This is a genomic window from Haloarcula amylovorans (genome assembly GCF_004681185.1).
Lineage (GTDB): Archaea > Halobacteriota > Halobacteria > Halobacteriales > Haloarculaceae > Haloarcula > Haloarcula amylovorans.
In genome coordinates this window covers 1-450,520 of sequence record NZ_SRIF01000002.1, presented here as the reverse complement: position 1 = coordinate 450,520, position 450,520 = coordinate 1, and the positions used below count along the sequence as shown (strand labels likewise).

At 64.9% G+C, this 450,520-nt stretch carries 441 protein-coding genes, 5 tRNA genes, 1 rRNA gene, 1 other RNA gene and 2 pseudogenes (1 of these 450 cut by a window edge); 220 read left to right on the top strand and 230 right to left on the bottom strand.

Annotated features, from left to right (window positions below):
- On the bottom strand, nt 1-1,034 hold the 5' portion of the coding sequence (locus E4S61_RS25835; RefSeq protein WP_209309472.1) for a hypothetical protein. It extends 976 nt beyond the left edge of the window; 1,034 of the gene's 2,010 nt are visible here — the first part of the coding sequence; it begins with the start codon at nt 1,032-1,034; its stop codon lies off the left edge, out of view.
- A 248-nt stretch (nt 1,035-1,282) separates the two neighbouring features.
- Between E4S61_RS25835 and E4S61_RS09540 the strand changes: the two genes are divergently transcribed.
- On the top strand, nt 1,283-1,816 hold the full coding sequence (locus E4S61_RS09540) for a halocyanin domain-containing protein (protein ID WP_135303707.1): 534 nt from the start codon (nt 1,283-1,285) through the stop codon (nt 1,814-1,816).
- Nucleotides 1,817-1,830: 14 nt separating this feature from the next.
- Here the strand turns inward: E4S61_RS09540 and E4S61_RS09535 are convergent, their stop codons facing one another.
- On the bottom strand, nt 1,831-2,415 hold the full coding sequence (locus E4S61_RS09535) for a peroxidase-related enzyme (RefSeq protein ID WP_135303706.1): 585 nt from the start codon (nt 2,413-2,415) through the stop codon (nt 1,831-1,833).
- Nucleotides 2,416-2,529: 114 nt separating this feature from the next.
- Between E4S61_RS09535 and E4S61_RS09530 the strand changes: the two genes are divergently transcribed.
- Nucleotides 2,530-2,901 (top strand): NifU family protein, encoded by a 372-nt coding sequence (locus tag E4S61_RS09530; RefSeq protein ID WP_135303705.1) that lies wholly within the window; start codon nt 2,530-2,532, stop codon nt 2,899-2,901.
- Nucleotides 2,902-3,353: 452 nt separating this feature from the next.
- Here E4S61_RS09530 and E4S61_RS09525 read toward each other — a convergent pair whose 3' ends face one another.
- Genes E4S61_RS09525 through E4S61_RS09515 form a run of 3 tightly spaced genes read right to left on the bottom strand, consistent with a single transcriptional unit; the run spans nt 3,354 to nt 6,593 of the window.
- Nucleotides 3,354-4,262 carry a carbohydrate ABC transporter permease gene (locus tag E4S61_RS09525; RefSeq protein WP_209309471.1) on the bottom strand — a complete coding sequence of 303 codons (909 nt, stop codon included), beginning with the start codon at nt 4,260-4,262 and terminating at the stop codon, nt 3,354-3,356.
- A 2-nt stretch (nt 4,263-4,264) separates the two neighbouring features.
- Nucleotides 4,265-5,185, bottom strand: coding sequence for a carbohydrate ABC transporter permease (locus E4S61_RS09520; protein ID WP_135303704.1), 921 nt, complete (start codon nt 5,183-5,185; stop codon nt 4,265-4,267).
- Between the two features lie 7 nt (nt 5,186-5,192).
- Complete coding sequence (locus E4S61_RS09515) at nt 5,193-6,593, bottom strand: ABC transporter substrate-binding protein (RefSeq protein ID WP_209309470.1); 1,401 nt, start codon at nt 6,591-6,593, stop codon at nt 5,193-5,195.
- A 131-nt stretch (nt 6,594-6,724) separates the two neighbouring features.
- Between E4S61_RS09515 and melA the strand changes: the two genes are divergently transcribed.
- Entirely contained in the window at nt 6,725-8,032 is a 1,308-nt protein-coding gene (melA, locus tag E4S61_RS09510; protein WP_135303703.1) for an alpha-galactosidase, read from the top strand.
- Nucleotides 8,033-8,171: 139 nt separating this feature from the next.
- Here the strand turns inward: melA and E4S61_RS09505 are convergent, their stop codons facing one another.
- From E4S61_RS09505 to E4S61_RS09490, 4 genes are all read right to left on the bottom strand, one after another.
- On the bottom strand, nt 8,172-9,353 hold the full coding sequence (locus E4S61_RS09505) for an ABC transporter ATP-binding protein (RefSeq protein WP_135303702.1): 1,182 nt from the start codon (nt 9,351-9,353) through the stop codon (nt 8,172-8,174).
- 113 nt (nt 9,354-9,466) lie between these two features.
- Nucleotides 9,467-10,288, bottom strand: a complete 822-nt coding sequence (locus E4S61_RS09500) for an SDR family NAD(P)-dependent oxidoreductase (RefSeq protein ID WP_135303701.1) — start codon at nt 10,286-10,288, stop codon at nt 9,467-9,469.
- Between the two features lie 64 nt (nt 10,289-10,352).
- Nucleotides 10,353-11,537 (bottom strand): galactonate dehydratase, encoded by a 1,185-nt coding sequence (gene dgoD, locus E4S61_RS09495; protein ID WP_135303700.1) that lies wholly within the window; start codon nt 11,535-11,537, stop codon nt 10,353-10,355.
- Nucleotides 11,538-12,299: 762 nt separating this feature from the next.
- Nucleotides 12,300-14,288: a beta-galactosidase gene (locus E4S61_RS09490; protein WP_135303699.1), complete on the bottom strand. Its 1,989-nt coding sequence runs from the start codon at nt 14,286-14,288 to the stop codon at nt 12,300-12,302.
- 113 nt (nt 14,289-14,401) lie between these two features.
- On the opposite strand from E4S61_RS09490, the gene E4S61_RS09485 reads away from it, so the two are divergent.
- Nucleotides 14,402-15,901 carry a sulfatase gene (locus E4S61_RS09485; RefSeq protein WP_135303698.1) on the top strand — a complete coding sequence of 500 codons (1,500 nt, stop codon included), beginning with the start codon at nt 14,402-14,404 and terminating at the stop codon, nt 15,899-15,901.
- A 3-nt stretch (nt 15,902-15,904) separates the two neighbouring features.
- Nucleotides 15,905-16,930, top strand: a complete 1,026-nt coding sequence (locus tag E4S61_RS09480; RefSeq protein ID WP_135303697.1) for a lysylphosphatidylglycerol synthase transmembrane domain-containing protein — start codon at nt 15,905-15,907, stop codon at nt 16,928-16,930.
- A gap of 197 nt (nt 16,931-17,127) precedes the next feature.
- Here E4S61_RS09480 and E4S61_RS09475 read toward each other — a convergent pair whose 3' ends face one another.
- Together E4S61_RS09475 and E4S61_RS09470 are read right to left on the bottom strand one after the other, a co-directional pair.
- Nucleotides 17,128-18,243 carry a GNAT family N-acetyltransferase gene (locus tag E4S61_RS09475; RefSeq protein ID WP_135303696.1) on the bottom strand — a complete coding sequence of 372 codons (1,116 nt, stop codon included), beginning with the start codon at nt 18,241-18,243 and terminating at the stop codon, nt 17,128-17,130.
- On the bottom strand, nt 18,233-18,454 hold the full coding sequence (locus tag E4S61_RS09470) for a hypothetical protein (RefSeq protein WP_135303695.1): 222 nt from the start codon (nt 18,452-18,454) through the stop codon (nt 18,233-18,235). Before E4S61_RS09470 ends, E4S61_RS09475 begins: the two co-directional genes overlap by 11 nt.
- A gap of 125 nt (nt 18,455-18,579) precedes the next feature.
- Here E4S61_RS09470 and E4S61_RS09465 point away from each other — a divergent pair, with 125 nt between their 5' ends.
- The gene (locus E4S61_RS09465; RefSeq protein WP_135303694.1) at nt 18,580-19,446 is read left to right on the top strand and encodes a BKACE family enzyme; all 867 of its coding nucleotides are present in this window, start codon (nt 18,580-18,582) and stop codon (nt 19,444-19,446) included.
- Between the two features lie 204 nt (nt 19,447-19,650).
- On the opposite strand, the gene E4S61_RS09460 is transcribed toward E4S61_RS09465, so the two are convergent.
- The gene (locus tag E4S61_RS09460) at nt 19,651-20,538 is read right to left on the bottom strand and encodes a ketopantoate reductase family protein (protein ID WP_135303693.1); all 888 of its coding nucleotides are present in this window, start codon (nt 20,536-20,538) and stop codon (nt 19,651-19,653) included.
- A 123-nt stretch (nt 20,539-20,661) separates the two neighbouring features.
- On the opposite strand from E4S61_RS09460, the gene E4S61_RS09455 reads away from it, so the two are divergent.
- On the top strand, nt 20,662-21,222 hold the full coding sequence (locus tag E4S61_RS09455; protein ID WP_135303692.1) for a hypothetical protein: 561 nt from the start codon (nt 20,662-20,664) through the stop codon (nt 21,220-21,222).
- Nucleotides 21,223-21,391: 169 nt separating this feature from the next.
- Here the strand turns inward: E4S61_RS09455 and E4S61_RS09450 are convergent, their stop codons facing one another.
- The 3 genes from E4S61_RS09450 to E4S61_RS09440 are packed head-to-tail and all read right to left on the bottom strand — an operon-like array spanning nt 21,392 to nt 24,314.
- On the bottom strand, nt 21,392-21,697 hold the full coding sequence (locus E4S61_RS09450; RefSeq protein WP_135303691.1) for a DUF7130 family rubredoxin-like protein: 306 nt from the start codon (nt 21,695-21,697) through the stop codon (nt 21,392-21,394).
- Nucleotides 21,698-21,738: 41 nt separating this feature from the next.
- The gene (metX, locus tag E4S61_RS09445) at nt 21,739-22,983 is read right to left on the bottom strand and encodes a homoserine O-acetyltransferase MetX (protein ID WP_135303690.1); all 1,245 of its coding nucleotides are present in this window, start codon (nt 22,981-22,983) and stop codon (nt 21,739-21,741) included.
- Nucleotides 22,980-24,314 carry an O-acetylhomoserine aminocarboxypropyltransferase/cysteine synthase family protein gene (locus E4S61_RS09440; RefSeq protein WP_135303689.1) on the bottom strand — a complete coding sequence of 445 codons (1,335 nt, stop codon included), beginning with the start codon at nt 24,312-24,314 and terminating at the stop codon, nt 22,980-22,982. Before E4S61_RS09440 ends, metX begins: the two co-directional genes overlap by 4 nt.
- Nucleotides 24,315-24,465: 151 nt before the next feature.
- Between E4S61_RS09440 and E4S61_RS09435 the strand changes: the two genes are divergently transcribed.
- The 3 genes from E4S61_RS09435 to E4S61_RS09425 all read left to right on the top strand — a co-directional run bounded on the left by E4S61_RS09435 (nt 24,466) and on the right by E4S61_RS09425 (nt 26,770).
- On the top strand, nt 24,466-24,738 hold the full coding sequence (locus E4S61_RS09435) for a hypothetical protein (RefSeq protein WP_135303688.1): 273 nt from the start codon (nt 24,466-24,468) through the stop codon (nt 24,736-24,738).
- 74 nt (nt 24,739-24,812) lie between these two features.
- Nucleotides 24,813-25,748, top strand: coding sequence for an ABC transporter ATP-binding protein (locus E4S61_RS09430; protein ID WP_135303687.1), 936 nt, complete (start codon nt 24,813-24,815; stop codon nt 25,746-25,748).
- Complete coding sequence (locus tag E4S61_RS09425; protein WP_135303686.1) at nt 25,745-26,770, top strand: ABC transporter permease subunit; 1,026 nt, start codon at nt 25,745-25,747, stop codon at nt 26,768-26,770. The genes E4S61_RS09430 and E4S61_RS09425 overlap by 4 nt, the downstream gene beginning before the upstream one ends.
- A 38-nt stretch (nt 26,771-26,808) precedes the next feature.
- Here E4S61_RS09425 and ligA read toward each other — a convergent pair whose 3' ends face one another.
- The 6 genes from ligA to E4S61_RS09395 form a co-directional block, all read right to left on the bottom strand.
- Nucleotides 26,809-28,905, bottom strand: a complete 2,097-nt coding sequence (ligA, locus tag E4S61_RS09420; protein ID WP_135303685.1) for an NAD-dependent DNA ligase LigA — start codon at nt 28,903-28,905, stop codon at nt 26,809-26,811.
- Between the two features lie 77 nt (nt 28,906-28,982).
- Entirely contained in the window at nt 28,983-29,294 is a 312-nt protein-coding gene (locus E4S61_RS09415; protein ID WP_135303684.1) for a HalOD1 output domain-containing protein, read from the bottom strand.
- A gap of 97 nt (nt 29,295-29,391) precedes the next feature.
- Entirely contained in the window at nt 29,392-30,114 is a 723-nt protein-coding gene (locus E4S61_RS09410; protein WP_135303683.1) for a bacteriorhodopsin, read from the bottom strand.
- Nucleotides 30,107-31,729: a methyl-accepting chemotaxis protein gene (locus tag E4S61_RS09405; protein WP_135303682.1), complete on the bottom strand. Its 1,623-nt coding sequence runs from the start codon at nt 31,727-31,729 to the stop codon at nt 30,107-30,109. The genes E4S61_RS09410 and E4S61_RS09405 overlap by 8 nt, the downstream gene beginning before the upstream one ends.
- A 167-nt stretch (nt 31,730-31,896) precedes the next feature.
- Nucleotides 31,897-33,009, bottom strand: coding sequence for a pyridoxal-phosphate-dependent aminotransferase family protein (locus E4S61_RS09400; protein WP_135303681.1), 1,113 nt, complete (start codon nt 33,007-33,009; stop codon nt 31,897-31,899).
- 101 nt (nt 33,010-33,110) lie between these two features.
- On the bottom strand, nt 33,111-33,623 hold the full coding sequence (locus tag E4S61_RS09395; RefSeq protein WP_135303680.1) for a zinc ribbon domain-containing protein: 513 nt from the start codon (nt 33,621-33,623) through the stop codon (nt 33,111-33,113).
- 77 nt (nt 33,624-33,700) lie between these two features.
- Here E4S61_RS09395 and E4S61_RS09390 point away from each other — a divergent pair, with 77 nt between their 5' ends.
- From E4S61_RS09390 to E4S61_RS09370, 6 genes are all read left to right on the top strand, one after another.
- Entirely contained in the window at nt 33,701-34,324 is a 624-nt protein-coding gene (locus E4S61_RS09390) for a hypothetical protein (protein ID WP_135303679.1), read from the top strand.
- A gap of 53 nt (nt 34,325-34,377) precedes the next feature.
- On the top strand, nt 34,378-36,114 hold the full coding sequence (locus tag E4S61_RS09385) for an excinuclease ABC subunit C (RefSeq protein ID WP_135303678.1): 1,737 nt from the start codon (nt 34,378-34,380) through the stop codon (nt 36,112-36,114).
- A gap of 164 nt (nt 36,115-36,278) precedes the next feature.
- Nucleotides 36,279-36,401 carry a hypothetical protein gene (locus E4S61_RS26505; RefSeq protein ID WP_280663802.1) on the top strand — a complete coding sequence of 41 codons (123 nt, stop codon included), beginning with the start codon at nt 36,279-36,281 and terminating at the stop codon, nt 36,399-36,401.
- Between the two features lie 456 nt (nt 36,402-36,857).
- Nucleotides 36,858-38,603, top strand: coding sequence for an asparagine synthase-related protein (locus E4S61_RS09380; protein WP_135303677.1), 1,746 nt, complete (start codon nt 36,858-36,860; stop codon nt 38,601-38,603).
- Nucleotides 38,604-38,886: 283 nt separating this feature from the next.
- Complete coding sequence (locus tag E4S61_RS09375) at nt 38,887-39,144, top strand: HalOD1 output domain-containing protein (protein ID WP_135303676.1); 258 nt, start codon at nt 38,887-38,889, stop codon at nt 39,142-39,144.
- Nucleotides 39,145-39,316: 172 nt separating this feature from the next.
- Entirely contained in the window at nt 39,317-39,610 is a 294-nt protein-coding gene (locus E4S61_RS09370; RefSeq protein ID WP_135303675.1) for a HalOD1 output domain-containing protein, read from the top strand.
- A 142-nt stretch (nt 39,611-39,752) separates the two neighbouring features.
- Here E4S61_RS09370 and E4S61_RS09365 read toward each other — a convergent pair whose 3' ends face one another.
- Both E4S61_RS09365 and E4S61_RS09360 read right to left on the bottom strand, forming a co-directional pair.
- Nucleotides 39,753-41,081 (bottom strand): polysaccharide deacetylase family protein, encoded by a 1,329-nt coding sequence (locus tag E4S61_RS09365; RefSeq protein ID WP_135303674.1) that lies wholly within the window; start codon nt 41,079-41,081, stop codon nt 39,753-39,755.
- A 244-nt stretch (nt 41,082-41,325) separates the two neighbouring features.
- Nucleotides 41,326-41,661 carry a hypothetical protein gene (locus E4S61_RS09360; RefSeq protein WP_135303673.1) on the bottom strand — a complete coding sequence of 112 codons (336 nt, stop codon included), beginning with the start codon at nt 41,659-41,661 and terminating at the stop codon, nt 41,326-41,328.
- Nucleotides 41,662-41,787: 126 nt separating this feature from the next.
- Between E4S61_RS09360 and E4S61_RS09355 the strand changes: the two genes are divergently transcribed.
- Nucleotides 41,788-42,780: an AAA family ATPase gene (locus E4S61_RS09355; RefSeq protein ID WP_135303672.1), complete on the top strand. Its 993-nt coding sequence runs from the start codon at nt 41,788-41,790 to the stop codon at nt 42,778-42,780.
- Here the strand turns inward: E4S61_RS09355 and E4S61_RS09350 are convergent.
- The 4 genes from E4S61_RS09350 to E4S61_RS09335 are packed head-to-tail and all read right to left on the bottom strand — an operon-like array spanning nt 42,731 to nt 46,045.
- Nucleotides 42,731-43,411: a DUF7519 family protein gene (locus E4S61_RS09350; protein ID WP_135303671.1), complete on the bottom strand. Its 681-nt coding sequence runs from the start codon at nt 43,409-43,411 to the stop codon at nt 42,731-42,733. The two genes, E4S61_RS09355 and E4S61_RS09350, sit on opposite strands and share 50 nt — an antisense overlap.
- Nucleotides 43,408-44,679, bottom strand: coding sequence for a DUF58 domain-containing protein (locus E4S61_RS09345; RefSeq protein ID WP_135303670.1), 1,272 nt, complete (start codon nt 44,677-44,679; stop codon nt 43,408-43,410). The genes E4S61_RS09350 and E4S61_RS09345 overlap by 4 nt, the downstream gene beginning before the upstream one ends.
- Nucleotides 44,676-45,269 (bottom strand): DUF7269 family protein, encoded by a 594-nt coding sequence (locus E4S61_RS09340; RefSeq protein WP_135303669.1) that lies wholly within the window; start codon nt 45,267-45,269, stop codon nt 44,676-44,678. Before E4S61_RS09340 ends, E4S61_RS09345 begins: the two co-directional genes overlap by 4 nt.
- A complete protein-coding gene (locus E4S61_RS09335) occupies nt 45,266-46,045 on the bottom strand; it encodes a DUF4129 domain-containing protein (RefSeq protein ID WP_167768458.1) in 780 nt (259 codons plus the stop codon). Before E4S61_RS09335 ends, E4S61_RS09340 begins: the two co-directional genes overlap by 4 nt.
- A gap of 210 nt (nt 46,046-46,255) precedes the next feature.
- Here E4S61_RS09335 and glmU point away from each other — a divergent pair, with 210 nt between their 5' ends.
- Together glmU and E4S61_RS09325 are read left to right on the top strand one after the other, a co-directional pair.
- Complete coding sequence (gene glmU, locus E4S61_RS09330; RefSeq protein ID WP_135303667.1) at nt 46,256-47,437, top strand: bifunctional sugar-1-phosphate nucleotidylyltransferase/acetyltransferase; 1,182 nt, start codon at nt 46,256-46,258, stop codon at nt 47,435-47,437.
- 48 nt (nt 47,438-47,485) lie between these two features.
- Nucleotides 47,486-49,048: a lipopolysaccharide biosynthesis protein gene (locus E4S61_RS09325; protein ID WP_135303666.1), complete on the top strand. Its 1,563-nt coding sequence runs from the start codon at nt 47,486-47,488 to the stop codon at nt 49,046-49,048.
- 106 nt (nt 49,049-49,154) lie between these two features.
- Here the strand turns inward: E4S61_RS09325 and E4S61_RS09320 are convergent, their stop codons facing one another.
- From E4S61_RS09320 to E4S61_RS09310, 3 genes are all read right to left on the bottom strand, one after another.
- Complete coding sequence (locus E4S61_RS09320) at nt 49,155-50,078, bottom strand: TSUP family transporter (RefSeq protein WP_135303665.1); 924 nt, start codon at nt 50,076-50,078, stop codon at nt 49,155-49,157.
- A gap of 218 nt (nt 50,079-50,296) precedes the next feature.
- Nucleotides 50,297-52,084 (bottom strand): glucosamine inositolphosphorylceramide transferase family protein, encoded by a 1,788-nt coding sequence (locus E4S61_RS09315; RefSeq protein ID WP_135303664.1) that lies wholly within the window; start codon nt 52,082-52,084, stop codon nt 50,297-50,299.
- A gap of 84 nt (nt 52,085-52,168) precedes the next feature.
- Nucleotides 52,169-53,545: a CapA family protein gene (locus E4S61_RS09310; protein ID WP_135303663.1), complete on the bottom strand. Its 1,377-nt coding sequence runs from the start codon at nt 53,543-53,545 to the stop codon at nt 52,169-52,171.
- A gap of 270 nt (nt 53,546-53,815) precedes the next feature.
- Here E4S61_RS09310 and E4S61_RS25830 point away from each other — a divergent pair, with 270 nt between their 5' ends.
- Nucleotides 53,816-54,457 (top strand): hypothetical protein, encoded by a 642-nt coding sequence (locus E4S61_RS25830; protein ID WP_209309469.1) that lies wholly within the window; start codon nt 53,816-53,818, stop codon nt 54,455-54,457.
- 492 nt (nt 54,458-54,949) lie between these two features.
- On the opposite strand, the gene E4S61_RS09295 is transcribed toward E4S61_RS25830, so the two are convergent.
- The 3 genes from E4S61_RS09295 to E4S61_RS25350 all read right to left on the bottom strand — a co-directional run bounded on the left by E4S61_RS09295 (nt 54,950) and on the right by E4S61_RS25350 (nt 57,404).
- Nucleotides 54,950-56,419 carry an ATPase domain-containing protein gene (locus E4S61_RS09295; RefSeq protein ID WP_135303661.1) on the bottom strand — a complete coding sequence of 490 codons (1,470 nt, stop codon included), beginning with the start codon at nt 56,417-56,419 and terminating at the stop codon, nt 54,950-54,952.
- A gap of 599 nt (nt 56,420-57,018) precedes the next feature.
- Entirely contained in the window at nt 57,019-57,237 is a 219-nt protein-coding gene (locus tag E4S61_RS09290) for a hypothetical protein (RefSeq protein WP_135303660.1), read from the bottom strand.
- Nucleotides 57,234-57,404 (bottom strand): hypothetical protein, encoded by a 171-nt coding sequence (locus tag E4S61_RS25350; protein ID WP_167768457.1) that lies wholly within the window; start codon nt 57,402-57,404, stop codon nt 57,234-57,236. Before E4S61_RS25350 ends, E4S61_RS09290 begins: the two co-directional genes overlap by 4 nt.
- Before the next feature lie 287 nt (nt 57,405-57,691).
- Between E4S61_RS25350 and E4S61_RS09285 the strand changes: the two genes are divergently transcribed.
- The 3 genes from E4S61_RS09285 to E4S61_RS09275 all read left to right on the top strand — a co-directional run bounded on the left by E4S61_RS09285 (nt 57,692) and on the right by E4S61_RS09275 (nt 60,367).
- A complete protein-coding gene (locus E4S61_RS09285) occupies nt 57,692-59,278 on the top strand; it encodes a sensor histidine kinase (protein ID WP_135303659.1) in 1,587 nt (528 codons plus the stop codon).
- A gap of 253 nt (nt 59,279-59,531) precedes the next feature.
- Nucleotides 59,532-59,855 carry a helix-turn-helix transcriptional regulator gene (locus tag E4S61_RS09280; protein ID WP_135303658.1) on the top strand — a complete coding sequence of 108 codons (324 nt, stop codon included), beginning with the start codon at nt 59,532-59,534 and terminating at the stop codon, nt 59,853-59,855.
- A gap of 272 nt (nt 59,856-60,127) precedes the next feature.
- Nucleotides 60,128-60,367 (top strand): hypothetical protein, encoded by a 240-nt coding sequence (locus E4S61_RS09275; protein ID WP_135303657.1) that lies wholly within the window; start codon nt 60,128-60,130, stop codon nt 60,365-60,367.
- Between the two features lie 8 nt (nt 60,368-60,375).
- Here E4S61_RS09275 and E4S61_RS09270 read toward each other — a convergent pair whose 3' ends face one another.
- Nucleotides 60,376-62,013 (bottom strand): alkaline phosphatase family protein, encoded by a 1,638-nt coding sequence (locus E4S61_RS09270; protein WP_135303656.1) that lies wholly within the window; start codon nt 62,011-62,013, stop codon nt 60,376-60,378.
- Nucleotides 62,014-62,201: 188 nt separating this feature from the next.
- Here E4S61_RS09270 and E4S61_RS09265 point away from each other — a divergent pair, with 188 nt between their 5' ends.
- The gene (locus E4S61_RS09265; protein WP_135303655.1) at nt 62,202-63,503 is read left to right on the top strand and encodes a glycosyltransferase family 4 protein; all 1,302 of its coding nucleotides are present in this window, start codon (nt 62,202-62,204) and stop codon (nt 63,501-63,503) included.
- Between the two features lie 264 nt (nt 63,504-63,767).
- Here E4S61_RS09265 and E4S61_RS09260 read toward each other — a convergent pair whose 3' ends face one another.
- The 3 genes from E4S61_RS09260 to E4S61_RS09250 form a co-directional block, all read right to left on the bottom strand.
- Nucleotides 63,768-65,732: a glycosyltransferase family protein gene (locus tag E4S61_RS09260; protein WP_167768456.1), complete on the bottom strand. Its 1,965-nt coding sequence runs from the start codon at nt 65,730-65,732 to the stop codon at nt 63,768-63,770.
- Between the two features lie 184 nt (nt 65,733-65,916).
- On the bottom strand, nt 65,917-66,678 hold the full coding sequence (locus tag E4S61_RS09255) for a polysaccharide deacetylase family protein (RefSeq protein ID WP_135303653.1): 762 nt from the start codon (nt 66,676-66,678) through the stop codon (nt 65,917-65,919).
- Complete coding sequence (locus E4S61_RS09250) at nt 66,668-67,672, bottom strand: glycosyltransferase family 2 protein (protein WP_135303652.1); 1,005 nt, start codon at nt 67,670-67,672, stop codon at nt 66,668-66,670. Before E4S61_RS09250 ends, E4S61_RS09255 begins: the two co-directional genes overlap by 11 nt.
- 296 nt (nt 67,673-67,968) lie before the next feature.
- On the opposite strand from E4S61_RS09250, the gene E4S61_RS09245 reads away from it, so the two are divergent.
- From E4S61_RS09245 to E4S61_RS09230, 4 genes are all read left to right on the top strand, one after another.
- Entirely contained in the window at nt 67,969-68,790 is an 822-nt protein-coding gene (locus tag E4S61_RS09245) for an LpxD N-terminal domain-containing protein (protein WP_135303651.1), read from the top strand.
- 303 nt (nt 68,791-69,093) lie between these two features.
- On the top strand, nt 69,094-70,656 hold the full coding sequence (locus tag E4S61_RS09240) for a right-handed parallel beta-helix repeat-containing protein (RefSeq protein ID WP_135303650.1): 1,563 nt from the start codon (nt 69,094-69,096) through the stop codon (nt 70,654-70,656).
- A gap of 260 nt (nt 70,657-70,916) precedes the next feature.
- Nucleotides 70,917-71,999 carry a DUF354 domain-containing protein gene (locus tag E4S61_RS09235; RefSeq protein ID WP_135303649.1) on the top strand — a complete coding sequence of 361 codons (1,083 nt, stop codon included), beginning with the start codon at nt 70,917-70,919 and terminating at the stop codon, nt 71,997-71,999.
- Complete coding sequence (locus E4S61_RS09230) at nt 71,996-72,907, top strand: glycosyltransferase (RefSeq protein WP_135303648.1); 912 nt, start codon at nt 71,996-71,998, stop codon at nt 72,905-72,907. Before E4S61_RS09235 ends, E4S61_RS09230 begins: the two co-directional genes overlap by 4 nt.
- A 31-nt stretch (nt 72,908-72,938) precedes the next feature.
- Here E4S61_RS09230 and E4S61_RS09225 read toward each other — a convergent pair whose 3' ends face one another.
- From E4S61_RS09225 to E4S61_RS09215, 3 genes are read right to left on the bottom strand one after another with little or no spacing between them, the layout of a single operon-like run.
- Entirely contained in the window at nt 72,939-74,048 is a 1,110-nt protein-coding gene (locus E4S61_RS09225) for an ATP-binding response regulator (protein ID WP_135303647.1), read from the bottom strand.
- Nucleotides 74,045-74,500 carry a response regulator gene (locus E4S61_RS09220; RefSeq protein WP_135303646.1) on the bottom strand — a complete coding sequence of 152 codons (456 nt, stop codon included), beginning with the start codon at nt 74,498-74,500 and terminating at the stop codon, nt 74,045-74,047. The genes E4S61_RS09225 and E4S61_RS09220 overlap by 4 nt, the downstream gene beginning before the upstream one ends.
- Nucleotides 74,497-75,372, bottom strand: coding sequence for a winged helix-turn-helix transcriptional regulator (locus tag E4S61_RS09215; protein ID WP_135303645.1), 876 nt, complete (start codon nt 75,370-75,372; stop codon nt 74,497-74,499). Before E4S61_RS09215 ends, E4S61_RS09220 begins: the two co-directional genes overlap by 4 nt.
- Nucleotides 75,373-75,630: 258 nt before the next feature.
- On the opposite strand from E4S61_RS09215, the gene E4S61_RS09210 reads away from it, so the two are divergent.
- Complete coding sequence (locus E4S61_RS09210) at nt 75,631-77,007, top strand: right-handed parallel beta-helix repeat-containing protein (RefSeq protein ID WP_209309468.1); 1,377 nt, start codon at nt 75,631-75,633, stop codon at nt 77,005-77,007.
- Nucleotides 77,008-77,085: 78 nt separating this feature from the next.
- Here the strand turns inward: E4S61_RS09210 and E4S61_RS09205 are convergent, their stop codons facing one another.
- Nucleotides 77,086-77,661 (bottom strand): metal-dependent hydrolase, encoded by a 576-nt coding sequence (locus E4S61_RS09205; protein WP_135303644.1) that lies wholly within the window; start codon nt 77,659-77,661, stop codon nt 77,086-77,088.
- On the bottom strand, nt 77,661-78,668 hold the full coding sequence (locus tag E4S61_RS09200; protein ID WP_135303643.1) for a DUF1616 domain-containing protein: 1,008 nt from the start codon (nt 78,666-78,668) through the stop codon (nt 77,661-77,663). Before E4S61_RS09200 ends, E4S61_RS09205 begins: the two co-directional genes overlap by 1 nt.
- 365 nt (nt 78,669-79,033) lie before the next feature.
- Between E4S61_RS09200 and E4S61_RS09195 the strand changes: the two genes are divergently transcribed.
- A complete protein-coding gene (locus tag E4S61_RS09195; RefSeq protein WP_135303642.1) occupies nt 79,034-80,125 on the top strand; it encodes a DegT/DnrJ/EryC1/StrS family aminotransferase in 1,092 nt (363 codons plus the stop codon).
- Nucleotides 80,122-81,111 carry a Gfo/Idh/MocA family protein gene (locus tag E4S61_RS09190; protein WP_135303641.1) on the top strand — a complete coding sequence of 330 codons (990 nt, stop codon included), beginning with the start codon at nt 80,122-80,124 and terminating at the stop codon, nt 81,109-81,111. The genes E4S61_RS09195 and E4S61_RS09190 overlap by 4 nt, the downstream gene beginning before the upstream one ends.
- Nucleotides 81,112-81,321: 210 nt before the next feature.
- Here E4S61_RS09190 and E4S61_RS09185 read toward each other — a convergent pair whose 3' ends face one another.
- The gene (locus tag E4S61_RS09185; protein ID WP_135303640.1) at nt 81,322-82,887 is read right to left on the bottom strand and encodes a hypothetical protein; all 1,566 of its coding nucleotides are present in this window, start codon (nt 82,885-82,887) and stop codon (nt 81,322-81,324) included.
- A 309-nt stretch (nt 82,888-83,196) separates the two neighbouring features.
- On the opposite strand from E4S61_RS09185, the gene E4S61_RS09180 reads away from it, so the two are divergent.
- The 7 genes from E4S61_RS09180 (at nt 83,197) to E4S61_RS09150 (ending at nt 91,972) form a co-directional block, all read left to right on the top strand.
- On the top strand, nt 83,197-83,781 hold the full coding sequence (locus tag E4S61_RS09180) for an acyltransferase (RefSeq protein WP_135303639.1): 585 nt from the start codon (nt 83,197-83,199) through the stop codon (nt 83,779-83,781).
- Entirely contained in the window at nt 83,778-85,109 is a 1,332-nt protein-coding gene (locus E4S61_RS09175; protein ID WP_135303638.1) for a nucleotide sugar dehydrogenase, read from the top strand. Before E4S61_RS09180 ends, E4S61_RS09175 begins: the two co-directional genes overlap by 4 nt.
- 323 nt (nt 85,110-85,432) lie before the next feature.
- Entirely contained in the window at nt 85,433-86,113 is a 681-nt protein-coding gene (locus tag E4S61_RS09170) for a DUF7344 domain-containing protein (RefSeq protein ID WP_209309467.1), read from the top strand.
- A 249-nt stretch (nt 86,114-86,362) separates the two neighbouring features.
- Nucleotides 86,363-86,956, top strand: a complete 594-nt coding sequence (locus tag E4S61_RS09165; RefSeq protein WP_245180654.1) for a helix-turn-helix transcriptional regulator — start codon at nt 86,363-86,365, stop codon at nt 86,954-86,956.
- Between the two features lie 566 nt (nt 86,957-87,522).
- Nucleotides 87,523-89,337, top strand: coding sequence for a glutamine--fructose-6-phosphate transaminase (isomerizing) (glmS, locus tag E4S61_RS09160; RefSeq protein WP_135303635.1), 1,815 nt, complete (start codon nt 87,523-87,525; stop codon nt 89,335-89,337).
- A 27-nt stretch (nt 89,338-89,364) separates the two neighbouring features.
- On the top strand, nt 89,365-91,047 hold the full coding sequence (locus E4S61_RS09155) for an asparagine synthase-related protein (protein ID WP_135303634.1): 1,683 nt from the start codon (nt 89,365-89,367) through the stop codon (nt 91,045-91,047).
- A gap of 166 nt (nt 91,048-91,213) precedes the next feature.
- A complete protein-coding gene (locus E4S61_RS09150) occupies nt 91,214-91,972 on the top strand; it encodes an SGNH/GDSL hydrolase family protein (protein ID WP_135303633.1) in 759 nt (252 codons plus the stop codon).
- 352 nt (nt 91,973-92,324) lie between these two features.
- Here E4S61_RS09150 and E4S61_RS09145 read toward each other — a convergent pair whose 3' ends face one another.
- The 5 genes from E4S61_RS09145 to E4S61_RS09125 all read right to left on the bottom strand — a co-directional run bounded on the left by E4S61_RS09145 (nt 92,325) and on the right by E4S61_RS09125 (nt 97,261).
- Nucleotides 92,325-92,912 carry a DUF7344 domain-containing protein gene (locus tag E4S61_RS09145; RefSeq protein ID WP_135303632.1) on the bottom strand — a complete coding sequence of 196 codons (588 nt, stop codon included), beginning with the start codon at nt 92,910-92,912 and terminating at the stop codon, nt 92,325-92,327.
- 581 nt (nt 92,913-93,493) lie between these two features.
- On the bottom strand, nt 93,494-94,888 hold the full coding sequence (locus E4S61_RS09140; protein WP_135303631.1) for an ATP-binding protein: 1,395 nt from the start codon (nt 94,886-94,888) through the stop codon (nt 93,494-93,496).
- Nucleotides 94,878-95,240: a P-loop NTPase family protein gene (locus tag E4S61_RS09135; protein WP_135303630.1), complete on the bottom strand. Its 363-nt coding sequence runs from the start codon at nt 95,238-95,240 to the stop codon at nt 94,878-94,880. Before E4S61_RS09135 ends, E4S61_RS09140 begins: the two co-directional genes overlap by 11 nt.
- A gap of 67 nt (nt 95,241-95,307) precedes the next feature.
- Nucleotides 95,308-95,874: a HalX domain-containing protein gene (locus E4S61_RS09130; RefSeq protein WP_135303629.1), complete on the bottom strand. Its 567-nt coding sequence runs from the start codon at nt 95,872-95,874 to the stop codon at nt 95,308-95,310.
- A 127-nt stretch (nt 95,875-96,001) separates the two neighbouring features.
- Nucleotides 96,002-97,261 (bottom strand): helix-turn-helix transcriptional regulator, encoded by a 1,260-nt coding sequence (locus tag E4S61_RS09125; protein ID WP_135303628.1) that lies wholly within the window; start codon nt 97,259-97,261, stop codon nt 96,002-96,004.
- Nucleotides 97,262-97,596: 335 nt separating this feature from the next.
- On the opposite strand from E4S61_RS09125, the gene E4S61_RS09120 reads away from it, so the two are divergent.
- Nucleotides 97,597-98,532, top strand: coding sequence for a M48 family metallopeptidase (locus tag E4S61_RS09120; RefSeq protein WP_135303627.1), 936 nt, complete (start codon nt 97,597-97,599; stop codon nt 98,530-98,532).
- Here the strand turns inward: E4S61_RS09120 and E4S61_RS09115 are convergent, their stop codons facing one another.
- The 14 genes from E4S61_RS09115 to E4S61_RS09050 form a co-directional block, all read right to left on the bottom strand.
- Complete coding sequence (locus E4S61_RS09115; protein ID WP_135303626.1) at nt 98,533-99,465, bottom strand: hypothetical protein; 933 nt, start codon at nt 99,463-99,465, stop codon at nt 98,533-98,535.
- A gap of 52 nt (nt 99,466-99,517) precedes the next feature.
- The gene (locus E4S61_RS09110; RefSeq protein WP_135303625.1) at nt 99,518-100,780 is read right to left on the bottom strand and encodes a putative manganese transporter; all 1,263 of its coding nucleotides are present in this window, start codon (nt 100,778-100,780) and stop codon (nt 99,518-99,520) included.
- A 454-nt stretch (nt 100,781-101,234) separates the two neighbouring features.
- Nucleotides 101,235-102,077, bottom strand: coding sequence for an alpha/beta fold hydrolase (locus E4S61_RS09105; RefSeq protein ID WP_135303624.1), 843 nt, complete (start codon nt 102,075-102,077; stop codon nt 101,235-101,237).
- A gap of 248 nt (nt 102,078-102,325) precedes the next feature.
- Nucleotides 102,326-103,528 carry a cation:proton antiporter gene (locus tag E4S61_RS09100; RefSeq protein ID WP_135303623.1) on the bottom strand — a complete coding sequence of 401 codons (1,203 nt, stop codon included), beginning with the start codon at nt 103,526-103,528 and terminating at the stop codon, nt 102,326-102,328.
- Nucleotides 103,521-104,009, bottom strand: a complete 489-nt coding sequence (locus tag E4S61_RS09095; protein ID WP_135303622.1) for a cation:proton antiporter regulatory subunit — start codon at nt 104,007-104,009, stop codon at nt 103,521-103,523. The genes E4S61_RS09100 and E4S61_RS09095 overlap by 8 nt, the downstream gene beginning before the upstream one ends.
- Nucleotides 104,010-104,069: 60 nt before the next feature.
- A complete protein-coding gene (uvrB, locus tag E4S61_RS09090) occupies nt 104,070-106,133 on the bottom strand; it encodes an excinuclease ABC subunit UvrB (RefSeq protein WP_135303621.1) in 2,064 nt (687 codons plus the stop codon).
- 392 nt (nt 106,134-106,525) lie between these two features.
- Complete coding sequence (locus E4S61_RS09085) at nt 106,526-107,137, bottom strand: rubrerythrin family protein (protein ID WP_135303620.1); 612 nt, start codon at nt 107,135-107,137, stop codon at nt 106,526-106,528.
- A gap of 145 nt (nt 107,138-107,282) precedes the next feature.
- Complete coding sequence (locus tag E4S61_RS09080; protein ID WP_135303619.1) at nt 107,283-108,278, bottom strand: matrixin; 996 nt, start codon at nt 108,276-108,278, stop codon at nt 107,283-107,285.
- Nucleotides 108,279-108,540: 262 nt separating this feature from the next.
- Nucleotides 108,541-109,094, bottom strand: an RNA gene (rnpB, locus tag E4S61_RS09075) — RNase P RNA component.
- Between the two features lie 241 nt (nt 109,095-109,335).
- Nucleotides 109,336-109,986, bottom strand: coding sequence for an imidazole glycerol phosphate synthase subunit HisH (gene hisH / locus E4S61_RS09070; protein ID WP_135303618.1), 651 nt, complete (start codon nt 109,984-109,986; stop codon nt 109,336-109,338).
- 284 nt (nt 109,987-110,270) lie between these two features.
- Nucleotides 110,271-110,858 carry a uracil-DNA glycosylase gene (locus E4S61_RS09065; protein ID WP_135303617.1) on the bottom strand — a complete coding sequence of 196 codons (588 nt, stop codon included), beginning with the start codon at nt 110,856-110,858 and terminating at the stop codon, nt 110,271-110,273.
- Nucleotides 110,859-110,902: 44 nt separating this feature from the next.
- Complete coding sequence (locus E4S61_RS09060) at nt 110,903-111,454, bottom strand: endonuclease dU (RefSeq protein ID WP_135303616.1); 552 nt, start codon at nt 111,452-111,454, stop codon at nt 110,903-110,905.
- Nucleotides 111,451-111,639: a DUF5786 family protein gene (locus E4S61_RS09055; RefSeq protein WP_135303615.1), complete on the bottom strand. Its 189-nt coding sequence runs from the start codon at nt 111,637-111,639 to the stop codon at nt 111,451-111,453. The genes E4S61_RS09060 and E4S61_RS09055 overlap by 4 nt, the downstream gene beginning before the upstream one ends.
- A gap of 102 nt (nt 111,640-111,741) precedes the next feature.
- Nucleotides 111,742-112,461: a ThuA domain-containing protein gene (locus E4S61_RS09050; RefSeq protein ID WP_135303614.1), complete on the bottom strand. Its 720-nt coding sequence runs from the start codon at nt 112,459-112,461 to the stop codon at nt 111,742-111,744.
- 77 nt (nt 112,462-112,538) lie between these two features.
- On the opposite strand from E4S61_RS09050, the gene E4S61_RS09045 reads away from it, so the two are divergent.
- Nucleotides 112,539-113,150: an MBL fold metallo-hydrolase gene (locus E4S61_RS09045; protein WP_135303613.1), complete on the top strand. Its 612-nt coding sequence runs from the start codon at nt 112,539-112,541 to the stop codon at nt 113,148-113,150.
- 69 nt (nt 113,151-113,219) lie between these two features.
- On the opposite strand, the gene E4S61_RS09040 is transcribed toward E4S61_RS09045, so the two are convergent.
- Nucleotides 113,220-113,369, bottom strand: coding sequence for a 50S ribosomal protein L40e (locus tag E4S61_RS09040; RefSeq protein ID WP_135303612.1), 150 nt, complete (start codon nt 113,367-113,369; stop codon nt 113,220-113,222).
- A gap of 83 nt (nt 113,370-113,452) precedes the next feature.
- Between E4S61_RS09040 and E4S61_RS09035 the strand changes: the two genes are divergently transcribed.
- A complete protein-coding gene (locus tag E4S61_RS09035; protein WP_135303611.1) occupies nt 113,453-114,508 on the top strand; it encodes an enolase-like domain-containing protein in 1,056 nt (351 codons plus the stop codon).
- Nucleotides 114,509-114,521: 13 nt separating this feature from the next.
- Here E4S61_RS09035 and E4S61_RS09030 read toward each other — a convergent pair whose 3' ends face one another.
- Nucleotides 114,522-115,037 (bottom strand): DUF367 family protein, encoded by a 516-nt coding sequence (locus E4S61_RS09030; protein ID WP_135303610.1) that lies wholly within the window; start codon nt 115,035-115,037, stop codon nt 114,522-114,524.
- An 89-nt stretch (nt 115,038-115,126) separates the two neighbouring features.
- Here E4S61_RS09030 and E4S61_RS09025 point away from each other — a divergent pair, with 89 nt between their 5' ends.
- From E4S61_RS09025 to E4S61_RS09015, 3 genes are all read left to right on the top strand, one after another.
- The gene (locus E4S61_RS09025; protein ID WP_135303609.1) at nt 115,127-116,599 is read left to right on the top strand and encodes a redoxin domain-containing protein; all 1,473 of its coding nucleotides are present in this window, start codon (nt 115,127-115,129) and stop codon (nt 116,597-116,599) included.
- Nucleotides 116,592-116,951 carry a nuclear transport factor 2 family protein gene (locus E4S61_RS09020; protein WP_135303608.1) on the top strand — a complete coding sequence of 120 codons (360 nt, stop codon included), beginning with the start codon at nt 116,592-116,594 and terminating at the stop codon, nt 116,949-116,951. The genes E4S61_RS09025 and E4S61_RS09020 overlap by 8 nt, the downstream gene beginning before the upstream one ends.
- 217 nt (nt 116,952-117,168) lie before the next feature.
- Complete coding sequence (locus tag E4S61_RS09015) at nt 117,169-117,645, top strand: NUDIX hydrolase (RefSeq protein WP_135303607.1); 477 nt, start codon at nt 117,169-117,171, stop codon at nt 117,643-117,645.
- 3 nt (nt 117,646-117,648) lie between these two features.
- Here E4S61_RS09015 and serS read toward each other — a convergent pair whose 3' ends face one another.
- Complete coding sequence (gene serS, locus E4S61_RS09010; RefSeq protein WP_135303606.1) at nt 117,649-119,025, bottom strand: serine--tRNA ligase; 1,377 nt, start codon at nt 119,023-119,025, stop codon at nt 117,649-117,651.
- 577 nt (nt 119,026-119,602) lie between these two features.
- Here serS and E4S61_RS09005 point away from each other — a divergent pair.
- The 3 genes from E4S61_RS09005 (at nt 119,603) to E4S61_RS08995 (ending at nt 124,604) form a co-directional block, all read left to right on the top strand.
- On the top strand, nt 119,603-120,505 hold the full coding sequence (locus E4S61_RS09005; RefSeq protein WP_135303605.1) for an MBL fold metallo-hydrolase: 903 nt from the start codon (nt 119,603-119,605) through the stop codon (nt 120,503-120,505).
- 58 nt (nt 120,506-120,563) lie between these two features.
- Nucleotides 120,564-122,537: an AMP-dependent synthetase/ligase gene (locus tag E4S61_RS09000; protein ID WP_135303604.1), complete on the top strand. Its 1,974-nt coding sequence runs from the start codon at nt 120,564-120,566 to the stop codon at nt 122,535-122,537.
- A gap of 117 nt (nt 122,538-122,654) precedes the next feature.
- Entirely contained in the window at nt 122,655-124,604 is a 1,950-nt protein-coding gene (locus E4S61_RS08995; RefSeq protein ID WP_135303603.1) for a cation:proton antiporter domain-containing protein, read from the top strand.
- Here E4S61_RS08995 and E4S61_RS08990 read toward each other — a convergent pair.
- Nucleotides 124,601-125,050 (bottom strand): PaaI family thioesterase, encoded by a 450-nt coding sequence (locus tag E4S61_RS08990; protein ID WP_135303602.1) that lies wholly within the window; start codon nt 125,048-125,050, stop codon nt 124,601-124,603. The two genes, E4S61_RS08995 and E4S61_RS08990, sit on opposite strands and share 4 nt — an antisense overlap.
- 139 nt (nt 125,051-125,189) lie before the next feature.
- The gene (locus E4S61_RS08985) at nt 125,190-125,666 is read right to left on the bottom strand and encodes a hypothetical protein (protein WP_135303601.1); all 477 of its coding nucleotides are present in this window, start codon (nt 125,664-125,666) and stop codon (nt 125,190-125,192) included.
- A gap of 157 nt (nt 125,667-125,823) precedes the next feature.
- On the opposite strand from E4S61_RS08985, the gene E4S61_RS08980 reads away from it, so the two are divergent.
- Nucleotides 125,824-126,861, top strand: a complete 1,038-nt coding sequence (locus E4S61_RS08980) for a TrmB family transcriptional regulator sugar-binding domain-containing protein (protein ID WP_135303600.1) — start codon at nt 125,824-125,826, stop codon at nt 126,859-126,861.
- A gap of 342 nt (nt 126,862-127,203) precedes the next feature.
- Here the strand turns inward: E4S61_RS08980 and E4S61_RS08975 are convergent, their stop codons facing one another.
- On the bottom strand, nt 127,204-128,469 hold the full coding sequence (locus tag E4S61_RS08975) for a tRNA(Ile)(2)-agmatinylcytidine synthase (protein ID WP_135303599.1): 1,266 nt from the start codon (nt 128,467-128,469) through the stop codon (nt 127,204-127,206).
- A gap of 135 nt (nt 128,470-128,604) precedes the next feature.
- Between E4S61_RS08975 and E4S61_RS08970 the strand changes: the two genes are divergently transcribed.
- Nucleotides 128,605-129,576 (top strand): transcriptional regulator, encoded by a 972-nt coding sequence (locus E4S61_RS08970; protein ID WP_135303598.1) that lies wholly within the window; start codon nt 128,605-128,607, stop codon nt 129,574-129,576.
- 42 nt (nt 129,577-129,618) lie between these two features.
- On the opposite strand, the gene E4S61_RS08965 is transcribed toward E4S61_RS08970, so the two are convergent.
- The 3 genes from E4S61_RS08965 to pyrE form a co-directional block, all read right to left on the bottom strand.
- Nucleotides 129,619-129,879: a glutathione S-transferase N-terminal domain-containing protein gene (locus tag E4S61_RS08965; RefSeq protein WP_135303597.1), complete on the bottom strand. Its 261-nt coding sequence runs from the start codon at nt 129,877-129,879 to the stop codon at nt 129,619-129,621.
- Nucleotides 129,880-129,950: 71 nt separating this feature from the next.
- On the bottom strand, nt 129,951-131,390 hold the full coding sequence (locus tag E4S61_RS08960; protein ID WP_135303596.1) for an NCS2 family permease: 1,440 nt from the start codon (nt 131,388-131,390) through the stop codon (nt 129,951-129,953).
- Nucleotides 131,391-131,502: 112 nt separating this feature from the next.
- Nucleotides 131,503-132,054: an orotate phosphoribosyltransferase gene (gene pyrE, locus E4S61_RS08955; protein WP_135303595.1), complete on the bottom strand. Its 552-nt coding sequence runs from the start codon at nt 132,052-132,054 to the stop codon at nt 131,503-131,505.
- 180 nt (nt 132,055-132,234) lie between these two features.
- Here pyrE and glmM point away from each other — a divergent pair, with 180 nt between their 5' ends.
- Complete coding sequence (gene glmM, locus E4S61_RS08950) at nt 132,235-133,593, top strand: phosphoglucosamine mutase (protein ID WP_135303594.1); 1,359 nt, start codon at nt 132,235-132,237, stop codon at nt 133,591-133,593.
- A 4-nt stretch (nt 133,594-133,597) separates the two neighbouring features.
- On the opposite strand, the gene E4S61_RS08945 is transcribed toward glmM, so the two are convergent.
- The 7 genes from E4S61_RS08945 to E4S61_RS08915 all read right to left on the bottom strand — a co-directional run bounded on the left by E4S61_RS08945 (nt 133,598) and on the right by E4S61_RS08915 (nt 139,885).
- Nucleotides 133,598-134,710: a DUF7118 family protein gene (locus tag E4S61_RS08945; protein WP_135303593.1), complete on the bottom strand. Its 1,113-nt coding sequence runs from the start codon at nt 134,708-134,710 to the stop codon at nt 133,598-133,600.
- Nucleotides 134,710-135,072 (bottom strand): phosphoribosyl-AMP cyclohydrolase, encoded by a 363-nt coding sequence (gene hisI / locus E4S61_RS08940; RefSeq protein WP_135303592.1) that lies wholly within the window; start codon nt 135,070-135,072, stop codon nt 134,710-134,712. The genes E4S61_RS08945 and hisI overlap by 1 nt, the downstream gene beginning before the upstream one ends.
- 43 nt (nt 135,073-135,115) lie before the next feature.
- Entirely contained in the window at nt 135,116-136,144 is a 1,029-nt protein-coding gene (locus tag E4S61_RS08935) for an A24 family peptidase (RefSeq protein ID WP_135303591.1), read from the bottom strand.
- A gap of 165 nt (nt 136,145-136,309) precedes the next feature.
- Entirely contained in the window at nt 136,310-136,699 is a 390-nt protein-coding gene (gene fer, locus E4S61_RS08930; RefSeq protein ID WP_135303590.1) for a ferredoxin Fer, read from the bottom strand.
- 83 nt (nt 136,700-136,782) lie between these two features.
- Nucleotides 136,783-137,961 (bottom strand): inorganic phosphate transporter, encoded by a 1,179-nt coding sequence (locus tag E4S61_RS08925; RefSeq protein WP_135303589.1) that lies wholly within the window; start codon nt 137,959-137,961, stop codon nt 136,783-136,785.
- Nucleotides 137,962-138,007: 46 nt separating this feature from the next.
- The gene (locus E4S61_RS08920) at nt 138,008-139,174 is read right to left on the bottom strand and encodes an inorganic phosphate transporter (protein ID WP_135303588.1); all 1,167 of its coding nucleotides are present in this window, start codon (nt 139,172-139,174) and stop codon (nt 138,008-138,010) included.
- A gap of 57 nt (nt 139,175-139,231) precedes the next feature.
- Nucleotides 139,232-139,885 carry a hypothetical protein gene (locus E4S61_RS08915; protein WP_135303587.1) on the bottom strand — a complete coding sequence of 218 codons (654 nt, stop codon included), beginning with the start codon at nt 139,883-139,885 and terminating at the stop codon, nt 139,232-139,234.
- A gap of 129 nt (nt 139,886-140,014) precedes the next feature.
- Here E4S61_RS08915 and hisA point away from each other — a divergent pair, with 129 nt between their 5' ends.
- The gene (hisA, locus tag E4S61_RS08910; protein WP_135303586.1) at nt 140,015-140,761 is read left to right on the top strand and encodes a 1-(5-phosphoribosyl)-5-[(5-phosphoribosylamino)methylideneamino]imidazole-4-carboxamide isomerase; all 747 of its coding nucleotides are present in this window, start codon (nt 140,015-140,017) and stop codon (nt 140,759-140,761) included.
- Nucleotides 140,762-140,800: 39 nt separating this feature from the next.
- Here hisA and E4S61_RS08905 read toward each other — a convergent pair whose 3' ends face one another.
- Both E4S61_RS08905 and E4S61_RS08900 read right to left on the bottom strand, forming a co-directional pair.
- Nucleotides 140,801-144,694, bottom strand: coding sequence for a glycoside hydrolase family 97 catalytic domain-containing protein (locus tag E4S61_RS08905; RefSeq protein ID WP_209309466.1), 3,894 nt, complete (start codon nt 144,692-144,694; stop codon nt 140,801-140,803).
- A gap of 130 nt (nt 144,695-144,824) precedes the next feature.
- A complete protein-coding gene (locus tag E4S61_RS08900; RefSeq protein ID WP_135303585.1) occupies nt 144,825-145,889 on the bottom strand; it encodes a TrmB family transcriptional regulator in 1,065 nt (354 codons plus the stop codon).
- A gap of 60 nt (nt 145,890-145,949) precedes the next feature.
- On the opposite strand from E4S61_RS08900, the gene E4S61_RS08895 reads away from it, so the two are divergent.
- On the top strand, nt 145,950-147,161 hold the full coding sequence (locus E4S61_RS08895) for an MFS transporter (protein ID WP_135303584.1): 1,212 nt from the start codon (nt 145,950-145,952) through the stop codon (nt 147,159-147,161).
- Between the two features lie 357 nt (nt 147,162-147,518).
- Here the strand turns inward: E4S61_RS08895 and E4S61_RS08890 are convergent, their stop codons facing one another.
- Complete coding sequence (locus tag E4S61_RS08890) at nt 147,519-147,806, bottom strand: amphi-Trp domain-containing protein (protein ID WP_135303583.1); 288 nt, start codon at nt 147,804-147,806, stop codon at nt 147,519-147,521.
- A 154-nt stretch (nt 147,807-147,960) separates the two neighbouring features.
- On the opposite strand from E4S61_RS08890, the gene hisB reads away from it, so the two are divergent.
- The 4 genes from hisB (at nt 147,961) to E4S61_RS08870 (ending at nt 150,542) form a co-directional block, all read left to right on the top strand.
- Nucleotides 147,961-148,548, top strand: coding sequence for an imidazoleglycerol-phosphate dehydratase HisB (hisB, locus tag E4S61_RS08885; RefSeq protein WP_135303582.1), 588 nt, complete (start codon nt 147,961-147,963; stop codon nt 148,546-148,548).
- Between the two features lie 5 nt (nt 148,549-148,553).
- On the top strand, nt 148,554-149,057 hold the full coding sequence (locus tag E4S61_RS08880) for an ACT domain-containing protein (RefSeq protein ID WP_135303581.1): 504 nt from the start codon (nt 148,554-148,556) through the stop codon (nt 149,055-149,057).
- A gap of 71 nt (nt 149,058-149,128) precedes the next feature.
- Nucleotides 149,129-149,731 carry an IMPACT family protein gene (locus tag E4S61_RS08875; RefSeq protein WP_135303580.1) on the top strand — a complete coding sequence of 201 codons (603 nt, stop codon included), beginning with the start codon at nt 149,129-149,131 and terminating at the stop codon, nt 149,729-149,731.
- A 70-nt stretch (nt 149,732-149,801) separates the two neighbouring features.
- Nucleotides 149,802-150,542 carry a hypothetical protein gene (locus E4S61_RS08870; protein WP_135303579.1) on the top strand — a complete coding sequence of 247 codons (741 nt, stop codon included), beginning with the start codon at nt 149,802-149,804 and terminating at the stop codon, nt 150,540-150,542.
- A 191-nt stretch (nt 150,543-150,733) separates the two neighbouring features.
- Here E4S61_RS08870 and upp read toward each other — a convergent pair whose 3' ends face one another.
- From upp to E4S61_RS08845, 5 genes are all read right to left on the bottom strand, one after another.
- A complete protein-coding gene (gene upp, locus E4S61_RS08865) occupies nt 150,734-151,411 on the bottom strand; it encodes a uracil phosphoribosyltransferase (protein ID WP_135303578.1) in 678 nt (225 codons plus the stop codon).
- 80 nt (nt 151,412-151,491) lie between these two features.
- On the bottom strand, nt 151,492-154,215 hold the full coding sequence (locus tag E4S61_RS08860; RefSeq protein ID WP_135303577.1) for a TRAP transporter permease: 2,724 nt from the start codon (nt 154,213-154,215) through the stop codon (nt 151,492-151,494).
- The gene (locus tag E4S61_RS08855) at nt 154,212-154,700 is read right to left on the bottom strand and encodes a DUF1850 domain-containing protein (protein WP_135303576.1); all 489 of its coding nucleotides are present in this window, start codon (nt 154,698-154,700) and stop codon (nt 154,212-154,214) included. Before E4S61_RS08855 ends, E4S61_RS08860 begins: the two co-directional genes overlap by 4 nt.
- A gap of 61 nt (nt 154,701-154,761) precedes the next feature.
- Complete coding sequence (locus tag E4S61_RS08850; protein ID WP_135303575.1) at nt 154,762-155,829, bottom strand: TAXI family TRAP transporter solute-binding subunit; 1,068 nt, start codon at nt 155,827-155,829, stop codon at nt 154,762-154,764.
- Between the two features lie 280 nt (nt 155,830-156,109).
- Nucleotides 156,110-156,802: a type 1 glutamine amidotransferase domain-containing protein gene (locus E4S61_RS08845; RefSeq protein WP_135303574.1), complete on the bottom strand. Its 693-nt coding sequence runs from the start codon at nt 156,800-156,802 to the stop codon at nt 156,110-156,112.
- A gap of 124 nt (nt 156,803-156,926) precedes the next feature.
- Here E4S61_RS08845 and E4S61_RS08840 point away from each other — a divergent pair, with 124 nt between their 5' ends.
- Both E4S61_RS08840 and E4S61_RS08835 read left to right on the top strand, forming a co-directional pair.
- Nucleotides 156,927-157,637, top strand: coding sequence for a DUF5828 family protein (locus E4S61_RS08840; protein WP_135303573.1), 711 nt, complete (start codon nt 156,927-156,929; stop codon nt 157,635-157,637).
- A gap of 224 nt (nt 157,638-157,861) precedes the next feature.
- Nucleotides 157,862-159,061 (top strand): inorganic phosphate transporter, encoded by a 1,200-nt coding sequence (locus E4S61_RS08835; protein WP_135303572.1) that lies wholly within the window; start codon nt 157,862-157,864, stop codon nt 159,059-159,061.
- A 1-nt stretch (nt 159,062) separates the two neighbouring features.
- Here E4S61_RS08835 and E4S61_RS08830 read toward each other — a convergent pair whose 3' ends face one another.
- Nucleotides 159,063-160,463: a hemolysin family protein gene (locus tag E4S61_RS08830; RefSeq protein WP_135303571.1), complete on the bottom strand. Its 1,401-nt coding sequence runs from the start codon at nt 160,461-160,463 to the stop codon at nt 159,063-159,065.
- Between the two features lie 90 nt (nt 160,464-160,553).
- On the opposite strand from E4S61_RS08830, the gene E4S61_RS08825 reads away from it, so the two are divergent.
- Genes E4S61_RS08825 through E4S61_RS08815 form a run of 3 tightly spaced genes read left to right on the top strand, consistent with a single transcriptional unit; the run spans nt 160,554 to nt 161,941 of the window.
- The gene (locus E4S61_RS08825; RefSeq protein ID WP_135303570.1) at nt 160,554-160,835 is read left to right on the top strand and encodes a glutathione S-transferase N-terminal domain-containing protein; all 282 of its coding nucleotides are present in this window, start codon (nt 160,554-160,556) and stop codon (nt 160,833-160,835) included.
- Complete coding sequence (locus tag E4S61_RS08820) at nt 160,836-161,348, top strand: redoxin domain-containing protein (RefSeq protein ID WP_135303569.1); 513 nt, start codon at nt 160,836-160,838, stop codon at nt 161,346-161,348.
- Entirely contained in the window at nt 161,345-161,941 is a 597-nt protein-coding gene (locus E4S61_RS08815; RefSeq protein ID WP_135303568.1) for an L-threonylcarbamoyladenylate synthase, read from the top strand. Before E4S61_RS08820 ends, E4S61_RS08815 begins: the two co-directional genes overlap by 4 nt.
- A gap of 24 nt (nt 161,942-161,965) precedes the next feature.
- Here E4S61_RS08815 and E4S61_RS08810 read toward each other — a convergent pair whose 3' ends face one another.
- The gene (locus E4S61_RS08810; protein WP_135303567.1) at nt 161,966-162,625 is read right to left on the bottom strand and encodes a CRISPR-associated protein Cas4; all 660 of its coding nucleotides are present in this window, start codon (nt 162,623-162,625) and stop codon (nt 161,966-161,968) included.
- 79 nt (nt 162,626-162,704) lie between these two features.
- Nucleotides 162,705-163,325, bottom strand: a complete 621-nt coding sequence (locus E4S61_RS08805; protein WP_135303566.1) for a conditioned medium-induced protein 4 — start codon at nt 163,323-163,325, stop codon at nt 162,705-162,707.
- 144 nt (nt 163,326-163,469) lie between these two features.
- On the opposite strand from E4S61_RS08805, the gene E4S61_RS08800 reads away from it, so the two are divergent.
- Both E4S61_RS08800 and E4S61_RS08795 read left to right on the top strand, forming a co-directional pair.
- A complete protein-coding gene (locus E4S61_RS08800; RefSeq protein WP_135303565.1) occupies nt 163,470-165,557 on the top strand; it encodes a (Fe-S)-binding protein in 2,088 nt (695 codons plus the stop codon).
- A gap of 105 nt (nt 165,558-165,662) precedes the next feature.
- Complete coding sequence (locus E4S61_RS08795; protein WP_135303564.1) at nt 165,663-166,394, top strand: competence/damage-inducible protein A; 732 nt, start codon at nt 165,663-165,665, stop codon at nt 166,392-166,394.
- Here the strand turns inward: E4S61_RS08795 and E4S61_RS08790 are convergent.
- On the bottom strand, nt 166,391-167,026 hold the full coding sequence (locus E4S61_RS08790; RefSeq protein ID WP_135303563.1) for a DedA family protein: 636 nt from the start codon (nt 167,024-167,026) through the stop codon (nt 166,391-166,393). The two genes, E4S61_RS08795 and E4S61_RS08790, sit on opposite strands and share 4 nt — an antisense overlap.
- Nucleotides 167,027-167,116: 90 nt before the next feature.
- Between E4S61_RS08790 and hemB the strand changes: the two genes are divergently transcribed.
- The 8 genes from hemB to lrp all read left to right on the top strand — a co-directional run bounded on the left by hemB (nt 167,117) and on the right by lrp (nt 173,579).
- Nucleotides 167,117-168,097: a porphobilinogen synthase gene (hemB, locus tag E4S61_RS08785; protein WP_135303562.1), complete on the top strand. Its 981-nt coding sequence runs from the start codon at nt 167,117-167,119 to the stop codon at nt 168,095-168,097.
- 70 nt (nt 168,098-168,167) lie between these two features.
- Nucleotides 168,168-168,872, top strand: coding sequence for a DUF4129 domain-containing protein (locus E4S61_RS08780; protein ID WP_135303561.1), 705 nt, complete (start codon nt 168,168-168,170; stop codon nt 168,870-168,872).
- Nucleotides 168,869-169,393, top strand: a complete 525-nt coding sequence (locus E4S61_RS08775) for a DUF7269 family protein (RefSeq protein WP_135303560.1) — start codon at nt 168,869-168,871, stop codon at nt 169,391-169,393. The genes E4S61_RS08780 and E4S61_RS08775 overlap by 4 nt, the downstream gene beginning before the upstream one ends.
- Nucleotides 169,390-170,646, top strand: a complete 1,257-nt coding sequence (locus tag E4S61_RS08770; protein WP_135303559.1) for a DUF58 domain-containing protein — start codon at nt 169,390-169,392, stop codon at nt 170,644-170,646. The genes E4S61_RS08775 and E4S61_RS08770 overlap by 4 nt, the downstream gene beginning before the upstream one ends.
- Nucleotides 170,646-171,128 carry a DUF7519 family protein gene (locus tag E4S61_RS08765; protein WP_135303558.1) on the top strand — a complete coding sequence of 161 codons (483 nt, stop codon included), beginning with the start codon at nt 170,646-170,648 and terminating at the stop codon, nt 171,126-171,128. The genes E4S61_RS08770 and E4S61_RS08765 overlap by 1 nt, the downstream gene beginning before the upstream one ends.
- A 334-nt stretch (nt 171,129-171,462) precedes the next feature.
- Nucleotides 171,463-172,761, top strand: coding sequence for an ammonium transporter (locus E4S61_RS08760; RefSeq protein ID WP_135303557.1), 1,299 nt, complete (start codon nt 171,463-171,465; stop codon nt 172,759-172,761).
- Nucleotides 172,754-173,110 (top strand): P-II family nitrogen regulator, encoded by a 357-nt coding sequence (locus E4S61_RS08755; RefSeq protein ID WP_135303556.1) that lies wholly within the window; start codon nt 172,754-172,756, stop codon nt 173,108-173,110. Before E4S61_RS08760 ends, E4S61_RS08755 begins: the two co-directional genes overlap by 8 nt.
- Before the next feature lie 10 nt (nt 173,111-173,120).
- Nucleotides 173,121-173,579 (top strand): HTH-type transcriptional regulator Lrp, encoded by a 459-nt coding sequence (lrp, locus tag E4S61_RS08750; RefSeq protein WP_135303555.1) that lies wholly within the window; start codon nt 173,121-173,123, stop codon nt 173,577-173,579.
- Between the two features lie 519 nt (nt 173,580-174,098).
- Here the strand turns inward: lrp and E4S61_RS08745 are convergent.
- The gene (locus tag E4S61_RS08745) at nt 174,099-175,865 is read right to left on the bottom strand and encodes a nitrite/sulfite reductase (protein ID WP_135303554.1); all 1,767 of its coding nucleotides are present in this window, start codon (nt 175,863-175,865) and stop codon (nt 174,099-174,101) included.
- Between the two features lie 322 nt (nt 175,866-176,187).
- Here E4S61_RS08745 and hemL point away from each other — a divergent pair, with 322 nt between their 5' ends.
- The 3 genes from hemL (at nt 176,188) to prs (ending at nt 179,537) form a co-directional block, all read left to right on the top strand.
- The gene (gene hemL / locus E4S61_RS08740) at nt 176,188-177,525 is read left to right on the top strand and encodes a glutamate-1-semialdehyde 2,1-aminomutase (protein WP_135303553.1); all 1,338 of its coding nucleotides are present in this window, start codon (nt 176,188-176,190) and stop codon (nt 177,523-177,525) included.
- A gap of 1 nt (nt 177,526) precedes the next feature.
- On the top strand, nt 177,527-178,348 hold the full coding sequence (locus E4S61_RS08735) for an HVO_0234 family beta-propeller protein (RefSeq protein ID WP_135303552.1): 822 nt from the start codon (nt 177,527-177,529) through the stop codon (nt 178,346-178,348).
- 334 nt (nt 178,349-178,682) lie between these two features.
- Nucleotides 178,683-179,537, top strand: a complete 855-nt coding sequence (prs, locus tag E4S61_RS08730; protein WP_135303551.1) for a ribose-phosphate diphosphokinase — start codon at nt 178,683-178,685, stop codon at nt 179,535-179,537.
- A gap of 109 nt (nt 179,538-179,646) precedes the next feature.
- Here the strand turns inward: prs and E4S61_RS08725 are convergent, their stop codons facing one another.
- The 3 genes from E4S61_RS08725 to E4S61_RS08715 form a co-directional block, all read right to left on the bottom strand.
- On the bottom strand, nt 179,647-180,081 hold the full coding sequence (locus tag E4S61_RS08725) for an ester cyclase (RefSeq protein WP_135303550.1): 435 nt from the start codon (nt 180,079-180,081) through the stop codon (nt 179,647-179,649).
- A 188-nt stretch (nt 180,082-180,269) separates the two neighbouring features.
- A complete protein-coding gene (gene ileS / locus E4S61_RS08720; RefSeq protein ID WP_135303549.1) occupies nt 180,270-183,572 on the bottom strand; it encodes an isoleucine--tRNA ligase in 3,303 nt (1,100 codons plus the stop codon).
- 47 nt (nt 183,573-183,619) lie between these two features.
- Nucleotides 183,620-183,808 (bottom strand): DUF4177 domain-containing protein, encoded by a 189-nt coding sequence (locus E4S61_RS08715; RefSeq protein ID WP_135303548.1) that lies wholly within the window; start codon nt 183,806-183,808, stop codon nt 183,620-183,622.
- A gap of 137 nt (nt 183,809-183,945) precedes the next feature.
- On the opposite strand from E4S61_RS08715, the gene E4S61_RS08710 reads away from it, so the two are divergent.
- The 3 genes from E4S61_RS08710 to E4S61_RS08705 all read left to right on the top strand — a co-directional run bounded on the left by E4S61_RS08710 (nt 183,946) and on the right by E4S61_RS08705 (nt 185,356).
- Nucleotides 183,946-184,566 (top strand): uracil-DNA glycosylase, encoded by a 621-nt coding sequence (locus tag E4S61_RS08710; protein WP_135303547.1) that lies wholly within the window; start codon nt 183,946-183,948, stop codon nt 184,564-184,566.
- Nucleotides 184,567-184,642: 76 nt separating this feature from the next.
- Nucleotides 184,643-184,819 (top strand): hypothetical protein, encoded by a 177-nt coding sequence (locus tag E4S61_RS25345; RefSeq protein WP_167768455.1) that lies wholly within the window; start codon nt 184,643-184,645, stop codon nt 184,817-184,819.
- A gap of 102 nt (nt 184,820-184,921) precedes the next feature.
- Complete coding sequence (locus tag E4S61_RS08705; RefSeq protein WP_135303546.1) at nt 184,922-185,356, top strand: HIT family protein; 435 nt, start codon at nt 184,922-184,924, stop codon at nt 185,354-185,356.
- Here the strand turns inward: E4S61_RS08705 and E4S61_RS08700 are convergent.
- The gene (locus tag E4S61_RS08700; protein WP_135303545.1) at nt 185,353-187,359 is read right to left on the bottom strand and encodes a DUF6517 family protein; all 2,007 of its coding nucleotides are present in this window, start codon (nt 187,357-187,359) and stop codon (nt 185,353-185,355) included. The two genes, E4S61_RS08705 and E4S61_RS08700, sit on opposite strands and share 4 nt — an antisense overlap.
- A gap of 121 nt (nt 187,360-187,480) precedes the next feature.
- On the opposite strand from E4S61_RS08700, the gene E4S61_RS08695 reads away from it, so the two are divergent.
- Nucleotides 187,481-188,221 carry an AAA family ATPase gene (locus E4S61_RS08695; protein ID WP_135303544.1) on the top strand — a complete coding sequence of 247 codons (741 nt, stop codon included), beginning with the start codon at nt 187,481-187,483 and terminating at the stop codon, nt 188,219-188,221.
- Here the strand turns inward: E4S61_RS08695 and E4S61_RS08690 are convergent.
- Nucleotides 188,208-188,594 carry a universal stress protein gene (locus E4S61_RS08690; protein ID WP_135303543.1) on the bottom strand — a complete coding sequence of 129 codons (387 nt, stop codon included), beginning with the start codon at nt 188,592-188,594 and terminating at the stop codon, nt 188,208-188,210. The two genes, E4S61_RS08695 and E4S61_RS08690, sit on opposite strands and share 14 nt — an antisense overlap.
- 149 nt (nt 188,595-188,743) lie before the next feature.
- On the opposite strand from E4S61_RS08690, the gene E4S61_RS08685 reads away from it, so the two are divergent.
- Nucleotides 188,744-189,481 carry a ribonuclease H-like domain-containing protein gene (locus E4S61_RS08685; RefSeq protein WP_135304676.1) on the top strand — a complete coding sequence of 246 codons (738 nt, stop codon included), beginning with the start codon at nt 188,744-188,746 and terminating at the stop codon, nt 189,479-189,481.
- 1 nt (nt 189,482) lies between these two features.
- Here the strand turns inward: E4S61_RS08685 and E4S61_RS08680 are convergent, their stop codons facing one another.
- The gene (locus tag E4S61_RS08680) at nt 189,483-190,115 is read right to left on the bottom strand and encodes a rhomboid family intramembrane serine protease (protein WP_167768454.1); all 633 of its coding nucleotides are present in this window, start codon (nt 190,113-190,115) and stop codon (nt 189,483-189,485) included.
- Between the two features lie 94 nt (nt 190,116-190,209).
- On the opposite strand from E4S61_RS08680, the gene E4S61_RS08675 reads away from it, so the two are divergent.
- Together E4S61_RS08675 and E4S61_RS08670 are read left to right on the top strand one after the other, a co-directional pair.
- Nucleotides 190,210-190,500, top strand: a complete 291-nt coding sequence (locus tag E4S61_RS08675; protein WP_135303542.1) for a hypothetical protein — start codon at nt 190,210-190,212, stop codon at nt 190,498-190,500.
- A gap of 6 nt (nt 190,501-190,506) precedes the next feature.
- Nucleotides 190,507-190,926: a GIY-YIG nuclease family protein gene (locus E4S61_RS08670; RefSeq protein WP_135303541.1), complete on the top strand. Its 420-nt coding sequence runs from the start codon at nt 190,507-190,509 to the stop codon at nt 190,924-190,926.
- 3 nt (nt 190,927-190,929) lie between these two features.
- On the opposite strand, the gene E4S61_RS08665 is transcribed toward E4S61_RS08670, so the two are convergent.
- The 4 genes from E4S61_RS08665 to leuS (E4S61_RS08650) form a co-directional block, all read right to left on the bottom strand.
- On the bottom strand, nt 190,930-191,115 hold the full coding sequence (locus E4S61_RS08665) for a heavy-metal-associated domain-containing protein (RefSeq protein ID WP_135303540.1): 186 nt from the start codon (nt 191,113-191,115) through the stop codon (nt 190,930-190,932).
- 82 nt (nt 191,116-191,197) lie between these two features.
- Complete coding sequence (locus E4S61_RS08660; RefSeq protein ID WP_135303539.1) at nt 191,198-191,404, bottom strand: heavy-metal-associated domain-containing protein; 207 nt, start codon at nt 191,402-191,404, stop codon at nt 191,198-191,200.
- Nucleotides 191,405-191,506: 102 nt separating this feature from the next.
- Nucleotides 191,507-192,148: a cupin domain-containing protein gene (locus E4S61_RS08655; RefSeq protein ID WP_135303538.1), complete on the bottom strand. Its 642-nt coding sequence runs from the start codon at nt 192,146-192,148 to the stop codon at nt 191,507-191,509.
- 201 nt (nt 192,149-192,349) lie between these two features.
- The gene (gene leuS, locus E4S61_RS08650; protein ID WP_135303537.1) at nt 192,350-195,082 is read right to left on the bottom strand and encodes a leucine--tRNA ligase; all 2,733 of its coding nucleotides are present in this window, start codon (nt 195,080-195,082) and stop codon (nt 192,350-192,352) included.
- 140 nt (nt 195,083-195,222) lie between these two features.
- On the opposite strand from leuS (E4S61_RS08650), the gene E4S61_RS08645 reads away from it, so the two are divergent.
- A complete protein-coding gene (locus E4S61_RS08645) occupies nt 195,223-195,879 on the top strand; it encodes a lactate utilization protein (RefSeq protein ID WP_135303536.1) in 657 nt (218 codons plus the stop codon).
- A 27-nt stretch (nt 195,880-195,906) separates the two neighbouring features.
- Here the strand turns inward: E4S61_RS08645 and E4S61_RS08640 are convergent, their stop codons facing one another.
- Nucleotides 195,907-197,127, bottom strand: a complete 1,221-nt coding sequence (locus tag E4S61_RS08640) for a glycosyltransferase (RefSeq protein WP_209309465.1) — start codon at nt 197,125-197,127, stop codon at nt 195,907-195,909.
- 174 nt (nt 197,128-197,301) lie between these two features.
- Between E4S61_RS08640 and E4S61_RS08635 the strand changes: the two genes are divergently transcribed.
- Complete coding sequence (locus E4S61_RS08635) at nt 197,302-198,492, top strand: inorganic phosphate transporter (protein ID WP_135303535.1); 1,191 nt, start codon at nt 197,302-197,304, stop codon at nt 198,490-198,492.
- Here the strand turns inward: E4S61_RS08635 and E4S61_RS08630 are convergent.
- From E4S61_RS08630 to E4S61_RS08620, 3 genes are all read right to left on the bottom strand, one after another.
- Nucleotides 198,489-198,920, bottom strand: coding sequence for a universal stress protein (locus tag E4S61_RS08630; RefSeq protein ID WP_135303534.1), 432 nt, complete (start codon nt 198,918-198,920; stop codon nt 198,489-198,491). The two genes, E4S61_RS08635 and E4S61_RS08630, sit on opposite strands and share 4 nt — an antisense overlap.
- Nucleotides 198,921-199,094: 174 nt before the next feature.
- Nucleotides 199,095-199,167, bottom strand: a tRNA-Gln gene (locus E4S61_RS08625).
- Between the two features lie 90 nt (nt 199,168-199,257).
- Nucleotides 199,258-199,854, bottom strand: coding sequence for a homing endonuclease associated repeat-containing protein (locus E4S61_RS08620; RefSeq protein WP_135303533.1), 597 nt, complete (start codon nt 199,852-199,854; stop codon nt 199,258-199,260).
- Between the two features lie 114 nt (nt 199,855-199,968).
- On the opposite strand from E4S61_RS08620, the gene E4S61_RS08615 reads away from it, so the two are divergent.
- The 3 genes from E4S61_RS08615 to E4S61_RS08605 all read left to right on the top strand — a co-directional run bounded on the left by E4S61_RS08615 (nt 199,969) and on the right by E4S61_RS08605 (nt 201,795).
- Entirely contained in the window at nt 199,969-200,577 is a 609-nt protein-coding gene (locus E4S61_RS08615) for an IMP cyclohydrolase (protein ID WP_135303532.1), read from the top strand.
- Between the two features lie 73 nt (nt 200,578-200,650).
- Nucleotides 200,651-201,349, top strand: a complete 699-nt coding sequence (locus E4S61_RS08610) for a metallophosphoesterase family protein (protein WP_135303531.1) — start codon at nt 200,651-200,653, stop codon at nt 201,347-201,349.
- 62 nt (nt 201,350-201,411) lie between these two features.
- Nucleotides 201,412-201,795: a hypothetical protein gene (locus E4S61_RS08605; RefSeq protein ID WP_135303530.1), complete on the top strand. Its 384-nt coding sequence runs from the start codon at nt 201,412-201,414 to the stop codon at nt 201,793-201,795.
- 305 nt (nt 201,796-202,100) lie between these two features.
- Here the strand turns inward: E4S61_RS08605 and E4S61_RS08600 are convergent, their stop codons facing one another.
- On the bottom strand, nt 202,101-203,276 hold the full coding sequence (locus E4S61_RS08600; protein ID WP_135303529.1) for an aspartate kinase: 1,176 nt from the start codon (nt 203,274-203,276) through the stop codon (nt 202,101-202,103).
- Between the two features lie 141 nt (nt 203,277-203,417).
- On the opposite strand from E4S61_RS08600, the gene E4S61_RS08595 reads away from it, so the two are divergent.
- Nucleotides 203,418-203,819 (top strand): hypothetical protein, encoded by a 402-nt coding sequence (locus E4S61_RS08595; RefSeq protein WP_135303528.1) that lies wholly within the window; start codon nt 203,418-203,420, stop codon nt 203,817-203,819.
- 44 nt (nt 203,820-203,863) lie between these two features.
- Complete coding sequence (locus E4S61_RS08590) at nt 203,864-204,130, top strand: zinc ribbon domain-containing protein (protein WP_135303527.1); 267 nt, start codon at nt 203,864-203,866, stop codon at nt 204,128-204,130.
- On the opposite strand, the gene E4S61_RS08585 is transcribed toward E4S61_RS08590, so the two are convergent.
- From E4S61_RS08585 to E4S61_RS08565, 5 genes are all read right to left on the bottom strand, one after another.
- Nucleotides 204,127-205,119 (bottom strand): YndJ family protein, encoded by a 993-nt coding sequence (locus E4S61_RS08585; RefSeq protein WP_135303526.1) that lies wholly within the window; start codon nt 205,117-205,119, stop codon nt 204,127-204,129. The genes E4S61_RS08590 and E4S61_RS08585 overlap by 4 nt on opposite strands.
- Nucleotides 205,116-205,781 carry a DUF4166 domain-containing protein gene (locus E4S61_RS08580; RefSeq protein ID WP_135303525.1) on the bottom strand — a complete coding sequence of 222 codons (666 nt, stop codon included), beginning with the start codon at nt 205,779-205,781 and terminating at the stop codon, nt 205,116-205,118. Before E4S61_RS08580 ends, E4S61_RS08585 begins: the two co-directional genes overlap by 4 nt.
- An 84-nt stretch (nt 205,782-205,865) precedes the next feature.
- Entirely contained in the window at nt 205,866-207,122 is a 1,257-nt protein-coding gene (thrC, locus tag E4S61_RS08575; RefSeq protein ID WP_135303524.1) for a threonine synthase, read from the bottom strand.
- 100 nt (nt 207,123-207,222) lie between these two features.
- Entirely contained in the window at nt 207,223-207,609 is a 387-nt protein-coding gene (locus E4S61_RS08570; protein WP_135303523.1) for a helix-turn-helix domain-containing protein, read from the bottom strand.
- A gap of 50 nt (nt 207,610-207,659) precedes the next feature.
- Nucleotides 207,660-207,914, bottom strand: a complete 255-nt coding sequence (locus E4S61_RS08565) for a hypothetical protein (protein ID WP_135303522.1) — start codon at nt 207,912-207,914, stop codon at nt 207,660-207,662.
- A 211-nt stretch (nt 207,915-208,125) separates the two neighbouring features.
- On the opposite strand from E4S61_RS08565, the gene E4S61_RS08560 reads away from it, so the two are divergent.
- Both E4S61_RS08560 and E4S61_RS08555 read left to right on the top strand, forming a co-directional pair.
- Nucleotides 208,126-208,869 carry an SDR family oxidoreductase gene (locus E4S61_RS08560; RefSeq protein ID WP_135303521.1) on the top strand — a complete coding sequence of 248 codons (744 nt, stop codon included), beginning with the start codon at nt 208,126-208,128 and terminating at the stop codon, nt 208,867-208,869.
- A 178-nt stretch (nt 208,870-209,047) separates the two neighbouring features.
- Nucleotides 209,048-209,224: a DUF7317 family protein gene (locus tag E4S61_RS08555; RefSeq protein WP_135303520.1), complete on the top strand. Its 177-nt coding sequence runs from the start codon at nt 209,048-209,050 to the stop codon at nt 209,222-209,224.
- Nucleotides 209,225-209,391: 167 nt separating this feature from the next.
- Here E4S61_RS08555 and argF read toward each other — a convergent pair whose 3' ends face one another.
- From argF to E4S61_RS08510, 9 genes are all read right to left on the bottom strand, one after another.
- Complete coding sequence (argF, locus tag E4S61_RS08550) at nt 209,392-210,282, bottom strand: ornithine carbamoyltransferase (protein ID WP_135303519.1); 891 nt, start codon at nt 210,280-210,282, stop codon at nt 209,392-209,394.
- A 2-nt stretch (nt 210,283-210,284) separates the two neighbouring features.
- A complete protein-coding gene (locus tag E4S61_RS08545; protein WP_135303518.1) occupies nt 210,285-211,340 on the bottom strand; it encodes a [LysW]-lysine hydrolase in 1,056 nt (351 codons plus the stop codon).
- Nucleotides 211,337-212,464, bottom strand: coding sequence for an aspartate aminotransferase family protein (locus E4S61_RS08540; protein WP_135303517.1), 1,128 nt, complete (start codon nt 212,462-212,464; stop codon nt 211,337-211,339). The genes E4S61_RS08545 and E4S61_RS08540 overlap by 4 nt, the downstream gene beginning before the upstream one ends.
- A 58-nt stretch (nt 212,465-212,522) precedes the next feature.
- The gene (locus tag E4S61_RS08535) at nt 212,523-213,362 is read right to left on the bottom strand and encodes an acetylglutamate/acetylaminoadipate kinase (protein WP_135303516.1); all 840 of its coding nucleotides are present in this window, start codon (nt 213,360-213,362) and stop codon (nt 212,523-212,525) included.
- A 19-nt stretch (nt 213,363-213,381) separates the two neighbouring features.
- Nucleotides 213,382-214,419: an N-acetyl-gamma-glutamyl-phosphate reductase gene (gene argC, locus E4S61_RS08530; protein ID WP_135303515.1), complete on the bottom strand. Its 1,038-nt coding sequence runs from the start codon at nt 214,417-214,419 to the stop codon at nt 213,382-213,384.
- Nucleotides 214,416-215,312, bottom strand: coding sequence for a lysine biosynthesis protein LysX (gene lysX, locus E4S61_RS08525; protein ID WP_135303514.1), 897 nt, complete (start codon nt 215,310-215,312; stop codon nt 214,416-214,418). Before lysX ends, argC begins: the two co-directional genes overlap by 4 nt.
- A gap of 84 nt (nt 215,313-215,396) precedes the next feature.
- A complete protein-coding gene (gene lysW, locus E4S61_RS08520) occupies nt 215,397-215,561 on the bottom strand; it encodes a lysine biosynthesis protein LysW (protein ID WP_135303513.1) in 165 nt (54 codons plus the stop codon).
- A gap of 164 nt (nt 215,562-215,725) precedes the next feature.
- A complete protein-coding gene (gene argH / locus E4S61_RS08515; protein WP_135303512.1) occupies nt 215,726-217,219 on the bottom strand; it encodes an argininosuccinate lyase in 1,494 nt (497 codons plus the stop codon).
- A 4-nt stretch (nt 217,220-217,223) separates the two neighbouring features.
- Entirely contained in the window at nt 217,224-218,489 is a 1,266-nt protein-coding gene (locus E4S61_RS08510; RefSeq protein ID WP_135303511.1) for an argininosuccinate synthase, read from the bottom strand.
- 352 nt (nt 218,490-218,841) lie between these two features.
- On the opposite strand from E4S61_RS08510, the gene E4S61_RS08505 reads away from it, so the two are divergent.
- The 6 genes from E4S61_RS08505 (at nt 218,842) to E4S61_RS08480 (ending at nt 224,714) form a co-directional block, all read left to right on the top strand.
- Nucleotides 218,842-219,030, top strand: a complete 189-nt coding sequence (locus E4S61_RS08505) for a DUF7554 family protein (RefSeq protein WP_135303510.1) — start codon at nt 218,842-218,844, stop codon at nt 219,028-219,030.
- A gap of 63 nt (nt 219,031-219,093) precedes the next feature.
- Nucleotides 219,094-219,579: a DUF6789 family protein gene (locus E4S61_RS08500; protein ID WP_135303509.1), complete on the top strand. Its 486-nt coding sequence runs from the start codon at nt 219,094-219,096 to the stop codon at nt 219,577-219,579.
- Between the two features lie 77 nt (nt 219,580-219,656).
- Nucleotides 219,657-220,166: a 2'-5' RNA ligase family protein gene (locus tag E4S61_RS08495; protein WP_135303508.1), complete on the top strand. Its 510-nt coding sequence runs from the start codon at nt 219,657-219,659 to the stop codon at nt 220,164-220,166.
- A gap of 136 nt (nt 220,167-220,302) precedes the next feature.
- Nucleotides 220,303-220,725 carry a PPC domain-containing DNA-binding protein gene (locus tag E4S61_RS08490; protein WP_135303507.1) on the top strand — a complete coding sequence of 141 codons (423 nt, stop codon included), beginning with the start codon at nt 220,303-220,305 and terminating at the stop codon, nt 220,723-220,725.
- A gap of 1 nt (nt 220,726) precedes the next feature.
- Nucleotides 220,727-224,413 (top strand): DNA polymerase II large subunit, encoded by a 3,687-nt coding sequence (locus E4S61_RS08485; RefSeq protein ID WP_135303506.1) that lies wholly within the window; start codon nt 220,727-220,729, stop codon nt 224,411-224,413.
- Between the two features lie 85 nt (nt 224,414-224,498).
- Nucleotides 224,499-224,714, top strand: coding sequence for a hypothetical protein (locus E4S61_RS08480; protein ID WP_135303505.1), 216 nt, complete (start codon nt 224,499-224,501; stop codon nt 224,712-224,714).
- On the opposite strand, the gene E4S61_RS08475 is transcribed toward E4S61_RS08480, so the two are convergent.
- The 3 genes from E4S61_RS08475 to serA form a co-directional block, all read right to left on the bottom strand.
- On the bottom strand, nt 224,715-226,697 hold the full coding sequence (locus E4S61_RS08475) for an ATP-binding protein (RefSeq protein WP_135303504.1): 1,983 nt from the start codon (nt 226,695-226,697) through the stop codon (nt 224,715-224,717).
- Nucleotides 226,694-228,535, bottom strand: coding sequence for a PAS domain-containing sensor histidine kinase (locus E4S61_RS08470; RefSeq protein ID WP_135303503.1), 1,842 nt, complete (start codon nt 228,533-228,535; stop codon nt 226,694-226,696). The genes E4S61_RS08475 and E4S61_RS08470 overlap by 4 nt, the downstream gene beginning before the upstream one ends.
- A gap of 89 nt (nt 228,536-228,624) precedes the next feature.
- On the bottom strand, nt 228,625-230,211 hold the full coding sequence (gene serA / locus E4S61_RS08465) for a phosphoglycerate dehydrogenase (RefSeq protein ID WP_135303502.1): 1,587 nt from the start codon (nt 230,209-230,211) through the stop codon (nt 228,625-228,627).
- A gap of 147 nt (nt 230,212-230,358) precedes the next feature.
- On the opposite strand from serA, the gene E4S61_RS08460 reads away from it, so the two are divergent.
- A complete protein-coding gene (locus tag E4S61_RS08460; protein ID WP_135303501.1) occupies nt 230,359-232,446 on the top strand; it encodes an alpha-amylase family glycosyl hydrolase in 2,088 nt (695 codons plus the stop codon).
- A 165-nt stretch (nt 232,447-232,611) separates the two neighbouring features.
- On the opposite strand, the gene E4S61_RS25340 is transcribed toward E4S61_RS08460, so the two are convergent.
- Nucleotides 232,612-232,779, bottom strand: a complete 168-nt coding sequence (locus tag E4S61_RS25340; protein WP_167768453.1) for a DUF7556 family protein — start codon at nt 232,777-232,779, stop codon at nt 232,612-232,614.
- A 402-nt stretch (nt 232,780-233,181) separates the two neighbouring features.
- Between E4S61_RS25340 and E4S61_RS08455 the strand changes: the two genes are divergently transcribed.
- From E4S61_RS08455 to E4S61_RS08435, 5 genes are all read left to right on the top strand, one after another.
- Entirely contained in the window at nt 233,182-234,027 is an 846-nt protein-coding gene (locus E4S61_RS08455) for a CBS domain-containing protein (protein WP_135303500.1), read from the top strand.
- Nucleotides 234,024-235,760, top strand: a complete 1,737-nt coding sequence (gene glyS / locus E4S61_RS08450) for a glycine--tRNA ligase (protein ID WP_135303499.1) — start codon at nt 234,024-234,026, stop codon at nt 235,758-235,760. The genes E4S61_RS08455 and glyS overlap by 4 nt, the downstream gene beginning before the upstream one ends.
- Nucleotide 235,761: 1 nt before the next feature.
- A complete protein-coding gene (locus tag E4S61_RS08445; protein ID WP_135303498.1) occupies nt 235,762-236,355 on the top strand; it encodes a diacylglycerol/polyprenol kinase family protein in 594 nt (197 codons plus the stop codon).
- A 107-nt stretch (nt 236,356-236,462) separates the two neighbouring features.
- Entirely contained in the window at nt 236,463-239,033 is a 2,571-nt protein-coding gene (locus tag E4S61_RS08440) for an ERCC4 domain-containing protein (protein WP_135303497.1), read from the top strand.
- An 89-nt stretch (nt 239,034-239,122) separates the two neighbouring features.
- Complete coding sequence (locus E4S61_RS08435; protein WP_167768452.1) at nt 239,123-239,683, top strand: redoxin domain-containing protein; 561 nt, start codon at nt 239,123-239,125, stop codon at nt 239,681-239,683.
- Here E4S61_RS08435 and E4S61_RS08430 read toward each other — a convergent pair.
- Nucleotides 239,680-240,600 carry an Sjogren's syndrome/scleroderma autoantigen 1 family protein gene (locus tag E4S61_RS08430; RefSeq protein WP_135303495.1) on the bottom strand — a complete coding sequence of 307 codons (921 nt, stop codon included), beginning with the start codon at nt 240,598-240,600 and terminating at the stop codon, nt 239,680-239,682. The genes E4S61_RS08435 and E4S61_RS08430 overlap by 4 nt on opposite strands.
- Before the next feature lie 181 nt (nt 240,601-240,781).
- On the opposite strand from E4S61_RS08430, the gene mdh reads away from it, so the two are divergent.
- A complete protein-coding gene (gene mdh, locus E4S61_RS08425; protein WP_135303494.1) occupies nt 240,782-241,696 on the top strand; it encodes a malate dehydrogenase in 915 nt (304 codons plus the stop codon).
- Nucleotides 241,697-241,764: 68 nt separating this feature from the next.
- Here the strand turns inward: mdh and E4S61_RS08420 are convergent, their stop codons facing one another.
- From E4S61_RS08420 to E4S61_RS08410, 3 genes are read right to left on the bottom strand one after another with little or no spacing between them, the layout of a single operon-like run.
- Nucleotides 241,765-242,463, bottom strand: a complete 699-nt coding sequence (locus E4S61_RS08420; protein ID WP_135303493.1) for an OapC/ArvC family zinc-ribbon domain-containing protein — start codon at nt 242,461-242,463, stop codon at nt 241,765-241,767.
- The gene (locus E4S61_RS08415; protein WP_135303492.1) at nt 242,463-242,846 is read right to left on the bottom strand and encodes a DUF2073 domain-containing protein; all 384 of its coding nucleotides are present in this window, start codon (nt 242,844-242,846) and stop codon (nt 242,463-242,465) included. Before E4S61_RS08415 ends, E4S61_RS08420 begins: the two co-directional genes overlap by 1 nt.
- A gap of 6 nt (nt 242,847-242,852) precedes the next feature.
- Nucleotides 242,853-243,494 (bottom strand): Era-like GTP-binding protein, encoded by a 642-nt coding sequence (locus tag E4S61_RS08410; RefSeq protein WP_135303491.1) that lies wholly within the window; start codon nt 243,492-243,494, stop codon nt 242,853-242,855.
- Between the two features lie 1,151 nt (nt 243,495-244,645).
- On the opposite strand from E4S61_RS08410, the gene E4S61_RS08405 reads away from it, so the two are divergent.
- Complete coding sequence (locus E4S61_RS08405) at nt 244,646-246,199, top strand: Cdc6/Cdc18 family protein (RefSeq protein ID WP_135303490.1); 1,554 nt, start codon at nt 244,646-244,648, stop codon at nt 246,197-246,199.
- 4 nt (nt 246,200-246,203) lie between these two features.
- On the opposite strand, the gene E4S61_RS08400 is transcribed toward E4S61_RS08405, so the two are convergent.
- Nucleotides 246,204-246,896 carry a S26 family signal peptidase gene (locus E4S61_RS08400; RefSeq protein ID WP_135303489.1) on the bottom strand — a complete coding sequence of 231 codons (693 nt, stop codon included), beginning with the start codon at nt 246,894-246,896 and terminating at the stop codon, nt 246,204-246,206.
- A 48-nt stretch (nt 246,897-246,944) separates the two neighbouring features.
- Nucleotides 246,945-247,640, bottom strand: coding sequence for a S24/S26 family peptidase (locus E4S61_RS08395; RefSeq protein ID WP_209309464.1), 696 nt, complete (start codon nt 247,638-247,640; stop codon nt 246,945-246,947).
- 164 nt (nt 247,641-247,804) lie between these two features.
- Here E4S61_RS08395 and E4S61_RS08390 point away from each other — a divergent pair, with 164 nt between their 5' ends.
- The 6 genes from E4S61_RS08390 (at nt 247,805) to E4S61_RS08365 (ending at nt 253,316) form a co-directional block, all read left to right on the top strand.
- Nucleotides 247,805-249,373 (top strand): DNA-directed DNA polymerase II small subunit, encoded by a 1,569-nt coding sequence (locus E4S61_RS08390; protein ID WP_135303488.1) that lies wholly within the window; start codon nt 247,805-247,807, stop codon nt 249,371-249,373.
- Between the two features lie 412 nt (nt 249,374-249,785).
- The gene (locus E4S61_RS08385; protein WP_135303487.1) at nt 249,786-250,250 is read left to right on the top strand and encodes a hypothetical protein; all 465 of its coding nucleotides are present in this window, start codon (nt 249,786-249,788) and stop codon (nt 250,248-250,250) included.
- A 61-nt stretch (nt 250,251-250,311) separates the two neighbouring features.
- Entirely contained in the window at nt 250,312-250,764 is a 453-nt protein-coding gene (locus E4S61_RS08380; RefSeq protein ID WP_135303486.1) for a pyridoxamine 5'-phosphate oxidase family protein, read from the top strand.
- A gap of 116 nt (nt 250,765-250,880) precedes the next feature.
- On the top strand, nt 250,881-252,176 hold the full coding sequence (locus tag E4S61_RS08375; protein WP_135303485.1) for an O-acetylhomoserine aminocarboxypropyltransferase/cysteine synthase family protein: 1,296 nt from the start codon (nt 250,881-250,883) through the stop codon (nt 252,174-252,176).
- A 165-nt stretch (nt 252,177-252,341) separates the two neighbouring features.
- Nucleotides 252,342-252,917, top strand: coding sequence for a DoxX family protein (locus tag E4S61_RS08370; protein ID WP_135303484.1), 576 nt, complete (start codon nt 252,342-252,344; stop codon nt 252,915-252,917).
- 90 nt (nt 252,918-253,007) lie between these two features.
- Entirely contained in the window at nt 253,008-253,316 is a 309-nt protein-coding gene (locus E4S61_RS08365; protein ID WP_135303483.1) for a DUF7521 family protein, read from the top strand.
- 10 nt (nt 253,317-253,326) lie between these two features.
- Here the strand turns inward: E4S61_RS08365 and serB are convergent, their stop codons facing one another.
- The 3 genes from serB to E4S61_RS08350 all read right to left on the bottom strand — a co-directional run bounded on the left by serB (nt 253,327) and on the right by E4S61_RS08350 (nt 256,786).
- The gene (gene serB / locus E4S61_RS08360; RefSeq protein WP_135303482.1) at nt 253,327-253,959 is read right to left on the bottom strand and encodes a phosphoserine phosphatase SerB; all 633 of its coding nucleotides are present in this window, start codon (nt 253,957-253,959) and stop codon (nt 253,327-253,329) included.
- 79 nt (nt 253,960-254,038) lie between these two features.
- Nucleotides 254,039-254,422 carry a hypothetical protein gene (locus E4S61_RS08355; protein WP_135303481.1) on the bottom strand — a complete coding sequence of 128 codons (384 nt, stop codon included), beginning with the start codon at nt 254,420-254,422 and terminating at the stop codon, nt 254,039-254,041.
- Nucleotides 254,423-254,599: 177 nt separating this feature from the next.
- On the bottom strand, nt 254,600-256,786 hold the full coding sequence (locus E4S61_RS08350; protein WP_135303480.1) for an ATP-dependent DNA helicase: 2,187 nt from the start codon (nt 256,784-256,786) through the stop codon (nt 254,600-254,602).
- Between the two features lie 77 nt (nt 256,787-256,863).
- Between E4S61_RS08350 and E4S61_RS08345 the strand changes: the two genes are divergently transcribed.
- Nucleotides 256,864-257,607 (top strand): hypothetical protein, encoded by a 744-nt coding sequence (locus tag E4S61_RS08345; RefSeq protein WP_135303479.1) that lies wholly within the window; start codon nt 256,864-256,866, stop codon nt 257,605-257,607.
- Here E4S61_RS08345 and E4S61_RS08340 read toward each other — a convergent pair.
- Nucleotides 257,598-258,581 (bottom strand): cation diffusion facilitator family transporter, encoded by a 984-nt coding sequence (locus tag E4S61_RS08340; RefSeq protein ID WP_135303478.1) that lies wholly within the window; start codon nt 258,579-258,581, stop codon nt 257,598-257,600. The genes E4S61_RS08345 and E4S61_RS08340 overlap by 10 nt on opposite strands.
- A 66-nt stretch (nt 258,582-258,647) precedes the next feature.
- On the opposite strand from E4S61_RS08340, the gene E4S61_RS08335 reads away from it, so the two are divergent.
- The gene (locus E4S61_RS08335; RefSeq protein ID WP_135303477.1) at nt 258,648-259,157 is read left to right on the top strand and encodes a metallophosphoesterase; all 510 of its coding nucleotides are present in this window, start codon (nt 258,648-258,650) and stop codon (nt 259,155-259,157) included.
- Between the two features lie 163 nt (nt 259,158-259,320).
- Here the strand turns inward: E4S61_RS08335 and E4S61_RS08330 are convergent, their stop codons facing one another.
- On the bottom strand, nt 259,321-259,992 hold the full coding sequence (locus tag E4S61_RS08330) for an ArsR/SmtB family transcription factor (RefSeq protein ID WP_135303476.1): 672 nt from the start codon (nt 259,990-259,992) through the stop codon (nt 259,321-259,323).
- 160 nt (nt 259,993-260,152) lie between these two features.
- Here E4S61_RS08330 and E4S61_RS26500 point away from each other — a divergent pair, with 160 nt between their 5' ends.
- Both E4S61_RS26500 and E4S61_RS08325 read left to right on the top strand, forming a co-directional pair.
- Nucleotides 260,153-260,275: a DUF7859 family protein gene (locus E4S61_RS26500; RefSeq protein WP_280663801.1), complete on the top strand. Its 123-nt coding sequence runs from the start codon at nt 260,153-260,155 to the stop codon at nt 260,273-260,275.
- A 43-nt stretch (nt 260,276-260,318) separates the two neighbouring features.
- Complete coding sequence (locus E4S61_RS08325; RefSeq protein WP_135303475.1) at nt 260,319-261,404, top strand: aminopeptidase; 1,086 nt, start codon at nt 260,319-260,321, stop codon at nt 261,402-261,404.
- A 21-nt stretch (nt 261,405-261,425) separates the two neighbouring features.
- Here E4S61_RS08325 and E4S61_RS08320 read toward each other — a convergent pair whose 3' ends face one another.
- On the bottom strand, nt 261,426-262,157 hold the full coding sequence (locus E4S61_RS08320; protein WP_135303474.1) for a class I SAM-dependent methyltransferase: 732 nt from the start codon (nt 262,155-262,157) through the stop codon (nt 261,426-261,428).
- Between the two features lie 154 nt (nt 262,158-262,311).
- Here E4S61_RS08320 and E4S61_RS08315 point away from each other — a divergent pair, with 154 nt between their 5' ends.
- Complete coding sequence (locus tag E4S61_RS08315) at nt 262,312-262,686, top strand: YccF domain-containing protein (protein WP_135303473.1); 375 nt, start codon at nt 262,312-262,314, stop codon at nt 262,684-262,686.
- A gap of 42 nt (nt 262,687-262,728) precedes the next feature.
- Complete coding sequence (locus E4S61_RS26135) at nt 262,729-263,049, top strand: zinc ribbon domain-containing protein (RefSeq protein WP_245180651.1); 321 nt, start codon at nt 262,729-262,731, stop codon at nt 263,047-263,049.
- Here the strand turns inward: E4S61_RS26135 and E4S61_RS08305 are convergent.
- On the bottom strand, nt 263,046-263,891 hold the full coding sequence (locus E4S61_RS08305) for a DUF4267 domain-containing protein (protein ID WP_135303472.1): 846 nt from the start codon (nt 263,889-263,891) through the stop codon (nt 263,046-263,048). The genes E4S61_RS26135 and E4S61_RS08305 overlap by 4 nt on opposite strands.
- A gap of 136 nt (nt 263,892-264,027) precedes the next feature.
- Between E4S61_RS08305 and E4S61_RS08300 the strand changes: the two genes are divergently transcribed.
- Both E4S61_RS08300 and E4S61_RS08295 read left to right on the top strand, forming a co-directional pair.
- Nucleotides 264,028-264,924 (top strand): winged helix-turn-helix domain-containing protein, encoded by an 897-nt coding sequence (locus E4S61_RS08300; RefSeq protein ID WP_135303471.1) that lies wholly within the window; start codon nt 264,028-264,030, stop codon nt 264,922-264,924.
- Nucleotides 264,925-265,003: 79 nt separating this feature from the next.
- Complete coding sequence (locus tag E4S61_RS08295) at nt 265,004-265,279, top strand: hypothetical protein (protein WP_135303470.1); 276 nt, start codon at nt 265,004-265,006, stop codon at nt 265,277-265,279.
- A gap of 36 nt (nt 265,280-265,315) precedes the next feature.
- On the opposite strand, the gene E4S61_RS08290 is transcribed toward E4S61_RS08295, so the two are convergent.
- Complete coding sequence (locus E4S61_RS08290; RefSeq protein WP_135303469.1) at nt 265,316-266,335, bottom strand: radical SAM protein; 1,020 nt, start codon at nt 266,333-266,335, stop codon at nt 265,316-265,318.
- Between the two features lie 110 nt (nt 266,336-266,445).
- Here E4S61_RS08290 and E4S61_RS08285 point away from each other — a divergent pair, with 110 nt between their 5' ends.
- The 6 genes from E4S61_RS08285 to E4S61_RS08260 all read left to right on the top strand — a co-directional run bounded on the left by E4S61_RS08285 (nt 266,446) and on the right by E4S61_RS08260 (nt 272,685).
- Nucleotides 266,446-267,771, top strand: a complete 1,326-nt coding sequence (locus tag E4S61_RS08285; RefSeq protein ID WP_135303468.1) for an MFS transporter — start codon at nt 266,446-266,448, stop codon at nt 267,769-267,771.
- Nucleotides 267,772-268,128: 357 nt separating this feature from the next.
- Nucleotides 268,129-269,727 (top strand): helix-turn-helix transcriptional regulator, encoded by a 1,599-nt coding sequence (locus E4S61_RS08280; protein ID WP_135303467.1) that lies wholly within the window; start codon nt 268,129-268,131, stop codon nt 269,725-269,727.
- Nucleotides 269,728-269,804: 77 nt separating this feature from the next.
- A complete protein-coding gene (locus tag E4S61_RS08275) occupies nt 269,805-270,905 on the top strand; it encodes a DUF373 family protein (protein ID WP_135303466.1) in 1,101 nt (366 codons plus the stop codon).
- On the top strand, nt 270,905-271,201 hold the full coding sequence (locus E4S61_RS08270; protein ID WP_135303465.1) for a hypothetical protein: 297 nt from the start codon (nt 270,905-270,907) through the stop codon (nt 271,199-271,201). The genes E4S61_RS08275 and E4S61_RS08270 overlap by 1 nt, the downstream gene beginning before the upstream one ends.
- A 39-nt stretch (nt 271,202-271,240) precedes the next feature.
- Nucleotides 271,241-271,315: transfer RNA gene (locus tag E4S61_RS08265), tRNA-Arg, on the top strand.
- A 362-nt stretch (nt 271,316-271,677) separates the two neighbouring features.
- Nucleotides 271,678-272,685: a threonine aldolase family protein gene (locus E4S61_RS08260; protein ID WP_135303464.1), complete on the top strand. Its 1,008-nt coding sequence runs from the start codon at nt 271,678-271,680 to the stop codon at nt 272,683-272,685.
- 15 nt (nt 272,686-272,700) lie between these two features.
- On the opposite strand, the gene E4S61_RS08255 is transcribed toward E4S61_RS08260, so the two are convergent.
- Nucleotides 272,701-274,245, bottom strand: a complete 1,545-nt coding sequence (locus E4S61_RS08255; protein ID WP_135303463.1) for a M61 metallopeptidase family protein — start codon at nt 274,243-274,245, stop codon at nt 272,701-272,703.
- A gap of 136 nt (nt 274,246-274,381) precedes the next feature.
- Between E4S61_RS08255 and E4S61_RS08250 the strand changes: the two genes are divergently transcribed.
- Nucleotides 274,382-274,834, top strand: a complete 453-nt coding sequence (locus E4S61_RS08250) for a TRAM domain-containing protein (protein WP_135303462.1) — start codon at nt 274,382-274,384, stop codon at nt 274,832-274,834.
- A gap of 45 nt (nt 274,835-274,879) precedes the next feature.
- Nucleotides 274,880-275,662, top strand: a complete 783-nt coding sequence (locus E4S61_RS08245) for an SDR family oxidoreductase (protein WP_135303461.1) — start codon at nt 274,880-274,882, stop codon at nt 275,660-275,662.
- Nucleotides 275,663-275,664: 2 nt separating this feature from the next.
- Here E4S61_RS08245 and E4S61_RS08240 read toward each other — a convergent pair whose 3' ends face one another.
- A complete protein-coding gene (locus E4S61_RS08240; protein WP_135303460.1) occupies nt 275,665-275,892 on the bottom strand; it encodes a hypothetical protein in 228 nt (75 codons plus the stop codon).
- Between the two features lie 144 nt (nt 275,893-276,036).
- Nucleotides 276,037-276,336, bottom strand: a complete 300-nt coding sequence (locus E4S61_RS08235) for a DUF7091 family protein (RefSeq protein WP_135303459.1) — start codon at nt 276,334-276,336, stop codon at nt 276,037-276,039.
- Nucleotides 276,337-276,550: 214 nt separating this feature from the next.
- Here E4S61_RS08235 and E4S61_RS08230 point away from each other — a divergent pair, with 214 nt between their 5' ends.
- Both E4S61_RS08230 and E4S61_RS08225 read left to right on the top strand, forming a co-directional pair.
- On the top strand, nt 276,551-277,492 hold the full coding sequence (locus tag E4S61_RS08230) for a replication factor A (protein ID WP_135303458.1): 942 nt from the start codon (nt 276,551-276,553) through the stop codon (nt 277,490-277,492).
- Nucleotides 277,493-278,104, top strand: coding sequence for an RPA family protein (locus tag E4S61_RS08225; protein ID WP_135303457.1), 612 nt, complete (start codon nt 277,493-277,495; stop codon nt 278,102-278,104).
- 41 nt (nt 278,105-278,145) lie between these two features.
- Here E4S61_RS08225 and E4S61_RS08220 read toward each other — a convergent pair whose 3' ends face one another.
- A complete protein-coding gene (locus tag E4S61_RS08220) occupies nt 278,146-278,562 on the bottom strand; it encodes a VOC family protein (protein ID WP_135303456.1) in 417 nt (138 codons plus the stop codon).
- 126 nt (nt 278,563-278,688) lie between these two features.
- Between E4S61_RS08220 and E4S61_RS08215 the strand changes: the two genes are divergently transcribed.
- The 3 genes from E4S61_RS08215 to dpsA (E4S61_RS08205) all read left to right on the top strand — a co-directional run bounded on the left by E4S61_RS08215 (nt 278,689) and on the right by dpsA (E4S61_RS08205) (nt 280,406).
- Nucleotides 278,689-279,117 carry a CopG family transcriptional regulator gene (locus tag E4S61_RS08215; protein ID WP_135303455.1) on the top strand — a complete coding sequence of 143 codons (429 nt, stop codon included), beginning with the start codon at nt 278,689-278,691 and terminating at the stop codon, nt 279,115-279,117.
- Nucleotides 279,118-279,249: 132 nt separating this feature from the next.
- Nucleotides 279,250-279,825, top strand: a complete 576-nt coding sequence (gene dpsA / locus E4S61_RS08210) for a DNA starvation/stationary phase protection protein DpsA (protein WP_135303454.1) — start codon at nt 279,250-279,252, stop codon at nt 279,823-279,825.
- Between the two features lie 2 nt (nt 279,826-279,827).
- Nucleotides 279,828-280,406, top strand: coding sequence for a DNA starvation/stationary phase protection protein DpsA (gene dpsA / locus E4S61_RS08205; protein ID WP_135303453.1), 579 nt, complete (start codon nt 279,828-279,830; stop codon nt 280,404-280,406).
- Nucleotides 280,407-280,417: 11 nt separating this feature from the next.
- Here the strand turns inward: dpsA (E4S61_RS08205) and E4S61_RS08200 are convergent, their stop codons facing one another.
- Together E4S61_RS08200 and E4S61_RS26640 are read right to left on the bottom strand one after the other, a co-directional pair.
- Nucleotides 280,418-280,870 (bottom strand): DUF5814 domain-containing protein, encoded by a 453-nt coding sequence (locus E4S61_RS08200; protein WP_135304674.1) that lies wholly within the window; start codon nt 280,868-280,870, stop codon nt 280,418-280,420.
- An 86-nt stretch (nt 280,871-280,956) separates the two neighbouring features.
- Nucleotides 280,957-282,404 (bottom strand): annotated as a pseudogene (locus tag E4S61_RS26640) (DUF4397 domain-containing protein).
- Nucleotides 282,405-282,676: 272 nt separating this feature from the next.
- On the opposite strand from E4S61_RS26640, the gene E4S61_RS08190 reads away from it, so the two are divergent.
- Both E4S61_RS08190 and E4S61_RS08185 read left to right on the top strand, forming a co-directional pair.
- Nucleotides 282,677-282,955 carry an ArsR/SmtB family transcription factor gene (locus tag E4S61_RS08190; protein ID WP_135303452.1) on the top strand — a complete coding sequence of 93 codons (279 nt, stop codon included), beginning with the start codon at nt 282,677-282,679 and terminating at the stop codon, nt 282,953-282,955.
- A 63-nt stretch (nt 282,956-283,018) separates the two neighbouring features.
- Nucleotides 283,019-283,300, top strand: coding sequence for a hypothetical protein (locus E4S61_RS08185; protein WP_135303451.1), 282 nt, complete (start codon nt 283,019-283,021; stop codon nt 283,298-283,300).
- A gap of 308 nt (nt 283,301-283,608) precedes the next feature.
- Here E4S61_RS08185 and E4S61_RS26120 read toward each other — a convergent pair whose 3' ends face one another.
- On the bottom strand, nt 283,609-284,031 hold the full coding sequence (locus E4S61_RS26120) for an HNH endonuclease (protein ID WP_245180738.1): 423 nt from the start codon (nt 284,029-284,031) through the stop codon (nt 283,609-283,611).
- A 726-nt stretch (nt 284,032-284,757) separates the two neighbouring features.
- Here E4S61_RS26120 and E4S61_RS08170 point away from each other — a divergent pair.
- Both E4S61_RS08170 and E4S61_RS08165 read left to right on the top strand, forming a co-directional pair.
- A complete protein-coding gene (locus tag E4S61_RS08170) occupies nt 284,758-285,111 on the top strand; it encodes a DoxX family protein (protein WP_135303449.1) in 354 nt (117 codons plus the stop codon).
- A 673-nt stretch (nt 285,112-285,784) separates the two neighbouring features.
- Nucleotides 285,785-286,189: an SHOCT domain-containing protein gene (locus E4S61_RS08165; RefSeq protein WP_135303448.1), complete on the top strand. Its 405-nt coding sequence runs from the start codon at nt 285,785-285,787 to the stop codon at nt 286,187-286,189.
- A 75-nt stretch (nt 286,190-286,264) separates the two neighbouring features.
- On the opposite strand, the gene E4S61_RS08160 is transcribed toward E4S61_RS08165, so the two are convergent.
- Both E4S61_RS08160 and E4S61_RS08155 read right to left on the bottom strand, forming a co-directional pair.
- Entirely contained in the window at nt 286,265-286,480 is a 216-nt protein-coding gene (locus E4S61_RS08160) for a hypothetical protein (RefSeq protein WP_135303447.1), read from the bottom strand.
- A gap of 365 nt (nt 286,481-286,845) precedes the next feature.
- The gene (locus E4S61_RS08155) at nt 286,846-287,718 is read right to left on the bottom strand and encodes a universal stress protein (protein WP_135303446.1); all 873 of its coding nucleotides are present in this window, start codon (nt 287,716-287,718) and stop codon (nt 286,846-286,848) included.
- A gap of 103 nt (nt 287,719-287,821) precedes the next feature.
- Here E4S61_RS08155 and E4S61_RS08150 point away from each other — a divergent pair, with 103 nt between their 5' ends.
- Nucleotides 287,822-288,169, top strand: coding sequence for a carboxymuconolactone decarboxylase family protein (locus tag E4S61_RS08150; protein ID WP_135303445.1), 348 nt, complete (start codon nt 287,822-287,824; stop codon nt 288,167-288,169).
- 14 nt (nt 288,170-288,183) lie between these two features.
- Here the strand turns inward: E4S61_RS08150 and E4S61_RS08145 are convergent, their stop codons facing one another.
- Nucleotides 288,184-289,377: a site-2 protease family protein gene (locus E4S61_RS08145; RefSeq protein WP_135303444.1), complete on the bottom strand. Its 1,194-nt coding sequence runs from the start codon at nt 289,375-289,377 to the stop codon at nt 288,184-288,186.
- A gap of 174 nt (nt 289,378-289,551) precedes the next feature.
- Between E4S61_RS08145 and E4S61_RS08140 the strand changes: the two genes are divergently transcribed.
- From E4S61_RS08140 to E4S61_RS08045, 20 genes are all read left to right on the top strand, one after another.
- Nucleotides 289,552-291,597, top strand: coding sequence for a DEAD/DEAH box helicase (locus tag E4S61_RS08140; protein WP_135303443.1), 2,046 nt, complete (start codon nt 289,552-289,554; stop codon nt 291,595-291,597).
- 38 nt (nt 291,598-291,635) lie between these two features.
- The gene (locus E4S61_RS08135; protein ID WP_135303442.1) at nt 291,636-292,391 is read left to right on the top strand and encodes a prolipoprotein diacylglyceryl transferase; all 756 of its coding nucleotides are present in this window, start codon (nt 291,636-291,638) and stop codon (nt 292,389-292,391) included.
- A gap of 75 nt (nt 292,392-292,466) precedes the next feature.
- Nucleotides 292,467-294,326: an SLC13 family permease gene (locus E4S61_RS08130; RefSeq protein ID WP_135304673.1), complete on the top strand. Its 1,860-nt coding sequence runs from the start codon at nt 292,467-292,469 to the stop codon at nt 294,324-294,326.
- Between the two features lie 56 nt (nt 294,327-294,382).
- A tRNA-Pro gene (locus E4S61_RS08125) sits at nt 294,383-294,453 on the top strand.
- Nucleotides 294,454-294,584: 131 nt separating this feature from the next.
- The gene (locus tag E4S61_RS08120; RefSeq protein ID WP_135303441.1) at nt 294,585-295,028 is read left to right on the top strand and encodes a group I intron-associated PD-(D/E)XK endonuclease; all 444 of its coding nucleotides are present in this window, start codon (nt 294,585-294,587) and stop codon (nt 295,026-295,028) included.
- A gap of 30 nt (nt 295,029-295,058) precedes the next feature.
- Nucleotides 295,059-297,410 (top strand): hydrogen gas-evolving membrane-bound hydrogenase subunit E, encoded by a 2,352-nt coding sequence (gene mbhE, locus E4S61_RS08115; RefSeq protein ID WP_135303440.1) that lies wholly within the window; start codon nt 295,059-295,061, stop codon nt 297,408-297,410.
- Complete coding sequence (locus E4S61_RS08110; protein WP_135303439.1) at nt 297,407-297,871, top strand: MnhB domain-containing protein; 465 nt, start codon at nt 297,407-297,409, stop codon at nt 297,869-297,871. Before mbhE ends, E4S61_RS08110 begins: the two co-directional genes overlap by 4 nt.
- On the top strand, nt 297,868-298,209 hold the full coding sequence (locus E4S61_RS08105) for a sodium:proton antiporter (protein WP_135303438.1): 342 nt from the start codon (nt 297,868-297,870) through the stop codon (nt 298,207-298,209). The genes E4S61_RS08110 and E4S61_RS08105 overlap by 4 nt, the downstream gene beginning before the upstream one ends.
- Nucleotides 298,200-299,819 (top strand): proton-conducting transporter transmembrane domain-containing protein, encoded by a 1,620-nt coding sequence (locus E4S61_RS26115; RefSeq protein ID WP_135303437.1) that lies wholly within the window; start codon nt 298,200-298,202, stop codon nt 299,817-299,819. The genes E4S61_RS08105 and E4S61_RS26115 overlap by 10 nt, the downstream gene beginning before the upstream one ends.
- Nucleotides 299,816-300,514 (top strand): Na+/H+ antiporter subunit E, encoded by a 699-nt coding sequence (locus E4S61_RS08095; protein WP_245180643.1) that lies wholly within the window; start codon nt 299,816-299,818, stop codon nt 300,512-300,514. The genes E4S61_RS26115 and E4S61_RS08095 overlap by 4 nt, the downstream gene beginning before the upstream one ends.
- A complete protein-coding gene (locus E4S61_RS08090) occupies nt 300,504-300,809 on the top strand; it encodes a monovalent cation/H+ antiporter complex subunit F (RefSeq protein WP_135304672.1) in 306 nt (101 codons plus the stop codon). The genes E4S61_RS08095 and E4S61_RS08090 overlap by 11 nt, the downstream gene beginning before the upstream one ends.
- Before the next feature lie 109 nt (nt 300,810-300,918).
- Nucleotides 300,919-301,257 (top strand): monovalent cation/H(+) antiporter subunit G, encoded by a 339-nt coding sequence (mnhG, locus tag E4S61_RS08085; RefSeq protein WP_135303435.1) that lies wholly within the window; start codon nt 300,919-300,921, stop codon nt 301,255-301,257.
- 81 nt (nt 301,258-301,338) lie between these two features.
- Nucleotides 301,339-302,517, top strand: coding sequence for an AGE family epimerase/isomerase (locus E4S61_RS08080; RefSeq protein WP_135303434.1), 1,179 nt, complete (start codon nt 301,339-301,341; stop codon nt 302,515-302,517).
- A gap of 258 nt (nt 302,518-302,775) precedes the next feature.
- Nucleotides 302,776-306,300: an LAGLIDADG family homing endonuclease gene (locus E4S61_RS08075; protein ID WP_135303433.1), complete on the top strand. Its 3,525-nt coding sequence runs from the start codon at nt 302,776-302,778 to the stop codon at nt 306,298-306,300.
- Nucleotides 306,301-306,573, top strand: coding sequence for a DUF7854 family protein (locus tag E4S61_RS08070; protein ID WP_135303432.1), 273 nt, complete (start codon nt 306,301-306,303; stop codon nt 306,571-306,573).
- 42 nt (nt 306,574-306,615) lie between these two features.
- Complete coding sequence (locus E4S61_RS08065) at nt 306,616-307,215, top strand: DUF835 domain-containing protein (protein ID WP_245180640.1); 600 nt, start codon at nt 306,616-306,618, stop codon at nt 307,213-307,215.
- 41 nt (nt 307,216-307,256) lie between these two features.
- On the top strand, nt 307,257-307,592 hold the full coding sequence (locus E4S61_RS08060) for a DUF7855 family protein (protein WP_135303431.1): 336 nt from the start codon (nt 307,257-307,259) through the stop codon (nt 307,590-307,592).
- Nucleotides 307,589-308,398: a DUF7856 family protein gene (locus E4S61_RS08055; protein WP_135303430.1), complete on the top strand. Its 810-nt coding sequence runs from the start codon at nt 307,589-307,591 to the stop codon at nt 308,396-308,398. Before E4S61_RS08060 ends, E4S61_RS08055 begins: the two co-directional genes overlap by 4 nt.
- Before the next feature lie 33 nt (nt 308,399-308,431).
- Nucleotides 308,432-309,127 (top strand): DUF7857 domain-containing protein, encoded by a 696-nt coding sequence (locus E4S61_RS08050; RefSeq protein WP_135303429.1) that lies wholly within the window; start codon nt 308,432-308,434, stop codon nt 309,125-309,127.
- On the top strand, nt 309,124-309,789 hold the full coding sequence (locus E4S61_RS08045; RefSeq protein ID WP_135303428.1) for a MinD/ParA family ATP-binding protein: 666 nt from the start codon (nt 309,124-309,126) through the stop codon (nt 309,787-309,789). The genes E4S61_RS08050 and E4S61_RS08045 overlap by 4 nt, the downstream gene beginning before the upstream one ends.
- On the opposite strand, the gene E4S61_RS08040 is transcribed toward E4S61_RS08045, so the two are convergent.
- Entirely contained in the window at nt 309,768-310,628 is an 861-nt protein-coding gene (locus tag E4S61_RS08040) for a transcription initiation factor IIB (protein WP_135303427.1), read from the bottom strand. The two genes, E4S61_RS08045 and E4S61_RS08040, sit on opposite strands and share 22 nt — an antisense overlap.
- 174 nt (nt 310,629-310,802) lie before the next feature.
- On the opposite strand from E4S61_RS08040, the gene E4S61_RS08035 reads away from it, so the two are divergent.
- Nucleotides 310,803-311,303: a DUF7858 family protein gene (locus E4S61_RS08035; RefSeq protein ID WP_135303426.1), complete on the top strand. Its 501-nt coding sequence runs from the start codon at nt 310,803-310,805 to the stop codon at nt 311,301-311,303.
- 143 nt (nt 311,304-311,446) lie between these two features.
- Nucleotides 311,447-312,967 carry a hypothetical protein gene (locus E4S61_RS08030; RefSeq protein ID WP_135303425.1) on the top strand — a complete coding sequence of 507 codons (1,521 nt, stop codon included), beginning with the start codon at nt 311,447-311,449 and terminating at the stop codon, nt 312,965-312,967.
- 16 nt (nt 312,968-312,983) lie between these two features.
- On the opposite strand, the gene E4S61_RS08025 is transcribed toward E4S61_RS08030, so the two are convergent.
- The 5 genes from E4S61_RS08025 to E4S61_RS08005 are packed head-to-tail and all read right to left on the bottom strand — an operon-like array spanning nt 312,984 to nt 316,345.
- Complete coding sequence (locus E4S61_RS08025; RefSeq protein ID WP_135303424.1) at nt 312,984-313,433, bottom strand: TIGR00725 family protein; 450 nt, start codon at nt 313,431-313,433, stop codon at nt 312,984-312,986.
- Between the two features lie 48 nt (nt 313,434-313,481).
- Complete coding sequence (gene phaC / locus E4S61_RS08020; protein WP_135303423.1) at nt 313,482-314,894, bottom strand: poly(3-hydroxyalkanoate) polymerase subunit PhaC; 1,413 nt, start codon at nt 314,892-314,894, stop codon at nt 313,482-313,484.
- 3 nt (nt 314,895-314,897) lie between these two features.
- On the bottom strand, nt 314,898-315,443 hold the full coding sequence (locus E4S61_RS08015; RefSeq protein WP_135303422.1) for a poly(R)-hydroxyalkanoic acid synthase subunit PhaE: 546 nt from the start codon (nt 315,441-315,443) through the stop codon (nt 314,898-314,900).
- 47 nt (nt 315,444-315,490) lie between these two features.
- Nucleotides 315,491-316,042 (bottom strand): hypothetical protein, encoded by a 552-nt coding sequence (locus tag E4S61_RS08010; protein WP_135303421.1) that lies wholly within the window; start codon nt 316,040-316,042, stop codon nt 315,491-315,493.
- A gap of 6 nt (nt 316,043-316,048) precedes the next feature.
- Nucleotides 316,049-316,345: an AbrB/MazE/SpoVT family DNA-binding domain-containing protein gene (locus E4S61_RS08005; protein ID WP_135303420.1), complete on the bottom strand. Its 297-nt coding sequence runs from the start codon at nt 316,343-316,345 to the stop codon at nt 316,049-316,051.
- A 296-nt stretch (nt 316,346-316,641) separates the two neighbouring features.
- On the opposite strand from E4S61_RS08005, the gene E4S61_RS08000 reads away from it, so the two are divergent.
- Nucleotides 316,642-317,199, top strand: a complete 558-nt coding sequence (locus tag E4S61_RS08000) for a MaoC family dehydratase (protein ID WP_135304670.1) — start codon at nt 316,642-316,644, stop codon at nt 317,197-317,199.
- A gap of 5 nt (nt 317,200-317,204) precedes the next feature.
- On the opposite strand, the gene E4S61_RS07995 is transcribed toward E4S61_RS08000, so the two are convergent.
- The 4 genes from E4S61_RS07995 to E4S61_RS07980 all read right to left on the bottom strand — a co-directional run bounded on the left by E4S61_RS07995 (nt 317,205) and on the right by E4S61_RS07980 (nt 322,448).
- Nucleotides 317,205-318,047, bottom strand: coding sequence for an alpha/beta fold hydrolase (locus E4S61_RS07995; protein WP_135303419.1), 843 nt, complete (start codon nt 318,045-318,047; stop codon nt 317,205-317,207).
- A 70-nt stretch (nt 318,048-318,117) separates the two neighbouring features.
- Complete coding sequence (locus E4S61_RS07990) at nt 318,118-319,431, bottom strand: oxidoreductase (RefSeq protein WP_135303418.1); 1,314 nt, start codon at nt 319,429-319,431, stop codon at nt 318,118-318,120.
- A gap of 81 nt (nt 319,432-319,512) precedes the next feature.
- A complete protein-coding gene (gene cgi121, locus E4S61_RS07985; RefSeq protein WP_135303417.1) occupies nt 319,513-320,037 on the bottom strand; it encodes a KEOPS complex subunit Cgi121 in 525 nt (174 codons plus the stop codon).
- Entirely contained in the window at nt 320,037-322,448 is a 2,412-nt protein-coding gene (locus tag E4S61_RS07980; RefSeq protein WP_135303416.1) for an ATP-dependent DNA helicase, read from the bottom strand. The genes cgi121 and E4S61_RS07980 overlap by 1 nt, the downstream gene beginning before the upstream one ends.
- A gap of 165 nt (nt 322,449-322,613) precedes the next feature.
- Here E4S61_RS07980 and E4S61_RS07975 point away from each other — a divergent pair, with 165 nt between their 5' ends.
- The 4 genes from E4S61_RS07975 (at nt 322,614) to E4S61_RS07965 (ending at nt 325,356) form a co-directional block, all read left to right on the top strand.
- On the top strand, nt 322,614-322,859 hold the full coding sequence (locus E4S61_RS07975; protein ID WP_135303415.1) for a ferredoxin: 246 nt from the start codon (nt 322,614-322,616) through the stop codon (nt 322,857-322,859).
- Between the two features lie 63 nt (nt 322,860-322,922).
- Nucleotides 322,923-324,389, top strand: a complete 1,467-nt coding sequence (locus E4S61_RS07970; RefSeq protein ID WP_135303414.1) for an MATE family efflux transporter — start codon at nt 322,923-322,925, stop codon at nt 324,387-324,389.
- An 85-nt stretch (nt 324,390-324,474) separates the two neighbouring features.
- Nucleotides 324,475-324,570, top strand: coding sequence for a hypothetical protein (locus E4S61_RS26970; RefSeq protein WP_449405160.1), 96 nt, complete (start codon nt 324,475-324,477; stop codon nt 324,568-324,570).
- Nucleotides 324,571-325,356, top strand: coding sequence for a DUF7089 family protein (locus E4S61_RS07965; protein WP_135303413.1), 786 nt, complete (start codon nt 324,571-324,573; stop codon nt 325,354-325,356). It begins immediately after the preceding gene.
- Here the strand turns inward: E4S61_RS07965 and E4S61_RS07960 are convergent, their stop codons facing one another.
- Together E4S61_RS07960 and E4S61_RS07955 are read right to left on the bottom strand one after the other, a co-directional pair.
- Complete coding sequence (locus E4S61_RS07960) at nt 325,357-326,484, bottom strand: ORC1-type DNA replication protein (RefSeq protein ID WP_135303412.1); 1,128 nt, start codon at nt 326,482-326,484, stop codon at nt 325,357-325,359.
- A 356-nt stretch (nt 326,485-326,840) separates the two neighbouring features.
- Nucleotides 326,841-328,826: a helix-hairpin-helix domain-containing protein gene (locus E4S61_RS07955; protein ID WP_135303411.1), complete on the bottom strand. Its 1,986-nt coding sequence runs from the start codon at nt 328,824-328,826 to the stop codon at nt 326,841-326,843.
- Between the two features lie 120 nt (nt 328,827-328,946).
- Between E4S61_RS07955 and larE the strand changes: the two genes are divergently transcribed.
- Together larE and E4S61_RS07945 are read left to right on the top strand one after the other, a co-directional pair.
- The gene (gene larE, locus E4S61_RS07950; RefSeq protein WP_135303410.1) at nt 328,947-329,819 is read left to right on the top strand and encodes an ATP-dependent sacrificial sulfur transferase LarE; all 873 of its coding nucleotides are present in this window, start codon (nt 328,947-328,949) and stop codon (nt 329,817-329,819) included.
- A gap of 80 nt (nt 329,820-329,899) precedes the next feature.
- A complete protein-coding gene (locus E4S61_RS07945; RefSeq protein ID WP_135303409.1) occupies nt 329,900-330,628 on the top strand; it encodes a hypothetical protein in 729 nt (242 codons plus the stop codon).
- A 93-nt stretch (nt 330,629-330,721) separates the two neighbouring features.
- On the opposite strand, the gene E4S61_RS07940 is transcribed toward E4S61_RS07945, so the two are convergent.
- On the bottom strand, nt 330,722-331,339 hold the full coding sequence (locus E4S61_RS07940; RefSeq protein ID WP_135303408.1) for a histidine phosphatase family protein: 618 nt from the start codon (nt 331,337-331,339) through the stop codon (nt 330,722-330,724).
- Nucleotides 331,336-333,348, bottom strand: a complete 2,013-nt coding sequence (locus E4S61_RS07935; protein WP_245180636.1) for a twin-arginine translocase subunit TatC — start codon at nt 333,346-333,348, stop codon at nt 331,336-331,338. The genes E4S61_RS07940 and E4S61_RS07935 overlap by 4 nt, the downstream gene beginning before the upstream one ends.
- A 120-nt stretch (nt 333,349-333,468) precedes the next feature.
- Between E4S61_RS07935 and E4S61_RS07930 the strand changes: the two genes are divergently transcribed.
- The 4 genes from E4S61_RS07930 (at nt 333,469) to E4S61_RS07915 (ending at nt 337,638) form a co-directional block, all read left to right on the top strand.
- Nucleotides 333,469-335,691, top strand: coding sequence for a twin-arginine translocase subunit TatC (locus E4S61_RS07930; protein WP_135303407.1), 2,223 nt, complete (start codon nt 333,469-333,471; stop codon nt 335,689-335,691).
- A gap of 45 nt (nt 335,692-335,736) precedes the next feature.
- Entirely contained in the window at nt 335,737-335,913 is a 177-nt protein-coding gene (locus E4S61_RS07925; protein WP_135303406.1) for a ribbon-helix-helix domain-containing protein, read from the top strand.
- Nucleotides 335,903-336,619: a queuosine precursor transporter gene (locus E4S61_RS07920; protein ID WP_394346443.1), complete on the top strand. Its 717-nt coding sequence runs from the start codon at nt 335,903-335,905 to the stop codon at nt 336,617-336,619. Before E4S61_RS07925 ends, E4S61_RS07920 begins: the two co-directional genes overlap by 11 nt.
- 65 nt (nt 336,620-336,684) lie before the next feature.
- Nucleotides 336,685-337,638: a dienelactone hydrolase family protein gene (locus E4S61_RS07915; RefSeq protein ID WP_135303405.1), complete on the top strand. Its 954-nt coding sequence runs from the start codon at nt 336,685-336,687 to the stop codon at nt 337,636-337,638.
- A 76-nt stretch (nt 337,639-337,714) separates the two neighbouring features.
- Here E4S61_RS07915 and E4S61_RS07910 read toward each other — a convergent pair whose 3' ends face one another.
- Nucleotides 337,715-338,509, bottom strand: a complete 795-nt coding sequence (locus tag E4S61_RS07910) for a 23S rRNA (uridine(2552)-2'-O)-methyltransferase (RefSeq protein ID WP_135303404.1) — start codon at nt 338,507-338,509, stop codon at nt 337,715-337,717.
- 372 nt (nt 338,510-338,881) lie between these two features.
- Between E4S61_RS07910 and E4S61_RS07905 the strand changes: the two genes are divergently transcribed.
- From E4S61_RS07905 to hjc, 4 genes are all read left to right on the top strand, one after another.
- On the top strand, nt 338,882-339,625 hold the full coding sequence (locus tag E4S61_RS07905; protein WP_135303403.1) for a DNA polymerase sliding clamp: 744 nt from the start codon (nt 338,882-338,884) through the stop codon (nt 339,623-339,625).
- A gap of 23 nt (nt 339,626-339,648) precedes the next feature.
- Nucleotides 339,649-340,530, top strand: a complete 882-nt coding sequence (locus tag E4S61_RS07900; RefSeq protein WP_245180634.1) for an alpha/beta fold hydrolase — start codon at nt 339,649-339,651, stop codon at nt 340,528-340,530.
- A gap of 36 nt (nt 340,531-340,566) precedes the next feature.
- Complete coding sequence (locus E4S61_RS07895) at nt 340,567-341,178, top strand: DUF7139 domain-containing protein (RefSeq protein ID WP_135303402.1); 612 nt, start codon at nt 340,567-340,569, stop codon at nt 341,176-341,178.
- Nucleotides 341,179-341,315: 137 nt separating this feature from the next.
- Entirely contained in the window at nt 341,316-341,834 is a 519-nt protein-coding gene (gene hjc / locus E4S61_RS07890) for a Holliday junction resolvase Hjc (RefSeq protein ID WP_135303401.1), read from the top strand.
- Nucleotides 341,835-341,904: 70 nt separating this feature from the next.
- Here hjc and E4S61_RS07885 read toward each other — a convergent pair whose 3' ends face one another.
- Nucleotides 341,905-342,537, bottom strand: a complete 633-nt coding sequence (locus tag E4S61_RS07885) for an SWIM zinc finger family protein (RefSeq protein WP_135303400.1) — start codon at nt 342,535-342,537, stop codon at nt 341,905-341,907.
- A gap of 146 nt (nt 342,538-342,683) precedes the next feature.
- Here E4S61_RS07885 and E4S61_RS07880 point away from each other — a divergent pair, with 146 nt between their 5' ends.
- On the top strand, nt 342,684-342,893 hold the full coding sequence (locus E4S61_RS07880; protein WP_135303399.1) for a DUF7472 family protein: 210 nt from the start codon (nt 342,684-342,686) through the stop codon (nt 342,891-342,893).
- Here E4S61_RS07880 and priL read toward each other — a convergent pair.
- The gene (priL, locus tag E4S61_RS07875) at nt 342,890-343,972 is read right to left on the bottom strand and encodes a DNA primase regulatory subunit PriL (RefSeq protein ID WP_135303398.1); all 1,083 of its coding nucleotides are present in this window, start codon (nt 343,970-343,972) and stop codon (nt 342,890-342,892) included. The genes E4S61_RS07880 and priL overlap by 4 nt on opposite strands.
- Nucleotides 343,973-344,065: 93 nt before the next feature.
- On the opposite strand from priL, the gene E4S61_RS07870 reads away from it, so the two are divergent.
- Complete coding sequence (locus E4S61_RS07870) at nt 344,066-345,559, top strand: MATE family efflux transporter (RefSeq protein ID WP_245180631.1); 1,494 nt, start codon at nt 344,066-344,068, stop codon at nt 345,557-345,559.
- Nucleotides 345,560-345,663: 104 nt separating this feature from the next.
- Nucleotides 345,664-347,163, top strand: a complete 1,500-nt coding sequence (locus tag E4S61_RS07865; protein ID WP_135303397.1) for an MATE family efflux transporter — start codon at nt 345,664-345,666, stop codon at nt 347,161-347,163.
- A 21-nt stretch (nt 347,164-347,184) separates the two neighbouring features.
- Here E4S61_RS07865 and E4S61_RS07860 read toward each other — a convergent pair whose 3' ends face one another.
- From E4S61_RS07860 to E4S61_RS07845, 4 genes are all read right to left on the bottom strand, one after another.
- The gene (locus tag E4S61_RS07860; protein WP_135303396.1) at nt 347,185-347,832 is read right to left on the bottom strand and encodes an HAD family hydrolase; all 648 of its coding nucleotides are present in this window, start codon (nt 347,830-347,832) and stop codon (nt 347,185-347,187) included.
- Nucleotides 347,833-347,918: 86 nt separating this feature from the next.
- Nucleotides 347,919-349,196 carry an adenosylhomocysteinase gene (locus tag E4S61_RS07855; protein ID WP_135303395.1) on the bottom strand — a complete coding sequence of 426 codons (1,278 nt, stop codon included), beginning with the start codon at nt 349,194-349,196 and terminating at the stop codon, nt 347,919-347,921.
- Between the two features lie 44 nt (nt 349,197-349,240).
- On the bottom strand, nt 349,241-350,077 hold the full coding sequence (locus E4S61_RS07850; RefSeq protein WP_135303394.1) for a hypothetical protein: 837 nt from the start codon (nt 350,075-350,077) through the stop codon (nt 349,241-349,243).
- 132 nt (nt 350,078-350,209) lie between these two features.
- On the bottom strand, nt 350,210-351,508 hold the full coding sequence (locus E4S61_RS07845) for an amidohydrolase (RefSeq protein ID WP_135303393.1): 1,299 nt from the start codon (nt 351,506-351,508) through the stop codon (nt 350,210-350,212).
- 115 nt (nt 351,509-351,623) lie between these two features.
- On the opposite strand from E4S61_RS07845, the gene hisG reads away from it, so the two are divergent.
- The gene (hisG, locus tag E4S61_RS07840) at nt 351,624-352,472 is read left to right on the top strand and encodes an ATP phosphoribosyltransferase (protein WP_135303392.1); all 849 of its coding nucleotides are present in this window, start codon (nt 351,624-351,626) and stop codon (nt 352,470-352,472) included.
- Nucleotides 352,473-352,574: 102 nt separating this feature from the next.
- On the opposite strand, the gene E4S61_RS07835 is transcribed toward hisG, so the two are convergent.
- The 4 genes from E4S61_RS07835 to E4S61_RS07820 form a co-directional block, all read right to left on the bottom strand.
- Nucleotides 352,575-354,200: a gamma-glutamyltransferase family protein gene (locus tag E4S61_RS07835; RefSeq protein ID WP_135303391.1), complete on the bottom strand. Its 1,626-nt coding sequence runs from the start codon at nt 354,198-354,200 to the stop codon at nt 352,575-352,577.
- 42 nt (nt 354,201-354,242) lie between these two features.
- Nucleotides 354,243-355,532: an MFS transporter gene (locus tag E4S61_RS07830; RefSeq protein ID WP_135303390.1), complete on the bottom strand. Its 1,290-nt coding sequence runs from the start codon at nt 355,530-355,532 to the stop codon at nt 354,243-354,245.
- Between the two features lies 1 nt (nt 355,533).
- A complete protein-coding gene (locus E4S61_RS07825; RefSeq protein WP_135303389.1) occupies nt 355,534-355,923 on the bottom strand; it encodes a DUF7473 family protein in 390 nt (129 codons plus the stop codon).
- Between the two features lie 73 nt (nt 355,924-355,996).
- On the bottom strand, nt 355,997-356,557 hold the full coding sequence (locus tag E4S61_RS07820; RefSeq protein ID WP_135303388.1) for a TATA-box-binding protein: 561 nt from the start codon (nt 356,555-356,557) through the stop codon (nt 355,997-355,999).
- 162 nt (nt 356,558-356,719) lie between these two features.
- Between E4S61_RS07820 and E4S61_RS07815 the strand changes: the two genes are divergently transcribed.
- A complete protein-coding gene (locus E4S61_RS07815; protein ID WP_135303387.1) occupies nt 356,720-357,751 on the top strand; it encodes a TIGR01177 family methyltransferase in 1,032 nt (343 codons plus the stop codon).
- Nucleotides 357,752-357,840: 89 nt separating this feature from the next.
- On the top strand, nt 357,841-357,996 hold the full coding sequence (locus E4S61_RS26495; RefSeq protein ID WP_135303386.1) for a rubrerythrin-like domain-containing protein: 156 nt from the start codon (nt 357,841-357,843) through the stop codon (nt 357,994-357,996).
- On the opposite strand, the gene E4S61_RS07805 is transcribed toward E4S61_RS26495, so the two are convergent.
- From E4S61_RS07805 to E4S61_RS25335, 6 genes are all read right to left on the bottom strand, one after another.
- On the bottom strand, nt 357,997-358,533 hold the full coding sequence (locus E4S61_RS07805; protein ID WP_135303385.1) for a GTP-dependent dephospho-CoA kinase family protein: 537 nt from the start codon (nt 358,531-358,533) through the stop codon (nt 357,997-357,999). It abuts the gene before it with no gap.
- 1 nt (nt 358,534) lies between these two features.
- Complete coding sequence (spt4, locus tag E4S61_RS07800) at nt 358,535-358,732, bottom strand: transcription elongation factor subunit Spt4 (RefSeq protein WP_135303384.1); 198 nt, start codon at nt 358,730-358,732, stop codon at nt 358,535-358,537.
- Complete coding sequence (locus tag E4S61_RS07795; protein WP_135303383.1) at nt 358,732-359,310, bottom strand: DNA-directed RNA polymerase; 579 nt, start codon at nt 359,308-359,310, stop codon at nt 358,732-358,734. Before E4S61_RS07795 ends, spt4 begins: the two co-directional genes overlap by 1 nt.
- Before the next feature lies 1 nt (nt 359,311).
- A complete protein-coding gene (locus tag E4S61_RS07790; RefSeq protein ID WP_135304666.1) occupies nt 359,312-359,698 on the bottom strand; it encodes a twitching motility protein PilT in 387 nt (128 codons plus the stop codon).
- The gene (locus tag E4S61_RS07785; RefSeq protein ID WP_135303382.1) at nt 359,695-360,927 is read right to left on the bottom strand and encodes a translation initiation factor IF-2 subunit gamma; all 1,233 of its coding nucleotides are present in this window, start codon (nt 360,925-360,927) and stop codon (nt 359,695-359,697) included. The genes E4S61_RS07790 and E4S61_RS07785 overlap by 4 nt, the downstream gene beginning before the upstream one ends.
- A gap of 153 nt (nt 360,928-361,080) precedes the next feature.
- Nucleotides 361,081-361,428, bottom strand: a complete 348-nt coding sequence (locus tag E4S61_RS25335) for a response regulator (RefSeq protein ID WP_167768450.1) — start codon at nt 361,426-361,428, stop codon at nt 361,081-361,083.
- Between the two features lie 278 nt (nt 361,429-361,706).
- Between E4S61_RS25335 and E4S61_RS07775 the strand changes: the two genes are divergently transcribed.
- Nucleotides 361,707-362,657: a DUF5787 family protein gene (locus E4S61_RS07775; RefSeq protein WP_135303380.1), complete on the top strand. Its 951-nt coding sequence runs from the start codon at nt 361,707-361,709 to the stop codon at nt 362,655-362,657.
- 1 nt (nt 362,658) lies between these two features.
- On the opposite strand, the gene E4S61_RS07770 is transcribed toward E4S61_RS07775, so the two are convergent.
- From E4S61_RS07770 to E4S61_RS07725, 12 genes are all read right to left on the bottom strand, one after another.
- Nucleotides 362,659-362,862, bottom strand: coding sequence for a hypothetical protein (locus E4S61_RS07770; RefSeq protein WP_135303379.1), 204 nt, complete (start codon nt 362,860-362,862; stop codon nt 362,659-362,661).
- Between the two features lie 222 nt (nt 362,863-363,084).
- Nucleotides 363,085-363,480, bottom strand: coding sequence for a hypothetical protein (locus E4S61_RS07765; RefSeq protein WP_135303378.1), 396 nt, complete (start codon nt 363,478-363,480; stop codon nt 363,085-363,087).
- Nucleotides 363,481-363,913: 433 nt separating this feature from the next.
- Entirely contained in the window at nt 363,914-364,189 is a 276-nt protein-coding gene (locus tag E4S61_RS07760) for a hypothetical protein (RefSeq protein ID WP_135303377.1), read from the bottom strand.
- 69 nt (nt 364,190-364,258) lie between these two features.
- Complete coding sequence (locus E4S61_RS25330; RefSeq protein WP_167768449.1) at nt 364,259-364,426, bottom strand: hypothetical protein; 168 nt, start codon at nt 364,424-364,426, stop codon at nt 364,259-364,261.
- 45 nt (nt 364,427-364,471) lie between these two features.
- On the bottom strand, nt 364,472-365,749 hold the full coding sequence (locus E4S61_RS07755; protein WP_135303376.1) for an argininosuccinate synthase: 1,278 nt from the start codon (nt 365,747-365,749) through the stop codon (nt 364,472-364,474).
- Nucleotides 365,750-365,755: 6 nt separating this feature from the next.
- Nucleotides 365,756-366,613, bottom strand: coding sequence for an adenylyl-sulfate kinase (cysC, locus tag E4S61_RS07750; protein WP_135303375.1), 858 nt, complete (start codon nt 366,611-366,613; stop codon nt 365,756-365,758).
- Nucleotides 366,613-367,473, bottom strand: coding sequence for a hypothetical protein (locus E4S61_RS07745; protein WP_135303374.1), 861 nt, complete (start codon nt 367,471-367,473; stop codon nt 366,613-366,615). Before E4S61_RS07745 ends, cysC begins: the two co-directional genes overlap by 1 nt.
- Nucleotides 367,464-368,687 (bottom strand): sulfotransferase family protein, encoded by a 1,224-nt coding sequence (locus tag E4S61_RS07740; protein WP_135303373.1) that lies wholly within the window; start codon nt 368,685-368,687, stop codon nt 367,464-367,466. Before E4S61_RS07740 ends, E4S61_RS07745 begins: the two co-directional genes overlap by 10 nt.
- A 579-nt stretch (nt 368,688-369,266) precedes the next feature.
- Nucleotides 369,267-369,443, bottom strand: a complete 177-nt coding sequence (locus E4S61_RS25325; protein WP_167768448.1) for a hypothetical protein — start codon at nt 369,441-369,443, stop codon at nt 369,267-369,269.
- A 39-nt stretch (nt 369,444-369,482) separates the two neighbouring features.
- Entirely contained in the window at nt 369,483-370,358 is an 876-nt protein-coding gene (locus tag E4S61_RS07735; protein ID WP_135303372.1) for an MBL fold metallo-hydrolase, read from the bottom strand.
- Nucleotides 370,359-370,449: 91 nt separating this feature from the next.
- Nucleotides 370,450-370,719, bottom strand: coding sequence for a hypothetical protein (locus tag E4S61_RS07730; RefSeq protein ID WP_135303371.1), 270 nt, complete (start codon nt 370,717-370,719; stop codon nt 370,450-370,452).
- Between the two features lie 56 nt (nt 370,720-370,775).
- Nucleotides 370,776-372,143 carry an ATP-binding protein gene (locus E4S61_RS07725; RefSeq protein ID WP_135303370.1) on the bottom strand — a complete coding sequence of 456 codons (1,368 nt, stop codon included), beginning with the start codon at nt 372,141-372,143 and terminating at the stop codon, nt 370,776-370,778.
- 94 nt (nt 372,144-372,237) lie between these two features.
- On the opposite strand from E4S61_RS07725, the gene E4S61_RS07720 reads away from it, so the two are divergent.
- From E4S61_RS07720 to E4S61_RS07705, 4 genes are all read left to right on the top strand, one after another.
- Nucleotides 372,238-372,720 (top strand): pyridoxamine 5'-phosphate oxidase family protein, encoded by a 483-nt coding sequence (locus E4S61_RS07720; protein WP_135303369.1) that lies wholly within the window; start codon nt 372,238-372,240, stop codon nt 372,718-372,720.
- Between the two features lie 127 nt (nt 372,721-372,847).
- Nucleotides 372,848-373,984 carry a thiolase family protein gene (locus E4S61_RS07715; protein WP_135303368.1) on the top strand — a complete coding sequence of 379 codons (1,137 nt, stop codon included), beginning with the start codon at nt 372,848-372,850 and terminating at the stop codon, nt 373,982-373,984.
- Nucleotides 373,985-374,139: 155 nt separating this feature from the next.
- Entirely contained in the window at nt 374,140-374,355 is a 216-nt protein-coding gene (locus E4S61_RS07710) for a DUF7511 domain-containing protein (RefSeq protein WP_135303367.1), read from the top strand.
- Nucleotides 374,356-374,411: 56 nt separating this feature from the next.
- Complete coding sequence (locus E4S61_RS07705) at nt 374,412-374,615, top strand: hypothetical protein (protein WP_135303366.1); 204 nt, start codon at nt 374,412-374,414, stop codon at nt 374,613-374,615.
- Here E4S61_RS07705 and E4S61_RS07700 read toward each other — a convergent pair.
- Nucleotides 374,612-375,557 (bottom strand): annotated as a pseudogene (locus E4S61_RS07700) (pyridoxal-phosphate dependent enzyme). The gene E4S61_RS07705 and the pseudogene E4S61_RS07700 sit on opposite strands and share 4 nt — an antisense overlap.
- Here E4S61_RS07700 and E4S61_RS26110 point away from each other — a divergent pair.
- Together E4S61_RS26110 and E4S61_RS07695 are read left to right on the top strand one after the other, a co-directional pair.
- Complete coding sequence (locus tag E4S61_RS26110; RefSeq protein ID WP_245180746.1) at nt 375,441-375,734, top strand: hypothetical protein; 294 nt, start codon at nt 375,441-375,443, stop codon at nt 375,732-375,734. The pseudogene E4S61_RS07700 and the gene E4S61_RS26110 overlap by 117 nt on opposite strands.
- A gap of 46 nt (nt 375,735-375,780) precedes the next feature.
- Entirely contained in the window at nt 375,781-376,221 is a 441-nt protein-coding gene (locus E4S61_RS07695) for a hypothetical protein (RefSeq protein ID WP_135303365.1), read from the top strand.
- Nucleotides 376,222-376,475: 254 nt separating this feature from the next.
- Here E4S61_RS07695 and E4S61_RS07690 read toward each other — a convergent pair whose 3' ends face one another.
- Complete coding sequence (locus E4S61_RS07690; protein ID WP_135303364.1) at nt 376,476-377,432, bottom strand: succinylglutamate desuccinylase/aspartoacylase family protein; 957 nt, start codon at nt 377,430-377,432, stop codon at nt 376,476-376,478.
- Nucleotides 377,433-377,534: 102 nt separating this feature from the next.
- On the opposite strand from E4S61_RS07690, the gene E4S61_RS07685 reads away from it, so the two are divergent.
- Complete coding sequence (locus tag E4S61_RS07685) at nt 377,535-377,786, top strand: DUF7536 family protein (protein ID WP_394346442.1); 252 nt, start codon at nt 377,535-377,537, stop codon at nt 377,784-377,786.
- On the opposite strand, the gene E4S61_RS07680 is transcribed toward E4S61_RS07685, so the two are convergent.
- On the bottom strand, nt 377,783-379,003 hold the full coding sequence (locus tag E4S61_RS07680) for a potassium channel family protein (RefSeq protein WP_135303363.1): 1,221 nt from the start codon (nt 379,001-379,003) through the stop codon (nt 377,783-377,785). The genes E4S61_RS07685 and E4S61_RS07680 overlap by 4 nt on opposite strands.
- Before the next feature lie 232 nt (nt 379,004-379,235).
- On the opposite strand from E4S61_RS07680, the gene citZ reads away from it, so the two are divergent.
- Entirely contained in the window at nt 379,236-380,381 is a 1,146-nt protein-coding gene (citZ, locus tag E4S61_RS07675) for a citrate synthase (protein WP_135303362.1), read from the top strand.
- A gap of 150 nt (nt 380,382-380,531) precedes the next feature.
- Nucleotides 380,532-380,699, top strand: coding sequence for a hypothetical protein (locus E4S61_RS25320; protein ID WP_167768447.1), 168 nt, complete (start codon nt 380,532-380,534; stop codon nt 380,697-380,699).
- Nucleotides 380,700-380,703: 4 nt separating this feature from the next.
- Here the strand turns inward: E4S61_RS25320 and E4S61_RS07670 are convergent, their stop codons facing one another.
- Complete coding sequence (locus E4S61_RS07670; protein WP_135303361.1) at nt 380,704-382,338, bottom strand: potassium channel family protein; 1,635 nt, start codon at nt 382,336-382,338, stop codon at nt 380,704-380,706.
- A gap of 293 nt (nt 382,339-382,631) precedes the next feature.
- Here E4S61_RS07670 and ilvA point away from each other — a divergent pair, with 293 nt between their 5' ends.
- The 7 genes from ilvA to gdhB all read left to right on the top strand — a co-directional run bounded on the left by ilvA (nt 382,632) and on the right by gdhB (nt 389,440).
- A complete protein-coding gene (ilvA, locus tag E4S61_RS07665) occupies nt 382,632-383,843 on the top strand; it encodes a threonine ammonia-lyase (RefSeq protein WP_135303360.1) in 1,212 nt (403 codons plus the stop codon).
- A gap of 37 nt (nt 383,844-383,880) precedes the next feature.
- Entirely contained in the window at nt 383,881-384,258 is a 378-nt protein-coding gene (locus E4S61_RS07660; RefSeq protein ID WP_135303359.1) for a Rid family detoxifying hydrolase, read from the top strand.
- Entirely contained in the window at nt 384,258-384,461 is a 204-nt protein-coding gene (locus tag E4S61_RS07655) for a hypothetical protein (RefSeq protein ID WP_135303358.1), read from the top strand. The genes E4S61_RS07660 and E4S61_RS07655 overlap by 1 nt, the downstream gene beginning before the upstream one ends.
- A 28-nt stretch (nt 384,462-384,489) precedes the next feature.
- Nucleotides 384,490-384,571 (top strand) — tRNA-Ser (locus E4S61_RS07650).
- 464 nt (nt 384,572-385,035) lie between these two features.
- Nucleotides 385,036-387,897 (top strand): bacterio-opsin activator domain-containing protein, encoded by a 2,862-nt coding sequence (locus tag E4S61_RS07645; protein WP_135303357.1) that lies wholly within the window; start codon nt 385,036-385,038, stop codon nt 387,895-387,897.
- Nucleotides 387,898-388,010: 113 nt separating this feature from the next.
- Complete coding sequence (locus E4S61_RS07640; RefSeq protein ID WP_135303356.1) at nt 388,011-388,154, top strand: rubrerythrin-like domain-containing protein; 144 nt, start codon at nt 388,011-388,013, stop codon at nt 388,152-388,154.
- Nucleotides 388,154-389,440, top strand: coding sequence for a glutamate dehydrogenase GdhB (gene gdhB / locus E4S61_RS07635; RefSeq protein WP_135303355.1), 1,287 nt, complete (start codon nt 388,154-388,156; stop codon nt 389,438-389,440). The genes E4S61_RS07640 and gdhB overlap by 1 nt, the downstream gene beginning before the upstream one ends.
- Nucleotides 389,441-389,451: 11 nt before the next feature.
- On the opposite strand, the gene E4S61_RS07630 is transcribed toward gdhB, so the two are convergent.
- Nucleotides 389,452-389,724: a DUF7577 domain-containing protein gene (locus E4S61_RS07630; RefSeq protein WP_135303354.1), complete on the bottom strand. Its 273-nt coding sequence runs from the start codon at nt 389,722-389,724 to the stop codon at nt 389,452-389,454.
- Between the two features lie 37 nt (nt 389,725-389,761).
- On the bottom strand, nt 389,762-390,133 hold the full coding sequence (locus E4S61_RS07625) for a VOC family protein (RefSeq protein WP_135303353.1): 372 nt from the start codon (nt 390,131-390,133) through the stop codon (nt 389,762-389,764).
- Between the two features lie 118 nt (nt 390,134-390,251).
- On the opposite strand from E4S61_RS07625, the gene E4S61_RS07620 reads away from it, so the two are divergent.
- The 3 genes from E4S61_RS07620 to E4S61_RS07610 all read left to right on the top strand — a co-directional run bounded on the left by E4S61_RS07620 (nt 390,252) and on the right by E4S61_RS07610 (nt 393,841).
- Nucleotides 390,252-391,646 carry a PAS domain-containing sensor histidine kinase gene (locus E4S61_RS07620; RefSeq protein ID WP_135303352.1) on the top strand — a complete coding sequence of 465 codons (1,395 nt, stop codon included), beginning with the start codon at nt 390,252-390,254 and terminating at the stop codon, nt 391,644-391,646.
- A gap of 69 nt (nt 391,647-391,715) precedes the next feature.
- Nucleotides 391,716-392,690 (top strand): aldo/keto reductase, encoded by a 975-nt coding sequence (locus E4S61_RS07615; protein WP_135303351.1) that lies wholly within the window; start codon nt 391,716-391,718, stop codon nt 392,688-392,690.
- 545 nt (nt 392,691-393,235) lie between these two features.
- Complete coding sequence (locus E4S61_RS07610) at nt 393,236-393,841, top strand: DJ-1/PfpI family protein (RefSeq protein ID WP_135303350.1); 606 nt, start codon at nt 393,236-393,238, stop codon at nt 393,839-393,841.
- A 319-nt stretch (nt 393,842-394,160) separates the two neighbouring features.
- Here the strand turns inward: E4S61_RS07610 and E4S61_RS07605 are convergent, their stop codons facing one another.
- Nucleotides 394,161-395,234 (bottom strand): Gfo/Idh/MocA family protein, encoded by a 1,074-nt coding sequence (locus tag E4S61_RS07605; RefSeq protein WP_135303349.1) that lies wholly within the window; start codon nt 395,232-395,234, stop codon nt 394,161-394,163.
- 58 nt (nt 395,235-395,292) lie between these two features.
- Entirely contained in the window at nt 395,293-396,216 is a 924-nt protein-coding gene (gene rnz / locus E4S61_RS07600) for a ribonuclease Z (protein WP_135303348.1), read from the bottom strand.
- A gap of 187 nt (nt 396,217-396,403) precedes the next feature.
- Here rnz and E4S61_RS07595 point away from each other — a divergent pair, with 187 nt between their 5' ends.
- The 4 genes from E4S61_RS07595 to E4S61_RS07580 all read left to right on the top strand — a co-directional run bounded on the left by E4S61_RS07595 (nt 396,404) and on the right by E4S61_RS07580 (nt 400,808).
- Entirely contained in the window at nt 396,404-397,489 is a 1,086-nt protein-coding gene (locus E4S61_RS07595; RefSeq protein WP_135303347.1) for a DUF7282 domain-containing protein, read from the top strand.
- A gap of 234 nt (nt 397,490-397,723) precedes the next feature.
- The gene (locus tag E4S61_RS07590) at nt 397,724-399,313 is read left to right on the top strand and encodes a DUF7282 domain-containing protein (RefSeq protein ID WP_135303346.1); all 1,590 of its coding nucleotides are present in this window, start codon (nt 397,724-397,726) and stop codon (nt 399,311-399,313) included.
- 51 nt (nt 399,314-399,364) lie between these two features.
- Nucleotides 399,365-400,024, top strand: a complete 660-nt coding sequence (locus tag E4S61_RS07585; RefSeq protein ID WP_135303345.1) for a potassium channel family protein — start codon at nt 399,365-399,367, stop codon at nt 400,022-400,024.
- Between the two features lie 298 nt (nt 400,025-400,322).
- Nucleotides 400,323-400,808, top strand: a complete 486-nt coding sequence (locus E4S61_RS07580; RefSeq protein ID WP_135303344.1) for a DUF7384 family protein — start codon at nt 400,323-400,325, stop codon at nt 400,806-400,808.
- 10 nt (nt 400,809-400,818) lie between these two features.
- On the opposite strand, the gene E4S61_RS07575 is transcribed toward E4S61_RS07580, so the two are convergent.
- The 10 genes from E4S61_RS07575 to E4S61_RS07530 form a co-directional block, all read right to left on the bottom strand.
- The gene (locus tag E4S61_RS07575; RefSeq protein ID WP_394346441.1) at nt 400,819-401,595 is read right to left on the bottom strand and encodes an SDR family NAD(P)-dependent oxidoreductase; all 777 of its coding nucleotides are present in this window, start codon (nt 401,593-401,595) and stop codon (nt 400,819-400,821) included.
- Nucleotides 401,596-401,714: 119 nt separating this feature from the next.
- Nucleotides 401,715-402,422 carry a non-canonical purine NTP pyrophosphatase gene (locus E4S61_RS07570; protein WP_135303342.1) on the bottom strand — a complete coding sequence of 236 codons (708 nt, stop codon included), beginning with the start codon at nt 402,420-402,422 and terminating at the stop codon, nt 401,715-401,717.
- Nucleotides 402,423-402,468: 46 nt separating this feature from the next.
- Complete coding sequence (locus tag E4S61_RS07565) at nt 402,469-402,744, bottom strand: DUF5808 domain-containing protein (RefSeq protein ID WP_135303341.1); 276 nt, start codon at nt 402,742-402,744, stop codon at nt 402,469-402,471.
- Nucleotides 402,745-403,101: 357 nt separating this feature from the next.
- The gene (locus E4S61_RS07560) at nt 403,102-403,518 is read right to left on the bottom strand and encodes an EamA family transporter (RefSeq protein ID WP_135303340.1); all 417 of its coding nucleotides are present in this window, start codon (nt 403,516-403,518) and stop codon (nt 403,102-403,104) included.
- A 54-nt stretch (nt 403,519-403,572) separates the two neighbouring features.
- Complete coding sequence (locus tag E4S61_RS07555) at nt 403,573-405,282, bottom strand: bifunctional N(6)-L-threonylcarbamoyladenine synthase/serine/threonine protein kinase (RefSeq protein WP_135303339.1); 1,710 nt, start codon at nt 405,280-405,282, stop codon at nt 403,573-403,575.
- 9 nt (nt 405,283-405,291) lie between these two features.
- Nucleotides 405,292-405,423: a 30S ribosomal protein S27ae gene (locus tag E4S61_RS07550; protein ID WP_135303338.1), complete on the bottom strand. Its 132-nt coding sequence runs from the start codon at nt 405,421-405,423 to the stop codon at nt 405,292-405,294.
- Nucleotides 405,424-405,732, bottom strand: coding sequence for a 30S ribosomal protein S24e (locus E4S61_RS07545; RefSeq protein ID WP_135303337.1), 309 nt, complete (start codon nt 405,730-405,732; stop codon nt 405,424-405,426).
- A gap of 87 nt (nt 405,733-405,819) precedes the next feature.
- A complete protein-coding gene (locus tag E4S61_RS07540) occupies nt 405,820-406,824 on the bottom strand; it encodes an AAA family ATPase (RefSeq protein ID WP_135303336.1) in 1,005 nt (334 codons plus the stop codon).
- Between the two features lie 274 nt (nt 406,825-407,098).
- A complete protein-coding gene (locus tag E4S61_RS07535) occupies nt 407,099-409,501 on the bottom strand; it encodes a bacterio-opsin activator domain-containing protein (protein WP_245180628.1) in 2,403 nt (800 codons plus the stop codon).
- Between the two features lie 394 nt (nt 409,502-409,895).
- Nucleotides 409,896-409,966: transfer RNA gene (locus E4S61_RS07530), tRNA-Gly, on the bottom strand.
- Nucleotides 409,967-410,290: 324 nt separating this feature from the next.
- Between E4S61_RS07530 and E4S61_RS07525 the strand changes: the two genes are divergently transcribed.
- From E4S61_RS07525 to E4S61_RS07510, 4 genes are all read left to right on the top strand, one after another.
- On the top strand, nt 410,291-411,124 hold the full coding sequence (locus E4S61_RS07525; RefSeq protein ID WP_135303335.1) for an NAD+ synthase: 834 nt from the start codon (nt 410,291-410,293) through the stop codon (nt 411,122-411,124).
- Between the two features lie 77 nt (nt 411,125-411,201).
- Nucleotides 411,202-411,591, top strand: coding sequence for a DUF7383 domain-containing protein (locus E4S61_RS07520; RefSeq protein ID WP_135303334.1), 390 nt, complete (start codon nt 411,202-411,204; stop codon nt 411,589-411,591).
- Between the two features lie 190 nt (nt 411,592-411,781).
- Nucleotides 411,782-413,449, top strand: a complete 1,668-nt coding sequence (gene thsB, locus E4S61_RS07515; RefSeq protein WP_135304663.1) for a thermosome subunit beta — start codon at nt 411,782-411,784, stop codon at nt 413,447-413,449.
- Nucleotides 413,450-413,735: 286 nt separating this feature from the next.
- A complete protein-coding gene (locus E4S61_RS07510) occupies nt 413,736-415,199 on the top strand; it encodes a PAS domain S-box protein (RefSeq protein WP_135303333.1) in 1,464 nt (487 codons plus the stop codon).
- Nucleotides 415,200-415,243: 44 nt separating this feature from the next.
- Here E4S61_RS07510 and E4S61_RS07505 read toward each other — a convergent pair whose 3' ends face one another.
- Nucleotides 415,244-416,077: a hypothetical protein gene (locus tag E4S61_RS07505; RefSeq protein WP_135303332.1), complete on the bottom strand. Its 834-nt coding sequence runs from the start codon at nt 416,075-416,077 to the stop codon at nt 415,244-415,246.
- A gap of 102 nt (nt 416,078-416,179) precedes the next feature.
- Between E4S61_RS07505 and E4S61_RS07500 the strand changes: the two genes are divergently transcribed.
- Nucleotides 416,180-417,175, top strand: coding sequence for an ornithine cyclodeaminase family protein (locus E4S61_RS07500; RefSeq protein WP_135303331.1), 996 nt, complete (start codon nt 416,180-416,182; stop codon nt 417,173-417,175).
- Here the strand turns inward: E4S61_RS07500 and E4S61_RS07495 are convergent.
- On the bottom strand, nt 417,172-417,384 hold the full coding sequence (locus tag E4S61_RS07495; RefSeq protein WP_209309462.1) for a DUF7535 family protein: 213 nt from the start codon (nt 417,382-417,384) through the stop codon (nt 417,172-417,174). The genes E4S61_RS07500 and E4S61_RS07495 overlap by 4 nt on opposite strands.
- Before the next feature lie 249 nt (nt 417,385-417,633).
- Here E4S61_RS07495 and leuS (E4S61_RS07490) point away from each other — a divergent pair, with 249 nt between their 5' ends.
- Nucleotides 417,634-420,366 (top strand): leucine--tRNA ligase, encoded by a 2,733-nt coding sequence (leuS, locus tag E4S61_RS07490; RefSeq protein WP_135303329.1) that lies wholly within the window; start codon nt 417,634-417,636, stop codon nt 420,364-420,366.
- Between the two features lie 35 nt (nt 420,367-420,401).
- On the opposite strand, the gene E4S61_RS07485 is transcribed toward leuS (E4S61_RS07490), so the two are convergent.
- From E4S61_RS07485 to E4S61_RS07460, 6 genes are all read right to left on the bottom strand, one after another.
- A complete protein-coding gene (locus E4S61_RS07485) occupies nt 420,402-420,860 on the bottom strand; it encodes a peroxiredoxin (protein ID WP_135303328.1) in 459 nt (152 codons plus the stop codon).
- Nucleotide 420,861: 1 nt separating this feature from the next.
- Entirely contained in the window at nt 420,862-421,269 is a 408-nt protein-coding gene (locus E4S61_RS07480) for an Hsp20/alpha crystallin family protein (RefSeq protein WP_135303327.1), read from the bottom strand.
- A 50-nt stretch (nt 421,270-421,319) separates the two neighbouring features.
- Nucleotides 421,320-422,135 carry a prephenate dehydratase gene (gene pheA, locus E4S61_RS07475; RefSeq protein ID WP_135303326.1) on the bottom strand — a complete coding sequence of 272 codons (816 nt, stop codon included), beginning with the start codon at nt 422,133-422,135 and terminating at the stop codon, nt 421,320-421,322.
- A gap of 69 nt (nt 422,136-422,204) precedes the next feature.
- On the bottom strand, nt 422,205-423,044 hold the full coding sequence (locus tag E4S61_RS07470; RefSeq protein WP_135303325.1) for an aldo/keto reductase: 840 nt from the start codon (nt 423,042-423,044) through the stop codon (nt 422,205-422,207).
- Between the two features lie 81 nt (nt 423,045-423,125).
- Nucleotides 423,126-424,544 (bottom strand): dihydrolipoyl dehydrogenase, encoded by a 1,419-nt coding sequence (gene lpdA / locus E4S61_RS07465; RefSeq protein WP_135303324.1) that lies wholly within the window; start codon nt 424,542-424,544, stop codon nt 423,126-423,128.
- A gap of 57 nt (nt 424,545-424,601) precedes the next feature.
- Nucleotides 424,602-424,994, bottom strand: a complete 393-nt coding sequence (locus E4S61_RS07460; RefSeq protein WP_135303323.1) for a hypothetical protein — start codon at nt 424,992-424,994, stop codon at nt 424,602-424,604.
- Between the two features lie 90 nt (nt 424,995-425,084).
- Between E4S61_RS07460 and E4S61_RS07455 the strand changes: the two genes are divergently transcribed.
- A complete protein-coding gene (locus E4S61_RS07455) occupies nt 425,085-425,414 on the top strand; it encodes a carboxymuconolactone decarboxylase family protein (RefSeq protein ID WP_135303322.1) in 330 nt (109 codons plus the stop codon).
- Here the strand turns inward: E4S61_RS07455 and E4S61_RS07450 are convergent, their stop codons facing one another.
- The 8 genes from E4S61_RS07450 to E4S61_RS07415 form a co-directional block, all read right to left on the bottom strand.
- Entirely contained in the window at nt 425,415-427,151 is a 1,737-nt protein-coding gene (locus tag E4S61_RS07450) for a dihydrolipoamide acetyltransferase family protein (RefSeq protein ID WP_135303321.1), read from the bottom strand.
- Between the two features lie 3 nt (nt 427,152-427,154).
- Nucleotides 427,155-428,147, bottom strand: coding sequence for an alpha-ketoacid dehydrogenase subunit beta (locus E4S61_RS07445; protein WP_135303320.1), 993 nt, complete (start codon nt 428,145-428,147; stop codon nt 427,155-427,157).
- Nucleotides 428,144-429,250, bottom strand: coding sequence for a pyruvate dehydrogenase (acetyl-transferring) E1 component subunit alpha (pdhA, locus tag E4S61_RS07440; RefSeq protein ID WP_135304662.1), 1,107 nt, complete (start codon nt 429,248-429,250; stop codon nt 428,144-428,146). Before pdhA ends, E4S61_RS07445 begins: the two co-directional genes overlap by 4 nt.
- Nucleotides 429,251-429,379: 129 nt before the next feature.
- Nucleotides 429,380-430,150: a PHP domain-containing protein gene (locus E4S61_RS07435; RefSeq protein WP_135303319.1), complete on the bottom strand. Its 771-nt coding sequence runs from the start codon at nt 430,148-430,150 to the stop codon at nt 429,380-429,382.
- A 3-nt stretch (nt 430,151-430,153) separates the two neighbouring features.
- Nucleotides 430,154-430,897, bottom strand: a complete 744-nt coding sequence (locus tag E4S61_RS07430) for a 2-phosphosulfolactate phosphatase (protein ID WP_135303318.1) — start codon at nt 430,895-430,897, stop codon at nt 430,154-430,156.
- 163 nt (nt 430,898-431,060) lie between these two features.
- Nucleotides 431,061-431,870, bottom strand: a complete 810-nt coding sequence (locus tag E4S61_RS07425) for an energy-coupling factor transporter transmembrane component T family protein (RefSeq protein WP_135303317.1) — start codon at nt 431,868-431,870, stop codon at nt 431,061-431,063.
- Entirely contained in the window at nt 431,867-433,612 is a 1,746-nt protein-coding gene (locus E4S61_RS07420; RefSeq protein WP_135303316.1) for an ABC transporter ATP-binding protein, read from the bottom strand. Before E4S61_RS07420 ends, E4S61_RS07425 begins: the two co-directional genes overlap by 4 nt.
- Before the next feature lie 5 nt (nt 433,613-433,617).
- On the bottom strand, nt 433,618-434,475 hold the full coding sequence (locus E4S61_RS07415) for a hypothetical protein (protein ID WP_135303315.1): 858 nt from the start codon (nt 434,473-434,475) through the stop codon (nt 433,618-433,620).
- 360 nt (nt 434,476-434,835) lie between these two features.
- Here E4S61_RS07415 and E4S61_RS07410 point away from each other — a divergent pair, with 360 nt between their 5' ends.
- Nucleotides 434,836-435,087, top strand: a complete 252-nt coding sequence (locus E4S61_RS07410) for a twin-arginine translocation signal domain-containing protein (protein ID WP_167768446.1) — start codon at nt 434,836-434,838, stop codon at nt 435,085-435,087.
- Nucleotides 435,088-435,129: 42 nt separating this feature from the next.
- Here E4S61_RS07410 and lipA read toward each other — a convergent pair whose 3' ends face one another.
- Nucleotides 435,130-436,053: a lipoyl synthase gene (gene lipA / locus E4S61_RS07405; protein WP_135303313.1), complete on the bottom strand. Its 924-nt coding sequence runs from the start codon at nt 436,051-436,053 to the stop codon at nt 435,130-435,132.
- Between the two features lie 360 nt (nt 436,054-436,413).
- Between lipA and E4S61_RS07400 the strand changes: the two genes are divergently transcribed.
- Together E4S61_RS07400 and E4S61_RS07395 are read left to right on the top strand one after the other, a co-directional pair.
- On the top strand, nt 436,414-438,783 hold the full coding sequence (locus E4S61_RS07400) for a DEAD/DEAH box helicase (protein ID WP_135304661.1): 2,370 nt from the start codon (nt 436,414-436,416) through the stop codon (nt 438,781-438,783).
- Nucleotides 438,784-438,920: 137 nt separating this feature from the next.
- Entirely contained in the window at nt 438,921-439,205 is a 285-nt protein-coding gene (locus E4S61_RS07395; protein ID WP_245180625.1) for a hypothetical protein, read from the top strand.
- Nucleotides 439,206-439,247: 42 nt separating this feature from the next.
- On the opposite strand, the gene E4S61_RS07390 is transcribed toward E4S61_RS07395, so the two are convergent.
- Nucleotides 439,248-439,904, bottom strand: a complete 657-nt coding sequence (locus E4S61_RS07390; RefSeq protein WP_135303312.1) for an HAD family hydrolase — start codon at nt 439,902-439,904, stop codon at nt 439,248-439,250.
- A gap of 77 nt (nt 439,905-439,981) precedes the next feature.
- On the opposite strand from E4S61_RS07390, the gene E4S61_RS07385 reads away from it, so the two are divergent.
- From E4S61_RS07385 to pheT, 5 genes are all read left to right on the top strand, one after another.
- A complete protein-coding gene (locus E4S61_RS07385) occupies nt 439,982-440,704 on the top strand; it encodes a PDDEXK family nuclease (protein ID WP_135303311.1) in 723 nt (240 codons plus the stop codon).
- Nucleotides 440,705-440,914: 210 nt separating this feature from the next.
- Nucleotides 440,915-441,913, top strand: coding sequence for a tRNA-intron lyase (gene endA / locus E4S61_RS07380; RefSeq protein ID WP_135303310.1), 999 nt, complete (start codon nt 440,915-440,917; stop codon nt 441,911-441,913).
- A 67-nt stretch (nt 441,914-441,980) separates the two neighbouring features.
- Entirely contained in the window at nt 441,981-443,708 is a 1,728-nt protein-coding gene (locus tag E4S61_RS07375) for a tryptophan--tRNA ligase (RefSeq protein WP_135303309.1), read from the top strand.
- Between the two features lie 361 nt (nt 443,709-444,069).
- Complete coding sequence (gene pheS, locus E4S61_RS07370) at nt 444,070-445,581, top strand: phenylalanine--tRNA ligase subunit alpha (RefSeq protein WP_135303308.1); 1,512 nt, start codon at nt 444,070-444,072, stop codon at nt 445,579-445,581.
- Complete coding sequence (gene pheT / locus E4S61_RS07365; RefSeq protein ID WP_135303307.1) at nt 445,581-447,368, top strand: phenylalanine--tRNA ligase subunit beta; 1,788 nt, start codon at nt 445,581-445,583, stop codon at nt 447,366-447,368. Before pheS ends, pheT begins: the two co-directional genes overlap by 1 nt.
- Nucleotides 447,369-447,392: 24 nt before the next feature.
- Here pheT and E4S61_RS07360 read toward each other — a convergent pair whose 3' ends face one another.
- From E4S61_RS07360 to E4S61_RS07350, 3 genes are read right to left on the bottom strand one after another with little or no spacing between them, the layout of a single operon-like run.
- Nucleotides 447,393-447,872 carry an RDD family protein gene (locus E4S61_RS07360; protein ID WP_135303306.1) on the bottom strand — a complete coding sequence of 160 codons (480 nt, stop codon included), beginning with the start codon at nt 447,870-447,872 and terminating at the stop codon, nt 447,393-447,395.
- 35 nt (nt 447,873-447,907) lie between these two features.
- Nucleotides 447,908-448,960, bottom strand: coding sequence for a quinone-dependent dihydroorotate dehydrogenase (locus tag E4S61_RS07355; RefSeq protein ID WP_135303305.1), 1,053 nt, complete (start codon nt 448,958-448,960; stop codon nt 447,908-447,910).
- Nucleotides 448,961-449,009: 49 nt separating this feature from the next.
- Nucleotides 449,010-449,207, bottom strand: coding sequence for a hypothetical protein (locus E4S61_RS07350; RefSeq protein WP_135303304.1), 198 nt, complete (start codon nt 449,205-449,207; stop codon nt 449,010-449,012).
- Nucleotides 449,208-449,456: 249 nt separating this feature from the next.
- Between E4S61_RS07350 and E4S61_RS07345 the strand changes: the two genes are divergently transcribed.
- A complete protein-coding gene (locus E4S61_RS07345) occupies nt 449,457-449,765 on the top strand; it encodes a non-histone chromosomal MC1 family protein (RefSeq protein ID WP_135303303.1) in 309 nt (102 codons plus the stop codon).
- Nucleotides 449,766-450,426: 661 nt separating this feature from the next.
- Nucleotides 450,427-450,520: ribosomal RNA gene (locus tag E4S61_RS07340) — 16S ribosomal RNA — on the top strand; the annotation flags it as partial.

Sequence of the window (450,520 nt, the reverse complement as noted above, 5' to 3'; positions counted from 1 at the left end):
TCGCCGTCGCTACTCGAATCATCGGGGGTCGGCGTGGCCGTCGGTGTCGGTGTCTGTGTCAGGGTTTCCGTCTCTGTCGGTGTTGGTGTTGGCGTCGGCGAAGGAGTCGCCGTCGGCGTGGGCGTCGAAGTCGGAGTCTCCGTCTCTGTCGGCGTTGAAGTTGGCGTCGGCTCTGGTGTCGGAGTCTCCGTCTCTGTCGGCGTTGAAGTTGGCGTCGGTTCCGGTGTTGGCGTCGGCGTCGCGGGTTGGTCGAAAATCGGCGACAGAAGCGGTGGGAGCCCGGGGGTCGACGAAGGTGTCTCCGTTTCGGTTTCCGGTTCGTCGGCAGTTTCGGTCTCGTCCTCTTCACCTGCGTCGTCGGTTTCGGTCTCGTCCGTCTCTTCAGTTTCGTCGGTTTCAGTCTCACTCTCCGTCTGGTCGGCAGTCGCAGTCTCCGTCTGCGGGTCGTCGTCTTCGACCGTCGCAGTCTCCTCCTCGTCCGTCTCCTCCTCGTCCGTCTCCTCCTCGATTGAGGTTTCCGTCTCTGTCGCTTCTTCCGTAGTCGTCTCCGCTTCGGTCGCGGTTTCGGTCGGTTCCTCCGGGACCGTCTCCGCTTCAGTAACGTCTTCCGTCGCAGTCTCCGCTTCGGTCGTCTCCGTCGCTTCTTCGGTTTCCGCCTCGTCGGTCGGGGACAGGATCTCGTCGATGAGCGAGCCCAGCCCACCGTCGTCGGTTTCGGTCTCACTCTCCGTCTCGGTCGCTTCGTCGACGGTCGTCTCCGGTTCCGCTGTTGAATCTTCGGTCGCCGTCTCGGCTTCCGGGCTCTCTGTCTCTGTTTCCGGATTGTCGGTCTCGGTTTCCGTCTCGGTCGGCGTCGGGGTCGCCGTCTCTGTGGGCGTCTCGTTCGTCGGCGTCTCCGAGTCGACCTGGAAAGCTGGCGACTGACCGGTGACAGCTATGCCGTGGTGTGTCGCAGTGGCCATCGGCATCGCGCCGACGACCACCAGCGCGACCGCGAGAGAGAGGAGTAATCGAGACGGCGAAATCCAACCCATAGGGGTCCTCGGTCCATCGCGGGATTAGTTACACACAGGCAAGGAACTGATAAGCCGACCCTATCCGACGGCGGCAGCACGGTCTATCGACGAGACGGTGGACGGGAAATATCCGGTTACACTCGGCTGAATCCATTGGAACCGTCGTGTCCGGTGAACGCCGCAGCTGGGAACGTCACGCGGCCAACACAGTCCTGTGACCCGATAGGAACGCTGTAACTATCGACGTGGAAGACTAGCCTGAACACATGACAACACTCGCTGTCTCTCGACGTCAGTTACTACGGACAGTAGCCATCACCGGCGTCGGGGGAGTGGCGGGGTGCGGTGGCGGTAGCGGCGACGGTGGAGACGATAGCGACGGCGGCACGGTCTCCGCCGAAGCGTATCCCAGCATCGACGAGTGGTTGACCGAGACGGACATCGGCGGCGCGGACGACACGTACGACGGGGCGCTAACCGACAGCCGGGACAGTCCCAGCCTCACCGTCGATGTGGGCGCGGAAGGCAACAACGGGAACTTCGCGTACAGCCCGTCCGCCGTCGTCGTCTCGACTGGGACGGAGATACGCTGGAACTGGACCGGCGAAGGGAACCCACACAACGTCGAAGCGCTCCCCGAGGAGCAACTCGGCGAGTCCGACTACGAGTTCAGTTCCGGTGAAGCGGTCGGCGGATCGGGCGTGAAGTACACCCGGACGGTAGAAGAGACCGGCGTTGCGCTGTACCACTGCGAACCGCACTTCTCACTTGGAATGAAAGGCGGTATCGCGGTGGGGTAAACGGCGGTCAGCACCTACTCGTCGGCGTCCCGCCCGAGGTCGTAGAACTCCTCGTTCGGTCGTATATCGGCGAGCTGAGCCAGTCGGTTCGAGAGGTTGAAGAAGGCGGTGACGCTACCGATGTCCCAGATGGCCCGCCGGCTGAAGCCGTAGCCTTCGAGGCGTTCGAGATCGCTCTCGTCTACTGCGGCCGGATGTTCGGTCAGTTTCACCGCGAAATCCAGCATCGCCTCGTGGGCCTCGTTGATGTCGGCCGTGCGGTGGTTCGTGGCGACCTGTTCGGCCAGTCGCGGGGCCTCGGCGTAGATACGAAGGAGCGCACCGTGGGCGACGACGCAGTACAGACAGTGGTTGTCGCCACTGACCGCGACGATAATCATCTCTATCTCCGCGCGTTCGAGTTCCGTGTTTTCTACCAGTGCGTCGTGGTACTCGAAGAACGCCCGAAAGTGCGACGGACGGTAGGCCATCGACCGGAAGACGTTGGGCGTAAAGCCCGCACGCTCTGTCTCCTCGTCGATTCGCTCCCGGACGTCCTCGGGGAGGCCCTCGCGGTCGGGAACCTGAAAGTGCCGCATCGGCTCTCCCATGTCATCCATATGCTCTCGGTACGTCCTATTCGGGCATCAATCTTGACCCGGCAAACTCTGGCCGAGGCGTTGGGGGTTCCAGTCCAAAGGTCTATGTCTCCCCGGCCCCGACTTAGAGTCACCATGAGCACGGAAACAGAGGACGGGGACGACCTGCGCGAACGTATCACGAACTTCCTGCGCCGGAACTTCCCGCAGATTCAGATGCACGGCGGTAGCGCGGCCATCGAGGAGATCGACCGCGAGGAAGGCAGCGTCACCATCCGTCTGGGCGGCGCTTGCTCCGGCTGTGGCATCTCCCCGATGACCATCCAGGCCATCAAGACGCGCATGACCAAGGAGATCCCCGAGATCAACGAGGTCGTCGCGCGTACCGGGATGGAACAGCAGGAGGGCATGGCCGGCGGTAGCGGCATGAACCCTTCGTTCCCCGGTGGCGACTCCCGCGGCGGCGACGTCGGCGGCGACGACGAAGGCCCCGAAGCGCCGTTCTGACGCCAGACTTCTCTTGTTTTTCTCGGTCGGAGAGCGACGGCGTTGTCGGTCGCATACAGCGACCCCTATCCGTACCGGTGACGTTCGGAACCATATATGGCGAATTTACAGATATACCAAGCATCACATACGTCGAATCGAGGCCTCCGTCAAGATTCGGATCGATGTGTCGTCGAATCGCGTTTCTCTGGCATCGAATAGACGATTTTCGACATGATTCTCTCGAAGGAATGAGAGCCGCTATATATCACGAGATACCGACAGGTCTGTTCCAAGAAATGCCATTGAGTCGGTAGACAGCGGCTGCTATGCAGTTCCGCGAGTCGTTCTGCCCGCTACAGCCGAACATTTGGCATATCAGTTACTGTTTCGTAGAAGTATAATATATCTATCTGTATATGGTTGGTACGTAACACTCGACTATCCGAAGCAAACAGGAGGGGGTGATCCAGTTAGGTCCCTTTCATCCCGCCGCTTGCAAGCCCCTCGACGATCCAGTGCTGGAAGACTGCGAACAGCACGACGACGGGAATCATCGTAACCGTCGCGGCGGTCAGCAGCAGTTCCCACGCGACGGTGTTCTGCGACTGGAACAGCTGCAAGCCGAACGGCAGGGTCCGGGTCGCCGCGGTCTGTGAGAGGATGGAGACGAACAGGAAGTCGTTCCACGAGAGGATGAAGGTGTAGAACCCGGCGACGGTGATGCCCGGCAGCGACATCGGGACGATGATGCGCCCGAGGATGTCGAGATGCGAACAGCCGTCCATCTTCGCGGCCTCGTCGAGTGACTCCGGGATGTCGTCGAAGTAGCCCTTGAGCAACCACGTCCCCAGCGGGATTCCCAGCACGGAGTGGGCGATGATGATGCCCAGCAGCGAGTCGATGAGGTTCAGCGAGAACATCACCAGGAAGAAGGGAATGAGGATGAGTACCCGCGGCAGCATCTGCGTCCCCAAGAAGGTAAACAGCAGGCCGCTCCGACCGGGGTACTCGAACCGCGACATCGAGTACGCGGCTAGCGTCCCGACGACCAGCGTGATCGCCGTCGTCGCGGTTGCGACGATGGTGGAGTTGATGAAGTACTGCTGGAACAGCCCCGTCGAGAGGATGGAAACGTAGTTCTGGAGCGTCAGCTCGCTCAGCGCCGGCACCAGTCGCGGCGAGTACAGGAAGTCGGGCGAGGTGAACGTCGCCATAACCATGTACGCCACCGGGAGCAACAGGAACGACATGTAGACGCCGAGAACGGCATACACGCCCATCGCGCGCTTGGGCGACATGTCCTCTGCGAGCCACGCGTCTATTCGGTCCGAGAGTGAGCGGTTCGTCGAACGTGCTTGCGATTGCGTGTCAGTTGCCATGGTCAGTCACGCGCCTCCAGGGTGGCGTACACGACGGTAAAGACCATCATGATGAGCAACATCACGACGCCGATGCTCGCGGCGTAGCCCATCGCGTACTGCTGGAACGCCTGTTTGTAGATGTACGTTGCGAGCACCTCGGTGTTGCCCAGCGGGCCGCCCCCCGTCGAGAGGAAGACGATGTCGAAGTTGTTGAACGTGAAGATGACGTGCAACACGATCATGATCATCGACACGTACGAGATCTGGGGAAGCGTGATGTAGCGGAACCGCTGGAGCGGCCCGGCCCCGTCGAGTCGTGCCGCTTCGTATTGGGTGTCGGGGATGGACTTCATCGCCGCCAACAGCGCGATGGCGTAGAACGGCGTGTTCCGCCAGACGTGCATCAACACGACGAGCGGGAACGCCACGCCCGGTCGCCCGAACCACGCGGCCGTCTCCATCCCGAGACTGTCGAGGATGACGTTGACCGGGCCGAACCCGGTCTGGGTCAGGAACCGGAAGATGATGACCATCACGATGATGGGCAACACCCACGTGATCATCGACAGGCTCCGGAACAGCCCCGCGCCGGGCACCTTCTCTTTGAGCGCTAGCGCGAGCCCTAACCCGAGCAGGTACTGCAGCGAGACGGCGATCGACGTCAGCAACACCGTGTGCCACAGCGCCGACTGGAACGTCGCGTCGGCGAACATCTGCGCGAAGTTCTGTAGCCCGACGAACGTCTGTTGCTCGGGATTCAACAGCGACGCCTCGAAGAAGGCCAACTGGATGCCCCGGAGCGTCGGGAAGATGATGATGATGCCCATCAGGACGACCGCCGGGAGTACCAGCGCGTAGCCCAGCCACGTCTCTTCGAGGAACGACCGGAACTCCTCGACGTAGCCGCCAGCCGTCGGGCCGGTGTCAGTGCTCGTTGCCATCAGGTGCTCAGAGCTCGCTTTCGAGGTTCTTCAATTCGTTGTGGAGCTGCTTGCCAGCCTTGTACGGGTCGGTTCTGCCGTAAGCGACTTCCTGCATGTGCTTGTAGAACGGCTGCCGGACCGGCCCCCAGCCGATTTTCGCCAGCGCGCGACCCGTCTCGAAGACGTCGGTGAACGGTCGCCAGCTATCGTTGGTGATGGTCGACTCGACATCTTCGTGGACGGGGGTCATACCGTTACCTTTCGCGTCCTCGCCCATCGCCTTCAGTACGGCCGGCGAGGCGAACGTCGACACCACTTCCTTCGCGGCTTCTTGCTGTTCGGAGTGGCTGTTGACCATGACCGGCTTGACTTCGAGGAAGGTCCCCTTCGAGGCACCCTCACCGCGGGGCAGGTGGGCCACCCGCGTCCGTTCGTTCAGGATTTTCTCGGCGAGATTGCTGTCGTTGATGTTGTCGCCGGTGGTCCACGAGCGGAGCCACGTCCCGCACTCGATGAACGCGAAGTTCCCGTTGATGTAGCCGGGGTCGTTGACCTGCCACCCGGTCCCGAGTTGGTCGGGGTTACCGACCGGGTTCTCGGCGGCGTAAATCTGGTAGTACCAGTTGTCGAATATCTGTCCGAGCGGGTCGGCCTCGATGTTGAGCTTCCAGGATTCGCCGTCTGGGACGTACAGCTGGTCGGTGTGTTGATAGACGTGAGACATCCACTCCTGGAAGGCCCGGACGCTACCGTCCTTGGTGCAGTTGTGGTAGGCCCACATGTCGTCGTACTCGCTGTTTATCATCCGGCCGACCTCGTGGAACGCCGAGGCCGACTGGGGGGTGTCCTGACCGAGTTCGTCGAGGACGTCCTGCCGAGTGATGAACGCGCGAGCGTTCCCGTTGTACGGCAGGCCGTACAGTTTCCCGCGGTACGTCAGGGCCTCGATAGTGCTGTCGACGTAGCCGTCGTAGAAGTCCAATCCTTCGGCCCAATCGCCCAGTGCAGCGAGGTGGCCCGCTTTCACGTACTCTGTGAGGTGGCTCAGGACTCCCTCGATGGCGTCCGGATCGCCGGTTCGAGCGCCAGTGAGGAACTTCTGTCGGAGGTCCTCGTAGGAGAAACGGCCCATTTCGAGCGGCGTGTCCGAGCGCTGTTTGAAGTTCTCTTGGAACGTCTCCTTCCAGACGGGCGGCGAGTCGTCGTTCGGGAAGGCGTAGTTCCAGAAGAGCACGTTGTTGCCGCTGCCGCCACCACCGCTTTCGTCAGTGCCGGTGCCACTCCCGCTCCCGCCGTCGGCACCCATCTCGTCGGCTGCGCCGCCGTCACCGCCACCACCACAACCGGCGAGGCCTGCGGTGGCTCCGACGCCGATGGCTTTCACGAGCGACCGTCTGCTGAGTCCTGAGGAACTACTATCTGACATGGGGTAAACCCTAGCGTGGACATTGGACTAGTCCCATTTATAATTTTCCCACAAAGACCGTGGACAACGTGTGTTAGTGATTGGCATTATCCAGTAGATTTATCAATCGTTCTCCGAGAAGCACATGGTGCATGCCGAAGATCGCCTTCGTCGGAGCGGGTAGTATGGTGTTCGCCACGAAACTCGTGGGGGACATCCTCTCCTTCGACGAACTGAACGACAGTACCATCGCGCTGATGGACGTAGACGAGCATCGACTCGGACAAACGACACGTATCGCCGAGGCGATGGTCGAAAACGAAGACCTGGACGCCACCATCGAATCGACGACCGACCGCGTGGATGCGCTCGACGGTGCCGACTACGTCATGAACATGATCAACGTCGGCGGCACCGAGCCGTTCGAAAACGAGATCCGCATCCCCGAGAAATATGGCGTCGAACAGGCCATCGGCGACACCATTGGACCGGGTGGCATCTTCCGTGGCCTCCGGACCATCCCGACGATGCTCGACATCGCGAGCGACATGGAGGAACTCTGTCCCGACGCCCTCCTGATGAACTACACGAACCCGATGTCCATCCTCTGTCAGACCATGTTCGAGGCTACGGATATCGAGACGGTCGGCCTCTGTCACAGCGTCCCCCACACTGCCGAGGCCATCGCCGACTACGTCGGTGTCCCCGAAGACGAGCTCGAATACTGGGTCGCCGGTATCAACCACGTCGCGTGGTTCCTCGAAGCCAAACACGACGGCGAGAGCGTCTATCCCGACCTCCGTGAGGCCTACGACGACGAGGAGACGTACGAACGCGACACCGTCCGCTTCGAGATGATGAAGCACTTCGGCTACTTCCCCACGGAGTCCTCACATCACATGTCGGAGTACGTCCCCTACTTCCGGACTGACGAGAACATCATCGAGGAGATGACCGGGACGGACTACGCCGAACGGATGCCCACGGCGACGTACCTCGAAGGGTGGCAGGCCCGCTCCGAGGAGCGCGACGACCCCGAACTGGACGTCGACCTAGAGGAAGTGGGCGTCGAGCGCTCCGAGGAGTACGCCTCTCGACTCATCCACTCCCTAGAGACAGACACGACCCGTCGGCTGAATCTCAACGTCAGCAACGAGACGAACGCCATCGAGTCGCTCCCGTCCGACGCTTGCGTCGAGGTCCCCGTCCTCGTCGACGGTACCGGCCTCCGCCCGTGCTCGGTCGGCGAACTCCCGAAATCGGTTCGGACCTTCCCCCAGCAACACGTCGCCGTCCAGCAGCTCGTCGTCGAGGGTGCACTGGAGAACGACCGCGAGAAGATCCATCGGGCCGTCAAACAGGACCCGCTGACCGCCGCCGAACTGACGCTGCCCGAGATTCACGAGATGACCGAGGAACTGCTCGCGAAGAACGAGGCGTACCTCCCGACACTTCGCTGATTCGCAGTCCGACTATCCTTTTCTGCGCGCTCTCGTCTCCGTCGTTCGTCGTGATCGCTGCGTGCGCTACCTCGTGAGACGACTCCGCACCGCTACTGCGAAGCGAGCGACGACCGTCGAGCGCCGGGGAATCCCGCCGTCACTCGACGCCGATCTCGACGCCGCTGACGTCGTCCAGTCCGGCCAGCGCCGCCACGTCGTCGCTGTCCGGGGGTGCGCGGTTCCGCAGCGCCTCGCCGGTCTCGCCGTCGAAGAGGTGGATGCGGTCCTGCGGGAACTGCACGGTGAGCGTGCGACCGGATTCGATGACGATGTCGCCTTCGAGCGTCGCCGTGTACTGCTCGCCGTCGATATCGAGGTAGACGTAGCTCACGTCGCCGAGCGGTTCGGTGACCTTCACTGTCGGCGAGATGGCGTTGTGCGTCCCCTCGGGCACTGCTTTCACGTCCTCCGGGCGGATACCTAGCGTGAGCCGCGGGCCGTGACCCTCGACGTCAGCGTAGACGTCGTCGTCGAGTTCGTACTCGAAGGCGTCGTGAATCAGCGTCGGCGTCGCCCCTGAGGTGTCGAGTTCGACGTCGAAGAAGTTCATCGAGGGCGACCCGATGAACCCCGCGACGAAGCGGTTGGCCGGTTCGTGGTAGCATTCGAGCGGCGTTCCGAGTTGCTGGAGTTGCCCGTCGTCGAGGACGGCGATGCGGTCGGACATCGTCATCGCCTCGGTCTGGTCGTGGGTGACGTAGATGGTCGTCACGCCGAACTCCTGCTGGAGCTCCTGTAGTTCGGTCCGCATCTGCGTGCGGAGCTTCGCGTCCAGGTTCGACAGCGGCTCGTCCATCAGGAACACTTCGGGTTCCCGAACGATGGCGCGGCCGAGCGCGACGCGCTGTTGCTGTCCGCCCGAGAGCTCGTCTGGCTTTTTATCGAGCAAACCGCCGATTCCCATCATGTCGGCCGCGTTCTGGACCCGGTCGGCGATCTCGTCTTTCGAGAGGTCCGTCGTCATCTTCAGCCCGAACGCCATGTTCTCGCGGGCCGTCATGTGGGGGTACAGCGCGTAACTCTGGAACACCATCGCCATGTTGCGTGACTTGGGCTTCTTCTCGGTGACGTCCTCGCCGTCGAGGACGACCTCCCCCTCCGTGGGGTTCTCTAGACCGGCGATCATCCGTAGCGTGGTGGACTTTCCACAACCGGACGGCCCGACGAGAACGATGAACTCGCCGTCTTCTATCTCCGCGTCGAACGAATCGACCGCGACGATATCGCCGCCGTCGTCGTGGAACACCTTCGTGAGGTTTCGTATCTCTAGCTCGCCCATGCCACATTCAATATTGTAATAGGTGTTAAATCTTGCCACGAGTCGGCAGGCCGCTGGTCCGCTCGCCGAACGCCCGCAGTTCGTCAATCGTTTCTCATGCGTGAACGCGATACTCACTCGACGCGGTCGCGGTACTCCCGATACAGTTCGTCCTGCATCACCTGCGTTCGACCCCCGTCGACGAGGATGCTCTCGCCAGTGAGGAACGTCGCGTCGTCGCTGGCGAGAAACGCGGCGAGACCAGCCACGTCCGCGGGTCGGCCGAGGCGACCGACCGGGTGAATGTCCTTCGTGTACTCGTACTCGGCCTCGTCTGCGAACTCCTCGCGCGTCCGTTCGATCTCGACCCACCCCGGGTTGATGGTGTTGACCGTGATACCTCGCGGCCCGAGTTCGAGCGCCATCGCTCGCGTCATCCCGTTGATACCCGCCTTCACGGCGTTGTACGGGAAGAGCCCAGGCATCGTCAGAAACGCGTGGTTCGAGGAGGTGTTGAGGATGGTCCCCCCCTCTGGCATCGCCTCGACCGCGTGTTTCGCACAGAGCCAGAACGACCGGAAGTCCGTCTCGACGACGAACTCCCAATCGGAGAGCGTGGCGTCCTCGGCGGTCGTCTCCGTCTGGACGCCGGCGTTGTTCACGAGGACGTCGACGCGGCCGTACTCGGAGACGGTGTGTTCGACGAGCGCCTGAATCTCGGCGGGGTCGCGCATATCCGCCTGTACGAACGTCGCCTCGCCGCCATCGTCGCGAATCTCCGCGGCGACCGTCTCCCCCGGGTCGCGAGAGCGACCGGTGACGACGACGGATGCCCCTTCGGCGGCGAACCGCCGGGCAACGCCCTCGCCGATGCCGCGCGTGGATCCGGTGACGACGACGACGTGATTCTCGTGACGATTCTGGACGGCGTTGGCAGTCGGGTCTGACGGATCCATCTACTCGCCACTGTCCCCCGGACCGGCAAATAACCACAGGGTGACGGCGCTTGCGGGTCGCCCGCTACCACTCGGCGACGCTACCGTCGGGGTGTCGCCACACGGGATTGTGCCAGTCGACGTCTTTCTCGGCCTGTTCGCGGACGTACTCCTCGTTTATCTCGACGCCGAGTCCCGGGTCTGTGGGGACGGTGACGAACCCGTCCTCGTACTCGAAGACCGACGGGTCCGCCAGGTAGTCGAGGACGTCCGTCGTCTCGTTGTAGTGGATGTTCAGGCTCTGTTCCTGAATCAGCGCGTTGGGCGAGCAGGCGTCGACCTGCACGCAGGACGCCAGCGCGAGGGGGCCGAGCGGACAGTGTGGAGCCATCGCCACGTCGTAGGCCTCGGCCATCGCTGCAATCTTCTTAACCTCGGTGATGCCGCCGGCGTGCGAGAGGTCCGGTTGGATGACGTCCACCGCGCCGTCCTCGAACACTTCCTTGTAGTCCCACCGGGAGAACATCCGCTCGCCGGTGGCGATGGGAACCGTGGTGTGGGCGGCGATATCCGGCAGCGCCTCGTTGTGTTCAGGCAGCACCGGTTCCTCGATGAACATCGGTTCGTACGGTTCGAGCGCCTTGGCGAGGCGTTTCGCCATCGGCTTCGTGACGCGGCCGTGGAAGTCGACGCCGATGTCTACCTCGTCGCCGACCGCCTCGCGCACCTCGCGCAGGCGGGTCGCGGCGGCCTCGACCGTCGCCGGGTCGTCTACGCGCTCGATTGCTGGCGTCGCGTTCATCTTCAGCGCCGAGAAACCCGCCTCGACCTGCTCGCGGGCCTGCTCGGCGACGTCGGAGGGCTCGTCGCCGCCGATCCACTGGTAGACGCGAATCCGGTCGCGAGCGGCCCCGCCGAGCAACTGGTGGACCGAGACGCCCAGCTGCTTGCCCTTGATGTCCCACAGCGCCTGGTCGATGCCCGCGATGGCGGACATGAGAATCGGCCCGCCGCGGTAGAATCCGCCGCGATACATCGTCTGCCAGTGGTCCTCGATGTCCGCCGGGTCCTCCCCGAGCAGGTAGTTCTCCATCAGTTCCTCGACGGCCGCCTTGACCGTGTGGGACCGGCCCTCGACGACGGGTTCGCCCCACCCGACGGTACCGTCGGCCGTCTCGATTCGGAGGAAGAGCCATCGCGGCGGCACCTCGAACAGTTCGTAGTCGACGATGCGATTCTCGTTTCCGTCGTCAGTGGTGTTCGAACTCATCGGTGACGTGGCGAGCGAACAGAGAGAGTCGTCGCTGGTGCATCGTCGCGATCGGGGTTCGTCGCAGCGTGTGTCGTCTCGCGGCGCACGGGTCGTGTGTCGATTGGCATCGTGCGGGGATTTGTGAACAGCCCATTTAACCGTTGTGTCGACAGCCACGAGACTGTGTCAAGGACGTTCACGGTGTATGAACGAAACACCGTCGCTCTCCGGCCAGTCGAATCCGGCGCTGGCCGAACAGTTCGTGTGAATGGTGAGCAATCGACACGCAATCGTTCCGAACCGTCCCGCGAGACCGCTCGAATCGGCGGTTCACGCTCGCTACAGCGCTCGTCTCGACCTCGCCGCAACGAGATTCGACCCGGTCGGAGAGTTCACAATGTATGAACAATAGGGGTGGCAGCCACGGGTTACGTCTCTCGTCAGTCGGCGTGAGGCGCGGTCGGCCGTGTCGGTACCCGCTCGCCGAACGGAAAATGACTGCTCTAATAACGGAGGTACATTCGTTATTTTACTCGGCCAGCCCGTGACCGCCGATTATTCACATATCGTGAACGAACCGAGCAGAAGATGCGTCGGCAGGCCTTGCACGGAGACGTTCCGACGAACATACATTTCTCGAAAGCTCCCGCACATACGCTTCCGAAATCTGTCCACAGTGTAACGATATCTATACTCATCTAACCCCGTATAATCCCTTATATCTGAAATTCAACTCCAATAGTTTAGTTTTATCCCTATATCGTGCCATTCCAGCCCTTCTTATTCCAGAGTGAGCGTGGTCATCGGCGTCTCGACGACGGTCACGTCGAACGCGTCGACGGTTTCGTCGCCGACGACGAACGTGGCGTCAGCCGGGACAGAGAGTGAATGCGCCTCGCTCGTGAAGTTCGTCACCCACGTGTACCCGTCGCGCTCGGCCACGCGCACACCGTCGGGAAATGGTGGCGTGTGCGCGACGTTCGCCGCGCCCAGCAGATCCGTCACTAACTCGTCGGCGAGTCTTCCTGTGGGCCAACAGCCACAGTAGGTGACGCTCCCGGGAGCGCGGTCTACGCGAGTGATGGCCGCACGACCCTCGGCGACGCCCGTCGTGTACTCTCCAACGGCAGTCGCCCCCTCCGCGTCGAGCCAACTGGCCCACGTCTGATAGTCGTGGGTCTCGCCGTCGTAGCGGAGTCTGGTCGGCATCCCGTCGGGGAGACTCTCGTGTTGGGTCACGCGAACGCCCGCGAGGTCGGCCAGCGGTCCCGGCGCGATCGACTCGTGGAGTTGGTTGTGCGGGTCTTTCTCGCCGGTGCGCGCGCCCAGTAAGAGGTGGCCGCCGTCTGCGACGTAGGCTTCGAGGTTCGTCGCGAGATCGTCGCCCACCAGATAGAGCGTCGGCGCGACGGCGGCCGCGTAGTCGGCGAGGTCACTCCTCGGCGAGACGATGTCGACCTGCACGCCGCGCGCGCGGAGGGCGTCGTAGTACGCGCGGAGGTGCGACCAGTAGTGCCAGTCGGGGGAGTGAGGTTGATTCTCGGTCGCCCAGAGGCTCTCGTAGTCGTGCAACAGGGCGACGGGCGCATCCACCGGCGCGAGGTCGAACAGTTCGGCGGCGGCCCGGGCGGCGTCGTCGTATCCCCGGTCTGGGCTGCCGTCCTGCTTGCGCAGTCCGGCGTGGTACTGCTCCTGACCCTCCAGACAGCGCCGCCACCGGAAGTAGAGCACCGCGTCGGCCCCGTGGGCGACAGCCTGGTGTGCCCACAGCCGCATCGCGCCCTCGGCGGGTTGCGGGGCGTGAGGTGGCCAGTTCACGTCGCCAGGCTGCTGTTCGAGTACCCAAAAAGGCTCGCGCTTCGCGCCGCGATAGAGGTCGTGGTTCATCGCCACCTCGTCCGGGTCGCCAGCGCGCAGTTCGTCGGTCGTCGCCTGTCCCGGCTGTCGGTCCTGGACGAACCCCGTCGGATAGGAGTCCCATCCAAGGAAGTCGAGGTCGTCGGCCAGCGAGTAGGCGTCGAGTGCGCCGAAATCGCCCATGAAGTTGTGCGTGACGAACCAGTCGTCGTTCGCTTCACGAATCAGGTCGGCGTGCAGGCGGTTGTATTCGACGACGCTGTCGTTGGCGAATCGGTAGTAGTCCAGCAGGCGCGAAGGATGGTGCTCGGCGGGCGTCGGATGGGGCGGCTCGACGGCCTCGAACGAAGGGTACTGCTGGCTCCAGAAGGTGTTTCCCCACGCCTCGTTCAGCGCCTCGATATCGTCGTATTTCGCTTCGAGCCACGCCCGGAATGCGGCCGCGCAGTCCTCACAGTAGCAGCGAACGGTATCGTGACAGCCGTACTCGTTGTCGGCCTGCCAGCCCGCAACGTGCGGGTTGTCGGCGTAGCGCTCCGTGACGTTCCGGACGATGCGTTCGGTCTCCTCGCGGTAGGTCGGCGAGTTGAAGCAGGTGAAGCGACGGCTCCCCCACTCTCTCGGGGTGCCGTCTGCGTCGGCCTGCCGGATGTCGGGATGTTCGTCGACCAGCCACTTCGGCGGCGTCGCCGTCGGCGTACACAGCACTGCTTCCATGCCGTGATCGCCAACGAGTTCGATGGCTTCGTCCAACCACGCGAAATCGAACTCGCCGCGTTCGGGTTCGATGCGACCCCACGCGAACTCGCCCATGCGGACGTACGAAAGTCCCGCGTCGGCCATCTGTCGCACGTCTGTCTCCCAGCGCTCGCTGGGCCAGTGCTCCGGAAAGTAGCAGACACCGATGGTCATACCCCCTCCGCGTAGCGGGGTGACATACATCTTCCCCCGCCGCGCCGACCCGAAGCGAGTGGGTGGCGAATGAAAGCGCACCGTTTTAATCTCCCGACGCAGTCCTAGCGGGTATGACCGACACGGACGGGTCGAACGTCCTTTTCGTTGTCCTGGACACGGTTCGGAAGGACCGCCTGTCCGTCTACGACGACGTGGCGACGACGCCCCACCTGAAGGAGTTCGCCGAGGAGGCCGCTGTCTTCGAACAGGCCGTCGCGCCAGCCCCGTGGACGTTGCCCGTCCACGCCTCGCTGTTTACGGGTCTCTACCCCAGCGAACACGGAGCCACGCAGGAAAACCCCTATCTCGAAGGGTCCACGACGCTCGCCGAGTCGCTGTCGGCGGCGGGCTACGACACCGCCTGTTACTCCTCGAACGCCTGGATTACGAGCTACACGAACCTCACCGCCGGATTCGACGACCACGACAACTTCTTCCAGATTATGCCGAGCGAACTCCTCTCGGGCCCGCTCGCGACTCTCTGGAAGACGATGAACGACAACGACACCCTGCGCGGAGTGGCCGACCGACTCGTCCAGGCCGGCAACAAGATTCACGAACACTTAGCGGAGGGCGGTGGCGGCGACACCAAGACGCCGCAGGTCATCGACAAGACCATCGACTTCGTCGACGAGAGCGACGATTTCTTCGCGTTCATCAACCTGATGGACGCCCACCTCCCCTACCATCCGCCCGAAGAGTACAGAGAGCGGTTCGCGCCCGGCGTCGACTCCACCGAAGTCTGTCAGAATTCCAAGGAGTACAACTGCGGCGCACGCGACATCGACGACGAGGAGTGGGCCGACATCAAGGGCCTCTACGACGCGGAGCTGGCTCACATCGACGACCAGTTGGACCGCCTCTTTTCGCACCTCAAGGAGACCGGCCAGTGGGAGGACACCACCGTCGTCGTCTGTGCGGACCACGGCGAACTGTTCGGCGAACACGACCTCTACGGCCACGAGTTCGGCATCTACGACCCGCTGGTGAACGTCCCGCTCATGGTGAAACACGCCGACGTCGAACCCGACCGCGACGACGAGACGACGGTCGAACTGGTCGATATCTACCACACGATTCTAGACGCCGCCAGCGCCGAAGGCCAGGGCGAGTCATTGCAGTCTCACCGCTCGCTCCTATCGCCGGACTACCGCGAGTTCGACACCGAACTCGGCGGCGTCCCCCGCGGCGACGTGGGCTTCGTCGAATACCACCAACCGGTCGTCGAGTTGCGCCAACTAGAGGGGAAAGCAGCGGCCGCCGGTATCGAACTCGACGAGCAGTCTCGCTTCTACTCGCGGATGGGCGCGGCCCGCACCCCCGACTCGAAGTACATCCACTGTACGCGCATCCCGGACGAAGCCTACGACCTCGCGGAGGACCCCGGTGAGACGACGAGCCTCGTCGGAACGGACGCGGAGCCGGCCCACCTCGAAGACGCGCTGTGGGCGTTCCTCGACGACGTCGACGCCGACTGGCCCGAGGAGGCAGACGGGGCCGACGGCGACGTGTTAGACGGAATGGACACAGAGACGAAAGACCGCCTGCAGGACCTCGGCTACATCGACTAGCCAGTGACCGACGACACCCAATCGGTCGATCTCACCGACCGGAAGACCACCGCCCAGATACTGCTCGGGTTCGCCGTCGCCGGACTCGTCGTCTACCTCCTCGTAGACTTCGTCGGGACGGCTGGCGTCCTGGCCGAACTGCGAACGGCAGAGCCGACGTGGCTCGCGTTAGCGTGTCTCTCGACGATGCTGTGTCTCGTCGCGTGGGGAAAGGCCTGGCAGATAGTGCTCTCGGTCGTCGGCATCGACGAGCGCTTCTCCAGCCTCGTCGTCACCTACTTCGCCGCGACGTTCGCCAACTACGTCACGCCGCTCGGACAGGCCGGCGGCGAGCCGTTCATCGCCTACGTCCTCTCGCGGGACACCGAGGCCAGCTATCAGGACAGCCTCGCCAGCGTCGTCACGGCTGACCTGTTGAACCTCTTCCCGTTCGTCACGTTCGCCGGCATCGGCTTCGCCGCGCTCCTCTACCAGAGTTCGCTCCCCGACACCATCGAACCGCTCGCGGGCGGACTGGTCGTTCTCTCGGTCGGCGTCCCCGTCCTCGCCGCCGTCGGCTGGCGGTACCGAAAGCGAGTCACCAAGACCGGCCTCCGTGTCGTGGCACCAGTGGCGAAACGGACGCCGCGCGTGACGCTGTCGGGCCTACGCGAGCGCCTCCGCGAGACGGAGACGGCCTTCCAGCGCATCGCCACCGACCGCCGGGCGCTCGTCGAGGCGCTCTCGTTCTCGTACGTCGGCTGGATATTCTTCGCGCTCCCGCTCTACCTGGCCGCACAGTCCATCGGTGTGGAACTGACGGTTCTGCTCGTCCTGTTTATCGTCCCGGCCTCGACGCTCGCCGGCATCGCCCCCTCGCCCGGCGGTTCTGGGGCAGTCTCGACGGCGCTGGTCGTCCTCATCGTCGCGCTGACTGCCGTCGGCCGCACGGACGCGACGGCCGTCGCCATCCTCTATCGCGTCGCCAGCTATCTCTTCGCGCTACTGCTTGGTGGCGGCGCGGCGCTGTACGTCCTCAAACGGAACTGACCGCCGAGCCGCATGTTGGGCTTGTCCATCCACAGGGTGGGACTGAAAGGGGCCGGACGCTCGATTAGCCCGGACGAAGCAAGGACCGCAGGCCGGAGGCCGAGGACCGCAGCGAGTCCCGGAAATCGAGCGTCCGGGGGCTTTCTGGCTGTTCTCAGTCTTCTGATCACCAGTACTTTCAGAAAATTGGATATCTCCTAGGCGGTGTTGTGTTCGACGAACGTCGGCCGCCAGTTGTCCAACTCGCGTAGGTCCCGCCCCGCGATTCGCCAGTCGCCGTCCGGGGGAATCGGCGAGACGATCATCGTCGTCGGCGTCGCGAGCAACCGCAGCGGGAGGCGCTGGTCGCTGTGAAAACCGAAGTCGGCCAACAGGTCGCGCGGAATCGAATCACCACGGACCGCGACGACAGCAGAGTCCTCGTGGTCGGCGAGCACGCGGGCCAGCAACGCCGGAAGCGCCCGATCGCGTTCGACATCGCTCACGAGGGGAACCACGTCGGCGACGTTGGTGACGGTCCCCGACTCCGTCTCCTGTGTCCCAGTGACGAGGCCAGCAACCGGGTCGCCGCCCAGCCGAGCGGTGTAGACGGTGTACTCCCACTGTGGGTTACCGAAGCGGTACTCGAAGAACTGCTCGTCCCGGTAGGCGTGAATCTCGGCGGGCGGTCGGCGGCGGTAGAGGCGCGCGAGGGTCCGTGCGGGAATCTCGGTGTGACGGGTGACACACACCTCCGGTGGGCGTTCGACGCGTTGGCTCCGTGCGTCGAGGTAACCACGGGCGACCCGCTTGCTCAGCGTCGAGAGGAGTCGGTTCTCGACACCCGCGTACACTGCCGGGTCCTGCACCCGGTAGTGCGTGGTGTGCTCGCCGGCGATATCGCAGCCCAGTTTCGCCAGTCCCGCGGTCGTCATCGGGTTCGGGACGTTGAACGTGAACGTCGGTGGTCCGTCGGCGTATCCCTCGAAGAGCCGCTCGCTCATCCGGCTGAACAGGCCCTGTCGGCGGTGGTCTTCGTGGACCATCGTCTCACAGGACTGGATGGCGGTGTGGTACGTATCGCCCGCGCGCATCTGGAAGGCGAGGTTGGGCCGCGCGCCGACGATCTCTCCGTCGCGTTCGGCGACCACGATTGGCGACTCCGTGAGGTAGGGATTGTCGGCGAACTTCCAGTCGAACCACGCCGTCGAGTACCCCGGCCAGATTCGGTCGTGCAACGCCATGAACCCCTCGCGGTCGCCGGGCTCGAACCAGCGGATAGTGTAGCCGTCGTCGGCCGTCGACCGCTCTACGGCCGTCTGGCTAGTCGCCATTCTCTAAATCCAGCCCGGGGACCAGTTCGTCGGCGGCGTGATAGCGCTGGTACACCGCACAGTGGGTCTCGTGGTGGAACTGGTGGCGGTCCCGACAGAGGTCGGCCTCCATCGGTGAGACGAACGCCGCCTGGACCTCACAGTAGGGACGTTCGTGGTCGAACGCCTGCTCGCCATCTGAGTCGCGGTAGTCGAGGTGCGGACAGACCATCGAGAAGAGTGGCGACGGGCAGTTGTTTGGTTATTGAGGCTGTTCTGGCGATAACACGGGGTTACCGGCTCGAAATCGCTGATAGCTGTGTCGTAACCAAGTAGCGAACGGTGTGAGTGACATTAGTGTCATACGACGACTACCACCGGCAGAAGAAGGTCATCCTCACCGTGGCCACGACCGGCGCGATTCACGGGAAGAACGCCAACCCCAACCTGCCCGAACAGCCCGAGGAAATCGCTCGACAGGTGGCGGCCTGCGAGGAACTCGGGGCGTCCATCGCGCACGTCCACGGCCGGAACGAACACGGGGAGAACGACGCGTCGCGGCTTCAGGCGGTGAACGACGCCATCCGCGAGCACTGCGACGACATCATCATCCAGAACACGACTGGTGGACAGAGTCCCTACGAGCAGCGCGTCGCGGGCATCCGTACCGACCCGCCGCCAGAGATGGCGTCGTTGGACATGGGGCCGTTCAAACGCGACAAACACATCATCACGAACCACACCCGGAACAACATCGAGCGCCTCGCCGTCGAGATGCAGGCCAAGGGCATCAAACCGGAGATGGAGGTGTTCAACTCCGGCCAGCTGGCCGAAGTCAAACGGCTCATCGACGAGGGGTTGGTCGAGGAGCCGCCGTACGTCAACCTCATCTTCGGCGGCTCGTTTACGCCCGCGCGGCCGCGGAACTTGCTGAATATGGTCGACAACCTGCCGGAGAACGCCGAGTTCAACGTCCTCGCGGTCGGGCCGCACCAGTTGCCGCTGACGACGATGGCCGTCCTGCTCGGGGGACACATCCGCATCGGGATGGAAGATAACCTCTACTATCGCCGCGGCGAGAAAGCCACGAGTAATCAGCAACTCGTGGCCCGCACCGTCGAGATACTCGACCGCCTCGACCGGGAAATCGCGACGCCTGAGGAGGCCCGAGAGATGCTGGGGATGCCGAAGAAACAGGTCGAACAGCCGGCTGACGGCGATTAAGCGGGTTATTCGTCTCGCCCGCGAGAAACGATCGAAGGCCGGCGATACGCCGTGTTCGGGTCGTCACCGATCAGCGGCGATGGCGCGAGAAACGCGGTAAGCACGAGAATCGCTCGCCGCGAGTTTGCTGTCGAAGCGCGGTAAGCGTTCCTTGTTACCAATCCTCACACCAGAGTCGCGAACCAGACGGAGTGGTCGTGGTAGCTATCGATCGTCTCGCCCGCGCTCCCAGAGGCAAACCAACCGTGTCAGCGTCTCGTTGACCGGCACTGGCTCGGCCGCTCGTTCGACGACGTGGCCGTTGATGGCGTCGATCTCGGTCGCACAACCGTCCTCGACGTCCTGCAACATCGAAGAGCGGTTCGCGGCGGTGTCCCGAACGACCTGCTCGGCCGACGAGACGGCCCGCTCGTCGGTGAGGTCAATGCCCTGCGCGCGAGCGACGCGGGCCGTCTCGCGAGCGGCGTCGGCGGCGAGTTCGCGTCCCGGGCCGTCGGCGAGCGCGCCGTTCTCGACGCGAGCGAGCGCTGTCACGGCGTTGACGGCGGCGTTGACCGCCAATTTCTCCCACAGGCGCGTCGGCATGTCCGTCGCCACCGTCGTCTCGACGCCTGCGTCGTCAAACGCCTCACCTACTTCGTCAGCCACCGGAGAGGGGCCACCCATCCGCGCGCCCAGCACCACCTCACCGCGGCCCGTGAACGCGACGGTGCCCGGCCCCGTCAGTCGCGCGCCGTAGGTGCAAGTGCCGGAGAGCACCGGGCAGTCGAGTTCGGCCGCGAGCGTCGCTTCGTTGCCCATCCCGTTCTGCACGGAGCAACACGCCGCCAGCTCGCAGTCAGCGAGCGCGCGGGCGGCGTCGGCAGTATCGCCGCTCTTGACCGCCACCAGCGCGAGATCCGCGGCATCGGGAACCACGGTGTCGGCCGCCGGGTCGACGTGAAACGCCTCGACGCCGACCACGTCGAGGCCGTCGCGCCGCACCGCAGTGATGTGGGGGTCTCGTCCGACGAGCGTCACCTCGTGTGCGCGGGCGAGCATCCCCCCAAGGAGGCTCCCGAGACTCCCGGCCCCGAAAACGACGATATGCATGCGCGTGGAGAGACGCGGGCTGTACAAAAGGGTTCCAACGCCGCCGCTCGGTTCCATGCGAAATGTTCCCCCGACATCGGCGGAGACCACCAACCACAACACGCCGCACCGCGAACGACCGCCATGGACGAGCGGAAATCGGACGCCGAGCGCGTCACCGACGCCATCGAAAACATCGGTGCCGACCGCCTCACGGACGCCATCGTCGACGCGTGGGAACGGGCTGGACTCGACACCGGGACGCCGACGTGGCCCGACGGAGAGTCGCGGTTTCGGGTGCGACCACCTGTGAGCGACGAGGAGGCAGGGTTGAATGCGCTCGCGACTGTACTCGATACGACGCCGCGCCGCCCCGACACGGCGTTCTGCTACCTCGATATCGGTCGTCGAGCGGACCTCGTCGGTCCCAGACGCGTCGAACTAGAGACGCTTTCGGGCCACGCCGACGTCACCGTCGACGCCGACCACACCGCCGGCACCGTCCCGTTCACCGCCGAGACGTTCGACGCGCTCGCCACGCTCTTCGACGAACTATCGTATCTCGTCGTCCGCGACGTCGAGGGTGTCGCCATCGCCGAGTGGCGCGAGGAGACGCTTCGCTTCGCGCTCCCGGACGGTGACGTGAAGGCGATGAAAAACGCGCTCGACGCGAGGACGGCCGACCGCATCGAGCGCGTGGAGTAGCGTGCTATTCGCCGATAAAACGCCGTTTCCCACGGATGAACTGCTTTGCCGTGCGAATTAGTCCTCACTCGCACGAATCCGCTACTCGCGGCTGAACCGCGTCGGCGTGCGAATTAGTCCTCACTCGCACGAATCCGCTACTCGCGGCTGAACCGCATCGGCGTGCGGATTAGTCCTCGGTCCAGTAGTAAATCTCCTCTTTGGACGCCCCACAGGAGGGACACTCGTCGGGGATATCCTCCTCAATCTCGCCCATCTCGCCACACTCCCAGCAGCGCCACATCAGTTCGGCTTGCCCGGCAGCGCCCGTAGTCCGGTGCTCGTCGGACATCGACTCGATGCCACCTTCGACGGTGACGTAGAAGCCGTGCTGGTCGAACCCGCGGATGGTGCCGAGTTCGTTCCCCTCCTCGTCGAACACCGTCTTGCCGAAGGAGAGTTCGTCGTCGTCGGCGTTGACAAACATGTCGGTCATACAGATGAACCGACGGCGGGAGGTGTGATAAAAGCTAGCGCCTAGCGCGAGAAGAGGCTGTTGTGGACGGGCGCGAAGTCGCTCGCCTCGCTCTCGACGGCCTTCGTATCGGAAACAGCGTTTCCGTCGAGTCCCTCCTCTAAGAAGTCGGACAGCGGCGGACCGACGCTGTCGGGTTCGACGAGGAAGGCGTCGTGGCCGTAATCCGAATCGACCACATGGTGGGCGACATCGGTATCAGTCTCTCTGAGCGCGTCGGCCAGCGCTTCAGACTGCTGGGTCGTGAAGTGCCAGTCGCCGGTGAAGGACATCACCAGCGCCTCGCCGTCGAAGGCTGCCAGCGCGTCGGCGTCCGATTCGAACCCCGAGGAGAGGTCGTAGTTGTCCATCGCCCGCGTCAGGTAGAGGTAGCTGTTGGCGTCGAAGCGCTCGACGAATTTCGAGGCGTTGTAATCGAGGTAGGACTCGACGTCCCGATACGGGAAGAAGCGGCCCGCGGGGTCGGTGGGGAACGCGCGCTCGGCCTCCCGCGTGGCGGCGCGGCGACCGAAGCGACGCTCCATGCTCGCCTTCGAGAAGTACATGACGTGGCCGATTTGCCGGGCCAGCGCCAGCCCCTCGTCGGGGTGGGTGCCGCCGTCGGACGAGGCCCCGTTCTCGTCGCTATCGGAACCGCCGTAGTAGTGGCCGCCGTTCCAGTCGTCGTCAGTGGTGATGGACCGGCGGGCGATGCCGTTCAGCGCGAGACACTGCGGGTCCAGTCGCGGGGCGGCGGCGACCGGCACCAGCTTCTCGACGTGATCGGGGTGGCGCTTGCCCCATTCCAGGACGTTCATGCCGCCGACGCTGCCGCCGACGACGGCGTACAGCGCGGGGATCCCGAGCTCGTCGAGTAGGCGGCGCTGGGCCTCCGTCCAGTCGGCAACCGTGACTGGGGGGAACTCCGGGCCGTACGGCTCGCCGGTTTCGGGGTTCGTACTCGACGGGCCCGACGAACCGTAACAGGACCCGGGAACGTTCGCGCAGACGACGAAGTACTCCTTCGTGTCGATGGCCTTCCCCGGACCGACGATGTCGTCCCACCACGCGTAGGCCTGGTCGCCGCTGTCCTCGAAGCGGCCGCGCGAGGAGACGTGGGCGCTCCCGGTCAGGGCGTGACAGACGAGGACGGCGTTGTCGCCCTCGAAATCGCCGTAGGTCTCGTAGGCCAGTTCGAGGTCGGCGATGGTCTCGCCACACTGGAACTCGAACTCGCCAAGCGAGACGGTCTCCGATTCGACGCTCATGTGGCTCGCTCGATGGCCTCGTCGATGTCCGCGAGCACGTCCGCCGGATCCTCGATGCCGACGCTCATTCGGATCAGGTCCGGGCTGACGCCGCTCGCGCGCTGTTCTTCTTCCGAGAGCTGGGCGTGGGTCGTGCTCGCGGGGTGGATGACGAGCGTCTTCGCGTCGCCGATGTTGGCGAGGAACTGCGCTAAGTCCGTTTCCTCGCAGAACTGTCGGCTGGCGTCGTAGCCGCCTTCGAGACCGAACGTGACGACGCCACCGAAGCCGCCGACGGACGAGTCCGTCGCGGATCGGCTCGCATCGCTCGACTCTCCGCCGTCGAGATATCGCTTTGCGAGGTCGTGAGTCTCGTGCGATTCGAGACCGGGGTAGGTGACCCACGCCACGTCGTCGTGGTCTTGGAGATGTTCGGCAACGGTCAGCGCGTTCGAACAGTGTCGTTCCATCCGAAGCGAAAGGGTCTCGCTCCCTTGGAGGGTCGCCCACGCGTCGAAGGGTTTCTGGCCGTCACCGAGTGCCCGGAGGCCGCGCTGGCGGGCGGCCATCGTGAAGGCCCGGTCGCCGAAGCGCTCGGCGAAGTTCGTCCCGAAGGCGGGGTTCTCCGCCCCCATCTCGGGATACTTTTCGGGGTAGTCGGCCCAGGGGAACGAGCCGCCATCGGCCAGCACCCCGCCGATAGTGGTGCCAGAGCCGTGAATCCACTTCGTCGTGGACTCCCAGACGAGGTCCGCACCGTGGTCTAACGGCCGACAGAGCGCGGGCGTGCCGAAGGTGTTGTCCACGAACAGGGGGACGCCGTGGTCGTGGGCCACCGCCGCAATCTCTTCGAGCGGCGGGACGACGAGCGAGGGGTTTCCGATGGTCTCACAGTGGACGTAGGCGGTGTCGTCGTCGATGGCCTCGGCGTAGGCGTCGGGGTCTAGGGTATCGACGAAGCGCGATTCGATGCCGCGTCGGCTGGCGGTGTTGGCGAGATAGGAGTGTGTGCCGCCGTAGATAGACGACGCCGAGATCACGTTGTCACCGGCCTGGGCCAGTACCGTCGTCGCGGCGTCGAGCGCGGCCATCCCCGACCCGGTGGCGACGGCGTCGACGGCGTTTTCGAGCGACGCCAACCGCTTTTCCAGCGTCCGGACCGTCGGGTTGTCGAATCGGGAGTAGACGTTGCCGTCGTCCTCCAGCGCGTAGCGGTCGGCGGCCGTCTCCGCGTCCTCGAAGACGTACGAGGAGGTCTGATAGATGGGCGGCGCGCGTGCCCCCGTCGCCGGGTCGGGTTCCTCCTGCCCGGCGTGGACACAGCGCGTCCCGAATCCGTAGTGGTCAGTCATGTGCAGTATGCATATATCTCTACGCATCTATAACCATGAGTTACGGCAAAACTCTCCCCGAGTGAGCGATGGGCACAGAGCGGTGGCCGCCCCTGACACGGATACTATCCGTCTCGGTGGATACAAGCCGCCGGCACCACAACACCGCCCAATGACCGACTCCGAGAAGACGGTGCGGTGTTGGCTGGTCGAACGGTCCAGTTTCGGCGACGAGCGGATGGTGACGCTGGTCTACGCCACGCCCGAGGGCGAGCGCCACCTCAAGAAGCAACTCTCGACGAACCTCCTGATGAAAAAGCGCGTGACTGCGGCCATCGACGTCGAACCGGAGCGGTTGGAACCGGTCGACGACGCGGACCGCGAGCGCTACGCGACCGAAGCCCAGCGGATGGCCGACAATCACGACCCGGATTCGGAAGTCTGAGCGCCACACACGCCGGTTTCGTTCAGCGTGGTCAACACGAAAGACTATACCGGAGGGCGGCGCAAAGCCGGCGTATGACCGCTATCGAACTGAACGACGTCCGCAAGGAGTTCGGGGACGTCGTCGCCCTGCAAGGTGTGGACCTGACGGTCGAGGAGGGGGAAGTGTTCGGGTTCCTCGGCCCAAACGGTGCGGGGAAATCGACCACAATCAACGTTCTGCTGGACTTCGTCCGGCCGACGACGGGGTCCGCGAAAGTGCTCGGAATGGACGCACAGGAGGATTCGAAGGCCATCCGGGAGCGCATCGGCGTTCTGCCGGAGGGATACGATGTTTACGAACGACTGACCGGCCGCGAGCACATGGAGTTCGTCATCGAGTCGAAAGACGCCGACGACGACCCGGTGGAACTGCTCGAACGCGTCGGCGTCGCCGACGCGATAGACCGCCGGGCCGGCGGCTACTCCAAGGGGATGAAACAGCGACTCGTACTGGCGATGGCGCTGGTCGACCAGCCGGACCTGCTCATCCTCGACGAGCCGACGACCGGACTCGACCCAAATGGTGCCCGCAAGATGCGCGATCTGGTCCGCGAGGAGAGCGAACGCGGCGCGACGGTCTTCTTCTCGTCGCACATCCTCAGCCAGGTCGAGTCGGTGTGTGACACCGTCGGCATCCTTCAGGATGGGCGACTCATCGCCAAAGACAGCGTCGAGGGCCTCCGGTCCGCAGCACAGGGCGACATGAAACTCATCGTCACCGTCGCCGACGCCGACGGACTGGAGGGCGCCATCGACCAGGTCCGCTCGCTCCCGGAGGTCTCGGGCGTCACGCGAGAAGGCGACCGCGCCATCGTCAACTGCCAAGGGGACGCGAAGATGACCGTCCTCAACGCGTTCGAGGAATCGGGTGTCACCGTCGAAGACTTCGAGACGCAGGAGGCCTCGCTCGAAGACCTCTTCACCGCCTACACCGACCAGCGTGAGCGAGAACAGGAGGTGCAGGCATGAGTACTGCCGACGCCGGTCCGCTCGCGGATGTCGACCGCACCCTTCGAAACACCTTCGAGTGGTACACCGTCTCGAAGAAGGAGTTCAAGGACGCCATCCGCTCGAAAGGGCTGTGGTTGCTCGGGCTCATCTTCACCGTCGCGTTCATCTCGCCCGTCGCGCTCGCGCTGTACTTCGACGTCGGCGTGAGCCAAGGCGCACAGGAACTGGGGATGCAACTCCTGCTCTCGCAGATATACACGCGGATGGTGACGTTCCTGTTGCCCATCGTCGCCATCTTCGTCGGGTTCGCCGCCATCTCGAAAGAGCGCACGTCGGGGTCACTGAAGCTCCTGCTGTCGTTACCCCACTCCCGGAAAGATGTCATCATCGGAAAGGTGCTGGGCCGCTGTGCGGTACTCGGCGTACCGCTGGCCATCTCGCTGGGACTCACCGCCGTCTTCCTGGCGTTCTCGCGGCTGACGTTCAAGCCGGGGCTGTTCGCGGTGTTCAGCTTCTTCACGCTGGTGTTCGCGCTGGTGTTCGTCGCCATCACCGTCTCCATCTCCGGGGCCTTCTCGAAGAGCCTCTGGTCCGGTGCGGCGAACTTCATCGTCTACTTCTACTTCACGTTCCTCTGGAACGCCGGCGCTAACGGCGTCGGGAAGATACTGACGAACGAACTGGGCGTCACCGGGGCTATTCGCTGGCACGCCGTCCTCCTGTTGAAGCTGTTGAACCCGAATCAGGCCTACCAGACGCTCATCAGTTCGATTCTCGGCGAGGGCGAGAACGCCGCACGGGCGGCCCGGTATCAGATGTTCAGTCAGGGCGAGCAGGCGAGTCGCACGATCTGTTCGAGCGTCCTCAACGGTTCCCCGCAGGCTCAGGAAGGAGTCTTCGGGACGTTCGTCACCTGTCAGGCCGGCAGCAACCCGATACCGTTCGTTTACTCCGACCCCTTCGTCGTCGTGTTCATGCTGGTGTGGGTCGGCATCGCCGCGACCATCAGCTACTACACGTTCAACCTCGCAGACCTGTAACGGGTCCGAACAGGACGACGACTTCGCGGTTGGCCTCGCTACTCGCTTTCGATGCCGTATTCGTCGAGCAGCGCCTCGAACGCCGCCTCGTCCACTAGCTCGACGTCGTTCGCTTCGGCGTCCTCACGCTTTCGCTGGCCGGCGTTCTCACCGACGACGAGATAGTCCGTGTTGCTCGAGACGCTGCTGGTCGCGGAGCCGCCGTGTCGCTCGACTAGCTCCTGTGCGTCATTTCGCGTGTAGCCGTCGAGCGACCCTGTGAACACGAAGGTCAGTCCATCGAGGGCGTCGCCGCCGGTCTCCTCGGCCGCTTGCGGGTCGACGTAGTCGAGCAGTCGGGTGAGCACTGAGCGGTTGCCCTCGCTCTCGAAGAACTCGACGATGCTCTCGGCGACTTCGGGACCGACGTCGGGGATCGCCTCGAACGCCTCGCGGTCGCCCGATTTAGCTGCATCCTGTATCGCCTCGAACGTCCCGAACTCCGCGGCGAGGTTCCGGGCGGTCACGTCCCCGACGTGAGGGATACCGAGCGCGACGAGGAAATCCGAGAGCGGCGGGTCGCGGGCGGCGTCGAGTTCCTCGACGAGGTTCTGTGCGCTCGTCTCGCCCCACCCCTCCAGTGCTTGGAGGTCCTCGACGGTGAGTTCGTAGAGGTCGGCGGCGTCCTCGACGAGGTCGGCATCGAGTAACTGCTCGACGGCTTTCTCGCCGAGCCCTTCGACGTCGAGCGCACCGCGGCTGGCGTAGTGTTCGATCGAGCGCTCGCGCTGGGCGGGACAGGAGAGGCCGCCGGTACAGAACGCCATCGGGCCGTCGCGCTCGACCGGGCTATCGCAGACCGGACACGTCTCGGGGAACGCGAAGTGGCCGTCGCTGTCCTTCTCGACCACTTCGACCACGTCCGGGATCACGTCACCCGCGCGCTTGATGCGAACTCGGTCGCCGACGTTCACGCCCAACTCCTCGATGAGCGAAGGGTTGTGTAGCGAGGCACGCGTGACCGTGACGCCGCCGACTTCGACGGGGTCCATCAGCGCGACGGGCGTCAGCCGACCGGTGCGGCCGACCTGTACGACGACGTCGCGAACGGTGGTCTCCTCCTTACGGGCGGGGAACTTGTAGGCGAAGGCCCACCGCGGAGCGCGGCTGGTCGTCCCCAGCAGGTCACAGGCGTCACTGTCGTCGACTTTCAGGACGACGCCGTCGATCTCGTAGCCGAGGTCGTCGCGGGCGGCGAGTTGGTCGTCGCGGTAGTCGATAGCCGCCTCGATATCGTCGACGACGCGCGTTCGGTCACAGACCCGCAGTCCCCACTCGGGAAAGCGCTCGTGTAAGTTGGCGTGGCTCTCGAAGCCGACAGACGCGTCGAGGACGCCGAAGAAGAACACGGCGAGCGGCCGCTGTGCGGTGACTTTCGGGTCGAGCTGGCGGAGCGTCCCCGCGGCGGCGTTGCGGGGGTTGGCGAAGGGGTCGTCGCCCGATTCGACGCGCTCGCGGTTGTACTCGGTGAACGCGTCGCGGGGCATGTACACCTCACCCCGGACCGCCAGAAAATCGGGGTAGTCCCCGCGCAGGCGCTGGGGGGCGCTGGCGATGGTCCGGACGTTCTCGGTGACGTCCTCGCCCACCTCGCCGTCACCGCGAGTGGCCGCTCGCTGGTACTCGCCGTCCTCGTAGACGATTTCGACCGAAAGCCCGTCGAACTTCGGCTCACAGAAGTACTGCAGGTCGCCGTCGTAGTCGGCCTCGGCGAGTCGGTTACGGACTCGCTCGTCGAACTCGCGGACGGCAGCGGCGTCGCCGCCCTGGTCGATAGACCCCATCGTCGCCACGTGTTCGATGTCACCAAGTTCGTCCAGTGGTTCGCCGCCGACGCGCTGGGTCGGACTACCCGAGGTATCGAGGTCGAACGCCCCTTCGAGTTCTTCGAGGCGCGCGAACAGGGCGTCGTAGGCTCGGTCGCCGATAGCGGGGTCGTTCTGGACGTAGTACCGGTGGTCGTGGTAGCGAATGGCCTCGCGCAACTGCTCGGCCTGTTCCCGAGCCTCGTCCGCGTCGAGTTCGTCAGTGGGGTCGAACTCGGTCGGCGGGTCCGAGACGTAGGGATTGTCGGTCTCGTCTTCGAGGGCTGCCATCGTCGGTACTGCGAGAGCCACCCACTAATACTGTCCGCTGTGCGTCTCTGGCGTGACGACGCCGTTTCGGCGACCGTTCACCGGGACGCCGTTTCGAGCGTGGGCCGCGCCAGCACGGTGCCGTCGCCCTTGACCGTCACGGCGATACCTTCGTGGGTGAACGAAAACTGTCGGTCCGAAGAGTCGTTTCCGGCCCTGAACAGGGCGTCGATAGCCCCCGCTTCGACCGATTCGTAGATCGGCGTTCCAACCGTCGGTTCCGTGCCGGCCGCGGCAGCGATTACCTCTACGACCGCCATACTCGGTGCGGTCTCCGCCCAGTCGAACTGCTCGCTGACGGGCCCACTACGTACACCCTCTCCGTCACCCTTGGTGAAAGCTCGGCTCATGTTCGTATACTAAGTCGGTTATCTCGTTGGAGTATAAGGGTTAGCCAGCTATTTCAATATCTGAAAATGCTATTGCCAAATCGCGTTCGCGGTAGTTTCAGTCGCCCCCGCTCGTACTGGCCTCGTCCGAGGCCGACAGCGGAGCGGGTCCTGCTAGCTCAGTTCGGTCGACCGCGATAGCGCCGACGTTGGCAAAGAGGAATCCGGCGAAGCCGACCCTGATGAGCAGGCCGATGTACACTCTGAGGACGGTGACGACGAACGAGTCAAACACCGCCGCGACCGAGAGCAGCGCGTAGACGATGAGCATCCCGATGAGGAACAACAGGAGGTTCCGGGACTTCCAGTGGAGGAGTCGCTGTCTGTCGGGGACGGCGACCGCACGACGCCATATTGGCCCGAGAAGCAGGTACGCTATCAGACCGTGTCCGAGGACGACGACGGTGAGACCGACGAGACCGACGACGCCGCCGACGATAGCTGCGACGTTGAACGCGAGGACTTGGACCGCCGGAACGACGGCGGCGACGGCGAGCATCCGTCGAGATTCGTTGGCCAGCGCCACCGCGACGGTCCACAACACCGTGTACGCAACGAAGTCATCGAGGATGTTCGGGACGGTGAGTTGGGTCCCGGCGACGGGCGCGACGCCCATCGAAGTCAGCGCGCTCATCGCGGCCGAGAAGCCGACGACGGCGACCACCGGGTAGCAGTACCGCCGGCGAGACGCTGGAACGCGGCTGAGCCAGCCCAGAAAGACGAGGAACGCCACGGCCGAGGCGGCCGCGGCGACGCCGTAGATCCCCGCGTTGCTAATCATCGTCACCACCCATCGTCTGTCGCCCAGCGGTCGGTGTCGGGTCGGCAGTCGCGCCGTGGTGCTGGTCGCGCGTCTCGAAGGCCGACAAGCGGTCGATGAGTTCCGCGGTGCGGGCAGAGAGGTCGTCGGCCCGACCGCGCACGTCGCTCATCGTCTCCGCGGTCTCCTCGGCGGTGTCGGCCAGTGTGTGCGAGCGCTCGGCCACGTCGGCGGCGGCGTCACCGACAGTGTCGATGGTCGCGGCCACTTCTTCGGTGGCGGCCGCACCGTCGTCGGTCGCCCGAGCGATCTCGCCCATCGCCTCGTCGACGTCGTCGACGGTGTCGGTGAGCTGTGCCAGCGTGTCGCCCGCGTCGGTGACCGTCTCGACGCTGTCGTCGATGCGCGCTCTGGTGTCGTCCATCTCCTGGGTTACTTCGTCGACGTCCGACCGAGCGCCGGCGACGATGCCCTCGATTTCGTCGATGGCGGTCTGGGTCTCTTCGGCGAGGCTCTTGACCTCGTCGGCGACGACGGCGAACCCCTCGCCGCCCTCGCTGGCGTGCGAGGCCTCGATGTTCGCGTTGAGCGCGAGGATGTTGGTCTGTTCGGCGATGTCGTCGATGATGCCGGTCGTCGACTCCACGTCCCGCATCCGGTCGTTCAGTTCCGCGACGAGCGCGTCCAAGTCGGCGATAGCGGTCTCGACGCCCTCGATGGACTCGATGGCGTCGGTGACGCGTTCCGCGCCGGTCGTGCCGACGTCCGAGGCCCGTCCGGCCTGTCGGGCGACCTCGTCCGTCGTCGAGGCGACCTCCTCGATCGTCGCCGAGAGGTCGTTCGTCTCCGCGACGGCAGTCTGGAGTTGGTTCGCCTGTCCTTCGATATCGCGTGCCAACTCGCGGATATCGCTCGCCAGCGACTCGTTGAGTCGTTCGACGTCGGCCGCGTCGTCGGCGACGGACCCGCTCGCGTCCTCGACGACGGTGGCGAACCCCCGAATCTCGTCGACCGTCGTCGAGAGGTCGCCAGCCATCTCCTCGTAGGCAACCGCGATTCGCTCGATAGCGTCGACGTCCGCGTCGGTCTCCAGTCGGCGCGTGAAGTCGCCGTCGGCGGCCGCGTCCATCGCATCGCCGATGTCCGTCGCGTGTTCGATGAGCGTCTCGTTGAACGCTTCTGCTTCGCGACGGGCCGCTTCTGCGTCTCGTTGGGATTCCTCTGCGTCTTCGCGAGCGTCCTCGGCCTCTCTCCGTGCCGTCTCGGACTCGTCGAGTGCCGTCCCGAGCGAGTTGCTCATGTTGTCGAACGCCGCGGCGAGGCGACCGAACTCGTCGGCTCTGTCCACGTCGGGGCTGGCTTCGAGGTCGCCGTCCTCGATGGCTTCCGCGGCACCGGTCAGTCGTCGGAGCGCAACGGCCGCGTTGCCCCCAAGGACGATACCGAGCAAGCCGAGGTTGAGCACGACGACGAACAGCGTGCCGGCGATCGCTGACAACCCTGCCCCCGTGTCCGCCGCGTGGACGGCGAAGAGCGCCCCGAAAGCGAGCGTCCCGACCAACGTTACCGCGAGCGCCGCGCCAATGCGCCTGCTGTAATGGCCAGCTATCGATTCGAATCCGCGTGTCGTCTCCATAGCGAAGAGAGTCCGGAAATCGGACTTATATCTACTCCCCGAGATTTACATTCTGATAACTACAACGACGGTGCGCGCCCTGTGACCGGCTTGCACGGTCGGTATGGATGGTCGGTACAGCCGGAGAGAAGGAAGTGACAGAAGATTCAGTGGCGATGGCGTTGCTGTCAGAGGTCGGCGACGTCTTCGATGGCGTCGGTGAGTTCCTTGATGCTCTCGACATCGTGTTCGCCCATGTGACCGATGCGGAACGTCTTTTCACCGAGTTGTGAGCCGTACCCGTTCGAGAAGACCATGTCGTACTCCTCGGAGACCTGTTCTATCGTCGCGGCAACGTCGATGTCCTGCGTGTTCTCGATACAGGAGACCGTCTGAGAGCGATACCCCTCTTCAGCGAAGAGGTCGAAGTGCTCGCGGGCCCACTCGTGGACGTACTCGGTCATCTCCTCGTGGCGCTGGTCGCGGCCCTCGTGGGTCTCTTCGAGCATGTGCTTCATCTGCTTGCGGTAGGCCAGCATGACCGGGATGGCCGGCGTCGAGTGGGTCTGGCCCTTCCGGTCGTAGTAGTCCAGACAGCGCTGGAACCCGCCGTACCACGACGCGGAGTCCGTGTCCACTTCGCGGTCGTAGGCGTCGTCGCTGACGACACAGACCGCGAGGCCGGGCGGCATCGCGAAGGCCTTCTGCGTTGAAGCGAAGATGACGTCGATGCCGTGTTCGTCGATGTCGACGTAGTCGCCGCCGAGGGCGGAGACGGCGTCGACCACGAAGTAGGTGTCCGGATACTCCGCGACGACGTCGCCGATCTCCTCGATGGGATTGCGGACGCCGGTCGAGGACTCGTTCATGACGGTCGCGACCACGTCGTAGTGTTTATCGCTCTCTTCGAGTTCCTCGCGGATGTCCTCAGGTTTGATGGCCTGTCCCCACTCGTATTCCAGTCGGTCGACGTCCTTTCCGAGCCGTTCGGCGACGTTCGCGTGGCGCTCGCTGAAGCTCCCACAGGTCGGGACGAGGATGTTCTCGTCGACGAGGTTGAGCGTCGAGGCCTCCCAGAACTCGGTCCCGGAGGCCGTCAGGATGATGACGTCGTTGTTCGTACCGAGGAACTCCTTGGTGTCCTCGACGATGGTCGTATAGAGGTCGGTCATCCGGTCCATCCGGTGGCCGAACATCGGCTGGGCCATCTCGTCGATGACGTCTTCGCGGACCTCTGTCGGACCGGGGATGTACAGCGTCTTCTCGGGGTAGTCGTCTTTGTATTCGCGTTTTTCGGTCACGGGAGACACCTGTTGTACTCGGACTCGTAGCCCGAGGGCATGGTAGTTTTGATACCGTCGCGTCTGGCCGGCGATGGCTCCCGACGCGGCGACCGGTGTCCCTACGTGAGCCGTCGCACGGCGAACAGAACCACACCCGCGTACAGCGTCGGGCCGACCAGATCGAGCGCGCTGACGCCCGTGAATCCTCCGACAATAGCGGCGACCAGCCACAGCAAAACCGGCATGACGGCGAGCGCAGTACCGCCGTCACGAATCGCGTCGTCCACGCTCGGCTGTCGGGCCGCGTACGCCCCGATACTGACGGCGGCCGCGAGGTAAGCCCACGTCAGCCCCGCAGGGGCGACGATGGGCAGCGTTACCAGCGCGACGAACCCGAGTGCGACGCCGACGACGCGCGGGCCGTCCGCCCGACGCTGGAGAATCCGAGTTATTCCGTCGAACTCTCCGGCCTCTAGCGCCGCTTCGAGGTCGGCCACCGATGCATCGCCACCCGCGAGCTGCCCGCTGCTGGCGTCGGTAGGTGCCGCGAAGTCCTGCCCGCAGTGCATACACCAGGTCGCGGTGGCGCTGACCTTCTCCGAGCAGTGGGGACAGCGCGGATCGGCTCTCATCATGGTAACTCGGTATCGTATCGAGATAGCCGTTTGGGGGCAAACATTGAAATCACCTGCTTCGCATGAGTAGGGGTATGGACTGGGGCGCGCGGGCCGGAGGCCTGCTGTATGACGGCGAGAGCGTCGAGGAACAGGTCTCTCTCGACGGTAGCGGCGTTGTCGTGACGAGCCACCGCGTCCTCGTGTTCACGCCAGAACGCGAGGGACCCAATTTCCGACAGGTCGACCGTCCCAACGTCGACGGGGTCGACCGGCGGACCAGCGGCGAGAGCCGATTTCTCGAACACGGCCTGAAGGCGTTCGTCGCCGGGATCGCACTCGTCGTCGCGGGCCAACTGGTCAGCCTCGACAGTTTAGCCAGCGGCGTCTCGCTGGACAGCGGGGGTGCGGCCACGGCTCCCGGTCTGGGTGGGATGCTGGGCTTGCTTCAGACGATGCTCTCTCTCATGGCACGACTCGACGACCTCATGCTGCTGTTCGGCGGGCTGGCGCTGGCATTCGCGGCCGTCGCGCTCGGCGTCTACGCGTGGAGCCGCGAGCGACTGCTCGTCGTCGAGGTGGCCGGCGACGACGACGTGGAGCTGCCCCCGCCTGCCGACGACGGTGCGATAGACCGCCTCCGTGCGGCACTCTTGCCCGGCGACGCCCCGCCCGAAGCGGGACAAGCGACGCCGCCCATGGACGACCCGCTGGCGTGACGCTCGACTCGCCAGCGTGACGTTCAACTCCGCCGAGCCCCAACCACACCGCGATGGACACAGACGGCGTTCGAACGCGGGCCGGCGACCTCCCCCGAGAACCGGGCATCTACCAGTTCGAGGACGGCGAGGGCCGAGTGCTGTACGTCGGCAAGGCCGTCGATTTGCGGGACCGCGTTCGTTCCTACGGCGACCCTCGAAGCCAGCGTATCCGCAAGATGGTCGGGCGGGCCGACCGCATCGACTTCGCGGTCACCGATACGGAGACGCAGGCGCTCTTGCTCGAAGCCAACCTCATCAAGCGCCACCGGCCGCCGTACAACGTCCGCCTGAAAGACGACAAGTCCTACCCGCTCGTCCAGTTGACCGACCACGCCGTCCCACGAATCGAGGTGACGCGTGACCCCGAAGACGGCGCGACGGTGTACGGACCGTTCACCGACAAGGGCCGGGTCGAGACGGTCGTCAAAGCCCTTCGGGAGACCTACGGCCTGCGCGGCTGTTCGGACCACAAGTACAGCAACCGCGACCGGCCCTGTCTGGACTACGAGATGGGTATCTGCACCGCACCCTGCACCGGCGAGATCAGCGAGGCGGACTACGCGGCCGACGTGACGAGCGTCGAGCGATTTTTCGAGGGTGAAATCGGCGTGCTCGCCGATCCACTCCGGCGGGGAATGGACGCCGCTGCCGAGGACCAAGAGTTCGAGCGCGCGGCGAACCTCCGGGACAAACTCGACGCGGTCGAGGCGCTCCACGGCGAGGGCGATACGGCCGTCAGTGACGCCAGAGGCGCGGCCAGCACGGACGTTCTCGGAGCTGCCGTCGAAGGAAATAGGGCCGTCGTCGCACGACTGCACGCCGAGGGCGGGAAACTCGTCGAGCGCGAACGACACACGCTCGACGCACCCGAGGGCGAAGGAGCGGAAGGTGTCTATCGGGCCTTCATCGCGCAGTACTACGCCGAACGGGAGTTCCCCGACGAGATTCTCTGCGCCGAAGACCCCGCCGACCCCGACATCGAGGCGTGGCTCGAACGCGAGGGCGTCACGCTGCGGGTCCCCGGCGCGGGGCGCGAGGCGACGCTCGTGGATCTCGCGCTGAAGAACGCCCGACAACGCGGTGGCGTCAGCGACGAAGTCGGGGCGCTGGCCGACGCGCTGGGCATCGACCGCCCGAACCGCATCGAAGGGTTCGACGTGAGCCACGCCCAGGGCCGCAGCGTCGTCGGGTCGAACGTCCTCGCCGTCGACGGGTCGCCGGATAAGTCAGGCTACCGGCGGAAGAAACTCACCGAGCGCAACGACGACTACGCGAACATGCGCGAGCTGATTCGCTGGCGAGCGCTGCGCGCCGTCGAGGGACGCGACGACCGCCCCGACCCGGACCTGTTGCTCATCGACGGTGGCGAGGGTCAGTTGGGGGCCGCCCAGGACGCGCTGGCCGAAACTGGCTGGAACGTGCCCGTGGTCGCGCTGGCGAAAGACGAGGAGTTGGTCATCACGTCCGAGAGGGTATACGACTGGGCGGACGACGCCTCGCACCTCCACCTCCTCCAGCGAGTTCGCGACGAGGCCCACCGCTTTGCCGTCCAGTACCACCAGACCCTCCGCGACGAGATTTCGACGGCACTCGACGAGGTTCCCGGCGTCGGCCCGGCGACGCGAAAGCGTCTGTTGCGTCGCTTCGGCAGCGTCGACGGTGTCCGCGAGGCCTCGGCGGACGAACTGACCGCCGTCGACGGCATCGGCAAGCAGACTGCCGAGACGCTGCGGACGCGACTACGCTGATTCTATATCGCGTATGTTGATTTATCACCGGTAGAGCGCTGATTCGGCCCGAGCGGCGGGAGACGGCCGCACTCGTCGTTCAACCTGCGACTCAACGATTTTCGTGGGACCGAGATGGCTCCGAGCCTGCGAATGGACCGACAGCTATCGTCTCGCCGGCAGCCGTGGCCGCCGAGAGCGAGACCGTCAGCGTCGTCACCGCGACGGTTCCCGACAACGCATCGTTTCGAGTGTACTGGCGGCGTGCTACTGTGACGACGGGCGGGCGAGCGCCGCTGAAGGCGTGAGCAGGACGCCGAAGGGACGGCACCGACGTAGCGAAACACGCGTGAGGACGCGCGACGAGCGAAACGTGGACGCTACGACGCAAAACGTGACACCATCCATCATCGTTCGAGATCGGTCGAGACTGCTACTCGATACCGGCAGCAGCTATCGCCGCATATCGACGTGAGCGGAGCGTTCTCGCCGTCATCTCGTATCTCGACTACGACACTGAACTAACCTCGTTAAACTACTATCCGCGATATAGAATCTGCACCACGGCGTATCCCGCAGTCACAGATCGGACGCGAAAGACGGCTGTTCGTACTGCCTTCTCGGTGATCACGGAAATCGGCGTAGAGACCGCCCCCGTCGTGATCCCACGAATGCCGCGGATTCGCTTCGAGAGGCCAATGTGCTGGAGAATTCGCCGAATAGCAACGGCATAATAATGGGGATACCCGCACAACTCTTGTGCAATGACCGGATCGTTTCGCCTGCTCGTGGCCGACCCGGCGGCCAGAACACTGGAGACGGACACCGGAACGTGGGTCGTCGCCGGCATCGACGTGTCGAGTATCGAGAAAGTTCTTCGAGACGCCACGTCGATCGCCGAGGTCAAGCGAGACCTGCCGTCGGTCACCGAGGATGCCATCGCGGTCAACGTAGAGAACGATTCGGGGCGGACAGTCCACGCCTACCGGTCGGTCACCGGCGGCCACCGACTCTACTGGACGGAGACGAACGGCGAGTTCGTCCTCGCCGACCACTTCCGCAACGCGCTGGCCGAAGTCCCGGTCGAAGCGCGGACCGTCAGCGACGAAGTGATAATCGATCACCTGCTGTTTCGCGCGCCCGTCGGCGCGACGGGGTTCGTCGAAGAGGTCGACGGCGTCGAACAGGGCGAGTGGCGCACCTGGCACCTCGACAGTGGCGAGACGACTAGCGAGCGCGTCGGGACGCTCTCGACGCAGACGGAGACGCCGCCGTCACGAGCCCCCGCGGCCATCGAATCGACGTACGACGACTTGATGGCGACCGACGGGTTCGACGGCGACTCTATCAACCTCTATTCCGGGGGCGTGGACTCGACGCTCACCCAGACGTTCTTCGAGGACTCGACGATGCTGAACGCCGGCGTGGGCTCCGAAGAGTACGCCTACGAGGTCGAATACGCGCGCGAGGGGGCCGACCATTTCGACGCGCCGTTCGAACAGGAGATGATTCCCGAAGCGGCCGTCCTCGAACACTTAGAGGACAGCATCGACGCGACCGGGTCGCCCTCGTGCCCGCTACAGGTGCTGATGGTGAACGAAGCGCTCCGGCAGTACTCCGGACGGCGCTACGTGATGGCCGTCGGCGCGGACTCCATCTTCGGCAACACACCCATCAAGGGCCCGCGCTACGCCGACTGGGCCAGTCCGCTGCTGAACACGCCTATCTCCCGTAGTCTCGCTCGGTACGGGCCCGGACCGGTCGGCGGGTTCGTCGAGTGGATGGACGAACTCGACGCTCAGTTCGACCGCCCGGTCGACGACGCGGACTCGTACGCACACCAGTACGCGACGTACTCGAACCCCGACTACGCGAAGCGGCTGTTCGATCCCTCGCTCGTCGACGAACGTCTCGCCGCCCAGACGGAGTACGTGACCGAACGGGTGCCGCTCGACCCGTCCCACAGTCGGTTCGCTCGGCAGACCGAATGCCGACACATGAACCTCGTCTTCGGCCACCGGGTCGGCGCGCGCTGGCGACAGCTGGCGATGGCCTACGGGAACACGCTGACCAACCCCTTCGAGACCCAGAGTATGATCGAGACATCGCTGTCGGTCCCCGCCGAGCGGCGCTTCGTCTCCGGCCCCAGACACCTCTACGACGTCTCGGCGAAACACCACCTCAAGCAGCTGTTACGCGAGCGGCTACCGGCGTATCCCATCGAACAACCGAAGGGCGCTGGCGTGCTGCCGTACCAGCGGTACCTGAGATCGGGGCCGCTCTCGTCGGCGTTCGAGACGTACGCGCCGCCGTCGTTCGTCCCCAGCGACGAGCGCGAATCCATCATCGAAGGCAGTGGCCGACAGTCCTGGAACGTCCTCACCTACGCTATCTGGCGCGACCGAATCCTCGAAAACGCGGACCTCCCTCGTCTCTCGACGACGGAGGAACGCACGTGGACGGTTCCCGGACGAAGCGCTTCGCGGTCCTCCAGCGAAAGCGCGACGTGAACCTGAAAGACACAGGACACCGGGGAACGGGATTTGACGGGAGCACGAATCCGGCCGGAAAAGACCGGACGCGGTCGTCTGACGCCAGGTCATCAACTGATACAGAGACAGATTTTAATACCGTATCTTTCAAAGTCGGAGTCGAAACTGGGGCATCGGACGCCAGTCGCGCTCGAACGAGCCCAGCAGAACAAGGTGAGAAGATGTGAAGGGTCACGAAGAGAACGAATTGAGACCGACCGATCGACCGATCAGTGCTGTTTCCACAGCCGCGACACCGGACATGGTCGTCGAACACGACTTCGACGACCCACACAGCGAACTGACGGTGACGGTCGTCGACGCCGTTTCGAAGGCGGTCGGCGTCTCACCGGCCGACATCGTCCCTCGCGTGAACGACCACGTCGACCCGGACGCACTCGACCGGATCTTCCGACCGCGACCCGACGAATCGGGCCGAGAGGGCCGACTCATCTTCGAACTTGTGAACTGTCTCGTTGAGATTACCGGCGACGGGACGGTCCGAGTATACAACACGTAACACCTCGATTACGAACCAGTCTGAGCCAACGGTCGACGACGAGGCGGGGCTGTTTCCGGGCTTGTGGTCGGCGTGGGGTCGGTGTCCCCCCGATACATATATCGACCTGAGTGCGCCAGGTGAGAAGAATATATGCCAAACTGTTTCATGGGTGGAAGTGTATAGGGTACGTATGCACGAGAACGTGGAAAGGCGCTCCCTTTCCGCGGATCAGCCTCTCTCTGAATCCGTCGCCAGAGCCATCGCCGACGCCGAGGACATCGAACCGGCGCAGGTGGCGAGTCGGGTCTACGACGTCGTCGACCCCGACGCACTCGATCGGCTATTCCGGCCGGCGAACGACCAGACGCGGCGAGAGGACGCCCAACTGTTCTTCCGATTAGACGACTACGAAATCACCATTCAGGGCGGGGAACTCGTCGTCGTCCGACCCGCTCGACCCGCAGAGTCACTGAAACAGGACTGAATCAGCGGTTCGAGTCCCGACGGGTCGAGACGAGACCACTACCCGAGAGACATCGGTACTGCAGAGTTCTAAACGGCAAAACGGACACAGCGGCGGCAGCGTCGCCCGATAGCAGCAGGGCACAGCGACTTCGATCGGCCGCTCAGGACTGCTGTAGCTTGAGGATGTCCGAAGGCGTGGCGACTTCGAGTTTGCCCTGGCTCTTCCAGTCCTCGATAATATCCAGCAGGTGGTTGAGGTGTTCCTTGTCGACGTCCTGCTCTTTGCCGATGTTGGCGAAGTTGACGACGGTGAGTTGGTTGTACTTCGCCGCGAGATTTATCATCCGGGCCGCGCCGTTAAGGTCGCCTCCGTTGACTGTGGAGACGGCCGAAGTGCCCACTGGCGGGAGAGCGTTCGGTCCCGCGCCGTAGGCGAAGCCGTACTCGTGGAACTCGTCGACGAGGTCGAGCGTCGTCTCGTTGAAGCTTCCGTACGGGATGGACATGAACCGCATCCCCTTTCGGAACCCTTTCAGACGGAGGTACTCCTTTGCCTGCTTGATGGTACGGCGCTGTTCGTCTTCGGAGAGTTCCGGCAAGGGCGTCCCGATGTGCGGCGAGGAGACCACGTCCCAGCCAGCGCCCTGCATTTCGCGGAGTTCGCCGGTGCTGAGTGCGCCACTGCTGTTGATCCGGTCGGGGACCGCAGCGACCATCGCGGGTATGTCGCGCTTCTTGAGTTCCTGAAACGCCACGTCGTACTGAGAGGCATGCGTGTCGCTAAAGGAGAGCATGACGCGGCCCTTGTCGGTCGACTTCTTGTGCTTGCGCAGGTCGTCGACGACGAAGTTGATGGGTTCACCGTCCGAGAGGACGACGATGCGGAGCTCTTGGACGCTCTTCAGTATGGGGTCGCCCCGAAGGCCGGTGTAGCCAAGGTCGACGCGCATCCAGCCGTCCATGGCGTCTGGGATGTAGCGCCGGCAGACGAGGTGGTCGCTTCGGGCGGGCGCGATGACTTCCATCGCGAGCTTGCCCGGGCTGGGTTTTTCCATCTTCACCGCAATCGAGAGGTTGTTCTTCGTGAGGTCGAGGCCGTCCGGGTAGGCCTTGTACATCCCCGCGCCGCCCCCGGAGGGGTTCTGGATGCGGACGGACTGGCTGCCGCGGAAGACGTCTTCGGTCTCCGCGGAAACGTCGCCTTGAATCGTCCCCCAGTACTCGAGATTCTCGAAGTCGTCGAGGACCTTCCCGCGGTCCGTGTAGTCGCGCTGTTGGGAGGGCGTCCCCGTCTCCTCGGGCGTCCCCGTCTCCTCGGGCGTCCCGGTCCCGTTCTCCGTCTGCGTCTGAGCTGGAGTTGCCGTCCCGTCGCTTTCGGGCGTCTGCGTGTCTGATTGGCCGGAATCTCCGAGGGCACCGCATCCTGCGAACGCAGCGGCACCCGCTGCGGTTGTCGTGAGGAACGCGCGGCGGTTGGAGTTGCGTTTCATCTCGCTTCTCCCTTGTTTCTGTCGTCCCTTTACATTGAAGTTGCTAAAGTGCTATTAGACCGGACATAAGCTCGTTTCGCGCCATTTTGTGGATTCGGTGAAACCGCAGGACGAAGCGGGCATAGATCGTGAAATCGTTGTGGGAGAGTGACCCACATACAGTATCAGATATTATTCAATAATCGGCATCACGGCCGGAGAAAGGGTGGGAGCGGCGGGCTGGGCGGCGTGTGAGTCCGTCGATTCAGGGCATCCCGCTTCGGACGGCACAGGAGAGGAGAACGAGCGCGAACACCATGACGGTAAGCCACTGCCCCGTCGGTGACTGTACCAGTACTAGGAGGTCGTAAGCCAGCGCGGGTTGTGTGACGCGCTCGATGGCGATCGTTATCAGGAGGAGGCCGGTGACACCGGCGACGAGGCGAACGGCGAGTTCGACCGGATGTTCGCTCGCCGCGTGGCGAAACCGCGTCGAACGAGCGGAAAGCGACGACGCCTGCCCATGAATTTCGTCCCCTTCGATGTGGTTGTCACCCCCGTACTCGCGGTTCGATCGGTTAGTCCGATTCGCATCGCGCATGTGTGTTGGTTCTCACTCTAGGTGCATAATTACGACACCGTTAAACGGAGTCTCGATCGCTCGTCGAGCGACGAATAAACCGCTTAGGTTGGCGATAATAAGGCTTCTCGACCGTAATCCGGGAATATGGACCCAACTGCGGTTCGAGCGCAGTGTACAACGCTGCTGGAGGAAGTGAGCCGTGCAGTCATCGTCGACGACGAGGTGTTACGGACGATTCTCGCAGGGTTTCAGGCCGGTGGCCACGTCCTCTTAGAGGACGCGCCGGGGACCGGAAAGACCCTGACCGCGCGATGTTTCGCGACGGCGCTCGGGCTGTCGTACTCTCGAATTCAGTTCACGCCCGACCTCCTTCCCTCCGACGTGACCGGCACCCACGTCTACAAAGAGGCCGACGGCGACTTCGAGTTCCAGCCGGGACCGGTCTTCGCTAACGTCGTGCTGGCCGACGAGATCAATCGCGCGTCGCCGAAGACCCAAGCGGCGCTGCTCGAAGCGATGGAGGAGGGGCAAGTGACTGTCGACGGCGAGACCCATCTGCTTCCGGAGCCGTTTTTCGTCATCGCCACACAGAATCCCGTCGAACAGGAAGGGACGTTCCCGCTGCCGGAGGCTCAGAAAGACCGCTTCGTCGTGAAGACGAGTCTGGGCTTCCCCGGGATGGAAGGCGAACTCGAACTCATCGACCGGCGGGCCTCCCGGACGAAGCAGGCCCCTTCCGTCGAGCCCGTCTGTGACGGTGACGACGTGCGGCGACTTAGGACGGCCCCCGAAGCAGTCCACGTCGAGGACGACGTGCGCCGCTACATCGCCACGCTCACCCGGGCGACGCGGACCGACGACCGAGTCGACGGCGGCGTCTCACCGCGGGGCACCCAACGGCTGTTCGAGGCCGCCCGTGCCGTCGCGGTCGGCGACGGCCGGGAGTACGTCACGCCGGAGGACGTGAAGTTCGTCGCGGCACCGGTGCTGGCCCACCGGCTCGTGTTGACGGCCGACGCCCGGGTCGACAGCGTCGAGAAGGCAGACGTAGTCGCGGATATCACCGAGGAGACGCAGGTGCCGACGGTCAATTATACAGCGCCAGCGTCAGCAACAGCCCCGAACCGAGCAGACTAGCGAGCACGGGAAGCGAGAGCCCAGTCACGTCGGCGTGAACGATAACCTGCACGGCGGCGATGGCACCACCACCGACGGCCGCTGTCCCGCCCGCGTGCGTCAGTTCGACCCCCCTCGTTTTCGCTTCGCGACCGACCTGTTCGCCGAGGTTCACGGCCTGTTCCGCGAGGTCCCACGCGAGTACCGTCCCGACGCCTGCGACGAGCAGCCCAGTCGTGCCGGTCCCGTACACCGCGGCGCTGGCGACCACCGAGACCAACAGCAGCCCCGTTCCGAGCGAGATGAGCGGCCGCTCGCGCCCCTCCCAGACCGGGCTGAGCGCGAGGACGAGGACGAACAGCCCGACCAGTCCGGGATACAGTTCGACACTGTTGCTGAACGACGCGATTCGCGCACTGCCGAGCGCCAGCGCCCCGGCGACACCGGCCGTCCCCAGCGAGGCGAGCGCGAGCGCCGCCGGAACGTGGCCGCGCCGACGCAGTTCGAGACCGAGCGCCAGCGGGACGAGAGCGACCAACACCACGCCGAGCGTGAGCCGCTGGGCCGGCGTCGTCCCGACCAGCGCGAGCGCGGCCGCGCCGACGAGCACCGACAGCACCGCGCTCAAGTGGGTAGGGCGGTGTGTCGTCACGCCGACCACCGCCCCTGTGCTCGGACGAGCGCCGCGCCGTAGGGCTGGTCGGGCGTCCACTCGACGGTTCGGACGCCGCTCTCGCGTAAGGAGTCCAACCGCCTCGACCGCTCGAACTCCGCGAGGCGGCCGCCGGTGCTTTCGTCGTTGGTCACGTCCGGCGAGATCACCGTTACCGCGTGGCCGTTAGCCTCCAGTCGGAGGCACGCCTCGGCGATGGCGTCGTCGGGCAACGGCGAGAACAACACGACCTGCGTGTCGCCGCGCAGTCGCTTCCGGAGTTCGGCCACCTGTTCGAACAGCGTCTCGGCCGTCGTCGGCTCGCCCGGACGGTGGACCGACAGCGTCGGGTGAGACGCGAGCAGGTTCCGCCCGCGGGCGGTCTGCTCGGTCCCCGCTCCCGGCGGAAGCCAGCAGAAGTCGGTGCCGAACCCGGCGAGACCGACCTGGTTGGCAGTCTCCACCAGCGCGCCGAAGGTCTGTTCGATCGCGCCCAGACAGTGAGAGACTGCGTGGGGCTCTCCGGGTGCGCGAGTTCGGTAGGCGGCCTCGCGGCCGTCGAGACAGAGGACCACCGAGGTCGCACGCTCCTCGCGGTACTCGGCGGTCGCCAGTTCGCCGGTCCGGGCGAAGCGCCGCCAGTCGACGCGGCTCAGCGGGTCGCCCTCGCGGTAGTCGCGGGTGCGGTGGAATTCGATGCCGCTACCGCCCTCGTCGGTGACGAGGTTGCCGACCCGCTGGCCGGTCTGTCGTCGGAGCGGAACCGCCGGTACCGACGACTCGCAGGCGAGGCTCGTGTCGGTGCCGACGGTGGTCTCGACCTCGTTCGCCCCCGCGATATCGCGGGCGATGACCGACGCCGCCTCGAAACGGTGGACGCCGCGGGTCGCGCGGACAGTGTAGGAGAACGTCGTCGAGGCCCCGGGCCGCAGGACCGCCGTGTGCCGCGGCGTTCCCTCGACGACCGACAGCATCGGCGGAACGCCGTCGACGATGCGACAGTCGGTAAGCGTCGATTCGCCGGTGTTGTGGACCGTCACTGTGACCGCAACCGGGTCGCCGTCGGCGGGCTCGTCCGCGTCAGTGGCCCGTTCGATATCCAGCGAGACGGTCGGCGGGCGCGTCAGTCGCGGGTACACCGTGAGAGCGACCCCGACGGCCGAGAGCAGGAGGAGCGAGGGTCGCTTGAGGAGGACGCCAGCCGCGCCGGCGAGCAACGCGACGCTGACGACGCCGCGCCATCGGGTAGTCGTCCGAACAGTAGTCATCTCGCTGCCTCCGCCTTGGCCACGACCGCTTCGGCGGTTCGGCGCGCGCCGCGCTGGAACCACGTCTCGCCGTCGGCCGCCGCCCGGAGCCGAGAGCGAACCGGCGGCGAGACTGAGGCCCCGAGGAAGGCCGCCGCGTCGGGGTCGTCGATCCAGTCGCCTGCCGCAATTCGGCGTCGGGCCTCCGTCCGGCGACAGCTCTCGGCGGCGAGTTCGGCACGAATCGCGTTCTCGCGGAGGCGCTCGCGGACTGTCTCACGGCGGTCAGAGAACAGCCGAGCGCGTAGGCCGACCTCGCCGTCAATCGTCTCGTCGAAGTCGCTCCCGAAGCGGGGCGCACGCTCGACGGTCTCGGGTCGGGGCGGCGTCGCCTGTTCTACGTTCGAGACCGCCCGGCCGCCCAGTACCGCCGCGACTAACACGAGCGCGGCGATGCCGAACGCCGCGACGAAGAGGTAGTCGTTGCCCAGCGCCGCGACGGCGGCGTCGGTCGGCACGGCGGCGACGAGTCCGGGGTCGAGGACGAGGAGGCAAGCGGCAGCGAGGACGACCGAACCGGCCGCCGCGAGGGCGCTGCGGGCGACGTTCACGCCGACTCCCTTCCAAGGTCGAGACGGGCGAGGGACTCGCGCGCCCGCCGTTCGTGGTCCGGCGTCGGTCCTGACTCGGCGTAGCGCACCTCGCGGAACGTCTCTGTGAGCCGCCCGACGGCCTCGGGGTCGAGTCCGGCCTCGACCGCCTGCCTGCGACACTCGTCGGCCGTCTTCGCCCACGGTCGGTCGATATCGAGGTACGTGACCATCGCGTACCAGGCGCGGTGGACGTCGTCGCCGAACTGCCCGTCGTCCCACGGCCCGGCGACCGTGTCGGACTCCCCGGTGCGGCCGTCGCCACCGTCGGGGACGAACGCGAGCGCGAGCGCCGCGATCCGGGTGCGGTAGCGATAGGCGAGCGCGAGGATAGTCCCGGCGGCGAACGCCGCGAGCGCGTACGGTAAGATGACCTTCAACAGTTCGAGCAACTGTTCTACGAGCGAGGGCGTCGAGTCGGTCGACGTCGCTTCGAACCGGCTCGCCGCGCCACCCGAGGATCCGCCGTCCCCGCTCGAAGCGCCGCTACCGGCCGGCTGTTGGCGCTGTTCTCGGGCATTCGAACGCTCTTGCTGTTCGACCCGCTGTTTGTTCGCTTCGATGTCGTCGTCGATGGTCTCGGCCGACTTCTGTCCGACCGGCTGTGAGTCGAAGTCCATGTCGAGGACGTCCGACGGCGTGCTCGATACCGTGCTGTCCAGGGTCGTCCCCGCGACGCCCAGCGTGGCCATACAGAGCGCGGCGACGGCCACCGAGAGGAGCTGGTCTCGGTCCATTGTCACCCGCCTGCGTGGGGAGCACTGCAGTTCATCGTCTGTTGACATTCTGTAACGTACCTGACTGGTTAGTTATGCAGGCGCTAAGCGGGGAATCGCGCCGTCTGGTGGTTCCGGCTCGCTCCAGGTTCGTACGCCCCGGTTTCGGCCGGCGTTCACTTAGCTCGCGTATAATAACACGGTCAGGGAAAGAAGGACGCGACAAGAGCAATGCAAGTCGTCATATTGGCCGCCGGAGAAGGGACGCGGATGCGGCCGCTGACAGCACAGCGGCCCAAGCCGATGCTCACCGTCGGCGGGAAACCGCTGGTCGAGCATGTCGCTCGGACTGCCGTCTCGGCCGGCGCTGACGAGGTAATCGTCGTCGTGGGCTACGAGGGAGCGCAGGTGAAATCTCACCTCGGTGACCGCGTCGACGGCGCGCCGATCCGCTACGCACGACAGCGAGAGCAACAGGGCACGGCCGACGCCGTCGTGGCCGCACGGGAACACCTCGACGGTCCGTTCGCCGTACTCAACGGCGACAACGTCTACGAACCCGACGCGCTCGCACGCCTTTTCGAGAGCGCGCCGTCGATCGCCTGCACGCGTGTCGAAACGCCGTCGAATTACGGCGTCGTGATGACCGACGACGGGACGGTCAGCAGTCTCATAGAGAAGCCCACCCAGCCGCCGAGTGACCTCGTCAACGCCGGGGCGTACGTTTTCCCCGCCGCCGCCCGCGAGGCGCTCAACGTGACCGAGAGCGAACGGGGCGAGCGCGAGCTCACCGACGCGCTCAACCACGTCATCGACGAGCACGACGTCACGCCCGTCGTCATCGACGACTGGCTGGACGTCGGCCGTCCGTGGGAACTGCTGGAAGCCAACGAGCGACACGTCGGTCGGCGGCGTCGCAGTCTCGACGGCGACGTCCACGCGGATGCGACCATCGAGGGCGACGTGGTCGTCGAGCCGGGCGCGACCGTCGCTCGGGACGCGACGGTGACGGGCCCGGTCGTCGTCGAATCGAGTGCTACCGTCGGCCCGGCAGCGACCGTTCGCGGGCCGACACTACTGGGACGTGACACCGAAATCGGCGGCGACGCGGTGATCGAAAACAGCGTTCTCATGGCCGGGACGACCGTCGGCCGCGACTCGACTGTCCGCGACAGCGTCTTCGGGACTGACTGCCAGCTAGGTGCCGAAACAGCCGTCCGGAACGGCAGCGACGATGACGACCCGGTCGAACTCACGGTGAAAGGCGACCGGGTCTCGACCGGTCGAGCGGCCTTCGGCGTCGTCCTCGGCGACGGCGTCCAGACCGGCGCGGACACGACGCTCGACGCGGGCGTGAAGCTCTCGACCGGAACGATAATCGAACCGAAGGAACGGGTTCGCTGTGACCGCTGAGATAGCCACGGTATCGAGACCGAACACGACACACCCGGAGGGCTAACGGTGGAGCGAAACACATTCACCGCATTCCTCTCGGTAGCCGGTTCGCGCCTCGCGATCATCTTCGTTTCCATCTTCATCACGCCGCTGCTGTTCCGTCTGCTCGGCGCGGGGACCTACGGGGAGTGGGGGACGGTGATGGCCGTCTTCGGCCTGCTGATGATACTGGTCAGTGCCGGTATCAACGGCGGGTCCAGAAAGTTCCTCTCAGAGACCCGTGAGGACCCACACTGGGAAGAACACGTCTTCTCGTACTTCTTCCGGCTCGCCACGATGCTGGCTGCCGTCGCCGCCGGTGCGCTCGTCCTCGCGGCCAGGAGCGGGCTCGTCGCCAGCGCGCTCGGCCCGGAGTACACCGGGTACTTCTACCTGCTCGCGGTGCTCGCCGTCGTTGCACAGTTCCGCTCGTACGTCCGCCGAGCACTCATGGGGCTGAAGCTCGAACATCTCTCCGAGCCGATTCGGGTGGCTCACAAGGTGCTCTTCGGCGTGTTTGCCATCGCGTTCGCGTGGTTTGGCTACGGCGTCGAGGGCGTCCTCATGGGAGAGATACTCGCTAGCGGGAGCGTCATCGTCATCGCAAGCGTCGCGGTGGCCCGCGAACTCTCAATAAAACACGTCCTCGAACCGCTCCCCTCCGACTTCCCGAAGTGGGAGCTGGCGAGTTTTAACCACAACTCCATCGTCTATCACTTCCTCATGCAGTCGCTCATCCACGTGGACGTCCTGATGCTCGAGTACTTCCTCGCCGATAGCAGCACCGTCGGCGTCTACAAGGGAGCGCTCGTCATCGTCCAACTCCTGTGGATACTGCCGCGGTCGGTCCAGAGCGTGATGGTCCAGGCCGTCTCGGACTACTGGGCCAACGACCGCATCGAGAAGATCAACGCGATCTCACACCGCGTCGTCCGCTACACGACGCTCCTATCCCTGTTGCTGTCTATCGGACTCGCAGCGCTCGCGTACGATTTCGTCCCGCTGTATCTCGGTGATGAAGGACAGGCGGCCGTCGAACCGCTCCTGCTGTTGATCCCGGGGACGCTGTTCTACGCCGTCGGCCGACCCGTCTTCGCCATCAGCTACGCCAAAGGCGAGATGCGGATACTGATACTCGTGACCGGGATCGCTGCGGGGCTGAACTTCGTCCTGAACATGGTGCTCATCCCGATGTACGGGATGTACGGGGCAGCCGTCGCCACGACTACCGGCTACGCCGCGCTCCCGCTTGCCCACGTCTTCGGCGCTCGCGCACTGGGGTACGAACCGTTCGGTGACTTCCGCGGCGCTCGGGTGCTGGCGACGACGCTCATCGGGGCCGCGCCCATCGTCGGGCTCTCGCTCCTCATCCAGAACACGTATCTAGCGCTGGCGGTCGTCCCGCCCGTCGGGCTGCTCGTCTTCGGCATGGCGACGGTTCTGACCGGCGCGATGCACCTCTCGGAGGTCGTCGACTTGCTCGACTCGCTGCCGGAACCGGTCAGCCGGTTCGGCCAGTACATCGAGCCCTACGCCGAGGAGAACCGCTCGGGACTGGCCGCGCTGCAGGCGTATCTGAGCGCGCGATAACGACGAGACAGACCGTGTAACCCTCGCCGAATTTTTTCACCGGTCTCGATGCGCGGTCGTCTGGAGCCAGTCTGTCACCGCTCGAACGGCGACCGTCCCCAAGCGCTCAGAAGAACAGGGCCGGAATCGTGTTCCGGAAGATGTTGAGCGTGATGACGAAGAGGAGGGCGACGACGAACCAGTTGAACGTCTCCTCGTCGAACTCCAGCCGTCGCAAGTACGTCCCCAGAAGCAGCCCGACGACGGTGACGACGGCGATGACCGAACCCAGCCAGAGTCGATAGGTCGTCATGAGGTCGGTGAAAAAGACCATCTGCAGGATTCGGACGGTGAAGATCGTCGCGAGCACCATCGACAACCCGCCGATGTAGCGGTCGACGTCGCGCTCGAAGGTGTGGAAGTACGCGGGCAAGAGCGGTCCGAGGTTGGCAACGGCGAGCAGGAACCCTTCGAGGAACCCGGTGACACTGAGTGCAACCGGGTGGTGGGCACCCTCGATAGTCACGAAGTTCTGAAAGACCTGAAAGAGGACGTAGCCGAAGATAACGAGACCGATGAGGAACGGGACGATCGGGCCGGTACTGAACTCCGCGAGGAAGGTGACGCCGACGACAGCCCCGACGACGGCGAGCGACAACAGCGCCCACTCCCGGCGAACGAATTCGAGTCCGGTGTCGGTCTCGCCGACCTGAAACATGTTTATCATCCACGGTGGGATCGCGAGGACGACCACCGCGAGCGTCGGGTCGATGACGGATGCGAAGATGGGCGTCGTGATGAGCGAGTATCCAAAGCCGATCATCCCCTTGACCGCGCCAGCGCCGACGGCGACGACGACGAACAGGGCGAGCAACGTCCCCGAGACGTTCGACTGGAGTCCCTGGGTGACGTTCTCGACGCCCGGGAAGAAAACGACCGACCCGGCGACGACGGCCAGCGTCGCAGAGACCATCATCAGCTCCCGGTAGCGAAACGCTCGGAGATTGGCGATGAACTGCCTGGCGTCGACGCCTGTATTTTGCGTGCTCACGACCACTTCGCCCCCAGATACCGAGTACTCATATCTGTCGACGCTACGGCGACGCCACGTTTTTCGCTGACTAATTCGGTAATCCGTGGGGGCGTCCTCAGATAGCGCTATCTCGGAAAATAGGTGGTACTAGGTTTTTTCGTGCGGTTTCTGACCGCGAATCGGATCGAGACGTGACGTAGGTTTCGGCAATCGATTCCGGTGGTACGACGAACGGCTTACTGCGAGGAACAGACTGACGAGGTGAACGAAGAGAGGTCCTTCTCGGTGAGCGCCTCGTCGAAGACGCCGAAGTGCGAGATATCACCCTTCCAGGGGTACTGTCCGGGGAGCGTCGATCCCAACACGGGGAGACAGACCTCGTGGAACATGCCACCCACGTCGCGGGCCTGCGTGAGTTCTTTCCCGTCTTGGAAGATGCGATAGCCGTCGCCTTGCTTGTAGGCCACCGCGAGCTGGAACGGCTTGTCGGTCGAAACGGAGGCTTCGACGCCCGGCCGGGTCTGCCCGTCGGTCCCGGTGAAATCGAACTTCCAGCCGTTCGCCCCGGGGTCGAACCGAACTGCGAGTCGGCGCTTGATGTGCCGGGAAGTGTAGTCGAACAGCGCCTGCGGTTCCTTTGTCGAGCGAAGTTTGCCGCGGAAGAACAGCGTGAACGCGTCCGAGTCGAGGCCGTCGAACTGCGTCGGGAAGACGACGCGGTCGCGTTCTTTCTCGAAGCGCCGGCCCTTGCAGTTCCCCACGTCGGTCGGCTTCGCGCCGCGGACCATCCCGTGGTTCTGATTACCGGAGTCGTCGACGGCCACGGTCGATTTCCCGTCGAGGCGGAAGTAGCCGCTCGTCTTCTTCGGGTCGTAGGGGATCGACTGCTTGTTTGGCTTCGGGAGGTTCGGCGCGTCGAAGATGCCGATGCTCCACTCGACGCCGTCGCCGGAGTCGTCGAACGCGCCGTCGACTGCACAGCGCCAGCCGTTGTCGTTACCGAGTGCCCACGGGTCGTAGTGGTGCATCTTGATGGCGTTCCACCCGCTCCCGAAGCCAGTGACGACCGGGGAGTGAGCGGCCTCTTTGTCACTGTAGGCGTCTGTGGTCAGTTCGTTCACCGTGAACGCGCGGATCTTGTCACCGTACTCGTACTCGACGTCCTGTAAGAACAGGTGGGGAGTATCGTTGATGACGACCGGGCGACCGCCCTGTCGGGCAGCCCACTGTCGGTCCTCGACGACCGGGTTGGCGGCGTGGGGCGTCCAGGCGTCCGTCGAGGCGGTGAGTTCCTTCGAATGGAACGCCATCACGTCCTTGTTCTCGCGGGAGGTGAACAGCCACCAGCGGTCGTTGTAGCGGAATATTACCGGGTCGTGCGTGAAGTACTCCTTCTCGATGAGGGTCCCTTTCCGCTCCCACCCCGTCGGGAAGTCCTTCGCGTGCCAGAGTTCGACGGACTTGCCCGTCGGCGGAAGCATGTAGTACTCGCCCTGCCACTTCCAGATGAACGGATAGGACGTGTGGTTGCTCTTCTCTAAGACGATTCCGGTGTACTGCCAGTCCAAGCCGTCCTTACTACTGGCGTGGCCGATAGCCGCGTCGGGCGAGCGGTTCTTGTTGACCACTTCGAAGAAGAGGTGCCAGTTCCCCTCCTCGCGGAACATGTAGGGGTCCGCGACGTAGTCGGCACGACCGAAGTCGGTGACGTCGTCGGCTGTCAGGACTGGGTTCGTTACCTCGCCCGCGGGCGCGGCCGTGGTCGGCGCTTGGCTCGCGAGGTCGTCGTAGGAGGTGGGCGGAATCGTCTCACCGCTGTATACTGCTTTGCTCTGGGCGTCGGTGCCCGTCTCGGTGCCGGTGGCGGCCGAATCGGTTGCGGGGGCAGTACCGTTCTCGGGTGTCTCCGGCGAGGAACTGAGCCCGTCACAGCCGGCGATACCGGCAGCGCCCACAGACGAGAGCGCTGCGAGCATGCGTCGCCGTGTCACGGTCTGTGACCGCTCAGTGGAGTCATCACTCATTTCGTTCTAGTAGTCTCCCCATCTCCCCCTATATATGAGGCCGCTAATCGAGCGCTTAGAGACCTGTTATGGTCTGTCATCCATTCACAGGCGGTCGGAGACGGAGCGCGGATGGAGCCGTTTGCCGGTTCGCGTGACTGACTCACGCAGTCGCGTGGAGGCGGCACTGAAAAGTTGTGCCGCTGGCGAGGGACGGTCGTATACCGTTTTGTCCTCGGTCTGTGCTAACAGCTCTCGAACCGTCTCACGGACCTCGGGAGTTCGGAGGTCCGGCCGATCGTCGGTCTTGGCGCTCATGGCCGTCTCGATGAGGTCGCGATGGGACTCGTTGCGGACCAGGTTCAACAGTGTCAACAGCTCTCGCTCGCGATCGTCACCGCTCCAGAGGCGCTCTCCGTACAGATACTGAAGCGGGTGGCGGATGAGCGAGAGGAGGTCGCTCCCGGTGCCGATACGCAGCCATCGCCCGTAGCGCTGCTCGAAGATCCGGACCGAAAGCTCCTGCCAATGCGCCTGCAGGGCGTCTCTATCGGCCGTAATCTCCGAGACGCGCTCGAAGTAGGGACGGTGGTCATCGACTGCCCATCGCTCGCCCATGAACGCCACGGCGTCGTCGCGGCGCTCGACCGGTCGCAGGTCCACGGAGGCGAGGGTCTCGCCCGCGAACGTCGCGTCGACGAGCAGCCCCCACTCGGTTTTCGTCCGGCCGGGGATGTCGTACCGGAAGTTCCCCAGGCTGTAGCAGATCGGGGTTCCCTCGTAGCGTTCCCAGCCCTGTGGGACGTGCGGGTGGTGACCGACGACGAGGTCGGCACCTGTACGGGCGAACGAACGGAGACGGCGCTGGTGTCCCAGCGGCGGGAACGGCAAGTACTCGATGCCACCGTGAGCGATTACGACGACGACATCTGCCGTCTCCTCGGCCGCTCTGACCACTCTGGTCGCGTCGTCGTGGCCGACCCACGCCGTCCCCGGACCGCCACGGTCGGCGGCCCCGAACTCGCGCTCGCAGACGTTGACGAGCGCGACCGACTGCCCCGCGACATCGGTTCGAAGCGGGTCGAGCGCGTCGGTCGGCGATTCGCCGACGCCACAGGTTTCGAGCCCTTCCGCCTGGCATCGCTCGACGGTGTGTTCGAGCCCGTCAGGGCCCATATCCATCAGGTGGTTGTTGGCGAGCGTGACGGCGTCGAAACCCATCTCGCGGACGAATTCGGGCGTCTCGGCGACGGCTTCGTTGACCGGGCCGGACTTCGAGATCGGCGATCCGCGGCCAGCGATCGGCGCTTCGAGGTTCGTTACGGAGAGGTCAGCGTCGGCGAGGACGGCCCGGAGGTCCTCGCCGACGGTCGGCTGTGTCGCATCGGTGAACGTTGTGTCGCCGGCGACGGTCAACGACCACTCTCGACGACTCGCCGGGGCGTCATCGTTCGTCCACCGTGCGATCGACGGGCGAGACATGTAGCAGTTACGTACCCTTTGACGTCGACCCCCTTAGTTACGCATCGCACAAGCCCGCTCGTGGTGGCCCCCGGCGAGCGGACGCAAATCGGAAAACCGCCGAAAACACACTGTACCGATTCCGTTCTCCCGGCTTCGCCGACTTAGCGGCTCGATAATAATTACCGACGAAGACATAGCAGAATCTATGAGATCGCTGCAGGTCGATTCACCACGCCGTCACCATCGCCAGCGCATACCGAGAGTGCCGCGTGACGAGGGGGCGGTGACATGATCCAGAAAGTCCTGTTCGGCTTCGGGTTCCTGCTGTTCGTCGGTGGGTTGGTGCTGACAGTCGGTGTCGGGTCGATAAATGCCGATATCGGCGGGACGCCGGACGACGGGGCCACACAGCCTGCCGATCCGACGGCCACGCAAGCGCCGTCGACTGCAACCCCGGCAGCGTCGACCGATTCGGCGGAGCCGACCGACCCAGCGACGGCGACGCAAGCCCCCGAGACGGACACCCAGGAGCCGACGACGGGGACCGACGAACCGTTGCTCTCGGGGCCGACCGAGACGTCCGAACAGTCCACGACCGAAGCGAATGACTCAAACGACGATTCGGATGACGGCGACGTGAACCAGCCGAACGAGCCGGACAACGACGACTCGGATAACGACAGCTTGAACCAGCCGAACGAACAGAACCAGACGGCCACTGAAACGGAAACGCAGACGCAGACCCAAACGCAGACGCAAACGGAAACGCAAACTCAGACGCAGACACAAACGGAAACCCAGACGCAAACTCAGACGCAGACGCAAACGGAAACCCAGACCCAAACCCAAACCCAGACGGAAACTGACGGACCGAACGAGCCGAACCAGACATCTACCGAGAGCGGAACTGACGACGGGTCGCTGCTGTAAGTCCGGCGCAGAGACGACGGAAACGCGAGCGGCGACGAAATACCTGCTCGACCGAGCGCACGATGATTTTCTCGTCCGTTGTATACCGACCCACGACACCGGACGTTTGTCGCTTCGGGCCCTTCCCCTGTATGGCCGACCGAAGTCACAGATCCACCTCCCCCAAAGGTCGACCGCTACGGCGGCTCGGTCGACATCGTCGATAACGACTCGACGGGGAGCGTCTTCCGCGTTCGACTGCCGCGGGCCTAGTTCGCGAGGGTCTGGACCGTCGCCCGGAGCGTCGCCTTCTCGATCGGTTTTTCGAGGATACGCTGTGCGCCGTGTTGCATGGCTTCTTCACGGATGTCCGAAGGGGCCGACATCGTCAGGACCAACACCGGAATTCCCGCGTCATGAAGACGCTCCGAGCGCTCCCAGATGTCGCGAGTGAACCCGTCGATGTCGAGGTTTCGTCGCTTCTTCGGAGGGCCAAGACCAACGCAACACCCATCAGTCCTCTCGCTCCTCGGCTGGCACACGGGTCGTCGGTGTGTCGCTGAGGATACCCCGGAGGTCGGTGAGTGATTCGCCGACCTCGATGCCGTTCTCGGTGATACGGAACTCTCGGAGGGTGCGCTCGAAGTCGCTGGTCCGCTTTTTCAGGACGCCGATGGCCTTTCGCATCCGCCCCTCAAGTTCGAGGTGCTGGAGGAAGATGATGTTGTCCGCGAGATAGCTGATACCCGCTTCGGTGGCGGTGAACCGGCCGGTCACTGCTTCCGTCTCCTCGACGAGGATGACGGTGACACCCATGTTCTTGAGGTAACGACAGAGCGTGTGGAGTTTACGAACGAGGTTAGTCTCCTCGCCCCGCAGAGAGAGTCTGTATCCGTCGATCCCGTCGATCATCACGATGCGGGTGTCGTGCTCTTCGACGTCCTCGCGGACCAGGTGGGCGAACTCCTCGGGCGAGAAGTTGAGCGCCTCGATCTCGTGGACGTTCAGCGAGTCCTGTTCGAGCATCTCACGGACCGGCATGTTGATAGACTCGCTCCGCTGGAGAAACGTCCCCTTCGTCTCCTCGAACATGTAGACGACCGAGCGTTCGCCCCGGCCGGCGGCTTCCTTCATGAACTGGGTTCCCGTCGTGGTCTTGCCGACGCCAGTCGGGCCGCTGATGACGGTGATAGTGCCGCGTTCGATGCCGCCGTGGAGCAGCTCGTCCATCTCCGGAACGCCGGAGGGGATGGACTCGGCGACGAACTCCCGGTCGTAACTGCTCGGTTGGAGTTCCGGAAACACCGAAACGTCATCGTCGCGGATCCGCATCGCGTGTGTTCCACCCCGGATCTGGGACCCGCGGAACTTGGGGACGACGACAGTGCGTCCGAACTCGCCGAGTTCGATCTTTATCGTCCCGTCGCTCATGAACTGGAGGTCGTCGTCGGGGATCGACTTCGTGTTCTGGGAGGTGAAGACGACGGTCGCACCGGCCTCGCGGAGATACTGCATGAAGGAGATGACCTGCTGGCGGAACTGATGGTCGTCGGGCGTGAGGTATCGGAGTCGCGTGATGGGGTCGATGAACACCCTGTCTGGTTCTACGTCCTCGACGCGTTCGGTCACGGCGTCAGTCAGCGAGGACTGCTCGACCTCGCTGGGCGCGAAGATGTCGTAGGATTGGTTGCGAGCGAACATCTCCGAGTCCGGACTCAGATCGAGGAACTCCACGTCGTCGAGGTCGATGCCGAGCGTCGCGGCGTTCGTCTTTATGTCCTCGGTCGTCTCCTCTAAGTTGACGTACAGCACCGTCTCGCCCTGGTCGGCTCCCGCTTTGAGAAAGTGAGTCCCGAGAATCGTCTTCCCCGTCCCCGGTTCACCGCGGACCAGATAGCTACGGTTCGCTATTAAACCGCCGTGGAGCACCTCGTCGAGTCCCGAGATTCCCGTCGAAATCCGCTCCGGCGTTTGGCTGCTCATTAGCGGCTATTTGGAACCCGGCAGCGACATATTTGTATCGGTTGTTTCGATATAGTTGGGCGATATGCGGACAGTTAGAAGGGCGAAATCACGCGAAAAGAGGACTTCGGAGTCCACGATATGCACCGAAATGATCGAACGCCTCGAAGGGTCGGATGCCTGAACGATAGTGGTCGTCGGGCGGGGCTCACTCTGACAAATGAGAGAGTGTGAGCTACAGGAAGACAGCCAGTCGGAGTGAGCCGCGATTCGTGGCAGTCAGTTAGGGACTGCTGTCACAGTAAGGTGGGGGTGGGGTTGGGGGTGGTGGGGTGGGGTTGGATTTCGGAACGAACCGACGCGGCGTCGAGGCCGCGACCGGTCCGCTGTGGCAGTCACGCCACGAATATAGGCTCCATGAGCCGAGCCCACTCCATCCGAAGAAGCGAGCCGTACACACATTATTATCGGGTTGTTAAAGCCCGTATTCGGGCGGTACGGCGCTGGTCGGCGTCGACACTCGTGGGAACTGAGGAGCGGTGCAGGCGGACGGCCGTCGAACGGCGCAACGAGACAGCCCGTACGAGGCGTCGCGGGGCGTTACAGCGGTGAGAATCCGGCTATTGGGAGTCCGAGAGAGAGACGTGCGAATCGCGGTCGGCGGAGATCCATCGATCGCTGCCGCCGTCACAGTCCTCGGGGTCGTAGAGCACCACTTCGTCGGTTTCGACGGTGACCGACGCGGGGAGGAACTTTGGGTTGTACGTGGGGGCCAGTTCGAAGTCCGGCCAATCGTCCGCATCGACGTTTTCCTCGTCGAAAGATTGGCCGTGGCTCATTTTTTTACCTCATCTTCGTCACGTGCCTGCTCGTAGTATTGCAGGAAATCGATTGCCTCCTGGAGATTTACCTTGCACTCGGCGGACAGTCCATCGTATTCGTTCTCTGACCAGCCACAGAGTAGTTCGCGGGCGACGGCGACGCGCTGATCGATCGGTAGTTTCATCGACGATTCACCTCGGAAATCTCGGCGGTGGATGGGGTTTCAGTCATCTTTGCTCCCTCTGTTCGTTCGAAGGCCACAACGCCACATATAGCTCAGCGAACCGACTGGTTGGTACCCCCGTTTACCCCGAGGTAAGTAGAGTGAGACTGGTCGTCTAACCGTACAAAACCATTTTACTCGCGCCTTCGTTTCCTTTACCAGCCATGGCTGATTCCGGACAAAGCGCAGGGTCGAACGCGGCGAACATCCCGGAGATTTCGGACCTGACAGGTCCCGTTCGGTAAACGATGACTGGACAGGTGGGAGTTCTCTATCTCGGGCCGGCGGTCGAAGCGTTGGGCTCGTTTCTCCCGACGATCGACGACATCGCGGTCGTCGGCACCGTCACCGAGTCGACCGACGCCGCACTTGACCGACTCGGAACGGATGTCGTCGACTGTCTGGTCGTCGATACGCGACTCCCGGAACTCGACGTCGCCTCGTTTCTCGCCACGGTCGAGGAGAGTCGAAGTGACCTGCCAGTGCTTCTGTTCCAACACGGGGACGCCGAGCTGGACCCCGAGGGCGGCAGGTACGACGAGCGACTCACGGACGCAGACCCGGTGGCGCTTCGGCAGGAGACGGTTCGGGCCGCGCTCGCGGACAGCGGTGCACTCGAAGACGCGACCGAAGAGCGGTGGGACGACGGGCTGCGGGCGGTCGACGAGTGGACGTCGATCGACCGCTGGTCGAACCTCTCACAGCAGGTCGTCGAGACGAGTCCAGTGGGGATTGCCATCGTCGTCGACGGGCGAATCACACGCGTCAACCGACACGCTGAGGAGATCTTACAGTTCAGTTCCGAGACAGGGTGCGCCCGCGTCACCGATCAGTTGTCGGGCCGCATCTACGACGAATCGGGCCAACCGGTCTCCTCGATGGAGTTTCACTTCCAGCAGATACTCTCGACCGGCCCGTCGGTGGTGGGTTACGACCCCGATCCGGACCACGCCGACAAACCTAGACACTGGCTCCTCGTCAACGGGAAACCCCTGGACATCTCCGACGAGTCGGCACTGGTGTTGATATTCAAGGACGTCACCAAGCTCAAACAACACCAGGACGAACTGGAGCGTCGGCAGTCCGAACTGGACACTGCCGTCACCGAACTCAAGCGTTCGAACGCCGAACTCGAACAGTTCGCGTACGTCGCCTCACACGACCTGCGCGAGCCGCTCCGGATGGTGTCTAACTACCTCGGGCTGCTCGAACGGCGGTACGGCGACGAACTCGACGAGGACGCGCAGGATTTCATCGGCTACGCCGTCGAGGGAGCCCAGCGGATGCGTCGGTTCATCAACGACCTGCTCAAGTACTCCCGGGTCGGCCGCGACAACGACGAGCTGACGCTCGTGGATTTGAACGACGTGCTCGACGACGTGCGGACCGACCTCGAGGTCAGACTCGAAGAGGCGGACGCCGAGTTGACCGTCGCGGAGTTGCCCGTCGTCCAGGGCAACGAACACCGACTCGAACAACTGTTTCAGAACCTCATCAGCAACGCCATCAAATACGCCGGCGACGACCCCCCGCGTATCGAGATCGGTGTCTCCCTCGAACCGGACCAGTGTGAGATAACCGTCACGGACAACGGCATGGGGATCGACCCGAACAAGCAGGACCAGGCGTTCGACCTCTTCTATACGACCGGCAGGGACGACTCGACGGGCATCGGGCTGGCACTCTGTCGGAAAATCGTCCAGAGCCACGGGGGACGGATCTGGCTCAACAGCACGCCTGGCGAGGGGACGACCATCCACTTCACGCTCGTCCGAAAGGATGGCGAGATAGAGAGTGCGGACGTGGGCACGGCCGACGTTTCCATCCCGGAATAGCCGAAGATCGGCACTGTTGCCGCCTTACCATCCGCTTAAGCCCGCAACAGAACAATTGCTGGCCCCTGTTCAACAGTTCGTGAGCAACGGGCGTTCACTCGGTATCTGTCGGACAAATCGGACGAATCGCTAATCGTTACATTCTATCCCACCAACGCCTTGACAACGCTATCCGTTCTTAATCAATATCAAAAAAATCGAACGGTAAACGGGGTATATAGCCGTCGGGAACGACGAAACAGACGAGATGTCAATGCACGACCTGACAGGATTTCAGAGGGATATCCTGTACGTGATAGCGAAGCTGAACAAGCCACACGGACTGGAGATCAAAGACGAGCTGCAGGAACACTACGATCAGAACATTCGTCACGGTCGCCTCTATCCGAACCTCGACACGCTGGTCGAAGCTCGCCTCATCGAGAAGGGGAAGAAAGACGACCGCTCGAACGAGTACAAACTGCGAAATCGTGGCAAGCGCGAGCTGAAGTCCCGACTCAAGTGGGAACTGTCGTGTCTCCCCGAGGACCTCGTCGCCGAGCTCGACGACATCGCGATAAAGCAAACCGCAGAGTAATCTCCCCGGCAATCGATACCGCCGACAATTGGTCGGACTGCTGGGTGTCGACAGTACGGTTGTGAGTAGCCGTTCCATCAGGAGACTGATCTCTGTCCCCCTGACATCTATCACGACACGATGGCTAACGCTCGCCTTCGAGGAGGTGTACGAGGACAGGGAGGCTCGTTCCCTGTTCGATCGGTCGAGAGAACTTCTCGTCATTACCGTGTTGCTCCTGGCGTTCGTGTTCCTCGCGGTGACGGCTCCTTTTCGACCTCGATTAATCGTCGGTGGAGTCCTCGCTGCTCGTTCGTACCCTCCCGGGTATCGGGTCGATCGCCCTCGTCTTCGGTCCGTTCTACTACGTCGTACCACCGATCTCGGCCACCGTTCGTCACGCGGTCCCCAGAACAGCGTTCGCGGCACTGGGGCTGGTCGCGTTACAGGTCGCCTTTCACTACTACGTCGAGACGGGCCAAATAAAGAGCAGCAGAACACGTAGCGTTCTCACGGCATCGAGAACCGTCTGAGTGCCGCGTCAGTCGAGGTAGCCCAGGTCCGAGAGGCGACCCTCGACGGTCGAGTCGTCAGCCGTGGCGGCGGCCGGTGACCGCTCTTCGTAGGCGGCGTAGGTGGTCGAACCGGGGTCGTCGACGATGGGTAGGGGCGTCCCGTCCATCCGGTCACTGTAGGGGACACCCAGCGCGCCGAGAACGGTCGGCGCGATGTCGAAGAGGTGGGCGTCGGCGAGCGACACCGACTCGTCGATTCCCTCGCCCTTGGCGGCGACGATTCCTTCGAGTTTGTGGTTCCACGGTTCGGCCGGTTCGCCGAAGTGGTCGCCGAGCAGCTGCGCCGAGAGGAAGTGGTCGAAGTCACGGGGCACCGTCACGATGTCGACAGCACCCTCGTCGTACGGTCCCTCGAAGTAGTCTTCGCGAGGCGCGACGGTTTCGAAGACGGGGCCGCCGTCCGGTGCAGTAGCGTCCCGGAGCGACTCGATTATCTCCTGGCGCACTGACTCGTAGTCGGCCTCGGGGACGACGCCTTCCGGTTCGCGGCCCTCGACGTTGAGACGGACGCCCAGTTCCGTCCGGGCACGCATGTACGCGACGGAGGACCGGAAGTCCACCTGCTCGTTGGCGGTGCGGACGACGCCGTTGGGTGCGTACTGCTTGGCGATCTCTTCGAGCCCGACGTGTCGCAAGCCGGCACCGACGCGATTGGCCGTCAGCCCAAACTTCGCGGCCGTCGCGGCGATGCGCTCGATCATGTTCGGTTCCCACGAGGACTCGTTTTCGCCCTCGCGCAGGCCCTGTCGGATGGGGTTCCAGGAGGGCATCCCCTTTCCGCCTTTGACCGTCTCGACGTACCCCTCGTCGCGGAGGTACTCGTTGACGCGGAACTCCTCTTTCTCGTAGGGGCCCATCCCGTGGTCGCTAGCGATGATGACCGTCTCGGGGTCGTGGTCGTCGAGGAGTTTCCCGACTTCCTCGTCGGTCGTCTCGTATACCTCGTTGACGGCGTCCTCGTCGCCGAGGAACTCGTGGAACACCGTGTCGGTCTTCTGGAACTGGACGAATCCGAAATCAGGTTCGTACTCGTCGACGAGGTAGCTAAACGCCTTCCGACGTAGTCGAACGAGTTCGTGGTACTCGTCGAGCTTCTCGGCGTCCGAGAGCGTGGTCTCGCCGCGCGTGTACTCGGGGTAGACACGGTACTCGCCGAGCGCCTCTTTGATGTCGTCGATGACGCCCTCAGGGTGACACGGCGGGTCCTCCGGCCCGATGAAGCCGGGGACGATGGCCCCGTCGATCTCGGCGGGTGGCGCGGTGACGGGCACGTTCAGGACGACGCTCGATTTGCCGCGATCGTCTAGAAGTTCCCAGATGCTATGTTCACGGACGTGGTCACGGCTGACCACTTCCCAGTCGTAGCCGTCGAAGCTGACGAAGCTGTAGGCACCGTGCTTGCCGGGGTTAACGCCGGTATACAGGGAGGGCCACGCGCTCGGCGTCCACGGGGGAATCTGCGATTCCAGCGGCCCGGCGACACCGTCTTCGTAGATCGATGCCAGATTCGGGATACGTCCCTCGTCGTTGAGTCGGTCGAAGACCGGAAGACAGCCCGAGTCGATGCCGATGAGCAGGACGTCGAGGTCACTGTGTTCTGTCATCTGCGATCCTCCACAGCTCGTGATGGCATTCGTGTCTGACTCGTAGTGTCCGAAGGGCCTTATTATATCGCTCTTAATGGAATTTCGATATCAAATGTCTCGGACAGATACGGCGACCGAAGCCGTTCTATGTGTCTGTCGGCATTACTAGACAGATAATAACGACTCCGGACGTCGAACACCCAGTAATGACCGAAACCGCCGTCACGGACGGCTCCGACGACCAGCCGGATCGACCGACGCTCGACGTCGGCTTTATCCCCGCTGAGTGTCCCGGTACGGGGGCCGTCGGCGCAACGCGGACCTCGGAGTTGCTCATCCAGAAGTTGTCACACCACCACGACCTGACCGTCTACGTCGCTAGTCAGGCCGAGGCCAACCCCGAGCGACTGCCTGCCCGCGACCGAGTCGAGTACGTCCTGCACGACGGCCTCGCGAAGCTGCCCCATCCCTTGCTGACGAAACTCGACGCGATGCGCGAGGAGATGGGCGCGTTGGCCTCCCATGACATGGTTCACACCTATTCGCCGGGGTTCATCCCGATTCTCGCCGACCTCGACGTGCCGACGCTGTCGACGCTCAACTCCTACCTGCCGGCCTGTCCGAAGGGCGATTTCCGCTACTACGACGGCGAGAAGTGTACCGGCCACGGCACCGCGAAATGCATCAACTGCATCGCCCACGCCGATATCGACCGGCGGAAGGGCGTCGAGAACAGCCTCCGGTCGGTGTACTCCTCGCTCGGAAAGGTCAACTACGTCGGCGACGCGATGACGGCCATCCACGACGTCGACGCCTTCCAGGCGCTGTCGCCACACATCAAGGACGACTACGCGAACATGGGCGTCGACCGAGAGCGCATCACTGTCGTCCCGCACTTCTACGACGACGAGTTCTACCACCCCGAGTGGGACCAGCCGTTAGACGACAGCGACGGGATTACCCTCCTGCACGTCGGCCGACTCCAAGAGAACAAGGGACAGGAGAGCCTCGTGCGAGCGATGCCACGCCTGCTCTCGAACCACGAGGACCTCACGCTCCGGGTTGCCGGGTCGGGCGGCTACGAGGAAGGACTGCACAAACTGGCACGGCAACTGGGCGTCGACCACGCCATCGACTGGCTGGGATACGTCGACCACGACGATGTTCCGCCGCTCTATGCGGACGCCGACGCGTTCGTCTATCCCGGTCTACTCGACGAACCGTTCGGCCGCGTCTTACTGGAAGCGCTCGGGACCTACACCCCGGTACTGGCCTCCGACGTCGGCAGCACGGACTACATCGTCGGCGACGCGGGCGTCCGCTTCGAAGCCGATAACCCGAACGCGCTGGCAGAGGGGTTCGATAGCCTCGTCGCTAACTACGAACACCACCGAGCGGCGATTCCCGAACAACTCGAACGCTTCGCACCCAACACCGTCGAGAACGCCTTCCTCGACCTCTACGAAGAGGTCGCCGAGTCGCGGACCCCGGCCACCGCGAGTCACTGAGAGAGCGGCGACCGTTCTTTGTGAGAGTTTTTGCAGCGCTATCTGCACGTCATCTCGCGTCTCGACGGCGCGACCGCTCGGCGACGGGCAGCAACAGTCCGGTCGCCGGGCAGTCGAGTGGGCCGAACCGACGGTCCCGCTGCTGTGCAGTCGGGTGAGAAGACCAGACGCGAGAACGAGTCTGAATCGTCGCGTGCAGACGCCGATCGAAGCGAAAAGCACGGTCGTGGCGGCTGGCGCGACCCTCGGCGATAGCCGATGTCGCTACGAACTCACAGAGCGCTCACAGACCGCCACGTCGCCGTTGTCGTAGACGACGCTGTAGCCGCGACAGAGATCCTCTTGTTGCACCTTGGGCTGGAACGGCTTGCCCTGCCCGTTCTGATAGTACTCGGCACCGGACTGGGCGTACTCGCGGTAGACGACGGTCTCGTTCGTCGTCGAGCCGTTGTCGATGACCACCGGCTCCGCGTTCACCTCCCAGGCCCGTTCGAACACCGTCCCGTAGGGGTGGTCGGTCGTGAGTCGATCGTTCGGGGCGGACGACTCCTGTGACGTATTAGTGGTGTTGGCGATGGTCCGGACGGCATCGAGTTCGTTCTCGGTGTAGCTGTAGCGGGTCTGGACACCGTCGAAGGCGGGATCGTCGAGGGTCCCCTGGCTCGAGAGCATCGTGACCGGCGGATAGACGAGCGTGAACACCAATAGGAGGGCGACCGCGACTCCCTTCGGGGACTCACTGGCAAGGTACGCCACGCCGATCGCGCCGACGATGGCCATCGGGACGGTGACAAAGGCAAGCCAGCGGCCGGGGACGAAAGTTCGGATACCGAACAGCGGGAACCCGAAGATGAACACGAGCATCACGACGATGGCGATGATGCTGGCGACCGTCACCTGCGAGGTGCGCCGACGGTGCAGGACGTAGAGGCTCCCGGCGATGGTTATCAACAGCAACAGCAGCAAGCCCATGGCGTCGAGATAGCCGATGAACTTCTCCATCACCGTCGGTCCCGCGGTGATCGCGGCGCTGTTGGCGCTCCCGCCGGACCCGCCCGCGAGGTTGAGAAAGCCCGCCGACTCCTGTAGCGTGTTGGCGAAGAAACTGAGCATGGTTTCGAGGAACGACGACCCCCGGTACGGCGTCAGCGACCACATGAACGTTATCAGGCCGAGGTCGAAGACGAGCAGCCCCGTGAGGTTAGTCGTATCGCGGACCTGCTCGCCGAGCCCCGCCGTCCGCACTGGGCGAAGCAACCCAGTCGAGAGCAGCACCTTCGCGACCAGCCCCGCGCCGACGAATATCAGCATGATGAACGAGGAAATCTGGTGCGTGAGGATGACGGCGACGCTGAAGACGACGACCAGCAGGAAATCCCGGATGTTATACGACGTTGACATGATTCGGGTCAGCGCGTAGATGATGGCGATGTAGAACACCAGTCCCAGTCCCGTCGGAATCAGGTGGATGCCCCACTCGATGACGTTGCCGCTCAGTGTGTAGATGGCGGCAGCGAAGACTGCCCATCGCTGTTCGACTAAGACGTTCGCCGTCGCGTAGACGAGAATTGTCGACAGCGCGATGGGAATCCCGACAGTGAGAATCAGCGACTGGCGAATCGTGACCCCGAGCAGTTGGCTCCCCACGGCGACGAGGAGGTGATATAGCGGCGACGCGTAGTACTTCTTCGTGTTTATCGGAGCCAGAGAGTTCGCCTCCTTGATAGCAGGCGACCAGTTGCCGGCGTGGGTCCAGATATCGATGCCGACGTAACCGGGTGCGGTGAACGCGCCCGCGAGGCGGACGACCAAGCCGAAAACGAGGACCTGTGCCAGGAGGAGGCTGACGTGGTAGTCACGTTCGTCGGCGAATACCACCTGCGCGAGGACGACCATCCCGGTCCAGACAGCAAGATAATGAAACAGTAGCGAGCGCGACTGATGGACGGCAACGACGACCATCGCGGCCATCCCGAGGAACGCGACCGACGGGAGTAATCGCGTCAAAGTGGGGGTCAGGGTCGGGAAGTCAGCCGTGTTCGAGACGCGGACGCTAATCAGATACAGCAGGCACGCGAGTGCGAGGACGATGGGGATCGTCTCGATATACACCTGCGAAGCGAGGAAGCGAAGCGGTACCATCAACAGGCCGAGTATCAGGCCGATGACTGCGGCGGCGACGTCTAGCCTGAAGTCGAACCATCTAGAGTCTGTCGTGTTGGGGCTCATTGTAGCTACGGAGTCGGTATGCGGTATCGTGTCATGCGGTGAGAGCGCCGTCGGTCGCGGACGGCTGGTTCGTATTCCCGTCCACATCGGGCAGTCCCATTATAATCGGCCACCTAAACGCCGTCTATGGACATGATAGCACCAGAACGGTCGCTGTAGAACGAAACTGGGAACGAAATCGTGCTCACCCGAACTTCTGGAGGACGTATCGGCCCTCGGCGTAGTCGCTGGTTCGTTCGCGCATCTCGGCGACGCCCTCGCGGACCCGCGCCTCGAAGGAGTCGTCGTCTTCGCCCCAGAGGCCGGGGTGAGTGAGTATCTGCATCTTACTGTCGAACTGGTCGACTTCGGGCGGGTCCGAACGCCAACGCTGGCTCGAATCGCCGCAGTAGCCAATCTCCGAGAAGAACCGGGGTTCGTACGTACTGGGGAAGCCGTCGAACTCGTGGCGGAGGACCCGGTCGGGCGGGATGTGGAAGGACACCGTCTCGATTGGGTCGGCGACCGTCGAGAGGATGTCCCACTCCTGTGCGACCCGCTCGGCGATGGGGTCGTCCGTCTCGGGCACGTCCTCGGGCGACCAGTACTGGTGGGTACTGAAGTGCAGCCCCACGTCGTGGCCGAGGTCCTGAATCGCTGCCAGCACCTCGCGGGTGTCCTCGTTGAGGACGTTGTACACCGGCGAGGAGACGAGGAAGAAGTACGTGCTGTGGACGTCCTGTTCGTCCTCGATCTTCGCCATCCGCAGGGCGCGCTCCGGCGAGAGGTCCACGTCGTGGCGCAACAACGCCGTCCCGGGTTCGACCGGGTCGCCGTACCGGCCAAACTCGTAGCCGGCAGCGTCGACATCGCGGACGAACGCCTCGTACCACTCGAAAGAGAAGTTCATCTCGTCGGATCGGGCATCCGGTGAGCGTTCACCGCCGTCGGTCAGATCAGGCGTCACGGCCGTCCTCCCGAATCTGCAGGTTTCGGTTCTCCTCGCGGTCGAAGATCATCGCCATGACCAGGCACAGGATCCCCAACACGCCGAGGACGAGCGACTCGCCGACGCCCGCGCCCTCGCCCGTGTCACTCGCTCGGCCCAGAAGCAAGAGACCGCCGGTGCCGACGGCGAACGCGCCCAGGTAGTAGAGGAACGCGAGCGGGTGGAAGTCCTTGACGAGGTACTTCGAGCGGAGCCGCCAGAGGAACCCCTTGAGCAGGAGGAAGGACAGCTGCGGGATGAACGACGTATACGAGATGTGGCTCGTCTCGTCTTTGTACACTGCGCGCCGGGCCACGTCCGCGATCCGCATATTGTTCGCGTTGAGGCGAACCAGTAGGTCGTTGACGAACCCATAGCCGTCGTACAGTTCGTCGAGGTCCAACTGTTCGAGCGCCTCTAGGGAGATAGCTGTCGACCCGTTCTGGGGGTCCATCACGCTCCAGTAGCCGCTGGCCACCTTCGAGAGGAACGACAGCATGAAGTTGCCCAGTTGCCGGAAGGCGGGCATGTCGCTACGGTCCCGATCGAGCAGTCGATTCCCCTTCGAGTAGTCGGCCCTCCCGTCCGCGACAGGTTCGAGGATGCGCTGGACGATGTCGGGTTCGGTCTGCCCGTCGCCGGAGATGACGACGGTCACATCCATCTCGTTGTCGAGCGCGCGTTTATAGCCGGTCTTGATGGCACCGCCGACGCCGGTGTTCTCCTCGTGTTGAATCGGGACGACGCGGCGGTCCGCCGCGACGCCGCCGTCGGTCATCGACGGGGAATCGACTGCGTGGTCGTTTGCCTGTTCCACGTGTTCTTGAATCTCCGCCCACGTCCCGTCGGACGAACCGTCGTCGACGATGTAGGTCTGATCGACGTACTCCGGCAGCGTGTCGATGACCTCGCCGATGAGGCCCTCCTCGTTGTACGCCGGAACGACGGCGGCGATTGTCTTTCCTTGGTACATGGCTTATGTCGGGCGTCGTATCGAGCGTCTCTCTGTCCGGGATTTCGTCACGTCCATCTCGTCTGTTCTCTGGAGACAGAGGGCCGTTATTATGTATCGAGTAAGCACAGCGGGAGACCGCATTCGGATCCGGCCTGGTGCCGATACCACCAATGTGGACGACTGTTTCGCCGAGAACGCTGTTTTGGCCGCTAATAGTCGCGTTTGTGCCGTGGTTTCGCGCTCGTTTAACGAACGCCGAGCCGGGACTTACCGAACCCATAGTAAGGAGGCCGGGTGACGATTTACCACCGAAGATGACGACGGCTCACTCGACGACGGAGATCGCTGCGGAACTCGACCTCGAACACGCGGGGTCGACTACGGAGGTCACCGGCGTCGACTCGTTGGATCGCGCGGGAAAGACCGACCTCGCGTTCTCGGTCTACGACGAGGCCGCGCCCCTCGCGGACTCGGCGGCGGGGGCAGTAATCTGCCCACCGTCAGTCACTGGCGCGGCCGGGAAGACCCTCATCCACGCCGAGAACCCGAAGCTGGCCTTCGCCGAGGCCGTCGAGGCGTTCTTCGGCAGCGGCGCAGCGACCGGGGTCCACCCGACCGCCGTCGTCGAGGACGGTGCGACCATCGGCGAGAACTGCACTGTCGGTCCGCACGCGTACATCGCGGACTGTGTCACCATCGGCGACGGCTGTACGATCCGGACCGGGACCCGTATCGGCGGTCCCGGGTTCGGGTTCGTCCGCGACGACGAGGAAACGCTCCATCGCCTCCCCCATCAGGGAACCGTTCGCATCGAGGACGGCGTCGAGATCGGCGAGAACTGTACCATCAACCGAGCCGTCTTCGAAGAGACCGTCCTTCACGAAGGGGCGAAAGTCAGCGGGCAAGTCCACATCGCACACCACGTCCATATCGGCGAGGACACCACCGTCGCGTTCGGCTGTGGGTTCGCGGGCGGTGCCGTCGTGGGTGACCGGGTCACAGTCCACCCACACGTCTCGGTCGCGACCGACGTGACCGTCGGAGACGATGCCGAGTTGGCGATGAACGCAGCGGTGCTCGACGATGTCGCGCGCGAAACGACTGTCGCCGGATCGCCCGCGAGAGAGATAGGGTGACCCCTGTATGTGTATTCTCAACAGATGCATGATAATAATTGGCACGGGAGCGCTCAATCGCCGTTCGTTCGAACTCCCGCTTAGACAGACATTCGATGCTGCATAACACGTGACTGCGCGCCCAGTTCTCCCTCTCGGGACTAGGCACGGAATGTAGTGTATTTTCCAACGTATGTATCAAGTGTATTTGAAAGAGATACTTTCATCTGGTACGTAAAAATAGAACAGACGAATATTTCTTGATTAATTAACCGAAGGAAAGTCGGAGCATTTAACAATAGCCGGATTTCCGTAGAGGGTAGGATGAATAATCCGAAGGGAGGCCGCGGCGGTAACAGCAGTATTGGTCGACGGACGTTCCTCGCAGGGGTCGGTGCCACGGTGGGAGCGGCAGCGACGAGCGGGACTGCCTCAGCTTATCACGAGCAGTACGACCCGATCAACGTGGTCGATGCTGGTGCAGCGAACGACGGCAGTGAATCCATTACAGACGTTCTAGAAGAACTCGTCCACGGGGAAGACGAGATAGCGCTTTACTTCCCGCCGGGCGAGTACCTGATGGACGAGCAACTCCGGCATACGGGCTTCGAATCGTTCGCCATGTTCGGCGACGACGCGACGATCAGGCCCGCACAGGCCGACGAGTTCGACGGGCCGGCTCGCCTGTTCAAACTCGGGGCGTCGTACAACCCCGGTGATTGGGCGCGCGTCCAGGGCTTCGACTTCGACTTCACGGAGCCGAACACGGGACTCCGAGCGCTCCAGATGCAGTGTAACGACCTCTACGTCAGAAACGTCCACGTCAGGGGACAACACGACACTGGCACGTGGGGGCCGTACCAGTTCGACGTCGTCGACTCCGATGCGGTCGCCGTCGTCAAGGACTGTAGCGCGGCCGAAGGTGGGAAATACTCGGTCAACACGTCGACCGATCACTACCCGGCGGCGGTCAACGGCGGCGGGCCGTCAGGCATCATCGTCAGCCCGGCCCACCAGGGCCGCATCTGGTTCAAACACTGCGAACTTGGTGGGTTCCCCGACAACGGCCTGTACAGTTCGGGCGAGGACGGCGAAATCGTCGTTTACGGCGGGACATACCGGAACAGCAACGTCGCCAACATCCGCATCGAAGGGCCGCTCGGCTACATCAAACACGCCGAGGTCATCGTCGACGAGACGCGCCCCGAGGACGGCAACCAGCGCGGCATCCGTCTCGACGTGGGCGACGACTTCTGGATTTACGACACCGATGTCCGGATGGAATCGGTCACCGGCGACGCGATTCGAGTGACCAACGGGGCGACCAACACCACGATCCAGGGCGCCTCGATCATGGTCGACGACGACGACGACATAGAGGACGCCATCTCCATCTCCGAGGCGGCGGGCGAGGTGACCATCTTCGACTCCGAAATCGAGATGCGCTCCGGTGGGGCCGCAATCGACATCAAGGCCTCGAACGACGACGACGTACCGGTCCTCGTCGAGGACGTCACGATCACCGGCGACGCTAGCGGCGGATACGGCGGCAGTCACGCCATCCGCTGTGAGCGCGACGAATCGCGATTCTACGACCTCACGGTCGATCAGCCGGGTGACGACTACCGTCGCTGTATCACCATCGAGGGCGACAGCTGTATCATCGCCTACGGTGAGTACCGTTCGACACACCACCCGATCATCAACAACGCAGAGGATACGGCCATCCTTGGACTCACAGCCGAGGCGTACAACGGTCAAGAGGCCATCAAGATGTACGAAGCCGAAGACGTGAGTATCTACGACTGCGTCCTCTACAACGGGATCACCAACCCGAGCGGCAACGACGACTACTTCGTCCACGACAACAGCTACCCCGATAACTAACGGCTGAACCTTCTCTTCTAGTCTCCTCTCTTGGGGCACTTCTTCCGGTAGCGGTGTACGTATCACCGCGCTTGCCCGTTTTGCCACCGCATAAACGCTCACCGCCCCGCCATCGAACGAGCGTCCCCCGTCCGGTGGGATAGAGAGACACAGTCACGTTTCGAACGCGACGGCGGCTATCATCTCCATAATAACGGTAGCTGACGGGCTTGTTCCTGTATGGAGAGTCACGAGACGACAGACAGGGGGACACGGTACGTATGACCGTCATGTTCACCATCCAGCATCCGGCGCACGTTCACTTCTTCAAACACGCCATCTGGGCGTTAGAAGACGAAGGGCGCGAAGTCCACGTCGTCGCGCGCGACAACGAAGTCGCCGTCGACTTACTCGACAGCTACGACATCGACCACACCGTCCTGGCAAACGAGTCCGGATCGCTGGCGCAGCTCGCCGTCGTCCAGACCGCCTACGAACTGCGGTCGATTCGCTACGCGCTCGACGTCGATCCGGATGTCATCGCGGGCGTCGGTGGCGTCACGGCCGCTCACACCGCCGCGGTCGTCGGCGCGGAGAGCGTCGTCTTCACCGACACCGAACACGCGACGCTCATCAACAAGATAACCCACCCGGTCGCCGACTACGTGGTGACACCCACCTGCTACACGGAAAACGCGGGCGACAATCAGGTCACGTACCCCTCGTATCACGAACTCGCCTACCTTCACCCCGACCGCTTCGAACCCGATACGTCGGCGTTCGAAGACCTGCGCGTCGACCCCGACGACAAGTTCGTCGTCGTCCGCCTCAGCGCATGGGACTCCTCGCATGACGTGGGCGCGTCGGGCCTCCAAGATATCCACGACGCCGTCGATCAGCTCGAAGCGACGGGCGCGACGGTCCTCATCACCTCCGAAGTGCCGTTGCCCGACGACCTCGAACGCTGTCGGACCCTCGTCCCGCCCGAAGCGATTCACCAGCTGCTCGCTCACGCCGACCTGTTCATCGGCGAAGGGGCGACAATGGCCTCTGAGTGTGCTGTCCTCGGGACGCCTGCGGTGTACATGAACTCGCTGACGATGGGCTACACCGACGAACTCGAAGCGGAGTACGACCTGCTCTGGAACTTCAACGAGGACCACGAACAGGACGCCGCCCTCGAACGCGCCGTCGCCATCCTCGAAGACGCCGAGTCGGACCGCTGGGAGGCCCGCCGCGAGCGGCTCCTCGACGACAAGCAGGACGCAACGGGCGTCATCTTGCGGATGCTCGGGCTGGCGATGAACGACGAGACCCTCGGCTCCGATCAGACCACGCGCACGAAGGCCGTCGTCGACACATGAGAGTCCTCCAGCTAGTCAACACCCCGCGGTCGTTCTTCGACAAGCAGGTGGAGGCGCTGGAACGACGGGGCGTCGAGTGTACGACCGTCACCGTCCCCGGGACCCACGACGCCGACCAGTCCCGTTCGGTGACCGACTACCTTCGGTATTACCCGGACGTGCTGGACCACTCGCTTTCGGGCTACGACGTGATTCACGCCCACTACGGGCTGATGGGGCCGTTCGCGCTGGCCCAACCCAAACGACCGGTCGTTCTCACGTTGTGGGGCTCTGACCTCATGGACGAGGAGAGCTTCGTCCCGCGGCTCAGTCGGCTCTCGGCCCGCCTGAGCGACGAGGTAATCCTGCCCTCGACGACGATGAGCGCGTATCTCGACACCAGCCACCAGATACTCCCATGGGGTGTCGACACCGAGCAGTTCCGGCCCATCGACCAGGGGCGCGCACGCGAGCGCCTTGGCTGGCCGCAAGACGAGACGACCGTCCTCTTCCCATACCCGCCCGAGCGCGACGTCAAGAACCATCCACTCGCAGAACGTGTCGTCTCCCGACTCGACGACGTGACCCTGCGGACGATGTCCGGTATCCCCTACGAGGAGGTCCCCTACTACATGAACGCGAGCGACGCGATGCTCGTCACCTCGAAACGCGAAAGCGGTCCGATGGTGGTCAAGGAGGCAGCCGCCTGCAACGTTCCGGTGGTCTCGACGGACGTGGGTTTCGTGTCGAGCGTCTTAGACGGCGTGGCGAACAGCTACGTCCGCGACGGAGAAACCGAACTCGCGGACGCGCTCTCGGACGTACTCGCCACCGGCGAACCCAGTTCCGGTCGCTCCAACGTCGTCGGACTGGACCAGATGGGCAAAGACCTCGAATCGATCTACCGAGCGGCCATCGACGGGCGATAGAGAGCCTGGGTCGACGCTTTTCTGCGAACAGTTACGCTCGCTGGAGTTCGACCGAGAAGACAGATCCCTTCGGCTGATTGTCCGAGATATCGATCTCACCGTCGTAGCGGTCCACCAGTCGGCGCACGAGGAATAGGCCAATACCGAGGCCGCTGCCGTCTAAGTCCGAAGACTCACTGGAGAACAGTTCGCGGCGCTGTCTGGGCGAGATACCGGGACCGTTGTCGGCGAAGTCGACTGTGACAGTCTCTCCCTCGACGGTGACGGTGACGTCTACCTGTGGCGTCTGCTCGTCGTTGTAGATGATGGCGTTGCTGATGATGTTGCCGAACACGGACCCCAGCAGGCTATCGCCCCACACCTCGACGTCCTCGTAGTCGCCGCTGATCTCGATCTCGGCCGGTTCGTAGAGATCGAGCGCCTTCTCTATTTCGTCTTCGAGGATACGGGCGAGGGAGACGGCACCGAGACGGGAGTCGTCCGGGTCGTCGTCGGCCGCCTCGACGGCGTCACCGATGGTCCGGGTGAGTTGCAGGACGTGGTTGCTCGCGGTGATGATCTCGGTCAGTGTGTCCGCGTAGCGTTCGTCGACTTCCTTCCGGAGTTGCCGGGCGCGAGCGACGACGAGGCTGATGTCGTTTCGCACGTCGTGGCGGGTCAGCTGGTTCATGATGGCGAGCTGCTCGGTTCGCTCGCGCAACGCCTGGCCCGTTTCGTGGCGCTGGATCGCATAGCGGATGGTGCGTTCGAGTAAGTCCCGAGTCACCTCGTCTTTGACGAGGTAGTCCTGTGCGCCGGCCCGGATGGCTGCCGCGCCGACACTGGTGTCGTCGACGCCGGTCAGGACGACGACCGGAACGCTGTGAGACGCCGCCAGTGTCCCCTCCAACGTCTCCATACCGCCGCTGTCCTCGATGTGGAGGTCGAGGAGAACGACGTCGAGCATCTCGCCGCTGGATTCGAGCATCTGCGTGGTTCCCGCGAGCGAGGTCTCGCGGTGAATTTGCACCTCGTTACCGGCGTCCGAGAGACCCGGGAACCGCTCCGCTTGGACGGGAATCGGTTCGCGGAACAGCTCCTCGACGTAGCGGGCGTCGGCGTCGTTGTCCTCGACGAGGAGGACGTCTACGGTTTCGGTCATTGCACCCGTCGCTTGCGTGGTAGCGTCGCCGTCGAGAGCCAGAACGACTGGAGGTGGTCGATGACAGTGATGTACTCCGAGACCGAGTCCGGCTTCGTGACGTAGGCGTTCGCGTGGTTGTCGTACATCCGTTCGACGTCTTTCGACTCGTCGGACGTCGTCAGGATGACGACGGGAATGCGGCGAAGCGAGTCGTCGGACTTTATCTCCTGCAGGATGTCGCCCCCGTTTCGACCCGGGAGGTTGATGTCGAGCAGGACGAGATGCGGGACGATATCGTCGTCTTCCTCGCCTCGCAGGGTCGCCAGCGCGTCGCTCCCGTTGTGGACGACGGTCAGCGAGACGCGTGCGCCAATCTCCGAGAACGCTTCTTTCGCCAGGCGGGCGTCCGCCGGGTTGTCCTCGACGAGTAACACCCGCGGTGAGCACGAATCAGTTGCAGTAGCAGTCATAGGTTAAGTCGTTCCGTGATAGCCATCGTCTCGTCCGCTTCGCTCGAACCGTCGTCGCCGAGGTCCGCCTCGACGGCTTCGAGCCGTTCGAGGAGGCGCTGGTACTCGTCGCTCGATTCCCGTTCGGCGGCGGTCAACCGCGCGTCGAGCAGCGCTCGTCGGGCCAACAGCGAGTAGTGTTCGGTGATGTCGTCGTCGGCGGTGGCCCGTTCGAGGACGTCTGCGACGACATCCCTGACTTCGTCCGCCTCGCCGGGTTTCAGTAGATAGGCGTCGAACTCCATATCCGCGACGTCTACGTCCGGTTCGACGGCCGTGAGCAACACCACACCCGCATCGAGGTCCGCCTCGCGTATCTTCTCTAAGAGGTCGTCGCCCGAGAGACCGGGCATCCGGCGGTCGAGGAGGACGACGTCGATCTCGTCCGAGAGCGCGGTGATGGCGTCTTTGCCGTTGAACGCCGTCTCGACGTCGTACTCTTCGGCGAGCCAGCCGGCGTGCATCCGCGCGAGGCGCGGGTCGTCGTCGACGACCAGAACGGTGGGCCGCGTCGACTCGCCGAGGTTACGTTTCCCCCAGTCGGCAAGCGTCTCCATGACCGCCTGCAGCTCCCGGCCCGCGCGAGTGAGGTCGTACTCGACGCGTTTCGGCGACTCGCTGACGACGTGTCGCTCGATGAGGTCGTTCCCCTGGAGGTCTTCGAGGCTGTCTGTCAGCACCTTGCCCGAAATCCCGTCGAGACGTTCCTGTAGCTCGTTGAATCGAAGCGGTCCGTCGTCGAGCAGCGATTGGATGATGACCGGGTGCCACTTCTTCGAGATGAGCGTCACTGCTTGGGCAACGCGGTCGTCCGATGGGGTGCTCGGGCTCACGTTTCTCAGTACCAGAGTCCAGACACCACAAGGTGATTATTATCGTGCCCGTAAACGCCCGGAGCGGCGCCGATAAGACAGGTTTCTCCACTGATACCTGCGTTACTAACCGTCCAAGTGTCGTCGAACTACCGCTTGCGCTGAAACCCACCAAGAGCGTCTGAGAGACCACTTACAGGCAGGTAAGTGCGTCCACTTACTTATTTGTAAGATTAAATTAATAAGTAAAACAGTATTTTAGATAGGTGTTGACAGAGAATGAGTGAGCAAGAATCATTACAGACCGAAGACGTGGACCAGCAGACCGAAGCAGCGGACCAGCAGACCGAAGCAGCAGACCAAGAAATCGACAGCAACCGCCGGACCTTCATGCAAGCGCTCACCGTCGGAGCGGCGGGCCTCGGCGTCGCCGCGATGTCGGGCAACGCAGCGGCGGCAGAGGACGACGAGGAACTGTCGGAAGCGTTCGAGATTGGCGGCGAGGCGCTCAACCTCGGCGGCACGCTAGTTGTCGGTGACGGCGGCTACGACACGATAACGCAGGCCTGGGACGCCGCTTCCGCGGGCGATACCATCTCCGTCCACTGCTCGTACGACGCCGAAGAAGCCGGCGAACCGTTCCCGGTCGTGTTGGACTACGAGGAGAAAGAAGTCATGCTGACCGGCGGTCACCCCTCCGGGTCCGTTATCGACGCGAGCCACTCGAACCAGAACGTCATCGAGGTACTCGGGCGTGGGATGAACGACTACCGGAACAACCCTGTGGTCCAGAACCTGAAGATCATCGGCGGCGACGTCGGTCTGCGCGTCCGCGCGGCCCCGTTCGCCTCCTTCGAGAACCTCGTGTTCTACCGCACTGGCTCTCACGGCGTCTGTATCGAGGGGTACACAGACCCCGACAGCGGCCGCGAGAAGGGGACGTTCGGCACGCTGTTCAACAACTGCCAGACGTGGTCCTGTGGCGGCGATGGCTTCCGAATGGAGACGAACGCGATGTCCCACGGCACGACGTTCCACAGTTGTAAGGCCTCCGCGAACGCGGGCGTCGGCTTCCGACTTCGAGGGTACATCAACGAGATCGTCGGCAGCACTGCGCAACTCAACCACAGCTACGGCGTCGAGGCCCGCTACGGGAAGGCGAGCCACATCGAAGGGTCGTACATCGAGGGGAACGGCCGCGCGAAGAGCTATCCGATCGAAGTGTACGCGAAGAACTCGGACGGACTCAACATCCACAACTGCTACTTCAACGGCATCACCTCGCGATCGACCTCCCACAGCCACGACAACGTCCTCCGCGCTATCAACGTCCACGAGACCGACCGACTCTCGATCCACAACTGCACCGCCCGCAACTACGGCGAGGGCGTCATCGCCACGTTCGACTGCGTCGACCCGGACTTCCACGCCTCCTCTCACTACACGCTCGATGCCGGCCGGGGCCTGTTCGCCACCGACCCGGTCGGACACGGCAACGTCCGTGCCCGCACGCACGGGATGATCATGCCGAGCGACCTTCGAGACGTCAACGGCGATCACGAAGGCGACACGGGGTACCACATCGGCGGTGGCGTCGAAGGCCCCGCAGTCTGGCGCGAAGGCGAGTGGCGCATCTCCGAGACGACGTCGCTGTAGATGAACGCCGTATCAACCGCGTAGACGACTGTTTTCTTCGCAATCGCTGATCTCGTTACCGCTCACGTGCCGAGTAGGTTACTGTGGGTCGACGGCCCAGTCCCAGAGTTCGCGGACCACCGGTGCGCCGTCAGCCAGCCACAGAATTGCCGCCAGCAGAAGCGGTCCAAAGTAAATTGCAAAGACGTACGGCCCCGCTGACGACTGAAGCAGTTCGAGGAACTCGCCGACGTAGTAGACGAACTTCTCGACGAACGAGAGGTCCGAGTGTGACCCCGGGAGGACGACGACGGGCCAGAGCACACGCGTGACGGTGTACGCCCCGCCGGTCAGGACAGCGAGCATGACGTCGCCCACGAGGTGAGACCACCACCCGACCAACACCGCCAGCCCGAGACGGATTCGGTCGTACTTCGCGCCGACAGCGAGTGCTGCCAGTCCCAGCGGCACGGCGAGGAAGACGGAGTGTGCGATGGCGTATCCGCTCGGAAACACCGCTAGCGACCACGATAGGGGTTTGTCGACGAGGTCGGGCAGTTGCGTCGCAAGCGCGAGGACGATTACCTCACGGCCCCCGATAGCGTTCATGCCGAGCGCGCGACGGGTCAGCGAGTACAGCACGTAGCCGAAGGCGAGATGCCCCCAGGGGAACATCAGTTCTCCCCCGACTCCGTGGGATTGCCCGCGGGCCAGAAGTGCGCCTCGCGGTAGGCGTCCCCGGCCGTCGGGTTTTCGGGTGCGTCACCGCGGAAGAGCAGCACTTGCACGCGCACGTTCTCGCCGCCACCCTCGAACGTCTTCTCTATCTGCTTGGTCTCGCCAGCGGCGACGCTGGTCTGGACCCGGTCGGTGACGCGCTCCTGTTGGACCTGCGTCCGATTGTCGCCGACCGAGACCTGTTGACGTTTGACGACCACCGTGTACTGTGCATCCTCTTTCTCCTGATTGGCGATGACGATGTTCGCCGGGACGGAGCCGCCGTCGAGCGACTCTTCGACGCCGAGTAAGTACTCGCCGTTCTCGTCTAGCAGGTAGAACTCCGTAGCGTCCTGGTCGTGGGACGGGAGCGTCGGCCCGACGGCAGCGTAGGCGACGCTAGAGAGCAACAGGAAGATAGTGGCGACCAAGACGAGATTCAGGACGCGATGGCTGTCACTCTTGACCTCGAAAGGCGAGTGCTGGCGCGCACCGCGGCGGCTGGTCGTGAAGTACGTCTGGAGGCCGCCGACGAAGCTACCGCTGACTCGAAACCGACGTTCGGCCGGGAGCCGGGCCCGGCGCACGAACGCCGCCAGGGACAGGACCGCCGTCACGACGATCGTGCCGCCGAGCACCGGTGGGCCGCGGACGCCGTACGGCGTGAAGTTGAGCACGAGCGCGATTATCGGGACGATGGCGACCGACGCCGCGATGGCGAACCCGGCCCGTTCGAGCGGCGTCAGGCTCCACCCCTCGTCGTTTCGGGCCGCCTGATTTCTGGGCGCGTCCGGATAGAGGAAACTCACGAGCGCGTAACCCGGCAAGAAGAGAATGGCGGGCAGCAAGAGAGGGACTCTGAGCAGTGCCCCCCCAGGCGGTTCGACTACCACGACGGCCGTTGCCGCCCCCAGCAACACGAGGACGGCGAGTAGGTCGACGACTGTACCGAGGCGTTCGTTCATCGGTTTGCCGGAAGCACCCGAGCCTGATAAGCGGTCAGGATCGTTCGAGTTCAACGGTTCTAAACCGTCTCTGATAGCCGCCGCCTAAGGAGATTCGGGATCGAGCGGGGGGTGATTTAGCCCCCCACTCACCGACGACTGGTCGGGGGCTAAACGGCGGGAGACCGCTTACCTCGCCCATAATAAAGCCCTGTCTGGTACATTAGCAGTCTGAAGACGGCGGAGCGGCCGCCGAAATCGACCATGCAACCGAGTGAGCAAGGGACTGTCGCGCTGTGCGACGAACGACCGACCGAATCGCAGACCCCGTCCGCACCCCGTTCGCGGGCGGCCGAACGATATCAGCCGAGACGGGTGAGCGACGAATGGTAGATATTCCCATCGCGTCGCCGACGATCGGCGAGCCGGAACGCGAGCGCGTCCTCGACGTCCTCGACTCGGGCTATCTCGCCGCCGGCGACGTCGTCGAGGAGTTCGAAGACGAGTTCGCCGACTACTGCGAAGCGGACCACGGCGTCGCGGCCACGAACGGGACCGCCGCGCTCCACGCCGCGCTCGAAGCGGTCGGCGTCTCCGAGGGCGCGAACGTGATTACGACGCCGTTCTCGTTCGTCGCCACCGCGAACACCATCCAGTTCGCGGGCGGGACGCCGGTGTTCGCCGACATCGACCCCGAGACGTACAACCTCGACCCCGAGAGCGTCGAGGAGAAAATCCGCGAGAGCGACGACCCAGTCGACGCGATCGTCGCGGTCCACCTCTACGGCCTGCCCGCCGAGATGGACGCGCTGCGGGACATCGCCGACACCTACGACGTGGCGCTCGTCGAGGACGCCTGTCAAGCTCACGGCGCGCGCTACGACGGCGACGCCGTCGGCGCGATCGGCGACGTCGGCTGTTTCAGCTTCTACCCGACGAAGAACATGACCTCCGGCGAGGGCGGGATGATAACGACCGACCGCCAGGACGTCGCCGACGCGGCCAACCGCTTCATCAACCACGGCCGCGAGGTCTCGGGCTACGACCACGTCGAGGTCGGCCACAACTTCCGGATGACGAACATGGAGGCCGCCGTCGGTCTCGCCCAGCTCGAACGGCTCCCGGAGTTCAACCGCAAGCGCCGCGAGAACGCCCGGAAGCTGACCGAGCGACTCGCCGACACCGAGTTGGCGACGCCCACGGAGCCCGAGAACCGCCGGCACGTCTACCATCAGTACACGGTCCGGTGTCCGGACCGCGAGCAGCTGAAACAGACGCTCTCGGACCACGGCGTCGGCAGTGCGGTGTACTACCCGACGTCCATCCACGAACTCGAAGCCTACGAGGAGTACAGCGTCTCGGCACCGATTTCGGAACGGGCCGCCGACGAAGCGCTCTCGCTTCCGGTCCATCCGGAAGTCGACGACGACGACATCGAGCAGATCACCGCTGCCATCACTGAAACGCCGCTACTATGACAACGACCACACCTACACCCGTCGGCGTAATCGGCGTCGGAAGCATGGGCCGCAACCACGCCCGCGTCTACCGCGAGCTTCCGACCACCGAACTCGTCGGCGTCTACGACGCGGACGAAGAGAACGCGCGTGCGGTCGCCGAGGAGTACGACACGCGCTATCGCTCGCTCGACGACCTGCTGTCGGCCGTCGAGGCTGTCTCCATCGCCGTCCCGACACAGTACCACTTCGATACCGCCCGCGAGTGTATCGATGCGGGCGTCGACGTACTGGTCGAGAAGCCGTTCGTCTCCGACGCCGAGGAGGGCGAGCGGCTCATCGAGTTCGCAGACGAGCGCAACGTCAACATCCAGGTCGGCCACGTCGAGCGGTTCAACCCGGCAGTCAGCACCCTGCTGGACCTCGTCGAGGACCTCGACATCATCGCCGTGGACGCCCACCGTCTCGGGCCGCCGCTCGACCGCGAGATCGACGAGTCTGCCGTGATGGACCTGATGATCCACGACATCGACATCCTGCTGGCGCTCGTCGACGACGAAGTCGACGCCGTCGACGCGGTCGGCAACCGCAACGCCCGCTACGCGAGCGCGAACCTCGCCTTCGAGTCGGGCGTCGTCGGGCAACTGACCGCCAGTCGCGTCACCCAGGAGAAGGTCCGGAAGCTCACCATCTCCGCCGAGACCTGCCGCGTGACCGTCGACTACATCGACCAGACGCTGGAAGTCACCCGCGGGTCGGCCCCCGAGTACATCCGCGAGGACGGCGAGTTCACCCATCGCCACGAGAGCTTCGTCGAACAGTTGAGCGTCGAGAACCGCGAGCCGCTGAAACACGAGCTCGACGCGTTCGTCGAGTCGGTCCGCACTGGAACCGAACCGCCGGTCACCGGCGAGGACGGTCTGCGCGCCCTCGAACTCGTCAAGGAGATCGACGAGCTCTCGAAGGACTCGACCCGCAAGACCCCGAAACCCGCCACCACGCAGTAGCTCACTCGCCTGGCGTCACCGACAGTCCCGACGCCTCGGCGGTGGTCGATTCCCCTCGTTTTCTCGCCGCTATCGCTTCGAGAGATGTCTCTCGGGGCTGTGACTCATCGAGGACGCTACCCGGTTCAGAGAGACGAGTCTCCCGTCTTCGAGTATGCGCTTAAAAAGGAGTGTGGGACCGTTTCAGCGCTGTGTGAGAAACGCGCTCGCCTACAGCAGACAGCGGAACGAGTCGTCGTCGCTGTCGTTGCTACCACCAGAGTCGCCGCCGGAGTCCGACGTGTCGGTCGCGGTCTGTCGGGTCGTCGTCTCCGTCGAGGCGTCTCCAGACGTCCCGCCGGACGTGTCGTCCGAGGCGTCCGTCGCCGTCGGCTCCGCCGTCTGCGTCGCGGTGTCGGTCGAGTCCTGCGTCTGCGTTTCCGTCGGTTCCTGCGTCGTCTCCGTCGGCTCTTCGGTGGCCGTTTCGGTCGACTCTTCGGCCGCTGTCTCGGTGGCTTCCTGGGTCTGCGTCTCGGTCGGCTCCTGGGTCGCCGTCTGTTCGGCATCGGTAGCGGCGGTAAGTTTCGCGAGCGTGTTCGTCCCCGAGGCGAGCAGGACCGCGTAGCCGCCGTCCTCGGTCTGGAGGACGTCGGCCACGCTGTCAGCGCCCGATTCCGTGAAGAGGTAGCGCCACTGCTCGGTCCCACCGCCGTCAGTACGAACAATTGTGGGCGCGTACTCGGCAGTGGTATCGATGCTCATGTAGCCGGCTACGGCGTAGCCGCCGTCCTCGGTTTCGAGGACCTGCTTCCCGAAGTCGGTGTCCCCGGCGGGACCGTCGAACTCCGCGCGCCAGGTACGCGCGCCGGAACTGTCGAGTTTCCCGAGGACCATATCCTCGCGGCCCTCGTCGCGACCAGTGTAGGCGTAGCCGCCGTCGTCGGTCAGCGCGAACTCGTGGTTGTACGGGGTCGCGCCATAGTCGATGCCGAGCGTGACTCGCTGCTGAACCTCGCCAGCGGAATCGAGCACCAACCCGGCGCAAGTGTCGTCTTCACGGACTGCCGCGTGGTAGCCGCCGTTGCGCGGCTGAACCCACTCGACGCTGAAGCCGTCGTACTGCTGTTCCCACGCGATACTTCCCGACCCGTCGAGTTTGGCGAGCCACGCGCTGCCTTCGAACGAGCCCCCGGCGAGGAAACCGCCGTCGTCGGTCGCCGTCGCCGTTAGGAACAGCGAGTTGTCGCTGTTGCCCGAGTCGAAATCTGAACTCTCGTCGTCCTCGAAGGCGTCGTGCTGGACGACCCACGCCACGTCGCCGCCCGCGGTCACCTTCACCGCTTCGGCGATCTCGCCGCCGACGCGGTCCTCGAAGGTCTCGGCGGGGTTGGTCGCGTGTCCGACCATGACGAACCCGCCGTCCGCGGTCTGGACGATATCACAGAAGGAGACGTCGTTCGTCTCCGAGTCGCCGTCGTCGGCGAACGCGATCCATTCCTTCGAGCCGTCGGCGGCCACCTTGACCATCCCGTACTGCGCCCCGTCGCTTCCGGCTGGCGTGCCGGTGCCGGCGAGGGCGTAGCCGCCGTCGGCCGTCTGGGTCGCCGCGGTGAGGTGGATGTCGTACTCCTCGCCGCTGTAGTTCTGTTTCCACGCAACCGTGGGACCGCTCTCGCTCTCCGTCTGGGTTGCAGTGGCGCTGACCGCGGTTCCACTGACGAGAGCGGCACCGGCGGCCACGAGACCGGTGACGAACGTTCGGCGGCCAATTCGGGCGGGGGGGCTGTCCTGAGACATGACGTCCAGTATTATGTCGAGCTACCCGCATTATTATGAATTAGATAAGCGGCATTTTCAGCGCCTGAACCGCGGGTTTTCGACGTGTCTCCTGCTGTCGGACCCTTATCGCCTTTATAATAAACCGGGTAGGGGTACTCCGTTGGAATAGCCCACGGGCCGGACCGGCCCGAGGGGGAACGTGATTCCGATGAAATCGAGCAAAACACTGGTGGTTCTTGCGAGCATCGTCACAGTCGGCCTTCTCCTGCGCCGATTCAACAGTAGCGGCGCGGACGCAGCCGACACCGGCGACACAGAGGTGTGAGCATGGCTGCGACAGACCTGGGCCACAACTGTGACATCGACGACGGTGCGACAGTCGGCTACCGTCACAGCGAGGACGCCGATCCGACCGTTATCGGCGACGACGCCCGTATCCGCTCGGGGACGACGATCTACACCGACGTCGAAGTCGGTGAGAATCTCATCACCGGGCACGACGTTCTCGTGCGCGAGAACACGACCATCGGCGACGACGTCGTCGTCGGGACCGACACCGTCATCGACGGCGAGACGACGATCGGCTCCGATGTCAGTCTCCAGACGGGCGTCTACGTGCCACAGAACACGACTATCGGCGACAACGTTTTCATCGGACCGAAGGCCGTGTTGACGAACGACCAGTATCCCATCAGACAGGAGTCCGGACTCGTTGGACCGACCATCGAGGACGGCGTCTCCATCGCGGCGAACGCGACGATTCTCCCCGGCGTCACCATCGGCGAAGACGCCTTCGTGGCCGCCGGAGCCATCGTCACCGACGACGTCCCGGCGGGCACGCTCGCCATCGGAGCACCGGCGGAAGAGAAACCCCTTCCCGAGCAGCTCAGCGGCGGAAACGTGATAGCATGAGTGAATCAGTCTCACACAGAACAGGCGAACAGAGTGCCCGTCCCGAGGGCGAACAGATATGCATCGTCGGACTCGGCTACGTCGGCATGCCGCTCGCGCTGGCGTTCGACGACAAGGGGTTCGAGGTCACCGGTTTCGACATCGATCCCGAACTCGTCGAGACGCTCAGTAACGGCAACGATCCGACTGGCGAGGCCGGCCACGACCGGGTCGCGGAGAGCGACGTTTCCTTTACCGCACAGCCCGACAACATCGTGCGCGCGGACTACGTCATTCTCACGGTCCCGACGCCCGTCGACAACACGCAAAACCCGAACCTGGACTTCGTGAAGGGCGCGGCCCGCACCGTCGGCGAGCACGTCTCCGAGGACACGACGATCATCCTCGAATCGACCGTCTATCCCGGCGTGACCGAGTCCGAGCTCGCCCCCATCATCGAGGAGGAGTCCGGGCTGACCGCCGGCGAGGACTTCAACCTCGGCTACTCGCCCGAGCGACTCTCGCCCGGCGACAAGGGCAAGACGCTCGAAGAGGTCATGAAAATCGTCAGCGGCGACACCGAGGAGACGCTCGACGACGTGGCGACCCTCTACGAGACGGTCGTCGACGCAGGCGTCTACCGCGCGCCGAGCATCCAGACCGCCGAGGCGGCGAAGGTCATCGAGAACGTCCAGCGTGACATCAACATCGCGCTGATGAACGAACTCGCGATCATCTGTGACCACATGGACATCGACACCCACGAAGTGTTAGACGCCGCCGGGACGAAGTGGAACTTCCACGACTACCGGCCCGGCCTCGTCGGCGGTCACTGCATTCCGGTGGACCCACTGTACCTCGCTCACGGCTCCGAACGCGCGGGCTACACGCCGAGTCTCATCCTGCAGGGCCGCGAGGTCAACGAGTACATGCCCAAGCACGCGGCCGAACTCACGATGCGTGGCCTCAACGAGGCCGGGAAGGTCCTCAAGGACTCCTCGGTACTCATCCTCGGGCTCTCCTATAAGCCGAACGTCGGCGACATCCGCACCTCCGAGGTGGACGAGGTCATCACCGAACTGGAGACCTACGGCATCACCGTCGAGGGGTACGACCCCCACGCACAGAACGACGCGATGGCCGAGCACTTCGGCATCCCGATCCAAGAGTCGCCCGACTTCGAAGACTTCGACGCCGTCTTCCTGGCGACGCCCCACGACGAGTTCGACCGCTTCGACCTCTCGAAGGTCGCGGGCGCACTCAACGACGACCCCGTGCTCGTCGACGTGATGGCGAACGTAGACGAGGAGACCGCCGCAGAGGCCGGCTTCATCTACGACCACCTCTAGTCGCGCGCCGACCGACGGACTCGCGTTCACCCCCAACTCCCCCAGTACTGTGCGATAGTCTACTCCCGCTAGCGATCGGTCGCCGGTCTTTCGACGTGTCAATATAACGTCCAGATGCAGGCCAGACGGCGCATATTGTGGGTCGTTTAATGGCCTATCCGCTAGTCTTGCCGCCTCACGGCCGCATTTTAGACTGCGTGATCGATAAGGAATAATCAAACCCGTAAGGTGCGGGGAGAAATAGAACAGTTGTGCAACGATTGGAAACCGTTTGAAATCGATTGCAATGGCTTCCCCCCTTTATCTATGCCCGGGGTAATCGGATGAATAGAACACCAATGGCTGTAACCGCAGAGCAGACCGACGACGTTTCGACCCAGAACACCGAGACAGCGACTGCGGACGACGAGGACGACACGCCCACGGAGATTTCGAAAGACGACCTCTTTCACGTCCTCCAGAACGAGCGTCGGCGTCGCGTCCTCGCGTATATCATCCACAACGACGGTCCCTTCGAGATGCGGACGATTGCAGAACAGGTGGCCGCGTGGGAACACGACACCACCGTCCGCCAGCTCATGTCCGACGAGCGCCAGCGCGTCTACATCGCTCTGTACCAGTCCCACCTGCCGAAGCTCGACGACATCGGCCTCATCGAGTACAACCAGAGCCGTGGGGCCGTCGAGGCGACGCCGCTGCTCGACGGCGTGAGTAAGTACGTGGACTCGCCCGAAGTGGCCGCGCGCTCGGACGACACCGTCTCCATCGACGACGCGGGCGAGACCGACACGGCCGACGCGGACGACGACGTCGAGGACGACGCGGACGCGCCCGCAAGCATCAGCCAGCACTCCGCCTTCGTGGGTGTGACGACCGTGAGCTTCCTCCTAACCGTCGGTGTGTGGTCACAGGCAATCCCCTCGGCGCTACTCTCAGGCCTGCAAACGGCCGTTGTCGTCACCGCCCTGTTCGCACTGACCTCCATCGCGTCCGCGTGGACGTAAGCTATCGAACCAGTTCGACCGAGTCGAGAACTGTACGTTTATCAATCACATCAGCCGTCTGCGTCCAACTTTAACGGGAGAGAAACTATCCCACAAAAGGCCCACTGTGTAACTAGTGACTGACAGTGCTTCCAAGCCAGACCGGACGTGAGACGAGACGCAGCAACGTACTCTCTGGGGACCCGTGTGTCCCGGGGGTCCGATGACGATATGTGGGAGTACGCCCGTATCACTGGGCTGAGACTGGGAGTGCCACTAGCTATCGCCATCGGCGTGCTGGTCTTTGGCGTCGGCCTGCCGGGCTGTGTCGGCGTCGCGAGTGCGACACCCGCTTCCCAGCCCGCCGACGACCGAAACGCCCCCGGTCAGACCGCCGCCGTCGATTCGGCAGTTCCCCTTCCCTGTGAGTCCTCGATAGCCAGCCTCACTGCCGCCGCAGGAGCGGCGAAGGAGCGAAGCCAGCAGGCGCTCGACTCTCATCTCACCAGTACGAACGTGTTCTCGCCCGTCTCGAATCCCTCCGTCGTGTTGCTCGCGAGCGGGGGACTTCTCGCCCTCGTCCTCCTCTCACTTATCCGGGTCCGCGAACGCCTCTTCGGTAGCGACGACTCCGGCGACTCGGACGACGAACAAGAGCCGTGGAAACCGCTGACCGACGCCGACCGCGTCGAGCAGTTGCTCGCCGAGAACGACGGCTACATGAAGCAGTCGGAGATCGTCGACCAGACCGAGTGGTCGAAGGCGAAAGTGAGCCGCCTCCTCTCGCGGATGGCCGACCGGGACATCATCCGGAAGGACAAGGACGGCCGCGAGAACATCATCGTCCTCAAACACCGAGGTTGAGACGATATCTGCTCGGCCTCTGTCGGGAGACACGACGACCGACACGAAGCGTTGAACGACCGTGAACGGTACAAACTGTCAGTGACCGCGTGCGTGTACGGGAAGCGCATATTTTGAGCAGCGGGCCATATCACCCGACCGTTCCAACCGTACCACACCTATATACGCCGATATATCTCTCGTTCTTGTGACAACGATTGACACCACTCTCCTGGGCTCGTATCCGGGGGCAATCTCCGGACGGCAGGGCCATCGAAACAGAATTACACACCTGATAAGCGCCACAAACGGAGGTGATAAGCAAACACCCGGAAACGGGCCGTCGCTCGGAGGATTAAGCCGAAACAACCGAAACGATGGGGGCACTGTTGCGTTTTTGTCGGATTTCCGCCACCCGAGTCCTTAACGAGCAGATAGTAATGCCCCATCCCGGTGTACGGTGGAAGTGAGAGAACCGTAGACTCACGCAATCATGATGAGTACTATTCGCCCTTCGTCTGACCGACCCCGAACCGCACCGATGCGAATCACTCCGTCGAGTTCCGCCGTCTCGGAGGCATACTGAGATGTGTGGAATCATCGCCTGCGTCGGCACGGACGACGCGGTCGACCGGCTGATCACTGGTCTCGAGAATCTCGAATACCGCGGCTACGACTCCGCCGGAGTCGCCGTAAAGAACGGCCACGGCGTCTCGATATACAAGCAGTCGGGACAAATTAGTGACCTGAAGAACACGATCGTCCAGAATCTTCCCGACGGCGAGATCGGCATCGGCCACACCCGCTGGAGCACGCACGGACCGCCTACAGACGAGAACGCGCATCCGCACACGGCTGAATCCGAGCAGGTCGCTGTCGTCCACAACGGTATCATCGAGAACTACGAGGAGCTGAAGGCCGACCTCCGTGCGCGTGGTCACGAATTCGACAGTGACACTGACACCGAAGTCATCCCGCATCTCATCGAGGGGTACATGGACGAGGGCGCGGACGCGCGTGAGGCGTTCGAGCGCACGATCGACTCACTCGAAGGGAGCTACGCGACGGTCGCGCTCGTCGAGGGCCACGAGAAGCTGCTGGCGACACGACAGGACTCCCCGCTCGTCCTCGGCCAGCAAAACGGCGAGTACTACCTCGCGAGTGACGTGCCGGCGTTCCTGGAGTTCACTAATCAGGTCAGCTACCTCGAAGACGGCGACGTCGCCGAGGTCAGCCCCGAGGGCGCGACCATCACTGACGGCGACGGGAACGAGGTCTCCCGCGACATCGAGACTGTCGAATGGGACCCCGAGGAGACGGGCAAGGGCGCGTACGACCACTTCATGCTCAAGGAGATCGACAGCCAGCCCGAGTCGCTCCGCAAGACGATTCAGGGCCGCGTCGACCCCGAGGCGGGCGAGGTCACGCTCGACGCCCTCGACGAGGCCGATTTCGAGGACATCGAACAGGTCCATCTCGTCGCCTGTGGAACCTCCTATCACGCGGCGATGTTCGGCAGTAACCTGCTGAACCGCCGCGGCATCCCCGCGACGGCCCACCGGGCCAACGAATACACCGACACCATCCCCGTCAACAGCAACACGCTGACGATCGCGGTGACACAGAGCGGCGAGACCGCCGACACGCTCACCGCGATTCGCCGCGCGGAGAAAAAGGGCGCACAGACGCTTGCGGTGACCAACGTCATCGGTTCGACGGTCGCACGCGAGGTCGAGACGCCGGTGTACATCCGCGCCGGTCCGGAAATTGGCGTCGCCGCCACCAAGACATTCTCCTCGCAGGCGGTCACGCTCAGCCTGCTGGCCGAGCAATTCGCCGACGACCTCCCACAAGGCACGCCCCGCGAGGACCGCGAGGAGTTCCTCGCCGCACTCGAACGACTTCCGGAGGACATCCAGCGCCTCCTCGACACCACGGAGGCCGAGCGACTCAGCCGCCATCACCTCGACAAGGAGGCGTTCTTCTTCATCGGGCACGAGCTGAATTACTCCGTCGCCCTCGAAGGCGCGCTGAAGTTCAAGGAGATCACCTACGAACACGCCGAAGGCTTCCCGTCGGGCGGCCTCAAACACGGTCCGCTGGCGCTGGTCACCCCCGAGACGACCATCTTTACCCTCCTCGGGTCCGGCCCCTCCAACCAGACTCGAAGCAACGCCGAGGAAGCGCGCGCCCGCGGGGCGAACATCGTTACGGTCGCCCCCGAGTCCGTGGACGTAGACGACGTGGCCGACGAGCAACTGGCGATTCCGGACACACACCCGGACCTCTCCAGTCTGCTCGCGAACATCCAACTGCAGTTGGTGTCGTACTACACGGCCAGACAGCTCGAACGCCCCATCGACAAGCCCCGTAACCTCGCAAAGAGCGTCACAGTCCGATAACGTGTCACCTGAAATATTTTCCCACTGATGAACACAGAGGTATTCGGAGTATTCGGCGACCGCGAGGCGTTCGACCAGTTCGCCACTCCAACGAAGTACGACCGCGTGCTGGAAGGCAGGCAGGTGACTGTCGGCGTTAGTGACGTCGCTCTCGGACTCCCCGGCCGGACGCAGGTTTACGACGGCGAAGACGGGCTCTGTGTCCTCTGGGGTGAGGCGTTTATCGACGACGCTGGGAGTACATCGACGGCGAAACACCTCTACGACGCGTTCGGCGAGCAAGGAGCGAACGCCCTCGGGACGGTCAACGGATCGTATCTAGCCGTCATCGAACGAGACGGCATCGCCCGAGTCTTCACGGACCAGCTTCGCAGTTGGGAGTGTTACTACACCGACGCTCCCGGCGTCCGCGTCTTCGGGAGCGACGCCGCTCACGTCGGTCGCACCATCGACGACGCGACGCCGTACTGGGACGCGATCCGCGAGTTCACGCACTTTGGGAACGTCTTCACCGACCGAACGACGATCGAGGAGTTAGAGCGTGCGCCCTTCGACGGCTATCTCGGCCCCGAGGAGACCGGCGAGTTACGTCGGTTCGTCTATCAGCCCACGGAGTTCGACTACGCGGGCGAACTGGCCGATCGCATGGAGCGCGCGCTCAAACGACGAGGTGGACTGCCCGGACACAACGGACTACTGTTGAGCGCCGGGTACGACTCGCGGATAATCCTCTCGCAGATAGACGACATCGACCGCTGTTACTCCATCGGCTCGCCGGACGCCGACGAGGTGCAGGTCGCGCGCCTGCTCGCCGACCAGTACGGAGCCGACCACGACATTCTGGAGGTCGACGCCAGTTACCTCCAGACGCTGTACGACGTGGTGCAGTACACACAGGGGTTGCGCGAGTCCTTACACATCCACCACCGCGGCAACGACCCCGAGATTCAGGCAGACAGCATCTACCACGGCCTGTTCTTCGATACGATGTTCCGCGGATACTTCCTCCCGCGGGATGGGTTCGAAGTCTTTGGACATACGCTGCCGCGCAACCGACTCGAACCGGACCCCGACGTGTCGAGTCACTACTGTGGGTTACTTGGCTGTTTCCCGGACGCCGAGACGAACGGACACGACTGGGACATGTTCGACGAGACGGCTGGACAGCAGTTCGCCGAGGAGACGATCCAACCGGCCTTCGAGCAGTGTCTCGACCGGGCGGACTCGGTGTACAATGCCATCGACCTCCTGGGTGTCAAACTGAAGCCCACGCTACCGTTCCGGGCGCATCTGGCCGACAACTACATCGAGAGCTTCATCGCCGCCGACGCCGAGCTCGTCGAGTGGCACCTGCTGACGCCGCCGGAACATCGCAACGATCGGGTGTTCCTCGAAGCGCTCAAGCAGATCGACGACGACATCCTCCGCCACCGACCGCCCAATCGCCCGCACGACTCGTACCGCATCAACCAGATGGAGAAGTTCCTGCGACGGAAGTTGCCCGTGGTCGAAGCGTTCGATACGGCGTGGCCGGATCGGGACCGCATCTACGCCGACAACAACATGGACCAGCAGCTGTTCCCGGAGAGCGAGTCCATCCACGAACTCGCCCCGCGGACGAAACTCCGAATCAACGACGTCGCGAGCTGGCTCGACGCCACCCTCGACCACCCAATCGCACCTGACGAGATGGTACGGTCGAAACAATGACCACCCGAGTAACTATCGAACGGCCATCAGACGGAAGCCGACCGAAGGCCAAAGCAGCGGAAGACAAACTGAGCTACCGAATGCAACGCGATTACGAACGATCTCGATATGCGACTGCGATCGACCCGGCACGCCGTCGCCGGGCGGTGTCAGGGGGAATAACAACATGAACGAGACACTACTGATACAGGGAGACTCGCTACCGCTCCCGCGACAGACCGTCCCCTACGAGGAGACCTGGCCAGGTCACCTCCGAAACGACGCGCGCTTTGCCCACATCGTCAATCGCTCGCAAAGTGGGAAGACGACCGACGACCTGCGGGCGGAGAAAGTCAGATTTCCGGGGCGAAAGCTCGAGTTGTACTCACCCGACTACGTCGTCTTGCAGATCGGAATCGTGGACTGTGCGCCGCGACTACTCTCGAAGAACGAAAAGAGCCTCCTGACCTCAGTCCCCTTCGAGTTCGTCAGCCGAGCCAGCAGTTACGCCATCAAACAGCTACGCGATCGCTCACGGCAGCGAACGTACGTTTCGAAGACGGAGTTCGAGGCGAACCTGCGCGACTACCTCGAACGGGCTGAGGACGTAGACGTCGACCAACTCGTCGTCCTCAAGATACTGACCGCGGGCGAGAAGTATATAGAGAAGAACCCGAACGTTCAGCAGGCCATCACCGAGTACAACCGCATCCTCGACGCCGTCGCCGCTGAGTTCGACTTCGTCGAGACGTTGCGACCACTCGCGGATACGGACGACGAGGAAGCGGCAATCGTCGACGAGTACACGCTGGGCGACGGCTACCACCTGAACGGCCCTGGCCACGGATGCGTCTACGAACGGCTGATAAACGAGTCTGCACTCGGCGACCAAGTCACGACGACGGACAGCGATACCGCCTCCGATCCGTCGGTCGCCGACGACTGACACACCCTGTCCTCCACTCCGGTACCGCCAGCCACTGACTTCGTCGTCGCGACCACAGCAGTTTCTTCCCTTCTGACATCGGTGACCGCTCTCTATGTCGGCTCTCCGACAGCAGTGGTTGTTCTCTCCGCTTCACGCACTGCTGACAGTGTGGTCCGAAGATGTCCGCTCGCCCTCGACTGCTCGTTGCCGTCGCCCGTTTTAGCAGAGCGTTTCGGTCGTAGCGCTCGATGTCGTTAGTGAATCTCTCACGCGCAGTGCCTGTCGGTAGGTGAAAAAGAGCACGACGGCGGATGTCGGGCGCGACGGCCCGAGATACCCGCCGAACCGAGCAGGTGAGAGTGAAGGACGATTACGCCAGAACGCCGTTAGTGACCATCGTAAACAGCGTGAGCGCCACGAGTCCGACGACAGTGACCGCGAGCATCGTCGGCAGTGCCAGTCCCGCGGCCGCGCTCCCGACCACGAGGGTACTCAGGCCGAGCGCCCCACTGTAGTACGGTGCGTTGGACCCTTCCGGCTCATCGACAGACTCGTCGGCGTCGTCCTCGTCGGCGTCGAGGTACGGCGAGAGTTGGTCGGCGACGGCCGTGCGCTTGACGATCCCACGGCTCTGGTTGTACTCGATGACGCCCTCGTCGTCGAGCTTCGGCAGGTGGGACTGGTACAGCGCGATGTAGACGCGCTGGCGCTCGTCGCTGGTGAGCGCCTGTACCGTCGTGTCGTGTTCCCACGCGGCCACCTGCTCTGCGAGGTCGCGCATGCGGACTTCCTCGTCTTCTCCTTCGAGATAGCGGAGTGCGTCGCGGCGACGGCGGTTCTGCAGGAGGTGGAAGATGTCGTCTTTAGCCAGATCACGCACACGCGTGGCGTCGTCGTCGGCCTCGGAGCGGTCGTCTTCGATCTCGGATTGCTCGGTAGGGTTCTGCATCGTGCTCATTGCTCTACTCAGTCTTACAGAGTACGGGGTAATAAGGACTTAAATCCGTCTCAGCGGTTGCAGACGGTTTCGACGCAACCGTTCGTGGAAACCGGCCACCAGAGGATTCCTTCCGGGGAAACGTACTCTTTCAGCCGATAAACATCCTCATAATTAGTCCCACCGCTGGCCCGGATTGTTTCGGACGCTTCGTAACTGTTTCACCCGTTCAGTAAGCTTCACTAGCCCCGAAATTCGGCGATTTAGCCATCTGCACCTACTGTTGGCAGAAACGATAAACGGCCCGTACACCCTCAATAACAATTAATAGGCTGTCATGAAATGGTCATTCGAGTGTCGTGAAATGGTTAGAAAACTTTACTGAAATAGTCAGTTTATCGCCTGGTCGGCGGGAAACGCAGGTTGATTCGTGAGGGGTGGTCACATACGACTAAGGAGTTCCTACGCAGCAGCTGACCGTCTATCCGGGACCAGCGTGACAGGCGCTCTCGTGACCGTCGAGACGATAACGAACTTGCTACCGTCTGGATGAGAAAAACCGATCCACACCGGCACTGAGCCGGCTGCCACGGACCGCCGTCTCACCGGAACTCGACGCCGCTGATGTCGAACCGTGCGCCCCCGGCGTCGCTTTGGCCGACTTCTACCCGCCACCCGTGGGCCTCACTGATCCGTCGGACGATGGTCAACCCGATGCCGACGCCGTCGTCGGCGGCGCTGTATCCCCGCTCGAAGATTATCTCCCGCTGGTCGGCGTCGATCCCGGACCCGTCGTCCGCGACGTAAAAGCCGTCGTCGTAGCTATCCACTTCCACCGCCACCGCCGGTCCACCGTGTTCGACGGCGTTCTGAAAGAGGTTCTCGAAGACGACGCCCAGACGGTCGGCGTCCGCGACGAGGGATTCACCGGCCACACAGTCCAGTGTCGCGTTGGCCGTCTCGACGGTTCTCCACGCCTCCTTGGCGACGGTAGCGAGGCTGATCTGTGTTGTGTCGTCGACGGCCTCACTCCGCCGGGCCAGGTCGAGCAGCGTGTCGATCATCATCTCCATCCGGTCGAGCGCGTCGGTTATCTGCTCGAAGGCCGCTTTCTCCCCCTGTTTCGCCATTCCGAGATACATCTGTGCGATACCCAGCGGATTTCGCAGTTCGTGCGCCAACATCGACGCGAACTCGTCGAGCCGCCGGTTCTGCCGTTCGAGCTGTCGCTTGTGTTGGCGACGCTCAGTGACGTCTCGCAACACGCCGATTATCTCGCCGGTTTCCCTGTCTTCCGGAGTGTACGCCGTGTTCACTTCCGCGTAACGTGTCTCGTCGTCCGGCGTGACGTAGCTCACGGTCACCGGGTTACCATCGTGGGACTCCGTCAGCGTCGCCGCCGTCTCCGGGGGGAACGTGTCGATCTCCTCGAATCGCTTTCCGGAGATCTCTCCCACTTCGAGGCGTGTCAGCGTCCGAAACGTCTCGTTGACCGCCTGAATGTGGCCCCCCGAGTCCAGCACGAAAACCGGGTCCGGTCCCGTCTCGAAGAGCGTCCGAAAGCGCTGTTCACTCTGCTCCTTTTCGCGGGCCAGCGCTACCGAGAGTTGCCGTCGTTCGAGCAATCCGTCGATACGCGCCGTCAGGACCGCCTTCGCGACCGGCGTCGTGATGACTTCGTCTACGTACTGCCACGTCACCGGGTTGCGAACCGGCGACTCCTCGGAACTCACCAACAGATATGGCAGAAACGTGGTTCCCTCGTCGTCTTTCCTCTTTTCCAGCCGGTCTCGGCACCGGGAGAAGAGCGTCTCGTCGACGATACAGAGGTCGAAGCGTTCTTCGATATCTGTGCCCCCCTCGCCGACGACGACATCGTAGGACGCAGCGAGCAAGTTTACGAGCAGGTCGCGGTTCTGCTTGTGATCGATCAGCAAGAGGATGCGGTCGCTCTCTGTCGACGTCGTCCGATCGGCAGTATTCTTATCAGTCGTCATCAGTAGCTGCCACCTCGCGTCCAGTTGCTTTCGCCACCTCGTACGTCAGGTCGGCTTCTTCGGGCCGGTCTATGTCCGGCTCCGTGACGTCTCGAATGCCGTCGAGGGGCGAACCGATCTTCAGGCCGTACGCCGTGATTCGAAACTCCCACAACGTGCGTTCGAACTCACTCCGTCGCTTCTTGAGGACGCCGGTGGCGTTCCGTATCTCGCTTCGTAACGCTACGTGCCGGAGGAAAAAGATAGTGGCTGCTAGATAACGGATTCTAGCTTCGCTCGCTTGGAACGGCCCACGGCTCACTTCGGTCCCGGGAATGCGGGTCGAAACGCGAGAGGGAGAACAGCCGGTCATCTTGCCATCACGGACGAACGCCGGCCCTACAGAGCCTTGTCCAGGGGACCGAAACCCAGACAGTGGCTCACTCTCGGTTGTTCTGAAACTCGGCCCGGAGGTCCTGGTCGTCGAGCGCGCCGGTCGTATCCGAAAGTTCGGTGCGAAGACGCAACAGTTCACTCTGGAGCGTGTCGTACTCCTCGCTGCTGTCGAGTTCGGCGTTGCTCTTTTTCGACTCCAGCGCCGCTTTCTTCGATGCCAGCGAGAGGAACTCCTGCATCTGGTTATCGTACTCCGAACGGCGAAGACACGTCTCGACGGCGTCTCGAAGCTCCGCGGGTTCGGAGACCGGTTTCTCGAGATAGGCGTCGAATCCGAGTTCCAGAATGTCGAAGTCGGGTTCGACCGCCGAGACCAGCACGACGCGACAGTCGAGGCCTCGTTCGTTGAGAACGTCGAGTACCTCCTCACCGGAGATATCCGGCATTCGGCGGTCGAGAAGGAGGATATCGACGTCCCCGTCCAGTTTGTCGAGTGCGTCCGTACCGCTGTAGGCAGTCCTGACGGCATACTCTCCGGATAGCCACTGGGCGTAGCCATCGGCAATCGGCTGCTCGTCGTCGACTATCAGGACAGTCGCTTGGTTCGGCATGTGTCAGTAGTGTTCGGCCCCAGTCACGCGATGTGCGCCGCAACTCGTTGGTTGCGTACCACGTCGTCGTCGAACGGTGGCGTACTGGTCATGCCGTAGTGAGTGTGTCATATTCATAGTATCGGTCTCAGTCGGTTTCCTCCTGGAGGAACGGCGACTTCGCGGACTCCGGTTCGTAGCCTGCGAGGAAGACGAGGTTCCCGCGGCCGACCTGCACCCGAGTGATGATCCCCTTCTCCTCCATCGCGGAGAGTTTGCGGCTCACCGTGGACTTCGACCACGTCGTCTCGTCGGTGACGTCGGTCTGTTTCATCCGGCCCCCGTACTTGGTGAGCAACTGGCAGATGAGGTCCTCGTCGGTCATCATCGCCTCGTCGGGGATCTGTTCGATCTCCGCCTCATTCGTCTCGAGTCCGTCTACGTCCGTGTCGGCCACCGAGACAGATTCGGGTTCGCCGTCGGCCCTCGCGGGCGGGTCTGCTGTGGTGTCCAACGACGCGGCCGCATCTGCCTCGGCCTCGGCGTCCGCATCCACCGACTCCGAGGGGCTATCCGTGGGTTCCGAGGATGGCGACGAGCCTGCCGCGTCGGTCGTCTCGGTCGGTTCGCTCGCAGTGGGTGCGGTCGTGTCGTCCGACCCACCGAAACCGGAAAACCGTTCGAGGACGCCGCTGATGGCTCCGAGAACGCCCTGTTCTTCGGATTCGAGTTCTGCCTCGGCTTCGGACGTATCGTGGCGCTGGGCGTGGTCGTCCGTCGAGACGCGCTCGTTCTCGGCGAACGTCTCGGCGACGCGCCACTCGCCGTCTTCGACCTCGACGACCGCGTCGAACAGCGGCTTAAGCGTGTTGATCGTCTCTTCGTCGTGGACATCCGGGTCCATCTGGTAGAACCCGATGGCGTCGTCCTGCACCCGGTGGGTGAGGATGTGGAGATAGCGAAACGCCGTATCGAAGTCCACGTATTCGAGGAGGAGTGTGAGCGTCTGGACGGAGACGACGGTCTGTCTGTCGTTGTTTCGCCAGCGGGTCAGCGACTCCGTGACCGGCGCGATGATGTCCATCGGCTCGCGCGGGTTCACTTTCGAGACCGTTATCGACGTGTTGTCACGGACCGACGAACTCTCGATTTCGTTGGTCACCTCCGCGCCGTTCGCGTGGGTGAACGCGAGCGCGCCGGGTAGTTCGCCGATCTGGCTCTTCCAGTCTTCTATCCAGGTGTCCGGCGGCTGCGTGTAGGTGATTGCCACCACGTTCGTCTCGGCGGGGGCACTCGTCGCCGTTATGAGTTCGAGGAACGCGCTGTTACCCGCCGGTGTCAGCGGGGCGAGTACCAACACGTTCGAGGCGTCAGCGAGACGCCCGTCCTCGATCTTATCACTCGTCATCGTTTTCTCGTTAGTCAGCGAGTGCCTCCGCCCATCCACTCGGTAGGCAGTGTGGACGACCCGGCGGTCCGTCTACGGCAACCCGTGCGTTTTTCGATGCCGTTCCGGTTCTCGGTCGTGTGTTCTTGTACTTCCATCGTTCCGGAAAGGACCGACTGTTCGGTCGTCGGAATTCCTTGTACTACCACATGCATGCTGTCATTTAATATCCTTGTGGTACATCTCACCATCAAATTGCGAGCGGACGTGACACGAGACCGCCACTACCGGAACGGCGCTCCATGGAGAGAACGAGCGACCGAAGGTGTTTCGCCGCCGCTCGGAGTAGCATCCGTATGAACGGACGACGGGTAGGGCTCGTGGCACTCGGGTTGGCGTCGCTGACGGCGTATCTACTCGTCGCCGTCGTCGGCTACCGAGTGCTGGTCTCGCTCTGGGCGTCCCGACCCTCGCCGGCGACGCTCGCACTCACCATCGTAGCGACCACGGTCGTTCTCGGATTAATAAGTTACTGGACGGGGACGACACGACTCAAGCGGTCGCTGGACGCCGTGGTCCTCCCGCGTTCGCGTGCGCCGTCAGTGTACCAACGGCTGGAGCGTCTCGTCGCCCGGATGGAGGTCGGGATGCCGACGTTGCTAATCGCTCGCCTCCCGGTACCCAACGCCTTCGCTATCGGCGGCTTCGGGTCGGCTATCGTCGTCGACAGACGGCTGTTCGGCTTCCTCTCGGTCGAGGAGATGGAAGCGCTCCTGGCACACGAACTGGCGCATCTCGAAGGACGGGACGCGCTCGTCCAGACGCTCGCGTACAGCCTCACGCAGAGTCTCGTCGGACTGGTCGGCCTCCTCGTGTTTCCGATCGTCGTCCTCATAGGTGGGGTCGCCCGGGCAACAGCGATGCTTCGGGGCGACCCGTCGTCGTGGTCCCGGTCGTGGCTCGGCCGAACCCAGCACACCGCGTTGCAGGCCGTCGCAGTGCTCGGACTGGGCGTGACGCTGCTGGTGCTCGCGTACTCCCGTCGGCGAGAATGGGCCGCCGACGACCGGGCCGTCGAGGTGACCGGGAACCCGCTGGCGCTCGCACGGGCGCTTCGCAAGATCGAGCGGGCTTCGACGCCGCAACTTGGTCCGCTAACGCCGCTGTACGTCCACGGCGACGACAGTGCGCTGTCGAGATGGCTCTCGACGCATCCGCCGATGGCCGACCGGGTGTCGCGTCTCGTCGAGCGCGCCGAGCGACCGCTCCCCCAGCGGTTTCGACCGCCGTAGTCACTCGGGGAGGAGGTCCGCGAGCGTCCGCCGAAGGTCCGCGCTGCCCGGACTCTGTGGGACGCCCGCGAGGATGTCCCGGCGGAGTCCCGAGAGTGCCTCGGCTGGCCCGACCTGCTCCAGTCGATGACCGTGTTTCAGCGCCACCCGCGGCGAAACGTCGAACAGCAGGTCCTGCCGGCCGATCGTGGACTGCGTGATGGTGAGCGCCTCGACTGCGTCGTCCACGAATCGCTCTCGTTGGTCGGAATTACCCACGCCGTCGAGCGCCCCCGAGAGCAGCTCCACGAGGCGCGCGGTTCGGTCCTGCATGGCGGGTGGTGCGTCGAGCGCCGTCGTTCCGTCGGGCTGTTCCGGTGTCATGCTGTCCCGTGGCGCGTACGAGAGGACGGCCCCGCTGACCGGCGACGTGGCGGCGGGCAGCGGCGACGTCAGTCGCTTCGAGGGCTGGGTGTCGGTGAGCACGACGACGAGGTTCGACGGGTCGCCCGAGACGGGGTCGCCATCGCCCGCCGACTGTGGAGGCTGGTCGAAGCCGCGCCGAACCGCTTCTCGAAGGGTCCCTGGAATCGGGCCGGTGTCGCCCCGGAGTTCGACGTGGATGACGACCGGGCCGTCAGCGCTCTGCTCGATTGCGCCCCACAGCGAGGAGACGCCGTCGCGCGCAAGCGCGGAGAGTTGGTAGCAGGGACAGTCCCGTTCCGCGGCCAGTAGCCGGGCGAGTGCAAAGCCGCGCCACCCGGTCAGATCGGGGACGTACACCCACGGAACGGCTTGCACGGGACCGACGGTGGCGTCGCCGGTCCCCGCGTCGATGGTGTCCGGCACCAGTTTAAGGTAGTCGTCGAGCGTCTCCAGTTCGGCGACGAAGTACGCTCGAACGGCGGGCGGGAGGTGCGTCTCGACATGACAGTGCGACGGAACCGGTGGCATGTGCGCTACGTTCGGTCGACGGGCGGAAAACGCTGCCGAGGCGAAGGGTCCCTCAGAGCACCCCGAACCCGAAACTGGCAAACGGCCAGAAGTAGTGGAGGAGGATCCCCGTAATCAGGGCCGGAATCGTGGTGTAGATGGTGGCGACGACGGCGGCTTTCATGTCGATGGCCATCAACGGGAATAGCGCGTCGCCGTCCTGGCTGATAGCGTTCGCGGTCAGCGCGGAGAACGGGATCTGCTGTTCCGCGTAGAGCGTGGCGAAGACGATCTGCGGCGCACAGCCGGGAACGAGTCCGAGCAGCGCACCGGCGATGGGTGCGAACACTCCCGCGGCCGCCGCGAGCGTCCCGATGTCCAGTGCGAAAATCGCCATCCCGTACTCGTAGAGGAGGTACGCCGCGAGCACCCAGACGGTCACCATGCTCGTCTCCATCGCGGCGTGCTGAAACGTCTCGTAGGTGCTGGCGAAGTCCTCGCGAACTCGCCCCGCGTCGCCTTCGCCGATGTACCGCCGACCGACGAAGTGGAGGTAAAACGACAGCGTCGTCCCCGTGAGACCGGCGACAGTAAAGAGGCCGAAGAACGTCGGCGCGGCTTCCAATGGCACTTCGGGCGCGCCGCGAACCAGATACAGCACACCCGCGACGAGTCCGGCGACGGCGACGGCCCACCAGAGGACGTGGGCTGCGTGGCTGAGCGTCGTCATCGCTCCGGCCTCACTTGGTCTCTCGTGGTCGTGTCCGCACTGCTCGCCCTCGTAGCCGGCGACACTCGGGCCGCCGCTGGCGACGCTCGTCGTAGCGAACCCGCCGTCGGTCATCGGGCGACCGAGTCGGGCGACGGCGCTATCGACCCGTCCGATACCGAGTCCCCAGCTGTCGATGGCGTAGCCGAAGAGAACGGCGGCAACGAACGCCAGTCCGTACGCGTACAGTCCAGCCTCGGGCGCGAGCGCGAGGATGATGAACGCGGAGTCACCGGCCGTCGCTGCGAGCGTAGCGACGACGGTTCCGAAGCTGATCGTCCCACGGATGTACAGCGGCATGGCGACGATCGCGCCACCGCACCCGGGGGTCAATCCAAGCAGTGCACCGGCGATGGGCTGGAGTCGCTCGTTCGCTTCGAGGAACGTGATGATTCGCCCGCCGGTGCGGTACTGGACGTAGCTGAACAGGAGGACGGTGACTGCGACGAACGCGCTGACCTGCACGAAGCCGTCCCGCACTGAGAAGACGAAAATGTTCCACGCCTCGGTCGGCGTGATGGCGAACAGTTGCGCCAGCCTGACCGCGAGAGTCTGTAGTGCGGTCATACTACCAGTAGTTCGGCGTTCGTTCGCACCGCTCACGCCCGTTCAGTGAGTCCAGCGGACCGCTGTGCCGTTCGACAGCTATCGTGACCCTGCCCCGCCGTAGCGGCGGATTCGGTCTCGTTCGAGTAGACATCATACGTTTGCGTATAGCGGGAGATGATACGCCGAAGGGTAAAGTAGTTTCTATCGAAGCAGATTTTTAGATGTGTCTAATTTTGTCGCCCGACTGTCTGAGTGCAGCGAACTCCCCGTAGAAGCGTCGGTGGGGATTTAGGGTAGCTGAGAAACTCGCGCTACGAGAACGTCCTCCGAGAGCGGCGGCCGTGGACCGTCGGTAAGTACTGATACCCGCAGCTATCGAGACCGAATATCGGTATTTCCTATAGCGATATAAAATATATCGAGCTGGAGAACCGCATCGAGCCACAATTCAGCGAAGCACCCCGTTCGAGCGCTAGAAGCCGCCAATCGCGTCGTTGACGTGCGACGCTACCACGTCCGGGCGCTCGCGCGGAGCCCAGTGGCCGCAGTCGTCGAGGACCTGAAGTTCGGCGTCGGGAATCCGGTCGGCAGCTCTCTCTGCCCACGCCACCGGGAACAACTCGTCGTGTGCGCCGTGGAGCAGTCGCGTCGGCACCGAGAGGTCTCCGAACCGGCCGGTGAACGTCGTTCGATAGCCGTCACGAGTCACCTCCGCTTCGCGGAACCGGCGAAAGGCCGCGCCGGCGGTGGGACGCTGGACCTCTCGATAGACGGCGTCGACAGCGGATTCGGAGAGCGCGTCGAGATCGTAGACGATGCCGTCGAGACTCGCCCGCGTGAAGCGTCTACTCCGCCGAAACGCGGCGATAGCGAGTTTGTTGAACACCTGCACGCGGGCGAGACCATACGAGAGCAAGCCGTTGGGCAGTTCACGGCCGAGTCCGAACGGGTCGATGGGGACGAGCGTCTCGACGAGGTCGGGACGGTCGAGTGCGAGTTGGATGGCGACGCCACCGCCAAGCGAGGTTCCCACGAGCGTCACGGGACCGAGATCCAACTGGTCGAGGAACCCCGAAATTACCTTGGCGTGACGCGGAATCGAGTACGACCCCTCGACCAGTTCGCTCTCGCCGTAGCCTAGCATATCGGGGGCGACGACGTGTGCGTCGGAAGCGAGTCGCTCGACGACCGGCGGCCACGAGACGTGCGCGGCGTCGATGATGCCGCCGTGGAGGAGAACCACGGGGGGTCCATCGCCGACCTCTCGGTAGTGGATTCGCGCGTCCTCGACTGTAACGGCACTCTCGGCGACCATAGGACGACATCGCTTTCCAGCCACAGAAGAGTTTCGACGCTCTCGGCGGTTTCGGTGGCTCACGCGCTCTTTTGCGGCCGAATCGGTATTCGAAAGCGCAGGGCCGATAAATCACTATCCGCGATACCAAACACACGTAGCGCCGTTTAACTGCTGCTCATCGTAGGCTAGCCGCGATGCTCTCGTCGATAAGTCGCGAAGAAGCCGCTGCAGACTGTCGACGACGCGAACGCCGGTCGTTCGCCGTGTTACCCTGCGTCAGCGTCGTTCGTCAGCGAGAGGACAGCGTCGGTGAGGCCGTCGGCACGCTGGACCAGCACCGAGCCGACGACGCTCATCACGAGGACGTAGCCGACGGCGAAGGCGGGAAGCACCGACCCGAGACGGCCCGTCCCGACGTCGGTCGCGAGTGCGACGAGGACGAGCGAGAACTCACCCCGCGGGACGAGTCCCAGTCCGACGCGAGCGGAGCGCCGGGCGTCGAGGCCGTAGATGCGACCGGAGAGCGTCCCGCTGACGAGTTTGCTGGCAGTGGTGGCGACGACGGCCACCGCGAGCAGCCCGGCGACGCTCGCCAGGAGCGTGACGTCCGTCGAGAGGCCGATGGCGAAGAAGAACACGGCGGCGAAGAGGTCGCGAGCGGGCGAGACGATGTGCTCGATCCGTTCGACGTGGGTAGTCTGGCTGAGCCCGGTGCCGAGGAAGAAGGCGGCGACGGCCTCGCTGACGCCGAGGGCGAGCGCCGCGCCCGCGACGAGCGTCGTCAGGCCGACGACGCGGAGGATGAACGACTCGTCAGAGCCCGTTCGAAAGAGCTGCTCGAACCACGCGGACCCGTACCACGCGAGGGCCGCCAGCGCGCCCAGAAAGAGGAACGCGACGCCGACGGAGACGGCGGCGTCCCGGAGGCTGCCACCGCTCGTGACCGCGGCGAGTAGCGCGAGATAGACGGCGATGAGGATATCCTCGAAGACGAGCGTCCCGAGGATGGGGCCCGACTCGTCGTTGGCTATCCATCCCGTCTCGATGAGCGACTTCGTGACGACGGCACTGGAAGAGATGTAGACGATGCCCGCCAAAAACAGCGTCTCGACGAGCGTCCATCCGAAGGCGAAGCCGATGGCGAGGCCGACGCCGAAGTTGACGACGAAGTCGAGGAGGCCGACTGACGTGATGGACCGGCGGTCGCGAAGCAACTGCTCGACGCTGAACTCCAGCCCGAGAAAGAAGAGGAGGAAGACGACACCGAGTTCGGCCAACACGGCTATCACCTCGCTATCACTCACGAGGGTAACTGGGACACCGAGAACCGACGTGGGCGCGTTCGGCCCCAGCAGGACGCCGACGAGGATGTACGCGGGGATGACCGACACCCCCACCCGACTCGCCAGCGCACCGGCGGCGGCGACCCCGGCGACGGCGACGCCGACTTCGAGGAGCAGATCAGCCATCGTCGCCGGCGACTAGCGCTTCGACGGCGACTTGCTCGTCACGGGTTCCAAGGGTCACGAGGATGTCTCCCGCGACGATGGTATCCTCGGGACTGGGGTTCGGAAGCGTCTCGGAATCACGCTGGATGGCGATGATGGAGACACCCGTTCGTTGGCGGACCTTCGCGTCGGCGAGTGTCTGGCCCGCCAGCGGCGAGCTGTCGGCGACGTCGATCCACTCGATGATGGCGTCGCCCAGCGGCACGTCCACCGAGTCCATGTCGACCGGTTGGAAGTACGCGCCCTGCAGGATAGCTCCGATCTCGCGGGCCCGCTGGCCCGACAGCGAGAACAGGCGGTCGGCATCCGCATCCGGATTGTCCTTGTGGAACACCTCGCGCTTGCCGTCGTGGTGGAGCACGATGACGAGTCGCTCGCCGCCGCCGAGTTCCACCTCGAACTTTTTGCCCACGCCCGGCACGTCGGTCTCATAGACAGTCATATCGAGACGACGCCCGCTCGGAGGATAAGTGTCGGGCCGAACCAGCCGGCTCGCAGGTTCTCAGAAGTCCGGACCGGGTGCGGGGACGCCACCGTCGTCCTCGTCGCCGCCCGCGAGGCCGAACTCCTCACGCAGTTCCCGAATACGGTCACGGATGTCGGCGGCCAGTTCGAACTCTAAGTTGTTCGCGGCCTCCTCCATCCGCTCCTCCAACTGCTCGACCCGACGTGCGGCTTCGTCGTCGTCGGCCGGTCCATCGCCAGTCACGTCGCTGGTGTCGGTCCCGCTCCCGGGGAGATTCGTCTCGCCGACTTCTTTCTCGATGGTCGTCGGTTCGAAGCCGTGTTCCTCGTTGTACGCCCGCTGAATCTCCCGGCGGCGCTGGGTCTCCTCGATGGCCGAGGCCATGGCGTCGCTGGTGTCGTCGGCATAGAGGACGACTTCGCCGTTGACGTTTCGCGCCGCCCGGCCCATCGTCTGAACGAGAGTCGTCTCCGAACGGAGGAATCCCTCCTGGTCGGCGTCTAAAATCGCCACTAGCGACACCTCCGGGATGTCCAATCCTTCCCGCAAGAGGTTGATTCCCACGAGGACGTCTATCTCGCCGAGTCGGAGCGAGCGAATGAGTTCGTGGCGTTCCAGCGTGTCGGTCTCGTCGTGCATGTAGGCCACGTCGACGCCCGACTCCTCTAGGTACTCCGTGAGGTCCTCGGCCATCCGCTTGGTGAGCGTGGTGACGAGGACGCGCTCGTCGCGTTCCACCCGGTCGTCGATGCGCGAGAGCAGGTCCTCGACCTGCCCGGTCGCGTCGGCCGTCTCGATAGCCGGGTCCACGAGGTGGGTCGGGCGGACAATCTGCTCGACGACTTGTTCGCTCTCTTCGCGCTCGTAGTCGCCTGGCGTCGCCGAGACGTACAGGGTCTTGCCGGTCTTCTCCTCGAACTCCTCGAAGGTGAGCGGGCGGTTGTCGAACGCTGTCGGTAGGCGAAAGCCGTTTTCGACGAGACTCTCCTTGCGCGATTTGTCGCCCGCGAACTGGCCACGAATCTGGGGCAGCGTCTGGTGGGACTCGTCGACGACGGTGAGGAAATCCTCGGGGAAGTAATCCAGCAACGTGTAGGGCGCTTCACCGCTCTCGCGGTCCGAGAGGTGAATCGAGTAGTTCTCGATGCCCGAGCAGTAGCCCGTCTCCTGCATCATCTCTAAGTCGAACCGCGTCCGCTCCTCGATTCGCTGGGCGGCGACGGCGTCGTCCTTGCGCTCGAAGTAGCTGATTCGCTGTTCGAGTTGCTCCTCGATCTCGTCGATTGCCCGCTGGAGCCGCTGTTCGGGAATCGAGTAGTGTTCTGCCGGGTGGACCAGCGCCGCCGGTTCCTCGCGGACGACTTCTCCCTCCAATGGGTCGACCTTCAGCATCCGGTCAATCTCGTCGCCCCAGAACTCCACACGCAGGGCGTAGCGGCCGTACATCGGATAGATTTCGAGCGTGTCCCCGCGCACGCGGAAGGTGCCCTGCGTGAAGTCCACGTCGTTGCGCTCGTAGTTCAGGTCCACTAGTCGCCCCAGCAACTCGTCGCGCTCTATCTCCTGGCCGACCTCCAGCGACATCGACATGTCGATGTAGTTACGCGGGTCACCGAGACCGTAGATGGCCGAGACTGAGGCGACGACGATGACGTCGTCGCGCGTGAGTAGCGATCGGGTCGCGGAGTGGCGCAAGCGGTCGATCTCGTCGTTGATGGAGGCGTCCTTGTCGATGAACGTGTCCGTCTGCTCGACGTAGGCTTCCGGTTGGTAGTAGTCGTAGTAGGAGACGAAGTACTCGACGGCGTTGTCCGGGAAGAGGTTGCGGAACTCCTCGTAGAGCTGCGCGGCGAGCGTCTTGTTGTGGGCGATGACGAGCGTCGGCTTCTGTATCTCCTCGATGACCCACGAGACGGTGTTGGTCTTCCCGGAGCCGGTCACGCCCAGCAGCGTCTGTTCGTCCATCCCCTGTCGGTAGCCGTCGGCCAACTGCTGGATAGCCTCTGGTTGGTCGCCAGCGGGGTCGAACGGGGCGTCTACGCGGAACTCGCTGTCGGCGTCGGGGCGGTCTATCGAGAGGGGACCTCCGGCGTCACTCATTGTGCGAGGAAGGGGCTGGATAAACTTGAGGCTAGCGAGGGACCGAGTGAAACGAGGTCCCTCGGAATGTCCGAGCGGCGAAGCCGCGAGGCGAGCGAGGGTTTCGCAAGGCACGACCCTCGGCGGAGCGGTGACCGTAAGGAACCGCGGAGCAGCAGCGAAGGTTCGACCGAAAGAAGAAGCCCCGAAAAGATAAGCGATGATTGCCGCCCGAAATCAGGGTACTTGTACGTCGAGTGGTAGGTCGTCGGGGTCCTCGACGACGAGCCACCACTTCTCGTTCCCGTCGGTGTGATTGCGAAGGCCGTCGAAATCGCGACCGCACATGTGACAGCGTAGTGGTGTTTGGCCCGGCCTCGTCGTCGATTCGGCGAGGGATAGTAACGCGGCGCTTAACAGACCGGTTTGGGATTGACGCCTAAGTCTTCGAGCGTCTCGAAGTAGTCCTCGTAGGCGGCCGAGATTACCTCGACAGCGGCCGCCTCGGCGGTGTCCCAGTCGTCCTCGTCCTCGCAAGTCGCTTCGAGCAGATCCACCGTTTCCTCGCGGAGCGCCTCCACGTCGTTCCCGGCACTGCGGAACGTACTCGCGGTCTGCGGATCGGCCTGTCCGGTGAAGAAGCCGGTGAGTTGTCCCTTCACCTTCTGGTCGACGAGCGTCCAGCCCAGTAACCCGCCGAGGCGTTCGATAGTTTCCTGAAACGCGTCGAGTACCTCGTGCATGGCGAACTCGCGGTCGGCCGGGTCGGCGTCCAGTCCGTCCAGCCGCTCCGCGGCGTCGTCGGCCGCTTCGGTGAAGAGGTCCGCGGCCTCGCCGTCGCTGTCGTCGGCCCACGACTCGAAGGTGTCGCGAGCGGCCGCTTCGCGGGCGGCCGCGGCCGCACGGACGACATCGGGTTCCATCTCGCCGCGCGTGTCGGCGTACAGCGTCTTCGAGGAGCCCAGTCTGGAGAGTTCGGTCTGCTGGTCGTCGCGGACGGCGTCGATGAGATCGGCGGCGGTCATACTCCCGCCTCCGCCCGGCGGCCGCTTGTAACCATCGGACCCGCCCGACTTCACGACTGACGACCACAGCGGGACTCGTCGCTCGCTACTGCTTCACGGTTCGCTTTTCGGAGATTCTCGTTCGCGTCGCTCGCTTCTAAGCTCCCTAGCCATACCACTCGCCCCGTCGCTCGTCGTAGGTCGCGTCGACCAGCGGGTCCGGGAATCCCTCGCGGCTGGCTCCGAGCGCGTCGAGCAGTTGGCGGGCGACGTGCCAGCTCGTCGCGTCGGTGTCGACGTCCACGAGCAGAATCTCGACGCGCGTGTACGTCTCGATAGCGCCGTCGCGGTCCGGGTCGGTCCCCTCGACGAGCGCACACGACCCGGCGTCGGTCCGGCAGGCCGCCGAGTCGGTCGGCCTGACGACGATATCGGCTGTATCGGGGTCACGCACCCGTTCCACGGTGACGTTCGCCGGGACGGTGCCGTTCGCCCCCTCGCGGACGTACGCCAGCGCGTACTCGATTTCATCGTGATAGGCCGCTCGCTCCCCGGCCGGAACGGTCCCGTTCAGGACGGCGACGGTCAGCGTCCGGTCCGCCCACGGCACCGCGCGCTCGCTGGCGTTCGGTTGCGGCAGCGTCGCCAGCGTCCGCTCGTGGCGCATCACCCGCTGTGGCGAGTCGGCGTGTGACAGGCCCAGTAAGTGTCCTGCCTCGTGTTGGACGACCAACCGCGTCGACTCGTTGGCGAGCCCGCGTTGAATCGACACCTCGGCCGGCCGGTCGACCGCAGTGGAAGCGTTGAGCCGCGGCGCACACCCTGCCGAGTAGTTCGCGTCGCCACAATCTGTGACAGTCTCGACGAACCGCATCCGTACGTCGGCCGTGCCACTGTCGGGTGCCTCGCCGGGTTCGAGAATCCGGAAGTTGACGTTAAAGCCGGCATATCTGGCGGCGTTCTCCTCCCAGTAGGCCAGCCCCGCCGCGGCGAGCGCTCGCTCGCGGTCAGTGCCGGAAACGGCAACTGTCACCGTCTCCCCAGCGAAGGGATGGCGTTGTTCGGCAACTGTCGGCGCGTTGACGGCGTCAGAGACGGCGCTACACCCAGCCAATCCACCCAACAGCACCAGCATCGTCACGACCACCACCCGACGGTCCATTACCTTCGGGTGGCACTGTGTGTATTTGACAGTTATGACTGCAAACAACGTGCTAAATGGTTGCGATTGCGTGAGTCTGTGGGCCGAGCAACGACCGTGTTTGAGAACCGTACGGCGTTGACGAGACGCGGAGCATCTCGTTCGCGCACAAGAGCGGAGCTCTTGTGAACGCTGTATCCCCTCCCTACTCGCTCCCACCGGTCGCTCGTTGAGGAAGGGGCCTTAGCGCCTACTTTCAGGTAAGCGGTTGAAAAGTGTAAGCGGCTGAGGGGAGTAAGCCCCCTTCTGTTCGGGCCGGCATTCGGCTCAGCGGCCACGTCCAGCGCTCGCGCGCGGCGTCGGACTACCTGTCGACGCGGCCTTGCACCGGTGAGGATTCGCCGTTCCATCGGTCCGTCGCCGGGAGCGTGGGGCACGTAGTGGCCCACGTTGTGAGCGTGGGGCACGAGACGGCGAAGCCGTCTCGAAGTCGCGGCACGGAGCCGCGCAGCCCACGTATGCGGGATGCGTCAGCAGCCCGCGATGGCCCTCGGTGGGTTAACTCTCCCTCGCTTCGGTGGCATGGGACACGTAGTGGCCCACGTTGTGAGCGTGGGGCGTGAGACGGTGAAGCCGCCTCGAAGTCGCGGCACGGAGTGCCGCGCGGCCCACGCGACCATCGCTCGGGATTCGCACACCTCATCGGTCCGGCGACGACGTGTCGTTGCTGTTCCAGCGCCGACGGTCTCCCGCCCCGGGCTTGTGCCCGGTCACCTGTCCGACAGGTGGGGGGACTTTCCTCATGCCTCTCGGCACGGGAGCCGGCCTCCCTCTGCCGACTGGAACTAGGCGACTGCGGCCCATAACGCTTGCCAACCACCTTTTTGCCGCTCGGATGGCCGAAGGCCACCCCTCGCGGCAAAAACGTGGGCGAAAAAGGCGCGAATCGCTCCGCGATTCGCGGGAAACCGCTCGCCGACGGCGAGCGGTATGCTCCATGGTCTGCCTGCCCTTCCCCGGGTCGGCCAACGGAGCGGCCTCCCGGCCACCGCAACCCCACCGCGACCGCTATCGACCGCTACCGCTGGGAAACGCAGTAATCGACGTAGTTCCGGAGGATTCGCAGGCCCGTCTCGCCCGATTTCTCGGGGTGGAACTGGGTGCCAAAGACGTTGCCTTCCTCGTTGGCGACGATAGAGGCGAAATCGGTCCCGTAGTCGGTGGTGGCGACGACCGCGTTCTCGTCGTCGGGGACGGCGTAATAGGAGTGAACGAAGTAGGCGTACTGGCCGTCGACGCCCTCGACGAGCGGGTGGTCGCGCTTTACGTCGAGTTCGTTCCAGCCCATGTGGGGCACCGTCTGGTCGCGCGAGAAGCGGACGTTCTTCCCCGGGACGAGGTTCAGGCCCTCGGCGTCGCCCTGTCCGGCGTGGTCGGCCTCCTCGCTCGTGGTCAGGAGCATCTGCATCCCGAGACAGATGCCGAACAGCGGCTTGCCGGCCTCGGCCTGTTCTAAGAGGGCCTCGCGGAACGGTCCGGCGTTGTCCATCCCCTCGGAGAAGGCACCCACGCCAGGGAGGACGATGCCGTCGGCCGCGTCGAAGTCGGCCGGGTCCTCCGAGAGAGTCACGTCCGCGCCCGCGCGTTCGAGCCCGCGCGTGACGCTCCGGAGATTCCCCAACCCGTAATCGACGACGACCACCTCGGCAGTCGTCTGCTTCACGTTCATGCAAACGGCTAGGCGAACGCGGGCTAAGTGCGTTCCCCTTCGAACAGGTTTCGCCAGTTACGGTGCGGTCACGGATGCGGTACGGGTGTGGTGGCCGGAAGTCGACTCCGTGCGACGACCCGGGGGAGGGCAGGCCTGACTGAGAGCATCCGGCGGCGAGCCGCCGGTTCACCGGAATCGAGGCCGAAGGCCGAGAGTCCGGCTGTTTTTCCCCACGTTTTTGCGATGGGGGGTGCCCATAGGGCTGAAGGCCCGAGGACACCCCCGAAGTAAAAAGTGGGTTCCTAGAAGTCGCCTAAGCGCCGCTGTCCGCTCTCGCCATCGGTGAACTCGGCGGCTTTTCGGAGCGTCTCCTCGAAAGTGCCTTTCTGGCTCGAATCGTACAGCGTCGCCGCGGGATGGACACAGACCATCACGGGTCGCGGCGTCCCCTCGATAGGCACGTCCACTACCTCGCCGGCTTCGCTGGTGACGGCAACGTCGCGTTCGAGCAGGTGCTGGGCAGGCACCTTTCCGAGCGTGACGACGACTTCGGGGTCCACGCGGTCGATTTCCGTCTCCAGATACTCTCGGCAGTTCGCCAGTTCTTCCTTGTGCGGGTCGCGGTTCTCGGGCGGCCGACAGCGCACGCAGTTGGTGATGCGGACATCGCCGCGGTCCAGCCCGACCTCGCGGAGCGTCTCGTCCAAGACGTCGCCGCTGCGGCCGACGAACGGTTTCCCCTGTTCGTCCTCGTTGGCTCCGGGCGCTTCCCCGACGAACAGCAGGTCGGCGTCCGCCGGCCCGACGCCGTTGACGATCTGGGTGCGTGACTCACACAGTTCCGCACAGCGCTCGCAGGCGAGGACGTCCAGTCCCTCCATCTGTCCCATACTGGGTGTTCGGGCCGGACCGTATCAAGGGCGGCGGTCGCTCGTCAGTCGGCATCAACCAGCCCTCGGGCGGCGAGGCGCGCGACCCGCAGCGGCTCCGGGCGGCCGCCCTCTGGTGTGAACCCGCGCACCACGCCGGCGGCCACGTCGTCACAGAGTCCGACCGCCCGGACGTACACCGTCTCGTCGTTGACCGAGACCGGCTGCCGAGTGGGTTGAGCGCGGTAGGTTTCGAGACGGTCCGCGACGACGCCATCGTCGTCGAAGGCGTCGCGGATGGCGCTCTCTAATCCCGGCGAGGACTCGAAGGTGACCGAAATCGTCGGCAGTCCCGTCTCGTCGTTGATAGCGTGAAGGTCGAGGACGTTGAACCACGCGGGCGCGATGCCCGAGAGCAAGAGATAGCGGACGTCTTCGCGGTCCAGCCGCTCGACCATTTCACAGACGGCGTCGGTGGCATCGCTCCCGCCAACGGTACACGAAGAAAAGACGAACCCGTCCACGACGCGACTCGCCCGAACGACCGTTCCGGCGAGGTGACTCGTTTCGTTTCGATACGACTCGGCGATGCCGAGCGCCCGAACCCCGGTTTTCACGTATTCGTTTCAGACTCCTTGATGTCTGAGAGACGGTCGAGTAGTTCGTCGTTAGATGCCGTGAACTCGTACTCTACGTCCCCTTCGTGGGTGTTTTCCTCCGAGTTGAGACCGTCCTCGTCGTCGAAGTCTGTGTCGTACTCCTGGTTGTCTTGTTCCGATTCGTCGTAGCTCCCGAACCCCATAGTACGTGTACAACTATGATGTTCGGGATGAAAAAGGCATCCCCCGATTCTACGGATTGATACTTGGGCACAGGTCGCGTGCGTGCGAGCGCCCGCGAGTATTCATATCGACTCGCGCGGATCGACGTTCCGGTTGCCGGCAGTGGCGTCGGCCCCTTCGGTCGGGGTGGCCCAGCGAACCGCGTTGTCGAGGACTCGCTGCACGTCGTCGCGGTGGTAGATGGGATAGGTCTCGTGGCCCGGTCGGAAGTAGAAGATGCTGCCCCGCCCGCGGCGGTAGCAACAGCCGCTTCGGAACACCTCGCCACCTTCGAACCACGAGGTGAACACCAGTCGGTCGGGTTCCGGGACGCCGAAGGGTTCGCCGTACATCTCCGCCTCGTCGATGACCAGCGAGTCGTCCAGCCCGTCGGTGATCGGGTGGCCGGGGTCGACGACCCAGCAGCGTTCGCGCTCGCCGTCTTCGCGCCACGTCAGGTCACAGGGCGTCCCGAGGAGGCGCTTGAACGGCTTGGAGGCGTGTGCGGAGTGGAGGACGAGCAGGCCCATCCCCTCGTGGACGCGCGCCGCGACTCGTTCGACGATTTCGTCGTCGACCTCGTCGTGGGCGGCGTGTCCCCACCAGAGTAGCACGTCGGTGTCGTCGAGGACGGCCTCGGTGAGACCGTGTTCGGGTTCGTCGAGCGTCGCCGTGCGGGTATCGTGGCCCCGCGCTTCGAGGGCGTCGGCGATGGTCGCGTGGATGCCGTCGGGGTACACTTCGGCAACAGCGTCGTCTTCGCGTTCGTGGATAAACTCGTTCCAGACAGTGACGGAAGCCATAGGTGAGGTCCGCAGGCAGTGCGTCTAAAGCTGGCGCTGTCAGTACACTCAAACGGCCGGCACCCCACAGCCCGACCATGGACGTACACAACGTCACCGCCGACGCCGAGACGTTCACCTGTAACGCCTACCTCGCCACCGGCGAGCGGACGACGCTCATCGACGCCGGTGCGATGGCCGGCGTCGTCGACGTGATTCGAGAGCACACCAACACCGTCGACGCCGTCGTTCTAACCCACCAGCACGGCGACCACGTCGCGCAACTGGACACCATCCTCGACGAGTTCGACGCGGAGCTGTACGCCTACGCCGACCACCCGCGCCGTGACCACGCCATCGAAGGCGGCGACGAACTACTGGTCGGCGACGAGACCTGCGAAGTAGTCTACACGCCGGGCCACGCCGACGACCACGTCTCGCTGGTCTCCGAGAACTCGCTGTTCTCCGGCGACGTGGTCGTCCACGACGACGGCGCGTTCGACGACGGCTCGTTCGGTCGGACAGATTCGCCGAACCAGTCCCGGGAGCGACTCATCGAGAGCATCGAGGGCCTACTGGAACGGATGCCGGAAAGCGTCGAACACATGTACTCGGGCCACGGCGGCGTCTTCCACGGCGACGTGCGCGAGGTCGTCGAACGGGCCTTAGAACGGGCCGAGCGCCGCGAGCCGAAATACCCCGACGAGTGAGGAGAGTCCGACAATAGCGAGAGCGCCGCTGCTGAGTCGGAGAGTGTTCGGGAGAAAGCGAGAATCGGCTTACGCGCTGCGGACTTCCTTCGCCTTCGGGCGGAGGTTGCCGTAACCGCACTTCCGGCACTGTTCGGCGCGCTGTGGGTTGCGGGCGTTACAGCGCATACAAATCTGCTTGTTCAAGAGTCGGTCTGACGCTGCCTCGAAGCTAGCCATGCGAGTCGGTTGCCGGTGTGGCCGTTTAAGCTTTGAGTTTCTGACCGGCGCTACTTTGAGGCCAGCGAACGTCGGCAATCGGTATGTACGAGCACGTCGCGGACCGCTCGCTGACGGTCGAGGACTGTACGTTCGAGGTGCAAGAACGGGCTACCTCCAGCGGGTTCGACCGCGCCACGACGACGGTTAGCCTCTCCGGGGACGGCGAGACCGGCCGAGGGGAGGACGTGACCTACACGAACGAGGCCCACCACGCGCTCGCAGACCACAATATCGACCTCTCGGGAACGTACACGCTCGACGCCTTCTCCGACGCTCTCGACGACGCCGACCTCTGGCCCGAACCGCCCGACGAGGAGCGGTTTCGCCACTACCGGCGCTGGGGGTTCGAGAGCGCGGCGCTCGACCTGGCGCTGAAACAGGACGACACCGACCTCGGGACGGCCGTCGGCCACGAGTACGACCCCGTCGAGTTCGTCGTCTCGACGCGTCTCTCGGACCCGGAGCGCGACGAGCCGCCGACGACCGACCGCTTGGACGACCTATTGGCGATACACGACGATTTAGGGTTCAAACTCGACCCGACGCCGGAGTGGGACGAGGCGTTCGTGGCCTCGCTCTCGACGTACGACGTGCGCGTCCTCGATTTGAAGGGACTGTACGACACCGAAGGGGTAGAGGTGACCGTCGACGCTGACTTCTACCGCCGGGTCGTCGACGGCCTCCCGGACGCGCTTATCGAGGACCCTGGCCTGACCGACGAGACACGACCCGTCTTCGACGACCGCGAGGCGCGCATCACGTGGGACGTGCCAATCACGGGCGTCGAGAGCATCGAGGAACTGCCGTTCGAACCCATCTGGCTCAACATGAAACCGTCACGGTGTGGCACCGTCGAATCGGTGCTCGAAACTATCGCCTACTGCGCAGAAGAAGACATCCGTCTGTACGGCGGCGGCCAGTTCGAACTCGGCGTCGGCCGCGACCACATCCAGGCGCTGGCGTCATTGTACTATCCCGACTCGCCCAACGACGTCGCGCCGGGCGGCTACAACGACCCCGACCCCTCGTCTGACGTGCCGGACACGCCGCTCTCCCCGCCGAGTGACCCGCGCGGTATCGGCACCGGGTTCGAGTGAGCGGGCCGGGCGGTCACTCCTCGACGAGGTAGTCGTCCTGTACGGCGATGACGTCGCTCGAATCCTCGCAGTCGGCGTACCGTTCGAGCGGTTCCTCGTTCAGTTCGAGGAAGGTGTGGCCCCACGAGAACTTCGAGAGGATGCGTTCGGCGTGGTCACGTTCCCCGAGGATACAGAGCGCGCCGGCGAAGGCCTCGACGGTGTTCAACTGGAACGGCGTCCCGTAGTTGACGGGATTGCCAGCGACGAGGAAGGGGAGCGAGCGGTGGATGCCCTGTAAGTCGAACGCCTCCCGTTCGGCAGTCTCCCACGAGCAATCGAGGACGACCAGCCGACCGTGTCGCGCGCCGTCGCCCGCCTCGGCTCGGTCGGCCGGCGAGATGGCCTGCTCGGCAAAGGGATTGAGGACGATTCCCGGCGGCGTCGAGCGCGTCGCTCGGTGGAGTTCGGCGAGGTCGAAACGGGCGAGTTTCCGGGCGCTGCACTTCTTCGGGTCGTCGTCGCCCTCGTAGCGGACGTGTAGTTCCACGCTCGAACTACCGCTCGCGGGGGCAAAAACGGCTCGTTCCGGCCGTCGATGTCAGTCATCGTTAAGTATCGGTAGTCCGACGTGCGACTATGCTTTCAGCGGGGGGACGAGCACCGACGTTCGAGTTGCCGGCGCTAGTCGACGGCGAGCGCCGCCGCGTCGAGCTCTCCGAGTACCTCGGAAGGGACGTGATCATCCTCGCGTTCTACCCGGCCGACTTCAACCCCGCCTGCGACGCCGACTCGTGTGATTTAGACGAACTCGACCTCTTTACGATGCAGAAGGACGTGACGATTCTCGGCATCAGTCCGGACTCGGTGTACAGCCATCGAGCGTTCGCCGAGCGCTACGACCTCAAGATTCCGCTTCTCGCCGACACCGCCGGCGAGGTGGCCGAACAGTACGAGGTCGCGTTCGTCGACGATATCGGCCAGCGACTGCTCGAACGGGCCATCGCCGTCGTCGACCACGACGGAGTCGTCCAGTACGTCTGGAGTACGAGCGACATGACCGAACTCCCGCGGGTCGACGAACTCAAAGACGCCATCGCCGACACCGGCGGCGACGACACCGCTTTCGCCCGGTATCGCGTCGGCCACGCCCACTACACGGAAGGACGACGGGCATTCACCTCGGCCATGGGAGAGTTCAGCGACTCGGAGTGGCTGCTGGCCCAGAGCGACTTCCAGCGCGCCCGCGAGGCCTTCGACGCCGCCAGGGATCGGTTCGACACCGCGGTCCGGTTCGTCGACGACCCGGCGCTCGAACCGATTTACGACGGGTCGAAGGCGAAAGCGAGTGCCCTCTGGCAGGCCGCCGACTGGTTGGTAGAGGCGGCGAGCGCCTATGCCAGCGGGAGCGGTGCCGAGGGCCAAACCCTCCGTGACGACGCGGAGGGACCGCTCGAAACTGCTCGAACGTACGCGGAACCGCCGGACCCCGACGAGCAGTGGCCGCCGGAGCGAACGGACTTAGTGAAGAGCGACCCCGAGAAAAGTAGTATCCTGCCCGACGAGAGCGAGGAGAGAGATACCGCCCTCGACGTGGACATCGACGACGCGGTGGCCGCCGACTCGGACGAGACGGCCGCGTCGAGCGAAGCCACCGACCCGTCGAACGAACCCGAGCCGGCGGCGGCCAGGGCAGACGGGACGGCGAGCGATGACTCGGCGAACGAGACCGGCGAGGAGAGCGAAGACAGCGAGGACGACATCGACGACGACGAACTCGCCGAGATTCAGGCCGAACTGGCCGCCAACAACCCCGACGCCGAGCCGCCGACCGAGGCGGTGACCGAAGCGCCGACGGCGATGGTCGACGCGCCGCCCGCCGCGTCGGCCGAAGACGGCGTCGACGAGACGGACGAGGAGGGAACGGCAAGCGGAAGGGAAGTTACCGATGGAAGCGAGGCCGCCAACGGGGACGAAACGGACGAACAGCGCGCCGGCAGCGAAGCGGCCAGCGGGGCAACCGACGACGAGACCACGGAAGGTGAAGCGACCGACGACGTGCCCGCCGAACTCGAACTGACCGACCCGACCGAAGGACCCAGCGATGAGTGAGGTGCCGCCCGACACGCCGCTAACGGAACGCGCGCGTCTGTACTACCGCGCACTAGACGAAGACGACTACGACCTGCTGGCGCGACTCCTCACAGAGTCGTTCGTCCACGACCGGCCCGACCGGACCATCGAGAGTCGTGACCGGTTCGTCCAGTTCATGCGCGAGGAGCGCCCGCAGCAAGACACTACTCACCGGATAACCGCCGTCTACCGCCGTGACGACGAGAGTGCGTCCGAGGTCAGTGTTCGAGGCCGGCTGCTTTCGGCCGACGGCGAATGCATCGTCCGCTTCGTCGATGTCTTCCAGTTTTCCCAGCGGTGTATTCGTCGTATCGAGACGTATACACGGTAGATGAGCGTCATCCATGATAGATCATGCATCCTGTGGAACTCTGCGGGAGGGTGAAACCGTTGGGAGGGTCCGAAACGCTGACAGGTGTCTGACGCATAACGTCTGACTAAGCCTCGGTACCGCTGTTTTACCCCGGGCCACCTAAATCGCGGTGCGACGGGCCGATCTGGAGTTAGGCCACGTGTAGTAAAGATCCGTAAGGCCGTGGAGAATGAACATGTCGAAGCCGTCCAGCACCCCCAACAACGCAGTCACCGAGCGGCAGACCGAGTTCCAAATCAGGAACGGCGCGAAGGCCCTGGTGACCTCCGGGTCCAACGTGCTCGTCGTCAAGGAGCGCCACTCGGACGGGACCCCGTTCTGGACGCTCCCCGGCGGTGGCGTCCACGACGGCGAGTCCGCCGCCGACGGCCTCCACCGCGAACTGGACGAGGAACTCAACTGCCGGGCACACGTCGACGGGCCGCTGACTCAGTTCTGGTACACCCACGATAGTCTCGAAAACACCGTCTCCGAGTACACCGTCTTCGATTGCACGCTGCTCTCGGACCCGGTCCCCAACGAAGAAGAAGGTGTCTTCGAAGCCCGGTGGGCCACGCCGTCGGCCCTCCCCTCGGCGACGCTGCCGCAGGTACGCCACGTCTGTCAGCACGTCGCAGATCTGCCGACGGCGTCGGTCATCGCCGACGACTGATTCTCACTCGCCCTCGCCGAGCGCGCTCTCGCCGACCGGTTCCGACCCCTCGATGACTTCTTGGCCGCCCATGTACGGACGCAGCGGCTCGGGCACGGTTATCGTCCCGTCCTCGTTCTGGTAGTACTCCATGACGGCGACCATCACGCGCGGCACCGCCAGGCCGGAGCCGTTGAGCGTATGGAGATACTGTGCGGATTCGTGGGGTTCCGGTCGGTAGTGGATGCCCGCTCGCCGCGCCTGAAAGTCCTCGAAGTTCGAGACGGAGGAGACTTCGAGCCAGCGGCCACCCACGTCTGGACCCTCCTCCATATCGTCACCCGGTGCCCACACCTCGATGTCGTACTTCTTGGCCTGCGTGAATCCCATGTCGCCGGTACACATCTCTAGCACGCGGTAGGGCAGCCCGAGCTCGTCCAGCACCGCTTCGGCCTCACCTAACAATGCTTCCAGTCGGTCGTAGCTGTGCTCGGGGCGGACGAAGTTGACGAGCTCTACCTTGTGGAACTGGTGGACGCGGACGTAGCCACGCGTCTCGGTGCCGTGTTCGCCGGCCTCCCGGCGGAAGTTCGGCGAGAACGCCTGGTGCTTGATAGGGAGGTCGTCGTCCAGCAGAATCTCGTCGCGGTACATGTTGGTGACCGGCACCTCCGCCGTCGGCAGCAGCCACAGGTCGTCGTCGTCGTACTCGTCGTCCTGTCGCGCCTCGACGCGGTAGGCGTCCTCGTCGAACTTCGGCAACTGCCCGGTGCCGCGCATCGACGCGCTGTTGACCGGAATCGGCGGTAACACGTCCGAGTAGCCCTGCTCGCGATGAACCGAGAGCATGAACTGTATCAGCGCGTGTTCGAGTCGCGCGCCGGCACCCTTCACGAACTGGTAGCCGCCGCCGCTCACCTTCGCCCCGCGCTCGAAGTCCAGCACGTCGAGTTCCTCCCCGAGGTCGTAGTGTGGAATCACCTCGTCGGGCAACTCGCGCAGGTCGTCGAACCCGCGACGATAGCGCTCGACGTTGTCCGCCTCGCCCTCGCCAGTCGGCACGGAGTCGTGTGGGATGTTCGGTAGTTCCAACAGCGCGTCTTCGAGGTCGCTCTCCAGTTCGTCGGCCCGGTCTTCGACTTCCTGCAACTGGTCTTTCAGTTCCTGCGAGCGGTCGATGGCCGCCTGGGCCTCGTCCTCCTGGCCTTCCTGTTTGAGCTTGCCGATCTTCTTCGAGACCTCGTTTCGTTCCTGTCGCAACCCATCCCCTCTAGCTTTCAGTTCCCGCCACTCCTCGTCGATCTCGAGAATCGCGTCGAGGTCTACGCCCGTGACGCCCTTCCGTTCGATGGCGTCCCGGACCGTCTCGGGGTTCTCCCGGACGAACTGTCTCGATAACATGCCCGGCGGTTCTCGACGGGCGAAATTAGGCGTGTCGGTCCTAGCATTCGCGGTAGCGGGGGGTGTTGGGTCGTGTACTTTCGCGGTGACGAACACGGTCAAGAACAGCCAGAAAGCCCCGCTAGTAACGCTTGGGTCGTCTGCCGCTGAAGCCAAGAACAGCCAGAAAGCCCCGGCGTGCTACGCTCCCGCGGCTCGCTGAGCGCTTCCCTCACTCACTACGCTCGTTCAGTGCAGTGCTTGCTTCACCGGGGTTCGCGTAGCCCGCCGCCCCTTTCAGCCCCGCCCGGTCGGCCGTTCCAAGGGGGGACTGAAAGGGGCCGGACGCTCGTGGAGCGAGACGAAGTAAGGACCACAGGGAGCGAAGCGACCGAGGACCACAGCGAGTCGTAGCCCACGAGCGTCCGGGGGCTTTCTGGCTATTCTGAAGCTGTCCTGTCTATCTGAGAACACACAAACTAACTGCCGCTAGCGGGGGCTTTCTGGCTGTTCTCGGTCTTGTCGTCACCAGTCAGCGATAATCCAACGTTTGCTAGCGGTCACAACGGTTTTCCCGCCACCAAGCGCCACCCTATACATGGCAATCGGTGACGTGTACGAGGCCGAGGCGTGCGAGGACGTCTACTACGTCGATACCGGGATGTACGACGTGCCCGAGTACGGCTCCGTCTACATTCTCGACGCCGAGCGACCGGCGCTGGTCGATACAGGACTCGGGACGAACTACGAACGCATCCTCGATGCGATGGACGAGGTGGGCATCGCTCCCGGAGAACTGGAAGTCATCGCGCTCACGCACATCCATCTGGACCACGCGGGCGGCGCGGGGTATCTGGCCGAGGAGTGTCCGAACGCGACGGTGTACGTCCACGAGCTCGGTACACGTCACCTCGTCGACCCCGAACGAATCTGGGAGGGGACGAAGGGAGCCGTCGGCGACCAGATCGAGTACTACGTCGAGCCGAAGCCGGTCCCCGAGGAACGAATCGTCGAAGTGACCGACGGCGACGAGATAGAACTCGGCGACCACACCTTCGAGACGGTCCACGCGCCGGGCCACGCCCCCCATCAGGTGGTGTTCTACGACCAGACTATCGACGGCGTGTTCACGGCTGATGCGGCGGGCATCTACACGCCCTCGACCGACGAAGTTCACGTCACGACGCCGCCGGTGAACTTCGAGCTAGAGCAGGCGTTAGCGGACATCGAGACGATTCGAGAGTTGGGTCCAGAGACGCTGCTGTACGGCCACTTCGGCCCGGCACCGACCGCCGATCGACTCGACGAGTACGCCGAGAAACTCGACGAGTGGGTGGCTGCCGTCGCTGAGAAGCGCACGGAACTGGGCGACGACGAAGCCGTCGCCGACTACTTCGTCGAGACGGTCGAAACACCCGAGATATGGGGCGAGCGTAAAGCCAGTGCCGAGGTAGCGATGAACGTCCGTGGAGTTCTCGTCTCGTTGGACAGGGGCGACTGAGTTTCGAGCGGTGAGGTGACCAGCACCCTTTTCAAGGGATTCATCATAAATAACCGTCATGTCACTAGATGGGGGCGGGGCCGGCCGCGCGGTCGGCGACAGGACGCTGGCGAAACTGTTCGAATGGAGCGCAGGCTCACACACCGACCGACCGGCACAGCGGTACAAGGGAGGGACCTATGACCGGTCGCTCGCGGGCGTCGCCGTCGACCCGGCACCGGCGGGCGAGTACGCGGCGATCAGCTACGGCGAGATGCGAGACGTCGTTCGCCGCCTGGCGACCGGATTCCGCGAACTCGGCATCAGGCCGGGCGACCGCGTCGGCCTGTTCGCCGGGACGCGCATGGAGTGGGCACAGAGCGATTTCGCGTTGCTGGCGGCCGGTGCCGTGGTAACGACAGTGTACAAGAGTTCCTCACCGGCACAGGCCCGACACTTGCTCGCGGACCCGGAAGCGACGGCAGTCGTCGTCGAGAGCGACGAGTTGCTAGAGCGAGTGTTGGCCGTCGAAGACGAGGTGCCAGTCGAGCAGTTCGTCGTGATGGACGACACCGACAGTGACCGCGAAGACGTCCACAGTCTCGCCGACGTGTACGAACTCGGCGATGCGGCCTACGACGAGACGACTTATCGGTCGTGGCTGGACGAACGCGACCCCGACGACCTCGCCAGCCTCGTCTACACGTCGGGAACGACTGGCCAACCGAAAGGAGTTCGTCTCACCCATCGGAACTTCGCGGCCAACGCCGAGCAGGTCGGGGAGGGCTATGGGCCGGACGCCGACCTGCCGGCCGATGCCCCGCGAATCGACGAGACGACCCAGACGGTATCGTATCTCCCGCTCGCCCACGTCTTCGAACGACTGACCGGCCACTTCTTCATCTTCGACGTCGGCGGCTGTGTCGCCTACGCCGAGAGCGTCGACACTCTCAAGGAAGACTTCCAGTTGGTCCAACCGACGGCGGCGACGAGCGTTCCACGAGTGTACGAGAAGATATACGACGCCGTCCGCGAGGAGGCTGAGGAATCGGCCGTCGGCCAGCACATCTTCGAGTGGGCCGTCGACATCGGCCGGCGCTACCACCGCGAGGAACTGCCCGGCGTCCCCCTGCGAACGAAGTACGCCCTCGCCGACACGCTCGTGTTCTCGAAGGTCCGTTCGGCACTCGGTGGCAACGTCGAGATGCTCGTCAGCGGCGGCGGAACGCTCTCGAAGGAACTGGCCGAACTGTATCACGGCATGGGCCTGCCCATCTACGAGGGATACGGCCTGACCGAGGCTGCACCGGTCGTCACCACCAACCCCGTGGACGACCCGAAGGTCGGAACCATCGGGACGGCACTCCCGGCCCTCGACTGGAAACTCGACACACACGTGCTGCCCGAGGAGAACCTCGGCGGCGTGATGGGCGACACCGGCGAGTTGCTCGTCCAGGGCCCGAACGTCACCGACGGCTACTGGAACGTAGAACAGGCCACCACGGACGCATTCACCGACGACGGCTACTTCCGGACCGGCGACATCGTCACCCAGCGACCCGACGGCTACCTCGTCTTCCGTGAGCGGGCCAAGCAGTTGCTCGTCCTCTCGACCGGGAAGAACGTCGCACCACAGGCGGTCGAGGAGGCACTGGAGAATCGCCCCGTCGTCGAGCAGGCGCTCGTTCTGGGCGACGGCGAGAAGTTCGTCGGCGCGCTGGTCGTCCCCGACGAAGACGCGCTGGCGGCCCGGGCCGAACGCGAGGGCGTCTCGGTTCCGGCCGAGTCCGAACGCCTCCCCGATAGTGAGGGGGCCCGAGACGTCGTCAAGGGCGCGATTCAGCGAGCTAACGAGAACTTGGAGTCCCACGAAACGGTCAAACAGTTCGAACTGCTCACGGAGGAGTTCACCGAGGACAACGACCTACTGACACCGACGATGAAGAAGGTACGACCGAACATCAAAGAACGCCACGCCGAGCGCATCAGCAGCATCTACGACGAGCAGGCATTCGCCGACGAGGAGCGAGTGCAGGCCGCGGGCGACGACTGATACGGAGCCTCGATGGGCAGAACTGACTGACCACGATATCGGCTGCCAGCAAGGCGGGCGGGAGTGAGTGCGTTTATACGGGGGGGATACTTTGTCCGAACCAGATGGAGGACAGCAGTGGCTGGTAGCTCCGGACTCCTGATTCCGCTGGTCGCCGGTATTATCGGGTTAGGTGTCCTTGCGCAGGTTCTCGCCGCCCGCCTTCGAGTCCCCAGTATCATCTTCTATCTGTTGGTTGGCGTCGTCATCGGCCAGCCTGGACTCGGAATCATCACGAGTGATACCTTCGGACCCGCGCTGACAGCGATCGTCGGGCTCGCCGTCGCGATCATCGTCTTCGAGGGGGCGTATCACCTCCGCTTCGAGCGCATCCGCGAGGCTCCGACCGCGACGTTTCGATTGGTCACGCTCGGAGCAGCGATCGCCCTCGTCGGCACAGCGGTCGCAGTCAAGTTCGCCTTCTCCGACGCGGCGGTGACGTGGAATCTCGCCGTCCTCATCGGCGCGTTGCTGGTGGCGACCGGCCCGACGGTCATCACGCCCATCCTCAACGTCGTGCCGGTCAGAGACCGAGTGGCGACGGCCTTAGAGACGGAAGGGATCGTCAACGACGTGACCGCGGCGATCATCGCCGTCGTCGTCTTCGAGACGGTCAACCCCGGCGCGACGAGCGACGGATTGTTACAGGCGTTCGCGCTCCGACTCGGGACCGGCCTACTGGTCGGTCTCATCGTCGCGGGCGTGCTGTACTATCTCCTCCAGTACATCGACCTCTCGCCCGGCGACGCCCCCCGAAACTCCCGGCTGCTGGTGCTCGCCGGCGCGCTGGTCGCCTACGCCGCCGCGAACACGATCGCGACGGAAGCCGGCGTGGCCGCGGCGGCCACCGCCGGGATGGCACTCGGCAACGTCGATCACCCCTACGAGGAGGACATCGAATCGTTCAAGGGCGACATCACGCTGCTGGTACTTTCTTTCGTGTTCATCGCGCTTGCAGCCCAGCTCAGTCTCGACGCGCTCATCGACGTCGGACTTGCCGGACTGGCCGTCGTCGTCGCCGTCGCCCTCGTCATTCGCCCCGCCTTAGTGTTCGTCTCGACGGTCGGCGACCGCTTTACCCGAGCGGAGAAGTGGTTCGTCAGTTTCGTCGGGCCGCGCGGGATCATCCCCGCGTCGGTGGCGACGCTCTTCGCCGCGGAGCTGAACAACGTCTCCCAAGAACTGCGGACGGAGGCCGCCAACGCGAGCGGGCAGGAAGCCGAACAGCTCGTCGCGCAGGCGGATCTGCTGGCAAATCAGGCCGAAATTCTACTCGGTACGGTCTTTCTGGTCATTTTCGTGACTGCCCTGTTCGAGGGCGGTCTCGCGCGGTTCATCGCGGAGAAACTGGATGTGATACCAATGCGAGTCATCATCGTCGGCGGCGGACAGGTGGGCCGTGCGCTCGCCACGCGCCTCGAAGACCGAGGCGAGAACGTCGTCATCATCGAGGAGGACGAATCGATAGTCGAACGCGCCCGAAACGACGGCTTCGCCGTCGAGTGGGGTGACGGGACAGATACGGACGTGCTTCGGTCGGCCGGAGCCGACAACTCCAAAACAATCGTGGCCGCCACCGGGGACGACGACGCCAACCTACTGATATCGCAACTGGCGAGTTCGAAGTTCGACATCGAGCGAGTCATCGCCCGGGCGAACAATCCGGACAACGTCGAAGCGTTCGAGGATCTCGGCGTGCGGACCATCTCCTCGGCGATGGCGACGGCGTGGGCCATCGACAACCAGATCGAGCGTCCGGCCATTGCCCACTGGATGACCGACGTTGGCCGGACCGGCGACGTACAGGAAGTCGAGGTGTTGAACGAGAAACTCATCGGGAAGACGGTCCGCGAGGTCGGTCCGATGCTCCCCGAGGCCTGTCTCATCGCCCTCGTCAGCGGTGAAGACCACAAAGAAGCGCAGGTGCCGACCGCCGATTACGTGCTGCAAGCGGGAGACATGGTGACGCTGTTGGGTCGGCGAGAGTCCGTCCGCGATGGGATGGAATTCGTGGGCAACGGCAACTAATCCGAGAGCCGTTCGACCGTCTCTTCGTCGACCCCCTCCGTCCACGGCGAGTGCCCCCCGTCACCGTCGGTCTTGTACGTTCCGCGAGCGGTGGCGACGTGGTGGTCGTCGGCGTCGTACACTTCCACGTCGACGACGGCGACGCTCCCGCCGTTTCTCACTACGTCTGCCTCGGCGCGCAAATCGGCCGTTGCGGGCGCGAGGTAGTCAATTCGCATATCGACCGTAGGTGAGATAGTGCCTGACAGCGAGACGACGGCGGCCCCGCCGACGGTGTCGACGAGCGAGTAGGTGACCCCACCGTGAGCGATGCGTGCCTGCGGATTCGAGGAGTGCTCGGGACGCAGCGGAAGCCGCGCTTCGGCGTGTCCGTCGCTGACCTCGGTCATCTCGATTCCGAGTTCGGCGACGAACGGAATATCGTTGAACAGCGCCTGTAAGCTCATGGCCAAGCGGACGGCATGAAGCCGTATAAGCGCCCGAGAACGCAAAACAACGGATGAGGAGTGGTCGCCGAGACCGGAACGGTCCGAGCCATCACGCACGACCATCGAACAGGAAGCGAGCACGATAGCTGTCGATTGCTCAGCGAGAAGCGACAACTGGGGTGGACTCCGACTGCCCCTGACGGAGCGAGACGGGTTTGATCCGGACGGTCCCACGCGTCGTCGCGGTGAACGGGACGAGCGTCGGCCGGAACGACCGCGGCACCAATAGCGGTGAGCCGAGACGGTGCCACTGTTGCCCGTCAGTACTGTACCGGGCGAGACAGTGGGTCTCGTACTGTGCCAGTTCGATCATCACTGACCCAGTGACGTTCACCGTTGCGAGCGGTTCTGGCGGCCGCGAGATGTCTGCGCCGCGGCCAACGGCCACACCGTCGGCTGGTGACGCCCATGCGGCAACGATGGCCGGTGTATCGCCCTCACCACCGGTATCTCTGAGTGCGATACCGCCGCCACCCCATGGATCTTCGTCAGCGTATCCCACTACCTCGACGACGCCAACGGCACACGGGTCGGTCCGCTGGCCCCCACCGACTCCCCCGGGTTGTCGCTGCATACCACACCGTTGGAATGTGTTACGAAAAATGTTTTCATGACTTTTGTTGAGACAGTTGTCCAGAGATGCAACGATGCCAGCGAGCGGTGAACCCTGAAACGGCGGTGTTCGGGGCGAACGGTGCAGTAAAGGGGCTCCGTATCGACGAACGACCAAGATGGATTCGACGGCCGAACGACTGACACAGTTCGGACTCTCCGAGACGGAAGCACGGACCTACCTCGCAGTTCTCGAACGGGGGACGGCGACTGTCGCCACCGTCAGCGAGGCAACGGATATCTCGACCGGCTACGTCTACGACCTCGTCGAATGCCTCGAAGACCGAGGGTTCGTCGTCGTCGACGACCACCGAACGCCCACGCAGATACGTGCTATCGACCCTGAGTCGGCCATCGAGTCGATGACGGAAGAGCTGACAGACCTCGAATCGGACCTTACAGACCGCTATACCGATACGGAGCGCGACTATCCCGGTATCGAACTCGTCCGTGCTCGACAGACGCTATATCGACGGCTCGAACGGCTCATCGACGAGGCTGAAGACGAGATATTCATGATGCTGCCCGTCGTCGTCGCCGAGCGACTCTCCGACCCCCTGCGGCGGGCCCGCGACCGAGGCGTGTTCATCGCACTGCTGCTCGGTGACGGCGAGGAGACGAGCACCGTCGAGAACGCGGCCGAAATAGCGACCGTCGTCCGCTCGTGGGAACCGTCCGTCGAGACGCTCGTGACGGTGGACGACACGTCGGCGGTGACGAGCGACTCCTCGCTGCTACGTGGCGAACACCGCGACGGGGACTACAGCCTCGTCCTCGAACAGAGCCCGAAGACGGCTGGTGCGATTACTTCGCAGTGGTTCAACTTCTGGGCCGCCGGTGATGAGGTGGTGAGTGCCAACCCGCCCGAACTCCCCGCCGAGAACCTCCCGTTCAGACATGGCCTGTTTACCATCGTCAAGCACGCCGAAGAGCGCGACCTACTGGTGACCGCCCATCTCTTCCCCGGACAGGGCCACCAGACGCTTACGGGTACCGTCGTCTCGGTCAACCAGAGCCTCCTCGAACCCGTCACGGCCGATTTCCCCGTTCAGAACACGCTGACTCTCGACATCGACGGCGAAGAAGTGAGCATTGGCGGTGCCGGCGCGTTCGTCGAGGACTACTCGGCGAAGACACTTAGCATTCGAGAACAGTAGGCATCGACTCGAAGGCGGTGACTCGGTGGGTCAGTCACCGCAGCGGGGCCGTGGTGCGTTGTCACAGGCATGGACACGAGGCACGGGAACCACGGTACCCATACCATTGCATGGTGTGGTCGAGAATAAGTGTTTTCCTGTCAGTATTTTTTGAATAATTGTACAAACGTCACCAACCACCTTTTTTCGTTGAGCGCGCTCGCTTCGCTCGCGCACCACGCCTCGAAAAATCTGGACCAAAAAGGTGCGAACCGCGGCGCGATTCGCGTGAACCAGCGGCGGAGCCGCCGGATGCTCTCGGACAGGCCTGCCCGTCCCAGTTTTCGTGAGCGGACGAGACAGTCACCGCTCCGGATGGGTTACGTCGTCGAAATTCCCCCGAACCAGCGGTTTTGCGATGTGCCGGCGCGCCACCGGCGGCACCTCGTACCAGCCAGGTTCGAGCGATCGGTCGAGCGGCCGTTCGGCTTTTCCGTCGGTGCTCGTTTTGCAGTCTCGACAGCGATACCCCTGATTCCGGCCGGCGGAAGACATCGACCGGCCGCAGTCGGGGCAGTCGGGCGTGACGAGTTCAGTCCGGACGAGGTCGCGGACGGCGAACTTCTCCAGTTTGAGCGTGCCTCCAGAGACTTCGCCACAGACCGTGATGCGGTCGCCCTCGCGGAGCGCACGCACTCGGTCGCGGAACCGCTTAGTCGGTTCGAAGGCGGCACAGCGGAGGCCGTCGTCGCCGTCAGCCAAGGTCAGAAAGACGTGACCGCCCTCGCGGGTCGTGGGCGGGTCGGCCACCGTGCCGGTGACGCGGTAGGCGCTGTCGGCCACCACGTCGGCCATCGTCGCGTCCTGGAGATGGATGTCGGTCCCCTGATTCGTCAGAAACGTCGCTCGCTCGGCGACGGGTTCGCTCTCGATGTCGTCGGCCACTGCCCGGCAGGCCTCGGGGTCGTCACCGCGGATACCGTAGAGAATAGGACACGGCGTGCGCGGGACACAGACCGGATATCCCGACTCGCGGTCGACCGTGTCCCACACCGCCGAATAGTGGGCGTCGGCGGCGACGCGGACGCTGGCTTCGTCTACTTCACGGTCGGTCCCCCAGCGCTCTCGCTCGCGGTAGGCGATGTGTTCGTAGGTCCAGTCGTCGAGCGCTGCCCACGCGCCGACGGCCGCGAGCGCGCCGACGAGTCCGCGGCCGTTGCCGCGTTCGACGCGGGCGAACCCGGCGAAGTCCGATAGTTGCGTCGCGGTCACGCGGTCCTGTATCTCGCGGATGGCGTCGACAGTGAACTCGCTGACCTGTGGCGGCACGTCCTCGGGTGCGCAGTCGGCGACGACGGCCCCAGGGTTCGTCATCGGATCGTCGGTCTGAGCGAGCGAGAGCGTCTCGCGGACGAGGTCGGTCGCACGGTCGGCGTCGAGGTCCGTGTGGACCGCCAGCGCGGCGTTACCTCTCGTTTTGTGCTCGACGGCGGGATTGAGCCGAATCAGGAGCAGGCGCTCGACATGCCCGCCAGCGTCGCGTATCGCGTCGGCTAACCGGGCCGCAGCGTAGGTCGTACACATCCCCGTCTCGCGCGAGTCCGTATCGTCCAACCCGACGACAGTCACGACCGGACGTAGCCGACTGTGGCTCAAACCAGTTTCGTCACCGCCGAGACCGAAAACGGAGCCGAGAACTGCCGAAACCGACACAACGCATATATGCTGTGACTCGCTTACGCCCCACTAGAGGAACCGAGAACTATGTCACGATCCGCACTGGTCGGCAACGTCACAGCCATGTTGGAAGACGCGGGGTTCATGGTGAGCGACCGGTGTGCGATTCGGCCCAAGAGCTTCGACGTCGCCGCCCGTCGCGGCGAGGACGTGTTGCTCGTGAAGATTCTCGGCAACATCGACGCCTTCGACGGACACACTGGCGGCGAGATGCGCCGACTCGGCACCTACCTGAATGCGACCCCCATCGTCGTCGGCCTCAGAACCAGAGACGAGGAACTGAAACCGGGTGTCGTCTACTTCCGTCACGGCGTGCCCGTACTCTCACCGGACACCGCGCTGGACCTCTTCGTCGAGGAAGTGCCGCCGCTCATCTACGCCGCACCGGGCGGTCTCTACGTCAATATCGACTCGAAGGTGCTCGCGGATGTCCGCGAGGAGAAAGAGTGGTCGTTGGGACGACTGGCCAAGGAGCTGGGCGTCTCCCGGCGCACAGTCTCGAAGTACGAGGACGGCATGGACGCCTCCGTCGAAGTGGCCGCCGAACTCGAAGACCTCTTCGACGCGCCGCTGACATCGCCGGTCAGCGTCTTAGAGGGCACCGAGGACATCCGCGACGACGAGCCCGCGCCCGAAGACCCCGACGTGGCCCCGGAGGACGAGCCCATCGCCACCGTCTTCACCCGCATCGGCTTCGAGGTCCACCCGACCGACCGCGCGCCGTTCAAGACGGTCAACGAGAACGCGAACCGCCGCGAACAGCAGGTGTTGACCGGCCACTCCGCCTTCACCGAGGCCGCCGAGAAGCGGGCTCGCATCATGTCTTCGGTCGGCACCGTCACCCGCACCCGCTCGGTGTACGTCGTCGACGAGCTCACCCGCGAGTCCGTCGAGGGAACGGCGCTCATCGAGAAAGACGAGATGGAAGCCATCGAGGACGCCGACGACCTGCGCGACCTCATCATGGAACGGGGCGACGACCCCGAAGAAGTGGCGTAGCTGGCGATTCTCGCCGACGGAGTCGAAGAACTTAGAAAGTGGTTACGCCGACGCGCCGTCGCCGTACGTTTCTTCGAGGTACTCCACGATGTCGTCGGACTCGGGCATCGCGTCGACGCCGTTGTCGGGATCTACGAGGACGGGGACGCCCGTCTGGCCCGAGACTTCCTTCACTTCGGTGCGCTCGCTGTGTGAGCGCGGAACCATGTGCGACTCGTAGTCGAGGCCGAGGTCGTCGAGTTTCGACGTGACTTTCGCACAGTACGGACAGCCCTCCAGTTCGTAGAGTTCGAGGTTCGACATCTGGAGGGAAGTAATGGAGCAATCGGAAAAAGAGCGTCGGTGCTGTGCGTCGGACGCGGCAGACGGCCGAATCAGAGCGCGCCGGCGAGCAGACCGCTCGTGCGAACGAAGAAGTAGAAGACGAAGGCAGCGGCCAGCACCCACTGGCCGGCGTGAACGTCTCGGTACTCTCCCTGTGCGGCCTTCACGACCGGATAGGCGATGATGCCAGCGGCGATGCCGTAGGAGATGGAGTAAGTAAACGGCATGATGAACATCGTCAGGCCGGCGGGGACAGCGTGGCTGAGGTCGTTCCAGCGGATGTCGACGATGTTTCGCAGCATCAACACGGCGATGACGACCAGCGCGATGTGGGAGGCGTGAAGCGGCACCGCGGCTGCCAGCGGGACGAGCGCAAGCGACGCGAGAAAGAGCAGGGCGACGACGAGCGCGGTCAGGCCCGTTCGTCCGCCTTCCTCGACGCCCGTCGCAGACTCGATATAGGTTGTCACCGTCGAGGTGCCGATGATGCCGCCGACCGTCGTCCCGACGGCGTCGGCCATCAGCGGTTTGTCGATTTCGGGGAGGTTGCCGTCCTCGTCGAGGAAGCCGGCAATCTGGGAGACGCCGGTGAGCGTCCCGGCGGTGTCGAAGAAGTCGACGAAGAAGAACGTGAAGACGATGAGTGAGAAACCGAGCGCGTCGACGTTCGAGAACCCGGAGAGGAACGCCCCGACGAGCGGCGTGATGTCGTAGCCCGCCGCCGAGTAGACCACGTCGGTCTGCCCAGTCAGTGAGGCGGGCGTATAGAGGAAGACACCGTCGAGAGCCGGAACAGAGGGGTCGATGGCCGAGTAGCCCAGCGCGCTGGCCGCGTAGGAGACGATCGTCGTTAGCGCGATGCCGATGATGATAGAGCCCGGAACGTCCGCCGAGTACAGCGCGAACGTGACGAACAGGCCGACGACGGAGATGATGGCGATTGGGTCGCTGGCGAAGACGGGATTGAACTGGAGAAAGGTAGCGGGGTCCGAAGCGACGACGTGCATCGCCTCCAGCCCGATGATAGCCAGAAACAGGCCGATACCCGCGCCGACAGCGAACTTCACGGGTTCGGGAAAGAGTTTGATGATGTACTCGCGTGCCCCCACTGCGGTCAGGATGATGAAGACGACACCCTCGACGACGACGGCGGCCAGCGCCGTCTGCCACGGGACGCCCAACCCGAGGACGACGGTGAACGCGAAGAAGGCGTTCAGTCCCAGCCCGGGCGCTTGTGCGAACGGTCGGTTGGCGTACAGCGCCATCACGAGCGTCGCCGTCGCCGCCGAGATGATGGTCACGACGGCGAGCATCTGAATCGTCTGTCCCGTCGTCCGACTGTCGATGGAGATGGCCGCACTCAGTATCGCGGGGTTGACGACGACGATGTAGCTCATCGTCAGGAACGTCGTCACGCCCGCGAGAATCTCGGTCGATACGTCGGTGTCGTGTTCGTCTAACTCGAAGAACTCAGCCAGCGTCCCAGCCATTGTCCGAGACTCACTACAGACCGGCTTAAGCGTGGCGAGAACGGCGAATAATGGTTGTCGTGACGAGATGTCGAGAGACGGCCGTCGCGACGCGGCCGTTGTCGGCAGTTACTCAGGCGTCTACGTCCACATCTACGTCTTCGGGGGCGTCCGCGAGCAGGTCCGAGGCGGTCACTAGCGACTCCAGTTCGAGGTCGTGTTCGGCGAGGTTCTCGGCGGCCCCCTCTTCCCGGTCGACGACGACGAGGACCCGAGAGACGACCGCGCCGGCGTCTCGGAGCGCCGCCGCCGCGTCGATGGCGCTCTGGCCCGTCGTCGCGATGTCCTCGATGACGACGACTTCCTCGCCCTCCTCCAGTTCTCCTTCGACGAGGTTCGCCGTGCCGTACTCCTTCTGTTGCTTTCGCGCGATGACGTAGGGCAGGCCCGTCTCGACGCTCGTGACCGCCACGAGCGGCACCCCGCCAAGCGCGACGCCAGCTAGTTTCGTATCCGTAAGGCGCTCTGCGAAGGCCGCAGCGATGAGTTCGAGACACCGAGGACTCGTCTCGAAGATGTACTTATCGACGTAGTAGTTCGACGTGCCGCCGTGAGACAGTTCGAACTCGCCGTACTTGACCGCGTCAGCGTCCCGCAGCGCTGCGATGAGTTCCTCGTTGGCCATACGCCGTCTCCGCGGGCGTGTGGCTAATGGCTGTTGGAATCGCCCTCGGTCGCCAGGCGAAGACAGACCGGTCGTCGCCAGCGAAGCGAGTGAACAGCTTCGAACAGTCGTGTCGGATTGTGAACGTCTCTCAGCTAGCGGCGACACCCCTAAGCCAGTCGGCTACGGACACCCGTCTGAATGCACGTGTTCGGGTCGAGCGGCGTTCGAGGCGTCGCGGGCAAAGAGCTGACGCCGCGATACGTCCTCCAGGTCGCGGAGGGGGCGGGGAGCGTCTGGGCCGGCGAGTACGGCCGGGTCGCCGTCGCGCGGGACACGCGGATAACCGGACGCACCTACGCCAACGCGATGACGAGCGGGCTCACCGGCGCGGGCTTCGACGTCGACCGGCTCGGAGTCGTACCGATGCCGGGCCTGCAGGCGTACTGCGACCGCGAGGGTGTCCCGGGCGTGATGATAACGGCGAGTCACAACCCGCCAGCGTACAACGGCATCAAGCTCGTCGGTCACGACGGCGTCGAGTTCTCCCGCGAACTACTGAACCGCGTCGAGGCCGCGATGGCCGAAGACTCGACGCAGGCGGCGTGGGAGCAAGTCGGCGTGGACCGCGACATCGAGAACGCCCGACAGTCCTACCGCGAAGAAGTCCGCGAGGCCGTCGACCACGAGCGCATCGCCGAGGCCGACCTCACCGTCGTCGTCGACCCCGGCCACGGCGCGGGGTCGCTCACCAGCCCCGACCTGTTCCGCGAGCTGGGCTGTACGGTCCACACGATCAACGGCCAGCCGGACGGGCACTTCCCCGGTCGGGATCCGGAACCCGTCGAGGCGAACCTCGGCGACCTGCGGGCGTACGTCGAGTCGACGGATGCGGACCTCGGCATCGCCCACGACGGGGACGCCGACCGGGCGATGTTCGTCGACAGCGAGGGCGAACACATTGAGGGCGACGAGGTGCTGGCGGCGCTGGCGGCCGCACAGCTCGACCCCGGAGAGGGTGTCGTCTCGGCGGTCAACGCCTCACAGCGCCTCGTAGATGTCGTCGAAGCCGTCGGCGCGGACCTCTCGTTAACGCCCATCGGGTCGACCCACATCGTCAGCCGTATTCACGAGCTAGAGGCCGAGGGGACCCACGTCAGCATCGCCGGCGAGGGCAACGGCGGCATCCTCTTCCCCGAGTACCGCATCGCCCGCGACGGAGCCTACACCGCAGCTCGTTTCTGTGAACTCATCGCGGAGACCCCCGCCAGCGAACTCGTCGCGCCCTACTCCGACTACTACAACGATCGGCGTAACCTCCACATCGAGACGGAGAGCGAACGCGAGGCGATGCTCGCGAGCATCGAAGCCTACGCCGAGACCGTCGACGCCGATCTCGATACGACCGACGGCTGGCGGTTGGACTTCGGCGACGGGTGGGTGCTGGCCCGCCCCTCGGGAACCGAGCCGCTCGTCCGCGTCTACGCCGAGGCGCGGACGCCGGAACGAGCCGCGGAACTCGCAGAACGGATGGTCGAAGCCGCCAAAGTCGACCTGTAGCGGCCTACGGCGGCCCGTGCGTTTCGAGCGCCGCCTCGATATCCGCTCGTTCCTCGCGTGCGCGCTTCAGTTCCCGCTCGACGGCTCCGCTGGAGAGTCGCTCTCGCTCCTTGCTGGATAGCTCCGAGCGAGCGAGCGCGCTCTCCCGAAGCCGAGTGTAGTCCTCGCTGGCGGCGAGGTCGCGCACTTCGCGCAGGCGGGCGACGACGGACTCGTCGGCGAACCCGGAGACTACGGGTCGATATTCGCGGACGAGCCACGGCAGGCGCTCTGCGGGCGGTGGCGGCCACGAGACGGTGAGCGGGTCGGCGTCGAGGTCCCGGAGGTACGTCCGTCGCGTGGTGACCGCGCGCTTGAGCGCGGCGGTATCCTCGACGTAGTGGTCGAGTTTCGACGCGGAGTAGTCGGCGTATTCGAGCAGTTTCGGAATCGGTTCGGTCCCCGCCTCGGCCGTCGCGACGTATTCGAGGAGCGCCTCGGGAGGCGACTGAAAGTCGACGAGGGGATACGCGTCGGCCCGTTCGACCACCGAGAGCACTTCCCGGGCGGGCGCGTCGTCGCGGAACGCCCGAAACGCCTCGCGGACGGCGTCGTTGTACGCCTCGATGGGCTTCTGCAGGGCCTCGACCGGCGCGTCGAGGTCGGCGTCGCCGAGTCGCCGGAGCCGTTCGAGGTCGGCGATGCGTTCGTCGAGTTCGGTTATCCGCCGTCGAGCCGCCCGGCGGGCCTCGGCGTAGCGTTCGCGGGCGTCGTCCCACTCGGCCAGTCGCGCGACGAGGTCGCCGACGGGTTCGAGCCGCTCTCTCGCCGTCTCGAAGTCGCTCTCGGAGAGACGGCGCTGCTGGAGAAAGTCGTCGACCGCCTCGAACGTCTCTCGCTCTGGCAGGTCCTCGGGGAGGTCGTCGATCAGCGACCCGACAGTGCCCTGAAACTCGGTGAACGCCTTGAAGTTGCCGCTGCCCGTGGCGGTGTCCTCATACCGCTCCAATAAGTCGAGCAGTTCCCGGTACGCTTCCTGGCACGCTCGCAGGTCGTCCTCGCCGACGGCTTCGACCCGCTCGCGGGCCTGCCGGCGCTCCTCGACGGCCGTCTCCAGTTCTCGGGCGGCGTCAGTCATCAGTAGACGTCGTCGGGGTCGAACACCTGTTCGCCGACTTCCTCGCCGTCGACGGTCCGGTAGAAACAGGACTCGTAGCCGGTGTGACAGGCCCCGCCGGACTGATCGACCAGATAGAGCAACGCGTCACCGTCACAGTCCACGCGTACTTCCTCGATCTCCTGTGTGTGGCCGCTGGTGCCGCCCTTCTTCCAGAGTTCATCGCGGCTCCTGGAGTAGTAGTGGGCGTACCCCGTCTCGCGGGTCCGTGCGAGCGCCGCCTCGGTGACGTAGGCGAGCATCAGCACCTCGCCGGAATCGGCGTCCTGTGCGACCGCCGGGAGATACTCCTGCTCGTCGAACGCCAGCGCTACGTCGGTCATGTCCTAACGCTGGCCGCTCCCCAAGATAGGTCTTTTGTCGTCGTCAGGCCAGTCCCACGAGGACGAGCAGCGAGAACAGCACGTCGCCGTAGGTCAGCGCCGCGAGGAGGCCGGCGAACATGGGCACGAGGAACGGAATCCCGGGCGATATCCACACTTCCCGTTCGCTGACGGCGACCTCCAGTCCGTCTCGCAACTGCTCGGGGGAGGTGCCGTATGCCGACCCTTCGATGTCGTCCAAGAATCGCTCCGCGCCCCATTCGTCCGCTACTGCGGCGACGGTGTCATCGGTCGTCGCACCTGCCGAGACGCCGCCGTCGGAACCCAGTTCTGACGAGGGTCGCCTCGCGTCGCTCGGCTCCCCGCCGTCGGTGACGATAGCGCCGTCGCCGGGTTCGTTCGGGTCGCTCGGGAGCGATTCGGGGTGGCGGTATCGGGTGGAGTCGGCTCGCAGTTGCGCGAGCGTGATGCCGCGCCACTGAAGGTACATCCGGAGGGCGTCTAGGTCCAGGCCGCTCCGGGTGAATCCGCGGGGCGACTCCAGTAGCCGACCGTATTCCTCGGGCAATCGCTCGATGGCGACTGGCTTCCCGATGAACATCGCCGGTGAGAACCGGCCCTGCGCGAGGTTGGTGGCTGCGACGCCGAGCGGATAGAAGATGCCGGCGACCACCGTATTCGAGAGGATGGTCAGCGAGAAGACGCCGAGCGTCGAGGGTTCCAGTGGCAGTGCCGCCGTCGGGAGGTAATAGACGGGGTAGACCGGAAAGAGAACGGCAGTCAGCATGAACGCCTTCGCGTCGGCCCCGCCGAACCCGCCGATGAGCCAGAAGCCGTAGGCCAGCGGTGCGACGAACCCCAGACTGATGGCGACCCGAATCAGGTATGCCTGTCCGCTCGTCGGTCCGGTCAGCACCGTGTACGTCTCCCAGACGAGTAAGACGACAGCGAGTGCCGCCAGCGGTACCCACGTTCGATTCGGAACCCGGCGCGTCTTCACGTCGCGGTAGGCCGCCCACCCGAACACCGGCACCGCGAGCAGCCGCAACAGGTCCGGTATCGACCCCAACACGCATCGCAGTGTGACGTGAACGACCCTAATGGTTCCGGTGTGAGGGGGTACCCGTTCGGACGCGAGCGGCGGACTGTGGCCGAGAGGCGGGAGATGCAACGGTAGGGCTGTCGCTACGCGGTGGACATCACTACGCAGCGAAACGGAAAAGACTGCAGAACGACGTTATATGACGCGGTTCTGCAGGTAGTCGAGATGCTTGGCGTTGTAGACGATCTTGACCTCGTCGGTGTCCGCGCTACCGATGCAGGTCAGTCGGACGTTCTTCTCTTCGACTTCCTCGTCGGAGAGGATCTGCTGCATGTCCATGTCGATTTCGCCTTCGAGGACGATGGCAGCACAGTTCGCACAGGCACCTGCGCGACACGAGAAGGGCCAGTCGTAGCCCTGTGCCTCGGCTGCTTCGAGGATGTACTCGCCCTCGTTGACGTCGAGCGTTCCGTAGTCTTCGTCGTCGAGACCGAGGTCGTCGGCCTCGCTGAAGACGTCGTCCTCGTACATGTCCCAGCCGTTGTCGTCCACTACTTCGTAGTTAAGGTACTCTACCGTGGGCATCACCTGTCGGGTTCGAACCCCGACTTGTTAGACTTTGCCCTTCGGAACCAGATCGTGAACGATTGTGAGAGACGGCGGCGGGGTCAGGCGATAGGAAGGAAGCGAAAGACCAGATAGGCGGCTACTGTCGCAATCGAGGGAACGACGTTCTGGAGGAAGATGACGCGGGCTGTCGTCCCCGGTTCGAAGAGGTCCGAAGCGGCCGGAACATTCTCCCGAGACGCCTCACGTCGTTCGGGATCGTGACTCATCTCACCACCGACGGTGGGCGCGTCGTCGGCCGCGAGCGACTCGACGGGCGCGGTCGATGCCTCCCGCACTGACTCGGTGAGTTGGGTCGTCCGGGTCGCCCGACCCCACCCGAGCCCGACGATGCTCATCGTGGCGATGATGACGAAACTCGCGGGGATGCCGAGCGCCGAGAGGAAGGTGACGATAGTCGAGGAGACGGTAGCGACGACGATAGCGGCCACGAGCGGCAGGTCGGTGAGGTCGTTGCCGACGGTGTCCATCGTCCGTCTGGCGATGGTAAAGGCCCCGAGACCGATCGCCGCGCCGCCGAGCGCAATAGCGGGGTACATCTCCAGCGAGCCGTTGCCGACCAGTGGTGCAACGGCGTTAGCGACGTTCGACGCGCCCGCCGAGAAGGCCATGTAACAGCCGATGCCGACGACGACAGCGGTGCCGACGAACTCTCGCTCGGTCGTGTTTTCGCCGAGTCGGGGGCGGGGGATCGCACCGGAATAGTCCAGCACGAGCAGCGACCCCTCGCTCTGGGAGACGGCGAACCACTCGACCAGCGTCGGGTAGAAGTAGCGGCCGATGACGCCGCTGACCCAGAAGGCGACGATGGGCGAGACGAGCCACCACGAGACGATTTCCAGCATCAGGCCGCTGTTGAGCGTCTGCTTTGCGAGGCCGAGACCGGCGATTGCGCCGACGGCCGTCATCGACGTCGAGGCGGGGACGCCGACGACGTTCGAGAGGAACAGTGCCACGCCGATGAAAAAGAGGACGACGATGCTGATGAGCGGCGAGAACGCCGTCTCGACGAGGTCGCTGCCCAGACTCTCGACGACGGCTGGGCCGACGAGCAACCCACCGGCGAGGGCGAAGACCGTCATCAGCGCTGCCGCCGAGAGCTTCGAGAGGGTGTTACTGCCGACGGCCGGCCCGAAGGCGACGCCCGTCGAGGACCCCCCGATATTGAACCCGACGAAAACGGCGACCACGAGCCCGAGCGCGAAGAGAACCTCGACCATATAGCGTTCAGGCCGGGCGAGAGGTAAAACGTACCGTCTCGCAGCGTTACAAGACGTACTGGAAGACGAGATACGAGGCGAACGCCGAGATAGACGGCGTCAGTATCCACAGCATAATCACGCGGCCGGTGGCCGACGGGTCGAACAGGTCGGCGGCGGTCGTCACCGACTCGGGGTCTTCTTCCCCAATCTTGGCGACCGACTTCGAGCCACTGTCCGCCGAGGACGTGGGATTCTCTTCGACATCGACGTTGAGCGCACTGACCGAGACGCCCTTGCCCCCGCTCCCGCCGGCGGCGGCACCCGTGACCGCGGCACCTGCTGCGTCGGCCAACCGCGTCGTCCGGGTCGCTCGGCCCCACCCCAGCCCGACGACGCACATCGTCGCCGAGACGGCGAGGCTCGCAGGGATACCGGCGAGTGACAGCAGACTGATGATGGTCGCGCTCACCGTCTCGACGATGAGCGCCGCGAGAATCGGGAGTTCGGTGAGGTCGTTGCCGACGGTGTCGAGCGTTCGGCGAGCGATGGTGAACGCGCCGACCCCGATGGCCGCCCCGGCGAGCGCGACGCCCGGATACAGCGCAAGTTCGCCGCTTCCGACTAGCGGTGCAACGGCATTGGCGACGTTCGACGCGCCCGCCGAGAACGCCATGTAACAGCCGATGGCGACGACGAGGAACTGACCGACGCGCTCGCGCCGGGAGGTCCCCGGCGTGTCGGTCTCGAAGACGATGCGGGCCGCCAGATGGGGGTAGAGGTACCGGCCGACGACTGCCGATAGCCAGAAGGCGACGATGGGGGCGACCAGCCACCACGAGACGATGCGCCCCATCACTTCCCAGTCGATAGTTCCGCTAGCGACACCCAGCCCGGCGATGGCTCCCACGGCCGTCATCGACGTCGAGGCGGGAACGCCGAAGAGGTTCGAGACCAGCAGCGCGAGGCCGACGAAGAAGAGCACCGTGACACTTGCCAGCAGCGTAAACTGGTCGCTCGGGACGATGCGACCGCCCATCGTCTCGATGACCTCCGTGCCGACGGTCGCACCGCCCAGCAGTGCGAAGGCCGTCATCAGCCCTGCCGCCGCCGTCTTCGAGATGGTGTCGCTCCCGACGGCCGGGCCGAAGGCGACGCCAGTCGAGGACCCACCGATGTTGAACCCGACGAAGACGGCAACAGCTAAGCCAACGATAAATAACAACTCGACCATACCGTTTGCAGACTCGCCGGTCGTTAAAGGCTACCGACAACGGGCCGGGAAGCGACCCTACTGGTCGCTCTCGCCGTCGTCGGCCGCGTTCCCCAGTCGCTCGCGTCGTTCGGCCGCCGTCTCCTCGACCTCGTTCGCGGTTGCTTTGGCGGCCTCGGCCTCCTCCGTGGCCGCTTCTGCGGTGGTCTTCGCGTCGGTTGTCTTGTCCTTGGCCGCCTCGGCCTGTTCGGTCGCCTCGGTGACGCGATTGGCCGCGTCGTCGGCACCCGCCCACTCGGCGGCCTCCTCGACGTCCTCGGCGGTTCGTTCTACGTCCGTCGCGGCTTCGTCGACCGTGTCCGCGGCGTCCTCGACAGTGTCGGCGGTCGTCTCCAGTTCCTCGGCCGTCTCTTCGAGTTGCTCGGCGGCGGCTTCGAGTTCGGCGGCCGTCTGTGCCACTTCGGTCGTCCCGCGCTGGTAGACCCGCCCGAGGACGACGAACTCGACGAGTCCAGCGAGGACGAGAATCGCCACGGCGACGCCCGCCGCCGTACCGAGCGCCGCCGTCGTCCCCGCTCCCAGACCCACCCATCCCGCCCGGACAACCGCGTAGACGGCCACTAAGACGACTGTGACCACGCCCGTCGCGCGGACGAATCGACGGTACAGGTCGGCTCGTTCGCCAAAGAGAAGCGATTCGAGTCCCGACGGTTCGGGCCCACTGTCTGCCATGTCCCTCGATGAGGAGGGGCGAGTATAAGGGTTCCCCCGCTAGCGTGTCGACTCGGTCTCTCACGAGAGACGGCCCAGACAGCTGCGAGGACCGACACGCTTTCGCCCGCCGCCGACCCAGCCACGGCCATGTTTCCCGAGTTCGAGGTGATTCCGGCCGTCGATATGCAGGACGGACAGGTCGTGCAGTTGGTGGGCGGCGAGCGCGGCACCGAGAAGACGTATGGCGACCCAGTCGAGGCCGCACAGCGGTGGGTCGAAGCGGGTGCGCGCACGCTCCACCTCGTCGATCTGGACGGGGCTTTCGAGGGCGAGCGCGAGAACGCCACCGCCATCGACGCCGTGCTCTCGGCCGTCGGCGACGACGTGGCGGTGCAGTTGGGCGGGGGCATCCGAACCGCCGCGGACGCCATCTCGCTGCTCGACCGGGGCGTCGACCGCGTCATCCTTGGTACCGCCGCCGTCGAGAACCCCGACATCGTCGCCGAGATAAGCGAGGAGCACCCCGAGAGCGTCCTCGTCAGTCTCGACGCGAAAGACGGGGAAGTCGTCGTCTCGGGATGGACCGAGGGCACCGGACTGGACCCCGCCGAAGCCGCGACGCGCTATCAGGAGTTGGGTGCCGGCGGCATCCTCTTCACCGACGTAGACGTCGAGGGGCAACTGGAGGGAGTCAGGACAGAGCCAGTCCGACGGCTCGTCGAGGCCGTCGACATCCCCGTCGTCGCCAGCGGCGGTGTCGCCACCGTCGAGGACGTGTTGGCGCTCGAAGACGCGGGCGCGGCCGCCGTCGTCGTCGGGAGCGCGCTGTACGAGGGAGCGTTCACGCTCGAATCGGCGATGGCCGCCGTCGAGTCGAGTGAGAAAACAGAGTAGCGATTAAAAGACGAAAGAGTAGAGAGCCGCTACGGGCGGTTACTCACCGAGCGACACGAACGGCAGCGTCGCCTTCTCCGTGTCGGAGTACGCCAGCGCGTCGGGCTGGTCGACGCCCTCGGGCGTGATGAGGTCCATGATGAGCGGTGCGTTGTCGACTGCACCCTCTTTCGCGCCGCCGAAGACGTATGCCGCGTTAGTCACGTCGACCGGACGGAGCGTCCCGCGGTCCTCGGACTGGACCATCGGCACGACTTTCAGACTGGCGGCGTCTGCGCTGTCGAAGGCCTCGCTGTCGACGCCCAGCGTCACTGTGCCCTCCTCGAAGTCGGTGGAGACCCGCGGCGTGACCGGGTCGCCGTCGTCGTCGAGCACCGCGCCGCCGTTTGCGTTGACGAGGTCGAGGTTGAACCCGTCGACGCGGAGTCGGTAGTGCCACTCTTCCTCGAACTCGACGTTCGCGCCGATGTCGTCGAGGCTGGTGGTCGAGCCGCCGCTCTTGCTCGGGTCGCGGATCCAGCAGACGAACATCTGCGGGGAGAACCGGCCGCCGAAGGCGGCAGTGAGGTTCTCAACCTCGAAGGCGTACTGCTGGAAGCTCGGCGTCTGGTTGACCGTGAACGAGCGCAGGTCGAACGCCTCCGGCTCGAATGCGTCCGCGGTCGGGTACGTGTACGAACCCGGGCCGTAGTCGTCGTCGTTGGGGTCGCTGATATCGACGATGGTCTCTGGTGGCTGCACCGTCACCGTCGAACTGGCGAGGACCGTTCCGTCGGCCGTCCGGACGACCACGTCGTAGTCGCCGGGGCTGTCGATGGTGTAGTCGAACTCGACGGTCACGTCCGTCGAGTTCGGCGGCAGGCGGACGTTCGTGTTCGAGACGACCTCGCCGTTCACGACGAGTTCGACGTTCGTCCCGCCGATGAAGGCGCTGTCGTTGTCACCGGTGGCGGTGATGAACGGTTCCTGCACGTAAGGGTTTCCGTCGATTGTGACATCGAACTCCTGAGTCGGGCGCTCGTACTCGGGAAGGTCCCGAATCTCGCGGCCCTCGGCGCGGCGGAACCGAACTGCGGTCCCGCCGGACTGAGCCATCGAGGCCAGGAGCGTCGTACTCGGATTGACGATGGCTTCCGATATCTCGACCTCGGTGGCGTTGGCCGCGCTGCCCGCGCCGATGCCGTCGGTGTAGATCTCGGCGACGTACTTCGGACCGTTCGGGCCGCGGCCGTTGCCGGGGCCGTTGTCGCCGTCGTGGGGGCAGTTCTTTTCGTGACCCTTACCGCGCCCTTTCTCCTCGTCGTCGCCGGAACTGAGGAACGAGAGGGGCACGTCGATGGCGCGGCCCTGTTCGTCGGTCATCGCGCCGAGGAACCACTCGTCGTCTTTCTGTCGGGCGGTGACGGAGTAGTCCGCGATGGCGGCGTCGACGACTTCGGTGTCGTCCCAGCCACCGGCCGGGACGGTTTCGAGGAAGTCGAACTCCGGCACGGTGTCGAAGTTCTCGTTCTCCGGCGTGTAGCCGACGAACTCGGCCGGGACCGGCGAGGATTCGCCGGTCTCGGTGACCGCGACCGTGTTGAGGTTGAATCCGCCGACGTCGCCCTCGAAGGAGCCGCCCGAGTCGTCGTAGTTCAGTTCGATGGCGACGGTGTTGTCGCCTTCCGAGAGCGAGACGGTCGTCGTGAATATCTCCCACTGGTCCCAGTACTCGGTGAACTCGGGATTGATAGTCCGCTCGTCGCCGTTGACCGAGAGCGTCGCCTGCGGGCCGCCGGCGTCTTTCACGCGCTGGGCGTTCTCCTCGGCGTCGCTGGCGTAGCGCAGATGGAGGTCGTACTCGCCCGCGTTAGCAACGTCGCGAACGGTGAACGAGACTGACGCGCCCGAGGGTTCGCTGTTGGGGTCGACGGGGACGTAGTGGCCGCCGAAGGCGTTGCGCCAGTCGTCGGACGTTATCATCCCGTCGAGTTCGCCCGACTGGGCCTGTAACAGCTGGCCGACCTCGAACTCGGGACTGACGTACGCCTCGATGCGGTCCGCCGCCATCTGGAGCCCGGCGTGGTACGTCGGGTACATGGCGAGTTGCTTCGCGCGTGTCGTCTGGATGCGCCCGCCCGTCGAGTCGTTGAACGTGATGTCGAAGATACCGGGCTGGTAGCTCATCGGACCGGCCAGCATCCGGGTAAAGGGCAGGGTGACGTGGTGGTCCTCGTCTACGTCGGAACCGAGGGCACCGAACCCGTCGTACTCCTGTGCCTTAACCGTCTCCGTCGCCGCGCGGTTGGGGTAGGTGCGGTGCTTCCCCGTGGGCTTGTCGGCCTCGTGGCGTTCGAGCAGCTGGCGGTTGGCCGCCGCCTCGCGAGCGACGAACTCGTGGTGGTTGACCGCTAGTTGGCTGTGGTGGTTGTGCGTCGCGAACGAGCCGTCGCCCTCGAAGCCGAGGCCGGGGTTCGAGACGTAGCCGTTCTTGATGGAGTGGATACCCTCGCCGTCGTAGCCGGCGAAGATGCCGTCTCGGATCTGCTCCTCGTAGTTGACGACGTTCCCGGCGGTCTCGTTGTGGATGGTGAACTCGGTAGCGGGATCTAAGTTCGCCCCGTAGTCGGTGAGCTCGAAGAGGTCGAAGTCGGGATAGGAGTCGTCGACGCCCATCTCCAGACCCGTGCCGTCGCCGGGGTAGGTGTCCCAGCCCTGGTTCCACCCCTCGGCGAGAACGCTGTCGATCCCGCTCTCGCTGGCGAACTTCAGGTAGCGCTTCATCCGCTCGGTGCGGGCCCCGTGGATGTAGCTCGCCGGGTTGTTGCCGCTGTTGCTGATCTCCTCGTCGGTCTTGTACTCCCAGTTCGCGCTGCCAGCGATCATCAGCCACCAGATGCCGACGTACTTCTTGGGTTCGATCCAGTCCGTCTCGCCGTTGGGCAGAACGTCCTCGTTCAGGTCGTCGTTCAACAGCGGGATGAGCGATGACTCCACCAGGTCGCCGGGGGTCGAACCCACCTGCACGGTTCGCCACGGCGTCACGTGGGGCGCTTCCGCGGCAACTTTCGTCCCGTCGGGCAGCGGTGCCAGCTCCGCCGAGAAGTCGGTCCCACCTTCGCCGTCGGGCGCGATGGAGAGCGTCGCGTAGTCGGTGAGGTCTGCCTCGTGGACACTCAGATGTACGTCGCCGGCGTCCATCGTCAGCGGCGTGTGTGCGCCCTCGCGTACCGAGGACCCACCCGGGATCTGTTCTTCGGTGCCCGACGGAATCTCGCTGAGCGGCGTCTCCTGATACTCCGCCTCGAAGCGGCCCGGTTCATTGTCGGGTTGGGCGAAGCGGTTCTCGATCCACCAGCTGGTGTAGTCGTCCGCGAAGTTGAACGCGGTGTTCTCCGACGTGATGACGAAGTTGCCTTCGCTGTTGCCGAAGGCTTCGGGGAAGACGACCCGGAAGCCCAGTCCGTCGTTGAAGACCCGGAGTTCGAGCGTCGCCTGCCGGCCCGGAATGGCTTCCTCTTCGAGCCCCACCCGGAGGTAGTTGTATTCTTCGCGCACGCTGTCGTACTGGTCCCAGATGGGGTCCCACCGCTCCACCTCGGACCCGCGTTCGCTGCCAGAGACCGTCAGGGCCGTCACGTCCCCGCCGGCGCTCGCGCCGAAGGACTGCTGGTTCTGGAAGTCGAAGCCGAGTTCGGACGACGTGACGTAGGTGGTCCCGTCGACCGAGACGCTGTAGGTCGGGACGCCGTCGCCGACGTCCACCGTGACCGCGATAGAGTCGTCTGGCGACGTGACCGTCTGCGTCGCCGAGTCGTCCCCCGAAGTCACCGGTTCCGCCGTCGCGGCCGAGACTTCGCGCGAGAACGTCGCGGCTGCGAGTAGCGAAGCCAGTCCCCCTACGAACTGCCGTCTGCTATACGTCGAGGAGCGTGTCAGTCTATCCTCAGACATCGATTGGGTACAATACCCGGGGGACCCATTACTAATGTGTCTCTAAATAGTATTCCAATCGTTTAATCGGACTGTTTCGGCCATTTTACGGCCGATCGTGGGAGGCGCCCTAAACCAACTCGTTACCGAGTTACTCGCCGTAGAGCGTGACTACAGTCGCGCCATACCCTTCGTAAAACGGACTGATCCCCCCGCCCACGTTGCCGGCGGCGACGCGACCATCGGGCGTCTCGAAGACGATGTTGTTCTCGAAGGGGAAGTCGTTGTTCGGGTCGCCGACGAGGTTCTGTCGCACCTCGACGACCGGCACTCGCTCGTAGCGCACCTCCCCGTCGTCTAAGTCCCGGAGCGTCACGTCCGCGAGCAGGTCCCGGCCGGCCGCCCGATGGAGCGCCGCGTTGGTCGCGGCCGTCCGCAGGTGGTCGTAGGTCGTCGGCAGCGGGTCGGGGTCGGTAACGTAGCGGTCCTCGCCCATCGGCCAAAAGTTGGCGACGGTATTACCGAGCAGGCCGCTCGCGATTTCGCGCTGGGCGAACGCCACCGCGTACTCCTCGCCGTGCCGACCCGAGAGGATGCCGTGCGAGCCGATGAGGCCGGTCGTCTCGTCGACGAGGACGAACGCCGGCGGGGTGGCGTCCCACGTCCGAACGACGTCGGTACACGCCGCCCAGTCCCGGTCCAAGGCGTCCTCGGTGAGTGGTGCGACCGCTAGCACGTAGACGAACACCCCGCGGCCCCGGGCGGCCACGAGAGCGTCCTGTAGATGGGCCAGCTCCGGCGCGGGGAGAACGAGAAACGCCTCTTGCTCAGCCTCACGGAGATAGCGCTCGGCCCGTTTTCTGACCGTCGGCCGCGAGTGAATCACCTCGACGGTGCCCGTCTCGGCGGCGGGTTCGGTGTACAGCGTCTCGACGCTCTCGCGCACTTCTTCGAGACGAGACGTGAGCGACCCCATCGCCTCCTCGGGCGGACGCGCCCGCAAGACGGTCGGATTCGCCGTCTCGTCGATCGTCACCAGCCCCCGCTCGGTCAGCGCGCCCGCCAGTTCGTAGACGTACCCCTGTGAGACGTCGGCGGCCCGCGACACCTCGCTCGTCGTGGCCTCGCCCGCCCTGAGAACGGCCAGATACGCCTCGACCTCCTTCTCCGAGAGGCCGAAGGCTTCGAGGTGGTCGTGCAGCCTGTCGGTCGCCATGGGATAGGATTGTACAACTGGACACAAAATATTTTTCCACCTGTGGCCAGAGGCACACGTATGGGTGAGACCGCCACCGCACGAGAGGGCGAGCCGAACCGCGAGAGCGACGCCCAGCGGACAAGTCGGCGGTGGTGGACCGTGGTCGCCTTCGCATACATGACGCTCGAAGGCGCAGCGCTCCAGATGCGCGGCGCTGTCATCCCGGCGCTCCAAGAGACGTTCACCGTCCCGGAGTGGCAGTTAGGACTCGTCGCGCCAGCCGGAACCATCAGCTTCCTGCTGGTGGTGATGCTCGTCGGCGTTGTCGGCGGCCGCTTCGACACACGTCGCCTCCTCATGCTGGCCGTCGTCGGCACCGGCGTCGGCGTCCTCGTGATGGGCGTCGCTCCATCGTTCCTGTTCTTTCTCGCGGCGTCGTTCGGCCGCGAGAGCTTCGTCGGCGTCGGTCGCGGGAGTGCCCGGCCGCTGTTGAGCCACCTCTATCCCGCCCAGCGAGGCCGTCTCTTCGGGTATTACGACATGATGTGGGCGGTCGGCGCTACCATCGGCCCCCTCCTCGTCGCCGCCGCCCTCGTCGTCGGCGACTGGCGACTCGCCTACTTCGCCTTGGTCGTCGCGTTCGTCCCGCTCCTCCTGTTGGTCCGCTCGCTCCCGACGCCGTCGGTCGGTGGCGGCGACGACCCACTCAGTCTGGCGGCGGTCCGAGGGCTGGCCCGCCGCCGAGAGGTAGTGGCGATGTCCGCCGCCGTCTTCCTCATCGCCGGCTTCGAGGGCGGCCTCTTCACGTGGCTGACGACCTACGCGCAGGGCCGGCTCCCGGGCTCGGTGGCGACGGCGTCGCTGTCCGTGCTACTTGGGGCGTACATCCCCGGCCGGTTCCTCTCGGGGCGACTCTCCGAGCGGTTCGGCTACGTCCGCCTGGCGACGGGGCTGGTCGCGCTGACGGTGCCCGCCTTCGCGTACGCGTTCTTCGTCGCCGAAGGGTATAGCCTCCTCGTCGGCTTCTTCGCCATCGGACTCGGGCTCTCGGGTCTCTACCCAACGATGGTCGCCTACGGCGTCGAGAGCGTCCCCGAATACAGCACCCCCGTCAACTCGACGGCCGCCGTCACGTCCTCCGTCGGGTTCGCCGCCGTCCCGGCGGTGATGGGGTTCGTCATCAGCGGGACCGACGTCCTCCGGGCGATGCGACTGCTCTTGCTCCCGCTCTGTGTACTGCTGGCGCTCCTGCTCGTGACGTGGAGCGTCATCGGCACCGCGAACGACTAGCGGTGGTTACGGGAGGAGATGAGAGTCAGCACTGACAGCCAGAATGTCCTGCTAGCGATCGAGAAAAACGACGGGGTGGACTGAAAGGGGCCGTCATCGGGCGGCTCGCCGCCCGATTGCTCGGGAGACCGTCGGTCTCCCGGTACCCGAGCGCGTTTACGTGGTCGCCTGCGCGACCCCTATTCGAGCGAGCGCCGCGAGCGAGAATATGTCGCACAGCGACCGCGCTCAAGCGGGGGCTTTCCGGCCGTTCTGAGCCCGTTCGCTCTCTGCAACAAGAATTCAGTGACTCTCTTGAACCCCATCCGTAGATACCTTCTCGCGTGAAATAGCCGTTAGATTGACCGTGCGGAGTGATTACTCAATTTCTAGCTGGTCACTTCCGCTGCTCTCCCCACTGGCATTCTCGTCCCATTCGAGTTCGAACTCGACACTTAATTCAGTCATATTGCCAGCTGGGCCTTCGCGTTCAGCTTTGACCTCGAAGGTCGGTCGGGCAGGAGGATTCAGTGTTACAGACTCGGAACCTGCTTTCAGGCTGATAGCGTTTCCGCTGTCGAGATTATCCGCAACTTTCCGAAGGTACGATGCAATCTCTTCTCGACTCTGGTCGCTTTCCGATTTGAACAGCACTTCTTCAGGCATAGTGAACAGTACACTGCCTGCCCCGATAAGTGAATCCCTGTATTGATCGCACCGAGTCAAGATATGTCCTCTGCTGAGGGTTTCAACAAAGCCAATTCAGCCAATAATCACTAGCGGTCACAATTCCCAAATAGACGGCCGATAGAGACAACGTATGAGCGACCGCACGGCGGCTGTCACCCGCGAGACGGCCGAGACGGACATCGAGGTGACGCTGGATCTCGACGGCGACGGCGACAGCACCGTCGACACCGGCATCGGCTTCTTCGACCACATGCTCGACTCCTTCGCCACGCACGGGCTGTTCGACCTGACCGTCCAGTGCGATGGCGACCTCGAAATCGACGATCACCACACCGTCGAGGACGTGGCGATCACGCTCGGCGAGGCCTTCGAGGAGGCGCTCGGCGAGAAGCGCGGCATCGTCCGCTTCGCCGACCGGAAGGTGCCGCTGGACGAGGCCGTCGCCAGCGTCGTCGTGGACGTCTCCGGTCGGCCGTATTTCGGCTTCGACGGGGAGTTCTCGCAGGGCCGCGTCGGCGAGCTGACCAGCCACATGGCGAAACACTTCGGGCGCTCGCTGGCGACCAACGCTGGGTTGACGCTGCACTGTGGCGTCACCGGCGAGAACGCCCACCACGAGATCGAGGCGCTGTTCAAGGGGCTGGCGCGGGCGCTCGACGATGCGACTCGTATCGACGAGCGCCGGAGCGACGTCGCCAGCACGAAAGGCGAACTGTAGCGTCGATGTTCGACGAGATCATGCGGAAGTTCGAGGACTCACCGGGCCAACAGGCGGTCATCCGCCTGTTGCTCGAACGCGGGTTCTCGGTCAACGAGGAGGGTCGCGTCGTCTCCGGCGGCATCGAAATCCCGAATACGGGCATCGCCCGGGAGGTCGGCGTGGACCGGCGCGTGGTCAACGCGACAACGGATGCCATCCTCGAAGACGAGGAACTGCGCCGCATCTTCCGGAACATCTCGGCGGTTCCCAGTCTCCTCGACTTAGCGCCGGTACTGGACCTGACCGCCATCACCGTCTCGGTTCGGGCGGCCGACGAGGTTGGCATCGTCTCGGCGGTGACTGACGCCATCGCGGACCACGACATCACCATCCGGCAGGTGTTGAGCGAGGACCCCGAGTTCACCGACGAACCGCGCCTCTACGTCATCACCGACGAGGAACTGCCGGGCGAGTTGATCAACGAGATACGGAACATGCCGTTCGTCCGGACCATCGAACTGGCCTGAGCTGATTTTTCGAGACGGACGGAACTCGCCGAACGACAAGCGCTATTCGCGCGCCGTGAGTACGGGCGAGCGTGGCAGACAGCTACAGGACCGTCGAAGGCCGCGCCGAGGCCCGCTCCGAGGTGCGTGGCTCGGAGTTTATCGGTCACGTCGCGCCCGTCGAGACGGTCGAAGACGCCGAGGCGTTCGTCGCGGAGATTCGGGATGCCTACGCCGACGCGACCCACAACGTGCCGGCCTACCGCGTGCGAGCGTCACCGTTCCGGGAGTACTCGAACGACGACGGCGAGCCGAGCGGAAGCGCCGGCAAACCCGCGCTGAACGTCCTCCAGCAGCGGGATCTGGAGAACGTCGCGGCTGTCGTCACCCGCTACTACGGTGGGACGAACCTCGGCGTCGGCGGGTTGGCCCGGTCGTACTCGCGGGCGGTCAAGGAGGGCGTCGACGCCGCTGGCGTCGTCGAGGCAGTCCCCCACGAACGCTTCGCCGTTACCGTCGAGTACGACGACTCCGGCAGCGTCCGGGGGTTGTTAGAGTCTGCGGGCGTCGAGTTCGACGCCGACTACGCGGCCGACGTGACGTTCTCGGTGCGAGTCCCCCAGAGCGAGGGCGCGACGCTACGGGACCGCATCCGGAGCGCGACCAGCGGTCGGGCCGACATCGAGCAGAGGTGAGCTAGCGACCAGTTACTTACTTGTGGGTTAGTGGTTGTTTTTTCAGTATTCCGATATTCTGCCAGTCCGTATGTCCGATGAAACCGAGCGGACGCGACGGACGGTGCTCAAACAGACGGGCGCGGCAGTCAGTGGGAGTGGATTGCTCGCTGCCAGTGCTGGCACTGCGAGTGCGTGTACGAACACGGTCGACGTCGAAGTCCACTACACATCGACGGTGAGTTACTACTGGGGCAGCTGGATAGACAGCGCGGTCGACGTCTTATCGAGCGTATCGGTTGATTTCGACCTCAACGCGAGCAGAGGCGAACTGTACACGAAAGACGACGAGTCCGAGTCGGTGGATTTCGAGGCGTTCCGCCAGAGCTGTGGCAACGAAGCGGGGACGACGTACCTCCTGCTGTCGGACTGTGACGGGAGCCTCGAAGAGCCGGGGCGACTGGTCACCGACGGACAGGCGTCGTCGGCTGAGGTGACCGTTAATCCCACGCCCGACTACGACCATCTCGAGTACGACGAGGAGATATTCAGGAACATGGTGCTCCACGAGTGTTTCCACACGATGAGCGCGACACACGAGGATGGCGGCCTGCTGACGGGTAGTGACTACTACTCACCGACGGAAGTGTCGCCGATGATTACGACGTACGAGACCGGCACCAATCGACCCATCGGTGCCAACTGGGACACCTGCACCGACGACCCAGCGAACAACGATTACGACGGCCACACGACCACGTTGACCTCCTGCACCCGCGATGCAGTCGAGAGCCACGTCGCCGATAACTTCGACTGCGGCGGGTGGTGGTAGCTGGTTCGACTCCAGCAGTCACTGATACTCGCAGTTCGCGGTATCTGGTTTCGTTTCCGGTGGAAGGACCTTCCGGCTCCCGTCCATTGTTCTCCAGTTGAAACGAAGGGGTTCGACGTTCGCCGAACTGCCGTGAAAAATCGCCGTGGCTTCCCGTTGTGCGACCCCGTATAAATCGCTTTCGAGTCTGCTCAGTCCGTCCGGAAGGCTCGGTCCCCGGCGTCGCCCAGTCCGGGGACGATGAAGCCGTCCTCGTCGAGTTCGTCGTCGATGGCGACGGTCAGGAGGTCCACGTCCGGGAATGCCTCGGAGACGCGGACGATGCCCGGTGGCGCGGCGACGGCCGAGAGGACGATGAACTGCTCAGGGTCCGGCGATTCATCGGTGATGTGTTCGACGACTTTCGTCATCGTTGACCCGGTCGCCAGCATCGGGTCGGCGACGATGACCGTGTCCTCGGGCCGAATCTCGGGGAGTTTCACGTAGTCGACGGAGATGGGGAACTCGCCGTCGTCGTTCATCCCCGCCGATTCGTCTCTGCTCGCCGAGATGACGCCCTGTCGGGCGCGCGGGAACGCCTTCAGCAGCCCCTCGACGAACGGCGTCGCCGCCCGCAGGACGTTGACGATGACCACGTCGTCGAGGCCATTTACCCGTTCGCCCATCGTCGTCGTCATCGGCGTCTGTATCTCGACGTACTCGGTTTCGAGGCGGCCGTCGATTATCTCGTAGCCGCAGATGCGCCCTAGCCGGACCAGTCCCTTCCGGAAGGCGACCTGTTCTGTCTCGACATCGCGAAGTTTCGAGAGTTCGTCCTTCGCGAGCGCGTGCGTGACGAGCGAGGCGTCGCCGCGCCGTTCGATGGTCATACGCGAGGGGTCGGCACGCTCCGATTAAACTGTGACGAAGGGACAGTCGTCCTCAGAGGGAAACACAGACCGGCCCGCGTTCAGGCGGGTTCGGGGCTGCTGGTCGTCTCGGACACCGGTTCACGGCGGCGTCGGTTCTCGACCAGTAGCGCGATGAACAGCGCCAGGCCAACGGCCCGGAGCGCGATGTCTACGACGAGCGTCACTTCGCCAGCCCCCCCGAAGCCGACGAACCCAAGCACGTCGAACGTACCCGAGACGGCGAGTCCGGGAGCCATGAGCAGGAGCGAACTGAGCGCGAAGGCGGCCCGTTGGCCACGCGAGACGGGCGCTTCGACGTACCCGATGACCGTCGCCGCCAGCGCCACGACGCCGATGAACACGCCGGCGATGGGGATGAGCACCTCGAAGATGGCGAATCCGGGGTCGGCGAAGTCCGAGAGTTGGACGACCCGATACTGCTCGCCGAGCGGCAGCTCGTCGGCGTTGGCCTTCCGGGTGAGGAGGACGATACCGGGCGAGAGGATGAACGCGAACGGGACGATGGCCTTGTTCAGCGACAGCGAGAACGCCTCGATACCCGTCTGGAAGGCGTCAGATTTCGCCACACCCGACGCTGCGTAAGCGGCCACCGCCACTGGCGGCGTGATGTCGGCGATGACGCCGAAGTAGAGGATGAAGAGGTGCGCGGCCAGTTCCGGGACGCCGAACTGGACCAGCGCCGGGGCGAGCAGGGAGACGAGGATGATGTAGGTGACCGTCGTCGGCATCCCCATCCCGAGGATGATAGAGGCGACGGCGGTGACGAGCAAGAGGAGGATCAGCGACCCGCCAGCGACGGCGCGAATGAGTGCGACCAGGTTCGGACCGAGTCCGGAGACGCTAATGACGCCGGGAATGATACCGGCGGCGGCGACGGCGATAACGACCGGGACGGCGGTGCGGGCACCGCTCTCCATTGACTTTCCGAGGAAGATACCGAGGCGGTAGAGCCCGTTTCGTGCCAGTTCCGACTCGCCGATGGCATCGGCCGTCGTCTGCGCGGCGTCGTCGACGGCGCTATCGAAGCTCAGGATGGGCGAGTCGAGGTACGGCCGCGTAGCGAGGGTCAGAACACCGGCGAGGATGGCGATGCCGCCCAGTCCGCCGACGGTGGCCGCGAAGGCCGCCTGCGCGGACTGCCCACCGGTTCCATCGCCAGCCAGCGCGCCGAGGATGTTCGCGCCGGTGAGCAGTTGCGCGAGGAATCGCCCAGCGAACAGCGCGGCGAAGATGGCTCCGAGACGGCCCCGCGTCTCGTCGCTGTACGCCGCAACGAGCGTGATGAGCGCGCCGATGGCGATGAGCGTGAACCACGCCGACCGAGCGACCGAGAGGCGTTCGATGATGAGGTAGTACAGCAAGAGTCCGATGGGGACGAGATAGAACCATCCGGTCTTGAGGTGGGTCGGGATGTTGACCAGTTCCGAGGGGTCGAGGCCGCCGATGTGCTCTTTGGTCGCCTCGAAGTGAACCATCACCCAGACGCCGAAGAAGAAGACGATGGCCGGAATGGTAGCAGCGATGATGACGTCGCGGAACGGCGTCGCCGTGTACTGGACGATAAGGAAGGCCGCCGCGCCCATCACCGGCGGGAGAATCTGTCCGCCCGAGGATGCAGAGGCTTCGACGCCGCCGGCGAACTCCGGCCGGTACCCTGAGCGTTTCATCAGCGGAATCGTGAACGCCCCGGTCGTCACCGTGTTGGCGATTGAGGACCCGGAGATGGTCCCCATGAACCCGCTGGCGAGGATGGACGCCTTCGCCGGGCCGCCCCGACGGGTCCCCGTCGCACCGTACGCGAGGTCGATGAACCACTGGCCAGCCCCGGACATCTCTAAGAACGCGCCGAAGAGGATGAAGATGTAGATGAACTGCACGGAGACCGTCACCGGGATGCCGAACACGCCGTTTTCGGTGTTGTACCAGAGGTTCTGGATGATGGAGTCCCACCCCAGCGGCGGGATGGAGAGGACGCCGACGTAGGCGGCCCCTTGTGGGATGAGGTAGCCGTAGCGGGCGTAGACGACGAACGCGGCGACGATGATCATCAAGTAGAGGCTGATGGACCGTCGGGTCGCCTCCAAGACGAGTAGTACGCCGACGACGCCCAGGACGAACGCGTAGGAGGTGTCCGCGAGTGGCCCGAGCAGGCCCGTGATGGGTTCGAGAAACGTGAAGACCTCCTGAATCGGCCGCCCGGCCTCCAGACCGAGCGCACGCATCCGCTGAATCTCCTGAAAGTCGGTGATGAAGTACGCCGCCGACAATATCGAAATACCGATTAGCACCGCATCGAGCGGCGTTATCCGTTCGAGGTCCCTGTCGACGAACAGCCATGCGAGCGCGCCGCCGACGACCCGCGTCCCGCGCGTGACCGGGTGATCCGCGCCGAGTTGGTCGTCGAGCCAGTCTGGCAGCAATATACAGCGTCGTGAAATCGGCCCGTCACCGGTGCTCGATGGATACAACAGGAACGCGAGCACCAACCCGAACGCGACGTGGACGGCGTTTATCTGGAGCGACTGGAGCGACGCGAACTGCACCTCGCCGACGGCCGGCAGCTCGATGGAGAGGACGAACCCCTTCGCCGCCAGCCACATCTGGAACAGCGAGAAGGAGATCCCGACGACCGCGACGATCACGGCCGCCCATCCCTGCAACGCCCGCTTTCGCTCTATCTCCTGTAATACCTCGTCTACCTCCTCGTCGGAGACGGTGTCTTCGGTACCCTGCGCCGTCGAATCGTCGGTGTTGGAACTCATGGGTCAAGTAGGTGTATTGCGGCCGCAAGCGCCGAGCGCCGGGTGACGTGGATGTCGACCGAGCGCTCGTCGGTCAGCGCGACCAAATCGTAGGTTTGATTCCCGACGTGCAGTCGGTGACCGGCGACGTGGCCGGGCGCAACGGTGAGTCGGGTGAGTTCACCGGGCGGATCGTAAACGAAGGTGCCGTTCTCGCGGGTGACGTTCGCGCCGCTGGGGAGACCCCAGCCGAAGGATTCGAACTCCATGCGCGTCATGACCAGCCGGTCGCCATCGACGGTGTAGCCGTCGTAGACGCGCGTCTTCTCGACGCTGTGGGTGTATTCGAGTGCGACAGTCGTGCCGTTCTCAACCGGCGTCGTCAGGTACGCCTCGCCGGTCTGGGCGTCCTCGACGACCAGCACCCGCTGGGCCGGGACTGCCGATGCGGTGCCGAGTGCCAGTATAGCGAGTAGTGCAGCGGCGACGGCGAATCTCCGACTCATAGTGCGGATGTCGTGTTCGGGAAACGGCAGTTGGCGGGCGATTCGGTCACCACGGTTTCACTCAAGCGTCGAAGTACGCCGCCGCACCCGGGTGGAGTTCGATGGACATCCCGTCCTGTGCGGAGTCCTTGGTGATGAAGTCCGTCTTGATACTGAGCTGGTCCGTGTTATCGAAGATGGCCGCCGTAACTGTCTCGACGGTCGATTCCGGCTGTTCGGCGTTCGTGGCTATCATCGCTTGAACCGCCACTGTCTGCACGTCGTTCTCGATGCCGGTGTAAGTTCCACCGGGGATCGTGTCGTCGGCGAACCACGAGGCGGCGTCTTTGACCTTCTGACGGTTCTGCCCCTCGATGGGGACGAGGACGAGGTCGTTGGTGTTCGCCAAGTCCTCTATCGCACCGACCGGCCACCCGCCGACGACGAACGCCGCGTCGATGTCGCCGTTTCGCAACTGGTCGGCCGCCTGCGAGAAGGAGGCGTTCTGTTCGTTGTATTCGGAGATGCCGACGGCTTCCAGAATCTGATTCGCGTTGACCTGCGTCCCCGACCCGAGGTCACCGGTGTTGATGGTCGCACCCGAGAGGTCCGAAATCTGTGTGATATCGGTGTTGGCCAGCGTAAGGATGGTGATGGTCTCGGGATACAGCGTCGCGACGCCCATCAGGTTCTCGACGGCATTGCCCTTGAACGCGTCAATGCCGGTGCCGTTCTTCGCGAAGGACGCCACGTCGTTCTGGATGAGTGCGAAGTCGGCGTCCCCACTGGCGAGGTTGCCGACGTTCTCGACGCTGGCCCCCGTCGACTGCACGTTCAGCGTGAAATCCGTGTTGTCCTCGACGATGGTCTTGAACTCGTTCGAGAGCGGGAAGTACGTCCCACCGGTCCCGCCAGCGTGCCACGAGAGGCGGGTCTCGCCCGATCCGCCACCGCCGTCGCCGCCCTCGGTTCCAGTGCCGGTGCCGCCGCCACCGTCCCCGGTCGTTTCGGTCTCGGCCCCTCCGTCGCCGCCGTCGCCGCCGTCGCCACCGTCGCCGCCACAACCGGCGAGGGCGGCGACGCCCGTGACGCCGGCCGCGCGAATGAACTGTCGTCTGCTCTGTCGTCGGTCGCGCTGGTCGTTCGACATATCTCCGTGAAAGTACCCGCGAAAACGTCTTAAAGCTATGGTCAGGATTGTGGCGAAACCCGACGGTAAGACGGGGTTCGCTTCACGCCATCGGCTGAGAATCTCCTCGCTGAGATGGAGCGCGCGATAACCTGTACTCATCACGCTCGCTTCAGCTACCTTCAATTCGGGTGATAGGTATCAAAGAATTCGGGGAGCGAAGTCGGCCAGACGAGAAGAGGCGACGAACGCCTGATAGTTCACGGACGAGTTCCCGACCGTCGGCCGATGCGGGCCGACCTCAGGCCGTCTGCTCGATTCCCAGTTCCTCTAGCAACGTCTGGGCGGCCGCCGACGACGACTCGGGACCGCGGGCGGTCACGAGGTCACCGTCGACGGTGACGCTCGTGTCGGCGTCGAGTTCGGCGTCCCAGTTCGCGCCGGCCGCTTTCGCCTCGTCTTCGACCCAATAGGGGAGTTTCCGGCCGTCCGGCATCAGGTCGTCGTCGTCGACGATGCCCTCCTCCCACTCGTTCGGGAAGCCGGTGACCGACCGGCCCGCCACGAGGAACTCGCCGTCGCTGTCGCGCGTGAAGCCGAACAGGCCCGCAGCGTGACAGACGACCAGCGCTTTGCCGTCCTCGCCCTCGACGGCGTCCCGAAGGAGGCGGCGCGCGTCACTATCCTGATTGATGTCCCACGCGGTACCGTGGCCGCCGGGGAAGACGACGACATCGTAATCGGCCGCGTCGGTCCGAGCGACGGGCGTCGGGTCGTTGAGTCGCTCGTCGGTATCGTGAATCTCCATGATGCGTTCGGCGGCTTCCTCGCCGATTTCGTCGGGATCGACCGACCGCTCGTCGATGACCGGTTTATCGCCCGACGGCGTCGCCACGGTGACGTCGACGCCCGCGTCGCTGAGCGTGGTCAGCGGTTCGATACATTCCTCGCCCCAGTAGCCGTGCTCGCTGACGACGAACAGTGCGGATGTCATCACCACCGGGTACGTGCGCGAGCGGGATAAGTGGCGGGCGGGAGTGCAGGGGAAACGTTATTCGCTCCGAGCGAGAACGGTATAACAGTACGTAACGAACGTCGTTACCACGAATCGTTTTACAATGGCAGACATCGAAGAGAGCGTTTCCGGATTCAAGACACAGGGCGGTTGGGTCGACATCGTCGAGCACGGCGAGCGCATCACACAGGCGCTGAAGGACCTCCTCGTAGCGGAGGAGACGGCGGCCGACGTGGACGAAGACGCGCTGGCGGAGTTCGACGAGTGGCGGCCCAAGAGTCACGAGCGACTGGACGAGGACGTCAACGAGAAGACCGCAGAGCAGGCGAGCGTCGACGAGGGGAAGGGAGAACAAGCGGGGAAGAATCCCGACGAGGACCTCCAGACGGCCGGCGAGAAACTCTCGGAGTCCTACGAGAACTTAGACGAACCCGACGCGGCCATGGACAAGTGGGGAGAGTCCGTCGATTACGTCGCCCGCGCGGCCGACTCGGCCGGCCGGAAAGCCCTCCGCAAAGTCGAGGACGCCGTCTACCGCAACGTGATGACACAGATCGCGCCCTACTACTTCGATAACGAACTCGTCAGCGCGAACCTCCGGCGCATCAACGGCGAGGACCACCCCGAGTACGTCTTCGAGGTCAACGTCAACGACGACGACCTGAAGATGCGCGTCTCGAACCGACTGGCCGACTTCGACCAGTCCGTCGACCGCTGGCACGTCGACACCGAGAAAGCGACCGACCACGTCGAAGCGGCGGAAGGCGTCGAGGCGACAGAGCCGGGGGAAGAGACGGACGCCAAAACGAACTAAGCTCGCCTCCGTGCGAGCGGTGTCGCCTACGAGGGCGGAGCGGCCGCCCGCTGTTTCGAACAGCGAACACGTAATTCGCTACTCCGCCAGCGAGCGCTAAGAAACGAACTGCACGGGATTCCATGTTACATGCTCGCATACCCCTTCGTTTCGTGTGGAGATAGCGGCTACTGCGAGCGGTAGGCTCATTGCGCGGTAGGGCAAACGCCGGGGTAGATGGTACGATGGTAGCGACGAGCGTGTTGGTGACGCTGGTGATCGCGTCGGCGGCCAGCCTGTTCATGGCGTGGACCATCGGTGCCGGCTCCTCCGGGTCGACGCCGTTCGCTCCGGCGGTCGGCGCGAACGCGATTTCGGTGATGCGGGCGGGCTTTTTCGTCGGTATCCTCGGACTGGCCGGCGCGGTGTTACAGGGCGCGAACGTCACGGAGACGGTCGGGAGCGGTCTCATTATCTTTCCCGAGGGGGGCGGGTTGACGGCGGCCGCGGCCATCGTCGCGTTGCTGACGGCGGCGGCGCTTGTCGCGGTCGGCATCTTCACGGGCTACCCGATCGCCACCGCCTTTACCGTCACCGGAGCCGTCGTCGGCGTCGGGCTGGCGATGGGCGGCGCTCCCGCGATCGACAAGTACGTCGAAATCCTCGCGCTGTGGGCGGCGACCCCCTTCTTCGGCGGCGGGATGGCTTTCGGAACGGCGTGGCTGTTGCGCCACGAGAACACCGCCGAAGAGCGGATCGTGCCGTTGCTTGGCGGCCTCGTCGGGGCCATCCTCGCCAACATCGAGTTCGTCTTTCTGGCCCCCGGAGACGACCAAGCGTCCGTCGCCCGCGCGGTGGCTCGCACAGTAGCGGCACCCGAGCTGCCGACGATGGCCGCCGTTACGCTGCTCGCCGTTCTGTTCGGTGCCGGTCTCCTCTACCGCGACATGTATAACGACCCCGCGGCCGGCCAGCGACACTTCCTGCTGGTTCTCGGGGGACTGGTCGCGTTCTCCGCTGGCGGGAGCCAGGTCGGACTCGCGCTGGGTCCACTCGTCCCGCTACTGGACACCGATCTGACGGCGGGCATCCCCATCACCGGCGTCCTCCTGTTCGGCGGTATCGGTCTGCTCGTCGGGTCGTGGACCGGCGCGCCGCGGATGATTAAGGCGCTGGCACAGGACTACTCCTCGCTCGGTCCTCGGCGCTCTATCGCCGCTCTCATCCCGAGTTTCATCATCGCTCAGGCCGCCGTCTTCTTCGGTATCCCCGTCTCGTTCAACGAGATTATCGTCTCGGCGATCGTCGGGTCGGGCGCGGCCGCTGGCGGCGGCGAAGTGAGCCGCGAGAAGATGGGAAAGACCGTGCTGGCGTGGCTCGGCTCGCTGTTGCTCGCCTTTGCCATGAGTTACGGCGCGTTCCTCGCCGTCGACGCACTCCTGTGAGCTACTCCGGCTGGGCTTCTTCGGCGTCGGCATCCTCGGCGGCAACTTCCTCGTCCTCCGGGTCCAGCCGAACGACGCGGGCTTTCATGATACGCGTGTTCTCGACCTGTTCGACGCGTATCTCGACGCCGTCGTAGGTGATGGTCTCGCCCTCCTCGACGAGGCGGCCCGCGCGGTTGAAGATGAAGCCCGCGATGGTCTCGAACTCCTCGCCCTCGGGGAGTTCTAAGTCCAGCGCCTCGTTGACCTCCTCGATGTTGACCTCGCCTTTGACCGTCACCGTGTCGTCGCCGACGTACTCGATGGGCTCGTCCTCCTCGCCTTCGAGGATCTCGCCGACGATCTCCTCGGTGAGGTCCTCCATCGTCACCAGCCCCTCGGTAGTCCCGAACTCGTCGATGACGATGACCATGTGCATGCGCTCTTTGCGCATCTCGGTCAGCAGGTCGTCGACGTTCTTCGACTCGGGGACGTGCAGCGTCGGTTCGATGAGGTCCTCTAAGACGATGTCTTCGGGGATGGCCTCACCGTAGTTGAGGTCACGGACGAGGTCGCGGATGTGGACGACGCCGATGACGTTGTCCAGACTCCCCTCGTAGACGGGCAAGCGTGCGTGGCCGCTCTGGATACAGGTTTCGAGCGCCTCGCGCACCGAATCGTCCTTCGCCACCGCAGTCATGTCCAGCCGCGGCGTCATGACCTCCTTGGCAATGGTGTCGTTAAAGCGGAGGGTGCGCTGGAGCATCTCGCGTTCCTCCTCGTCTAAGACGCCCTCGCGTTCGCCCGTCTCGATGATGTCCTGAATCTCCTCGCGGGTGACGTAGGACGTCTCGATGGCCGAGCGGCCGCCGGTTATCTTGTTGACGACGCGGGTCAGGTAGTCGAACAACAGAATGAGTGGGAGCAGCGCCTTTTCGGCGAATTTCAGCGGCCGAGCGATGCGAAGTGCCCACGACTCCGTGTTCTCGACCGCGTAGCTCTTGGGGGCGCTCTCGCCGAACAGCAAGACGACGGCCGTGATGCCGAACGTCGCGACCGCGACGGCCTGGCCCTGTGTGAGGTACATCGCGAGTAATCCGGTCGCGATGGAGGACATCGCGATGTTGACCATGTTGTTCCCGACGAGGATGGTCACCAGCAGGCGGTGAGGGTCGGACTTGAGCTGTTTGAGCGTCTTCGACCCGGGAACGCCGTCCTCGACCAGCGCGTCCGTCCGGTGAGCGGGCAGGGAGAACATCGCGATCTCCGAGGAGGAGAAGAAGGCCGACAGCACGATGAGGAGAACTATCGAGACGATGCCACCGACCAACACGGCACTCTGCGGGATTGCGATGCCGACGACCTCGTAGGTTTGGAGCATCGCAGTGGACAGCGCGAACGACACAGGTGGGTCTAGGGCCATCGGACGGTCGAAGTTGTCATTCCCGGGGATTAAGGCTTGTCATGACCCCGCCGAAGCCCTTACCCGGCTCTCTCGCGTACCAGCGGCCGTATGAGCGATCCCGCCATCACACTCTACCGGTTGCAGGCGTGCCCGTTCTGTGAGCGCGTCGTCCGGAAGCTACAGGAACACGAACTGGCGTACCGCTCGCGGTTCATCGAGCCGATGCACTCGGAGCGGGACGTGGTCAAGCGACTCTCGGGGAAACGGACCGTTCCCGCCATCGTCGACGAGAACACGGGCGTCACGATGAGCGAGAGCGCCAACATCGTCGAGTATCTCGAACGGACGTACGGGAAGAACACGGAAGGCGAAGAACGAGGGGTGGCCTGAATGGACCTCGACTTCGACGTCGTCGAGCTGGAGTCGCCCGACCACCCCGAAGAGGGCGAGACGGCACCGGACTTCACCCGACCGCTCGTCAACGAGGAGTTCTGGGAAGACGTGTCCCTCTCCGAGGTTTGTGCCGACAGCGACGGCCCCGTCGTCCTCGTCTTCCACGCGATGGATGGGGCGTTCCCGGCGACGTACGTCTGGAACGAGATACGCGACCGGGAGTGGCACGAGAAAGCGACGGTCGTCGGCCTCTCCATCTCGACGCCGTACGCCCACAAGGACTTACTCGAAGAACGCGATATCGAGGGCGACTATCGGCTCTACTCGGACCCCGCGAACGGCGTCGCCGAGCAGTACGGTATCGCCCTGGAGTTAGACGGGATGGAAGGCATCGCGGAACCGCGACCCGCGGTATTCGTCCTTGACGGAGAGCGCACCGTCGAGTACGCGTGGGTCGCCGAGGAGTGGCCCGACTTCCCCGACTACGACGCCGTCGAAGCGCAGCTATGAGCGACAACGCACGCGAGGCGGATGTCGAAACCGCCGCGGCGGCGCTCCGTGAGGGCGAACTCGTCGTCTACCCGACCGAAACGGTGTATGGACTGGCGGCCGACGCGACCAACATCCACGCGGTCGAAGCCGTCTTCGCCGCGAAAGGGCGCTCGCGGGACAAGCCCGTCTCGCTTGCGGTGCCCGACGTGGACAGGGCGCTCGACTACGTCTCCCCGACCGACCGCGAGGAACGGTTCATGCGCGAGTTCCTGCCCGGCCCCGTCACCGTCGTCACCGAGCGACGCGACGGCGTCCCGGACGTGCTGACCGGCGGCAAGTCGCGGGTCGGCGTCAGGGTGCCGGACCACCCCGTCGCGCTCGCGCTCCTCGAAGCAGTCGCGCCGCTGACGGCAACGAGTGCGAACACCTCGGGCAGTCCAAGCGCCACCACTGTCGCGGAACTCGACGAAATCCGCGATCGAGCGGCGGTCGTACTCGACGGCGGCGAAACCGGCGGCGTCGGCTCGACCGTCGTCGACGTGCGAGCGGGGGCGATACACCGGCGGGGTGCGAACGCTGACGCCGTCGAGGCATGGCTGGCTGACAACTGAACGTGATCGGCCCGCATCGCTGACTCACAGTATCGACCGCAACGACCGTGTTCTGACGCCGCAGTTCTCGCGGTAGTCACAGGGACCGCACTTCGCGTCGTTGTCCACGCGGGACGGCGGGCCGTCGATGCTATCGGCGGTTCGAACCGCTCGGCGGTAGACGCCGGCCCGGCGGACGGTCAGGTCGATCTCACGGACGATGCCGTGGGCGGGGTACTCTGCGTATGCGCGTTCGACTGATTGCTCGCGTTCCCAGGAGAGCGCCTTCGCGGCGGCGACCAGCCGCACCGTCTGTGGCTCCCAGACGCCCTGTTTCGGCGGTGAGCCGGCGAACACTAGTGACGGAACTGGGCCGTCGGCCGACTCGACAATCTTGTGTGCGATGCCGCGGGCGTCCTTCCCCGAGAGGTAGACATCTCGGGCCGTCGGGTCGGCGAGCGCGTCCCAGTCGTCGAGTCGGTCTCGGGCCGCTCGCAGTCGTTCGCGGACGGTGGTCGGGTCGGCCTCGATGGGCGCGGTCAGCAACGTCGCGTCGTCGGTCAGCAGGCGCTCGTAGTCGAACGCCAGTTCGCGGATACGACCGATCTCGTCGGGCACGTCTGGCGGCCCTTCGCGTCGGCGATAGTAGAGCTTTCGCGGGCAGTAGGCCGCGGTTTCCAACTCGCGGAAAGTGTGGTCGGCCATGGACAGCGCTGGTCCCGGCTTCGGATATAAACCTTCAGCGCGATTCGTGGGACGCAGAAAGAGCGGTCTCGCGGCGGTGTCACATCGAGACGTCGGCGTCCGAGTCCAGCGAGTCGATGTCCTCGGTGGCTTCGTCCAGACCATCCTGCCGGAGCGACTCGGTCATGCGCGTCGAGAGGCCGGCGTCGGTCAGCACGTCCTCGAACTCGCTCTGGAAGCGGTGGCTGACCCGTCGGGCGGCGGCCTGTGCCGCCACGACGCGACGGTAGTGGCTCACTTCGGCCTCACTCACGTCGAAGGCGGTGACGAGGTCGGCGTCGGTCGGGTCGTCCTCCACGATTCGGCGGCGGAACGCGGTCACGTCGAAGTCGGCGTCCGTATCCGAATCGCGAAAGAGGTGCAGGTCTAATCGTGCATCTATCACCATCGCGCCCGCGACGCCGAGTTCGTCGGCGATGTCGTCGTCCTCACGGCCCTCGTAGAACCCGCGAACCACCGTCACCAGCGCGTCGTCGTCGAGCGCCGTCTGGAACTCGTAGCGCTCGCGCATGCGTGAGATCACGTCACCGAGCCGGTCGTCTACGTCCGCCTCGTCGACGTCGGCCAACGTCCCGTGCGTGGCCTCCTGTGACTCCGTCACCGTCCCCTCCTCGGAGACGTCCATGAAGATGTCACGGAGCGCTTCTGTCTTCTCGTCCATCGGACCGGAATCTTCTGTCCGCGGCGTATATAGTTGTTGGGTAGGCGACGGAAAACTGTCGAAAACACTCAACGGTTTAGACATTGTCGGAGACGGCGGCGGTTCGTGACAAAGTTCAAGTGTGAGCGTATCCCGTGTGACCGTATGTCATTCGTGCTGCAGACGACCACGCGGCCGACGTTCTGGCGCATCGGCCCCGTGGGGAAGGTCATTTTCTACTATCTCGCCGCGTTGGCGATTCTGGTCTTTCTGTACGGCGTCTACAACCGCGTCGCTCGGTACACGGACGGCAGCGATGACCCCTTCGACCGGTTAGACGACTTGCCCGAACGCGTCTTCGACGCGGCGCGACTTGCCCTCTCCAATCGCAAGCAACTCGACCGCGACACCGTCGCGGGCGTGATGCACGCCTTCGTCGTCTGGGGGTTTCTCACTTTGCTCATCGGGACGGCGATTCTCGGTATCGACATGGACCTCTACCGCCCGCTAACGGGCGAGTCGTTCTTCGTGGGCCAGTTCTACCTCTCCTACTCGTTCGTGATGGACGCGATGGGCCTGCTGTTCGTCGTCGGCGTCGGCGTGGCGCTGTGGCGGCGCTACGGCCGCCGGATGGAGCGACTCCACGACCGCCACACCTCTCGTGAGGACGACCTGTTTCTGGCGGCGCTGTTCGTCCTCGGTGTCGGTGGCTACCTCACCGAGGGCGTCCGCATCCTCGGCACCTCGACGGTTCGGGACGTGAGTTTCGAGACCATCAGTTTCGTCGGGTGGTTCGTCAGGGACGTCCTCCTCCTCGCGGGCGTGACTCCCCAGCAAGCCGCCGCGGCCTACCCCCTCGTCTGGTGGAGTCACTCGCTGGTCGCCCTGTGGTTCGTCGCGTGGATTCCCTACGCCAAGCCGTTCCACATGCTCTCGTCGTTCGCCAATCTCGTGGCCCGCGACGAGAAGGCGGGCGTCCGCCTGCCGAAGGTGCCCGAAGACGCCGCCCCGGAGGACATCGGCCCCAGCGAGATCGACGACTTCTCGTGGAAGCAGTTGCTCGACCACGACGCCTGTACGAAGTGCGGGCGCTGTTCGTCAGTCTGTCCGGCGAAGGCGGCGGGCCGGCCGCTGGACCCGCGCAACGTGATTCTGGATCTGAAGGAGTACCGCGAACAGCGGGACGCCGGCGGCGAGGAAGTTCCCATTGTCGCCGACGGTGGAAGTTCAGTTATCGACGCTCGGACGATGGAGTCCTGTATGTCTTGTATGGCCTGCATGGACGCCTGCCCGGTGGACATCGAACACGTCACGCAGTTCACGGAGCTGAACCGACGACTCACCGAGTCTGGCGAGATGGACGACCACGTTCAGGACGCGATGATGAACGTCTTCCAGCACGGCAACACGTTCGGCGACCCCGAGCGCAAGCGCCCCGACTGGACCGACGAACTGGATTTCGAGGTGCCCGACGCCCGCGACCACCCCGTCGAGTACCTCTGGTACGTCGGCGACTACCCGAGTTACGACGAGCGAAACCAGCGAGTGGCGCGGGCCTTAGCGCAGGTCTTCGAGGCCGCCGACGTGGAGTACGGCATCCTCTACGAAGCCGAACAGACCGCCGGCAACGACGTGCGCCGGGTCGGCGAGGAGGGGCTCTACGAGATGCTCGTCGAGGACAACGGCGGCGCAATCGGAAACTGCGAGTTCGACTCCATCGTCACGACAGACCCCCACGCCTACAACACGTTCAAAAACGAGTACCCCGAGTTCGAGGACTGCGAGTGGGACGACGCAAACGTGTTCCACTACACGCAGGTCGTCGCCGACCTCGCGGAATCCGGTGCGCTGGGGCTGTCGGGAGACGAACTCGACTACCCTGTCACGTACCACGACCCGTGTCACCTCGGTCGGTACAACGATGTCTTCGAGGCTCCGCGCGACCTCGTGGACGCCACCGGCTGTGAGCGCTACGAGATGCCGCGCAACCGCGACGACTCTTTCTGTTGTGGCGGTGGCGGCGGCGGCCTCTGGATGGACTTCGAGGAGGACCCCAAGCCCAGCGAAGAGCGACTGCGCGAAGCGCTGGAGGATACGGAGGCCGGCAATCGCGTCGAGAAGTTCGTCGTCGCCTGCCCGATGTGTATGACGATGTACGAGGACGGCCGCAAGACCGGCGGCTACGAGGACGACATCGAGATAATCGGGCTGACCGAGTTACTGGCCGAGGCGGTCGAGCAGAACAGAGCGTAGGTACTGACAGAAGGCTGTTCTCAGTCGCGTTATCGTTCTCCGACAACGCAGTTGCCGACCTGCGCTAGCGCGAACCCTTACACACCTCGAACGCTACCGACCGGTATGGACGTGGCGTTGCTCACCGTCGGTGACGAGTTGCTCTCGGGGGATACAGAGAACACGAACGCGACGTGGCTGGCCCGGGAGTTGAGCGACGCGGGCGCGACGGTCACGCGAATCTTGACCGTCCCCGACGAGGAGGCGATCATCGCCGACGCCGTATCCCGGTATCACGACGCCTTCGACGCGGTCGTCGTCACGGGCGGCATCGGCGGGACACCCGACGACGTGACGAAAGCCGGCGTCGCCGACGCCTTCGGCCGCGAGTTGATCGTGCCCGAAGACGTGCGCGCACACCTCGAAGCGAAGGCCGACCGCTTCGCCGAAGAAAACCCGGAGATGGTCGACCGCTACGACATGAACCTCGATCTGGACGCGTGGGCGGCGATTCCAGCGGGCGCAGAGCCGTTGCTGACCGACGAGAGCTTCGCCGCCGGTTGCGTTATAGAGGGCGTCTACGTGATGCCGGGCATCCCGGACGAACTGAAGGCCATGTTCGCGACCGTCGCCGCGGACTTCGGCGGCGACCGGACGACCGAGACGCTCCGGACGCCGGCACCCGAGGGGGCCGTGGTCAGCATCGTCGCAGAAGCCGGCGAGCTATTCGGCGTCGCCGTCGGGAGCTATCCCCGGAGCGACGACGCGCCGGGTCGAATCAAGGTGACTGGTGAGGACAGCGAGACGGTCGAGGAAGCAATGGCGTGGCTCCGCGAGCGCGTCGAGACGGTGGATTAGAACAGTTCGAGGACGCCCATCGCGGCCGCCGCGAGCAGTAGCTCGAAGGAGAGCGTGCCGAGCGCCGACAGCGCGACGAATCGTCGCGTCGACATGCCGGCGACACCGGCGGGTACTGTCAACATTCCACGCGTGAACAGGAGGGTGTTGCTGAGCGGTACCGCCAGCACGCCGAAGCGGTCGAACAGGCGGCCGAAGCGGTCCAGTTGGTCCTCGCTCACGCGGAACCACGGCCGGTCGAGCAACCACTCGCGGCCGCCGCGTTTCGTCAATAGGAACAGCGCCGTCTGGCCCATCGTCGCGCCGAGGACGGCCACCCCGAGGATAGCTGCGATAGCCGGCAGATCGTAGCCGCCGGTCGTCTGTGCGAGGGCGGCGACGGCGGCGGGTACGAGCGCCTCACTGGGCGCGAAGTAGAGCAACATCGCGCCCTCCAGAATGAAGACGAAGAAGAGCGCGGCCAGTCCGTACTCCCGCAGGAGCGCCTCGGCGTAGGCCGCGTCGCCGAAGACGTACAGCGCGATGCCGGCGACGCCGAGGATGGCAAAGCAAGCGGCAACGACCAGCAGGCCGTAATCCTCCGCGAAGGTCCGAACAGGGCTGCGCGTGGCGTCGGAAGCGTCGGTCGCCATCTACTCGTGTAACCGGTCAGCGCGGACATAGGCGTTCTGGCTGTGGCCGACGAGCGGTGGGTTCATGGCTCCGAGGGCCAGAGGGGGGATATGGACATGACACGTCGCCCGCGCCGGCTGCGAACCGACGGCGTGCGGCCGCTGGTCCGCGAGACGGAGCTCTCGGCGTCGGACCTCATCGCGCCGGTGTTCGTCGACGCGACGACCGACGAGCGAGTCCCCATCGAGTCGATGCCGGGCCACGAGCGAGTGCCCGTCGAAGCGGCCGTCGCCCGCGTCGAGGAGGTCCGCGAGACGGGCGTCGAAGCGGTAATGGTCTTCGGCATCCCCGAGTCGAAGGACGAACGCGGCTCGCGGGCGTGGGCCGAGGACGGCGTCGTCCAGCGCGCGGTGCGGGACATCACTGCCGAGACGGACACCTACGTCATCACCGACGTCTGCCTCTGTGAGTACACCAGCCACGGGCACTGCGGCGTGCTAGAAGAGACCGCCGAGACGGACCCGTCGCTCACGGTGCGCAACGACGAGACGCTGGAGTTGCTGAGTCAGACCGCCGTCAGTCACGCGCGGGCTGGTGCAGACATGGTCGCGCCCTCCAGCATGACCGACGGGATGGTCCGGTCCATCCGCGAGGCGCTGGACGAGGACGGCTATACGGAAGTTCCGGTCATGAGCTACGCCGCGAAGTTCGAGTCGGCCTTCTACGGGCCGTTTCGAGACGCCGCCGACGGCGCGCCGGCCTTCGGCGACCGGCGGCACTACCAGATGGACCCCGCGAACGCCCGCGAAGCGCGCCGGGAGGTCGCCCTCGACGTCGAGGAGGGTGCGGACGTGCTGATGGTCAAGCCCGCACTCCCGTATCTCGACATCGTCAAGCAGGTCCGCGAGGACTACGACCACCCCGTCGCCGCCTACAACGTCTCCGGCGAGTACGCGATGCTCCACGCCGCCGCCGAGAAGGGATGGCTGGACTTAGAGGAGGTCGCCGCCGAGTCCCTACTCTCGATCAAGCGGGCCGGCGCGGATCTGATTCTCACCTACTTCGCCGAGGACGTCGCCGATCGCTTGTAGCCCGGGCCGCCGGTGTTCGTAGACGAGTGGTCCCACAATCTATTCAAGCGAGAGGGACTGAAACTGCGGTATGCAGCGACAGTCCCTCCTCGTGGCGCTCGTCGCCGCGGTCGCCCTGCTGTCGTTTACTCTCGGTGCCGCCGGCCTCGACGCCGCGGTCGGCAGCGAAGATCCGTCGGTGACGCCCGAGGACGGCAGTGTCGAGAATCAGGGGCAGCGGGACGTCCCCTCGAATCCCGGCGGCGTCGACTCGCCCGAGTCGGGCAACGGCGCTCGCTCGCTGGTCCCTTCGCTTTCGCCGCCGATGATTGGCGTCCTCGTCGCCGGCATCGTCCTCGGCGTCGTCGGTCTCTGGTGGGCCGCCGGCCGCGGGTCGTCGGTTGAGGAGACGGGCGGCGACAGGCTCAGTTTCACTACGGGCGACCCCGCCACCAAGTCGTCGTACTCGGCGACCGCCATAGACGTCCCGCTGACGAACGACGTCTATCGAGCGTGGGCGGACCTCACCGAGCGGTTCGGTCCGGACGACGGCACCGCGACGCCCCGCGAGTTCGCCGAGCGAGCGACGGCCGCGGGTGCCGACGACAGCGCGGTCGAGACGCTCAGAGACCTCTTCGAGCGGGTGCGCTACGGCACCGAGACGCCGACGCCCGAACACGAGACGCGCGCCCGTAATGCACTCGACAGCGCGATGGGAGCAGACGGAACGGCGGGAGCAGAGGCAGCGACTGAGACAGAGACGGGGTCGGGAGCAGAAACGGAGGGAGAGTCGTGAATCTCCGGCCGTTTCCCGTAGCTGTCGGTGCTGGCGCGACAGCGCTCGCTGTCGGACTGATCGCCGTCGGCGAACCGACGCTCCCCTCGGGGACCGTCTCGGACCTCCCGTTGCTTGCGGTCTCGGTGGTGGCTGGTGCCGTCGCTCTCCTCGCGTTTCTGGTCCGCTCGCTCGACGGCGAGCGCGGACCCCGACTCCCCGACACCGACAGCCAGCACGCCGCGGTGCCCGGCGACGACCTCGACGCGGCGATGGCCGCGGGCACGGGTCGAGACGCCATTCGCGACCGCGTCGAGGCGGTCAGTGTCTCGGTCCTCGAACGCGAAGGGCGGTCACGCGACGACGCGAAAGCGGCGCTCGAAGACGGGTCGTGGACCGACGATGACGACGCACGAGCGCTGCTCGACGGTACGCCGATTTCGGCGCTCACTCGGCTCTCGGGGTGGCTCACCGGGAGTCGGCCGTTCCGTCGGCGGGTCGCCCACGCGACGGCCGAACTGCTCCAGCGGGACGAACGATGACCGAGGAAGTCCATCGGACCGGTCGCTGGTTCGGCCTCGGCGGGGCGGCGCTGGTCGCCGTCGCGGTCGGTCTCGTGGCACAGACCCCGGCGCTGGTGTTGCTCGGCGGCGTCGGCGTCACGCTGAGCGCGTACGACCGGGTCGCCGTCCCGCCGGCGGTCAGCGTCTCCGTCCGGCGTTCCCTCACCCCGTCCGACCCCGGCGTCGGCGAACCGGTGACCGTCGAACTCACCGTCCGCAACGACGGCCAGCGGACGATTCCCGACCTGCGGGTCGCCGACGGCGTCCCCGATTCGGTTCGGGTGGTGAACGGGTCGGCGTCGCTGGGGGCGACGCTCCGCCCGGGCGCACAGACGACGGTCACCTACGAGATTGCCAGCGGGAGCGGCCGCTGCGTGTTCGACCCGGCGACGGTGGTCGTCAGGGACGTCGTCGGCGTGGTCGCTCGTCGGGCGCGCGTCGACGCCGAACCGGACGCGGTGACGTGGGACCGACCGGCCGGGTCGGCGCTGCTTCCGCTGGTGCCGCAGTCGAAACACCGGCCCGGACAGGTCCCGATCGACGAGGGCGGGGAGGGGCTGTCCTTCTACGCGCTTCGAGAACACCGCTCGAACGACCCCCTGTCTCGTGTGGACTGGAACCGATACGCACGCACGGGCGACCTTACGACGGTCGAGTTCCGCCGCGAGCAGTCCGCGCGGGTCGTGGTCGTCGTCGACGCTCGAAAGGAAGCCGCTCTCGCCCCGCGACCGGACGCACAGACGGCCGTCGAGCGAGGCGTCACGGCCGCGGTGGCGCTCGTCGAGGGCCTCCCCGAGGACGGCCACGCGGTCGGCGTCGCGGCGTACTCGCCCCACTGGGCGTGGCTCGACCCAGATACGAGCAGAGCACACCGACGGCGGGCACGCGAGCAATTACGGACCGACCGCGCATTCGCCGTCTCGCCGGTCACCGAAGCCCCGGACGTCGACCGCCTGCTGGCACAGTTGCCGAGCGGCGTCAACGTGGTGTTCGTCTCGCCGCTGTGTGACGACGACAGCGCGGCGGTCGTCCGCCGACTCGCCGCCAGGGACCATCCGGTGACGGTCGTGAGCCCGGACCCAACCGCGACCGACACCGGCGGCCATCGGCTCGCCAGGCTGGAGCGGCGCGACCGACTGCGCGGACTGCGGGCCGTCGGCGTGGACGTTCACGACTGGGGGGCCGACGAGTCGCTCCAGCAGCTGACCGCCCGGGCGTGGAGGACGCACTGATGACGGCGCATACGGGACTCGTCTGTGGCGCTGCGGCTGTCGTCGCCGCGCTCACGGCGCTGTTTGCTGCCGGTCTCGGCCTGTTCTCGACCGTCGCCGGTGTGGCCGGGGTGCTGTTGCTGATCGGTGGAGGGGCCCTCCGCTCCGACAGACTGGTCGACCTCGCCGGAGGGGCGCTGTTCCTCGAAGTGGTAGTCGCCGCGTTACAGGGCGCGACGACGGCGACCGCGCTGGTCGCAGGGGCTGGGACGGTGCTCGCGTGGACGTTCGGTCACGCCGCGGTGGACCTCTACGAGGACCTCGGTACCGCACCGAGTCGGTCCGTCGAGTTGGGCCACGTCGCCGGAACGACGGCGCTGGTCGGCGGGGCCACGGCGCTGACGACGCTACTCTTTCGCATCGACGTGCCGGCGCTATCGCCGCTCGCGCTGGCGAGCCTCGTCCTGGCCGGCGTCGCGCTGACAGCGGCGCTCCGACGGTGACCGCGAACCGACGATACTCGCCCCGAGATTCGGAGTGCGCGCAAGCGAAACACCCCGTTTTCACCGTTTCCGGGTGAACTACGGGTTCACGTTCGTCCAGAATACTAGCAGACAGATGCGTATTTTCTTGACGGAGAACAACCTTATATCCATAATACTCTACTGCAATCTGGACGTTCGTCTTCCTGATACCACTAAATGACTATCTTCGTAAAGCCAACCCTTATGTAGTGGTGTTACCAGATGTTTCTCCGTGAACGAGTTGACGAAGTTGGTGGAAGAGAGGATAAAGTTGGACGTTCAAACGCAATCATAACGAAAACCAATACGAATCATGGTACTCGCACCACTCCAAGTCACCGCGGACGCGCTCAATTACACGTGGATACTGGTCGTATCGTTCCTCATCTTCTTCATGCACGCCGGTTTCGCCATGCTCGAAGCCGGGCAGGTGCGCTCGAAGAACGTAGCGAACCAACTCACGAAGAACCTGCTGACGTGGTCTGTCGGGGTGACGGTGTTCTTCCTCATCGGTGCCGGTATCTCGTCGCTGGTCGGCGGGAGCGGGTTCGCCTCTGCCGCATCGGCCAGCGGCACCGGCTGGATCGACTGGCTCTACGGCGCTGTCTTCGCTATGACGGCCGCAACCATCGTCTCCGGGGCGGTGGCCGGTCGCGCGAAGCTCCGGGCGTACATCACCTACACGTTCCTGCTGGCGGCGGTCATCTACCCCGTCGTCACGGGTATCACGTGGGCCGGCGCGTACATCAGCTTCGGTGGTGCGGCCTTCACCGACTTCGCAGGCGGCATGATCGTCCACGGCATGGGCGGCATCGCCGGCCTGACGGCGGCGTACGTCCTCGGTCCGCGCATGGGCCGGTACAACGAAGACGGGAGCGTCAACGTCATTCCCGGCCACTCGCTGACCTTCGCCGTGCTGGGGACGCTCCTCCTCGCGTTCGGCTGGTACGGCTTCAACGTCGGCACCTCCGCCATCATCGGCGGTGACGGCGCATTCCTCGGCGATCAGCTGGGTCGGGTCGCCATGACGACCACGCTCGCGATGGCCTGCGGTGCGATGGGTGCCGGGCTCATGGCGTGGGTCCGCACCGGGAAAGTCGACACGCTGTACGTCGCCAACGGCCTGCTGGCCGGACTGGTCGGCATCACGGCGATTCCCCACACCACGTCGTGGTGGGGCGCGTTCGTCGTCGGCGGCCTCGCGGGCGTCCAGCTCCCGCTCGTGTTCGGCTTCGTCGAGAAGCGCCTGCAGATAGACGACGTTTGTGCGGTCTTCCCGGTCCACGGGAGCGCAGGCGTGCTGGGCACGCTGCTATACCCGTTCGTCGCCGCCCCCGGCGTCGTTGATTCGGTCCTCAACGCGTTCGTCGCACAGGCCATCGGCGTCGCCGTCATCGCGGCGTGGACCATCGTCTCGACCGGCCTCATCTGGGGCGTCCTCAAGGCGATTGGACAGGCCCGCGTCACGCCCGAACACGAGCAGGAAGGCCTCGACGTCAGCGAACACGGCGTCGAGACCTACCCCGAGTTCGGCTCCGGCGACAGCGTCGTCGCCGACGGTGGTATAGTGAGTGAGAGCGTGCGCGCAGACGGAGGTTCCAAAGATGACTGACGACCAAGAGATCAAGATGATCGTGGCGATGGTTCGACCGGACAAACTCGGCGACGTCAAGCAAGGGCTCGCGGAAGTCGGCGCGCCCTCGCTGACGGTGACGAACGTCTCCGGCCGCGGCTCACAGCCCGCGAAGAAGGGGCAGTGGCGCGGCGAGGAGTACGTCGTCGACCTCCACCAGAAGGTCAAGATAGAGACCGTCGTCGCGGATATCCCCGCAGACGACGTCGTCGAAGCCATCGCGGACGCGGCCCACACCGGCGAGAAGGGCGACGGGAAGATCTTCGTCCTGCCGGTCGACGACGCCTACCAAGTCCGGACGGGCAAACGTGGACCAGAGGCCGTCTGAGCGGCCGGCAATGGTCGACGATATCGACAGGCGGGTCGTGAACGCACTGTTGCGCGACGGCCGGGCCAGCGCCCGCGACGTCGCTGCCGAGACGGGTGTCGCCGCGACGACCGTCTCGCGCCGGATGGATCAACTGGTCGAAACGGGCGTCATCGAGGAGTACACCGCCCGCATCGACTACGCGGCGCTTGGCTACGACGTTACTGCCGTCTTCCAGCTCTCGGTGGACGGCAGCGGCCTCGAAAGCGTGACCGACCGACTTCGCGACCAGCGAAACATGGTCGCCGTCTACGAGGTGACGGGGAGTCACGACATCGTCGCCGTCGGGAAGTTCCGCGACACCGACGAGATGAACGCCCGCATCAAGGACCTGCTCACCGACCCGGACGTCCGGTCGGCCGCGACGTCGGTCGTCCTGAACACCGTCCGCGAACACGAGCAGTTCCCGGTCGACGACTCCGACGAGTAAGCAGTTTTTGCGGCCAGTTGCCCTTTTCTCGGTTCGAACCTCCCGGCAGCGCGTCGAACGTTCAGATGCGAACGCGTAGAGATACAGCGCTCCGTCTCGATGGTCCGGATGACTGCTGTCACCGGTCGCTCGTCGCCGGGAGTCGGCAGCCGTGAACCCGGGGAGATGACCGGCACTGATAGTCCGGGGACCAGCGGAATTCGATAGCGATAGACAGGCCGATAGCCGCTCCAACGAACTCGCACGGCTGCAACGCACGTCGAGCGGGTTCGAAAACGGGTAGCCATATAGACGACGCCAGACGGGAACGAAACCGCCGAGTACACTGCCTCGGCGAGTGGAGTGGCGGAGAGCGGTAGCCACCGTCGCCGGAGCCGACGCTGTCGAGTCGTGAGTGAAAGGACAAATCGCGAAAAGACGACTCGACGGAACGCGTGGACACGAGCGGTTCCGTCGGAATGCCGGCTGTACGGCCAGCGGCGTCGGGATGCCGGGAGAAACCCGGCGCAGTCGTGATGCTCAGTCGTCGGCCGACAGCGGCACCCCCTCTGCGTCCGTCGGGGCCGGACTCTCGCCGTCGTCGAAGGGGTACCACGACTGCTTGCCGTCGGCGAGACAGGGGTCCTCGTACCCTTCGACCTCCTCGGGTTCCGCGAGTTCGACGATGGTCTCGTGGCCCGTCGCGTCGACCCACTCACGGAAGGTCTGCCCCTCCTCGCGGAGCGCGGCGTAGGCTTCGAGGAGATTGGCGAGCATCCCCGGAACCTCGTCGGCGGGCACGCGCTGGCGGACCCAATCGATGAACGTGGGTTCGTCGCCCATCCCGCCGCCGACGCCGACGTCCATCGCCTCGACCATCTCGCCGTCCTTGCGGGCGCGCATCCCCTGGAGACCGATATCGGCGGTCATCGCCTGCCCGCAGTCGGCCGTACACCCGGAGAAGTGCATCTTGATACGGTCCACGTCGTCGGGAACATCGATGTTTTCGCCCAACCAGCGGAGCGTCCGAGCCATCCGCGCTTTCGTCTCCGTCAGTGCGAGCGAGCAGAACTCCGTCCCGGTACAGGCCATCGCGCCCTGCACGAACGAATTCGGTTCGGGCTTGTGCTTCGCCAGGAGCGGTTCGTCGAGCAGGTCGTCGAGTCGCTCGTCGGGCACGTCCATGACGAGCGGGTTCTGTCGACGGGTCAGTCGCACCTCGCCGGAGCCGTACTCGGCTGCCAGGTCTGCGAGTTCGATCGCTTCCTCGGCGGGGAGGCGGCCGACGGGCACCGAGAGGCCGACGTAGTTCTTGCCGTCCTGCTGGTCGTAGACGCCGACGTGGTCGTGAGCACCCTGCTGGGCCGACTTCCCGGCGTTGTAGCTGTACTCGCCGCGGAAGTCCGTCCCGGAGGACTCGAACTCGAAGTCGAGTCGCTCGTCGAGTGCCTCGCGGATATCGTCGGTGCCCCACTCATCGACGAAGAAACGAGCCCGGTTCTTCGAGCGGTTCTGCCGGTTCCCCTCCTCGTGGTACAGTTCGACGAACGCACGTACCGTCTCGACGGCGTGTTCCGGCCGGACGAACAGATCCAGCGGGCGCGCCTCGCGCGGTTCGCGGCCGCCGAGGCCACCGCCGACGCGGAGGTTGAACCCTTCGACGTCCTCCCCGTCGATGAACTTGTGGGCCGGTTCCAGCCCGATGTCGTTGATGGCGTCCTGCGCGCAGCCCTGTCGACAGCCCGACACCGAGATGTTGAACTTCCGGGGCATGTTCGATAGTTCGTTGTCGCCGCGAATCGTCTCCTGAATCTCGTCTAAGATGGGACGGGACTCGACGAACTCCTCGGCTTTCCCGGCGACCGGGCAGCCCGAGATGTTGCGCATCGTGTCCCCGCCCGCGGAGCGAGAGGAGACGCCGACCGCTTCGAGTTTCTCCCAGATCTCGGGGATGTCTTCGAGTTTCAGCCAGTGCAGTTGGATCGACTGTCGCGTCGTGAGGTCGATCCAGCCGTTGCCGAACTCGGGGTTCTCGGCCGGTCCCTTCGCGTAGTCGCGGGCGACTTCGCCGATCGCGCGGAGCTGTTCCGGTTCCAGGATCCCGCCGCAGTTGGTCAGGCGCATCATGAAATACGACTCCTGCCCGCCGCGGTGGTGGAATACGCCCCAGAACTTGAATCGCGTAAACCACGCTGACCGTTCGTCCTCCGGAATCGACTCCCAACCGCGTTCCGCGAACTCCTCTAGCTTCTCTCTGACCTCGTCACCGTACAGTTCGCCTTTGACGTCCTCTTTCTTGTGTGCCATCGGTAAGTCGCTCCAGTTATTATAGATTAGGTACTTTTATCGCTCGCCGTTGTTCGAACGTCCGCTCTTTCACACATATACTGTTCAGATAGAGTTCTAAAACACTGTCCATCAAACATACCCACAATACCGTTCGAATCCGAGACGAACGTCCAGCACGTGATTTTATTTCTCATTACGAATATTTGGATTGAAGGAATGCCAAATATACGCGCACCATCGAACGAATGTCCACTGCGTCACGAACAGGGGGGACGACGCGCTCGTCGAGGCGAACGGGCGACCCGTCAGGTTCTTTCAGGCAGCGTTCGAAAGCCGCGCTATGAACCACGAGCAGTCACGAGCCCTGTACGACCGGGCGCTCTCGGTGATGCCCGGCGGCGTCAACTCATCAGTGCGTGCCATCCGCCCCTACCCCTTCTTCGTCCAGAAGGGCGACGGCGGCCACGTCGTCGACGCCGACGGCAACCGCTACCTCGATTTCGTGATGGGGTACGGCCCCCTGCTGTTAGGTCACGACATGCCCGAACAGGTCCAGTCGGCTGTCCAGCAACGCGCTTCGGAGGGACCGATGTACGGCGCGCCCACCGAAGTCGAGGTGGAACTCGCGGAATTCGTCACACGACACGTCCCCAGCGTCGAGATGGTGCGCTTCGTCAACAGCGGCACAGAAGCCACCGTCTCCGCGGTGCGACTAGCACGCGGATACACGGGTCGGGACAAGATCGTCGTGATGCAGGGCGGCTATCACGGCGCACAGGAGTCCACGCTGGTCGAGGGCGAGGGCGACGACACTCACCCCTCCAGTCCCGGCATCCCCGAGAGTTTCGCCGAGCACACGCTGACGGTTCCGTTCAACGACGAGGAAGCCGCGCACACGGTGTTCGCCAAGCACGGCGACGACATCGCCGCCGTCCTCACCGAACCCATCCTCGGCAACTACGGCATCGTCCACCCCGTCGAGGGGTACCACGAGACGCTCCGGGACCTCTGTGACGAACACGGTTCGCTCCTCGTCTTCGACGAGGTCATCACCGGCTTCCGCGTCGGCGGCCTCCAGTGCGCCCAGGGGAAGTTCGACATCGACCCCGACCTCACGACGTTCGGGAAGATCGTCGGCGGCGGGTTCCCCGTCGGCGCGATCGGTGGGAAAAGCGAGATACTCGAGCAGTTCACGCCCGCGGGAGACGTCTTCCAGTCCGGGACGTTCTCGGGCCACCCGGTGACGATGGCCGCCGGTCTGGAAACGCTGCGGTACGCGGCCGAAAACGACGTATACGACCACGTCAACGGTCTCGGCGAGCGACTGCGCTCGGGCCTGCAGGATATCCTCGAAGACCAGGCCCCCGAATACACCGTCGTCGGTACTGACTCGATGTTCAAGGTCGTCTTCACACGAGACGCACCTGATACCTTCGAGGGACACTGCGACGCTGGTTGTCAGCAGCGGCAAGCGTGTCCCCGCTACGAACACTGCCCGAAGAACGCTGGAGACATCAAACAAGCCGAGACGGAGCGCTGGGAGCGTCTCTTCTGGCCCGAGATGAAAGATCAGGGCGTGTTCCTGACGGCGAACCAGTTCGAGTCACAGTTCATCTGTGATGCCCACACAGGTGAGGACATAGACGATGCCCTCGAAGCGTACAAAGAGGCGATATGAGGTGAGTGACGACGACATCGCACTCTCCGAGAAGCGGATGTACGGCGAGACGCGCCCGCAGACCCACGCCTACGTCGCGTCGGGGCTCGGCGTCACGCGCGTCGAGACCGCCGGCGGGCAGATCGGTCGTTTCAGCCTCGAAGAGCGATGTTCGGCCCGGGATGTCGCCGGTGCGAACGGCGAGATAGCGGTCGCCACCGACGAGTCGGTGCTGGTCTCGACGGACGATGGGTTCGCCGAGAGCGGGTTCGGACCGGCGACGGCGGTGGGGTACGACGCCGACGGCTTGCTGGCCGCTGGCGACGGTCGAGTCGGCCGCTACGCCGACGGCGCGTGGCACGAAACGGGTACTGTCGCGGACGTACGCGCCATCGACGGCGGCCTGCTGGGGGCCGAAGACGGCGTCTACTCGCTCCCCGACTGCAACCGGCTCGGTCTCCACGACGTGACCGACGTGACGCCAGGCTACGCCGCTACCGCCGACGGTCTCTACGAGCAGACGGGCGCGGAGTGGACCGAGCTCCGCTCGGGCGGCCACAGCGCCGTCGCCAGCGACACCGCGCAGTCCGGCGACGGAGACAGACGCGTCCACGCGGCCGACGCCGACGAACTGTACGTCCTCACGGACGGCGACTGGTGGACCTGCGATTTACCGGTCCGAGAACGGGTCATCGACGTGACCTACGGCGACGACACCTACGCCATCACCGAGGACGGGACCTTCCTCGTCGACACCGCGGACGAGGCCACCGCCGACGGCCGCGGCGGGTGGCGACAGCGCTCGCTCGGCCTCCCCGACGTCGTCGGCGTGGCCGTCGCGTAGCGCGACGGCCCGCCCCACTGCCCACGACACAGCCGACAGGCCTCTGCCGGTGACGCAACCGCTGGGTTTCTGCCAGTGACGCAACCGCCGAGAGACGGCCGTCAGAACGACAATAGGGCGGGAATGAAAGGGGCGACGCGGTCGGCTCCCGCGGTTCGCTGTGCTCCTCGTCGCTCACTTCGTTCGCTCCTGTGGTGCTTGCGTCACCGGGGTTCGCCGACCGCGTCGGGGCTTTCAGTCGTTCTGTGTAACAGCGCTGGTTCCATCGAAACGGTTTACAGATGCTAGCCCTCGAATCGAAAAGCGGTTTAGCCCGGCCAGCGACCCCTCGCACATGATTATCCCCGGGGCGGACACGCAAGCGTTCGCGGCGGCGCTGGCCGAGGAGACCGACGAGCGCCTCGCTCGCGTCGAGTACGAACGGTTCCCCGACGGCGAACACGTCGTCCGGCTCCCCGAGGCCGTGGCGGGCGAGCGAGCCGTCGTCGTCGCCTCGACGGTGGATAGCGACGCGCACGTACAGGCGCTCCAGTTGCAAGACGCCGCCCGAGAAGTCGGGGCCAGCGAGGTCGTTACGGTCCTGCCGTACATGGGCTACGCTCGGCAAGACGAAGCGTTCCGGGCCGGTCAGCCCGTTTCCTCGCGGGCGATGGCGCGAGCCCTCTCGACGGGCACCGACCGCGTGATCACGGTCAACCCTCACGAACCGGCCGTCTGTGACTTCTTCGACGTTCCAGCGACGGACGTCGACGCCGCCGGGGTGCTCGCCGACCCGCTTCCCGAAAATTTGGAGGACCCGCTCTTTCTCTCGCCGGACGAAGGCGCAATCGACCTCGCGGTCACAGCCAGAGACGGCTACGGCGAGGGCGAGACGGACTACTTCGAGAAGGACCGGGACTACGACAGCGGCGACATCCAGATAACGCCAAGCGACGCGCCGGTCGGGGACCGCGACGTGGTGCTCGTCGACGATATCATCGCGACGGGGTCGACGATGAGCGAGTCGGTCGAGGTGCTGATGGAACGAGACGCACAGCGCGTCTTCGTCACCTGCGTCCACCCGATGCTCGCTGGCAACGCGCTGACGAAACTCTCCATCGCTGGCGTCGAAGCCGTCTACGGCACCGACACGCTCGAACGCGCTGTCAGCGAGGTCAGCGCCGCGCCCGTCGTCGCCGCGGAACTCTGATTTTCACCATCGGGCCAATCCGGTAGCGGTACGTGAGGATGCCAGCGAACGCCGCGACCCCGGTGAAATGGTCACGAACGCGTCGACACAAAAGTCGAGAGACGGTCCCTCAGTTCATCGGTACGTCGACCGCGCCGACCTGTCGCATGAGGCCGAGCAGGTCCGGTTGGACCCACCGCTCGGCGATCTTGCCGTCCTCGATGCGGGTGAACACCATGTTGTCGATGGTGACCGCTTTTCCGGTCGCTTCGACGCCCATGAACTCGCCGACGTGTTCCCCGCGTAGGGTCACACGCATGGCGACAGTGTCGCCCTCGGCGACGATATCCTCGACGGTCGCCGAGAATCCCTCGAATGACTCTCTAATCCCCGCTATCTGTGCTTTCAGTTCCTCACGACCCGATACCTCGCCCAGCGGACTGTGGTCGACGACGTCCGGCGTGCAGATATCGTCGAGGAGGTCGATATCGCCCTCCGTGGCGACCGCCTCGGGAATCCGCCGCGCGAGTTCCTTGTTCTCCGCGAGTGGTGCTGTTGCTGCCATGGGTTGCTCCCGCGCTCCGTTCGACGTGTCCCTCTCGGCCGCGTGACTTCGCAGTGAGCGCTACAGACTAGTTCTCCTTGTGAGATGTTAGCAGTTGTTACCCGTTACTCACACCGTCTTCGGTTGCAGACGTGCGTTCTCGGTTCATCCTTTGAAAAACGTGGTCTCGGGTGGCAGAGGTCGGCTACTTAGTCTGACGCTTCCGCCGCCGTCACGGGGGCGATAGCGATCTCCATCTCGACACCTTCGACGTCCCACGTCTTGCGGTGGCCGTCCGCGACAGTCCCGAGTTCGTCGGCACGCACTTCCTCCGTAATTAGTGCCTCGTGTTCCCGCACCAGTGAGTCCACGCGGTCGTCGGCAATCGAGAGGTCCACAACGATGCGAGCCTCGATATCCAGTTCGAGTTCCTTACGCATCTCCTGAATTCGGCGGATGACCTCGCGGGCGTACCCCTCGCTCTCGATGTCCTCCGTGAGCGTGGTATCGACGTAGACGACGCCGCCGCCGTCGAGCGCCTCGAACTCCGTACCGGTGACGCCCTCGGGCGTCTCACGGCGGAACTCGACCATCTCCTCGGTTAACTCGACGCTCTCGCCGAGCGCGTCCTCGACGGCTCCTTCGAGGGTATCGAGTGACGGCTCCTCGATACGGGCGTCGTTGAGTGCGTTCATCACGCGGCCGGCGTCGTCCCCGAAGGCCGGGCCGAGTTCGCTCATATCGGCGGCGGCCGAGTAGTGGAGTTCGCCCCACGTCTCGTCGGCCCCGACGACGTCGACGGCGCGGGCGTTGAGCCGGTCGGCGACGATGGCCGACTGCGAGCGGACGGCGTCGGCCACGGCGTCGCTGTCAGTATCGACGACGACGCGCGTCACCGGCCAGCGTAGTTTCCGCTCGGCCTGCTGACGGGCGTTCGAGCCTGCCTCCTCGACTTCGCGGACGACCTCGATCTCATCTTCGAGTGCGAGGTCGTGCAGGTCGGCGGTCGGTTCCGGCCAGTCGCACATGTGGACCGTCGGGTGGCCCGCGTCGCCGGTCAGCGAACTGTATATCTTCTCGGCGACGAACGGAGTGAACGGCGCGAACAGCGCGGCCACTTCTTCGAGAACGCGATAGAGCGTGGCGTAAGCGGCTCGCTTCGAGTCGCTGTCTTCTTCCTCCCACATCCGCTCGCGGACGACCTGGATGTAGAAGCGAGAGACGTCCTCGACGACGAAATCGAGCAGTTCGTCGGCGGCCTTGTCGTTCTCGAAGTTGTCCATGTGTTCGGTCATCGCTTCCTCGACGCTCTGGAGGCGCGAGAGGACCCACTCGTCGGCGAGTTCGAGGTGGTCTCGGACAGTTTCGACCGTCGTCGCTTCGGGGTCGAAGTCGTCGGCACGCATGTACGGCAGCGGGAAGCGAGCGACGTTCCAGAGGATGTTCAGCCGGCGCTGCATCTCCTGGGTCTCCTCCCACGAGAAGTTCATGTCCTCGCCCTGTGCGGTCACGGAGAGCAAGAACAGGCGCATCGGGTCCCGACCGTGCTTCTCGATGACCTCGTGGGGGTCGACGAGGATGCCCTTGGACTTCGACATCCCGCGGCCGTCGGGCATGTTGGCGTAGCCGTGCATCAGCACCTCCTTGTACGGTATCTCGCCTGTCGCGGCGGTGCTCATCCCCAGTTGCGACCAGAACCAGCCGCGGGTCTGGTCGTGGGCCTCCATGATGAGGTCGGCAGGCCACAGGCGCTCGAAGTCCTCGGTCTGCTCGGGGTAGTCGAGCGTTCCCCACGTCGCCACGGAGGAGTCGAGCCACACGTCGAAGACATCGCCGACGCGGGTGTAGGTCGTGCCGTCCTCGGTGATGGTGAGGTCGTCGACGGTCCCCTTGTGCAGGTCCACCGTCTCGGGATCGATGTCCTGGTCTACTCGGTCGGCGAGTTCCTCGCGGTCGCCGACGACGATGGCGTCGTCCATGTCGCCGCTCCAGTCTTCAGCGGCTTCGCCGTCTTCTCGCGGACTTTGCCCGCTCGAATGGTCCGCGGAGCTTCGCTCCGCGCTACTTCCGTTCGAGGCTGTCGCCTCGCTATCGGGGAGCCAGATGGGAATCGGAATGCCCCAGTAACGCTGGCGGGAGACGTTCCAGTCGGGAGCGTCCTCGACGAAATCGCGGAAGCGGTTGTCCCGCGCCCACGAGGGGTGCCACTCGCTGTCCTCGATGTTCGCTACGAGTTCGTCTTTGATGTCCGTGACCGTGATGAACCACTGGTCGGTGACGATGCGGACGATTCCCGTGTTACACCGCCAGCAGTGGCCCTCGTTGACGGTGTAGCCCGACTCGCTGGCCAGAAGCGCGCCCTTCACCGCTAAGTCGTCGATGACATCGTCGTTGGCGTCGCGGACGAACGTGCCCGCGTACTCTCCACCCTGTTCGGTGTAGACGCCGTCGCTGCCCACCGGACAGAAGATCTCGAGACCGAGTTCCTGCCCGCGTTCGAAGTCCTCCTCACCGTGGCCCGGCGCGGAGTGAACGAGACCCGTCTGGTCCTCGGCGTCGACGTAGTCGGCGGTGTAGACTTGCAGCGACCCCTCGCCGCTGGCGTGGTTGGGGACCTCCTCGGCCAGCGGATGGTCGTACGCCCAGCCGACCATCTCCTCGCCGGTGACTTCCTCGACGACCTCGTAGTCGTCGTAGCGGCCCTTCGAGAGGACGTCCTCGACGCGCGGTTCCGCGACGTAGAGCACCTCACTCTCCCCGTCTTTCGTCGCTCGCACGCCCTGATAGGTCACGTCGCCGTCGACGGCGACGAAGGTGTTGGCGGGGATGGTCCACGGCGTCGTCGTCCAGATGACGAGGTTCCCCTCGCGCTCAGCCAAGGGGAACTTCACGTAAATCGAGGGTTTGCCGACCTCCTCGCGTTCGACCTCGTTGTTGGCGATAGCCGTCTCACAGCGGGGACACTGGTTGATGGAGCGCTGGCCCTGTTCGACCAGCCCGCGCTCGTGAGCGCGCTGGAAGCCCCACCACGCAGCCTCCATGTACTCGGGATTGACCGTCTTGTAGGGATTGTCCCAGTCCATCCAGACGCCGAAGTCCTGAAAGTCCGTCTGGAGGCCCTCTAGCTGCTCCTCGGCGAACGCTTTGCATTCCTCGATGAAGTTCTCCTCGCCGAAGCGCTCGATGTCCTTCTTGTTCTCGAAGTCGAGTCGCTCCTCGACTTTCGTCTCGATGGGCAGGCCGTGCATGTCGTAGCCCGGCCGGTCGGTCACGTCGTACCCCTGCATCCGGTGGTAGCGGATGTAGAGGTCTTTCAGCGTCTTGTTCCACGTCGTCCCCATGTGTGCGGCCCCGGAGGTGTAGGGCGGGCCGTCGACGAAGAAGAACTCCTCGCCGTCGGCGCGGTGCGCTTTCGTCTGCTCGTAGGCGTCGACGTCGTCCCAGTAAGAGAAGACCCCCTCCTCGACGCTCTCGGGGTCGTACTGGTCGTCGACTGCGGCGAACCTGTCCATACCGAACCAATCCGCCGCCGGCACTAAAGGACAATCGATTGTGCGTGCTACGCTTCGCGTCGCAACAGGAGGCTGACCGTCTCCCCTGTTTTGTCGGTGATAGGGGCAGCGACATCCCACCCCTCGGCACCGAGTTCGTTTAGTCGCGCGACCGGCGGCTCGACGTCGCCACCGAGTCCGGCCACCATCACGCTGCTATCGACCTCGATCGTTCGGAATTCGTAACTGGAGGGCATACTGCTGATGGGTCAGCCGGGCGGAACAAATGCGTTGTGGGTCGACAGCGTCGAAATCTGCCGTCGAAGCGAACACGAGAACGACCGTTTCGTGAGCGGCCAGCAACTCTTTCGGGCCACCACCCCATCGTCCGTTCGTGCCGGAATTTCCCGACCTCGACGAGCGCAACCGACAGGCCGCCGACTGTCAGCGCTGTCCCGCCCTCGCCGAGGCCCGCGAGTGTATCTCGTGGGGGAACGGCCCGCTCGACGCCGACGTGGTCGTCGTCGGCGAAGCCCCCGCCGAGGGCGACCCCGAGGCCGACCACTGGCAGGGCGGGAACCTGACGGGAATGGCCTACACCTCCCGGCGTTCCGGGCGAAAGGTACGCGCCCTGCTCGCCGACGCCGGGTTCGGCCACGAGGACTGTTACTACACGAACGCGGTGAAGTGCCACCCGCCGGCGAACCGCGACCCGACCGACGAGGAACTGGCGAACTGCCGACCGTACCTCGTTGCGGAAGTCGAGACGGTGGCTCCGAAGGCGGTCGTTCCGACCGGGAAACACGCGACCGAGACCATTCTTGCCCTCGATGGTGAGAGGGTCGACGGCTTTCTCGATAGCGTGTTGACTGTCCGCGAGAGCGAAGCGCTGGGCGTTCCAATCGTCCCGCTGTTACACCCCAGCTATCAGGAGGTGTGGCTGTCGCGGTTGGGCTACGAGTACGACGAGTACGCGACCGAGCTAGCCGCTGCCGTTGCGCGTACGGTCGAGTAAAACCCGACGGAGGTAGACGGGTGAGAAGCTGTCATCTATCCCGCATCTATTTGAACTGCCGCGAGGTATTCCTGTTATGCCCTCCTCCGACCCCGTGACAGACGCCGTGAAGTGGACGGCCTTCAGCCTCGCCCTCGGAATCTGCCTTTCGCTCATCGGCGGGACGGTTGGGATTGCGATCGCCACGGTCGTCGTGTTGTTCTGCGTGTTCTACGCGGCGCTCAGGCCGACGCCGAGCGTCTACGAGCGCTGATTTGGTCCCTGCACTCGAAACAGTCCCCACCACGGACCGACCCACCACGTTCTTCATTCTGCTGTCCGTCGTTCCGAGTGACCCACGAGGTGTCCACTCAACATGTCAGAGCAACAGGACGACTGCATCTTCTGTCAGATAGTCGCCGGCGACATCCCGAGTCGAACCGTTTACGAGGACGACGACGTACTGGCCTTCTTAGACGCCAATCCGCTGGCTCCGGGCCACACGCTCGTCATCCCGAAAGCTCACCACGAGACGCTCGGGGACCTACCAGGTGATGTCGGAAGCGACGTGTTCGCGGCGCTGCACGACCTCACCCCGGCAGTGGAAGCGGCCGTCGACGCCGACGGCAGCACGGTCGCGTTCAACAACGGCGAGGAGGCCGGCCAAGAGGTGCCACACGTCCACGGCCACATCGTCCCTCGCTTCGCCGACGACGGCGGCCGCCCGATCCACTCGCTGTTCGGGAGTCGGCCGGACCTCTCTGACGACGAACTGGACGACATCGCAGCGGCGATCGAAGACGCCAACTAGCGGACGACCAGCGCCTCGTCGACGGCGGCTACGTCCGCGCGGTAATCGGCCAACTCGGACTGGCTGAGGTAGCCGTCTGCACCGACGAACGGCCGCCCGGTGTCCTCGGCTGGGGTGCTGTGGACGCCCGCCGCGACGACGACGCTATTCCCGTTCTCGACGCGAGCAAGGTGGAGGTAGACGACGCTCGGGTCCGCGCCGCTGAGAACACCTGCGTACGTCTCAAGCGTGGTTGACTCGCCGAGAACCGTCGCCTCGCTCGTAGTCAGTCGCGTCGGGCCGCGTTCCCAGTTCACGTCGCCCGAACCGACGCCCGTGGAACTGAGGAACGACTCGGCCCCCGCATTCGTTAGCAGGTCGGAGAGTCCAAGGCGAGCGAGCGGGTTGAGCGACTGCCCGGCGACGCTGGCGGCAGGCGTGCTGAGCACGCCGACGCTGAGAACGCCGCCGCCGAGTTCGCTCTCGTTCACGTCGGCCATCGACCCCGACTGTGCGCGGTAAGTCACCGGCACACCGCCCTCGGCGAAGACATCCGTCGAGAACTTGAATCGGCCGGGGAAGTGAAACACCTCGGTCGGGCTGAACGTACTGTCCGGGAAGAACGTCGAATCCGGGAACGCTTCGGACGGTTTCGAACTCGTGACCGACGCGGCGCCGCCGCTCGCTTCGGCGAAGATGGTGTCCGGAAAGAACGCCGAGTCCGGGAAGAACGTCGAATCCGGGAAGAAGTAGCCGTCGGGGAAGAACGTCGAATCCGGGAAAAACGTCGAGTCTGGAAACGCCACCGGCGCGAACAGCAGCGTCTTGCCCGGTGCTATCTCCGCGGCGGATTCGACGGCAGCGAACGGCTTCGGGACCTCGTCGAGTGGTTTCGAGGGGAAGAACAGCGCGAGGCGCTCCGGTGTGAAGTAGCCGTCCGGGAAGAAATAGCCGTCCGGAAAGAACGTCGAGTCCGGGAACAGCGTTCCGAGCGGCGCGGCGAGCACCTGCCGGTCGCCGGCGAAGAGGGTATCCGGGAAGAACGTCGAGTCCGGGAACCACGTAGACCCCGGGAAGTACGCGAACGGGACGCCGCGCTTCCGGTCCGAGAATATCACGAGACCGGCGTCGCGAGACATGCGGTCGGGATCGGTCACGGCCAGTTCCGACGGGTCGATACCGAGCGATTTCGCCATGCGGTCGGGGTCAGTGACCGAGACACCGGGGTCGAGGAACGCGTCGGCTGGCGCAGCGACGAACTCAGCGTCGATCTCCGTTCCGGCCTCGAATCGCTTCCCGTCGGGCAGCGCCACATCGGCGTCACCCTCGGCGAAGAACGCGACGGACGCCTCACCGGGCGATTCCCACTGCGGCTCGTCGGGGAGCCACGTCGGCTTTTCGGACGCGAAGAGAGTGTCCGGGAAGAACGTCGAGTCCGGGAACAACACGCCGTCGTCACCGGCAACGAACGCCTTCGCTCCTTCGAACGCCGAGCGATGCGCCACCGCGAGGACGTTCCCGGCATCGAGCGAGCGCCCGGAGCGCAGGGCCGCAGCGGGCGCAAACAGGACGATTCCGCGCGGGTCGACCGAGTCGTCGCCGTCGAGGAACGACACCGTCCCGCCGACGACATCGAACGCCGTCGCCGGTCCGGCGAAAATGTCGCCGTCCTCGCCGTCACCGGCGAATCCAGAGAGGAACGACTCGTCGTCTTTCGCGCCGTCCTCCTCCTTCGACGTCCCTTCGCTTCCGCCCTGTGCGTACACCGAGACGAAGCTCTCGATGGTCGCTTTGACGTCCTGTCCGCCAACGGTGCGCTCGATCTCGTTTCGTTGTGGCTGCTCGACGACGGCGCTCATCCCGAGTTGCGCCTGTGCGTCAGCGGGCAGCACGACGGCATCGGCGACGAACTCCTGTTGCGTGAGCCCGCCACAGCCCGCCAACGACCCGATTGCGGTGGTCGCCCCGACCGCCCGCAGAAATCCCCGTCGACTCCACTTGTTTTCGCCCCCACTTCGTTTCATTTTGATTACCTTCTGCATAGTTTCTGAGGACGTACCGCAGCATAAGCGTTCGTGTCGGCCGTATTTGCTCAGCCGTCGCCAGTCGGGAGGTTTTTATTCCATCACGGGAGCCACGTAGGCTATGGGGAGTTCGACGCTCGCGCTCGTAGGGGTGACCGGCGGTGCCGGAACGACCAGGACTGCCGTAGAGGTGGCGGCGACGCTCGCACGGGCGAATCGGTCCGTGGCCATCCTCGACGCTGCGTTCGCCACACAGGGACTCGCGACGTTCGTCGAGGGACGCATCGACGCCGAGGTGACTACGGTCGCGACCGGCGAGGCGTCGCTTGCCGACGCGCTGTACGACTGGGACATCGACGCGCCGGGCCGTGTCGCACTCTGTCCGGCCCACGCGCCGTTCGAGCGCCTCGCCCGGGCAAAGACGCCCGAAAGTGCGCGGCGATTCGAGACGGCAGTCGCCGACGCCGCCGAGCGGTTCGACCACGTCCTCCTGGACGTCCCACCGGTCGCGGCCAACCAGTCGGTCGCGGCGCTCGTGGCCGCACGGCGTCGGGCGCTCGTCGTCCCGGCGGCCCGACGGGGGACCGACCTGTTGCCACGACAGCGCGGCCGACTCCACGACGTAGGCGCACCGGCGGACGCCGTCGTCGCTACGCGAACTGACGCGGAAGGCGCACTCACCGTTTCCGATGCCGACTACGCGATTCCGATGGCACCGCCGGACGCGCCGATTCCGACCGCGCTCGATCTCGAATCGACGCTCGCGCCGGCCGTCGCCGCGGCGACCGAGGGCCTCCTCGGTGTCGAGCTCGACCTCTCGTTTCCCGAACCAGGGTTGTTCGACCGGTTCAGGGACGGTTGAAACTCGGCAAAGGAACGACGACGACCGGGCGGCGAAGTCGCCGTAGCAGTTCGGTCACCGTCGACCCGACGCCCTGGTCGGCCGCCCGCCCGCCGTTGGTCCCGACGACCACCTCGTCGGGGTCGTGTTCGTCGATCGCCGACAGGAGTTCCGGAACGGTGTCACCCTCGCGCGTCTCCATCGTCGGCGCTGGCGTCCCGAACCGCGCTCGCGCGACGTTGATAGCGTCCTCGGCGTCCCTCGTAGGTCGACCGGGCTCTCGAACCGCGACGACGACGAGACTGTCTTCGTCCGGGTCGAGATAGTCCTCCAAGTAATCGGCCGCCGCCGCGGTGACGTGAACCGACGACGTAGCGACGAGATACTCCGTCATATCACGGTGTGCGGCCCCCGGTGGCTTCGACGTTTCGGCGGCAGAATCAAAGTTGACACTGAGGAGAATCACCATAGTGCGGTGAGATAGTCGACACACCGAGGGCGTGAGCGACGAACTTACATATGCCGCCCCCTGTACCCGAGAGCGTGCGCGTCGAGAACAGTTTCATCGGGGTAGACGGCGTCGGCGAGAAGACCGAACGGTCCATCTGGGAACAGGGAATCACCCACTGGGACGCGTTCGAACCGGGCATCGTCGGCGGGAAGCGCGGCGACCGTATCCAGCAGTTCATCCACGAAGGGCGTGACCGCCTCGATGCCGCCGACGTTCGCTACTTCGACCGGCAGTTCCCCAATAGCGAGCAGTGGCGGCTCTACGAGACGTTCCGCGACCGGGCGTGTTTCTTCGACATCGAGACGACGGGGCTGGATGAACACCGCAATCAGGTGACGACGGTCAGCCTCCATCAGGCCGGGGAGACGGAGACGCTGGTGGCCGGCGACGATCTCACCGCCGGCAACCTCCAAGCGGCGTTCGCCGACGCCGACCTGCTGGTGACGTTCAACGGCAAGCGCTTCGACGTGCCCTTCCTCGAAGCGAACTTCGACGTCGACCTCGACCGACCCCACCTCGATCTGATGTACACCTGCAAGCAGGTCGGTCTCTCGGGCGGGCTCAAGCAGATCGAACGGGACATCGGCATCGAACGCGACCGACCGGACATCTCCGGGAAGGACGCGGTCAGGCTCTGGCGCGAACACGAAGGGGGCCGAGACGGCGCACTGGAGACGCTGGTGTCGTACAACCGTGAGGACACCGTCAACCTCCGGACCCTGGCCGACGAAGTCTCGGGGACCCTTCACGACGACGTGTTCGTCGAGTAGGTCAGAACCGTGCCGGGTCGGTCGCGGGCGCGCCGTCGGCGGGTCGCAATAGGTGCGCCCGCCCGGCAAGGAAGCCGAGCAAGAGGCCGGTGAAATGCGCCAGAAGCGCGACACCGGGATTGGCGGTTAGCAGCGTTATCGCCGCGGCGAGGACGCCCCCAAGTGCCAACTGAACTCTGGGGTCGAGTTCGAACCCGCCGACGACCGTCTCGGTGATGCGGTTGGCCGCGAGCAGGTAGCCGAAGAGCCCGAAGATGGCACCGCTGGCTCCGAGGACGCTGACGTGAGCCGGAATGCCGGGCACGAACGAGCCGACGAGTCCGGCCATCGCGACCTGCGTCACACCCGAGAGCGCGCCGACGGTGACGAAGAAACCGTGAAAGCGAGCATTCGTCGTCCGCCGTTCGAGCAACAGACCAGCGAGCGCGAGGGCGGCGGCGTTGGCGAGTAAGTGCGATGGGCCGGCGTGGGCGTAGACGCTGGTGACGAGCGTCCACGGCCGGTCCAGTAGCGGGTTCGACAGCGCGAACAGCGCGCGCTCGCTGCCGACCACACCTGCGAGTTGTTGGAGGGCGAACACACCGACGATGAGACAGAGCGTGACCACCGTCGGACTCTCGGCGGGGCGTCGCATGCCCTACTGTTGTCGGTCAGCCCACAAGAAACCGCGGGTGCCGGGGCGATTCGCATCCAGAACGCCTACGTGAGTTCGCCGCCTGCACTCGCGTATGTCCGAGCTAACCGACGAACTCGCCGACGCGTTCGCCGAGGAGACCGACGACGACACCGCAGGGACCGCCGCCGAGAACGTCGCGGCCTTCGCCGAACAGTACGACGAGGACCTCACCGCCGAGGACGTACGTTCCACCTTCGAAAAAGCGCCGTACGACGAGTTCCCGCGACAGTTCAACTGGCTCGTCGGCGAACTCGCCGTCGAGAACGAGGACTGCACGGACTCGCGGGAGTTCCGGCTCGACGGCTTCGGCGACCTCGCTGCCGACCCAGAGATCGGCGCGTAACGCCCGATGGACGGCGGGACGTACACGCTATTGCTCGACCGCGTCAGCGGCGGCACCGTCGAAGTCGGCGCGCTCGGCGATCTGTCGCTTCCAGCGGGGTACTACGCCTACACCGGGAGCGCACTGGGCGGGGGCGGGTTCTCACGGGTCGACCGCCATCGCGCCGTCGCCAGCGGCGAGAACGACGCCCGCCACTGGCACGTCGACTATCTGCTAGGCGCGGCCGAAACGCGCGTCGACCACGTCGTCACCACTTCCGCGGCTATCGAGTGTGCCGTGGCCCGTCGACTGGGCGGGACCGAGCGGTTCGAGGCCGTCGAGTCGTTCGGCTGTTCGGACTGTGACTGTCGCTCACACCTCCACTACGGCGACGACTGCGAGGAACTGCTGGTGGCGGTCGAGCGCGCTCACGGGAACGCCGACTGAGCCTTAGCGGACGAGGTCGTAGCCCGCGTCGGCCGTCGCGTCGAACGGCGACTGTTCGGAGACGTCGTCCTCCGTCTCGACGGTGACCTCGCCGGTCTCCTCGTCGGCGAGGGCCGACTTGACGCCGGTGACGCCCGTGAGGGGCCCCTCGACCGATTTCTCGCACTCGGCGTACTCCAGGCCGGTCACGGCGAGTGTGCGCTGTCACATGGACGGCGATACGCCAGCGAGGCGGAAAAGCGGGGGCCGCGGGACGGGCCGAGCGAACGCCTCAGTCGACCACCGAGTAGCCCGCCTCGGAGACGGCTTCGTCGAGGGCGTCGTGGTCGACGGTGCCACTGGTCTCGACGACGACCGTGCCGGCCTCGTGGTCCGCCGTCGCCGCCTCGACGCCCGAGACGCCGAGAACGGCCCCCTCGACCGACTCCTCACAACCCGTACAGGACATGCCACTCACCGAGAGCGTGCGTTGCTCCATAGCCGGCCGTATGCCAGCGAGTCGGAAAAACGTGGGGCCCGCCGCGAACGGGGACGCGGAGACCGACCTCGAACCGAAGTGGGGCCGCGTACAGGGCGGTACTCAGCAATCCTGTGGCTCGACGTGTGTCGTCGGCGGCTCGCCGTCGGGGACACCGAGGAACAGCGCGTAGGCGACGGCCTGTTGGGTGTCGCTCGGATTCCTCGCGACTTCTTCGTGGCCACCGGGGTCGACGAACGCGTCACCAGCCGTGTAGGTGTGGGTGGTACAGGTGTGTGAGAAGACGACGTCGAGTTCGCCTTCGACGAGGGTGACGACGACCGGTCCCGGATGGGTATGCCAGCCAGTCGTCCCGCCCGGTTCCAGCGTCACCCGAGCGAGAAGGATAGTCGACGCGTCGCGGAGGAACGCGGCTTCGTCGCCGTCCTGCTCGAAGGTGACACCCAGCGCCATCCCCACGTCGTCGGTGAAGGTAGCGTGCGGGGCGAGAACGTCGATGGTCGCTCCCTCTGGCTGGTCGACCTGCCCGTCCTCGGTCTGTCCGTCGGCGGCCTGCGCGGCGGCGACGCCGCTGGTCGAGGAGAGCGCAAGCGCGCCGGCGCCGAGTTTCGCGGAGTCGGTGAGGAAGTCCCGCCGCAGGAACGGGAGGTGAGAGAGTTGGTCCGGGTCGATATCTCGGTCGCGTGTCTCGGCGGCCGGAGAGTCGGTGTCGGTGTGTTTCGGTGGGTCGGCGTCTCGTGTCATGCCATCCTCCGGGCGAAACCGCCCAAGTAGAACGACGTCACCGTCGAGCGTAGTTATTTACCGGCAGAAACACCGCCGCCAGAGTTTGTCACACGGTACCAATTAGCAAGCTCACGTGACCGCCGCTAAGACGAGGTTACCGTGGTCGCGAGGGTCATCGCGACCGCCGACCGGAATTCGGACGGCCGCGTCGGGTTCCGCTCAGGAGATGTGGATAGCTGGCTTGTTGGGCCGAGCTTTCCGGGCCAAGTCGTCGTCGCCGTCGGCCCGCCGCACGGTCACGTCGGCGCCGAACTCGTCCTCGAACAGCCACGCGGCCTGCGAGAGCACGTCGAGTTCCCGGTCCCCGTCGACGACGGGTTCCAGACCCGCCCCGCGGTCGGCAAGGGCGGCGGCGTAATCGGCGGCGGCGTCGCCGTGCTGTTTGATGGACTCCTCGCCCATGATTTCGCCGACGATTGCGTCACCGGGGTCGGCCTCCTGAGCCATGCGGTAGGCGCGGTACTTCCAGTCATCGGCAACGACGATCTCGATTCGCTCGGGGTCTTCGATGTCGACCACGTCGGTGATGTCGCGCACGTCGTCGAGCGTGGTCCGGACGAGTTCGCGCTCGATGCGGTACCACTCGACGTCCCGAAGCGATTCGGGCCACGGGGCCTCGGCGACGAGGCCGTCCTCGTCCAAGCGGTGCCACAGTTCCTCGGCCAGCGCCGGCGCGATGGGCGCAACGAGTTTCGTCAACACGCGTAGGCCGCGGCTGTAGGCGAACCGGTAGGGCGGTTCGTAGCTGGCGTACCGGCGGAGTAACCGAGCGAACCGCTGGAGTTCGCCGACGACGCGGTGGAAGCGAAAGCGGTCGTATTCGTCGGTGACGGCGGCGATAGTTCGGTCGATCTCGCGTTCGAGATAGGCGTCGTGGGGGGCGCTCTCCGTGCGGTCCGCCGGCGGCCCGGTCGCCTCATCGCTCGCACGGTCCGAACGGCCACGCATCGCCGTGTACTCGTCGACCATCTCGTAGAGCGTCTGCTGGAAGTCGTAGGCCGTCGAGACGTCCTTGACCGTCCACTCGAAGTCCTGTGCGGGGTGGGCCGCCGAGAGGACGAACAGGCGCGTGGTCTCCGCGCCGTACTCGTGGGGCGCGACGGCGTTGCCCTTCGATTTGGACATCTTCTCGCCGCTGTGGAGCACCGTCCCCTGATTGATGAGTCGGTCGACGGGTTCCCGACGGTTCAGGAGGCCGAGGTCCGCCAGCGCCCGCGTGAAAAAGCGGATATAGAGGAGGTGGAGGACGGCGTGTTCCTCGCCGCCGACGTAGACGTCGACGGGGAGCCACTCGTCCGCGGTCTGCTGGTCGAACGGCGCGTCTTCGAAATGGGGAGACAAGTATCGCAGGAAGTACCACGAGGAGTCGACGAACGTATCCATCGTGTCCGTCTCACGGGTGGCGTCACCGCCGCAGTCCGGACAACTGGTCGCCTTCCACTCCTCGGCGGCGTCGAGTGGATTCCCGGTCGTCTGGACGTACTCGGGGAGTTCGACGGGCAACTCCTCGTCGGGGACCGGGACGCGCCCACAGTCGTCGCAGTTGACGATTGGAATCGGCGTCCCCCAGTAGCGCTGCCGAGAGATGAGCCAGTCCCGCAAGCGGTAGGTCGTCGCCTCCGAGGCGGCGTCGGCGTCGAGGAGTCGGTCCCGAGCGGCCGTACTCGCCAGGCCATCGTACTCCCCGCTGTCGGTCAACATCCCGTCGTCGGTGTAGGGTTCGTCGGGGAGCTCCGTCTCGCTGCCGTCGACGGGTTCGACGGCCTGTCGGACCGGCAGGTCCTGTTCGGCGGCGAAGGCGTGGTCGCGCTCGTTGTGTGCGGGCACACCCATGACCGCGCCGGTCCCCACGTCGTCTAAGACGTAGGCGGCGACGTACACCGGAATCTCCTCACCGGTGAACGGGTGGGTCGCCACGAGGTCCGTTTCGACACCACTCAGGCCGGCGTCGTCCGTCCCGGCGACCGACTCGACGTACGCCGCGACCGACTCGTCGCGGTCGGCAGCCTCCCGGGCGAGTTCGTGACCTGGCGCGAGCGCGAGGTACGTCGCGCCGTAGACGGTGTCGAGGCGGGTCGTGAACGCCTCGACCGTCTCGTCGTCTGCCGACGCCGAGGTGCCGCTCACTCCGCCGACGTCGAACGCGACCGTCGCGCCCGCCTGTCGACCGATCCAGTTGCGCTGGCTGTCCCGGACCCCCTCCGGCCAGCCGTCCAAATCGTCCAGTCCGTCGTACAGTTCGTCGGCATACTCGGTGATAGTGAAGAACCACTGGTCCAGTTCTCGCTGGGTGACGGCGGTGCCACAGCGCCAGCAGACGCCGCCGGCGTGGTCGTGGCCGTGGGTTCGGCCGCGTTCGTCTTCGACGCCAGCGGGCGTCTCGACCTGTGCGTCTGCCAGCACGGTTTCACAGTCGGGACACCAGTTGACTGTCGCCGCGTCGTACTCGACCAGCCCGGCCTCGTGGAGGCGGGTGAACAGCCACTGGTTCCAGCGGTAGTACTCGGGGTCGCAGGTCGTTATCTCGCGGCTCCAGTCGTAGCCAAAGCCCATCTCCCGGAGATCGTCGCGCATCCGCTCGATGCAGGCGCGGGTCCACGATTCGGGGTCCGTATCACGCTCGTAGGCGGCGTTCTCGGCAGGCAGGCCGAACGCGTCCCATCCCATCGGGTGGAGCACGTCGTCGCCAGCCATCCGGCGGTATCGGGCGTAGGCGTCGGTAATAGCGTAGTTCCGGATATGCCCCATATGCAACGACCCGGAAGTGTAAGGAAACATCCCGAGGACGTACGTGGGGTTCTCGGCCGTGTCGGGACACTCGAAGACCCCCTCTCGCTCCCAGACGTGCTGCCAGTACTCCTGGACCTTCGCGTGGTCGTAGCGGCGCGACATTCGATACCTCTGAGTGGGTCACACGGGCACATGAGTGTTCGGCCGGTCCGTCTGGAAATCGTTCGTCGGGTAACACCCGCGTAACCCGGTGACAGCGGCGTCCGCGAGCGCTTTTCACGGTCCCCGACGACCAGCGTATTGTGTCCCAGAACAAGGACGGCTACGCCGACAGCGTCTCCTACGACGAATCGCTCGACGAACACCCCAGCGACGAAGAGCTCAACGCGGCAGTCGAAAACCTGCAGTCACGCGGCTTCGACGTCGTCGTGGTCGAAGACGGCGAAACCGCGCTCGACGAACTGCGAGAGCGCATCCCTGCGGGGGCGTCTGTGATGGACGGCCACTCGACGACGCTCGAAGAGATCGGCTTCATGGAGTACCTCATGGAGGGCGACCACGACTGGGAGAACCGCCACGCCGAGGTGTACGGCATCGACGACGACGCCGAGCGTCAGCGTGCCCGCCGCGAGGCACAGGCCGTCGATTACTTCCTCGGGAGCGTCAACGCCATCGCCGCGACCGGCGAACTCGTCGCCGCCGACGCCTCCGGCAGTCGCATCGGCGCGTACCCCTTCGCCGCCGAGAATCTCCTGCTGGTCGCCGGCACGAACAAGATCGTCGAGGGTCTAGACGCCGCGCTCGACCGGTTGGAGGGCGTGGCGTTCCCGCTCGAAGACGCCCGCGCGGAGGACGCCTACGGCACGGGCAGTATGATCGGGAAACAGCTCATCTACCGGCAGGAGGCCGAAGAAGGCCGAACGACGCTCATCCTCGTGAAGGAGTCGCTCGGTTACTGATACCGTCGGCTGTAACGGCCGCGACTGTTAGCTCCCGCCGCGACGGACTCTTCGAGCGACATCGTGGACGCCGTCACCGACGGCGCGTACCAGCCGCCCAGATGCGGCCGCCGCTTGGCTGGCAAGCGTGCCAACCTGGGCGGGATTCCGCGTCGAAGCGACGTCGGCCGTCGCCCAGACAACTGCCGTCGCCAGCGCCGGAACGCCGACGAGCGTCCCGAGACCCGCCGCCGTCGCAACTTCACAGTCGGGATCCGCACGTCGTTCGACCGCCGCGGTCGATGTGGTCGTCGCGGTTTCGCCCAAGTCGGCCAGCACTCGCCGTGCGACGTCCCCCGCACCGTTGTCGAAATCGGGCGCTTCGAGCGGACGCTCGATGGCTTCGAGCGCCGCGAGTGAGTCATCGACGACGGTGAACCCGGTCACGTCGAACCGGTCGAGCCAGTCGGCGACGGCGTCCTGTTCAGCCGTCTCCGGGAAGACCACACAGGGCGTCCCCGCGACGGCGGCGTCCATTATCGTCGAGTAACCTGAACAGACGACGGTGTCTGCCCCGCGGATATACGGGAGGAGGGACGGAACCGCGTCCCAGTCGTCGTCGGCGACGTTGATGACGTCGTATCCATTCGACCGGAGGCGGTCTGCGAGGTGGTCCAGCGAGGAGAACTGGCTCGGGACGACGACCACGTCCGCCGCCTCGCGGACCCGCGGTTCGCCGTCCAGCGCGACCGGTGGGATCCGGGTCGCGCGGTCGGGGTCGGCCGACGACTTCGGCCAGACCGCGGGGTAGAAGAACTCCCGGGCGGCCGATAGCTGGAAGGTGGTGTGAAACTGCGCGCCCAACCGCTCGATGCGGTCGCGGTACAGCCCCGGCATGTCGTGTTTCAAGACGTACAGCGGCACCGAACACTTGGCCGCGGCCATCGCGGCGAACATATCGTCGGTGACCAACGCGTCGGGTGAGACGGCGTCAAGCCACGCCCGATAGTCGGCGATACGGCCGAGACTCGCCGGGAAGCTCTGGCTGACTGTCTGCCAGACGGAGCCGTCCTGGTACGTATCGATGTAGTCGACTGTCGTCGGTTCGAACTCGTCGTAGCCGTTGAGTTCGACGAACTCGGTGCCGGCACCGCCGCCAGCCATCCGAACCGTGGCACCGGCCGACTGGAGGGCGTCGGCGATACCGAGCATCCGCGTCGCGTGTCCCGCACCTTCAGGGTAGTGCGCGACGGCGATAGTCGGGGACATATCACTCGAACGTTGTTTTCCGAGTACAATGATATGAGTTTTGTGATCGCACGACTTGCCGATATGCTTTGAAATTACAGATGAATGAAGGAGCTGCGCGAACGTTTATCCGCCGTCCGTGTGAACGGCAAGCAATGAGCGCGAGCGGACCGTTCCGGGGGGCCTGATTTCCCGGTGGCGGACGCGGTGTTCTGGGCACTGGTCGCGTTGGCGACGGTGACTGGGCTGGTGACGGCGTGGGCACTGGGGGCCAACAGCAACTCGCCGCCCTTTGCCCCCGCCATCGGCGCGAACGCCATCTCGACGATGCGGGCCGCCTTCCTCATCGGCATTCTCGCGGCGCTCGGCGCACTCACACAGGGCGGCAGCATCTCCGAAACCGTCGGTGCCGGGCTCATCGGGGGCGTCCAGATAACGTCGCTTGCGGCGACCGCCGGTCTGTTGACCGCGACGGCGTTCATGGCCTTCGGGGTCTACACGGGCTATCCGGTCCCCGCTGCCTTCGCCACGACGGGTGCGATGGTCGGCGTCGGCCTCTCACTGGGCGGCACTCCCCTCTTCGACACCTACCGTCGAATCGCGACGTTCTGGGTGCTCGTCCCTCCCGTTTCGGGCGGGCTCGCCTACCTCACTGCGACGCTGTTGCGCCGCGACGACGTGCCCGAGACCGTCGGCGTCCCGCTGCTCGCGGCCGTCGTCGGCGGCATCGTCGCCAATGCGGAGCTGAGCGTCATTCCCGCACCGCCCGGCGCGACCCAAAACTCGCTGGCCGGCTTCGCTGCCATGCTCGTCCCGCTGCCAGGCGTCACCCTCATCGCGTCCCTTCTCCTCGCCGCGCTCAGTTTCGCGTTCATCCGCAAGCGCACGCAGGCGTCCGTCGACCGCGGTATCAAGACGTTTCTGGTCGTCCTCGGGAGCGTCGTCGCCTTCTCCAGCGGCGGGAGTCAGGTCGGACTGGCGACCGGCCCCCTCGAAAACCTCTACCGGGCGGAACTGGGTCTGCCCGGCCTCGTCCTGCTGGCGGTCGGCGCGGTCGGCATCCTCGGCGGCGCGTGGATGGGCGCGCCACGGCTTCTGCAAGCGACTTCCCGCGAGTACGCCCAACTCGGTGTGCGCCGCTCTATCGCCGCGCTCGTTCCGGGATTCATCATCGCCCAGCTCGCCATCGCGCTGGGCATCCCCATCTCGTTCAACAACATCATCATCTCCGGCGTCATCGGCGGCGGCCTCGCCGGCGGGTCGGCGGGCGTCTCCCGCCGGAAAATCGGCGTAACGCTCGGCTTCTGGCTGATAACGCTCGTCACCTCCGTCGCCGTCGGGTTCGGCCTCTACCGGGTGTTCGCCGCGGCGTTGGGGCCAGCCTAGCGGACGACGGTCACCGTCACCGGCGCTTCGCTAACCACCGCCGTCGAGACCGTCCCTAGCAACCGTCGGGCCAGTTCGTTGCGCGACCCGCCGTGGCCGCCCATCACTACCTGGTCGACATCGTGGTTCTCGACGTACTCGACGATGGTCTCGGCCGGGTCGCCCGTCTCTACTGCCGTCTCGACTTCGCGGCCAGCCTCCTCGGCTCGTCGCTTCGCTCGCTCGATTACCGCCTCGGCGCGTACCGTCGCCTCTGTTTGGCGCTCCTCGCCGGGTTCGAGGACGCCGCCCTCGCTCATTCCGCTATCCAACGGCGCGACGACGTTCAGCACCGACACCCGGCAGTCGAAGGTGTCGAGCGCGTGGACCAGCGCCTCGTCGGCCAGCGGCGACCCGTCGAGCGGAACGAGGACGTGTTCGGGAGCCATAGCGTACCTCGGACGGCCAGTCACAAGTAGCCGCCCGCTAGATGGAGACGGTGCTCGTCGGTCGTTCGCTGAGAAATAGTCCATCCTGGATTCGAACCGATGAAAGACTCGTCTCCTCGTCTTTCAGGGTTCGATTCTACTGTCTGCTATTCGCTTCTCATGTCCGTCGCAGAATAGTTCCGGAAGGATTCGAACCTTCGTCGTTGCCCCCAGAAGGCAACAGGATTGGCCGCTACCCCACGGAACTGTGACACGTTCGCCACCATCCGCGTCTGGTGGCGTACATCCCAGTATATCCGGCTGTCGTATTTCAGTGTTGCGGAGTCGAGCAAGCGTGTCAGCCGTCGGCATCCAACGACGTCGGCTCTAGTGACCGGACGTGTGGCGGAATCTCGTAGTGTTCTTTGCGGTGACAGTTGGCACAGAGGATGTCACACTTTGCCATCTCCGCTCTGAGTTTCGCCTTCGAGTAACCGTGCGTCACCATTTCGGAGACAGTCATCTCTTTGTCCGCCTCGTCACGGTGGTGGTAGTCGAGACAGGCTGGATCGGTCTCGTCACAGCGAGTGCAGCCATCGCTATCTCGTTTCCGTTCGTGGACCCACGCTCGATGGCGCGCCCGCCTGTCCAGTGTTCTGCGACCGTTCCACTCCCGGTTCTTGTAGTGCCAGCGTTGGTCCTGACTCAGGTCGGCCCACGTCAGCCCCTCCGGCAGTCGCACGTCATCCGGTTTCGATTGTACTCGACTGCCGCGAGAAGCGTTCGTCGCCAGTCCCGCTTCCTCTTTGGCCGCGTTCCAGCTACCCATCACGCGTTGGATGGTCGCCGAGGCGGGTGTCAGTCCCAACTTCTCGTACTGCGCTTTCGTCGGCGACTCGTCGAGGTCGGCCGCTGCTCGTCGCAGCGCGCGAACGCAGTCGTCCGGTGTGGTCATACACCGGTTCCCCGCCCGTTGGTATTTCAACGCTCGGTGGCCGTGTACCGATATCGCCGTTTCTCGCGGGCGGACATCGACACGGCTTTGCCGCGTTGGCCGCCACCGTGGCGTATGTACGTTGGACGTTTCGTCGTCGTCGGGCCGACCGTCGGCGCGTACCGAGTCTCCTCGCGGTCATTCCCGAACCGGCAGGCAACCGAACGCGGCGACACCGTCACCGTCGAACCGACGCCGGACGCCCCCGAGACGGACAACCCCTACATCTCCTACAACGGGGTCCGCGTCACCGAACGTGGTGCCGTCGTGGGCAACGGGTCGCACGTCGACCCTATCGCCGAGAAACTCGAACTGGGATATCCCGCACGGGACGCCCTGGCCGAACCGCTGCTGGCGCTGGACTTCGAGAAGGACGACTACGACACGCCGCGCATCGCCGGTGTCGTCGGTATCGATGAATCGGACCCGACGACGACTGCCGACGGGCCGGGTGCGGTCATCGGCACCGTCCGCCGGGACGCCCTGCTCGTCGAGGAAGTCACGGAACCGACGCTGGTCGCGACCTACGAGGAGGATAGCCCGACGGCGTTCGATCTCGGCGCGAGCGACGCCGAAGGAGCGGCCCGCGAGGTGTACGACCACGAGTTCGAACACGCTGTCTGTGCGGCCGGCGTCTCCGGGTCGGCTGGCGACTTCGACATCTCAGTGTACAACGGCGAGTGACAGCGCGGTTGGCGGCACACAGTAACTGAGTCGGTGGCGACACTCAAGGGTCTGGACCTGTTAGGCGGTGACAATGAAACTTGGTGTCATCTCAGACATCCACGGCAATCGGGTCGCGCTAGCGGCGGTCCTCTCGGATATGCCGTCGGTCGACCGGCTGGTCTGTGCCGGCGACGTCGTCGGCTATAACCCGTGGCACGCCGACTGCGTCGACGCGATGCGCGGCGAATCGGGCGGCCTGCCCGAGGGCGTGCCGTGGCCCGACGAAGAAGTGCCGACGGTGATGGGCAACCACGACCGAGCGGTCGCCGAGGACAGTCCCTTCGCGTTCAACGACATGGCCCGAGCTGGCGTCGAACACGCCCGCGAGCAGCTCGGCGACGAGCAACTCGACTGGCTGGCCGAACTGCCCGACGAGCGACTGACCTGTGACGGCCGCGTCAAGCTCGTCCACGGCCACCCCGAGGACCCGGACCACTACACCTACCCCGAGGAGTTCGGCCCTGAACTGCTGGACGAGGAGGACGTGCTGGTGATGGGCCACACCCACCGCCAGTACCACGAGGTGTACGACGAGGGCATCGTGCTGAACCCGGGTAGCGTCGGCCAACCGCGCGACGGCGACTACCGGGCCGCGTACGCGGTACTCGATCTGGACGAGATGTCCGTCGAAGACCGCCGCGTCGACTACGACACCGACGAAGTCATCCACGCCGTCGAGGACGCCGGCCTCCCCCGACAGATCGGCTTCCGACTGACACAGGGACGATAGCGCCGGAACCGAGCGGTCGTCGGTCCCACAACTGGTTTGACAGATCTTACCGAAGGAATTGTATGGAGAACCGTATCACCGAGGCGGTCGCCGGCGGCGCGTTCGCGTTCCTCGCCGGAGCCCTCCTTTGGCCCCCGAGAGCCGTCTACTGGACCGCTCTCAGCGATCGCGTCGGAACCGCTCCGACGCTTGCACTCGTTGCCCTCCTCGCCGTCGCCGCCGGTGCCGCGTTCTCCCGAACGATCGGTATCCCCACCACTTCGCTCGCCGCCGGCGGCCCCCTCGCGTATCTGGTCGGGATGGCGCTCGTCGAACGCGCGATGACGCCGGACAGCCCCGTTCACTTCCTCCTGTATGGCGCGCTCTTGTGCTGTCTCCTCGTCGGGTCGGCCCTCGCCAGCCGCTTCGGGACTGACGCCGACCGGCGGCCAGCGGTCGGCAGTTGAGAGCGGTGCAGTGGCCGGGAGCGCGCTCCGTCGCGCGAAGACGGGGAAGGGCAGGCTGGCCTGAGAGCATCCGGCGGCGAAGCCGCCGGTTCACGCGAATCGCGCCGCGATTCGCGTCTTTTTCGCCCACGTTCATCAGAGCGAAGCTCTGATGCAGCCTCTTGGAGAGCAAAGCTCTCCAATGGTCGGCGAATCTTCGATTCGCCTCGACATCAGAAGTCTTCGACTTTTGAGGACGTTTTTCAAGGAGCGGTTCGAGCGCGCTCGGAGAGCGCGACTCGAACCCGACGAAGAAAAAGGTGGTCTCAGAAAACGCTCTGAACCAGCTCTAGAGCCTGCTCGCGGTCGTCCCACGGAACGAACACCGAAACGGAGGTGGCCGACGTGATGACGTCATAGAGGTGGATGTGGGCGTCGGCCAGCGGTTCCATGACCTGGTAGGGGAGTGCGGCCTGTCCGGGGTCGCCGCCGGTGACGCGGATGACGGCGATGTCGTCTTCGACGGTGACAGAGGAGAGCGTCTCGTCGTCGACGATGCGGTCGTGGAGCAAGGCTTCCACGTCGTCGGCGTCGTCCTCGTCGACGTAGAAGGTCAGCGAGTCCATCCCCGAGGAGTTGGCCTCGATGTTGATGCCAGCGTCGCCCAGCGCCGAGGCGAGTTCGCCGAGGATGCCGGGACTGTTACGGATGGCGCGACCGGCGACGGTGACGCAGGCGGTCGGCTCCTCTTGGAGGTCGATGAGGTTCTGGAACTCGCCCTCGATGGAGGTGCCGCCGGTCAGGAGGTCGCCGTGTTGGTAGTGGGTGACGCGAACGGAGAGGTTCGAGTCCTTATACGAGAGCGCCGAGGGCGCGACGACTTCGGCCCCGCGGAAGGAGAGCGAGCGGAGCTCGTCGACGCTGATTTCGCCGACGTTTCGCGCGCCCTCGACGACGCGGGGGTCGCCGGTCATGACGCCCTCGACGTCGGTGACGATGACGACTTCGTCGGCGTCCATGTAGTTGCCGAGCATGACCGCCGAGGTGTCGGAGCCACCGCGGCCGAGCGTCGTCACGTTGCCCTCGTGGTCCTGTGCCAGGAAGCCGGTGATGACCGGGACGACGTCCCGCATCTGGCCGGCCAACGCGTGAGCGCGTTTCTGTGTCTCCTCGACGTCGACCTCGCCGTACTCGTCGGTGATGATCGGCCAGTCGTCGCTCCCGGGTTCGAGGAAGACCGCCTCGATACCGCGAGCGGCCAGCGCGCCCTTGAGCATCCGGACGGAGGTTCGCTCGCCCATCGAGACGATCTCGGCGCGGTCGGCGGCTTGGGCGTCGTACTCGATGTCGTCGAGGAGTTCGTCGGTCGTGTTACCCATCGCCGAGGCGACGACGCCGACCTCGTGGCCTTGTTCGACGGCGGCCGCGATGGAGTCGGCGGCCCGGTTGATTCGGTCGCCGCTGCCGAGACTCGTTCCGCCGAACTTGGCGATTACGCGCATCGTACCACCGAAACCGTGCGTGCGAGAGTCATTGCCGTCGCGTTAGCCGCCACTCGGGATAACTGTGTTCATCTTCCCGTCTACCATCGGATGGTACTGACCGACACACCGTTTATTTGCATGGGACACAGAGAGTCGGGCATGGAGATACGTGACGCCGTCGAAGCAGACGCCGGGCGTCTCGCCGACCTCGCGGATTTCCCGCCGGACGTGATGCGAAACCTGGTCCACGACCGGACCGTCCGCGTCGCCACAGAAGGGGAAGACGACACCGTCGGCTTCGTTAGCTACGACGCCAAACGTGGTACCGTCCACGTCACACAACTGGCCGGGTCCGCCGAGGCCTGTGAGCGACTGCTCGACGAACCCATCGCCTTCGCCGAACGGGAACGCATGACCGTCGAACTGCTCGTCCCTGACGGCGAGTCGGCCGTCGAATCTGCCGTCGAGGCGACAGGCTTCACACGCACGGGGGAGGGGCCGCGGTTCGAGGGGAAATCGACGGTTCGGTACCGTCTCGAACCGGGTCGCGCGGAGCAGTAGCGGCCCACCACAAGACGTATTCTACCGGCCTGTGAGCAGGAGTCATGGTCGACGCGGATAGCATAGTCACCGGCACGTTGGCGACTCTCGTCGCTGTCGTCGTCGTTGGCCTGCTGTTTCTCGGACCCGTCGGTTGGCTGCTGGCCGCTCTCCTCGTCCTCGCCACGTTCGTCCTCGCGGATTTCAGTGGCGTCTTCGAGGAAGCGGCGAAGCGGCCACGCGAGCGGCGAAACTGCGCTGACTGTGGAGCGCCCAATTCCGTCGAGCGAGATACCTGCAAGCACTGTGAGGCTGCCCTGGAAGACGGCTAATCGGCCGAACGAACGGACGGCACCGCCAGACGCCACCCGATAACGCCCAGCAGCCCGAACCCGAAGGCGTTGAGCGAGCCGTGGAGGGCGACCATCGTCGAGATGTCCAGGCCCACGTCGACACTGGTGAACGTAGCGATGGCGTAGCCGAGCGCCAGCGCCATCGAGGCCGGAAGCGCCAGCACCGACGCGCCGAGGAGCAGTCCCTGCGCCGGCGGGCTGATCGGGACGAGACGGACGAGGACGTACCCACCGAACAACGCGACGGCAACCGTGAACCCGCCGACGGCGACCACCTCGATTAGCGGCGAGAAGGAGATGCCGACGGCGATTATCGCTGGCCCCAGCAGAATTACGCCGACGAGGGCGGCAAACGGCGGGGTTCGCGCCGGAAGCGCACGAGCGGTCAGCCCTGTCATCACGGGCAGAACGAACCCAGCGTAGTGGAAGTGAATCGCCGTCAGCAAAATGATGGTACGACCGAACCAGAAGGTGAGATTCAGATGGTACAGTAGGAGCGCCACCGCGCCGACTGAGACGTACGCGAATCCCGCGTTGATCGACGTCTCGGGTAGTCGCCGGTCGCTCGGTGTGTGTTTTAGAGTGCGGTCAGCGGCCGTCAGCCCGAGCAGTCCGGTCACGACCAGCCACGGAGCGGCGAGAGCCGCGGCAGACGAACCGTTCATCGGGAGCGCCAGCGACACCGCAAACAGGGCGGCTCCAACTGGTTGGAGCCAAACGGCCCCAGCGTACAGCCGACCGGCGAATCCCTCGAAGGGCGGTTGGGCGGCCATCCCGACGCCAAGCGGGACCAACACGAGCGGTGCCAGCGCGAGTGCACGTTCGACCGGGCCGAGCAGTCCCGCGACGACGAGCGCGAACCACGCAACCGCGCCGACGGCAGCGCTGAGGTCGGTGAGAGCGATGTCGCCGAGAGTCGGACGAGGAGCGACCGCCGTCACTGAGGGCCGCCCGACGCCGTCGGTCATCGCGGCGGAAGCGTCGGGAGCGTGCGAATCGGGCGGAGGTCCGGGCCGTCCTCGCGGTCGTCTCGCGCCTGTGTAAACGCGCCGCGGTAGCTCAGAATGTGCCCGGCCAGTACGTTCTCGACGGTGGCGAGGACGTGGTAGCGTTCGTCGCTCTCGTCGTAGCGGTCGCGCACCTCGACGCCGGCCGCGAGCGACCCCGGGAGCCGGAGGTACCGGTCGCCGGTATGGAGCCACTGGCGGCCCGCTTCGACGACGAGCGATCCGGCCTCGACGCGGGGATGCAGTTCCGTTGCGACGAGCCCGCCACGACCCAGAAAGTCCAACAGGCGCTCGCCTTCGGCGTCCCACACCGTCACGGAATCGAAGTGTCGGCGCGTCTCGTCGAACTCGAAGGTCCGATGGGTCGTCATCGCCTCACGCCCGTCGAGGCGATAGCCGACCGTCGTCACGCTAAAGGGCACGCCGTGGCCCGCCTCGGGAAACAGCATGTCTCGGCTCGTCATCGCGTACAGCGCGGGGAGGACGTGAGTGCCCCGAGAGATATCCATCCGGCCCGTTCCGACCGTGACGCCGTCGTCGGGACCGATGCTGTATCGCTCGCGCACCTTCGGATGGAGGTCAGCGGTCGCCTCACCCAGTGCCCGCTCGTAGACGCCAGTCATGTGTATCGGCTTGATTTCTCGTCGCGCAGTGATAAGAATTGTCCGCGAACGGAGCCGAGTGCCGGAAACTAACAGGAAGCGTCGTCAGTTCTCGTCCAGCAGGTCCAGCACGGCTTCGGTGCTGTTGTCGACGGGTTCGGGGTCGTTGCCGGCCTCGGCGGCCGCGTCGGGGTCTTTCAGGAGGTGGCCGGTCGTCAGGCAGACGACCGACTCGTCGTCGGAGACGACGCCGCGGTCCCGCAGTTTCCGGAGGCCCGCGATGGAGGCGGCGGAGGCCGGTTCGACGCCGACGCCCTCGCCAGCGAGGTCGCGCTGGGCGTCGGTGATCTCCTCGTCAGAGACGGCGACGGCCGTGCCGCCGGTCTCGCGGATGCCCGGCAGGGCCTTCGGCGCGTTGACGGGGTTACCGATGCGGATAGCCGTCGCGCGGGTCTCGACTTCCTCCCAGCGTCGGGTCTCGTCGTTGCCTTCCTCGATCGCTTCGACCATCGGCGCGGCCCCCTCAGCCTGTGCGCCGGTGATTCTCGGAACCTGGTCTTCGGTGATTTCGCCGGCCTTGACGAGTTCGCGGAAGCACTTGTACAGCGCCGCGGTGTTGCCTGCGTTGCCGACCGGGAGGACGATACGGTCGGGGTACTCGCCGTAGTCCTCGTAGTGTTCCTCCATAATTTCGAGGCCGATAGTCTTCTGGCCCTCCAGCCGGAAGGGGTTCAGCGAGTTCAAGAGGTACGCCTCGCCGCGCCCGGCGAGGTCCTGGACGATGTCCAGACACTCGTCGAAGTTGCCGTCGACTTCGAGGATGCGAGCTTTGTGGAGCGCCGCCTGTGCGATCTTTCCGGCGGCGACCTTGCCGGCGGGGAGCAAGACGAGCGTCTCCATGCCGCCGCGAGCGCCGTAGGCGGCTAGTGCCGCGGAGGTGTTCCCGGTCGAGGCACAGGCCAGTCGGCCGACGCCGATCTCCTTTGCGACGCGGACACCGACGGTCATGCCGCGGTCCTTGAATGACCCCGTGGGGTTCATCCCCTCGTGTTTGACGCGCAGGCTCTCGACGCCGACCTCCTTCTCGATTCGCGGAACGCGGTGCAGCGGCGTGTTGCCCTCGGGCAGCGTGACTCCCTCCTCGAAGGGGAGTGCGGCGCTGTAGCGCCAGACGCCCTCGCCCTCGAACTCGTCGAAGGTCGGCAGGTCGGCGTAGCGCGCCTCCAACAGCCCGTCACAGTCGTCGCAGGTGTAGCGGACCTCCTCGAAGGGGGCGAACGACTCGCCGCACTCGATGCAGGTGAGCCAGACGCCGTCGTCAGCCACCGACGGGACATCGTCGGTGAGTTGCAGATTAGCCATTGTCGGGGCGAATGCCCCCAGCGGGCAAAAGTGGGGCGATTGTCGTCAGAAGCGTGTCGCGAGCGGGAGCTTTCTGTGCGACTTGGGTGACGCTCTGCAGTTAGACGTTGCAAGCGTCGAACTCGTCGATTCGGTCGTGGACCGCCGCCGCCCACTCGTCAAGCGTCTCGTGCATCAACTCGCGAGCCTCGGCGGGGGGTCTCGCTGTATACTGATAGACGTGGCCGCCGCCGTCGAGCAGTCGGCGCTCGCGGGTCGCGAGTCCCTTCTCGCGGAGCGTCGAGAGCGACCGATTCACGTTCGAGCGGTCGCGGTCGAGGACGTTCGCAAGTTCCGCGACGGTGCTACCGGGGTTTTCGAGCAAGGTCTGATAGGTCCGCACTTCGTGTTCCTGCACGCCGAAGACACAGGCCATCACCTCCGTCAGCGACGGTTCGTCGTCGACCATGAGTTCGCGGAACCCGTCTGTCGAGGGGTCGATTGCCATGTGCGACGGTTAAGCGCGCTTCACGCATAAGCAGGGCCGTTACCCGTAGCTCACCGGGTGGTGTTCGTGTCACCGGCTTCACGGCCGTAGCCCTGTCGTTCCAGACAGGTTCGCATCTCCGCCCGCGAGTCGTGTCTGTGCAGGCGCGTCGGCGTATCGCAGTACCAGACCCCGTCGTAGCGTAGCGTCACCTCGTGGGCGTCACCGAGAAACTCTGTGTGGACGACGACGCGGCGACCGGATTCGAGCGTCTCCAGCAGGTCCTCGATGCTCGCTTCGCCGGCCTCGACGACCAATGGCTCCATCGCCTGGAAGTACCACCGCCACCGGCTTATACCGTCGGTCGAAGTCAAAATGTGGCAAACGTTGGCAAACTGTTCGAAAAGGCCATCGTTTCGAGTGGAACGACTCGCGGCGATAGTGTGCTAACTGTTCCCGAACGTAGCGAAAAGGGTAGCGTTTCGGGTGGAACCCGCGGGCGCAAGGACTATCGACACGTCAGCCGACACTTCGTCTATGGTACGCGATACGCTAACAGAGAGCGTCGTCTTGGTCACCGGAGCGAGTTCGGGTATCGGAGCAGCGACCGTCCGGCGAGTCGCCAGCGATGGCGCAGCTGTCGCCCTACTGGCCCGTCGCGAGGACCGACTCAAAGAGCTCGCAAACGATGTCGCCGAGGAGTTCGACGTTGCGACGCACGTCGTCCCGGCGGACGTCAGCGACCCCGCGCAGGTCACGGCCGCAGTCGAATCGACCGTCGAGACGCTCGGGTCGCTCGACGGCGTCGTCGTCAACGCCGGGCTCGGGCGCGGCGACGACGTGGAGACGATGACCGACGACGAGTACCGGACGATGATGGACGTGAACGTCGACGGCGCGTTCTATACCGCTCGCGAGGCGCTCCCGTCCCTTCGCGAGAACGACGGAATACTGGTCTTCATCGGCAGTTTCGCCGGGCAGTACCCCCGACCGTTCAACCCCGTCTACGCCGCCACGAAGTGGTGGGTCCGTGGCTTTGCGATGAGCCTCGCCGGACAGGTCGGTGGCGAGGAAGTGGGCGTCTCCGTCGTCAACCCGACGGAGGTCCGCTCGGAGTTCGGCAGCGAGGAGGGAGAGTCCTTCGAGGACCGCTTCGACCCCGGCGAGGTCACCGAGCCCGAGGAGGTAGCCGACGCCGTCGCCTTCGCCCTGGCCCAGGAACCACCGACCACGGTCAACAGCATCGACGTCTACCGCCGGGACAAGTTCGGCGGTTTCTGAGCCGACTCGTTCGAAGATCTTGGGCGTCTCGACGGACGGCTTCTTAGTGCCATTCGTACATTCTTATCTATATTTATTTCACGTTCGTTCTATTTCTCCCGGATTAGAGCAATACTAGGGTAGCATTTCCCACACTAGGTTTAATATCCTGCAGCGTATCGATATCGTCGTAGCGAAAATGTCACGCAAATCGTTCACGGCGGCCCTGACCCTGTACCGCAGCCGAACGTTCACGCTCGAACAGGCGGCGAGTCACAGCGGTGTCTCGCCGTCGCAGTTCGAATCGGCCCTCCGTTCGCGGGGGATTCCGGTACGTGAGCAGGTGCGCAGATCGCCCGTCGACGCCGCAGAGTAGACCCGATTGCGCTCCCGTCAGCGATGGTGTTGCCAGCCACCGCTCGCGCAAAAAGGTGGTCTTGCTGAGCGAAGCGAAGCAAGGCTCGTCAGAGCGAAGTCGCTCTCTCGAACGACTTCGCTCTGACGGTGGCGAAAAAGCCGCGCTTCACTTCGTTTAGCGCGGACCTAGTTTCTATCCGCTAACCACGTCAGCAGCCCGTTCTGCGCGTGCATGCGGTTCTCTGCCTGATTCCAGACGACGGCGTTCTCCGACTCGATGACGTCGTCGGTAACTTCCTCGCCGCGGTGGGCGGGCAGGCAGTGCATCAGCGTGCGGTCGCCAAGCAGGTCGGTCGTGACCTGAAAGCCGTCGAAGTCGGCGAGTTTCGCCTCGCGGCGATCCTCCTGGCCCATACTGACGAAGACGTCCGTGTAGACCACGTCTGCGCCGTCGACGGCCGCTTCGGGGTCGTGGGTCGTCTCTGGCGCGTTGTCGAACTCGGCGGCTCGCTCCACGACGCCGTCGGTCACTTCGTAGCCCTTGGGGGTGGCGACGGTGAGGTCGATGCCGGTCATCGCCGCACCCAGCACGAACGACTGGCAGACGTTGTTGCCGTCGCCGACCCACGCCACCGAGACGTCCTCGAACCCGCCGAACTCCTCGCGGATGGTCAGCAGGTCGGCGAGCGTCTGGCAGGGGTGGGCATCGTCGGTCAGGGCGTTGATGACCGGCACGTCGGCGTACTCGGCCAGTTTCTGGGCATCGGCGTGGTCGAAGACGCGAGCCATCACGAAATCGACGTACCGCGAGAGCGCTCGGGCCGTGTCCTTAACTGGTTCGCCGTGGCCCAGGTGGATGTCGTCCGGGCCGAGGAAGACGGCGTGACCGCCGAGTTTCGTCATTCCCGTCTCGAAGGAGACGCGGGTCCGCGTCGACGGCTTCTCGAAGATCATCCCCAGCGTCCGCTGGTCGAGTGCGTCGTCGTACGTCTCGGGGTCGGCCTTGATGTCGGCGGCGCGGTCGAGCACCGCGGTCAGTTCGTCGGTCGTGAGGTCGTCGACGTCGAGCAGGTCCATGGTTACAGCAGGCGTTCAGTCACGTCCGTGAGGACGCTCACCGCGCGGTCGTACTCCGCGAGGTGGATGTGTTCGTTGGGCGCGTGGTCCAGGTCGGAGTCGCCAGGGCCGTAGGTCGCCATCGGGCAGTCCCACGACTGGGCGAAGACGTTCATGTCGCTGGTCCCGGTCTTCCGGAGCAGCGTGGGGTCGCCGCCATGCTGTCGGATGGCAGCTCGGAACGCCCGAGCGACGCTCGTCCGGGGGCTCTGCATCACCGGTTCGACCTTGTCGTCCCAGTTGACGGTGCCGTTACCGAGGTAGCCGTCCGCTATCTCCCGAATCTCGTCGGTGGTGTATTCGGGAGGAACTCGCAACTGGACGTCCATCGTCGTCTCGACGCTCAGCCCGTCTTCGGAGGTCCCGCCGTCGATGTCGACGGGTTTGCAGGTGACGCGCTCGAAGACAGGAATCCAGTCGTCGGGGTCGAACTCCGCTTCGACGGCCGACCACCAGTCGATGGCGTCCTGAATCGCGTTGTTCTCCGGGCGCGAGGAGTGGCCGGACTCGCTGGTGGCGACGTAGGTGCCCGCCAGGAGTCCGCGGTAGCCGAGCGTGATGCCCTCCCAGCCGGAGGGCTCGCCGTTGACGACGGCATCGGGTGCGCTCTCGCGGTCTTTGACGAGATATCGCGCGCCTTTGGAGTCGACTTCCTCGCCGACGACGCCGACGAACGACGCGCCGGTGCGGACGGCGGCGGCGGCCATCGAACACAGCGGTCCCTTCGCGTCGACGCTGCCGCGGCCCCACAGCACCTCGCCGTCGTCGCTCTCCTCGATACGGACCGGAATATCGCCCGGGACGGTGTCGATGTGCGAGGTCAGCAGGACGCCGTCGTCGGCGGGCGCGCGGACGTTGCCGACCTCGTCCAGCCACGCCTCGCGGTCGTGGTCCTCGAAGAAGTCGACGAGTCGCTCCGCGGCCTCGCGTTCGTTCCGCGAAACCGAGGGGATGCGGACGACGGCTTCGAGCAGTTCGCGAGCTTCGGTGTCGGCCTCGACGGCGGCGGCTTCGCTCATCCGATCACCTCGGTCATCGCCTCGACTACGGCGTCGGCGTGGTCCTCGTCGATGGTCAGCGGCGGGAGCAGGCGTACGACGGTCCGGCCCGCGGGCAGGGCGAGCACCTGGTGATGCAGCGCGAGTTGCTTCAGCGCCTTGTTCGCGCCGCGGCCGACCTCGACGCCGACCATCAGGCCCTCTCCACGGATGTCCCGCACCTCGTCGCCGATAGCGGATTCCAGTTCCGTCTGGAGATAGTCGCCCATCGCGGCGGCGTTCTCGGGGACGGACTCGTCTAACATCGTCGAAACCGTCGCGCCCGCGGCGGCGGAGATGACTGGCCCGCCGGAGAACGTCGAGGCGTGCGAGCCGTAGTCCTCGGCGATCCAGTCCCGACAGAGCGTCGCACCGACGGGGAACCCGTTGCCCAGTCCCTTCGCCGACGTTATCATGTCCGGGGTCACGTCCGCACGCTGGGAGTTCCACAGCGCGCCGGTCCGGCCCATGCCGGTCTGGACCTCGTCGAAGATGAGCGCGGTGCCCGTCTCCTCGGTTATCTCGCGGGCCGCTTCCAGATACTCGGTCGAGGCGGGGTTGATACCGCCCTCGCCCTGTACCGGTTCGACGATGAACGCAGCAGTGTCGTCGTCGATCGCCTCGGAAAGGGCGTCGGCGTCGTCGTAGGGGACGAACTCCACGTCGCCGATGAGCGGTTCGTAGGGCTTCTTGTACTTGCTCTTCCACGTCGTGGCGAGCGCCCCCATCGTCCGGCCGTGGAAGCCCTTCATCGTGGCGACGATCTTCGAGTTGCCGGTGGCCGAGCGGGCGAACTTCAGCGCCGCCTCGTTGGCCTCGGTCCCGGAGTTACAGAGCCACGTCTTGTCGATTGGGTCCGGCGCGGTGTCGGCGAGCAGTTCGTACAGCGCCGTCCGCTGTGCGTTCGGATAGGACGCCTGTACGTAGGTCAGTTTCTCGAACTGCTCGGTGACGGCCTCGTGAACGGCGTCGTGGCCGTGACCCAGGGGGACACAGGCGTAGGACGCACCCATGTCGAGGTACTCGGTACCGCTGTCGTCGTAGACGTACGCGCCGTCGCCGCGCTCTATCTGGATCGGTTTCTCGTTGAAGACGAATCCACTCACAGCGCCTCACCTCCGGTAAGCGCTGTGACGGCGAAATGCGTCGTTCGTATTTCGGTAGTCATGTGTTCTCCTCCTGAATCGCGCTCGCATGCATGTGCGTACCGCTGCCTTCGAGGGCAGACAAAATCGGCTCGTCGGCGTTGGCGTCGGCCACCACCACTTCGGACGCGCCGCCGTCAAGCGCTTCCTCGGCGGCCATGATCTTCCGACCCATGAACCCCTTGGCGGCGTCTTCGAGGGCATCCCAGTCGTCGGCCGTCTCGACGGACTCGATGAGCGTCGATGGGTCGTCGGCGTCGGCGTAGACGCCCTCGACGTCCGTCAACAGGACGAGCGTCGCGTCGAGTTCGGCGGCGATAGCGGCCGCCGAGCGGTCGGCGTCAGTGTTGACCGGGACGATTTCGCCGTCGTCGTCTCCAGCCATCGGCGGCGCGGCGACGGGCGTGTAGCCGTCGGAAAGTAGCGATTCCAGCAGGCCGCCGTTGACCTGCTTGATGGTGCCCGAGTGGTCGCCGCGGCGAATCTTCTTCTTGCCGTCCTCGACGACGCGGACTGCGGACTTTCGGGGGCCGTACAGCAACTTGCCGTCGACGCCGTTCAGCCCGACGGCGTCGACGCCCTCGCTCTGGAGACCCGCGACGAGTTGGGTGTTGAGGTGACCGAAGGCCATCTCGAACACTTCCATCGTGGCTTCGTCGGTGAACCGGCCGACGACGCCGCTCGGCGTCTCGACGTACTCCGGTTCGATGCCGAGTCGCTCCAGCGTCTCGTCGACCTTGGTGGAACCGCCGTGGACGACCACGACATCCTCACCGTCCTCCGTGAGCGATGCGACATCTGCGAGCGCCCCCGCTGGGTCAACAGCACGAGCGCCACCGACTTTGATAACTACAGTCATGAAAAGCTCCTGTCAGGGGTTACGGTGCGCCGACGGGGTGGAGCCCCTGGAACTCCAGACCCGCCGTCTCCTCGATGCCGAGGGCGACGTTCGCTGCGTGGACGGCCTGCCCCGCCGACCCCTTCATCATGTTGTCGATGGCCGAGAAGACGACCAGTCGCTTGTTCGCGGGATCGAGTTCGAAGCCGACCTCCGCGCGATTGGTCCCCGCGACGGCCTTCGGTTCGGGGTAGCGGTAGACGCCGCCACCACCGGCGACTAGCTCGACGAACGGTTCGTCTTCGTACTGGCCCCGGTAGGCTCCCCAGAGGTCACCCTTCGAGACTGGCCCGTCGGGGAAGACGTGACAGGTCGCACTCGCGCCACGGACCATGTCCACCGCGTGAACGGTGAAAGAGACGTCGACGCCGAGGAACTGCTGAATCTCGGCCTCGTGACGGTGACCCGTCGGGGCGTAGGGGCGGACGACGCCCGAACGCTCGGGGTGAGACGAAGCTTCGCCGCCGCCGGCTCCGCCCTCACTGGAGCCGACCTTCACGTCGACGACGATCTGCTCGTCGCCGGAGAGGATATCGGCCTCAAAGAGCGGCAGCAGACCCAGAATCGTCGCCGTGGCGTTACAGCCACCGGAGGCGATGAGCTCTGCGCCTGCGAGGTTGTCACGGTTGAGTTCGGGCAGCGCGTACTCGCTCTTTTCCAGCAGTTCCGGGCGCGTGTGCCCGTCGTACCACTCGTCGTACTGCGTTTCCGTCTCCAGACGGAAGTCAGCCGAGAGGTCTACGACGGTTCCGGCGGCGTCCTGAAACGCGTCGATCTGCTCCATCGAGACGCCATGGGGCGTCGCGGCGAACAGCACGTCGACTGATTCCAGTTCCTCGGGCGAGGAAAACCGCAGGTCCGAGTGCCGGAGGTTGGGGTGCTGGTGACCGATGGTCTTGTTCGCCTTCGAGCGGCTCGTGGCCTGTTCGAGTTCGAACTCGGGGTGGCCGTCGAGCAGGCGAAGCAGTTCGCCGCCGGTGAATCCTGACCCGCCGACGACGCTCGCGGAGTACGTCATGCGGTGACCTCCGCGTCACTCTCGCTTGCCGCCTTCGATTCCAGCCAGTCGACGACCTCCGAGGGGACGTCCACGTCGCTGACCTCGTTCAACGCCTTGAACTCGACGGTGTGGTTGACCTCGTGGACGGTGTAGTCCGCGAAATCACCGCTCTCCTCGTCGTAGCCGACCTCCATTAGGTCGACACCGAGTAGCCCGCCGCCGACGGCGGCAGAAGCTTTCTCGACCAGTTCGAGCGCGCGGTCGTCCAGTTTGAAGGTGTTCGTTTCCGCACCCTTCGCGGCGTTGGTGAGCCAGTGGTCCGACGAGCGGACCATCGCGGCGACCGGTTCGCCGTCGACGGCCAGCACGCGGATGTCGCGGCCCGGCTTGTCGACGAACTCCTGAACGTAGAATATCTTGTGCTCGTAGTGACCGAGCGTCTCCTTGTGTTCGAGGATGGCCTCCGCGGCGTCGCGGGAGTCGATCTTGGCCATCAAGCGACCCCACGACCCGACGACGGGTTTGAGGACGCAGGGGTAGCCGAAGTCCTCGATGGACTCCAGCGCGGCGTCTTTCGTGAACGCCACGTCCGTGTTGGGCGTCGGCACGCCCGCCTCGACGAGGGCGAGGCTGTTTTTGACTTTGTCCGAACAGACCTCGGCGACATCGGGCCCGTTGACGACCGGCACGTCGTAGGCCGCGGCGAACTTCGTCGCGTAGACGCTCCGAGAGGTCGCCAGACAGCGGTCCACGACGAGGTCTAAGTCCTCGAACTCCGCGGGCGCTTCACTGATGTTGAACTGCTGTTTGCGGACGTCGATTTTCACGACCTCGTGGTCGCGGTCGCGCAGTTCCGACAGCAGGAGCTTCTCGTCCTTGCGGATGCGCGAGTAGAGCATTCCGACCTTCATGCTGTGGTCTCCGTGTGTTCGCGGGTCGCGGCGTCACGGGTCACAGTCACGAGCGACGCAACGCGCCGCGCCACCGCGAACACCTCACTCACCCCAGTCCTCTTCGAGCTCGGGCGCGCTGTCGAGCTCGACGGGATCCGTGGCGACGACTTCGAGTTCGGCACCACAGGTGGAACAGTCGACGATCTCTCCGACTTCGAGGTTGTCGTGCAGGGAGACGTCTGCCCCGCACTCGATGCATTCTGCCATTGTACCTCACCCTCGCACAGCCACTCACTTAAACCCTTCGAACCTATCAAATAGTATAGTATACCACACTAGCCACTAACGGCCTCTAATACCCTATATCCGCCCGTGGCTGAAAACAGTATCAGAGTTGTGGTATAAATTCCTCTCGCGGGGCTGGTCGTCGCTTAGACATAGCGACTCACCTCCGTCTCTCGGCGGTCTGTCGCGTGTTCGACGGCGTCCGAGCGCGCTTCGACGGTTTCGCGGTGTGCCGTCAGAACCTCTTTCGCGCCCGACACCTGTTCGGCGACGGCCGCAGGCGCGGGTCCACCGCGGGAGTCGCGCATGGCGACGCTCTCGGTCGGGTCGAGCGCCCGCTCGACGGCGTCGCGCTCGACGAACTGCGAGAGCGAATCGCCTAGCACGTCATCCGCGACGGCAGAGAGCGCCTCGTAGTCTGGGGCGTCCTCGTCCGCGTCGAGGTCCGCCGCCGCTTCCGCGACCACCTCGTGGGCGGTGCGGAACGGGACGCCGGCCATCGCCAGCAGGTCCGCCACGCCGGTGGCGGTGGCGAAACCCTCGCTGGCGGCGGCGGAAAGCGTCCCTTCAGGCCAGTCGGCCGTCGCCACCGCGCCCGCCGCGACTTCGACGCTCTCGGTGGCGCTGTCGATGGCGTCCCACGCGTGGCGGCCCGCACGTTGCAGGTCGCGGTTGTACGCGCGGGGCTGTCCTTTAAGGTTGGTCAGCAAGCCGTTCAGCCCGGCGGTCGCGTCGCCGGTGCGACCCCGCACCAGTTCCAGCGTGTCGGGGTTCTTCTTCTGAGGCATGATGGAACTCGTCGAGGAGTAGTCGTCGTCGAGTTCGACGTGGCCCTTACTGGCCATCACGACCACGTCCTCGGCGAGGCTCGACAGTGTCGTGGCCAGCGTGGCGACGGCGCTCGTCGTCTCGACGAGGAAGTCACGCGTCGCCGAGGCGTCCATCGAGTTCTCCGCAACCGAGTCGAATCCCAGCAGTTCGGCGGTGCGTTCGCGGTCCACGTCGAAGGGGGTCCCCGCGAAGGCGGCCGCGCCGAGCGGATTCTGGTTGATGCGCTCGTAGGCATCTAGCAGGCGACCGGTGTCGCGCTGGAGCGCCTGTTCGTAGGACAGCGCCCAGTGAGCTACCGTCGTCGGCTGTGCGGGCTGGAGATGCGTATAGCCCGGCATCACCGTCTCGCGCTCCTCGCGGGCTACCGCGAGCAACTGCTCGCGTGCGCCGACGAGCGTCGAGAGCAGGGCGAGGGCGTCCTCACGCAGGCGATAGCGAATGCACGCGGCCACCTCGTCGTTGCGCGAGCGGGCGGTGTGCATCTTCCCGCCTTCGGGACCGACGCGGGAGATGACCGCGCTCTCGATGGCCTCGTGAACGTCCTCGCCGTCGGAGAGAGCGGCATGTCCCGCCGCTTCGACCTCGTCGAGGGCGGCCAGGATCTCGCCGACCGTCTCCGCTTCGACGATACCCTGCTCAGCGAGCATCACGACGTGAGCGCGGTCCACCGCGAGGTCGGCCGCGAAGATGCGCTCGTCGTCGGCGAGCGAGGAGAGGAACGACCGTGCCGGCCCGCCGGCGAAGCGGTCGCGGCGGACGACCGTCTCGTCGCCGTCTGCGTTCGCGGTGGGGTCCTCTCCGTCGCTCATCCGTCTATTCCTCCGACTCCTCGCTATTGCTTGCGGCGTCGCTCCCACCGTCGGTCACAGCCGCACTCTTTTTCGCGTCGTCGAGAATCTTGTTCGCCAGCCGGGACTGGAAGCCGTGGTACTTGGCGACGCCGGTGGCGTCCTGCTGGGTGATACCGCCAGTTACGTCCTCCTCGTCGAAAGAGGCCGCCGATTCACTGTAGACAGCGTAGTCAGATTCGCGCGAGACCGGGCGGCAGTGGCCGCCTTCGAGTTTCACCGTCACAGAGCCGGTGACGCGCTCGTTGGTGTCGTCGACGAACGCTTCGAGCGCGCTGACCAGCGGCGCGTCGACGAGGCCCTCGTAGGCCTTCTGGGACCACTGCTGGTCGACCTGCGCTTTGAACTGGCGCTCCTCCTGGGTGAGGACGAGCCCTTCGAGCGCCTCGTGGGCAGTTAGCAGGACGGTGGCCGCGGGATGCTCGTAGTTCTCGCGGACCTTGAGCCCGAGCATGCGGTCTTCCATCATGTCCGTGCGGCCGATACCGTGGGAACCCGCCTGTTCGTTGAGTTGCTCGATGAGCTCGACTTTGCCCAGTTCGTCGCCGTCGATGGCGACGGCCTCGCCGTCCTCGAACTCGATATCGACCAGTTCGGCGTCCTTATCCGAGGGATTCTCGGTCCACTTGTAGATGTCGTCCTCGGGAATCGTCGAGGGGTCTTCGAGTTCGGAGCCCTCGATGGAGCGGCTCCAGAGGTTCGTGTCGATGGAGTAGCGGCCGCCGTCACCGCCCTCGACGGGCAGACCCTTCTCCTGTGCGTACTCGTTTTCCCACTCGCGAGTGAGGCCGAGTTCGCGGACGGGGGCGATGACCTCCAGGTCCGAATCGCGCCAGATCGCCTCGAAGCGCAGTTGGTCGTTGCCCTTACCGGTACAGCCGTGGGCGATGCCGTTACAGCCCTCTTCTTCTGCGACCGAGAGGATGGCCTTGGCAATGACCGGGCGCGCGAGTGCGGTGCCCAGCGGGTAGCCCTGATAGTCGGCGTTGGCCTTCACAGCCTTGAGACAGAGGTCGGCGAACTCCTCTTTCGCGTCGACGACGTACTGCTCGACGCCGAGTGCCTCGGCCGTCTCCTCGGCCTCTTCGAACTCGTAGTCGGGCTGGCCGACGTCGACGGTGACGCCGATGACTTCGTCGTAGCCGAACTCCTCTTTGAGTAGCGAGACGCAGACTGTCGTGTCGAGCCCGCCGGAGAAGGCGAGCGCGACGGTTCCGTTTCCTTCTGGCATAGTTGTGTACTCTATGGGTTCCGTGGTGTGACTGTCGGTTTGGGATGACGCGCCGGACAGCCGACCGGCGGCGATTGGAGACGAAACGAACCGTGAAACGGAGTGAAAGTAGTAGTGGGCCTAGCAGAGGCCCGGTCGTCGTCGTCGCGGGGAGAAACGGACGGACCCATCGCTCGCGGCAGCGAGCGAATCGGTGGCGTGGGTCCGCGTCATGTATCTGCGACTACTGTAGGTCGAATACTAATAGCTTCCGTGTTCGTGTCGCCGTGTGCTTCCATCTCACGGGAGTCACTGCCAATATTCCCGCCACCGCGCCGCAAGCGGTTTCACTTCGCGCGGAGATGGCAACCACATGGACCGTGGCGATATCGACGTGGACACTCTCTTGCGCATCGTCCTCGTCCTCCTCGTCGTCTGGATCGCACTGGAAATCGTCGAAGGCCTATTGGGCATCCTCGGGTGGCTATTGGGACCGCTACAACCGCTCTTGGGGCTGGCGCTCGTCGTCCTCATCGTGCTATATCTGACCGACCGGCTCTGAACCTGTCTGCATTTTATTAGTCTTCGATTACACTTATTCGGCCCCCCGGCGTAGCTGGCAGGCATGGACCCCGTGAAAAGTAGCCTCGGCGGTGGCGTCGCCGCGACGATCGTCTTGGCAATATTCCTGTTCGTCGGGGACGCGCTACTCGCCGGAACGAACCTCTTCGTTCTTGCGACGTTCACGAGCCTCTGTTCGATCGGTGGCCCACCGTACTGCGAGCTGGGGACGCCGCAAGCGACGCTTCTGACGCTGGTCGTGCTGGTCGCGCTGTTCACGTTCGCGTGGCCGCTGTTTTTCGCCGGCTTCACGTGGGGCCTGCCAGGCGAGTCCGGCGTCGTCCACGGGTTGGTCTTCGGACTGGTCGTCTGGTCGGGCTACGCCGCCGTCCTCTGGATCGGCGTGTGGCTCGGCTGGGAAACGTTCGCCAGCGGCGGTCCAGTAGCGGCGGTCCTGCTGCTCGCGTACGCGGTCTACGGTGTCGTGCTGGGCGGCGTCTACGACCACCTCGCGGAACACCGAACGCTACTCGTGATAGAGTCGGACTGACCGATATCCATTCCGTGACTCTCTCTTTAGCCGGGCCGACCGCACGCCTTTTGCCGCCCGCTCGCCTCGGGCCGAGCGTGTACAGCCTGAACGTCCCGCTTCCGTCCGCGGTCACCTCGCTGGCCGGACGACTGGCCCGCGACCTCCCCTTGGCACAGGCCCGACCGCGGGGCGAGCATACGCTGGTCGCCAAGCGACTCGGCGGCGGCGACCACGCCGCCTACGCCACTATCGAAGGACGGGCGCGAGATGCCGTCCGCGGGACAGCGCCCTTCTCCGTTCGGGTCACGGGCGTCGACCAGTTCGAGGTGGCCGAAACCGGGTCCTCGCCGGTCGTCTACCTCGCCGTCGAGAGCCCCGAGCTGTTCGCGCTCCACGAGCGGCTCTGCGAGGCGTTTGACATCATCGACGGACTTGAAGGCGACGGCTACGTCCCCCACGTCACGGTCGCCCGGGGCGGCGACGCGGCGGCGGCCGAGCGGTTGGTCGGTCGGGAGATAGAGCCGGTCGAGTGGACCGTCGAACATCTCGAATTCTACGATGCCGAGCGCGGACAGTGGGTCAGTCGCGTGGCGCTACCGGCGTGACAGTTCAGTCGTGCGTCAGTTGAGTTGGGTACGCCAGCGAGAGCTGTTCTCGCGTCCGAACTGGCGGCGCTCGGCCGTCCCGCGTGGCGTCAGGACGTAGCAACGTTTTTGCCGTCGCCTCCCATCCAGTTCCTGTATGGATTATCGGGAGGTCGACACGGCCTCGGAGTACGTCTGCCGACTGGACCACGGCGCGGACTGGCGGGGACAGATAGAGGAGTTCGCCGCAGCACAGGACATCGACGCGGCCTTCTTCTACGGTCTCGGCGCGGTACAGGACGCCGAAGTGCTCTACTACGAGCAAGACCGACAGGAGTACGACGCCATCGAGTTCGACGAGCCGTTAGAAGTCGCGGCCTGCGTCGGAAACGTCTCGCATTTAGAGGGAGAGCGCTTCGCGCACACGCACGCGGTGCTCTCGCGGCCGGACGGGACGGCACTCGCGGGCCACTTAGACCGCGCGACGGTGTTCGCCGGGGAACTGTACGTCCGAGCGTTCGATACGCACCTGGAGCGCGAACACGACGAGGCGACGGACCTGGACCTCTGGAACCTCTGAGATGCGTGAGGCCGACGAGCGGTACTTCGAGACGCTGGAGACGGAACTCGACAGAGCGATGGCTGTCGCCGAACGCGCCCGCGAGCGCGGTGGCGACCCGGAGCCCGAAGTCGAGATTCCGACCGCGCGTGACATGGCCGACCGCGTCGAGAACATCCTTGGTATCGAGGGCGTCGCCGAGCGCGTGCGCGAACTCGAAGGCGAGATGTCCCGCGAGGAGGCCGCACTCGAACTCGTCGACGACTTCGTCGACGGCAGCGTCGGCGACTACGATACCCGCGAGGGGAAAGTCGAGGGGGCGGTCCGAACCGCCGTTGCCCTCCTGACGGAAGGTGTGGTCGCCGCCCCCATCGAGGGCATCGACCGCGTCGAGTTGCTCGAAAACGACGACGGGACGGAGTTCATCAACGTCTACTACGCCGGCCCGATTCGCTCTGCGGGCGGGACCGCACAGGCCCTCTCGGTGCTGGTCGCCGACTACGCCCGCGCGCTGCTCGGTATCGACCAGTACAAGGCCCGCGAGGAGGAGATCGGCCGCTACGCCGAGGAGATTGACCTCTACGACAAGGACACCGGCCTTCAGTACTCCCCGAAGGAGAAGGAGACGAAATTTATCGCCGAGAACATGCCCATCATGCTCGACGGGGAGGCTACCGGCGACGAGGAGGTCTCGGGGTATCGGGACCTAGAACGGGTGGACTCGAACTCCGCGCGTGGCGGGATGTGTCTCGTCCTCGCCGAGGGGATTGCCCTGAAAGCGCCGAAGATTCAGCGCTACACCCGCAATCTGGACGAGGTCGACTGGCCGTGGCTGCAGGACCTCATCGACGGTACTATCGGGGAGGGCGAGGCCGAGCAAGGGGATACCTCGGAAAACGCGAGCGGCGACGACGCGAGCGATACGGACGGTGAGAGCGACGACGGCGACGAAGAAGCCGAGAGCGAGGAGCAGGTCGGCCCGCCCCGCGTCGACCCCGCCAAGAAGTACCTCCGGGACCTCATCGCTGGTCGACCGGTGTTCTCGCATCCCTCGAAATCTGGCGGGTTCCGCCTGCGCTACGGCCGGGCACGCAACCACGGCTTCGCCACCGCCGGTGTCCACCCGGCGACGATGCACCTGGTCGACGACTTCCTCGCTACCGGGACCCAGATAAAGACTGAACGGCCCGGGAAAGCCGCCGGGGTCGTCCCCGTCGACACCATCGAGGGGCCGACCGTCCGGTTGGCCAACGGCGACGTGCGCCGAATCGACGACGCCGAGGAGGCCCTCGAAGTGCGAAACGGCGTCGAGAAGATTCTCGATTTGGGCGAATATCTGGTCAACTTCGGTGAGTTCGTCGAGAACAACCACCCGCTCGCGCCGGCCTCCTACACCGTCGAGTGGTGGGAGCAGGACTTCGGGGCCGCCGGCGCGGACGTCGCCGCGATGCGGGACTCTCCGCACGTCGACTTGGCCGACCCTAGCGCCGACGAAGCTCTCGAATGGGCAACCGAGTACGACGCGCCACTCCATCCGAAGTACACCTACCTCTGGCACGACGTGAGCGTCGAGCAGCTGGGGGCGCTGGCCGACGCCGTGGACGACGCGGAAATCACCGCGACGGATGGGGCACGCGAGACGCGGCCGAAGGGCGCGTCTCGGGACGGGAAGCGGGGAGCCGCCAGCGGCGGCGACCCGCGAGCGGCTACCGGCGACCTCGTCCTCCCGCGGAGCGACCCCGTCCAGACGGCGCTCGAACACCTGCTGGTCGAACACACACAGGACGACGACCGCCTCGTCGTCTCTGATTGGCTCCCGCTGGTTCGCACGCTCGGCTTCTCGCGGTCGCTTGAACGCGAGTGGTCGCTTTCGGACATCTCCGAGCGTGCGAAGACCTACGGCGAAGGGGAGGCGACTGACGCCATCGGCTACTCGCCCGAGGAGAACGACGGCAACGGCCTGAACGCCGTCCTCGCCGTCAACGAGATCTCGCCCTTCGAAGTACGGGAGCGGGCACCGACCCGTATCGGCAATCGGATGGGCCGCCCGGAGAAATCAGAGCGGCGGGACCTCTCGCCCGCGGTCCACACCCTCTTTCCCATCGGCGAGGCCGGCGGCTCCCAGCGCAGCGTCGCCGACGCGACCAAACACGCCGACTCGATGAGCGAGACGCCGGGCCGCGTCGAGGTGGAGGTGGCCCGCCGGCGCTGTCCGGCCTGCGGTACCGAGACCCACGAGGCCCGCTGTCCGGAGTGTGACGAGATTGCCGAGACAGTGTACGTCTGTCCCGACTGCGAGATGGAAGTCGACCCCGACGAGTCCGGCCGCGCCGAGTGCGGCCGCTGTGAGACGCTCGCCTCCCCGACCAAGTACGAGGTATTGGACCTGCAGGCCATCTACCGGGACGCCCTCGAAAACGTCGGTGAGCGCGAGACGGCCTTCGACAAACTGAAAGCGGTCAAGGGGCTCACCTCCGCAGAGAAACTGCCCGAACCGATGGAGAAGGGCGTCCTGCGGGCAAAACACGGCGTCTCGGCGTTCAAGGACGGCACCGTCCGCTACGACATGACCGACCTCCCGGTGACGGCCGTTCGGCCCGCCGAACTCGACGTGGAACCCGACCGCCTCCGACATCTGGGCTACGAGACGGACATCCACGGCGACCCGCTCACCCGCGCCGACCAACTGGTCGAACTGAAGGTCCAGGATATCGTCCTCTCGGACGGCGCGGCCGAACACATGCTCAAAACTGCTGACTTCGTCGACGACCTCCTGGAGCAGTACTACGGCCTCGGCCCGTACTACGAGTTCGAAGAGCGCGAGGAACTGGTCGGCGAACTCGTCTTCGGGATGGCCCCGCACACCAGCGCCGCGACAGTTGGCAGAGTTGTCGGATTTACGTCAGCTGCCGTGGGTTATGCTCATCCGTACTTTCACGCGGCGAAACGGCGGAATTGTGATGGCGACGAAGATTGCGTGATGCTTCTGATGGACGGCCTGCTCAACTTCAGCAAGTCCTACCTCCCCGACAAGCGCGGTGGTCAGATGGACGCGCCGCTGGTGATGTCTTCGCGTATCGACCCGAGCGAAATCGACGACGAGGCACACAACATGGACATCATGGACGCCTATCCGCGGGAGTTCTACGAGGCCACTCGCGAACTCACCGACCCTGCCGAGGTCGAAGACATCATGAAGATCGCCGAGGAGACGCTGGGGACCGACCGCGAGTACACCGACTTCCGGCACACCCACGACACGACGAACATCGCCGCGGGGCCGGACCTCTCGGCGTACAAGACCCTCGGATCGATGGAAGACAAGATGGACGCCCAGCTCTCCATCTCGCGGAAACTACGGGCCGTGGTCGAATCCGACGTAGCAGAGCGCATCATCGAGTACCACTTCCTGCCGGACCTCATCGGCAACCTCCGGGCGTTCTCCCGGCAAGAGGTCCGCTGTCTGGACTGCGGGGAGTCCTATCGCCGAATGCCGCTCACGGGCGACTGCCGGGAGTGTGGCGGCCGCGTGAACCTCACCGTCCACGAGGGGTCGGTCAACAAGTACATCGACACGGCCATCCGCGTCGCCGACGAGTTCGGTGCCCGGGACTACACGAAACAGCGCCTGAAAATCTTAGAGCGGTCTATCGAATCCGTCTTCGAGAACGACCACAACAAACAGTCCGGCATCGCGGACTTCATGTAGGGGTCGGCTGAGCACTCAGGACGCAAGACGGACGTGTGACGGCCGTCCGATGGGTGCTTTTGCCGGTAGGGGACAATTACCACACATGCCCACGCGACCCACCGGAGTGGCATCGCCCCCACCGACGCCAGCGATCGAGCGCGACCTCGTCACTCCGCATCGGACAGCGAACACGCCCTCGCAGTATCACCTGCTGCTCCTGCGCTATCAGATCACGGCCTTAGAGATGGAGTTAGAGTGCGAGCGGCAGCGTCGGCAGGAGATCATCGATCGGTACGAGCGACTGCTGGCCGAGCGCTGATCACCGGACGACGACGACGTCGGTGAACTCGAAGCGTGCGCCGCCCGACCCGCTCTCCGTGACACGAACAGACCACCCGTGGGCCTCTGCGATGGTTGAGACGATGTAGAGCCCGTAGCCCGTTCCGTCCTCGCTGTCGGTGTATCCCATCTCGAACACCGCCTCGCGCTCGTTTGCCGGGATCCCGGCGCCGTCGTCTTCGACGTAGAAGCCGTCGGCGAGCATCCCGACGGTAATCGTCACCGTGTCGGTCTCGTCGGCCGATCCCTGTTCCACACTGTCGTCGGATCCCGTCCGACTGCTTGTCGAACCGTGTTCGACACTGTTCTCGTGAGCCTGTGAACGAGAGCCTGTGGAACCGTGTTCCACACTGTTGCGAAACAGGTTCTCCAGCAGCTCCACCAGTCGGGAGCGGTCGGCTTCGATGGCCCCCAGTTCCTCGGTGACCACATCCGCGCGCTGGTCGGAGATGCTACCGTGGGTATCGATGACGGCATCTCGTAACTGGAGACGCTCGGTTTCGCCGACTGTCTGCCCTTTCTTCGCGAGCGTGAGCAGTTCCTCGGTCAGCTGTTCCATCCTGTCGAGGGCGCGGTCGACTTTCTCCAGATGCGCCGGCTTCGGATCGTCCTTCGCGAGGTCGACGGAGGAACTGGCGACGCTGAGCGGGTTACGAAGGTCGTGACTGACGATACTCGCGAACTCCTCTAGGCGCTCGTTCTGGAGTTCGAGTTCGCGTTCGCGTTCGGCACGGTCGAGCGCCGCCTCAACGTTCGCGGCGAAGATGTTCGAGAGGTCGTACGTGAACTCGTCTATCGTCTTCTCGCCGGTCGTGACGCCGAAGACGCCGTGGGTACCGAGCGGAATGAGCGCCGCCGCCGGCCGTTCGATTGTGTCCCAGTCAGTGACCACCTCGGTGCCGTCCGCGCAGACGAACAGCGACTCCCGCCGTTCGTACGCGCGTTCGTACCACTCGGCGTACTGGTCGTAGATGGTCGTCTCCTCGCTGGATTCGGCCGGTTGGAGCGGCCCACCGGCGCTATCGGCGAGGACGACCTGGACGCGCGGGAGCGCCGGGATGTCCTCTGCGATGGAGGCGGTCACATCGCTGATCTCGGTCCGGTCGCCCGCCCGGACGAGATCTCGGCTGGCCTCGTGGACCGCCCGGACGACGTGTTCCTGTCGCTTCTCTTCGGTGATGTCGCGCGTGCCGCCGACGATGCCGGTCACCGCCCCGGTCTGATCGTAGCGCGGAGCTTTCGTCGTGTTGACCCACTTGCTGCGGCCCTCAGTGTCGACGTAGTGTTCGACCTTGTTGAGCATCGGCTCTTCGGTCGCCATAATGCGCTGTTCCTCCTCGTAGAGGTCGTCAGCGAGGCTCATCGGCATGAGTTCGTAGTCAGTCAGACCGGTCAGTTCCTCGCGGTCGAACTCGTACTCCCCTGCCGTGACGGCGCTGGTGTCGACGAACCGTCCCACGTCGTCCTTGACGAACAGTTGGTGGGGAAACGACTCTAAGAGCGAGTCTAACAGCGCCGCGTCCGGCTGAAAGTGTTCTTCGAAGCCGGCGACTTGCTTGATTCGCCGCACGATGAGTTCCGTTCGCTCCCCGGTCATCGTCATCGCGGCGTCGCCGCCGCAGTCGACGACTCGATGCGTGAACTCCCGGGTCGTCATCATCGCCGATTCTATGTCGATACCGTAGACGGCAACCGGAACGTCGGGATGGAGCTCGTCAAGCTCATCGAGTTGTGCCAGCCCGTCGACGGCGTCGTGCGCCTCGGTTTCGGGCGCGTGCAACAACACACAGCAGTCAGTGCTGCCTTCGACGGCATCTATGTCCTCGGCAACCGTGACGGCGATGTCGTCGGTCGCTCGGAGCGCGGTGATTACCGGGGCCAGTCGCCCGTCGGGGTCGACACAGGAGACGGCGACCGGCGCGGTGGCGGACATCGTCGTTCGGTCGTCGCTATCGGCGGTCACTGAAGCGTCACTCCCGTTATCTCAAAGCGAGTGTCCCGGCCGTCGACGTCGGCACTCGTCACGGTCCACCCGTAGGCCTCCGCGATGGTCGAGACGATATAGCGGCCATACTGGGTCCAGTCGTCGGTATCGAGCGGCCGTGTCGCCGACTGGTCGGCTGCGTTCGGACGGTCACCGTCGGCCTGCTCGATGTAGAGCCCATCGTCGCCGACGCGACCGACGCGGATGGTCCGGTCGTCGACCTCACGAAGCAATACCCAGAAGAGGTTCTCGAACAGTTCCCGGAGACGGTCACGGTCGACGAGGACGGTCCCGGAGTCGATGAGTTCCAGCGTGGCCTCGCCGGTGTCGAGGGCGTTCCACGCGGTTTCGGCCAGTGTAGCGACATCGACTGGTGTTCGCTCCCCGACGATCTCGCCCTCGCGCGCGATCGTCAGCAGTTCGTCGACGAGGCGGTTCATCTGGGAGAGCGCGGCAGAGAGACGCTCTACGTGTTCGTCCGCTCCATCGAGCATCTCGGCCGCGCCGAACGCTATCTGCAGCGGGTTACGCAGGTCGTGACTGACCATCGTCGCGAACTCCTCTAAGCGCTGGTTCTGTCGCTCCAGTTCCGACTCACGGTTTCTGAGTTCCTGTTCCCGCCCCGCACGGTCCAGCGACGCCTCGACGGTCGCGCCCAGGACGTTTGCCAACTCCAGCGTGAACTCGTCGAGCGGGTCGGCCGGCCACAGTCCCAGCGCGCCGTGTCCGCCGAGCGGTAAGACGACGGCGTCGATGGCCGCCGGGTCGGCCGCGTCGGTTCGAACCGTCCGGCCGTCCGGTTCCGTCGTGACGTACTGTGAGTGGCCCGTCTCGAAGGCTCGCCAGAACCACCGTTCGTAGCGACGGAACGTCGATTCACCGTCGTCCGTCGGCTCCACCGGACAGAGCGTCTGTCCGTCGTAGAGCGCGACCTCCACCGCCGGCAGCGCCGTGATGTCGTCGGTGAGCGCCGTCGCCACCCGACAGACATCCGTCCGCGTTTCGGCTCGCATCAGGTCTCGGCTTCCCTCGTGGAGCGTCGCCAAGAGGCGTTCCCGATGGCGCGAGCGCGTCACGTCGCGCGTGCCGCCGACGATACCGGTCACGTTCCCCTCGGCGTCGTATCTCGGGACCTTCGTCGACGTCACCCAGTGGTCCTGTCCGTCCTCGACGTAGTGTTCGACGACGTCGACATGTGGCTCCTCCTGTTCGCGGATGCGGCGCTCTTGCTCGTAGAGCGCGTCGGCGAGGTCCGGAGGGAGCAGTTCGTAGTCCGTGAGCCCGACTAGCTGGTCGCGGTCGTACTCCTGTGACCGTGCCGCCGGGCAACTGTTGACGGCGAAGCGGCCGTGGTCATCTTTGACGTAGACCCCCTCGGGAAAGTAATCGAAGAAGTCTGCGAGCAACTGCTCTGGCGAATCGAATCCGTTCTCACTGGTCGCCGCACAGCGCAGTCGATAGGCCAATAGTTCGTCGCGTTCCGGCGGAACGTACACCGCGTCGGCAGCTCCTGCTTCGATGGCATCAGCGGCGACCGCAGCCCCTGGAAAGCCGATCGCGTAGAGCACGACCGGGCAGTCGACGGCCGCGAGTGCCGTCTCGACGCCGGCGACGCCGTCGCGTTTCGGCGTCGTCGTCTCGTCGTGGACCACGACCACGAGGTCGTACCCGTCGGTGTCAGTATCGGCGAGCGATTCCGGGTCAGCTACGTGGTCTATCTCGAATCCGCGTTCGGTGAGTGGGTCAACTAAGGCGTCGAATCGTCCACTCCCGTCCGCGAACAGCGTCCGAACCACCTGTTTGTCGTCCACTCCCATGCCACCATCTCGTTACCAGACAGTGACCACCCCGGCAGATAACCGTTCCCCTCGGAGAATCAGCGAGAAAAACCGCGTGCGCTCGCCGCCTACTCGTCGCCGAGTGCGACGTAGGTCGTCTCGATGATGCGGTCGTCTTCGTGCAGTTGCTCGATGATTTCCTCGCTCGGTTGGGAGTCGAGGTTGTACACCGAGAGGGCCTCCCCGCCGATGGTCTCGCGGCCGTTGAACATCCCGGCGATGTTTATCTCGGAGTCGCCCAGGACCGTCCCGATAAAGCCGATGGTGCCGGGCTCGTCCTTGTTGCGGACGACGAGCATGTGACCGTGGGGCACCGCCTCGATGCGATGGTCGTCGATGCGGACGATGCGGGACTCCTCGCCGCCGAACTGGGTCCCACAGACCGACACCGACTCGTCGCCGTCGGAGACGGTGACGGTGATGAGACTCTGGTAGTCTTCCGCAGAACTCGTCTTCGACTCCGTGACGTCGATGCCGCGCTGTTTGGCGATCTGCGGAGCGTTGACGGCGTTGACCTGAATATCCGACGGGGCGAAAACACCTTCGAGGGCGCTGGCCGTGACGTACTCGACGTCCTCGTCGGCGATGTCACCGGCGTAGGTCACTTCGACGGAGCTCATGTGGCTACCGAACAACTGGACTGCGATGCGACCAGCCGTGCTGGCCAGTTCGAGGTAGGGTTCGACGCGTTCGAAGGTCGCGCGGTCGAGCGACGGCGCGTTGAGCGCGTTCGCCACCGGTTGGTGGTTGAACGCAGCGACGACCTGGTCGGCCGTGGAGGTGGCGACGTTCTCTTGTGCCGCTTCCGTCGACGCGCCGAGGTGTGGCGTGAGGATGACGTCCTCGACGTCCAGTAGGGGGCTGTCCTCGGGGAGCGGTTCCTCGCCGAAGACGTCGAGCGCCGCCCCCTTGAGGACGCCGTCCTCGACGGCCTCGGCGAGGGCGGGCTCGTCGATGATACCGCCGCGGGCGCAGTTGACGACGTAGCCGCCTTCGAGTTGGGCGAGTTCCGTCTCGCCGATCATGTTCTCGGTCTCGGGGGTCAGCGGCGTGTGGATAGTGACGAAGTCGGCGGCGTCGAGACAGTCGTCGAGTTCGTCGACCAGTTCCGCACCAAACTGGTTCGCGCGGTCCTCGCTGATGTAGGGGTCGAACGTGACGATGTCCATCCCCAGGTTGCCAAGTCGCTTGGCGACTTCCTGGCCGACGCGGCCGAAGCCGACGACGCCCAGCGTCTTGTTGTTGACCTCGGTGCCGAGGAACTCGCCTTTCGCCCACTCGCCGGTCTTCATGCGGTCGTGAGCCTGTGGGATAGAGCGAGCGGTGGCAAAGGCCATCGCGACGGAGTGTTCGGCAGCGGCCCGAACGTTGCCTTCGGGGGCGTTAGCGACGATGACGCCGTGGTCGGTGGCGGCGTCGATGTCGATGTTGTCGACGCCGATGCCGGCCCGACCGACGATGACCAACTCGGGGGCGGCCGAGAGCACTTCGTCGGTGACTTCGGTGCCCGAGCGAACGATGAGCGCGTTCGCGTCCGACACCGCGTCGAGGAGCGCATCGCCCTCGACGTCGTAGGCTGTCTCCACTTCGTGGCCCGCCTCACGCAGCCGGTCGAGGCCGGCGTCGGCGATGGGGTCCGTGACGAGTACCTTCATATCGAATCGAACTTACCGGGGGGGCATAACGCTTGTTTTCTCGGGACGTACCGACGGGAATCCGCGACAGTATCGGCCGGTTTCGGCGTTTGAAACGTGCGTTGAAAAACCTCAAAACTTATTCAACCCATCTCCCAACACGCTGGTATGACAGACGACGACATGGCCCTCACCAGACGCCACCTCCTCGCGTCCTCGGCACTCGCGGCGCTGGCGGGGTGTCCCGGCGACGGCGGCGAGACGGAAACAGCCACGGACGGCGACCAATCAGCGGAGACGGACACCGCGACTGGGACGCCGATGACGGATGGTCCCACCCCCGCTGATGCTCCGCAGTCAGCGGTTCGCGGATCGCACGCGCCGGGACCGCCCGTGTTCACGAGCGTCGGCGAGACGATTCGTGCCCCCGAGTTCACCGGCGTCGAGAGCAACCTCGCGCCGTGGAACCCGACACGGGACGGCGAGTACGTCTGGTCGGTCACCGACGCGCCCAACGAGAGCGACGCGTCTGTCGAAGACGGGGCGGCCGTCGAGTTTGAACCCGACGTGCCGGGCACCTACACGCTGGAACTTTCTGCCCCCGACGGGACGCATCCGCTGACGGTTCGGGCGTTTCCGCGCCCGACCAGTGGCGAATCGCGATCGACGCTCACCCTCTCCGGCGAGACGACCGACGACGAAGTCGTGCTACGTGCAGCCGCGCGCCCACCCGCCGAGAGCGAGCAGTCGGCTGCGGACCTTGCGGTCGAATTTCTCGTCGACGACCGGGACAAAGCGGCGCTCGACGACAGTATATCCGTCGAAGGAAACGAAGTGCGGTTCCCACTCTCGACGCTGTCGGAGACCGTCCGGGTCCACGCGGCCGCCACCAGTGAGACAGGCCGGAGCGTCGCCGACACGGTCCACGTCGCTCCCGACGGGACGGTCAGCCATCCGAGCGAACCACCCGCGTGGGCCGAGGACGCCGTCGTCTACGAGATTTTCGTCCGCCGGTTCGGCGCGGACGTGGACTTCCAGTTCCTCGAATCGAAGGTCGAGTACATCGACTCGATGGGGGCCGACGCGGTGTGGCTCACGCCGATTCTAGACGCTCACAGCCACCGTGACGAGACCCAGCCGGGCGGGCCACACGGATACGACGTCATCGACTACTTCGAAACGGCTGACGCCCTCGGCACCCGCGAGGCCTTCGAGTCGTTCGTCGACGCGTGTCACGAACGGGATATCAAGGTCATCTTCGACCTCGTCGCAAATCATACCGCCCGCGAGCATCGCTACTTCCAGTCGGCCATGCGCGGGGAAGACGCGCCGTTCCGGGACTGGTACCGCTGGGAGGGCGGGACCGCGCTCTATTACTTCGGCTGGCGGGGCATCCCCGCGCTCAACTTCGACAATCCCGCGGTTCGGTCGTGGGTGTTCGCCGTCGCCGAGGAGTGGGCCAACGTCGTCAACGGCTTTCGCTGTGACGTGGCGTGGGGGATGCCCCACAGCTTCTGGAAGGAGTTCCGTGCCCGCATCAAAGCCGACCACCCGGAGTTCCTCCTCCTCGGCGAGACCGTCCCGTGGCAGGACGACCACGTCGACTTCGCCGAGAACGAGTTCGGCATGCAATACGCGGAGAACCTCTTTTCGACGCTGGGCGCGATTGGTACCGGCGAGGAGCCCGCGGACGCGCTCCAGGAAATCGTCGCGGAGCGACGGGACGCCGGCTATCCCGACCACGTCACGATGCTCAACTACATCGAGAATCACGATACCGACCGCTACCTCGCGGGTGCGAGTCGGGCGGCACAGCGGGCTGCCGGAGCGGCGACGTTCACGCTGCCCGGCGCGCCCATGCTCTACTATGGACAGGAGACCGGTCTTACCGAGATGCGCGAGCGGATGAACTGGGACGGTGCCGACGGGGAGTTACGAGCGTTCTATCGCGCGCTCGCCGAGACTCGCCACGCCGAGCGCGCCCTCCAGTCCGACGCAGACGTCGTCTCGCTGTCGGTCGCACCCGAGCACGATCGCGTAACCGGATACGCGCGCGAGGCAGGCGGCGAACGCGTCCACGTCCTGTTGCACTTCGGCGAGGGCGCAGTCGAGGTGGCCCAGCCCGCCGACGTCGAACGCACCGACCGTCTCACCGGGTCAGACATCAGCGCCAGGGACGGGACCGTCACCGTCGAGACGGCGGTCGTCCTACGAGCCGACGCGCTGGCGAATAGCGACGACGGGGACGCCACGTAGCTCCGACCTCGAACGCCGTTCGGCGTCAGCCGTTCTGCCGTCGTTGGCAACCCGTTTTAGTGGCCAGTAGCTCGCCGCTGTGTCTCGTGCCGAGTCCGTACACGGAACGAGAGCACCGTAGCTACAGCGATCAATCCTGGAAAATATGTCGCCGGATGAGGCGACTTACCGCCACTCCGGGAGCGACGCGGCGTCGCACAGCGGGAGTGTCATATAGGCGTCGTCCTGCGAGATGTCTGCGATGACGAGCGTTTCAGTCTGACCTTCCTCGACGGAAGCCATAACTTCTGCGTCTTCAGCGACCTCCGCTGGGGCGACCGTGTCCGGCTCCATGCATGATAATATGTAACACCCACATATAAACGTAGCGGAATCACCGTCCGAAGCGGGAGCACGTACTACAATTCTGAACAATAGAAATGTAAGAAGATCGTTGTATCTCCTATCCGAAGAGCGAAGGGATGGGCCCGAAGTCGCTCGTTTTGTAACGGAGGAAAACTCTGCGGGCGGAAGTATGCTGTACATAGCCGGTTCTTGGATACTCGATATGAACATACCAGTTTCCAGTGTAGTTTCTTCGCATCTCGTCGCGCCGGCGCTTGTGTCTCCACGAGTCAGTTTGGCATCCCGGCGCTCGACATCGACGGCGAGAGACGGCTTCGACGCCCGAGAACACCTGGACGAGACCAGTGGATGTTAAGGACTTAGTAGATGCGGGAAGGAAGGTACGCCAGTATGAACGTTGCAGACGCGATGACGCCGCGCTCGGAAGTCGTCACGGTCGAGATTCCGGGTACCCGTGACGACGCGCTTCAGTACCTCCAAGAGCGGGCGTTCTCGTCCGTCCCCGTCATCAAAGAGACAGACGACGGCGAGGAGTTCCGCGGACTGGTCTCTCGTGAGATGCTCATCAACAATCCCGACGAGGACCAGATCGCGCTCCTGGTCGAGGAGACGCCGACGATTACGGCCGATGCGAGTATCGAGGAGGCCGCGCGACTGATGGTCACCGAAGCGGCGCGTCGAGTGCCCGTCGTCGACGGGAAGTTAGAGGGAATCGTCACTATCACCGACGTCGTTCACGCCATCGCTAACGGGGATGCCGACGGGGACGCCACAGTCGGCGGACTCGCCCGGAGCGACATCAACTGCATCTACGTCGAGACGCCCCTAACCGTCGCAGAGCGAGAACTCTCGTATGCGGAAGTCCCCTACGGAATCGTCTTAGACGACGACGGGGAGATGACCGGGATGCTCACCGAAGTCGACATCATCGATGTGGCTCGCGTCGTCGAAGGCGAAGACGACACGGGCGAGTCGATCGCCAACGAGGACGACGAGTGGGCGTGGGAGGGCATCAAGGCCGTCGGCGGCCGCTACATGCCGACACGGAACGTCGAGTTGCCAAGCGAACCCGTACGGGAGTTCATGACCGCCGACGTGATCACCGTCAGCAAGCGCCGGACCGCAAAGGAGGCCGCGCAACAGATGATCGAACACGACATCGAACAGATTCCGCTGATGGCCGGTAACGAACTTGTCGGCATCGTCCGCGACATCGACTTGCTGGAGGCGCTATGAGTGAAGGCGAACGGCTGACCGAACTGGCCAAGCGGCGCGGCTTTTACTTCCCGTCTGCGGGCGCTTACGGCGGCGCCTCCGGCTTTTGGACCTACGGCCCGCAGGGCGCGGCGCTCAAGTCCAACATCGAGGACGCGTGGCGCGACCGCTTCGTCGTCCGTGAGGGCCATCAGGAGATCTCCGCGCCGGACGTGATGCCCGAGCCAGTCTTCGAGGCATCGGGCCACTTAGCGGGCTTCGACGACATGATTATCGAGTGCCCCGGCTGTGGCGCGACTCACCGCGCCGACCACCTCGTCGAGGACAACACCGACATCGAGGAAGCCGAGTCCCTCCCGAACGAGGAGGTCATGGAAATCATCGCCGACCACGACATCGAGTGCCCCTCCTGTGGCGAGTCCCTCGGTGGCGTCTCGGTCGACAACTTCAACCTGATGTTCGAGACGAACATCGGCCCCGGCAGCTCTTCGCCGGGCTACCTGCGACCGGAGACCGCACAGGGCATCTTCGTCGAGTTCCCGCAGCTCTCGGAGTACGCCCGCAACCAGTTGCCCTTCGGCGTCGCCCAGATCGGGAAGGCCTACCGGAACGAGATTTCGCCGCGGAAATCCCTCGTGCGCGTGCGCGAGTTCACGCAGGCCGAACTCGAACACTTCGTGGACCCCGAGGAAGACGAACCGCCGCTCGAAGACGTCGAGGACGTGATTCTGCCGCTTTACTCCGGCGAGAGCCAGCAGGCCGACGACGGCGGCGTCGAGGAGATGACCGTTGGCGACGCCGTCGCCGAAGGCGTCATCACGAGCGACTGGGTGGCCTACTATCTGGGCGTCGCCCGGGACTGGTACGAGCGCATCGGCGTCGATATGGACCGCTTCCGGTTCCGCCAGCACCTCCCCGGCGAACTCGCTCACTACGCTTCCGACTGCTGGGACGCCGAGACCGAGATCGACGGCGACTGGATCGAAGTCACCGGCTTCGCCTACCGGGGCGACTACGACCTGCGGAAACACGCCGACCACTCCGGCGAGGACTTCACCGTCTTCAAACAGTACGACGAACCCGTCACGGTCTCCCGCCCCACCGTCGACCCCGAGATGAGCTATCTCGGTCCCGAGTTCGGCGGCGACGCCCAGGCGGTGGCCGACGCGCTCGAAGCGCTGGCCGAGCGTGACCCTGATTCGTTCGAGGGTAGCGAGGTGACCGTCGAGGCCGATGGCCAGTCGTACACCGTTCCAGTCGAGCAGACGAACTTCAGCGTCGAAGAAGTCACCGAGAACGGCGAGCACGTCCGCCCGCACATCGTCGAGCCCTCCTTCGGCGTCGGTCGGCTCATCTATACGGTGCTGGCCCACGCCTACACCGAGGACGAGGTCGACGGCGAGGAGCGGACCTATCTCGACCTCCCGCCCGAACAGGCTCCGACCACCGTCGGCGTCTTTCCCCTGATGGACAAAGACGGGATGGCCGAGTACGCCCACGACATCGCGGACGCGCTGCGAGCGGCCGGCCACTCTGTCACCTACGACGATTCGGGCGCGATCGGCCGACGTTACCGCCGACAGGACGAGGTCGGCACGCCCTACTGCGTCACCGTGGACTACGAGAGCCTCGAAGAAGACACCGTCACCCTCCGCGAACGCGACTCCACCGAGCAGACGCGCGTCTCCATCGACGGACTCGCCGAGACGCTCGACCGCCTCGCCGACGGGGAGACGACTTTCGACGCCCTGTAAGATGGCCGACGAGGTCGCTCGACGACTCGTTCACGTCACTGGCGCGACGGTCCCGCTCGCACACGTACTCGCCCCCGACACCGTTAGCTGGCGGGTCGTCCAGGTCTTTCTCGCGCTCTCGGTTGCCGTCGTCGTCGTCTTGGAGTTCGTTCGGCTGTTCGTCGGGTTGGACTGGGCCATCTACGACCGCTTGACCCGACCGTACGAGCAGGACAACCCGGCCGGGTACGCGCTGTACATCGTCGGGATGGCGCTCGTCGCGGGTTCGGTCGGCGTCCTCGGAATGCCCGTCGATGTTGCCGTCTCGGCGATGTTGATGTTAGCTATCGGCGACCCCATCAGCGGCCTCCTCGGCTCTAACGACGCGAGTACCGTCAAGCAAGTCTGGGTGTTGCTGGCGATGTTCGGCGTCTGTACGCTGCTGGCCTCGCCGTTCGTCCCGCCCGCGGCGGCGGTCCTGGGCGGGCTGGCCGCGACGTTCGCCGACGGCGTCAAGCCCACCATCGCCGGCTACGTCGTCGACGACAACTTCTCGATTCCCGTCCTCGCCGCCGCGACGATGTGGGCTGGCGTGGCGTTTCTCGGTGGCTTCTGAGTTACTTGCCAGTCACGCTACCCCGGCCAGCCCGAGCGATCCGCCGGTATTTCACTTTCACCACGCTACCTGAATCCTTAACCGGCATCGGGGCGAACGCCACCCCAATGGCGACCGCCGACGCCGACGCAGACGCCGGTGGGGAGTACGTCGAACACCCACTGGTCACCGACGAACTACTGGAGAACCGTCGGTATCAGGTCGAACTCGCCGACGTGGCCGAACACGGCGATACGCTCGTCTGTCTGCCGACCGGCCTCGGGAAGACGACCGTCTCCCTGCTGGTGACCGCCCGCCGTCTCGCCACCGTCGGCGGCAAGTCCCTCCTGCTGGCCCCGACGAAGCCGCTCGTCCAACAACACGCCGAGTTCTACCGTGAGGCGCTGACGATTCCCGACGACGAGATCGTCGTCTTCACCGGCGAGGTGCGACCCGACGACCGGGCCGACCTCTTCACCGACGCCCGCGTCGTCATCGCCACACCGCAGGTCGTCGAGAACGACCTCGTCGGCAACCGCATCGACCTCGGACCGGTCACCCACTGCACCTTCGACGAGTGTCATCGCGCGACCGGCGACTACGCCTACAACTATATCGCCGACCGCTACCACGCAGATGCCGGCAACCCGCTCGTCACCGGCATGAGCGCCTCACCCGGCGACGACGAGGAAGCCATCTTGGACGTCTGTGAGAACCTCGGCCTCTCGGAAGTCGCGGTGATGACCGAAGACGATGCCGACGTGGCCGAGTACACCCACGACACGAGCGTCGAGTGGAAACGTATCGAGTTGCCCGAAGTGGTTATCGAGATCCGCGACGCCATCAACGAGGTGGTCGCCGACCGCTTAGCGGAGCTGAAGGAACTCGGCATCACCAACAAGTCCTCGCCGGACGTCTCCGAGCGGGAGATTCAGGGGATGCAGGCCGAACTCCGGAAACTGATGGACAACGACCAGAGCGAGGGGTATCAAGGGATGAGCTTCCTCGCGGAGATTCGGAAACTACGCACGGCGGTCACCTACGTCGAGACCCAGAGCGTCGAGTCCCTGCGGCGGTACTTCGAGCGCCTGAAGGAGGCCGCCCGCTCCTCGGGCGCATCGAAGGCCGACCAGCGCCTCGTCAGTGAACCCAAGATACGCGAAGCGATACGGAAGGCCCGCGACTACGACGACCTCCACCCGAAATTCCGCCGCACCCGGATGTTGCTCGCCGAGACGCTCGGCATCGAGAACGGCGAGCGAGTCATCGTCTTCACCGAGTCACGCGACACCGCCGAGACGCTCGTGAACTTCCTCTCGGAGCACTTCCAGACCGAGAAGTTCGTCGGCCAGTCGGACACCGACGGTAGCGAGGGGATGACCCAGAACGAACAACAGGAGACGCTCGACCGCTTCCGCAGCGGTGAGTTCGAAGTGCTCGTCTCCACCTCCGTCGCCGAGGAGGGACTGGACGTCCCCGAGGTCGACCTCGTCCTTTTCTACGAACCCGTCCCCACCGCCATCCGTGCTATCCAGCGGAAAGGACGGACCGGCCGACAGGCCGAGGGCCGCGTCGTCGTCTTGCTCGCCGAGGACACGCGCGACGAGGCGTACTTCTGGAAGGCCAGAAACGACCAGAAGCGGATGAAACACGAGCTGAACGACCTGAAGAGCGCCGCTGGCGAACTCGAAGCCCGGCTCGACCAGACCGGACTAGACGAGTACGAGGACGCCGACGGAACCGGAGAGACTGATGGAACCGATGAGACCGACGGTTCCAGTGGAAGCGGTAGGGCGAGCGGGAGCCCCGAGTCAACGGATGCTCCAGCCGAAACGGGGGGGCAGCGCGATAGCGGGAGGAGCGGCGACGAGAAGAGCGCGACCGACGACAAGGAGAGGGCCACCGACGACGCGCCTTCGCCCCCCACCGACGACGACGGTGACGGCCAGACCGGCCTCGACGCCTTCGCCGGCGAGGACGTGGCCGCCGCCGAGACGAGCGACGAAGACGACCTCGACGGCACCGTCGCGGCTGCCGACGGCGACGACGCTATCGAGATCGTCGCCGACCAGCGCGAACTTGACTCGACCATCGCCCGCGACCTCTCGACGCGCGAGGGCGTCGAGACGCGACTGGAGACGCTCGCCGTCGGTGACTACGTCCTCTCGGACCGCGTCGTCGTCGAACGCAAGACGGTGGCGGACTTCCTCGATACCCTGACCGGCGGCGACCGCTCGATGTTCGAACAGGTCGGCGACGCCACCCGCCACTACGCCCGCCCCGTCGTCGTCATCGAGGGCGAGAACCTCTACGGCTCGCGGAACGTCCACCAGAAGGCAATCAACGGTGCGCTGGCGTCACTGGCCGTGGACTTCGGCGCGAGCGTGATGCACACCGCAGACGAGGGCGAGACTGCGGACCTGCTCGAAGTCATCGCCGGCCGCGAACAGGACGACGGCGACCGCGAGGTGAGCGTCCACGGCGAGAAGCAATCGAAGACCCTGCCGGAACAACAGGAGTACGTCGTCGCCGCCGTCGCCGAAGTCGGCCCGGTCACCGCCCGCAGTCTCCTCGACTACTTCGGCAGCGTCGAGGCGGTGATGACCGCCACGCACGAAGACCTACTCGACGTGGACGGTATTGGCGACGTGACCGCAGAGCGCATCCGCGACGTGGTCGGTAGCGAATATGAGCCATGAGTTCCGCTTTCGCATCGATTTCACCAGCTTTCCACGGATAGCAACTTTCATGCAGTTGTATGTCAGAGTGGTCCCCGGGGGAGAGAACAGTGACGGAACCAAACACAGACGGCAATCGGTATTTCGATTTCGAACTGCCCAACGTCGGTGCAGGCAGCGAGACCCTCCACTCGGCGACGCTTGCCGCCGAACACGAGTACGTCCTCGCCGTCTTGCTCCGCAACCACTACTGCCCGCTGTGCCGGGAACTCGTCCGCGAACTCGCGGGCCGCTACGACGAGTTCGCTACCCGGGGGACCGCGGTCGTCCCGGTCCTCCCGGACATCCGCGAACGCGCCCTGGTCTGGCATCGACGGTACGAGCTTCCATTTCCGATGCTCGCGGACCCCGCCGCCGACGTGGTCACCGGCGACCGACGGGAGACCGCACCGGACGAGTTCGAGACGTTCGAGCCGTTCCAGCGGACGATTCCGAGTCTCCCGGGCGTCGCGCTCTTGGAGTGCGTAGACGACAGCCTGAAAATCGTCTCCAGACACGGGGGACCGAATCCGCAGGACGTTCCCACGATCGACTCGTTACTGCGTCGCCTCGACGCACAGCGTGACAGCGACGTCGCCGAGGGGCCCGAAGGTATCCGCGCCGACACTTAACGTCTCGTCGCGTCGAGCGCCGCTGCCGCCTCGCGGGCCGCAGCGAGGTGGTCTTGCGCTTCTCTCGGGTTCTCGGTGGCCGCGGCTCGTTCTGCGAACCGTCGAGCCGTCTGTGCGAGCAGTGCCTCTGCCGCGGCGAGGTCGGCCGCTACGTCGCCGCTCGACTCCTCGGAACGCGCGGGCGTTCGAGTGGAAACAGAGGGGGTCGGCCGGTCGGTCGAGGGCGCGCTCTGGCGGTCCGTGTCTCGCCGAGGCACCTCTCGTCGGGCGTCTGTATCGGTACGGTCGGATTCTGCGTTCCTCGATAGCTGTCGACCCTCGTCTTCTACTGGAGTCCGGTCCGGGTCGGCTGATGGGACCTGCTGTGGCGTCTCCGCCCGCTCGTCACGCGCTGACCGTCCAGCAGCTGGTTTCTCGGCGTGCCGGTCGTTCGCCGGTCGCTCGCTCGTCGAATCGGTCGCCACCGAGTCCGCGTCTGCCGTCTGTGGGTCGTCGGTTTCGCCGTCGGCGGGGGGTGCGGTCGCGTCGTCGCTCGCGCTCTCCCCCTCACTCCCACCGAACTGGACGCGTGCGTCTTCACTCGGATTGGCGACTTCGATGTGGTCGCCCGACTCGTCGTCGGCCTGCGTTTCACCGCTTTCTGGGTCCGCCGGGGTCGTCGTGTCCTCGGCGTCTTCGCCGTCCGCCGTCTCTCCCTGCTGTTGGTCTCGCGAAATCGGCTTCTGACAGGTGGGGCAGAACTCCTGTCCGTCGTAGCGGAAGACCGGGTCACCGCAGTCCGAACAGTGGGCGTTCGTCATCGTCGCGCCCTTCAACAGCAGTTCGCTCATCTGTTCGGTCGCCTCGCGTTTCTCCTCTTCGGCCTCGAACTTCTCGCGTAACTTCTCGCGTTCGGCCTCTTTGTCGAAGTCGCTCATATCTGATGCAACGCCGCGACCCTGAAAACCCTTTACGGGTGGAGACTGCAGAAAGAGAGAGCCAGTTCGGCAGGAGGACGCTTCAACGCCCCGCTTTCCGCGGCAGTTGTCCATCGTCGTTCGCCCGAATGAGGGGGGTTTCGACACGTTTAACGTTCGCGCGGCAGGCGTTTCGAATGGTATGACAAAGGTAAGCGTAGTCGGCGCGGCCGGAACGGTCGGCGCTGCGGCAGGGTACAACATCGCGCTCCGCGATATCGCCGACGAAGTCGTCTTCGTCGACATCCCGGACAAGGAAGAGGACACCATCGGCCAGGCCGCCGACACCAACCACGGCATCGCCTACGACTCGAACACGACGGTCCGACAGGGCGGCTACGAGGACACCGCCGGCTCGGACGTCGTCGTCATCACGGCCGGCATCCCGCGCCAGCCGGGTCAGACCCGCATCGACCTCGCGGGCGACAACGCCCCCATCATGGAGGACATCCAGTCCTCGTTGGACGAACACAACGACGATTACGTCTCGCTGACCACGTCGAACCCCGTCGACCTGCTGAACCGCCATCTCTACGAGGCCGGCGACCGCTCGCGCGAACAGGTCATTGGCTTCGGCGGCCGCCTCGACTCCGCTCGCTTCCGCTATGTCCTCTCCGAGCGCTTCGAGTCGCCGGTCCAGAACGTCGAAGCGACCATCCTCGGCGAACACGGCGACGCGCAGGTCCCCGTCTTCTCGAAGGTCCGCGTTGATGGAGCCGACCCCGACTTCACCGACGACGAACGCGAGGAGATTCTGGGCGACCTCCAAGAGTCCGCGATGGACGTCATCGAGCGCAAAGGTGCGACTGAGTGGGGCCCGGCCCGCGGCGTCGCCCACATGGTCGAGGCCATCGTCCGTGACACGGGCGCAGTGCTGCCCGCGTCGGTCAAGCTACAGGGCGAGTTCGGCCACGAGGACACCGCCTTCGGCGTCCCCGTCCGACTCGGCAGTAACGGCGTCGAGGAAATCGTCGAGTGGGACCTCGACGATTACGAGCAGGACCTGATGGCCGAAGCAGCCGAGAAGCTCTCAGAGCAGTACGACAAGATAGAGTAACGTCGGACAACGGCGGGCATTTCCGCCATCTCCATTCTCTGCGGATTTCTTCTGAGATGCGCAGACCGCTAGGACTCGCGAATCGTCTCCGGCACCTGAATCGAGTAGCGACCGTCTTCCTGTAGCGCGACGATGTACTCCTCGCGGTCGTACAGCTCCATCAGATTGAGCTCGTACTGGCCGGGTTCGAGTACCTTGATGGACTCGAACTGGTCGTTGAGTTCTTCGCGCAGTTCCTGTAGGTCGGGCCGGTCCGCGTCGTCGGGTTCCGCGGACTCGTCCTCGTCCGTTTCCACCGGTTGGAACCGGTGTTCCGTCTCGGGGTCGCCTTGTGCCGCAGAGATCTCGTCGGGTGAGACTACGTCGCCGCGGGCGCTCGCCTGTGCGGCATCTTCTGCGTCAGCCGCGTCGGCCGCCGGTCCTTCGGCGGAGCCGTCAGCAGCCTCGGTCGTATCGGTCGACGCCGCTGCGTCGGCGTCCGCCTCGGTTTCGGCACCGATAGTCGGCTGCTCGTCTTCGTCCGACGGACCACCGACGAAATCTCGAACCGTCGCAGCCGTCTTGCCGACCGTGCGCGCGACCGTACTGTCGCCGCCCGGTGGCTCCGGCGGTTCCGGCGGTTCCGCGTCGCTGTCGGGCGGCGTCTCGGCGTCGACACCGTCGGGGCGGAACTGGAACTTGTTGCCGCCGCAGTTCGGACAGCCCGAAAGCATCTCCTTCGAGCCGTCGTCGAACACGCGACCACAGTTCGTACACTGATGCGGCATTATTTCCGGGAGACGAGCGCACTGATGAGGGTTTCGTCCTTGTGGAGCGTCTGAATCTGATTGGCCGGCCCGATGACGGTCAGTTTCTTCGTCGACTCTTTGCCCATGATGCGGTCTAAGATGCTCGCATCGGCGGTCTCGGATTTCGGGTAGGTCTCGATCTCGATGCCGTTGAACTCGTCCGGGCTGATCTCGGTCATCGTCACCTCGATGAGTCGGGACTCCTCGTCCGGCGAGAGCCCCTCTTCGAGGATGACGATATTGCCATCGCGCACCCCGTCGAGAATCATCCGTATCTTCTCCATCGAGGCCATCCCGTCCATCCGTTCGCCACTAATGAGGTCTATCTGGACGCCGTCGTCCTGTCCTTTGATTTCTGCCATACTAGTTCACCCGAAGTACTCCGCGATCTTGTCGTAGACCTCGTCCATGTTGTCCCCTTCCAGCGCAGAGAGCGGAATCGTCTCGTGCTGGGGGTAGGCGTTTCGAATCCGCTGTACCGACGAGTCCTCTAGGTCGATCTTGTTGGCGAGAATCAACACCGGGAGGTCCTGACTCTCGATGATGCCGATGAGCATCGTGTTGACCTGCGTGAACGGATCAGTCGAGGAGTCGAGCACGTATATGACGCCGTCGACGTCTTCGCGAAGCCAGTGCATCGCTTCCGCGACCCCTTCCGTGGCTTCCCGAGAGCGACGAACGGCATCGTCTTTCTCCATATCGTGTTCGAGAAACTCGGTGTAGTCGACTTTCGTCGTGACACCGGGCGTGTCGACGATGTCGATAGTCACCTTCTTTCCGTCTCGCTCGATCTCGACGTTCTCCTTTCGCCGTGCGCGTCGCGTCTCGTGAGGGACGTGACTCTCCGGGCCGACGGCGTCGCCGGTCCAGTCCCGCGCGATCCGATTCGCAAGCGTCGTCTTGCCCGCGTTGGGCGGGCCGTAGATACCGATCCGCTTTGGGTCTTCTTCAGAGAACAGCGTCGATGCTGCCCGCGAAATGCTATCTTTGAGGTTTGTTAACAATCCCATCCTATCCTCCAGCCGCCCGGACGTGCCGAAATGGCGGCTTCTGCCCGTAGAAGATAGACGAATTCACTTAAGGCTACGTCAGACATATGAGATATTTCTGATAGTAGTACGTATCGAGTCTCTGAGATATCGCCACTCCTACCTATCAGAGAGGGTCGGCTTGAAACCAATGAGGTGTCTGAAAGCCGCGAAAATGACTCTTTCTCTTGTATTTCTTCCTCTTGTAGCATGTTGATTATCAGAGTAGTATTAGAGTCGGTAGGTGAGTAATCGAGCGCGAAGTAGCCGAGCGTCTATCAACATCGAGATGTGATGTGAGATAGCAGGTGTCGAGAGTATGAGACGGGACCGGCATGTCGAACGCGGGACCGAAGCGGGTGGATGGGAAACGACGGTGGGGGAAGGAGCCCCCCACCCCTTCGTTTCAGGTGGAACCGGTAACAGGCCCGTTATCGAGACCACGCGACAGTCGATTCGACGGTGTTCGAGGAAGGATTGTCGCGACCTAGACTAGCGATAAGCGGACCAACAGGAACTGAAACACTAGTCTAGCCGTACACCACAACTACTAGTCACTTCTTTCTCGCTAGTGCGGATTTGGTTTTTCAGACAATGTATTAAATCTTTCCTAGACTAGCTACCACCTGCTGCTGGCTTGCACCCCCTCCCCGCCTTTTTGGGCGCTCCACCCGAAACGAAGGGGTGGGGGGGTCGATCCGCAATCCGGGATGGATGGATTTCCGTCACGTCCAGAAAGCAGTAGCCCCACCCTACAACGACGTTCGGGGGAAACTCCAATCGAGTCGCGACGACGAAGTACCCACCCCGTCGTTCGACTCGAATCGACGCACTACCCCCACCCCAATCGAAGCAAGTCGGTGGTACCACCGCCCTAACAGTCGGGTGACGGTCGTTCTCCAAGACCGAGATGTAGAGCGCCCCTTCCCGTCGACAGCAGCGTTTCAGGTCCAGCCGAGAGCGGTATACGACCGAAATATTTAATACGCAATCAGCCACGGGTTCATGTGGTTCAACTGGACGCACCCGAGAGCGTCGAAACTCGCCAACGATGGCAAAAACGCGTTCGTCGCGTCCGCTCTCCCGGTGCGTGCCCGACTTTCCACTCGAAACGAAGGGGTAGCTCTCCGAGCATGACTGACGCAAGTGACGATCCGGACACGGAGCCTGATACGCCGGAGGACGATTCGTATGACCTCTCGGCGGACGAGCAGTCCGCCGAGACGCGATCGCGGACACCGGACCTAGACGACGTCGTCCTCGACAACCTCGACACCGGCGACAGTGGCGACTCCGACGAGGCCTCCCGTGGGCTGTTCGACGACTTACTGGAGGGCGAGCCGATATTCGAGAACAAAGAGGTGCTTCGCCCCTCCTACACGCCGCACAAGCTCCCCCACCGCGAGGAGCAGATCAACAACATGGCGACTATCCTCGTCACAGCGCTCCGTGGGGATACACCCTCGAACATCCTCATCTACGGGAAGACGGGGACGGGCAAGACTGCCAGCGCCAAGTTCGTCAGCGAGGAACTGGAGACCACGTCACAGAAATACGAGGTTCCCTGCGAAGTCGAGTACATCAACTGCGAGGTGACGGATACGCAGTACCGCGTCCTCGCACAACTCGCCAACAAGTTCATCAACAAGAACGTCGAGGTAATCAACGACCAAATCGGGGAACTAGAAGAGCTCGCTTCGCGCGCACGCGAAGACGACGCCGTACTCGCCGACACCACCTTCGAGAGTGTTGACGTGATCGACGACGAGATCGACTCGTTGGCCGCAGACAAAGAGGAGTTCGAGGAAGTGCCAATGACGGGGTGGCCGACCGATCGGGTGTACTCTTCGTTTTTCGAAGCCGTCGATTACCACGAGCGAGTGGTCGTCATCATGCTCGACGAAATCGACAAACTCGTCGAGAAGTCGGGCGACGACACGCTCTACAACCTCTCACGGATGAACTCCGAGCTGGAGAACTCCCGCGTCTCCATTATGGGCATCTCGAACGACCTAAAGTTCACCGACTTTCTGGACCCTCGCGTCAAGTCGAGTCTCGGCGAAGAGGAGATCGTCTTCCCGCCCTACGACGCCAACCAGCTGCGCGATATCTTGCAGGCGCGGGCCGACGTCGCGTTCAAAGGTGACGCTCTCTCCGAGGATGTCATTCCGCTGTGTGCGGCCTTCGCCGCACAGGAACACGGGGACGCCCGGCGCGCGCTCGACCTTCTGCGAACCGCTGGCGAACTCGCCGAACGCGACCAGACCGATCAGGTCGAGGAAGACCACGTCCGGCAGGCCCAAGAGAAGATCGAACTCGACCGAGTCGTCGAGGTGGTCCGGACGTTGCCGACCCAATCGAAGATCGTCCTCTTCGCCATCATCCTCTTAGAGAAGAACGGCGTTCGCAACATCAACACCGGCGAGGTGTTCAACATCTACAAGAACCTCTGTGAGGAGATCGACGCCGACGTCCTGACACAACGCCGGGTCACGGACCTCATCTCGGAGTTGGACATGCTCGGCATCGTCAACGCCGTCGTCGTCTCGAAGGGTCGATACGGCCGGACGAAGGAAATATCGCTGTCGGTGCCGACCGAAGAGACCGAAGCGGTCCTGCTCTCGGATTCCCGCCTCGGGGACATCGACGACGTGCAACCGTTCGTACAGGCACGGTTCGACAACTGAAACGCTACGCGCCGACAGTTCCGTTCTGCGGGGGTATCGGGTCGCTCGCTGACGTGGTCGGTTCGCCCTCGAGCGCTGCGGCCTGATTCCATCCGAGTCGGATCTCTCCTAACAGTGGGACGCGCCACTCCGCGGTCCCGACAACCCACGACGCCTTGACGGGTTCGCTGATGGGACTCATTCCGACCTGATCGTAGCGAGCGTTGTTGTCGCCCCTGGTGATGAACCCGGCGTGAGGTGCCGGGCAGTGGGTGAGTTCGGCGCAGTCGTCGGCCGACCCGATAGCCGCAGGGTCGGCGCGGTCGTACCAGTTCTCGCCGTCCTCGACGTAGAACATCGCCCGGTGGATGATCGGCGTCGTTCGGGTGTCGCCATCGGGAGCGTAGACGATGACGTCACCGGGGCGTTCGAAGCGCACGTAACTCTTCCCTCGCTGGTAGGTCACGACGCCGTGGACGGCGTTCGGTCCGGCAAACCGTTCCTCTTCCATGACGAACACGAGGTCGCCCTTCTGGATATGGGGGTCCATGCTGGGACTTTCGATGGCGACCAGCGGCGGCCAGACGCCGCTGACCGAGAACAACAATAGACCGACCAGCAGGACGGCACCGGCGCTGCCGACGATGTCTTTCACGTAGACCAGTGCGCCGGGACTGCCGTCATCACCGATCGCCGACAAACCCTCGTCGCTGGACATTCCTATGGGGGTACTGCCAGACAGGCAATCAACGTTCCGCTGTCGAAGCTACGTCGCGCGGTTCTGCGACGGTGACTGTCCCGGTTGGGTCTGGAGACGAATCCATCCCAGACCCGGGATCCGGAGTTCCGCGGTGCCGATGACCCACTCGGCGCGGACGACGCCGCTGGTCGTCGTCGCCTGGTCGTAGGCGTCGTTGTTGTCGCCTTTCGTGATGAACCCGGCGTGGGGGGCGGGACAGTTACGCAGTTCGGCACAGTCGTCGGCCCCGCCGATGTCGTCGGGGTCGGCGCGGTCGTACCAGTTCTCGCCGTCCTCGACGTAGAACATCGCCCGATGGATGACGGCCGTCCGTCGCTCGCTCCCGTCGGGCTCGTAGATGATGACGTCGCCGGGCTGTTCGAAGCGGACGTACCCCTCGGCACTGCGAGCGGTGACGACGCCGTGCGTGGCGTTCGACCCGGCGAACCGCTCTTCGTCCATCAGAAACACCATGTCGCCGGTGTCGATGTGGGGTTCCATGCTCCCGCTCTCGATGGCGACCAGTGGCGGCCAGATGCCGCTGACCGCGAACAAGAGCGCGCCGACGAGCAACACTGCACCGATACTCGACCCGATATCGCGGACGTACACCGCCATCGGGACACGCTCGTCGTCGGCGCTCGTGTCGGCCGTCTCAGTCTCGCCCTCTCCGGCCTTGCCGGGGGGGTGCGACGTCTCGTCGACAGGGTCGTCGGGGACCATCCGTACCCCGGATTGTCAGCACCCGTGCATCAATGTTGTGACGCCCGCCGAGTGCGGGCAACCGTCTCGCGGTCACTCGCTGTTTCGCGGTCGCTCGGCTTCTCGTGTTTGCCTGCCGTTTCGGGTCCGCTATATTTTTGCCCACAGACGCGGAGTAACAGGACGTGCCGCTCTCGACGCCGGCCCGCATCGTCAGCGAACTCGCCAGTCGCGGCTACAACGCAGAACGCGAGGCCGTCACTCGGCTGGCCGACGCGCCGGACTCCACCGCCGCCCTCGAACGCGCACTGGAAACGGTGCCCGACGACGCGCTGAAGCTCACCGTCGCGCACGTCGATTCCGTCCTCGACCGCGAGGAATCGCGCGCCGACGCCACTGCGCGGCCCGGCGACGCGCCGAAGCCGAACTCGACGCCGACCGAGGGGGATGACCCCCCTGTTTCGACTGGAACCGACGCCCCACAATCGCCAGACGGTCACGATCGAACTCCACCCGAAACGGGGGGGTCACGGGACGTGGACCGCTCGAAGCGAGCCATCGAAGTCGCCAACGACATGACCGGCAACTCGACGGGCACCGGCGAGTATCAGGACTTCGTGACGGTGTTTCGCGACCGCTACGAGAAACTCGCTGGCAACCTCCGAGGCCGGGTAAACCACCGCCCGACGGACGCCATCCAGAATATGGCCGGCGGAAGCGAGGCAGCGCTCATCGGGATGGTGTCGGACATCCGCTCGACGGCCAGCGGGCACTGGCTGGTCGAACTCGAAGACACCAACGGAACCTTCCCATGTCTCGTGATGAAAGACCGGCCCATCGCCGATCTGGTCCAGCAACTCCTCTTGGACGAGGTCATCGCCGTCGACGGAACCCTGGCCGACGACGCCGGTATCCTCTTTGTCGATTCGCTTCACTTCCCCGACGTACCGCGAACCCACAAACCCTCGACTGCCGATCGCCACGTGCAGGCGGCGCTCATCTCCGACGTGCACGTCGGCAGTCAGGAGTTCATGGCAGACGCGTGGCACCGCTTCACCGACTGGTTGCACACGTCGGAGGCCGAACACGTCGAGTACCTCCTCATCGCCGGCGACATGGTCGAAGGCGTCGGCGTCTACCCCGAGCAGGATAAGGAACTCGACATCATCGACATCTACGAGCAGTACGAGGCGTTCTCGGAGTATCTCAAGGAGGTGCCCGGCGACATGGAGATTCGGATGATTCCAGGCAACCACGACGCGGTGCGACTGGCAGAACCCCAACCCGGCTTCGACGAGGAGCTGCGGGAGATCATGACCGCCCACGACGCGCAGGTCCACTCGAACCCGGCGCTGGTGACGGTGGAAGGCGTCACTATCCTCATGTACCACGGCGTTTCGCTAGACGAGGTCATCGCCGAACTCCCCGACGAGGAGGCCAACTACGACGAACCGCACAAGGCGATGTACCAACTCCTGAAAAAGCGCCACGTCGCCCCGCAGTACGGCGGCCACACCCGCCTTGCGCCGGAGGACCGCGACTACCTCGTCATGGAGGAAGTCCCCGACGTGTTTCACACGGGTCACGTCCACAAGCTCGGTTGGGGGAAGTACCACAACGTCCTCGCGCTGAACTCTGGGTGTTGGCAGGCCCAGACCGACTTCCAGAAGTCAGTCAACATCGACCCCGACGCTGGCTTCGCGCCCATCCTCGACCTGGATACGCTCGATATGACGGTCCGGAAGTTCTCCTAACCACCTTTTTCTGCGTCGGGTCGCCTTCGGCGACCGCTCCTTGAAAAACGTCCTCAGAAGTCAAAGACTTCTGATGTCGAGGCGAATCGAAGATTCGCCGACCATTGGAGAGCTTTGCTCTCCAAGAGGCTGCATCAGAGCTTCGCTCTGATGAACGTGGGCGAAAAAGGCCGAACTCGCGGCGTCGCCGCGAGTTCGGGGAAACCGCTCGCGAGGGCGAGCGGTACGTTCTGTCGTCAGCCTGCCCTTCCCCAGGTCGCGCGATGAAACGCGCTCCCGGCCCGGTATCGTCCTAACTCCCAGATACTCTCCGCTTTGCCCCCTATTTCCACTCCAACGACACTGAGGAGCGACCGCCTCGTGCATCGATCTCGGCGAGAACCCTTTTCCACGCCCCGATACAGGTCCGTCCATGTCGAGACTAAGCCGGTTGGATAGCGATCACGTCGAAACGCGGCGGCGAGTGCTCGCGCTCGCCGGTACAGGTATCGCGGCATCGCTCGCCGGGTGTGACGGGGGTTCCCAGACGGAGACGCCAACGCCGACACGCGAAGAGGTATCCGTCACGCTCACGCTCGAAAACCGGGACGACGTCGCCCGGTCCTACGAAGTCGTCGTCAATCAGGGGTCGAGCGTGACCGATAGTTTCTCGGGGACGTTGCCCGCTGGCGAGTCCATCAAGATGGTCGCGACGCTCCGGCGGGCCGACGAACAGTACGACTTCAGCATCAGCAGCGAGGGCGGCCAGCGGGGGCGAACGTGGGACCCCGCGGAATGTCCCGATTTCGTCGTCGACGCGACCATCGAGAACGGCGAACCGTCGTTCGACGCGCGGTGTCGGAGCGAAGGCGAATCGCCGTCCGCATCACCTTCCTAGTATCCGGGTGAGCGGCCCGCGTCTCCGCTAATCTATTCCTTCGGGCGCTCGTCGCATCGGTATGGATATCGTCGAGAACACGCTCGAAACCCCGTTGGACGAGTTCCTTGCTCGCCCGCTGTTCTGTTTTCTCGCTCAATCTTCGGTGGCCGGTCCACGGGTCTCTCCGCTGTGGTTCCACTGGGAGGAACAGCACGTGTGGCTCATCGCCATGGAAGACGGGCGCTCGTACCCCGACCGGGTCCGAGAGTTCCCCGACTCTGCGCTCGCTATCGTGGACTTCGACCCGAAAGCGGGAGGCGTCGAACACGTCGGGATGCGCGGGACAGCGACGCTGGAAGCGTACGACGCCGACCGAGCGGGACGGTTGCTCCGGAAGTACCTCGGTCCCGACCGAGACGACTGGGACGAGCGATTTCGCGGGCTAGGCGGCGACGGCTACGGCCTCGTGCGCTTCGAGCCCGAGACGGTGGTCGCACGCGACCAGTCCTACGCCGGGTCGCTCGACGGCTGAGTTCCGTCCTATCCGTCCCCGAGATGCCGGCAGATGTTCGCCGGTATCCCGGATTTCGGGAGCGTATCGCCGCTGCCAGCGAGACTTAAGGGGGTCCCCCGTGACAGGGCGGGTGTATGAGCGACGACGACCGCCAGTTCGAGACCGACGCACTCCACGTCGGACAGGAAACGCCGGACGCCGAGGCCCGTGCGCGCGCACCGCCCATCTATCAGACCACCTCCTACGTCTTCGAGGACGCCGAGGACGCCGCTGCGCAGTTCGCCTTAGAGAAGCCGGGACACATCTACTCACGGCTGATGAACCCCACTGTCGGGATGTTACAGGAGCGACTGGCCGCACTCGAAGGCGGGGTCGGAGCCGTCGCCACCGCCTCGGGGATGGCGTCGCTCAACCTCGCCACGTTCTTACTCGCTGACGTAGGTGACAACGTCGTCACCGCCTCCTCGCTGTACGGCGGGACCTACACCTACTACACGCACACCGCACCGCGTAACGGCGTCGAGACGCGCTTCGTCGATACGCTGGATTACGACGCCTACGAGGCGGCCATCGACGACGACACGGCCTACGTCCACTGCGAGACCATCGGTAATCCCGCGCTCGTCACCCCCGACTTCGAGCGGCTGGCCGACATCGCCCACGACCACGGCGTCCCCTTCTTCGTGGACAACACCTTCGCCACGCCGTACCTCTGTAATCCCATCGACCACGGCGCGGACCTCGTCTGGAACTCCACGACGAAGTGGATTCACGGCCACGGCACCACCGTCGGCGGCGTCCTCGTCGACGGTGGCTCGTTCCCGTGGGACGAGTACGAAGAGAAGTATCCCGAGATCGCCGGCGACAACCCCGCCTACCACGGCGTCAACTTCCAAGAGCGATTCGGCGACGCGGCCTTTACCTACGCCGCCATCGCTCGCGGGCTGCGAGATTTGGGCTGCCAGCAGTCGCCCTTCGACGCGTGGCAGACGATGCAGGGCCTCGAAACCCTCCCCGCCCGCATGGACCGTCACTGCGACAACGCGATGACTGTCGCGGAGTTCTTAGACGACCACCCCGAGGTGTCGTGGGTCACCTATCCCGGCCTGGACTCCCACGAGACCCACGAGACTGCGAGCGAGTATCTCGACGGCGGCTACGGCGGCATGATAACGTTCGGTCTCGAAGACGGCTACGACGCCGCTCGGACCACCGTCGAATCGACCGAAATCGCCTCACTTCTGGCGAACGTCGGCGACGCGAAGACGCTCGTCATCCACCCCGCTTCGACGACCCACCAGCAACTCACCGACGAGGAGAAAGCCGCTGCGGGCGTCACCGACGATATGGTGCGCCTCTCGGTGGGGACCGAGGCGGTCGAGGACATCGTCGCGGACTTAGACCAGGCCATCGGCCAGGCAACGCGGTAGGCGTCGGTCGAGCCGCGACGGCACCGGCCCACGACCGGCGGTTGACCCACCGCGCTCGGCGACTTGCTGACGGGAACCGGAACTGTTGAATTCTCGATATCTGGGAACCCTCGTCTCGCTTCAAGAGGTGTGCGGTCCAATTCTTACCTGTAGAGGGAACCAATAATGTCCACCAACACCCGGCGCCTCGACGCAGAACTGTTCGGCCGCGAAACCGACTTCGAGTACTCCGAGCACTGGATTGGCTACGCCATCCTCGCGCTCCGGGTCACGATGGGGTGGGTCCTCCTGCAAGGGGGTCTCACGAAACTCATCACGTACCTCGATGCTGACCCGGCGAACGACTGGACGGCGGCTGGCTACCTCGCTAACGCCATCCCCGAGGGCAATCCCTTCGTGGGGATGTGGGGCGCGATGGCCGGCAGCCCGCTCATCGACATGCTCGTGATGTGGGGGCTCACCCTGACGGGCATCGGCCTCATCGTCGGCGCGTTCGTCCGCTGGAACGCGTTCTGGGGTGCCGTCATGATGCTCATGTTCTGGGCGGCGAGCCTCCAGGGCGGCCTCATGGCGGGCCTTCCGATCGCTCACGGCTGGGTCGTCGACGACCACGTCGTCTACGCGGCGCTCCTGTTCGGCCTCGGCGCGATCGGCGCGGGCCGCATCCTCGGCTTGGACGCCTACCTGGAGAAACTCGACGTCGTGAAAAACAACGCGTGGCTCCGCGCGCTCCTCGGGTGAGGACCGTGCGGACCGCTCGTTCACTACCCGCGTGCCCGGCATCGGCACGCCTGAGACCGAACCGATGCCGCAATATCTGGAGGGGTTGATATGGAGCCAGCACTCACGACCATCCTCGTGGTGGTGACCAGCGCCGTCGTCCTCGTCCTCGGCAGCGTCATCACTCACCTCGCCTACCGAGCGGCCCGTCGGAGCGGGTCGCCGGTGATGCGACGGTTCGCCGCCGGGTTCGGGCTGGTCACTCTCGGTCTCCTGCTCGGCGGCAGCGTCCACCAGATGCTCGGCTGGGGGTTTCTGGATGGCGTCCTCGTTCAACGGGTGGTGACGGCGCTGGGGTTCGGCCTGCTCGTCCACTCGCTGTACGCCCACGCCGACCCCGAACCGGCGTCGAGGCCGTAGTCGCTTCGGACTACAGAATTCCTCGTTCTTCGAAGAGGTCGTGCAGTTCGCCCATCGTCGAGACGGTCACGTCACAGGACGGCTCGACGGCCGGCTTCGGCTCGAAGCCGACTGCGAGGCCCGCGACTTTCAGCATCGGGAGGTCGTTCGCGCCGTCGCCCACTGCGACGGTCTGTGCGCGGTCTTCGCCGGTGATGGCCGTCGCCACTTCGAGGGCGTCGTCTTTCGTCCCCTCGATGAGCGGCCCATCGACCTCGCCGGTGAGACGGTCATCGGTGACCGGGAGGCGGTTGGCGACGATGGCGTCGACGTCGACGCCCTCCTTCGCGAGTGCGGCCTCGACACCGCGTTCGAACCCGCCGGTGAGGATAGCAACGTAGTGGCCCGCTTCGCGCAGGGCCGCGATAACCTCGCCCGCGCCGGGGCGCAGTTCAACCTCGTCGAAGGCCGCCTGGGCCTTCTCGTCGGGCAGGTCTTCGAGCAGCGCACAGCGCTGGCGCAGGCTCTCTGCGTACGCTATCTCGTCGTTCATCGCTCGTTCGGTGATATCAGCCATGTCCTGTGCGGTACCGTTTCGTTTCCCGAGCAGGACCGTCATCTCCGAGTCCGAGAGCGTCCCATCGAAGTCGAACGCGATTAGCATTGCGCGGGGATAGCACAGCGGGGGTTTTCTATCCACCTCTTTCCGCTCGGGACGGTTCGACTGGTCGTTCGAGTCCACCTCAGTCTGCTCGTCGTTCGGCTACCGCGACGAGGACGTACAGCAGCCCGACGAGACGGGTCCCCGAATACACCCAGTCTCTCCACTTGCAGTCGGCGGCGTCAGTATATGCTAGCGCTGCGCCGTAGTCGACGTAGGCTTGCGGGGCGACCAGAGCGAGGACGCCGACGAGGCCGAGGAACCGCTTGAACGCGGAATACGAGTCGTCACTTCGCCACATAACGAATAGGATGGCGAGTCCTTCCACTCGTGCCCCGGGCGCGACCCACGACCGTAACTCGCACTCGTTCGGGTTGTCGAGTGCTATCTGTTCGGCCGCCTGGATGAGCGTTTCGGGAAACAGGAGTTCGACGACGCCGATGGCGGTGAGTCCGTTTCGGAGCATCGCTAGTTCGACGTTGGCCGTTCGAGGTGACGAACGTACCCCCGTCAGGCGGGCGTCAGTTCTCGTCGTTCTCACGGCGTATCGAACGCGCCGTCGGGGGCCGCTCCGCGTCTCTCGTCACTCACGGCTCACTTTCGCCGTTCTGCTTCGAGGGACTGCGCCTCGTGCAGTCCCTCGCTACGGCTTCGGCGGCGGCCCGTCGTACGCCTGCATGTCCTGATAGAAGTTCAGGAGCGCAAACTTGAGTTTGTCCGGGGCGACGTCGACCATCTCTTGACGTTCCTCGGGCGGGAACGTTCCCCGGACGGCGTAATCGTGCATCTCCATCCCGGCACCTTGCGTGTAGCGCGTATCCAGGAGGATGCGAGCGCCGAAGTCCTCTGGTGAACGGACGACCCGGCCGAGAGCTTGTCTGGTCTTGCGAACGGTCGGAATTTCGACGGCGTAGCGCCACCCGGCGTCCTCGGCGTCGGTGTCGTCATCGGCGAACGCGCTTCCATAGGCGTCCTGGACGGCCTCCATCCGGTCGTCGAGGTGGGGGTAAGGCACGCCGACCACGACGACGGTTCGAGCGTCGTCGCCGTCGTAGCTCACGCCTTCTCCGAGGGTACCCCACAGCGAGGTGAACAGGACGCCGTCGTCGCCGGTGGTAAAGGCCTCACGGAGGTCACGCGCCTGTGTGCCGGGTTCGTCCAGATAGCGCGTCCCGCTGACGGCGACCATGTCGTGGTACCGCTCGGCCTCGCTGTACGAGGGGCAGAACACGAGCGTATTCCCGGGTGTGAACCGGATGATGTCTTCGAGAGTGCGCGCGATGGTCCGTTGTGTCTCGGGGTTGTCCCGCTCGCTCGAAAAGAGCGCCGGCCCGTCCACAGAGTAGGTCCGGCGGCGTTCCTCGGGGAACTGCGCGCCGTAGGCCATCGTTACGGGGTCTGAGAGACCGACCACGTCCTCGGTCACGTCGAAGGGGCGCAACGTCGCGCTCATCAACACCGAGGCGTGTAAGTCGTCGAAGAGGTCGCGGGTCACTTCTTCGGGGATGCAGGTGTACAGTTCCGCGCGGCCGTAGACGTCACCGCTGCTCTCGTCGCGACGGACGCTCGCAACGGGATACTGCCCGGCGGCGTCGGACTCGGCCAGCCACTCCGAGAGGAACGTCGCCGCCTGCAGGGTCTGACACTCCTTTCGGGTGTCGAGAGTCCCGTCTTTGAACTCCTCTTCGTAGCGCGCGTCGAGGTCACGACCGAGGTCGACCGCTTTGTCGACCTCCTCGGGGAAGCCGGGGCCGGTGTACCCCTGCAGGAAGGAAAGCGTCAGGTCGTCTTTCCGGTCGTCGTTGGCGACGGTAACATCCTCCCAGTGGTCGTCTACCGCCTCTCGACCACCGAAGCCAAAACTGTCTTCGTACGTCTCGACCAGCGCGTCGCGGAACGTTTCGAGGACGTTCGCGGCGTTCGGCGCACGCGAGTCCTCGGACCCCGCCAGTTCGTCCAGCGCCTGGTCCAGCGTGTTCTCGGTGAGCGTGCGTCGGGCGTGGTCACGCGCGGCCGACTCGACGTTGTGGGCCTCGTCGAAGACGGCGACGACGTCCTCGGGGTCCCGGCCGAGCCACCGGAAGAACTGCTCGCGGATGGTCGGGTCCAGCAGGTGGTGGTAGTTACACACAACGAGGTCGACGCCGTCCATCCCCTCTTTCAGCAGTTCGTAGCCACAGAGGCCCTGCTCCTCGGCGTACTCGTAGACGTCGTCGGGCGTCCGTACGTCGTCGTAGAGCCACGCGTAGAACTCCTCGGTGTTCTCGGTGAGGTTCCGGTAGTAGTGGTCACAGACCGACCGCTCCTCGCGGAGTTCCGCCTGTTGGTCCTGAAGGTTGCGCAACTCGTCGACGACGGCGTTGCGGGCGTCCATCGCTTCGCTGCTGCCAGCCTGTCCCTCCTCCAGCAGTTCGCCCTCGCGGCGTTCGAGTTCGGCGATGTCCTCCTCGACATCGACGAGCTCGCGGGTCGTATCCCGCAGGGCCTGACACTCCTCGTAGTCCACGTCGATGTGACACATCGACCCCTTGCCGCGGAAGACGACCGCGCGGAGTCGTTCCTTCTGCGTGATGGCGCGGGCGTCCTCGACGAACTGGCGCATCTGCTGGTGGACGTTCGTCGTGATGACGACGGTCTTGCCCGTCTCGCGAGCGTGTTCGAGCGCCGGCACCAGCGACGCCAGCGTCTTGCCGGTACCACACGCCCCCTCGAAGAGAACGTCCTGTCCCTCGTCCAAGGCGTCGTAGATGGTCGACATCGCCTCTCGCTGGTGGTCGTACGGCTGGTCGTACGGGAAAAAGCGGAGGTAGCCGTCGTCGGTCGTCGCCACGGAGAGGGATTGGTCGCTCTCGGGCAAAAGGGTTCGGCCCCGGCAGCCACTTGTCGCTTCGCTCCCAGTGTGTGAGTATGTGGCGTCCGCTCCTCGTCGTCGCTGTCGTCACTCTCGCGGGCTGTTCGGGCCTGCTGGCGAGCGGCGACCCGAGCGGCGAGGAGGCGACGCTAACGCCCGCACCGGTGCCCGAACCGACGGCGACACCGGTCGAGGTGCCCCGAGAAAACGGGAGCGTCGACCTCGACAGCGTCGTCGATCGGCACGAGGCGGCCCTGGCCGAGCGGAGTTTCCACCGACACGTCGAGCGCGAAGGGCCACAGAACACGCGGGCCGTGTGGATGGACCGCGACAGCGGCGTCGTCCGCGTCCGGCAGACGTTCGGGCCGCTGACCGACGACGCTATCGTCGCCGATGGTGTCGTCTACCGGAGCGTCCGCGACGACCCGGAGCGGGACTACGTGACCGACGAGAGCGACGGGCGGATTCCTTACGTCTTCTCGGCGTCGGGCGCGCCGCGGCTCAGGCAGGTGCTTGACGCCGAAGACTACGACCGGGTGGGAACTGTCCGACGGGACGGCCGACCGCTCGCAGTCATCGCCTCGAACGATACGGACGTGCCGCTTTCCGGAGCGGATCCGGACCAAGTGGTCGCGGTGCGCTCTCGAATTTACGTGGACCGACAGGGCGTCGTCAGGCACGTCGGACACTGGGAACGACAGAAAGACGGCACCGAAATCGAACTTCGGCTGCGGGTTCGGACGGGAATCGACCGCGTGCCGATACCGTGGTGGGCCGAGGATGCGGCTATCTACGACTGAGCCGTGATTTCGGGTTCGATGTACACCTTTCGGATGTCCCCGTTCGTCGCCTGCAGTTCGTCCTCGATGGCGGTGATGGCCTCGTCTATCTCGCTCGTGTTGAGACCCTTGATGAACGCCACGTCCGCCGAAAGGATGACCTCGTTGGGACCGAAGTAGATGGTCCGGAAGTCGATTATCTTGGCGACGTGTTCGTCGTGCAGGATAACCTCACGGAGGCGCTGATTCTCGTCTTTCGGAAGGCTCTCACCGAGCAGGAGACGCTTGTTCTCCCACGCCAGCGCCAGGGCGAAGCCCATCAGCATGATACCGATGAGCACCGCCGATATCTGGTCGAAGACGGGGTTGCCGGTCTGTTGTTCCAGGAAGAGGCCGACCAAGGCGATGACGATACCGGCCAGCGCGATGGTGTCCTCGGTCAGCGCCGTCAGCGTCGTCACGTCGCTGGTCTTGCGGAACGCCTCCTTGTAGCCCGACCAGTTGTTGCGCTTCATCTGGCGTTGCATCTCCGCGCGGGCTTTCACCAGCGCGTACGTCTCGAAGGCGAACGCGCCCAGCAGGACGGTGTAGTTGACCATGAGTGGGTCCAGCCACGCCGGGGGCTGGAAACTGAAGAAGAGGAACTCGACGGCCTCGCCGGCGTGCCCGCCGCCGTGTCCGCCACTCGCAGTGAGTTCGCTGTAGCCGTGCTTGAGGCTCTCCCAGCCGGCGATGCCGAACAGGAACACGGAGACCAGAAAGCTGTAGAAGAACTGTGCCTTCCCGTAGCCGAAGGGATGTGTCCGGTCTGGGTCCCGGCCGCTGTAGCGGATGCCGATAAGCAGGAACACCTGATTGCCGGTGTCGGAGATGCTGTGGTACGTCTCCGAGAGCATCGCGGCGCTCCCGGTCAGCAGGAAGCCGAAGAACTTCAGGATGGCGATGGCTCCGTTGGCGACGAGAGCGGCGAGGACGACTGATTTACTGCCTGCCATTACTCACACCTCACGAGGCGGGCGGAAAGTGGTTCTGGATTTACGTCCGCGGGATGAAGGGGAGGTATGCTCACCGTTATCTCCGACACGCACGGTACCGACGGCCACCGCTTGGAAGGCGAGACGCTCGCGGCCGTCCGCGAGGCCGACCGCGTCGTTCACGCTGGCGATTTCACGACCGAAGTCGTCCTCGACGCCGTCGAATCGGAAGCGGCGGCCCTGACCGCGGTGTACGGCAACAACGACACGCGAGCGGTCCGCGGTCGGCTCACCGACGTCGCCACGCTGTCGTGGGCGGAACTGACGGTTCTCGTCGCCCACGGCCACGAACACACCGAGACGGCGCTGGGAATGCTCGCCCGTCAGGAAGACGCCGACGTAGTGGTCGTCGGTCACTCACACCGACCCGAGATCGCCGAACTCGACGGTCGGTTGCTCGTCAACCCGGGGAGCTATGCCGACCCGCGGCGGTACGAACCGGCACACGCAGAACTCGATGTCGAGGACGGCCGTCTCAGCGTGCGACTGCGTTCGCCCGAGGGGACGATCATCTCCTCGGTCACGCGAAAGCGGTGAGGGGCCGGCGGCCGCGAAGGGCACACCAGCCACGTCGTCGTCGAAGCCGAATGCCAGTAGATGTCAGTGTGACCCGTGACGCGCCGAGTGGGTCGGCACGCGTGTGAACGTACTGCACGGCAAATAAAGGACTTACCGGAGAGTGAAACGGGCGTTTGACACTCTACTGGCGCGCGTACCAGATCGCGCCAAGCGCGAAGAGGACGAACGCGCCGCCGGCGAAGAAGGCGAGACCGGGCGGTAACCCGGCGACGGCGTCGGCACCGCCCTGTGAGGCGGCGTCGACGGCATACGGCGTCGTCCCGCCGTCGGCGACGGTCCCGTTCTCGATGTAGAAGCTCGGGTTGGCCCCGCCTGTATCTCCGCTGCCGCTCTGAACCGTCGGCCCGAAGAAGGTGCCGAGGCCCTTGCCGAACAGTTGTTGGACGAAGAGCGCCGCCAGTCCGACGACGGCGAGACCGCCGAGCAGATTCGAGATTGCCGCCCGGAGTCCGGAGGTCTCCTGTTCGTCGCCTGCGCAGATAACCAATGGTTGGTTGGCGGGCGCGAAGACGTCCATCTCGCGGCCCTTCTCGGAGTAGGCCGTATCGACGACTTCGACGGCACCGGCCTTTTCGAGCTTTTTCAGGTGGTACTGTGCGTTCTGGAGGGAAGTATCGACACGGTCTGCTAACTCCGCTGGCGGTGCCGGTTCGCGGTTGAGCGCCGCCAGGAGGTTACGAGCGGTCTCCGATGAGAGCGCCGACAAGACGTCGTCCGCGTCCTCGCTATCGACCCCGATGACTCGAGGTTCTGCGTCGGGCACTGCCGGGTCCCGAGAGGGCAGCAACGACATAGACTATGGTATGTTCTATCCCGTTATGAGTCTTCCCCAATGTACGACGCTCACTAGGCCTATCGCTCAAAGGCTCATTTTACTCTTCGAAATCGACCGACTCAGCCGTTTTATCGGAGGTGGCGAAACCTCTTTGTCGGCGCGTCGTCAACCGACCCCTATGGACTGGCTCACCTACGGTATCCTCGCCGCAGTGCTCGCGTTCTTCTTTTTCATGTATCTAATGCTGCGCCGAACCTTCCTCGGGTTCCGAGAGGGCCTCGAAAATAGCAAGGAGAAGTAGCCGACGGCGAAAGTGGTTTGGGCCCGTCGCCGGACGTTCCCCTATGGACCCGCGTATCCGCGAACACGCAGAAGTCATCGTCGACCACTCCGTCGATCTAAGCGAGGGCGACGATATCGTCATCGACGCCCATCCCGTCGCCGAGGACCTCGTCGTCGCGCTTCACGAACTTGCTGCTGACCGCGGCGCGAACCCCCTCGTTGTGCAGGACCGACTCGGCGAGCGATACCAACGTGCCTTCCTCCGCAACCGCGAGGAGTTCGAGACGCCCGGCCACGTTGAGGCGCTCTACGACGCGATGGACGCCTACATCGCCATCCGCGGGAACGCCAACGTTACCGAGACCAGTGACGTCGACCCTGAGACAAACGCAGCTTACCAGCAGGCTCAGCAGCCCTTACTGGCCGAACGCCTCTCGAAGACGTGGAACCTCACGCAGTACCCGGCGGCCGCGAACGCCCAGCTCGCGCAGATGTCCACTGAGGGCTACGAGAACTTCGTCTGGGACGCCGTCAACAAGGACTGGGACGAGGTCCGAGAGCATCAATCGCAGATGGTCGATATCCTCGACCCCGCCGAGGAGGTCCGCATCGTCTCGGGTGACACGACCGACGTGACCATGTCCGTCGCCGGTAACCTGACGCTCAACGACTACGGCGAGAAGAACCTCCCCGGCGGCGAGGTGTTCACCGCTCCCGTCCCCGACAGCGTCGAGGGCGAGGTGCTGTTCGACAAGCCGCTCTACCACCAGGGTCGAGAGGTCACAGACGTCTACCTCGACTTCGAGGACGGTCGGGTCGTCGAACACAGCGCCGCGAAGAACGAGGCGGTGCTGACCGAAGTTCTCGAAACCGACGACGGTGCGAACCGACTGGGCGAACTCGGTATCGGCATGAACCGCGACATCGACCAGTTCACCTACAACATGCTGTTCGACGAGAAGATGGGCGACACCGTCCACATGGCCGTCGGCCGCGCCTACGAGGAGACGGTCGGCGAGGACAACGAACAGAACGACTCGGCTGTTCACGTCGACATGATCGTGGATATGAGCGAGGACTCGTACATCGAGGTAGACGGTGACGTGGTCCAGCGCGACGGGACGTTCCAGTTCGAAGCGGGATTCTAGTACCCCATCAGACGCGTATTTTTACGTCGACTTCTCCAGCCTGGCCACGTATTTCGCTCCATCTTGTTCGATGCGCTCGACGGTCCAGACAGTGTCGGCGACGAGGTCGCGCATCGTCTCCGGAGCGACGTGGAGGTAGTCGTGCCACTCGCCGACGTACTGCCGGTAGCGGGTGCGGATACGGACGCGGCCCGGGAGACGGCCCCGCTCGCGATTCAACTCGTGGTAGTCCAGATGGACCTGACGGTCGGTCATCGTCGGGTCCATGCTGGAAGCGATAAGCGCGGCGTCGTCAGTGGTCACGGCGGCGAGCGCACCGAGGACGTCGGGCGCTCGGTCGGCGCTCCCGACCAGTCCGAAGTTCTGACCGAGCATGACGACGGCGTCGAAGCGCTCGTCTATCTCCCCGACGTCGGCTACGTCACAGCGTCGTGCGTCCTCGACGCCCCGGTCGCTGGCGACCCGGAGCGCGCCCGGCGAGAGATCGATACCCGTCACGTCGTAGCCGCGTTCCTGTAACGCCAACGCGTGGCGGCCGGGGCCACAGCCGACGTCGAGGACGTGTCCGTCGGCCCACTCGACGGCGGTGCAGTCGAGTGGTTCCCACTCCTCGGGTCGTTCGAAGTACAGTTCGGGGCCGCCGGGCAGTTCCAACAGGCCGTCGTCTCGCTCGACGGCCTCGAAGGAGTGGCCGTGTTCGTGGTAATCGAGACACATCGCGCCGAACGCGTCGGTCTCGGGGAGGTCAGGCATGGCGTAGCCGTCGGCAGGTCGGTAGAAAAGTGTTGCTCAGGTATGTAATAGAATGGCAACGTATACCTCACTCAGGAGGCCCTCGATAGGACGCGCGTTCGTCCGCACTGATGGCCGACAGCAGGCTTATCTCTGCCGCTGAGCTACCTTCATTATGAGTGACCAACCCTCTCTCTTCGTTCGCGCTCTCTGGTTCCTGTTGGTGGGGTGGTGGGCGACCGGTATCTGGCTCTCCGTCGCGTGGCTGTTGAACGTCACCATCATCGGCATTCCGCTGGGCATCTGGCTGATAAACCAGGTGCCGATGATACTGTCGCTGAAACGCCGGGATCCCCTCGTCGAGGAGCGAGGCGGCGGCGGTCAGTATCCGCTCGTCGTCCGCGCGGTGTGGTTCCTGCTAGTGGGCTGGTGGGCCAGCGGTATCTGGACCGGCGTCGCCTACACGTTGACGCTGACTGTCGTCGGTATCCCGCTGGCCATCTGGATGTACAACCAACTGCCCTACGTCGTCTCGCTGTATCGCTACTGAGTTCGGCGAAGCGTTCTCGGTGTTCCAGAACTATGTGAACGCATGGCAATCAGCCAGCTGGAGCTGGCCTTTCGTGTCGGCGCGGGGCTGTTCGTCATCGTCGCGCCGACGCTGCTGTTCCTCGCGCTGTGGCGCGGGCTGGAGTCGATGCGCGACGACGAACTCATCGAACGAGCGAGACAGCGAGCGGACGGCGTCGAACAATCGAACGGGGAGTGGACCGTCGACAGGTCGGCCGTGTCGCTCGTTCCGAATAGCGGCTCGAACCACGCTGAGACCGTCGCCTGTCCGAATTGCGGGACGGAGAATCGAACCGGCGTCACCTACTGTCAGGACTGTCTCGACAAAATTGTCGACCCCTAATCACGGCGGAGGTCTTCTTCGCCCACCGAGACGATCAGCGTCGGTGAGGACCGGTCGACGGTACAGTCGGTCCCGCGTTCGATTACGACTGTCGCGGGTTCGGTCTGGTTGACGCTGACGGGGATACTCGCCCGGACACTGAACTCACGGGTCGTTCCGCCACCGATGGTATCTGGGCGAGTGTAGTCGGGAAACTCGTAGGAGAGCCACACGTCGTCTCGCGGCACTGTGTCGGTGCCGACCAGACAGCCATCGAGCGTCGGCAGCGAAAGCGCTCGGGTGAAGACGAACGAATTGGTCGCGGTCATCGTCCCGATGGATCGGTCGACGTTGACGTATCCGCTATCGGGAGCTCTGGTCGGCGGAGAGACGGTGGCCGACTCCTCGGTCTGGAGGTCATAGGTCACGTCGCCGCCCAGCGCGTCGACGCCGACCAGCACCGTGCTCACGAGGAGGAGGGCGACGACGACGCCGGTGGCCGTCCGCCGCGGCACGTCGATGGTCTGCTGGCGAAGGAGGTATCCGAGCGCGACGAACAGCGCCGCCGAGATGGCGAGCAAGAGGAACGTTCCCGTTTCACTCGGCCCGTATCTGATAACGACGTAGCCGACGAAGACGACGTAGGCCACCCCAGAGAGCGCGAAGGCGACGACGTCTAAAACGTCTCGTTCGACCGTGACACCGGCGACGAAGAAGGCGACGAACGCGAGGAACAGGAGGACGGCCTTGACGGTTATCGAGAGGCCGAAGACCACGTCGCGGACGAAGTAGAGGAACGCTGCCGCGGCGAAGAGCACTCCGAGGGCGTACAGCAATTTCCCGCTGTCGATCTGGAGTTTCATGGAGGGCTCGCGTGGCTAGACACGAGTGATTCATATCAAGCTTGGTACAGTCACGACCCCATCGACGGCGGCGACTCGAAACGGTTCGTCTCCGCTGCCCGCCACGACTAAACCGTGCTCGCTTCATGTCGGGGTCATGAGCGAGACGGGACTGACCGAGACGGCCGACCCCGACGAGGCGTTCGGTGCGCTCGCGAACGCCGCGCGGGTCGACATTCTTCGGGCGCTGTGGTACGCCGACGACCAGACGGCGACGTTCTCGGAGCTGCGCGACGCCGTCGAGATGGACGATTCGGGCCAGTTCAACTACCACCTCGACAAACTCACCGACCGCTTCGTCACGAAGGGCGAGGACGGCTACGAACTCACGCTGGCCGGCCGCGCGGTCAACGGGGCCATCCACGCCGGCGCGTACACGATGGACGGTTCTATCGACCCGATGGCGCTTTCGGACCCCTGTCCAGCCTGCGGCGGCGAGCGGACCTTCCACTACGAGGACGAGCGAGTCCGCGTGGAGTGTGACTCCTGCGATATGACCGCCACGGCGCTGGTGCCGCCGGGCGTCTTCGCCGACTACGACCGCGAGCAGTTCCCGGCGGTCACCAGCCGGTACTTCCGCACGATCTACCAGCAGCTCGCCAACGGCTTTTGCTGGCACTGCGAGGGGAAAATCCACCCCACCGTCGTTCCGCTACCCGAGACGACGCTACACATGGAGACCATTCCGGACGACGCAGAGGACTTACCGCTGGTACAGTACGACTGCCAGCGCTGCGGGGCCGAACTCATCGGCGACCTCGGGGCCGCCCTGCTCTCACATCCCGCCGTCGTTTCCTTCTACCACGACTGCGGCATCGACGTCAACGAGCGGCCGTTCTGGGAGTTCAGCGCGTGGAACACCGACCACGCTCTCATCCGCCAACGTGACCCGTTCCGCGCGAGCGTGACTTATCGAAGTGGCGACGCCACGCTGACCCTCGTCGTCGACGAGTCTCTCAATGTAGTCGACCACGACAGACGCGACTCTGGGTGAAGGAAATTTCAGTAATTAGCGAGACAGAAGCATATTTCAGATTACACTTATCGGGGACGGCCACCTCTCTATAGATACGATGGTATCCCCTCGCTACGCCCCACGTAGAGACGCACAGTACGCCAGATTCGGCACGAACGACGCTCTAACGCCCACCGGCCTCCTCGGCTACCTCGCCGTATTGGCGGGCGTCCTCGGTTTCCTGACCGCCCCGGTCCTCGTCGGCGTGACGCTCGCTGCGTTCATCTTCGTCGTGGCGGCCGTCCACCTCACCCGTCGGTTGGACTCGCCCGTCAGCGAACAGTCTGCCGACCGAGAATCGCGGCCCGACAGTCGAGAGCGACTCGCCGATTGAAACCACCGCTTTCCGCCTTCAGTCACCGTCTACGACTCAGTCCCCGGCGGCCGCCTGTCCGCCACCAGCTAAGGGCGTCCGCTCGACGACCGTCCCGTCGTAGGTCGGGTACTGCTCGACGATTTCTCCCTCCTCGACGTCGCCGTCTTCGACCATCTCCTCTAAGAGCCACCACGCCACCTCGACGTGGTCCGACTTGACCGTGTAGAACTCCTCGGGGACGCCGAGCGCGTCGAGTTGCGCCTCGGTGGTCCACGTCTTCCCGTAGACGAGCGTGCCGTCCTCGGTCACGTCGTCGAACGGCCGGCGGATGTTGCGCGCCATCCGCTTGAGCCGGGAGCGGTGCTGGGCGGCGTCCTTGAAGACGCTCGTACAGAAGTAGACTTTCTCGTGGTCGCCCATCTGCTCTAAGATGTCGTGGCTCCCCTCGACAGCGCTCATGTGGTCGTCTTTGAGTTCGAAGCCCTCCTCTTGCATCCGGCGGTAGTTGCCGTCTGACATCTCGAACTCGTTGATGTTACAGAAGTCCGCGGCTCCCTCGTCTAAGAATTCGAGGAACTCCTCCTCGGCGCGGATGCCAGGGATTTCGAAGGCCGGGGTGAGTCCCTCCTCGCGGGCGATGTAGAGGATGTCCTCCCACTCCGTGCCGTGCAGATCGCCCCACTGCTCTAGCGGTGGGTGGAAGCGAATCTCGTCGAGTCCTGCCTCTGAGAGGCGGCGCATGTTCTCGCGGCCGCCGGGGATGCCGGTGTAGAGGTGCGTGTGGTGGTCCTCGCCGAATTCGTCTTTCAACAGTTCGAGGTAGTGACAGGTCCGATCGAGCACCTCCTGTGGTTCGCCACCCGTGATGGACGTGCCCAGTGCGCTCATGCGCTTGGCCTCCTCGATGACGTCCTCGTCCGATTCGATGGGACGCTCGTTCGCGTACATCTGGGTGACGTTCTTGCGGTTCTCTCCGAGGGGACAGTAAAAGCAGTCCCGCTGGTCGCAGTAGCCGTAAACGAACAGCACCATCTTGCCGCCCTTGGCACACTGTTCGCAGCCCTCGGAAATCATCGTGTATCGCTAGGACCACGTCCAGCGGGAAAAAGCGTGCGCATCCCGTTCGCCGTGGTGTGCGTCGCCATGGCCCGCTGGTTTATCGGCGTGGCAGTCCACCGGGAGGTATGGCCGACTCCCGCCGTCGTGGTCTCGCTATCGTCTTCGCCGTCGTCTTTTTGGACCTGCTGGGGTTCGGTATCATCATCCCGATTCTCCCTTTTTATACCCGGTCGTTTCCTGGCGGAACGGAGTTCGTCATCGGGCTACTGGCGGCCTCCTATTCGGCGATGCAGTTCGCGTTCGCGCCGCTGCTGGGGTCGCTCTCGGACCGCGTCGGCCGTCGGCCCGTACTAATTCTCTCGCTCTGTGGATCGGTGCTGGCGTGGACAGTGTTCGGTCTCGCCACAGCGCTGTGGTTGCTGTTCGCCTCGCGGATGCTCGCCGGGGCGATGGGTGGGAACATCTCGACGGCACAGGCCTACGTCGCCGACGTGACGCCGCCGGAGCGCCGGGCCGCCGCGCTGGGCTTCATCGGGGCCGCGTTCGGCCTCGGGTTCATCTTCGGGCCGGGCATCGGCGCGGTGCTGAGTTTCGACGGCACCGTCGCCGCCGTCGATTCGGTCGTCCCCGCTGCGGTCCCCATCACTCGCTTCTCGCTGCCGAGTTTCGCCGCGGCCTTTGCCAGCCTCTGTGGCGTCGTCGTCGCCTCGCTCTTTCTCCCCGAGTCACGCACGCCGAGCGCGGACGCCGACGCAGCAGCTACAGAGCGTCCCTCCGCGCTCGCCCAGTTGCGCGCGGCCATCGCCGCACCGGGACTACGAGAACTGCTCTCGGCGTTCTTCCTGGTCTCCTTTGCCTTCTCGGGGGTGCAGATAATGTTCGTCCCGTACGTCGCGGACATCTACGGCTACACGGCCGCCCAGAGCGCGCTCTTGTTGACCTATATCGGCGTCCTCGCCGTCATCACGCAAGGAGTCCTCGTCGGCCGGCTGACCGCCCGCTATCGCCCGGTAACGCTCTCGCTGGCCGGGACTGCACTCCTCGTTGGCAGTATCGGGGCGCTCCCCTTCTCACGGACGCTGGGTCTCGCCTTTCCGGATCTCACCGCACTGGCACCGTTCCTGACGCCGGAACTGCTGGGACTGCTCGCTATCCTGACGGTCCTCCCCGTTGGAAATGGGATTCTCTCGGTGACGCTGACCGCGCTCGTCTCACAGCAAGCCAGCGCGGAGGTACAGGGCAGCGCGTTCGGCATCACGCAGGGGGCGGGCAGTCTCGCCCGAACCGTCGGGCCGCCGGTGATGGGCGGTCTCTACGCCGCAGTCGGCTACTGGTCCCCGTTCGTCGTCGGGAGCCTTCTCTTGCTCCCCGTCGCGGTGCTCGTCGCTCGGCTCGGGGCCGTCGAGGATCCGCCCTCGCCTCGACCGGCGGACCCGGGACACGTTCGATAGCTGTTCGAGAGACGCTCGCCCTCTCCTCATCGCAGCGAACCGCCGAGGAAACGCCGGCCGAGAGACACGTCGACCGAAATAGCTATGCTCTGGACACTGGCACTGCAAAAAGAAACTGTCAGCCTGTCAATCGAGTCGGTATTCGTTTCGAAACGCCACTCGCTTCGACAGCACAGTAACAGTATCCTCCCGATGACACGACGAAATGTGACCCGTGATATCTCGTGGTCCCGGTGTATCAGTACCGACGATTTCGATCCACAATTTGGCTATACTATCAGATTGTGTAACAAATAGTCTCAACTTGATGCGAAAAGCATTATGTCTCCATGGCTTCGACAAAGTACAGGCGACAATATGACACGCCCAAGTCTCTCTCTGCTTGGGAATGCACTTCTCGTGGTGGTCTTACTCGTCTCCACGGCCAGTATCCCAATCGCTGCGCAGACTGCGAGCGCGAACGACGTCCAGATTCGCGGCATCGAACACGCCGGGCCGGGGGTCGTCGCCACCGAGAGCGACAGGACCTACATTACCGCGTGGCAACCCTCGAACGTCACCGTAACGATCGGGGGCGAGAGCGGGACCTATAGCGTCTGCACGCGGGTCCAGAGTGGCCCGAACTCGGCCACTCAGCTCGGCTGTCGACAGATAAACAGCAACGGTGGGCAATCGAGTGTAACGTTCAACGTTGAACAGTGGCCGACCAACGAGACGGGAAGCCAACAGCTCGTCGTCGAGGTGTTCGGGGCCAACGGAACCAACTCGCTCGCACAGACGAGTCGCTCGCTCACCGTGTTCCCGCCGGAAGGCGACGCCGATGACGACGGCCTCGCGAATCAGCGCGAACTCGAGTACGGCACGGATATTCGAGAGAGCGACACCGACGGTGATGGGCTGAGCGACGGTGCCGAAGTGAACAACTACGAGACGAATCCGACGGACCCCGACAGCGACGGGGACGGGCTGAGCGACGGTGTCGAGGTAAACGAGTTCGAGACCAATCCGAATGAGACTGACACCGACGGCGACGGACTCACCGACGGCAAGGAGGTGACGACGTACAACACCGACCCGACGAAAGCCGACAGCGACGGGGACGGCCTCAGCGATGGTGAAGAAGTAAACGAGTACGAGACCGACCCCAACGTGGCCGACAGCGACGAGGACGGCCTCAGCGACGGCGAAGAAGTGAACCAGTACGAGACGAACCCGACGAAAGCCGACACCGACGAGGACGGCCTCAGCGACGGCGAAGAAGTGAACCAGTACGAGACGAACCCGACGAAAGCCGACACCGACGAGGACGGCCTCGGCGACGGCAAAGAGGTGAACGAGTACGACACGGACCCGAACGACCCGGACACCGACGGTGACGGCGTCGGCGACGGAACCGAGGTCGAACGCGGAACCAACCCGAACACGCGAGGCGGACGCTCCATCGGGTTGCCCGGTGCCGACGTTCGCATCTCGACGCTGGTGATGCTCGGGGCCATTCTCCTCGTCGGCCTCGTCGCCGGTGCCGTCCTGGCGAGGCGACACAGCAGCCTCTCAGGACTCGTTCCGGGCGTCTCGAAACGTGACCGCGACGACGGCCCCGCCGAGTTCCCTACCCCCAGAAACGATGGCGGCGACGAGACGGCGGACGAAACAGCGGACGAGGACGCAGACGGTGCCACAGCGGACGACACCCAAGAGCAAGAGCAAGCGGAAGAGGAGGAATCCCCGCTCAGCGACGAAGAGCGCGTGCTCTACTTGCTGGACCAGCACAACGGCCAACTCCGCCAGTCGGCGGTCGTCGACGGCACCGGCTGGTCGAAGTCGAAGGTGAGTCGCGTCCTCTCGCGGATGGCCGACGAAGGCACCATCGAGAAAATAAACATCGGGCGCGAAAACATCATCGCTCGACCCGAGAGCGTCCCCGACCACGCGCGGTCGCAGTCCGACGACCTCTAAACGACCTGCCAGCGACACCAATTTTCCCGACACCGTCTCCCGAAGACAGTTAAACGCCGCTCGTCTACCCAGAGACGATGCTGCTGGTGCTGTGTGTGGACTTAGACGACGACCTCGGCCGCAAGACCGACGTGGAGACGCCGGTCGTCGGCCGGGACGCCGTCCTCGACGCGGCCGTCGCGTTAGCCCAGGCCGACCCCGAAGACTCGGACGTGAACGTCCTCTTCGAGGGCGTCCACATCACCGACGAGATCACCGACGAACCCGTCGAAGTCGCCGCCGTCACCGGCGTCGACGGCAGCGACGTGGCCGCCAACCGCGCCGTCGGCGAGGAGGTCGACACCGTCCTCGCGTCGCTCTCGACAAGCGAGGACGTTCGCGCACTCGTCGTCACCGACGGCGCACAGGACGAATCCGTCATCCCCGTCATTCGCTCGCGAGTCCGCATCGACGGGGTGCGACGCGTCGTCGTCCGGCAGGCACAGGACCTCGAATCGATGTACTACACCATCAAACAGGTGTTAGACGACCCGGAGACCCGCGGCACCATCCTCGTCCCCCTCGGTATCCTCTTGCTTATCTACCCTTTGACGATTGCCGTCGAGTCGCTCGGCCTGCCGGTCTCCTCGCTCGGCATCATCTCCGGACTGCTCGGCCTCTACGTCCTCGCCCGCGGACTGGGTGCCGAGCGGTTGCTCGACGAAGCCGCCGACCGCGCCACCTCCGGGCTGTACGCTGGTCGCGTCACCATCATCACCTACGTCGTCGCCGCAGCCTTGCTCGCTATCGGCGGCGTCAGCGGCGTCACTATGCTCGACGCCCAGCCGACGCCGCTCTCGCCTGTCGAAGTCGTCGCCGCGCTGGTCTACGGCGCGATCCAGTGGTTCACCGTCGCCGGCATCACCTCCAGCCTCGGCCGCGTCACCGACGAGTACCTCCACGACGAGTTCGAGTGGCGCTACCTCAATGCCCCCTTCTACGTGCTCGCCATCGGCGGCGTCCTCCACGGCCTGAGCGCCTTCTTCCTCGGCATCCGGAGCCTCGAATACCTCGCCGTCGTCCTCACCGGCGGCACCCTGCTCGGTCTGGCGAGTACCCTCGCCTTCGCCGTCGCCGAGGCCCGACTCGACCCGCCCGAACGCCACAACCAAGGCCCCGGCGGCCCCTCCTCGGAGTGATGTACGTCTCCCGCGCCGTCCGGAGCATCCGCGAGGACCCCATCGAGGGCGAACCCGTCGCGCTCTCGCTGGTGACTGACGACAGCGCCGACGTCGACGCCGTCGCCGCCGCCGCTGAGGACGCCGGTGCCACGGTCGAACGCCGCCTCCAGTTCGACGACCTCGCCGTCTCCGTCCCGCAGGACCGCGTCGCCGATATCTGCCAGCTAGACGGCCTCACGATGGTCGAGACGACCGACGTCATCACCATCGCGACCGGCGAAGCCACCGACGAGGACGTGGAGTTCGACGACTAATCGCACGGCTTTTGAGACTCCTCTACAACTACTGGGTGAGGGCACGTAGCTCAGCCCGGATAGAGCGTCGGACTTCTAATCCGACGGTCGTGGGTTCGAATCCCACCGTGCCCGTCCACTTTTTACGTCGTCGGGTTTCCTCGCTCCCGTTGGTCGCTGCGGGAACCACTCCTCGTAAAAACATGGGGAAAAACTACCGGACGCTCCCGCTGGTCGCGTCCGGTGAACCGCGCTCGCTTCGCTCGCGCGGATGCTTTACAGCGGGAGACCGCCGGGTGCTCTAATATTCGGTCGTCGATACACTGTTGTCAACGAGCCGTCTTCCGTATCGTCATGGTGGAGGGCTGTTACACGTCGTTCGTTCCTGCGTCAGTCTCTACGGATTCTGAGGGACCGTTTTCGTTGATATAGACTCCTTCTTCTGTGCCGTCCTCTTCGTCGAGATACTTTTGCCAGTACGCTTGCTACCACATTTCGTGATAGACCTTCGCAGCGACACCGTCACGCAGCCGAGCGACGCGATGCGGGAGACGGCCCGCGACGCGAATGTCGGTGACGATGTCTACGGCGAGGACCCGACTGTGAACGAACTGGAAGCGCGAGTCGCCGACGTGTTGGGGACCGAGGCGGCGCTGTTCGTACCATCGGGGACGATGGGCAATCAGGTGGCCGCACGGACTCACACCGAGCGGGGACAGGAAGTGCTCTGCGAGCGTGAGAGCCACATCTACAAGTGGGAACTCGCGGGACTCGCACAGCATGCACAGGTCCAGCCACGAACCATCGAGGGTGACGAGCGGGGCGTCGTCGCGCCCGAACAGGTCCGCGAGGGATACGTCGAGGCCGACGGCCACCGGGCGGGCACGGGCTTGCTGACGCTCGAAAACACACACAACAGCAAGGGCGGGACGGCCATCGCGCCCGAGCGCATCGCCGAGACGGCCGCCGCGGCCCGCGAACGTGACGTTCCGGTCCATCTCGACGGAGCGAGGCTGTTCAACGCCGCGGCGGCCCACGACGTGTCCGCTGCCGAGTTCGTCGTGCCCGTGGACTCGGTGATGTGCTGTCTCTCGAAGGGATTGGGTGCGCCGGTCGGGTCCGTCCTCGCCGGGTCCGAGTCGTTCGTGGAGGCCGCCCGCCGTAATCGGAAACTGCTGGGCGGCGGGATGCGACAGGCGGGTATTCTCGCCGGGCCGGGGCTCGAAGCGCTCGCAAACCGTGAGCGACTGGCCGAGGACCACCGCCGGGCCGAGCGACTGGCGGCGGGACTCGCCCGCATCGACGGCCTCTCGGTCGAGCCGCCGGAGACGAACATCGTCCTCGTGGAGACCGACCGGTCGGCCGAGGCGTTCCTCGACGACTGCGAGCGAGAGGGTGTCGGCGGCGTCCCCTTCGACGACCGCGTGGTCCGATTCTGTACGCACTGGGACGTGGACGACGACGCGATCGACGCGGCTATCGACGCCGTCCGTCGGGCGGCATAACGCCGTTCTCTCGGTTCAGGCTCTGTGTCGCCACAGCGCCGCGGTGAGCAGACCGACCGCCACCGCGAGGGCGCTCGCAAAGAGCGCGAGCGGTGGCGCGTCCGTTTGTGCAGTGCCGCCTCGGTCGCTGTCGTCGACACCGGAATCCCCGACCTGCTCCGGTACGGCCGCCACCCCGGCGCTTTCTACGTCGCCAGCGCCGCTTCGAAGCCGTTCGCTCCCCGACTGGAGTTGCGCGTCCTCGTCCGGGTGCCGATAGGGGTTCGTCTCTTGCTGGCGCTCTTCTTTCGTCGAGACGCCGTCGCCGTCAGGGTCTGCGGGGACCGGCGGCGCGGGACCGGTAACGGCGTCGCGGACGAACGCTTCGAGGTCTTCGCCCGCTACTGCCGACACCGTCTCGGTGAACGACGCGAGCGTCACCTGGTCGGACGAGCGAGCGAGTCGGTCGAGGACGTCGGCAAACGTGCGCTCACCGCCGGTCGCCAGACGGATCTGCACGTCGAGCGCGGCGACGACGCGACCCCCTTTGTCGTAGGGGGTGTCGGGGTTCGACCACGTCTTGGGTTCGGTGAGGTCGGCGTCCGCGAAGCGGTCGGTCGTCACTCGCTTTCGGTAGCGCTCGTAGCTAATGCGGCCCTGGTCGAGCGTCGAGCGGGCAGCGTAGTAGTCGGCAGACCCCTCTTCGAGCCACCGCATTTCGCGGCTCGTCCGGAAGTACTGGCGCGTGTGTCGGTACTCGTGGACCCAGACGTTCCTCGGCGTGGCGACGGGTTCGTCGGCACTGACGAGCATCACCGGGGCACCGTTGGCCGGGACGTAGCCGCCCGGTGCGAGCCAGTTGGGAACGGCGATAACGAGAAGGTGCTCGTGTGCCGGGCCGATCGTCGTCGAACGCTGCGCGGCCGCGATGGTGTCGAGGACCGCCGCTCTGTCCGGTCGGAGCGTCGCTGCTTCGGGAATCACCAGTTGAATCGTCCCCGCGTTGGTCGCCCGGACGCTCGTCTCGTGGGGTCCGAGATAGACGGCCGACGGCCCGGCGACCCCCTCGTGGCCCTTCGGGACGACCATCGTCTCGTTCCATCCCGGGCTCGGGCCCTTCTGCCAGCGCCAGCGGGCCCGGAGCGAGACCTCCCGACGGACGACCAGCGACCACTCCTCGCTGGCCGCGGTCCGCTGGCCGTAGGCCGTTTCCATCCCGACCGGCAGTAGGTAGGTCAGCGAGGCCGTCTCGCTTTGCCCGTCCCACTCCCAGCGACTCCCCGTCGACTGGAGTTCGTCTGCGTCCAGCACCGTCGCGTCCGAGGGCGCACGAACCGAGAGGCCGGTCACTCGCTCGGGGATTTCGAGGACGGCAGTGACCTGGATGCGCCCGGTCTGTTCGGGGAGGCTGTAGACGACGTAGCGGACGTTTATCGCGCCGCCGTCGCCGTCAGTTTGTCCCGACGACGCCGCCATATTTGGGGCGCCGTCGGCGGGTGCTGCGGCCAGCGCGGGCGACGCATTCGCCGCTAACGCCAGACACAGCAGGACGACCGGGATCGCAACTCGAATACGGGACACGCTCTCGTTGTACCATAACTACCTCTCGCTACAGATTAAAAAGGGTTCCCCGGAATCGATAGTCGGCGGCCGGTAGCGGTGCCGTACCCGCTGATAGGTCGCAAGCGTTTTGCCAGCGGCAATGCTACCCGATTCTATGGCCGACTGTCCGCTCGCAGACGAGTGCCCCAGCTTTACCGAACGAATCGAGGGGATGGGGTGTGCCCATTACGGCGACAGAGGCGGTGCCGAGTGGTGCAACCACTACAACCAGCCAATCTCGGACCTGAAGAGCCAACCCGTCAAGCCAGGCGAAGAAGTCATCGTCACCGTCGACGACATCCACGAGAGCGGTGCCGGCGTCGGACGGACCGACGACGGCTTCATCGTCATGGTCGACGGCGTCCTGCCGCCGGCCAAATCGAAGGTCGAGATCACGAAGGTCCGCTCGAACCACGCGCGAGCGGACGAACTCGAACGGCTCGAACTCGACGAGGAAGAGAGCGACGAGGCGGACAGCGACGACACTGACGCCGATGTCGACGCCGAAGACGACGGGGAAGACGACGGGCGTCGCCTCGGTAGCCGCGACAACTTCTGGGGCAGCTAGCGGACGACGACGGGATTTTTGGCTCACTCGGCCGTCGGGTCGACTATGGACTTCGAACTCGATGGCAACGCCGCACTCTGTACCGCAGCGACCAGTGGACTGGGTCTCGCGAGCGCCGAGCGACTGGCGAGCGAGGGGGCCGACGTCGCCGTCTGCGGGACGACACGAGCCCACGTCGAACAGGCACGAGAACGACTCGACGCCGCCGGTGACGGCGACGTTCTCGCCGTACAGGCTGACATCACCGACCCCGACGAGGTCGAAGCGTTCGTCGACGAGACCGTCGAGACGTTCGGCAGCCTCGACCACGTCGTCACGAGCGCGGGCGGTCCCGCGCCCGGCCCGTTTCTCGACACGACCGAACGCGAGTGGTACACCGCCTACGACGTGCTCGTGATGGGCGTCGTCTGGACCACTCGCTTCGCCTATCCGTATCTACGCGAGTCGGATGCAGGGACCATCGTCAACATCACGTCGCGGTCGGTCCGGGAGGTCATCGACGACCTCGTCCTCTCGAATGCGGTCCGTCGGGCGGTCATCGGCCTGATGAAGACCCAGTCCCGCGAGTTCGCCCCGGCGGTGCGCGTCAACGCCGTCCTGCCCGGTGCACACGAGACGCCGCGTATCGAGGAACTCGTCGAGGCCGCCGTCGAACGCGGCGAGTACAGTAGTTATGAAGAGGGCATCGAGTCGTGGTCCGACGCCCCGCTGGGACGGGTCGGTCAGCCCGAAGAACTCGGTGACGTCGTCGCTTTCCTCTCGTCAGCCCGGTCGTCGTACGTCACCGGAGCGGCGCTCCCGGTCGACGGTGGGTCGATGCGGAGCTAGGGTCAGAGCCGGTTGTACTGGTCGGTGTTCGACCGTCCGCCAGCGGCGAGTTGCCAGACGAGTAGTCCCAGTGAGACGAGGGCGACGGCGGCCGTTGCGATGTACGTCGTACTCCCGACTTCGTACAACTGGTCGGGGAACAGCGCAGCCAGGACTAGCAACCCCACCGCCGAGAAACCGACTAGCAGTGGAGCGACGGTGAGCCAGAACTGGCGCGCCATCCCATCCATGCCCCCTCCCTCGACAGCAACGGTAATGACCCTTTCCCCGGACCGGTCACGGCTTCTCGAACCAAGCGTCGCCGTTCGTCACCATCTCTCATAACCCCCCTATTTCCACTGGAAAACCGGCTGACTGCGATAGGATGACGTTGCCTACCACGTCTCGATACTTCCGTCGCGGATGTCTTCGACACAGCCCTGACAGTCCGGATGGTCGGCATCGAAGCAGTTGGGTCGGGAGGCGGGGTCGAGCGAGACCGCGCGGTACTCGGCGTGGCGGCGACAGACGATGCGAGCGCGGCCGTCTTCGTCCGTCGGCAGGCCGGCCAGCGCGGCCCGTTTTCCGTCACTGTAGGCGCGCTTGGCGTCAGAGAGTTGGTTTTCCACCGACCGGACCGTCTGCTGGATGAACCGTCCCAGTCGCTCGCTGTCGCCCTGCTCGTCGTCGGTCACACCCGGTCGTTACGACTGCTCCCCAATCAATCTTCTCGCGTGTGCGGCGACAACGACGACACATCGCAGGGCCCCCGCTCCCTAGGGAAGCCGACGCGGTCAGGTCGCCACTTGGCGGTTTTCACTTTCACCCCGCCGAGCGAGAGTTTATACGTGAGGCCGACCAACCGTCGAATGTCTCCCATCGAAAACAAGGCGGAGACAGTGACAGCACATGAGTGATTCAGATTTGCGTACCCACGCAGAAGAGATACACGAGCAGTTCAGCGACCAGCTAGACCTCGACGTCGAAGATGTCCAAGAGCGACTCGATACGCTGGTCAACGAGTACAAAGTCCCGATGAGCGAAGCCCGTCGGAGCGTCGTCAATACGTACTTAGACGAGGCCGGGATGGACCGCGACCAGTTAGGTGGCGGGTCCGGCGGTAACGAACAGGTGCAGGTGTCGGATGTCGACTCGCCAGAAGAGTGGGTCGATATGCGCGTCACCGTCGTGGACCTATGGGACCCGCGAGCCGACGCCGTCGCGCAGGTCGGCTTACTTGGCGACGAGACGGGCACCATCAAGTTCACCAAGTGGTCGAAATCCGACTTACAGGACCTCGAAGAGGGGAAATCCTACTCCCTTCGTAACGTCGTCACCGACGAGTATCAGGGCCGCTTCTCCGTGAAGCTCAACCGGACGACGACCATCGAGGAACTCGACGAGGAGATCGAAGTCGGCGACGACAGCGTCGAAGTCGAGGGCGCACTCGTCGACATCCAGTCGGGGTCGGGGCTCATCAAGCGCTGCCCCGAGGAGGACTGCACCCGCGTCCTCCAGAACGGCCGCTGTAGCGAACACGGCGAGGTCGAAGGCGAGTTCGACCTCCGCATCAAGGGTGTTCTAGACGACGGCGAGGAGGTCACCGAGGTCATCTTCGACGAGGAGGCCACGGAGGAACTCACCGGCATCACCTTAGCGGAAGCCAAGGAAATGGCGATGGACGCACTCGACACCACCGTCGTCGCCGACGAGATGCGCGAAGACATCCTCGGCCGGTACTACCGTGTCACCGGGCCGACGTTTGGCCGGTACGTCCTCGCGGACGACCAGGAGCGACTGACCGGGCCAGTGGATGCTGACGAAGTGCTGATCAAAGCGAGGTCGATCTAGATGGCGAGTACACCCACCCGCGAAGTCGCCCGCCGCGTCTTCGCCCGCGAGTTCAACGACGCGAGTTACACGTTCAAGGAATCCGACGACGACCGAGCGCCGGTGTACGTCCTCCTCCCGACGGGCGAGCGCGCGAACCGCGTGTTCCTCGTCGGCACGCTGACCGAGACCGAGGACGTCGGCGAGGACAGCGAGTACTGGCAGGGGCGGGTCGTCGACCCCAACGGCGACACGTTCTTCATGTACGCCGGGCAGTACCAGCCGGACGCCGCCTCGATGCTCCGGGAACTGGAACCGCCGGCGTACGTCGCCGTGGTCGGCAAGCCCCGGACCTACGAGACCGACGAGGGCGACGTGAACGTCTCGGTACGCCCCGAGTCCATCTCGCAGGTCGACGAGGCGACGCGTGACCGCTGGGTCGTCGAGACGGCCGAGCGGACGCTCGACCGGATTCGCCGGTTCACCGAGGCCGACCCCGAGGACGCCGCGACCGACGAGTACGTCTCGATGGCCTACGAGGAGTACGGCGAGGACATCTCGGCGTACCGCCAGTCCGTCGTCGGAGCCCTAGAGAGCATGCAGGACGAACAGGCCGAAGCGAGCGCGGACTGAGCGGCGTCTCGGCTCTCTTCCGTCTGGTTTTATTCGCGAATCTACGTCTCCAGCAGTTCGACCAGCGTGCCCTCGGGGTCACGCAGAAAGCAGATACGAGTCCCGCTCTCGGTGGTCTGGGGCTCCGAAAGCGTCTCGATGTCGTCGGGCAGTTCCTCGTAGACGGCATCCAGGTCCTCGACTTCGAGACCGAGATGGGTCGCGCCAGATTGGTTGAGGGCTCCCTCGGGACGGGCCTCGCCTTCAGGCGCGTACTCGACGAGTTCGAGTCGGACTCCGCCAGCGTCCAGGTGGGCGAAGTCGGCGCTGGCTCCCTCGATACCGACGCCGGCGGCGAAGGCGTCACCACCGACCGAAAAGCGAGAGCGGACCTCTAAGTCGAGAACGCCGTGGTAGAACTCGACGGCGCGCTCTAAGTCGCTGACGGTGACGGCGTAGTGGTGTGCGGTCGCATCCATATCGACGACCGGGACGGCGCGGAGTAAACGCCTACGGTTGCCCGGTCGTTTTCTTTCGGCGGCGGGCATTCCGTGTGAGCGTCTGACAAATTCTTAAATAGGATGGGTGTCGAATAACACACATCTATGGGGAACAAGAACAAGACCATCTCCTTTCGCGTGAGCGAGGACAAGTTCGAGACGCTCCGCGAAATCGCAGAAGAGCGGGATATCTCTCTCTCTGCGGTGTTTCGAGATTACGTCGATACGCTGGTCGCCCACGACGGCCAGGTGAAGGTCGCGCCGGAACACGAACTCGAAGCCGCAGCAGAGAGCAACACCGAGAGCTTCCCACCGAAGGTCGAGGTGCCAAAGAGCTTCGTCCGCGAGCACGAACGCCTCGAACTGGAAGCCGAACATCTCCGCGAACAGCTCGAAGAGCACAAGCGCTACGTCACGAAACTCCGACAGCAACTCGACGAGATGGATCAGGACGAGGTCATCCACCTCGAAGACTTAGACGAGGGCGAAGAGGAAGACGCCTCCTACCGTATCGGTAGTTTCGACGATCTCTGATCGACCGTCGACGCCAACGGTGACCTCCGACCTCGGACGACAGCACCGTCCCGACAATATTCATATGATCGGCTCGCCAAGACCAAGCTGAGTGATACTGAATAACATGGGTGCGTCTGGCCGAGGGGAACGATGACGAAGGAACAACTGGGCCTGGTCCGCGAACCCGAGGCCGGCGACCGCCGGCAGGAGTGGGGGGCCCTCGACGGGAACGAACTCCGAATCGACCGCGACGACGCGGAGGCAATCGTGGACGCGCTTAGCGTCGATTTCGCCGGATCGTTCAATCTCTTCTATCTCCTGAGAAAGCACTTCTGGACGGCTGAAGGAGCCGAGTTCCACGAGGTCGCAGAATTCCTCGAAGATGCCTACAAGCGCACTCGCGCCATCAACGACGACCTCGCGGTTCGTATCGTCGAACTCGGTGGCATCCCGCCGAATACGCCCCCGACGATTCAGGAGCGCGCCGAGGTCCACTTAGAGGCGGAGGGCCTCTACGACCTGCGCGCCTCGCTTGCGGGGGACCTCGACGGGTACGCGACGCTGGTCGCGAGCATTCGCGAACACGTCAACCTCGCCGAGGAGGTGGGTGATTCGGGCACGGCAGAGCGGCTGCGCGACCACCTGACGACACTCGAAGACGACGCTCACGAAATCGAACAGTTCCTCGAAGACGACACGCTCGTTCGGGAGGAGAGTATCAACTGACCATGACGAGTACGCCACATCTCCGAGACCCCGGTGCAGACCACCGCCGTCAGGAGTGGGACACCGTCCGCGCGAACGAACTCCGGCTGAACCAGGCCGCAGCGGAACAGTTGGTGACCGCGCTGAACGCCGAACTCTCCGGGTTCTACCTGCTGTTCAACCAGGTCAGAAAACACTACTGGACCGTCGAAGGAGCGGAGTTCCACGACGTCGCCGAGTTCCTTCGGTCGGCCGCCGACAGGCTCGCGGAGATGACCGACGACATCGCGCTTCGCGTTCACGCGCTCGGCGGCGTGCCGGTCTGTGGGCCGATGGGTATCCGACAACACGCCCCGATCTACATCGAGACGCCTCACCGCTACGACGTGCGCTCGTCGCTCTCACGTGACCTCGACGGGTACGCGACGCTCGCGGTGCAGCTACGAGACCATGTCGAACTGGCGGATCGGTTCGGCGATCAGGCGACGAACGAACTGTTGAACGTCCATCTCAAGACGCTGGAGGAAGACGCCCACACGCTCACCCGATACCTCGCCGACGATACGCTGGTCCGAAGCGAGGCCGTCGGTTCCGAGAGCTAGCTCCGACTGAGCTACATCAATCGGTTGCGCCGTCGCTGCACTTCTTCGGCTACGTCGTCTCGGCCGTCGACCTCTGCCAGCGTCTCGACGGCTTCCAGCGTCCGGACGGAGTTGTCCAAGAAGGAGAGCATGTCGCCGGGATAGGCGTACAGCAGGTAGTCGTCGCTCATCACGTCCACGATCGCGTCGGGGCCGAGGCCTTGCTCGCGCAGTTCCAGCAGGTAGGCGACGAACTTCCGCTCGGGACAGCCACAGTGGGGGTTGGCCTGACAGTCACAGTCTAAGAAGTCCTCTGCGAAGTCCAACACGCGGTCCTGTGAGGCGTCGTCGAGTTTCGCCAGCCCCTCGCCCTGAAAGAGGATGTCCAGCGTCGCTCCCTTGAAGGCTCCCTTCGGGAAACTCGTCTCTATCTGGGAGACGAGCTGCTGGTGGTTCTTGACGTATATCTTGTCCGTGATGGCCACGCTTGGCGTCGCGTAGGCCGTGGCCACCTAAAAGCGTCTCGGAGATGTGGGCCGAAGCGTCCGGAGACCGAGAGGAACGGCGGTCGTTACATTCCGTCGGTGTCTTGCGCGACGACGAGGTCGAAGGGAGTGTCGGCCGGTTCGTCGTCCGGCGAGAGATAGCCCGCGGCAAAGGCGGTGTAGGCCTGCCCACCGGCGAGGCTCACGTCGAAGTCGGCGACGATGTCGCCGTCGTTGCCCTCCGTATCGCCGCGAATCTGGACGGTGTAGTCGCCCGCGGGGACTTCGACAGTCCCGGTCTCGGTGTAGGCGACGCCGTCGAACAGCGCGTCACCGGTCGATGCGGCCGTCACGTCGACGGCCGGCGCGTCGGGCGAGACGTGCACGACTCGGAGGCGTGCGGTGTCTCCGCCCGGACTCGACGTGTCGTCCGAGAGCACGAGCGGTTGGAAGGGCTCGTCGGCCGAATCGCCGATTTCGCCCGCCGCGACGACGGTGTAGGCCTGTCCGCTCTCGACCGTCACGTCGCCTTCGAAGACAGATGTCTCGGCGTCACCGGCGGCGGTGATTTCGACGGTCCGACTGCCGGCCGGAACGTCGAGATAGTCGCTCACTGCGCCGAAGGGCACGTCTTCGAGTACCGCCGACCCGTCGACGTAGACGTCTACGTTGGGGCGTTGGGCGACATGTGCGCCACGCGGACGCTCGCCGGGTCGCTACCCATCGACTCGCTCATGGTATCTTGTGCGACGACGAGATCGAAGGGGGTGTCGGCCGGTTCGTCGTCCGGCGAGAGGTAGCCCGCCGCGAAGGCAGTGTAGACCTGTCCACCGTCGAGGCTCACGTCGAACTCGGCAGCGACGTCGCCGTCGTTGCTCTCCGTGTCACCACGGATCTGAAGCGTGCAGTCGCCGGCGGGCACCTCCACGTATCCTGACTCGCCGTACGCGACGCCGTCGAACAGTACGTCGCCGCTCGACGCGAGGGTCACGTCGACGGCCGGTGCGTCCGGCGAGGCGTGGACGAGTCGGACACGGGCCGTCTCGCCGCCGGGGTCGCTGTTGTCGTCTTCCAGAACGAGCGGTTCGAAGGGTTCGTCGGCCTCATCGCCGATCTCGCCGATCGCAGCGACTGTGTAGGCCGTCTCCGCCTCGACCGGGACCGCTCCAGAGAAGACGGAGGTCTCGGCGTCACCGGCGGCGGTTATCTCGACCATCCGCTCGCCGGCGGGCACGTCGAGGTAGTCGCTGACCGCGCCGAACGGAACGTCTTCGAGCACCGCCGAGCCGTCGACGTAGACGTCGACGTTCGGGGCGTTGGGCGACATGTGCGCCATGCGGACCGACGCGTTCCCCGCTGGTGTGTCGGTCTCGGTCGAGGTCTCCGTCGCTGTTTCCGTGTCGGTGTCAGCCGGAGTATCCGCCCCGTCACCGCTACCGCTGCCGCCGGCGCACCCGGCGAGGCCGACAGTGACGCCAGTTCCGATCCCGAGCAGTACCCGCCGTCGACTTGTCTCCGTTGTGTCTGATGACATCCACTTCCTACTGCGGATGACGGATAGATAACAACTTTCGAGACTCTGCCGAAACTCTCACCCAAATCTCTCTAAACTCTCTCTAAGAACGATTTACGGGGCTTTCGGCCGAACCCCCCGAAAGGGTTTTAGCCTGTATTCTCGGAGGTATGAAACATGAACAACTCCGTCTCCGGCCCGGTGGGCGGGGCCGGCCGGGACCTGCGGGTCGGGCACCGGCCTGCCCGGTCCGTCGGTGGGTTCTTGCCTGCTGAGAGTAACTATACAGAAGCATGGACACGGTCCTCTGGCAGACTCTTGCCGGTACGCGTGGGGGACCGAACCGCGCCCGCGTCTTGCGTGCGCTGGACGAGCGGCCCAGAAACGCCAACAAGCTAGCCGATGACCTCGACCTGGCGTACAACACGGCCCGGTATCACCTCGACGTGCTCGAAGAGAATGGTGTCATCACGAGTAGCGAGGCGAACTACGGAACCGTGTATCTCCCGAGCGAACGAACACGAAACCACTGGGAGACGGTCGAAGATATACTCACACAGGTGGATGACTGATATGAGACCCACGAGATGCCGCCGGTGGCGACAGTCGGCGGGCAGGAGACTGGAGAACGCACGATGAGCCTCGTACTCGACGCGGCCCGCGTCGCTGCGGCGATCAACGTCCTGTTGCTGGCGGGGCTGATCGGTATCTGGCTGCGAACGTATCGAGAGATTCGCGCCCCGATGACGCTCGGCTCCATCGTGTTCGCCACCTTCCTGCTGGCCGAGAACCTCGTCGCGCTGTATTTCTACTTCAACGCGCCGGCGATGCCGACGCTGGCCGTTCAGGTGATGATGCTCCTGCAGATACTCGAAACGTTTGGCATCTCCGTGCTGACGTACTTCACGTGGAAGTAACGCTCGTCTCGGCGCGGCTAGTCTGCTTTTGCCCTTCTCGCTCTCGTCGATATCCGCAGTCTACCGCCGCTATGCGGGATGATTTCGCTATCGAGACGGGTGTGTGACGCGTTGTCTCTCCGCTGTGAACCCCAGATTCGTAACGTATTTCTGTGCCAGCGGAGTAGCTGAAAACGCCTCAGCAGGCGTGTCCGGGCTGGGGTAGTGGCATCCTTTAGCCTTGTGGTGGCTAAGAGGCGGGTTCGATTCCCGCGCCCGGACTTAATTTTAAGAAAAACAATCTGGATAAATATTGTGGCAGAGGACGACTATGTGTCGCTCTCACTCTGGATAAGTGACCGAAGCGTCCCCTCCGAGATGTCACCATCTTCTGCTCGCCGGTGGCAGGCTCGACACAGCGAGATCACGTTATCGAGCGTATGAGCGTCTATTCGTGTATGGTCGTCTGAATCGGCAAACCAGCGCACTGGGATAATGTGGTGGACGTCTGGGTTCTGTCCGAGTTCGGCACGTCCTGTCCCACAGAGGCGACAGCGGTAGTCATCACGTTCGACTGCCCGCCGACGAATTTGATTCCATCCCGGCCCATAGGCTAGTTTTTCAGTACCTTTCCAGTTTGGATGGGCAGGTCCAACGAACGTTTCAGCGAGCCACTTGCTTCGACAACTCTCACCACAGAACGCTACATCGGTAAATTGGCTGGGCCAGCGCTCTATCGGAGTTTCGCACATCTCACATGCCATCGTCTGTTTTCCGCCGCACCAGAGTGGATTGTCCTGCCCAGTTGTCTTCGGCGTTGTCTGCCACTGTTTGGTTTCGACACAGGTGGGACAGTACAGGCCACGCTTTTCCGATGGATAGTATTCGAAGCTGGCAGCACAGATTCGGCACATCGTCCGCTCTTTTGCTCCGCTGTAATTCGGGTTATTCGCGCCTGCGAAGGAGACGGCTTCCGAAAGGCACTCCCCCGAGCAGTATTTTTTCTGGTAGTCACAGTGAAAATCGGCTTTGCAGTGTGCACATGTCCTGTTTGGAAGTACTCCTTCATGAGAATGTGCATGATGGACACCGAGGCCCCGTTCCGATTTAAATGCACGCCCACACTCCGGACAGGTATGGTCGCCCATTACAACCCCCTCGTTTCGGGTGTAATCCGTTCACACACCTGTTCTTTAGGCTGTACAGCCGCTATTTGTCGTGGTCGTCTTTGTGCCATATTCGAACACGGGCACTACGTGCGCCCGCACCCGTTGCGGGCGCACTGTAAAATCACCTCGTTACGAATCTGTAGACCGATTCCGTCGGTATCTCAGGGGGGCGTTCTGACACTCTCACCGTCTCTCTCGTTGAAGCTCCGGTACAGCCGTCGCGAACCCAAATTGGTTCACCGTCGTGGGATTAGGGGATAGCAGATGTGTGCGAGCCTCGCTCAACTCAAACGGCCGCTCCTGTATGTGATGGGACCACTGTACGTCGTTGCGGGGGTCTTACACTTCGTCGTCCCGGGATTGTACGTCCAGATCGTGCCGCCAGTGTTCCCAGCACCGCTCGCGTTGGTCTATTTGTCTGGGCTCGCCGAGGTTGGCGTCGGAATCGGGATACTACTCCCACAGACTCGACAGTACGCAGCGTGGGCGACGGTCGTATTACTCGCCGCAATCTTCCCGGCGAACGTCTACATGGCGACTAGTGGGGTCGTCGTTGCGGGAATGCCTGGTGGGCGCGACCCCTCCGCGTTCGTTCGCTGGGCACGATTGCCACTACAGGGCGTACTAATGCTGTGGGCGTACTGGTACACCGATGGAGACTGATAAGTGGTACGAGTGCCCCGTTACGCGCTATTTTCGGTACCATCGGGCACGCCGTCAGAGAGCTGGCTGGTCGAAAGTACCGGTCTGTCACACCGTTTCTCGGGGCCGCTGACGTACCAGCGTCCAACCTTGGAGATTTGCCCCGCTAGAGGGAGCGGTATCGCCACAATCACGCTTAGTCGGCTTGCTTCTTAGCGGCGTAAGGACACACATTCGAAACGTGCTATTCGCGGATACTCCGAGAAGCAACCCTCAGGGAACCGAAAACCGGCGATTCTGAATATACTTTCGAAATACACACCCACGGGCGAACAGACGCATTCGCGACAGTTCCTTTCGAACGGGCGTCCAAGGCTGGCACCGTCCGTCGGTTTGTCTAACCTTGGGACGTCTCTCTCATCTGGAATATCTCTTGCTCGAGCGGCGAAGTATCCGAGAAGTGGCGTGCAAGTGGCCGCTCGGCGGGTGTGCTTCTCGCCTGCCAGCCACGGCCCGTTTCGTTCCGTCTCAGGGACGCTTCGCTGTTATCCGCTCACTTCTAGCGGTGGAATGCTCCAAGGTTGGGGCAACCGTTTCGACGTCGAAACGCGCCACCGCTCGACCACTCGATACGCCAGTTCGCTCTCCGCTGAGACACCTCATTTTATTGTATCGGCTACGCTCATCTCCGGTATTGACTACCGCTGGACCGCTTTACCGGGCGTCTGAGAACGCGACCGAGATAGTCTCGACGCTCATCACTGGCATCTGGCTGGCCGCCCTCTTTACCGGGCAGGACTGGTGGTTGGCGTTCATGCTGTTCGGGTACATCGTACTCGTTCCGCTCACTTCCCTCCTCTTTGGCGACCGTGACGAGGTGACCGACTGGTGGGACGCTCAGCGGGACGAATCGGTAGACTCCACACACGAGCGCGACGCCGAGGCCGACGACGATGCGCTTTCGACGCTTCGGGATCGGTACGCTCGCGGTGAACTGACCGACGAGCAGTTCGAGCGAAAACTGGAGACGCTGCTGGAAACCGAAACGCTCGAGGACCTCGAAGACAGGGAGCAGACGCTGCTCTCGGAGCGGGAATGACCTCGATTTCGAGACAGCTCGATATAGTCGTCTGGTAGTGGTGAACGCACTGAACTAAACGGTTGAAGGCGGTCCTCAGATCGCGGGCGAATGGTTCCGACCGACAACGGCACAGACGACATTTAGCACGACGAGCGCGACGACCGAGCGCGGTGAGGACGCGACGAACCCGGTGACGAGCGTACTCGCGATGAGGATCGGAAGGGGGATGGTCGTCCAGAAGGCGATCCCCCGAATTAGCGTCGTACACACGTCGGCAGTAACGACGCCGAGGGCCCGAACGGTGTTCATATCAGAACCTATACTTGAAAGCGGTGAGCGTGCGATGGACATAGTTGATTCGTGTACTGAATCCATGCACTCGAATCGTCATATAAAGCCGATATTATTCACGTCAGTTTTTAACGTTCGCCTGCAACTGTTTCGGTTTCGGATATTTTACAACCAGGATATATAGTCTAAAGACGCTGAAAACGGCAAAATCAGGAAACCGAATAAGTTCTGAGTTAGTACACTCACTTACCGCACCGTTACCATCTACTTTTATTGCCTGTCTAAAGAACAGATATGGGGAATGACTAGTATATCGGCAGTTCTATTCTGCTCTGTAAACGAAAGATTTTATATACCTATACCTCTCTCGGTTGGCGAGAGAGTCATTCCGCTGGCGACTGTTTCATAGAGAGAACCGGTACGTCCGCCAAGCGGACGACGCGTTCAGTGACGCTCCCGAGAATATATCGCTCCAGGCCAGTGCGGCCGTGCGTCCCCATCACGATACAGTCGACGTCGTGTTCGTCGGCGTAGTCCACGATGGCACGATGGGGGTTTCCGGTCAAGAGTTCGGTTTTGACGGTGGAGACGCCTGCCTCGGTAGCGCGGGTCTCGACCTCTTCGACCGCTTGCTCGCCGACGTCTTCGAGCGCGTCGAGCAGCTGACTGGGGTCGACTTGGGTGTCGAGCAGGTACGGGTCGACGACGTGAACCACGTGGAGCGCCGCGTCCGTCGCCAGCGCGAGGTCGATGGCACGGTCACTGGCGATGCGTGCGCCGTCGCTCCCGTCGGTCGGGACCAGGATTCGCTCGAAGGGGGACGTGACGGTGGATTCCTCGTGGACGGTCAAGACCGGGACCGGTGACTCGCGGAGCGTTCGCTCAGTGACGCTGCCGAGAACGAAGCGGTCCAGTCCCGTTCGTCCGTACGTACCCATCACGAGGCAGTCGATGTCGTGAGTCTCGACGTAGTCGAGGATGCCTTGATGTATCGGCGCGCCGCCGACGATGACCGACGTGGTGGCCTCGACACCGGCCTCGGCCGCTCGTTCGGCGGCTGCCGTGGTCGCCTCCGAGCCGACCTGTGCGAACTCGTCTGCGTCCTCGTCCTCGAACCCCGGCGGAAGTTCGCCCATCTCTAGGACGTGGATGACATGCAATCGAGCGCCGAAGCTATCGGCGAGCGCGATTGCCGCCGAGACGGCGGCGTCGGCGACTTCGCTCCCGTCTGTCGGAACTGCGAGCTGGTCGAACATGGTTGCTCGTCTTGCTGTTGTGTCGATGATGTCTTAGTACCTCGCGCCCCCGATCCGTCGCTGGCCTGCACAGTTTGCGGCCCCCGCTCTACAATTCAGACGCATGACAAAAACGAGCGAGCTCAGTTCGTTCAAGCAGTCTCTCGGCGAATTGATAGACGAAGCACCGGAGCTAGCACAGTTCACCGAGTTCGTCGAATCGGCCGAGGCGACGGCGGCACTCGACCACAAGACCAAGGAACTGCTGTCGCTGGCCGTCGGCGTCGTGACGCGCTGTGACCACTGCATCCTTTGGCACACGGACGCGGCACTCGAAGCGGGAGCGAGCCACGACGAGATAATCGACACGCTGAAAGTGGCCGTCGTGATGGGCGGCGGCCCGGCGATGACCTACGCCGTCGCGGCCTACGAGACGCTACTGGCCCTCGAAGCCGAACGGGAGAGCGAGTGACAGTCGGCGCTCGTTCAGGACTCCAGCCGCGGCGTCTGTGAGTCGGATTCGCCGGCTGTGCCGTACGCGTTGCTGGATTTGATGATGGAGAGAGCGGTCATGATGTCCGTGCGGGTGAGCAAGCCGAGGAACTCGCCCGCCTCGTCGGTGACGATGAGCCGGCCAACGGAGTTGCTCTGGAGTTCGCTCAGCGCGTCCATCACGTCTGTCTCGGGGCTGGTCGTGACCAGGCCGGTCGTCATCACGTCGCCGACGGTGTAGGCGTCGCGTTCGACTTCCCGGACCGCGCGGGCGTCTTCGAGCGTCACGAGACCGACGATTTCGCCGTCCTTCTCGACGGGGTAGCCGGTGTGGCGCTCCTCGAACATCGTCTGGATGAGTTCGGTAACCGACTGTCGGGGCGTGACCGCGGTGACGTGGTCGGCGGGAGTCATTACGTCTCTGACGGTGACACCCTCGAAGGCGGCCCGCATCATCGTCTGACGGGACTCGCCCGCGGCGCCGATGTAGATAAAGAAGGCCAGTCCGGCCAGGAAGATGTTGCCGACGACGAATAGTCCGAACAGTCCGAGCAGGACGGCGAACACCTTCCCGACCTCGGCGGCGATCTGGGTCGCGCGAGCGTACGAGCGAGTGCGAGCGAGCAGCGCCCGCAGGACGCGCCCGCCGTCCATCGGGAACCCCGGAAGCATGTTGAATATCGCCAGCGCGACGTTCATCAGCGCCAGATAGGCGAAGACGAAGCGCGCGCTTTCGATCGCCGTCGATTGGGCACCGGGGAGCACCACGAACGCAACGTAGGAGAGGACGCCGAGAACGACGCTGACGATGGGACCGGCGATGGCGATGGCCAGTTCCTGCTTCCAGTCTTCGGGCATCTCGGTCAACTGTGCGATGCCGCCGAAGAGCCACAGCGTAATCGAGTCGATGGGGTAGCCGTACCGAAGCGCCACCAGCGAGTGACCGAGTTCGTGGAGGACGACACCGGTAAAGAGGCCGACGGCAGCGAGGACGCCAAGCACCCAGACGAGGTTCCCGTCGGTCAGTACAGCGGGGTCCAGCCCCGCCCCTAGCGTGTTGTTCAATAGCTTGGTCGTCTCGTCGATTTGGGTGCCGATGATCCACGCGAACAGCGGCAGAACTAACAGAAAGGTCAAATCGAGCTGAATAGGGATGCCGAAGGCGCTCCCGATGCGGAACCGACGCATACGATATGTTGTCGGCGACGCGACTTAAACGCGCTGTGAGCTAGCAGTTTTTGAGAGTTCCGCTGTTATCGGGGAGAGGGGGATGTAGAGCCAGAAATTCCCTCGTTCACACCGGCCGAAACACGACTTTCTATGTCGAGTGACTGAAGTAGGCCCCGTCCCGTACATACGCTCGTGTCTCAGCAGGCCGCACAGGTGGATACGTTGTTCCTCCACGAACACGGCGAGGACGTTCGGGTGGTCGCTAACCGCGACGGCGGGCGACTCTTTCACGGCGTCCTCGAACTGAAGGAGACCGACGCGGGACCGCGACCCCGACGGCTCCGTATCAAGGACGGAACCAGCGAGGACCTCCGCTCGCCCGACCAGTTCGTCGAACTCGCCCGCCGAGCGGCCCGCATTCGCATCTCCGAGCAGACTTCGCCGCGCGCCCGCGACCGCATCCGCGAGATGCTCGACGGCTACCAGCTCGACGCGAAGGTCGTCCGGACCTGTCGGTTCTGTTCGAACGCGGGGCGGTACTCGCCGATCACGAGCGAGACAGCCATCGAGGCCGACGGAGAGACCATCTGTCCGTCGTGTGCCCGCGAGGAACTGGACCGCGAACTCGCCTTCCAGGGTGACATCACGGGCGACGCCCGCGAACGCCTCGAAGACCTCCTGCTGGAGGTGCAGGACTTAGAACGCATCACGAACCTACTGTCGGGCCAACTGGACCCCGACTTGACGAAGTTCGACGAGATCTCGGCGACCACGGAGGACGTAGAGCCTGTCGCCGTCGATTCGCTGGGGCTGCATCCCGGCATCCAGCAACACCTCGAATCCCGGTTCGAGACGCTGTTGCCGGTCCAGAGCCTCGCCGTCGAACACGGCGCGACCGACGGCGCGGACCAACTGGTCGTCTCCGCGACGGCGACCGGGAAGACGCTCATCGGTGAGATGGCCGGACTGGACCGCGTCCTCAACGGCAAGGGAACGATGCTGTTTTTGGTGCCGCTGGTGGCGCTGGCCAACCAGAAGTACGAGTCGTTCAAAGAGCGCTACGGCGATATGGTCGACGTCTCGCTGCGGGTCGGCGCGAGTCGTATCGCCGACGAGGGCGGCCGCTTCGACCCCGACGCCGACGTCATCGTCGGCACCTACGAGGGGATCGACCACGCCTTGCGGACCGGCAAGGACCTTGGGACAATCGGCACCGTCGTCATCGACGAGGTCCACACGCTCGGCGAGGACGAGCGAGGTCACCGACTCGACGGCCTCATCTCCCGGCTGAAATACTATTGTGAGACCGGTGGCGCGCCCGACGGCGACGACACGCAGTGGATCTACCTCTCGGCGACGGTCGGCAATCCGAGTCAACTGGCCGAGAAGCTTCGGGCGAACTTAGTCGAGTTCGAGGAGCGGCCGGTGCCTATCGAGCGCCACGTCACGTTCGCGGACGGCCGCGAGAAGATCGACACCGAGAACAAACTCGTCAAGCGCGCCTTCGACACGAAATCGAGCAAGGGGTACCGCGGCCAGACCATCATCTTCACCAACTCTCGGCGGCGCTGTCACCAGATCTCGCGCAAACTCAACTACGACTCCGCGCCCTATCACGCCGGGCTGGACAACCGCAAACGACAACGTGTCGAACAGCAGTTCGCCGACCAGGAACTGGCGGCCGTCGTCACGACGGCGGCGCTGGCGGCCGGGGTGGACTTCCCCGCCTCGCAGGTCATCTTCGACTCGCTGGCGATGGGGATCGAGTGGCTCACTGTCCAGGAGTTCAGTCAGATGCTCGGCCGTGCCGGTCGACCGGACTACCACGACAAGGGGACGGTGTACCTCCTCGTCGAGCCCGACTGCTCGTATCACAACACCATGGAGATGACCGAAGACGAGGTGGCGTTCAAGCTCCTCAAAGGCGAGATGGAACCCGTCATCACGCGCTACGACGAGGGCGCGGCCGTCGAGGAGACGCTGGCGAACGTCACCGTCGCCGGCAACCAGGCCAAGCGTCTCAACGACCGGATGATCGGCGAACTCCCGACGAAACACGCGCTGGGCAAACTGCTGGAGTACGACTTCATCGACGGTCTCTCGCCGACGCCGCTCGGTCGAGCCGTCACCCGCCACTTCCTCGCGCCCGACGAGTCCTTCCAGTTGCTCGACGGCATCCGGAAGGGACTCGACCCCTACGACATCGTCGCCGAGATGGAACTGCGCGAGGAGCAGTAGGGCCACACCTTCTTGTAGGCCGCCCGTCTTCGCCCGGTATGGGGTTGTTCGATAAGGTCCGCCGCGCGGTCGGCGGCGACGGGTCAGAGTCGGCAGACGACGAGTCGAGCGACGCCACCGACTCGGAACCGGACGGCCGTACAGCGGCAGAACCAACAGCGGATTCGGACCCGGACGGCCGAACGGGTGAGGAACCCGCAGCTGACTCGGAACTGATCGGTGAGGCCGAGGACGCGGTAACTGAACCACCGATGGGGGACCCGGCTGACGAATCACCGATGGACGACACGGGGGGATCGCCGTCGGACGAATCGCCGTCCGCGGACTCGCCCGCTGTCGCCGAGACGCCGTCCCCCGCGTCCGATGCGGACGACGACCTCCGGACCGAGTACGCCGAGACGGCAACCGACTTCGCGGAGTTCTGGGGCGAACGCGACCTCGATTTCACGCCTGACTCGCTCGCCCGGCTGGACGACCTCGTCGAGGCGGAGTGGGACGGCGACCGGTTCGAAGACGCGACGTTCGGCAGCGAAGCGACGTTCGACGACCGAGCCTTCACGAGCGTCACACGGGAACTCGGGAGTTACTTCGGCGAGGTGCTGGTCCGGGACCTCGCCGGCGAGTGGACCGACGAGACCGACCACGAGGCCGTCGTCGTCGTCAGCGGGTGGGACGGTCGACTCGCCGTCCCCGTGTTTCAGGTCGCCGCGAACTCGCTTCGGGAGACGGCGGCCTTCGCCCGGAGCTACGAGGCATTACTGGCCGATATCGACGCCGAGACTGGCGAGGAGTGACCTCGGCGAAATCCCCACGCTTTTGCTACCGCCAGCCGACTCCCCGACGTGTCGCTGCCACCCGTCACGCCAGGGATGGCGTTCGTGTTCGCGCTGATACTCGTCGCGCTCGCCCTCTTCGCCACCGAGGCCCTCCCAGTCGACGTGACTGCGATCGGCGTGATGGTCGCGCTGATGCTCGTCGAACCGGCCACCGAGTCGCTCGTCCAGGCCGGCCTGCTGGCCGAGCCGATCTACATCCTCCACCAGCCCGGCGACGGCGTCTCGCCACTGACGCAGGGGCTCTCGGGCTTCGCTTCGACGGCGACGATCACCGTCTTGGCGATGTTCATCCTCTCCGACGGCGTCCAGCGAACGGGCATCGTCCAGATACTCGGCTCGAAACTCGCCTCGTTGACCGGTGACAACGAGACGAAGCAACTCGGAGCCACCGTCGGCCTCGTCGGCCCGATATCGGGCTTCATCAACAACACCGCCGCCGTCGCCATCCTGCTGCCGATGGTGACCGACATCGCCCATAGCGGAAAGATATCACCGTCGAAACTGCTCTTGCCACTCTCCTATGCCTCGATGTTCGGCGGCATGCTCACGCTCATCGGCACCTCGACGAACATCCTCGCCTCGCAACTGTCGGCGGACTTACTCGGCCACCCCTTCTCGATGTTCGAGTTCACCCAGTTGGGAATCGTCGTCACCATCGTCGGCACGGTCTATCTGCTGACGGTCGGCCGATGGCTCGTCCCCGGGCGCATCCCGGCCCGCGAGGACCTCACCGACGAGTTCGAGATGGGCGAGTACCTCACCGAAGTCGTCGTTCGCGAGGACTCCCCCATCGTCGGTCAGACGGTCCGCGAGGCGCTGGCGGAGACGGACTTCGACGTGGACGTCATCCAACTCATCCGCGGCAATCGGACCTTTCTCGAACCGCTCGACCCGAAGACGATTCAGGCGGGCGACGTCTTCGCGCTCCGAACTGACCGGGACACGCTCGTGGACTTACTCGACGCCGAGGGGCTCGACCTCATCCCCGAGATGGAGGTCGACGACGCGGAACTCGAACGCGCGAGCGAACAACAGAACCTCGTCGAAATCGTGGTCTCGCCGGGGTCGTCGCTCGTCGGCGAGACGTTGACCTCCGCGAACTTCCGACAGCGCTACGACGCGACGGTGCTCGCCCTGCGCCGTGGCCGCGAACTGTTCCGCCAGCGGATGGACCGCGTGGGCCTGAAAGTCGGTGACACCTTACTCGTTCAGGCGACGGCCGACAGCATCGACCGCCTCAACATCAATAACGACTTCATCGTCGCACAGGAGGTCGAACGCCCTGACTACCGCCGGTCGAAGATTCCCGTCGCCGTCGGCATCGTCGCCGCCGTCGTCGCCGTCGCCGCGCTGACGCCCATCCACATCGTCGTCTCGGCGCTGGCCGGCGCGGTGGCGATGATCCTCACCGGCTGTCTCCGCCCACCGGAACTGTACGACGCCGTCCAGTGGGACGTCATCTTCCTGCTCGCCGGGGTCATCCCGCTGGGAATCGCGCTCCAGGAGACGGGCGGCGCGGACTTACTCGCCGAGGCGTTCGTCGTGGCCGCCCCCGGCCTGCCCGCCATCGTCGTGCTGGGACTGATGTACGTCGTCACTGCGCTGCTGACCAACGTCATCTCGAACAACGCCTCGGTCGTGTTGATGATCCCCGTCGCCGTCGAGGCCGCCCAGCAACTGGAGGCCAACGCCTTCGCGTTCGTCCTCGCCGTGACCTTCGCTGCCTCGACGGCCTTCATGACCCCCGTCGGCTACCAGACCAACTTGCTGGTCTACGGTCCCGGCGGCTACCGCTTCACCGACTACCTGAAGGTCGGAGCGCCGCTACAGGCCGTCTTCGCTGTCGTAACGACGCTCGGCATCGCCTACTTCTGGGGCCTCGCGCCACAGTGACACGGCGCGTCGCCCAACGAAACGCTTTACTCGGTGACGCAGGGAGTAGTATACGCGGGACCATGGGTTAGTGGTATACTCCGAGCCTTGGGTGCTCGTGACCCCGGTTCGAATCCGGGTGGTCCCACTTCTACGCGGAATTTCAGCGGACGGCGAGCATTCGCCGTTTCTCCGAAATCGATTCCTCGGAGTCTCCCTGAGCTGTGCGGCGACGTACGTTTATACGAAAACACGAGGCCATACTCCGACGAAAGCGCTATGCAAACCCACGAAAGAGGCGACGCGACCGAAGCCATCGTCGTCGCGGAGTTGAAGAAGCGCGGGATTCCGGTTTCGATACCGTTCGGTGACAACCAACGGTATGATGCCATCGTTGAGACACCGGACGCAAACCTACTTCGGGTACAGATAAAGACGGGGTGGTTGAACGAGGGAAAGATAAACTTCCACGGCAAGACACAGCATACGAACTCGCAGGGGAACACCTACCAGAAATACGAGGATGACGTGGACTACTTCGTCGTCTACACGCCCGACCTGGAGTCACTTCACGTCGTCGGCGAACACGAATTCGACTCGCGGATGCAACTCCGCGTCGAAGCGCCGAAACAATCCCAAGCCAGTATCAATTGGGCCGACGAGTACCGGTTCGAGGGACGCTGGCCGCTCGAAGTCTCTGGGGCAACCAGCAACAGGGACTAAGTGTCCGCTGGCAGTACGTGGATGCACTCGATGGCTCCTGATTTTTCTGTCGTAGCCGCTGCCGTGGCACTCCCGTTTCTCGCCGCGCTGACAGCGCCGCTGCTCTACCGCGCGCTCGGTGACCGAACCGGGTACGTCGGCGCGCTCGTCGCCGCAACCTCGTTCGCGCTCGTGAGCACGCAACTCGGCTCGACGGGAACCGTCGCCGTTCCGTGGATTCCGTCACTCGGCGTCGCCGTCCGCTTCACCGTCGACGGGTGGGCGCTGCTGTTCGCATTGCTGGCAAGCGGCGTCGGCGTCGCTGTGTTCGCGTACTCGGCGACGTACATGCACGACGGGGAGAATCTCGGGCGGTACTACGGCGTCCTGCTCGCGTTCATGGGGTCGATACTCGGTGTCGCGTTCGCCGCGGATATGGTCGTTCTCTTCCTCTGTTGGGAACTGACGAGCGTCTGTTCGTTCCTGCTCATCGGCCACGAGACGACGGCCGACGACTCGCGCTACGCCGCCCGGATGGCGATGGTCGTCACCGTCGGCAGCGGACTCTGTCTGCTCGTCGGTCTGCTGTTGCTCGCGGTGGTCGCCGGCGGCCCGCTTGGTGGTACCACCTTCGACCTCGCGGCGATATTCGAAAACGGCGAGGCGGTCCGGGCGGCACTGCGCGAGTCGGGCCTCTTTCTCCCGGTGTTGGGTCTGCTGGCTATCGCGGCCGGTGCGAAGTCCGCGCAGGTGCCGCTTCACTTCTGGCTGCCCAACGCGATGGTCGCGCCGACGCCGGTCTCTGCGTTCCTCCACTCGGCGACGATGGTGAAGGTCGGCGTCTACTTCGTCGGCCGCGTCCGGCCGCTGTTCCTCGGTGCGGAGTGGACGGCGCTGTTCGCGACGCTGGGACTGGCGACGATGCTCGTCGGCGCGACGCTGGCGGTCGTCGCGAGCGACAGCAAAGAACTCTTAGCGTACTCGACGGCGAGCCACCTCGGTCTGCTGGTCGCCGCCTTCGGCTTCGGTTCGTACTACGGCCCGCAGGCAGGGAGTTTCCACCTCCTGAACCACGGGCTGTTCAAGGCGGCGCTGTTCCTGGTCGCCGGTATCGTCGTCCACGAGGCAGGCACTCGCGACCTCAATCGCCTCGGTGGGCTCTGGCGGGAGCTACCGGTGACGGCGGCGATAACCGTCGTCGGAACGCTTTCGATGGCCGGTCTCCCGCCGTTCAACGGTTTCTACTCGAAGGAACTGCTGTTCAAGGCGGCCTACGAGACGGCAGTCGACGGCGGCGGGCTCGCGTGGGTCTACCCCGCTGTCGCCGTCCTCGCGAGCGCGCTCACCGTCGTCTACTCGCTGCGATTCCTCTGGATCTTCGTCGGGGACCGACCCTCGGAGCTAGAGGTCGCGGGCCGGCCGTCGCTCGGGCTGCTCGCGCCAGCGGGGGCGCTGGCGCTGGTCGCGGCGGCTATCGGGTTGGTCCCGCAGGCGGCCATCGATGTCGCCGTTCAGGCGGCCGCCGACGCGACGGCAACCGAGGTCCACGAGGTCCACGTCGCCATTCCGACTCACCTCTCCGGCCCGGCCGCGATGTCCCTGACGACGTTCGCGCTCGGATTCGCCGCGTTCCCGGTGCGCGACCGGCTTCAGACGGTCGTCGACCGCGTCATCAGTTCCGGGACGCCGCTGTGGCCCAATCGGTGGTACGACCGACTGGTCGACGGGGCCACGACAACTAGTATTCGCCTCGACGCTGTCGTCCACGGCGGGGCGCTACGGACCTACGTCCTCTGGGCGCTCGGGTCGGCCAGTACGCTCTCGCTCGTCGGGTTCGTCGCCGCCGACGTCGCCGTCCGGCCGACGCTGGGACTCGGTGTCCCCCTCGCGGTGGCGCTCGTCCTCGCGGTGGCGCTCGTGGCCGCCGGCGCGATACTGACGGCTCCGTCACACGTCGCCGGCGTGCTCACGCTGTCGATTCTGGGGTTCATGATAGCTATCTTCTACGTCCTCGCCAGCGCGCCGGACCTGGCGCTGACCCAGCTCATCGTCGAGACGCTCGTCCTGCTGATATTCCTCCTCGTGCTCGACCGAATTCCGGCGTTCTACAGCGACTTAGACGCCAGAGTGGCCGTCACCGACGCGGCGATATCGCTCGCGGTCGGCGCGGCGGCGTTCGTCTCGGTGCTGGTCGCTGGCCGCGGTGCGAACGAGGCCCCGACGGCCACCGCGGAGTACTACGTCTCCCAGGCGGTCCCCCAGGCTGGCGGAACGAACGTCGTCAACGTCATCCTCGTCGACTACCGAGGGTTCGACACGCTCGGCGAGAGCTTCGTCATCGCCATCGCCGCCATCGCGGTGATGGTACTGCTGACGATGCGCAACCGGGGTGAGACGGAGTGACGACGACCATCACTAGGACGACTATCAGGGTCGTCGTCCCCATCGTCCTCGTCATCGCCATCCTGTTGCTTCTGCAGGGCCACAAGCTACCGGGTGGCGGGTTCATCGGCGGCGTCCTGACGACGGCGGCGCTCGTCCTCGTCTACGTCGCCTACGGGCTGGACTACGTGGAGATGGAGGTCCTCGACCGAGAGGTCGAGCCGGGCGGGGGGATCTTCGAGCGCCGCATCGTCACCGCTTACCGACGGCTGTTCTCCCTCGGGTTGGGACTGGCCGTGGCCAGCGGCGTCGCAGGACTGGTGTTCGGCGAACCGTTCCTCTCGCAGTCGTTCGTCATCTTCCACGACGTGCCAATCTACCACGAGGTCGAACTGGCGAGCGCGCTCCTGTTCGACCTCGGCATCTACGGCGTCGTCGTCGGCGGCCTGCTGACCATCGTCTCGGTGGTGGGTGCGGAATGAGTCTCGCGCTCGCCACCGTCGTCGGCGGGCTGTTCGCGCTGGGGACGTTCCTCCTGCTCCGCCGGGACCTGGTGCGGGTCGTCTGGGGCGTCGCCGTCCTCTCGCAGGCGGCGAACGTCTATCTGATCTCGATGGGCGGCGTCGCTGAGGGGAGTTTCGAGCAGGTGCCGATACTCTCGACGCACGGCGGCGAGGTCCCCGAGACCGCCGACCCGGTAGTTCAGGCGCTGGTGTTGACTGCCATCGTCATCAGCTTCGGGACGACCGCGCTGGCGCTGGTCCTGTCGTATCGCGCCTACCAGGAGAACGAGACCGTCGACGTCCAGAGGTGGCAGTAACCGTGGCCCCGCATATCGTCGTCGCCCCGATGCTCGTCGCGCTCTGTACCGTGCTCGCCGTGCTGGGGCTGCGGAGCGCTCGGGCGGCCCAGCGAGTGGTGAGCGTCCTCGGCGGGGCGGTCTACGCCGCCGCTGTCGGCCTCCTGACGTGGCGGGTCGTGCTGTCGCCAGCCGAGCCGACGCCGCTGGTCTACCAGATCGGTGGCTGGCCGGCCCCCTTCGGAATCACGCTCGTCGCCGACGCGCTCGCGGTCTACATGCTCGTCATCGCCGCCGTGGTGACGCTGTCGGCCGTCGCGTTCTCGGTGCGGTTCATCGACCGGCAGAACCAGCAAGTGTTCTATCACCCGCTCTTTCACTGTCTCCTGCTGGGCGTCACCGGGGCCTTCCTCACCGGCGACCTGTTCAACCTCTTCGTCTGGTTCGAGGTGATGCTGATGGCCAGCTACGTCTTCGTCGCTTTCTACGGCGACGCGCCCCACACCGCCGCCGCGTTTCGCTACCTCGTCCTGAACGTCATCGGGAGCGCCGTCATGTTGCTCGCCATCGGCGGGCTCTACGCCACGACGGGGACGCTCAACATGGCCGACATGGCGCGGCGACTGGCCGCTCCGGCGGTCTACGGCATCGACGTGACGCCGGTCATCGGGCTCTCGGCGCTGCTGTTTGCGACGTTCGCGCTCAAGGCCGGGCTGGTCCCCTTCCAGTTCTGGGTCCCGGCGGCCTACCGGTCGGCCCCGCTTCCCATCGCGGCCATGCTGGCCGGCGTGACGAAGAAGGTCGGCGTCTACGCCATCGTCCGGCTCTACTTCGTCGTCTTCGCCGGGGCGTCGCTGCCGACGGAGTTCGGCCCGATAAGCGGCCAGTCGCCGCTGGCCTTCCTCGCCCCGGTCCTGTTCGTGATGGGCGCGGCGAGCATCGTCGTCGGCGGTCTCGGCGCGGTCGGCCAGAGCCGTCTCGACGGCGTCTTCGCGTACTCCAGCGTCGGGCAGGTCGGATTCATCGTCCTGCCGGTGTCGTTCGCCGCGGCGACGCAGTCGGCCTCGTTCCGTCGGCTCGCGCTCGCCGCCGCGCTCGTCTACGCGCTCCACCACGCGCTGACGAAGTCGCTGCTGTTCCTCTCGACGGCGGCGATTCGCGGGGCGGCCGGGACGACGAAGCTCTCGCAACTCGGCGGGCTGGCCGCGTTCTCGCCCGCGCTGGGTGTAATCTTCTTGGTCGGCTGCGTCTCCATCATCGGCGTGCCGCCGCTGACCGGGTTCTTCGGCAAGTTCCTCGTCTTCGAGGCCGCGGCCACGCGGTACGCTGCGGCACCCGGGCTCGTCCCCGCCGTCGCCATCGTCACACTACTCGCAGGCGCGCTGTTCACGCTCCTGTACGCCTCCCGCGCATGGGTCAGGGGCTTCTGGGGCGAGCAGACGGAGGCGGTCGCGACCGCGACCCTCGACCGCGGCCAACTCTCGATACTGGCGGCGCTGGCGCTGGTCGTCGTCGCTGTCGGCGTCGGTTTCGACCCGGTCTATCAGTTCGCCGGGGCCGCCGCGGAGGCGGCGCTCGACCGCGGCGCATACGTCGACGCAGTCGCTCCCCGTGGAGGTGGCGGCTCGTGACCCGCCGCTGGCCGGTCGCGGGCGTCGTCTTCGGGGCCCTCTGGGTGTTCGTTCGCGGGCCGAAGTTCACCGCGACGGCCTTCCTCGGCCAGTTCCTCTTCGGCCTCGCCGTCGGATTTCCGGTGGCGTTCGTCTTCCGACGGCTGTACGACGACACGTTCGAACTCCGCCGAACGGTCTCGACGCTCCCGGCCGTGGCGGGCTTCCTCGCCGTCTTCGCCCGAGAGGTCGTCGTCGCGAACGTTGACGTCGCTCGTCGGGTGCTGCTGCCGGGGATGCCGCTGGAACCGGAGGTGATTCTAGTCCCCCTCCGCGTCGAGACAGACCTGGGAATCACGACTATCGCCAACAGCATCACTATCACGCCCGGGACCGTCACGCTGGACCACGACCCCGAGCAGAATGCGCTGTACGTCCACTCCATTCAAGGAAGCGACCTCAAATCGGTCGTCGAACCGATACGGGCCTGGGAGCGGTACGCCCTCACCATCTTCGACGAGGAGCGCTCCCCGGAGGATCCGGCCCCGCCGATACAGAACACGCCCGATGACGGGCCGCCCGAACCACAGCGCGCGCCGATGATGCCCGGCGGACTGCTGGGTGGGGACCAGATACGCGTCGACGACGACCTGCCCGAGGACGACGGGTCAGTCGAGGATACCGACGATGAAGGGGGGACCGACGATGGTCGCTGAAGGGTCCGTCGTGACGACGGCGGCGGACGTCGGCATCGTCCTCGTCAGCGCCCTCTGTATCCTCTGCAGCTACCGGGTCGTCAAGGGACCGACCGTCCCCGACCGGGTGGTGGCGCTCGACGCTATCGCCACGAACGTCGTGGCGCTCGCGGTGCTGTTCGCGCTGAAGACCGACCGCGGCCTGTTCGTCACCGTCAGCCTCGTGCTGGCCATCATCGGCTTCCTCTCGACCATTACCGTGGCGAAGTTCGTCACCGAGGGCGACATCATCGAACGACGGGAGGAGCAACAATGACACGGCAACGTCTCTCCTCGACGGCACCGCTTGCGGCGCGTTCGCGCCCGCTCGACCGCACGAACTCCAGCACGAACTCGACGCCGCCGACGGGGGGTGACCGCCAGTGGTGACCCTCGCGCTCCTCCAGCAGTGGGTCGTCGTCGGGCTGATAGCCGTCGGCTGTTTCTTCCTGCTGGTCGGCACCGTCGGTCTCATCCGGCTGCCGAACGTTTACAACCGAATGCACGCCACGAGCAAACCGACGACGCTCGGAACGGCGTCGATATTCCTCGCCGGGTTCGTCCACTTCGGTCCGGGCGGTGCCGGCCTCCCGTCGCTCATCGGTATCGTCTTCCTCTTCCTGACGGTGCCGACCGGCGCGCACATGATCGCGCGCTCGGCCCAGCGCATCGGTGTCCCGTTCCTCGGGAGCGTCACCTGGCCGACCGAAGACGACGAGGAATGACGGGAGCGAACGTGGACTGGCATCCCGCCGACGCCCCGTCCGGCGGAACGCTCTTGCCGACTCCCCGTGACTAGCCGACCCATGACCGACTACGCCGACGCCGAGTGGCTCCGCGAGCGCATTCAGGCTATCCTCGACTTCTACTATCCCGCTTGCATTGACGACGAACACGGTGGCTTCGTCGCGCAACTGGACTACGAGACCGGCGAGGTGTACGACCCCGACGGCAAGCACCTCGTGGCGACAGCGCGCTTCACGCGAAACTTCGCGCTGGCAAGCGAGTTGTTCGGTGACGAGCGGTGGTTCGAGGCCGCAGAGCGCGGCGTCGAGTTCCTCCACGAGGAGTTCCGCGACACCGAGCGCGGTGGGTATCACTGGCTCCTAGAGGGCACCACTCCCGTCGACTCCCGGCGGGTCTGCTACGGCCACGCGTTCGTCGTCCTCGCGTACGCTCGCGCAGCCGAGGCGGGGGTCTCGAACGCCGCGGAGTACCTCGATGAAGTCTGGTCGCTCATGGACGACCGCTTCTACGAACCCGACCACGGGCTGTATCGGAGCGCCTACGACGCCGGCTGGACCGAGGCCGAACCCTACCGCGGGCAGAACGTCAACATGCACGCCTGCGAGGCGTCGCTGGTCGCCTACGAGGTCACCGACGAGGACCGCTACCTCGACCGCGCGGCGACCATCGCCGAGTCGCTGTGTGTCGACCTAGCGGCAGAAACCGACGGCCGTGTCTGGGAGCACTACGATGCCGACTGGACGCAGGATTTCGCGTACAACCGCGACGACCCGGCCCACCAGTTCCGGCCGTGGGGGTACCAGCCCGGCCACCACGTCGAGTGGGCGAAGCTCCTCTCAGTCTTGGATCGCCACCACGACGCTGCGTGGCCACGCGAGCGCGCCACCGAACTGTTCGAGACGGCGCTGGACGGCTGGGACGACGACCGCGGTGGCTTCTACTACTCGCTGGACGAGGACGGCGACCCGGTCGTCGACGACAAGTACAGTTGGGAAGTCGCCGAGGCCATCGGGGCCGCCGCCGCGCTCGCCGAACGCACCGGCGAAGTGACGTATCGGGAGTGGTACGACCGGTTCTGGACATACGCTCTCGATACCATGGTCGCGCCAGCGGGCAACTGGTACGAACGCGTCAGCGCCGACAACGAAGTGTACCCGACCGGCGACGGCCCGGAGGTCGAACCGGGCTATCACCCCATCGGGGCCTGTTACGAGAGTCTTCGTAGCCTCGGTGAGTGACCGTCGTCGGCAGTTCGAGTGAGCCAACCCACCGCCGTCGACCACTTTCACTCACCTTTGCGAACCTCCCGTAGCCACCTTTTTCTTCGTTGGGTGGCCTGCGGCCACCACGCCTCGAAAAACGTGGGCGAAAAAAGCAAGCACTCGCGGTGCTTTGCACCGCTCGCACTCGAACGAAACTGAGGCACCGCCGCCGACCACTTTCACTCACCTTTGCGAACCTTCTTAGGCGAGTGGGCGTTACCTCTGTGCACTCAAATGGCGACCGCCGAGAACACCGAACTCATCGACCGCTTCGAGGAGTTCTACCGCAACTACTACCGCAACGAGATCGGTGAACTCGCCCAGAAATATCCCAACGACCAGAAATCCCTCTACGTCGACTGGCAGGACCTCTACCGGTTCGACCCCGACCTCGCCGACGACTACCGGACCAAGCCCGAACAGCTCCAGGAGTACGCCGAGGAGGCGCTTCGCCTGTACGACCTCCCGGTCGACGTCTCGCTGGGGCAGGCCCACGTCCGCGTCCAGAACCTCCCCGAGTCCGAGGACATCCGCGAGATTCGCCACGAACACCACGGCAACCTCATCGCCGTCCAGGGCATCGTCCGTAAGGCGACAGACGTCCGCCCGAAGGTCCTCACCGCCGCCTTCGAGTGCCAGCGTTGCGGGACGCTCACTCGCATCCCGCAGGCTGCCGGCGACTTTCAGGAACCTCACGAGTGTCAGGGCTGTGAGCGACAGGGGCCGTTCCGCCTGAACACCGACCAGTCGGAGTTCATCGACGCCCAGAAACTTCGGGTTCAGGAATCGCCCGAGGGGCTGCGCGGCGGCGAGACGCCCCAGTCCATCGATATCAACGTCGAGGACGACATCACTGGCCAGGTCACCGCCGGCGACCACGTCCGCGTCACCGGCATCCTCAAACTCGACCAGCGGGGTAACGACCGTGAGAAGTCCCCGATGTTCGACATCTACATGGACGGCGTCAGCGTCGAAATCGAGGACGAGCAGTTCGAAGACATGGAGATCACCGACGCCGACAAGAAGGAAATCGTCGAACTCTCCAACGAGTCGGGCATCTACGAGAAGATGGTCGGTGCTATCGCGCCTTCCATCTACGGCTACGAGAAGGAGAAACTCGCCATGATGCTCCAGCTCTTCTCGGGGGTCACGAAGGAGCTTCCTGATGGCTCTCGGATACGTGGCGACCTCCACATGCTGCTGATCGGCGATCCCGGGACCGGGAAATGTGTCCACGGGGACACTCGGATTACGCTCGCCGACGGCCGTAACGTGACTATTCGGAAGCTTGTCGAGTCTAACCTCGACGACCCGAAACCGGTCGACGACGGTATGTGGGACTCGGTGGACTTCGAGGTTCCGTCACTACAGGACGACGGGACAATTGCGACACAACAGGCGACGAAGGTCTGGAAGCGCGAAGCACCGGATACGCTGTACCGGATACGGACCGCAAGGGGACGGGAAATTGACGTGACACCGTCACATCCGCTGTTCGTCCAGTCCGACGGACGATTCCAAGCGACGAAGGCCGAAAACCTGTCTGAGGGCGCTCACATTGCGACTCCCCGAGACGTACCGACCAGCGGCCGGGACAACCTCGACATCGAGTTCCGCAAATCGAAGGCACACAATCGAATCGACCTCGAACTCCCCGACGAGTGGACCCCTGATCTGGGTCGGCTTCTGGGGTACCTAACCGCCGAAGGATACGTCGAAAAGCGGGCGGATAACACTGGATTCGTTTCGATAACGAACAACGACCGCGCGGTCCTCGACGATGCGAAGGCTGTACTCGAGTCACTGAATCTAAACGTCACCGAACGGGTGCCACACGACGGCAAGGACGCCCGCGAGTTGTTCTGTTCGGCTGGTGAGTTCGTGAGTTTCCTCGCGTTACTCGACGAAACGTTACTCTCCTCGTCCAGCGAGCGCCGTGTCCCGACAGACATCATGAGCGCGAGCGATGCCGTCGTCGCTGGGTTCCTAAAGGGATACATCGAAGGGGAGGGACACGTCTCTACGTCACAGCGAGAGATCACCGTCGCGTCGATGAGTCGAGGGTTGCTTGAAGACGTACGGTCCATGCTGCTCTCACTGGGTATCACGTCACAACTCAAGCCCCGAAACAACGGCAGTTACCGACTGCGGATTTCTGGAGACTCGTTCGGCCGTTACGTCGAACGTGTCGGCTTCGTCACGAGTCGTAAGCGCGAAGCATGTGAACAGTACGACGGTACGAACGCGAACACGAATCTCGACGTGATTCCGGCTGTCGGGACCGAGCTGCGACGGCTACGCGAGACTCTCGGTCTCACGCAATCGGAATGCGGGATTCCGCGCTCGACGTATCAACACTACGAGCGCGGTCGGCGGAACCCGGGACGCGAGAATCTCGCCGTCGTCGTCGAGGCGTTCCGAGCGCGACTCAACGAGATTGACGCTCCACCAGAAGGAGCTCCAGCGACTACCGATGGCGGTGGTCTTGACGCAGTGAGACGGGATATCGACGCGCTCGGTGCACTCGCTGAAGGGGATGTTAGCTGGGACCGAATCGAGTCCATCGAACCGGTCGAACCCGACGAAGAATGGGTCTACGACCTCGAAGTCGAGGGAACGCACAACTACGTCTCGAACGGCGTCGTCTCGCACAATTCGCAGATGCTCTCGTATATCCGAGAAATCGCGCCCCGATCTGTCTACACCTCCGGGAAGGGTTCGTCCAGCGCTGGCCTGACCGCGGCAGCCGTTCGTGACGACTTCGGCGACGGCCAGCAGTGGACGCTCGAAGCGGGGGCGCTCGTGCTGGCCGACCAGGGCATCGCGGCGGTCGACGAACTCGACAAGATGTCCCCCGAAGACCGCTCGGCGATGCACGAGGCGCTCGAACAGCAACGTATCAGCGTCTCGAAGGCGGGTATCAACGCCACGCTCAAATCCCGCTGTTCGCTGCTTGGCGCGGCCAACCCCAAGTATGGCCGCTTCGACCAGTACGAACCCATCGGCGAGCAGATAGACTTAGAACCCGCGCTCATCTCCCGGTTCGACCTCATCTTTACGGTCACCGACCAGCCGAACGAGGAAGAAGACCGCAACCTCGCTCAGCACATCATCCAGACGAACTACGCCGGCGAACTGAACACGCACCGAGTCCAGAACGCCACCTCGAACTTCTCCGAGGAGGAAGTCGATACTGTCACGGACGAAGTCGCACCAACCATCGACCCGGACCTCCTGCGGAAGTACATCGCCTACGCGAAGCGCAACTGCTTCCCGACGATGACCGAGGAAGCCAAATCGGTCATCGAAGACTTCTACGTCGATCTGCGACTGAAGGGACAGGACGACGACGCGCCGGTGCCGGTGACGGCCCGGAAACTCGAAGCGCTCGTCCGCCTCGCGGAGGCCTCGGCGCGCATCCGACTGGCCGATACCGTCGAGGAGGAGGACGCCGACCGTGCGGTCGACATCGCTCACTACTGTCTGAAGGAGATCGGTGTCGATCCGGAGACCGGAGAGTTCGACGCCGACGTAGTCGAGACCGGCACCTCGAAGAGCCAGCGCGACCGCATCCAGAACATCCGGGGTATCATCGCCGACATCGAAGACGAGTACGACGAGGGTGCGCCCATCGACGTGGTCGTCGAACGCGCCGAGGAGGTCGGCATCGACGAGTCGAAAGCCGAACACGAGATCGAGAAGCTGAAACAGAAAGGCGAGGTGTACGAACCGCGAACCGACCACCTCAGGACGACGTAGATGGACCGCATTTCCGCACTTCGGAACGTCGAGGACGCGCTCGCCACCTTCGAGGCTGGCGAGTGCTCGCTCTCGGATCTCGAAGCGACGGTTCGGGGCGTGTTGCGCACCTACGCGTCTGACTTCGAGGGGGACCTGCAGGCATACCGAGCGAGCGGCGACGGCCCAGCCGACGGCGTCGTCGTCCTCGCCTCGTCCGGTCCCGCCGCGCGGGAGCGAGTCGAGACACTCCTCGACGATCCAGGCTCGTTTACCGTCGCTGCCGTCGAGTGAGGTGAAAGAACCTTTCCACGCGGCGACGGAAGCCGGAAACCCATGAATGAGTGCCCCGACTGGGTTGCCGCTGCGGCGACGACCTTGGTGTCCGCGCCGTCTATGAGCGGCGAAGACGGCGGTGGCGGGGTCTGTACGGACCTGTTGGGCCGGGCCAACTCGGAGACGACGATTCTGTGGGTCACGTACACGCAAACGCCGTCGGCCTGCGTCGAGACATACCGAGAGACAACGCACTCCACGGACGCGACGCCGTCGCTCTCGGTTATTGCCGTCGGTGATACCGGGACCGACGCGGACCTCTCTGGGGAGGCTGTGACTGTCCAGACGGTGTCGACGCCCGGCGACCTGACAGGATTGGGCATCACGCTGAGTCAGTCGCTTTCGGAACACGACGACGTGATTGTCTGTTTTGACTCGCTGACGGCGCTGCTGCAGTACGTCGACGTAGCGACGGTGTACGAGTTCCTCCACGCGGTCACGGGCCAACTCTATGCCGCCGACGCCAGCGCGCACTTTCACATCGACCCGAGGGCTCACGACCGACAGACGGTCGACGCGCTCGCGTCGCTGTTCGACGCCGTCGTCGAGTGCCATGATGGAGAGCGGACGGTTCGAACGCGCGGACTGTTGCATGTATAGATTGGTAAATTTTATGTAATCAGGAGGGTTTTTGACGGTCGGTGTTACTGGTCGTCACTTACTCGCGGAGGGCTCGACGCGACCTGCGGAACGTCTGTCGGGCGCACGAGGGGTGTGTAGTCCGCCAGCTCGGGCGAGCGGCGCTACTGGAGTGGACGGAGTTCGGCGCGTTTCAGGCGCTCAGACTCCACGAGAAACATGGGCTAGATGTCCAACTAGAGCGAGTCGTGCCCTTCGAGCCCGCAGACGCGCCAGAGCACGTCCGCGAGGCTGCGAGCGCCTACGAAGCGCGCGACCATCCCTCGACGCCGTACGAGCGGTTCGCGTCGGGCCGAGACCTGCCCGACCCGGCGGCGATGCGAGGTGAGGACCTGTGAAACTGACCGTCGCCGGGACGACCTACCACGGGCGCGTCGTCGACCTCCGAGCGAGGGCGGTCAGTGGGGCGGCCATCGCCGCAGCGGTTCGCGGCGAGCGGTGTTTGCCCGCGGTTTCTGCTCCCAGCCCGACGCCCGTCTACGACTACTGTGGACACGTCTCCCCGGAGATGGGGCTCCGTACGCGGACTGCGCTCGCGGCCGCCGCCCGATCCCGTGGCATCGAGACGCCACACGACGAGGAGATCGCCGCGCTCCGAGCGAAACTGGTCGCGCTGGACCCCGAGGAACCGTCGTTACCGCTGGCCCGTGATCCAGTGGCTGAATCGGCTATCGCGGCGCTTCGGGAGGACGCCGCGACGGCGCGCGGTCGATTGGACGCGCGAAAGGCGCTGGAAGCCGATACCGACGATGCGCGGCGTTCGGTTCGGGAGACGACCAGTGCGCTTAGCGAACAGGAGACCGAGCGGACGGCCGCAGTCCAGAGCCGGGAGCGGCGGCGAGATGTCGCTCGCTCGTATCGGGACCGTCGCGCCGAGCGACGGCGGGTGGCCGACCGACTGGCCAACCGCCAACGCGACGCCCGCGCAGCGCTCGTCGACCGACTGCGAGGGCGGTTCGTCGCGGCGCTCGATACGCTCCCCGGTTCTACGCCGACGGACCCGTTCGATGCGCAGCCGGTGCTCGCGGCGCTCTCGGTTCTCAGCGTCGCACGAACTGAGGCTCCGGTGGTCCTCGAAGTCGACCGCTTCGAGCATCCCACGGCCGCCGCAGCAGCGCTCGACGCGCCGGTTATTCAGTGCTGAGATTTAAATCGGAACACGGGACCACGTCGAGGCATGGTTAGCTTCGACTGCACGACTACCCGACACGACGGGGTGACGCTGGTCACCGCCCAGTTGCGGGAGATTGCCGAACCGACGCGCGTTCAGGTCAGAAATCGTCTCGATGGGCCGGTGTGGCCGCCGCGCCGACAGGGCACGCCCGAAGCGGGATGGACCGACTCGGGGTTCGAGGCCGTCGTTGGGCCGGGGTCGCACGCGCTGGGCTACGCGACGCCCGCGCCGCCAGCCGATCCCGCCGCCGAACTCCTCGACGCGACGGCGGCTCCCGACGCCGTCCCGATCGACGACCGAACTGAAACCGCTGCCGACGTTGTGCGCGAACTGGGCGACCCATCGCCGCCGGCGGACGCCGTCCCGGTCGACGTGGCGACGAACGAGACGTCTGAACCGCAGTCTCCAGCATCGATTCGGGCTGAGCCGTCGGTTCGACTACCGGGTGCCGTCGATTCGTGGCTTGCCGAGATAGCCCGTCGGGTCGAACACGCCGAGGCGCTGGCCACTGCCGAGACGCTCCAGGAAGCGACGACTGCGGTCGGCGACGCGGGCGGGCTGTCCGAGGTCCGCACGCTCGCGGACTCGGCGGAACTCGACGAACGACACCTCCGAACGGTGGCCCAACGCGCCGAGACGCTCGCGGACCGCCGCGCGGCCGCCAGCGTCCCCGTCGAGACGCTGGCTCGTCTCGCATGATCCTAACAGTTACCGGCGGCAAAGGCGGCGTCGGGAAGTCGACGGTCGCGTATAATCTGGCCGCGGAACTCCGCGGCGTCGTCGTAGACGGCGACCTCGCCATGGCCGACCTCCCGGCGAGCCACGGCCCGGACCTCCACGACGTGCTCGCGGGGCGGGCGACCCCCCATGAGGCCGTCCGGTCAAGCGGGCCGGTGACGATGATCCCTTGCGGTCGGACCCTTGCGGGGGCGCGAGCGGCCGACCCGACGGCGCTCGCCGACGCGCTGACCGAATTAGACCGAGCGTATCGCTGGGTTGTCGTCGACTCTCCTGCGGGACTCCGCGCTGACGTCGGGCTCCCGCTCGCTGTCGCCGACGCAGCGGTTCTCGTTACCGTTCCCGGAGCCGCAGCGCTCGCCGACGCGTTACGGGTGCGAGAACTCGCACGGGAACTGGACGCGGGGCTCTGTCGAGTCGTTCTCAATCGGGCCGGCCCTGACCCGACGACCCACGCAATCGCCGACCGATTCGGCGCGCCGGTCGTCCCAATTCCCGATAGCGAGACCCTCGCCGCGGCGCAGCGACACGGCCACCCGGTCAGCGAAATGGCACCCGACGCCCCCGCGACCGTCGCCTTCGAGTCGCTCGCCGACGCGGTTCAGTCCTGTAGGTCGGTGTAGGTCCCGCGCAAGGTCACCGGTGTCACGTCCGCGGCGTCGGCCGCCTCCGCTTGAGTCAGCCCGATGTCCTGTTCGCGAGCGGCGGTGTACAAACAAGCCGCGGCGACGCCGGCAGGGTTGCGACCACCGACGATCCCTCGCTCACGCGCCTCGTCCACTAGCTGTTCTGCACGGGTGCGGACCGAATCGGGGAGGTCGAGCGTCGTGGCGAAACGGGGGACGTACTCGCGGGGGTCGATCGGTCCTGTCGGCAGCCCGAGATCGCGGTTGAGCGCGTCGTAGGCCGCCCGGAGTTCGCTCGGGTCGGCGCGTGCGGCCCGACACAGCTCCTCGACGGTTCTGGCAACGCCTTCCGTCCGGCAGGTGGCGTACACCGCGGCGGCAGCGAATCCCTCCAGCGAGCGCCCCTGTAGGAGATCGGCGTTCTGTGCGGACTCGAACAGTACGCAGGCGCGATCACGGATGGCCTTCGAGAGACCGAGTGACCCGACGATACGGCGAATCTCGGTGAAGGAATAGATCTGGTTGCGCTCACGTTTCGAACTCACCTGCGCACGCCGGTGCTCGCGACGAAGCCGAGCGAACTGTCGGCGCTTGCGCCCCTTCAGTCGCGTCGAGCGGCCGATCTCCGTCGAGAGGCCGCGGTCGTGGCGAGACCGGGTCAACGGCGCGCCGGTACGGGCGCGTTCGGTGTCGTCGTCCTCGAAGCTGCGCCACTCGGGGCCGCGGTCGATGGTGTCCTCGCCGACCACGAGTCCGCAGTGGGCACACACCGTCTCACAGCCGTCTTTTCGAAGCGATCCGTCACATTCGGGACAGCCTGCCGTCGTTGCGCTCATCGTACTTCGAGCTACGACCGGAGTGGGGGTTAAAAAACCGATGCTGAGGCGGTGAAACGGCGTTTTTCGGCGTCATCTACCTACCGGTAACCGGTAGGTATCGACTAGTGGCACCGACTCTGCTCTCGGCCAGAGTCGGCAGTATTAAATCTAAAAAGGAAGAAAAATATTCCAATGGGGTTATCGGAAATCGCCGCTGGTATCGAGGTGACCGAACACCAGCGGGAGTGTGGGGTCGCGGCCGTCGACGACACCGACGCGTCGCTAGCCGAGCGACTGACGCCGTTCGAGACGGCGTTGCCGTGTTCGACGACGGAGGCGGCGACGATTGTCGAGGCGTATGCGAGCGGTACCGCCGTCGACGCCTGTGGGCACGCTGCCGACGTACCGCCCGTGACCGCTGCCAAGACGCTCCACCTGCTCGGCGAGCAGGTCTCGCCGGTGGGGCCTCAGGGGCGCGAAATCGTTCGCGACTGGCTGACCGGTGAGCTCTCGCGGCGCGACGCAATGGGGCTGACCGGCGTCGGTGAGCGGACCTTCGCGCTGGCGGCGTACGTCGAGAGCCACGACCCGCTCCCGGCGGCCCGAGACGCCGTCGAGGGGGCGCTCTCCTCGCCACTCGGCGAGACGGATCCGCTGGGAGAGGCGCGGAGCGACGTCGGCGAGCTACTGTGATTCGGGGTGTCACTGTGCTCTCAGGGGCGTCGAGAGTGAACCATGTCGGTGACTTACTGTAGCGTTGTAGCGCCTCGCTCAGCCGAGACGCCGCTCGTCCCCACTGGGCCACGCTTAACACCTCGCGTCGTGAACCGGCGGCTATGTCGGCATCGGAACTGGCCGCGGCAGTCGCGCAGGCGCTCGACGTGGACGCCGAGGCATTCCACGCACAGGCGCGCGAAGAGGCCGAACTCCTCAAAGAGGAGGTTCGGTCGGGGACCTTCGACAACACGGAGGCCATCGTCGGAATGGAACTGGAGCTGTACGCCGTCGACGACCAGACCGATGCCCTCCGTCGGGTGCCCAGACAGTTGCTCGAACTCGTCGGCTTCGAGAAGGAACTCGGCCTCCACAACGCGGAGATGCAGACCAGTCCCGTGCCGCTCAACTCCCACGGGCTGGCAGCCCAGCGTCACGAACTGAAGGCGTCGCTGATGCCGGCCCAGGAGCAACTCGGCACCGAGGGGATTCGACTGGTTTCCGACGGGATGTGGACGGTCCCGCCGACCGGCGAAACCGCCCGCGAGTACCTCTGTGACGCCGTCGAGGAGGACGGCATTCGCATCGGGACCAACATGTCCGACTCGGTGCGATACCATACGATGGCCAACACCGACTACCCGTCGGCGTTCGAACTCGACGCGCCACACGTCTCGCTGCAAGCGGAGTCGGTGATGCCCGAGGCGCTCATCACCTCGATTCAGCCACACTACCAGATTCCCCACGCGCCGGACCTCCCCGAGTACTTCAGTTACGCGCTCCGCGTCGCTGGCCCGGTGTTGGCACTCGGTGTCAACGCCCCGTTCTTCCCGCCGGACCTCTACGACGACGCGCCCGACGAGGAGATCGTGGAAGACGCCCACATGGAGAACCGCATCGGTGTTTTCGAATCCGTCCTCAACCCGCCGGAAGATGACCCGACGCCGCCGAAGGTCTGCTTCCCACCCGACTTCGACACCGTCGAGGACGCTATCGACGATATCGTCGAGGACGACACCATCGTTCCGATGGACCTCAGAGCGGGCACCCGGTTCGACGACGACTTCGTCCACCTGCGACACAAACACGGCTCGTACTGGCGGTGGGTTCGCCCGGTCTTCGAGGGGGCAACCCGTTCGGCGGCCAACGCCCGTATCGAGTTCCGTCCGCTCCCGGCCCAGCCCACCGTCGACGACGCAATCGCGTTCGAGGCGCTGTTCGCCGGGCTGATGGAGAGTCTGCCGAAACTCGAACACCCCATCCAGTCACAGGACTGGGCGACGGCGGAAGACAACTTCTATGCCGCCGTCGAGGACGGTCTGCAAGCCGATATCGAGTGGATAACCGCGGACGGCGAAACGACGACAGCGATCGACGAGATGTACGGTGAACTGTTCGAACTGGCCCGAGAGGGACTGGAACTGCACGGGCTCTCGACCGAGGAGGCCCACGAGTACATCCGACCGCTGCGCGAACGCGCCGACCGGCGGCTTACCCCGGCTCGCTGGAAGCACGAGTACGTCCGACAGCGCGTCGAGGAGAAGGTCCCGCTGGCGGAGGCCATCTGGGGGATGCAGTCGGCGTACATTCGCCACCAACGCGAGACGCTTCTCGATGGCAGTTTCGTCGATTGGCTGGAGTGACCACCCCGTTGGGTGACTACACTGTCGATTCGACGTGCTCCACGGCTGCTTTCGGGCTGTCGACGTGTTCGATGCCGTCCAGTTCGTCGAGTTCGTGCGTGCCCAGCCCCGCGACCGGTCGGCCCATATCGAGCGCGTGCCCGAGTTCGGAGAGCGTCCCCGCTTTACCGTCGATGGCGATGACCGCCGCGCCGTTCATCACGACGAGGACGTTCCGGGCGTTCCCGAGGCCGGTGGCGACGACGGTGTCGATGTAATCGTTGGCGGCGGCGCGGCGCTCGCCGGGGAGGATGCCGATGGTATGGCCGCCCTCGTCGTTCGCGCCGCGACAGACCGCTTCCATGACGCCGGTCAAACCGCCACAGACGACTTCGTGGTCCGCTTTGGCGAGCAATCGACCGACGGTGCGTGCCTGTCGGTACTGTTCGTCAGATATCTTCGAACCGCCGATGACGGAGACGCGCATGCCCGCTCTTTGGGCGAGCGCGAAGAAAAAGAGTCGCCGGCGACCGAACTACAGCTGGTCGAGCCACTCTTGGGCGCGAGACTCGGTCGTCTCGGCCAGTTCGGCAATCTCGGCGGCGTCGTGGTCTTTCAGGTCGGCGACGGTGTCGACGCCAGCTTCGTGAAGCCGGTCGGCGTAGGTCGGGCCGATGCCGTCGACGGTCTCGACGTCGGCGGCGGGTTCGGTCCCGACGTCTTCGGTGGCGGCCGCGTCGGTGGCTTCGTCGACGTCCTCGGCGACCTCTTCGACGGCTTCCTCGGCAGCCCCGTCGGGTGATTCGACCTCGATGTCGACCTCTTCGTCTTGCCGGTTGCGCTCCTTGTACCACTCGGCGACCTCGGGCCAGAGGTCTGCGTGAGTCGACGAGGAGACGGAGAGACCGATGTGTCCGGTCGAGAACTCGATGGTCCGCGTGTCCTCGCTCGGGATGACGTCGTTGAACGGCTTGGACGCCGCCGGCGGGATGAGATGGTCGTACTCGCCCATCAACTGGAGAACGGGCATGTCGAGTTTCTCTAAGTCGACGTGTTCGCCGCCGACCTCCAGTTCGTTCTTGTAGAGCTTGTTGTCCTGGTAGACGTCTTTGAGGAACTGGACGTAGGTGTCGCCGGCCATGTCGATGCCGTCGCCGAGCCACTTCTCCATCCGGCCGAAGTTCTCGACGAACGCCTCGTTCTCTAGGTTCTCCGCGAGGCGGATGTACTTCGAGACGTAGTTGTCGACGGGGTCCATCAGCGCGAAGCCGATGTCGAGCATGTTCGCAGGGACGTTGCCGAACGTCTCGACTACGTCTTCGGGGTCGTAGTACTCGTCGGAGCCCCACTCCTCTAAGACGCCGCCGGTCTGATCGAAACAGAGCCCGGCGGCCATCAGCCCGAGCGCGTTGACTTTCTCTCGGTGGAGCGCGGCGTACATCACCGACATGGTGCCGCCCATACAGTAGCCGAGGATGTTGATGCTATCCTGGCCGGAGCGCTCGCGGACGACGTCGACGCAGTTGTCGATGTAGCGGTTGACGTAGTCCTCGAGGGTCAGGTGCTGGTCGAGACGCGAGGGCTCGTTCCAGTCGAGCAGGTAGACGTCGTGACCCGCTTCGAGCAGTCGGCGCACGACCGACCGTTCTTCCTGCAAGTCGAGGATGTACGGTCGGTTGATGAGCGCGTAGACGATGAGGATGGGAACTGACTCCTTGTCCTCCTCGTCAACCTCGATACCGGCGGCTTCCGCGTCGTAGTGGAGCAGTTCGAGCTTGTTCTCCTCGTAGACGACCTCGCTCGGCGTCTGGCCGACCTCGACGGACTCCATCAGTTCGAGTCGCTCGTCGGCGACCTGACTCGTCTCTGCGGCCTCGGACATGGATTCGAGCGTCTTGGTCTGCCAGTCGAGGGCGGCCGCGAACGGGTTGAATTGGTTACTGGACATGAGTTACTCTTCTAGGTGTTCGAGGACGCGGTCGAGTTTCTCCTCGACGGCGTGCTGACGGCGTTCGACTTCGAGGAGGCGCTCTGCGACCTCGTCCATGTCGTCGCGGGTCGGGAAGCCCATCTGGGCGATGGCGTCCTGGTTGAGTTCGTCGGCCTCCTGTTGCATCTCCATCATGGACTCGACGAGCTGGCCGTTGGCGGCCGCGAAGGCCGAGGTTCCCATGACGTGTTTGAACGCCTCGTTGGCCGACTGGAGCCAGATGTCGCGGAACTCCGAGGGGTCGACATCCTCGCCCTGTGCGGCGTCGGCCGAGCGTTCGACCATCTGCTCTACCGCGTTCATCCACTCCTCGTAGGCCTGGTTGTAACCCTGAAGCCCTTCGGAGAGTTCGTCCTCCTTCGGGAGGGAGTCCTCGACGGCGTCGGCCCAGGATTCGACGAAGGCAGCCTGTGCCTTCATGTTCTGCTCCATCGAATCGGCGACGGCGTCGTTCATCTGTTCGACCATCTCTGCCCAATTGTCCTGCATCTGGTTGGTATCGCTCATTGGTATGTAGTAACTCGCACTCTAGCGCACAAAAAACGGCTGGTTCGTTACGCCTCGACGGCGTCGGCGGCCTGGGCCTGCACTTCTTCGACCTGATCTTGGATCTCCTCGACCTGTTCTTGGACCTCTTCGAGCTGGTCACCGAACTGCTGGGCGACCTCGACGGACTGAGATTCGAGTTCCTCGTGAGCCTCGACGAGCATGTCGACTTGCTCCTCGACGGCGTTGAGGTAGTCCTCAGTCATCTCGTCGTAGGCGTCCGCGCCCTCGGTCATCTCGCTTTCGAGGTTGTCGAACACTTCGGCGTGGTTCTCCAGCAGGAAGTCGTACTGCTCGTCGACGGCCTGCCGAACCTCGTTGATGGGGCCGGCCATGCCGGGGACGGTCGCCTCGACCGCGTCGAGGTAGCTGTGGAAGGCGGTCTTCGAGAGCTCGACGCCGCGGCGCTGGGCCGACTCCTGCGTGTCGAGGCTGTCGATGACAGCGTTGTTGACGTTCTGCTGGAAGGTGACGCTCTGTTCGAGGGCCTTCTGGCTCTGTTCGATTGTCGCGCGCTGCATCTCGAAAGCGGTCGTGACGGGGGTGGTGTAGTCTACCATTGTTGATTACTCCGTGTTTGTTTTGACCGGGAGGACGACTGTCTGGACGATATCGCCTTCCTCGATGCCGAGCGCTTCGCGTTCGGCGTCGGGAATGCTGATACGGCCACCGCTCTGGACGCGCGTCTTGAACGTCGCCATCTGGCTCATCGCACCGAGCTGATTCATATCGAAGCTCGGCATGCCACCGCCGGCGAACAACTGTTTCATCATCTGTTGCTGCTGTTCCATCGCGTTCTCGCTCGCCTGCTGCATCCCCTTGAACATCGGGGGCCACATCAGACCGTCGTCCTCATCGGCCATCGGTACTTCCACCTACACCCTTCAATGACTTAAGACTTCCGCAGAATACCACCTGCTACCATTGAATGGTAGAGAATGGTAACGGGCTGAGCGTCGGCGAACGACTCGCTCGCTACGAGAGGAAGTGTTACTGAACCTCGAAATCCCCGTCCTCGGCGGGTAGAAGCCGTCTCGGGCGTATAGAACTCGAAATAACGCCAAGACTTAATACTCGGACCGCTAAATACGACTCATCAATGAGTTCTGAATCGCCTCGGAACCCACTGCTCGATACGTGGACCGAAACCTCGTCGCATATGTTCAACAGCGTCGTCGCAGCCAACCGGGCCGCGTTCGCGGCCTTCGGCGTCCAGCACGACAACGGTGAGGACGAGGACGTCACCGAACCGCCTGCAGAGCGTATCGAGCCAAACGAGGACCTGCCGGAGTGGCACGTCACGATCTCCGAGGACCACCCCGACCACCTCGGCGTCGGCGACCGCGTCGAGTTCACGAAGACCATCTCCGACGACGACGTCCGACAGTTCGCCGCCGCCAGCGGCGACACGAACCCACTTCACCTAGACGACGAGTTCGCAGAGCAGACGCGGTTCCGCGGCCGTATCGCCCACGGGACACTGGTGGGATCGCTCATCAGCGCCGGACTCGCCCGTCTCCCCGGCCTGACCATCTACCTCTCGCAGGATCTGGAGTTCCACAACCCGGTTCGCATCGGCGACCGACTCACCGCCGAGTGTGAGATCGTCGAGGACCTCGGCGACGAACAGTACCGCCTGACGACGCGCGTAAAGAGCGACGACGAAGTCGTCATCGACGGCGAGGCCGTCGTCCTCATCGACGAACTGCCGAACTGAGAACGTTAGCAGAACGACTGCACGACGCGGTTGAATCGCTCCGGTTGTTCGCGCGGCGGGCAGTGGCCGCATTTTTCGAAAATCTCCAACCGACTCTCTTTCAGTAACGTCGCCGCTCGTTTGGACCACGACTCGGGGAGCAGCGGGTCCTCTTTGCCGTGGACGAGCATCGTCGGAACGCCGACTTCCGCGAGCCGGTCGGCGTAGTTCGTTCGGAACCCGTTCTGCTGGAACTCGCTACGTTGCCAGCGCCGCATCGCCCGCACCGTCCGTCGGTCGACGACTGAATCCACGTCGTCGACGAGTTGCTGTGGCGGCTCGGTCGCGCCCATACTTCGGAGACCCGTCCGGATGGCGGGTTTCGAGGCGCTCACGCCCTGCCAGAGCATGTTGCCGAGCATCGGCGTCTGGAAGATGCCGCTTGCGGCCGTTCGCCAATAGGCGTCCGCACCCAGTCCGTAGCTATCGACGAGCACGAGCCGTTCGATCGCACGGCCGTCGAGCGCGTGGCCCAGCGCCAGTGCCCCACCCATCGATAAGCCTGCCATCGCGGGCTCGTCGATATCGAGCGCGTCGAGGAACGCCTCGACGGTCTCCAGATAGAACTCGGTCGTGTAGTCGCGGTCCGGTTTATCGCTCTTTCCGTGTCCAGGCAGGTCGGGCGCGTAGACGGTGCGCTCCTCGGCCAGCGCAGGCAGCGCGTGTCGCCAGGACACCGTGGCGGCGTCCAGTCCGATACCGTGCAGAAACACCATCGGCGGCCCGTCGCCGCCGGTCCGATAGTGGAGGTCTACGTCGTCGCCCTCGACCGACACCTCGATGTGGTCCGATGCAATCTCAGAATTCATTGGGAACCTTCGGGCTTCGACTCGGATGAGTGTGCTGGTTGCAATTCATATCGCTCGTCCGCTAACTCCGCTATGTCTTGCTATCTCTCTCGTAGGCATTTTCTTCGGCGAGTCGCGCCTGTGCCCGGACGACCGACGGCGTCCGACAGCGGCCCGGTTCGCCGGCGACTTGTGGGATCGTACAGTTATTGCAACTCGCACAGAGCGCGTCGTGGCCCGCCAGCAAGCGTGTACCGAGTCGCGGTTCGGCGTAGAACGGCCGAGCCATGCCCACCATGTCGGCGGCGGGCGCGTTACCGTCGTCGCCCAGATAGCGGTCGCAGTCAGCGCGGGCCCGCAGCCCGCCTTCCAGTAGCACCGGGACGTCGACGCGCCGTCGGACCTGCCGACAGAAGTCGGCGTTCCAGCCTGGGTCGCGGTCGAACTGCCGGGCCTGCAGTCGGTTGAGCAGTTCCACCGCGCGCGCTCGTCTCGGCCCCCCGAACGCCGTCTCGTACGCCGACTGAAGGTCGGCCGCCGCCCACGCTCGGTCGGGGAACGCGCCGCGGATGATGCTCATGTCCCAGAACACGGACACCAGGACGGGCACGAGCGCGTCGTAGCCGATCTCGTCGAGGCGCTGTGCCATATCGAGACCCGAGGAGCGGGAGATGCGGCTCCGGACGAACGGGGGTGAATCCGTCTCGACCGGAACCTTCGTTATCAGTGGGACGTTGCCGGCGTGATCCCGGACGGCGTCATGAACGACCTCTAAGAAGCGGACGCCGTCGCCGAACTCGTCGTCCCGGCGATTGTAGTACGGCGAGAGGAACTGCTGAACAATCCCCATGTTGGCCGCTGATAGGTGGATCCCGTCGTAGCCGGCGTCGACGGCGTAGCCGGCCGAGCGACCGAACTGCTCGGCGAGGTCGTACACTTCCTCGGTCGAGAGGACGTGGGGCTTCAACGAGAGGATGCCCGCACGATCGAGCAGACGGAGGGCGCGCGGCGGCCGAGAGACGGCGAGCTGTCGCCGGTCGGGATACCGCTCTCGATACTCACCATGCCACAGCGAGAGGCTCCGCAGTCCGCCGTGTGCGAGCTGGACGAATATCTTGCCCTCGTGTGCATGAATCGCGTCGGTCAGCCGTTCGAGGCGAGCGACGAACTCGGGGTCGTGCATCCGCGTCATGTTCGGAGCGGCGAATCCGCCTGTCTCCGTGACGACGCTGGCTCCCTGGAAGACGAGACCGACGCCCGATTCGGCGGTCGGTTCGAGTTCGTCGACGAGCGCGTCGACGGCCGCCTCGTCACCGGTGCCAGCACATTCGAGTACCGGCGCGCGATACAGCCGGTTGGGGACGGTGACGCCGCCGATGTCGACCGGCGCTTCGAGCGCTGTCACTGTCGGGCGGGACGCGATGGTTGGTCGGCTCGCGGACTCATTCGCGTGGCTCTAGGGCGTTCCGTGGGAAAACGCTTGCCGCTACTTCTCGACCACGAGGAGCGCCACTCGCTCGCGGACAGCGTCGGCGAGCGTGCCGTCGGTGGCCGCCAGTTCGGTGTCGGTCACGTCGAAGAACGCGCGCACTCGCTCGGGGTCGTACTCGCCGAGGGTTTCGGTGGGTGGGAGCAGTTCGCAGAGGTCGGCGGCGGCCCCGGTTTCGGTGTCGTCCTCGCTTGCCGTCGGGTCGCCGTCAGCCTCGTCGCTGACTACCGCTGCGACGACTGGCGTCTCACCCTCGCTGACGCCCATCTCCAGTGCGCGGTTGATCTGTCGCCGACCGGCGGCGTACAGCAGTATCTCGACGCCGAAGTCCTCGGCGATGGCGTCGTTCCGCGAATGCGCGCGCGTCGCCAGTTCGACCGCCCGTTCGAGGTGTGCGCGGTCGACGACGTAGCGGGCGTCGAACACCTGCACCGTCACGCCGTGACGCTCGCCGATAGCATCGACGCGTTCGACGAACTCCCCTACATCCGCGACATCGGCGACGCCTTCTACCACTTCCATCAGAAATCACCCAGGCTCGACTGGTCCTCGCTCGTGTCGTCGTCTTCGACTCCATCACGCGGGTCAGCCGTGTCCACCTCGACGTCGGGGTCAGGTTCGACGCCCTCCATCGAGGGATCGCGGTGGCCGGCATTCTCCAGGACGTTTTCGGCCGTCTTCCGACGACCCCGAAGGGCCGCTAACACGACTGGTTTCGCGGCGTCACGGAGCTCGGCACGGTCGGCGATGCCGGCCTCGAACAGGCGTCGTGCGCGCTTTCGGCCGACCCCACGAACGCCGGCGAGCTCGACGAGTTCCTCCCGGACGCCGTGTTCGACGCGGATGCGGGCCTCACTGATGGCGCGGGCCACGTCGGCGTCGACCTCGTTGGCCAGCGACTCGGCGGCCCCCAGTAGCCACTGGGCCGTCTCGACCTTCCCGCGGATGTCGCCCGGGCCGACGCCGTAGCGCTCGGTGATGGTCTCCTCGTCGACCTCCTCGGCCCAGTCTTCGAGTAGTCGCGCGGTCTTCAGCGCCGAGAGCCAGTCCTCGAAGCGGCTGTCCTCGAATTCCGAGGGCGTCGGACCGAGCAGTTCCGACTCGCGTTCGTACAGTTCCATCTCGAACTCCTCGCGGTCGCCGGAACGGAGGTAGAGCTGGTACATGTCCGGTGTGCGCGAGACGAGGTGGTAGAGACCGAGCGCCGATATCTCGTCGGGGTCGGCGTCGACGCTCGCTTCGGCGGTCTGTTCGTCGGCCAGTTCGCTCGCGGTCGTGAAGCCGCCCTCGGCGGCGTCGCGCTCGTCGGTTTCGCCGTCGGCGTCCCCAGCGTGGCGCTGCCAGTGTTCGAGCCCGTCGAGGATCTCGGCGGCACTCATCGGGTCGAGATACAGGCGCGAGACGGTGTGGCCGAGCGACGTGGCGTCGAGTTCCCCGCCGTCTATTTCGAGGAAACCGTTGCGCTCCAGATACGTCAGCACGTCGTCGGTGACCGCTTCGAGACGGCCGCTCTCGTCGGTCTGACTGGCGTATAGGGTCTGTTCGAGGAACTCCAGCAACCCTTCTCGGGAGCGAGCGAATCCCGAGGAGACGGTGGCGAGGATGTGCGTGCGAAGCGCCGGCTCGGCCGCGAGTTTCGACCGCACCGGCTCGGGGTCGGCCCAGACGTACCGCTCGAACAGTTCGTCGAGTTCGTCGTGGCTGTTGGCCACGAGGACGGCCTCGCCGTAGGGGTCCAGCCCCGGCCGACCCGCACGGCCCATCATCTGGTGGACCTCAAGCACGGAGAGGGGTTGCATCCCGCCCGCGGTGCCGTCGTAGCGCCGCCAGTCCCGGACGACGACGCGCCGCGAGGGGGTGTTGACGCCGGCCGCCAGCGTCGGCGTCGCACAGACCACCTTGATGAGCCGGTCGCGGAACGCGTCTTCGACCAGTTCGCGGTGGCCGCGCGCGAGACCAGCGTGGTGGAACGCTGCGCCGTCGGCGACGGCGTCGGCGAGGTCGTCGCTCGTTTCGGTGTCACTCACGTCACGAATTTCGGCGGCCACGTCGGCGAGTTGCGTTCGTTCCTCGCTCGTGAGGTGCGGACGGACAGTGCTCGCCAGTCGTCCGGCGGCGGCCTCGGCGTTGCGCCGGGAGTTGACGAACACGAGTGAAGACCCGCCCTCTTCGACGAGGTTCCCGTCGTCGTCGTAGTCGTCCTGTAGCGTATCCCGGACGACGGCGGCAGTCGCCTTCTCGTTGTTCTTCACGGCCAGTCGCTTCTGCTGGCCGTCCTCTAAGTGGAGCGCCTGTCCGTAGTGGACGCCCTTCTGTAACTCGATGGGTCGCCAGTCCGAGTCGACGAGTTCGGCGTCTAGCCACCCCGCCAGCTCGTCGGCGTTGCCGATGGTCGCCGAGAGCGCCACCGTCTGTAAGTCGGGGTTGAGCCGGCGGAGTTTGGCCAGCGTCACTTCGAGCGTGGGACCGCGCTGGCTGTCGTCGACGAGGTGGACCTCGTCGCTGACGACGCAAGTCAGTTCCTCGATCCACGGCGCGTCGTTGCGCACGAGCGAGTCGACCTTCTCGCTGGTGGCGACGACGATGTCCTTATCGGCCAGCCAGCCGCCCTCGGACTCGTAGTTGCCCGTCGAGACGCCAACGTCCAGCCCGTACTGTTCGAACTGCTCGAACTCGGCTTGCTTCTCGCTGGCGAGGGCGCGAAGCGGCACGATGTAGAGCGCCTTGCCGCCCCGTGCGACCGACGAGAGCATCGCCAACTCGGCGACGAGAGTCTTGCCACTGGCGGTGGGGATGGCGGCGACGAGGTTCTGCCCCTCGGTGACGCCCGCTTCGACGGCCTCACCCTGTGGGGGATACAGTTCCTCGATGCCGTCCTCGCGTAGATGGTCCGGGAGCCACTCGGGGACACCCGGCAGGTCCGCAACGTCCATTGTCCCTCCGTTGGGGCCCGCTCCGATTTAAACTGTTGTCTCGGATTTCCCCACGACCGCTATGGGGCATGCGGTCGAATGACACGTCACGGGTGAGGACGTCGGTGGCTCGCCGAAGAGTGACCGAGGGGAACGCCTTTGGCCGTCACGGGCCAACGCAAGTGTATGCACATCGAGTACGACCGCGACACCTGCATCGGGATGTTCCAGTGCGTCGCGGAGTGGGACGCCTTCGAGAAGGACGAGGACGCCGGCAAGGCAGTGCTCGCAGACAGCGAGGAACGGGACGAGGACCTGTTCGTGCGCGAGGTTCCGGAAGACGCCGAGTTCGACGCGAAGTTCGCGGCCCGCGCGTGTCCGGTCGAGGCCATCGCCGTCTACGACGACGACGGCGAGCAGTTGATTCCTTGAGCGGCCATGAACGGCGCTCCCGCCCTGACTCCGAGAGCGCGTTCCTCCATCTGGACGCCGTAGATGGTCCGCCGTCTCCTCCAGCGGTTCGTGAAGGGTGTCCCAGCGGTGCTGGCCCGCATGGGCCTGGTCGACCGAGAGAAAGCGACCGAAGCGACGGACCTCGCCGCGCCAGTGATGGTCACCGGTGGCCTGCGAATCCTCCTCAGGCTCGCGGACTTCCTGATGGTCGGCGTCGCGCTCGGCGACGCCGCCATCGCGGGACTGGAACTGGGTTTTCAGTACTACTTCGTCGGCTTCGGGCTCTCGCTCGCCGTCTCCTCGGGGACCATCAGCGTCGTCTCGCGGCTGCAAGGAAGCGACCAGCCAGCCCGTGCGAATCTCGCGGTCAAGCAGTCGCTGTGGCTGGCGCTCCTGTTGTCGGTCCCGCTGACCGCCGTCTCGTGGTTCTATCCCGACGCGCTCGTCGACATCCTCACGAACGACGCGACGACAATCGACTACGGCGCGACGTATCTCAGCATCGTGATGCTGTCGCTGGCTCCCCGCTTCTGGAGCATGATCGCCTCGCGGGCGCTCGCGGGCAGTGCGGACACGCGGACGCCGATGTACGTCCGCCTGCTGACGCTGCCGACCAACGTCGCGCTCAACGGCCTGCTAATCTTCGGACTGGGACCGTTCCCCGAACTGGGTATCGCTGGCGCGGCGTGGGGGACGGCGATTGCGAACACGCTCGCGGCCGCCATCTTCCTCGCACTGCTGGTCTCCGGGCGGTACGCCGTCCAACTGTCGTTCGCCGGGCCGCAGTTCGACCGCGCGCTCGTAGCCGAAATCGTCCGCGTGGCGCTCCCGCTCGCGGGAATGCGCCTGCTCCAGACGTTCGCTCGCTTCCCATTCCTGTTCGTCCTCGGCGTCCTCGGAACGCCGACGCTCGCGGCCTACGCCATCGGCCGCCGGGTGATGTTGCTCGCGCTCATGCCCGCGTGGGGATACTCAACTGCCGCGTCGACGCTCGTCGGCCAACACCTCGGAGCGGGCGAGGAGTCCTCGGCGGCGGACTACGGGTGGCAGACCCTGCGCGTGGCGCTGGCTGTGCAACTGACCGTCGCCGCCGCCCTCGTCGTCTTCGCCCGGCCCGTCGTCTCGCTCTTTGGCACCGAGTTCCCCGGACTCGCGACACAGTTCGTCCGCGTCTTCGGACTGGGCGTCGCCGGCTTCTCCGTCTCGCGGACGATGCGCGGGAGCTTACGAGGCGCTGGCGACACCCGCTGGCCGCTCTACGGGACGATTCTGGGCGACTACTGTTTCCGTCTCCCCGTCGCGGCGTTCGCGCTCCCGACGACGTTCGCGGTGACGATTCCGTTCGTCGGCGTCAGCGTCGCACCTGGGCTGGGACTCGGTCTCCCGGCCATCTTCGTCGCTCTCGTCGGCAACTACTACGTGAAGGCGGCCGTCAACACCGGTCGCTTCTGGACAGGCAAGTGGCGCGACGTCGCTCGGCAGTCCAGCGTCGGCGTGGCGGACGACTGATACGGACTATGTATGACGGGTCTGGTGTCTGGCAAGCGGTAGTCGTTTCTCAACACTTAATGCGGGGCCTGCGATACGGACTCACATGAGCACGGCAACGAAAATCGTCCTCGGAACGCTCGCTGTATCGACTATCCTCTCGGTCGCCATCATCGCCAACCTCATCGTGTTCTCGGCGTAGATGTTCACCGAGCGCTCGCTCTCCGGGGAACTGGCCGCGGTTCAGGCGGCGTACGCCCCCGACGCGCTCGTGTTGAACTGCGAGCGCGACTTCGAGACGCTGGACTCGGCGGTCGCGGAGCAACTGCTGTTGGTCACTGATTCCGTAGACCCGCTCAGTTTCGACCCGTCGTGGCTCCCAGATGACGCACCCGAGGCACTGCAGCGTTTCGCGGGAAGCGACCTCACCGTCGGGATGCCCGGCGACGGCGGCGTCGCGTGGACTCACCAGACCGACCCGCCCTGCGTGTTCGTCAAGCCGCGACTGGAGACCTCACCGACCCCGTTCGTCGACTTCCTCGTCGCCGAGGCGCTGGTCGAGGTGAGTCTGGACGAACCCGAACACTTCCTGGGCTTCTTCGGCGAGCGCTACCCCGAGTTCACCCACGTCGTCGGCGACCGACTCGGTCCCGCGGACACCTACCAACTCGCTGCGGCGCTGTACGACGCGTATCTCGGTATCCAGACTCGCGCCGCGTTCGAGACGTGGGCAGAGGACTACCCCGAGCTCTACGACGCGTGGGCCGACGCCGGCGAGCGCCTCGAACCTCGCCTCTCGGACCTCGCGGGCGAAGTCGCCCGCGGACAGACGGACTTTGCGGCCGCGGCGGAACTGGCCTGCAGCGCGGTCAAACACGACCTCGATCTCCCCGCGCCGTTCGCTGCACTCGACACTGACGCTTACCGAGAGCACGGGGCCGACTACGCCATCCAGTGGGCCGAGACGACTTTCGAGAAGCTAGAGTGATTACAACCGTTCTAACACCGCGTCGGCGTCGTAGTTGAGCGTCAGCTCCCGCGACCGGCCCCGGCCGTCGACCTCGGTGTAGTCGGCGTCGATGATGCCCAACTGGTCGAGCTTGTTGATGATCTCGGAGTAGCGGGTGTAGCCTAAGCCGGTCACGTCGTTGAACGCGTCGTAGATGTCGCCAGCGCGCTGGCCGTCGTGTTCGGCGATGACCTCCGCGAGCGCCGCCTCGGAGTCCGAAAGCTCCCGCAGACGGCGCGAGAGGTGGACGTACTTCGATTTGTCGTAGGCTGACTCCACGTCTTCGAGTTCGACCGACCGCGATGCGCGCATCTCGGCGTTCATCCCCGCTCGCCGCAGGAGGTCGATACCCACCCGCAGGTCGCCGCCCTGTTCTTCGGTGAACTCGGCGACTCGGTCCAGTACGTCGGGACCGACGACGCCCTCGTTGAACCCACGCTCGACCCGCTCTTCGAGGATGCCGACGATTTCTGTCTGGTCGTACTGGTTGAAGTACACCTCCTCGGGTCGAAACACTGACTGAACGCGCGTGTCGAGCGCGTCGATAACGTCGAGTTCGAGGTCCGAGGAGATACAGATGACGCCGATTCTCGCGCCCGAGTGGGCTTCGTGGGCGCGCAGGAGCGAGTAGAGCGTGTCGCTGGCCTCGTTCTCGTAGAAGAGGTAGTTCACGTCGTCGAGTGCCACCACCAGCACCTCGTCTTCCTCGACGAGCTTGTCCGTAATCTGTGAGAACAACTTTTTGAAGGAGATGCCCGAGGAGGGTGGTTCGTACTCGAATATCTCGGCAAACAGCCGCGAGAAGACGGCGTAGCGCGTCGAGTCCACCTGACAGTTGACCCGCACCGCCTGTACGTCCGTCTGGGCGGTCAGCTCGTCGAAGAGAATCTGTGAGGCCGTCGTCTTGCCGGTGCCCGGCGGCCCGCGCGCGATGACGTTCAGCGGCCGCGAGCCCCGAACTGCGGGTCGGAGCGAGTACTTCAGCGTCTCCATCTGCGTCTCCCGGTGCTTGAACGTCTCCGGGAGCCAGTCGATCTCGAAGACGTGCTCGTCTCGGAACACCGACTCGTCCCAGCCGAGCATCCCCTCCTCGGGGTCGTCGCTCATCACTTTCACCGAGCTTCCCGGACTACTTAACCATTTGCCACCAACGGTGGAAGTGAAACCGCATGCAAGCGACGGTATCGTTGCGCTACAGTCTCTGGTCGCACTTCTCACCACTCCACAGTTCGCTTTGTTCGCGGCGTCGCCGCTCGCTATTCCGAGAGGCCGCCGTCGCTTCGTTCCGAGGGTCCTTGCAGGCTTGGACCCTCGCTACTCACGGTTCACTTCGTTCGCCGTTCGCGTTTCGTGGTTTTCGCTCGCGTCGCTCGCTCCGAACCACGTTACTGCTCCACGGCTCCCGGTGGTCGCCGTTCCGCCGCAGGACGACTCCCTCACCATCGTTCGGTCGTCGCCCCTCGCTACTCGAACTTCCCCAACAACCCCGAGTAGAACCCCTCCCCGCCCCCGTCGTCGGCCAGTTTCTCGACGATGAGTTCCGGCGTCGAGCGGGCGAGCTTCCCCTTCACCGGCGAGCGGTTCACCCGCAGTTCGCCGTCGACCAGTCCCTCTGCCTGGATGCCGTCGATGGCGAGGTCGGCGTCTGACGCCGCCAGAATGTCTTCGGCCAAATGGGAGACGAAGACGGCCGTCACCTCGCGCTCGGCCAGCGATTCGAGGATGCCGGCGATGATGGTCGCCGCCGCGCCGGGCTCTGTGATGGATTCGAGTTCGTCGACGAGCACCATCACCGGGCGGTCGGCGGCCACGTCGGTCACGAGCCCGCCGAACTCCCGGAGCGTTGCCTCGAACGCGCCAGCGTCGAGCGTTCCCTGCGTCTTCGCGTGGTAGTGCAGTTCCGCGACGCGGCCGATTCTGGCGGATTCGGCGGGGACGGGCAGGCCCATGTGCGCGAGCGTCGTCACCAGGGCCACCAGGTCGAGCGTCGACGTCTTCCCGCCGCTGTTGACCCCCGAGAGGACGGTGACGCCGGAGACGCTGTAATCGACCGGTTCCACCTCCCCGAAGGCTACGTCGAGTAAGGGTGAGCGCCCGCCCTCGATTTCGAAACCGCCCTCGTCGGTCACTTCGGGGAGCGTACACTCGAAGTCGGCGGCGAAGCGGGCGACGGCGAGTTCGACGTCCAGTTCGAGAGCGGCGGTAACGAGCGACTCGGCATCGGCGCGCATCTCCGCTAGATCGTCAGCCAGTTCGCGCTTTCGCCGGGTCGCACGGCGGTCCCGCGCGGCGGTCAGTTCCTCGCGCAGTCGGCTCACTACGTCCTCCTGTCGCTCGACGGGATAGGCGGGTTCGTCGGGAAAGGCTCGTCGGGCGGTCGCCTCGGTGTCCCGCAGTTGCAGGGCGTCGACGAGGTGGTCGCGGGCTTTCTCGACGGCGGCGGCGTACTCGTCGGCGAGTTCGCGCTGGAGGAGCGAGTCCACGCCCGCGCCGCGTTCGACCAGCGAGAGCAGGTCCGTTCCCTCGATGGTCACGTCGCGCTCCTCGATGGCGTCCCGGAGGTGGTCGTTGGCGACGCTCTCGGCAGTCGAGACGGCCGCATCGAGGTCGTCGACGGCCGTCGACAGCCGGTCGAGTTCGTCGTCGCCCCGCACGCTCCCGTCGGCGTCGAGTTGCTCCAGCGCGTCCGAAAGCGTCCCGAGGTCACACGGAGCGTCGAGGCCGGCGACGCGGTGGACCTCGGCGGCTGCCCGCACCCGGTCGCGGTTGCGCGCGAAGAACGTCAGGACGCGTTCGGGAACGACCGACGCCGGCTCGGAGAGCGCGTCGGGTTCGACCCGCACGTCGCCCTCGATATCGACGCCGGCGAAGGCTTCGTCCAGCGCCACGACGGTCGAGTACGAGCGCGCGAGTTCGGCCAGTTGGCGGGCGTCGTCGACCACCTCGACGCTGACCTCCGGGATTGCCTCCTGTGCCTCGGCGTAACGCTCGGCGTCGCTGGTGGCGAGACAGCGGTCCCGAACCCGCACGTCGCTCGGCTCTGAAAGCGGTTCGACGCTCGCGAGGGCCGCTCGAACGTCGGGGTCCGGCTCCCGCTCCATCGCTCGCTCGGTGAACGCCCGGACTTCCTCGATGCGGTCTTTCACGCCGCTGGGATACAGCGTCTCCAGTCGCTTCGCGGCGTAGTCGGTGACGGTGCGCTCCTGTACGAGGCCGAGCGCCTCGCCGAATATCTCACGGGCGCGCGGCGTCGCGGCGAACCCGCCAGGGTCGTCGTGTTCGGCGCGAATCGCGCCGCGAGCGATGCGGGCGGCCCGCCCCTCGCTGATGCCCGGGGCCCGCGCGAGCGCCGCCACGTCCCCCTCGCTGAGCGCCCGTTCGGGGTCGTCCAGCTCGCGAAGGGCGGCGGCCGTCTTCGCCCCGACGCCGGGCACCGATTCCAGTTCCATCTGCCGACTCATTCGAGGCCGACGAGAAAAAACCCGTTGTCGCTCGCTGACGTGTCTCCGGCCTCTCGCAGGGAGGCCCGACGCGAAGGCGTTTTTGCCGTCCGCCCGATAGGGGAGTTCATGTCTGCTGTCGCGGAGAAACTGGCCGCCGCCCGCGAGGACCTACAATCGCGTGACGGCGTGCTCGTCGCGTTCTCCGGTGGCGTCGATTCGAGCGTCGTCGCGGCGCTGGCCCACGACGCCCTCGGCGAGGACGCCATCGCCTGTACCGCAAAGTCCGAGACGCTGCCCGCCGCCGAGTTGGAGGACGCAACCCGGGTCGCCGAGGAGATCGGCATCCGCCACGAGATCGTGGAGTTCTCCGAACTCGACAGTCAGGAGTTCATCGAGAACGACGACATGCGGTGTTATCACTGCCGGTCGATGCGACTGGGCGCGATGTACGACCGCGCTCGGGAACTGGGCATCGACGTGGTCTGTGACGGCACCAACGCCTCCGACGTGGGCGAGGGCCACCGCCCCGGTCTCCGAGCCGTCGAGGAACTGGACGCCTACTCCCCGCTCCTGGAACACGACATCGAGAAGCCCGAGGTCCGTGACATCGCTCGCGAGTACGACCTCTCGGTCGCCGACAAGCCCTCGATGGCGTGTCTCTCCTCGCGCATCCCGACCGGTCTCGAAGTGACCGAAGACCGACTCTCTCGCGTCGAGAAGGCCGAACGTCTACTCCGGACGTGGGGTTTCGAGCAGTTCCGCGTGCGCGACCACGACGGCCTGGCCCGCATCGAAGTCGGCGAGGCGGAACTGGAGGCGGCGCTGGACCCCGACTTCGTCCGGGCGGCTCGCGACCACGTCGAAGATTGTGGCTTCGACCACGTCACGCTCGACCTCCACGGCTACCAGACCGGCAGCGTCAGCCCCGAAGAGGAGCAAAGTGAGGACGACGTGGTCTCGAACGTCTTCGACGCCGACTACCCGAGCGTCGACGACTGACTGCGCTGCCCCTTTCGAACCGAGCAAGACTTTTCTCCTCTCTCACCATCGACGTATTCGATGCCCTCCGCGACGCGTTCGTGGGGCTCGTGGCCGTAGCCTTCCTCGTCGCCCCCCTCTGGATGCCCGCTCTGCATCTCGCCGATTCGCAGTACCGCTACGAGCGCGTCGAAGTCACGACGACCGACGCCGGTATCGAGTACGCCGCCCCGGACGCTGTCCCACCGGGGGCCGCTATCAGCGACCAGATCGCATGCTCGGGGCTGTTGCGAATTCGCCCGTGTGCCTTCGAACGGTTGCTCCTCGAGAACGAGACGGTTCCGAGCGGCTGGTACAGCACAAACCCGTCGTCGAATTTGAACAGGTTCTCCGACGAGTACCGATACGTGCTGCTGAACGGCACTGTCTACGAGACGACCACCGTCACGAACAGCTCCGCACAGCGGAGCGACGGGCTGTATCCAGTCGAGCTGGCACTCGACGCCGTGCCACCGGAAACGGCGCTTCGGGATATTTCCCGTGCTGTAGCCTCCCATGACGTTCCACCGGTCGTCGCAGAGACGGCCCGAACGGGTGACACAGCGTCCTATCGTGCGGTGGTGCCGCCGGCGACGCCGATACGGCTGAGCAACGGGTCGTACTATCGGGTGTTTCGGCGGCCGCCAGAAGACGTCGATCCAATAGCGGAGGGGATGGTGAATCTCGCGACCGTCGCGGCCTCCTCCGTCGGTTTCGTGCTACTGGTCCGCCTTCGGCATCGGGTCGATGTGACGATCGACGTGTCGTACGTCGGTGACTCCGATAGGTGAACGCCGCTGCGCTTCCGCGGTCTTCGCTACTGCTCGCGGTTCCCTGCTGTCACCGCTCGCAATTCGAGGTTCCGCACTTCGTTCGGAACCTCGCTAGTCCCACACCGCGTCGCCTTCACTCACGAGCTCCGGCTCGTCGCCGTCGAGACGAATCTCGGTCACCGAGCAGTTCGGCGGCGAGTGGCCCGAGAGCGTCTGCTCGCGGCCGCGGTCGGCCACGACCGAGAGCAGGATTTTGATGACGCCGCCGTGGGTGACCAGCACCACCGTCTCGCCGTCGTCGACCGTCTCGCAGAACTCCGTCCACGCCGACTCGACGCGGTCACAAAAGGCCACAATACTCTCGCCGCCCTCGGGGGCGGCGTCGAGAACCGAGACGCTCGCTTCCGGCTCGTGGCCGGGATGGCGGTCGAAGAGGTCCTTGGCGAGAAAGCCCTGATAGACGCCGAAGCCGCGTTCGCGCCACGACTCGTCGACCGTCGGGTCGGGGAGGGCCTCGGCGGCGTCGACCGCGTGTTCGGCTGTCTCACGGGTCCGTTGGAGGTCCGAGGAGCGGACACGGTCCACGTCGTAGTTCTCGGCGAGCCACGAACCCAGCGCCGTCGCTTGCTCGCGGCCGCGGTCGGTCAGTTCGGTCGGTGCCCACCCCTGGACGCGGCCCTCGCGGTTCCAGGCAGTCTCGCCGTGGCGGACGACGAGCACCGTGCTCATGTCTCGGCCTCGAATTCCGCATCATGGTCGTCCTCGGGGTCACCGCTCCGCCAGCGAGCGAGCGCGAGCGTCCCCTCGAAGAGGACGACGAGGCCGACGGCGATAGCCGCCGCGATGGTCGGTTCGACGCTGAACTGCTGGACGAGGCGGAACAGCGCGGGGTCGGGACTGGAGAGGTAGCCGACGACGATGGCCACCGTCCAGAGCGGCAGGCGGGCCCGGCGGAGACCCCGCCAGAGGCGGACGCTCCCGTAGTAGTTCTTGTTGACGTACGCCGTCAGCTCGAACAGGACGATGAGGCCGCCGCCGACGAGTATCGGCGGGGCGAGCCCCACCGTTGCCAGCGTGTCCGTTATCGTCGCGGGCAACTCCTCGTAGTAGCCGGTGGGGACTGGGAGGGGACTCACGACGTAGCCGACCAGCGCGAACAGCGCGTAGATGGTCGGTCGGCGGTCCGTGAGGTCGTCGATGCTCGGGATGGGCGAACTGCTCCCGGTCCACTTCAACAGCAGGAGCGTCCCCTCGAAGAGGCCGATCATCGTCACGGCGACCATCAGCGGGGCCATCCCGGTGGGGTCGGGACTGAAGACGAATGCGACAGCGGCGAACCCGCCCCAGAAGTAGAGGCGGCGCTCGACGAGCCACCGCCGGGTCGTCACGCCCATCATGATGGCGAGCATCACGAACAGCGGAATCTGGAAGACCAGCGCGAAGAAGCCGAGCATCAGGACCATGAGGCTGAACGTATCGCCCAGCCCGAACGCGAGGTCGGCGGCCCGGTCGGAGTAGACGCTGAAGTAATCAAACATCGCCCGCAGGACGGCGAAGTACGCGAAGGCGACGCCGACGGCTGCGAGCACGAGGCTCGTCGGGACCGCGGCGAGGTAGTAGCGCCGCTCGCGGGGGTACAGCCCCGGTCGCATGAACAAGTACGTCTGGTAGACGAAGACCGGCAGAGCGACGATCATGCCCACTAACGACGCGACTTTCAGCCGCGCGAATATCAGCGACAGCGGGCTGTAGATGTGCGGACAGTCCGCACCGGCGGGGCCGACGGCCTCGCCGCCCTGCTGGGCGCTGACGGCGACCTGGCTACAGGCTTCGGCAGGGCCGTCGAGGAAGGAGTACCAGAGGAAGTTGATGAGCTCGTCCGAGACGGGAAGGGTGAGGACGGCGACGACGGACATCACGCCGACGACGACGAACAGGCGCATCGCCATCTCCTCGACGTGGTCGGCGAGCGGCATCTCCTGGTCGTCGGGCGCGCCGCCGAGTCCCGCTTCCCCGTTAGAGCCGTGCCCCGGGTCGCCAGCGCCAGTCGCCGGCGCACCGCCAGCGTCCGAGTCGTGACTCGGCGTCGGGGGGATTCCCCGGTCGACGGGCACGTCGGCCGGGACAGCGGCTTCGACATCGGCCGGTTCACGGTCGAACAGGCCGGGTCGCGTCGGTTCAGGCAGGGCGTGTGCCCCGGTGGTCGCCTCGTTGCCACCGGCGGGCGCGTCGCCTATCGGGTCGAGGTCGTCGCTTATGGGTTCGAGGTCGTCGTCGCGTTCGATCCGCTCGGAGTCGAGGCCGCCCGACGCCATCGAATCGGTGTCCGGCAGGTCCTCCTCGGGCTCCGCGTACCGGTCCTCGTCGTAGTCGCGCTCTGGCGGGTTGAACTCGGCCTCGTTGTCGTCTTCGTCGGGCGAGACGAGCGGTTCGTCGTCGTCGGACGCTCCGGAGCCAAGTCCCGACGCCGAGTCGTCGACGACGGCGTTGTCGACCGTCTCGTCGCCGTCAGGCTCCTCCTCGTGCGGCTCCGGAGGAGCCTCGTCTTGGCCATCGTTACTGTCGGTCTCGGAGTCGAACCACTCGGCAGCCGTCGATTCGTCCTCGACTGCGAGTTCGTCGTCGGACGTGTCTTGGTCGTCCTGCGGATTGACCTCGGCTTCGTTGTCGTCCAACGTTGGTGGGTCGCGCGGCTCATCGGGGTCGGAGCGCTCCTCGTCCTCGTCGCCGTCCACCATCTGGCACTGCATTTGGGGGTGGTAGTTGTAAACTTTCTTTTCGAGCGGCCACGCTCAGGGGGTTCGGACGCTCGCGTGATGGACAAATTGATAACGACGACTCGGCTATCCTCACGGAAGATGGCGAGTGCGATAGACGAGGACACCGTCCAGACTGTCCAAAGCGGTCGGGCGACGCTGGGGGCGATGCTCGGCACCGCACAGACGCACCTCCAGAAGGTGTTCATCGTCTTCGTCGTCGGAATGATGGGGACCATCATGGCCCTGCAATACGGGGTCTGGGACCAGCTCAAGCAGGACCTCCTGTACTCGAAGATGGACCTCACGACGCAGGAGGCCGCGAACATCGTCGCGGTCACGCCCTTCGACGTCATCCTCTTGCAGGTGAAGATTGGGGCCGTCGTCGGCATTCTCATGGCCTTGCCCCTGCTCGTCTACTTTGGGCGGGACGGACTGCGCCAGCGGGGATGGTGGCCCGCCGAACACATCCCGGTCTGGAAAGGGGCGCTGTTCGTCTTCACCAGTCTGGGGCTGTTCGCCGTCGGCGTCGCCTATGCCTACGAACTGTTCTTCCCGATGATGTTCAACTTCCTGGCGGGCAACGCGATCTCCGCTGGGTTCAAGCCGCAATACTCCATCGTCAAATGGGCGCAGTTCGTCTTCTTGCTGGCGGCGTCGTTCGGACTCGCCGCGCAGTTGCCGCTGTTGATGACCGTCCTTTCGTACACCGGGATCGTCCCCTACGAGACGTTCCGGGACAAGTGGCGCTACGCCGTGGTCATCATCTTCGCCTTCGGGGCGCTGTTCTCGCCGCCGGACCCCTTTACGCAGATCATGTGGGCCGCACCGCTGTGTGGCCTCTACGCGCTGAGTCTCGCGCTCTCGAAGCTCGCGGTTACGATCAAACGCTCTTCGGACCTCATCAGCACGCGACGAGTCGCCGCGAGTCACTGGAACGTCCTGCTGGGCGTCGTCGTCGCCGTCGGCGGCGCGGTGTACCTCGTGTTGACCACGTCGGCCTTCGAGTACGTGCAGGCGGCCGAAGCGTACGCCGCCCAGTACTCCTCGCGGCTCACCGGAAACCTCGCACGCCCGGCGCTGTTCGGCCTCACGGCCGAGACGACGGCCATCGTTCTCGGCGCGGCGCTCGGCCTCCTCGTCGCCGTCGGCGTCCTCTACTACTACGTCCTGAAGGCGCTAGGCCAGAGCGCTGCCCCCTCGGGCCGGCGACACGGCGACCCGACGGCCATCGACATCGACGAGATCGACGGGGCGGCCGTCGAAGTCGCGCCGCCGGAAGTGTTCGAGGAAATGAGCGAGGAACAGGCGCTGGCCCACGCCGACACTGCGCTCTCGGAGGGCGACCAGGAGAAGGCCCAGCTCATCCTCGACCGCTGGGATATGGCCAACGAGGGCGACGAATCCGATCAGGAGGTCGCTCAGGCTGCCAACGCCGACGCCGCGACAGCCGAGAGTGGCGACGGCGGCGAAGACGAGAACGTCCTCGCTTCGACCACCGCCGGCATGATGAGCGCCTTCTCCGAGGAGGAGAAGACCGAAGACGATGTCGGCGGGTACTACTACGACCTGCGCTTTATCTTCGACTCCATCGCATCCAAGGCGTTCTGGATCATGGGCGTGTTCGGTGCCGTCCTCGCCGGCGCATTCTTCTTCCTCTATTCGGGCGGCATCGAGCGGCTACAGAACACCTTCGTCAGCCGTCTGCCGCCGGGAATGGCCGAAGGGTTCGACATCGTCACGCTCCATCCAGTCGAGCACCTCGTCTTCATCGTGAAGTTCTCGACCATCCTCGGGTTCGTCTCCGTCGTTCCGCTGTTACTGTACTTCGCATGGCCGGCGTTGCGCGAACGCGGCTTCGTCGTCGGTGACCGCAACGTCCTGCTCGTCTGGGGCGGGACGGTGTTCGTGGCACTCGTCGGTGGGAGTCTGTTGGGCTTTCTCTACGTCGCGCCGATGACCATCTCGGCGATCGCCTACGACCAGTTGCAGGCGAACATGGTCATCGCCTACCGCATCAGCAAGTTCGGGTGGTTGGTGTTCTTCCTCACCGTCGGTATCGGTCTGCTCGTGGAGATTCCCGTGACGATGTTCCTGTTTCACCGGGGTGGCATCGTCCCCTTCGAGCTGATGTACAAACGCTGGCGCGAGGTGGTCATCGCCATCGTCGCGCTCTCGGCCATCCTCTCGCCCAGCGGCATCTTCACGATGCTGCTGGTCGGCATCCCGGTGTCGCTCGCGTACCTCGTCGGTCTGGGCATCCTCTGGGTGTACACGCTGGGCGGCCGCCGGACGCCGAAAGGCCGGAGCGACCCCGCGGACTGACGGCGAGCCGACTGATTTAAGCGGGCCTGTCGATATTCTCCAGATATGCCCAAGATAAGCGTCGAAGTGCCCGCCGAGCTACTGGGGGACTTAGACGAACACGTCGGTGAGGACGGAAAGTTCGTCAACCGGAGCGAGGCCATCCGCGCCTCCATCCGCAAGACGCTCGACCTGCTGGACGACATCGACGAGCGACAGGGACGATTAGACGATGAGCAGTGACGGCCAGACGATGCGTAGCGACGGCCAACCCGTCCGGATCGCTCTCGTCGCGCTGTTCGTGACGGCGCTGGTCGTCTCCCAGGTCACGGCGTCGAAACTGCTCGCCTTCGATCTCCCGTTCTCGCTGCCGCTCGCTGGCGACACGCTGGTTCTGCCCGGCGCGGCGCTGGCGTACGCGCTAACCTTCTTCGCCTCCGATTGCTACGCCGAACTGTACGGCCGGCGGGCCGCCACCGTCGTCGTCAACGTCGGCTTCGCCATGAACTTCGTCCTGCTGGCGCTGGTCTGGAGCACGATTCTCGCGCCTGGCCTGCCCGCGGCGGCCCAACCCGTAGATCCCACGGCGTTCCGGAACGTGCTGGCGGCCAGTACTGGCATCGTCGTCGCCAGTCTCATGGCCTACGTCGTCAGCCAGAACCTCGACGTGTTCCTCTTTCACGCACTGCGGGACGCGACTGACGGAGACGCGCTCTGGCTTCGCAACGTCGGCTCGACGGCCACGAGCCAGCTCGTCGATACGATCATCTTCGTCGGCGTCGGCTTCGTCCTCTTTCAGGGAATGGGGCTCGCTGGAGCGTTCTCGCTCGTCGTCGGTCAGTACCTCCTGAAACTCACTATCGCGCTGGTCGACACGCCGTTCGTCTACGCCGTCGTCGGATTCGCTCGTGGCAACGGCGTCGGTAGTGTCCCCACACGAGCTGATTGAGTTGAGGAGTATCCGTGGCCAATCCGTCACAACTGCTTTGATTCGTGTAGCTTACCTAACAGGATATGCGAACCACAGCTTTTGCATTGACGCTGGCAGTACTGTTGCTCTTGAGCGGCTGCTCGGGAGCGCTCCAAGGGAGTGAGGCGGCCGCGCAGACGAACGCCACCGCGACGACGGCCACCACGACACCAGTTCCCACGGACGCACCGACGGCGTCGTACACCCAGACGCCGCACATGGGGTGTCAACCGGGTGCGATCGAGAAGAACGGGACCTGTCGTGTAGTCACGAACGGGTCGAACGCCGACATCTTCAGCGCGGAGAATCTCTCTGCAATAACCGCTAAGAACACGACCATCAACGGCACGTCCGGCTACCTCGCTCGGCCGGCTGATAACGGGTCCTACCCCGCCGTCGTCATGATTCACGAGTGGTGGGGACTCAACGAGAACATCAGGCACATGGCCGACATCCTCGCGGGCCACGGCTACGTCGTCTTCGCTGTCGACCTCTACGACGGCCGCGTGGCGACGAACTCCTCGGAAGCCGCTCAACTCTCCGGTGAAGTGCGGAACAATCCCGACGAGGCGGTGGCGAAGATGAGCAACGCGACCGCGGGGCTGCGCGCCCACCCGAACACGACCGACCAGGTCGCCAGTCTCGGCTGGTGTTTCGGTGGCGGTCAGAGCCTCCAACTAAGCCTGAGCGACGCGGATCTGAACGCGACGGTCATCTACTACGGGACGCTGACGACGAACGAATCGACGCTCCGGAATATCGACGGCCCGGTACTGGGCATCTTCGGCGCGGAAGATCAGGTCGTCCCCGTCGAGTCCGTCCGCGAGTTCAACCGAGTGCTGGATGCGCTCGGCGTCGAACACGAGATATACGTCTACGAGGGAGCCGGTCACGCCTTCGCCAACCCGAGCGGCGAGAGCTTCCAGCCCGAAGCGACGAGAGATGCCTGGTCGAAGACGTTGCGGTTCCTCAACGAGACATTGCGAGGTTCCGAGTGAAACGAGGAACCTCGGTACGCCGAGCGGGCACCGCCCGCGAGACAGCGACGTAAGTAAGCGAAGAAAGCGGCGCTCCCTACTCGGTCGGTTGCGCGAACGCGTAGCGGGGTTTCACGTCGTCGACGCGCACGTCGAGCGTCTCGCCTTCCTCGACACCGCTGACGAAGACGGTGAAGTCCTCGACTTTCGCGATGCCGTCGCCCTCCTCGCCGATGTCCTCGATGGTCACCTCGATCACATCGCCTTCACGGACTGGCGCGGTCAGGCGGTGTTTCGCCACCAGATACAGCTCCGAGGAGGAGTCCCGGGAGGCGTCGGGGCGGACCTCGCGGACGTACTCGAACTCTGGTTCGATGTCGGCTATCAGGTCCTCTAGGTCCTGTCCGTCGAACACCTTCGCGGCGAAGTCCCCGCCCGTGTCGAGGAGGTCCGTCGCCACTTCGAAGGCCTGTCGAACCAGATGAACCGAGCGAGCGTGGTCTAAGTCGTACTCGCCGGTCATGTTCGGAGCCATGTCGGAGATGACTACATCGACGGGTCCGCCGCGTTCGTCGTCCACGCCACCGACCACGTCGCGGATTTCGATTTTCGTGCTCTCGTCGGTCATGTCGCCGCGGACGTACTCGACGGACGGCTCGGGGTCGTCGAGCGGATCTATTCGCTGGCGGTCGACGCCGACGACGGTCCCTCGCTCGCCGACGCGCTCGGCGGCGACCTGCAGCCAGCCGCCCGGCGCGGCTCCGAGGTCAACGACGGTCCGGCCCTCACCGAAGAGCCCGGCCGTCTCGTCTAGCTGCTGGAGCTTGTAGGCCGAGCGGGCGCGGTAGCCCTGTTGTTTCGCCTTGTTGTAGTATTCGTCTTTCCGGCTCATTTGCCCCGAGTAGCCCGCCGAGGCGGTTATGGGTGTCGTTCTCCGGGTTCTACTTACCGCGTAACGCGCCGTAGCCGAGCGCCGCGGCGATGGGGCAGCGACGCCGAAACCCGGCCCGCCCGCACCGCTCCCGCCGTCACCGTTGCCGCCCGCGGCCGTTCCGGTGTTGAAGTCGCCGCTAACGCCGGCTTCGAGTTGGTCCGACCCGAGCCGTTCGAGACGGAATACCGCTGTCTTTTTCCCTCCATTCCCCTGTGAGTTGATAACGAAGAGATGCCCGGCGGGACTCCGTCATCTGCTGATTGGGGGTCGCACGCGCACGCGGATTCAATGAGGGGCTTTTTAATGCATGGGGGCGTAGCCCGGTTCAAGATGTTCAACGCCATTGTGAGCGCGGACACGCTCCAGGCGGCTCTCGACTCTGTGAGCGTGCTGGTGGACGAATGCAAGATCCACCTCGAAGACGACGGGCTGGAGATTCGAGCGGTCGACCCAGCCAACGTCGGCATGGTCGACCTCCGACTGGACGCGGCGGCTTTCGAATCCTACGAGACGGACGGCGGACTCATCGGCGTCAATCTCTCTCGACTGGAAGACATCGCCGGCATGGCCGACTCCGGCCAGTTGGTCCACCTCGACTTAGACGAGGAGACGCGCAAACTCCACATCGCCATCGACGGACTCGAATACACGCTCGCGCTCATCGATCCCGACTCCATCCGACAGGAACCGGACCTGCCCGACCTCGATTTGTCGGCTCACATCGTCGTCGAGGGCCGCGACATCGACCGCGCGGTCACCGCCGCGGACATGGTCAGCGACCACATCGCACTGGGTGTCGATGCCACCGACGAACTGTTCTACGTCGACGCCGAGGGCGACACCGACGACGTCCATCTCGAACTGACACGCGACGACCTCATCGACCTCACCGCCGGCGACGCCCACTCCCTGTTCTCGCTCGACTACCTGAAGAACATGAACAAGGCCATCCCGAAAGACGCAGAGGTCGAGATGGAACTGGGCGAGGAGTTCCCCGTCAAGATGCACTTCAACTTCGCTGAAGGCGAGGGCCGCGTCACCTACATGCTTGCCCCGCGTATCCAGAGCGAGTAACTCACTGCATTCGATAGGTTCCGATGCTCCCCGCCAGCGACTGGACGCCGGCCGATGCCCCCTCCCCTTCCTCTCTCGATGTCAACGGACGACAGCTAGCCTACGCGACGTACGGCGACCCCGACGGCACGCCGGTCCTGTTCGTGCACGGGACGCCCGGGTCGAGACTGCTCGGCCGACTGCTCGACGAACCCGCCGCCGAGCAGGGACTCCGCCTCGTCGCTCCCGACCGACCGGGAATCGGCCGCTCGGACGATGCGGCCGTCGGCATCGAGGAGTGGCCGGCCGACGTCACCGCGCTGTTGGACCACCTCGATATCGACGCCGCGAACGTCGTCGGGTTCTCCGGTGGCGCGCCGTTCGCGCTGGCGTGTCACCGACTAGAGCGCGTCGACCGAATCGCGCTGGTCGGCGGTAGCGGCCCACCGAGCGTTGGCGAGACAGGCAACACACAGCGGGTTCTCGGTTCGCTGGCTCGGTACGTTCCGCCGGTGGTCTCGCTCTTGCTCCGCGGACAGCGATGGGCGCTCGCCCGCCGCGACCCGTCGTTCGCCCGCTCGCTGGTCGCTGACGGCGCTCCCGCGACGAACGCGCTGTCGGCCGACGAGGTGGCCCGCCTCGTCCGGGCCGACGTATTGGAAGCGATGGCCGACGGTCCCGGCGGCGTCGTCCGAGAGCTAGCACTGCTCGCTCGACCGTGGCCGTTCGACCTGGCGTCAGTGACCGTCCCAGTAACCGTGTTTCAGGGTCAACGGGACACCAACGTTGCCCCGTCGACCGGCGAGCGACTGGCCGAACTCATTCCCGATGCGGCGCTCGAACCAGTTGACGCTGACCACCTCGGAACGCTGTGCCGGGCCGGTAACGCCGCCCTGCGGGCCGTCTCCAGTCCGACGCGCGTCTGACGTATCGTTTTGTGGGATGGGGAACAACCCCGTGCCATGGAGAACCTCGGCGACGCCTACGGAACCCGCCGCTTCGAGGGGCGGGACCCGCGCCGCGTCTTCGCCGGGGTCGTCCTCGGTCTCTTCGGGGCGACTGCCGTCGTCGTCGGCGTCTTGCTGGTGACGACGCCGCTGTCGGACTGGGTCGGAGCCACCGACATCCGTGCCGCCGAGAAGCTCGCCGGGACGCTCGGCGGGCTGGGAATCCCGGCGATGTTCCTCGCCGTCGTCGCCGTCCTCCCGTCGAGCCGTCGCGAGCAGGTCGGCGTCGGTGTCGGCACGCTCTGCTGTCTGGTCGGTATCGCCATCTTCCAATACGCCTACCCCGGCCGCTGGACGACCGGCGCGGAGACGCTGGCCTTCGAGACGGCGATGGCGTACTTCATCGGCGCGTCGATGTCGTTCTGGTTCGTCTTCACCGCGATGGCGAGTTTTCGTACCCGGAACAATCCGCAGGGGATGGTCCGACTGGAACTCACCCACAAGGGCGAGTCGAAGACGGTGCAGGTCTCGCCACAGGAGTACCGCCGCTACGCGAAGGCGGTGCGAAGCGACGGCGGCGAGACTGAGGAAGTCATTCGGGAAATCGAGGCGAGAGCGGAGGAGTAGCGAAGCGCTCTCGAACCACTCGGCTGGATAAAACGCAACCAGAACCTGCTAGCCGCTTACACTGCTACGTGCTATCACGAGTAACCACTTCCGCTGGCCGCGAGCCATTTTTAACTGCCACGGCTAAACGAACGCCAATGGCAAATTCGAACGCGAAGGGGGACCGTCGCGAGCGGGAACTCGTCAACGCCTTAGACGAGGCGGGCTTTGCGGTGATGCGAGCGCCGGCGAGCGGGAGTGCGACCGAACGCGAACTGCCCGACGTGCTGACCGGCGACGGCGAGACGTTCTACGCTATCGAGGCGAAATCCAGCGCCGGTGATCCAATCTATCTAACCGGCGAGGAGATTGAGGCACTGCTGTTCTTCGCGCGAAACTTCGGCGCGAAACCGCGGGTCGGCGTCCGCTTCGACCGCGAAGACTGGTACTTCTTCCACCCGGGCGACCTCTACACGACCGACGGCGGCAACTACCGCGTCAAGAAGGAGACGGCCCTCGCGGAAGGGACCGACTTCGCGGAGTTCGTCGGCGACACGCGGAAGGTCACGCTGGACGAGGTGGCCGACGACGGGCCGGACCAGGCGGTGCTGGACATCCTCTCGGCGTTCGAACGCGGCGACTTGGAGAAAGAGGAGGCGGCGGCGATGCTAGAGTAAGCAAAGAATCTCGCTTCGCTCGAATCCGCGCGACTGCTCACGAGGCTCTTCGCTACGCGCAGACCTTCACCTACCCGACCAGTTCCGCGTCAGTGTGGTTGAGACGCGAGTACGGGAACGCATAGCGGCGTGGGTTGTCGTTTCGCGTGGCGTCGCCAAGATACGTCACCTCGACCACGATGTCGTCCTTGGGGTAGCCGTCGTTGGTGTCGTGGGCGGCGACGGTCTTTCCGGTGGCTTCGATGACGTACTCGTTCGCTCTCTCGTTCATCACTTCGGCGACGACGAGACTGTCACCGGTCTCGCGGTCGACCACGATGTCGCCCGGCGCGACGCGGCAGTTGCCACAGAGATGCGGCGGCTCGGCCTCCTCGGGGACGAACGTCACCTCCTCGCAAACGTCACAGCGGGCGCGCTGGCGGCCCGGCGGGGCGATTCGGCGGGCGGTGATTTCGATGGCGACCCGCCGGAGGTGTTTGCACCGTTCGCCACGAATTTCGTGGTCGGGGCAGGTACAGGAGTGGTCGCGCAAGTCGACGACGTACGTGTGGCCGCTCTCGGTCGCGACCGCGTAGGTCCCGTCTCGTTGTTGTCGGACGGCCATGCGCTCGGTCCACGCGCGAACGGCGCGTGACGAGAGGCTACTGGGGTCCGGTGCGAGTGCAGTCGGTTCTGCATTTGCGGATGGCTTGAGTAGAGTCATAGCGGGCGGACACGGCTGTATTTCTCGGTGTGTCCAGTCGAAACGTAGGGTCTCTACGGACGTAAATGTCTCGCCGGGGGTGGGGACAGAACGTCCGTCTGAGCCGCTTCGACACCCTTTTGCCCGGCCCGGGGATATCGCGCCACATGGAAATCGACCGGGAGGCAATTATGCAGATCGTCATCTCCAGCGTCGCGCTGGTCGTCTTCGTCGGTGCTGCCGTCTTCGTCTCCACGAGTTATTCGAGCAACGGGGGACTGACCGACCAGGGTGGCATCGCTATCGTCGGCTCTATCGGGCTGTTCATCGTCGTGATGCTCGTCGCCGGCGTCTGGATGGAACGACAGCAGTTCTAAGCGTCGGCTTCGGCCTCGTCCTCGCCGTTCTCCTCTCGCCAGTCCACCAGTTCGTCGTCGTCGGCGTCGTCCAGTTTCTTCTCGTAGTAGGCCATCGGATGGGAGATGCGCTTACAGAGGTCGTCCATGTTGACGCAGTCGCCGTAGGACTTCATCGTCGAACAGGCCGGCGTCGAGTACTCCGTCGGACTGGTGTCGCCGCGGATGTGGTCGACCTGATAGCGGGTCGCCTCCTCGCCGAACCCGGGGTTGACCTGAAAGAGGTCCACGATTTCGTCGGTCGTCATCCCGATGCTGGTGAGGAAGGCGGCGATGGCAAAGCGGGAGTGGTGTTCGAGATGCTCGCCCTTCTGAACCTGGTCGAGCAGCGCCTGCATACACGGGGGAAACATCTCGGGGACGACGGTATCTATCTCGCGGGTTAGGTCGAGGTCGGCGAGCACCTCGCGGAGCTGTTCGACTTCCCCGTCGAGTTCGTCGGCGATGACGTCGGGCACGTCGAACGGTAACCCGTCCTCGACGCGGTGGCGGATGGCCTGTTTCAACAAGACGTGTAGGTCGTCGTCGGTGATCCGGACCCGGCCGTCCGCGAGCGGTCGGTTGACCAGTCGCCACTCGTCGCCCCGCTGGTCGGCCGCCAGGTCGAGGTAGGTTCCGACGGCCACCCAGTAGCCCGTCTCGGCTTCGCGGACCGACGCCGAGAGGTCGAACTCGGCCAGCAGGTCGCGTAACTCGACGCGCTCGCTCTGCGTGGATTTGAACTCCGTCGTCTGTTCGAACTCCTCGGCGAACCGCTCGTGAGCCGTCTCGGCCTCCGCGCGGGCGTACTTGCGGGTGCAGACGTGTTGGTCGACCAGCGAGACGAGGACGCGCGCGACCGGATAGGATAGCAGTTCGACGCGGGTCCGCCGATGTGGCTCGCCGACGGTGCCGTCCGTAATTGCGTGTTCGACCCGCTCCAGCGCCCGCTGGGTGACGGTCTCGTCGGTGGCGACGACCTCGCTCAGATCGACCGCAGCGGCCTCGACGGCCTCGCGTGCCCCTTCGAGGAACGGATAGCGTGCGTGGAGCGGCTGCATGGACTGGCGTTTCGGACGTGGCCGAATAAATTTGCCGTCCCCGATCGAACCAATCCAGATGAATTATCACTTCGCACCTATGTAGGATTGGACGTGCCAGAGACCGACCGTTCCGTGGACCTGACCGAGGGGCCGCTTCTCCGTCCGCTGTTGGCCCTCTCCTTGCCGCTCGTGGGCACGCAGCTCCTCCAGGTCGCGTACAACCTCGTCGATACGTTCGTCGTCGGGCAGTTGGGCGGCGAGGCGGTGGCGGCGCTGACCTACTCGCTTCCGTTCATCTTCGTGACCATCTCGCTTGGAAGCGGGCTGACTATCGCTGGGACCGTCCTCGTCTCTCAACACCGCGGCGCGGGCAACGACGAGCGAGTACGGGCCGTCGCCGGGCAGACCATCGCGGTCACGGCCGCCGTCTCGGGCCTGCTCTCGGCGGTCGGCTACGTCGTTGCACCCGTCCTCCTGCCCTACATCGGAACGACACCGGGGTCGGCCATTCACGCGATGGCCGTCAACTACACTCGCATCATCTTTGCCGGGACGGCGTTCATGTTCGGCGCGTTCGCGTTTCAGGCCATCTTACGCGGATGGGGCGACACGAAGACGCCGATGTACCTGATGCTCGGCAGCGTCCTCGCTAACGCCGTACTGGACCCCTTCTTCGTCCTCGGCTTCGACGACAACGTGGTCTTCTCGATGGCCGAACTGACGAGCCTCGAAGCGACGCTGTACGACCTGACCGGCTTCGCCGGAATGGGCGTCGAGGGCGCGGCAATCGCCACCGTCATCGCCCGCGGCGGGGCGGCAATCGCGGGCTTCTGGCTCCTGTTCTCCGGTCGGTTGGGTATCGACCTCTCACTGTCGGACCTCCGGCCGGACCGCGAGACGGTCTGGAAGATACTGGATGTCGGTGGCCCCGCTGGACTCGAACGGTCGGCGGACTCGCTGGCCTACACCGGGATGACCGTCCTCGTGGCGATGGTCGGAACCAACGCCGTCGCGGCCTACGGCGTCGGCAACCGCATCAACACGCTAGTCTACCTCCCCGCGGTCGGCCTCGCACAGGGCGTCGAGACGGCGGTGGGGCAGAACCTCGGTGCGGACCAGACGGGTCGCGCCCGCCGGTCCGTCCTCCTGGCGGCCGGCCTCGGCGGCGCTCTCTTCTTGCTCGCCAGCGCCGGGGCCTACGCCTTCGCCGCGGCAATCGTCGCCTCGTTCTTCGACGTGAGCCAGACCGACCCCGAGGTCCTGTCGATGGGGGCCGACTACTTCCGTATTATCGGCCCGACGTACGTGTTCATGGGACTGTTCCACCTCTTCAACGCCGCCTTTCGGGGGGCTGGCAGTACGCGGACGGCACTGGCTTTCTCCGTTACTTCGCAGTGGCTCTTTCGCATTCCCCCGACACTGCTGTTCATCACCGTCCTCGGCATGGGCGCTGCTGGCGTCTGGTGGGGCATCGCCGTCTCGCACCTCGCCGCCGCCGCTATCGTCGCCGCGTGGTTCGTCTTCGGGAACTGGGACGACTCCGTCGTCGAGGAAGACGACGCGGACGAGCCAGACGACCGCGACTCGGCCGTCTCCGCCGACTGAAATCATTTCTGTGTGAGAGCGTACCGTACTCACACAACGGCTATACTGACTGACCGACCAGTCAGTACCATGTTCGGTCCCTTCTCTCTGCGGCGGTGGTGTCGGTGACGGCGACGAGCGAGCAGGCGGAGCGGTTCACGCAGGGCAGTCTCCTGCGACCGCTGTTGGCGCTGGCCGCGCCGCTGGTGGCGACGCAGCTTCTCCAGACGCTGTACAACCTCGCCGACACGTTCTGGGTCGGCCGCCTCGGGCGCGACGCCGTGAGCGCGCTCTCGTTCTCGTGGCCCATCGTCTTCTTGCTCGTGAGTGTCGGCGGCGGCATCGCCGCGGCGGGGACGATACTCATCTCCCAGCATACCGGCGCGGAGAACGAGGCCCAAGTGAGCCACGTCGCCGGCCAGACGTTCCTCTTCGTCACCGCGCTCTCCGTGGTCATCTCGGTCGTCGGCTACCTGGTGACGCCGCACCTGCTCGCGCTCATCGGCTCCCAGCCCGGCACGGCCATCCACGAGATGGCGGTCACCTACACCCGCTACGTCTTCCTCGGCCTGTACTTCCTCTTTGGCTTCTTCATCTTCCACGCCCTGCTTCGCGGCTGGGGCGATACGAAGACGCCGATGTACCTGATGGTCGGCAGCGTCGCGCTGAACGTCGTCCTCGATCCGATCCTCATCCTCGGCTTCGCGGACAATCCGCTACTGGTGCGGCTCGGTCTCGAAGAGTTAGGTGCCAGCGCGCTCGCTGCGACTGGATTCACTGGTCTCGGCGTCGAGGGCGCGGCCATCGCCACGGTGTTCTCCCGCGGCCTCGCCGCGGGCGTCGGCTTCTGGCTCCTCTTCACCGGCCGGGTCGGCATCGAACTGTCGCTGTCTGACCTCCGTCCCGACCCCGAGACCATCCGGAAACTCGTCAGCGTCGGCGGCCCGCTCAGCGTCGAACAGAGCACGCAGGCGCTGTCGGTCACCGTCATGACCGCGCTGGTCGCTATCGTCGGTGCCGACGCCGTCGCCGCCTACGGCATCGGCAGCCGCTTCACCTCGCTCGTCTGGCTCCCGATGATTGGCATGGGGATGGCCGTCGAGACGGTGGTCGGCCAGAACCTCGGAGCCGGGAAGCGCGAGCGCGCCCGCCGAACGGTCCTGCTCGCAAGCGCCATCCTCGTGGCGACGTTCGTCGTCGCCGGGGCGCTCGCCGTCCACTTCGCCCCTGCCATCGTTGGCGTGTTCATCACCGGCGAGCAAGCCGCGAGCGTCGTCGACCACGGCGCGACGTTCGTCCGCATCGTCGCGCCGACGTGGGCCATCATGGCCGTCTTCCACATGATAAATGGCGCGTTCCACGGCGCTGGCTCGACCCGCCTCTCGATGGGCCTCGGATTGGTGACGATGTGGGGCTTCCGCGCCGCCGCCGCAGCGTTCCTCGTCATCACCCTCGGCATGGGCGCGACGGGCGCGTGGTACGGCATCGCCGCCTCCAACGTCGCCGCCACCGTCGCTGCCGTCGCGTTCTTCCTCCACGGCGGCTGGCTCGACGGCGTCGTCGAGGACGAAGAAGACAGCGGGGAGGTCACGGATGCCGCCGACGCCGTGACCGCGGCGGACTAACGCTCTCGGGGCCTCACCCTCTCATCCGACGAGCGTCGACAGGCCTCGGAGCGTCCCTATCCGATAGTCCGGCGACGCTTCGACCGGGCCCGCTCCCTCGCGTTCTATTAGCACACTGTCGATACCCAGTCGGTCGGCCGTCTCGACGTCGACGGCCCTATCCCCGACGTACGCGGCCGTCTCGGCGTCGAGGTCCGACAGCGCGGCCCCGAGATTAGTGGGGTCGGGCTTTCGCCGTTCGAGCGTCCGCGGCGCGAACGACCGACAGCGGACGGTTCCGACCAGTTCGTCCAGCCCGCAGTAGCGAAGCAGGTGCTGGACGAACTGCGGTTGGTTGTCGCTCACGACGCCGAGCGGCAGATCGAGATCCCACAGCGCCCGTATATCGTCGTAGACCGCCCGACAGCCCGCTTCGAGTTCCCGGCGCTGGGTCGCGAATGCCGTGGTCGCTGCTCGCTGGCAAAACGAGGCGAGGTCCACGCCAGCGTCACGGCACCGCTTGGCGATATCCTCGAGACGACCGGCGGCAACGTCTCGCGCCACTGTCGTCGGTTCGGCGGTGACACCGGTGTCGTCGAGCGCCGTCCGCGCCACCTCGACGAACGTAGCGGGTCTCGGCGGTTCGACGAGTACCCCGTCACTATCCAGTACCAGTGCATCGTACGTCATGCTCGCACTGTTTGCTGAGGTCCTTATCAATCTATTCGACGGCTATGCCGCTCGCAATTGGCGGGCCGCGCTTCGCGCGCCCCGCCCTACGTCCCGTGCTGCCACGAATCCATATACTCGGTCTGCACGTCCGTCAGCCCGTCGAACTCGACGCCCTCGGCCGCGAGCTTCACTTCGGCCACTTCCTTATCTAACCTGTCTGGCACGTCGTGAACGCCGGCGTCGTAGGCGTCGCCGTTCTCGACCAGCTCCCGCACACAGACAGCCTGAATCCCGAAGCTCTGGTCCATCACTTCGACCGGGTGACCGAGCGCGATGGGGGTCGCCAGATTCACCAGTCGACCTTCGGCCAATACGTTCAGACGGCGGCCGTCGTCCATCTCGTAGGCCTGTACGCCGTCGCGGGCCTCGTAGGTGTCGGCGGCCAGCTCCGAGAGGGCGGCAAGGTCTATCTCCACGTCGAAGTGGCCGGCGTTGGCGAGCAAGACGCCGTCCTGCATGTTCTCGAAATGGTCCTTGACGATGACGTCGCGATTGCCCGTCGTCGTGATGAAGACGTCGCCCTCTTTGGCGGCCTCGGCCATCGGCAACACGTCGTAGCCCTCCATGTGGGCTTCGAGCGCGCGGCGGGGTTCGACTTCGGTGACGACTACGTCGGCGTTCTGGCCGCTGGCCTTCTTCGCGACGCCCTTCCCGCAGTGGCCGTAGCCGGCGACTACGACGGTCTTACCGGCCCACGAGAGGTTTGTCGTCATGGCGATGGAGGCCAGTGAGGACTCGCCGGTGCCGTGGACGTTATCGAAGAGGCGCTTCATCGGCGTGTCGTTGACTGCGAAGACGGGGTAGTCCAGTTCGCCGTCCTCGTCCATCGCGCGCAGGCGGTGGACGCCGGTGGTCGTCTCCTCGGCCCCGCCGACGATGGTGTCGATGAGTTCGGGGTAGTCCTCATGGATGGCCGCGACGAGGTCCATCCCGTCGTCGACGGTGATGGTCGGTTCGTGGTCGATGACGGCTTCGATGGCGGCGTAGTACCCCTCGTCGTCCACGCCACGTTCGGCGTAGGAGGTAACGCCGTCGACCGCGTCGAGCGCCGCGCTCACGTCGTCGTGCGTCGAGAGCGGGTTGCATCCCGTGATGGCGACTTCAGCACCACCTTCGGCCAGCAGTTCGGCGAGCACAGCCGTCTTCGCCTCGACGTGCATCGCCATACCGATCCGCTCGCCGGCGAAGGGCTGGTCGGCTTCGAACTCCTCGCGCAGCGACGCGCAGATGGGCATGTGCTGTGCTGCCCAGTCCATCTTCCGTCGGCCCGACTCGCGGGCCGCCGCCACGTCGTCGAGTCGCTCAGAAATGGGGGCTGTCATGCCCGGGAAAACGGCCAGTGTTCGTAAAACGATACCGAAGCGGGTCAGCGGCCGTTGCCGTTCCCGTTCGCGTGGGCCGGCGGGCCGTCGTCGCCTTCCGAGTCGTCCGTCTCGCTGTCGTCATCTTCGGCGGCTGCGTCGTCGTTCGCTTCCTCGTCAGCTTCGGCTTCCTCGGTCTCCTCTGCTTCGATTTCCTCGGTTTCGCTCTCGCCGTCTTCACCCGCGTTCGCCCCGTCGTCACCGTTCGGGCCGCGCTTTTCTGAGGCGTTCGCGCGTTCCGACGGGCCGCGTTCGCCGTTCTGTTCGGCGGCGGGCTCGTTCTCGTCGCTCCCGTTCTCACCCGCGTCACTCGCACGCTCGGGACCCGCATCTTCGGGCGGACCAGCGTGATCAGGGGCGTTCCCGGGGTTGTTCTGCGTCACGAACTCGGCGACCTCCGGACCGATGTTGGTCGACCCGTGCTGGAGCAGGTACTGGATGAACGACGAGACGCGGGCACCGAAGTTATCGGTCGTCTCTTCGGCGTCGGCGGTCAGTTCGGCCGTCGTCGTCGCCGTCTCGTTGCCGACGCTCGCGGTCACCTCGACGGTGACGTTCTCCTCGGGGGTGGACAGCTCGACCGTGCCGTTCTCGTCGGTCGCGTAATCGCCGGTGCCCTCGTACGTGTCGTTGTCCAGTGCTTCGACGCTCACCGAGGCGTTCTCGACGGCGCTGCCGTTATCGGTGACTGTCACCGTCGCGGCCTGATTGCCTGCCTGACTGACCCCGACGGCCAGTGTACCATCGTCCGTGGTCTCGGCGGCCGCGGTGGCGACGCCCGGACCCACGGCGAACAGGACCATACCGATTGCAGCGGTCAGTGCGAGTAGTTTGGTACGCATCTCGTCAGTAGCGAGACGGTATCTGGGATTAAACCCCCCCTCTCGTTCAGTCCGTTCACCTGGGTTCTATCGCTGATACCGGCGGCGCAAATCCGTTTAGATGGTTTAAAATCTGTTCTGGACGTTTATCTTTCAATTCGGCGCGCGGTCGACCGCTGCCGTCGCGTGCGCTTGTGCTCGCTCCCGAACCGCTCGTTCGTCGAAAACCGTCACGTCTCTGTCGCGCATGAGCACGTCGCCGTCACAGACCGTGTGGCGAACGTCGCTCCCAGTGGCGGCGTAGGCCAGATGCGAGACGAGGTCGTGGGCCGGGGTTAGCCGGGCCGAATCCAGCGAGAGCACCGCGAGGTCGGCGTTCGCGCCGGGCGCGATACGGCCGCTATCGATGCCGAGCAGTTCGGCCCCGTTCTCGGTGGCCATCTCTACGACCGTCTCGGCGGCGACGGCGCTCGCGTCGTCGGCGGCGAGCTTTCCGACCATCGCGGCGTCGCGCATCTCGTCGAACATGTCGAGGTCGTTGTTCGAGGCCGCGCCGTCGGTGCCGATGCCGACGGTGACGCCCGCATCGAGGAGTCGCTGGACCGGGGCCATCCCGCTGGCGAGTTTCATGTTCGAGGCCGGACAGTGGGCCACGCCGGTTCCGGTCTCGGCCAGCAGGTCGATTTCGGTCTCGTCGACGTGGACGCAGTGGGCGAGGAACGTGTCTTCTGCGAGCAGACCAACGTCGTCGGCGTATTCGAGCGGTCGCACGCCGTGTTCCTCGACGAGGGGCGCGACCTCGTCGGTGGTCTCGTTGGCGTGAAGGTGGATCGGTAGCTCCGCGGCGTTCGCCTCGGGGACGTACTTGCGGAGGTACTGCTCGCCGACGGTGGTCAGACTGTGCGGCTGGAACGTCGTGCTGATGCGGCCGTCGGCCGTGCCGTCGAGGTCCCGCGCAGTCTCCAGACTCTGTCGAACGTCGTCGCGTGCGCCCTCCTCGTCCTTGCCGACGGTGACGGCGGTGTGGCCGAGTACGGCTCGCAGGCCGGCCTGCTTGACGGCCGCCGCTATCTCGTCGACGTGGAAGTACATGTCGGACAGCGCCGTCGTCCCCGACTGTATCATCTCTATAAGCCCGAGTTCCGCGCCGACCCGCACGTCCTCGGGAGTCAGTTCGGCCTCGACGGGCCAGATGTCCTCCTGTAACCACGCGGAAAGCGGCTTGTCGTCGGCGTACCCTCTGAGGAGGGTCATCGCGACGTGCGTGTGGGCGTTGACCAGCCCGGGCATCACGAGCCCGTCGCTGGCGTCGAGTTCGTCGTCGCCCGCGAGTTCGCCGGGAGCCTCGACGGCCAGTATCTCGCCGTCGTCCTGGTCTACGAGCACGTCGGCGCGTTCGACGGTCATGTCCGGGTGGAGGACTCGCCCGCCGGTAACGAGAAGTTCGGTCATGGCGCGGGCTTAGACGGCCCGGCTCTTAGTTCGCCGGGTCCACGTTCGCTCGGACCGGCTCCGAGACAGAACCGTGAGGGGAAAGACAGTTGGCCCGCGCCGTCGCAGGGGGCGTATGCGCATCGCCGTCCCCAACAAGGGCCGCCTGCACGACCCGGCGGAGGACTTGCTCGAACGGGCCGGTCTCCACATCGTCGACGGAGCCGACCGGCAGTTGTACGCCGACACCGTCGACCCGAAGGTGACCGTCCTCTACGCTCGCGCGGCGGACATCCCCGAATACGTCTCCGACGGGGCCGCCGACGTGGGTATCACCGGCCTCGACCAGGTTCGGGAGGCCGACCCCGGTAATCTCGAAGAGCTCTTGGACCTCGAATTCGGCAGCTGTCGCCTCGTCCTCGCAGCGCCGGAAGAAGGCGACATCGAGACTGTCTACGACCTCGACGGGGGAACGGTCGCCACGGAGTTCCCCAACATCGCCCGGAACTACTTCGCCGAACTCGACGTCGAGGTCGACATCGCCGAGGTCTCCGGCGCGACGGAACTGACCCCGCACGTCGACATCGCCGACGGCATCATCGACATCACCTCGACGGGGACGACCCTGCGGATGAATCGGCTGGCTATCATCGACGAGGTGCTCCAGTCCTCAGTTCGCCTGTTCGCCCGCGAGGACGTGGCCGACGACGAGAAAGTGCAGCAGGTCCGGATGGCGCTCCACTCCGTCCTGTCGGCGGAGGGGAAACGCTATCTGATGATGAACGTTTCCGAAGAGGCCGTAGACGACGTGAAAGACGTCCTGCCGGGGATGGGCGGCCCGACGGTGATGGACATCGCCGGGTCAGACGACGTGGCGGTTCACGCCGTCGTCGACGACAGCGCCGTCTTCGAGACCATCAACGACCTCAAACAGGTCGGCGCGAGCGACGTGCTCGTGACCGAAATAGAACGTTTAGTCGAGTAGCTCTACATTGAAAAGGCCGAAAGTCGCGGCCGCCGGCCGCGCTTCCGGTACTGAGAGGAAACCGCGGCGGCGACCGTTCCACGTCTGCGCTACACTGCCCGCTCAGTACACGTCCACTGTCCCGTCTTTCCGAGGCTCGGTCGCGCCCGAGAGGACGCCGTCGTTCCAGCGAGCTATCTGTGCGCCGCCGAACTGGAGCGGCACGTCCACGCGTACGTCGTGGCCGCGGCGGACGAGTTTCGACTGCACGTTGCCGTCGAAACGCGCCTCGACGGCCAGCGTCCCGTCCTCGCGGTAGCGCCAGCGCGGTTCGTCGAGCGCCGCCTGCAGGGGCATCTCGCGGTCCAAGAGGTTCGAGAGCACCTGTACGTGCCCCTGTGGTTGCATGTACCCGCCCATGACGCCGAAGGCCGCCCAGTCGTCTTCGCCGAACTGTGCGAGGCCGGGAATCAGCGTGTGGAACGGCCGCTTGCCGGGTTCGATTCGGTTCGGATGTGAGTCGGAGAGCGCGAACGACGCGCCGCGGTTCTGGAGGGTGAGGCCGGTGTCGCCGGCGACGAGGCCGCTCCCGAAGCCCATGAACAGGGAGTTGATGAACGAGACGACGTTGCCCTCGCCGTCGGCGACAGTCAGCAGGACGGTGTCGGCGTCCTCGGCAGGCGAATCGAGCACCCCCACGTCGGGGCTCTCGATGGCGTCCTCACCTACGGCTTCGGCTCGCTCTTCGGCCCACCGTTTCGACTGGAGCGGCGGCACCTCCTCGTAGTCGGGGTCGGTGATGTAGTGGTGGCCGTCAGTGAAGGCGAGCTTCATCGACTCGGCCAGCAGGTGGGTTCGTTCGAGGTGGTCTTCGGTCTCGGGGACACCGAGCGATTCAGCGATATTGAGCGCCTCCAGCGCGATGAGCCCTTGATTGTTCGGCGGGAGTTCGTACACTTCGGTCCCGTTGTAGGTCGTCGAGACGGGGTCGGGGAACTCCACCTCGAAGGCTTCGAGGTCCGACCGTTCGAGCAGGCCGCCCGCGGATTGGACCGTCTCGACGATTTCCGCCGCGATGTCGCCCTCGTAGAACGGGTCTGCGCCTTCGGCGGCCAGCGTTTCGAGCGTCTCGCCGAACTTCGGCAGTCGCATTCGCTCGCCCACTTCGGGTGCTCGCTCACCGTCGACGAGGTACTGCTCGCGGGCGGCGTCGTTGCGCAGTTCCGGTTCACAGAGCGCCCACGCCGACGCGATGACCTCGCTTACCGGGAACCCCTCGGTGGCGTGGTGAATCGCGTCTTCGAGCACGTCGGCGAGCGAGAGCCGACCGAACTCGGAGACCGTGGCCTCCCACCCGCGCGGCGCGCCCGGAACCGTCACTGCGAGCGGCCCGCGTTCGGGCATCTCGACGGCTGTCGGGTCCCCGCCGTGCTGCTCGGCGACGGCCTCACGCATCCGGTTCCGGGTCGCTGCCTCGGGCGCGCCGCCGCAAGCCCGCATCGCGCCCACCTCGCCGTCGGCAGTGCGGTAGAGCGCAAAGGCGTCGCCGCCCAGTCCCGTGCTCATCGGTTCGACGACGTTGAGCGTCGCTGCCGTCGCCACCGCCGCGTCGAAGGCGTTGCCGCCCTCGCGAAGCGTCTCGATTCCCGCCTCGGCGGCGAGTGGCTGACTCGTGGCGACGACGCCGCGCGTCCCGTAGGCCGTCGACCGACGGGAGGCGAACCGGTCCAGATTCGGTTGGCTGTCCATGCGCGCATACGGGTGGCTGGCGCGGAAAACTGTTTGGCTGGCTCACTCGTCCAGCCACCAGAGCGTCGCCGCGAACACGAGCCCGAGGGCGGGGAACACGGCCAGTCCGAGGAAGGTGCCGTCCGCGCCGACGGTCGACAGGAGGTAGCCGGCGATGGCCGCGCCGGCGGCTCCGACGCCGAAGTTCGTCAGATAGGTGTAGCCGTAGGAGAGGCCTCGGTCGCCCGGCGGACTGTACTTGGCGATAGACGCCTGATACACCGGTTGCAGGGTAAAGAGGACGAAGCCAAGGGCGGCGCTGACGGCCAGTAGCGGCCCCAATCCGGCTTCCGCGGCGGGGACGAACACGACGGCGATGGCAGCGAGGCCGGCGAACACCGCGGTCAGGCCGACCGGGATGGAGATGCGGTCGGTGAGTTTCCCGCCCACGTACTGGCCGGCGATACCGACCGACAGCAGGCCGACGTAGAAGTAGTACGCGAGGTCGAACTCTGCGGCCAGCGCGCTATCGGGTTCGAACACGCCGACGAGTTCGCCGACCGGCGGGAGGAACTCCCCGAGCACCTCGGGGAGGAAGGTCAGCGTCCCCCGGTAGAACAGGCCGTTCATCATCACGACGAGCATAGCGAGGGTAAACCCGACGGTGAACAGCGCACGACTGTCCGCGAGGAACGACCGGAGCGAGGACGTCGGCTCACTGTCCGTCCCGCCGTCGGAACGCTGTTCCGACGAGGTCCCCCTCGTATCACTCGACTCACCGCCGTCGGCGCTGACGGCAGCCATCTCGTCGAACTCCGCCGTCCGGGCGTACGCAACGGCGACGACGGCGGGCAAGACGAGCAACCCGGCGACGATTCGCCAGTCGAAGACCAGCAGGAGGAGCGCGGTCAGGAGCGGGCCGGCGGCGATGCCGGCGTTGCCGGCCATCCCGTGGTAGGCGAAGCCGGTGCCCCGCTCCTCGACGCCGGTGGAGATGAGCGCCAGTCCCGCCGGGTGATAGACGCTGGCCGAGAGGCCCCAGAGTCCCAGGGCGACCGCAATGGTGAGGACGCCCGGCGCGACGCTCAACAGGAGGAAAGACACACCCATCCCGACGAGCCCGGCGGTGACGAGGCTGTTCGCGCCGTAGCGGTCGGCGAGGATGCCACCGGGGAGCGCCCCCGCCCCGAACAAGCCGTAGCCGACAGCGGTGATGGTGCCCAACAGCGCCGTCGTCACCGGCAACGTCTCCAGCCAGACGACGACGAAGATGGGGATCGAGAGTTCGTAGGTGTGGACGAGCGCGTGCGAGACACCGGTGAACGTGACGATGGAGCGGTCGTTGGTTTGCATCTTATATCAATCCAAAGATGTTGTTGAGCGCGAACCCGAGCACCGCCGCGAAGGCGAAGTGCAGGATGACGAGCGGGGCCGTGGACCGAGTCGAGAGCCGATAGACGAAACTGATGGCGATGCCGTCGGCCAGCAGCGTGGCGAGTACCACCACGAGGACGCCCAGACTCGGCGAGACGATGCCTGCCTCGATGCCGTACGATTGGAGCAACAGCGAGACGATTGCGGGGACGAGAGCTGCCTTTGCGGCCAACTGAGACGGCGTCTCACCGATGAAGAAGGTCGCCGCCAGGTGGAGCGTGACGGCGTAGAACGCCCACGTCAGCAACAGGGTGACGACGATGGCGAGGAGTCCACCACCGGTCAGACTCGGCGTGCCGGCCTGAAACATACCTGCGGTTCGGAACCGTGGCGCTTGTGCGTTGTGTTCTTCCGCCCCGATCGTGCGAAATGTCGGCCGTGACTTACTCGAGCAGGCCGAGTTCTTCGAGCCGGGAGACGATTTTGTCGACGGCCTCCTCTGCGTCCTCGGGCTTCTTCCCGCCGGTGATGACGAGTTTTCCGGAGCCAAAGAGCAGCGCCACGACGTCGGGCTCGTCGAGCCGGTAGACGAGGCCGGGGAACTGCTCGGGCTCGTATTCGATGTTCTCCAGCCCGAGACCGATCGCGATCGCGTTGAGGTTGAGATTTCGTCCGAGGTCCGCGCTCGTGACGATGTTTTGGACGACGATTTCGGGGTCGTCGTCCACCTGGATGTTCAGGTCGCGAAGCTTATCGAAGACGATACGCAGACTCTGGTGGACGTCGTCGGTGGACTTCGCGCCCGTACAGACGATCTTCCCGGAACGGAAGATGAGCGCCGCGGACTTCGGCTCCTGCGTGCGGTAGACGAGTCCGGGGAACTGCTCTGGGTCGTAGTCGGCACCCTCGAGGTCCATCGCCACGCTCTGAAGGTCGAGCTCCTGGCCGATTCCGGTCGAGGCGACGACGTTTTCGATGTTGATGGTTTCCTTGGGGTCAACCATGTCTCGACTTAAATCACGTATTTAAGGCTTATAAAGGTTCATGGCATCGGTGGCCAGTCAGCACGGTGGAATGATTGGCTGTCTATCAACTTCACCCTAAAACGGGGGTTGTCGGCGGCGGCGACCGGCACGCTCATACCCGCGCGCCCACACCGCTCGGGCGTGTACGTCCTCGAACTCGGCGGACAGGACGACGCCTTCGCGGCGTGTGAGGCCGCAAGCGCGGCCAGCGACGTCTCGGTACTCGCGCCCGGCCTTGCCACCGCCCGCGGTGTCACAGAGCGCGCGCGCTATCTCGCCTACACTCACCGGACCAGTGAACTGGTAGGGACCGCGGACCCGGCAGTAGAGAGCGCGCGCACGCTACTCGACGCCGCCACTCTCGACCGTGAGGGGACGGTCGCGGTCCGAGCCGTCGACGTGCGGGCGAGTACCGGTATCGACACCCAGCGGGCGGAGCGGGCGCTGGGTGGCGTCCTCACCGACCGCGGGTTCTCTGTCGACCTCGAAACGCCCGAGCACACGCTGTACGCCTACTTCGCGGACCCGACGGGCGACGACGAGGGAGGAACAGGCGAAGCCTGCTGTGCGCTGGGCTGGCTCGAAACCGCGTCGGTGCGGGACTTCGGCGACCGTCAGCCCACGAATCGCCCGTTCTTCCAGCCCGGAAGCATGGATCCGCTGGAAGCCCGCGCACTGGTCAACGTTGCCGGGGCGCGCCCCGGTGCGACCATCGTCGACCCGATGTGTGGCACCGGCGGGCTCCTGTTGGAGGCGGGACTGGTCGGCGCGCGCGTCGTCGGCGGCGACGCACAGGAAAAGATGGTTCGCGGGACGCGAGAGAACCTCGGGTACGCTCTCGACGGCGAGGGCCACCCCGACCGCACTGCGTACCCCGAGAGCGGCCGTTGGGACCTCTTCCGGTCGGATGCGGCCCGGTTACCGCTCGCTGACGGCTGTGCGGACGCCGTCGTCTTCGACGCTCCCTACGGCAGACAGTCACGCATCGAGGGCGAACTCCGCCCCCTCGTTTCCGGTGCGCTCTCCGAGGCCCGACGCACCGCGCCGCGGTGCGTACTCGTCGCCGACCGGGAGTGGAGCGGGGCCGCTCGGGAGGCTGGGTGGGTGGTCACCGAACGGTTCGAGCGTCGTGTGCATCGGTCGCTCGTCCGACACGTCCACGTCTTAGAGTGACCGAACGTCCAGATAATTTGGGCATATGTACGGATATTTTGCGCTAACAGCAATCTATATGGTCGCGGATGTGTTAAACACTCCCAAACATGCCTCGATGGTCAGACCCAGCGCCGCGGAACGGAGACGAACAGCTCTTCGAGTGTCGAACGTGTGGTGCCCGTGTCTCACAGCCCCGTTCACCGCCGCGATGTGAGAAGTGTGGTGGCGAGATGCAGAACCTGAGCGTGCCGCGCCCGGAGTAACTACCGAATCGCCGCGAGCGCCGCGTCCGCGTCGCCGTCCATCCGCGTGAGCAGCGACCGGACCCGCTCGCGCGTCGCGTCGTCGGGCGTGACGAGTACCATCCCCTCGTCCGGTTGCCCGTAGACGACGGCACCGCTCTCGGGGACCGCCAGCACTGCCGGCAGCGCCGCGAGGTCTTCTTCGCCCTCGACGTCGAGTAGCGTCGTTGCCTCGCCGTCGAGCGCCTCGCGCATGGCATCGAGCAGTGTGCGAGTGAGCGTCCCCGCCGGATTCTCGACGGTGACGCGCCGGTCGAACCCGCCGATGGCGGCCGTCACCTCGCTGTCGACGGCCGAGCGTTTGGTGCGTTCGTCGACCAGCGCGAGGTGGGGGACGGTTCCAGCCTCTAGTAAGTGGTACGTGACGATGTCGCCGACGGCCACGAGGGGCGTTCCGGCGTCGGCCAGGAGGGAGTCGGCATCCGTATATAGACGGCCCATCGGCTCTTTGAGTTCGCTCCGCAACGACGGTGGCAGTTCGAGGAGAACGTCGGACACGTTAGCGGACTTTCAGCGCGTACGTGCCGGCTTCGGTCACTTCCATCTCGCGTGCAATCTCGGACTCCTCCGGGTGGGCGATGACGACGTAGCCCGCCCAGTCCTCGGTGAGGGCGGTCCCGCCACAGGCCTCGCACTGGCTCTCGATACCGGCGCTCTGGACGCGATGACAGTCGCGGCAGACGAGTCGGTCAGCCATCAGCTCTCACCGGCTTCCGCCGTGCTCTGTCGTTTCTCGCGCTCCTCTTGGAGCCACCCGTGCTTGCCGAGACCGACCTGCTTGGCTGTGAGACCGATCTTGGAGTCCCGCGGATTGCGCTCGTCGATGCTCTTGGTGACGATGCGGGCGCGGACGGCGTCGCCGACGCCGAGCGTGCGGTTGGACTCGCGGGAGGCGAGTTGCTGGTTCTCCTCGTCGTAGGCCAGATACTCGTCAGATATCTGGGAGACGTGGAGGAGCCCGTCCACCGGACCGATGCCGACGAAGGCACCGAAGTTGACGACCTCGACGACCTCGCCGTCGACGACTTCCTGCATCTGCGGATCGAAGGTCAGGGCGTCGAACTCCACTTCGTAGTAGACGCCGGGTTTGTTCGGCAGGACGGCCCCGTCGCCGATGTCGTGAATCTCGATGACGCTCACGACGCTCCCGACGTCCTCGTCCATTCGGCCCTCTAGTTTCTCCTGGAGGAGTGTTTTGACCATCTTCGACCCGACGTCTGCTAGATGGCGCGGCGGCACCTCGACCGTATCGCGTAGACGTACCCGTTTGTACATGTTATGGTTGAGTGATACCCAGTTTGTTCCGGCCCCTTAAACTAATTACTGGAACGCCTGCGTCGAGCAGGCGTCGTTTGAGGGGCTTGTCGTTCGTTACAGCGTGCGTCGCGTCGTCGTCGGTCGCCAGTTCGAGGACGGCGTCGTCCGCGTAGTCGGCTTCCGTATCCCGGACCGAACAGCGGTCGAGCAGGTCCTGCCCGACTGACGCGGCTGTCGCCTCCGCTCCGGCTCCGTCTGCCAGTTTCGCCAGTTCCTCGCGGACGGCTTCGGGGGCGACGTAGTCGCTGGCATCGACTGTGCCGGCGAGGACCCTGTCGAGTTCCTCGAATAGTCGGACGTTGCATTCGACAGGCATCATGAGCGCGTTCGTATCCAAGACGATCATCCACGCAGCGTGCCGACGCCGATGAGTCGCCATCGGGCACCGACACGGCGGTTGATCGCTATCTTCGCGCCGTCTTCGGCACAGACTGGCCGCTTGAGCGCGAGTTCACACTCGCCGTCGCGGGCGCTGGTGACCGACCCGACGGTGGTGGCGGTGCCGATGGTCAACATCAGCGGTTCGCCGGTCGAGATCTCCTCGACCTCGCCGCCGTCGTCGCCGACAATCCGTTCGAGTAAGTCGACGTCCATCGTGAACTGCTCGCGGGTCGGCGGGAGACTGCCGGGCGGGCCGGCGACCTGTCCGGCCAGCGCGTCGCCTTTCGTGATCGAGGGGTCGAGTCCCGTCCCGACACCGAGCAGGCCGCCGGGGGTGACTTCGTCCACGAAGTCGCCGCCGGCCTGTAACGAGCGGACTTCGGTGGTGACGGGTCGCCACTCGGTCTTGCCGCCCTCTTCGACCTCTCGGCCCGGGCGGAGTTCGATGTCGTCGTCGACTGCCAGTTCCCCCTCGACGAGCGACCCACCCAACACGCCGCCAAGCAGGTCGTTCCACGTCGTGCCGGGGCGGTTGATGTCGAACGACCGTGCGACCATCATGCGGGCGTCCGCGTCCGGGTCGCGCTCCGGCGTCGGAATCTCCCGTTCGATGGCGTCGATGAGCAGGTCGATGTTGGCCTCTTGCTGGGCGCTGATGGGGACGACGGGGGCGTCCTCGGCGACGGTGCCCTCGACGAACTCCTGTATCTGCTCGTAGTTCTGCTTCGCCCGTTCCTCGTCGACGAGGTCGACCTTGTTCTGGGCGATGACGATGTTGTCGATGCCGATGATGTCGAGCGCGCTGAGGTGCTCTTCGGTCTGGGCCTGCGGGACGGGTTCAGTGGCCGAGACGACCAGCACCGCGCCGTCCATGATAGCCGCGCCCGAGAGCATCGTCGCCATCAGCGTCTCGTGGCCGGGGGCGTCGACGAACGACACCGTCCGGAGGTGGTCGGTGTCTACGTCGTGTTCCTCGCAGTGTTCGGAGACGGTGAACGCCTCTGGCTCCTCCTCCTCCGGACAGCGACGGAAGGTAGCGTCGGCGTAGCCGAGACGGATAGAGATACCGCGCTTCATCTCCTCGGAGTGTTGGTCGGTCCATTCGCCGGACAACGCCTGGACGAGCGTGGTCTTCCCGTGGTCGACGTGGCCGACGAGTCCGATGTTCACCTCCGGTTGTTTGTTCGATGTCATTTCGAAAGTAATCTTGGTGGAGATTCGCCACGTGCGACTGATAAACCTACTGTTTCGGCCCGTCGGCTCTCCGCGGCCGCGCCGCGTCTCCGGGGATATGCCCCGGTTCGTCGCCGTACGCGACCGAATACGCGTCTCTCTGGCCGGCGGCAACTACTGTGCGGCCTGTGCCCTGATGAGCGCTGCGAGCGCCGCGTACTGGTCGGTATCGGTTCGCTTGCGCATGTACGCCGCCCCGACCTCGTCGGCAGACGCGGCGATGTCGTAGTCTCTCAGGGCAGTGTAGAGGACGAACCCGGCGTCGCTGTCTGTCTGTTCGACGAGGGTGATTCCGTCCAGTCTCGGCATCTGGTAGTCAGTTACCACACAGTCGAACTCGTCCACTCTGTCGAGTGCCTCCGTCGGGGCCGTCGTGTAGGTCACGTCGAGCCCCTCGTCTACGTGTTCGAGATACTCCGCGACGAGTGCCGCCACTGTCGGCTCGTCGTCGATGAGGAGCACGCGGCACCGTGTCTCCCTGTCTATCGCCCTGTCCCCTTCCCCATTGGTGTCCGAATGCACCATCCCCATGCAATGAGAAGGAAACCGTTCATCACTATAAATCGTGCGCCGCTTTTTCACTCGCTGAGAGGACCGCGTACAGGTACGATCTACCAGCAGGAATTCGGTGAGAACACCAAGGTATATCATATTAATACACGTATCATACTATTCACAGAACAGAGCCATAAAACGACGTGAGCGCGCCCCTTTTGTCCGTGCCGCCCCTGCGTGTGTCCGTGCGAGAGTTCGGCTTCGAACTGGCGCTGTGTGCTGCCCTCGAACGCGAGGGCCACCTCGTGAGTCGACAGCTCGGCGGCCACGTCCACGGCCGCCGGATCCTCGATACCGTTCTCGTCCATCCGAGCGACGAGTTCGAGCACCGCGCGGCCATCACGCCCGAGCGCATCCCCTCGGCGGCCATCGAAGCCGACGTGGGGCCGGGTCGGGCCAGATACTGGAAGGACGCCTTCGATTGTCATCCGGACCGCGCCGAACGAGCCGTCGAACTCGCGTCCGAGCGGGGCTTCTTCGAGCGAGAGCGCCGCGGCGGCCGCACGTACGTCCGCCAGACAGCCCGCTACCCCGACTGGGTCGCGGGCATCACGGCTATCGAGAACAAACCGGACCTAGACCGCCCCGGGGACCTCCAGACGCAGTTGCGAACCGATGTCTCGCTCGGACTGGCCGACCGAGTCGTGCTGGCGACGGCCGACTACGTCACCCGCGCCCACCTCAACCGCATCCCCGAGGCGGTCGGCGTCTGGCGGTTCGATCCCGACAGCGGTGACCGCGAAGTCGTTCGCGGGGCGACCGACCTCCCGACCGCCAAGGCGGGCATCGAACTCCTAGAGCGAAAGCCACTGCGAGCGGACGTGCGCGTCGTCTCGGCCGTCGAGAAGGCCCGCGCCCGCCGCCGTCTCGCCGAACGCGCCTACGCGAAGGGGTGGCGAAGCTTCGACTACCCCCCGTGTGCGCAGTGTTCGCCCGATGACGACGGCCTGCCCCACTGCGCGTGGAAGGGCCGTCCTGTTCGAGCGAGCGAGGAGTGCGGCCCCGACTGTAGGGGGCACGAGGAAGCCGACGCGCCGGCAGTAAACGCCGAGGTGCTTCGGGCCGAGCGCACGCCGTGGGACCCCGATCCCGACGGGAGACAGCGCCGGCAGTCCGGTCTGGACCGCTTTGGATAATTCAGACCCGACCGCTGTGGACCCGCATCTGGTGGTCGACGGCCAGCGCGATGGCGAAGGCGACGACAGCGTTCACCCGCCACGCTATCGTCCCCATCGCGGCGAGGTCGCCGCTGGCCGAGACGAGGAAGTTGTTACCATCTATCTTATACGATGGCTCTTCTTTTGGGAAATTATTGCCGACAAGCCCTGCTCTATTCACCACTATATGCTAGCAGTCCACTCATGTTTTCAAATGTGGTGGTTTGGTCAACCTCAGATAGGGTAGCCTCCGTTACAACTGGTAGACTGCCAGTTTCATCTTCACATTTCTCCCCACTCCAATCCGTTTCGTGAACCCATGTAAAAGAGCGTCCGTATCCCCCTCCTTCTGGGAACCAATATGCGTCCCATCGGTATTCCCAGCTCGGATATATTGAGTCACAACTCATTCTGACCACCCCATATCTTTCTTAGAAATATCTGGTCCGATAGTTGGAGCGGTTGTCTCAATAACTTCGCCGTTATTTTGATCTTGTGTTACAGTAGTTTGACTCATTGAATGACCTGGTGGGGCGACACGCAATTCCGTCTTATCAATTTTAAACGCTAGTTTGATAGCTTTCTTTTGCTTTTCGCTCATTCTCTTCGCTATGGATTGGTCGTTCCTCCTATCCCAGTTTTCTTTTATAAACTCCATTACTTCTGATTTTCTGTGTGGGTTAAATTGAACCTCTACACTATGCTTATGTCTCTTTTTTCGCCCGTGACTCCGACGATCTTCAGTCTTTGCTGGAGCTCCTCCGGAGACTGCTATTATTGACGCTAATGCCGATCCGCTCATCTTCAACAAACTTCTCCGATCACTTTTGGACCTATTACCTATATCTCATAGGTGTAACGGGATACAATTAACACTTTTATGCAAATATCGTATAGATAAAATTGTGTCTTCCAATGATAGTCTATACTAGATATTTCTATATTCGTGAACTGCCAACGGATTTATTTGGGTGCAGATCCCTAAAACAGATAGGGATTATATTGGTCGGAATATCACTAGTTACAGTATTAATTGCGCTCGGAGGAATTACTGCATTATACGTTGTGGTCCGAGTAGCTGTAAGCGACGCGCAAACGAATGGAAATGATCAGGTGAGTAAGAGCAGTACTGACTCAGAGAACAAACCGGATAATAGGTAATAGGATCTGTTGATCTATATCAGATATAGGTATAACCACACTAACCAACCGGCGTTGCGCTTGTTCTGTGCCTTTTAATCGCCATCATTGTCCCGGCCGCCGTCGCTCGCCGCGCGCTCCGTATAGGCTTCGTAGTTGTCGGCCGTCACCTCGGGAGCCTCCGCGGCGACGCGGTCCGCGTGACCGGTTCGTCCGCGGTAGTTGGCCGCCGCCGCGATGGCGACACCGACTGTGAGGCCGACGACGAGCACCCAGTCGATATAGCCGGCGAAGAGCCACAGTCCCGCGACGGCGAGGCCGCCGCTGACCAGCGCCGACCCGACCACTTCCGCGATACCACGCCCATCCATGCCGGTATCTGGACGTTCTTCGCACAAAGGTGTACGGTCAGTTTCACTGACTGTGCTGCGAGGGGGCGCTCACGTCTCCGGAGGCACGACGAACAGCGAGACGAACAGGAGGACGCTCCCCAGGAGACTGCCGGTTATGACTCCGACCAGAACCGGGACGAGGCCGAGCCAACCGGCTATCACGCCGCCGACGAGCGGTAGCGGTATCGACGCGAGGAGTTTGTCGTACGTGAGCATGCTTGAAAGCGGGTGAACCGTGGTGTGGTTTCGGCTACGGCTGAGTCACGACGCGTCGTCGCCGGTCTCCGAGGGGTCGTCGATCGGCGTCCCGCCGTCCGCGATTCCCTTCGCGGCCGCTCGATCCATCGCGCTCTCTCTGGCCTCTCGGGCGAGCCGTTCCTGGAACCCGTGATACTTGGCGACGCCGGTCGCGTCGGCCTGCGAGATGTCGCCGACGCTCTCGGTATCGAACGAGGCGGCGTCGGCGGAGTAGACGGCGTACTCGCTCTCGCGACCCACCGGCCGAGCCTGCCCGCCTTCGAATCGCATCGTCACGGTGCCGGTCACGCGCTGGTTCGTCCGGTCGATGAACCCTTCCAGCGCCTCCATCAGCGGCGCGTCGACGAGCCCCTCGTAGGCGTATTCGGCCCACTGGTCGTCGACCTGCCGCTTGAACGACCGCTCGGCCTTCGTCAAGACGAGGTCTTCGAGGGCCTCGTGCGCGTTCAACAGCACCGTCGCCGCGGGATGCTCGTAGTTCTCGCGGACTTTGAGCCCGAGCATCCGGTCTTCCATCACGTCCGTCCGGCCGACGCCGTACGGGCCGGCGACGTCGTTGAGCCGCTCGACGAGTTCGACAGGGTCGAGCGACTCGCCGTTCAGCGCAGTCGGGTAGCCGTCCTCGAACGTCACTTCGACGCGCTCGGTCTCCTCACCGGGAGCGCTGGTCCACTCGTATATCTCCTCGCCGGGGACGTGGTCCGGCTCTTCGAGTTCGCTGCCCTCGACGGAGCGGGTCCAGAGATTCGTGTCGATGCTGTAGCGTCCCTCGTCGCCGCCCTCGACAGGCAGGTCACGCTTCTCGGCGTACTCCTGTTCCCAGTCGCGGGTGAGGCCGAGTTCGCGGACCGGGGCGACGACGTCGAGGTCGGACTTGCGCCAGACCGCCTCGAACCGGAGTTGGTCGTTCCCCTTTCCGGTCGAGCCGTGAGCGAGGGCGCTACAGCCCTGCTCCTTGGCGGTTTCGAGTATCTGTGCGGCGATGACGGGCCGGGCCAGCGCCGTCCCGAGCGGGTAGCCCTGATAGGTCGCGTTCGCCCGAACGGCGTCGAAACAGAGGTCCGCGAAGGCATCCTCGGCGTCGACGACGTGCTGTTCGAGACCGAGGGTCTCGGCGGTCTCCTCGGCCTCCTCGAACTCCTCGTCGGGCTGACCGACGTCGACAGTGATGCCGACGACCTCGTCGAAATCGTACTCCTCTTTCAACAGCGGGACACTGACCGTCGTATCGAGCCCGCCGGAGAAGGCGAGCGCGACTCGGTCCCCGGTGGTGCTTGACATGGCGGTTCAGTCCCCGAAGTGCTGACCGGCGAGGAGTTCGCTCTTCTCGTACTCCGCTCGGGTGTCGGTCCCGCTGATCTGTGCGACCTCCTCGGGGACCGAAACGACTGTGTACCCGACATCGCGCCCGATGGCGACGGTGTCGACGTCCGGGATGATGGTCGACTCGACGTTGGGGTGGTCCCCGTACACCTCGTCGATCAACTCCTTTCGCTCCTTGGCCGTGAGCGGGTTCTTCTCGCTCAGTTCGGTGTCGCGGATACCGATGACGACGTCCTTGCCGTTGTCTGCAGCCGAGTCGATGATGGTCCGGTGGCCGTCGTGCAGCGGCTGCCAGCGACCGACGAAGAGGTGGCTCGGATCGAATTTGATGTCCAGTTCCGTATTGATCTTCTTCAGCGTCTCCTCCTCGGAGTGAGTCGCCGTCCGGACTTCGAGGTCGGCCTCGCCGGGTTCGGGCTCCTCGAAGGGGGCGTCGACGCCGGTGAACCCCTCGATTTCGCCATCGTGGGCCTGCTGGTACATCCCTTTCACGTCCCGTTCCTCACAGACCTCGACCGGAGCCTGGACGTGGACGAACGAGACGTCGTCGACCTTTTCGTAGATGAGCTCTCGCTGGGACCGATACGGCGTGATGAACGACGCGATGACGTCGAAGCCCTGTTCGTTCAGGGCCTGCGCGACGCCCGCCGCGCGCCGGAGGTTCTCGGTCCGGTCCTCCTTCGAGAAGCCGAGGTCCGTGTTGAGCGTCTCGCGGAGGTAGTCGCCGTCTAGGTGAATCGTGTCCGGGCCGACGAGCCCCTCTGCGAGGGTCGACTTCCCGGAACAGGGGAGACCGAAGAGCCAGGTGGTTTCGGCCGTCATCAGTTGACCCTCCCGGTGAGGCAGGCGAGGCCGCCCGCGCCTTTGCGGATCTCGTCGACGGCAGTCGTTTCGACGTCGTACTGTTCGGCTAGCTTCGACTCGGCAGTGGGTGTATCGTTAGGCATGAGTATGGTCTCGTCTGCTGCGATCGTGAAGTTCATCGCTTGTTTTCGGGTGACCTCCTCGGTCTCGTCGAACCGGAGGACACCGTCGTAACACTGTGCGACCGTCTCCGGGTCGTCGAGATGCGCGGGGCGAATCGCCGCCCGGCCGTCCGGCAGCGGGCGGAGCGCGCCCATCAGGTGCTGCACGTCGTCGCTCATCCCGACGACGGTCGTCTCCGCGTCGACGAACGACGCGAGTCGTCTTGCCGCCGTTTCTGTACTGCGTTTTCCGACGCCGACGAGCAGTCCCGACGGCGACGGAATCGCGCTGCTTATCTCGAAGTGCTCCCCGGACGGGAACGGCACGACCGGGTCGTAACCGCGGTCGTGTGCAACGGCGAAGCGCTCCGGTTCCTCGGGCTTGCGGACCTCCGAGGCCATTCGGGAGAGCAACAGGTCGCCGTCAAACCCGAGGTAGGCGTCCGCGCTGTAGACGGCGTTCGGGTACCGCGACTCCTCGACGACCGTCTCCACGCCGTGGTCGGCGAGACGGTCCGCGTAGGTGCGGATCTCCTCGTTGAACGCCTCGATGTCGGGCGCTTCGAGGAACTGGTACGCGTCCGGGTCGTCGCCGGGTTCCTCGGCGAGCGTACAGAGAAACGCCGTTTCGAGCTGTCCGCGGTAGTCGCCGCTCGTCGGCTCGTCCCGGCCATCGTATGTCGAGCCGTGGTACGCGGCGGTCTCGCTCAGATCCATTCTGACTCGTCCGTGTAGCCGAGGCGCTCGACCACGTCGTCGAACGGCTCGTCCGCTCGGTCGAGCGCGCCGCGGACTAGTCCTTCCCTGTTTCGCCAGCGAGCGCGTTCGGGCTCTTTCGTCGTCATCACCTGATTGAGGTCCTCGGCGTTCTCTCGGAGCAGTTCGGACTCGCCGAGACCGGCGAAGTCGACGATCCCTTCAATCGTGGACTCGGTGTCGGTGATGAGGTCCTCGAACCTGACGCGGTGGACGTCGTCGAAGGCGTCGCGGCCCTCGAGGATGTGGCCCTGCGCCTGCGTCCACTGTTGCAGACAGGCGTCGATGAGCTGGCCGTCGCTGAACCAGCCCGGTGGCAGGTCGTAGTTCCAGAGCGCCCCGTCGTAGTCCTCTAGGTCGAGGTCGCCGACGTCGTAGGTCTGGAACCCCCGGTTCAGCCGCCAGCCGTCGTAGAGGCCGTTTATCGACGCCGCGGGGTTCCGCGTGAGGTGGACGAGATCGACGTCGGTGTCGGGAAACAGCTGCTCGCGGATCCACGGGAGCCGGTAGGCGTCGACGCTGGTCTTCAGCACCAGCGTCCGGTCGAAATCCTCGTCTCTGAGCCCGCGCTTGTGGTCGTGCGAGGTGATGAAGGGGCGCTCCTCGATGGCCTCGTCGTTGAGCCGTTCGTCCGTGTCTTCCTCGGCGAACTCGTCGAAGTTCTTCGGCGAGACGCCGTGGTCTCGGAGCACCTCGTCGAGCGATGCCCCCTCCATCATCGCCTCCCGCATCTCCCCGTAGGGGAGGTCCCGCTCGGGGAACTGCAACGGCAGTCGGACGAGCGTGTCGTCTATCCGGTGGGTCCGGTCGCCCTCGGCGGCCGTCGCACCCACGTCGGCGAGGAGATCCGTCAGCAGCGCATCCCGGTCGAAGGAGTCGAAGTCGGCGGGGATGCGGTCGGAGTCGAACTCGGGGTAACAGATACCGTTGAAGGTGTACCACTTCCCGTGTTCGCCGTCCGGACTACAGGTTCTCTCGTGGTGCCGAAGGGTGTCGAACAGGAGGCTGCTCCCGCCCCTGGAGGCGGACGCGACGAGCAGGACGCTGTCGAAGTCGTCGGCGCGGTGCTCCGACAGTATCGCCCGTTTTTCCGCCGATACCACCTCGTCTCGTACCGTCTGACTCTTGGTCTGAGCCTGCTGCCGTGCGTCGTTCAGTGGTTGCTCTAGACTCATCGGTTACGCTCCACTCTCGTATCGCTCCCGTCCGTCCGCCTGCGACGCGAGCGCTCGCATCGACTCAGTTGTAGCAGCGTTCATGGTAGTCGTTCGCCGACTGCCCCGGGCGACCGTACCGCGCAGACGCCGGCCGCCGTCGGGGGTGTTGCCGACACGAGAAGTACATGGTCCCTAACGGGAAGGGCGAATAGCTTTCGAGCGCTGGCAAAGTAGCGGGGCTCTCTGCGAGAGACTGCGGGGATTCCTCGGCCGCCAGCTCTCGGCACCGCCGGTCGAGTCCGGCGTATATCGTCGGTGAGTATGCAGCATTCATATTTCGAGAAACCAGATGGGAAATAAGTCGATAAATATCGAATCAAACACCGAGTAATCTATCTTTGTGACACCGCTGAGACACATTCCCAAATAGGCCGTTACAGTGTAGGCTGTGGGCGCGCTATTCGCGTGTTGAGTCGTGAAACATGCGTTATCAGACTGCTGACTGATTTTTGCCCTCGGTATTCGGGCATGTGATGATTCGAGTGAGTGGAAGTAAGCCCACCTTGCAAAGACAACCACAGTTACCGCGAGTGCAACTCAGCCTGCTATCGGTGGACCGTTGAGTTTGCCGTCCCCGGCGCTGCTGGGTTCGACGCTGTGGTGGTTCTCGGTCATCCCGGGGTAGGGGACGACGACGAGTCCGAGACCGACGACGGCGATACCGAGGACGACGAGGGCGAGTCCCGGGAGTTGTGAGCGGTCAAGGTCGACCATCATTTCGCCGGTCGAAACGCCGAGATAAGCGCTTTTTCCCTATAGTGAGAACCGCTCGCCGTCGACGGCGATGTCGTCGGCGAACGCCTGCTCGGGCGGGACGTAGTGGGCCGTATGGAGGATGCGGTAATCGTCGGCTTCGACGTCCGCCGCGAAGTCACGGGCACCGGGAAGCGTCATGTGTTTGGTCCCGAACGTCCGGGGGACGCCCTCGTCGTCGTGGTGTGTGCCGCCTTTCGGGTGGAACTCGCAGGCACCGGGGTGGACGATGCCCTCGACGAGCGCGAGGTCCGCGCCGGTCAGCACCTCGCGCGAGCGGTCGGGAATCTCGTAGCAGGTGTCGCCCGAGATCGAGAGGGTCGCGCCGGTCGCCGGTTCCTCGACGCGGAGGCCGTAACAGACCAGCGGCGGGTGCTCGACCGGGACGAGCGTCACCTCGAAGCCGGCGACAGAGAACGGTTCGTAGGGGGACTTTGGGTGAACGGAGACGGTGTCGAGATAGTCGTACTGGTCTCGGACGGTTTCGGCGACGCTCTGGCCGGTCTGTGAGTCGGTCTCGTCGGCGGCGTGGACCGGCAGGTGGTCGAGCAAGCGGTAGGCGTTGCCCAGCCCGTCTACGTGGTCGAAGTGGACGTGCGTGATGATGGCGGCGTCCGGCAGGGCGACGTTCTCACGGCGGAACTGGCTGCGGAAGTCCGGGCTCGTGTCGATTAGGAGCACCTCGTCCGTCTCGTCGTTTCGGAGGTGGACCGAGAAACGCGAGCGCTCGACGCCGTCGCTCGGGTCGATGCCTCGCTCGCGCAACCGATCGCGCAGCTCCGCGTCGGGGTCCCGTGCGCGCTCGCAGGTATCACAGTCACAGCCGACTGTCGGCGTCCCCGTCGTGTCGCCGGTCCCCAGCAGCGTGACCTCCATGTTGTCCGGGTGTCCGCGCCCGACGGGCTAAAGCCCGTGGGTTGCGTTTTCACCACCGACGTTCATCGCTGGCAGACTCCGAGCCGCCCGCTCACTCCTCGGTCGCGAGATCGTCGAGGTCGATGTCGTGTCTGGCCGCCGTCTCCCGGAGAACCTCGTGGGCGCGCTCCTCGGCCACGTCCTCGACCAGACAGTCGATGAATCCCGAGAGCAGCGACGGCTGGATACGCAAGTCGACGTACTCGACGCGGCCGTCGGCGACCACTACGTCGATGTCCCACTCGCCCGCGTCGGGGTCGGTCATACGCACGTCTACCCACTCGCTGGCGTCGTCGGGGTCTGTGAACGCGTCAGTCGTCATACGGCGAAGAGACGACGGCAGCAAGCATAAGCGTCCGCCTCGGTCGAAATCTGCAGTCAGTGGTCGTGGGCGTGGTCGTGTCCGCCGTCAGAGGCGGTGTCGGCGCTATCGCCGTCGTCCGAGAAGTCGCCGCCGGCGACGAGGGCGTCGTGGTCTCCGTCTATCATGTCCATGTTCTTGAGGTTGTCACGCTCCTCGAACTCGGCGATAGCGTCCTCTAAGTCCTGTTGGGTGAGCGTCGTCCGTTCCTCGGTCAGCGCTTCGAGCACCGCTTCTCGGAGGACCATTCGGAGGTCGCTGCCGGTCAGCCCCTCGGTGAGGTCAGCGAGCGTCGCCGGGTCGAAGTCGACGATGTCCATCTCGCGGGTGACGATGCGGAGGATGTCCGCTCGCATGCCGTGGTCCGGTTTCGGGAAGTTGACGATTTCGTCGAAGCGCCGCCACGCCGCCGCGTCGAGCTGGTCGGGGTGGTTGGTCGCGCCGATGAGCAACACCTCGTGTTGGATGAGCGAAATCTCGTCGATGCTCTTGAGCAGGGTGTTGACGGCGCGCTTGATGGCGGCGTGTTCGTCTGACGAGCGGGTCTTCGCGACGAAGTCGAACTCGTCCATGAAGAGGATACACGGCGAGAGCCGTCGAGCCACCTCGAAGACCTTCTCGACGTTTTTCGCCGTCTCGCCGAGGTACTGACTCGTGATCATCGACAGTTTCACCTCGACGAACGGGAGGTCCAAGTCGTGAGCGAGCGCCCGCGCGACGCTGGTCTTGCCGGTCCCCGGCGGGCCGACGAACAGCAGTTTCCCAATCTCGCGCAGGCCGATCTGCGCGAGGTAGTCGCGGTGTTCGATGGCTTTGACGATCTTCTGGATCTCGCCCTCCTGGTCGGGGGTCAACACGAGGTCGTCGAGCGTCGTCTCTACCTCGGAGGGAGCGCGCACGTCCACGAGGTCCAGCATCTCCTCGTCGTCCTCGTCGTCGCTGTCGAACGCCTCTTCGAGCATCGCGTCGATGAACGCGCGGTCGGCCCGCGAGGGGCGATTGTGGGCGCGGGCCGTCTCGTAGTCCACGCCGTCGTAGCGGTCCTCGTAGGCCGCTGCCAGCACGGGATTGGTCCGTATCTGTTCGGCGTCAGCCCGTTCGAGGAACCACTCCTCGGCCAGTTCTCGGTCGGTAAAGGAGATCGTTCCCGAGAAGTCGTCGCGGTCGGTGAACATCAGGCCGGAGACGGCGGCCCACGGCCGCTCGACGCCGGTGGCTTCGCTGGCGGTCGTGTTGGTCGCAGACAGCGGTCGCTCGATGTCGCCCTCGCTCCAGAAGACCGCTCGATAGGTCGGCGGCAGGTCGTCCGGGTCGAGGTCCCGTCGCTCGCTGTATACGTCGGTCGTCAGCAGGAACTCGACGACGTCCAGTTCCGGGTTGCTCATTCCCACTCACGTTGCCACGCGACCGGGATAAGTGACTCGAACCTGCGCCGCCCCGGCGAACGCTTATGCGCCCGCGCCGAGAAGTTTTACTCATATGACAGTTGATGCGATGCAGGAGTACGGACTGGAGCACATGACTGACAATGAGATGCGAGACTTCCTCGCCAGTCAGCGGATGGGCGTCCTCGGGCTTCCGGCGACGGACGCCCCGTACATGGTCCCGATATCCTTCGGCTACGACGGCGAGTCGTCGCTGTACTTCACGTTCGTCGGCGGCCCAGACAGCAGGAAACGAACCTTGATCGAAGCAGCTGAGACTGTCCGGTTTCTCACCTACGCCGCCCAATCGGTGTTCAACTGGGAGAGCCTCATCCTCACCGGGACCGTCGCCCGCGTCTCCGAAGAAGACTGGGACGATCTCGAAGAGGTCCTCCAGGGCGTGTGGCGGCCCGAGGTGTTCGAGGCGGCGATGGCGGCAGAAGAGGTCGTCGTCTACCGGTTCGACGTGGACGACTGGGCGGGGATCAAGCATACGGGACTGCCACCGGGTTTCGACGTGGACGGAACGGGCGAGTGACAGAGAGGGAACCCGGCGAGTGACCGCGACAGCGGCGACTCTGGTGGTCGCCGCGGACCGAGACAACTCCCGCCCCGCGGTTCGGAGTTTGTGAGCTTTTAACACAACTGCTCTCGTTGTGCCGTCCATGCCAACACCGGTCATCGTGGACGCGGTCCGCACACCGCAGGGGAAAGAAGACGGCGCGCTCGCTGGCGTCCGAAGTGAGGATCTCTCGATTCCGCTCGTCAACCAACTGCTCGCCAGCACGGGTATCGAGAGCGAAGAGGTAGACGACCTGCTGTGGGGCTGTGCCCAGCAGCGCGGCGAACAGGGCAACAACGTCGCGCGAGTTATCGCCCTGCTTTCGGACCTCGGCGAGAGCGTCCCGGCCTCGACTATCAACCGCTGGTGTGCCTCCTCGGCGGAAGCGCTGATGCGGGCCGCAGACGCCATCGCAGCGGGCCAGCGAGACGTGCTCATCGCGGGCGGCGTCGAGTCGATGTCCCGCGTCGCCATGGGCGAGAACACCCACAACGTCCACCCGCGTCTCGCAGAGGAGTACAACATCGGCGAACTCCAGATGGGAATGACCGCCGAGAAGGTGGCCGAGGAACACGATATCGGTCGGGAGGAACAGGACGAGTACGCCCTCCGAAGCCACCAACGGGCCGCTGACGCCACTGACTCGGGCCGTTTCGACGATGAACTCGTCTCCATCGAGACAGAGGCGGGTCGAGTCGAGGAGGACGAGGGTATCCGCCGCGACACCGACATGGAGACGCTGTCGGGGCTCCCGACGGTGTTCAAGTCCGACGGGTCGGTCACGCCGGGCAACGCCTCCCAGGTGTCGGACGGCGCGGCCGGGCTGATGGTCACCTCGCGGGAGTTCGCACAGGAACGCGACCTCGATATCCTCGCCGAAATCGGCGCACACGAGGTCGCCGGCGTCGACCCGACGGTGATGGGCATCGGTCCGGTCCCTGCCGTCCGCCAGCTCGCCGAGCGAACCGGCCGCGACACCGACGACTACGACCTCGTCGAACTGAACGAGGCTTTCGCCTCCCAGTGTCTCTACTGCCAAGATGAACTCGGCTTCGACGACGACATGTACAACGTCAACGGCGGCGCAATCGCCATCGGCCACCCGCTCGGTGCCTCCGGCGCGCGCCTCCCGGTGACGCTCGTCCACGAGATGAACCGTCGTGATGCCGAACTGGGGCTGGCGACGGAGTGCGTCGGGTTCGGACAGGGCGCGGCTATCGAGTTCCACCTGCCGGAGTGAGGACGTAACGGCTGTTTACTGGCCGCGAATGTCGCGGAATGCACCGCGTACCCGTCGTACTCGTCGCCGAGAATCGGAGTAGGTGGTACCAACGTTCCACATTCCATGCGGTTATGTAGCGTATAACAAGGCGTACCGACCGATTAGCGAGAGCCATGAGCAGCGAACGGCGGCTCGACGAGGGCGGGGCGTCACCACCGCTACCGCAGGACGAGTTCGCGGAGACGTCACTGGTCGCCGAGCTGGAACCGTCCGCAGACGGCGGCAAACGGGCGCTACTGTACCCGGCAGACCGATCCGGCCACGAAATCGCCACCCAGTGGGTATCGGTGCCGGCCGATGCCCTCCTCGATTTGGACGCGGTTCGGTAACCCCTTCTTTCGATAACGGACCCGTAACAATACCGTCGCTGAGACATCTCCCCGGCATGGGAACGGACCACTGGTCGCCGACCGGCGGCACGCCATCGCCCGACCCTGACGAGGGGGTGTTGCCGGCGGTGGTGCGGACGCGCTCCGACGGGGCCGAGCGGTACATCTGTTACGCCGACGACGTGGACCCGGCGGACGTCGACAGCCAGTGGTTCTCCGTCGACGCCGACATCCCGGTCTCGCTGACGCTGTGGCGCTAGGCGTTCCGACCGGTGAGCGCGACGACCACGTCGTCGTCTGAGTCGAGGACGCCGCGGTCGCGGTACACCGAAAGTGCCGCTGTTGCGGTCGCACAGGTCGGTTCGACGTGGAACCCGCTCGCCGAGAGCCGGTCGTGGGCCGCCCGCGTCGCCGCTTCGCTCACGGCGATTGCATCTCCGTCGGTCGCGTCGATGGCTGCCCGTATTCTGGTCGCCGCGTGCGGGATGCTGAATTTGGATGCCGTCTGCGAGCTCGTTCGCTCCGCCCGCCACTCCTCCTTGTGCATCTCCCCTGCCGTGTCGAGCGTCGGCGATGGGACTCGCACCGGTTGCCTGTGCGCCCAGTAGCTTCGGCATGTCGTCTATCCAGCCCGCCGCTTCGAGCGCCCGGAATCCCCGGTACGCGCCCAGAAACAGCGTCCCGTGGCCGAGCGGTGTGAGGACGGCGTCCGGCGCGGTCCAGCCCCACTGGGCGGCGAGTTCGTAGGCCACCGTCGCCGTCCCCGCGAAAAAGGCCGGGTTCCACGCGTGGCTGGCGTACCACCCTTCGCCCGCCTCGACGGCGTCGATGCAAGCGTCGGTCACCGCCTGCCGGTCGCCCTCGACCGCCACCACGTTCGCGCCGGTGCGCTCGATGCGTCGGCGCTTCTCGGCTTTGGCGTCCGCCGGCACGTATATTTCGGCGTCGATGCCCGCCCGCGCGGCGTAACTCGCCACCGCTAGTCCGGCGTTGCCCGATGAGTCTTCGAGAATCCGGTCGGCTCCCACCGCCAGCGCCTCCGCGACGACTGTCGCCGCGCCGCGGTCCTTAAAACTCCCCGTCGGATGCAGGAATTCCAGTTTGAACGTCGCGTCCCACTCGGGCGCGTCGACCAGCGGCGTCCACCCCTCGCCGAGCGTGACCTGCGTCTCCATCGGCAGGAACGCCTCGAACGCCCACAACCCCTCGTCGCGGTCGAACTCCGATGGGTCGCCGTCGGGAAGCGGTCGCTCGGCGTAGTCCAGCGCGTGCCCGCACTCGCAGCGCCACGGCCGGTCGCGGGGATACTCCCGGCCGCAGGCTTCGCATTTTCGCATATCTCTGGTGTCGGCGGGAGAGTACCAGAAGGTGGTGGGTGAAACGGTTGCACACAAAACTTATTCTGATACCGACTGTTCGGAAATTATGGCTGGTCCCACCCGTCGACAACTCCTCTGTACCGCCTCCGCCCTCGGGATGGGTACACTCGCGGGCTGTGGACAGGCACTTCTGGAGTCGGACGGCGACGTAGTGATCGGGAACTGGGATGACGCGACACACGAGTTCGACGTTACGATGGATGACGGTGACGATACGAAGGAGGGGACGGTCACAGTCGAAGCCGACTCGCGGGGAGAACTCACCGATTTCCTGCCTCAATCGGACTGGCCGTATCCGTTCTTGCTGCACATCACCGTTGACAGTGAGTACGTGGCGACGACGAAACACCGCTGGCAAGACCGGATAGAGGTCGTGTATCGGGCCGGCGGCTATGTGATCGCCGACGAAACGGAAATCGACATAGAGGTTACGCCGTCGGAGGGATATCCGACCCCTTCTCCGGATACCACGAGCAAGACGCCGTGACTGGCAGAGAGCATACCGCTCGCCGACGGCGAGCGGTTTCGCCATCAGAGCTCTGACGAGCCTGCTGTCACTGCACTCTAGCAGACACCGGAAGACTCGCGTTGCTCGCCTTTCGAGCCCTGCGTTCGTAATACTCACGCAGGACACCGAACTCGCGGCGACGCCGCGAGTTCGGCCTTTTTGGTCCAGATTTTTCGAGGAGCGGTTCGAGCGCGCCGAAGGCGCGACTCGAACCCGACGAAGAAAAAGGTGGTTTAGTAGGTATCCAGATTTGTCCCGACCGAGCAGACGTACTCGCCAGTCGCGACCTGCGGGAGGCGGCGCGAGCGCCAGAAGATACCTGGCGAGTCGGCGGTGACTTCGGTCTTGGGCTGGCCGAACACGTCGGTCACTTCGAAGAGGGTCTGGCCGCGGGAGAGGCGGTCGCCGAGTTCGACCTTGAAGTCGACGAGGCCGCCGTTGGGCGAGCCGTACTGCTCGAAGCCGGTCGCGCGGGTCTGGGGCCGCTTGTTCAGCGTCCCGTTCAGGAACCCGTAGTGGGTGAGGACGTTGAACACGCCCTCGACGCCGGTCTGGATAGACTGCTCGTCCCAGCCGACACAGCCGCCGAGTTCGGGGTCGATGGTCGGGACGCCCTCGTCGGGGGCGGCGCGGGCCAACTGGCCGTCCGGTCCCTTCTGGTCGAGGATGTATCCGCAGCCGAACACCTTCGCCATCTCCAGACACTCCTCGTGGAGACGGTGACGGGTGCCACAGCGGACGCGACACTCGTCGAGCATGCGCGAGGTAGAGCCCTGGTGGAGGTCCAAGACGAGGTCGGCGCTGACCGCCGCGTCGTAGGTCGCGGCGGCGATGCGCTCGCTGGACGTGCCGGCGGCGTCGCCGGGGTAGGCCCGGTTCATCTTCGTGTCGTCGATTGGGTTGCGGTGTTCGGCGACCTGGAAGGCGTGGTAGTTGACGATGCCACAGACCAGAATCGTTCCCGAGAGCTCGTCGGGGTCCAGTTGCGGGAGCACCTGCTGGACGACGCCCACGCCGTTCAGTTCGTCGCCGTCGCTGGCCGCCTGCATGTAGAGCGTCTTCCCGTCGGCGGCCCCGTTGACGACGGCGACCGGGAGTCCGACCGGACTGCCGTCGCGGGATTCGCCGACCTCCAACCGCCCCGTATCTATCTCTCCGGGGGCGGCACTCGCCGTACCGAAAGTTACCATTACGCGCCGTGTTCGGGTCGTTCGCTTTTACCGGTTCGGTTTCGACGCTATCTCTGCTGCCAGACCGACGGTATCTTGAGCGAGCGACGCCAACCGTCTCGTGTGTCAGAGCGCGAGCAACAGAGCGAGGCGGCGGCGATGGTCGCGGCACTCCACGTCCCCCGGAACGCGAAGTTCGGGTTCGGCGTGGCGACGCTGGTGACGGCAGCTATCGTCGCCCTATTCGTCCTTCCCGGGACCGGACGACCGATGTTTCTCTACGTTGCGTTGGCGTTCGTGTTGCTCGTCTCGCTCGGCAGTCTGTTGACGGCTGTCTTCACCGCTATCTCCGCGGTCCGACTCGCTCGGAGTTAGCCCTCGGCGAGTTCGGTGAACCGCTCGGCCCCGGAGCGGGTCCCCTTCGCGAGGAGAACGTCACCGGCCTGGAGCGGCGTCTCCGGGCCGGGTGAGACGACCCACGCGCCACCTTCGCGGCCGGTTCGGTCGCTCTCGCTAGTGGCCCGCCGGACGGCGATAATACGCATCCCGGTCTCGGTCTTGACGGCGGCGTCGCCGATGGTCGTCCCAGCGAGGGCGCTCGACTCGGCGACGGTCGCGCGGACGAGAATCTCGTCGGACTCGCGGACGGCCTCGGCGACGACCGGGTGTGCCGAGAGGCCGCGCAGGACGCCCTCGCTGATTTCGAGGGCCGCATCGGAGATTACCTCTGTCGACTGGGCGAGCTGGACGAGGCCTCGTAACGAGATGGGGTCGTCCATATCTGCGGCCGCGCGAAGCGTCCACGCCTCGAAACGCGACTGAAGGGCGTCGACTTCGGCTTCCAGTTCGACGACTTCCTCCGCGACTTCGTCGCTGTCGAACAGCACCGCGCCGTAGGCGAGGTCAACCGCGAGTTCGCCCATGTCCTTCATCAGGACGATGGAGTCGACCGCGCGTTCGAGATCCTGGCCCTCGCCGTCGGGCGGTTCTGGCGGCTCGTACGCCGTGCCGGTGGCGTCGGCGTACACTTCGCTGATGCCGTCGTCGGGGCCGCGAAAGAGGACCACGTCGTCGGCTTCGAAGCGCGTCTCGCGGTCGGGGTTGAGCAGCCAAGTGCCCTGCCGCCGGACCGCGATGGCTCGCACACCGGTCTCGGTTTCGAGGTTCAGGTCCCCGAGCGTCTGGCCAACCAGTCGTGAGTCCCGCGTCACCGTCGCGCGGACGAGCGTCTCCATCGCCTCGGGGAGCGTCGCACGCATCGCTTCGGGAAGCCCGATGTCCTCTAAGACGATCTTCGCGATGTCGCCGGCGGCGTCGCTGATCTTCTCCGCGGCTCCGACCATGCCGAGGACGGGCGCGAGCGCCTCGGCGTCGTCCGTCGAGCGACAGGCCATCAGCAGGCTCATCCGGGCGCGCATCTGTAGGACGTCCATCTTCGCCTCTAACTCTAGTACCTCGGCGGCGACGTCGTCGCTGCCGAGCAGCACCGCGGAGTACGAGAGGTCGATGAGCAACTCAGCGGTGTCTTTCATCTCCGCTAGCACCGCTTTCACGCTCACCGGCTCGTACTCGACGGTCCCCGTCAGCTCCATACCTCCCGCTTTAGCCCCGCCTCTCAAAAGGGTTCGCCGTCCCGTGGCTATCGTTCTCACGGAACGATGGCGGTGGTGAGCGGACAGATAGGCGATTCGAGACCGATATCGTAGTGGGACTCTCAGAAACGTTACTATTTCTGACTGAATGTCCAGTTACTCTCCGTCAACTGCCCAACACGGGCGCTCAGAAAGAAAATACTTTTCCCGGCACGTCGGGAACAATTGGCGTATGTCCGACGACCTCAAGAAAGGGTTAGAGGGTGTCCTCGTCGCCGAATCTTCGCTGAGTGTTATCGACGGTGACGCGGGCAAACTCGTCTACCGGGGGTACACCATCGAGGACCTCGCTACCGGTGCCAGCTACGAAGAGGTGCTGTATCTGCTCTGGTATGGTCATCTCCCGGACGCCTCGGAACTAGAGGAGTTCGAATCGGAGATGGCGGCCGAACGCGAGGTCGACGACGACGTCATGGCAACCGTCCGCTCGATGGCCAAAGCAGACGAGGAACCGATGGCCGCGCTCCGGACCGCGGTGTCGATGCTCTCTGCGTACGACCCCGCACCGGAAGACGCCGACCCGACCGACGAGGCGGTCAACCTCGCCACCGGCCGGCGAATTACCGCCAAGATTCCGACGCTCGTCGCCGCCTTCACTCGTATCCGCGACGGCGAGGAACCCGTCGAACCGCGCGAGGACCTCGGCCACGCCGCGAACTTCCTCTACATGCTCAATGGCGAGGAACCTGACGACGTGGCGGCGGATGTCTTCGACCAGGCGCTCGTCCTCCACGCCGACCACGGTCTCAACGCCTCGACGTTCTCGGCAATGGTCACAGCCTCGACGCTCTCAGACCTTCACAGTTCCGTCACGTCGGCCATCGGCACGCTGAAAGGCCCGCTTCACGGCGGCGCGAATCAGGACGTCATGGAGATGCTCAAGGAGGTCGACGACGCCGAACGCGACCCCCTCGATTGGGTCAAGAACGCGCTGGATGAAGGGCGGCGCGTCTCCGGGTTCGGCCACCGCGTCTACGACGTCAAGGATCCGCGCGCGAAGATTCTGGGCGAGCGCTCGAAGGAACTCGGCGAGGAGGCGGGGTCGGTGAAGTGGTACGAGATGTCCACGACCATCGAAGACTACATGCAAGAGGAGAAGGGGTTGGCCCCCAACGTCGACTTCTACTCGGCCTCGACGTACTACCAGATGGGCATCCCCATCGACATTTACACCCCCATCTTCGCCATGTCCCGCGTCGGTGGCTGGGTCGCCCACGTCGTCGAATACATCGAGGACAACCGGCTGATTCGGCCGCGCGCTCGCTACACGGGCCCGAACCCCGAGGAGACGGAGTTCGTGCCGCTCGAAGAGCGATAATGGCACCCACCAGCCGCGAGCATAGCGAGCGGGAAAAAGATGGAGGACAACCGGCTGATTCGGCCGCGGGCCCGTTGGTCGGCGGGACGGTTCGGACAGTAGCAAACGTAGTCGGCTGACTACCGCTGTAACATACCGTCTACAACCATTGTGCTCCGACACTATCTCGGTATCTTCGTTGTCTCGGCGCTCGCCGGAGTCGTGGCGTTGCTGGCCTTCGAATCGGTGGTCGGGCCCAGTGAGGCCTCGACTCCGTTCGTCGCAGTCGCTGCGGCGGTCGGCGCGACAATTGGCAGCTACGAGATGTGTCGGGAGTAGCCCGCTATCCGAATAACTCAGTAAAGCGGTCCACGCCGGCGTCGGTCCCGGCGATGACGAGTTTGTCGCCGTAGCGCACTTCCACGTCGGGACCGAGGTCGGTCAAGACCGTCCCGTCGCGTTCGATTGCGACGACCGTACAGCCGGTCTTCGAGCGCACGTTGGCCTCACCGAGCGTCTGGCCGGCGAGGCCACCCGCGTCGGTGCGGACGATTTCGACCTGCTTGTCCATCGAGATGACGTTCTCGTCCTCTAAGATGGTGGAGGCGAGCATCCGGCCGCTAACCGTCGCCAGCGAGAGGACGTAGTCCGCGCCGGCGCGGTACATCTTCTGGACGTTCTCGGTCTCCTCGGCGCGAGCGATAATCTCGACGTCGGGGTTCAGGTCGCGGATGACCAGCGTGGCGAACTCGGTGTCGGTGTCGTCCGAGAGTGCGAGGATGACCGTCCGAGCATCGGCAACGCCGGCCGCTTCGAGGTCTTCGGGCTCGGTGGCGTCGCCGACCACGTCGACCCCGGGTTTCTCGGTTTTGTCGAGCACCGTATGCGGGACGTTGGCCGCGCCGAGGCCGCTGGCGATGGTCTCGCCGACCTCGCCGTAGCCGACGATGACGGTCTCGCCGCGGCGAAAGCCCCGGACGCTAGAGAGCGTCTTCGATTTGAGCGCGTCGAGCTGTGCGGCGGTCCCCGACGCCAGCAGGACCGTGCTCCCCGTGAGTTCGGCGTCGGGCGAGGGTGGACTGACGAAGTCGCCGTGGAACCACGCGCCGATGACGTTGACGCCGGTGTCCTCGCGGATGCCGCTCTCGGCCAGCGTCGACCCGACGAGGTTGCTCCCGCGGTGGATGGGGAGTTCGGCGATATCGAAGTCCTCGCCGAGTTCGAACTCCTCGCCGAGCGTCGCCGAGACGCCAGTCGTCACCTTGCTGGCGAGGCTCTCGCCTAAGAGCCCGCGCGGCGAGAGGACGGCGTCGGCCCCCGCGAGATCGTGGTACTTCGCGCGGTCGGGTTCCTCGACGACGCTGACGGTGCGGACGTGTTCGTCGACTTCGCGGGCGGTGAGGACGATGCTGGTGTTGACCTGGTCGGAGGCGTCCGCGACGAGCGCCCGCGCGTCGGCGAGTTTCGCCTTCTCCAGTCCCTCGACGGACTGGGGGTCGGCGTGGATCGTGTGGTATCCCTCGTCGTACAGTTCGTTGGCCCGGTCGCGATCGGGCTCGACGATGACGTAGTCTACGTCCCACGAGTCGAGTTCGGCGACCAGCGTCTCACCGCGAGGCGTGAAGTGACAGATGACGACGTGATCGGAGAGGTCACGTTCGACGGTGGTCGGCGCTTTCGTCTTCATCGCCTCCTCGAACAGCGGGAACATCAACACGGGGAGCGCGAGGAAGATGAGGACGACACCGGTGATGTCCATTACGATGACGAACACGCGCATCAGGTCGCTCTCCCACGGGGCGTCTGACCCGTAGCCGGTCGTGGTGAACGTCTCGACGACGACCTGAAGCGCGTGGAGGAACTCCCGCGGTTCGTTCTCGAACGCCTCCATCCCGTAGTCGTAGCCGAGCGTGAACGCGAGGATGACCCCGGCGAGACCGATGACGTACAACAGCGTCCGTCGCTGCCAGGTATCCATCTACTCGGTACCTCACGGAGAGCCTGTAAAACAGTTCTGTCGGGGACGCCGTTTGCCACTCCTTCTCGCGTCATCGACTATCGAGACGACGCGCGTCTGCCGCTCGGCTGACGGCGGTTTCGAGGCGCTCACGTCCTGCGATTACACTTTCGCTCCGGTTCGGCGGGGTTTAAGTCACTCCGGTCGCTCCGTTCGCGTGCAGTCACACGCTCTCCCCTGAGTTTTCCGGTCGCTACCCGACCAGCGGCGTCGCTGCCCCCGGCTATAACACGTCGCGGCGAGTAGGCCGGGCCATGCTCTCGTTCGAGGACGTACTCGCGGCCCGCGACCGGGTCGCCGAGACGGCCCGACACACGCCGATCGACTACTCGCACACCTTCTCCGCGATGACCGGTGCGGACGTCCACCTGAAACTCGAACTGTTCCAGCGCACCGGGTCGTTCAAGATTCGGGGCGCGACCAATCGCATCGCCACGCTCTCACCCGAGGAGCGCGAGAACGGCGTCGTCACGGCCAGCGCGGGCAACCACGCACAGGGCGTCGCCCTCGCCGCGACGCGCATCGGCGTCGACTCGACCATCGTGATGCCCGAACACGCCCCGATCTCGAAGGTGAAAGCCACGCGGAGCTACGGGGGGAGGGTCGTCCTCCACGGCGAGGACTACGACGAGGCGGCCGAGAAGGCCCACGAAATCGAACACGAGGAGGGGCGAACGTACGTCCACGCCTTCGACGACGACTACGTGATGGCCGGGCAGGGGACTATCGGCCTCGAAATCTACGAGGACCTACCCAGCGTCGAGACCGTCGTCGTCCCTATCGGCGGCGGCGGCCTCATCAGCGGTATCGCCACGGCGCTGAAGGGCAAAGACGAGGACATCCGCGTCGTCGGCGTCCAGGCCGAGGGCGCGTCGAGCGTCGCCGAGTCCCTCGAAAAAGGCCACCGCATCGAACGCGAAGGCGTCGAGACCATCGCCGATGGCATCGCCACTCGGACCGTCGGCGAGCGGACCTTCGAGGTCATCGAAGCGCGCGTCGACGAGGTCGTGACCGTCTCGGACCCCGAGATTGCGGTGGCGCTGACGACCTTGCTCGAACGCTCGAAGACGCTCGCGGAGGGGGCCGGAGCCGTCGCGCTAGCGGCGGTCACCGAAGCGAAGTTCGACTATACCGACGACGAGACCATCGTCCCGGCGCTGTGTGGCGGGAACATCGACTTGAACACGCTCACGAACGTCATCATGCGCGGCCTCGTTGAGACGGGTCGTTACGTCAAACTTCGGACGGTGCTGAAAGACCGCCCCGGCGCATTAGAGGAACTCGTCGAGGTGCTCTCAGCACAGCAGATCAACATCTACGGCATCGAGCACGACCGGACCAACCGCGACGTGGCGATGAACGACGCCGAGGTGGAACTGGACTTAGAGACTCGCGGACCGGATCACGTCGAGGAACTCCTCGCGGCGCTCCGGGAGCGAGGCTACGAAGTCGAAGTGCTCGTATAGAGTCGGGTTTATACGGCTGGCGGGTGGCGTTCGCGGTATGAAACGCACTGTCCACACCGACGACGCGCCCGCCGCCGTCGGCGCGTACAGTCAGGCGACGACGACCGACGACCTCGTCTTCACCGCCGGCCAGATACCGCTCACGCCCGACGGCGAACTGCGCGTGGACGCGCCGGTCGCCGAACAGACACAGCAGGCGCTGGAGAACCTCGAAGCCGTCCTGGCGGAGGCCGGTGCCGGCATGGACGACGTGCTGAAGGTGACGGTCTACCTCGACGACATCGACGACTTCGACGAGATGAACGACACCTATCAGACGTTCTTCGACGAGGACCCGCCCGCCCGCTCCGCGGTCGGCGTCGACGCGCTCCCAAAGGGCGCGGCAGTCGAGATCGAAGCGGTCGCCGTCAGATAATGGACCCGCAACTCAAATCGAGCCTGCTCTGGGGCGTCATCGGCGGCCTGGCCTACCTCGTCCTCGTGCAGGGCTACCAACTGTTCGCCAGTATCCCCATCTCGACGCCCGTGAAGTTCGGCGTCGCCCTCGTCGTCGCCGTGGGCGCGGCCGCACTCACTTACGGGGCCGGGACTCGCCTGCCCGGAAGCGAAAGCCCTTAACCGACCGACCCCGCACAATCGCTTGCGAGCCAGGATGGCCGAACGGTAAGGCGCACGCCTGGAAAGCGTGTTCCCTTTCGGGATTCTGGGTTCAAATCCCAGTCCTGGCGTACCACCTTTTTCTGCGTCGGGTTTCCTCGCGCTGCGAAGCGGCGCTGCGGGAGGAGCGTGGCGGCTTCGCCGCCACGTCACTCGGTTGCGGGCCGTGGGCCCGCAACCCGCTCCTTGAAGAACGGGGGCGAAAAAGGCCGGAAGCGCGTCGCCGGTGCGCTTCCGGGGTCTGCCGGAGCGCAGCGACGGCAGGCTCGTCAGAACACCGCTCTGACGGCGAAACCGGGCCTTCAACGCGGGACATCACAAGTTGGGATTTGAGCACGGTAGTCGCAGCACCGAGCGAAGCGGAGTGACCGTCCCGAACCAGCACGATCAACAACAACCCTCATTTCCCTCGGGCGATTTATCTCCCTAGCCATGTCAGCGGAACGCTGCCGAACCGACCGCTCTGATACCCGCGGCCCGGAACGCGTTCGTGTCTCGACCCGACACGTGATTCCGAGGACCGCTCTCTCCGACCATGCACGCGGCGACTGACGTCCTTCTCGTCGGGACGGCCGACTGGCTGACGACTCTCGCGGCGGAACTCGAATCCCGGTCGGTCGGCAGAATCCGGCGGACGGAGACGGCAGCGGACGCGCTGGCGGCGTTTCGCGACGGAACCGTCGATTGCATCGTCAGCGAGTACGAGCTCGACGGTACGTCCGGACTCGACCTCCTCCGGGAGGTCCGGCGTGAATCGGCGTCGTTCCCGTTCCTCTTGAGTACCGCCGCTGGGAGCGAAGCGGTCGCCAGCGAAGCGATTGCCGCCGACGTCAGCGACTACGTCGCGGTGACGAACCCGGACGACCCGCCCCTCGACGAACTTGCCGACCGACTCGAACGAGCCGTGCTGTCCGCGCAACGGACGAGCAACCGGCGAGAGCGGGCCCGGCAGTTCGACGCTATCTTCCACGACGAACGGGTGGCGGCGTGGGTCCTCGACCCCGACGGCTCGCTCGTCCGCGTGAACCGAACCGCTCGCGAGATGCTCGACGCGGACGCCGAGGACCTCGTCGGCGACCCGTTCTGGACGCTCCCGTGGTGGTCCGACTCGGAGACGACGCGGTCGGACGTTCGGCGACTCGTCGAGAAAGCCATCGACGGCACGTTCGGCAACGCCGTCGTCACGCGTTCACCGAACGACGACGGTCACCGGGTCGTGGACCTGTCCGTCCGGCCGGTCGAGAACGAACGCGGGGACCTCGTCTCGATCGTCGTCGAGGGCGTCGACGTCACCGACCGGGTCGAACTCGAACGGGACCTCCGACGCTCCGAGGAGCTACACCGGGTGACGCTCAACAACATGACCGACACCGTCCTCATCACGGACGAGGACAGCAGCTACACGTACGTCTGTCCGAACGTCCACTTCATCTTCGGGTACACGGCCGAGGAGATCCGCGACATGGGGACCATCGAGGACCTCCTCGGGGCGGACCTCTTCGACCGGAGCGAGCTCGCCGAGGCGGGGGCCCTGAAAAACATCGAATGCACCGTCACCGACAAAGCGGGGCGAGAGCACACGCTGCTGGTCAACGTCCGAGAGGTGTCGATTCAGGACGGGACACTCCTGTACAGCTGCCGGGACGTTACGAAGCGAAAGCAACGCGAGGAGGCGCTCGCGACGCTCCACGAGATGTCGCGTGACTTCCTCTACGCGGAGACCCATCGGGAGATCGCACAGCACGTCATCGAGGATGCGCCGGGCGTTCTCGACTTCGACGCGAGCGCGGTCTACCTGTTCGACGCCGACGAGAACAGCCTCGCGCCCGTCGCCGCGTCGGCGGCCATCGAGGAACTGAACGGGCCGCTCCCGACGGTCCCTGCCGACGGACAGACCCTTCCCAGCTACAGTTTCGTCGAGGACGAACCGCTGTTCTTCGACGATGTCCACGCCGCGGACCGCCTATCGAACCAGGCAACGGGGCTCCGGAGCGCGGCGTATATCCCCCTCGGGAATCACGGCGTTTTCGTCGTGGGGTCGGACAGCGTCGGTGCGTTCGACACCGTCACACGGGAACTCGCCGACCTGCTCGCCGCGACCGCGGAAGCCGCCTTCGACCGCGTCACGCGGGAGTCGACGCTCCGCGAGCAGGACCGGATGCTCCAGCGACAGAACGACCGACTCACTGCGCTGAACCGCGTCAACGAGACGATTCGGGAGATTGACCAGGCGCTCGTTCGGGCCGAGACGCGAGAGGAGATCGACCACACCGTCTGCGAACTGCTGACCGCGGACGACCGGTTCAGTTTCGCGTGGATCGGCAGGATCGATCCGGTTTCAGAGACGCTCGAACCGCAGGCCTGGGCGGGTGCCGAACAGGGCTATCTCGACAGCCGTTCGTTTGCCGTCGACGAGTCGGGGACCGAACCCGCGACGCGAACGGCGGCGAGCGGCGAGGTGACGACGACGGCCAACGTCGCCGCTCGACTCCGGGCGGAAGCGTGGCGAAAGGATGCTCTCTCCAGGGACTTCCTCTCGGTCTTGAGCGTCCCGCTCGTCTACAACGACGTCACGCACGGGGTCCTGACAGTCTACGCGGAGACCCAGGACGCCTTCGACGAGATGTCGCGCGCGGTGCTCGCCGAACTCGGGGAGACCATCGCCTCCGCGTTGAGTTCGCTCGAACGGAAGAACGCGCTGCTCACGACGTCGATGACCCGCGTCGAGTTCGAGATAGACGACCCGTCGTTCGTCCTGTCGCGCATCGCGCGGGACGCGAACTGTACGCTCTCGTACGAGGGGGGCGTCCAACAGACCGCCGACGGGAGCTACGTGTTCGTCACCGTCGAAGACGCGCCCGTCGAGGATGTCGAAGCGACGGCCCTCGATCTCGTCGCCGTCGACGGTGTCCAGCGCGTAAGTTCCGAAGAGGTCGGTGGTGTCCTCCGGTTACGGCTGTCACAGCCGTTCCTCGCGCTGGAGTTAGCCGACCACGGAGCGGTCTTCCGGCGAGCGTCCGCGACACCCGAGACCACGACGCTCGTCGTCGATGTCCCCGACAGCGCCGATGTCCGGAACATCGTCCAACTCGTCCGCGAGACGTTCACCGACGTCGAACTCCGCTCGAAGCAGTCGTTCGACCAGGCGTCGGAACACACGCTCTACGCCGAGTTCATGGACGATCTCACGGACCGCCAACTGGAGGTGATACAGACGGCGTACTACAGCGGGTTCTTCGAATCCCCGCGCGAGAGCACCGGAGAGGACGTCGCGGAGATCCTCGGCATCTCGCCGCCGGCGTTCTATCAGCACGCTCGGGCCGTCCAGCGGAAACTGTTCTCGGCGCTGTTCGATGGCGGCCACGTCCCCGTCGCCGGCCCGGAACAAGGGGGTTGAATAACGAAGTAGTGTGCGAGCGGATGGTTAGCTATCAAACCAGACATTACACCCTTATAGACCTATTATCCCTAAAGGAGCGGCCGGGTCGCCCCGGCGCTCGTGAACTTACAATGAGGGATGTCACGTTCGACCCGGAAGAGAAGAGCCCGTACGAGTGTTTCGAGTGTGGTAACATCGTCGTCGTGGAGCACAATCCTAGCCAGTGCCCCGACTGCGGCGGTGAGATGCGGAACCGACACACACCTATCGAGTGATGGCGTCGGAGTCCAGTGCACAGACCGTGGCGAGCGAACCGGGAGAGCCGGAGTCGGCACTCGAGACCGCTCGCCGCCAACTGCACCACGCAGCCGAGAAACTCTCTATCGATCCGAACATCGTCGAGCGTCTCAACCATCCGAAGGCCGTCCACGAAGTGACGATTCCTATCGAACGCGACGACGGCACCGTCGAGGTGTTCACCGGCTACCGCGCCCAGCACGACAGCGTCAGAGGACCCTACAAGGGCGGTCTTCGGTACCACCCGGAGGTGACTCGGGACGAGTGCGTCGGACTCGGGATGTGGATGACGTGGAAATGTGCCGTCATGGACTTGCCGTTCGGCGGCGCGAAAGGTGGCGTCGCAGTCAATCCCAAGGAGCTGAGCCCCGCCGAGAAGGAGCGGCTCACGCGCCGCTTCGCTGGCGAGATCCGCGACGTCATCGGCCCGACTATCGACATCCCCGCTCCGGACATGGGGACCGACCCGCAGACGATGGCCTGGCTGATGGACGCGTATTCGATGCAGGAAGGCGAGACGATACCGGGCGTCGTGACTGGCAAGCCGCCGGTCGTCGGCGGGAGCGAAGGTCGCGAAGAAGCGCCCGGACGGAGCGTCGCCATCATCACGCGAGAGGCCTGTGAGTACTACGGCCGGCAACTCGACGAGACGAGGGTCGCCGTACAGGGGTACGGGAGCGTCGGTGCGAACGCCGCCAGACTCCTCGACGAGTGGGGCGCGACGGTCGTCGCGGTCAGCGACGTGAACGGTGCGATGTACGATCCTGACGGCATCGACACCGCCGCCGTCCCGTCACACGACGAGGAGCCGGAAGCCGTCACCAAGTACGCGGATACCGTCATCGACAACGACGAGCTGCTGACTCTCGACGTCGACGTGCTGGTCCCCGCTGCGCTCGGCAACGTCATCACCGAAGCGAACGCGGACGCGATAGCAGCGGATCTCGTCGTCGAGGGAGCGAACGGCCCGACCACCGCGACGGCCGGTAAAATCCTCGCGGAACGGGGCGTCGCGGTCATTCCCGATATCCTCGCGAACGCGGGCGGCGTCACGGTGAGCTACTTCGAGTGGCTCCAGGACATCAACCGCAGGGCGTGGTCCCTCGAACGAGTGAACGACGAACTCGAGACGGAGATGCGAACCGCCTGGCGCGCGGTCAGGAGGGAGTTCGAGAACCGCGACGTGACGTGGCGCGACGCTGCCTACATCGTCGCCCTCTCACGACTCGGCGAGGCCCACCGAGCCCGCGGCCTCTGGCCGTAGCAGTCCGACCCCTACAGCGGCCTCGCACACGCCCGGCAGTAGGCGAAGCCGGCGTCGTTCTCGGCCCCGCAGTGTCGGCAGCGGCGGCCGGCCGAGTCGGTCCGCTCTGCACTCCCGGTCGACTCCGTCTCTTCGACGGACTCCGTCGGCGGATCGGGACCGCCGCGGCGCAGTCGCTCGCGGACGTCGCGGGCGATACCAAGCAGTACCGGAGCCGCGGCGACGAGCGCCACGAGCGCCATGACGGTCACGACGAGGAGGTACGCCTGTCCGGGCGCGACCATAGCGCTTCTACGGGTCCCAGACGGGTAGCGGCTCGGGTTACAGCCAGTGGTAGAACTCTAAGGTGTACCCTTCGGGATCCTCGACGAAGGCGGCGAACGCGCCGGCAGCGTCGATCTCCGTGGGTTCGAGGACGGGCGAGCCACCGGCGTCGATGGCCGTCTCGAAGGTCTCCTCGACGTCGTCGACGGTAAAGGCGACGTGGTCGACGTCGGCGCGAGAGGGCGCGATGGGCGTCGTCCGGTCGGCGTCGTATCGCAGCTGGAGGTCCGCCTCCTCGCCGCGGCCGAGATAGACGTTCTCGACGCCGTCGAGCGTGAAGCGGTGTGTCTCTTCGAAGTCAAGTTCCTCGTAGAAGGCCATCGCGCGGTCGAGGTCCGAGACGCAGATGGCGACGTGTGCCAGGTCCATGCCCGGCCGTTCGGAAGCATCCCGAATGACTGTACCGATGCGGCGTTCGCTACCGCTTCGCAGTTTGCGGCCACCGCGTCGCGGGGGTTTTTGCCTTCGGCGTCGTTGTGTCCGAGCGATGAACGACGCGGAGGTCGCGGCGGCCCTGCTCGACTACACGCAGGACAAGGTCGCAGTCGTCGATGCGTCTGGCACGTACACGTACGTGAACGCGGCCGCCGACCCGATTCTCGGGTACGACCCCGACGCCCTCGTCGGCGAGACCGTCTTCGAGTTCGTCCACCCCGACGACCGCGCCGAAGTCGAACGCCGGTTCGAGGCCGTGGTGAACGCGGCCGGGGAGTTCGCGGCCGACTCAGTCACCTACCGCCACCGAGCCAACGACGGCTCGTGGGTCTGGCTAGAGAGTCGGATGTCGAATCTGACCGACTCGGAGTTAGACGGCTACGTCGTAAGTTCCCGCGTCGTCACGGACCGCGTCGAGGCCGAACGCGACCGGCGCGAGACACGGAACCGCTTGCAGGAACTCGCCGATGCGACCGACGATGTCCTGTGGATGTACGACGGCGACTGGTCGGAACTGCTGTTCTGTAATCCGGCCTACGAGGACGTCTTCGGGCAACCGGTCGAGAAACTGGAGCAGAACCCACAGAGTTTCATGGAGGCCGTCTATCCGCCTGACCGACCCACCACTGCTGACATGATGGAGCGCGTCTCGGGCGGCGAACCGGCCGAATTAGAGATGCGGGTCAACCCCGCGGTGGACTACAACCGGTGGGTCTGGGTGAAGGCCGAACCGATAGTCGAAGACGGCGAGGTCGTCCGCATTGCTGGTTTCTCCCGCGATATCACCGACCGGAGCCGCCGCGAACGCCAACTCGTCGTCATCGACAACTTCCTGCGGCACAACATTCGCAACCAGTTGAACGTCGTCCTCGGCAACGCGGCGGCCCTAGCGACGGACGCTGAGGGGGAGACGGCCGAACGCACCGCGATGATTCGCCGGGCCGGAGAAGCGCTGCTGGAAACGGCGGAGAAACAACGAGAAATTGTCGACGTGCTCACGGCGACGCCACAGTCCACGACGACGGACGTTTCGGCCGTCGTCGAAAACGCCGTCGGTCGGTTCCGTGAGCGGTTCCCCGACGCGGTCATAACCACAGAGGGTATCGAGTCCGTCGCCGTCGACGCTCCCGGCGAACTGCGCTATGCGGTCGCCGAACTGGTCGAGAACGCTATCCGTCACACGCGCTCGGAGAGTCCTGCAGTCACTGTCTCCATCCGAACCACGCCAGAGCGCGTCGAACTGTCCGTGATGGACGATGCGCCACCCATCCCCGAGTACGACCGGAAGGTCCTGCTAGGTGACCACGAGATGACGGCCGTCAACCACAGTCGCGGTTGCGGGCTCTGGCTGGTCTACTGGGTCGTCGACCTCGCGGGCGGGAGTATCGACCACACGGCGACCGAGACCGGCAACACTGTCACGCTTTCGCTGTCGCGGGCGTCGTGAGCGACCGCCGAAACCGCTAGTCTCCAGCGGGGTCCGAACGCATTTGCGGCTCCCGCACGTCGACCGACTATGGAGTACACGACGCTCGGTTCGACGGGCATCGAAGTCAGCAAAATCTGTCTCGGGTGCATGAGCTTCGGGACCGGCCGCGAGTGGATGTTAGACGACGAGGAGAGCCGCGAACTCATCGAACGGGCGATCGACCTCGGCGTGAACTTCTTCGATACGGCCAACGTCTACTCCGCCGGGGAGAGCGAGCAGATACTCGGCGACGTGCTCGCCGACTACGAGCGGGACGAACAGGTCGTCGCCACGAAGGTTCGCTTCTCGGGCGCGAACGACCACCGGAATGCGCGGGGCCTCTCGCGGAAGACGATCGAGCAGGAACTCTCACACTCCCTCGACAGATTCGGGATGGACACCGTCGACCTCTATCAGATCCACCGCTGGGACTACGACACGCCCATCGAGACGACGCTTCGAGCACTCGACGACGCCGTCCGCCGGGGCCAGGTCCGGCACATCGGCGCGTCCTCGATGTGGGCCCACCAGTTCCAGCGGGCGCTACAGATCAGCGACCGGGAGGGACTGGCCCGCTTCGAGACGATGCAGGACCTCTATCATCTGGCCTACCGCGAGGAGGAACGCGAGATGTATCCGTTGTGTGACGACGAAAACGTCGGCGTGCTGCCGTGGAGCCCGCTCGGCGCTGGCTACCTTGCGCGCCCGCACGAGGAGTTCGAAGCCACGACCCGCGGCGTCCACGAGAGCGAAGAGGCCGGCGTTCCCTATGCCGAGGGTCCTGGAAGTGCGGAGATAAACGAACGCGTCCAGGAACTCGCCGCGGACCACGGCGTGACGATGGCCCAGATCGCGCTCGCGTGGCACTTCCAGAACGACAACGTCACCGCGCCCATCGTCGGCACCTCCAGCATCGAGCATCTGGAGGACGCCGTCGAAGCGCTGGAGATCGACCTCTCGGCGTCGGACGTGGCGTACCTCGAAGAACCGTACGAACCGGTGGAAGTGTACGGGCACGAGTAGCGAGGTTCCGAGTGTAATGAGGAACCTCGAAGCGAACGGGGAGCGTAGTGACCCGTGAGTAGCGGGGGACTGAGCGAAGCGAAGCCCACGAAAAGCACAGGGGCGAACGGTAGCGAGACCGCGCCAGCGGTCTCGGTGAATCGAGCGGGCGATGTCCGCGAGACAGCGACCCGTGGAGTAGCGAGGTTCCGAGTGTAATGAGGAACCTCGAAGCGAACGGGGAGCAGTAGCGAGCGCAGACGAAACGGCCACGCCCGGCAACGCTTTGCGGGTCGAACGACTACCAACTAGTACGACGACCGACTCAGTCATGATGCCACCCCTCCTCCGCCGCTGTCCCGACTGCGGGCACGTGGGCTGGACCCGTTCGTTTCGAGTCGAGACTGACGAGAGAGGACAGCGTCTCGTCGAGTGCCCGTCCTGTGGCCACCAGTTCGAGCCGGTAGACAACCCGCTGCTCAACTGACTCTCACCGTCCGCTAACGAGTACGACGGGCCGTGTGACACTCCGACACGGTTTTATCGGCGTCCTGCGCCTTATCGGTATGGAAACGGTCGCTATCGCGTGTTTCGACGGGTTCGACGAACTGGACGCCATCGGTCCCTACGAGGTGTTCGAGAACGCGACGGCCTTTGGCGCGACGTGGGACGTGAGCCTGCGAACCGTCGACGAGCGACCGACAGTCACGGCCAGCCACGGACTCACGGTCGGGGTCGATGGACCGCTCGATTCGGTCTCGCCGGACCTGTTGGTCGTCCCCGGTGGTGGGTGGAACTCGGGGGAGGACGTGGGTGCACGGGCGGCGGCCCGACGCGGGAAGTTGCCCGACGCTATTGCGGCCATCCACGATGCCGGCGCGACCGTCGCTGGAGTCTGTACCGGCGGGATGTTGCTCGCGCAAGCTGGCGTCCTTGACGGCCGCCCGGCGGTCACGCATCGAGGAGCACTCGACGACCTGCGAGCGACGGCCGCCAACGTCGTCGACGCTCGCGTCGTGGACGACGGCGACGTACTGACGGCCGGCGGCGTCACGTCGGGACTGGATCTCGCTGTCCACCTCGTCGAACGCGAGTGGGGTGAGACCGTCGCCGACCGCGTGACGGCGGAAATGGAGTACGACCCGCGTGGACCGCTCTACTGCCGGGAGTGAGTAGTGTCCCGTCCGCTCGCCAACGCGCTGGAACACGGCTACGAGGACTCGTCGCCGGAACCGGCATTCACGCCCGTACTCGCGGAGTCACGTTCACAAGCCGTCGCCACAGGACGGACACTCGGGCCCAGTCTCGCCCGCCAATGGCTCGACGCTGAGCTCGCAGTTCTCACACCACAGACGCCGCTCGTCTGTCCCCTCTGGCGTGTCGTGTGTCATATGTCTATACACTACGCGCTGCTAACTCAAGAGCGGCGTAGATAGTTTCGTGATACGGGCGTGCGATTGTCGAAGCAGGCGTGGACCGGCCAGAACGGCCCTACGCGCGCTGCCGGGCGTCGTCGAGCATGTCTTGGACGTTCACGGCTTCGCCGCGGCGGCTGCTCTCGATGGCGGCGAAGACGATCCCCATCGAGTGGAGGTTTTCCTGGACGCGGGTGTCCATCGGATCGCCGCCGCCCAGCCAGTCACAGAACTGCTCGATGAGCCATGCGTTCTCCCAGATGGGGCGTTCGGCCAGCGGAACCTGTTCGCCGTCGCCCTTCTGGAGGCCGGACCAGTCGCCGACGTCGGCGGGGTCGAAGGGGAACCGCTCGACTTCGCGGTCGTCCAAGAGGATGGTTTCGTCCCGACACTCGGCGCGGAACTGCTCGTGACCCCAGCCGTTGAGCGTCGTCGCGTTGGCGTAACTGCCCTCGTACTGAGCGCGGGTGCCGTCGGCGAAGTGGAGGGTGACGAGGCCAGTGCAGTCGCCCTCGTAGTCCGCACCGTCGGGGACCCACGTCTCGGCGTAGACACGTTCACAGGGGGCGTCGACGAACGACGCCAGCATATCGAGATGGTGAATCGCGCCGTCTAAGAGGAGCATATCGGTCATCTCGTGGACGTAGTCGGAGTACAACCCTCGGTTCCGGACGTTGCCGGTGTAGCGGGCGGTGAGGTAGTCCACGGGACTGGCCTCAGAGAGGGCACGGCGAAACGTCGTCTTGTCCTGGTCGTAGCGGTGACTCATCGTGATGCCCATCTTCGCACCGGCCTCACGGACTTTCCGCTCGATACGCACGGCGCTTTCGAGGGTATCGGCGATGGGCTTCTCCGAGAGAATGTCGAGACCGTGTGAGAGCGCCGTCTCGACGACGGGTTCGTGAGCCGCGGGCGGTGTCACGACCGAGCAGAAATCGGCGTCGCGTTCCGACAGCGCGGTATCGAGGTCGGTGTAACAGCGGTCGGCCGAGAGTCCGAGCTCGGACTCGGCCACGCTGTGGCGCTCGGGATTCATGTCGACGGCAGCGACGACATCGACGCGGTCGGCGTCGACGTTGGGCGGGATCGCCTGCGTAACCCAGTGACGCCCCTGCCCACCCAGCCCGACGTGTACCATTCGTTGTGTCATGAAAATTGGATACCCGCCACCGAGTATAAAGGTCGTGCTATCGTCCGGTTGGGCAGGCTTACTCGTTATCGGGGAACTGGACGTGCCGTTCCATCCCGTCCTCGGCGAGGACCACCTCGCCGTCGAACGTCTCGCGGGCCTCGGCGGCGAGTGTGTCGGCCTGTCCGGCATAGCGCGTCGAGATGTGAGTTAGCGCCAGCGTTCGGACGCCCGCCTGTTGGGCCACTTCGGCGGCGTCTCTCGCTGTCGAATGTGCCGTCGCCTGTGCTCGATCTCGGCGGTCCTCGGCGAAGGTGGCGTCGTGGACCAGCAGGTCCGCCCCCTCGCTCGCCTCGATTACCGACTGTGTCGGCAGGGTGTCTCCGGTGTAGACGAACGTACGACCGGGCCGGGGCGGGCCGACGACTTCGTCGGGCTGAACCATCCGGCCGTCGTGTTCGACCGGCTCGCCGCGGTGGAGTTTCGAGTACTTCGGCCCCGGTGGGATGCCCAATTTTTCCTCGGCCTTCTCGCGGTCAAACTCCCCCTTGCGGTCGTCCTCGGCGAGGACGTAGCCGACGGCGGTACAGCGGTGGTCGGTCTCGATAGCGCGAATCTCGTACTCCGGTCGGTTCAACACGGTGTCACCGGTCGACACCTCGTTGATCCGAACCGGATACGAAGGCGTCGTTCCAGTCGCTTCGATAAGTTGGGTGACGTTACTGCGGGTCCCTGCCGGGGTGTGGATAGCGACCGGTTCCTCGCGGTCGTTGAAGTCGAACGTCTGGAGCAGTCCCGGAATCCCGAGGACGTGGTCGCCGTGGAGGTGCGTGAGGAAGACGTGGTCGATACCGAAGCCGGTCCCGTAGCGCATCATCTGGCGTTGCGTGCCCTCCCCGCAGTCGAAGAGAAGGTAGTCGCCGTCCCGATTGACGAAGATGCCGCTCGTGTTGCGCTGTACCGTCGGGATGGCCCCGCTCGTCCCGAGAAACGTCACTCGCATCCTCTGGTCGTGGGCCGCCGACGGGTAAACGCGTGTCGAAAGCCGCCCGGCAAAGCCCGGCTTTCTCGGACTAATGACGCCCTTTCGAACGGTTGGCTGCTCCTTCGGTTCTGAACTGTCGTTCCTGTTTATCGGCTGTCCTGTTGTCCACTCGCTCGCGTCGTCCGCAGACGGGCGACAGAGAACCATGATACGTACCAAGACACTGGCCGTCTTTCTGGCCATCGCTATGGTCGGGGCGTTCGCCGCGCAGGCGGCGGCCGTTCCCGGCGTGACAGCACAGCAAGAGACCCCTACAGAGAACGGGACACCGACCGAAGCGGGGACAGAGACCGGGACGGAAACCGGAACTGAAACTGGGACGGAAACCGGCACGCAAGTAGGTACCGAGACGGCGAACGACACAGCCGACAACGAGACGGCCGAGCCCTCGGTCACGTTCGACGATCAGGAGACCAACGGGACGACGGTGACGGTCAGTAACGTCAGCGTCCCCGAGGGCGGCTTCGTCGTCATCCACGACGAGATCCTCCAGCGGGGGAACGCGCTGGACAGCACTATCGGCGTCTCCGAGTACCTCGAACCCGGCGAGTACGATAACGTCACGATCACGCTGTACGAGGTGCCCGGCGCAGAGTTCGGGCAGACGGACGCCGAAAACGACACCATGGCCGGTAACGAGACGATGACCGGCAGCGAAACGATGGTCGGCAACGAGACCGTGACCGGCAACCAGACCGCCACTCCCGACAACGAGACGGGCCTCGCGGGCAACGAGACGGCGGCCGGTAACGAGTCGATGGCGGGCAACGAGACGGTGACCGGGAACGAAACCGGCATGACCGATAACGCGACGACGACCGGCACGCAGGCCGAGACCGGCGGCTCGCAGATGCGACTGACCGAGAGCCAGACGCTCACTGCGATGCTCCACGTCGACAGCAACGACAACCAGACGTTCGACTACGTCAGCACGTTCAGCCTCGAAGACGGTGCCTACGTCGTCGACGGTGAGGCGGTCACCGACTCGGCGAACGTGACCGTCACCAACGAGAGCGACGGTGCGGGCGTGGCGACCGACGACACTGGTACGGAGACGGAGACTGAGACCGGCACCGAGACCGAGACCGGCACGGAAGAAGCCGGTGCGGGAACGACCGAGACGGAGACGCCAGGCGGCGCTGGTGCCGAGGAGACGCCGACCGACGGCGGCACGGCCGCCGGCACGGAGACCGCGACTGAGACGGGAACGACGGGCGAGGCGACCGGCTAACGCCTTCACCGACAGCGATTCAGCGGGCTGACTGTGTGACGACCGGGCCGAGACAGAGCGGTTACAGTCACAGTCTGCATCCGCCGACCGCAACGGCAAGCCCGCCTTTCTCCCGCTAATTCTCGCTTAGCCAGCAGTTGGGAATTCCTTCGATTCTGAACTGTCTGAGCCGTTTATCGGCCACCATTCCCTCCTACCGGCCGCGTCGTCTCCTCGAAGACGACCGAATTACTCATGACACGTACCAAAATCCTCGCCGTACTTCTCGCGTTGAGTATGTTCGGTGCTGTCACTGTACAGGGAGCGGCACTCCCCGGCGTGACAGCCCAGCAAGAGGCACCGGACGGACAGCAAAGCGGTCTCGTCGTCGAGTCGATTACGGCTCCGGACAGCGCCGAACCCGGCTCGACCGTGACCGTCGTCGCCGAGGTGAGCAACCCGGGTAGCGCACGGACCACGCAAGAAGTCGAGTTCCGCCTCGGCGGTGATGTCCTCGACAGACGGCTCGTTACCCTCGACGGCGGCGAAAACACCACCGTCCGGTTCGAGGCCGACACCGAGGACCTTGACCCCGGCGAGTACCGCCACGGCGTCTACACCGGCGCGAACAGCCAGACCGCCACGCTCGTCCTTTCGGAGTCCTTCGAGATCACGGACTTCGACGCGCCGGACTCGGTCGAAGCGGGTGACCTCGTCACCGTCGACGTCGAACTGGAGAACCCCAACGACTTCGAGACCACGCAGAACGTTTCGTTCTGGTTCGACGGCAGCCGCGTCGCCAGTGAGGCCATCACCATCGACGACGGCGACGACGCCGACGTGACGTTCAACCTCTCCTCACAAGGTGTCGCCCCCGGGACGTACGAACACGGCGTGTTCACCAGAGACGAGGGCGAACTCGCAGAAATCGAAGTCACCGAGCCCGGACCGACGAACGCCTCGGTCGCCTTCGAGGATCAGGAGTCCGACGGCACGACCGTCACCGTCGACCAACTGGTTATTCCGAGCGACGGGTACGTCGTCATCCACGACGATAGCCTGCTGGAGGGCAACGTTGTCGGGAGCGTCATCGGCGTCTCGGAGTATCTCGAAGAAGGTACGTACCAGAACGTCAACGTCACCCTTTACGAAGTCGAGGGTGCCGACTTCAACGAGACGGAACTGACCGAGAGCGGGACGCTCATCGCCATGCCGCACAACGAGACGACTGGCGACGAGACCTACGACTTCGTCGCCAGCAACGGCACCGACGACGGGCCGTTCACTCTCGACGGCCAGCCAGTGACCGACGACGCCACCGTGACCGTCGCCGGCGCGAACGAGACGTCGACTCCGGTGGAGAACGCGACTGCAGAGAACGAGACGGCGGCTCCGGCTGACAACGAGACGGAAGCGCCGCCCGCTGACAACGAGACGGCGGCCCCGACCGCCAGCGTGACGCTGGACGACCAGACATCCGACGGGACCTCGGTTACGGTGACCGATATCTCCCTCTCGGAGGGCGGCTACGTGGTCATCCACGACGACAGTCTCTTAGACGGTGACGCCGCCGGCAGCGTCGTCGGTGTCTCCGAGTACCTCGAACCCGGCGAGTACGACGAGCTCACGATCCCGCTGTTCGACGTGCCCGGCGCGACGTTCGACCAAACGGAACTGACCGAAAACCAGACGCTCATCGCCATGCCGCACCTCGAAGACAGCGGTAATCAGACGTACGACTTCGTCACTAGCGGCGGGAGCGCCGACGCGCCCTACGTCGACGACGAGGGCGCGGTCACCGACGCGGGGAACGTCACCGTCGCGGCCAACGAAACCGCCGGCTGACGCCCCTGTCACACGTTCACATTTATACCACTGGGTGTCCTACCACGCCGCATGAAGTTCGTCATCGTCGGCTACGGGCGCGTCGGCACCCGGACTGCACGCATCCTCCAGAGCGAAGGCCACGACGTCGTCATCGTCGAGTCAGAACACGAGAAGGTCGAACGCGCCCGCGAAGAGGGTTTTACCGTCGTCCACGGCGACGGAAGCGAGGAATCGGTGTTACAGGAGGCCGATATCGGCAGTGCCGACGCCATCGGCGCGTTGACGGGCGACCTGAACACAAATTTCAGTGCCTGCATGATCGCCAAGGAACACGGCTGTCGGACCATCCTGCGCATCGACGCGGACTACCGCGAGGAGATTTACGAGAAGTACGCCGCCGACGTCGACGAGATAATCTACCCCGAACGACTGGGGGCCGCCGGTGCGAAAACGGCACTACTGGGCGGGGACTTCAACGTCCTTGCGGACCTGACCGAACGCCTCTCGATCGCCAGCGTCGAGGTGCCCGACGGGTCGCCGTTCGTCGGCAAGCGCGTCGTCGAGGTCGACCTCCCCGGCGACGCCCACATCTACGCGCACGGCCGTCACCACGAGCCGATGACCATCCCGCTGCCACAGACTGAAATCGAGGCCGGCGACAGCGTCGCAATAATGGCCGCGCCGGAGGGACTCGACGCCGTGCGGTCGTCACTCCGCGGCGAGGCATAGGCATCGAAGCGACCGGATGAAAGGGGTGCGGTGTCCGGGCGCGCGATGGGAGGATGGGAGAAACCACCGGAGTAACCGGTGGTGTAAGTGGTCGTCGGTGCGCGCCCGTATCGGGAGAGGAGGAACGCACCTGGTATAAACTCCCGTCAGACGGGCGGCGGACGGGACGGCTTTTTGCCTCTCGTCTCCCTGCTACCACACATGACTTGGGGCGACTTATTCGAGCGAGCGAATACACACGAGACGAGTGTCGAGCGAATTCGGGACCGACTCCGAACGCGGCGAGCGGCGACCGACGATGAGTGACGACGACACCTCCCCCGCCCGGGTCGTCGCCGACGCCGACGTCCTCGCGGCGGACCTGCTGTGTGGGGACACGGACAACCCGGCCCGCGCCGCACTCGACCACGTCCGCCGCCATTCGTGGCTGACACTGGTCGCCAGCGACCCGCTCCTCTCTGACGCCAAGTGGGTGATTCGAGACCTGAGCGACGCGAGCCTCGCCGAGGATTGGCGCGAGCGCATCGAACGCGACCGAGAGGCGGTCGACCATCCCGAGGGCGACCACCCGGCGCTGGCCTCGGCCTACCGCGGGAACGCCGCTCACCTCCTCACCTACGACGAGGACCTCCGGAGTGCCGAGACCGGTCTCTCGATCAAACCCCACATGCAGGTGAGCGTCCGCCCGCCGGACGCCTTCGAGCGACTGTTCGACGCTCAGTCGCTGTACGAAGTCGTCGAGGGCGGCGAGTACCCCGGTCCCGACCGGGACCCACGAGCGTGACCGTTCGCGCTCATCGCCCGCTGTTGACCCACTTTGCCACTCGCCGGACGACCCACCGCGGCGCGACCCGGCCCAGCAGGTCCACGACGCGCATCGCCCGACTCGGAATCACAACCGTCTCGCCGGCCAGCAATCCCTCGTAGGCGGCGCTGGCGACCGCCTCGGGCGTGTTCGCCGTGACTGATCCGACCGTCGAGTCGCCCATCCCCGCCCGCGACTGAAACTCCGTCTCGACCGGCCCGGGACACAACAGCGTCACGTCGACCTGCCCGCGCAGTTCTTCGGCGATGGACTCAGTGAAACTGTTGACGTAGGCCTTGCTGGCGTAGTAACCTGCGAGGTTCGGACCCGGCTGAAAGCCGGCGACCGAGCCGACGTTCAGCACCTTCGGTGTCCCGTCGGCGTCTCTGCGTTCGTCGAGGAACAGCCGGGTGAGTTCGACGGGGAGGACGACGTTCAGGCGCAACTGCGTCCGCTCGGCGTCGAGGTCGCTCTCGGCGAAGGGACCGTACGTGCCGACACCGACGTTGTTGACGAGGATATCCACGTCGAGATCCCGGTCGATCACCTTCTCGTGGAGGTCCTCGGCGGCCGACGCTCTGTCGAGGTCCATGACGACCGACTCCGCGGTCACTCCTTCCCGCGCTAGTTCCTCGGCCAGCGATTCGAGGCGTTCCTCGCGGCGAGCGACTAGCACCACGTCGTGACCGTGAGCAGCGAACTCGCGGGCTAGTGCCCTCCCGATGCCCGCCGACGCGCCCGTGATGAGCGCAGTTTGGCTCGCCATCATTCACCGCTCGGCGTACCACTCACCGCGTTCTCGCGGTTCGGGTTGCAACGCCGGTGCTTCGCTCCGCCGTTGCAACTTCCGAAAGACGCGGCCGCGTCTTTCGACGTATGCCTCGCTCATCGCTCGGCGTACCACTCGCCGAACTTCGCCAAGGCCCGTCCGCGATGGGAGACGGCGTTCTTCTCCGCGGTGCTCATCTCGGCGAACGTGGTGCCATCGTGTTCAAAGATGGGGTCGAAACCGAAGCCGCCGTCGCCGCGCGGCGCGACGATCTCTCCAGGGACGCGCCCTTCGAACAACTTGACCGGGAGCGCATCGTCGCCGCTCCGGACCTGCTCGTCGGTGGTCGCCGCGCCGCGGTCGCCCGCATCGAGGTCCTGCCCCCGTCGCTCGTCGCGGTCGGTGCTCGCGGCATCCGCCGCTCGCTCGTCCGGCGGACTCTCCCTCCGGTCGACTCCGCCCGGCTCTGGTGTGGCGGCGAACTCCTCGCCGTCGCAGTAGGCGATGACCGTCTTGAACGCCGCCGCGCGGTCCGCTTCGGGCTCGGTCATCCGCCAGACCCGGTCGACACCGACTGTGTCCTCCACGTACGAAGAGTACGGCCCCGGAAAGCCGTCGAAGGCATCGACGAAGAGACCGGCGTCGTCGACGATGACCGGCCCATCGGCCGCCCGATAGGCCGCCCGTGCGCCGTTGGCGGCTACCGCGCCGAGATCGTCGGCCTGTATCTCGGGGTAGTCGAAATCGAACTGGACCACCTCGTCGTCTAGGTACTCAGTGGCTTCCCGGACTTTCCCGGGGTTGGTCGTCACGAAGTTGAGCATACCGACACACCGCAAGCGGTGCCAAAAGAGGCGTCGAAACGTGTTCTCAGTCGACGACGACTTCGACCGGCTCGTCGGCCTCTTCCTCTTCGAACTCCTCGGTGTCGCCGCCGCGTTCGAGGTAGAGCATCACACCGGCGACGAGGAGGACGACCCACGCTCGCCAGTTGGCGAGGTTCAGCGTGTAGCCAATCCCGAAAGGCTTCTCGACGAGCATCCCGTCACCCGGCTGCCAGTACGAGGACACGAGTCGCTTGAGACTCGGTCGTTCGAAGTTGTACGGCACGCCGAACAGGCTCCCAGACTGCGGTTTGTCTGCCATGTCCGGCCTTACTCGCCCGGTCGTTAAACCCTTTATCCCGACCTTTTTCTCGTCGGGTTCACTCCGTGAACCTCTCCTTGAAAAACGTCCTCAGAAGTCGAAGACTTCTGATGGGTTGCGTTAGTGCTTCGCTCTAACGAACGTCGATGAAAAAGGCGCGAATCGCGCCGCGATTCGCGTGAAACCGCTCGCCAGTGGCGAGCGGTATGCTTCTCAGGTAAGCCTGCCCTTCCCCGGGTCGTTCACGGGCGGCGAAGCCGCCCGTTAGCTCGGGAGACCCCCGGTCTCCCGGTGCGCGACAGAGCGCGCTCCCGGCCACCGCGGGGCCGATTCGAGCCGTTTCACCGACCGTTCTCGTCACTCCACGGCGGTCAGATACACCGCGACCATCGCGAGGGCGATCCCACTGACTTTGCGCGCGGTCAGTGGTTCGTCGAGGAAGGCGATGCCAATGATGGAACTCGTGGCGATAAACATCCCGAAGATGGGGACGACGACGCTGATGGGGCCGGCCGCTAGCGCGCGGTAGTACGCGATGATGCCGACGGCGAGCGCGATGCCCGCGCCGTAGGCGTACACCGCTTTGGAGTGCGTGAGATAGGGGGTGACGGAGACGTCCGAGAGTATCACCACGACGACGACGACGGTGATGAGTATCCCGTTAGAGATGAGCAAGACGACGTTGCTGGGGAGGTCAGCGGTCGCCACCTTCACCAGCGGCGGGACCAGCGAGTAGGCGAGCAACGCCACCACCGCCCACGCGATATAACGCATATTCGGGGACCGGTGGACGAGCGCCAAGAGTGTTTGCGTTGCGGATATTCCGGGCTACTGGTAGCGGCCGCGGCCCTCGATGTCGTCGAGGCTGGCAAAGACGGCATTGGCGTGGTCGCTCTCCTCACGATAGGCGTCCTCGGCGGCCGACAGCAACCGTTCGGGGTCGTCGGCGGTGCCGGAAAGCGACTGGGCGAGGACGTGGAGGTCCATCGCGTGGTCCTCCGGTTCGTCGCTGTAGTAGCCCAGTCCGAAGTCGATGAGATAGGTGTGCTGGTCGCTTTCAGTGTCAGCGACGCGCTGCTCGCGGGCGTCACCCGCTCGCTCATCCGGCGGCGCATCGCGCCGTCCGACGCGCACGTTTCTGGTCGTCGGGTCGCCGTGGACGAACCCGGCGTCGTGGATACGCGCGAGGTAGCGGCCCACGTCGCGGACATGTGGTTCGGTCAGCGACTCGCGCAAGTCCGCGTCGCCGACGCGCTGGAAGACGATGCAGGATCTCTCGGGGTCAACGTCGAGAATCAGCGGCGTGGGGACGCCGTGTCGGCGGGCGTCGCTCGTGAGCCGCGTCTCCTGGCGCGTGCGCTCGACGCGGAGCCGGTCGTCGAGTTCGGGGTGCCGATAGCTCCGTGGGACGCGCTCTTTGACGACGCGGTCGGCCTCGATGGCGACCGTCGCCTCGGCTCCTTGCACTTCCGTTTCGGCTCGAACGGAGCGATCGACGGATTCGGTCGCCGCTCTCCAGCTCACCGCTACCTCGTCCGGCCGAAAGTTCGAGTCGATGCCCGACTCTGCGATTTCGAGGGTGTCGCCGGCGGCGTACATCTTCGCGCCGAGCATCGCTATCATGCCCGCGTTGTCCCGCAAGAATCGGTCCGCAGGGGCGTAAAAGTCGGCTCCACGCTGGTCGCACATCTCTCTGAGCATTCGCTTCAGCCGGTCGTTCTGGCCGACGCCGCCGCCAAGGACCAGTTCGTCGGCTCCGGTCAGCGACAGCGCTCGCTCGGCGACTTCGGTCAGCATGGCGAAGATGGTCTCTTCGAGGCCGCGACAGACGTCCTCGACCGGCACATCGTCGTCGTAGGCCTGCTTCGCTGCGCTCATGATGCCCGAAAAGGAGAAATCCATTCCCTTGACCACGTAGGGCAGCGGGTGGAAATCGCCGTCGCGGGCGTGGGCCTCGACTTTCGGCCCGCCGGGGTGTTGCCAGCCGACGTGGCGGGTGAACTTGTCGATGGCGTTGCCGACGCCGGTGTCCATCGTCTCGCCGAGGACGCGGTAGCGGCCGTTACGGTAGCCGAGTAAGTGCGCGTTCGCGCCGGAGGCGTTCAGACAGACCGGCGAGGAAAAGCCCGACTGGTGGCGGCCGACTTCGAGGTGGGCAACCATGTGATTGACGCCGACGAGCGGCACGTCGAATCGCTGGGCGACGGCGCGGGCGGCGGTGCCGACGATGCGCAGGCACGGGCCAAGGCCCGGGCCGCGCGAGAAGGCGACTGCGTCGATCGGCGAGTCGCCGCTCTCACCGTCAGTCTCCTCGCTCGCTCGCTCGCGGGCGTGTTCGATGGCCGTCTCGACCACTTCGGGAACCGTCTCGCCCATGTGTTCGGCGGCCTCACGCGGATGGATGCCGCCGCTCTCCGGTTGATAGGGATCACTCTCGATGAAGACGTGGTCGGCGTCGCTGGCCCGGGTCGGGTCGTCCGTCTCAAAGACTGAAGCGCTCGCTGCCCAGGCGGTTCCTTCGATACCGAGAACGCGCATGCGGCGGCCTTACTTCCACTCGGTGTAGCCGCACTTGCCGCAGTGCTTGCGGTCGTCGTGGTCGGCCAGCACCGTATCGCCACAGCGGGGGCAGTTCTCCTTGACCAGTTCGCCGTCCTCGTAGTACTCGTTGCGGGCCATTTAGGCTTCCTCCGCCTCTTCTTCGCCGTCGGCGACGATCTTGTTGCGCTCGAGCATGTGATCTTGCTCGACGTCGCGGGCGAACTCGGGGCTGTCGTAGACCTTCGCGTAGCCGACGGTCTTTCGCATCCCGAACTTGGTGTCGAGCTTGTGGATGACGACTTCCTCGGCGTCCTTGTTCAGCGTCGCCGCCAGCGAGTCACGCACGGAGAGCCGGGAGGGCGTCGCTTCGTCGTGGACGACCTCGAAGCGGACGTCCGTTCGGTGCAACATGGGATTTTCCTCTTCGTCGATGATGTCGATATCCATGGTTCGTTGCCCATAGATTCCCGTCGAAGCGCCTAAAAGGATTTCGAAGCCGTAGCTGCCGGTTTCTCCGTCAGTCCGCACTCGGAGTCAGCGCTGTAACCGCGCGAGCAGGTGCGAGAGGTGGATGCGCTCGTTAGCGGCGTCGGTCAGCGCCATGTCGGTCTCGCCTGCGAGGCGGTGGACCTCGGCCAGTCGCTGGCCCGAGTACCGCGAGCGAGCGACCGACAGCACTTCCTCTAACACGTCGTCGGCCCCGTACCCCTCGTCGACGAGCAAGTCGTCGAGCGTCGAGCGCGCGTCGGTGAAACGCCCGTCTTCGGCGGCCTCAATCATGCCTTCGACGGTATCGTCGGCCTCGACGGCGTTCAGCGTCTCGTAGGCGGCGTCCATCGTCACCTCGCCGGCTTCCTCGTAGGTGGTCTGTGCGGCCAGTACGGCCCGCCGCAGGTCGCCCTCGGCGTAGCCGGCGACGTACTCCAGGCCGTCGTCGTCGTGGTCGGCCTCCTCGGCGGTGACCACGTCTCGCAAAACCGAGACGGTCTCTTCGTGGGTCGGCGCGCGCATCACGACCGGGAAGCACCGCGAGCGAATCGGCGGGATGAGTGCCGAGGGCTGGCGGGTGGCGATGACGAACTGCGTCGCTTCGTAGTACTGCTCCATCACTCGGCGAAGCGCCTGCTGGAAGTCCTCTCGTATTCCCTCGGCGTTGTCCAGCAAGATTGTCTTGTAGGTGCCGGACATCGGCGTGTAACTGGCCGACTCCTTCAGGACGTGGTTGATGAGATCGGCCTTCGAGGACTCGCGGCGGCGCTTGCTGTCGATGAACGACGAGAAGCGCGGGTCGTTGGCCACCTCCTTTTTCGTCATATCGAAGACGTCGGCGACGTTCAACTCGGTAAAGTCAGCGTCGGAATTGGCGTGGACCTCGTCGGCGTAGGCGCGGACGCCCGCCGTCTTTCCGGCCCCCTTCGGCCCGTGGACCAGCAGGTTCATCGGCTCCTCGATCGCCCCCTGTAAGTGTTCGCGGGCCTTCGGCTGGGGGATGTCCTCTAGGGCCGGCGCGTGCGTTTCGGTCCACAGCGGCGCGTCCATCTGTCGAACGTGGGTAGGATGGGGGTCGTCAAGTATTCCGCGGTTGGCGAGGGGCGCGCGAAGCGCGGCCCTCGACGGAACGGCGACCGCAGGGAGCCGTGGAGCGGCAGCGATGGGCGCGCGACTGAAAGGAGCACGGCCCTCGCTACTCCACGGGTCGCTGGCTCGCAGGCGTTGCCCGCTCGACTCACCGAGGCCGCTTGCGCGGCCTCGCTACCGCTCCCCGTTCCGTTGAGGGGCGACTCTCTCACTGTCGTTCGGTCGTCGCCCCTCGCTACTCGAACAACTCCTCGAACACCTTCTGCTGAGCGGCCCGGAGATGTTGGTGATACGTCGGGCGGGAGATGTCCATCGCGCCGGCGAGTTCGTCGCCGTCGACTTCGCGGGGCCATTCGAAGAAGCCGCCGAAGAAGGCCGTTCGCAGTGCGGTCTCCTGTCGGTCGGTGAACCGGTCGGCCAGCGACGCGCGGAACTCCTGTTGGGTCTGGACGGGTCGTTCGTGTTCGTGATACCCTGCGAGGTCCGTGCCGTCGTAGTTGTCCTCGACCAGCGAGAACACCTCGCGGGTGTCGGCCTCGTAGGGCAGTTCGATTGTGTAGCGGGCGACGCCGTTCTCGCCGCCGACGGCCTTCGGGACCGCACCGTGATCGACGAGCGTCGCCAGCAGCGAGGTCTCGACGACGACGTCGAACAGCGCGTTCCCCTCGTATTCGGCCACGCGGGTCGCCTCGACCACTGCGTCGTCGTCGACCAGCGCGGTGAGGACCTCGTCGCTATCGCCGTCCTCGGTAGTGAGATAGAGCCGTAGCGACCCGTCGTCCTGTGTGACGGCGTCGACCGAGGAGAGCGTCGTGCCGGTCGCGGCCGAGACGCGGCTCAGAAGGAGGTTCCGGTCGTCGACGGTAAACTCCAGTTCGACCACCTTATCGGCCGACAGGATCTTTCCGCTCTCGATGGCGTTGATGGCGTTGGCGACCGCGCGACCCAGCGCTTCGAGGACGACCTGCTCGCGGTCGTCAAAGGCGTCCGGCTGGTCCGAACAGACGTACAGCACGCCGTAGGTCGAGTCCGTGTACGACAGGGGAATCGCCATCATCGAGGCGATATCCGCCTCCCGAGCGCGTTCGCTCCACTCGTCGTCACCGGAGAGGTCGTCGACGACTTCCGTTGTATGGTCGGCCAGCGCGCGGGCCCCCGGCGCGTCGCCGTCCATCGGGACTGAGAGTCCCTCCATCGCTATCGGCGCGTCGCCGCCCCACTCGCTCGCGACCAGTTCGTCGCCGCGGACCGCCGGGCGGCCGATCCACGCGAAGGTGTAGGGTTCGGTCGCGGCCAGTTCCGCACAGACGCCGGCTTCGACGGTCTCTCTCGTAGTCGCCTCGACCAGCACTTCGACGGTGTTCTCGATGAGGCCGTTGATGCGTTCGAGGATGGTCGCGATGCGCTCGCGGGTCTCTCTGACCTCCTGTTCGCGCTTGGCTCGATTGCAGGCAGCGGCGGCGTTCGTCGCCAGCAGCGCGACCACCTGTCGGTCGACGTCGTCGAAGGCGTCGGGCTCCTCGGAGAGCACGCTCAGCGTGCCGTGGACACCGACGGGGTAGTAGATTCCCGACTGAATGGTCGTCCCGTCGTCGAGTTGATGAGTCTCGCCGTACATCGCAGCCTCGCCGGAGGCGAACACCCGTCCCGCCTGCCCTTCGTCTAAGTTGTAGACGGGCCGCTCACCGAGACGGTCGGTTGTCTCCTCTGTGGTCGCGGTCGGCCGCAACACTCGCTCGTCGGCGTCGTAGAGGCGAACGATGGCGAGGTCGATCCCCAGGACACGCTTGGCCGCGTTGGCGACGATTTCGGCGACCTGTTCGCGGCTGGGGGCCTGCATGAGCGACCGCGAGGTCTCCTGGAGCGTCGAGAGCATCTCCTCGCGACGCTTTCGCTCGGTGATGTCGCGGATGACCCCTGCCGTCCCGCGGAACTCGCCGTCGGGACCGTACAGCACCGTCATGTGGTCTTCGCAGGGGACGGTTTCCCCGTCGGCCCGCCGAAGTTGTAGTTCGAACGTCGTCCCGATGTCGTCTGGCGCCTCGGCCGAGAGGAGGGTACGGAGCTTCGACTCGGCGAGCGTGACCGCCTCGTGGTCCTTGATGACGCTCGTATGCTCCCCGAGCAGGTCCTCGACGGCGTAGCCGGTCAGTTCCGCCATCGCCTCGTTGACGAAGACGAACGCGCCCGTGTCGTCGAGGGCGTAGACGCCGTCGTCGAGCGCCTCGATGACCTCCGCGTACCGCTCGAACCCGTCGTGGGCGACAGACAATACGCCGCTGTCGGCGGTGACCGCGCGCTCGATGCGGTGGGCGAGGACGACGTACTGTTCGTCGGTCCCCCGCCGTACGTACTCCGCCACGCCGTCTTCGAGCAGTTCGGAGACGACGCCGGCGTCCCAGTCGCCGAACGCGACGACCGGCAGCGAAGGGCGGTCCTGCCGTAGCGTCTCGACCAGCGGCGGCGTCTCGGAGTGCATGCTAACGACGCAGTCTACGGCACTGACGGAACTCGCCGTGGCGTCGCTCGCCGCAGTGCATGCCTCGAAGCCGTCCCCCACTCGCTCCAGCGCTCGTGCCGTCTCCGTCACGAGAGCCTCGTCGTCGCCACAGACGAGGACGGCGACCCCGCTCTTCATGGCTGTCCGTTAGCCCGTCCGCACAAGAATATTCGGGGTCGCTGGCTCAGGCGCTTTCTTTCCGCAAAACACTCGGCATCTCCGGATGACACGTTGCACAGAGCCACTCGTCGGTTCGGTGGGTCATCGTCTCCGTGGGTCGGCGGTGTCGCCAGACGTGTACGCCCTCGGATTCGCAGTTGTCACAGTCGGACATGGGTCTACGCATCATGTGTGTCTTTCACTCGCATAAACTCTCCGTATAATCGAGTTTAAGGAGGTTCATGTGTCCAAACGTGTTCCGCAGAGAGGGACCCGATCGCTGCTTGCGGTTTGCTCGCAGCAAAATGCGCCGGCCGGGAGTGAGCGAACGCGAAGCGTTCGCGAACATCGGGCGGCAAACGACCGCAGGGAGTGCGCCGGCCGGGAATTGAACCCGGGCTATTGGCTTGGGAAGCCAATGTCCTACCACTGGACCACCGGCGCTCGTTTCACTCGCGCCGAGCATCGCAGTTCCTGCGGAACTGCTCAACACCGGCGCGCTACGCTTACTTCGTTCGCTCGCGCCCCGCGGCTCGCGGCTCGCGGTTCCGAAGGAACCGCTCACCACCGGCGCACGGCACTCACTTTCGCTCGTTTGTGCGCCATGCATCACGATTCCGAAGGAATCGTTCAACACCGGCGCACGTCGTATCATCACCTACCACGACCGTCGCACTTGAACGTAGCGTTTCCGTCGGGCGGTAGACGAACGTTGGAAAATGTCGCGTCGAGGCGTGGGTATTAGTTCCGTCCGTGCGACACCTCTGTATGGCTGAAGCCGACACCGTCGTGCGGGCCGACAATCCGCTCGACCTGACCTTCTCGGAGGCGGAACTCGAAGCGCACCACGAGCACATCACCGAGTTCGTCGAGGCACAACTCGACGCCGCGGGGATCGACCGAGCGGTCATCGGCCTCTCGGGCGGTATCGATAGCACGCTGACCAGCCACCTCGCGGTCGAGGCGCTCGGAGCCGACGCGCTCCACGGTCTCGTGATGCCGAGCGAGGTCAACCGCGACGACAACATGAGTGACGCCGAGCGCATCGCCGACGAGCTGTTGGGAATCGAGTACGACGTCATCGAGATAAACCCACTCGTCGATACTGTTCTCGATACGTATCCCGAGGCCGCTGGCGATCAGATGGCAGTCGGCAACCTCCGCGTGCGCTGTCGGGCGCTGTTGAACTATCTTGTAGCGAACCACGAAGACGCGCTCGTGTTGGGAACGGGCAACCGCAGCGAGGCGCTGGTGGGCTACTACACGAAGTACGGCGATGGCGCGGTCGACTGCCATCCCATCGCGCCGCTGTACAAACAGCAGGTCCGTCAGCTTGCCGACCACGTCGGCGTCCCCGACGACCTCGTCGAGAAGACGCCCAGCGCGGAGATGTGGAGCGGACAGACCGACGCCGAGGAGATGGGAATGGACTACGACACGCTGGACTCGATTCTTGCTCTGCACATCGACGGTGGGGTACCGAAGGCCGCCACCGCCAACCACATCGGCGTTCCCGAATCCGCGGTCGAACAGGTACGCGAGATGTACGAGGGCAGCGCCCACAAGCGTGCGATGCCGCCGGGACCGACGCCGTTGTACTGACCGGGACTGGCCCCACTCTACCGACCCGTCTCCCGAAGCGGGGCGGTTTTTATACCAATTCCGTGCGAACGGTCGGTATGTCACATCGCGCTAACTACGCACGCTGTGCGTTTCTCCAGCATCTCGGCCCATCGGAAGACTCGTTGGACGTGCCGTGGGCCGACTTCTCGGGCGACAGCACCGACCGGGTGACGTTCGAGGTGCCCACTGATTCGCCGCACGAGCCCTACGTGGAGATGCAGGTGTACGACGTGAGCGAGTTCGGCCACGAGATACGGCTGAACGGCGAGTCACTGAGCGGCTTCGACATCGCACCGGGCGAAGGGTGGAACTACTGGATGGACACCATCGGCACGGACCAGATCCGCCTCGGCGAGAACACCCTGCAGTTCCGTCGCGACGTGGACACCGACGACGCCTTTGTCGTCGGCACGGCCATCGTCCACTGGAAGGAGCCGGTCGAGTGAGTATTTAAAACACCGGAATGCCGCCGCTACGACTGTGTGAGAGATTGGCATGGGAACGACGGGATACGGTCGCAGTGTCGGGGTTTTTCCGACCATCGGCGGCGTCGATTCATCCCCACCGCTCGCTGCTAACCCATACTTTTATATAGAACCACATACAATCTCTCGCTTGACTATGAGCCAGCGTCAGATGCAGGGCCAGCCGATGATAATTCTCGGCGAGGACGCCCAGCGGATGAAGGACAAGTCCGCACAGGAACACAACATCTCGGCCGCTCGCGCGGTCGCCGAGTCCGTACGTTCGACACTCGGCCCGAAGGGAATGGACAAGATGCTCGTCTCCTCGATGGGTGACGTGACCGTCACGAACGACGGCGTCACCATCCTCACGGAGATGGACATCGACAATCCGACGGCCTCGATGATCGTCGAGGTCGCCGAAACGCAGGAGGACGAGGCCGGTGACGGCACCACCTCCGCCGTCGCCATCGCCGGCGAACTCCTGAAGAACGCAGAGGACCTCTTAGAGCAGGACATCCACCCGACGGCCATCATCAAAGGGTTCGACATGGCCGCCAAGGAGGCGAAACAGGAGATCAACGACATCGCCACCGAGGTGGACCCGAGCGACGAGGAACTGCTGAAGAGTGTCGCCGAGACGTCGATGACCGGCAAGGGCGCGGAACTCAACAAGGACCTCCTCGCCCAGATCATCGTCGACGCGGTCAACGCCGTCACCGTCGAGGCCGACGACGGCTCGGTCATCGCGGACCTCGAATACCTCAACATCGAGACCCAGACCGGCAGCTCCGCGGGCAACTCCGAACTGCTCGAAGGCGCGGTCATCGACAAGGACCCTGTCCACGAGGAGATGGCGACCGAAGTCGAGGACGCGAACGTCCTCCTGATGGACACGGCCATCGAGCTCGAAGAGACAGAAGTCGACGCCCAGCTCTCGGTCGACGACCCGAGCCAGCTGCAGAACTTCCTCGACCAGGAGGAACAGCAGCTCAAGGACCTCGTCGACAAGGTCGAAGCGACGGGCGCGAACGTCCTGTTCTGTCAGAAGAACATCGACGACATGGCCCAGCACTACCTCGCCGAGAAGGGCATCCTCGCGGTCAAGCGCTCGAAGAAGTCCGACATCGAGTTCCTCAAAGAGGTCCTCGGTGCGAACGTCGTCTCGGACCTCGACTCGGCCAGCGAAGACGACCTCGGCCACGGCTCGGTCACCCGCGACGAGGGCGAGGGCCTGTTCTACGTCGAGGGCACCGGTGAGGACGCCCACGGCGTCACGCTGCTCCTTCGCGGCTCGACCGACCACGTCGTGGACGAACTCGAACGCGGCGTCACTGACGCGCTGGACGTCGTCGCCTCCACCGTCGCCAACGGCTCGGTGCTGGGCGGCGGCGGCGCACCCGAAGTCGAGGTCGCTTCCCGCCTGCGCGACTACGCCGACGGCGTCGAGGGCCGCGAACAGCTGGCCGTCGAGGCCTTCGCCGACGCGCTCGAAATCATCCCGCGCACGCTCGCGGAGAACGCCGGACTGGACAGCATCGACACGCTGGTCGACCTGCGCGCCGCCCACGAGGACGGCGAGGTCAGCGCCGGCCTGAACGTCTTCACGGGCGACGTCGAGGACACGCTCGAAACGGGCGTCGTCGAGCCGGCCCACGCCAAGACGCAGGCCGTCTCCTCGGCCGCCGAGGCCGCGAACCTCGTGCTCAAAATCGACGACATCATCGCTGCCGGCGACCTCTCGACCTCCGGTGACGGGGGCGAGGGTGGCCCCGGCGGCCCCGGCGGCGCGCCCGGCGGCATGGGCGGTATGGGCGGCGGCATGGGCGGCATGATGTAAGCGAGGGGCCGAACGAAGTGAGGGCCCTCGACTAGCGAGCGGGGAACGCAGTGACCCGCGAGCAGGGAGAGGCCGCTAAAAGCGGGGCCGCGCAACGCGCGACTCTCGAAAATGCGAGCGGCCATCACTCTCTCTTCGAACAGCCCGGACGAATCGACGTTTTGCTTTCTCCCACACTCTCTCACCCCGTGTGGCCCGGTTTTCGAGATCATAGTAGGCTGAACGCCTGTCTTCGAGCAGCACCGGCCCAAAAAGGTGATTACCCCCCGTTATCTCGTAACGAACGATGCAACTCCTCTCACAGTTGCTCTCACGGGTCGGTGGACGGCGACTCATCTCCGCGCTCGGCGGCGGATATCTCGTTCTCGCCGCCGTCCTCCCAGTCACGCTGATTTCTGGGGGACGAACGGTCGGCGATATCTCGCTTGCATCCCTCTTGCTCGGCGCCAGCGGGCTCGTTCTCCTCTACAGTAGCTATCGAATCCCGAAGACGAATGTCCGCCCGGAACTGTACGAGGTCATCGCTGGATGGTGCGTTCGCGGTATCGGGGTGATGACGGCCGTTCTCCTCCTGGCGGCCCTCCTCGGAACGCTCGACAACCCGGTCGCCGGCATCTCTATCCTGTCGTCGCTCGGCAGCGTCGCCGGGCTCGGCATCGGCTATCAGGACGCGAAAGCGAGGACCCGCGCGCTGGATGCCGAGGAGCAACAGCGCGAAGCCGAGCGCTACAGTCGGGAACTCGAACGGTACAAGACTATCGTCGAGACGGTCAACGACGGCATCTTTGTCGTCGACGCCGATGACCGGTTCACGCTGGTCAACGACGCCTACACGCAACTGGTCGGCTACGACCGCGAGACGCTCGTCGGTGCGGACACGGCGCTCGTCGCCGCTGAGAGGACGGATGTTGAGGGGATACGACAGGCGGTCGAACGCGATGTCGGGTCGGGGGGCGGCAAATCGAAAACCTACGAGTCACAGATTTCGACCGCATCCGGCGAGACGATCGACACAGAGATGACCGTCGCGCCGCTTCCGTCACGGGCCGACAGCGCGTCGGACAAAGTCGTCGTTGTCCGTGACGTGACCGAGCGCAACGAGCGCGAGCGTCGACTCGAAGACCAGAACGAGCGCTTGGATAGTTTCGCCGGGATGTTGGCCCACGAGCTCCGCAACCCGGTCAACATCGGACAGATTTACAGCGTGCAACTTCCGACCGAATCGAACCCGGAGGCGGTCAGATACGTGGCTGACGCCTTCGACCGCATCGAGAACATCATCGACATCATGCTGGTCATCACGGGTGAGCGGGACGTGGTCCCCTCCTCGGGACGGGTCCAACTTGCGACAGTCGTACGGGACGCATGGGAGGAGGTAGACGCGCCCGACGCCACCCTCGAACTGGGGATCGACTTCGCAGCGGCGGTCGACGAGACGTACACTAGACACCTCTTCCGGAACCTGTTCGAAAACGCCGTCGAACACGGGGGGAGCGACGTCACCGTCACCGTCGGTGAACTCCCGACCGGGTTCTACGTGGCCGACGACGGTATCGGCATCTCGGAGAGCACTCGAAAGAAGATATTCCAGTCGGGGTACACCACTGCGAGTGGGCAGGGCGGGATGGGCCTCGGGCTGGCGTTCGTCCAACAGATGACGGACGTATACGGTTGGACGTGCTCGGTGACGGAGAGCGAGAGCGGGGGCGCGCGTTTCGAGTTCGAGAACGTGACGAACGGGACTGCGTAGGTTCGGTGGCGGTCACGAGGCGATCGCGCCGGTGTCGTGATCGCTCACCTCTCCGCTCGACTGTTGAATTCCGGCGTCGTCGTCCCAACCTCGCCGTATCGCAGCGACTCGGTGACGCGCAGAGTCGTGCCGTTGCGGACGACGGTGTACTGGACGCCGTAGTCGTAGACGAGCCCCTCGGGTCCGACGACGGCGGTGAAGCCGACGTTGCCGATTCGCTCGGCGGGGGCAACGGGGAACTTCGAGCGGTCGGCCGCGCCGCAGGCGCTGACGCGGTAGACGGGCGCGCCGTAGGTCTGTCGCACCTCCTCGCGGGCCGGGGTCACGCCCGTTACGTTCGCGCCGTCGAACAGCGCCGCGAGACGGCTGTTGTAGGTCGGTTCGAAGAACAGCGCCTCGCGCGGCGGGAGCGGTGGCGCGCCGATGCCGCGGCCGTCGGCGACGATCTCTCGCCGCGTGGTGTCGTTCACTGTCGTCCGCTGGATTGCTCGCCCGTCGACCCAGCGGGTCCGTCTGTCCGTCGCCGGAACGCTCGTCCCCGTGACGACGCGCCGGGCGACGTACTCGCGGTAGCTCGCGCTGGTCCGAAACGTCGTCCGCTGTCGGAGACGAACGTCCCCGTCGCCGGTTCGGACGGTACGGGTGTGCCAGAGCGTATAGGAGACGTTCGACAGTCGGGCGACGTGCGCCTGCGTCAGCGCGTCGCTATCGGTGACGTCGGCATCCGTGAGTCCCGGCGCGACGCTGGCCGGCGGCTCGTCGGGAGCCGGAGCGGGCGTCAGCGCCTCCGATGCGGCGTCCGGCGATCCGACGAGCCCCGCACAGCCAGCGGTGACGAGACAACTGGCGAGCAAGACGGCACTGGCCACCCTGCGCATACCCCGAGGAGGGCAGCTCGGCGGATAACTGCTCGGGTGGATGATACTACCTTCGTGAGAAGTATGCCGAAGTATAAGTGCCGGGACGTGTCATTTCTCGCCATGCAGACGCTGCTGCTCGGTCCCGACGACGTGGCAGAACACGCCGACCTGCCAGCTGTCATCGACGCTGTCGAGTCGGCCTTCGCGGCCGACGCGCGCGGCGACACCATCATGCCCGCCAAATCCTACATCGACCTCCCGCAGTACAACGGGGACTTTCGGTCGATGCCCGCCTACGTGAACGCCGGCGAGTGGGACGCCGCCGCCATCAAGTGGGTCAACGTCCACCCCGACAACCCGACCGACCACGATCTTCCCACCGTCTTGGGCACGCTCATCTATTCGGATCCCGAGACCGCGTTCCCGCTCGCGGTGATGGACGGCACCGTCCTCACGCGTCTCCGGACGGGCGCGGCCGCCGCCGTCGCCACCGACTACCTCGCAATCGAGGGCGCTCGCTCGCTCGGCCTTGTCGGCGCGGGCACGCAGGCCTACACCCAACTTGCGGCCATCGCTACCGTCCGCGACATCGAAGAAGTGGTCGTCGCCGACCGCGACGAGGCCAAACAGCAGGCGTTCGTCGAGCGTTTCGGCGACCGCTTCGACGTACGCCCCGGAACGATCGAGGACGCTGCCGCCTGCGACGTGCTCTCGACGATAACGCCAGTCGAATCGCCTATCGTCGAGAGAGCGTGGCTCGGCGAACGCACGCACGTCAACGCCATCGGAGCCGACGCTGCCGGCAAACACGAACACGACGACCAGACGCTTTTGGACGCGAAACTCGTCATCGACGACTACGAGCAGTGTACCCACTCCGGCGAGATCAACGTTCCGTGGGGCGAGGGGGTCTTGACCGACGACGACCTCCACGGCGAACTAGGTAGTATCGTCGCCGGCGATCTGGCCGGGCGCGAACCCGACGACGGTATCACCCTCTTCGACTCGACGGGGCTGGCGATTCAGGACGTTGCGGCCGCACACGTTACCTACGAGCACGCTAACGGAGATGGCGACGGCACGCCGTTCTCACTGGTCGGGACGGATTCGACCTAACTGGGCGTCACCGCGTCAGTCACCTTCGAGATAAGCCAGATGATGAGGATGAACGGCAACAGCGGCATCAAAAGGATCAGCAGACCCAGAAACATCCCCCAGCCGATGAGGTTCATGCTCTCGTCGGGGTGGGGACCGGTGAGCGGCGTGACGGTTCGTAACGGTTCTGGAAGGATAGAGTCGCTCGACTCGTCGGCGTCGTCTGCCATACTCGCTGATAGGTCTGGGCCCGGCATAAGGCTAGGCCGTTCTTCGTTTCGACGCCGTAGCTCGGCTCTACCGGACAGCGCGTCCAGCGGTTCCCCTCCATCGTTGAGAAGGTGACCGAGCGGTTCGTCACGGCGTTCGAGCCGCCGCCGAGTGGGGCGGCGGATAGGTGTCCGCTCGGTCCAGCTACCGTCTCGGCGGTCCGGTGAAGGGAAAGGTATAGCATCGTCGGTATCCGAAATCACGGTATCATGACCACGACTGGCGAGGAACGCGAGCGCGGGTTCGACCATAGCGAGGTCGAACCGCGCTGGCAGGCGGCGTGGGACGACGCCGACGTGTTCCGCATCGACGACGACGCCGAGGACCCCGAGTACGTGCTGGCGATGTTCCCCTACACCTCTGGCAGCCTCCACATGGGCCACGTTCGGAACTACACCATCACGGACGCCTTCGCTCGCTTCGAGCGGATGCGCGGCGAGTCGGTCCTGCACCCGATGGGGTGGGACTCGTTCGGCCTGCCCGCCGAGAACGCCGCCGAGGAGCGAGACACCAACCCACGGGACTGGACGATGCAGTGCATCGACTCGATGAAGGCGCAGTTGACCGAGATGGGTTTCGGCTACGACTGGGAGCGCGAGATTACGACGTGTGACCCCGACTACTACCGGTGGAACCAGTGGCTGTTCAAGCGCTTCCGCGAGGAAGGGCTCGTGGAGCGGCAGGCCGCCGAACTGAACTGGTGTCCGTCCTGTGAGACGGTGCTGGCCGACGAACAGGTCGAAGGCGAGGGCGACGAAGAGCTGTGCTGGCGGTGTGACACCCCCATCGAACACCGCGAGATGGACCAGTGGTTCTTCACCATCACCGACTACGCCGACGAACTGCTGGCCGAACTCGACGAGTTGGACGGATGGCCGAACAACGTCCGGGAGATGCAGCGCAACTGGATCGGCAAACAGGAGGGCGCGAGCGTCGCCTTCGAGATTCCGGGCTACGGCGAGGTGGACATCTTCACGACGCGACTCGACACCATCTATGGCGCGACCTACTTCTCGCTGGCTCCGGGCCACCCTGTTGCCCAGGAGATAGCCGAGGAGAACGAGGAAGTCGCCGAGTACATCGAGATGGCCGAGGCGGCCGACGAGGACGACCTCGACGTGACTTCCGGCGTGTTCACCGGCGAGTACGCCGAAAATCCCGCGACGGGCGAGAAGATTCCAGTCTACGTCGCCGACTACGTGCTGACCGACGTGGGGACCGGCGCGCTGTACGCCGTGCCCGCTCACGACGACCGGGACCACGAGTTCGCCGAGGCCCACGGCGTCCCCATCAAGCAGGTTATCGAACCCGGTCCCGAAGCCGAGGTGGACGCCGACGAAATCGACGTGCAAAAGGAAGCCTACACCGAAGACGGCGTCCTCGACCTCTCGGCGGTCGAGGGCTCGTCACGAGCGGAGCGAAGTGACGGCGTCCTCGCCGACAGCGGCGAGTTCGACGGCCTCCACAGCGAGGAGGCCCGCGACGCCTTCGTCGAGGAGTTCGACGGCGAGAACCGCACCGAGTACAACCTCCGGGACTGGGGCATCTCCCGACAGCGCTACTGGGGGACCCCCATTCCGATGATTCGCTGTGAGGACTGCGGCCACGTCCCGGTCCCCGACGAGGACCTGCCTGTCGAACTGCCGGAGTTTGTCCACACGACCGGGAATCCGCTGGACGCCGCCGAGGAGTGGAAGCACGTCGACTGTCCCGACTGCGGCGGCGACGCCGTCCGGGAGACGGACACGATGGACACGTTCGTCGACTCCTCGTGGTACTTCCTGCGGTACACCTCGCCGGACCTCGAAGACGCCCCCTTCGACAGCGAGCGGGCCAGCGACTGGATGCCAGTCGACCAGTACGTCGGCGGCATCGAACACGCCGTGATGCACCTGCTGTATGCCCGTTTCTTCACGAAGGTCGTGAACGACCTCGACATGCTGGAGGGAGTCCGAGAACCCTTCACGAACCTCACGAACCAGGGGATGGTGTTGGGCGAGGACGGCCACAAGATGTCCAAGAGCCGCGGCAACGGCGTCTCCCCCCAGCGCATTATCGAGGAATACGGCGCGGACACCGCCCGCCTGTTCATTATGGAGGCCGCCCAGCCAGAGAAGGAACTGGCCTGGAGCGCCGAGGAGGTCCAGTCGGCTCACTCCTTCCTCCAGAACGTCTACACGCTGGCCGAGGAGTTCGCGGCGGGCGAAATCGAAACCGGCGATGCTGGAACCGATATCGCCGACTACGTCGCTCGCGAAATCGACGCAACAGCGGCTCGCGCCACCGAGGAGTACGAGCAGTTCCGCTTCAACCACGCGCTGCAGGCGCTGCGGGAACTCGTCTCCCTGCTCCGTCGCTATCAGGACGCGACCACGCCCGATGCCGACGTGCTCGAACGAGGCATCATCGCCGCGGCGAAACTGCTCGCGCCGGTCGCGCCCCACGTCGGCGAGGAGATGTGGGAGCGACTGGGCCACGACGGCCTGCTGGCCGAGGCGGGCTGGCCGAGCGCCGAAGCGCCCGAGAACTACGACATCGAGCGTCGGCTGGTCGAGAACACCCGCGAGGACGTCCGCGACATCGTCGATACCGTGGGTATCGAGGACCCGACAACAATCACACTCGCCGTCGCGCCCGAGTGGAAGCACCGGGTCGTCGACATCGCTCGCGACGCGGACAACGTCGTCCCCGCGGTGATGCAAAACGAGGATCTCCAGCGCTACGGCGAGGCCGCCGCAGACTTCGCGAAGGACCTCGCGGGCCGCGCCCAGTACGACGAGACGCTCTCGCCCGAGGGCGAACTGGCGGCGCTCGAACGGGCGGCGTGGCTCATCGAACGTGAGTTCGACGCCGACGTGGTCGTCCGCTCGGCCGAGGCCGCCGACGACTCACTGGCGAAGAAGGCCGAACCGGGCCGCCCGGCAATCGACATCGAAGCGTAGCGGGTCGTCCTTTCTACTGACCTCTCCCGCCCGCGCTACTGTTCAACGGCGTCGATGAGTCCAGCTTCGGCGAGGTCGCGTAACACGTCGGTCGCGTGGCCGTCGGGGCGGACGCCCTCGTAGACGCCGACGACCTGCTCCTGTGCGACGACAAACGTCGTCCGGCGGGCTCGGCCGTCCACGAGGTCCACGTCGAACGCCTCGGCGACGGTGCCGTCGGGGTCAGCAAGCAGGTCGAAACCGAGGTCGTGGGCCTCGGCGAAGTCGCGGTGACTGTCCACGTCGTCGGTCGAGACGCCGTAGACGGTGACGCCGGCACTCTCGTAGGCGTCGTAGCGGTCGTCGAACTGCGTGGCCTCGGTCGTACACCCCGCCGTGTCGTCTTTCGGGTAGAAGTAGACGACCGTCGGGCGCGAGAAGTCGGGCCGGACCCGGTCACCACGCTGGTTCTGGGCGACGACGTCCGGCACTGCCGTCCCCGGTTCGAGGACCATCTCAGTTCACCGGGATGTCCGTACCGTCTTCGTCGCCGTCGGCGGTGACCTTCGGCAGGCGGACGGTCAGCACGCCCTCGTCGTAACTGGCGCTGGTCCCCGCCTCGTCCACTGCTTCCGGGAGCCTGACTGTTCGGCTGATGGACTGACGGCGGCGTTCACGCTGGACGAACCGACCTTCGCTCGATTGGGCGGACTCGCTGTGGTCGGCACTGATGGTGAGCTTTCGCTCATCGGACAGTTGCACGTCCAGGTCGTCGCTGTCGAAGCCAGGGAGGTCGGCGCGGACGACGAAGGCATCCCCCGCGTCGACGATGTCGGTCGGGACAGTATCGAGGTCGACGCCGAACTGCTCGCCCAGTACGTCGAACGCGCGTTCTATCTCCTGAAAGGGGTCACGGTCGCTCATAGGTGTCGCTACGCCGGCCCGAAACTTAAGGACGCATGTCACTACGCCGGTCAGTTCAGCACCGTCTCGGAGTCGTAGGAACCGAGGTGACGCACCCAGCCGTTCTCCGCGAGTTCTTCGACGGCGTCGAGGGCGGCCTGCGTGCGCTCCTCGTAGAGGCCGGCGGCGATGTCGATGTGGAAGACGTAGTCGCCCAGTCGCTCGCCGCTGGGCCGGGACTCGACGCGGGTGAGGTTGATGTCGCGGTCGGCAAAGGGTTCCAGCAGTTCGAGCAGGAGGCCGGGATAGTCGGCGTTCGGGTAGACGATGAAGGAGGACTTCCCGCCGGCCTCGGAGCGCTCGCTGGTCGGCGCGACGGCCAGAAAGCGGGTCGCGTTCGAAGACTGGTCCTGGATGTCCTCGGCCAACACTTTGAGCTCCGTGCCGTTCGTGGCGTTCTCGGGGTGGCCGATGGCCGCGACGCTCGGGTCTTCGCGGGCGCGTTCGACGCCGCGAGCGGTCGAGGCGACGGCCTCCACGTCGACGCCGGGGTAGTGGTCGTCCAGCCAGCCCCGGCACTGGGCCAGCGCCTGCGCGTGGCTGGTGACGAGGTCGAACGAATCTCCCTGCGCCAGTAGCGCGTGACGGATTGGCGTGATTATCTCCTTGACGACGGCGACGTCGTACTCGGCGAAGGCGTCAAGCGACTCCGTCACGGACCCCTCGATGCTGTTCTCGACGGGAACGACGCCGTAGTCGGCCGTCCCCTCGGCGACGGCTTCGACGATGGCGGTCATCGACTCGGCGAACTCGATGTCGCCGTCGTCGACCGCTTGTGCGGCCCGGTGAGAGTAGGTCCCGGCGGGCCCCAGCGTGATAGTCGTCATACCGTTCGGTAGTTCGCTCGCCATGAAAAGCGCCGCGGTCGAACCGCCGGGTTAGTGGCGCGCTTTTGTTCAGGTCAGGCGGTCGAGTTCGTTGTCGTTCAGTTCGATACCGCTGGCGGCGACGTTCTGCTCTAGGTGGTCGACGCTCGACGTGCCCGGAATCGGCAGGGTCACGTCCGAGTACTGGAGGAGCCACGCGAGGGCAATCTGGTGAGTCGAGGCGTCGTGGTTGTCGGCGATGTCGTCGATGCCCTCGACGTCGTCTAGGTCGCCCGCCGCGAGCGGAAACCACGGGATGAAGCCGATACCGTAGTCCTCGCAGGCTTCGAGGACATCGTCGTCCTCGCGGGTGGCGACGTTGAACTCGTTTTGCACCGTTGCGATGTCCACGATATCGCGGGCGGTGTCCAACTGCTCGACGGAGACGTTCGAGACGCCGACGTGGCGAATCAGGCCCTCGTCTTTCATCTCGGCGAGCGCGTGAATCGAGTCCTCGAAATCCGTGTCCGGGTCCGGTCGGTGGAACTGATAGAGGTCGATGGGGTCCATCCGCAGGCGGTCCCGCGAGGCCAACTGTGCGTTGCGGAGGTAGTCCGGGTCGCCGTGGGGGAGCCAGTCGGTGTCCGCGTTGCGTAGGAGGCCGCCCTTCGTGGCGATAACGAGGTCGTCGGACTCCGTATCGAGCGCCTCGCCGATGAGGCGCTCGGAGACGCCGGGACCGTAGGAGTCGGCGGTGTCGACGAAGTTCACTCCGAGGTCGACGGCCCGCTGGAGGATGTCTCGGGCCTCGTCCTCGTCGTCCGGCGCGCCGATGATGTCCTCGCCGGTGATGCGCATCGCGCCATAGCCGAGTCGGTTGACGGTCAGGTCGCCACCGATATCGAACGTGTCGCTCTGGTTTTCGACCATCGCCTCGGGGTTGGCGGGCCAGCCTGAAATGGGGCTGGGTGGGAGAAATCGAACGGTGGCTTCGACAGCAGAGCGCGCCCGCTATCGCGTGTGAATCGCTTCACCGCGGGCGGCCATCGCGGCCTCGTGGACCGCCTCGGAGAGCGTCGGGTGGGTGTGGACGGTGCCGGCCACGTCTTCGAGGCGTGCGCCCATCTCGATGCCCAGTCCGAGTTCGGCGATTAGTTCGGAGGCCTCGGGGCCGACGATCTGTGCGCCCAGCAGGAACTCGCTGTCGGCGTCGGCGACGATACGGACGAACCCCTCGCTCTCGTCGAGGGTCAGCGCCCGCCCGCTCGCTCGCATCGGCATCTCGCCGACGACGGGGTCGAAGCCGGCGTCTTCGGCCTCGGCTTCGGTCATCCCGACGGTGCCGATTTCGGGGTCGGTGAACACTGCCGCGGGAATCGCCTGCTGGTCCAACGCCGAGGGTTCGCCCGCCGCGACCTCCGCCGCGACTTCGCCCTCGGCCGACGCCTTGTGAGCAAGCATCGGTTCGCCAGCCACGTCGCCGACGGCGAAGATGTGCTCTACGTCCGTGCGGGCCTGCTGGTCCGTCGAGAGGAAGCCGTCGTCGTCGGGTTCGAGGCCGACGGCGTCCAGCCCCACCGTGTCGGTGACGGGTTCGCGGCCGACGGCGACCAGACACTGCTCGGCGTTGTACTCGGTCACCTCGTCGTTCTCGTCGGTGGTGCTGACGCGAATGCCCTCGTCGAGCTCGGTCCAGTCGCGGGCCGCCTCGCCGAAGGCGAACTCGATGCCCAGCGACTCGGCGCGCTCGCGGACGATCTCCGCCACGTCGTCTTCGTAGCCCGGCAACACGTCGTCGAGCATCTCCACGACGGTCACGTCCGCGCCGAGCTTGGCGAACACCGTCGACAGTTCCATCCCGATATAGCCCGCGCCGACTACCAGCAGGTCGTCGGGGACCGTTTCGAGTGCGAGCGCGTCCGTCGAGGAGAGGATGCGGTCGCTGTCGAACTCGAAGCCGGGCACCTCGATGGGACGGCTGCCGGTGGCGACGACGGCGTGTTCGAAGGCGACCGATTCAGAGCCTTGTCCCTCGCCGCCGTGGGCGACCCGGACCGTCTCGTCGTCGACGAACTCCGCCGTGCCCTCGATGAGTTCGACGCCCGCGCTCTTACACAGGGACTCGACGCCGCGCGTCAGGCGGGTGACGACGCCGTCCTTCCACTCGCTCATCGCGCTCATGTCGACGGCGGGGTCGGCGTAGACGCCCATGTCCTCGGCCTGCCCCGCGTCGTGGGCCACGTCCGTCGCCGAGATGAGCGCCTTCGAGGGGATACAGCCGTGGTTGAGACAGGTCCCCCCGTAGGCGTCCCGCTCGATCAGTGTGGTGTCCAACCCGAGTTGCGCGCCGCGGATGGCGGCGACGTAGCCGCCCGGCCCGCCGCCGATGACCAACAGTTCCGTGCCCGTGGTGACGTCTCCTACGACCATAGCGGCCTCTCGGCGGGCCGGGTGAAAAACACCGCCCTCTGCGTCGGGACGAACCGGCTACGCAGCCGACAGAGTTCGCCGTCGGCGGACGAGATAGTAGCCGACGACCGGCACCGACAGAGCGAACGGGAACACTAGCGCCCCAGCGGCGTGGACGAGGCCGGTCAGCGCGTACAGCCGCGTCGGCTGCCAGTCGGCGGCTGTTCCGCCGAGACGGTGGCTGTCGAGATACAACGCGATGGCGAGCCCGAGACCAAAAAGGATGCTCGCCCAGCTGGCGAGCGTCGTCAGCGCGAAGAGGGCGAGCGCAGTCAGCGGCGTGACCGCCTCCCCGCCACTGCTCGTCACGAACCCGCGAAGCGAGAGCCGTGAGAGGAGGACACACAGCGGCGAGAGCGCGAACAGGACGACCAGACCGTACCACGTCCAGCTATCTCTGGTGGAGGGCATCGTCCCGATACTCGCAGAATCGGGGTGTATGTCTTTCGCCGGTCTCGGCCCGGACTAAGCTATGTTACGCTGGCGGTCGTACGCACCGACATGGCAGACGAAGTCAGCGACTCGGATGAATTACCGGCGACGCCGACGCGGTTCGCCAAGGAACAACCGGCCGTCTGGGAGGCGTACAGCGACCTCGGGGAGGCGTGCTCGGAGGCGGGGCCGTTAGACGACGAGACGAAACGGCTCGTAAAACTCGCGCTGGCCGTCGGCGCGCAGTCGGAGGGGGCGGTCCACTCGCACGTCCGGCGCGGACTGGACGAGGGTCACTCCGCGGCGGCGCTCGAACACGTCGCAACGCTCGCGGTGCCGACGATTGGGTTCCCGAAGGCGATGGCGGCCAGAAGTTGGATCTCGGACCTGACGGAGTAGCTACTCCAGCAGTAACCGCGTCGGGTCCGCGAGGTACTGCTTGAGCGTGTTGACGAAGCGGGCGGCGTCCGCGCCGTCGACGACCCGGTGGTCGATGGCCAGCGAGAGCGTCAGCGTCGGCTTCGCGACCACCTCGCCGGTGCTCGCGGCGTCGCCGCTCGCCTTTTCCGAGGCGCTTCGCGCCTCGCTATCTTCCACTACTGGCCGTTCCGCCAGCGATCCGACACCGAGGATGGCCGTCTCGGGGACATTGATGACCGGATCGGCGTACTCGCCGCCGATGGCCCCGAAGTTCGTCACGGTGAACGTCCCGCCCTGCATCTCCTCGCGGGCGATGTCCCGGCTCCGCGCGCGGTCGACGAGATCGTTGAGTTCGGTCGCCACCTGCAGGAGCCCCTTCTCGTCCACGTCGTCGACGACGGGGACGACGAGGCCGTGGTCGGTAGCCGTCGCCACGCCGAGGTTGCGGTCGTCCTTGAAGACGATTTCCTCGGCGTCCGCATCGAGCTGCGTGGCCAGAATCGGGTGGTCGTCCAGCGCGGCGGCGACGCATTTCAGCAGGAACGGCGTGTACGTCAGATGGACGCCCCGTTCCTCGGCCAGCGGTTCGAGGCGCTCGCGGGCCTCGACCAGCCCCGGTACGGCCACCTTATCGTGGTGGGTCGCGTGCGGGACCTCCCGCCGGGAGCGGGCCATCTGCTCGCCGATGGCCCGTCGGACGCCGCGATAGGGTTCGCGCCGGTCGCCGGCGGACTCTGCAGAGACGCCTGCCGCGCCCGCCCCTGCTCCACCTGTTTCCTCGGCCGCCTCGCGCATCTCCGAGACGACTTTCTCCGTGACCTCGCGAACGTCCTCGTCGGTGACTTCGCTCGCTTCCGCTCGCTCGGCGACGGCGCGCACGGCGGCCTCGTCGACGTAGGGTTCGCCGTCGCGGGTCTCGTCGGTCGGGACGGCGTCGATGTCGACGCTGAGTTCGCGGGCGAGACGACGGGTGGCCGGCGTCGCCAGCGTGCGGTCGCGGCGCTCGGCCATCGGCTCGTCGGCCGACACCTTCCGGACGGCAGACTTGACGGCGCGTTCGTTGTCGGCCGCGCCGTCTCCGTCCTCGTCACTCACTTTCGAGACGACCGACGTGGGGCCGTCGCTCCCCTCGCCCTCGTCGTCACCGACCTTCGAGACGACCGAAGTCGGGCCGTCGTCCGCCGATTCGCTCTCGTCTGCTTCGGCGGCGGCGGTCACGTCGGCCTCGGTGATGCGGCCGCTCGGTCCCGACCCGGAGACGGTCGTGATGTCGACGCCTTTCTCGCGGGCGAGGCGGCGGACGCTCGGCGGCGCGAACACGCGTCCGTCGCCGGTCGTTACGTCGGGTTCGGTCGTGTCGGTCGAATCGGCCACGTCAGCGGACTCGGCGGCCGCCGCTTCGCCCGCTTCGCTCCCAGCGGCGTCGGCGTCCGCTGACTCGGCGCTCTCACTCTCCGTGGCGGCCTCGCCCTCGGCGTCGCCTTCTTCCTCGATGCTGACGAGGACCTCGCCGGTGGCGACGACGTCGCCAACCTCTGCGTGCAGTTCGCGGACGACGCCGTCTTTCGGCGAGGGAACGTCCACGGCGGCTTTGTCCGTCTCGACTTCGGCCAACACCTGGTCTTCGGTGACGGCGTCGCCGACGGCGACGTGCCACTCCAGCACCTCCCCCTCGGCGACTCCTTCGCCGAGGTCCGGGAGTTTGAACTCGAACATGCGCTAAAACTCCACGGCCTCGGTGATACCGTCTTTGATGCGGGCAGGTTCGGGGAGGTAGTAGTCTTCGAGCGCGTAGAGCGGGAACGGCACGTCGAAGCCGGTGATCCGGGTAATCGGAGCCTCTTGATACAGCAGCGCTTCTTCTTGGATGGTGGCGATAATCTCGCCAGCGAGACCGCCGGTCTTGGGGGCCTCGTGGACGACGGCTGCGCGGCCGGTTTTCCTGAACGAACCCAGAATCGCGTCGGTGTCCATCGGCTTCAACGTCCGCAAGTCGACCACTTCCGCGTCGATGCCCTCCTCGGCGAGGTCCTCGGCCGCTTCCACCGTCGGCCGAGTCATCGCGCCCCACGTGAACACGGAGACATCCTCGCCCTCGCGGCGGATCTTCGCCTCGCCCAACTCGGTCGTGTACGTCTCGTCGGGCACGTCCTCGCGGAACGCCCGGTAGATGAGTTTGGGTTCGAGGAAGACGACAGGGTCGGGGTCTCGAATCGAGGCGGCGAGCAGGCCCTTCGCGTCGCCGGGCGTCGAGGGGACAACGACCTTCAGGCCGGGTTCGTGGGCGTAGAACGCTTCCTTGGACTCGGAGTGGTGTTCGGGGGCGCGGATGCCGCCGCCGTAGGGGGCCCGGACCGTCATCGGACAGGTGTACCGACCCCTGCTTCGGGTGCGTAGGCGCGCGGCGTGGCTGACGATCTGGTCGAAGGCGGGGTACATGAACCCGGAGAACTGCATCTCCGGGACCGGGCGCAGCCCGTAGGCCGCCATCCCGATGGCGGTGCCGATAATACCCGATTCGGCCAGCGGCGTATCGATGACGCGCTCCTCACCGAACTCGTCGTAGAGGCCCTGCGTAGCGCGGAAGACGCCACCGTTCTTGCCCACGTCTTCGCCCATCACGAGGACGTCCTCGTCGCGTTCCATCTCGCCGTAGAGACCGTCGCGGACCGCCTGGACGAGCGTGAGACTCTGTGCGTCCTGCGTGCTCATTCCAGCATCACCTCGTCGCCGTGTCGCTCGCGCAGGTCACGCAAGTAGTCGAGTTGTGCTTCGAGGCGGTCGGGCATCTCGGCGTAGACGTCGGCGAACATCTCCTCGGGGTCGGGCCGCTCGGTCGATTCGGCGTCGTCGATCGCCTCGGCCACCTCCTCCTCGATGGAGTCGTCGATGTTCGCCACTCGCTCGTCGTCGAGCAGCCCCCGCTCGCGGAGGTACGTCTCCAGTCGCGGGATGGGGTCGCGTTTTTTCCAGCGTTCGACCTCCTCGTCGTCGCGGTAGACGGAGGGGTCGTCGGCGGTGGTGTGTGCGCCAAAGCGGTACTGCACCGATTCGATCATCGTGGGACGGCGCTCGCCCTCGTCCGGGTTCCGGGCTTTCTCGACGGCCTCGGTGGTCGCCTGATACACTGCCAGCGGGTCCATCCCGTCGACCTGCACGCCGTCGAAGCCGTAGGCGTTCGCCTTCTGCGCCAGCGTCTCGCTGGCGGTCTGGCGCTCGCGCGGAACCGAAATCGCCCACTGGTTGTTGTTACAGAAGAACACTGCGGGCACGTCGAAGACGCCGGCGAAGTTCAGCCCCTCGTGGAAGTCTCCCTCGCTGGTCGCGCCGTCACCGAAGTACGCGAGGAACACTCTGTCTTCGCCCTTGAGCTTCGACGCCCACGCTGCGCCGGTCGCGTGGGGGATCTGCGTGGCGATGGGGACCGCGAGCGAGAACACCTGTACGTCCTCGGGCGGGGAGTTGCCCTGCTCGCTTCCCATCCAGTACAGCAGGTCGTCGGCCAGATCCCAGCCGCGGACGTACAGCGCGAGGTGTTCCCGGTAGCTCGGGAACGTCCAATCGCCTCCGGCGAGCGCCATCGCGCTACCGACCTGCGAGGCCTCCTGTCCGGCCATCGGCGGATAGGTGCCCATCCGGCCCTGCCGCTGGAGGCTCACCGCCCGCTGGTCGAAGTGCCGTCCTAACTTCAGGTTGCGATACATCTCGACGAGCTCGTCCTCTGTGAGGTCCGGCACCGTCGCGCCGTCGACCACCTGCCCGTCCTCGCCGAGTATCTGTACTCTATCGGTCGGATCGCGTTGGAGGACGCTCAGAGAAACCACCTGCCGTGGCGTGACATGTGATAGGTGTTGACTCGCAACGGGTTTAGCGTTTGTGTGGCGTTATATTGCCAGCATAGAGATTACTGGAGTGTATCTCTCACGAAGGAATTGGCTCGTGAACTAGGTGACCAGCGACGCTATCCCGATCGGTTCGAAGTTCCGGCGTTCACAGACATCCCGCAAGACTGGTACGCGATCGCGCATCTCCGCGGGAGTGTGGCTGTCGGTTCCGAGGACGAACGAGACGCCCTCGTCGCGGAAGACGTCGAGGACGGCGGGGTCAGGGTGGACGCGACCGAGTGACTGATGGACTCGACCGGCGTTGATTTCCGGAACCGTCCGCGAGTCGGAAAGCGCCGCCGCGACGCGTTCGTAGTCGTCTCGGGTCGTGTATCGGCGGAGGGGTGCCAGCCGCTCGGGGAGGTCGAGGTGGCCCAGTACGTCGAACAGCTCCGACTCGATCAGCGCGACGACGGCATCGTAGTACCGCTCGACGGCCGCCCGGCGCTCAGCGGGATCGGCGCCGGCGTATTGGCTGGCGCTGGTGTAGTCGTAGGGGCCGGCGAAGTGGACGCTGCCAATGGTGTACGCGAAGTCGGCCTCGTCGAGGAACGCGGCGAGGCGCGATTCGTCGCCCTCGACGTAGCTCACCTCGGCGGCGTCGTACAGTCGCAGGTCGGTCACATCGCGCGCCGCGTCGATGGTCTCGCGTCGCCGCTCGTACGTCTCGACGAGGTCGTAGCGCGCGCGGCGGCTGAACGCGTCGTCGGTGACGATACAGTGGTCGGTGAGGCCGAGTCCGTCCAGTCCGGCGGTCTCGGCGGCCGCGATCATCTCGTCGAGGGCGGATCCGTCCGAGAACGTGGTGTGTGCGTGGCCGTCTATCTCCATCGTTCAGGGGGCCTCGCCGCCGACGTCGACGAGACGCTGGTCGACGAGTTTCGGGACGACATGGCGGCTGTCGAACGCCAGCGTGTACTCGTAGAGGTCCGTTCGCTTGACCTGTGGCTTGCGCTCGTATTTGGGTCCCTTACCGAACGTGACCATCTCGCGGAAGACCGCGCGCTGTTCGTCCGTCGGCGGTCGCTCGTGGAGGTGCCGAGCGATGTAGAGTGCGCCGGTAACATCCTCCGGTGAGGGCTTGCCGTTCGACCCGGCGGCGACGAAGTACGTCTCCCGGTCGCTCTCTCGGAGGTGTTCGGCCACCGCCTTCCCGTTGGTCAGGCCGCCGACGTAGATCTCGACGTCGTCCCCGCCCGCCAGTCGGAGGTCGGTGACCGCGTTGCCGCCGTTGGTCGAGGTCATCGCCGTCGGCCGGCCAGCCACGTCCACGTCCTGGACGAAACTGGGCGAGTTAAAGAAGTCGTACCCCTCCTCACCCTCGTAGTTCGGGCCGGAACTACCGCCGATCTTCGCTCTGGGATTCTCGGCCTTGAAGTCGGGTTCGTTCCCCCGCTCTTCGGTGATGTAGATGTACTCCGCGCCGTTGGCGAACAGCTCCGGCACCGTCGTCGAGAACTGGGCGACGTCGACGACCACGTAGTTCCCGGGTGTGGGGTCGTCGGGTATCTGTGCCCGCGCGGGAATCATCGTCTCTAACAGCCGCTCCGTCAGGTCGTCGTCCGACACCAAGCGCATATCTGTCCCTTCTCTCCACCCCGTAAAAGCGCGACTAAGAGGGCTATTTTCGGCCGGCTACCGCTCGATACCGCTATATATCTCGCTGGGTCGGCGACGACAGCGGCGAGTGCCGACGGCTGGGAGCGCACTGTACATCGAGGCAGAAGGCGGCGAGCAAGGATTACAGCGCGACCGCGAGGAGCGCGACGATGCCTAGCGAACCGGCGAAAAAGCCGACATCGAGGGGACGGACCTGCAGGTCGGCCAACTGCAACTCCTTGCTCGCCTGGTCGTGCAGGGAGTGGGAGAAGCCACGGGTCTCCATCGCCTCGACGGTGACGCGACTGCGCTTTGCGACGTTAAATATCATCGGGTAGAACGCCCGCATCGATATCTTCAGCAGATACGCGTAATGTCGCCACCGGAACCGACCGGGCGAGGACGGCGCTGAACTGCGGAGCCGGTAGGCGTTGACGAGGTCGTGGTACTCCTCGAAGAGCACCGGCAACATCCGGTAGCCGTAGGTGATGAGAAAGGTGAACTGCCGGGGGACGCCGAGGCTCCGAAGGCCGCGAGCGAGGGTCTTCGGACCCATACTGGAGAAGACGGCCAAACTCGATACGGAGATGATCGTCAACTTCAGCGTGAACGGAATTAGCGCCCGAATCGCCGCCATCGGGTCGCCGGTAAACGCCGTCACGACCGCGTACGACGCCAGCGTCGACGCCACCGTGAACGCCATCAGCGCGACAAGGAAGAGGCTCACCCGCGAGGCGACCGCGAGCACCGAGACGAACGCCAGCAGTCCCAGTAGGACAGTCGTGTCGTAGAACAGCCACGGGACGAACAGGAAGATAACGTACCACAGCAGCAGCACGCGCGGGTCGAGGCGATGCAGGAACGACCCCTCGTTCTCGTAGGCCGTCTTCAGCAGGTCGTTCTTGATGCCCTCGACCGACGTCGCGTCCCGCAGGCCGTCGAGAGACGTCACTGATCGGCCACCTCCGGTGTGGCAGCGTCGCCGTCCGCGTCGTCGAGCCGACGCGCCAACTCATCGACGGTCAGCGGCACGGGTGAGAGGCCGAGTCTCTCGCCCAGTCGAACGACCTGCGGCGGCCGCAGGTTCGCCCGCTCGAGCGTCTCGACATCCGCGAAGACGGTCTTCGGCGGTCCGTCAGCGATGATTTGACCGCCGTCGAGGACGACCACGCGCGTCGCCCACGCGGCCGCCAGTTCGAGGTCGTGCGTGGCGACGACGACGGTCTCGACGCGGTCGCCCGCCCGGTCGATGGTCCGGCCGACCTCCGCACGACTCGCCAGGTCGAGGCTCCCCGTCGGCTCGTCCAATAAGATGATCGAGGGGTCGGTCGCCAACCCGATCGCTAGCGAGGCCCGCCGCTGCTGGCCGACGCTCAACAGGCGGCCGTCTCGATGCTGGAGGGCTCCGAGGTCGAGATACTCGATGACGTCGTCGACGCGTGCCTCGACGTCGGGATACTCTCGATCGCGGAGGTAGTGGGCGACGTCGGCCCGCACCTCGTCTTCGATGAACATCTCCTCGGGGTTCTGGTGGACGTATACGACTTCCTCGGCGAGCGCTTCGGGCAGTGCCGTCCCCGCGTCGACGCCGTCGACGGTGACGCTCCCCGCATCGGGGCTCTCGATACCGGTGAGGAGTCGCAGCAGCGTCGACTTCCCGGCCCCGTTGCTCCCGACCAGCACGACTCGTTCGTCCGGATAGAGGTCGAGCGAGAGGCCGTCGAGCGCCCGTCGCTCGCCGCTTCGGAGCGTCCGATAGGCCTTCGAGACGTTCTCGACAGTGACGACTGGAGCCTGCCCATCGGCCGCGGCCGGGGACGCGACGGCTCCATCGGTGCGGACGCAAGTGGCGTCCGTTCGCTGTGCGAACTGTGCCGCGCCGTCGGCGACCGTTACCGGCAGTCGCCGGTCGTCGTCGTACAGCCGTTCGGCGGCCCGAGTCACCTGCGGCGAATGGACATCCTGTGCCCGGAGGTCCGAGAGCCTGTTCAGTGCGTCCTCGACCGGGCGTTTCCAGCTGACTTCCCCATCGTCGACCAGTACGACGCTCTCGCAGTACTCCGCGATGAACTCCGTGTGGTGTTCGATGGTGACGACCGTCTTGCCGTGGTTGGCGTTGAGTTCCGCGAGGTGCTCGTAGGTCTCGCGGGCGTTTCTGGGGTCCAACTGGGCGGCCGGTTCGTCGACGACGAGGATCTCGGGGTCGAGCGACAGCGCCGCCGCGAGGGCGACGAGGTGTTTCTGTCCACCGGACAGTTCCCAGACGAACCGGTCTTCGAGGCCGTCGAGGTTCAGCAAGTCGAGTGTTTGGTGGACGCGCTCGCGGTAGTCCTCGCGGCCGTAGTTCATCGGCGCGAACGCGACCTCCTCGAACACCGTCGGACTGACCAGTTGGTTGTCGAATTCCTGGAAGACGTAACCAACGTGACGGGAGAGTTCCGAGACGGAACTCGATTCGGTGTCGAGACCGGCGACGGTGACCGATCCCTCGAAGGTCCCCTCGTAGAAGTGGGGGACGATCCCGTTGAACGACTTACACAGCGTCGTCTTCCCCGACCCGTTGCCGCCGACGACGGCGACGAACTCGCCGGGCGCTATCTCCACGTCGGCCCCAGAGAGGACGTTCGTCTCCGTCCCGGGGTACCGAAAGGAGAGATCGTCGACGACGATGCTGGCGTCGTGATTCGCGTCCATCGGTCTCAGGCTGCCCGTCGAGTCGCGCGATACCAGACAACCAGTGCGAGGACGGCGGCCACCGCGATGGGAACCGCGATGAAGCTCTGGCCGTACGTCTCTAGAAACGCCGGTTCCCAGACGACGTTGATGGCACCGCCGACCTCACTGGCGGCCTCGGCGACGAACGCCAGCGGGAAGGCGACCAGCACCGCGAGTAGCGCTTTCAGGGAGAAGCCGCGCCACATCGACGCGCCGCGCTCGCCCCGATAGGGTTCCATCCCCAGCAGCGGTTCGACTTTCCCGTGGAGCTTCGGATAGAGGTACAGCGCCGGAATCACGCCGAAGACGATCCCGGTGATGACCATCTGCGTGACGAAGTCCACAGCCTCCAAGACGACGATGCTCTCCGGGAGGCCGGGCACCGCTTCGAGCTCCTCGACGCCGACGTATACCTTCCCGATGTCGATGAATGTGGCGAAGAACTCCTCTAACCCCTCCGCGAGAAGGACGACGAGCGCGAGTTGTGTCGTGTTCTCGGGGTCCTGCAGGAGCTTCGCGGCGAAGTAGTAACAGACCGGAATCAGAAGCAACCCCTCCATCGCGCCAAGCCCGTCGAACTCGCCGAGCAGGATCTCACCGAAGACAATCTCGCCGACCGGGACGGCCAGCGCTGCCCAGTACGTACGGAACAGCAGGACCAGCACGATCGGGATGAAGACGAACTCGCCCACTCCCAATTCGAGCGGCCCGACCGTGAACTCCGGCAGTATCTCCGTAACGGCGTTCTGTAACCCCGTCAGGGACATAACGAGGATGAACACCATCATGTCCTGTTTGTCGAACGCAAACCATCCCTCTGATGTCGCTGAGGTCGTGCTCATGCTACAGCCGAACGGATAGGCAGTCGCTATTTGAACGATTATAATATCTGTCTGTCCGGCTACTGAACGAACGGTCTCCTGTATAGAACTATATTCGAGTACGCCCGTATCATACCTCTCTGTTCGCCTCGTGGCCGGTCGGTGGATGCTGACAGAGCGCCCCAGATATTGCACTATTTTCACCAGGTATTCACGATTAATGAATCACTTTTCTGCTAATCGCTACACAGTCCATCGCGCTCGATACCGACCCACTCTCTGAATATATCAGTGGGTAATCACCTGATCAAATAATACGGATCCGTGCGTGGACCGCCTATTCCGTTCGCTGGGATGGAACAGCGAGTAACTGATTCACCAATGACGAACGACGAAACAGCGAGAGAGCGCGGCGATTCACGCGGAGAACAGCACGCGAACGGTACCCCCTCCCGGCGGGAGTTTCTCCAGGCGACCGGGCTGGCGGCGCTGGCGACCGGCACCGGCGTCGGCGGAACGCCCGTTAAACCGCTCGAAGAATATCGCGTCCAGCCGACCGACGCCTCGTTCGGCTTCGTGCTTCGGCCGTTCTCGACGGCCGACGCCGGCCCGAGGGCGCTCTCGAAGCGGTAGTACCCGACGGAGGACTGAACCGGGGGTCGGCGACCGTCTCGCTCACCCGCTCCGCGCTCGCGAGCGAGCGCGCTCTACGTCGCCGTTTTCCAGCACTGCCTCCACGAACAGTTCGCCCGCGCGGTACGAGGAGCGGACCATCGGTCCCGAGGCACAGTACAGAAAGCCCAGTTCCTCCTCGGCGACCTGTCGCCACGTCTCGAAGGCGTCGGGATGGACGTACTCCGAGACCTCCAGGTGCGAGCGGGAGGGCTGGAGGTACTGGCCCAGCGTCACCACGTCGACGCCGACTTGCCGGAGGTCCGAGAGGGTCTGGTACACCTCGTGGGCGTACTCGCCGACGCCGAGCATCAGGCTGGTCTTCGTGTGGATGTCGCTCTCGCGGTCGGCTTGCCGTAGGACCGATAGCGACTGCTCGTAGCCCGCCCGGCGGTCCCGGACCGGCCACTGGAGGCGGTCTACCGTTTCGATGTTGTGGGCGAGCACGTCCGGTTCGGCGTCGATAATCTTCCGGACGAGGCGTTCCTCGCCGCGGAAGTCCGGAATCAGGCACTCGACAAGGATCGACGAATCGCGACGCTTGATTGCCCGGATGGTCTCGGCGAAGTGGCCCGCGCCCTGGTCGGGCAAGTCGTCGCGATCGACGCTCGTGAGGACGACGTAGTCGAGGCCGATGTCGTCGACGGCGTCGGCCACCCGCTCGGGTTCGTCGGGGTCCAGCGGGTCCATCCCGCCGGTCTCGACGTCACAGAAGTTACACCCGCGCGAGCAGCGCTCGCCCATGAGCATGAACGTCGCCGTCCCCGGGCCGTTCCGACCGCTCCAGCACTCCCCGAGATTTGGGCAGTTGGCCTCCTCACAGACTGTGTTGAGGCCCCGGTCGCGGAGGCTCTCTTTGATGTCGGTGAACCGCTCGCCCGACGGCGGCCGCATCTTCAGCCAGTCGGGCTTGCGCGCGCGACTCATGTTGGTCGTCGATTAGCGTCTACGCGCAAAAGAGATTGGGTTTCGCGGAACCGCCCGACCGCTCTCGACGGTCCGTTACTCCGTGTCCGTGCCGGTTCTCGGTGGAACTCGTTGCTACAGTCTTCACGTCAGTTCGTCTACCGTTTGGATCGGCGACGATATCTGCCGGCCGCCGGAGAGCGACGAGGTTAGCGTGTCGATAAGTTCGCATTCACGACTGATATTGGAGCGCTCGCAGGCCTCGACTCATGTTAGCAATACCCTTCCAAAACTCGGTCCCGGGACGCCACCATAGAAACGCCTTTGCCGACGCGGTTCCGTCCTCACGACGTGCCACACAGCGCCGACAGCGAGCCGACGGTGGCGGTCGAGGAGGTGGTAGCCGACTTCGCGGACGCGTTCCCCTTCGAGCGGTTCAACGAGATGCAGTCGGCGGCGCTGCCCGCCCTGCTGAACCGCGAGGACAACGTCGTCGTCAGCGCGCCGACCGCGAGCGGGAAGACCGCGCTCGCGGAACTGGCCATCTGTAAGACGCTCGCGGCCGACGGAACTGCCCTCTTTCTGGCCCCGCTTCGCGCGCTCACGAACGAGAAAGAAAGCGAGTGGGAGCGCTTCGAGGACATGGGGTACTCGGTATACGTCGTCACCGGCGAACGCGATCTGAGTCCGCGCCGGGCCGAGCGGGCCGATATCCTCGTGATGACGCCGGAGAAGGCCGACTCCGCGACGCGGAAACACGACACGCCGCGATACTCCTTTATCACGGACGTGGACTGCTGTGTCATCGACGAGGTCCACTTACTCGACTCCGAGCGCCGTGGGGCGGTGCTAGAAGTCACTGTCTCCCGACTCCGGCGGCTCTGTAACCCGCGCGTGGTTGCGCTGTCGGCGACGATGCCCAACATCCGGGACGTGGCCGACTGGTTGGACGCTCCCGAAGAGACCACGTTCGCCTTCGGCGACGAGTACCGCCCGGTGCCGCTGAACGCCGACGTGAAGACGTACTCCCACGGCGAGAACGCCTTCGCCGACAAGTACCGGCGGCTCTATCGTGCGCTCGACCTCTCGGAGCCGCACATCCGCGACGAGGGGCAGTGTCTCGTCTTCGTCTCCTCGCGTCAGGACACCGTGCAGGCCGCGAAGAAAGCGCGCGACGAACTCACCGAGCGAGACATCCCGATGGGCGCACGCGGAGACTACGACTTCCACACCGACGCCGCGGAGTTGGCGAACGACACGCTCCGGCAGTCCGTCTTAGACGGCGTCGGCTTCCACCACGCCGGTCTCGCCCGCGAGGACAAGAACCGCGTCGAGCAGTGGTTCAAGGAGGGGAAGATCCAGCTGTTGTTCTCCACTTCCACGCTTGCGTGGGGCGTGAACCTGCCTGCCCGCTGTGTCGTCATCCGCGATACGAAGCTTCACGACCCGCTGGAGGGCGAGGTGGACATGAGTCCGCTCGATGTCCTCCAGATGCTCGGGCGGGCGGGACGACCGGGCTACGACGACATGGGCTACGCGTGGGTGGTCTGCGACCGCTCGGACGCCGACAAGTACCGCCGACTGCTCCGGGACGGCAAGGAGATAGAGTCCCGACTGGCCGCCGAGTTAGACGCCCACCTCAACGCTGAGATCGCGCTGGGGACCATCGGCGACGTGGACGACGTGATGGACTGGCTGCAGACGACGTTCTACTACGCCCGCGCCCAGTCCGCACCCGAGGAGTACGACGCCGGAAGCGACCTGCGAGAGCGCGTCAGCGCCACGCTCTCGGAACTGGTCGCCGATGGCTTCGTCGAACAGGACGGCCTCCGCATCGAACCGACGCGGCTGGGCCACCTCGCCTCGAAGTTCTATCTCCGACTGGAGACGGCTCGTCGCTTCGCCGACCTCGCCGAGCGATGTGAGGCCGAGGCGGAGACGGGTGACGATTCGGCGGCCATCGACGCGGACGACCTCCTCCGTACCGTCGCGGGCGCGACGGAGTTCGACAGCGTCAGCGCCCGCTCGGACGAACAGGACGCGGTGAACGCAGTGTTAGGCTCCGGCGAATCGGATCTCGACGCCGGCCAGCGGAAGGTGCTCGCCATCCTCCGCTCGGGGATGACCGGGACGACACCCACCGAACTCAAGAGCGACGCGTGGGTCATCCGACAGAACGCCCTGCGGTTACTGGCCGCGCTGCGAGAGTTCCTCGACAACCTCGCGCCCGCCCGCTTCGCCAACCTCGCCTGCCGGGTCGAGGCCCGCGTCGAACACGGTATCAGCGCCGATGCGGTGGGTCTGACCGCCATCGACGGGGTCGGCTCCGGCCGAGCGAACAAACTCGCCGCGACGGGTCTCCGGACGCCCGCCGACGTGCTCAAGACTGGCGTTTCGGGCCTCGAATCGGCCGGTCTCTCCGAGGGTGTCGCAGAGCAGGTCGTGGCTAACGCTCGGGACCTGCCCATCGTCGTCGTTGACTGGGGCGACTTCCCGAAAGCAGTCTCACCGGGCGACCACGAGATGTACGAAGTGACGGTCGCGAACAACGGCGGCGGCGCACGCGCTGGCCTGCGCGTCACGGTCAACGGCCGCGAGATGACCGCGAAACCGTCGTATCTGGGCCAGACGACGCTGCCGGTCGCCGTCTTCGGGGCCGACGCCGACGAACTTGCCTTTACCGTCGAGGTAACGTTCCCGAACCGCCCGCTCCCACCCGTTACGCAGTCGCGGACGGTCCAGATTCGGTAATGGTCCTGTCCGAAATTCTTGACGCCTTCACGTCTTTTTGAACTGTCTAAACGGTTGCTGTACCTGTAACGAAACCGGACAGAATAGTTCAGGGAGGGTCTAATTCAGTGAAATTGAGGAAACGGTCTGGCGTTTATATGGGGACAGAGTACCATCGTGCTACTGAGGAGGACATGTCTAACGTCTCGCCATTTCGGTCAGCGACCGACACTGTCACCGAGAAACTCGTTGACATCAGAGCCATCGCCGCCCGGCCCATGCGGTTCCTCGGGTTCTGGACGGCGATACTTGCCCCGCTCGCGTATCCCCCGCTGCTGCTTAGCGGGTTAGACGGACAGACACAACTGCTCCTCCTCGCCGGCGTCTTCGTCGCGAACGTTCTCGGCCTCGTCCTTGGCCGCGGCTATCGCACGGACGCCTGAGAGACGCTCCATCGGCCCCCCGGCCCCCTTCGACCCCTTTCGCTACGTATCTCTGAGTACCAACGCCCGCAGACTCTCGGCGTCGTCGGCGACGTGCTGGACCATCGAGAGGTCGGTCTCGTCGCCGTCGCCGCGGAACCCGACGGTGGTCATTCCCGCGGCCACGGCGGCCCGCGCACCCGCGGTGGAGTCCTCAACCGCCCAGCACTCGTCCGGCGCGACGCCCAGTTCCGCGGCGCCGCGTTCGTAGATGTCTGGTTCGGGCTTACCCGGCCCGTCGACATCCTGTGCGCTGACGGCGGCGTCGAAGTGTGCGAGCAGCTCGAACCGTTCGTCGATGACGTCGATCCAGTCCCACGGGGCCGAGGTGGTGAGCGCCAGCGAGATTCCTGCCGCGCTGAGGTCCTCCAGTAACTCGTGCGCGCCGTCGAGGAACGTCGCGTGCTCGCTGTATATCTTCTGACCGGCCTCCTCGAAGAGAGATTCGTACTCCTCGCGGGAGACTGCGAGGTCGTATTCGGCGCTCAGTTCGGGGTACACTTCCGAGTAGTCGCGGCCAGTGATAGCCGAGAGCGGGATGTCGTCGTTCGGCGCGGCGGTCGGCAGGATGTGGTCGCGCTGGATAGCTACCCAGTGGTCCTCGGACTGGACGAGGACACCGTCCATGTCGAAACAGATGGCAGGCGGGACGTCGCTCATCGTCTACTCTCAGTCGCTCGGGGGTTTTGCGTGTTGTGGGCGAGCCTTCATATACGAGAACGGGACCACCCTGGCCCATGCACGACGGAACGCGCGTGATGGCCGGCGAGTGTACGACTGTCTTCGAAGGGTCCCGCGAGCGAGAACAGCGCGGCGACGTACTGGTGGTGGTCAAACCGGACAACACCGTCCTCGTCCACGATGCCGAGGGGTACCAACCGGTGGCGTGGCTGACTCGTGCCGAGAGCGTCGCGGTCTCGGATGGCACCGTGACTGCGAGAGACGGTGAGGAACTGCTACGAGTCGTCGCCCACGAGGAACACGGTAGCGCCCGGTTTCCGGCCTCCCACGCGGGCGTACCGGTCGCCGACTGCCCGGACTGTCCGGGGACACTCGTCCGAACCCGCGGAAGCGTCACCTGTACCGGGTGTGACTGCGCCTACGGTTTGCCCTCCGATGCCACCGTCACCGGCGGCCGCTGTGACGGCTGTGGCCTGCCGACGATGCGCGTCGAACGTGGCGAGGCCTTCGAACTCTGTCTGGACCGCGAATGCGAACCGTTAGACGACCGGGTCACCACCGCCTTCGACCGCGTCTGGTCCTGCCCCGACTGCGACGGCGACTTACGAATCATCCGCCGCGGCGGCCTGCTGGCCGGGTGTGAGCACTATCCCGACTGCGACACCGGCTTCTCGTTCCCCTCGGGCGTCGTCGTCGGCGACTGCCCGTGTGGCCTCCCGGTGTTCGAGACGGCCGGCGGCCGCCGCTGTTTGGACAGCACCTGCGAGCAGTCAGGGTAATCGGCACCTGATTCCTGAACGTTTCGGAACCCGGCGAAACGTTCGAAGGCGGGGCTGAGTGCAACTGAAACTTCCACGAGGGTCGATCCGGGACTGAAAGGGGGCTTTCGAGGGGGTCACTGCGGTAACGGTAGTGGTACTCTCTCCTCTATCGAAAGTTCCTAGCCGTGACCCGGAGGGGATTTGTCCCCGCACGGACCACGAACGAGCATGAACCTCACACTCGACGGCGACATCGTCCGGGCCGGCCAGCGCGCCCGGGAGCGGTTCTACGATTCGCGAGGGTACGGTCGCGTTCGGGGCGGAGAGCTGGACCTCGCGCCGGTCGAGGCCGCACACCTCCTCTATCGCGGCGACATCGAACACGTCGACGGGATGGACTTCCGTGAGTTGCTCACCTCCACGGCCGTCTCGGAGGTCGAATTTTTCGTCTACAAGGATCTGCGGGACCGGGGATTCTACCTCACGCCGGCGCGCGAGGGCTGGGTCGAGCATCCCGACGGCGTGGACTTCGTCGTGTACCCTCGGGGGCAGGGACCGTGGGACGACGCGATCGCCCACCGAATTCGCGTCGTCGGCGAACGGGACGACCTGCCGGCGGCGTCGCTGGGCGACTGCGTGCTGAGCGTCGTCGACGAGGAGAGCGAGATAACGTATCTCGAAACCGACCGGCCCGAGGTGGCCGGCACCAGCGACCCGAGCGTCCCGGCGACGGCGGGGGACCTGCTGGCCGAGCGCGCGGTGTGCTGGGAACCGCCTGCAGAGATGTACGAACGGGCGTTCTACGGCCAGCGGCTCGACGAGGACGCGGTCCAACTCTCGCTGGTCGAGGCCGCCTATCTGGCCCACGAGGGTCACCTCTCGCTCGACGGGGGGAGCGAGGCCGTCGTCGAACGCGGTCGCGAGGTCGAAGGCGACCGGTTCGACCGACGACTCGCCGTCTACACGGCGCTTCGAGAATCGGGCGTCGTCCCAAAGACCGGCTTCAAGTTCGGCGCGGACTTCCGGACCTACGCCGACGCGGAGTCCGTCGAGAATCTCGGCCACTCAGAGCGACTGGTGCGGGTGTTGCCGACGGCGTACGTCTTCGAACCGCGAGACCTCGCGCTGGACGTGCGGCTGGCCCACGGCGTCCGAAAGACGATGGTGTTCGCGCTGACCGACGGCGCGGGCGTCGAGTGGATCGTCGTCGAGCGGTTGACGCCCTGAGAACGGTCGCCGTATCACACGGAAGCGAACCCTTTTTGCGCCGACCGGAACCAAGAGTCGGTGTACGATGTCCGACCGCGACACGCCGACAGAGGACGCATCGCCCGACGAGGACCGCCGCCAGTCGGGGCGAGCGTGGCGTGGGTCGGACGCGCCGCTCCGCGCTGACGGCGGTGAGGCGAGCGAAGCGAGCCGAGCCTCGTCAGAGCGAAGGGCTGACGGCGGTGAGGCGAACAACGAGAGCCGAGTCTCGTCGGAACTGCGTTCCGACGGTGGCACCGAAACCGAGGGCGCAGACGACGTGCGACTCGACCCGTGGGGTTCCTCAACCATCGCCGACTACCGGAAACTGTTCGAGCAGTTCGGCATCGAGGAGTTCGACGAAGCGCTGCCGGAGGTGCCGGACCCGCACTACCTGATGCGCCGGGGGGTCATCTTCGGCCACCGCGACTACCGGCCGGTCGCAGACGCCATGCGCGAGGGCGAGGACTTTGCGTCGCTCTCGGGATTCATGCCGACCGGCGACCCTCACATCGGCCACAAGATGGTGTTCGACGAGATAATTTGGCACCAACAGCAGGGCGGCGACGCCTACGCGCTCATCGCCGACCTCGAAGCTCACGCCGCTCGCGGGCTCTCGTGGACGGAGATCGACGAACACGCCCGGAGCTACGTCCTCTCCTTGCTCGCACTCGGTTTCGACCCCGAGGACGGCGAACTGTACCGTCAGTCGGACAACCGTGAGCTACAGGACCTGGCGTTCGAACTCGGCACGGAGGCGAACTTCTCCGAACTGCAGGCAATCTACGACTTCGGCGGCGAGACGAACGTCTCCTACATGCAGTCGGTCGTCACGCAGATGGCCGACATCCTGTATCCGCAACTTGACGGGCCGAAGCCGACAGTCATCCCCGTCGGCCCGGACCAGGACCCCCACATGCGACTGGCCCGCGATCTGGCGGCGCGGATGCGCTACTTCGGCGTCCGAGAGGCCTTCGCCAGTTTCGAGGCCGAAGCAGATGAGCGAGTCCTGCTCCGGCAGGCCTACGACGCCCGCGAGGAGTACGCCGAGGACGCCGAGCTGCCCCGCTGTGGCGAGGCCGCCGACTGGCTTCGAACCCGAGAGCCGGCCCCGCCCGACGCCCGCGAATCCGCCGTCGAGAAGCTCGAAAACGCTGGAAAGGAACCGATCCGACCCCGAACTCGAATCTTCGACCGCCGGGCGACCGACGCGGCCTTCGAGGCGCTCATCGAGGCCGTTTCCGGCGAGAAACGCGTCTACGACGAGCACGTCGACGCCTTCGAACTGGACGAAGGGGAGGCCGAGGAACTCGCTCGCGAGGTGGAACTCGAAAACGGCGGCTACGGCTTCCTGCCGCCGTCGTCTATCTATCACCGCTTCATGACCGGGCTGACCGGCGGGAAGATGTCCTCGTCGGTTCCGGCCTCGCACATCTCCCTTCTCGACGACCCCGAAGACGGGTACGACAAGGTGAAATCGGCGACGACGGGCGGCCGGACCACCGCCGAAGAACAGCGAGAGAAGGGTGGCAAAGCCGACGAATGCCCGGTCTACGAACTGTACGCCTATCTGCTGTCGGGCGACGACGACGAGTTCGCTAAGGAGGTCTACGAGGAGTGTGTCGGTGGCGAACGCCTCTGCGGTGGCTGTAAGGAACAGGCCGCCGAGTTGATGGAGTCGTTCCTCGAAGATCACCAGGAGAAACGCGCCGAGTGGGAGGAGAAGTTGGACGAACTCGACATCGACCTCGATTCGGGTCGCAAGCGAGCGTAGCGCTCACTCTCTCCAGTCGCTCGACCCGCCGCTGCTGGTGACGCAACGCTTTTACTGTCCAATCACAACCCTTCGCACATGGCACCCGAATCCCACCGTGCCGGCGTCGCCCGCCAGCCAGTCCGTCGTCCGGGGTTCGGCTTTTTCTTCGCCGCCTGACCGCGCGTGGACTCTGTCGGCGTCGAGAGGCGCTGTCGGACGAAACCGCGAGCAGGAGGTGAGATGGACTGTCGTCGCTGTTTCCGGATATTCGCCGACCTCGTGCGCGATGGCGAAGTACCGAAACGAACTATGACAGTCCGTATAAGAACCGTTAACTGAGCGACCTGCGCTATTTCCCGACAACGACCGAGACACCCGTATGAAACGACCACAGGCACAGGTGGCCGTCCTACAGGCCGCCGACGCACAGGAGGACAGACGAATCGACGAGGTGGCCGAAGACGCCGACCTCAAACCCGAGGCGGCAACGCGAGCCGCCTTCGAACTCGAAGCCGACGGCCTCGTGACCGTCGCCGAGGAGACGCTTGAACACTACGACCTGACCGAGGAGGGAGACCGCTACGTCCGCGAGAGCCTCCCCGAACAGGACCTCTACGCGGCCGCTCTCGACGCTGGGGCCGACGAGGAACCCGTGCAGATGGGGCAGGTCATTGGCGTGTCCGGCCTCGAAGGCGGAGCCGTCGACATCGCGCTGTCGAACTACGCTCGCAAGGGGTACGGCGAAATCGACAGCGGCGAGATAACGGCTGACCCCGACATCGACGCGGGGGCCGACCCCGAGATGCGCGCGCTGGAAGCCGTCGCCGACGGTCGCGTCGAGGACGCCGACGCGGATGCGCTCGACCAACTAGAACGCCGGGGTCTGCTGGAACTGAGCGAGGAGACGGTTCGGTCCGTCTGTCTGACCGACGACGGCGTCACGGCGCTGATGGAGGGCGTCGAAGCAGCCGAGACGGTGGACCAGCTAACCCCCGAACTGCTCACCAGCGGCGAGTGGGAAGACGTGGCGTTCACCGAGTACAACGTCGAAGCGGACGCCGAAGATGTCACGCACGGCAAGGAGCACATCCTCCGCCAGACTGCTAATCGCGTGAAGAACACCCTCGTCGGCATGGGCTTTCAGGAGATGGAAGGCCCGCACGTCGACGCCCAGTTCTGGATCAACGACTGCCTGTTCATGCCGCAGGACCACCCCGCCAGAACCCACTGGGACCAGTTCGCGCTCTCCCAGCCCGACGAAATCCAGGAGCTACCCGAGGACCTCGTCGAGCGCGTTCGCTCGGCTCACAAGAATGGTGTCGGCCCCGATGGCGAGGGCTACCACTCGCCCTGGGAGGAGGACGTCGCCCGCGGACTGGACCTCCGGGGTCACACCACCTCGCTGTCGATGCGCTACCTCTCGGGCCACGAAATCGGCGAACTGGAGCCGCCGAAGCGATTCTTCAGCGTCGAGAAGGTGTACCGCAACGACACGCTGGACCCGACGCACTTACTCGAATTCTTCCAGATAGAAGGGTGGGTCATGGCCGAGGACCTCTCCGTGCGCGACCTGATGGGGACGTTCACGGAGTTCTACGAGCAGTTCGGCATCACCGACCTGGAGTTCAAACCACACTACAACCCCTACACCGAACCGAGCTTCGAGCTGTTCGGGACCCACCCCGAGACCGGCGAGGTCGTCGAGGTGGGGAACTCGGGCATCTTCCGCGACGAGGTGCTCGACCCGCTCGGCGTCGACTGCGACGTGATGGCGTGGGGCCTCTCGCTCGAACGACTACTCATGCTCATGTACGGCTTCGAGGACATCCGCGACGTGCACGGGACGCTCTGTGACTTGGAACTGCTGCGGGAGACGGAGGTGATGCGCTAATGCCCGTCGTCGACGTCGACCCCGACGAACTGCGCCATCTGACCGGCCACGACGAGAAAGACGACGACGAACTCAAATCGGACCTGTTCAACCTCGGCCTGGAGTTCGAGGGCTGGACCGAAGACGACGAGTTCCAACTCGAGTTCGCACCTGACCGCCTCGACCGCCTCTCCGTCGAGGGCGTCGCTCGCTCGCTTCGCTACCACTACGGCGACGACCGGGGCGTCTACGTCCCGAGGACGAACAGCGCCGAGTGGACCATCGAAGTCGAGGACCAACCCGCGGGCCGCCCCTACGTCACGGGGGCCGTCGTCCGCGGCCTCGATATGGACGAGGACGCACTGGAGTCGCTGATCCAACTGCAGGAGAAACTCCACGCAACGATGGGCCGCAAGCGCGCGAAAGGGGCTATCGGCGTCCACGACCTCACGATGATGAAGGGCGGCCAAGCGCGAAGCGCCTCGGGTCAGTCGAGCGGTGACGAACCGCGAGACGAAGCAGCCAGCGAAGGGACTGGCAAGTCCATTACCTACACGAGCGTCGACCCCGACGAGGCGACGTTCGTGCCGCTGGACGCCGACGCGGAGATGACGCCCAACGAGGTCGTCGCCGACCACGAGACCGGCCGGGCCTACGGCGACCTCGTCGCGGACTTCGACCGTGTGCCTGCTATCTTCGACTCCATCGGCCTGTTCTCGTTCCCACCGGTCATCAACGGTCGTCGAACGGAAGTCACCGAAGGCTCTCGGGACCTCTTCATCGAGATGACCGGGACCGACCAGTGGACCATCGACCACATGTGCAATATCGTCTGCTACGCACTCGAAGCCCGCGGCGGGAAGGTCGAACGCGTCGAAGTCGAGTACGCCGACGGCGCGCCCGGTGAGTACGCCGGGCGGACGCTGGAACGGCCCGACTTCGAGGTCCGGTCGAAGACGGTCACACTGGAACGGATACGGAACGTCCTCGGCGTCGACCTGGACGCCCGCGAGGTCGTCGATTACGCCGAGCGCGCGGGACTGGACGCCACTCAGACCGAGACCGACGACGGGCAAGCCGCCTTCGAGGTGGAGATTCCGCCCTACCGCGTCGACGTGTTGCACCCGCTGGACCTCATCGACGATATCGGTCGCGCGCTCGGGTTCAACACGCTCGAACCCACCTACCCCGACGTCTCGACGGTCGGCGGTCGCCACGAACGCTCCCGCTTGGAGGACGCCGCCCGCGACACGCTGGTCGGACTGGGCTTCGAGGACCTGTTGAACTTCCACATGACCAACGAGGCGGAGAACTTCGAGCGGATGGACCTCTCTCCGGCTGACGGCACCGTCGGCGCGGCCGACCCGGTGACGATTCAGGAACCCTACAGCGAGGACTACACCATCCTCCGGACCTGGGCCCTGCCCTCGCTGCTGATGGTCTTAGAGAACAACACGCACCGGCGCTACCCGCAGGATCTCGCGGAAATCGGGCTCGCCGCCGGTCTCGACGACTCACAGAACACTGGCGTCACCGAACACCGAACCGTCGCGGGTGCGCTCGCACGGACCGACGCCTCCTACGAAGACGCGAAGGCCCGCCTACAGGCCATCGCCGAAGCGTTCGACAAAGACCTCCAGACGCCGCCGACGACCCATCCGTCGTTCATCGACGGCCGCGCCGCCGACGTTGTGTTAGACGGCGAATCTGTCGGCATCGTCGGCGAGATCAACCCGAAGGTCCTCGTCGAACACGACCTCGAACTGCCCGTAGCGGCCTTCGAGTTCCGACTGGACGGGCTGGCGTGATCTGACGGTTCTACCGCTCGTCTGTTACCTGTCGCTCGGATAGACGTACTCCACGTCTTTGGGATGGCTGTCTACGTCCTCGTCGGTCTCGACGACGATTGTCGAAGAAAGCTTGTTGAATAGCCGCAGCCCCTCCTCCTCGTATGCCAGCCAGCCGATGATGAGGTCCAGCGGTAGCAGGAACGCCTTGCCGAAGCTCTCGATGGCGGCGGTCACGTAGTCGATAGGGTCGCCGCGTTCGTCGGTGATGGCGATGTTCATCACCATCTTTCCGGCCGACTGTCCCTGATAGCCCTCCAGTACCGTCCAGTAGACGAAGAGCCCGAGACCGTTCAAGCCGGCGAAGGGTGTCGTGACCGAGAGACTGCCCGTGAGAAGCGAGAAGACGTTCGCGACTTCGCCGAGGCCGGCCAGAATCGCACCCACGAGTATCACGTCGATCAACCACGCGAGAAAGCGGTCGTCCCAGGAGGCGATGTGGAGCGTGCGGGGTGTCTCGGCCATGCCCCGGCTACTCCTACTTGCCACTTCAACGTTGCTTACAGATCAGCGCCGACCGCGGCTTCGACGCTGTCAAAGCCGTCCGCTTCGAGCAAGTCGAGCAGTCCCTCGTTGATGTCCCGCGCGATGGACGGCCCACGGTAGACGAGGCCGGTGTACAACTGGACGAGCGACGCCCCAGCGCGAATCTTCCGGTACGCGCCCTCGGCCGTCGAGATTCCGCCGACGCCGACCACCGGGACGTCGACGCGCTCGGCGACGAACCGGACCATCTCGGTCGAGCGTCCCTCTATCGGCTTCCCCGAGAGGCCGCCCTGCTCGCTCGCGTTTGGCGAGCGCAGACTGGCCGGGCGCTCGGTCGAGGTATTGGTCGCGACGACACCGTCGAGCCCGAGTTCAGTCACGAGGTCCAGCGTGTCTTCGACGGCGGGTTCGGGCAAATCCGGCGAGAGCTTCACGAGCAGCGGTGACGCGCCGGCGTCCTGTAACTCCTCGAAGATGGCTGTCATCGCGTCGCGGTTCTGAAGTTCCTCGAACCCCTGTGAGTTCGGACAGGAGACGTTCACGACGAAGAAGTCACCGCCCGCGGCGACCCGTTCGTACGTGTAGCGGTAGTCCGCCGGTGCGTCGTCGGTGCCGACGTGCTCACTCTTGGCGATGTTGACACCGACCGGAAACGGGGCGTCCGTCGCCGCCAGTCGTTCGCCGACGATGTCGGCACCGTCGTTGTTCAATCCCATCCGGTTGATGATACCCTCGTCCTCGCGCAGGCGGAACATCCGCGGGCGAGCGTTCCCCGTCTGTGGCACGGCAGTTACGCCGCCGACCTCCGCGAAGCCGAAGCCCAGCGAGGCCAGCATCGTCGGGATGGTCGCGTTCTTGTCGAACCCGGCGGCGACGCCAACCGGATTATCGAACGACTGGCCGAATGCCTCGACGGCGAGACGGTCGTCTGTGACTGTGTACTGGTTGGCGACGGCATCGGCGACCGGCGTTCCTTCGACTGCCTCTAAAAGCGTGTGGACAGCGTTGTTGGCCGTCTCTGCTGGCAGCGTGAACAGTACCGGTCTGGCGATATCGTAGGGTCTCATGGGCAGCTCGGGCATCGTCTCTGTAGGACCGACACCGAAAGGAAATTAGTTAGAAGTCGTGCTCGACCTCGTCGGGATCGGCTTTCTGGATGATAATCTTGTTGTCGCGCACCCGAACGAACACCTCGTCGCCGATTTCCATGCCGGCGACGGCCAACTCGTCTTCGTGGATGTTGATATGGACGTTGTGGTACTCGCCGTCTTCGTCTTTGGCGCCACTCGGGCTGAGCTTCTTTTTTCGCACCATCGCGCTATCGTACTCCGTGCATCACCGTAGGATACACTTAAGTCTACCGTGCGGCCGCTCGGGAAGGAGCGCGGATTTCGGCGCGTCCGACGTCCGGCTGGGGGCTAATTCGTCCAGATTCCGGGTGAATTGGGGTGCATACCCGGCTTGGTTAACGATGGTATATAAAGGTATCCCGGGACGGCAGCCGGATTGGGGGGTATATTTATATTGAGGCATGTGCTGAATTGACATGGAGCGGTGAAAACCATGGCACGCGATAGTGACAAGCGCAACTTTGCGCTCCGTGAGGATGGTGACGAATCGAGCGTCTTCTCAGGCGGGACCCCCCGACAGGCTGCACTGAAGGCAGCCCGACGGCTCGACCCGGCCGACAGCGAAGACGATGCCGACCGCCAGGAGATACGACTCCGGGAGAAAGGAACCCACAAAGTCCACATCTACGAGGCGTGGGCCTGGGTCGAACAGGCACCCGACGATAAACCCGACTGGATGCCCGGCGATATCACGAAAGGGAACGTCTCGAAAGAGGGTGTCGAACACTTAGACGATATCTGAATCGTCGACGGACGCGAGATTTTTCGGAGCAATTTGACCACGAGGTGTCCACCTTCGCGCGGGCGCGCGTCAGACATCCCCATCACTTTCGGCTGTCCCCGATACTGCTCACTCTCTGTGGATATCTGCCGTGTGCGACTCTATTACCCGTGTAATCGACTGACGAGGCGACTCCGGTCCGACGGGGTTAAGTATGACACTCCCATCGGATATGATGCGAACGCGGTTCGGGGCGACGCTCCCCCGGCCGGGCCACGACCCAATCGATGCCCTTAAGTGATACAGGGCATTCGGATGGGATGCAAAGGTCGCTTGCGTCGTGCGGTTCGACGGAAGCGCACTCCGATGCCCTTAAGTGGTACAGGGCACTCGGAATGAATGCGAACGAGGCCCGGTCGGGGCCAACGAAACCCGACCGATCCGGACGGTGACGAGGCAACTCGTCGACGGAACTCGAAGCCTTTAAGATGGGTTCGGGGTAACATACAGGTCCGGAGTGAATGAGGATTCCACCCCTGCGGTCCGCCGTCAAGATGGGATCTGATGTTAGCCTTGATAGTTCGGTGACACTCGGTCGACGGGTGTCTTCGAACGCCCTTCGATAGCGACCACACCCCTTGTGGGTGTGACCCGCCTAACCCCCTGGCATCATGCCAGGAACATTCCGGTTGATCCTGCCGGAGGCCATTGCTATCGGAGTCCGATTTAGCCATGCTAGTTGCACGGGTTTAGACCCGTAGCATATAGCTCAGTAA

Excerpts from the sequence above, each read along its gene's own strand:
- E4S61_RS08855 (WP_135303576.1), bottom strand. The coding sequence starts at position 154,700 with ATGAGTCGGAGATTCGCCGTCGCCGCTGCACTACTCGCTATACTGGCA.
- E4S61_RS09490 (WP_135303699.1), bottom strand. The coding sequence starts at position 14,288 with ATGACCATCGGTGTCTGCTACTTTCCGGAGCACTGGCCCAGCGAGCGC.
- E4S61_RS07585 (WP_135303345.1), top strand. The coding sequence starts at position 399,365 with ATGAAGTTCGTCATCGTCGGCTACGGGCGCGTCGGCACCCGGACTGCA.
- E4S61_RS07900 (WP_245180634.1), top strand. The coding sequence starts at position 339,649 with ATGCTCCCCGCCAGCGACTGGACGCCGGCCGATGCCCCCTCCCCTTCC.
- E4S61_RS09015 (WP_135303607.1), top strand. The coding sequence starts at position 117,169 with ATGTCGAAGCCGTCCAGCACCCCCAACAACGCAGTCACCGAGCGGCAG.
- E4S61_RS07460 (WP_135303323.1), bottom strand. The coding sequence starts at position 424,994 with ATGCCCTCCACCAGAGATAGCTGGACGTGGTACGGTCTGGTCGTCCTG.
- E4S61_RS07500 (WP_135303331.1), top strand. The coding sequence starts at position 416,180 with ATGCAGACGCTGCTGCTCGGTCCCGACGACGTGGCAGAACACGCCGAC.
- E4S61_RS08850 (WP_135303575.1), bottom strand. The coding sequence starts at position 155,829 with ATGTCGAACGACCAGCGCGACCGACGACAGAGCAGACGACAGTTCATT.
- E4S61_RS08580 (WP_135303525.1), bottom strand. The coding sequence starts at position 205,781 with ATGACTGGCGTCTACGAGCGGGCACTGGGTGAGGCGACCGCTGACCTC.
- E4S61_RS07420 (WP_135303316.1), bottom strand. The coding sequence starts at position 433,612 with ATGGACGCGAATCACGACGCCAGCATCGTCGTCGACGATCTCTCCTTT.
- E4S61_RS08240 (WP_135303460.1), bottom strand. The coding sequence starts at position 275,892 with ATGGATGGGATGGCGCGCCAGTTCTGGCTCACCGTCGCTCCACTGCTA.
- E4S61_RS07610 (WP_135303350.1), top strand. The coding sequence starts at position 393,236 with ATGGAAACGGTCGCTATCGCGTGTTTCGACGGGTTCGACGAACTGGAC.
- E4S61_RS08890 (WP_135303583.1), bottom strand. The coding sequence starts at position 147,806 with ATGCCTGAAGAAGTGCTGTTCAAATCGGAAAGCGACCAGAGTCGAGAA.
- E4S61_RS07660 (WP_135303359.1), top strand. The coding sequence starts at position 383,881 with ATGAAACGCACTGTCCACACCGACGACGCGCCCGCCGCCGTCGGCGCG.
- E4S61_RS09290 (WP_135303660.1), bottom strand. The coding sequence starts at position 57,237 with ATGAGCCACGGCCAATCTTTCGACGAGGAAAACGTCGATGCGGACGAT.
- phaC (WP_135303423.1), bottom strand. The coding sequence starts at position 314,894 with ATGTCCAGTAACCAATTCAACCCGTTCGCGGCCGCCCTCGACTGGCAG.
- E4S61_RS07960 (WP_135303412.1), bottom strand. The coding sequence starts at position 326,484 with ATGAGCGACGACCCCGAGGAGGGGATGCTCGGCTGGGACGAGTCGGTG.
- E4S61_RS07390 (WP_135303312.1), bottom strand. The coding sequence starts at position 439,904 with ATGAGCGACGTCCCGCCTGCCATCTGTTTCGACATGGACGGTGTCCTC.
- E4S61_RS09440 (WP_135303689.1), bottom strand. The coding sequence starts at position 24,314 with ATGACTGACCACTACGGATTCGGGACGCGCTGTGTCCACGCCGGGCAG.
- E4S61_RS09500 (WP_135303701.1), bottom strand. The coding sequence starts at position 10,288 with ATGGATCCGTCAGACCCGACTGCCAACGCCGTCCAGAATCGTCACGAG.
- E4S61_RS08300 (WP_135303471.1), top strand. The coding sequence starts at position 264,028 with ATGAGCGAGACGGGACTGACCGAGACGGCCGACCCCGACGAGGCGTTC.
- E4S61_RS08805 (WP_135303566.1), bottom strand. The coding sequence starts at position 163,325 with ATGGACGAGAAGACAGAAGCGCTCCGTGACATCTTCATGGACGTCTCC.
- E4S61_RS08445 (WP_135303498.1), top strand. The coding sequence starts at position 235,762 with ATGGCCGACGAGGTCGCTCGACGACTCGTTCACGTCACTGGCGCGACG.
- E4S61_RS07495 (WP_209309462.1), bottom strand. The coding sequence starts at position 417,384 with ATGGCAGACGACGCCGACGAGTCGAGCGACTCTATCCTTCCAGAACCG.
- E4S61_RS07480 (WP_135303327.1), bottom strand. The coding sequence starts at position 421,269 with ATGAGCGACCGTGACCCCTTTCAGGAGATAGAACGCGCGTTCGACGTA.
- prs (WP_135303551.1), top strand. The coding sequence starts at position 178,683 with ATGATTATCCCCGGGGCGGACACGCAAGCGTTCGCGGCGGCGCTGGCC.
- E4S61_RS08630 (WP_135303534.1), bottom strand. The coding sequence starts at position 198,920 with ATGGCTCCCGAACACGTCCTCGTTCCGCTCGACGGGTCGCCGCTGGCC.
- E4S61_RS08150 (WP_135303445.1), top strand. The coding sequence starts at position 287,822 with ATGACAAAAACGAGCGAGCTCAGTTCGTTCAAGCAGTCTCTCGGCGAA.
- E4S61_RS08015 (WP_135303422.1), bottom strand. The coding sequence starts at position 315,443 with ATGAGCGATACCAACCAGATGCAGGACAATTGGGCAGAGATGGTCGAA.
- E4S61_RS25345 (WP_167768455.1), top strand. The coding sequence starts at position 184,643 with ATGCCCTCCTCCGACCCCGTGACAGACGCCGTGAAGTGGACGGCCTTC.
- hisA (WP_135303586.1), top strand. The coding sequence starts at position 140,015 with ATGTTTCCCGAGTTCGAGGTGATTCCGGCCGTCGATATGCAGGACGGA.
- E4S61_RS09055 (WP_135303615.1), bottom strand. The coding sequence starts at position 111,639 with ATGGGGTTCGGGAGCTACGACGAATCGGAACAAGACAACCAGGAGTAC.
- pheS (WP_135303308.1), top strand. The coding sequence starts at position 444,070 with ATGAAACGACCACAGGCACAGGTGGCCGTCCTACAGGCCGCCGACGCA.
- E4S61_RS09085 (WP_135303620.1), bottom strand. The coding sequence starts at position 107,137 with ATGACCGCCGCCGATCTCATCGACGCCGTCCGCGACGACCAGCAGACC.
- E4S61_RS07820 (WP_135303388.1), bottom strand. The coding sequence starts at position 356,557 with ATGGTTGACCCCAAGGAAACCATCAACATCGAAAACGTCGTCGCCTCG.
- lrp (WP_135303555.1), top strand. The coding sequence starts at position 173,121 with ATGGTCGACGATATCGACAGGCGGGTCGTGAACGCACTGTTGCGCGAC.
- E4S61_RS08215 (WP_135303455.1), top strand. The coding sequence starts at position 278,689 with ATGGGGAACAAGAACAAGACCATCTCCTTTCGCGTGAGCGAGGACAAG.
- E4S61_RS07385 (WP_135303311.1), top strand. The coding sequence starts at position 439,982 with ATGCACGACGGAACGCGCGTGATGGCCGGCGAGTGTACGACTGTCTTC.
- E4S61_RS08510 (WP_135303511.1), bottom strand. The coding sequence starts at position 218,489 with ATGCCAGAAGGAAACGGAACCGTCGCGCTCGCCTTCTCCGGCGGGCTC.
- E4S61_RS08670 (WP_135303541.1), top strand. The coding sequence starts at position 190,507 with ATGGACGGCGGGACGTACACGCTATTGCTCGACCGCGTCAGCGGCGGC.
- E4S61_RS08105 (WP_135303438.1), top strand. The coding sequence starts at position 297,868 with ATGAGTCTCGCGCTCGCCACCGTCGTCGGCGGGCTGTTCGCGCTGGGG.
- E4S61_RS09125 (WP_135303628.1), bottom strand. The coding sequence starts at position 97,261 with ATGACGAGTGATAAGATCGAGGACGGGCGTCTCGCTGACGCCTCGAAC.
- E4S61_RS08340 (WP_135303478.1), bottom strand. The coding sequence starts at position 258,581 with ATGGCAGGCAGTAAATCAGTCGTCCTCGCCGCTCTCGTCGCCAACGGA.
- E4S61_RS07645 (WP_135303357.1), top strand. The coding sequence starts at position 385,036 with ATGCACGCGGCGACTGACGTCCTTCTCGTCGGGACGGCCGACTGGCTG.
- E4S61_RS08470 (WP_135303503.1), bottom strand. The coding sequence starts at position 228,535 with ATGGGAGTGGACGACAAACAGGTGGTTCGGACGCTGTTCGCGGACGGG.
- pyrE (WP_135303595.1), bottom strand. The coding sequence starts at position 132,054 with ATGGCCAACGAGGAACTCATCGCAGCGCTGCGGGACGCTGACGCGGTC.
- E4S61_RS26135 (WP_245180651.1), top strand. The coding sequence starts at position 262,729 with ATGGCAATCAGCCAGCTGGAGCTGGCCTTTCGTGTCGGCGCGGGGCTG.
- E4S61_RS08120 (WP_135303441.1), top strand. The coding sequence starts at position 294,585 with ATGCAAACCCACGAAAGAGGCGACGCGACCGAAGCCATCGTCGTCGCG.
- E4S61_RS08535 (WP_135303516.1), bottom strand. The coding sequence starts at position 213,362 with ATGACTGTAGTTATCAAAGTCGGTGGCGCTCGTGCTGTTGACCCAGCG.
- E4S61_RS09385 (WP_135303678.1), top strand. The coding sequence starts at position 34,378 with ATGGACACAGACGGCGTTCGAACGCGGGCCGGCGACCTCCCCCGAGAA.
- E4S61_RS09365 (WP_135303674.1), bottom strand. The coding sequence starts at position 41,081 with ATGAAACGCAACTCCAACCGCCGCGCGTTCCTCACGACAACCGCAGCG.
- E4S61_RS09460 (WP_135303693.1), bottom strand. The coding sequence starts at position 20,538 with ATGCATATCGTCGTTTTCGGGGCCGGGAGTCTCGGGAGCCTCCTTGGG.
- E4S61_RS08825 (WP_135303570.1), top strand. The coding sequence starts at position 160,554 with ATGAGCGATCCCGCCATCACACTCTACCGGTTGCAGGCGTGCCCGTTC.
- E4S61_RS08895 (WP_135303584.1), top strand. The coding sequence starts at position 145,950 with ATGGGTGAGACCGCCACCGCACGAGAGGGCGAGCCGAACCGCGAGAGC.
- E4S61_RS07565 (WP_135303341.1), bottom strand. The coding sequence starts at position 402,744 with ATGGCAGACAAACCGCAGTCTGGGAGCCTGTTCGGCGTGCCGTACAAC.
- E4S61_RS08065 (WP_245180640.1), top strand. The coding sequence starts at position 306,616 with ATGAATGAGTGCCCCGACTGGGTTGCCGCTGCGGCGACGACCTTGGTG.
- E4S61_RS08275 (WP_135303466.1), top strand. The coding sequence starts at position 269,805 with ATGCTGCTGGTGCTGTGTGTGGACTTAGACGACGACCTCGGCCGCAAG.
- E4S61_RS08690 (WP_135303543.1), bottom strand. The coding sequence starts at position 188,594 with ATGACGGAGTATCTCGTCGCTACGTCGTCGGTTCACGTCACCGCGGCG.
- E4S61_RS08135 (WP_135303442.1), top strand. The coding sequence starts at position 291,636 with ATGGGGTTGTTCGATAAGGTCCGCCGCGCGGTCGGCGGCGACGGGTCA.
- E4S61_RS08675 (WP_135303542.1), top strand. The coding sequence starts at position 190,210 with ATGTCCGAGCTAACCGACGAACTCGCCGACGCGTTCGCCGAGGAGACC.
- E4S61_RS08840 (WP_135303573.1), top strand. The coding sequence starts at position 156,927 with ATGGCAGACATCGAAGAGAGCGTTTCCGGATTCAAGACACAGGGCGGT.
- E4S61_RS09005 (WP_135303605.1), top strand. The coding sequence starts at position 119,603 with ATGGCAATCGGTGACGTGTACGAGGCCGAGGCGTGCGAGGACGTCTAC.
- E4S61_RS08545 (WP_135303518.1), bottom strand. The coding sequence starts at position 211,340 with ATGAGCGAAGCCGCCGCCGTCGAGGCCGACACCGAAGCTCGCGAACTG.
- E4S61_RS08155 (WP_135303446.1), bottom strand. The coding sequence starts at position 287,718 with ATGTTCGACCAGCTCGCAGTTCCGACAGACGGGAGCGAAGTCGCCGAC.
- E4S61_RS09360 (WP_135303673.1), bottom strand. The coding sequence starts at position 41,661 with ATGCGCGATGCGAATCGGACTAACCGATCGAACCGCGAGTACGGGGGT.
- E4S61_RS09470 (WP_135303695.1), bottom strand. The coding sequence starts at position 18,454 with ATGGTCTGTCCGCACCTCGACTACCGCGACTCAGATGGCGAGCAGGCG.
- cgi121 (WP_135303417.1), bottom strand. The coding sequence starts at position 320,037 with ATGGAAGTGGTAGAAGGCGTCGCCGATGTCGCGGATGTAGGGGAGTTC.
- E4S61_RS09535 (WP_135303706.1), bottom strand. The coding sequence starts at position 2,415 with ATGGATGACATGGGAGAGCCGATGCGGCACTTTCAGGTTCCCGACCGC.
- E4S61_RS08480 (WP_135303505.1), top strand. The coding sequence starts at position 224,499 with ATGCCCACGCGACCCACCGGAGTGGCATCGCCCCCACCGACGCCAGCG.
- E4S61_RS07525 (WP_135303335.1), top strand. The coding sequence starts at position 410,291 with ATGGCTGAAGCCGACACCGTCGTGCGGGCCGACAATCCGCTCGACCTG.
- E4S61_RS07785 (WP_135303382.1), bottom strand. The coding sequence starts at position 360,927 with ATGACATCGAACAAACAACCGGAGGTGAACATCGGACTCGTCGGCCAC.
- E4S61_RS08700 (WP_135303545.1), bottom strand. The coding sequence starts at position 187,359 with ATGAAACGAAGTGGGGGCGAAAACAAGTGGAGTCGACGGGGATTTCTG.
- E4S61_RS08620 (WP_135303533.1), bottom strand. The coding sequence starts at position 199,854 with ATGACCACACCGGACGACTGCGTTCGCGCGCTGCGACGAGCAGCGGCC.
- E4S61_RS08325 (WP_135303475.1), top strand. The coding sequence starts at position 260,319 with ATGGACCCGCGTATCCGCGAACACGCAGAAGTCATCGTCGACCACTCC.
- E4S61_RS07640 (WP_135303356.1), top strand. The coding sequence starts at position 388,011 with ATGAGGGATGTCACGTTCGACCCGGAAGAGAAGAGCCCGTACGAGTGT.
- E4S61_RS08045 (WP_135303428.1), top strand. The coding sequence starts at position 309,124 with ATGATCCTAACAGTTACCGGCGGCAAAGGCGGCGTCGGGAAGTCGACG.
- E4S61_RS07615 (WP_135303351.1), top strand. The coding sequence starts at position 391,716 with ATGGAGTACACGACGCTCGGTTCGACGGGCATCGAAGTCAGCAAAATC.
- E4S61_RS09140 (WP_135303631.1), bottom strand. The coding sequence starts at position 94,888 with ATGACGACTGATAAGAATACTGCCGATCGGACGACGTCGACAGAGAGC.
- E4S61_RS09150 (WP_135303633.1), top strand. The coding sequence starts at position 91,214 with ATGAACGAGACACTACTGATACAGGGAGACTCGCTACCGCTCCCGCGA.
- E4S61_RS08680 (WP_167768454.1), bottom strand. The coding sequence starts at position 190,115 with ATGCGACGCCCCGCCGAGAGTCCGACGGTGGTCACGCTCTGTCTCATC.
- E4S61_RS07935 (WP_245180636.1), bottom strand. The coding sequence starts at position 333,348 with ATGGTGGACGGCGACGAGGACGAGGAGCGCTCCGACCCCGATGAGCCG.
- E4S61_RS07545 (WP_135303337.1), bottom strand. The coding sequence starts at position 405,732 with ATGGATATCGACATCATCGACGAAGAGGAAAATCCCATGTTGCACCGA.
- E4S61_RS09515 (WP_209309470.1), bottom strand. The coding sequence starts at position 6,593 with ATGTCAGATAGTAGTTCCTCAGGACTCAGCAGACGGTCGCTCGTGAAA.
- pheT (WP_135303307.1), top strand. The coding sequence starts at position 445,581 with ATGCCCGTCGTCGACGTCGACCCCGACGAACTGCGCCATCTGACCGGC.
- E4S61_RS07655 (WP_135303358.1), top strand. The coding sequence starts at position 384,258 with ATGGACCCGCAACTCAAATCGAGCCTGCTCTGGGGCGTCATCGGCGGC.
- E4S61_RS08415 (WP_135303492.1), bottom strand. The coding sequence starts at position 242,846 with ATGGCAGAAATCAAAGGACAGGACGACGGCGTCCAGATAGACCTCATT.
- E4S61_RS08565 (WP_135303522.1), bottom strand. The coding sequence starts at position 207,914 with ATGGAGCCATTGGTCGTCGAGGCCGGCGAAGCGAGCATCGAGGACCTG.
- E4S61_RS08410 (WP_135303491.1), bottom strand. The coding sequence starts at position 243,494 with ATGGGATTGTTAACAAACCTCAAAGATAGCATTTCGCGGGCAGCATCG.
- E4S61_RS09100 (WP_135303623.1), bottom strand. The coding sequence starts at position 103,528 with ATGGCTGATCTGCTCCTCGAAGTCGGCGTCGCCGTCGCCGGGGTCGCC.
- E4S61_RS08590 (WP_135303527.1), top strand. The coding sequence starts at position 203,864 with ATGGTCGACGCGGATAGCATAGTCACCGGCACGTTGGCGACTCTCGTC.
- E4S61_RS26110 (WP_245180746.1), top strand. The coding sequence starts at position 375,441 with ATGCAGGAATTCCAGTTTGAACGTCGCGTCCCACTCGGGCGCGTCGAC.
- E4S61_RS09155 (WP_135303634.1), top strand. The coding sequence starts at position 89,365 with ATGAACACAGAGGTATTCGGAGTATTCGGCGACCGCGAGGCGTTCGAC.
- E4S61_RS08230 (WP_135303458.1), top strand. The coding sequence starts at position 276,551 with ATGAGTGATTCAGATTTGCGTACCCACGCAGAAGAGATACACGAGCAG.
- E4S61_RS09435 (WP_135303688.1), top strand. The coding sequence starts at position 24,466 with ATGACCGACTCCGAGAAGACGGTGCGGTGTTGGCTGGTCGAACGGTCC.
- E4S61_RS09405 (WP_135303682.1), bottom strand. The coding sequence starts at position 31,729 with ATGGAGACGACACGCGGATTCGAATCGATAGCTGGCCATTACAGCAGG.
- E4S61_RS07580 (WP_135303344.1), top strand. The coding sequence starts at position 400,323 with ATGAGTGACGACGACACCTCCCCCGCCCGGGTCGTCGCCGACGCCGAC.
- E4S61_RS09135 (WP_135303630.1), bottom strand. The coding sequence starts at position 95,240 with ATGACCGGCTGTTCTCCCTCTCGCGTTTCGACCCGCATTCCCGGGACC.
- melA (WP_135303703.1), top strand. The coding sequence starts at position 6,725 with ATGCCGAAGATCGCCTTCGTCGGAGCGGGTAGTATGGTGTTCGCCACG.
- E4S61_RS09235 (WP_135303649.1), top strand. The coding sequence starts at position 70,917 with ATGACCGTCATGTTCACCATCCAGCATCCGGCGCACGTTCACTTCTTC.
- E4S61_RS25330 (WP_167768449.1), bottom strand. The coding sequence starts at position 364,426 with ATGCTCACGTACGACAAACTCCTCGCGTCGATACCGCTACCGCTCGTC.
- E4S61_RS08760 (WP_135303557.1), top strand. The coding sequence starts at position 171,463 with ATGGTACTCGCACCACTCCAAGTCACCGCGGACGCGCTCAATTACACG.
- E4S61_RS09250 (WP_135303652.1), bottom strand. The coding sequence starts at position 67,672 with ATGTACCAAGGAAAGACAATCGCCGCCGTCGTTCCGGCGTACAACGAG.
- leuS (WP_135303329.1), top strand. The coding sequence starts at position 417,634 with ATGACCACGACTGGCGAGGAACGCGAGCGCGGGTTCGACCATAGCGAG.
- E4S61_RS07520 (WP_135303334.1), top strand. The coding sequence starts at position 411,202 with ATGTCACATCGCGCTAACTACGCACGCTGTGCGTTTCTCCAGCATCTC.
- E4S61_RS09210 (WP_209309468.1), top strand. The coding sequence starts at position 75,631 with ATGAGTGAGCAAGAATCATTACAGACCGAAGACGTGGACCAGCAGACC.
- E4S61_RS07695 (WP_135303365.1), top strand. The coding sequence starts at position 375,781 with ATGGCTGGTCCCACCCGTCGACAACTCCTCTGTACCGCCTCCGCCCTC.
- E4S61_RS08185 (WP_135303451.1), top strand. The coding sequence starts at position 283,019 with ATGAGCCTCGTACTCGACGCGGCCCGCGTCGCTGCGGCGATCAACGTC.
- E4S61_RS07360 (WP_135303306.1), bottom strand. The coding sequence starts at position 447,872 with ATGGCCGAGACACCCCGCACGCTCCACATCGCCTCCTGGGACGACCGC.
- argF (WP_135303519.1), bottom strand. The coding sequence starts at position 210,282 with ATGGACCTGCTCGACGTCGACGACCTCACGACCGACGAACTGACCGCG.
- E4S61_RS07845 (WP_135303393.1), bottom strand. The coding sequence starts at position 351,508 with ATGACCGAACTTCTCGTTACCGGCGGGCGAGTCCTCCACCCGGACATG.
- E4S61_RS09190 (WP_135303641.1), top strand. The coding sequence starts at position 80,122 with ATGACAACGACCACACCTACACCCGTCGGCGTAATCGGCGTCGGAAGC.
- E4S61_RS07995 (WP_135303419.1), bottom strand. The coding sequence starts at position 318,047 with ATGAATTCTGAGATTGCATCGGACCACATCGAGGTGTCGGTCGAGGGC.
- E4S61_RS08490 (WP_135303507.1), top strand. The coding sequence starts at position 220,303 with ATGGATTATCGGGAGGTCGACACGGCCTCGGAGTACGTCTGCCGACTG.
- E4S61_RS09110 (WP_135303625.1), bottom strand. The coding sequence starts at position 100,780 with ATGACCGCACTACAGACTCTCGCGGTCAGGCTGGCGCAACTGTTCGCC.
- E4S61_RS08695 (WP_135303544.1), top strand. The coding sequence starts at position 187,481 with ATGGGGAGTTCGACGCTCGCGCTCGTAGGGGTGACCGGCGGTGCCGGA.
- E4S61_RS09220 (WP_135303646.1), bottom strand. The coding sequence starts at position 74,500 with ATGACTGCTACTGCAACTGATTCGTGCTCACCGCGGGTGTTACTCGTC.
- E4S61_RS08485 (WP_135303506.1), top strand. The coding sequence starts at position 220,727 with ATGCGTGAGGCCGACGAGCGGTACTTCGAGACGCTGGAGACGGAACTC.
- E4S61_RS09315 (WP_135303664.1), bottom strand. The coding sequence starts at position 52,084 with ATGAGTGATGACTCCACTGAGCGGTCACAGACCGTGACACGGCGACGC.
- E4S61_RS08830 (WP_135303571.1), bottom strand. The coding sequence starts at position 160,463 with ATGGCCCTAGACCCACCTGTGTCGTTCGCGCTGTCCACTGCGATGCTC.
- E4S61_RS07395 (WP_245180625.1), top strand. The coding sequence starts at position 438,921 with ATGGGGACAGAGTACCATCGTGCTACTGAGGAGGACATGTCTAACGTC.
- glyS (WP_135303499.1), top strand. The coding sequence starts at position 234,024 with ATGAGTGAAGGCGAACGGCTGACCGAACTGGCCAAGCGGCGCGGCTTT.
- E4S61_RS08570 (WP_135303523.1), bottom strand. The coding sequence starts at position 207,609 with ATGGCAATCGACCCCTCGACAGACGGGTTCCGCGAACTCATGGTCGAC.
- E4S61_RS08870 (WP_135303579.1), top strand. The coding sequence starts at position 149,802 with ATGTCCGATGAAACCGAGCGGACGCGACGGACGGTGCTCAAACAGACG.
- E4S61_RS07345 (WP_135303303.1), top strand. The coding sequence starts at position 449,457 with ATGGCACGCGATAGTGACAAGCGCAACTTTGCGCTCCGTGAGGATGGT.
- E4S61_RS09200 (WP_135303643.1), bottom strand. The coding sequence starts at position 78,668 with ATGAACGAACGCCTCGGTACAGTCGTCGACCTACTCGCCGTCCTCGTG.
- E4S61_RS07705 (WP_135303366.1), top strand. The coding sequence starts at position 374,412 with ATGGGAACGGACCACTGGTCGCCGACCGGCGGCACGCCATCGCCCGAC.
- hisG (WP_135303392.1), top strand. The coding sequence starts at position 351,624 with ATGCGCATCGCCGTCCCCAACAAGGGCCGCCTGCACGACCCGGCGGAG.
- E4S61_RS09105 (WP_135303624.1), bottom strand. The coding sequence starts at position 102,077 with ATGGTCGCCGAGAGTGCCGTTACAGTCGAGGACGCGCGAATCCACTAC.
- E4S61_RS25325 (WP_167768448.1), bottom strand. The coding sequence starts at position 369,443 with ATGGTCGACCTTGACCGCTCACAACTCCCGGGACTCGCCCTCGTCGTC.
- E4S61_RS08030 (WP_135303425.1), top strand. The coding sequence starts at position 311,447 with ATGTCGGCATCGGAACTGGCCGCGGCAGTCGCGCAGGCGCTCGACGTG.
- hemL (WP_135303553.1), top strand. The coding sequence starts at position 176,188 with ATGAACCACGAGCAGTCACGAGCCCTGTACGACCGGGCGCTCTCGGTG.
- serB (WP_135303482.1), bottom strand. The coding sequence starts at position 253,959 with ATGCTAATCGCGTTCGACTTCGATGGGACGCTCTCGGACTCGGAGATG.
- E4S61_RS08555 (WP_135303520.1), top strand. The coding sequence starts at position 209,048 with ATGTCACGCAAATCGTTCACGGCGGCCCTGACCCTGTACCGCAGCCGA.
- E4S61_RS07755 (WP_135303376.1), bottom strand. The coding sequence starts at position 365,749 with ATGTCAAGCACCACCGGGGACCGAGTCGCGCTCGCCTTCTCCGGCGGG.
- E4S61_RS08745 (WP_135303554.1), bottom strand. The coding sequence starts at position 175,865 with ATGGCACACAAGAAAGAGGACGTCAAAGGCGAACTGTACGGTGACGAG.
- E4S61_RS08365 (WP_135303483.1), top strand. The coding sequence starts at position 253,008 with ATGGAGCCAGCACTCACGACCATCCTCGTGGTGGTGACCAGCGCCGTC.
- E4S61_RS08655 (WP_135303538.1), bottom strand. The coding sequence starts at position 192,148 with ATGACACGAGACGCCGACCCACCGAAACACACCGACACCGACTCTCCG.
- E4S61_RS07450 (WP_135303321.1), bottom strand. The coding sequence starts at position 427,151 with ATGTTCGAGTTCAAACTCCCGGACCTCGGCGAAGGAGTCGCCGAGGGG.
- E4S61_RS09265 (WP_135303655.1), top strand. The coding sequence starts at position 62,202 with ATGACCGAAACCGCCGTCACGGACGGCTCCGACGACCAGCCGGATCGA.
- E4S61_RS09120 (WP_135303627.1), top strand. The coding sequence starts at position 97,597 with ATGAACGGACGACGGGTAGGGCTCGTGGCACTCGGGTTGGCGTCGCTG.
- E4S61_RS09425 (WP_135303686.1), top strand. The coding sequence starts at position 25,745 with ATGAGTACTGCCGACGCCGGTCCGCTCGCGGATGTCGACCGCACCCTT.
- E4S61_RS08660 (WP_135303539.1), bottom strand. The coding sequence starts at position 191,404 with ATGGAGCAACGCACGCTCTCGGTGAGTGGCATGTCCTGTACGGGTTGT.
- E4S61_RS08025 (WP_135303424.1), bottom strand. The coding sequence starts at position 313,433 with ATGCGCGTCTCCGTCATCGGCGGTTCGAAGATATCTGACGAACAGTAC.
- E4S61_RS09455 (WP_135303692.1), top strand. The coding sequence starts at position 20,662 with ATGGACGAGCGGAAATCGGACGCCGAGCGCGTCACCGACGCCATCGAA.
- E4S61_RS08335 (WP_135303477.1), top strand. The coding sequence starts at position 258,648 with ATGCTCACCGTTATCTCCGACACGCACGGTACCGACGGCCACCGCTTG.
- E4S61_RS07905 (WP_135303403.1), top strand. The coding sequence starts at position 338,882 with ATGTTCAACGCCATTGTGAGCGCGGACACGCTCCAGGCGGCTCTCGAC.
- E4S61_RS08430 (WP_135303495.1), bottom strand. The coding sequence starts at position 240,600 with ATGAGCGACTTCGACAAAGAGGCCGAACGCGAGAAGTTACGCGAGAAG.
- E4S61_RS07540 (WP_135303336.1), bottom strand. The coding sequence starts at position 406,824 with ATGGACGCGCCGCTGTGGACCGAAACGCACGCGCCGGCCCTAGAGGAC.
- gdhB (WP_135303355.1), top strand. The coding sequence starts at position 388,154 with ATGGCGTCGGAGTCCAGTGCACAGACCGTGGCGAGCGAACCGGGAGAG.
- E4S61_RS09065 (WP_135303617.1), bottom strand. The coding sequence starts at position 110,858 with ATGGGACAGATGGAGGGACTGGACGTCCTCGCCTGCGAGCGCTGTGCG.
- E4S61_RS09180 (WP_135303639.1), top strand. The coding sequence starts at position 83,197 with ATGGCTGCGACAGACCTGGGCCACAACTGTGACATCGACGACGGTGCG.
- E4S61_RS09410 (WP_135303683.1), bottom strand. The coding sequence starts at position 30,114 with ATGATTAGCAACGCGGGGATCTACGGCGTCGCCGCGGCCGCCTCGGCC.
- E4S61_RS08460 (WP_135303501.1), top strand. The coding sequence starts at position 230,359 with ATGACAGACGACGACATGGCCCTCACCAGACGCCACCTCCTCGCGTCC.
- E4S61_RS09310 (WP_135303663.1), bottom strand. The coding sequence starts at position 53,545 with ATGTCTCGCCCGTCGATCGCACGGTGGACGAACGATGACGCCCCGGCG.
- E4S61_RS07880 (WP_135303399.1), top strand. The coding sequence starts at position 342,684 with ATGGAAATCGACCGGGAGGCAATTATGCAGATCGTCATCTCCAGCGTC.
- E4S61_RS26120 (WP_245180738.1), bottom strand. The coding sequence starts at position 284,031 with ATGTGCGAAACTCCGATAGAGCGCTGGCCCAGCCAATTTACCGATGTA.
- E4S61_RS08505 (WP_135303510.1), top strand. The coding sequence starts at position 218,842 with ATGGACCGTGGCGATATCGACGTGGACACTCTCTTGCGCATCGTCCTC.
- mbhE (WP_135303440.1), top strand. The coding sequence starts at position 295,059 with ATGGCTCCTGATTTTTCTGTCGTAGCCGCTGCCGTGGCACTCCCGTTT.
- E4S61_RS08395 (WP_209309464.1), bottom strand. The coding sequence starts at position 247,640 with ATGGTCCCCGACGACCCTGTCGACGAGACGTCGCACCCCCCCGGCAAG.
- E4S61_RS07790 (WP_135304666.1), bottom strand. The coding sequence starts at position 359,698 with ATGATCGTCTTGGATACGAACGCGCTCATGATGCCTGTCGAATGCAAC.
- E4S61_RS07595 (WP_135303347.1), top strand. The coding sequence starts at position 396,404 with ATGATACGTACCAAGACACTGGCCGTCTTTCTGGCCATCGCTATGGTC.
- E4S61_RS07510 (WP_135303333.1), top strand. The coding sequence starts at position 413,736 with ATGCAACTCCTCTCACAGTTGCTCTCACGGGTCGGTGGACGGCGACTC.
- E4S61_RS08250 (WP_135303462.1), top strand. The coding sequence starts at position 274,382 with ATGGCCGACTGTCCGCTCGCAGACGAGTGCCCCAGCTTTACCGAACGA.
- E4S61_RS08225 (WP_135303457.1), top strand. The coding sequence starts at position 277,493 with ATGGCGAGTACACCCACCCGCGAAGTCGCCCGCCGCGTCTTCGCCCGC.
- E4S61_RS07795 (WP_135303383.1), bottom strand. The coding sequence starts at position 359,310 with ATGTACAAACGGGTACGTCTACGCGATACGGTCGAGGTGCCGCCGCGC.
- E4S61_RS08405 (WP_135303490.1), top strand. The coding sequence starts at position 244,646 with ATGACTGACGCAAGTGACGATCCGGACACGGAGCCTGATACGCCGGAG.
- E4S61_RS08320 (WP_135303474.1), bottom strand. The coding sequence starts at position 262,157 with ATGCCTGACCTCCCCGAGACCGACGCGTTCGGCGCGATGTGTCTCGAT.
- E4S61_RS08765 (WP_135303558.1), top strand. The coding sequence starts at position 170,646 with ATGACGGCGCATACGGGACTCGTCTGTGGCGCTGCGGCTGTCGTCGCC.
- E4S61_RS08900 (WP_135303585.1), bottom strand. The coding sequence starts at position 145,889 with ATGGCGACCGACAGGCTGCACGACCACCTCGAAGCCTTCGGCCTCTCG.
- E4S61_RS07895 (WP_135303402.1), top strand. The coding sequence starts at position 340,567 with ATGGAGAACCTCGGCGACGCCTACGGAACCCGCCGCTTCGAGGGGCGG.
- uvrB (WP_135303621.1), bottom strand. The coding sequence starts at position 106,133 with ATGAGTGACGCCGGAGGTCCCCTCTCGATAGACCGCCCCGACGCCGAC.
- E4S61_RS08285 (WP_135303468.1), top strand. The coding sequence starts at position 266,446 with ATGGCCGACTCCCGCCGTCGTGGTCTCGCTATCGTCTTCGCCGTCGTC.
- metX (WP_135303690.1), bottom strand. The coding sequence starts at position 22,983 with ATGAGCGTCGAATCGGAGACCGTCTCGCTTGGCGAGTTCGAGTTCCAG.
- E4S61_RS09115 (WP_135303626.1), bottom strand. The coding sequence starts at position 99,465 with ATGCCACCGGTTCCGTCGCACTGTCATGTCGAGACGCACCTCCCGCCC.
- dgoD (WP_135303700.1), bottom strand. The coding sequence starts at position 11,537 with ATGAGTTCGAACACCACTGACGACGGAAACGAGAATCGCATCGTCGAC.
- E4S61_RS07940 (WP_135303408.1), bottom strand. The coding sequence starts at position 331,339 with ATGAGCACGGTGCTCGTCGTCCGCCACGGCGAGACTGCCTGGAACCGC.
- E4S61_RS07745 (WP_135303374.1), bottom strand. The coding sequence starts at position 367,473 with ATGGATCTGAGCGAGACCGCCGCGTACCACGGCTCGACATACGATGGC.
- E4S61_RS09045 (WP_135303613.1), top strand. The coding sequence starts at position 112,539 with ATGGACGTACACAACGTCACCGCCGACGCCGAGACGTTCACCTGTAAC.
- leuS (WP_135303537.1), bottom strand. The coding sequence starts at position 195,082 with ATGTCGCGCCGCTACGACCACGCGAAGGTCCAGGAGTACTGGCAGCAC.
- E4S61_RS09540 (WP_135303707.1), top strand. The coding sequence starts at position 1,283 with ATGACAACACTCGCTGTCTCTCGACGTCAGTTACTACGGACAGTAGCC.
- E4S61_RS08915 (WP_135303587.1), bottom strand. The coding sequence starts at position 139,885 with ATGGCAGACAGTGGGCCCGAACCGTCGGGACTCGAATCGCTTCTCTTT.
- argC (WP_135303515.1), bottom strand. The coding sequence starts at position 214,419 with ATGACGTACTCCGCGAGCGTCGTCGGCGGGTCAGGATTCACCGGCGGC.
- glmS (WP_135303635.1), top strand. The coding sequence starts at position 87,523 with ATGTGTGGAATCATCGCCTGCGTCGGCACGGACGACGCGGTCGACCGG.
- E4S61_RS08145 (WP_135303444.1), bottom strand. The coding sequence starts at position 289,377 with ATGCGTCGGTTCCGCATCGGGAGCGCCTTCGGCATCCCTATTCAGCTC.
- E4S61_RS08790 (WP_135303563.1), bottom strand. The coding sequence starts at position 167,026 with ATGGCGACCGACGCTTCCGACGCCACGCGCAGCCCTGTTCGGACCTTC.
- E4S61_RS09260 (WP_167768456.1), bottom strand. The coding sequence starts at position 65,732 with ATGAGCCCCAACACGACAGACTCTAGATGGTTCGACTTCAGGCTAGAC.
- E4S61_RS08500 (WP_135303509.1), top strand. The coding sequence starts at position 219,094 with ATGGACCCCGTGAAAAGTAGCCTCGGCGGTGGCGTCGCCGCGACGATC.
- E4S61_RS09205 (WP_135303644.1), bottom strand. The coding sequence starts at position 77,661 with ATGTTCCCCTGGGGGCATCTCGCCTTCGGCTACGTGCTGTACTCGCTG.
- E4S61_RS09225 (WP_135303647.1), bottom strand. The coding sequence starts at position 74,048 with ATGACCGAAACCGTAGACGTCCTCCTCGTCGAGGACAACGACGCCGAC.
- hisB (WP_135303582.1), top strand. The coding sequence starts at position 147,961 with ATGAGCGACCGCACGGCGGCTGTCACCCGCGAGACGGCCGAGACGGAC.
- E4S61_RS07980 (WP_135303416.1), bottom strand. The coding sequence starts at position 322,448 with ATGGACGTTGCGGACCTGCCGGGTGTCCCCGAGTGGCTCCCGGACCAT.
- E4S61_RS07915 (WP_135303405.1), top strand. The coding sequence starts at position 336,685 with ATGCGAACCACAGCTTTTGCATTGACGCTGGCAGTACTGTTGCTCTTG.
- serA (WP_135303502.1), bottom strand. The coding sequence starts at position 230,211 with ATGAAGGTACTCGTCACGGACCCCATCGCCGACGCCGGCCTCGACCGG.
- E4S61_RS09355 (WP_135303672.1), top strand. The coding sequence starts at position 41,788 with ATGGACCCAACTGCGGTTCGAGCGCAGTGTACAACGCTGCTGGAGGAA.
- E4S61_RS07975 (WP_135303415.1), top strand. The coding sequence starts at position 322,614 with ATGCACATCGAGTACGACCGCGACACCTGCATCGGGATGTTCCAGTGC.
- E4S61_RS07670 (WP_135303361.1), bottom strand. The coding sequence starts at position 382,338 with ATGGATACCTGGCAGCGACGGACGCTGTTGTACGTCATCGGTCTCGCC.
- E4S61_RS08375 (WP_135303485.1), top strand. The coding sequence starts at position 250,881 with ATGAGCGACGACGACCGCCAGTTCGAGACCGACGCACTCCACGTCGGA.
- E4S61_RS08795 (WP_135303564.1), top strand. The coding sequence starts at position 165,663 with ATGGACGTGGCGTTGCTCACCGTCGGTGACGAGTTGCTCTCGGGGGAT.
- E4S61_RS08970 (WP_135303598.1), top strand. The coding sequence starts at position 128,605 with ATGTCACGATCCGCACTGGTCGGCAACGTCACAGCCATGTTGGAAGAC.
- rnz (WP_135303348.1), bottom strand. The coding sequence starts at position 396,216 with ATGCGAGTGACGTTTCTCGGGACGAGCGGGGCCATCCCGACGGTACAG.
- E4S61_RS09145 (WP_135303632.1), bottom strand. The coding sequence starts at position 92,912 with ATGAGCACGATGCAGAACCCTACCGAGCAATCCGAGATCGAAGACGAC.
- E4S61_RS08920 (WP_135303588.1), bottom strand. The coding sequence starts at position 139,174 with ATGGTCGAGTTGTTATTTATCGTTGGCTTAGCTGTTGCCGTCTTCGTC.
- E4S61_RS09270 (WP_135303656.1), bottom strand. The coding sequence starts at position 62,013 with ATGACAGAACACAGTGACCTCGACGTCCTGCTCATCGGCATCGACTCG.
- E4S61_RS09195 (WP_135303642.1), top strand. The coding sequence starts at position 79,034 with ATGGTAGATATTCCCATCGCGTCGCCGACGATCGGCGAGCCGGAACGC.
- dpsA (WP_135303454.1), top strand. The coding sequence starts at position 279,250 with ATGACGAAGGAACAACTGGGCCTGGTCCGCGAACCCGAGGCCGGCGAC.
- E4S61_RS08780 (WP_135303561.1), top strand. The coding sequence starts at position 168,168 with ATGCAGCGACAGTCCCTCCTCGTGGCGCTCGTCGCCGCGGTCGCCCTG.
- E4S61_RS09485 (WP_135303698.1), top strand. The coding sequence starts at position 14,402 with ATGACCGACACGGACGGGTCGAACGTCCTTTTCGTTGTCCTGGACACG.
- hisH (WP_135303618.1), bottom strand. The coding sequence starts at position 109,986 with ATGAACGTGAAGCAGACGACTGCCGAGGTGGTCGTCGTCGATTACGGG.
- E4S61_RS09170 (WP_209309467.1), top strand. The coding sequence starts at position 85,433 with ATGAATAGAACACCAATGGCTGTAACCGCAGAGCAGACCGACGACGTT.
- E4S61_RS08845 (WP_135303574.1), bottom strand. The coding sequence starts at position 156,802 with ATGACATCCGCACTGTTCGTCGTCAGCGAGCACGGCTACTGGGGCGAG.
- E4S61_RS09375 (WP_135303676.1), top strand. The coding sequence starts at position 38,887 with ATGGTCGTCGAACACGACTTCGACGACCCACACAGCGAACTGACGGTG.
- E4S61_RS07555 (WP_135303339.1), bottom strand. The coding sequence starts at position 405,282 with ATGCGCGTTCTCGGTATCGAAGGAACCGCCTGGGCAGCGAGCGCTTCA.
- argH (WP_135303512.1), bottom strand. The coding sequence starts at position 217,219 with ATGAGCGACGGAGAGGACCCCACCGCGAACGCAGACGGCGACGAGACG.
- E4S61_RS08965 (WP_135303597.1), bottom strand. The coding sequence starts at position 129,879 with ATGTCGAACCTCGAACTCTACGAACTGGAGGGCTGTCCGTACTGTGCG.
- E4S61_RS07740 (WP_135303373.1), bottom strand. The coding sequence starts at position 368,687 with ATGAGTCTAGAGCAACCACTGAACGACGCACGGCAGCAGGCTCAGACC.
- E4S61_RS09245 (WP_135303651.1), top strand. The coding sequence starts at position 67,969 with ATGACGACGGCTCACTCGACGACGGAGATCGCTGCGGAACTCGACCTC.
- E4S61_RS07485 (WP_135303328.1), bottom strand. The coding sequence starts at position 420,860 with ATGGTCCTCGAACCGGGGACGGCAGTGCCGGACGTCGTCGCCCAGAAC.
- E4S61_RS09050 (WP_135303614.1), bottom strand. The coding sequence starts at position 112,461 with ATGGCTTCCGTCACTGTCTGGAACGAGTTTATCCACGAACGCGAAGAC.
- E4S61_RS09370 (WP_135303675.1), top strand. The coding sequence starts at position 39,317 with ATGCACGAGAACGTGGAAAGGCGCTCCCTTTCCGCGGATCAGCCTCTC.
- E4S61_RS07710 (WP_135303367.1), top strand. The coding sequence starts at position 374,140 with ATGAGCAGCGAACGGCGGCTCGACGAGGGCGGGGCGTCACCACCGCTA.
- E4S61_RS07910 (WP_135303404.1), bottom strand. The coding sequence starts at position 338,509 with ATGAGCCGGAAAGACGAATACTACAACAAGGCGAAACAACAGGGCTAC.
- E4S61_RS07825 (WP_135303389.1), bottom strand. The coding sequence starts at position 355,923 with ATGTTTCAGGCCGGCACGCCGAGTCTGACCGGTGGTGGACTCCTCGCC.
- larE (WP_135303410.1), top strand. The coding sequence starts at position 328,947 with ATGTCTGCTGTCGCGGAGAAACTGGCCGCCGCCCGCGAGGACCTACAA.
- E4S61_RS08385 (WP_135303487.1), top strand. The coding sequence starts at position 249,786 with ATGTCGAGACTAAGCCGGTTGGATAGCGATCACGTCGAAACGCGGCGG.
- E4S61_RS08330 (WP_135303476.1), bottom strand. The coding sequence starts at position 259,992 with ATGTCGTTGCTGCCCTCTCGGGACCCGGCAGTGCCCGACGCAGAACCT.
- E4S61_RS07560 (WP_135303340.1), bottom strand. The coding sequence starts at position 403,518 with ATGCGTTATATCGCGTGGGCGGTGGTGGCGTTGCTCGCCTACTCGCTG.
- E4S61_RS09475 (WP_135303696.1), bottom strand. The coding sequence starts at position 18,243 with ATGGCGACTAGCCAGACGGCCGTAGAGCGGTCGACGGCCGACGACGGC.
- E4S61_RS08130 (WP_135304673.1), top strand. The coding sequence starts at position 292,467 with ATGGCGTTCGTGTTCGCGCTGATACTCGTCGCGCTCGCCCTCTTCGCC.
- E4S61_RS07605 (WP_135303349.1), bottom strand. The coding sequence starts at position 395,234 with ATGACACAACGAATGGTACACGTCGGGCTGGGTGGGCAGGGGCGTCAC.
- thsB (WP_135304663.1), top strand. The coding sequence starts at position 411,782 with ATGCAGGGCCAGCCGATGATAATTCTCGGCGAGGACGCCCAGCGGATG.
- glmU (WP_135303667.1), top strand. The coding sequence starts at position 46,256 with ATGCAAGTCGTCATATTGGCCGCCGGAGAAGGGACGCGGATGCGGCCG.
- E4S61_RS09280 (WP_135303658.1), top strand. The coding sequence starts at position 59,532 with ATGCACGACCTGACAGGATTTCAGAGGGATATCCTGTACGTGATAGCG.
- E4S61_RS08245 (WP_135303461.1), top strand. The coding sequence starts at position 274,880 with ATGGACTTCGAACTCGATGGCAACGCCGCACTCTGTACCGCAGCGACC.
- ilvA (WP_135303360.1), top strand. The coding sequence starts at position 382,632 with ATGCTCTCGTTCGAGGACGTACTCGCGGCCCGCGACCGGGTCGCCGAG.
- E4S61_RS08980 (WP_135303600.1), top strand. The coding sequence starts at position 125,824 with ATGGATTCGACGGCCGAACGACTGACACAGTTCGGACTCTCCGAGACG.
- E4S61_RS09020 (WP_135303608.1), top strand. The coding sequence starts at position 116,592 with ATGAGTGAGGTGCCGCCCGACACGCCGCTAACGGAACGCGCGCGTCTG.
- E4S61_RS07830 (WP_135303390.1), bottom strand. The coding sequence starts at position 355,532 with ATGCAAACCAACGACCGCTCCATCGTCACGTTCACCGGTGTCTCGCAC.
- E4S61_RS08355 (WP_135303481.1), bottom strand. The coding sequence starts at position 254,422 with ATGCTCCGAAACGGACTCACCGCCATCGGCGTCGTCGAACTCCTGTTT.
- E4S61_RS09345 (WP_135303670.1), bottom strand. The coding sequence starts at position 44,679 with ATGACTACTGTTCGGACGACTACCCGATGGCGCGGCGTCGTCAGCGTC.
- E4S61_RS08990 (WP_135303602.1), bottom strand. The coding sequence starts at position 125,050 with ATGAGCTTACAGGCGCTGTTCAACGATATTCCGTTCGTCGCCGAACTC.
- serS (WP_135303606.1), bottom strand. The coding sequence starts at position 119,025 with ATGTTATCGAGACAGTTCGTCCGGGAGAACCCCGAGACGGTCCGGGAC.
- E4S61_RS08170 (WP_135303449.1), top strand. The coding sequence starts at position 284,758 with ATGGGACCACTGTACGTCGTTGCGGGGGTCTTACACTTCGTCGTCCCG.
- ileS (WP_135303549.1), bottom strand. The coding sequence starts at position 183,572 with ATGGACAGGTTCGCCGCAGTCGACGACCAGTACGACCCCGAGAGCGTC.
- E4S61_RS07375 (WP_135303309.1), top strand. The coding sequence starts at position 441,981 with ATGTCCGACCGCGACACGCCGACAGAGGACGCATCGCCCGACGAGGAC.
- E4S61_RS08295 (WP_135303470.1), top strand. The coding sequence starts at position 265,004 with ATGGTATCCCCTCGCTACGCCCCACGTAGAGACGCACAGTACGCCAGA.
- E4S61_RS07760 (WP_135303377.1), bottom strand. The coding sequence starts at position 364,189 with ATGGATGGGCGTGGTATCGCGGAAGTGGTCGGGTCGGCGCTGGTCAGC.
- E4S61_RS08610 (WP_135303531.1), top strand. The coding sequence starts at position 200,651 with ATGAAACTTGGTGTCATCTCAGACATCCACGGCAATCGGGTCGCGCTA.
- E4S61_RS07725 (WP_135303370.1), bottom strand. The coding sequence starts at position 372,143 with ATGAGCAACCCGGAACTGGACGTCGTCGAGTTCCTGCTGACGACCGAC.
- E4S61_RS07430 (WP_135303318.1), bottom strand. The coding sequence starts at position 430,897 with ATGCGCTTGGTGTCGGACGACGACCTGACGGAGCGGCTGTTAGAGACG.
- E4S61_RS09430 (WP_135303687.1), top strand. The coding sequence starts at position 24,813 with ATGACCGCTATCGAACTGAACGACGTCCGCAAGGAGTTCGGGGACGTC.
- E4S61_RS08945 (WP_135303593.1), bottom strand. The coding sequence starts at position 134,710 with ATGACTGACGCCGCCCGAGAACTGGAGACGGCCGTCGAGGAGCGCCGG.
- E4S61_RS09505 (WP_135303702.1), bottom strand. The coding sequence starts at position 9,353 with ATGGGCGAGCTAGAGATACGAAACCTCACGAAGGTGTTCCACGACGAC.
- E4S61_RS07690 (WP_135303364.1), bottom strand. The coding sequence starts at position 377,432 with ATGGTAACTTTCGGTACGGCGAGTGCCGCCCCCGGAGAGATAGATACG.
- E4S61_RS08835 (WP_135303572.1), top strand. The coding sequence starts at position 157,862 with ATGGTAGCGACGAGCGTGTTGGTGACGCTGGTGATCGCGTCGGCGGCC.
- E4S61_RS09080 (WP_135303619.1), bottom strand. The coding sequence starts at position 108,278 with ATGGACCGTCGGGTGGTGGTCGTGACGATGCTGGTGCTGTTGGGTGGA.
- E4S61_RS25350 (WP_167768457.1), bottom strand. The coding sequence starts at position 57,404 with ATGAAACTACCGATCGATCAGCGCGTCGCCGTCGCCCGCGAACTACTC.
- E4S61_RS08420 (WP_135303493.1), bottom strand. The coding sequence starts at position 242,463 with ATGCCGCATCAGTGTACGAACTGTGGTCGCGTGTTCGACGACGGCTCG.
- E4S61_RS07415 (WP_135303315.1), bottom strand. The coding sequence starts at position 434,475 with ATGAGCACGACCTCAGCGACATCAGAGGGATGGTTTGCGTTCGACAAA.
- E4S61_RS09530 (WP_135303705.1), top strand. The coding sequence starts at position 2,530 with ATGAGCACGGAAACAGAGGACGGGGACGACCTGCGCGAACGTATCACG.
- E4S61_RS25340 (WP_167768453.1), bottom strand. The coding sequence starts at position 232,779 with ATGGAGCCGGACACGGTCGCCCCAGCGGAGGTCGCTGAAGACGCAGAA.
- E4S61_RS08035 (WP_135303426.1), top strand. The coding sequence starts at position 310,803 with ATGGGGTTATCGGAAATCGCCGCTGGTATCGAGGTGACCGAACACCAG.
- E4S61_RS09185 (WP_135303640.1), bottom strand. The coding sequence starts at position 82,887 with ATGTCTCAGGACAGCCCCCCCGCCCGAATTGGCCGCCGAACGTTCGTC.
- E4S61_RS08600 (WP_135303529.1), bottom strand. The coding sequence starts at position 203,276 with ATGCGCGTAATCGCCAAGTTCGGCGGAACGAGTCTCGGCAGCGGCGAC.
- E4S61_RS09240 (WP_135303650.1), top strand. The coding sequence starts at position 69,094 with ATGAATAATCCGAAGGGAGGCCGCGGCGGTAACAGCAGTATTGGTCGA.
- E4S61_RS07720 (WP_135303369.1), top strand. The coding sequence starts at position 372,238 with ATGACAGTTGATGCGATGCAGGAGTACGGACTGGAGCACATGACTGAC.
- E4S61_RS08270 (WP_135303465.1), top strand. The coding sequence starts at position 270,905 with ATGTACGTCTCCCGCGCCGTCCGGAGCATCCGCGAGGACCCCATCGAG.
- mdh (WP_135303494.1), top strand. The coding sequence starts at position 240,782 with ATGACAAAGGTAAGCGTAGTCGGCGCGGCCGGAACGGTCGGCGCTGCG.
- E4S61_RS07350 (WP_135303304.1), bottom strand. The coding sequence starts at position 449,207 with ATGGTGCGAAAAAAGAAGCTCAGCCCGAGTGGCGCCAAAGACGAAGAC.
- E4S61_RS07680 (WP_135303363.1), bottom strand. The coding sequence starts at position 379,003 with ATGGAGCTGACGGGGACCGTCGAGTACGAGCCGGTGAGCGTGAAAGCG.
- E4S61_RS09415 (WP_135303684.1), bottom strand. The coding sequence starts at position 29,294 with ATGAGCCGAGCTTTCACCAAGGGTGACGGAGAGGGTGTACGTAGTGGG.
- E4S61_RS08640 (WP_209309465.1), bottom strand. The coding sequence starts at position 197,127 with ATGTCCCCGACTATCGCCGTCGCGCACTACCCTGAAGGTGCGGGACAC.
- lpdA (WP_135303324.1), bottom strand. The coding sequence starts at position 424,544 with ATGGTCGTAGGAGACGTCACCACGGGCACGGAACTGTTGGTCATCGGC.
- E4S61_RS08860 (WP_135303577.1), bottom strand. The coding sequence starts at position 154,215 with ATGAGTTCCAACACCGACGATTCGACGGCGCAGGGTACCGAAGACACC.
- E4S61_RS07435 (WP_135303319.1), bottom strand. The coding sequence starts at position 430,150 with ATGGAGATAGACGGCCACGCACACACCACGTTCTCGGACGGATCCGCC.
- E4S61_RS25830 (WP_209309469.1), top strand. The coding sequence starts at position 53,816 with ATGATCCAGAAAGTCCTGTTCGGCTTCGGGTTCCTGCTGTTCGTCGGT.
- E4S61_RS08595 (WP_135303528.1), top strand. The coding sequence starts at position 203,418 with ATGGAGATACGTGACGCCGTCGAAGCAGACGCCGGGCGTCTCGCCGAC.
- E4S61_RS07955 (WP_135303411.1), bottom strand. The coding sequence starts at position 328,826 with ATGGAACTGGAATCGGTGCCCGGCGTCGGGGCGAAGACGGCCGCCGCC.
- E4S61_RS08705 (WP_135303546.1), top strand. The coding sequence starts at position 184,922 with ATGTCAGAGCAACAGGACGACTGCATCTTCTGTCAGATAGTCGCCGGC.
- E4S61_RS09130 (WP_135303629.1), bottom strand. The coding sequence starts at position 95,874 with ATGCCGAACCAAGCGACTGTCCTGATAGTCGACGACGAGCAGCCGATT.
- E4S61_RS08455 (WP_135303500.1), top strand. The coding sequence starts at position 233,182 with ATGAACGTTGCAGACGCGATGACGCCGCGCTCGGAAGTCGTCACGGTC.
- E4S61_RS08755 (WP_135303556.1), top strand. The coding sequence starts at position 172,754 with ATGACTGACGACCAAGAGATCAAGATGATCGTGGCGATGGTTCGACCG.
- E4S61_RS07850 (WP_135303394.1), bottom strand. The coding sequence starts at position 350,077 with ATGCGTACCAAACTACTCGCACTGACCGCTGCAATCGGTATGGTCCTG.
- E4S61_RS07575 (WP_394346441.1), bottom strand. The coding sequence starts at position 401,595 with ATGGCGAGCCAAACTGCGCTCATCACGGGCGCGTCGGCGGGCATCGGG.
- glmM (WP_135303594.1), top strand. The coding sequence starts at position 132,235 with ATGCACGTGTTCGGGTCGAGCGGCGTTCGAGGCGTCGCGGGCAAAGAG.
- spt4 (WP_135303384.1), bottom strand. The coding sequence starts at position 358,732 with ATGGCTGACCGACTCGTCTGCCGCGACTGTCATCGCGTCCAGAGCGCC.
- endA (WP_135303310.1), top strand. The coding sequence starts at position 440,915 with ATGAACCTCACACTCGACGGCGACATCGTCCGGGCCGGCCAGCGCGCC.
- E4S61_RS08220 (WP_135303456.1), bottom strand. The coding sequence starts at position 278,562 with ATGGATGCGACCGCACACCACTACGCCGTCACCGTCAGCGACTTAGAG.
- E4S61_RS08160 (WP_135303447.1), bottom strand. The coding sequence starts at position 286,480 with ATGAACACCGTTCGGGCCCTCGGCGTCGTTACTGCCGACGTGTGTACG.
- E4S61_RS09000 (WP_135303604.1), top strand. The coding sequence starts at position 120,564 with ATGTCACTAGATGGGGGCGGGGCCGGCCGCGCGGTCGGCGACAGGACG.
- E4S61_RS08080 (WP_135303434.1), top strand. The coding sequence starts at position 301,339 with ATGACCGACTACGCCGACGCCGAGTGGCTCCGCGAGCGCATTCAGGCT.
- dpsA (WP_135303453.1), top strand. The coding sequence starts at position 279,828 with ATGACGAGTACGCCACATCTCCGAGACCCCGGTGCAGACCACCGCCGT.
- fer (WP_135303590.1), bottom strand. The coding sequence starts at position 136,699 with ATGCCCACGGTAGAGTACCTTAACTACGAAGTAGTGGACGACAACGGC.
- E4S61_RS07885 (WP_135303400.1), bottom strand. The coding sequence starts at position 342,537 with ATGACTCTACTCAAGCCATCCGCAAATGCAGAACCGACTGCACTCGCA.
- E4S61_RS08925 (WP_135303589.1), bottom strand. The coding sequence starts at position 137,961 with ATGGTCGAGGTTCTCTTCGCGCTCGGGCTCGTGGTCGCCGTTTTCGTC.
- E4S61_RS09095 (WP_135303622.1), bottom strand. The coding sequence starts at position 104,009 with ATGACTGTCTATGAGACCGACGTGCCGGGCGTGGGCAAAAAGTTCGAG.
- E4S61_RS08585 (WP_135303526.1), bottom strand. The coding sequence starts at position 205,119 with ATGACCGACGGCGTCGGGCGGCCCTCAGTGACGGCGGTCGCTCCTCGT.
- lipA (WP_135303313.1), bottom strand. The coding sequence starts at position 436,053 with ATGAGTCGCGCGCGCAAGCCCGACTGGCTGAAGATGCGGCCGCCGTCG.
- E4S61_RS09395 (WP_135303680.1), bottom strand. The coding sequence starts at position 33,623 with ATGAGAGCCGATCCGCGCTGTCCCCACTGCTCGGAGAAGGTCAGCGCC.
- E4S61_RS09230 (WP_135303648.1), top strand. The coding sequence starts at position 71,996 with ATGAGAGTCCTCCAGCTAGTCAACACCCCGCGGTCGTTCTTCGACAAG.
- E4S61_RS08290 (WP_135303469.1), bottom strand. The coding sequence starts at position 266,335 with ATGATTTCCGAGGGCTGCGAACAGTGTGCCAAGGGCGGCAAGATGGTG.
- E4S61_RS07505 (WP_135303332.1), bottom strand. The coding sequence starts at position 416,077 with ATGCGCAGGGTGGCCAGTGCCGTCTTGCTCGCCAGTTGTCTCGTCACC.
- E4S61_RS07410 (WP_167768446.1), top strand. The coding sequence starts at position 434,836 with ATGACGAACGACGAAACAGCGAGAGAGCGCGGCGATTCACGCGGAGAA.
- E4S61_RS08000 (WP_135304670.1), top strand. The coding sequence starts at position 316,642 with ATGTTCAACAGCGTCGTCGCAGCCAACCGGGCCGCGTTCGCGGCCTTC.
- E4S61_RS08280 (WP_135303467.1), top strand. The coding sequence starts at position 268,129 with ATGACACGCCCAAGTCTCTCTCTGCTTGGGAATGCACTTCTCGTGGTG.
- upp (WP_135303578.1), bottom strand. The coding sequence starts at position 151,411 with ATGACCATCGAACGGCGCGGCGACGCCTCGCTCGTCACGCACGCGCTC.
- E4S61_RS08800 (WP_135303565.1), top strand. The coding sequence starts at position 163,470 with ATGTCATTCGTGCTGCAGACGACCACGCGGCCGACGTTCTGGCGCATC.
- E4S61_RS07590 (WP_135303346.1), top strand. The coding sequence starts at position 397,724 with ATGACACGTACCAAAATCCTCGCCGTACTTCTCGCGTTGAGTATGTTC.
- E4S61_RS07445 (WP_135303320.1), bottom strand. The coding sequence starts at position 428,147 with ATGAGCACGCAGGACGCACAGAGTCTCACGCTCGTCCAGGCGGTCCGC.
- E4S61_RS08380 (WP_135303486.1), top strand. The coding sequence starts at position 250,312 with ATGGATATCGTCGAGAACACGCTCGAAACCCCGTTGGACGAGTTCCTT.
- E4S61_RS07970 (WP_135303414.1), top strand. The coding sequence starts at position 322,923 with ATGGTCCGCCGTCTCCTCCAGCGGTTCGTGAAGGGTGTCCCAGCGGTG.
- E4S61_RS08315 (WP_135303473.1), top strand. The coding sequence starts at position 262,312 with ATGAGTGACCAACCCTCTCTCTTCGTTCGCGCTCTCTGGTTCCTGTTG.
- lysX (WP_135303514.1), bottom strand. The coding sequence starts at position 215,312 with ATGAAGGTCGGAATGCTCTACTCGCGCATCCGCAAGGACGAGAAGCTC.
- E4S61_RS08725 (WP_135303550.1), bottom strand. The coding sequence starts at position 180,081 with ATGGCAGCAACAGCACCACTCGCGGAGAACAAGGAACTCGCGCGGCGG.
- E4S61_RS07765 (WP_135303378.1), bottom strand. The coding sequence starts at position 363,480 with ATGAGCGGATCGGCATTAGCGTCAATAATAGCAGTCTCCGGAGGAGCT.
- E4S61_RS08820 (WP_135303569.1), top strand. The coding sequence starts at position 160,836 with ATGGACCTCGACTTCGACGTCGTCGAGCTGGAGTCGCCCGACCACCCC.
- hjc (WP_135303401.1), top strand. The coding sequence starts at position 341,316 with ATGGCAAATTCGAACGCGAAGGGGGACCGTCGCGAGCGGGAACTCGTC.
- E4S61_RS07930 (WP_135303407.1), top strand. The coding sequence starts at position 333,469 with ATGGCGAGTGCGATAGACGAGGACACCGTCCAGACTGTCCAAAGCGGT.
- E4S61_RS09025 (WP_135303609.1), top strand. The coding sequence starts at position 115,127 with ATGCTTTCAGCGGGGGGACGAGCACCGACGTTCGAGTTGCCGGCGCTA.
- thrC (WP_135303524.1), bottom strand. The coding sequence starts at position 207,122 with ATGGCTAATCTGCAACTCACCGACGATGTCCCGTCGGTGGCTGACGAC.
- E4S61_RS08090 (WP_135304672.1), top strand. The coding sequence starts at position 300,504 with ATGGTCGCTGAAGGGTCCGTCGTGACGACGGCGGCGGACGTCGGCATC.
- E4S61_RS07630 (WP_135303354.1), bottom strand. The coding sequence starts at position 389,724 with ATGGTCGCGCCCGGACAGGCGTACCTCCTCGTCGTGACCGTCATGGCG.
- E4S61_RS07625 (WP_135303353.1), bottom strand. The coding sequence starts at position 390,133 with ATGGACCTGGCACACGTCGCCATCTGCGTCTCGGACCTCGACCGCGCG.
- E4S61_RS08880 (WP_135303581.1), top strand. The coding sequence starts at position 148,554 with ATGTTCGACGAGATCATGCGGAAGTTCGAGGACTCACCGGGCCAACAG.
- priL (WP_135303398.1), bottom strand. The coding sequence starts at position 343,972 with ATGCAGCCGCTCCACGCACGCTATCCGTTCCTCGAAGGGGCACGCGAG.
- cysC (WP_135303375.1), bottom strand. The coding sequence starts at position 366,613 with ATGACGGCCGAAACCACCTGGCTCTTCGGTCTCCCCTGTTCCGGGAAG.
- E4S61_RS09285 (WP_135303659.1), top strand. The coding sequence starts at position 57,692 with ATGACTGGACAGGTGGGAGTTCTCTATCTCGGGCCGGCGGTCGAAGCG.
- E4S61_RS07535 (WP_245180628.1), bottom strand. The coding sequence starts at position 409,501 with ATGAAGAGCGGGGTCGCCGTCCTCGTCTGTGGCGACGACGAGGCTCTC.
- E4S61_RS09525 (WP_209309471.1), bottom strand. The coding sequence starts at position 4,262 with ATGGCAACTGACACGCAATCGCAAGCACGTTCGACGAACCGCTCACTC.
- E4S61_RS09520 (WP_135303704.1), bottom strand. The coding sequence starts at position 5,185 with ATGGCAACGAGCACTGACACCGGCCCGACGGCTGGCGGCTACGTCGAG.
- E4S61_RS07550 (WP_135303338.1), bottom strand. The coding sequence starts at position 405,423 with ATGGCCCGCAACGAGTACTACGAGGACGGCGAACTGGTCAAGGAGAAC.
- E4S61_RS26970 (WP_449405160.1), top strand. The coding sequence starts at position 324,475 with ATGAGCACGGCAACGAAAATCGTCCTCGGAACGCTCGCTGTATCGACT.
- E4S61_RS08960 (WP_135303596.1), bottom strand. The coding sequence starts at position 131,390 with ATGGCTGGGACGCTGGCTGAGTTCTTCGAGTTAGACGAACACGACACC.
- ligA (WP_135303685.1), bottom strand. The coding sequence starts at position 28,905 with ATGGCAGCCCTCGAAGACGAGACCGACAATCCCTACGTCTCGGACCCG.
- E4S61_RS09450 (WP_135303691.1), bottom strand. The coding sequence starts at position 21,697 with ATGACCGACATGTTTGTCAACGCCGACGACGACGAACTCTCCTTCGGC.
- E4S61_RS08370 (WP_135303484.1), top strand. The coding sequence starts at position 252,342 with ATGTCCACCAACACCCGGCGCCTCGACGCAGAACTGTTCGGCCGCGAA.
- E4S61_RS07965 (WP_135303413.1), top strand. The coding sequence starts at position 324,571 with ATGTTCACCGAGCGCTCGCTCTCCGGGGAACTGGCCGCGGTTCAGGCG.
- E4S61_RS08070 (WP_135303432.1), top strand. The coding sequence starts at position 306,301 with ATGGACCGCATTTCCGCACTTCGGAACGTCGAGGACGCGCTCGCCACC.
- E4S61_RS08010 (WP_135303421.1), bottom strand. The coding sequence starts at position 316,042 with ATGGTAGACTACACCACCCCCGTCACGACCGCTTTCGAGATGCAGCGC.
- E4S61_RS09295 (WP_135303661.1), bottom strand. The coding sequence starts at position 56,419 with ATGAGCAGCCAAACGCCGGAGCGGATTTCGACGGGAATCTCGGGACTC.
- E4S61_RS07920 (WP_394346443.1), top strand. The coding sequence starts at position 335,903 with ATGAGCAGTGACGGCCAGACGATGCGTAGCGACGGCCAACCCGTCCGG.
- E4S61_RS08190 (WP_135303452.1), top strand. The coding sequence starts at position 282,677 with ATGGACACGGTCCTCTGGCAGACTCTTGCCGGTACGCGTGGGGGACCG.
- E4S61_RS07715 (WP_135303368.1), top strand. The coding sequence starts at position 372,848 with ATGCCAACACCGGTCATCGTGGACGCGGTCCGCACACCGCAGGGGAAA.
- E4S61_RS08985 (WP_135303601.1), bottom strand. The coding sequence starts at position 125,666 with ATGCAGCGACAACCCGGGGGAGTCGGTGGGGGCCAGCGGACCGACCCG.
- E4S61_RS26500 (WP_280663801.1), top strand. The coding sequence starts at position 260,153 with ATGGACTGGCTCACCTACGGTATCCTCGCCGCAGTGCTCGCGTTCTTC.
- E4S61_RS08345 (WP_135303479.1), top strand. The coding sequence starts at position 256,864 with ATGTGGCGTCCGCTCCTCGTCGTCGCTGTCGTCACTCTCGCGGGCTGT.
- hisI (WP_135303592.1), bottom strand. The coding sequence starts at position 135,072 with ATGACCGACGTAGCGCTGGCGTTCGACGAGCAGGAGTATCTCCCGGCG.
- E4S61_RS09380 (WP_135303677.1), top strand. The coding sequence starts at position 36,858 with ATGACCGGATCGTTTCGCCTGCTCGTGGCCGACCCGGCGGCCAGAACA.
- E4S61_RS08905 (WP_209309466.1), bottom strand. The coding sequence starts at position 144,694 with ATGTCTGAGGATAGACTGACACGCTCCTCGACGTATAGCAGACGGCAG.
- E4S61_RS08075 (WP_135303433.1), top strand. The coding sequence starts at position 302,776 with ATGGCGACCGCCGAGAACACCGAACTCATCGACCGCTTCGAGGAGTTC.
- lysW (WP_135303513.1), bottom strand. The coding sequence starts at position 215,561 with ATGGCAGAATGCATCGAGTGCGGGGCAGACGTCTCCCTGCACGACAAC.
- E4S61_RS09040 (WP_135303612.1), bottom strand. The coding sequence starts at position 113,369 with ATGGCTAGCTTCGAGGCAGCGTCAGACCGACTCTTGAACAAGCAGATT.
- E4S61_RS07455 (WP_135303322.1), top strand. The coding sequence starts at position 425,085 with ATGGCAGACGAAGTCAGCGACTCGGATGAATTACCGGCGACGCCGACG.
- E4S61_RS08715 (WP_135303548.1), bottom strand. The coding sequence starts at position 183,808 with ATGCCCTCCAGTTACGAATTCCGAACGATCGAGGTCGATAGCAGCGTG.
- E4S61_RS07355 (WP_135303305.1), bottom strand. The coding sequence starts at position 448,960 with ATGAGACCCTACGATATCGCCAGACCGGTACTGTTCACGCTGCCAGCA.
- E4S61_RS08815 (WP_135303568.1), top strand. The coding sequence starts at position 161,345 with ATGAGCGACAACGCACGCGAGGCGGATGTCGAAACCGCCGCGGCGGCG.
- E4S61_RS08050 (WP_135303429.1), top strand. The coding sequence starts at position 308,432 with ATGGTTAGCTTCGACTGCACGACTACCCGACACGACGGGGTGACGCTG.
- E4S61_RS08560 (WP_135303521.1), top strand. The coding sequence starts at position 208,126 with ATGGTACGCGATACGCTAACAGAGAGCGTCGTCTTGGTCACCGGAGCG.
- E4S61_RS09035 (WP_135303611.1), top strand. The coding sequence starts at position 113,453 with ATGTACGAGCACGTCGCGGACCGCTCGCTGACGGTCGAGGACTGTACG.
- citZ (WP_135303362.1), top strand. The coding sequence starts at position 379,236 with ATGTCCGACGACCTCAAGAAAGGGTTAGAGGGTGTCCTCGTCGCCGAA.
- E4S61_RS07470 (WP_135303325.1), bottom strand. The coding sequence starts at position 423,044 with ATGGTCGAAAACCAGAGCGACACGTTCGATATCGGTGGCGACCTGACC.
- E4S61_RS07735 (WP_135303372.1), bottom strand. The coding sequence starts at position 370,358 with ATGGAGGTCACGCTGCTGGGGACCGGCGACACGACGGGGACGCCGACA.
- E4S61_RS08810 (WP_135303567.1), bottom strand. The coding sequence starts at position 162,625 with ATGGCCGACCACACTTTCCGCGAGTTGGAAACCGCGGCCTACTGCCCG.
- E4S61_RS08770 (WP_135303559.1), top strand. The coding sequence starts at position 169,390 with ATGACCGAGGAAGTCCATCGGACCGGTCGCTGGTTCGGCCTCGGCGGG.
- E4S61_RS07835 (WP_135303391.1), bottom strand. The coding sequence starts at position 354,200 with ATGGACAGCCAACCGAATCTGGACCGGTTCGCCTCCCGTCGGTCGACG.
- E4S61_RS08005 (WP_135303420.1), bottom strand. The coding sequence starts at position 316,345 with ATGGCCGATGAGGACGACGGTCTGATGTGGCCCCCGATGTTCAAGGGG.
- E4S61_RS09335 (WP_167768458.1), bottom strand. The coding sequence starts at position 46,045 with ATGGACCGAGACCAGCTCCTCTCGGTGGCCGTCGCCGCGCTCTGTATG.
- E4S61_RS09175 (WP_135303638.1), top strand. The coding sequence starts at position 83,778 with ATGAGTGAATCAGTCTCACACAGAACAGGCGAACAGAGTGCCCGTCCC.
- E4S61_RS08605 (WP_135303530.1), top strand. The coding sequence starts at position 201,412 with ATGGAGAACCGTATCACCGAGGCGGTCGCCGGCGGCGCGTTCGCGTTC.
- E4S61_RS08615 (WP_135303532.1), top strand. The coding sequence starts at position 199,969 with ATGTACGTTGGACGTTTCGTCGTCGTCGGGCCGACCGTCGGCGCGTAC.
- E4S61_RS08305 (WP_135303472.1), bottom strand. The coding sequence starts at position 263,891 with ATGAAACTCCAGATCGACAGCGGGAAATTGCTGTACGCCCTCGGAGTG.
- pheA (WP_135303326.1), bottom strand. The coding sequence starts at position 422,135 with ATGACGACTATCACGCTGGGGCCCGCCGGGACCTACTCTCACCGGGCC.
- E4S61_RS07570 (WP_135303342.1), bottom strand. The coding sequence starts at position 402,422 with ATGCTCAACTTCGTGACGACCAACCCCGGGAAAGTCCGGGAAGCCACT.
- E4S61_RS07730 (WP_135303371.1), bottom strand. The coding sequence starts at position 370,719 with ATGACGACTGACGCGTTCACAGACCCCGACGACGCCAGCGAGTGGGTA.
- E4S61_RS07860 (WP_135303396.1), bottom strand. The coding sequence starts at position 347,832 with ATGACGTACGATGCACTGGTACTGGATAGTGACGGGGTACTCGTCGAA.
- E4S61_RS26495 (WP_135303386.1), top strand. The coding sequence starts at position 357,841 with ATGCCTCGATGGTCAGACCCAGCGCCGCGGAACGGAGACGAACAGCTC.
- E4S61_RS08400 (WP_135303489.1), bottom strand. The coding sequence starts at position 246,896 with ATGTCCAGCGACGAGGGTTTGTCGGCGATCGGTGATGACGGCAGTCCC.
- E4S61_RS08440 (WP_135303497.1), top strand. The coding sequence starts at position 236,463 with ATGGCGACCGCCGACGCCGACGCAGACGCCGGTGGGGAGTACGTCGAA.
- E4S61_RS08040 (WP_135303427.1), bottom strand. The coding sequence starts at position 310,628 with ATGAGCGCAACGACGGCAGGCTGTCCCGAATGTGACGGATCGCTTCGA.
- E4S61_RS07925 (WP_135303406.1), top strand. The coding sequence starts at position 335,737 with ATGCCCAAGATAAGCGTCGAAGTGCCCGCCGAGCTACTGGGGGACTTA.
- E4S61_RS09390 (WP_135303679.1), top strand. The coding sequence starts at position 33,701 with ATGGACTGGGGCGCGCGGGCCGGAGGCCTGCTGTATGACGGCGAGAGC.
- E4S61_RS07620 (WP_135303352.1), top strand. The coding sequence starts at position 390,252 with ATGAACGACGCGGAGGTCGCGGCGGCCCTGCTCGACTACACGCAGGAC.
- E4S61_RS07855 (WP_135303395.1), bottom strand. The coding sequence starts at position 349,196 with ATGACAGCCCCCATTTCTGAGCGACTCGACGACGTGGCGGCGGCCCGC.
- hemB (WP_135303562.1), top strand. The coding sequence starts at position 167,117 with ATGGACATGACACGTCGCCCGCGCCGGCTGCGAACCGACGGCGTGCGG.